The sequence below is a fragment of the Actinomadura madurae genome, from assembly GCF_047130825.1.
Taxonomy (GTDB): domain Bacteria; phylum Actinomycetota; class Actinomycetes; order Streptosporangiales; family Streptosporangiaceae; genus Spirillospora; species Spirillospora madurae.
Genome location: NZ_CP083237.1, coordinates 1351561 through 1804565, shown reverse-complemented (window position 1 = coordinate 1804565; position 453005 = coordinate 1351561). Strand labels below are relative to the sequence as shown.

420 protein-coding genes, 1 tRNA gene, 3 rRNA genes, 8 pseudogenes and 1 riboswitch (2 of these 433 only partly in view) are annotated in these 453005 nt (G+C 73.1%); of the genes and pseudogenes, 248 read left to right on the top strand and 184 right to left on the bottom strand.

The window, feature by feature from the left end; genetic code table 11:
• The 5 genes from K8Z49_RS08505 to K8Z49_RS08485 all read left to right on the top strand — a co-directional run.
• Window positions 1-417 carry the 3' portion of an ABC transporter ATP-binding protein gene (locus K8Z49_RS08505; protein ID WP_412517965.1) on the top strand. Its footprint begins 369 nt before the window's first position, so 417 of the gene's 786 nt are visible here — the last part of the coding sequence; its start codon lies beyond the left edge, outside the window; the stop codon is at window positions 415-417.
• Window positions 414-1988 carry an FAD-dependent oxidoreductase gene (locus tag K8Z49_RS08500; RefSeq protein ID WP_075024782.1) on the top strand — a complete coding sequence of 525 codons (1575 nt, stop codon included), beginning with the start codon at window positions 414-416 and terminating at the stop codon, window positions 1986-1988. Before K8Z49_RS08505 ends, K8Z49_RS08500 begins: the two co-directional genes overlap by 4 nt.
• Complete coding sequence (locus tag K8Z49_RS08495) at window positions 1985-2329, top strand: 4Fe-4S dicluster domain-containing protein (RefSeq protein WP_021594481.1); 345 nt, start codon at window positions 1985-1987, stop codon at window positions 2327-2329. Before K8Z49_RS08500 ends, K8Z49_RS08495 begins: the two co-directional genes overlap by 4 nt.
• 44 nt (window positions 2330-2373) lie before the next feature.
• On the top strand, window positions 2374-3345 hold the full coding sequence (locus K8Z49_RS08490) for an ABC transporter substrate-binding protein (RefSeq protein WP_412517963.1): 972 nt from the start codon (window positions 2374-2376) through the stop codon (window positions 3343-3345).
• Window positions 3346-3642: 297 nt separating this feature from the next.
• The gene (locus K8Z49_RS08485; RefSeq protein WP_412517961.1) at window positions 3643-3765 is read left to right on the top strand and encodes a hypothetical protein; all 123 of its coding nucleotides are present in this window, start codon (window positions 3643-3645) and stop codon (window positions 3763-3765) included.
• A 105-nt stretch (window positions 3766-3870) separates the two neighbouring features.
• Here K8Z49_RS08485 and K8Z49_RS08480 read toward each other — a convergent pair whose 3' ends face one another.
• Window positions 3871-4284, bottom strand: a complete 414-nt coding sequence (locus K8Z49_RS08480; RefSeq protein ID WP_412517959.1) for a VOC family protein — start codon at window positions 4282-4284, stop codon at window positions 3871-3873.
• A gap of 270 nt (window positions 4285-4554) precedes the next feature.
• On the opposite strand from K8Z49_RS08480, the gene K8Z49_RS08475 reads away from it, so the two are divergent.
• Together K8Z49_RS08475 and K8Z49_RS08470 are read left to right on the top strand one after the other, a co-directional pair.
• Window positions 4555-5133 (top strand): hypothetical protein, encoded by a 579-nt coding sequence (locus K8Z49_RS08475; protein WP_021594477.1) that lies wholly within the window; start codon window positions 4555-4557, stop codon window positions 5131-5133.
• 134 nt (window positions 5134-5267) lie between these two features.
• On the top strand, window positions 5268-5582 hold the full coding sequence (locus K8Z49_RS08470) for a hypothetical protein (RefSeq protein ID WP_021594476.1): 315 nt from the start codon (window positions 5268-5270) through the stop codon (window positions 5580-5582).
• Here K8Z49_RS08470 and K8Z49_RS08465 read toward each other — a convergent pair.
• The 4 genes from K8Z49_RS08465 to K8Z49_RS08450 all read right to left on the bottom strand — a co-directional run bounded on the left by K8Z49_RS08465 (window position 5544) and on the right by K8Z49_RS08450 (window position 8749).
• The gene (locus K8Z49_RS08465) at window positions 5544-6752 is read right to left on the bottom strand and encodes a sensor histidine kinase (RefSeq protein ID WP_111831704.1); all 1209 of its coding nucleotides are present in this window, start codon (window positions 6750-6752) and stop codon (window positions 5544-5546) included. The two genes, K8Z49_RS08470 and K8Z49_RS08465, sit on opposite strands and share 39 nt — an antisense overlap.
• The gene (locus K8Z49_RS08460; protein WP_021594474.1) at window positions 6745-7434 is read right to left on the bottom strand and encodes a response regulator transcription factor; all 690 of its coding nucleotides are present in this window, start codon (window positions 7432-7434) and stop codon (window positions 6745-6747) included. Before K8Z49_RS08460 ends, K8Z49_RS08465 begins: the two co-directional genes overlap by 8 nt.
• A gap of 62 nt (window positions 7435-7496) precedes the next feature.
• Complete coding sequence (locus K8Z49_RS08455; RefSeq protein ID WP_033333422.1) at window positions 7497-8048, bottom strand: M15 family metallopeptidase; 552 nt, start codon at window positions 8046-8048, stop codon at window positions 7497-7499.
• Between the two features lie 227 nt (window positions 8049-8275).
• A complete protein-coding gene (locus K8Z49_RS08450) occupies window positions 8276-8749 on the bottom strand; it encodes a DUF6069 family protein (protein ID WP_021594472.1) in 474 nt (157 codons plus the stop codon).
• Between the two features lie 835 nt (window positions 8750-9584).
• Between K8Z49_RS08450 and K8Z49_RS08445 the strand changes: the two genes are divergently transcribed.
• The gene (locus tag K8Z49_RS08445; protein WP_412517955.1) at window positions 9585-10874 is read left to right on the top strand and encodes an ATP-binding protein; all 1290 of its coding nucleotides are present in this window, start codon (window positions 9585-9587) and stop codon (window positions 10872-10874) included.
• Here the strand turns inward: K8Z49_RS08445 and K8Z49_RS08440 are convergent.
• From K8Z49_RS08440 to K8Z49_RS08415, 6 genes are all read right to left on the bottom strand, one after another.
• The gene (locus K8Z49_RS08440) at window positions 10861-12111 is read right to left on the bottom strand and encodes a lysine N(6)-hydroxylase/L-ornithine N(5)-oxygenase family protein (RefSeq protein ID WP_075024779.1); all 1251 of its coding nucleotides are present in this window, start codon (window positions 12109-12111) and stop codon (window positions 10861-10863) included. The genes K8Z49_RS08445 and K8Z49_RS08440 overlap by 14 nt on opposite strands.
• Window positions 12108-13334: an ATP-grasp domain-containing protein gene (locus tag K8Z49_RS08435; protein ID WP_111831706.1), complete on the bottom strand. Its 1227-nt coding sequence runs from the start codon at window positions 13332-13334 to the stop codon at window positions 12108-12110. Before K8Z49_RS08435 ends, K8Z49_RS08440 begins: the two co-directional genes overlap by 4 nt.
• On the bottom strand, window positions 13331-14530 hold the full coding sequence (locus K8Z49_RS08430; RefSeq protein ID WP_021594468.1) for an MFS transporter: 1200 nt from the start codon (window positions 14528-14530) through the stop codon (window positions 13331-13333). Before K8Z49_RS08430 ends, K8Z49_RS08435 begins: the two co-directional genes overlap by 4 nt.
• Window positions 14527-15327: a class I SAM-dependent methyltransferase gene (locus tag K8Z49_RS08425; RefSeq protein ID WP_412517952.1), complete on the bottom strand. Its 801-nt coding sequence runs from the start codon at window positions 15325-15327 to the stop codon at window positions 14527-14529. Before K8Z49_RS08425 ends, K8Z49_RS08430 begins: the two co-directional genes overlap by 4 nt.
• Entirely contained in the window at window positions 15327-16334 is a 1008-nt protein-coding gene (locus K8Z49_RS08420; protein ID WP_152564096.1) for a hypothetical protein, read from the bottom strand. The genes K8Z49_RS08425 and K8Z49_RS08420 overlap by 1 nt, the downstream gene beginning before the upstream one ends.
• A 155-nt stretch (window positions 16335-16489) precedes the next feature.
• Window positions 16490-17380: an AraC family transcriptional regulator gene (locus K8Z49_RS08415; protein ID WP_412517949.1), complete on the bottom strand. Its 891-nt coding sequence runs from the start codon at window positions 17378-17380 to the stop codon at window positions 16490-16492.
• A 113-nt stretch (window positions 17381-17493) separates the two neighbouring features.
• Between K8Z49_RS08415 and K8Z49_RS08410 the strand changes: the two genes are divergently transcribed.
• The gene (locus K8Z49_RS08410; protein WP_024936208.1) at window positions 17494-18240 is read left to right on the top strand and encodes a class I SAM-dependent methyltransferase; all 747 of its coding nucleotides are present in this window, start codon (window positions 17494-17496) and stop codon (window positions 18238-18240) included.
• 6 nt (window positions 18241-18246) lie between these two features.
• Here K8Z49_RS08410 and K8Z49_RS08405 read toward each other — a convergent pair whose 3' ends face one another.
• Both K8Z49_RS08405 and K8Z49_RS08400 read right to left on the bottom strand, forming a co-directional pair.
• Window positions 18247-19167 (bottom strand): hypothetical protein, encoded by a 921-nt coding sequence (locus K8Z49_RS08405; protein WP_412517947.1) that lies wholly within the window; start codon window positions 19165-19167, stop codon window positions 18247-18249.
• A complete protein-coding gene (locus tag K8Z49_RS08400; protein ID WP_412517946.1) occupies window positions 19164-19805 on the bottom strand; it encodes a TetR/AcrR family transcriptional regulator in 642 nt (213 codons plus the stop codon). Before K8Z49_RS08400 ends, K8Z49_RS08405 begins: the two co-directional genes overlap by 4 nt.
• Before the next feature lie 25 nt (window positions 19806-19830).
• Between K8Z49_RS08400 and K8Z49_RS08395 the strand changes: the two genes are divergently transcribed.
• The 4 genes from K8Z49_RS08395 (at window position 19831) to K8Z49_RS08380 (ending at window position 23846) form a co-directional block, all read left to right on the top strand.
• Window positions 19831-20571 (top strand): SDR family oxidoreductase, encoded by a 741-nt coding sequence (locus K8Z49_RS08395; protein WP_412517945.1) that lies wholly within the window; start codon window positions 19831-19833, stop codon window positions 20569-20571.
• Window positions 20572-21141: 570 nt separating this feature from the next.
• The gene (locus K8Z49_RS08390) at window positions 21142-22014 is read left to right on the top strand and encodes an alpha/beta fold hydrolase (protein ID WP_235206535.1); all 873 of its coding nucleotides are present in this window, start codon (window positions 21142-21144) and stop codon (window positions 22012-22014) included.
• A 106-nt stretch (window positions 22015-22120) separates the two neighbouring features.
• Window positions 22121-23050: a Rieske 2Fe-2S domain-containing protein gene (locus K8Z49_RS08385; RefSeq protein ID WP_024936209.1), complete on the top strand. Its 930-nt coding sequence runs from the start codon at window positions 22121-22123 to the stop codon at window positions 23048-23050.
• 139 nt (window positions 23051-23189) lie between these two features.
• Window positions 23190-23846 carry a hypothetical protein gene (locus K8Z49_RS08380; RefSeq protein WP_146877470.1) on the top strand — a complete coding sequence of 219 codons (657 nt, stop codon included), beginning with the start codon at window positions 23190-23192 and terminating at the stop codon, window positions 23844-23846.
• 33 nt (window positions 23847-23879) lie between these two features.
• Here the strand turns inward: K8Z49_RS08380 and K8Z49_RS08375 are convergent, their stop codons facing one another.
• Together K8Z49_RS08375 and K8Z49_RS08370 are read right to left on the bottom strand one after the other, a co-directional pair.
• A complete protein-coding gene (locus K8Z49_RS08375; protein ID WP_412517944.1) occupies window positions 23880-24569 on the bottom strand; it encodes a response regulator transcription factor in 690 nt (229 codons plus the stop codon).
• Between the two features lie 134 nt (window positions 24570-24703).
• On the bottom strand, window positions 24704-25282 hold the full coding sequence (locus K8Z49_RS08370) for a hypothetical protein (RefSeq protein WP_021594455.1): 579 nt from the start codon (window positions 25280-25282) through the stop codon (window positions 24704-24706).
• Between the two features lie 223 nt (window positions 25283-25505).
• Here K8Z49_RS08370 and K8Z49_RS08365 point away from each other — a divergent pair, with 223 nt between their 5' ends.
• Entirely contained in the window at window positions 25506-26069 is a 564-nt protein-coding gene (locus tag K8Z49_RS08365) for a hypothetical protein (protein WP_412517943.1), read from the top strand.
• Between the two features lie 195 nt (window positions 26070-26264).
• Window positions 26265-26741, top strand: coding sequence for a cyclic nucleotide-binding domain-containing protein (locus K8Z49_RS08360; protein ID WP_033333447.1), 477 nt, complete (start codon window positions 26265-26267; stop codon window positions 26739-26741).
• Here K8Z49_RS08360 and K8Z49_RS08355 read toward each other — a convergent pair.
• Window positions 26731-27153, bottom strand: coding sequence for a pyridoxamine 5'-phosphate oxidase family protein (locus K8Z49_RS08355; RefSeq protein ID WP_021594452.1), 423 nt, complete (start codon window positions 27151-27153; stop codon window positions 26731-26733). The genes K8Z49_RS08360 and K8Z49_RS08355 overlap by 11 nt on opposite strands.
• A gap of 105 nt (window positions 27154-27258) precedes the next feature.
• On the opposite strand from K8Z49_RS08355, the gene K8Z49_RS08350 reads away from it, so the two are divergent.
• A complete protein-coding gene (locus K8Z49_RS08350; RefSeq protein ID WP_412517942.1) occupies window positions 27259-28980 on the top strand; it encodes a GAF domain-containing protein in 1722 nt (573 codons plus the stop codon).
• Between the two features lie 27 nt (window positions 28981-29007).
• Here the strand turns inward: K8Z49_RS08350 and K8Z49_RS08345 are convergent, their stop codons facing one another.
• Window positions 29008-29892 carry a LysR family transcriptional regulator gene (locus K8Z49_RS08345; RefSeq protein WP_021594450.1) on the bottom strand — a complete coding sequence of 295 codons (885 nt, stop codon included), beginning with the start codon at window positions 29890-29892 and terminating at the stop codon, window positions 29008-29010.
• A 135-nt stretch (window positions 29893-30027) separates the two neighbouring features.
• Here K8Z49_RS08345 and K8Z49_RS08340 point away from each other — a divergent pair, with 135 nt between their 5' ends.
• Entirely contained in the window at window positions 30028-30732 is a 705-nt protein-coding gene (locus tag K8Z49_RS08340; protein ID WP_412517941.1) for a type 1 glutamine amidotransferase, read from the top strand.
• Here the strand turns inward: K8Z49_RS08340 and K8Z49_RS08335 are convergent.
• Genes K8Z49_RS08335 through K8Z49_RS08325 form a run of 3 tightly spaced genes read right to left on the bottom strand, consistent with a single transcriptional unit; the run spans window position 30709 to window position 33867 of the window.
• The gene (locus K8Z49_RS08335) at window positions 30709-31431 is read right to left on the bottom strand and encodes a gamma-glutamyl-gamma-aminobutyrate hydrolase family protein (protein WP_412517940.1); all 723 of its coding nucleotides are present in this window, start codon (window positions 31429-31431) and stop codon (window positions 30709-30711) included. The genes K8Z49_RS08340 and K8Z49_RS08335 overlap by 24 nt on opposite strands.
• A complete protein-coding gene (locus K8Z49_RS08330; protein WP_024936214.1) occupies window positions 31428-32915 on the bottom strand; it encodes an aldehyde dehydrogenase family protein in 1488 nt (495 codons plus the stop codon). Before K8Z49_RS08330 ends, K8Z49_RS08335 begins: the two co-directional genes overlap by 4 nt.
• 13 nt (window positions 32916-32928) lie before the next feature.
• Window positions 32929-33867: a TIGR03619 family F420-dependent LLM class oxidoreductase gene (locus K8Z49_RS08325; protein ID WP_412517939.1), complete on the bottom strand. Its 939-nt coding sequence runs from the start codon at window positions 33865-33867 to the stop codon at window positions 32929-32931.
• A gap of 145 nt (window positions 33868-34012) precedes the next feature.
• On the opposite strand from K8Z49_RS08325, the gene K8Z49_RS08320 reads away from it, so the two are divergent.
• From K8Z49_RS08320 to K8Z49_RS08300, 5 genes are read left to right on the top strand one after another with little or no spacing between them, the layout of a single operon-like run.
• Window positions 34013-35461, top strand: a complete 1449-nt coding sequence (locus K8Z49_RS08320; protein ID WP_412517938.1) for an aldehyde dehydrogenase — start codon at window positions 34013-34015, stop codon at window positions 35459-35461.
• The gene (locus K8Z49_RS08315; RefSeq protein WP_024936215.1) at window positions 35449-36354 is read left to right on the top strand and encodes a 3,4-dihydroxyphenylacetate 2,3-dioxygenase; all 906 of its coding nucleotides are present in this window, start codon (window positions 35449-35451) and stop codon (window positions 36352-36354) included. The genes K8Z49_RS08320 and K8Z49_RS08315 overlap by 13 nt, the downstream gene beginning before the upstream one ends.
• On the top strand, window positions 36354-37202 hold the full coding sequence (locus tag K8Z49_RS08310; RefSeq protein WP_024936216.1) for a fumarylacetoacetate hydrolase family protein: 849 nt from the start codon (window positions 36354-36356) through the stop codon (window positions 37200-37202). The genes K8Z49_RS08315 and K8Z49_RS08310 overlap by 1 nt, the downstream gene beginning before the upstream one ends.
• Window position 37203: 1 nt before the next feature.
• A complete protein-coding gene (locus tag K8Z49_RS08305; protein WP_021595083.1) occupies window positions 37204-37392 on the top strand; it encodes a ferredoxin in 189 nt (62 codons plus the stop codon).
• Between the two features lie 3 nt (window positions 37393-37395).
• Window positions 37396-38574, top strand: a complete 1179-nt coding sequence (locus K8Z49_RS08300; RefSeq protein ID WP_200871954.1) for an NAD(P)/FAD-dependent oxidoreductase — start codon at window positions 37396-37398, stop codon at window positions 38572-38574.
• Window positions 38575-38634: 60 nt separating this feature from the next.
• On the opposite strand, the gene K8Z49_RS08295 is transcribed toward K8Z49_RS08300, so the two are convergent.
• The 4 genes from K8Z49_RS08295 to K8Z49_RS08280 all read right to left on the bottom strand — a co-directional run bounded on the left by K8Z49_RS08295 (window position 38635) and on the right by K8Z49_RS08280 (window position 44021).
• A complete protein-coding gene (locus tag K8Z49_RS08295) occupies window positions 38635-40476 on the bottom strand; it encodes an amidohydrolase (RefSeq protein ID WP_412517937.1) in 1842 nt (613 codons plus the stop codon).
• Window positions 40477-40491: 15 nt separating this feature from the next.
• On the bottom strand, window positions 40492-42360 hold the full coding sequence (locus tag K8Z49_RS08290) for an amidohydrolase (RefSeq protein ID WP_412517936.1): 1869 nt from the start codon (window positions 42358-42360) through the stop codon (window positions 40492-40494).
• A gap of 164 nt (window positions 42361-42524) precedes the next feature.
• Window positions 42525-43097: a MarR family winged helix-turn-helix transcriptional regulator gene (locus tag K8Z49_RS08285; RefSeq protein WP_021595087.1), complete on the bottom strand. Its 573-nt coding sequence runs from the start codon at window positions 43095-43097 to the stop codon at window positions 42525-42527.
• A gap of 117 nt (window positions 43098-43214) precedes the next feature.
• A complete protein-coding gene (locus K8Z49_RS08280; protein ID WP_412517935.1) occupies window positions 43215-44021 on the bottom strand; it encodes an acetoacetate decarboxylase family protein in 807 nt (268 codons plus the stop codon).
• A 167-nt stretch (window positions 44022-44188) separates the two neighbouring features.
• On the opposite strand from K8Z49_RS08280, the gene K8Z49_RS08275 reads away from it, so the two are divergent.
• The 3 genes from K8Z49_RS08275 (at window position 44189) to K8Z49_RS08265 (ending at window position 48475) form a co-directional block, all read left to right on the top strand.
• Window positions 44189-45547 carry a glutamine synthetase family protein gene (locus K8Z49_RS08275; protein ID WP_412517934.1) on the top strand — a complete coding sequence of 453 codons (1359 nt, stop codon included), beginning with the start codon at window positions 44189-44191 and terminating at the stop codon, window positions 45545-45547.
• Between the two features lie 10 nt (window positions 45548-45557).
• A complete protein-coding gene (locus tag K8Z49_RS08270) occupies window positions 45558-46811 on the top strand; it encodes a cytochrome P450 (protein ID WP_256255838.1) in 1254 nt (417 codons plus the stop codon).
• Between the two features lie 128 nt (window positions 46812-46939).
• Window positions 46940-48475: an APC family permease gene (locus K8Z49_RS08265; RefSeq protein ID WP_021595091.1), complete on the top strand. Its 1536-nt coding sequence runs from the start codon at window positions 46940-46942 to the stop codon at window positions 48473-48475.
• Window positions 48476-48510: 35 nt separating this feature from the next.
• On the opposite strand, the gene K8Z49_RS08260 is transcribed toward K8Z49_RS08265, so the two are convergent.
• The 5 genes from K8Z49_RS08260 to K8Z49_RS08240 all read right to left on the bottom strand — a co-directional run bounded on the left by K8Z49_RS08260 (window position 48511) and on the right by K8Z49_RS08240 (window position 53207).
• Window positions 48511-49383, bottom strand: coding sequence for a DMT family transporter (locus K8Z49_RS08260; RefSeq protein WP_412517933.1), 873 nt, complete (start codon window positions 49381-49383; stop codon window positions 48511-48513).
• A 7-nt stretch (window positions 49384-49390) separates the two neighbouring features.
• On the bottom strand, window positions 49391-50623 hold the full coding sequence (locus K8Z49_RS08255) for an acetyl-CoA hydrolase/transferase family protein (protein WP_021595093.1): 1233 nt from the start codon (window positions 50621-50623) through the stop codon (window positions 49391-49393).
• Between the two features lie 91 nt (window positions 50624-50714).
• Window positions 50715-51602: an ABC transporter permease gene (locus K8Z49_RS08250; protein ID WP_021595094.1), complete on the bottom strand. Its 888-nt coding sequence runs from the start codon at window positions 51600-51602 to the stop codon at window positions 50715-50717.
• An 8-nt stretch (window positions 51603-51610) separates the two neighbouring features.
• On the bottom strand, window positions 51611-52411 hold the full coding sequence (locus K8Z49_RS08245) for an ABC transporter ATP-binding protein (protein WP_021595095.1): 801 nt from the start codon (window positions 52409-52411) through the stop codon (window positions 51611-51613).
• A gap of 22 nt (window positions 52412-52433) precedes the next feature.
• Entirely contained in the window at window positions 52434-53207 is a 774-nt protein-coding gene (locus tag K8Z49_RS08240) for an IclR family transcriptional regulator (RefSeq protein WP_075024761.1), read from the bottom strand.
• Window positions 53208-53510: 303 nt separating this feature from the next.
• Between K8Z49_RS08240 and K8Z49_RS08235 the strand changes: the two genes are divergently transcribed.
• The 9 genes and pseudogenes from K8Z49_RS08235 (at window position 53511) to K8Z49_RS08195 (ending at window position 61307) form a co-directional block, all read left to right on the top strand.
• Window positions 53511-54401, top strand: a complete 891-nt coding sequence (locus K8Z49_RS08235) for a DUF6282 family protein (protein ID WP_021595097.1) — start codon at window positions 53511-53513, stop codon at window positions 54399-54401.
• Window positions 54402-54444: 43 nt separating this feature from the next.
• Window positions 54445-55530 carry an ABC transporter substrate-binding protein gene (locus tag K8Z49_RS08230; protein WP_412517932.1) on the top strand — a complete coding sequence of 362 codons (1086 nt, stop codon included), beginning with the start codon at window positions 54445-54447 and terminating at the stop codon, window positions 55528-55530.
• A gap of 83 nt (window positions 55531-55613) precedes the next feature.
• On the top strand, window positions 55614-56711 hold the full coding sequence (locus tag K8Z49_RS08225; RefSeq protein WP_021595099.1) for an ABC transporter substrate-binding protein: 1098 nt from the start codon (window positions 55614-55616) through the stop codon (window positions 56709-56711).
• A gap of 12 nt (window positions 56712-56723) precedes the next feature.
• Window positions 56724-57140, top strand: a pseudogene (locus K8Z49_RS08220) (LLM class flavin-dependent oxidoreductase); the annotation flags it as partial.
• 34 nt (window positions 57141-57174) lie between these two features.
• Window positions 57175-57711, top strand: coding sequence for an LLM class flavin-dependent oxidoreductase (locus K8Z49_RS08215; RefSeq protein ID WP_412521018.1), 537 nt, complete (start codon window positions 57175-57177; stop codon window positions 57709-57711).
• Complete coding sequence (locus tag K8Z49_RS08210; protein ID WP_083598531.1) at window positions 57708-58715, top strand: cyclase family protein; 1008 nt, start codon at window positions 57708-57710, stop codon at window positions 58713-58715. Before K8Z49_RS08215 ends, K8Z49_RS08210 begins: the two co-directional genes overlap by 4 nt.
• 26 nt (window positions 58716-58741) lie before the next feature.
• Window positions 58742-59432: pseudogene (locus K8Z49_RS08205) on the top strand (3-oxoacid CoA-transferase subunit A).
• Entirely contained in the window at window positions 59429-60103 is a 675-nt protein-coding gene (locus K8Z49_RS08200) for a 3-oxoacid CoA-transferase subunit B (RefSeq protein WP_412517931.1), read from the top strand. The pseudogene K8Z49_RS08205 and the gene K8Z49_RS08200 overlap by 4 nt, the downstream one beginning before the upstream one ends.
• Window positions 60096-61307, top strand: coding sequence for an acetyl-CoA C-acetyltransferase (locus K8Z49_RS08195; RefSeq protein ID WP_021596954.1), 1212 nt, complete (start codon window positions 60096-60098; stop codon window positions 61305-61307). Before K8Z49_RS08200 ends, K8Z49_RS08195 begins: the two co-directional genes overlap by 8 nt.
• Before the next feature lie 40 nt (window positions 61308-61347).
• Here the strand turns inward: K8Z49_RS08195 and K8Z49_RS08190 are convergent, their stop codons facing one another.
• Window positions 61348-61506: a hypothetical protein gene (locus K8Z49_RS08190; RefSeq protein WP_161791059.1), complete on the bottom strand. Its 159-nt coding sequence runs from the start codon at window positions 61504-61506 to the stop codon at window positions 61348-61350.
• A 73-nt stretch (window positions 61507-61579) separates the two neighbouring features.
• On the bottom strand, window positions 61580-62374 hold the full coding sequence (locus K8Z49_RS08185; protein ID WP_143118844.1) for a GAF domain-containing protein: 795 nt from the start codon (window positions 62372-62374) through the stop codon (window positions 61580-61582).
• Between the two features lie 395 nt (window positions 62375-62769).
• On the opposite strand from K8Z49_RS08185, the gene K8Z49_RS08180 reads away from it, so the two are divergent.
• Window positions 62770-66312, top strand: coding sequence for an alpha-N-acetylglucosaminidase TIM-barrel domain-containing protein (locus tag K8Z49_RS08180; RefSeq protein WP_412517930.1), 3543 nt, complete (start codon window positions 62770-62772; stop codon window positions 66310-66312).
• A 16-nt stretch (window positions 66313-66328) separates the two neighbouring features.
• Here the strand turns inward: K8Z49_RS08180 and K8Z49_RS08175 are convergent, their stop codons facing one another.
• Window positions 66329-66769 carry an SRPBCC family protein gene (locus tag K8Z49_RS08175; protein ID WP_024936455.1) on the bottom strand — a complete coding sequence of 147 codons (441 nt, stop codon included), beginning with the start codon at window positions 66767-66769 and terminating at the stop codon, window positions 66329-66331.
• Between the two features lie 38 nt (window positions 66770-66807).
• Here K8Z49_RS08175 and K8Z49_RS08170 point away from each other — a divergent pair, with 38 nt between their 5' ends.
• Window positions 66808-67992, top strand: coding sequence for a cytochrome P450 family protein (locus K8Z49_RS08170; RefSeq protein WP_412517929.1), 1185 nt, complete (start codon window positions 66808-66810; stop codon window positions 67990-67992).
• A gap of 48 nt (window positions 67993-68040) precedes the next feature.
• Window positions 68041-68862 (top strand): SAM-dependent methyltransferase, encoded by an 822-nt coding sequence (locus K8Z49_RS08165; RefSeq protein WP_021596949.1) that lies wholly within the window; start codon window positions 68041-68043, stop codon window positions 68860-68862.
• Here K8Z49_RS08165 and K8Z49_RS08160 read toward each other — a convergent pair.
• Window positions 68859-70379 (bottom strand): SDR family oxidoreductase, encoded by a 1521-nt coding sequence (locus K8Z49_RS08160; protein WP_412517928.1) that lies wholly within the window; start codon window positions 70377-70379, stop codon window positions 68859-68861. The genes K8Z49_RS08165 and K8Z49_RS08160 overlap by 4 nt on opposite strands.
• Window positions 70380-70400: 21 nt before the next feature.
• Window positions 70401-71693 carry a cryptochrome/photolyase family protein gene (locus K8Z49_RS08155; RefSeq protein ID WP_412517927.1) on the bottom strand — a complete coding sequence of 431 codons (1293 nt, stop codon included), beginning with the start codon at window positions 71691-71693 and terminating at the stop codon, window positions 70401-70403.
• Window positions 71694-71837: 144 nt separating this feature from the next.
• On the opposite strand from K8Z49_RS08155, the gene K8Z49_RS08150 reads away from it, so the two are divergent.
• From K8Z49_RS08150 to K8Z49_RS08140, 3 genes are all read left to right on the top strand, one after another.
• Window positions 71838-72758, top strand: coding sequence for a MerR family transcriptional regulator (locus K8Z49_RS08150; RefSeq protein WP_075024750.1), 921 nt, complete (start codon window positions 71838-71840; stop codon window positions 72756-72758).
• A 106-nt stretch (window positions 72759-72864) separates the two neighbouring features.
• Window positions 72865-73359 carry an RNA polymerase sigma factor gene (locus tag K8Z49_RS08145; protein ID WP_021598719.1) on the top strand — a complete coding sequence of 165 codons (495 nt, stop codon included), beginning with the start codon at window positions 72865-72867 and terminating at the stop codon, window positions 73357-73359.
• Window positions 73356-73790 carry a YbgA family protein gene (locus K8Z49_RS08140; protein WP_021598720.1) on the top strand — a complete coding sequence of 145 codons (435 nt, stop codon included), beginning with the start codon at window positions 73356-73358 and terminating at the stop codon, window positions 73788-73790. Before K8Z49_RS08145 ends, K8Z49_RS08140 begins: the two co-directional genes overlap by 4 nt.
• On the opposite strand, the gene K8Z49_RS08135 is transcribed toward K8Z49_RS08140, so the two are convergent.
• From K8Z49_RS08135 to K8Z49_RS08110, 6 genes are read right to left on the bottom strand one after another with little or no spacing between them, the layout of a single operon-like run.
• Entirely contained in the window at window positions 73775-74725 is a 951-nt protein-coding gene (locus K8Z49_RS08135) for a fumarylacetoacetate hydrolase family protein (RefSeq protein ID WP_021598721.1), read from the bottom strand. The two genes, K8Z49_RS08140 and K8Z49_RS08135, sit on opposite strands and share 16 nt — an antisense overlap.
• Before the next feature lie 7 nt (window positions 74726-74732).
• Window positions 74733-75671 (bottom strand): VOC family protein, encoded by a 939-nt coding sequence (locus tag K8Z49_RS08130; RefSeq protein ID WP_412517926.1) that lies wholly within the window; start codon window positions 75669-75671, stop codon window positions 74733-74735.
• A gap of 2 nt (window positions 75672-75673) precedes the next feature.
• Window positions 75674-76666, bottom strand: coding sequence for an amidohydrolase family protein (locus tag K8Z49_RS08125; RefSeq protein WP_111831725.1), 993 nt, complete (start codon window positions 76664-76666; stop codon window positions 75674-75676).
• Window positions 76663-77778, bottom strand: a complete 1116-nt coding sequence (locus K8Z49_RS08120) for an FAD-dependent oxidoreductase (RefSeq protein ID WP_412517925.1) — start codon at window positions 77776-77778, stop codon at window positions 76663-76665. Before K8Z49_RS08120 ends, K8Z49_RS08125 begins: the two co-directional genes overlap by 4 nt.
• 6 nt (window positions 77779-77784) lie before the next feature.
• Window positions 77785-78747 carry a cyclase family protein gene (locus tag K8Z49_RS08115; protein ID WP_412517924.1) on the bottom strand — a complete coding sequence of 321 codons (963 nt, stop codon included), beginning with the start codon at window positions 78745-78747 and terminating at the stop codon, window positions 77785-77787.
• Window positions 78744-79685: a fumarylacetoacetate hydrolase family protein gene (locus K8Z49_RS08110; RefSeq protein ID WP_412517923.1), complete on the bottom strand. Its 942-nt coding sequence runs from the start codon at window positions 79683-79685 to the stop codon at window positions 78744-78746. The genes K8Z49_RS08115 and K8Z49_RS08110 overlap by 4 nt, the downstream gene beginning before the upstream one ends.
• A 99-nt stretch (window positions 79686-79784) precedes the next feature.
• On the opposite strand from K8Z49_RS08110, the gene K8Z49_RS08105 reads away from it, so the two are divergent.
• The 10 genes from K8Z49_RS08105 (at window position 79785) to K8Z49_RS08060 (ending at window position 91217) form a co-directional block, all read left to right on the top strand.
• Window positions 79785-80690, top strand: coding sequence for a LysR family transcriptional regulator (locus tag K8Z49_RS08105; protein ID WP_412517922.1), 906 nt, complete (start codon window positions 79785-79787; stop codon window positions 80688-80690).
• Window positions 80691-80754: 64 nt separating this feature from the next.
• Window positions 80755-82899: a hypothetical protein gene (locus K8Z49_RS08100; RefSeq protein WP_412517921.1), complete on the top strand. Its 2145-nt coding sequence runs from the start codon at window positions 80755-80757 to the stop codon at window positions 82897-82899.
• Window positions 82900-82908: 9 nt separating this feature from the next.
• Window positions 82909-83991: a TIGR03857 family LLM class F420-dependent oxidoreductase gene (locus K8Z49_RS08095; protein ID WP_021597271.1), complete on the top strand. Its 1083-nt coding sequence runs from the start codon at window positions 82909-82911 to the stop codon at window positions 83989-83991.
• Between the two features lie 138 nt (window positions 83992-84129).
• Window positions 84130-84933, top strand: a complete 804-nt coding sequence (locus tag K8Z49_RS08090; protein ID WP_021597270.1) for an SAM-dependent methyltransferase — start codon at window positions 84130-84132, stop codon at window positions 84931-84933.
• 53 nt (window positions 84934-84986) lie between these two features.
• The gene (locus K8Z49_RS08085; RefSeq protein ID WP_021597269.1) at window positions 84987-86504 is read left to right on the top strand and encodes a class I adenylate-forming enzyme family protein; all 1518 of its coding nucleotides are present in this window, start codon (window positions 84987-84989) and stop codon (window positions 86502-86504) included.
• 90 nt (window positions 86505-86594) lie between these two features.
• Window positions 86595-87431, top strand: coding sequence for an SAM-dependent methyltransferase (locus tag K8Z49_RS08080; protein ID WP_021597268.1), 837 nt, complete (start codon window positions 86595-86597; stop codon window positions 87429-87431).
• A gap of 32 nt (window positions 87432-87463) precedes the next feature.
• Window positions 87464-88165, top strand: coding sequence for an SDR family oxidoreductase (locus K8Z49_RS08075; protein WP_075024740.1), 702 nt, complete (start codon window positions 87464-87466; stop codon window positions 88163-88165).
• Window positions 88166-88196: 31 nt separating this feature from the next.
• The gene (locus tag K8Z49_RS08070; protein ID WP_143118842.1) at window positions 88197-88718 is read left to right on the top strand and encodes a Uma2 family endonuclease; all 522 of its coding nucleotides are present in this window, start codon (window positions 88197-88199) and stop codon (window positions 88716-88718) included.
• Between the two features lie 110 nt (window positions 88719-88828).
• Window positions 88829-89908 (top strand): biotin synthase BioB, encoded by a 1080-nt coding sequence (gene bioB / locus K8Z49_RS08065; protein ID WP_412517920.1) that lies wholly within the window; start codon window positions 88829-88831, stop codon window positions 89906-89908.
• Between the two features lie 73 nt (window positions 89909-89981).
• Complete coding sequence (locus K8Z49_RS08060; RefSeq protein WP_412517919.1) at window positions 89982-91217, top strand: PQQ-binding-like beta-propeller repeat protein; 1236 nt, start codon at window positions 89982-89984, stop codon at window positions 91215-91217.
• Here K8Z49_RS08060 and K8Z49_RS08055 read toward each other — a convergent pair.
• On the bottom strand, window positions 91115-91474 hold the full coding sequence (locus K8Z49_RS08055; RefSeq protein WP_412517918.1) for a hypothetical protein: 360 nt from the start codon (window positions 91472-91474) through the stop codon (window positions 91115-91117). The two genes, K8Z49_RS08060 and K8Z49_RS08055, sit on opposite strands and share 103 nt — an antisense overlap.
• Window positions 91475-91571: 97 nt before the next feature.
• On the opposite strand from K8Z49_RS08055, the gene K8Z49_RS08050 reads away from it, so the two are divergent.
• Window positions 91572-91802, top strand: a complete 231-nt coding sequence (locus K8Z49_RS08050) for a hypothetical protein (RefSeq protein ID WP_021597264.1) — start codon at window positions 91572-91574, stop codon at window positions 91800-91802.
• 168 nt (window positions 91803-91970) lie between these two features.
• Here the strand turns inward: K8Z49_RS08050 and K8Z49_RS08045 are convergent, their stop codons facing one another.
• The 3 genes from K8Z49_RS08045 to K8Z49_RS08035 form a co-directional block, all read right to left on the bottom strand.
• Window positions 91971-92309 (bottom strand): VOC family protein, encoded by a 339-nt coding sequence (locus K8Z49_RS08045; RefSeq protein WP_412517917.1) that lies wholly within the window; start codon window positions 92307-92309, stop codon window positions 91971-91973.
• 267 nt (window positions 92310-92576) lie between these two features.
• Window positions 92577-92810, bottom strand: coding sequence for a hypothetical protein (locus K8Z49_RS08040; RefSeq protein WP_075024734.1), 234 nt, complete (start codon window positions 92808-92810; stop codon window positions 92577-92579).
• A gap of 205 nt (window positions 92811-93015) precedes the next feature.
• The gene (locus K8Z49_RS08035) at window positions 93016-93423 is read right to left on the bottom strand and encodes a hypothetical protein (protein WP_412517916.1); all 408 of its coding nucleotides are present in this window, start codon (window positions 93421-93423) and stop codon (window positions 93016-93018) included.
• A gap of 566 nt (window positions 93424-93989) precedes the next feature.
• Between K8Z49_RS08035 and K8Z49_RS08030 the strand changes: the two genes are divergently transcribed.
• The gene (locus tag K8Z49_RS08030) at window positions 93990-94817 is read left to right on the top strand and encodes a helix-turn-helix domain-containing protein (RefSeq protein ID WP_412517915.1); all 828 of its coding nucleotides are present in this window, start codon (window positions 93990-93992) and stop codon (window positions 94815-94817) included.
• Window positions 94818-94837: 20 nt separating this feature from the next.
• A complete protein-coding gene (locus K8Z49_RS08025; protein ID WP_412521015.1) occupies window positions 94838-95173 on the top strand; it encodes a DUF397 domain-containing protein in 336 nt (111 codons plus the stop codon).
• A 65-nt stretch (window positions 95174-95238) separates the two neighbouring features.
• Here K8Z49_RS08025 and K8Z49_RS08020 read toward each other — a convergent pair whose 3' ends face one another.
• The 5 genes from K8Z49_RS08020 to K8Z49_RS08000 form a co-directional block, all read right to left on the bottom strand.
• A complete protein-coding gene (locus K8Z49_RS08020; protein WP_412517914.1) occupies window positions 95239-97833 on the bottom strand; it encodes an FtsX-like permease family protein in 2595 nt (864 codons plus the stop codon).
• A gap of 4 nt (window positions 97834-97837) precedes the next feature.
• On the bottom strand, window positions 97838-98551 hold the full coding sequence (locus K8Z49_RS08015) for an ABC transporter ATP-binding protein (RefSeq protein WP_412521013.1): 714 nt from the start codon (window positions 98549-98551) through the stop codon (window positions 97838-97840).
• 265 nt (window positions 98552-98816) lie between these two features.
• Window positions 98817-99626, bottom strand: coding sequence for an SAM-dependent methyltransferase (locus K8Z49_RS08010; RefSeq protein WP_021595944.1), 810 nt, complete (start codon window positions 99624-99626; stop codon window positions 98817-98819).
• A 197-nt stretch (window positions 99627-99823) separates the two neighbouring features.
• A complete protein-coding gene (locus K8Z49_RS08005; protein WP_412517913.1) occupies window positions 99824-100642 on the bottom strand; it encodes a phosphatase PAP2 family protein in 819 nt (272 codons plus the stop codon).
• A 296-nt stretch (window positions 100643-100938) separates the two neighbouring features.
• Window positions 100939-101385: a MerR family transcriptional regulator gene (locus K8Z49_RS08000; RefSeq protein WP_412517912.1), complete on the bottom strand. Its 447-nt coding sequence runs from the start codon at window positions 101383-101385 to the stop codon at window positions 100939-100941.
• A 25-nt stretch (window positions 101386-101410) separates the two neighbouring features.
• Between K8Z49_RS08000 and K8Z49_RS07995 the strand changes: the two genes are divergently transcribed.
• The gene (locus K8Z49_RS07995; protein WP_412517911.1) at window positions 101411-102883 is read left to right on the top strand and encodes a DHA2 family efflux MFS transporter permease subunit; all 1473 of its coding nucleotides are present in this window, start codon (window positions 101411-101413) and stop codon (window positions 102881-102883) included.
• Here K8Z49_RS07995 and K8Z49_RS07990 read toward each other — a convergent pair.
• Window positions 102861-103193, bottom strand: a complete 333-nt coding sequence (locus K8Z49_RS07990; protein WP_021595948.1) for a YnfA family protein — start codon at window positions 103191-103193, stop codon at window positions 102861-102863. The genes K8Z49_RS07995 and K8Z49_RS07990 overlap by 23 nt on opposite strands.
• 98 nt (window positions 103194-103291) lie before the next feature.
• Here K8Z49_RS07990 and argG point away from each other — a divergent pair, with 98 nt between their 5' ends.
• Window positions 103292-104740 (top strand): argininosuccinate synthase, encoded by a 1449-nt coding sequence (argG, locus tag K8Z49_RS07985; RefSeq protein WP_021595949.1) that lies wholly within the window; start codon window positions 103292-103294, stop codon window positions 104738-104740.
• Between the two features lie 91 nt (window positions 104741-104831).
• Here argG and K8Z49_RS07980 read toward each other — a convergent pair whose 3' ends face one another.
• The 3 genes from K8Z49_RS07980 to K8Z49_RS07970 form a co-directional block, all read right to left on the bottom strand.
• Window positions 104832-105185 (bottom strand): hypothetical protein, encoded by a 354-nt coding sequence (locus K8Z49_RS07980; RefSeq protein ID WP_021595950.1) that lies wholly within the window; start codon window positions 105183-105185, stop codon window positions 104832-104834.
• Window positions 105182-105715 (bottom strand): DUF6232 family protein, encoded by a 534-nt coding sequence (locus K8Z49_RS07975; protein WP_021595951.1) that lies wholly within the window; start codon window positions 105713-105715, stop codon window positions 105182-105184. The genes K8Z49_RS07980 and K8Z49_RS07975 overlap by 4 nt, the downstream gene beginning before the upstream one ends.
• A gap of 182 nt (window positions 105716-105897) precedes the next feature.
• On the bottom strand, window positions 105898-106458 hold the full coding sequence (locus K8Z49_RS07970) for a hypothetical protein (RefSeq protein WP_412517910.1): 561 nt from the start codon (window positions 106456-106458) through the stop codon (window positions 105898-105900).
• 120 nt (window positions 106459-106578) lie between these two features.
• Here K8Z49_RS07970 and K8Z49_RS07965 point away from each other — a divergent pair, with 120 nt between their 5' ends.
• Entirely contained in the window at window positions 106579-107430 is an 852-nt protein-coding gene (locus K8Z49_RS07965) for a universal stress protein (protein WP_021595953.1), read from the top strand.
• A 4-nt stretch (window positions 107431-107434) separates the two neighbouring features.
• Here K8Z49_RS07965 and K8Z49_RS07960 read toward each other — a convergent pair whose 3' ends face one another.
• The 4 genes from K8Z49_RS07960 to K8Z49_RS07945 all read right to left on the bottom strand — a co-directional run bounded on the left by K8Z49_RS07960 (window position 107435) and on the right by K8Z49_RS07945 (window position 110893).
• Window positions 107435-108025 (bottom strand): TetR/AcrR family transcriptional regulator, encoded by a 591-nt coding sequence (locus K8Z49_RS07960; protein ID WP_021595954.1) that lies wholly within the window; start codon window positions 108023-108025, stop codon window positions 107435-107437.
• Between the two features lie 104 nt (window positions 108026-108129).
• Entirely contained in the window at window positions 108130-109155 is a 1026-nt protein-coding gene (gene dmpG / locus K8Z49_RS07955; RefSeq protein WP_021595955.1) for a 4-hydroxy-2-oxovalerate aldolase, read from the bottom strand.
• On the bottom strand, window positions 109152-110099 hold the full coding sequence (locus tag K8Z49_RS07950; protein ID WP_021595956.1) for an acetaldehyde dehydrogenase (acetylating): 948 nt from the start codon (window positions 110097-110099) through the stop codon (window positions 109152-109154). Before K8Z49_RS07950 ends, dmpG begins: the two co-directional genes overlap by 4 nt.
• On the bottom strand, window positions 110096-110893 hold the full coding sequence (locus K8Z49_RS07945) for a 2-keto-4-pentenoate hydratase (RefSeq protein ID WP_021595957.1): 798 nt from the start codon (window positions 110891-110893) through the stop codon (window positions 110096-110098). Before K8Z49_RS07945 ends, K8Z49_RS07950 begins: the two co-directional genes overlap by 4 nt.
• Before the next feature lie 93 nt (window positions 110894-110986).
• Here K8Z49_RS07945 and K8Z49_RS07940 point away from each other — a divergent pair, with 93 nt between their 5' ends.
• Window positions 110987-111724, top strand: coding sequence for an IclR family transcriptional regulator (locus tag K8Z49_RS07940; protein ID WP_075024922.1), 738 nt, complete (start codon window positions 110987-110989; stop codon window positions 111722-111724).
• Here the strand turns inward: K8Z49_RS07940 and K8Z49_RS07935 are convergent.
• Both K8Z49_RS07935 and K8Z49_RS07930 read right to left on the bottom strand, forming a co-directional pair.
• A complete protein-coding gene (locus K8Z49_RS07935) occupies window positions 111721-114573 on the bottom strand; it encodes an FAD-binding and (Fe-S)-binding domain-containing protein (protein ID WP_412517909.1) in 2853 nt (950 codons plus the stop codon). The two genes, K8Z49_RS07940 and K8Z49_RS07935, sit on opposite strands and share 4 nt — an antisense overlap.
• Entirely contained in the window at window positions 114570-117410 is a 2841-nt protein-coding gene (locus K8Z49_RS07930) for an AfsR/SARP family transcriptional regulator (RefSeq protein WP_412517908.1), read from the bottom strand. The genes K8Z49_RS07935 and K8Z49_RS07930 overlap by 4 nt, the downstream gene beginning before the upstream one ends.
• Window positions 117411-117613: 203 nt before the next feature.
• Between K8Z49_RS07930 and K8Z49_RS07925 the strand changes: the two genes are divergently transcribed.
• The 3 genes from K8Z49_RS07925 (at window position 117614) to K8Z49_RS07915 (ending at window position 119337) form a co-directional block, all read left to right on the top strand.
• A complete protein-coding gene (locus K8Z49_RS07925; protein WP_024936397.1) occupies window positions 117614-118150 on the top strand; it encodes a hypothetical protein in 537 nt (178 codons plus the stop codon).
• A gap of 167 nt (window positions 118151-118317) precedes the next feature.
• Window positions 118318-118707, top strand: a complete 390-nt coding sequence (locus K8Z49_RS07920; protein WP_021597095.1) for a hypothetical protein — start codon at window positions 118318-118320, stop codon at window positions 118705-118707.
• A gap of 174 nt (window positions 118708-118881) precedes the next feature.
• Window positions 118882-119337 carry a DUF732 domain-containing protein gene (locus K8Z49_RS07915; RefSeq protein WP_021597096.1) on the top strand — a complete coding sequence of 152 codons (456 nt, stop codon included), beginning with the start codon at window positions 118882-118884 and terminating at the stop codon, window positions 119335-119337.
• Here the strand turns inward: K8Z49_RS07915 and K8Z49_RS07910 are convergent.
• Complete coding sequence (locus K8Z49_RS07910; RefSeq protein WP_075024926.1) at window positions 119318-120271, bottom strand: helix-turn-helix transcriptional regulator; 954 nt, start codon at window positions 120269-120271, stop codon at window positions 119318-119320. The genes K8Z49_RS07915 and K8Z49_RS07910 overlap by 20 nt on opposite strands.
• 61 nt (window positions 120272-120332) lie before the next feature.
• On the opposite strand from K8Z49_RS07910, the gene K8Z49_RS07905 reads away from it, so the two are divergent.
• The 4 genes from K8Z49_RS07905 to K8Z49_RS07890 are packed head-to-tail and all read left to right on the top strand — an operon-like array spanning window position 120333 to window position 123297.
• Entirely contained in the window at window positions 120333-121451 is a 1119-nt protein-coding gene (locus tag K8Z49_RS07905) for an epoxide hydrolase family protein (protein ID WP_075024927.1), read from the top strand.
• An 18-nt stretch (window positions 121452-121469) separates the two neighbouring features.
• Entirely contained in the window at window positions 121470-122345 is an 876-nt protein-coding gene (locus K8Z49_RS07900) for a Gfo/Idh/MocA family protein (protein WP_024936398.1), read from the top strand.
• A gap of 50 nt (window positions 122346-122395) precedes the next feature.
• Window positions 122396-122788, top strand: a complete 393-nt coding sequence (locus K8Z49_RS07895) for a rhodanese-like domain-containing protein (RefSeq protein WP_021597100.1) — start codon at window positions 122396-122398, stop codon at window positions 122786-122788.
• Complete coding sequence (locus tag K8Z49_RS07890) at window positions 122785-123297, top strand: NADPH-dependent FMN reductase (protein ID WP_024936400.1); 513 nt, start codon at window positions 122785-122787, stop codon at window positions 123295-123297. The genes K8Z49_RS07895 and K8Z49_RS07890 overlap by 4 nt, the downstream gene beginning before the upstream one ends.
• A 54-nt stretch (window positions 123298-123351) precedes the next feature.
• Here K8Z49_RS07890 and K8Z49_RS07885 read toward each other — a convergent pair whose 3' ends face one another.
• Window positions 123352-123858, bottom strand: coding sequence for a flavin reductase family protein (locus tag K8Z49_RS07885; RefSeq protein WP_412517907.1), 507 nt, complete (start codon window positions 123856-123858; stop codon window positions 123352-123354).
• 183 nt (window positions 123859-124041) lie between these two features.
• On the opposite strand from K8Z49_RS07885, the gene K8Z49_RS07880 reads away from it, so the two are divergent.
• The 15 genes and pseudogenes from K8Z49_RS07880 to K8Z49_RS07810 all read left to right on the top strand — a co-directional run bounded on the left by K8Z49_RS07880 (window position 124042) and on the right by K8Z49_RS07810 (window position 139779).
• Complete coding sequence (locus K8Z49_RS07880; protein WP_412517906.1) at window positions 124042-125028, top strand: glutathione S-transferase C-terminal domain-containing protein; 987 nt, start codon at window positions 124042-124044, stop codon at window positions 125026-125028.
• Window positions 125029-125139: 111 nt separating this feature from the next.
• Window positions 125140-125931, top strand: a complete 792-nt coding sequence (locus K8Z49_RS07875; RefSeq protein WP_021597104.1) for a DeoR/GlpR family DNA-binding transcription regulator — start codon at window positions 125140-125142, stop codon at window positions 125929-125931.
• A 167-nt stretch (window positions 125932-126098) separates the two neighbouring features.
• Complete coding sequence (locus K8Z49_RS07870) at window positions 126099-127175, top strand: sugar ABC transporter substrate-binding protein (protein ID WP_412517905.1); 1077 nt, start codon at window positions 126099-126101, stop codon at window positions 127173-127175.
• Between the two features lie 20 nt (window positions 127176-127195).
• A pseudogene (locus K8Z49_RS07865) lies at window positions 127196-127996 on the top strand (ATP-binding cassette domain-containing protein); the annotation flags it as partial.
• Window positions 127997-128582: 586 nt separating this feature from the next.
• Window positions 128583-129827 (top strand): sugar ABC transporter permease, encoded by a 1245-nt coding sequence (locus K8Z49_RS07860; protein WP_021597107.1) that lies wholly within the window; start codon window positions 128583-128585, stop codon window positions 129825-129827.
• Window positions 129828-129866: 39 nt separating this feature from the next.
• Complete coding sequence (locus tag K8Z49_RS07855; protein WP_412517904.1) at window positions 129867-131414, top strand: FGGY family carbohydrate kinase; 1548 nt, start codon at window positions 129867-129869, stop codon at window positions 131412-131414.
• Window positions 131411-132892, top strand: a complete 1482-nt coding sequence (locus tag K8Z49_RS07850; RefSeq protein WP_412517903.1) for an FGGY-family carbohydrate kinase — start codon at window positions 131411-131413, stop codon at window positions 132890-132892. Before K8Z49_RS07855 ends, K8Z49_RS07850 begins: the two co-directional genes overlap by 4 nt.
• Window positions 132889-133497 carry a histidine phosphatase family protein gene (locus K8Z49_RS07845; protein ID WP_412517902.1) on the top strand — a complete coding sequence of 203 codons (609 nt, stop codon included), beginning with the start codon at window positions 132889-132891 and terminating at the stop codon, window positions 133495-133497. The genes K8Z49_RS07850 and K8Z49_RS07845 overlap by 4 nt, the downstream gene beginning before the upstream one ends.
• Window positions 133498-134556: a 2-hydroxyacid dehydrogenase gene (locus K8Z49_RS07840; protein ID WP_024936403.1), complete on the top strand. Its 1059-nt coding sequence runs from the start codon at window positions 133498-133500 to the stop codon at window positions 134554-134556.
• Window positions 134557-134590: 34 nt separating this feature from the next.
• The gene (locus K8Z49_RS07835; RefSeq protein ID WP_412517901.1) at window positions 134591-135397 is read left to right on the top strand and encodes a hypothetical protein; all 807 of its coding nucleotides are present in this window, start codon (window positions 134591-134593) and stop codon (window positions 135395-135397) included.
• Between the two features lie 235 nt (window positions 135398-135632).
• Window positions 135633-136340 carry a hypothetical protein gene (locus K8Z49_RS07830; RefSeq protein WP_021598280.1) on the top strand — a complete coding sequence of 236 codons (708 nt, stop codon included), beginning with the start codon at window positions 135633-135635 and terminating at the stop codon, window positions 136338-136340.
• A gap of 353 nt (window positions 136341-136693) precedes the next feature.
• Window positions 136694-137521 (top strand): NAD-dependent epimerase/dehydratase family protein, encoded by an 828-nt coding sequence (locus tag K8Z49_RS07825; RefSeq protein WP_021598279.1) that lies wholly within the window; start codon window positions 136694-136696, stop codon window positions 137519-137521.
• Between the two features lie 5 nt (window positions 137522-137526).
• Entirely contained in the window at window positions 137527-138018 is a 492-nt protein-coding gene (locus K8Z49_RS07820; protein ID WP_024936404.1) for a metallophosphoesterase family protein, read from the top strand.
• 44 nt (window positions 138019-138062) lie between these two features.
• Window positions 138063-138896 carry a crotonase/enoyl-CoA hydratase family protein gene (locus K8Z49_RS07815; protein WP_021598277.1) on the top strand — a complete coding sequence of 278 codons (834 nt, stop codon included), beginning with the start codon at window positions 138063-138065 and terminating at the stop codon, window positions 138894-138896.
• A 328-nt stretch (window positions 138897-139224) separates the two neighbouring features.
• Window positions 139225-139779: a hypothetical protein gene (locus K8Z49_RS07810; RefSeq protein ID WP_412517900.1), complete on the top strand. Its 555-nt coding sequence runs from the start codon at window positions 139225-139227 to the stop codon at window positions 139777-139779.
• 37 nt (window positions 139780-139816) lie between these two features.
• Here K8Z49_RS07810 and K8Z49_RS07805 read toward each other — a convergent pair whose 3' ends face one another.
• Entirely contained in the window at window positions 139817-140068 is a 252-nt protein-coding gene (locus K8Z49_RS07805) for a hypothetical protein (RefSeq protein WP_021598276.1), read from the bottom strand.
• A 200-nt stretch (window positions 140069-140268) separates the two neighbouring features.
• Here K8Z49_RS07805 and K8Z49_RS07800 point away from each other — a divergent pair.
• Window positions 140269-140646: pseudogene (locus K8Z49_RS07800) on the top strand (transposase); the annotation flags it as partial.
• Window positions 140647-141667: 1021 nt separating this feature from the next.
• Here the strand turns inward: K8Z49_RS07800 and K8Z49_RS07795 are convergent.
• Both K8Z49_RS07795 and K8Z49_RS07790 read right to left on the bottom strand, forming a co-directional pair.
• Entirely contained in the window at window positions 141668-142153 is a 486-nt protein-coding gene (locus K8Z49_RS07795) for a DUF2752 domain-containing protein (protein ID WP_256255866.1), read from the bottom strand.
• A gap of 2 nt (window positions 142154-142155) precedes the next feature.
• A complete protein-coding gene (locus K8Z49_RS07790; protein ID WP_021598272.1) occupies window positions 142156-142443 on the bottom strand; it encodes a CD225/dispanin family protein in 288 nt (95 codons plus the stop codon).
• 660 nt (window positions 142444-143103) lie between these two features.
• On the opposite strand from K8Z49_RS07790, the gene K8Z49_RS07785 reads away from it, so the two are divergent.
• The 3 genes from K8Z49_RS07785 (at window position 143104) to rrf (ending at window position 148469) form a co-directional block, all read left to right on the top strand.
• A 16S ribosomal RNA gene (locus K8Z49_RS07785) occupies window positions 143104-144620 on the top strand.
• A gap of 457 nt (window positions 144621-145077) precedes the next feature.
• Window positions 145078-148199: ribosomal RNA gene (locus K8Z49_RS07780) — 23S ribosomal RNA — on the top strand.
• Between the two features lie 153 nt (window positions 148200-148352).
• Window positions 148353-148469 (top strand): 5S ribosomal RNA (gene rrf / locus K8Z49_RS07775).
• Together the 16S, 23S and 5S rRNA genes form the textbook arrangement of a ribosomal RNA operon.
• A 62-nt stretch (window positions 148470-148531) precedes the next feature.
• Here the strand turns inward: rrf and K8Z49_RS07770 are convergent.
• A complete protein-coding gene (locus tag K8Z49_RS07770) occupies window positions 148532-149512 on the bottom strand; it encodes a hypothetical protein (protein WP_412517899.1) in 981 nt (326 codons plus the stop codon).
• On the opposite strand from K8Z49_RS07770, the gene K8Z49_RS07765 reads away from it, so the two are divergent.
• Both K8Z49_RS07765 and K8Z49_RS07760 read left to right on the top strand, forming a co-directional pair.
• The gene (locus tag K8Z49_RS07765; RefSeq protein ID WP_235206400.1) at window positions 149501-150322 is read left to right on the top strand and encodes a hypothetical protein; all 822 of its coding nucleotides are present in this window, start codon (window positions 149501-149503) and stop codon (window positions 150320-150322) included. The two genes, K8Z49_RS07770 and K8Z49_RS07765, sit on opposite strands and share 12 nt — an antisense overlap.
• A 106-nt stretch (window positions 150323-150428) precedes the next feature.
• Window positions 150429-151595 (top strand): alkaline phosphatase PhoX, encoded by a 1167-nt coding sequence (locus K8Z49_RS07760; RefSeq protein WP_412517898.1) that lies wholly within the window; start codon window positions 150429-150431, stop codon window positions 151593-151595.
• Between the two features lie 53 nt (window positions 151596-151648).
• Here the strand turns inward: K8Z49_RS07760 and K8Z49_RS07755 are convergent, their stop codons facing one another.
• Window positions 151649-152587 (bottom strand): MBL fold metallo-hydrolase, encoded by a 939-nt coding sequence (locus tag K8Z49_RS07755; protein ID WP_075024216.1) that lies wholly within the window; start codon window positions 152585-152587, stop codon window positions 151649-151651.
• Between the two features lie 7 nt (window positions 152588-152594).
• Window positions 152595-153941: a DUF1015 family protein gene (locus K8Z49_RS07750; protein ID WP_412517897.1), complete on the bottom strand. Its 1347-nt coding sequence runs from the start codon at window positions 153939-153941 to the stop codon at window positions 152595-152597.
• 72 nt (window positions 153942-154013) lie between these two features.
• On the opposite strand from K8Z49_RS07750, the gene K8Z49_RS07745 reads away from it, so the two are divergent.
• Together K8Z49_RS07745 and K8Z49_RS07740 are read left to right on the top strand one after the other, a co-directional pair.
• The gene (locus tag K8Z49_RS07745; protein WP_021598871.1) at window positions 154014-154457 is read left to right on the top strand and encodes a tetratricopeptide repeat protein; all 444 of its coding nucleotides are present in this window, start codon (window positions 154014-154016) and stop codon (window positions 154455-154457) included.
• A 55-nt stretch (window positions 154458-154512) separates the two neighbouring features.
• Complete coding sequence (locus tag K8Z49_RS07740; protein ID WP_412521011.1) at window positions 154513-155514, top strand: HAD-IIA family hydrolase; 1002 nt, start codon at window positions 154513-154515, stop codon at window positions 155512-155514.
• 41 nt (window positions 155515-155555) lie between these two features.
• Here the strand turns inward: K8Z49_RS07740 and K8Z49_RS07735 are convergent, their stop codons facing one another.
• On the bottom strand, window positions 155556-155897 hold the full coding sequence (locus tag K8Z49_RS07735; RefSeq protein ID WP_021598873.1) for an SCP2 sterol-binding domain-containing protein: 342 nt from the start codon (window positions 155895-155897) through the stop codon (window positions 155556-155558).
• 115 nt (window positions 155898-156012) lie between these two features.
• Here K8Z49_RS07735 and K8Z49_RS07730 point away from each other — a divergent pair, with 115 nt between their 5' ends.
• The 11 genes and pseudogenes from K8Z49_RS07730 to K8Z49_RS07680 all read left to right on the top strand — a co-directional run bounded on the left by K8Z49_RS07730 (window position 156013) and on the right by K8Z49_RS07680 (window position 169802).
• Complete coding sequence (locus tag K8Z49_RS07730; RefSeq protein WP_075024215.1) at window positions 156013-156288, top strand: hypothetical protein; 276 nt, start codon at window positions 156013-156015, stop codon at window positions 156286-156288.
• Between the two features lie 52 nt (window positions 156289-156340).
• Window positions 156341-157141, top strand: a complete 801-nt coding sequence (locus tag K8Z49_RS07725) for a TlyA family RNA methyltransferase (protein WP_111831752.1) — start codon at window positions 156341-156343, stop codon at window positions 157139-157141.
• Window positions 157142-157253: 112 nt separating this feature from the next.
• Window positions 157254-158141, top strand: a pseudogene (locus K8Z49_RS07720) (NAD kinase); the annotation flags it as partial.
• Between the two features lie 211 nt (window positions 158142-158352).
• Complete coding sequence (recN, locus tag K8Z49_RS07715; protein WP_024935086.1) at window positions 158353-160059, top strand: DNA repair protein RecN; 1707 nt, start codon at window positions 158353-158355, stop codon at window positions 160057-160059.
• A 134-nt stretch (window positions 160060-160193) separates the two neighbouring features.
• Entirely contained in the window at window positions 160194-161432 is a 1239-nt protein-coding gene (gene steA / locus K8Z49_RS07710; RefSeq protein WP_021599456.1) for a putative cytokinetic ring protein SteA, read from the top strand.
• Complete coding sequence (locus K8Z49_RS07705) at window positions 161429-162385, top strand: copper transporter (RefSeq protein ID WP_024935087.1); 957 nt, start codon at window positions 161429-161431, stop codon at window positions 162383-162385. The genes steA and K8Z49_RS07705 overlap by 4 nt, the downstream gene beginning before the upstream one ends.
• A gap of 4 nt (window positions 162386-162389) precedes the next feature.
• Window positions 162390-163370 carry a hypothetical protein gene (locus tag K8Z49_RS07700; protein WP_412517896.1) on the top strand — a complete coding sequence of 327 codons (981 nt, stop codon included), beginning with the start codon at window positions 162390-162392 and terminating at the stop codon, window positions 163368-163370.
• Between the two features lie 46 nt (window positions 163371-163416).
• Window positions 163417-165081 carry a murein biosynthesis integral membrane protein MurJ gene (gene murJ, locus K8Z49_RS07695; protein ID WP_412517895.1) on the top strand — a complete coding sequence of 555 codons (1665 nt, stop codon included), beginning with the start codon at window positions 163417-163419 and terminating at the stop codon, window positions 165079-165081.
• On the top strand, window positions 165071-166267 hold the full coding sequence (locus K8Z49_RS07690) for a glycosyltransferase family 4 protein (RefSeq protein ID WP_412517894.1): 1197 nt from the start codon (window positions 165071-165073) through the stop codon (window positions 166265-166267). Before murJ ends, K8Z49_RS07690 begins: the two co-directional genes overlap by 11 nt.
• A 258-nt stretch (window positions 166268-166525) precedes the next feature.
• The gene (locus tag K8Z49_RS07685; protein ID WP_024935091.1) at window positions 166526-167530 is read left to right on the top strand and encodes a TerC family protein; all 1005 of its coding nucleotides are present in this window, start codon (window positions 166526-166528) and stop codon (window positions 167528-167530) included.
• Window positions 167531-167606: 76 nt separating this feature from the next.
• Window positions 167607-169802 (top strand): acyl-CoA dehydrogenase, encoded by a 2196-nt coding sequence (locus tag K8Z49_RS07680; RefSeq protein ID WP_075024211.1) that lies wholly within the window; start codon window positions 167607-167609, stop codon window positions 169800-169802.
• Between the two features lie 7 nt (window positions 169803-169809).
• Here K8Z49_RS07680 and K8Z49_RS07675 read toward each other — a convergent pair whose 3' ends face one another.
• A complete protein-coding gene (locus K8Z49_RS07675) occupies window positions 169810-170166 on the bottom strand; it encodes a hypothetical protein (protein WP_021598964.1) in 357 nt (118 codons plus the stop codon).
• Between the two features lie 128 nt (window positions 170167-170294).
• Here K8Z49_RS07675 and K8Z49_RS07670 point away from each other — a divergent pair, with 128 nt between their 5' ends.
• From K8Z49_RS07670 to K8Z49_RS07660, 3 genes are read left to right on the top strand one after another with little or no spacing between them, the layout of a single operon-like run.
• On the top strand, window positions 170295-170741 hold the full coding sequence (locus K8Z49_RS07670; RefSeq protein ID WP_143118781.1) for a hypothetical protein: 447 nt from the start codon (window positions 170295-170297) through the stop codon (window positions 170739-170741).
• Window positions 170738-171607 (top strand): AAA family ATPase, encoded by an 870-nt coding sequence (locus K8Z49_RS07665; protein WP_021598962.1) that lies wholly within the window; start codon window positions 170738-170740, stop codon window positions 171605-171607. The genes K8Z49_RS07670 and K8Z49_RS07665 overlap by 4 nt, the downstream gene beginning before the upstream one ends.
• Window position 171608: 1 nt before the next feature.
• Entirely contained in the window at window positions 171609-173006 is a 1398-nt protein-coding gene (locus tag K8Z49_RS07660) for a vWA domain-containing protein (protein WP_021598961.1), read from the top strand.
• A 13-nt stretch (window positions 173007-173019) separates the two neighbouring features.
• On the opposite strand, the gene K8Z49_RS07655 is transcribed toward K8Z49_RS07660, so the two are convergent.
• On the bottom strand, window positions 173020-174405 hold the full coding sequence (locus K8Z49_RS07655; protein WP_075024208.1) for an MFS transporter: 1386 nt from the start codon (window positions 174403-174405) through the stop codon (window positions 173020-173022).
• A 90-nt stretch (window positions 174406-174495) separates the two neighbouring features.
• Here K8Z49_RS07655 and K8Z49_RS07650 point away from each other — a divergent pair, with 90 nt between their 5' ends.
• Both K8Z49_RS07650 and K8Z49_RS07645 read left to right on the top strand, forming a co-directional pair.
• Window positions 174496-174990, top strand: a complete 495-nt coding sequence (locus tag K8Z49_RS07650; RefSeq protein ID WP_021600420.1) for a winged helix-turn-helix transcriptional regulator — start codon at window positions 174496-174498, stop codon at window positions 174988-174990.
• Between the two features lie 74 nt (window positions 174991-175064).
• Window positions 175065-176735: an adenylate/guanylate cyclase domain-containing protein gene (locus tag K8Z49_RS07645; protein WP_024935093.1), complete on the top strand. Its 1671-nt coding sequence runs from the start codon at window positions 175065-175067 to the stop codon at window positions 176733-176735.
• On the opposite strand, the gene K8Z49_RS07640 is transcribed toward K8Z49_RS07645, so the two are convergent.
• The 3 genes from K8Z49_RS07640 to K8Z49_RS07630 form a co-directional block, all read right to left on the bottom strand.
• On the bottom strand, window positions 176732-177490 hold the full coding sequence (locus K8Z49_RS07640) for a hypothetical protein (protein WP_075024207.1): 759 nt from the start codon (window positions 177488-177490) through the stop codon (window positions 176732-176734). The genes K8Z49_RS07645 and K8Z49_RS07640 overlap by 4 nt on opposite strands.
• A 78-nt stretch (window positions 177491-177568) precedes the next feature.
• Complete coding sequence (locus K8Z49_RS07635; protein ID WP_218163884.1) at window positions 177569-178201, bottom strand: MBL fold metallo-hydrolase; 633 nt, start codon at window positions 178199-178201, stop codon at window positions 177569-177571.
• Window positions 178198-179283 carry an S-(hydroxymethyl)mycothiol dehydrogenase gene (locus tag K8Z49_RS07630; RefSeq protein ID WP_021599118.1) on the bottom strand — a complete coding sequence of 362 codons (1086 nt, stop codon included), beginning with the start codon at window positions 179281-179283 and terminating at the stop codon, window positions 178198-178200. The genes K8Z49_RS07635 and K8Z49_RS07630 overlap by 4 nt, the downstream gene beginning before the upstream one ends.
• A gap of 160 nt (window positions 179284-179443) precedes the next feature.
• Between K8Z49_RS07630 and K8Z49_RS07625 the strand changes: the two genes are divergently transcribed.
• Window positions 179444-180703, top strand: coding sequence for a hypothetical protein (locus tag K8Z49_RS07625; RefSeq protein WP_412517893.1), 1260 nt, complete (start codon window positions 179444-179446; stop codon window positions 180701-180703).
• Here K8Z49_RS07625 and K8Z49_RS07620 read toward each other — a convergent pair.
• Both K8Z49_RS07620 and K8Z49_RS07615 read right to left on the bottom strand, forming a co-directional pair.
• A complete protein-coding gene (locus tag K8Z49_RS07620) occupies window positions 180696-181271 on the bottom strand; it encodes a hypothetical protein (protein ID WP_021599116.1) in 576 nt (191 codons plus the stop codon). The genes K8Z49_RS07625 and K8Z49_RS07620 overlap by 8 nt on opposite strands.
• Before the next feature lie 97 nt (window positions 181272-181368).
• Entirely contained in the window at window positions 181369-182034 is a 666-nt protein-coding gene (locus tag K8Z49_RS07615; RefSeq protein ID WP_021599115.1) for an MBL fold metallo-hydrolase, read from the bottom strand.
• 197 nt (window positions 182035-182231) lie between these two features.
• Here K8Z49_RS07615 and K8Z49_RS07610 point away from each other — a divergent pair, with 197 nt between their 5' ends.
• The 3 genes from K8Z49_RS07610 to K8Z49_RS07600 all read left to right on the top strand — a co-directional run bounded on the left by K8Z49_RS07610 (window position 182232) and on the right by K8Z49_RS07600 (window position 187378).
• Window positions 182232-182720, top strand: a complete 489-nt coding sequence (locus K8Z49_RS07610; RefSeq protein WP_412517892.1) for a hypothetical protein — start codon at window positions 182232-182234, stop codon at window positions 182718-182720.
• Window positions 182721-182724: 4 nt separating this feature from the next.
• Window positions 182725-186564, top strand: coding sequence for a tetratricopeptide repeat protein (locus tag K8Z49_RS07605; protein ID WP_412517891.1), 3840 nt, complete (start codon window positions 182725-182727; stop codon window positions 186562-186564).
• Window positions 186565-186664: 100 nt separating this feature from the next.
• On the top strand, window positions 186665-187378 hold the full coding sequence (locus tag K8Z49_RS07600) for a Crp/Fnr family transcriptional regulator (RefSeq protein WP_412517890.1): 714 nt from the start codon (window positions 186665-186667) through the stop codon (window positions 187376-187378).
• Here the strand turns inward: K8Z49_RS07600 and K8Z49_RS07595 are convergent.
• On the bottom strand, window positions 187375-188121 hold the full coding sequence (locus K8Z49_RS07595) for a maleylpyruvate isomerase family mycothiol-dependent enzyme (RefSeq protein WP_075024201.1): 747 nt from the start codon (window positions 188119-188121) through the stop codon (window positions 187375-187377). The two genes, K8Z49_RS07600 and K8Z49_RS07595, sit on opposite strands and share 4 nt — an antisense overlap.
• Window positions 188122-188190: 69 nt before the next feature.
• On the opposite strand from K8Z49_RS07595, the gene K8Z49_RS07590 reads away from it, so the two are divergent.
• From K8Z49_RS07590 to K8Z49_RS07575, 4 genes are all read left to right on the top strand, one after another.
• The gene (locus K8Z49_RS07590; protein WP_218163882.1) at window positions 188191-188982 is read left to right on the top strand and encodes a hypothetical protein; all 792 of its coding nucleotides are present in this window, start codon (window positions 188191-188193) and stop codon (window positions 188980-188982) included.
• A gap of 299 nt (window positions 188983-189281) precedes the next feature.
• Window positions 189282-192116: an excinuclease ABC subunit UvrA gene (uvrA, locus tag K8Z49_RS07585; RefSeq protein WP_024935099.1), complete on the top strand. Its 2835-nt coding sequence runs from the start codon at window positions 189282-189284 to the stop codon at window positions 192114-192116.
• A 47-nt stretch (window positions 192117-192163) separates the two neighbouring features.
• Window positions 192164-192607, top strand: a complete 444-nt coding sequence (locus tag K8Z49_RS07580) for a Rieske (2Fe-2S) protein (protein ID WP_250370755.1) — start codon at window positions 192164-192166, stop codon at window positions 192605-192607.
• Window positions 192608-192714: 107 nt separating this feature from the next.
• Window positions 192715-193218 carry a Rieske (2Fe-2S) protein gene (locus K8Z49_RS07575; protein ID WP_075024198.1) on the top strand — a complete coding sequence of 168 codons (504 nt, stop codon included), beginning with the start codon at window positions 192715-192717 and terminating at the stop codon, window positions 193216-193218.
• On the opposite strand, the gene K8Z49_RS07570 is transcribed toward K8Z49_RS07575, so the two are convergent.
• Window positions 193205-194425 carry a mechanosensitive ion channel family protein gene (locus tag K8Z49_RS07570; RefSeq protein WP_412517889.1) on the bottom strand — a complete coding sequence of 407 codons (1221 nt, stop codon included), beginning with the start codon at window positions 194423-194425 and terminating at the stop codon, window positions 193205-193207. The two genes, K8Z49_RS07575 and K8Z49_RS07570, sit on opposite strands and share 14 nt — an antisense overlap.
• Before the next feature lie 111 nt (window positions 194426-194536).
• Here K8Z49_RS07570 and uvrC point away from each other — a divergent pair, with 111 nt between their 5' ends.
• The 4 genes from uvrC to whiA all read left to right on the top strand — a co-directional run bounded on the left by uvrC (window position 194537) and on the right by whiA (window position 199523).
• Window positions 194537-196588: an excinuclease ABC subunit UvrC gene (gene uvrC / locus K8Z49_RS07565; RefSeq protein ID WP_412521009.1), complete on the top strand. Its 2052-nt coding sequence runs from the start codon at window positions 194537-194539 to the stop codon at window positions 196586-196588.
• Window positions 196585-197463: an RNase adapter RapZ gene (gene rapZ, locus K8Z49_RS07560; RefSeq protein ID WP_021595676.1), complete on the top strand. Its 879-nt coding sequence runs from the start codon at window positions 196585-196587 to the stop codon at window positions 197461-197463. The genes uvrC and rapZ overlap by 4 nt, the downstream gene beginning before the upstream one ends.
• A 52-nt stretch (window positions 197464-197515) precedes the next feature.
• Entirely contained in the window at window positions 197516-198481 is a 966-nt protein-coding gene (locus K8Z49_RS07555; RefSeq protein ID WP_033331494.1) for a gluconeogenesis factor YvcK family protein, read from the top strand.
• A 61-nt stretch (window positions 198482-198542) separates the two neighbouring features.
• Window positions 198543-199523, top strand: coding sequence for a DNA-binding protein WhiA (gene whiA, locus K8Z49_RS07550; RefSeq protein ID WP_021595674.1), 981 nt, complete (start codon window positions 198543-198545; stop codon window positions 199521-199523).
• A gap of 7 nt (window positions 199524-199530) precedes the next feature.
• Here whiA and K8Z49_RS07545 read toward each other — a convergent pair whose 3' ends face one another.
• Genes K8Z49_RS07545 through K8Z49_RS07535 form a run of 3 tightly spaced genes read right to left on the bottom strand, consistent with a single transcriptional unit; the run spans window position 199531 to window position 202701 of the window.
• Window positions 199531-200727, bottom strand: a complete 1197-nt coding sequence (locus K8Z49_RS07545) for a hypothetical protein (protein ID WP_075024197.1) — start codon at window positions 200725-200727, stop codon at window positions 199531-199533.
• Window positions 200717-201988 carry a hypothetical protein gene (locus tag K8Z49_RS07540; protein ID WP_111833649.1) on the bottom strand — a complete coding sequence of 424 codons (1272 nt, stop codon included), beginning with the start codon at window positions 201986-201988 and terminating at the stop codon, window positions 200717-200719. Before K8Z49_RS07540 ends, K8Z49_RS07545 begins: the two co-directional genes overlap by 11 nt.
• On the bottom strand, window positions 201985-202701 hold the full coding sequence (locus tag K8Z49_RS07535) for a hypothetical protein (RefSeq protein ID WP_412517888.1): 717 nt from the start codon (window positions 202699-202701) through the stop codon (window positions 201985-201987). Before K8Z49_RS07535 ends, K8Z49_RS07540 begins: the two co-directional genes overlap by 4 nt.
• Before the next feature lie 172 nt (window positions 202702-202873).
• Here K8Z49_RS07535 and gap point away from each other — a divergent pair, with 172 nt between their 5' ends.
• The 10 genes and pseudogenes from gap (at window position 202874) to glyA (ending at window position 212152) form a co-directional block, all read left to right on the top strand.
• Entirely contained in the window at window positions 202874-203878 is a 1005-nt protein-coding gene (gap, locus tag K8Z49_RS07530) for a type I glyceraldehyde-3-phosphate dehydrogenase (protein ID WP_024935105.1), read from the top strand.
• A 78-nt stretch (window positions 203879-203956) separates the two neighbouring features.
• Window positions 203957-205144, top strand: coding sequence for a phosphoglycerate kinase (locus tag K8Z49_RS07525; protein ID WP_021595669.1), 1188 nt, complete (start codon window positions 203957-203959; stop codon window positions 205142-205144).
• A 3-nt stretch (window positions 205145-205147) separates the two neighbouring features.
• Complete coding sequence (gene tpiA / locus K8Z49_RS07520) at window positions 205148-205957, top strand: triose-phosphate isomerase (RefSeq protein ID WP_021595668.1); 810 nt, start codon at window positions 205148-205150, stop codon at window positions 205955-205957.
• A gap of 137 nt (window positions 205958-206094) precedes the next feature.
• The gene (gene secG / locus K8Z49_RS07515; RefSeq protein ID WP_021595667.1) at window positions 206095-206334 is read left to right on the top strand and encodes a preprotein translocase subunit SecG; all 240 of its coding nucleotides are present in this window, start codon (window positions 206095-206097) and stop codon (window positions 206332-206334) included.
• 81 nt (window positions 206335-206415) lie between these two features.
• On the top strand, window positions 206416-206787 hold the full coding sequence (locus K8Z49_RS07510) for an RNA polymerase-binding protein RbpA (RefSeq protein ID WP_075024192.1): 372 nt from the start codon (window positions 206416-206418) through the stop codon (window positions 206785-206787).
• Window positions 206788-207002: 215 nt separating this feature from the next.
• Window positions 207003-207926 carry a class A beta-lactamase gene (gene bla, locus K8Z49_RS07505; RefSeq protein ID WP_412517887.1) on the top strand — a complete coding sequence of 308 codons (924 nt, stop codon included), beginning with the start codon at window positions 207003-207005 and terminating at the stop codon, window positions 207924-207926.
• A gap of 24 nt (window positions 207927-207950) precedes the next feature.
• Window positions 207951-209138 carry an MFS transporter gene (locus K8Z49_RS07500; RefSeq protein ID WP_024935106.1) on the top strand — a complete coding sequence of 396 codons (1188 nt, stop codon included), beginning with the start codon at window positions 207951-207953 and terminating at the stop codon, window positions 209136-209138.
• Window positions 209139-209233: 95 nt separating this feature from the next.
• Window positions 209234-209725: an Lrp/AsnC family transcriptional regulator gene (locus tag K8Z49_RS07495; protein WP_021595663.1), complete on the top strand. Its 492-nt coding sequence runs from the start codon at window positions 209234-209236 to the stop codon at window positions 209723-209725.
• Window positions 209726-209835: 110 nt separating this feature from the next.
• Window positions 209836-210636, top strand: a pseudogene (locus K8Z49_RS07490) (DMT family transporter); the annotation flags it as partial.
• Window positions 210637-210740: 104 nt separating this feature from the next.
• Window positions 210741-210827: riboswitch (ZMP/ZTP riboswitch) on the top strand.
• A gap of 53 nt (window positions 210828-210880) precedes the next feature.
• A complete protein-coding gene (glyA, locus tag K8Z49_RS07485; protein WP_021595661.1) occupies window positions 210881-212152 on the top strand; it encodes a serine hydroxymethyltransferase in 1272 nt (423 codons plus the stop codon).
• Window positions 212153-212170: 18 nt separating this feature from the next.
• On the opposite strand, the gene K8Z49_RS07480 is transcribed toward glyA, so the two are convergent.
• Together K8Z49_RS07480 and K8Z49_RS07475 are read right to left on the bottom strand one after the other, a co-directional pair.
• A complete protein-coding gene (locus K8Z49_RS07480) occupies window positions 212171-212953 on the bottom strand; it encodes a class I SAM-dependent methyltransferase (RefSeq protein WP_021595660.1) in 783 nt (260 codons plus the stop codon).
• Entirely contained in the window at window positions 212937-214019 is a 1083-nt protein-coding gene (locus tag K8Z49_RS07475; protein WP_024935108.1) for a GNAT family N-acetyltransferase, read from the bottom strand. The genes K8Z49_RS07480 and K8Z49_RS07475 overlap by 17 nt, the downstream gene beginning before the upstream one ends.
• A 164-nt stretch (window positions 214020-214183) precedes the next feature.
• Here K8Z49_RS07475 and K8Z49_RS07470 point away from each other — a divergent pair, with 164 nt between their 5' ends.
• From K8Z49_RS07470 to K8Z49_RS07460, 3 genes are read left to right on the top strand one after another with little or no spacing between them, the layout of a single operon-like run.
• Window positions 214184-214864 (top strand): carboxymuconolactone decarboxylase family protein, encoded by a 681-nt coding sequence (locus K8Z49_RS07470; protein ID WP_024935109.1) that lies wholly within the window; start codon window positions 214184-214186, stop codon window positions 214862-214864.
• The gene (locus K8Z49_RS07465) at window positions 214864-215451 is read left to right on the top strand and encodes a GNAT family N-acetyltransferase (protein ID WP_021600361.1); all 588 of its coding nucleotides are present in this window, start codon (window positions 214864-214866) and stop codon (window positions 215449-215451) included. Before K8Z49_RS07470 ends, K8Z49_RS07465 begins: the two co-directional genes overlap by 1 nt.
• Before the next feature lie 50 nt (window positions 215452-215501).
• A complete protein-coding gene (locus K8Z49_RS07460) occupies window positions 215502-216938 on the top strand; it encodes an NAD(P)/FAD-dependent oxidoreductase (protein ID WP_111833655.1) in 1437 nt (478 codons plus the stop codon).
• Window positions 216939-216956: 18 nt separating this feature from the next.
• On the opposite strand, the gene K8Z49_RS07455 is transcribed toward K8Z49_RS07460, so the two are convergent.
• A complete protein-coding gene (locus K8Z49_RS07455; protein WP_177287892.1) occupies window positions 216957-217451 on the bottom strand; it encodes a MarR family winged helix-turn-helix transcriptional regulator in 495 nt (164 codons plus the stop codon).
• Between the two features lie 91 nt (window positions 217452-217542).
• Between K8Z49_RS07455 and K8Z49_RS07450 the strand changes: the two genes are divergently transcribed.
• Complete coding sequence (locus K8Z49_RS07450; RefSeq protein ID WP_412517886.1) at window positions 217543-218637, top strand: amidohydrolase family protein; 1095 nt, start codon at window positions 217543-217545, stop codon at window positions 218635-218637.
• Here the strand turns inward: K8Z49_RS07450 and K8Z49_RS07445 are convergent.
• Window positions 218627-219358 (bottom strand): aspartate/glutamate racemase family protein, encoded by a 732-nt coding sequence (locus K8Z49_RS07445; protein ID WP_021599690.1) that lies wholly within the window; start codon window positions 219356-219358, stop codon window positions 218627-218629. The genes K8Z49_RS07450 and K8Z49_RS07445 overlap by 11 nt on opposite strands.
• Window positions 219359-219457: 99 nt before the next feature.
• Between K8Z49_RS07445 and K8Z49_RS07440 the strand changes: the two genes are divergently transcribed.
• A complete protein-coding gene (locus K8Z49_RS07440; RefSeq protein WP_412517885.1) occupies window positions 219458-220003 on the top strand; it encodes a helix-turn-helix domain-containing protein in 546 nt (181 codons plus the stop codon).
• Window positions 220004-220023: 20 nt separating this feature from the next.
• Here K8Z49_RS07440 and K8Z49_RS07435 read toward each other — a convergent pair whose 3' ends face one another.
• The 4 genes from K8Z49_RS07435 to K8Z49_RS07420 are packed head-to-tail and all read right to left on the bottom strand — an operon-like array spanning window position 220024 to window position 224259.
• Window positions 220024-221418, bottom strand: a complete 1395-nt coding sequence (locus K8Z49_RS07435; RefSeq protein ID WP_024935113.1) for an MmgE/PrpD family protein — start codon at window positions 221416-221418, stop codon at window positions 220024-220026.
• The gene (locus K8Z49_RS07430; RefSeq protein WP_412517884.1) at window positions 221415-222227 is read right to left on the bottom strand and encodes a cyclase family protein; all 813 of its coding nucleotides are present in this window, start codon (window positions 222225-222227) and stop codon (window positions 221415-221417) included. Before K8Z49_RS07430 ends, K8Z49_RS07435 begins: the two co-directional genes overlap by 4 nt.
• Window positions 222224-223069 carry an HpcH/HpaI aldolase/citrate lyase family protein gene (locus tag K8Z49_RS07425; protein WP_024935115.1) on the bottom strand — a complete coding sequence of 282 codons (846 nt, stop codon included), beginning with the start codon at window positions 223067-223069 and terminating at the stop codon, window positions 222224-222226. The genes K8Z49_RS07430 and K8Z49_RS07425 overlap by 4 nt, the downstream gene beginning before the upstream one ends.
• Window positions 223066-224259: a CaiB/BaiF CoA transferase family protein gene (locus K8Z49_RS07420; protein ID WP_412517883.1), complete on the bottom strand. Its 1194-nt coding sequence runs from the start codon at window positions 224257-224259 to the stop codon at window positions 223066-223068. The genes K8Z49_RS07425 and K8Z49_RS07420 overlap by 4 nt, the downstream gene beginning before the upstream one ends.
• 241 nt (window positions 224260-224500) lie before the next feature.
• Between K8Z49_RS07420 and K8Z49_RS07415 the strand changes: the two genes are divergently transcribed.
• From K8Z49_RS07415 to K8Z49_RS07370, 10 genes are read left to right on the top strand one after another with little or no spacing between them, the layout of a single operon-like run.
• On the top strand, window positions 224501-225751 hold the full coding sequence (locus tag K8Z49_RS07415) for an ABC transporter substrate-binding protein (RefSeq protein WP_412517882.1): 1251 nt from the start codon (window positions 224501-224503) through the stop codon (window positions 225749-225751).
• Window positions 225748-226770, top strand: coding sequence for a branched-chain amino acid ABC transporter permease (locus K8Z49_RS07410; protein ID WP_081842563.1), 1023 nt, complete (start codon window positions 225748-225750; stop codon window positions 226768-226770). The genes K8Z49_RS07415 and K8Z49_RS07410 overlap by 4 nt, the downstream gene beginning before the upstream one ends.
• On the top strand, window positions 226767-227822 hold the full coding sequence (locus K8Z49_RS07405; protein WP_021599154.1) for a branched-chain amino acid ABC transporter permease: 1056 nt from the start codon (window positions 226767-226769) through the stop codon (window positions 227820-227822). The genes K8Z49_RS07410 and K8Z49_RS07405 overlap by 4 nt, the downstream gene beginning before the upstream one ends.
• On the top strand, window positions 227819-228553 hold the full coding sequence (locus tag K8Z49_RS07400; protein ID WP_024935117.1) for an ABC transporter ATP-binding protein: 735 nt from the start codon (window positions 227819-227821) through the stop codon (window positions 228551-228553). Before K8Z49_RS07405 ends, K8Z49_RS07400 begins: the two co-directional genes overlap by 4 nt.
• On the top strand, window positions 228540-229238 hold the full coding sequence (locus K8Z49_RS07395; protein ID WP_021599152.1) for an ABC transporter ATP-binding protein: 699 nt from the start codon (window positions 228540-228542) through the stop codon (window positions 229236-229238). Before K8Z49_RS07400 ends, K8Z49_RS07395 begins: the two co-directional genes overlap by 14 nt.
• The gene (locus K8Z49_RS07390) at window positions 229235-230593 is read left to right on the top strand and encodes an MmgE/PrpD family protein (RefSeq protein ID WP_024935118.1); all 1359 of its coding nucleotides are present in this window, start codon (window positions 229235-229237) and stop codon (window positions 230591-230593) included. The genes K8Z49_RS07395 and K8Z49_RS07390 overlap by 4 nt, the downstream gene beginning before the upstream one ends.
• On the top strand, window positions 230593-231240 hold the full coding sequence (locus K8Z49_RS07385) for an aspartate/glutamate racemase family protein (protein WP_412517881.1): 648 nt from the start codon (window positions 230593-230595) through the stop codon (window positions 231238-231240). The genes K8Z49_RS07390 and K8Z49_RS07385 overlap by 1 nt, the downstream gene beginning before the upstream one ends.
• On the top strand, window positions 231237-232628 hold the full coding sequence (locus K8Z49_RS07380; protein ID WP_412517880.1) for an FAD-binding protein: 1392 nt from the start codon (window positions 231237-231239) through the stop codon (window positions 232626-232628). The genes K8Z49_RS07385 and K8Z49_RS07380 overlap by 4 nt, the downstream gene beginning before the upstream one ends.
• An 11-nt stretch (window positions 232629-232639) precedes the next feature.
• Window positions 232640-234109 (top strand): dihydroorotase, encoded by a 1470-nt coding sequence (locus K8Z49_RS07375; RefSeq protein ID WP_075024186.1) that lies wholly within the window; start codon window positions 232640-232642, stop codon window positions 234107-234109.
• A gap of 22 nt (window positions 234110-234131) precedes the next feature.
• Window positions 234132-234920 carry an IclR family transcriptional regulator gene (locus K8Z49_RS07370; protein WP_021596820.1) on the top strand — a complete coding sequence of 263 codons (789 nt, stop codon included), beginning with the start codon at window positions 234132-234134 and terminating at the stop codon, window positions 234918-234920.
• Here K8Z49_RS07370 and K8Z49_RS07365 read toward each other — a convergent pair.
• The gene (locus K8Z49_RS07365; RefSeq protein WP_021596819.1) at window positions 234905-235633 is read right to left on the bottom strand and encodes a phosphodiesterase; all 729 of its coding nucleotides are present in this window, start codon (window positions 235631-235633) and stop codon (window positions 234905-234907) included. The two genes, K8Z49_RS07370 and K8Z49_RS07365, sit on opposite strands and share 16 nt — an antisense overlap.
• Before the next feature lie 47 nt (window positions 235634-235680).
• Between K8Z49_RS07365 and K8Z49_RS07360 the strand changes: the two genes are divergently transcribed.
• Window positions 235681-237117: a PLP-dependent aminotransferase family protein gene (locus K8Z49_RS07360; RefSeq protein WP_021596818.1), complete on the top strand. Its 1437-nt coding sequence runs from the start codon at window positions 235681-235683 to the stop codon at window positions 237115-237117.
• Window positions 237118-237203: 86 nt separating this feature from the next.
• Here K8Z49_RS07360 and K8Z49_RS07355 read toward each other — a convergent pair whose 3' ends face one another.
• The 11 genes from K8Z49_RS07355 to K8Z49_RS07305 all read right to left on the bottom strand — a co-directional run bounded on the left by K8Z49_RS07355 (window position 237204) and on the right by K8Z49_RS07305 (window position 245328).
• Window positions 237204-237527, bottom strand: coding sequence for a hypothetical protein (locus K8Z49_RS07355; RefSeq protein WP_021596817.1), 324 nt, complete (start codon window positions 237525-237527; stop codon window positions 237204-237206).
• A 120-nt stretch (window positions 237528-237647) separates the two neighbouring features.
• Entirely contained in the window at window positions 237648-238235 is a 588-nt protein-coding gene (locus tag K8Z49_RS07350) for a TIGR03086 family metal-binding protein (protein ID WP_075024184.1), read from the bottom strand.
• On the bottom strand, window positions 238222-238704 hold the full coding sequence (locus K8Z49_RS07345) for an SRPBCC family protein (RefSeq protein WP_220126644.1): 483 nt from the start codon (window positions 238702-238704) through the stop codon (window positions 238222-238224). The genes K8Z49_RS07350 and K8Z49_RS07345 overlap by 14 nt, the downstream gene beginning before the upstream one ends.
• Window positions 238637-239032, bottom strand: coding sequence for an ArsR/SmtB family transcription factor (locus K8Z49_RS07340; RefSeq protein ID WP_021596814.1), 396 nt, complete (start codon window positions 239030-239032; stop codon window positions 238637-238639). The genes K8Z49_RS07345 and K8Z49_RS07340 overlap by 68 nt, the downstream gene beginning before the upstream one ends.
• Window positions 239033-239152: 120 nt before the next feature.
• Window positions 239153-239947: an SDR family NAD(P)-dependent oxidoreductase gene (locus K8Z49_RS07335; RefSeq protein WP_021596813.1), complete on the bottom strand. Its 795-nt coding sequence runs from the start codon at window positions 239945-239947 to the stop codon at window positions 239153-239155.
• A 27-nt stretch (window positions 239948-239974) separates the two neighbouring features.
• Window positions 239975-242083 (bottom strand): MMPL family transporter, encoded by a 2109-nt coding sequence (locus tag K8Z49_RS07330; protein ID WP_021596812.1) that lies wholly within the window; start codon window positions 242081-242083, stop codon window positions 239975-239977.
• A gap of 1 nt (window position 242084) precedes the next feature.
• On the bottom strand, window positions 242085-242297 hold the full coding sequence (locus tag K8Z49_RS07325) for a hypothetical protein (RefSeq protein ID WP_143118779.1): 213 nt from the start codon (window positions 242295-242297) through the stop codon (window positions 242085-242087).
• 90 nt (window positions 242298-242387) lie between these two features.
• Window positions 242388-243062, bottom strand: a complete 675-nt coding sequence (locus K8Z49_RS07320) for a response regulator (RefSeq protein ID WP_021596810.1) — start codon at window positions 243060-243062, stop codon at window positions 242388-242390.
• On the bottom strand, window positions 243059-244198 hold the full coding sequence (locus K8Z49_RS07315) for a sensor histidine kinase (protein ID WP_412517879.1): 1140 nt from the start codon (window positions 244196-244198) through the stop codon (window positions 243059-243061). Before K8Z49_RS07315 ends, K8Z49_RS07320 begins: the two co-directional genes overlap by 4 nt.
• A gap of 129 nt (window positions 244199-244327) precedes the next feature.
• Entirely contained in the window at window positions 244328-245008 is a 681-nt protein-coding gene (locus K8Z49_RS07310) for a permease prefix domain 1-containing protein (protein ID WP_075024180.1), read from the bottom strand.
• Entirely contained in the window at window positions 245005-245328 is a 324-nt protein-coding gene (locus tag K8Z49_RS07305; RefSeq protein ID WP_412517878.1) for a PadR family transcriptional regulator, read from the bottom strand. Before K8Z49_RS07305 ends, K8Z49_RS07310 begins: the two co-directional genes overlap by 4 nt.
• Window positions 245329-245442: 114 nt before the next feature.
• Here K8Z49_RS07305 and K8Z49_RS07300 point away from each other — a divergent pair, with 114 nt between their 5' ends.
• The gene (locus K8Z49_RS07300) at window positions 245443-245886 is read left to right on the top strand and encodes a hypothetical protein (RefSeq protein ID WP_021599465.1); all 444 of its coding nucleotides are present in this window, start codon (window positions 245443-245445) and stop codon (window positions 245884-245886) included.
• A 5-nt stretch (window positions 245887-245891) separates the two neighbouring features.
• Complete coding sequence (locus K8Z49_RS07295) at window positions 245892-246146, top strand: DUF3817 domain-containing protein (RefSeq protein ID WP_075024218.1); 255 nt, start codon at window positions 245892-245894, stop codon at window positions 246144-246146.
• Here the strand turns inward: K8Z49_RS07295 and K8Z49_RS07290 are convergent.
• A complete protein-coding gene (locus tag K8Z49_RS07290; RefSeq protein WP_250355714.1) occupies window positions 246134-246589 on the bottom strand; it encodes a MarR family winged helix-turn-helix transcriptional regulator in 456 nt (151 codons plus the stop codon). The two genes, K8Z49_RS07295 and K8Z49_RS07290, sit on opposite strands and share 13 nt — an antisense overlap.
• 85 nt (window positions 246590-246674) lie before the next feature.
• Between K8Z49_RS07290 and K8Z49_RS07285 the strand changes: the two genes are divergently transcribed.
• Complete coding sequence (locus K8Z49_RS07285) at window positions 246675-248192, top strand: MDR family MFS transporter (protein WP_021599462.1); 1518 nt, start codon at window positions 246675-246677, stop codon at window positions 248190-248192.
• Here the strand turns inward: K8Z49_RS07285 and K8Z49_RS07280 are convergent.
• From K8Z49_RS07280 to K8Z49_RS07260, 5 genes are all read right to left on the bottom strand, one after another.
• Complete coding sequence (locus tag K8Z49_RS07280; protein WP_024935121.1) at window positions 248189-248854, bottom strand: response regulator transcription factor; 666 nt, start codon at window positions 248852-248854, stop codon at window positions 248189-248191. The genes K8Z49_RS07285 and K8Z49_RS07280 overlap by 4 nt on opposite strands.
• Before the next feature lie 28 nt (window positions 248855-248882).
• Window positions 248883-249311 carry a pyridoxamine 5'-phosphate oxidase family protein gene (locus tag K8Z49_RS07275; RefSeq protein ID WP_024935122.1) on the bottom strand — a complete coding sequence of 143 codons (429 nt, stop codon included), beginning with the start codon at window positions 249309-249311 and terminating at the stop codon, window positions 248883-248885.
• The gene (locus K8Z49_RS07270) at window positions 249292-250491 is read right to left on the bottom strand and encodes a sensor histidine kinase (protein ID WP_075024177.1); all 1200 of its coding nucleotides are present in this window, start codon (window positions 250489-250491) and stop codon (window positions 249292-249294) included. Before K8Z49_RS07270 ends, K8Z49_RS07275 begins: the two co-directional genes overlap by 20 nt.
• Window positions 250492-250605: 114 nt before the next feature.
• The gene (locus K8Z49_RS07265; RefSeq protein WP_412517877.1) at window positions 250606-252129 is read right to left on the bottom strand and encodes a DHA2 family efflux MFS transporter permease subunit; all 1524 of its coding nucleotides are present in this window, start codon (window positions 252127-252129) and stop codon (window positions 250606-250608) included.
• A 72-nt stretch (window positions 252130-252201) separates the two neighbouring features.
• Window positions 252202-252732: a TetR/AcrR family transcriptional regulator gene (locus K8Z49_RS07260; RefSeq protein WP_412517876.1), complete on the bottom strand. Its 531-nt coding sequence runs from the start codon at window positions 252730-252732 to the stop codon at window positions 252202-252204.
• Window positions 252733-252889: 157 nt separating this feature from the next.
• On the opposite strand from K8Z49_RS07260, the gene K8Z49_RS07255 reads away from it, so the two are divergent.
• The 4 genes from K8Z49_RS07255 (at window position 252890) to K8Z49_RS07240 (ending at window position 256459) form a co-directional block, all read left to right on the top strand.
• Window positions 252890-253855 carry a serine hydrolase domain-containing protein gene (locus K8Z49_RS07255; protein ID WP_412517875.1) on the top strand — a complete coding sequence of 322 codons (966 nt, stop codon included), beginning with the start codon at window positions 252890-252892 and terminating at the stop codon, window positions 253853-253855.
• 11 nt (window positions 253856-253866) lie between these two features.
• Entirely contained in the window at window positions 253867-255405 is a 1539-nt protein-coding gene (locus tag K8Z49_RS07250; RefSeq protein ID WP_412517874.1) for an alpha/beta hydrolase, read from the top strand.
• 65 nt (window positions 255406-255470) lie between these two features.
• Window positions 255471-255794 carry a ferredoxin gene (fdxA, locus tag K8Z49_RS07245; protein ID WP_021599582.1) on the top strand — a complete coding sequence of 108 codons (324 nt, stop codon included), beginning with the start codon at window positions 255471-255473 and terminating at the stop codon, window positions 255792-255794.
• 5 nt (window positions 255795-255799) lie between these two features.
• Window positions 255800-256459 carry a helix-turn-helix transcriptional regulator gene (locus K8Z49_RS07240; RefSeq protein ID WP_075024173.1) on the top strand — a complete coding sequence of 220 codons (660 nt, stop codon included), beginning with the start codon at window positions 255800-255802 and terminating at the stop codon, window positions 256457-256459.
• Here the strand turns inward: K8Z49_RS07240 and K8Z49_RS07235 are convergent.
• The 9 genes from K8Z49_RS07235 to tkt all read right to left on the bottom strand — a co-directional run bounded on the left by K8Z49_RS07235 (window position 256437) and on the right by tkt (window position 269598).
• Entirely contained in the window at window positions 256437-257642 is a 1206-nt protein-coding gene (locus K8Z49_RS07235; protein ID WP_412517873.1) for an Ig-like domain-containing protein, read from the bottom strand. The two genes, K8Z49_RS07240 and K8Z49_RS07235, sit on opposite strands and share 23 nt — an antisense overlap.
• Before the next feature lie 129 nt (window positions 257643-257771).
• The gene (gene pgl / locus K8Z49_RS07230; protein ID WP_412517872.1) at window positions 257772-258551 is read right to left on the bottom strand and encodes a 6-phosphogluconolactonase; all 780 of its coding nucleotides are present in this window, start codon (window positions 258549-258551) and stop codon (window positions 257772-257774) included.
• On the bottom strand, window positions 258548-259591 hold the full coding sequence (opcA, locus tag K8Z49_RS07225; RefSeq protein WP_021600163.1) for a glucose-6-phosphate dehydrogenase assembly protein OpcA: 1044 nt from the start codon (window positions 259589-259591) through the stop codon (window positions 258548-258550). The genes pgl and opcA overlap by 4 nt, the downstream gene beginning before the upstream one ends.
• Entirely contained in the window at window positions 259592-261118 is a 1527-nt protein-coding gene (gene zwf, locus K8Z49_RS07220) for a glucose-6-phosphate dehydrogenase (RefSeq protein ID WP_021600164.1), read from the bottom strand.
• A gap of 138 nt (window positions 261119-261256) precedes the next feature.
• The gene (locus tag K8Z49_RS07215) at window positions 261257-262873 is read right to left on the bottom strand and encodes a glucose-6-phosphate isomerase (RefSeq protein ID WP_412517871.1); all 1617 of its coding nucleotides are present in this window, start codon (window positions 262871-262873) and stop codon (window positions 261257-261259) included.
• The gene (locus K8Z49_RS07210; protein ID WP_111831082.1) at window positions 262870-264570 is read right to left on the bottom strand and encodes a phosphoheptose isomerase; all 1701 of its coding nucleotides are present in this window, start codon (window positions 264568-264570) and stop codon (window positions 262870-262872) included. Before K8Z49_RS07210 ends, K8Z49_RS07215 begins: the two co-directional genes overlap by 4 nt.
• Window positions 264571-264695: 125 nt before the next feature.
• The gene (locus tag K8Z49_RS07205) at window positions 264696-266351 is read right to left on the bottom strand and encodes a glucose-6-phosphate isomerase (RefSeq protein WP_075024170.1); all 1656 of its coding nucleotides are present in this window, start codon (window positions 266349-266351) and stop codon (window positions 264696-264698) included.
• Window positions 266348-267463 (bottom strand): transaldolase, encoded by a 1116-nt coding sequence (gene tal / locus K8Z49_RS07200; protein WP_412517870.1) that lies wholly within the window; start codon window positions 267461-267463, stop codon window positions 266348-266350. Before tal ends, K8Z49_RS07205 begins: the two co-directional genes overlap by 4 nt.
• A gap of 83 nt (window positions 267464-267546) precedes the next feature.
• Window positions 267547-269598, bottom strand: a complete 2052-nt coding sequence (gene tkt, locus K8Z49_RS07195) for a transketolase (protein WP_412521007.1) — start codon at window positions 269596-269598, stop codon at window positions 267547-267549.
• Window positions 269599-270337: 739 nt separating this feature from the next.
• Here tkt and K8Z49_RS07190 point away from each other — a divergent pair.
• From K8Z49_RS07190 to K8Z49_RS07180, 3 genes are all read left to right on the top strand, one after another.
• On the top strand, window positions 270338-271267 hold the full coding sequence (locus K8Z49_RS07190) for a heme o synthase (protein WP_052357450.1): 930 nt from the start codon (window positions 270338-270340) through the stop codon (window positions 271265-271267).
• Window positions 271268-271350: 83 nt separating this feature from the next.
• A complete protein-coding gene (locus K8Z49_RS07185; RefSeq protein WP_021595148.1) occupies window positions 271351-272571 on the top strand; it encodes a PrsW family intramembrane metalloprotease in 1221 nt (406 codons plus the stop codon).
• 62 nt (window positions 272572-272633) lie between these two features.
• The gene (locus K8Z49_RS07180) at window positions 272634-273641 is read left to right on the top strand and encodes a COX15/CtaA family protein (protein WP_412517869.1); all 1008 of its coding nucleotides are present in this window, start codon (window positions 272634-272636) and stop codon (window positions 273639-273641) included.
• A gap of 24 nt (window positions 273642-273665) precedes the next feature.
• Here K8Z49_RS07180 and polX read toward each other — a convergent pair whose 3' ends face one another.
• The 5 genes from polX to K8Z49_RS07155 all read right to left on the bottom strand — a co-directional run bounded on the left by polX (window position 273666) and on the right by K8Z49_RS07155 (window position 279122).
• On the bottom strand, window positions 273666-275384 hold the full coding sequence (polX, locus tag K8Z49_RS07175) for a DNA polymerase/3'-5' exonuclease PolX (RefSeq protein ID WP_412517868.1): 1719 nt from the start codon (window positions 275382-275384) through the stop codon (window positions 273666-273668).
• A gap of 39 nt (window positions 275385-275423) precedes the next feature.
• Window positions 275424-276260 (bottom strand): proteasome subunit beta, encoded by an 837-nt coding sequence (gene prcB / locus K8Z49_RS07170; RefSeq protein WP_021595151.1) that lies wholly within the window; start codon window positions 276258-276260, stop codon window positions 275424-275426.
• Window positions 276261-276390: 130 nt separating this feature from the next.
• Window positions 276391-277383 (bottom strand): EamA family transporter, encoded by a 993-nt coding sequence (locus tag K8Z49_RS07165; protein ID WP_412517867.1) that lies wholly within the window; start codon window positions 277381-277383, stop codon window positions 276391-276393.
• Between the two features lie 3 nt (window positions 277384-277386).
• Window positions 277387-278103 (bottom strand): ABC transporter permease, encoded by a 717-nt coding sequence (locus tag K8Z49_RS07160; RefSeq protein WP_412521004.1) that lies wholly within the window; start codon window positions 278101-278103, stop codon window positions 277387-277389.
• Window positions 278104-278183: 80 nt separating this feature from the next.
• On the bottom strand, window positions 278184-279122 hold the full coding sequence (locus tag K8Z49_RS07155) for an ABC transporter ATP-binding protein (protein ID WP_075024165.1): 939 nt from the start codon (window positions 279120-279122) through the stop codon (window positions 278184-278186).
• Window positions 279123-279308: 186 nt separating this feature from the next.
• Here K8Z49_RS07155 and K8Z49_RS07150 point away from each other — a divergent pair, with 186 nt between their 5' ends.
• From K8Z49_RS07150 to K8Z49_RS07110, 9 genes are all read left to right on the top strand, one after another.
• On the top strand, window positions 279309-280244 hold the full coding sequence (locus K8Z49_RS07150) for a carbamate kinase (protein ID WP_412517866.1): 936 nt from the start codon (window positions 279309-279311) through the stop codon (window positions 280242-280244).
• Window positions 280245-280406: 162 nt separating this feature from the next.
• Window positions 280407-281237 (top strand): helix-turn-helix transcriptional regulator, encoded by an 831-nt coding sequence (locus tag K8Z49_RS07145; RefSeq protein WP_177287891.1) that lies wholly within the window; start codon window positions 280407-280409, stop codon window positions 281235-281237.
• A gap of 93 nt (window positions 281238-281330) precedes the next feature.
• Window positions 281331-282743 (top strand): Fe-S cluster assembly protein SufB, encoded by a 1413-nt coding sequence (sufB, locus tag K8Z49_RS07140; protein WP_021595157.1) that lies wholly within the window; start codon window positions 281331-281333, stop codon window positions 282741-282743.
• Window positions 282743-283879 carry a Fe-S cluster assembly protein SufD gene (sufD, locus tag K8Z49_RS07135; protein ID WP_021595158.1) on the top strand — a complete coding sequence of 379 codons (1137 nt, stop codon included), beginning with the start codon at window positions 282743-282745 and terminating at the stop codon, window positions 283877-283879. Before sufB ends, sufD begins: the two co-directional genes overlap by 1 nt.
• Entirely contained in the window at window positions 283876-284190 is a 315-nt protein-coding gene (locus K8Z49_RS07130) for a non-heme iron oxygenase ferredoxin subunit (protein WP_021595159.1), read from the top strand. Before sufD ends, K8Z49_RS07130 begins: the two co-directional genes overlap by 4 nt.
• 26 nt (window positions 284191-284216) lie before the next feature.
• The gene (sufC, locus tag K8Z49_RS07125; RefSeq protein ID WP_021595160.1) at window positions 284217-284981 is read left to right on the top strand and encodes a Fe-S cluster assembly ATPase SufC; all 765 of its coding nucleotides are present in this window, start codon (window positions 284217-284219) and stop codon (window positions 284979-284981) included.
• A complete protein-coding gene (locus K8Z49_RS07120; protein ID WP_021595161.1) occupies window positions 284978-286243 on the top strand; it encodes a cysteine desulfurase in 1266 nt (421 codons plus the stop codon). Before sufC ends, K8Z49_RS07120 begins: the two co-directional genes overlap by 4 nt.
• A gap of 57 nt (window positions 286244-286300) precedes the next feature.
• The gene (gene sufU, locus K8Z49_RS07115; protein ID WP_075024163.1) at window positions 286301-286759 is read left to right on the top strand and encodes a Fe-S cluster assembly sulfur transfer protein SufU; all 459 of its coding nucleotides are present in this window, start codon (window positions 286301-286303) and stop codon (window positions 286757-286759) included.
• Window positions 286756-287121: a metal-sulfur cluster assembly factor gene (locus tag K8Z49_RS07110; RefSeq protein ID WP_075024162.1), complete on the top strand. Its 366-nt coding sequence runs from the start codon at window positions 286756-286758 to the stop codon at window positions 287119-287121. The genes sufU and K8Z49_RS07110 overlap by 4 nt, the downstream gene beginning before the upstream one ends.
• Before the next feature lie 49 nt (window positions 287122-287170).
• Here the strand turns inward: K8Z49_RS07110 and K8Z49_RS07105 are convergent, their stop codons facing one another.
• A complete protein-coding gene (locus K8Z49_RS07105; protein WP_021595164.1) occupies window positions 287171-287740 on the bottom strand; it encodes a hypothetical protein in 570 nt (189 codons plus the stop codon).
• Window positions 287741-288062: 322 nt separating this feature from the next.
• Here K8Z49_RS07105 and K8Z49_RS07100 point away from each other — a divergent pair.
• Window positions 288063-288593, top strand: a pseudogene (locus tag K8Z49_RS07100) (histidine kinase); the annotation flags it as partial.
• 275 nt (window positions 288594-288868) lie between these two features.
• On the opposite strand, the gene K8Z49_RS07095 reads toward K8Z49_RS07100, so the two are convergent.
• The gene (locus K8Z49_RS07095; RefSeq protein ID WP_412517865.1) at window positions 288869-289051 is read right to left on the bottom strand and encodes a hypothetical protein; all 183 of its coding nucleotides are present in this window, start codon (window positions 289049-289051) and stop codon (window positions 288869-288871) included.
• Between the two features lie 20 nt (window positions 289052-289071).
• On the opposite strand from K8Z49_RS07095, the gene K8Z49_RS07090 reads away from it, so the two are divergent.
• Window positions 289072-289749, top strand: coding sequence for a response regulator (locus tag K8Z49_RS07090; RefSeq protein ID WP_021595167.1), 678 nt, complete (start codon window positions 289072-289074; stop codon window positions 289747-289749).
• A gap of 16 nt (window positions 289750-289765) precedes the next feature.
• On the opposite strand, the gene K8Z49_RS07085 is transcribed toward K8Z49_RS07090, so the two are convergent.
• Both K8Z49_RS07085 and K8Z49_RS07080 read right to left on the bottom strand, forming a co-directional pair.
• Complete coding sequence (locus tag K8Z49_RS07085; protein WP_024935131.1) at window positions 289766-290896, bottom strand: EAL domain-containing protein; 1131 nt, start codon at window positions 290894-290896, stop codon at window positions 289766-289768.
• A 121-nt stretch (window positions 290897-291017) separates the two neighbouring features.
• Window positions 291018-291413 (bottom strand): hypothetical protein, encoded by a 396-nt coding sequence (locus K8Z49_RS07080; protein WP_021596732.1) that lies wholly within the window; start codon window positions 291411-291413, stop codon window positions 291018-291020.
• 68 nt (window positions 291414-291481) lie between these two features.
• On the opposite strand from K8Z49_RS07080, the gene K8Z49_RS07075 reads away from it, so the two are divergent.
• From K8Z49_RS07075 to K8Z49_RS07065, 3 genes are read left to right on the top strand one after another with little or no spacing between them, the layout of a single operon-like run.
• Window positions 291482-292120 (top strand): AIM24 family protein, encoded by a 639-nt coding sequence (locus K8Z49_RS07075; protein WP_235206403.1) that lies wholly within the window; start codon window positions 291482-291484, stop codon window positions 292118-292120.
• Entirely contained in the window at window positions 292120-292773 is a 654-nt protein-coding gene (locus K8Z49_RS07070; protein ID WP_412517864.1) for an AIM24 family protein, read from the top strand. Before K8Z49_RS07075 ends, K8Z49_RS07070 begins: the two co-directional genes overlap by 1 nt.
• A 2-nt stretch (window positions 292774-292775) precedes the next feature.
• Window positions 292776-293537, top strand: a complete 762-nt coding sequence (locus K8Z49_RS07065; protein WP_021596735.1) for an AIM24 family protein — start codon at window positions 292776-292778, stop codon at window positions 293535-293537.
• Between the two features lie 39 nt (window positions 293538-293576).
• Here the strand turns inward: K8Z49_RS07065 and K8Z49_RS07060 are convergent, their stop codons facing one another.
• Window positions 293577-294368: a VOC family protein gene (locus K8Z49_RS07060; protein ID WP_021596736.1), complete on the bottom strand. Its 792-nt coding sequence runs from the start codon at window positions 294366-294368 to the stop codon at window positions 293577-293579.
• Between the two features lie 334 nt (window positions 294369-294702).
• On the opposite strand from K8Z49_RS07060, the gene K8Z49_RS07055 reads away from it, so the two are divergent.
• The 3 genes from K8Z49_RS07055 (at window position 294703) to K8Z49_RS07045 (ending at window position 297598) form a co-directional block, all read left to right on the top strand.
• Entirely contained in the window at window positions 294703-296301 is a 1599-nt protein-coding gene (locus K8Z49_RS07055) for an ABC-F family ATP-binding cassette domain-containing protein (RefSeq protein WP_075024159.1), read from the top strand.
• 116 nt (window positions 296302-296417) lie between these two features.
• Window positions 296418-296630, top strand: a complete 213-nt coding sequence (locus K8Z49_RS07050) for a helix-turn-helix domain-containing protein (protein WP_021596738.1) — start codon at window positions 296418-296420, stop codon at window positions 296628-296630.
• A 146-nt stretch (window positions 296631-296776) separates the two neighbouring features.
• Window positions 296777-297598 carry an enoyl-CoA hydratase/isomerase family protein gene (locus K8Z49_RS07045; protein ID WP_021596739.1) on the top strand — a complete coding sequence of 274 codons (822 nt, stop codon included), beginning with the start codon at window positions 296777-296779 and terminating at the stop codon, window positions 297596-297598.
• 42 nt (window positions 297599-297640) lie between these two features.
• On the opposite strand, the gene K8Z49_RS07040 is transcribed toward K8Z49_RS07045, so the two are convergent.
• Window positions 297641-299602: a Xaa-Pro dipeptidyl-peptidase gene (locus tag K8Z49_RS07040; RefSeq protein ID WP_412517863.1), complete on the bottom strand. Its 1962-nt coding sequence runs from the start codon at window positions 299600-299602 to the stop codon at window positions 297641-297643.
• A gap of 182 nt (window positions 299603-299784) precedes the next feature.
• Between K8Z49_RS07040 and K8Z49_RS07035 the strand changes: the two genes are divergently transcribed.
• The gene (locus K8Z49_RS07035) at window positions 299785-301734 is read left to right on the top strand and encodes an ABC transporter ATP-binding protein (RefSeq protein WP_412521002.1); all 1950 of its coding nucleotides are present in this window, start codon (window positions 299785-299787) and stop codon (window positions 301732-301734) included.
• A 6-nt stretch (window positions 301735-301740) separates the two neighbouring features.
• Here the strand turns inward: K8Z49_RS07035 and K8Z49_RS07030 are convergent, their stop codons facing one another.
• On the bottom strand, window positions 301741-302709 hold the full coding sequence (locus K8Z49_RS07030) for a sulfotransferase family protein (RefSeq protein ID WP_075024156.1): 969 nt from the start codon (window positions 302707-302709) through the stop codon (window positions 301741-301743).
• 143 nt (window positions 302710-302852) lie between these two features.
• Between K8Z49_RS07030 and K8Z49_RS07025 the strand changes: the two genes are divergently transcribed.
• From K8Z49_RS07025 to K8Z49_RS07010, 4 genes are all read left to right on the top strand, one after another.
• On the top strand, window positions 302853-303620 hold the full coding sequence (locus tag K8Z49_RS07025; RefSeq protein ID WP_412517862.1) for an SIR2 family NAD-dependent protein deacylase: 768 nt from the start codon (window positions 302853-302855) through the stop codon (window positions 303618-303620).
• An 88-nt stretch (window positions 303621-303708) separates the two neighbouring features.
• A complete protein-coding gene (locus tag K8Z49_RS07020; protein WP_021596748.1) occupies window positions 303709-304821 on the top strand; it encodes a S66 peptidase family protein in 1113 nt (370 codons plus the stop codon).
• Window positions 304818-305708 (top strand): hypothetical protein, encoded by an 891-nt coding sequence (locus K8Z49_RS07015; protein WP_021596749.1) that lies wholly within the window; start codon window positions 304818-304820, stop codon window positions 305706-305708. The genes K8Z49_RS07020 and K8Z49_RS07015 overlap by 4 nt, the downstream gene beginning before the upstream one ends.
• Window positions 305708-306835, top strand: a complete 1128-nt coding sequence (locus K8Z49_RS07010) for a glycerate kinase (RefSeq protein WP_075024154.1) — start codon at window positions 305708-305710, stop codon at window positions 306833-306835. Before K8Z49_RS07015 ends, K8Z49_RS07010 begins: the two co-directional genes overlap by 1 nt.
• Here K8Z49_RS07010 and K8Z49_RS07005 read toward each other — a convergent pair.
• Entirely contained in the window at window positions 306832-307464 is a 633-nt protein-coding gene (locus K8Z49_RS07005) for a YczE/YyaS/YitT family protein (protein WP_021600518.1), read from the bottom strand. The two genes, K8Z49_RS07010 and K8Z49_RS07005, sit on opposite strands and share 4 nt — an antisense overlap.
• A 93-nt stretch (window positions 307465-307557) precedes the next feature.
• Between K8Z49_RS07005 and K8Z49_RS07000 the strand changes: the two genes are divergently transcribed.
• Window positions 307558-309039, top strand: coding sequence for a PLP-dependent aminotransferase family protein (locus K8Z49_RS07000; protein ID WP_052357983.1), 1482 nt, complete (start codon window positions 307558-307560; stop codon window positions 309037-309039).
• Window positions 309040-309063: 24 nt separating this feature from the next.
• On the opposite strand, the gene K8Z49_RS06995 is transcribed toward K8Z49_RS07000, so the two are convergent.
• The 9 genes and pseudogenes from K8Z49_RS06995 to K8Z49_RS06955 form a co-directional block, all read right to left on the bottom strand.
• Complete coding sequence (locus K8Z49_RS06995; RefSeq protein ID WP_024936717.1) at window positions 309064-309498, bottom strand: CBS domain-containing protein; 435 nt, start codon at window positions 309496-309498, stop codon at window positions 309064-309066.
• Between the two features lie 184 nt (window positions 309499-309682).
• A complete protein-coding gene (locus K8Z49_RS06990; protein WP_412517861.1) occupies window positions 309683-311296 on the bottom strand; it encodes a phytoene desaturase family protein in 1614 nt (537 codons plus the stop codon).
• A 50-nt stretch (window positions 311297-311346) separates the two neighbouring features.
• On the bottom strand, window positions 311347-313116 hold the full coding sequence (locus K8Z49_RS06985; protein WP_412517860.1) for an SDR family oxidoreductase: 1770 nt from the start codon (window positions 313114-313116) through the stop codon (window positions 311347-311349).
• Window positions 313117-313187: 71 nt separating this feature from the next.
• Complete coding sequence (locus tag K8Z49_RS06980) at window positions 313188-314120, bottom strand: metal-dependent hydrolase (RefSeq protein ID WP_021597796.1); 933 nt, start codon at window positions 314118-314120, stop codon at window positions 313188-313190.
• Window positions 314121-314280: 160 nt separating this feature from the next.
• Window positions 314281-315093, bottom strand: a complete 813-nt coding sequence (fdhD, locus tag K8Z49_RS06975; RefSeq protein WP_021597797.1) for a formate dehydrogenase accessory sulfurtransferase FdhD — start codon at window positions 315091-315093, stop codon at window positions 314281-314283.
• Window positions 315094-315141: 48 nt separating this feature from the next.
• Window positions 315142-315768 carry a trimeric intracellular cation channel family protein gene (locus K8Z49_RS06970; protein ID WP_021597798.1) on the bottom strand — a complete coding sequence of 209 codons (627 nt, stop codon included), beginning with the start codon at window positions 315766-315768 and terminating at the stop codon, window positions 315142-315144.
• A pseudogene (locus K8Z49_RS06965) lies at window positions 315765-315968 on the bottom strand (DUF3099 domain-containing protein); the annotation flags it as partial. The gene K8Z49_RS06970 and the pseudogene K8Z49_RS06965, both read right to left, overlap by 4 nt.
• A 39-nt stretch (window positions 315969-316007) precedes the next feature.
• Window positions 316008-316103 (bottom strand) — tRNA-Sec (locus tag K8Z49_RS06960).
• A 10-nt stretch (window positions 316104-316113) separates the two neighbouring features.
• On the bottom strand, window positions 316114-317952 hold the full coding sequence (locus K8Z49_RS06955; protein WP_412517859.1) for an AMP-dependent synthetase/ligase: 1839 nt from the start codon (window positions 317950-317952) through the stop codon (window positions 316114-316116).
• 178 nt (window positions 317953-318130) lie between these two features.
• Between K8Z49_RS06955 and selD the strand changes: the two genes are divergently transcribed.
• Both selD and K8Z49_RS06945 read left to right on the top strand, forming a co-directional pair.
• Window positions 318131-319123, top strand: a complete 993-nt coding sequence (gene selD / locus K8Z49_RS06950; RefSeq protein ID WP_412517858.1) for a selenide, water dikinase SelD — start codon at window positions 318131-318133, stop codon at window positions 319121-319123.
• Window positions 319124-319204: 81 nt separating this feature from the next.
• Window positions 319205-319477: a hypothetical protein gene (locus K8Z49_RS06945; protein ID WP_075024148.1), complete on the top strand. Its 273-nt coding sequence runs from the start codon at window positions 319205-319207 to the stop codon at window positions 319475-319477.
• Window positions 319478-319487: 10 nt separating this feature from the next.
• Here K8Z49_RS06945 and K8Z49_RS06940 read toward each other — a convergent pair whose 3' ends face one another.
• Window positions 319488-321368 (bottom strand): propionyl-CoA synthetase, encoded by a 1881-nt coding sequence (locus tag K8Z49_RS06940; RefSeq protein ID WP_075022473.1) that lies wholly within the window; start codon window positions 321366-321368, stop codon window positions 319488-319490.
• Window positions 321369-321484: 116 nt separating this feature from the next.
• Entirely contained in the window at window positions 321485-322915 is a 1431-nt protein-coding gene (locus K8Z49_RS06935; RefSeq protein WP_021597803.1) for an MFS transporter, read from the bottom strand.
• A 289-nt stretch (window positions 322916-323204) separates the two neighbouring features.
• Here K8Z49_RS06935 and K8Z49_RS06930 point away from each other — a divergent pair, with 289 nt between their 5' ends.
• Together K8Z49_RS06930 and K8Z49_RS06925 are read left to right on the top strand one after the other, a co-directional pair.
• Complete coding sequence (locus tag K8Z49_RS06930; protein WP_075022472.1) at window positions 323205-324962, top strand: selenocysteine-specific translation elongation factor; 1758 nt, start codon at window positions 323205-323207, stop codon at window positions 324960-324962.
• A gap of 143 nt (window positions 324963-325105) precedes the next feature.
• On the top strand, window positions 325106-326299 hold the full coding sequence (locus K8Z49_RS06925; protein ID WP_021600021.1) for an RtcB family protein: 1194 nt from the start codon (window positions 325106-325108) through the stop codon (window positions 326297-326299).
• Between the two features lie 15 nt (window positions 326300-326314).
• Here the strand turns inward: K8Z49_RS06925 and K8Z49_RS06920 are convergent, their stop codons facing one another.
• Window positions 326315-327121, bottom strand: coding sequence for an alpha/beta hydrolase (locus K8Z49_RS06920; RefSeq protein WP_075022471.1), 807 nt, complete (start codon window positions 327119-327121; stop codon window positions 326315-326317).
• Window positions 327122-327264: 143 nt separating this feature from the next.
• Between K8Z49_RS06920 and moaA the strand changes: the two genes are divergently transcribed.
• From moaA to K8Z49_RS06905, 3 genes are read left to right on the top strand one after another with little or no spacing between them, the layout of a single operon-like run.
• On the top strand, window positions 327265-328254 hold the full coding sequence (moaA, locus tag K8Z49_RS06915; protein WP_024936461.1) for a GTP 3',8-cyclase MoaA: 990 nt from the start codon (window positions 327265-327267) through the stop codon (window positions 328252-328254).
• Between the two features lie 5 nt (window positions 328255-328259).
• Window positions 328260-328826, top strand: a complete 567-nt coding sequence (locus tag K8Z49_RS06910; protein ID WP_024936462.1) for a molybdenum cofactor guanylyltransferase — start codon at window positions 328260-328262, stop codon at window positions 328824-328826.
• 50 nt (window positions 328827-328876) lie between these two features.
• A complete protein-coding gene (locus K8Z49_RS06905) occupies window positions 328877-329149 on the top strand; it encodes a DUF6457 domain-containing protein (RefSeq protein WP_024936463.1) in 273 nt (90 codons plus the stop codon).
• Here the strand turns inward: K8Z49_RS06905 and K8Z49_RS06900 are convergent.
• Window positions 329146-329388 carry a hypothetical protein gene (locus K8Z49_RS06900; RefSeq protein WP_024936464.1) on the bottom strand — a complete coding sequence of 81 codons (243 nt, stop codon included), beginning with the start codon at window positions 329386-329388 and terminating at the stop codon, window positions 329146-329148. The genes K8Z49_RS06905 and K8Z49_RS06900 overlap by 4 nt on opposite strands.
• Before the next feature lie 82 nt (window positions 329389-329470).
• Between K8Z49_RS06900 and K8Z49_RS06895 the strand changes: the two genes are divergently transcribed.
• Complete coding sequence (locus K8Z49_RS06895) at window positions 329471-330967, top strand: DHA2 family efflux MFS transporter permease subunit (protein ID WP_412517857.1); 1497 nt, start codon at window positions 329471-329473, stop codon at window positions 330965-330967.
• Here K8Z49_RS06895 and K8Z49_RS06890 read toward each other — a convergent pair.
• Together K8Z49_RS06890 and K8Z49_RS06885 are read right to left on the bottom strand one after the other, a co-directional pair.
• On the bottom strand, window positions 330896-332203 hold the full coding sequence (locus K8Z49_RS06890; RefSeq protein ID WP_075022469.1) for an FAD-dependent oxidoreductase: 1308 nt from the start codon (window positions 332201-332203) through the stop codon (window positions 330896-330898). The two genes, K8Z49_RS06895 and K8Z49_RS06890, sit on opposite strands and share 72 nt — an antisense overlap.
• On the bottom strand, window positions 332193-332993 hold the full coding sequence (locus K8Z49_RS06885; RefSeq protein WP_412517856.1) for a tryptophan 2,3-dioxygenase: 801 nt from the start codon (window positions 332991-332993) through the stop codon (window positions 332193-332195). The genes K8Z49_RS06890 and K8Z49_RS06885 overlap by 11 nt, the downstream gene beginning before the upstream one ends.
• Window positions 332994-333138: 145 nt before the next feature.
• Between K8Z49_RS06885 and K8Z49_RS06880 the strand changes: the two genes are divergently transcribed.
• Complete coding sequence (locus K8Z49_RS06880; protein ID WP_021596769.1) at window positions 333139-334242, top strand: hypothetical protein; 1104 nt, start codon at window positions 333139-333141, stop codon at window positions 334240-334242.
• On the opposite strand, the gene K8Z49_RS06875 is transcribed toward K8Z49_RS06880, so the two are convergent.
• Genes K8Z49_RS06875 through K8Z49_RS06865 form a run of 3 tightly spaced genes read right to left on the bottom strand, consistent with a single transcriptional unit; the run spans window position 334239 to window position 336710 of the window.
• Complete coding sequence (locus K8Z49_RS06875; protein ID WP_021596770.1) at window positions 334239-334613, bottom strand: FmdB family zinc ribbon protein; 375 nt, start codon at window positions 334611-334613, stop codon at window positions 334239-334241. The two genes, K8Z49_RS06880 and K8Z49_RS06875, sit on opposite strands and share 4 nt — an antisense overlap.
• A 7-nt stretch (window positions 334614-334620) precedes the next feature.
• Window positions 334621-335892, bottom strand: a complete 1272-nt coding sequence (locus tag K8Z49_RS06870) for a hydroxyacid-oxoacid transhydrogenase (RefSeq protein ID WP_075022466.1) — start codon at window positions 335890-335892, stop codon at window positions 334621-334623.
• Between the two features lie 8 nt (window positions 335893-335900).
• Entirely contained in the window at window positions 335901-336710 is an 810-nt protein-coding gene (locus K8Z49_RS06865) for an N-acyl homoserine lactonase family protein (protein WP_412517855.1), read from the bottom strand.
• Window positions 336711-336819: 109 nt separating this feature from the next.
• Here K8Z49_RS06865 and K8Z49_RS06860 point away from each other — a divergent pair, with 109 nt between their 5' ends.
• On the top strand, window positions 336820-338466 hold the full coding sequence (locus K8Z49_RS06860; RefSeq protein WP_412517854.1) for a class I adenylate-forming enzyme family protein: 1647 nt from the start codon (window positions 336820-336822) through the stop codon (window positions 338464-338466).
• On the opposite strand, the gene K8Z49_RS06855 is transcribed toward K8Z49_RS06860, so the two are convergent.
• Window positions 338463-338957 carry a MarR family transcriptional regulator gene (locus K8Z49_RS06855; RefSeq protein ID WP_021596774.1) on the bottom strand — a complete coding sequence of 165 codons (495 nt, stop codon included), beginning with the start codon at window positions 338955-338957 and terminating at the stop codon, window positions 338463-338465. The two genes, K8Z49_RS06860 and K8Z49_RS06855, sit on opposite strands and share 4 nt — an antisense overlap.
• 80 nt (window positions 338958-339037) lie before the next feature.
• Here K8Z49_RS06855 and icmF point away from each other — a divergent pair, with 80 nt between their 5' ends.
• Both icmF and K8Z49_RS06845 read left to right on the top strand, forming a co-directional pair.
• Entirely contained in the window at window positions 339038-342265 is a 3228-nt protein-coding gene (icmF, locus tag K8Z49_RS06850) for a fused isobutyryl-CoA mutase/GTPase IcmF (RefSeq protein WP_412517853.1), read from the top strand.
• An 11-nt stretch (window positions 342266-342276) separates the two neighbouring features.
• Window positions 342277-343047, top strand: a complete 771-nt coding sequence (locus K8Z49_RS06845) for a helical backbone metal receptor (RefSeq protein ID WP_412517852.1) — start codon at window positions 342277-342279, stop codon at window positions 343045-343047.
• Between the two features lie 9 nt (window positions 343048-343056).
• Here the strand turns inward: K8Z49_RS06845 and K8Z49_RS06840 are convergent, their stop codons facing one another.
• The 6 genes from K8Z49_RS06840 to K8Z49_RS06815 form a co-directional block, all read right to left on the bottom strand.
• Window positions 343057-343680 carry a TetR/AcrR family transcriptional regulator gene (locus K8Z49_RS06840; RefSeq protein ID WP_021596777.1) on the bottom strand — a complete coding sequence of 208 codons (624 nt, stop codon included), beginning with the start codon at window positions 343678-343680 and terminating at the stop codon, window positions 343057-343059.
• Window positions 343681-343723: 43 nt separating this feature from the next.
• Entirely contained in the window at window positions 343724-344479 is a 756-nt protein-coding gene (gene fabG / locus K8Z49_RS06835) for a 3-oxoacyl-ACP reductase FabG (RefSeq protein ID WP_412517851.1), read from the bottom strand.
• Between the two features lie 16 nt (window positions 344480-344495).
• Window positions 344496-345647 carry an acyl-CoA dehydrogenase family protein gene (locus K8Z49_RS06830; protein WP_075022463.1) on the bottom strand — a complete coding sequence of 384 codons (1152 nt, stop codon included), beginning with the start codon at window positions 345645-345647 and terminating at the stop codon, window positions 344496-344498.
• Window positions 345648-345737: 90 nt separating this feature from the next.
• Window positions 345738-347750 (bottom strand): substrate-binding domain-containing protein, encoded by a 2013-nt coding sequence (locus K8Z49_RS06825; RefSeq protein WP_024936469.1) that lies wholly within the window; start codon window positions 347748-347750, stop codon window positions 345738-345740.
• A gap of 181 nt (window positions 347751-347931) precedes the next feature.
• A complete protein-coding gene (locus K8Z49_RS06820; protein ID WP_075022462.1) occupies window positions 347932-349263 on the bottom strand; it encodes a protein kinase domain-containing protein in 1332 nt (443 codons plus the stop codon).
• Between the two features lie 462 nt (window positions 349264-349725).
• A complete protein-coding gene (locus tag K8Z49_RS06815; protein WP_083597891.1) occupies window positions 349726-350064 on the bottom strand; it encodes a DUF3099 domain-containing protein in 339 nt (112 codons plus the stop codon).
• Window positions 350065-350166: 102 nt separating this feature from the next.
• On the opposite strand from K8Z49_RS06815, the gene K8Z49_RS06810 reads away from it, so the two are divergent.
• Window positions 350167-350379, top strand: coding sequence for a dodecin (locus tag K8Z49_RS06810; RefSeq protein WP_021599222.1), 213 nt, complete (start codon window positions 350167-350169; stop codon window positions 350377-350379).
• Window positions 350380-350477: 98 nt separating this feature from the next.
• Here the strand turns inward: K8Z49_RS06810 and K8Z49_RS06805 are convergent, their stop codons facing one another.
• Both K8Z49_RS06805 and K8Z49_RS06800 read right to left on the bottom strand, forming a co-directional pair.
• Complete coding sequence (locus tag K8Z49_RS06805) at window positions 350478-351854, bottom strand: metallopeptidase TldD-related protein (protein WP_412521000.1); 1377 nt, start codon at window positions 351852-351854, stop codon at window positions 350478-350480.
• Window positions 351855-351859: 5 nt separating this feature from the next.
• Window positions 351860-353359, bottom strand: coding sequence for a TldD/PmbA family protein (locus tag K8Z49_RS06800; protein ID WP_075022459.1), 1500 nt, complete (start codon window positions 353357-353359; stop codon window positions 351860-351862).
• Between the two features lie 144 nt (window positions 353360-353503).
• On the opposite strand from K8Z49_RS06800, the gene K8Z49_RS06795 reads away from it, so the two are divergent.
• Together K8Z49_RS06795 and fabI are read left to right on the top strand one after the other, a co-directional pair.
• Complete coding sequence (locus tag K8Z49_RS06795; RefSeq protein ID WP_024936472.1) at window positions 353504-354208, top strand: beta-ketoacyl-ACP reductase; 705 nt, start codon at window positions 353504-353506, stop codon at window positions 354206-354208.
• A gap of 5 nt (window positions 354209-354213) precedes the next feature.
• Window positions 354214-354999 carry an enoyl-ACP reductase FabI gene (gene fabI / locus K8Z49_RS06790; protein WP_412517850.1) on the top strand — a complete coding sequence of 262 codons (786 nt, stop codon included), beginning with the start codon at window positions 354214-354216 and terminating at the stop codon, window positions 354997-354999.
• A 60-nt stretch (window positions 355000-355059) separates the two neighbouring features.
• On the opposite strand, the gene K8Z49_RS06785 is transcribed toward fabI, so the two are convergent.
• From K8Z49_RS06785 to K8Z49_RS06775, 3 genes are all read right to left on the bottom strand, one after another.
• Complete coding sequence (locus tag K8Z49_RS06785) at window positions 355060-355698, bottom strand: hypothetical protein (protein WP_021599217.1); 639 nt, start codon at window positions 355696-355698, stop codon at window positions 355060-355062.
• 110 nt (window positions 355699-355808) lie between these two features.
• Window positions 355809-357713, bottom strand: coding sequence for a helix-hairpin-helix domain-containing protein (locus K8Z49_RS06780; protein ID WP_244938561.1), 1905 nt, complete (start codon window positions 357711-357713; stop codon window positions 355809-355811).
• Between the two features lie 97 nt (window positions 357714-357810).
• The gene (locus K8Z49_RS06775; RefSeq protein WP_021599884.1) at window positions 357811-358770 is read right to left on the bottom strand and encodes an aldo/keto reductase; all 960 of its coding nucleotides are present in this window, start codon (window positions 358768-358770) and stop codon (window positions 357811-357813) included.
• 132 nt (window positions 358771-358902) lie between these two features.
• Between K8Z49_RS06775 and K8Z49_RS06770 the strand changes: the two genes are divergently transcribed.
• Window positions 358903-359556, top strand: a complete 654-nt coding sequence (locus K8Z49_RS06770) for a hypothetical protein (protein ID WP_033333894.1) — start codon at window positions 358903-358905, stop codon at window positions 359554-359556.
• 10 nt (window positions 359557-359566) lie between these two features.
• Here K8Z49_RS06770 and corA read toward each other — a convergent pair whose 3' ends face one another.
• Complete coding sequence (gene corA, locus K8Z49_RS06765; RefSeq protein ID WP_021599882.1) at window positions 359567-360538, bottom strand: magnesium/cobalt transporter CorA; 972 nt, start codon at window positions 360536-360538, stop codon at window positions 359567-359569.
• Between the two features lie 62 nt (window positions 360539-360600).
• Here corA and K8Z49_RS06760 point away from each other — a divergent pair, with 62 nt between their 5' ends.
• The 7 genes from K8Z49_RS06760 to mshC all read left to right on the top strand — a co-directional run bounded on the left by K8Z49_RS06760 (window position 360601) and on the right by mshC (window position 366924).
• The gene (locus tag K8Z49_RS06760; protein WP_111831144.1) at window positions 360601-361314 is read left to right on the top strand and encodes an MSMEG_4193 family putative phosphomutase; all 714 of its coding nucleotides are present in this window, start codon (window positions 360601-360603) and stop codon (window positions 361312-361314) included.
• A 10-nt stretch (window positions 361315-361324) separates the two neighbouring features.
• Entirely contained in the window at window positions 361325-361873 is a 549-nt protein-coding gene (locus K8Z49_RS06755; protein ID WP_412517849.1) for a DUF3090 domain-containing protein, read from the top strand.
• Window positions 361874-361915: 42 nt separating this feature from the next.
• Complete coding sequence (locus K8Z49_RS06750) at window positions 361916-362707, top strand: SCO1664 family protein (protein WP_024936476.1); 792 nt, start codon at window positions 361916-361918, stop codon at window positions 362705-362707.
• A gap of 64 nt (window positions 362708-362771) precedes the next feature.
• Window positions 362772-363536: an NRDE family protein gene (locus tag K8Z49_RS06745; RefSeq protein ID WP_024936477.1), complete on the top strand. Its 765-nt coding sequence runs from the start codon at window positions 362772-362774 to the stop codon at window positions 363534-363536.
• Between the two features lie 133 nt (window positions 363537-363669).
• A complete protein-coding gene (locus K8Z49_RS06740) occupies window positions 363670-364659 on the top strand; it encodes an ABC transporter permease (RefSeq protein ID WP_412517848.1) in 990 nt (329 codons plus the stop codon).
• Window positions 364660-364665: 6 nt separating this feature from the next.
• Window positions 364666-365610 carry an ABC transporter permease gene (locus tag K8Z49_RS06735; RefSeq protein WP_021600190.1) on the top strand — a complete coding sequence of 315 codons (945 nt, stop codon included), beginning with the start codon at window positions 364666-364668 and terminating at the stop codon, window positions 365608-365610.
• A gap of 84 nt (window positions 365611-365694) precedes the next feature.
• Window positions 365695-366924 (top strand): cysteine--1-D-myo-inosityl 2-amino-2-deoxy-alpha-D-glucopyranoside ligase, encoded by a 1230-nt coding sequence (gene mshC / locus K8Z49_RS06730; RefSeq protein ID WP_412517847.1) that lies wholly within the window; start codon window positions 365695-365697, stop codon window positions 366922-366924.
• Window positions 366925-366981: 57 nt separating this feature from the next.
• Here mshC and K8Z49_RS06725 read toward each other — a convergent pair whose 3' ends face one another.
• The 4 genes from K8Z49_RS06725 to K8Z49_RS06710 all read right to left on the bottom strand — a co-directional run bounded on the left by K8Z49_RS06725 (window position 366982) and on the right by K8Z49_RS06710 (window position 370747).
• Window positions 366982-368535, bottom strand: coding sequence for a serine/threonine-protein kinase (locus K8Z49_RS06725; RefSeq protein WP_412517846.1), 1554 nt, complete (start codon window positions 368533-368535; stop codon window positions 366982-366984).
• Between the two features lie 40 nt (window positions 368536-368575).
• Window positions 368576-369109, bottom strand: a complete 534-nt coding sequence (locus K8Z49_RS06720) for a TrmH family RNA methyltransferase (RefSeq protein ID WP_412517845.1) — start codon at window positions 369107-369109, stop codon at window positions 368576-368578.
• A 155-nt stretch (window positions 369110-369264) separates the two neighbouring features.
• Entirely contained in the window at window positions 369265-370107 is an 843-nt protein-coding gene (locus K8Z49_RS06715) for a PAC2 family protein (protein WP_021593601.1), read from the bottom strand.
• A 178-nt stretch (window positions 370108-370285) separates the two neighbouring features.
• Window positions 370286-370747: a universal stress protein gene (locus tag K8Z49_RS06710; protein WP_021593602.1), complete on the bottom strand. Its 462-nt coding sequence runs from the start codon at window positions 370745-370747 to the stop codon at window positions 370286-370288.
• 160 nt (window positions 370748-370907) lie between these two features.
• On the opposite strand from K8Z49_RS06710, the gene K8Z49_RS06705 reads away from it, so the two are divergent.
• The 7 genes from K8Z49_RS06705 (at window position 370908) to K8Z49_RS06675 (ending at window position 378746) form a co-directional block, all read left to right on the top strand.
• The gene (locus tag K8Z49_RS06705) at window positions 370908-371564 is read left to right on the top strand and encodes an HAD family hydrolase (RefSeq protein ID WP_111831106.1); all 657 of its coding nucleotides are present in this window, start codon (window positions 370908-370910) and stop codon (window positions 371562-371564) included.
• Between the two features lie 167 nt (window positions 371565-371731).
• The gene (locus K8Z49_RS06700) at window positions 371732-372163 is read left to right on the top strand and encodes a hypothetical protein (RefSeq protein ID WP_412517844.1); all 432 of its coding nucleotides are present in this window, start codon (window positions 371732-371734) and stop codon (window positions 372161-372163) included.
• A gap of 440 nt (window positions 372164-372603) precedes the next feature.
• Window positions 372604-373596, top strand: coding sequence for an ABC transporter permease (locus tag K8Z49_RS06695; RefSeq protein ID WP_021593605.1), 993 nt, complete (start codon window positions 372604-372606; stop codon window positions 373594-373596).
• A gap of 53 nt (window positions 373597-373649) precedes the next feature.
• A complete protein-coding gene (locus K8Z49_RS06690) occupies window positions 373650-375404 on the top strand; it encodes an ABC transporter substrate-binding protein (protein WP_111831145.1) in 1755 nt (584 codons plus the stop codon).
• Window positions 375405-375508: 104 nt separating this feature from the next.
• Window positions 375509-376522, top strand: coding sequence for an ABC transporter permease (locus tag K8Z49_RS06685; protein WP_021593607.1), 1014 nt, complete (start codon window positions 375509-375511; stop codon window positions 376520-376522).
• On the top strand, window positions 376522-377589 hold the full coding sequence (locus K8Z49_RS06680; RefSeq protein ID WP_021593608.1) for an ABC transporter ATP-binding protein: 1068 nt from the start codon (window positions 376522-376524) through the stop codon (window positions 377587-377589). Before K8Z49_RS06685 ends, K8Z49_RS06680 begins: the two co-directional genes overlap by 1 nt.
• A gap of 23 nt (window positions 377590-377612) precedes the next feature.
• Complete coding sequence (locus tag K8Z49_RS06675; RefSeq protein WP_021593609.1) at window positions 377613-378746, top strand: ABC transporter ATP-binding protein; 1134 nt, start codon at window positions 377613-377615, stop codon at window positions 378744-378746.
• A 121-nt stretch (window positions 378747-378867) separates the two neighbouring features.
• On the opposite strand, the gene K8Z49_RS06670 is transcribed toward K8Z49_RS06675, so the two are convergent.
• From K8Z49_RS06670 to K8Z49_RS06650, 5 genes are all read right to left on the bottom strand, one after another.
• Window positions 378868-381369, bottom strand: coding sequence for an ABC transporter permease (locus tag K8Z49_RS06670; protein ID WP_412517843.1), 2502 nt, complete (start codon window positions 381367-381369; stop codon window positions 378868-378870).
• Complete coding sequence (locus K8Z49_RS06665; protein ID WP_021593611.1) at window positions 381366-382196, bottom strand: ABC transporter ATP-binding protein; 831 nt, start codon at window positions 382194-382196, stop codon at window positions 381366-381368. Before K8Z49_RS06665 ends, K8Z49_RS06670 begins: the two co-directional genes overlap by 4 nt.
• Window positions 382197-382484: 288 nt before the next feature.
• On the bottom strand, window positions 382485-383165 hold the full coding sequence (locus tag K8Z49_RS06660; protein ID WP_021593612.1) for a response regulator: 681 nt from the start codon (window positions 383163-383165) through the stop codon (window positions 382485-382487).
• Window positions 383166-383295: 130 nt separating this feature from the next.
• Entirely contained in the window at window positions 383296-384519 is a 1224-nt protein-coding gene (locus tag K8Z49_RS06655) for a sensor histidine kinase (protein WP_024935907.1), read from the bottom strand.
• A 96-nt stretch (window positions 384520-384615) separates the two neighbouring features.
• Entirely contained in the window at window positions 384616-385539 is a 924-nt protein-coding gene (locus tag K8Z49_RS06650; protein WP_024935908.1) for a RecB family exonuclease, read from the bottom strand.
• A 105-nt stretch (window positions 385540-385644) separates the two neighbouring features.
• Between K8Z49_RS06650 and K8Z49_RS06645 the strand changes: the two genes are divergently transcribed.
• From K8Z49_RS06645 to K8Z49_RS06590, 12 genes are all read left to right on the top strand, one after another.
• Complete coding sequence (locus K8Z49_RS06645; RefSeq protein ID WP_412517842.1) at window positions 385645-386826, top strand: M50 family metallopeptidase; 1182 nt, start codon at window positions 385645-385647, stop codon at window positions 386824-386826.
• 63 nt (window positions 386827-386889) lie between these two features.
• Window positions 386890-387813 carry a tRNA (adenine-N1)-methyltransferase gene (locus K8Z49_RS06640; RefSeq protein ID WP_021593616.1) on the top strand — a complete coding sequence of 308 codons (924 nt, stop codon included), beginning with the start codon at window positions 386890-386892 and terminating at the stop codon, window positions 387811-387813.
• Window positions 387814-388048: 235 nt separating this feature from the next.
• A complete protein-coding gene (arc, locus tag K8Z49_RS06635; protein WP_021593617.1) occupies window positions 388049-389812 on the top strand; it encodes a proteasome ATPase in 1764 nt (587 codons plus the stop codon).
• Window positions 389813-389944: 132 nt separating this feature from the next.
• Window positions 389945-391462 (top strand): depupylase/deamidase Dop, encoded by a 1518-nt coding sequence (gene dop, locus K8Z49_RS06630; protein ID WP_024935909.1) that lies wholly within the window; start codon window positions 389945-389947, stop codon window positions 391460-391462.
• Between the two features lie 281 nt (window positions 391463-391743).
• Complete coding sequence (locus K8Z49_RS06625; protein WP_089325987.1) at window positions 391744-391953, top strand: ubiquitin-like protein Pup; 210 nt, start codon at window positions 391744-391746, stop codon at window positions 391951-391953.
• A gap of 85 nt (window positions 391954-392038) precedes the next feature.
• On the top strand, window positions 392039-393235 hold the full coding sequence (locus tag K8Z49_RS06620; RefSeq protein ID WP_412517841.1) for an endonuclease VII domain-containing protein: 1197 nt from the start codon (window positions 392039-392041) through the stop codon (window positions 393233-393235).
• Between the two features lie 167 nt (window positions 393236-393402).
• On the top strand, window positions 393403-394248 hold the full coding sequence (gene prcB, locus K8Z49_RS06615; RefSeq protein WP_021593621.1) for a proteasome subunit beta: 846 nt from the start codon (window positions 393403-393405) through the stop codon (window positions 394246-394248).
• A gap of 21 nt (window positions 394249-394269) precedes the next feature.
• Window positions 394270-395061 (top strand): proteasome subunit alpha, encoded by a 792-nt coding sequence (gene prcA / locus K8Z49_RS06610; protein WP_033332840.1) that lies wholly within the window; start codon window positions 394270-394272, stop codon window positions 395059-395061.
• Between the two features lie 176 nt (window positions 395062-395237).
• Window positions 395238-396596: a Pup--protein ligase gene (gene pafA, locus K8Z49_RS06605; protein WP_021593623.1), complete on the top strand. Its 1359-nt coding sequence runs from the start codon at window positions 395238-395240 to the stop codon at window positions 396594-396596.
• A 149-nt stretch (window positions 396597-396745) separates the two neighbouring features.
• A complete protein-coding gene (locus K8Z49_RS06600) occupies window positions 396746-397648 on the top strand; it encodes an FKBP-type peptidyl-prolyl cis-trans isomerase (RefSeq protein ID WP_161791041.1) in 903 nt (300 codons plus the stop codon).
• A gap of 108 nt (window positions 397649-397756) precedes the next feature.
• On the top strand, window positions 397757-398413 hold the full coding sequence (locus K8Z49_RS06595; RefSeq protein WP_024935910.1) for a helix-turn-helix transcriptional regulator: 657 nt from the start codon (window positions 397757-397759) through the stop codon (window positions 398411-398413).
• A gap of 31 nt (window positions 398414-398444) precedes the next feature.
• On the top strand, window positions 398445-398939 hold the full coding sequence (locus tag K8Z49_RS06590; RefSeq protein WP_075022448.1) for a DUF3291 domain-containing protein: 495 nt from the start codon (window positions 398445-398447) through the stop codon (window positions 398937-398939).
• A gap of 4 nt (window positions 398940-398943) precedes the next feature.
• On the opposite strand, the gene K8Z49_RS06585 is transcribed toward K8Z49_RS06590, so the two are convergent.
• Window positions 398944-400026: a DUF3866 family protein gene (locus K8Z49_RS06585; RefSeq protein WP_412517840.1), complete on the bottom strand. Its 1083-nt coding sequence runs from the start codon at window positions 400024-400026 to the stop codon at window positions 398944-398946.
• A 92-nt stretch (window positions 400027-400118) separates the two neighbouring features.
• Here K8Z49_RS06585 and K8Z49_RS06580 point away from each other — a divergent pair, with 92 nt between their 5' ends.
• The 6 genes from K8Z49_RS06580 (at window position 400119) to K8Z49_RS06555 (ending at window position 406720) form a co-directional block, all read left to right on the top strand.
• On the top strand, window positions 400119-401147 hold the full coding sequence (locus tag K8Z49_RS06580; RefSeq protein ID WP_075022447.1) for a helix-turn-helix transcriptional regulator: 1029 nt from the start codon (window positions 400119-400121) through the stop codon (window positions 401145-401147).
• Window positions 401144-402148, top strand: coding sequence for a helix-turn-helix transcriptional regulator (locus K8Z49_RS06575; protein WP_021593629.1), 1005 nt, complete (start codon window positions 401144-401146; stop codon window positions 402146-402148). The genes K8Z49_RS06580 and K8Z49_RS06575 overlap by 4 nt, the downstream gene beginning before the upstream one ends.
• A gap of 182 nt (window positions 402149-402330) precedes the next feature.
• Entirely contained in the window at window positions 402331-402534 is a 204-nt protein-coding gene (locus K8Z49_RS06570) for a hypothetical protein (RefSeq protein WP_021593630.1), read from the top strand.
• 44 nt (window positions 402535-402578) lie between these two features.
• A complete protein-coding gene (tatA, locus tag K8Z49_RS06565; protein WP_075022446.1) occupies window positions 402579-402941 on the top strand; it encodes a Sec-independent protein translocase subunit TatA in 363 nt (120 codons plus the stop codon).
• A gap of 54 nt (window positions 402942-402995) precedes the next feature.
• Window positions 402996-403856 carry a twin-arginine translocase subunit TatC gene (tatC, locus tag K8Z49_RS06560; protein WP_021593632.1) on the top strand — a complete coding sequence of 287 codons (861 nt, stop codon included), beginning with the start codon at window positions 402996-402998 and terminating at the stop codon, window positions 403854-403856.
• Between the two features lie 95 nt (window positions 403857-403951).
• Complete coding sequence (locus K8Z49_RS06555; RefSeq protein WP_412517839.1) at window positions 403952-406720, top strand: DEAD/DEAH box helicase; 2769 nt, start codon at window positions 403952-403954, stop codon at window positions 406718-406720.
• Window positions 406721-406771: 51 nt separating this feature from the next.
• On the opposite strand, the gene K8Z49_RS06550 is transcribed toward K8Z49_RS06555, so the two are convergent.
• Window positions 406772-407671, bottom strand: coding sequence for an oxygenase MpaB family protein (locus K8Z49_RS06550; protein WP_412517838.1), 900 nt, complete (start codon window positions 407669-407671; stop codon window positions 406772-406774).
• Between the two features lie 216 nt (window positions 407672-407887).
• Here K8Z49_RS06550 and K8Z49_RS06545 point away from each other — a divergent pair, with 216 nt between their 5' ends.
• The 10 genes from K8Z49_RS06545 to K8Z49_RS06500 all read left to right on the top strand — a co-directional run bounded on the left by K8Z49_RS06545 (window position 407888) and on the right by K8Z49_RS06500 (window position 419782).
• Window positions 407888-408250, top strand: coding sequence for a hypothetical protein (locus K8Z49_RS06545; protein WP_021599579.1), 363 nt, complete (start codon window positions 407888-407890; stop codon window positions 408248-408250).
• A 178-nt stretch (window positions 408251-408428) separates the two neighbouring features.
• On the top strand, window positions 408429-409433 hold the full coding sequence (locus K8Z49_RS06540) for an ABC transporter ATP-binding protein (protein WP_412517837.1): 1005 nt from the start codon (window positions 408429-408431) through the stop codon (window positions 409431-409433).
• Entirely contained in the window at window positions 409430-410263 is an 834-nt protein-coding gene (locus tag K8Z49_RS06535; protein WP_075022443.1) for an ABC transporter permease, read from the top strand. Before K8Z49_RS06540 ends, K8Z49_RS06535 begins: the two co-directional genes overlap by 4 nt.
• Window positions 410264-410449: 186 nt before the next feature.
• A complete protein-coding gene (locus K8Z49_RS06530) occupies window positions 410450-411127 on the top strand; it encodes a TetR/AcrR family transcriptional regulator (RefSeq protein WP_412517836.1) in 678 nt (225 codons plus the stop codon).
• The gene (locus K8Z49_RS06525) at window positions 411108-411875 is read left to right on the top strand and encodes an ABC transporter ATP-binding protein (RefSeq protein ID WP_412517835.1); all 768 of its coding nucleotides are present in this window, start codon (window positions 411108-411110) and stop codon (window positions 411873-411875) included. Before K8Z49_RS06530 ends, K8Z49_RS06525 begins: the two co-directional genes overlap by 20 nt.
• The gene (locus tag K8Z49_RS06520; RefSeq protein ID WP_412517834.1) at window positions 411872-414241 is read left to right on the top strand and encodes an FtsX-like permease family protein; all 2370 of its coding nucleotides are present in this window, start codon (window positions 411872-411874) and stop codon (window positions 414239-414241) included. The genes K8Z49_RS06525 and K8Z49_RS06520 overlap by 4 nt, the downstream gene beginning before the upstream one ends.
• 66 nt (window positions 414242-414307) lie before the next feature.
• The gene (locus K8Z49_RS06515) at window positions 414308-417364 is read left to right on the top strand and encodes an FAD-binding and (Fe-S)-binding domain-containing protein (protein ID WP_412517833.1); all 3057 of its coding nucleotides are present in this window, start codon (window positions 414308-414310) and stop codon (window positions 417362-417364) included.
• Entirely contained in the window at window positions 417361-418440 is a 1080-nt protein-coding gene (locus tag K8Z49_RS06510; RefSeq protein WP_412517832.1) for an enolase C-terminal domain-like protein, read from the top strand. The genes K8Z49_RS06515 and K8Z49_RS06510 overlap by 4 nt, the downstream gene beginning before the upstream one ends.
• A 69-nt stretch (window positions 418441-418509) precedes the next feature.
• Window positions 418510-418989, top strand: a complete 480-nt coding sequence (locus tag K8Z49_RS06505) for a MarR family winged helix-turn-helix transcriptional regulator (RefSeq protein ID WP_021599273.1) — start codon at window positions 418510-418512, stop codon at window positions 418987-418989.
• Between the two features lie 85 nt (window positions 418990-419074).
• Window positions 419075-419782, top strand: a complete 708-nt coding sequence (locus K8Z49_RS06500) for a DUF4142 domain-containing protein (protein ID WP_075022440.1) — start codon at window positions 419075-419077, stop codon at window positions 419780-419782.
• On the opposite strand, the gene K8Z49_RS06495 is transcribed toward K8Z49_RS06500, so the two are convergent.
• Window positions 419779-420642, bottom strand: coding sequence for an NAD-dependent protein deacetylase (locus K8Z49_RS06495; RefSeq protein ID WP_244938565.1), 864 nt, complete (start codon window positions 420640-420642; stop codon window positions 419779-419781). The genes K8Z49_RS06500 and K8Z49_RS06495 overlap by 4 nt on opposite strands.
• A 42-nt stretch (window positions 420643-420684) precedes the next feature.
• The gene (locus tag K8Z49_RS06490) at window positions 420685-421671 is read right to left on the bottom strand and encodes a DUF3068 domain-containing protein (RefSeq protein ID WP_024935916.1); all 987 of its coding nucleotides are present in this window, start codon (window positions 421669-421671) and stop codon (window positions 420685-420687) included.
• Window positions 421672-421880: 209 nt separating this feature from the next.
• Between K8Z49_RS06490 and nirB the strand changes: the two genes are divergently transcribed.
• The 7 genes from nirB to K8Z49_RS06455 all read left to right on the top strand — a co-directional run bounded on the left by nirB (window position 421881) and on the right by K8Z49_RS06455 (window position 428650).
• Window positions 421881-424382: a nitrite reductase large subunit NirB gene (gene nirB, locus K8Z49_RS06485; protein ID WP_021598768.1), complete on the top strand. Its 2502-nt coding sequence runs from the start codon at window positions 421881-421883 to the stop codon at window positions 424380-424382.
• Window positions 424379-425899: an FAD-dependent oxidoreductase gene (locus K8Z49_RS06480; protein WP_412517831.1), complete on the top strand. Its 1521-nt coding sequence runs from the start codon at window positions 424379-424381 to the stop codon at window positions 425897-425899. The genes nirB and K8Z49_RS06480 overlap by 4 nt, the downstream gene beginning before the upstream one ends.
• Window positions 425900-425923: 24 nt before the next feature.
• Window positions 425924-426445, top strand: a complete 522-nt coding sequence (locus K8Z49_RS06475) for a gamma carbonic anhydrase family protein (protein ID WP_021598770.1) — start codon at window positions 425924-425926, stop codon at window positions 426443-426445.
• A 13-nt stretch (window positions 426446-426458) separates the two neighbouring features.
• A complete protein-coding gene (locus tag K8Z49_RS06470) occupies window positions 426459-427316 on the top strand; it encodes an amidohydrolase family protein (RefSeq protein ID WP_021598771.1) in 858 nt (285 codons plus the stop codon).
• A gap of 28 nt (window positions 427317-427344) precedes the next feature.
• Window positions 427345-427662, top strand: a complete 318-nt coding sequence (locus K8Z49_RS06465) for a DUF2470 domain-containing protein (protein WP_021598773.1) — start codon at window positions 427345-427347, stop codon at window positions 427660-427662.
• 14 nt (window positions 427663-427676) lie between these two features.
• Entirely contained in the window at window positions 427677-428333 is a 657-nt protein-coding gene (locus tag K8Z49_RS06460; protein WP_021598774.1) for a heme oxygenase (biliverdin-producing), read from the top strand.
• A 131-nt stretch (window positions 428334-428464) separates the two neighbouring features.
• Complete coding sequence (locus K8Z49_RS06455) at window positions 428465-428650, top strand: hypothetical protein (protein WP_075022437.1); 186 nt, start codon at window positions 428465-428467, stop codon at window positions 428648-428650.
• A 12-nt stretch (window positions 428651-428662) separates the two neighbouring features.
• On the opposite strand, the gene K8Z49_RS06450 is transcribed toward K8Z49_RS06455, so the two are convergent.
• From K8Z49_RS06450 to K8Z49_RS06440, 3 genes are all read right to left on the bottom strand, one after another.
• Window positions 428663-430081 carry an RNB domain-containing ribonuclease gene (locus tag K8Z49_RS06450; protein ID WP_024935918.1) on the bottom strand — a complete coding sequence of 473 codons (1419 nt, stop codon included), beginning with the start codon at window positions 430079-430081 and terminating at the stop codon, window positions 428663-428665.
• Window positions 430082-430181: 100 nt separating this feature from the next.
• Window positions 430182-430907 (bottom strand): Crp/Fnr family transcriptional regulator, encoded by a 726-nt coding sequence (locus tag K8Z49_RS06445; RefSeq protein WP_021599190.1) that lies wholly within the window; start codon window positions 430905-430907, stop codon window positions 430182-430184.
• Between the two features lie 208 nt (window positions 430908-431115).
• Window positions 431116-432036 carry a 5'-3' exonuclease gene (locus tag K8Z49_RS06440; RefSeq protein WP_081842771.1) on the bottom strand — a complete coding sequence of 307 codons (921 nt, stop codon included), beginning with the start codon at window positions 432034-432036 and terminating at the stop codon, window positions 431116-431118.
• A 117-nt stretch (window positions 432037-432153) separates the two neighbouring features.
• Between K8Z49_RS06440 and K8Z49_RS06435 the strand changes: the two genes are divergently transcribed.
• The 5 genes from K8Z49_RS06435 (at window position 432154) to K8Z49_RS06415 (ending at window position 438414) form a co-directional block, all read left to right on the top strand.
• Complete coding sequence (locus tag K8Z49_RS06435) at window positions 432154-433263, top strand: M24 family metallopeptidase (RefSeq protein ID WP_412517830.1); 1110 nt, start codon at window positions 432154-432156, stop codon at window positions 433261-433263.
• A gap of 242 nt (window positions 433264-433505) precedes the next feature.
• Window positions 433506-434735, top strand: coding sequence for an ABC transporter ATP-binding protein (locus tag K8Z49_RS06430; RefSeq protein WP_021599193.1), 1230 nt, complete (start codon window positions 433506-433508; stop codon window positions 434733-434735).
• On the top strand, window positions 434732-436048 hold the full coding sequence (locus tag K8Z49_RS06425; protein WP_024935920.1) for an ABC transporter substrate-binding protein: 1317 nt from the start codon (window positions 434732-434734) through the stop codon (window positions 436046-436048). The genes K8Z49_RS06430 and K8Z49_RS06425 overlap by 4 nt, the downstream gene beginning before the upstream one ends.
• Before the next feature lie 24 nt (window positions 436049-436072).
• Window positions 436073-437461 carry a carbohydrate ABC transporter permease gene (locus K8Z49_RS06420; RefSeq protein ID WP_024935921.1) on the top strand — a complete coding sequence of 463 codons (1389 nt, stop codon included), beginning with the start codon at window positions 436073-436075 and terminating at the stop codon, window positions 437459-437461.
• Window positions 437458-438414, top strand: coding sequence for a carbohydrate ABC transporter permease (locus tag K8Z49_RS06415; RefSeq protein WP_024935922.1), 957 nt, complete (start codon window positions 437458-437460; stop codon window positions 438412-438414). Before K8Z49_RS06420 ends, K8Z49_RS06415 begins: the two co-directional genes overlap by 4 nt.
• 79 nt (window positions 438415-438493) lie before the next feature.
• On the opposite strand, the gene K8Z49_RS06410 is transcribed toward K8Z49_RS06415, so the two are convergent.
• On the bottom strand, window positions 438494-439741 hold the full coding sequence (locus K8Z49_RS06410) for an ABC transporter ATP-binding protein (protein WP_021599980.1): 1248 nt from the start codon (window positions 439739-439741) through the stop codon (window positions 438494-438496).
• A gap of 149 nt (window positions 439742-439890) precedes the next feature.
• Between K8Z49_RS06410 and K8Z49_RS06405 the strand changes: the two genes are divergently transcribed.
• The gene (locus K8Z49_RS06405) at window positions 439891-440913 is read left to right on the top strand and encodes a LacI family DNA-binding transcriptional regulator (protein ID WP_021599979.1); all 1023 of its coding nucleotides are present in this window, start codon (window positions 439891-439893) and stop codon (window positions 440911-440913) included.
• Between the two features lie 72 nt (window positions 440914-440985).
• Window positions 440986-441426, top strand: coding sequence for an Lrp/AsnC family transcriptional regulator (locus K8Z49_RS06400; RefSeq protein WP_024935923.1), 441 nt, complete (start codon window positions 440986-440988; stop codon window positions 441424-441426).
• Here the strand turns inward: K8Z49_RS06400 and K8Z49_RS06395 are convergent.
• From K8Z49_RS06395 to K8Z49_RS06365, 7 genes are all read right to left on the bottom strand, one after another.
• Window positions 441423-442349 carry a TIGR03619 family F420-dependent LLM class oxidoreductase gene (locus tag K8Z49_RS06395; protein ID WP_111831118.1) on the bottom strand — a complete coding sequence of 309 codons (927 nt, stop codon included), beginning with the start codon at window positions 442347-442349 and terminating at the stop codon, window positions 441423-441425. The two genes, K8Z49_RS06400 and K8Z49_RS06395, sit on opposite strands and share 4 nt — an antisense overlap.
• A gap of 60 nt (window positions 442350-442409) precedes the next feature.
• Window positions 442410-443189 carry a metallophosphoesterase family protein gene (locus K8Z49_RS06390; RefSeq protein WP_075022433.1) on the bottom strand — a complete coding sequence of 260 codons (780 nt, stop codon included), beginning with the start codon at window positions 443187-443189 and terminating at the stop codon, window positions 442410-442412.
• 75 nt (window positions 443190-443264) lie between these two features.
• The gene (locus K8Z49_RS06385) at window positions 443265-443804 is read right to left on the bottom strand and encodes a DUF1707 and FHA domain-containing protein (RefSeq protein ID WP_024935925.1); all 540 of its coding nucleotides are present in this window, start codon (window positions 443802-443804) and stop codon (window positions 443265-443267) included.
• 145 nt (window positions 443805-443949) lie between these two features.
• Entirely contained in the window at window positions 443950-445155 is a 1206-nt protein-coding gene (locus K8Z49_RS06380; RefSeq protein WP_021598780.1) for an acyl-CoA dehydrogenase family protein, read from the bottom strand.
• A gap of 91 nt (window positions 445156-445246) precedes the next feature.
• Window positions 445247-446311, bottom strand: coding sequence for a DUF3616 domain-containing protein (locus K8Z49_RS06375; protein ID WP_075022431.1), 1065 nt, complete (start codon window positions 446309-446311; stop codon window positions 445247-445249).
• Window positions 446312-446373: 62 nt separating this feature from the next.
• Window positions 446374-447522, bottom strand: coding sequence for a cytochrome P450 (locus tag K8Z49_RS06370; protein WP_075022430.1), 1149 nt, complete (start codon window positions 447520-447522; stop codon window positions 446374-446376).
• An 81-nt stretch (window positions 447523-447603) separates the two neighbouring features.
• Window positions 447604-448977: a KamA family radical SAM protein gene (locus K8Z49_RS06365; protein WP_021598783.1), complete on the bottom strand. Its 1374-nt coding sequence runs from the start codon at window positions 448975-448977 to the stop codon at window positions 447604-447606.
• Window positions 448978-449119: 142 nt separating this feature from the next.
• Between K8Z49_RS06365 and K8Z49_RS06360 the strand changes: the two genes are divergently transcribed.
• Both K8Z49_RS06360 and K8Z49_RS06355 read left to right on the top strand, forming a co-directional pair.
• The gene (locus K8Z49_RS06360; RefSeq protein ID WP_033332828.1) at window positions 449120-450166 is read left to right on the top strand and encodes a zinc-binding dehydrogenase; all 1047 of its coding nucleotides are present in this window, start codon (window positions 449120-449122) and stop codon (window positions 450164-450166) included.
• 50 nt (window positions 450167-450216) lie between these two features.
• On the top strand, window positions 450217-451548 hold the full coding sequence (locus tag K8Z49_RS06355) for a DUF2252 domain-containing protein (RefSeq protein WP_075022498.1): 1332 nt from the start codon (window positions 450217-450219) through the stop codon (window positions 451546-451548).
• 26 nt (window positions 451549-451574) lie between these two features.
• Here K8Z49_RS06355 and K8Z49_RS06350 read toward each other — a convergent pair whose 3' ends face one another.
• A protein-coding gene (locus tag K8Z49_RS06350; protein ID WP_412517829.1) for a SpoIIE family protein phosphatase crosses the window boundary here: on the bottom strand, window positions 451575-453005 show its 3' portion. Its footprint extends 198 nt past the window's final position; 1431 of the gene's 1629 nt are visible here — the last part of the coding sequence; its start codon lies beyond the right edge, outside the window — the gene reads right to left on this strand; it ends in the stop codon at window positions 451575-451577.

The window sequence follows — 453005 nt, the reverse complement described above, 5'->3', positions numbered from 1 at the left end:
TCCGGCGGCGAGTCGCAGCGCGTCGCGCTGGCCCGGGCGCTGGTGCGGACGCCCGACCTGCTGCTTCTCGACGAGCCGTTCGGGGCGCTCGACGCGCTCACCCGGCTCAACGCGCAGGCGCTCGTCGCCGACCTGTGGGCCGAGCACCGGCCGGCGGTGCTGCTGGTCACCCATGACGTCGAGGAGGCGCTCCTGCTCGCCGACCGCGCGCTGCTGCTCGCGGGCGGCCGGATCGCGCGGGAGTACGTCGTCGACCTTCCCAGGCCGCGGTCGCTGGACGACCCGCGGTTCATCGCGCTGCGGCGCGACCTGCTGGACGGGCTCGGGGTCCGAACCGCCCTCCAGCCCCCACCCACCGCCATTCAACCGACGAGCTCCGCTCGACGAACTGTCGCCACTGCCAAGGAGGCATCATGAACGACCTGACCGCCGACGTGCTCGTCGCGGGCGGCGGCCCCGCCGGAGCGTGGGCCGCGATCAAGGCGGCGGAGGCCGGCGCGGACGTCGTCCTCGCCGACAAGGGGTACCTCGGGACGAGCGGCGCGACGGCGTCCGCGGGCACCGGGGTCTGGTACGTCGAGCCGGACCCGGAGGCCCGGGAGGCGGCCATGGCCGGACGGGAGGGCCTCGGCGGCTACCTCGCCGACCGCGAGTGGATGGCGCGCGTCCTCGACCAGACGTACGCGAACATGAACGAGCTCGCCGAGATCTCCAGGTACCCGTTCCCGGTGGGTGAGAACGGCCGGCAGATCAGGCGCGGCCTCCAGGGGCCGGAGTACATGCGGCGGATGCGGGTGCGGGTCCGCCGGGCGGGCGTGCGGGTCCTCGACCACAGCCCGGTCACCGAGCTGCTCGCGGACGGCGCCGGGGCCGTCGCCGGAGCCGCCGGGTACCACCTGCGCGACGACCGGCCGTTCCGGGTGCGGGCGGGCGCGGTCGTCCTCGCGACCGGCGGGTGCGCCTTCCTCAGCAGGGCGCTCGGCTGCGACGTCAACACCGGGGACGGCGCGCTGTTCGCGGCGGAGGCCGGCGCGGAGCTGTCGGGCATGGAGTTCTCCAACGCCTACGCGATCGCCCCCGCCTTCACGTCCGTGACCAAGACGGCGTTCTACTCGTTCGCCACCTTCTACCGCGCGGACGGGACCGTGCTGGAGGGCGCGGGCAGCCGCAAGGGCCGGTCCGTGATCGCCCGGACGCTGCTCAGCGAGCCCGTCCTGTGCCGCATCGACCGCGCCACGCCCGAGGACCAGCGGGCGATGCGCCTCGCGCAGGCGAACTTCTTCCTCCCGTTCGACCGGCAGGGCATCGACCCGTTCACGGACCTGTTCCCCATCACGCTGCTCGCCGAGGGGACCGTGCGCGGCACCGGCGGCATCCGCCTCACCGGCCCCGACTGCTCCACCTCGGTGCCCGGCCTGTACGCGGCGGGGGACGCCGCCACCCGCGAGCTGGTCTGCGGCGGCTTCACCGGCGGCGGCAGCCACAACGCCGCCTGGGCGATGTCGTCGGGGACCTGGGCCGGGCAGGGCGCCGCCCGGTACGCCGCCCGGCTCGGCGGTCGCGCCGGGGAACGGACCGTGCGCGCGCTCGGCGAGGCGGGCCTCCACCCGGCCGGCCCCGCGGCCGGCGGCCACGCCGACTACGTCGCCGCCGTCCAGGCCGAAGTGCTGCCCTACGAGAAGAACCTGCTGCGGCACGGCGACCGGCTCACCCCGGCACTGGACGCCCTGGACCGGACGTGGCGCGAGCTGCGCGGCACGCTCCGCGAGGAGGGCGCCGGGGTCGTGCGGGCGCGGTCCGCCGCCGCGATGACGGCGCACGCGCGCTGGATGTACACCGCCGCGCTCGCCCGGACCGAGACGCGGGGCATGCACAAGCGCCAGGACCTGCCGGACCAGGACCCCGCCCAGCACCGCAGGCTCGTCACCGGGGGCCTGGACGAGGTCTGGACCCGTCCCGAGACCGCGGCGCTGGCGGTGGCGTCGTGATCGAGATCGTCTCGCGGAACCGGTGCATCGCCTGCGACAAGTGCATCGACGTCTGCCCGACGAACGTCTTCGACCGCGGCGCGGACGGCTTCCCGGTCATCGCCCGGCAGAGCGACTGCCAGACCTGCTTCATGTGCGAGGCGTACTGCCCGGTCGACGCCCTGTTCGTCGACCCGCGCTCGCACGCGCTGCCCGAGCCCCCGGACGAGGCGGCGCTCGCCGCGGACGGGGCGCTCGGCACCTACCGCGCGCAGATCGGCTGGGGCCGGGGACGCACCCCCGGCGCCAAGCTCGCGGTCGGGCCGTCGCTGGACCGGGCGGGCCCGCGCCTCACCTCCTGAAACACCGTGAAGAACCCCTGAGCACCCCTGTGAAAGGCACCGACGTGAAACTCCCCCGACTTCTGGCCGCCGGGCTGCTCGTCCTCACCGCGACGGCATGCGCCTCGTCCGAGGCCGACAGCGGCTCCGGGACGCTGCGCATCGGAGTGATCGGCTCGGGCGTCGGCAACAAGCTGATCCGCGCCGTCGGGTTCCTGGAGCAGCGCGGCGAGCTGCTCCCGGAGCTGAAGGCCGCCGGGATCACCAAGATCAAGGTGGCGACGTTCCCGAACGGCCCCGACCTGAACCAGGCCCTCGCGGGCGGCTCCCTCGACATCGGCATGTACGGGGACACCCCGGCGCTCATCGGCCGCGGGCAGGGCCTGCCGACCCGGCTGCTGTCGCTCAACTCGGTCCGCCTGGACGCCGCGATCGTCGCCAGGAAGGACGGCGGGCCGGCGTCCCTCAAGGACCTGGAGGGCAAGCGGATCGGCGTCCAGACCGGCTCCTACATCCACCGTTACCTGCTCGGCGCGCTGGAGCAGGCCGGGGTGAGGCCGAAGGAGATCATCCACATGTACACGCCGGCGATCATCGCGGCGCTGGAGAAGAACTCGATCGACGCCGGCGGCCTGGTCTCCGCCGACCAGGTCGCGCAGGAGCAGAAGGGCTACAGGTCGATCGACGTCGCGTCCCGCGACCACCCGGACCTGCTCGGCACGTCCGTCACGGTCGTGACGGAGAAGTACCTGGCCGGGCACACGGACATCGTCAAGGTGTGGCAGAAGGCCGAGACCAAGGCCGCGCGGGCCTCCAAGGCCGACTGGGCGAACTACACCGCGTACGTGGGCAAGACCGGCGGATACGCCCCCGACATCTCGATCAAGACGACGCTGAAGGACCAGCTGCCGGACGAGCCCTTCCCGGCTGAGGGGCTGAAACTGCTCGAAGGGACCAAGGCCTTCCTCGTCCAGCAGGCGCTCATCAAGAAGGACTACACGCTCGACTCCTGGCTCGCGCCCGGGGCCCGGACATGACCGGGCTCGACGCCGACGTCCTCGTCCTCGGCGGTGGACCCGCCGGGGCCCGGGTCGTCCTCGCGGACAAGGGCTACTGCGGCACGAGCGGGCGACCGCGTCGGGCGGCAACAGCCTGTGGTACGTCCCGCCGGACGGTACGGACGGCGGCGAGGACGGCGCCGAGCGGCGCGGCAGCCTCCAGGGACCCGAGTACATGAAGCGGATGCGGCGCCGGGTGCACAGGCCGGGGGTGATGATGCGGCGCACGCCCGGTGGTGCTGCCGCGCGGCCCTGGCCCGTCCCGAAGCCCGGGGCATGCACCGGCTGGAGAACCTTCCGCGACCGCGGCAGTTCGACCACCGGCGGTTCGTCGGCGGCCTGGACGAGGTGTGGACGGCCGCCGAGCCCGCCGCGGAACCCCGGGAGGTACCGGCATGATCGAAGTGGTGAGCGTGGACCGCTGCGTCCGGTGCGAACCGAGCGCCTCCGCTCGTGACGAGGCCTCGCCGTCCCGACCAGCGGCGGCTCACGTGCGGGTGGTGATCAGGCGGACGAGCCGCTGATGTCGACCAGCCAGGAGGTGCCGAAGCGGTCGGTGCACTGGCCGAACTCATCGCCCCACATCTGCATCTCCAGGGGGACCGCGACGTCGCCGCCGTCGGACAGCCTCGTCCAGTAGCCGCGCAGCGTGTCGGCGTCGTCGCCGCTCAGGCTGATGGCGATGTTGTCGCCGGGGTTGTACGACATGCCGGGCGGGGTGTCCGCACCCATGAGCGTGAAGCCGAGATCGGACTGCAGCATGCCGTGCATGATCTTCTCGGCCTCGGGCGCGCTCGGGTCGCCGTACTCGCCGAAGGTGTGCATCGTCAGTTCGCCGCCGAGGACGTCCTGGTAGAACTCCATCGCCTCCCGGGCGTTGCCGTCGAAGCTGATGTACGGATTGAGCTGCGAGGTCACCGGGCGCCTCCCTCCATCGATAATGCCGGAACCAGCCTGCGCCTCGATCCTCACAGCCCGTCTCTCCGCGTGGCAACCGGTATCTGGACTCGGCAGAGGCGAGCTTCGGCAAAGGAGTCCCCGGTGAGGGCGACCTGACGCAAACATCGGGTCGGTCTGTTAAACCAGTCGTCCATGAACTGTCCGGTAAATGTCCGGTGCTTGTCCCGATCGGCGCCACCGAATTCCCTGCCTTGCCAAAACTGCCGGCCCGGCCATAAAGTCACGGGCGTGGAAGAGCAGAATACGCCCTATCAGCTTCCTCCTCCGGGACGGATTCAGGCGCCCGCAAAGCGGGTTCCGAGCACGAAGTTCCTGATCCTCTACCTGTTCTTCGGCGCCTTTGGGATCATGTTCGGTTATGCCACCGTCGCCGTGGGCCTCATGGCCCGCGAGGAATACCTCGTGACTCGGGGCGCGGCCGGAACGCCGGGCACCGTCACGATCACCGAAAAGGTGAGCGGTACCCGGGGCAAGTCGACCTGCCACGGGTCTTTCCGTCCGGATGCGGGCGGCCGCGGATCGACTGATGTCGAGGTGCAGTCGGACGGACCCTGCAAGCGCGGGAAGACCGCCAGAGCCTACCTGAACAACGAATCCGCGTATGTTGCCGGTGAGAACCAGAACGACTGGATGACGATCTTCTTCATGGGTCCATTCCTTGGGACGGGAGCACTGGGGTTCGTCGGCATAGCCGTCCTCGGCGTACGCCACGAGCGGAATCTACGGAAGCAGGCCCGGTCGGCGACGGCGCCGAGTCACCCGGAGAAAATTCCATATCCCGACGCCCGGCCTCCTCGGCACCCTTAACTCGAACGTCGTCGCGGGCGGCTGCCCCCGTGCGCTGACGGTCGAGTCGTTCTCGACCGAACTTTTCGCCTTCGGGCTGGATCGTAGGTGTTGATCAACGCTCTCAACGATCCCGCCCGATACGGAGGCTGTTCGTGGACTACTTCATCATCCTGATGATCGCGGCATGTGCTGTGTTCGCCGGGGGCGTCGCCGCCGTGGTCACGCGTCGTGACCTGCAAGGGGCGAGCAAGGTGGGGGTTCCTCTGGGCAGCGCGCTCCTCGTCGCCGCCACCAGCCTCTTCATCCCCTATCTCCCCGTGCTCGCTTTCCTGGGCGCCGTGGTGGCCTACCTGATATTGCGGCGGCTGACCTCGGCGGGGCTCGCGCTCGTGACCTCGGGAGTCCTTCTGTTCGGCGGGTGCACGTTCTCAGTCCTCCTCATGATGGCCGCCCTTGAGACCATGTGACGCACGAGGGATGTCCCCGAAGGCCTGAACGCCCGGTACGACCACGGAATTCGATCCTGGTCCGTGGGGGAGCCGGATCGTTACTCGGAGTCCGCCGGTGGGGCGGGGTGCGAGGTCGAGCCTTCCGGCGTGTGCCTGGACGATGCTGTTCACGATGGCCAGCCCGAGGCCGACGCCGGCGTGTTCGTCGGTGCGCACCCGTTGCGTCCCGCGCTGGAAGGGCTCGGTGAGGGTCGGCAGGAGTTCCGGCGGGACGGGATGGCCGGTGTTCTCGACCCGCAGCACGCTCGCGTCCGGCCACGTCTCGGTGCGGACCTTGACGGTGCCGCCGGCGGGGAGGTTGTGGACGATGGCGTTCTGGACGAGGTTGGTCACCATCCGCAGGAGGAGCGCCGCCGAGCCGACGGTCCGCGCCGGCTCACCGGTGACGTCGAGGGCGATCGTGCGCTGTTCGGCGAGGGGAAGCAGCGTCTCGGCGGCCTCCTCGGCGAGGAGGGACAGGTCGACGGGCCCGCGGGCGAAGCCGCCGCGGTCGGCGCGGCTGAGCAGCAGGAGCGCCTCGGTGAGGTCGATCGCCCGCGTGTTGACGGCGCGAAGGCGTTCGATGAGTTCCCCGTGGTCTCCCGTGGACTCGTTGCGCGCGACCTCCAGGAGCGTCTGCGAGATGGCCAGCGGCGTCCGCAGTTCGTGGGAGGCGTTGGCGGCGAACCTCCGCTGCTCGGTGATGTGGGATTCGAGCTGCTGGAGCATGGTGTCGAACACGTCGGCGAGTTCGCGGAACTCGTCCTTGGGGCCTTCCAGCCGGATCCGGTGGGACAGCGATCCGTTGGCGGCCATCCGTGCCGCGTCGGTGATCCGTGTGAGCGGCGCGAGCATCCGTCCGGCGAGGAGCCATCCTCCCAGCAGGCCGAACACCAGCAGGAACGCCATGGCCGTGGTCGCGCGGGGGACGAAGGCCCGCTGGAGGTCGGTGCGGTTGGGGATGAACGGCGGGTGCGGCCCGCCGGACCATTCGTCCCGCGGCCCGGTCGGGAACGTGGTGTCGGGCGGCACGTAGCGCAGGAGGAACACCCAGACCACGGCAAGGAGCAGGGCGCCGGCGAGCATGAGGAATCCGGCGTAGCTGAGGGTGAGTTTCAGTCGGGTGCTGAGCCCTGGTTGCCTATCCATGGGTATCGCCGGGGTCGGCGGGGCCGGTGTCGATGCGGTAGCCGACGCCGGGCACCGTGGCGATCAGCCAGGGCCGGCCGAGCCGTTTGCGCAGGGCGGAGACGGTGATGCGGACGGCGTTGGTGAAGGGGTCGGCGTTCTCGTCCCAGGCCCGCTCCAGCAGCTCCTCGGCGCTGACGACGCCGCCGTCGGCCGCGACGAGGACTTCGAGCACGGCGAACTGCTTGCGGGTTAGGGCGACGTAGCGGCCGTCGCGGAAGACCTCGCGCCGGAACGGGTCCAGCCGCAGGCCCGCGATCTCCCTGACCGGGGGCCGGGCGTGGCCCCGCCTGCGGTCCAGTGCGCGCAGCCGCAGCACCAGCTCCCGGAGCTCGAACGGCTTGGTGAGGTAGTCGTCGGCGCCCAGCTCGAACCCCGAGGCCTTGTCGTCGATCCGGTCGGCGGCGGTGAGCATGAGGATCGGCATGCCGCTGCCGGAGGCGACGATCCGCCGGGCGATCTCGTCGCCGGACGGGCCGGGGATGTCGCGATCCAGGACCGCCAGGTCGTAGGAGTTGACGCCGAGCAGTTCGAGCGCGGAGTCGCCGTCGCCCGCGATGTCGGCGGCGATCGCCTCCAGCCGCAGTCCGTCCCGGACGGCTTCGGCCAGGTACGGTTCGTCCTCCACGATCAGCACACGCATGCCGAAAGCCTAGGCAACCCGGCATATCGCCGACATATGCAACGGGGCGACCGGAGCACCGTTCACGGCCGCACCCGCGGCCCGTGCGTGCGCCCGGACAACGACGCCGCGCACCCCGGATGCGGCACCCGGACGGGCTCAACGGTGCGGTACTCGAAGTGCCACCACTCATTCTCATAGACGCGGTAGAGCCCGTAACGCCCACCGTGCCGTTCCAGCCACTGCGCGCCCTCGGTCGGCCGGACGTCGAGCGCGAGCCCTCGCACGTGGCCGGACTCTTCCGGTGGCAGCACCCGGCGCCGCGCCGCGGACACCGACCCGGTGCGCCGCACCTCGGCGGCGAAGATCCGGCGCTGTTCCGCCGCGTCGCGATGGCCCGAGGTGAGCCCGATCAACTGCCCGTCGCGCCAGAACGCCTCGGCCCGCGCGTGCGTGAACGCCGCGAGCGTCTCCGGTGCCAGCCCGCGGAGATCCTCGGCGGGGAAGCGCAGGCAGAGCGCCCATTGGCAGGCCAGGAAGCGGGCGCGGCCCGGTGCGCGGCAGAAGGCGACCGGCACCAGCAGCACCCCGGCGAGCCGTGTGACGGCCGCCAGCAACGCCGGACTGTCTGGCACGAACCTGCGCCTACGGCGGGCCGGTGCTGACGGTGATCCGCTGTGGTCCATGCCTCAACTGAAAGCGGGAGGCCGTTGCGGCGCCGTATGCGGTTTTCGATACGCCAGCGATACGTCGACCGTGGTGGCGCCGAAGCGAACGCCGGCACCCGTGAATGCGGGTGCCGGCGTCGGCGGATGCTCGGTGCGGTCAGGGGGTGATGGGCCTGGGCTGCGGCGGTGCCCGTTCAGGACGCGCGGCGGGAGCGGGCGGGCAGGCGGCCGGCGACCAGCGGGACGACGATCGCCGCGGCGACGAGGTGGGTGGCGATCAGGGTGAACCGGGTGTCCATCGTCGCCGAGACGAGCAGGTCCGGGACGATCGACAGGGCGGTGAGGGCGACGGTGACCGTCAGGAAGGCGCGCTTGGGTGAGGCGGCCCGGCGGCGCAGCAGGTAGGCCAGCCCCACGCCGATCGCGCTGAACAGCAACGTCAACTGGGTGAAGCCCAGCACCGGAATTGGTTCGCCGTCGATCTCCACGGGCACGCCCGCCGATCTCGCGACGGCGGCGACGATCGTGGTGGCCACGGCGGCGGCGATGCAGGCGAGCACGCCGGTACGCCACAGCGGGACATCGCGGGTGGCGGTGGTGCCGTTCACGGCCGGGGCCGCGGCGCGGCGCTGGGAGGTGGCGGGGGCGATGCTCTGCTGGACGGTCATGGTCGCTCTCCTTCGGGTAAGTGAGTCGACAATTGAGACCGCGGCCCCGCGCAATACTCATCGCTCTCCGGCGAAATTCCTTGAAATCGCCTCTGACCAGCCATTTCGAGGTGGACTGTTACCGTAGGTAAGCCTTGACGCGCCGGTGGCCCACGCGGTGTGCCGGTCGGCCGGGACCCAGCGGTCGACGCGGATGGCCAGGTCGGGCACCAGGCGGGTCCACAGCGGGGCGCCGATCGCCGTCACCAAGCCGATCGCGCAGACGGAGACGAGTACCAGGTCCAGCCGCCACAGCACGGTGCACAGCAGCAGGACGTACGAGTGGGCTCCGGGGTGTACGTCGCTCGTCGCCTCGTCTGGTCCGGCCCAGGCTAGGAACGTCGCGCACGGGGATCGGGCTCACCGGTCGGCCCAGTTGGCGCGGATGAAGCGGACCGTTGAGGCGAGGGAGATCTGGGACGGTACGACTTGGGCTTCGGTTGGCGGGCGTCCGGTGGATGTCCGGGGGTGTCTGGTTCGACGGCGGCGGCGTGCCCGGGGTCGTCTCGGACGGCGGCGCTACCGGTGACGGACGCCCTGCCGTCGTGGCCCGGCGGCGACCGGTGGGACGCCCAGGACAAGGCGGTCCTCGACTGTGGTCTGTGCGGGTACCGCTGAGCCGCTGTGCGGCGGGCATGTGCCGCAGAGGGTCCGATTCCGTCCGATTTCGTCCGACCGTGGGCTGAACAGGCCGGACGCATGTCTGATGGCCGTGACGATATTTCTGGCGGGGACCGGGCGCGGAGCGGACGGCGACCGGGCACGGGACCGCGGCGAGTCTGAGGAGTGCGAGTCGTTGAGCAGTGTCGAACGAGCTTCGATCGCCGCCCTCTGGGCCCCAGGCGACGAGCCGCCCGTCGGCGTGCTCGTGCGCTGGTGGCGGGAGAGGGCGCTGCTGACGCAGGAGCAGCTGGCCGAACGCACCGGCCTCAACGTCCGGACGATCCGCAGGCTGGAGAGCCGGGAACTGCAGAAGCCCCGGCCCACGTCGATCTTGCTCCTGGCGGAGGCGCTGCGCCTGAACAGCGAGGAGCGGGCGATCCTGGTCGCCGGTGTTCGAGGCCCGGTCAGCTCCCCGGCGGGGGGTGAAACGGTGATCCCGCGCCAACTCCCCGCCAGGGTGGACGTCTGCGAGGGACGAGCACAGGAGTTGCTCGCTCTGGAACGGGACGACGATGCCGGCATGCCGTCCATGGTCTCGATCGAGGGGATGCCCGGAGTCGGCAAGACGGCGCTCGCCGTTCACGCCGCCCACCGGCTCATGCCCCGGTTCCCTGACGGGCAGCTGTACCTGGACCTGCACGGCCATCGCCGGGAGACCGAACCGGCCGAACCGGGCGCCGCCCTCACCCGCCTGCTCGGCTCCCTCGGCGTCACCGGCGGGCGTGTACCGGAGCATCTCGACGACCGCGCCGCGCTGTACCGCAGCGTCCTGGCCGGCCGCAGGGTCCTGATCGTCCTGGACGACGCCGCCGGGGAGGAGCAGGTCCGCCCGCTGCTTCCGGCGGGGGCCGGCTGCCGGCTGATCGTCACCAGCCGGCGCCGCCTGATCGGCCTGGACGGCGTCCGGACCGTCCCGCTGGACGTGCCGGCGGCGGACGAGGCGGTCGCCCTGTTCACCCGCACCGCCGGGCCGGCGCGCGTGAAGGACGCCCCGGCGGCGGTGCTGACGGACATCGTGGAACGGTGCGGGCTGCTCCCGCTCGCCGTCCGCATCGCCGCCGTCCGGCTCCGCACGCACCCCGCGTGGACCGTGCGTGACCTGCTGGACCGGTTGAACGACGACCGGCCGGGGGAGTTGCGGGCCGGGCCGCAGAGCGTCGCCGCGGCCCTCGACCTGTCGTACCGGCGGCTTCCGGCCGACCAGCGGTCCGCCTACCGGTCGCTGGGCGCGCACCTCACCACCGACTTCGGAGTGCACGCCGCCGCGGCCATGCTGGAGACGCCGGTGGCGCGGACGAGGTGGCTTCTGGACCGGCTGCTGGACGCCCATCTCCTCCAGGAGCCCACGCCCGACCGCTTCCGCTTCCACACCCTGGTGCGCGAGCACGCCCGCCGGACCGCCCAGGGGATCAGCGCGCCTTGAGGAGATCGGTGACGATCTCCTCGGCCCGGACGCCGAGGACGCTGAGCAGGGAGTCGGCGATGCCGTGGGTGGCCTCGTTGACTCCCTGGAGGTGGCAGGTCGCCGTCGCGGACGGGGGCAGCGCCATCCGGTAGTACCGGTCCACGGCGACCGGCCCGCCCGACACGGCCTCGGCCATCCGGCGGACGAGCGGCGGCATCTCCCCGCGGAAGCCGGTGCCGAGCAGAACCAGATCGCAGGGCAGGTCGTTCTCGTCGCCCGTGCGCCGGTCCGCGAGGGTCAGCAGCGCGCCGGTGCCGTCCGTCCCGGCCCGGACGACGTCGGTCATCGGGAGGATCCGCATCCGGTTCGAACCGGTGAGGCGCAGCCGGTAGAGCTCGTCGTAGAGCGCGTCCAGCAGGTCCGGGTCGAGCGCGCCGTAGTTGGTGCCGCGCATCTCGGCGAGCGTCCGCGCGCGGAAGCCGGGCGCGCCGGCGTGGAAGTCGCCGGTGAAGGACGGGTAGTACAGCTCGTTCGCGAACCGGCTGTGCTCGTAGGTCTTCAGGCCGATCGACCTGGTCACCATCACGCACTCCGCGCGCGGGAAGCGGCGGTAGGTCTCCCAGAGCATCTCCGCGGCGCTCTGCGCGCCGCCGACCACGGCGAACCGGTGCGCCGCGTCCGGATCGAGACGGTCGACGCGCTCCTGGAATCGGCTGCTGTGGACGACGCGTCCGCCGGGCAGTGAGCGGAACACGTCCGGGACGCGGGGCTCGCGGCCCACGCCGACGACCAGATGCCGGCACGTGACGTCCGGTCCGTCCGCGAACCTGGCGCACCAGCCGTCGAGGGAGCCGTCGTCCCACACCGGCTCGACGGCGACGACCCGGCGCCCGTACTCGATGCGCACCTCCGCGAGGGATCCGGCGACCCAGCGGAGGTAGTCGGACACCTCCGTCCGGTACGGCTGGAACGTGCCGAGGTTGACGAACTGGTCCAGGCGGCCGACCGCGTGCAGATAGTTGAGGAAGGTGAACTCGCTGCGCGGGTTGCGCAGGGTCACCAGGTCCTTGAGGAACGACACCTGGCTGCGGGCCCACGGCAGCAGCATCCCGCGTTGCCACACCACCGAGTCGTGCCGCTCGACGAGGAGCGTCCGCGCCGCCAGATCCGGTGCGAGTTCTTCGAGCGCGACGGCGAGGGCCAGGTTGGACGGTCCCGCGCCGATCGCCAGCACCTCGACGTCCCACCGGTTCACTCGGAGGCCCCTTCCACGTGCAGGTAGCGCGCGCGGTCGGCGGCCTCCAGCCGGGCCGCGCACTGGTCGACGTCGTCCGCGGTGACGATCGCGTAGCCGGCCCGCGCGAAGTGCAGCCGCCCGGCCTCGGGGCGCAGCTCGTCGCCCGCGCCGACGAGCCAGGTCACCTGGTGCAGGCCCGCCGGGCGGGCGGTCATTCCGCGCCCGGTCACCCGCCCGGCGGAGTCGGGATAGAAGAACCGGATCCCCGCGACGCCGTCCCGCGGCGCGGACAGATCGGGTTCGGCGCCGGCCGCGATGTCCGCCGAGGCCGCCGGCAGGTCCAGCCCGGAGGCGACCTGCGCGACCAGCGGGATGACGTCGCCGCCGAGCCGGCCGTTCACCTCGACGACCTTCGGGCCGGCCGCGGTGAGCCGCACCTCGGTGTGGGTGACGGTCGAACGGATGCCGAGCGCCCGGTGCGCGGCGACGACGACGTCGCGGACGCGCCCGGGATCCGGCGCCACCGCCTCGGCCGGCGCCGTGATGTGCCCGATCTCCTCGAAGTACGGCGCGTGCCCGAGCAGCTTCCTGGCGAAGATCACCGGTTCGGGGCGCTCCTCGCGCACGGCGCAGTCGACGCTGATCTCCGGTCCGTCGAGGTACTCCTCGACCAGGATCCCCGGACGGAAGCGCCACGGCTCCGGGAAGGCGTTCGCCTCCGCGGTGCGCACCGCGGCCTCCAGCTCGGCCGGGCCGGTGACGAGGGAGACGCCGAACCCGGCGGTGAGCGCCCGGGGCTTGACGACGACCGGGTAGCCGATCTCGTCGGCGGCCCGCTTCGCCTCGTCCGCCGAGGCGGCGAGGACGCCGCGGGCGACCGGGACGCCGGCGGCCCGCATCGCCTCCCGCGCCGCGTGCTTGTCCCGGCAGCGGGCCGCCGCCTCGGGCGGGCACTGCGGGAGGTCGAGCGCGGCGCCGATCCTCGCCACCAGCTCCACGCACGCCTCGTGGTAGGTGACGACGCCCCCCACCGGATACCGGCGGGCGGCCTCGGCCGCGGCCGCCAGGATCTCGTCGTCCTCGCCCGCCCCGATGGGCAGATGGTCGATGACGTACGGCCGCTCCCACGTCGGCGGCTGCGGAGAGAGCAGCACCAGCGCGTACTTCCGGGAGATCCGCTCCAGGATGTAGCCGCGGTACTCGCTGCGGCCGCCGCCGACCACGATCAACACCGGTTTCACGCTCGTGCCACCGCCCGTCCGAATCGCATGCGCAGACCGAGGAAGCCCGCCGCCGCGCAGAACCCGACGAGCCCGTTGAACGCCCAGAACACCTCGAACCGTCCGGCGTCCCGCGCCGCCTGGTAGGCGACGCCGCCGAGCGCGCTGCCGAGCAGGCCCCCGGCCGCCCAGCCGAGGGAGGCGAACCCGAACGTGCCGCCCGCCGCCCCGTCCGGCGTGATCTTCGCGGTGACGATGTCGAGGATCGGCACGACCATGAGCTCGGCCAGGCTGAACAGCACGACGAAGGCGAGCAGGGACCAGCCCGCCGGGACCGTCGCGAGCACGGCGAACGCGAGCCCGCCGACGGCGCAGCCGAGGCAGGTCGCCGACCATCCGTCCGTGCGCCGCGTCAGCGTGCCGACCACGGCGTACTGCAGCGCGACCGCCAGGGCCGCGTTGACCGCGAACAGCAGGCCGACCCGTCCGCCGAGGTGGAACCGGTCGTCGGCGTAGAGCGGGAAGGTGAACGTCAGCTGCGCGTACAGGAACCAGAAGCCGACGCTCGCCGCGGTCAGCCCGACGAGCGGGCGGTTGGTGAGCAGGACGGCGAACCGGGCGCGCAGCGGCGGCCGGTCCGGGGGCGCGGAGCCCTGGGGGCGCGGCGGCACCAGGCGGACCAGGGCCAGCCAGAACAGCGCGTGCACCGCCACCGCGCCGACCAGCGCCACGGTGAAGCGCGTCAGCAGCAGCCCGCCGACGAGCGGCCCGAGCGCCGCGCCCGCGTTGACCGCAACGCTGCGCAGGGTGAGCGCGGACGCCTGCGCGGCACCGGCCTCCTGGGTCAGCAGCACCTTCCCGCCGAGCGACAGCGTCGCCCTGCCGATGCCCAGCGCGAACGCGCACGCGAGCTGGGCCCAGAAGACCGGCCGCGCCGCGAACCCGAGATACCCGGCGGACGCGCACAGGATCCCCACACCGAGGATCGTCCGGGTGCCGAACCGGTCGGCCGCGATGCCCACGAACACCTGCAGCCCCTGGTTCGAGACCGCCAGCACCGACAGCACGATGCCGATCCGTCCGGCCGGAGTGTGCAGCTCCCTCGACAGGTACAGCGCCAGCAGAGGGACGATCGCGAACGAGCAGATGCTGAGCGCGAAGATGCCGCCCGACAGGAACACCGCGGGCCGGGGCACCTTCTGCCGCACGCCGTTCACAGCTCGGGGCGCCTCGCGGTGAACACCTGGTAGTGCTCGCCCGGGATCGCCTCGGGCCGGACGTCGGTGAGGCCCGCGCCGGTGAGCATCTCGACCAGGGCCGGGTGGTCCATGTGGTGGGAGCGGCGTTCGAACTCGTACGCCGACCCGTCGACCACGAGGGTGCTGCGCCAGGTCCGTGTCCCGCTCTCGACGTGGTTGACGGTGGTCTCGCTGAGCCGCACCACCCGCCCGCCGATCGACACCGGCGGGTGCTCGGTGCGCGCGGGCTCCCGCCGCGCCAGGTCGTCGGCGTGCATGATGTCGAGGTAGAGCCGCCCGCCGGGACGCACCATCGCGGCGAACTGCCCGATCGCCTCGCGCAGCGCGGCGGGGTCGGGCTCGGCGTCCTTGTCCCAGGTGCCCGCGTACAGGTACGAACCTCCGCCGCGGCACATGACGACGTCGAACGTCCGCCCGTAGAACTCGCCCAGGTCGTGCCACAGGACCTGGGCGGCGTCCAGATCGGCGCCCGCTCGTGCGGCGTTGGCGCGGAAGTGCTCCAGCATGAGGTCGCTGCCGTCGGAGCAGGTCATGTCGTATCCGCGGGCGGCGAGCTCGATGGCGGGGAAGCCGGTGCCGCAGGCCAGGTCCAGGACGCTCAGCCCGTCCGCCGGCCCCAGCCAGGCGGCGATCCCGTCCACCGCCGCGGCCCGGTCGGGCCACTCGAAATGGACGCACAGCTCCCACAGCGCGGCGATGTCCGGCCGCCCGCCGTCGAAGCAGGCGCGGACCCGCTCTGAATCGACGACCTCCATCACACGGCGTCCAGATAGCCGTAGGCGGAGAGCATCTCGCCGTAGCGGTCGGCGAAGAGCTTCTCGTGCTCGGGCGTGAACGCGTCCCGCCACGAACCGATCTGTCCTTTGTAGAAGGAGAAGGCGTCGGGTTTGAACAGGTGCGGTGCGATGTTCTCGGGAGTGTCGTCCACTCCGAGGAATCGCAGCACCCGGCCGACCGCCTCCCGCTGCGCCTCGGCCGAACCGCCGCCCTGCGGGCCGACCAGCTCTTCGAAGGAGACCTTGCAGACGTCGGGATGGTGCAGCAGCCAGAGCGCCTTCTCGTACGCGTCATGGCCGGGGAACGACGGATCGGTCATCGCGTACAGGAGCCGGTCGCCGAGTGTCGGAAGGGCCCGGAGGATCCTGTTGAAGACCTTGAACTCGGCGAAATTGCCGTACCCGTTCTTCGTGCGGCCGGCGAGGAAGTTGACCGCCGAGAGCAGCACGTCGCGCGGATCGCGGTAGTTGAAGATGATGCGCGGTCTCCCGGTCTCCGACCATTCGCGCAGGAAATGGCCGTCGATCTTCGGGACGTCGAACTCGGTGAGGATCCAGGCCACGTTCGCCGGAGTCTCGGCGAAGTCGGAGCCGGCCGTGCGGTGCAGGGCCCGCTCGACCAGGGGGCCGTTGACGATCTCGCGGCCGTAGCGGTTCTCCAGCGGCATCCCGAACTTCGCCTGCCACGACCACGCCAGCGCGCTCCAGGCCTCGTCCGACGCCTCGCGGAACGTCTGCCCGCCCGCCGATGCGAGCCTCTCGGCGTCCGCCGGCTCGTGCACCGCGCGGATCAGGCGCCGGCGGGTGTCGTCGTCCAGGACCGGCCGGATGTCCGGCGTGACGCGCGACTGGCCGTAGACGCCGTACCCGAGGGCGACCATCAGCTCCTGGATGAGATGCGTCCCGGACTTCATGATCGAAACGACGATCACGCGCTCGGCGCGATCGGTCTCGTCCCGGACGGTCTCCGACGTCACAGGCGGCATGCCCGGCCCCCTCGGCGATCACTGCTGGCTGGGCTCCGAGCCTCCAGCAAGGGCCAGGACCGCACCAGGCAAGCCCCCGGCCACTAGCCGGACATTCCCGGCGGGGCCGGGGCGTCAGATCCGGCCGGACGAGCGGTCCGGTCCGGCGGCCGCCGTCATGGTCCTCGGCGTTCGGCATGGCGCCACCGCTGCGGGGTGACGCCGTAGCGGTTGCGGAAGCGGCGGACGAGGTAGGTGGCGTCGCCCAGCCCGGTCCGGGCGGCGACGGCGTCGAGCGGGAGGTCGGTGCGGCGCAGCAGCCGCCGGACTTCGATCATGCGCCGTTCGGTGATCCAGTCGAGCAGCGGGCGGCCGGTGCGCCTGCGCAGCACGGTGGTGAGGTATCCGGGGGTGTAGCCGAGGGAACGGGCGATGTCGGCGGCGGAGACCGCTTCGCGGAACCTCGCCTCGATCTCGGTGAAGACCCGCTCGACGAGCGGGTCGGGGGAGCCGGGAGCGGCGGGCGCCAGCCGGGCGGCGGCGACCAGGAGCCGGGTGAGCGCGGCGGCGGCGGCCTCGCGGGCGCCGAGGCGTACCGGGTCGGCGAGCTCCCCGTCGAGGTCGGCCAGCCACGCCGACCAGGCCGCCCGGTCGGGCTCGGCCACGCGGGCGTGCCCGGCGCCGGGAGCGAACAGCGCGAGGAGGGGGTGATGGGTCCAGGTCAGCGGGGACACCGAGGCCAGGGCGGGGACGGCGTCCGCCGTGAACGCGACCGCCCAGGCGCGGCCGCGGGAGAGTTCGGCCACGGTCGTGATGCCGATGACCTGCCCGGGTGCCACGGCGTGGACCTGGCCGGCGCGCAGCGGCCGTTCGGTGCCGTCGACGGTGACCAAACCCGCGCCTTCCTCGATGTAGACCAGGACGAGGAAGTCGTGGGCGTGCCGGTGGCCGGGAGGGAGATCGGCGTGGGCGGTCTCGGTGTTGAAGCGCATCACCGACACGGCGGGCAGGCCGGGACGCCGCCGGTAGCGGTACACCGGCGTCCCATCGCCTAAAGGATGTCCCATGGCGTCCACGTTATGTGCTGCTCGGCGACCGCGGAATGTCCAAGACTGAAGAGGTGACGACCCAGGGTCCGCCGCGCGGCGGACCCGACACCGACAACGGCGAAAGGGCACTCATGGGAGCTTCCGCTCAAGTACGCATCCTGGACCAGCGAACCCCGCAGGAGCGGGACCGGGCCTTCCTGCCGGGCGCGGGCAAGACCTGGCTTCTGCCGTTCTACGACGCCTTCACCCGGCTGGGCGGCGTCCGCGCACTCCACGAGCGTGCGGTCGAACTCGCCGGCATCGAGGCCGCCCAGGCGGTGGTCGACGTCGGCTGCGGTACCGGCAACCTGTCGCTCTCCGTCCTCGCCGTCCAGCCGGACGCGCGGGTGACCGGCCTGGACCCCGACGGGCAGGCCCTGCGCAGGGCGGCGCGGAAGGCGCGCCGCCGCGGCGTCCCCCTCACCCTGGTGCAGGGATACGCCGACCGGTTCCCCGCGCAGGACGCCACGCTCGACCACGTGCTCTCCTCGCTGGCCCTGCACCACCTCGACGACGACGGCCGCACGGCGTTCGCGCGCGAGGCGCTGCGCGCCCTCCGCCCGAACGGGAAGGTCACCGTCGTCGACTTCGGCGGCCCCTCGTCCGGCACCGACCACGCCCCCCACGGCCACGGCCCGGCCCATGCCCTCCGGCACCTGCCGCGCCCCCTGCGCGCCAGGGTGGCGAACAGCCCGGCCGTGGCCCGCAACCACGCGAACGGTATCGTCACGCTGCTCGCCGAGGCCGGATTCGACGACGCCCGGGAGGTCGCGCACGCCGACCACAGGTTCGGCCGGGTCACCTTCGTCCAGGCCACCCGTCCGCGCACCGAGACCTGACGAGGGTCATGGCGGTCCTCCATGGCCCTGGCCAACGGCGGCCCGCTCCAAAAGGGTGATCCCCGTGACGATGCCGCGGAACGGGTCGGCGGTTCGGGCGCCGTCCACTTCGCAGGCCAGGCACAGCGCCGCCAACCGGATCGCCGTGATCTTGCCGGCCGTGAGCGGCTCCCGCTCGGTGAATACCGGGATCGCGACCTCTTCGAGACGGCCGGCGGCCTGCCGTGCCCACGTGTCCGGCGCGGCGCCGTCGAATGCCCGGCGCCCGTCGCGGACGCTGTCGGCCAGGTCGCCGGTGGGCGCCGCACTACCGCGGACGCGTGCGGCGTTCTGCAGGACGCCGGCGACCCGGCGGCGCCATACGCGCTCCGGCTCCCCGCTGAACAGGTAGTGGCGGGTCTGGTAGTACAGGCCACGCTTGAAGACGCGGTCGAGGGCGCGGTCCAGCAGCAGTGATCCGGTCTCGCCCCTGCCCAGGTCACCAGGCAGTTCACGCAGGGCATCGCGGACGTGGCCCCTCTGGTCCTGCCACTCGTCGCCCAGCTCACCGGCACGCTTCTTGTCGATGGAGATGTCCGGGTCGGTGGCCAGCTGGTATCTCGCGTACGCGTCGCCTTCACGTCGGACGGCCGAACTCAGCCGATCGGCGCCGGCGACCGCGGTGCTGAGGTCGTGCTCGGCATCGTGTCCGGGAACCAAGATGCGGGCCGATTCCCGCGCGGTCCCTCCCGCCGCCGTGAGCGCTTCCGGGCAGTCGGAGGCCACATCCTTGGCCACCCAGAGAGAATGGTCGCCCCGATGGTGGCGGAGGTTCCAGATCGCGCGGACGAGCAGTATTCGCGCGAAGAGCGGCGCCGCCCGGTCGACGTCGGTGGCGATGTGATGGGCGAGCGTCCGGCGGTCGATCGCACCTGGCCGTTCCATCATCGTCCTTCGGGAGAACCGGCCTGGTCGCCCGCTGCCGGTGGACGCCGCGCGCGGAGACCGTCGACGAGGATCGACAGCAGCCGGGGTCCCCGCGCGTCGAGTTCGGCGTCGTCCAGCCGCGACAACCAGCTGATGAGCACGATGACGTCGCGCGCTTCGGCGTCGGGGCGGACGCTGTCGGCCGAGCGGCCGGCGGCCAGCAGGAGCTCCACGGCCTCGCCGATCGGGCCGAGGCTGTGGGCGGCGAGGTCATGCCCGGTCGCCGCCTCGACTGCGGCGAAGACGTCGCGCTTGACCCGGGCGTAGGCGGCCACCCGGTCGAACCACGCCGCCAGGGCGTCCACCGGCGGGTGGGTCGCCAGCAGTTGCGGAGCCGCGGCGACCAGCTCGTCCACCTCTCGGCGGTACACCTCGGCGAGGAGGTCCTCACGCGTCGGGAAGTGTCGGTACAGCGTGCCCTGCCCGATGCCGCAGGCCTTCGCGACGGCGTTGAGTCTCAGCTCTCCCGGCTCGCGCACGAGCTCGCGCGCCGCCCGCAGGATCCGCTCGCGGTTGCGCTGCGCGTCCGCACGCCGGACTCCATCGCCCTTGACAGAACCGGACACGTGTCCGCTACGGTCCTCGGTATAACCGGACATGTGTCCACTCTAGTTGGGGGATCCCGTGACCATCCACGGCAAGGTCGTCGCCATCACCGGCGCCAGCAGCGGAATCGGCGAGGCGACGGCCCGCCACCTGGCCTCCCTCGGCGCGGCCGTCGTCCTGGGCGCCCGCCGCACCGGCCGGCTGGACCGGCTGGCCGCCGAGATCGAAGCCGCCGGCGGCGAGGCGGCCGCCCTGCGCGTCGACGTCACCCGGCCCGAAGACGTCCAGGCGCTGGTCACCGCCGCCGTCGAGCGCTTCGGCCGTCTGGACGTCCTGGTGGGCAACGCCGGGATCAGCCGGATCGGCCCGCTCGCCGACCTGGACGTCGAGGGCTGGTCGGCGATGGTCGATGTGAACCTCAGGGGGATCCTGCACGGGATCGCCGCAGTCCTGCCAGTGTTCCGGCGCCAGGGCGGCGGTCACCTGGTCACCGTCGTCTCGACGTCCGGCCTGAAGATCGTCCCCACGCAGGCGGTGTACGCCGGGACGAAGAACGCGGTCCGCACCCTCCTGGAGGGCCTGCGGCAGGAGAGCACCGACGGGGTCCTGCGGACGACGTCGATCTCCCCGGGTTATGTCCGCACCGAACTCATCGACAACGCCGTCGACGACCCGGCCGTGCGCGAGCAGGCCCGGCAGAACATGGCCACGCTGGGCATCGCCCCCGAGGCGGTGGCCCGCGCGATCGCCTTCGCGATCGACCAGCCCGAAGACGTCGAGATCGGAGACCTCACCATCCGCCCCACCCGCCAGGGCTGACGTCGGATGCCGCGCCGCCGGCCCAATGTGGCTTACCGTGCCTATTTTGCCGGGCCCTATCATCGTTGCAGGCCGTCGCGACAAGCAGCCAAGGGCGACCCGGAGCTGGTGCTCGTAGGCCGTCTCGTAGGTCAAGGTCCACTGGCCGTCGGCCGCGGCGAAGTGATCCTGCCGGGTGCCATCTGCGCCTTGGAAGCCGCCGCGTGCGCTGGTCGGTGCCAGGCTCTCGCGGAGCGCGCGGAGTCTCTCCTCGTACGGTGGCGCGCCTTCGATGAGAGTGGAGAGTACGGCGGCCACCCCGCCTTCGGGGTACTCGAACTCGTCGTCGCGCGTCCAGTGGACGCTCTTCCAGCGTTCGGGGGACCGCAGAACGCGCCGCGCCCGTACCTCCGGGCGATCTCGATGAAATCGCGAGGAAGGCTCAGCCCGAGCGCGTCCTCCACCCGCGTCCAGTCGGCATCGGAATCCACCGGGGCCGGGGCGGCGGGACGAGTGCGAGCAGCCTTTCGAGTTCCGTCACGTGCGCACTGTAGCCGCGGCATTCCGGGCCGCAGGAGTAGCGTTGCCGTGGTGTTCGAGGGTTTCGACGAATTCGACATCTCGACGTCGCAGACGACGATCCATGGTGTTCGGGGTGGGGCGGGGCCACCGGTACTGCTGCTCCACGGCATCCCCGAGACGCACCTGATGTGGCACCGCATCGCGCCGGCGCTGGCCGAACGGTTCACGGTGGTCGCGACCGACCTGCGGGGGTACGGCGCGAGCGGCAGGCCGCCCAGCGCGCCGGACCACGGGCCGTACCGGATGCGGGCGCTCGCGACCGATCAGGTCGAGGTCATGGCGGCGCTGGGGTTCGACCGCTTCGCGGTGGCCGGCCACGACCGGGGCGCCCGGTGCGCCTACCGGATGGCACTGGACCACCCGGCCGCGGTCAGCCACCTGGCGGTCCTGGACGTCGTGCCCACCGGCGATGCTTACGCCCGCGCCGACGCCGACTTCAGCCTCGGGTACTGGGTCTGGTCGTTCCTGGCCGCGCCGAGCCCGGTGCCGGAGGAACTGATCGCGGCGGCGCCGCAGGTGCTGGTCGACCACATGCTCGACGCCTGGTCCCAGGTACCCGGCGTGTTCCCCGACCGAGTGCGCGACGCCTACCGGGCGACCTTCGCCGATCCGGACGCCGTCCACGCGATATGCGAGCAGTACCGCGCCGCCGCCACCCTGGATGTGGCCGACGACCAGGCCGACCGCGGCCGCCGACGCATCGAGTGCCCGACCTTGGTGCTGTGGAGCGCCACCGGCCCGGTCGGGCAGTGGTACGAACCGCTCGACGTCTGGAAGGTCTGGGCCGCTGACGTGCGTGGCGGCCCCGTCCGGGGCGGCCACTTCCTGCCGGAGGAGGCGCCCGAGGAAACGCTGGGCCACCTGCTGGAACTGCTGACCTGAGCGCGCTCTGCAAGGTCACCGGGTGTGCGGGTTGAGGGAGTGGGGTTTTCGGAGGTGTGCGGGGGATAGGAGCGGATTAGTGATGTCGTGCCTTGGGGGAGGCAAGATGAGCATGCCGCAGAAGATGATGCGTCGGCTGGAGAGGGCGGAGGCGCTCGACGGGGCCGCCAAGCCGGTGAGCAAGGCGGTGCAGCGGGCGGTACGGCCGCGCCTCGTCCGCAATCTGCTCAGCGGGACCAACCTGGGGCACCCGCTGCACCCGACGCTCACCGACGTGCCGATCGGCGCGTGGAGCATGGCCGCGCTGCTGGACATCGCCGGGGGACGCGATGCCGAGCCGGCGGCCGATCTGCTGGTGCGGACCGGCGTGGTCGCCGCGCTGCCCACCGCGATCACCGGGCTGAACGACTGGTCCGACACGCTGGGACCGGAGCGGCGCGTGGGGCTGGTCCACGCCGCGTCGAACTCCGCGGCGCTGGGCCTGTACGTGGCGTCGGCCGTCGCGCGTGCCCGCGGGAAGCGCCGGCAGGGCAAGGTGCTGGGGTTCGTGGGGTGGGGTGTCCTGGCGGCGAGCGCCTACCTCGGCGGTCACCTGTCGTTCGTCAGGGGCGTCAACGTCAACCGCACCGCATGGCTGCAGGGCCCGGAGGAGTGGACGCCGACGCTGGCGGAGGCCGAGCTGTCCGACGGCGAGCACCGCACGGTGGACGTGGGCGGCGTGCGGGTCCTGCTCCACCGGATGTCCGGGGAGGTGTACGCCCTGGCCGCGACCTGCAGTCACATGGGCGGCCCGCTGGACGAGGGGACGTTCGAGGAGGGCTGCGTGGTGTGTCCGTGGCACGGCAGCACGTTCCGGTTCGCCGACGGCGGCATCGTGCGCGGCCCGGCCAGCGCTCAGCAGCCCTGCTACGAGACGCGCGTCCAGGACGGCCGCATCGAGGTGCGCGTCCCGCCGAAGGGCGTCCCCGAGCGGACGGTCGAGGAACACCCTCATCGGAAGAGCCGTCGCGCGCTCACGCGCATGTCGGCCTCCTGACCGGCTCGCCGCCGACCGTCACGGCCACCCCGCGCTCGTCGCGTGCGGCGGTGACGGTCGCGGCCGGTTGCGGCTGCCAGTGCCGCGGCATTCACCATCGCTCACCTCCGGTGCGGGCAGGACGTTTACGTTGCTGGGCATGACCACCATTCCCGACCGCCCATACGCACGGCGATGGCTCGTGGCCACCGTCGCCCTCTATACCCTCACCCACCATCTCGGGTTCGCCCTCGCTCCGCTCGGCAGCGTCGGCCACACCAGCTGGGCGGACTGGATCGACATCCTCACCCCGTACGCCGTCCTGCTCACCGCCGCGGCCGCTCTGCACGTCGCCCACGCGCGCCCCCGCACCTGGGTCCTCTACCTCATCGGCGCCATTACCTACACCGAAGGCCACGGGATCCATCTCTCCGCCAATTCGGTCTACAACGTCCAACCGGGCCCGACCGCTCACCTCTGGGACGAAACCGTCGGCCATTACCTCTGGTACGCCGGAACGGCGCTCGTCTTCGCCGCTCTCACCACCGCATTCGCCCGCACGCCCGCGCCGCGTACCCGGCTTTACCTGCCGCTCAGCCTCGGCGTCGCCATCACCTGGACCACCAACTCCATCGAAGGCACCACGGCCTTCATGGGCATCGCCGTCGCCGCCGCCTTCACCGTCTACGGCTGGCGAACCCGCGACGGTCTCGGCCGGGTCCTGCTCCCCGCGTTCGCCCCCGCCGTCGCGATGCTCACCGCCTACGGCATCTGGTACCGGGGCTTCCCCCAGCCCTCCAACATGGGCTGGATCTGACCTCATCACCGGACACAGGCGGTCCGGGGCGTGCTACTCGCGCCGCTTCGCGGAATGGGCGGAGTCGGCCTTGATCTGGGCGGCGAGGGCGGCGGCCTGGGTGCGGCGGCTCATGCCGAGTTTGGCGAAGAGGCTGGAGATGTAGTTCTTGACCGTCTTCTCGGCGAGGAAGAGGCGTTCGCCGATCTGCCGGTTGGTCAGGCCTTCGCCGATGAGTTCGAGGATGTGGCGTTCCTGGTCGGTGAGGCCTTGGAGGGGGTCCTTCTTCTCCTGGCGGCTGCGGAGGCGTTCGAGCATGCGGGCGGTGCTGCGGGGGTCGAGCAGGGACTGGCCGGTGGCGACGGTTCGGACGGCGCCGACCAGGTCCGAGCCGTGGATCTGTTTGAGGACGTAGCCGGCGGCGCCCGCCATCACGGCTTCGAACAGGGCGTCCTCGTCGTCGAACGAGGTCAGCATCAGGCAGGCCAGGTCGGGCAGCCGGGAGCGGATCTCGCGGCAGACGGTGACGCCGTCGCCGTCGGGGAGCCGGACGTCCAGGACCGCCACGTCCGGCCTGGCGGCGGGGATGCGGGCCAGCGCGTCGGCGGCGGTGCCCGCCTCGCCGACGACCTCGATGTCGCCCTCGGCGGACAGCAGCGCGGCCACGCCCCGCCTGACCACCTCGTGATCGTCGAGGAGGAACACCCGGATGGCCGTGGCGCCTTCTTCCTTACCGCTCGTCATCGCACGTCCTCTGCTCGCAGATGATGCCCTGGACGTTACCCGCGACGGGCCGCCGTGACCCGGACCGGACGTCCGTAGATCGCGGGACCAACGTCCTGAAAGAGGCACGGCGCCCGGATCGCCGTGCGACCGGGTCACGGACCGATGTGGTGGTTGTCGAATCGGGTCCACGCGGCGTCCCAGAGCCGGTAGCGGAGTCGGTCGCACCGCCGCCGGACCAGCAGGTAGACGCCCAGCGGTGGCAGGCCCGCGGCGAGCAGGGTTCCCGCGCCCGCCGTCACGGTGCGGGTGATCGTCCACCCGCGCCCCGGGGGAGGCGAGGTCGACACGGTGCCGGGGCCGACCCAGACCGTGAGGCGGTCCCCTGCGGCGGGTGCGCCCCAGGCGGTGTAGTCGTCCGTCCGCCGTGTCCCGTCCGGTTCGGTCCAGGCGACGGTCACCCGGTGCCGGTTCTTCAGCTCCTCGATCTTCACGACGGTGGCGCTGACCCGGTGCCGCGTGGCGGCCGCCTCCTTCTCGGTGCGCGTGCCCGAGTCGTGGACGGTCTGGACGACGTGGGCGCAGAGAGGCGGAGAGACGCTGAGGAAGAGCACGAGGAGGAAGAGGCCCACCTTCCACTGGAGGCGGTCCACGTGCCGGCGCAGGTCGTTGCCGTCGAAGCCGAACCTGCGGCGCCAGCGGTCCGCACGCGCGCGCACCTTGACCGGTTTCATGCGTCGTTCCTTCCATTGCCGCCGGAAACGACGTTAGAAGTCCCGGATTGGGTGGTTGCAGAGCCGAAGGTCCTTTCTCCTGGGCCGGAAGGCCTCGATAGGGCGCAAGGACGGGGGACCTCCGTCTCGATGATCGTGGGCCGAACGGATCTGGGGCCGGGCCGTCGGGGTGGCGTTGAGTGAGGGGTGAAGAGATCAGCGATGGGATGGAAGGTGAGTGGCGATGGCACTCTCCGAGCACAAGACGCACGTCCGGAGGGACACCTTGGTGCGGGTGGTGACCCCCAAGCCACTGACCGAGTCGCCCGCGGCCCGCTATGTCTGGGCGCTGGCCCGGCTGTCGCTGGGCTGGGTGTTCGTGTGGGCGTTCCTGGACAAGATGTTCGGGCTGGGGCACGCGACTCCGGCCGCCAAGGCGTGGATCGAGGGCGGCAGCCCGACCGAGGGGTTCCTGAAGAACTCCCCGACGGGTCCGTTCGCCGGTTTCTACCACGACATCGCGGGTGCGGCGTGGGCGGACTGGCTGTTCATGATCGGGCTGGGCGGGATCGGCGCCGCGCTGGTCCTGGGCATCGGGATGCGGATCGCCGCCGCCGCGGGCGCGGTGCTGCTGGTGATGATGTGGACGGCGGTGCTGCCTCCGGAGAACAACGTGTTCATGGACGACCACCTGGTCTACGCGATCGTTCTGGTCGGGTTGGCGCTGGTCAGCGCGGGCGACACCCTGGGGCTGGGCCGCTGGTGGGGCAACACCCGCCTGGCCAAGCGCCTCCCCATCCTCAAGTAGCCGACAAAGACCGCAAAGGACGCCCACCCTGTCGGTGGGCGTCCTCGCGCGTGGTCGCACGGTCAGGTGATCAGGGGCGCGGCGGAGGTCCCGTCCATGAAGGCCGTTCGGCCCTGTGGAGCGGCTCCCCCGGAGGGTGGGATGGAAGGGCAATCAGCGGATGAGAAGGAATCTGGGGTGAGACAGGTGGGCATCGTGACCGGAGCAGATCTCGCCCGTGAACCGTTCCTGAGCGGCATGCGAGCGACCGGCCTGGCTAGGCTGGCGACCGCGGCACGCTACACCGAGATACCGGCGGGACGGCGGATCTTCCACGAGTCCGAGCCCGCCGAGCGGTTCTGGCTCATCCAGGAGGGGACCGTGGCCGTCGATCTGCACACGCCCGGCCGCGGGCCCGTCGTCGTGGAGACCTTCGGCCCGGGATCCGTGCTGGGCTGGTCCTGGCTGTTCGGGCCGCACCGGTGGCGGTTCGGAGGCGTCGCCGGCACGCCGGTCCGGGCGATCGAGTTCGACGGCCGCCTGGTCCGGACGCTCAGCGCGGTCGACCCGTCCATGGGCTACGAGCTGACCCGCCGCTTCGCCGGACTCGTCGTGGAACGCCTTGAGGCGACCCAGGCACGGCTGATGGAGCTCTCCGAGACGGCCCAGCGGAACGGAGCGCTCAGGGCGTGACGACCGGCTCGGCGATCCGCCGGCCGGTCACGAGCTCGCACTGGACGAGGATGAAGGCGTCGTGCTCCCCGGGGGCCCAGCTCCGCAGGGGGAGGGCCGCGAGCGCGGCGAGCTCCCGCGGGTCGGTGACGCGCCGGGCGCGGCCGACGACGACCACGGACCAGCCCGTCCGGGCCGCGGTGTCGAACTCGTCGATCTCGAACGCGACGACGGTGTTCGCGGCGGCCGTGGCCAGCCTCGACGTCCGCGACGTCTTGATCACGATGTGGTCCCGGCTGAGGACGAAGTTGACGGGCTGGACGGCGGGCAGCGCCTGGTGGGTGAAGACGATGCGCCCGATCCGGGCTCCCGCCAGAAGGTCGCGGCACTCGCCCTCGTCCAGGATCTCCAGGCCGCTCTGGTCGCGCTGCATGGCTCCAGAGTGGCGCGGGCGCGGCGGGGACCGTTAGGGACCAAGGTCCCGGAAATGGCGGGGCCCGGCCTGCCCCCTGGGCGCATGCTGCGCGATACTGGCGGTGTGGCTGAGGAGTCAGGTACCGGTCCGGACCGGGCGCGGCTGATCCTCCCGCAGTTGCAGCTGGACGATCTGCTCGCGGAGCTGCAGGCGCGGCTGGAGGCCGCCCGGTCGACGCGGGATCGCGTGCACGCGCTGCTGGAGGCGGTGGTCTCGATCGGCAGCGAGCTCGACCTGGAGTCGGTGCTCCGCCGCATCACCGAGGCCGCGACGACCCTGGTGGACGCCCGGTACGGCGCCCTCGGCGTGATCGGCGAGGAGGGGGAGCGGCTGGTCCAGTTCGTCACGGTCGGGGTGAGCGACGAGGAGATCGACGCGATCGGGCACTGGCCGCACGGCCACGGGATCCTGGGGCTGCTGATCCGTGAGCCGCACCCGATCCGCCTGCCGAACCTGGGCGAGCATCCCGCCTCCAGCGGCTTCCCGGCGCACCACCCGCCCATGCGCACGTTCCTCGGGGTCCCGATCCGGGTGCGCGACGAGGTGTTCGGCAACCTCTACCTGACCGAGAAGGCGGGCGGCGGCCGGTTCGAGGACGAGGACGAGGTCGTGGTGACGGCGCTGGCCACGGCCGCGGGCGTCGCGATCGAGAACGCCCGGCTGTACGAGGAGACGCGGCGGCGGGAGCGCTGGCTGGAGGCGTCGGGGGAGATCTCCACGGCGCTGCTGTCGGGCACCGACCCGCACGAGGTGACCTCCCTGCTGGCCCGGCGCGCCCGGGAGATCGCCGGTGCCGACCTGGCGACCGTGGCGCTGATCGGGGAGGCCGGCACGGATTTCACGGTGGAGGCCGCCGACGGCGAGGGCGCCGAGCGGCTGGAGGGGCTGCGGGTGCCGCTGCACCACTCGGTGGCCGGGCCGGTCTTCGCCGGCGGGGCGGCGCTGCGGCTGGCCGACGGCGGCGAGGCGGCGCGCGAGGCGAACGTGCCGACGCAGGTGCCGATCGGCCCGCTGCTGATCGTGCCGCTGGGCCTCGGCTCGTCGGCGCGCGGCATCATCTCGGTGGCCAACGTGCCGGGCGGGCCGGTGTTCGCGGAGGGGACGCAGCGGCTCCTGGAGGCGTTCGCCGGGCAGGCGGCCGTCGCGCTGGAGCTGGCCGACCGGCGCCGCGACACCGAACGCCTCGCGCTGCTGGAGGACCGCGACCGCATCGCCAAGGACCTGCACGACACCGTGATCCAGCGGCTGTTCGCGACCGCGATGGGGCTGATGGCCGCGATCAAGATCACGCAGAAGCGGGAGGTGGCGGTCCGGGTGCAGCGGGCGGTGGACGACCTGGACGACACCATGCGGCAGATCCGCTCGACGATCTTCGCGCTGCAGGGGCCGACCGACACCGAGTCGCTGCGCAGCCGGGTGCACGTCCTGGTCGACGCCGCGTCGGAGCACCTGGGGTTCGCGCCCTCGGTGCGGCTGGACGGCCTCCTGGACACGGCGGTGGACGATGACGTCGCCGAGCATCTGCTCGCCGTGGTGCGGGAGGCGCTGTCGAACGTGGCCCGGCACGCCAAGGCGACCGAGGCCGCGGTGAACATCGGCGTCGGGGACGAGGTCACGGTCTGCGTCGAGGACAACGGCATCGGCATCCCTCCGGGAGGCCGCCGCAGCGGGCTCCGCAACCTCGGCGAGCGGGCCGAGGGGCTGGGCGGCGCGTGCACCACCGAGTCGCGTCCGGGCGGCGGGACGATGCTCACCTGGAGGGTCCCCCTCCGCAACGGCCGGTAGACCGCCGCGGGCACCGCGCCCGCAGCGTTACAGGGTGAGTCCGTCGAGGCGGTCGAGAACCTGCCACAGGGCCGTGTTCTTCGCGTCCTTCAGCCAGAGCAGGTGCAGTTCCACCGGCTTGCCGGCCTGCCTGGCGAACGGGAGGTACGCCACGCCCTCGACGCCCAGGCGGGTGGCGGCCTCGGGCACGAACGCGAGCCCCCGGCCCGCGGCGACGAGCCAGATCATCGTGAGGACCTGGCTGACGCTGTGCACCACGTTCTCGCGCATGATCGGGACGAGGCTGACGATCAGATCGTAGAAATAGGCCGCCTTGTCCGGCGAGTGCATGATCAGCGGCTCGCCGGCCAGGTCGGCCGGGCGGACGGGACGGCCGAGCCGGGCCAGCCGGTGACCGGCCGGCGCGGCGATCATGAGCATCTCCCGGCTGAGCGGGCGCGAGTCGAAGACCTCCCGGTCGAACGGCGGCCGGGCCAGCCCGAGGTCGAGCTCGTGCCCGAGCAGCGCCTCGGTCTGCTCCCGGGTGACCATCTCGTACAGGTCGACGTCGATGTCGGGCAGCGTCTCGTCGATCCGGCGCAGGACGGCCGGCAGGGCCGCGAACGTCGACGCCGCCGTGAAGCCGATCCGCACCGTGCCGGCCGACCCGGCCGAGATCCGGCGCGCCAGGTCGGGGGCGTGGTCGGCGAGCGCGAGCAGCCGCCTGGCCTCCGACAGGAACGCCGCGCCCGCCGCCGTCAGCTCGACGCTGCGGTTGTCGCGCTCGAACAGCTGGACGCCGATCGTCCGCTCCAGCTTCTGGATCTGCCGGCTCAGCGGCGGCTGGGTCATGTTGAGCCGCTCGGCGGCACGGCCGAAGTGGAGCTCCTCGGCCACGGCGACGAAGCCACGGAGTTGCTCGAAGGAGAACATAATGCCGTGAAGGTATCACCCGTCCCGAAGGAGAGTCGGGCGTGCATCAGTCGCTGGGCTCACGTGGCCATCGCCACAGAGAAGAGAGGCCGCCCTTCGGATATTGTTTGGGGACAAACATTCTTCGGAGGTCGCATGCGCGCGCTGATCATCGAGCATGACGCCCTGTCCCCGATCGGGCCGGTCGGGGAGCGGCTGGTCCAGCACGGGTTCGAGGTCACCGAGCGGGTCGTCGTGCCGGCCGGGCGGCACGACGACCCCCGCGTGGAGATCGACTTTCCCGAGCCGTCGGAGTGGGACCTCGTCGTGGCGATGGGCGCGCCGTGGTCCGTCGACGACGAGGCGGCGATCGGCACCTGGATCACCGGCGAGCTGGCCATGCTGCGCAAGGCGCACACCCTCGGGGTGCCGGTCCTCGGCGTCTGCTTCGGGGGCCAGGCGCTGGCGACGGCGCTCGGCGGCGGGGTCGAGCGCGCACGGCGTCCCGAGATCGGGTGGGTCGGGATCGAGACCGGCGAGCCCGGCCTCGTCGGGCCGGGGCCCTGGTTCCAGTACCACTTCGACCGCTGGGTGATGCCGCCCGGCGGGATCGAGATCGCCCGCAACGAGGTGGGGCCGCAGGCCTTCAAGGTCGGGCGCAGCCTCGGCGTCCAGTTCCATCCCGAGATCACCGTGCGCGAGCTGGAGTCGTGGCTGGCCAACGGCGCCGGGGACGACATGCGGCGGCTGGGGCTCGACCCCGGCGCCGTGCTCGCCCGCACCCGGGAGCTGGCTCCCGCCGCCGAGCGCCGCGCGCACGGCTTCGTGGACGCGTTCCTACGCCACGTCCGCCTTCGGTGAGCGGGCCGCCGCCTCGCCCGACGCCCGGACGAGCGCGGTGAAAAGGGCCTGCTGGGCCGGGTCGCTGGTGGTGTCCTCGGGATGCCACTGGACGCCGAGGAACCAGCCGCGCGCGCCGGGGAACTCCATGGCCTCGATCGTCCCGTCGGCCGCCCGCGCGGTGACGGCCAGCCCGGCGCCGGGCGTCTCGATCCCCTGGTGGTGGTAGCAGGAGACGGCCGGCGCGAGGGTGCCGGTCGTCCTGGCCAGCAGCGAACCCGACTCGGCGGTGACGCGGTGCACGACGTGGCGGTGGTCGGGTTCCATGTGCTGGCGCAGCGTCCCGCCCGCCACGACGTTCACGACCTGGAGGCCGCGGCAGATCGCCAGCAGCGGCGTCCCCGCGGCGAGGGCGTGCGCGGCGACGGCGAGGTCGAAGGCGTCCTGCTGGTCGTCGACGTCGTAGAGGGCCTCGTGCTCGTCCGCCGCGCCGTAGTGGTGCGGGCGCAGGTCGCCGCCGCCCGGCAGCAGGACGCCGTCGCAGCGGGCCAGGCGCCCGGCGGCGTCCGCCGGGTCGGCCGGGTGCATGATGAACGGCTCGCCCCCGCCGCGCCAGACCGCCTCGACGAGCGCGCGGGCGGCGACCTCCGCGGTGTAGCGCAGCGCCGACGCGCTCGCGGAGAACCGGGCCGGTATCGCGATCAGCGGGCGGGCGCTCACAGCGCGATCCAGGTGGTCTTGAGGTCGAGGTACTTGTCCAGGGCGTGCAGGGACTTGTCGCGGCCGTTGCCGGACTGCTTCACGCCGCCGAACGGGACGCTCATGTCGCCTTCCTCGTAGCAGTTGACCCACACGGTGCCGGCCCGGAGCGCGCGGGAGACGCGGTGCGCGGTCGTCAGGTCGGAGGTCCACAGCGCGGCGGCCAGGCCGTACTCGGTGTCGTTGGCCAGGCGCACGGCCTCGTCGATGTCGTCGAACTCCAGCACGGCCAGCACCGGGCCGAAGATCTCCTCCCGGGCGATCCTCATCCCGGGCTTCACCTGGTCGAACACGGACGGGCGCACGTAGTGCCCGTCCCCGTCGATCGCGGAGCCCCCGGCGCGCAGCCGGGCGCCCTCGGCGGCCCCGGCCTCCAGGTACGACAGGACGCGGTCGCGCTGGCGGGCCGAGACGAGGGGGCCCATCTCGGTCGCGGGATCGAGCGGGTCCCCGACGGCCAGGGAGCCGGCGCGGGCGACGATCCGGTCGAGCACCCGGCCGGCGACGGAGCGGTGGACGAGCAGCCGGGACGGGGCGGTGCACATCTCGCCGGCGTTGAAGAAGACGCCCCAGGCGGCGGTGTCGGCGGCGGCGTCCAGGTCGGGCGCGTCGGGCAGGATGATGTTGGGCGACTTGCCGCCCAGTTCCAGCCAGACCCGCTTGAGGTTGGAGCCGGCCGCGTACCGCAGGAAGTGGCGGCCGACCTCGGTGGAGCCGGTGAAGGCGATGACGTCGACGCCGGGGTGCTCGCCCAGCGCCCGCCCGGCGGTCTCCCCGCGCCCGTTGACGACGTTGAGCACGCCGTCCGGCAGGCCCGCCTCGGCCGCCAGCGCGGCCAGGTGCAATGCGGACAGCGGGGACTCCTCGGCGGGTTTGAGCACCACCGCGCAGCCCGCCGCGAGCGCCGGCGCGATCTTCCAGGCGGCCATGGTGAGCGGGAAGTTCCACGGGACGACCGCGCCGACCACCCCTGCCGGCTCCCGGGTGACCAGCGCCAGCGAGTCGGCGCCGGTGCGCGGGGACTCGTCGATGAGCTTGTCGGCGGCCTCGGCGTACCAGCGCAGGCAGCCGATGAGGGCGCGCAGTTCGATGCCGTCCGCCTCGGTGACCGGCTTGCCCATCTCCAGCGAGACCAGCAGGGCCAGGGCCTGGCGGTCGCGCTCGACGAGATCGGCCAGCCGCAGGAGGGCGGCCCTGCGTCCGGCGGGGGACAGGCGGGGCCACGGCCCCTCGTCGAAGGCGTGCCGCGCCGCGGCCACGGCGCGGTCGACGTCCGCGGGGCCGGCGGCGGCCACGTCGGCGATCGCGCGGCCGTCCCGCGGCGAGACGACCGGGAACGTGGCGCCGTCCCGGCTCGGCACGAAGGCGCCCCCGATGTGATGGCGGGTGCGCGGGGCGAGCCGGGCGGCCCGCCCGCGCCACTCCTCGTACGGGACGTCGGTCATGGTCGCTCTCCGTTCAGGGGCCGAGCAGGGCGCCGGTTCGCTTGACGACCTCGCGGCAGAAGGCGCCGACGCCGTCCGGGTCGTCGATGAACTGCGACGGTTTGACGCAGAAGGTGGTGAACCCCTGCGCGACCTGCTCCGGGATGCTCTCCAGGGCGGGGGCGAGCGGGGCGCAGGAGCGGTCGTCGGGGAAGACGGGGCGGGTTCCGCCGATCATCTCCAGGTCGGCGGCGTCGCGTCCGGCGTCCGCGAGGGCGGTGCGCAGGCGGGCGAGTTCCTCCGGGGACGGCCTGCCCAGCGGATGGAAGCCGTGCCCGTACCGCACCAGGCGGTCGAGGAGCCTGTCGTGCAGCCGCTGCCCGCCGAACCACATGCGCGGGCCGTCGGGCCGATGGGCGCGCGGCTCGAAGTACACGTCCTCGAAGCCGAAGTGCCGCCCCCGGTAGGAGACCGGGGACCCGCGCCACAGCATGCTCCAGATTTCGAGCTGCTCGTCCAGGATGGCGCCCCGCCCGCCGAACGGCACGCCCAGGGCGGCGTACTCGTCGCGGCTCCAGCTCACCGTGGGCTGCACCACCAGGCGCCCTTCGGAGACCAGGTCGAGCGTGCCGAGGTCGCGGGCGAGCGCGAGCGGGTGGCGCAGCGGGGCGAGCACCGCCGCCGCGGCCAGCCGCAGCCGGGACGTGACCGAGGCGATCGCCGCGAGGAGCACGAGCGAGGACGGCCACGGCGTGCGCGGGTCCTGGTTGCCGGGCAGCGCGTACTCCCGCGGGTTCCCCATGACGCCGCCGGCGGCGGAGTCCGGGCCGAGGACGATGTGCTCGCTGATCATGACGGCGTCGAAGCCGGCGTCCTCGGCCTCGCGGGCCCAGCGGACCAGGGCCGGCAGGTCCCGGCCGGAGGTCATCGTCCAGTTCTCGCTCAGTACGAGCACCAGGCGCGGTGGCTGCACCCTCGTCCCCTCTCAGACATCGTCCTCGGAACGGCACCCAGAATGTTCGGGCTCAAACGAACTGTCAAGGCACGCCCGCCGGGAATTGACCTGGCGGGCCCGTTCTCCTAGATTATTTGGGACCAAACGAACTGGAGGTGCCGCTATGGCAGAGGTCGCGGGCGTCACCGTCGACACCGGCCACTGGATCGGCGGTGAACGGGTCGGGTCGGCCGTCGCGTTCACCGATGTCTCCCCCATCGACGAGCGGCCGCTCGCCGAGGTCGCGCGCGGCGGGGCCGCGGAGGCCGACGCGGCGGTGGCCGCCGCCGCGCGGGCGTTCCCGGGATGGGCCCGCACGAGCCGGAAGGACCGGGCGCGGATCCTGCACGCGATCGCCGACGGCGTCGACAAGCGCGCCGAGGAGCTCGCGCAGGTCGAGACGGCCGACAACGGCGCGCTCATCCGGTCCCACCGGCGCGGCGTGATGCCGCGCGTGGCGCACAACTTCCGGTTCTTCGCCGACCGGCTGCTGCGGCTCGGCCACGACGACTTCGAGACCCGCGGGCACCGCAACCACGTCGGCTGGGATCCCGCGGGCGTCTGCGCGCTGATCACCCCGTGGAACGCGCCGCTCATGCTGGCCACCTGGAAGGTCGCCCCGGCACTGGCCGCCGGGAACTCCGTCGTGCTGAAGCCGGCCGAGTGGGCGCCGCTCACGGCCTCGCTGCTCGCCGACATCGCCGCCGAGGCCGGGCTGCCCGGCGGCGTCCTCAACGTCCTCCAGGGGACGGGGGCGGAGGCGGGCGCGGCCCTCGTCGCGCATCCCGGCGTGCGCAGGATCAGCTTCACCGGCTCGGTCCCGACCGCGCGGAGCATCGCCGCCGCGGCGGCCCCCAACCTCACCCCGCTGTCGCTGGAGCTCGGCGGCAAGTCGCCCCTGCTGGTGTTCGCCGACGCCGACCTGGACCTCGCCGCCGACCTGGCCGCGGAGCAGTACGACAACGCCGGGCAGGTCTGCCTGGCCGCGACGAGGCTGCTGGTGGAGGAGCCGGTCGCCGGCGAGTTCACCGAGCGGCTCCTCGACCGGATCGGGCGCCTCGTCCAGGGCGACCCGCGTGACGAGGTCACCGGCATCGGGCCGCAGATCCACCGCCGGCACCTCGAACGCGTCGACGGGTTCGTGCGGCGCGCGGTCGAGGACGGTGCGCGGGTGGCGGCCGGAGGCGGCCCTAACACCGACCTCGGCGGCCTCTACTACCGGCCCACGCTGCTCACCGGCGCCCCCGAGGGCAGCGAGATCCTCACCGAGGAGGTCTTCGGCCCGGTCCTGACCCTCCAGACGTTCGACTCGGAGGAGCGGGCCATCGCGATGGCCAACGGCACCCGGTTCGGTCTCGCCGCGACCCTCGCCACCGGCGACCCCGAGCGCGCCGCCCGCGTCAGCGAGCGCCTGGTCGCCGGGACGGTGTGGGTCAACTGCTTCTTCGTCCGCGACCTGCGGGCGCCGTTCGGCGGGTCCCGCGAGTCCGGCATCGGCCGCGAGGGCGGCGACTGGAGCTTCGACTTCTACTGCGACCTGAAGAACACGGTGACGGCGCCATGGGAGAAGTGACCGGCGCCGGGCTCCTGGCCCACGTCCCCACGATCGTGCTGCCCGAGGTCACCCGCCGCGAGCTGAACGGCGGCGAGGACTCCACCCTGGTCGACGGGCTGAGGCGGCTGAGGGCGGACGTGTTCGACAGGGTGGACGACTACGACACCGTCGTCGTCCTCGACTCCCACTGGGCCACGACGGTCGAGTTCGTGACCACCGCGCACGACCGGCGGGCCGGGCTGTACACGTCCGAGGAACTGCCGCGCGGAATGTGCCGGGTGCCCTACGACTTCCCCGGAGACCCCGAACTGGCGCGCGCCGTCGCGAGCCACGCCGACGCGCACGGCACCTGGATCACCCCGATCGACGACCCGTACCTGCCGATCTTCTACGCCACCGTCAACCTGTGGACGTACCTGGGGGTCCGCGACGACCCGTACCTGGAGCTGCCGGGCAAGCGGTGGATGTCGATCGGCGTGTGCCAGACCGCCGACACCGAGGACTTCCTGCGGCTCGGGCGCGCCCTGGGCGACGCGATCGCGGCCACCGACCGGCGGGTCCTGCTCATCGCCTCGGGGGCGCTGTCGCACACGTTCTGGCCGCTGCGGCAGATCCGCGACCACGAGGCGGCCGACCCGGCGCACATCTTCACCCCCGAGGCACGCGCCGCCGACGAGGAGCGGATCGCGTGGCTGACGCGGGGGGACCACGCCCGCGTCCTCGACACGATGCCGGAGTTCCTCCGGTTCAAGCCGGAAGCCCGGTTCGGGCACTACCTGATGATGATCGGCGCCCTGGGGGAGCGGGCCTGCACCGCCCCCGGACGGCTGTACAGCGCGTACGAGAACTCCGTCGGGACGGGCCAGGTGCACGTCTGGTTCGACCGGCCCGAGAACGGATGGACGGCCTGATGCCCGAATACCGCAGGATCCTGCTGGACGGCGCGGACGTCCAGGTCGTCCGCGAGGGCGACGACCTGGTCGCCGCGGACGGCCGCCGGGTGCCCGCCGAGGAGGCCGTGCACCTGCCGCCGTGCCGGCCGACCAAGGTGGTCGCGGTGCATCTCAACCACCGCAGCCGCGTGGAGGAGTTCCGGGCCCGGCTGCCCGCCGCGCCGACCTACTTCCACAAGCCGGTCTCGGCGCTGAACGCCCACGGCGGTGCGGTCGTCCGGCCGGAACGGTGCAGATACCTCAACTACGAGGGCGAGATCGCGATCGTCATCGGCCGGACCTGCCGCAACATCGCCCCGGCGGACGCCGCCGCGTACATCGCCGGCTACACGGTGGCCAACGATTACGGGTTGCACGACTTCCGCGACACCGATGCCGGCTCGATGCTCCGGGTCAAGGGGTCCGACACGCTGTGCCCGCTCGGCCCCGGCCTCGTCACCGGCTGGGACTTCCGCGGCAAGTACCTGCGCACCTACGTCAACGGCGAGCTGGTCCAGGATGGCAACACCGGCGAGATGGCCTGGGACATGCACTACCTTGTCGCCGACATCGCCCGCACCATCACTCTCTTCCCCGGGGACGTGCTGCTGTCGGGCACGCCCGCCGGGTCGCGCCCCGTCCGTCCGGGCGACGTGGTCGAGGTCGAGGCCGAGGGGCTGGGACGGCTGCGCAACCGGATCGTGGCGGGCCCGGTGCCCGTCCGGGACGACGTCGGCGCGCAGCCCACCGAGTCCGAAGAGGTCGTCTCCACCGCGCTCGGCGGTGACTGGGAGTTCCGCGGCGTCCGCGCACCGAGGAGGAAGTGACATGAAGGTCATCGTCGACATGGACACGTGCCAGGACCACGGGCAGTGCGTGTTCTCCGCACCCGAGGTCTTCCGGCTCAACGACGAGGGGCACCTGGAGTACGAGAGCGAGCCCGACGACGCCCTGCGCGAGGCCGTCGAGGACGCGGCGGACGTCTGCCCGCTCCAGGCCATCACCGTCCAGGACTAGGCGGTGCCCGGCAGAGCAGGGGGACGGATCGTCGTGGTCGGCGCGTCCCTCGGCGGGCTGCGCGCCGCCGAGCAGTTGCGCGCCGCGGGCCACGCCGGCGAGCTGGTGGTCATCGGCGACGAGCCGCACCGCCCCTACAACAGACCGCCGCTGTCCAAGGAGGTCCTGGCCGCCGAGGTGTCCTTCGACCGGGTGGCGTTCAGGATGCGGTCCGGCGTCGACGACGTCGGCTGGCGCCTCGGGACGGCCGTCACCGGCGCCGACCTCGCCGCGCGCACCGTGCGCCTGGACGACGGGACGGAGGTCTCCTACGACGGCCTGGTGATCGCGACCGGGCTGCGGCCGCGGCGGCTGGACGTCCCGGGAACGGGGCCCGCGCGCCATGTCGTGCGGACGCTGGACGACGCGGCGGCCCTGCGCGCACGCCTGCGTCCGCGAGCCCGGGTGGCCGTGGTCGGGGCGGGCTTCATCGGATGCGAGGTCGCCGCGACCGCCCGCACGCTCGGCGCGGACGTCACCGTGGTCGCGCCGGAGAGCGAGCCGATGCTCCGTCCGCTCGGCCCCGCTCTCGGAGCCGAGCTGCGCCGCCGGCACGAGGGGCGGGGAACGCGGTTCCTTCTCGGCCGCACGGTCGCCCGGTTCACCGAGTCCGGGCTGGAGCTGTCGGACGGCTCGATGGTGCGCGCCGAGGTCGTCGTCGAGGCGGTCGGGTCGGTGCCGTGCGTGGAATGGCTGGAGGGCAACGGGCTCGACCTGTCGGACGGTGTGCTGTGCGACGGCGCCCTCCGGGTCGAGGGACGCCCCGAGGTGGTGGCGGTCGGCGATGTCGCCCGCTTCCCCAACCCCCGGTACGACGACGTCCCCCGGCGGGTGGAGCACTGGAGCATCCCCACCGACACCGCCAAGCGCGCGGCGCGAGCCCTGCTGGGGGAGCAGGGCGGGCCGTTCATGCCGCTTCCCTCGTTCTGGAGCGACCAGTACGACATGCGGCTGCAGTCGTTCGGCGCGCCGGGCCTGGGCGGCGACGACATCCGCGTACTGGAAGGCGACCTCGGCGGCGAGGCGGTGGTCGGATACCACCGCGACGGCAGGCTGGTCGGTGTGGTCATGCTCGGCTGCACCCGTTCCCAAGCCCGCTACCGCAAGCTGCTGCTGGACGACGTCCGGGTTCCCGCCTCCTAGGAGAACGCCGAGGCGCCCCCGATGCCGGATCCGGCATCGGGGGCCCTCTGGGCCACGGCCTCAGACGGCGAGGTCGCAGCAGCACCTGCCGCCCTGCAGGGCGGCGACACGGTGGTCGTGCCGTTCGCGGGACATTCCGGCTTTCACGATCTTCTTCGTCCGGGTGCCGGCCTTGCCGTCGCAGACCACACTGCCGCCGAGGACGGTGGCGGCGATGGGCAGGTCGACCAGCTTGTGCGGGTCGGCGTCCATCAGTTCGGCGTCGACGACGCAGACGTCGGCCACGTTTCCGGGCCGCAGCGTCCCCTTCCAACGTTCGGCGTGGTCCTGCCAGGCGGGCGTCCGGGTGTAGGTCGCCAGGGCCTCCTCCAGCGTGATGCGCTCTGCCTCACCCGCGACCCCGCCGAACTTCCCTTCGCGCAGGAGGGCGGACTGCACCCCCTGGAGCCAGCTCGGGAAGGTTACCGACGCGTCCGAGGCGCTGCTCACCCGCACGCCCAGGTCGAGGGCGCTGCGGTACGGCCACTGGTAGTCCGTCCGCTCCGGTCCGAGCACGGGATCGAGCGTCCGGCCGAGCAGGTACTTGATCGTCGCGTTCATGTTCACGCCGATGTCATGGCGCGCCATCGTCCGCAGTGTCGCGCGGGGTGTCAGGTCGCCGTGGATGACGTAGTGCCGCGGGTCGCGGCGGTGCCGGTTCCGCCGCATCGCCGCGAGGTAGCCCGCCACCACCGCGTCGATCGTGGCGTCCCCCGTCGCGTGCGTCCCGACCTGGAGTCCCGCGTCGTGAGCGATCCGGACCAGCTCGTGCAGGCTCGCCACCTGCTCGGCGGCCGTGTCTCCCTCCGTCATGAGGCTGCCGTTGCTGCCGTCGAGATACGGCTCGTGCAGCCACGCGGTTTGGGCCGCGGTCGGGATGCCGTCACCGAAGATCTTGACTCCGGCGACGCGCAGCACCCGGGGGTCCACGTCCCGCAGGGGCTCGTAGGCGGCGAGCACATCGCGCAGCGTGTCCGGCGACGTGCCCGCGGACAGCAGCACGTTGAGCCGGAGGCCGAGGGTCCCCGCCCGTGCCCTCTCCCGGTACAGGGCGAGCCGGCCGAGGTCGATCCCCGGATCGGTGACGCTGGTGATGCCGAGGCCGTGGAGCACCTCGATCGAGCGGTCGAGGGCTCGCGAGACCTCGTCGTCGGTGAACGGCGGGACGTGCGGGGCGATGAGGTCCCGCGCCGTCTCGCGCAGGACGCCCGTGGGCTCGCCGTCGGAGTCCTTCTCGATCACCCCGCCGGTCGGCGGCCGGGTGTCGCGGGTGATGCCGGCCATCCTCAGCACGACGGAGTTGACCGCCACCGCGTGGGCGGAGAAGTCCCTGAGGATCACCGGATGGTCGCCGGAGACGGGGTCGAGGTCGGTCCTGCGCGGCGGCCGGGGCAGCCGGTTGTCGTTCCACCCCTGCCCGCGGATCCAGGCGCCGGGGGCCGCGTCGGACGCCGCGGTGCGCACGGCGGCGACCAGCTCCTCGATCGTCGCGGTGTCGACGTCGATGGTGAACGGCGGGTAGTCGAGCCCGAAGCCGCCGAGATGCAGGTGGGAGTCGTTGATGCCGGGCAGCACCGTGCCGCCGTTCGCGTCGAGGGTCTGCGTGCGCCGGCCCGCGAAGCGGCGCATGTCCCCGTCGCGTCCGACGCCGATCACGACGCCGTCGCGAATCGCCACCGCGCCGGCGGTGCGGAAGCGCCCGTCCAGGACCAGGACCGTGCCGTTGTGGATGATCAGGTCGGCGGGCCCGCCCCTCCCGGTGTCCGCGGCGGCCCCGGGGGCCGCCGCCTCGGTGAGGGCGAGGCCGGCCGCGGCGGCGGCGGACCCCTGCAGGAACCGGCGTCGTCCGAGTCTGTTCCCCATGTCAGGGCCTTCCTTTCACGAGCAGTGGGCACATACCTGGCGGGGGTCGGGGCGCCGCGCCCAGCTCACGGCCTGACCATGCCGGGCGGCGGTGCGATGGGACGGGTTCCCGGCGTCGTAGGCGATGTCGCCGTCCACCACGGTGAGCGCGACCGGGATGCCGGTGATGTCGTGCGCGTCGGATGCCGGCCGTCCGTGCCGGTCGAGCAGGGTGCCTTCGAGGACGCACAGGTCGGCGGCCATTCCGCGGGACAGCGTGCCCTTCCAGCGGTCCGCGTGGTCCTGCCACGCGCCGGCGGTGGTGTAGGTGCGCAGCGCGTCCCGCATGCCGATGACCTGATCCGGGCCGGACACCTCGCCCGACCTGCCCTCGCGCAGGAGCATCGTCTCCAGCCCTTGCCGCCAGTCCGGCGCGACGTTCGGCGAGTCGGACGCGCTCGTCACCGTCAGACCCGCCTCCAGCGCGGAACGATAGGGCGCCTGGTAGGCCGCCCGCCCGGCTCCCACGATGTCCGGCTGGCCGTCGGCGATCAGGTGCTTGATGTTCGGGTTGAGACTGATGCCGCAGTGGTTCTCCGCCAGGACGCGCAGCGTCTCAGGCCAGGTGAAGTCGCCGTGGATGACGTAGTGCCGCGGGTGGACGCGCGGCCGCCGCCCGAGCGCCCGCGCGTACGCCGCGGCGACCGCGTCGATCGCGGCGTCGCCCGTGGCGTGCGTCCCCACCTGCATTCCGGCCTGGTGAACCAGCCCGATCATGGCCGTGAGCTCGTCGACCTTCTCCCGGTCGGTCGCGCCGTCGGTCACCAGGCCGCCCCGGCCTCCGCCCGTGTAGGGCTCGCGCATCCACGCGGTGCGGCTGGCGATGGGGACGCCGTCCGCCCGTAGCTTCACGCCGGTGACGGCGAAGAACCGGGGGTCCACATCGTCCGGAGGACGGTGGGCGGCGAGGAGTTCGCGCACGTGCCCGGCAGAGGTCGGGTACGTGTCGTCCGGCCTGCTGAGCAGGGCCGTGACCCGGATGCCCAGCGCGCCGCGGCGGGCCTTGTCCGCGTAGATCCGCTGGGCGGAGGTGCCGATGCCCGGCTCGGTGAAGCTGGTGATGCCATGGCTCAGCAGCAGGGCGACGGCGGTATCGATCGCATCGGCCTGCTCCTCGTCGGTGTAGGGCGGAACGTGCCTGTTCACCAGGTCCATGGCCGTCTCGCGGAGGAGACCGGTCGGTTCGCCCGAGGAGTCGCGCACCACGACGCCGCCGCTCGGGTCCGGGGTGTCGCGGTCGATCCCGGCCAGTTCGAGGGCCTTGCCGTTCACCCACAGCACATGGTTCGACCAGTCGAGCAGGACGACCGGGTGGTCGGGTGAGACCGGGTCCAGGTCCCGGCGGGTGGGCGGACGGCCTTCGGCGAACGCGTCCTCGTTCCATCCCTTGCCGCGGATCCAGGCGCCCGGGTCCGCCTCCCGCACGGCCTCGGCGACCGCTTGGGCCGCGTCGGCGATGGAGCCGACGCCGACATCGACGGTGTACGGCGGCAGGGCCAGTCCCGTGCGCAGACCGTGCAGGTGGGAGTCGTTGATGCCGGGCAGCACCGTGCGTCCGCGCAGGTTCAGGACCTGCGTCCGGCGCCCGACGAGGCGGCGCACCGAGCGGTCGTCGCCGGTGTGGACGATCCGGCCCGCCCTGATCGCCAGCGCGGACACGATGCGGAACCCGCGATCCATGGTCAGTACCTGGCCGTTGTGCAGCACCAGATCGGCCGCCGCCGTCGGCCGGCCGGTGTCCTGAGCCCAGGCGTTCGCGTGGGTCAGGGGCTGAGCCGCGGCACCGACGGCCAGGCCGGCTCCTCCCCGCAGCAGTCCTCGACGGCTCAGCGGGCTGTGCTCCATGAACGCTCCTCTCCCACGGCCCCGAAGATGTTCGGTCCCAAACGGTATGTAGAATGTTCGGGCTCAAACAATCTGTCAAGGGCGGCGGAGAAGAGTCACCGACCCGGAACGCGAAGACCCCGCCTCGAACGAGGAGGCGGGGTCGTCCAGACCTGCGGGGAGGGTCAGGTGCGTGCGCGGCGGCCGGAGCGCCGGGGCGGCAGGGGGGCGCCATCGCGCAGACCGGCCCGGCGGGCTTCGCCCTCGCTCTCCAGATGCTCGACGATCGTGCCGAGCAGGTGCGCCAGCGACGCGTTCTGGGACTGGTCGAGCCCCTCGACGACGAACGCCTCCTCGGCGTTGAACTGCGGGAACAGGTGGTCCATCAGGTCGCGGCCCTTGTCGGTGAGCCGGAGGACGACGAGGCGGCCGTCGGTGTCGTGCGGGCCGCGCTCCATCAGCCCGCGCCCCTCAAGCGTCTTGACCACCCCGGTGAGGGTGCCCTTGGAGATGCCGGCCTCCTCCGCGACGTGCCGGGTCTCCATCTCCTCCCAGATCCACACCACCCAGAGCACGACGAACGACGTCCAGGTGAGGTCGGCCGAGCGCAGCACGGAGCTCTCGAAGTGCTGCCGGACCGCGGCGGCGGCCCGGTAGATGTTGGAGACCGCCATCATCGCGTCGTGGCGCAGGGGAACGTCGCCGAGCCGCCGCTGGATGGCCTGCTCGGTCTCGCGCAGTGTGTGGTGACCGGTCACGTGCGTCCTCTCGCGGGCCCCGGCGCCGGGCGCGGAGCCCCGGCCCCGGCGGGTGGGGCGAACTCGAATCTACCGCCGCCACCATCGTTCGCGCCCGTACGGCCGCCGTGATGCGCGTCATCGACCGCCGGTGCCGTCCCAGAGGCGCCTGCCGCCGTTCCACACGACGCCGACCTGGCGGTAGTACGCGCCGATCACCTCGCCGACCTCCAGCCTGGCCAGCTCCTCGGCCGGCGAGCCGAACAGCCGCAGCTCCGCCTCGCCCGACCAGGCGGGCCCGCCCTCGAATCCGGCGCCGCCCGACTCGATCAGCTCGTCGAGCGCCGGCGGGCCGCCCGGCTCGACCGACGGCAGGTACCGGTGATGGGCCATCGGGTGGCCGTTGACGAACCCGTTGCCGGCGGACGGTTCGCGCAGGGTGACCACGGCCTCGGCCAGCCGCCGGTCCGCGGCGGCCAGGGTCGCGCCGAAGCGGCCGCCCGCCCCGATGCGCGGCGCCGCCCGCCCGTACGGGTGGGGACGGGTCTGGTGGATCGAGCCGAGCTTCTTCGGATAACCCTGGTGGAGCCCCCGCGCGATGGCGAAGTCCTTGTCGACCCAGATGTAGACGCACCGGCTGTAGGTGCGCCCCTGGAAGGAGCAGCGCACCACGACGAAGCACTCCTTGTACTGGGCCCGCACCGGGTCCAGGAGTTCCTCCGCCGACTCCGAGCAGGACTGCCAGTCGGCCCAGATGATCGCGACCGCCCCGGGGTCCTCGGCGGCGGGTTCGAGGGGGTCGGGGAGCAGCTCCGCGACGCGCGCCGGGTCGGTCCGGTACTCCACGGTGAGCAGGTCGCCCGAGTAGTGCCAGGGCGGGTCGGGGATCAGGGACGAGCGGCCGGTCGCCGTCCTCGGATGCAGGAAGCCTCGCACCGGTGCCATGGCACCCTCCCTCAGATCGTTTGGGTCCGTACGATATGTGAGTCCGGACGGCTTTGTCATCTCGCGGGCGAATGTTTGCCCAAGTCGCGGCTAACCCTTGTCAGACCAGGACGCCGACCATATTGTTTGCTCCCAAACGAAGTTCCGCCGTCCCGAGGGGAGCCCCAGTGCCCGGACAGCACTCCGCGGACGTCCACGACGTGGTGCAGCGGCTGACGGCCGACGGCATCGACGTCGTCCGGGTCTCCTACCCGGACCTGATCGGCGTCGACCGCGGCCGCGACGTCGTCGTCGACCGGCTGCCGTCCGTCATGGAGCACGGGCTGGCCTTCTGCCGCGCGGTCTTCCACACCAGCCCCCAGGGCGACGTCGTCGACATCGCCGGGGGCCTCGACGCGGGCCTGCCCGACATCTGCGTCCGGCCCGACCTGTCCACGCTGGCCGCGATCCCGTGGGAGCCCGGGGTGGCGCAGTGCCTGGGCGAGGCCTACGAGCCGGACGGCGCCGAACCGTGCGCCGAGGGGCCGCGCGAGGTCCTGCGGCGCGCCATCGGCCGGCTCGCCGAACTCGGGCTGGTCCCCGTCGTCGGGCCCGAGCTGGAGTACTACCTGTGCGAGCCCGACCCCGCCTCGCCCGCCGGGTGGCGCCGCTACGGCGGGGGCCCCGGCAACGTGTACACCGTGGGGCGGGGGAGCGACCCCGGCGGGCATCTGCTGGGCGCGCTGCGGAACCTGCGCGATCTCGGGCTCGGCGTGACGATGGGCAACCACGAGTTCTCCAGCGGCCAGTTCGAGATCAACCTCGACCACTCCGGGGCGCTCGACGCCGCCGACCGGGCCTTCCGGCTGAAGTCGGCCGTCAAGGAGATCGCCCGCGCGGAGGGACGGATGGCCACGTTCATGGCCAAGCCGTTCAACGACGACGGCGGCTCGGGATTCCACGTGCACCTGTCCTGCACGGACGAGACCGGCCACAACCTCTTCGACGGGCCGGACGCCGGTCCCGACGGGCTGTCCCCGCTCGCGCACCAGGCGATCGCCGGCGTCATCGCGCACGCGCCCGCCCTCGCCGCGGTCTTCAACCCGACGGTCAACTCCTACAAGCGCTTCGGCCCCGACACGCTCGCTCCCTGGCTGATCGACTGGGGGCTGGACAACCGCAGCGCCATGGTCCGCGTCCCTCCCGAACGCGGCAGCGCGACCCGCCTGGAGGTGCGGCTCGGCGACGCCGGCGCCAACCCCTACCTCGGCATCGCGGCCCTGCTGGCCGCCGCCTACCTCGGCATCCGCGACAAGCTGACCGCGCCGCCGCCGCTGGAGGGCTACGGCTACGACACCGCCAAGGCGGCCCGGCTGCCCGGCGACCTGACGGCCGCGCTGGACGCCCTGGCCGGCGACGCGGACCTCGCCGGCGTGCTCGGCGACCGGTTCGTCGGCTCCTATCTGGCCTACAAGCGGGACGAGATCGCCCGGTTCCAGCGGCACGTCACCGACTGGGAGCTGCGCGAGTACGCCCGGCATCTGTGAGGAGACAGCCTTGCCAACCGACACCCTCCCGGTGGACCTCGCCGACGTCGACAACTTCCTGGACGGGCGGACGCCCTGGCGGATGTTCGACGAGCTGCGCCGCACCGAGCCCGTGCACTGGAACCCCGAGACCGACGGCGGCAGCGGCTTCTGGTCCGTCACCCGCCACGCCGACATCGTGGCGGTGGACCGCGACGCGGCCACCTTCACCTCCACCCGGTTCGTGAACCTGGAGGAGGTCGACGAGCGCCAGGCGGCCATCCGCCGCTCCATGCTGGAGACCGACGGGCCGCGGCACATGGCGCTGCGGCGCCTGCTCCAGCGCGAGTTCACCCCCCGCGCGGTCGCGGGGTACGCCACGTTCCTGCGCGGCCTGACCGCCCGCACGCTGGACGCCGCGCTGCCGAAGGGCACCTTCGACTTCGTCGGCGAGATCGCCGCCGACTTCCCGATCAACGTGCTGGCCCGGATGCTGGACGTCCCGGACGGCGACACCCGGCGGCTCATCGACTGGGGCAACCGGATCATCGCCAACACCGACCCCGACTACGCCGACGTCCTGCTGCACAGCGAGGAGAGCGAGCGCTACCGCGACCTGCCCTTCCGCAGCCCCGCCGCGCTGGAGGTCTTCGAGTACGGCCGGGAGCTCGGCGGCCGCCGGCGCGGCGGCACCGGCACCGACCTGGTCAGCAGGCTGGTCAACCAGGTTCCGGGCGACGGCGAGCCGCTGTCGGACCGCGACTTCGACAACTACTTCCTGCTGCTCGTGGTGGCCGGCAACGAGACGACGCGGCACGCGATCACCCACTCCATGCGGGCGCTCATCGAGAACCCGGCCGAGGCCGAGCGGCTGCGCGAGGACCTCGACCTGATGCCCACCGCGGTCGAGGAGTTCCTGCGCTGGGCCTCGCCCGTCTACCACTTCCGCCGCACCGCCACCCGCGACGTGGAGATGCGCGGGAAGCGGATCAGGGAGGGCGACAAGGTCGTGCTGTGGTTCGCCTCCGGCAACCGCGACGAGGACGTCTTCGCCGACCCCTACCGCTTCGACGTCACGCGCAGCCCCAACGACCACGTCACCTTCGGCAAGGGCAGTCCGCACTTCTGCCTGGGCAACGCCCTGGCGCGCCTGGAGATGCGCATCATGTTCGAGGAGCTGCTTCCGAGACTGGCCGACATCCGGCCGGCGGGGGAGGTCCGCCGGGTGCGCTCCAACTTCGTCAACGGCGTCAAGGAGATGCCGGTCACCGTCACCCTCGCCTGACCGCCCGGCGCGGGCGGCGGGCGGGTCCCCGCCGCGGACGGGCGATCCTTCCTCTAAATCGTTTGGGCCCATATGGCCTTTGGAGTGCGAACGGCCGTGCGCGGCCGGCGGAAAGGACAGTGAGAGGCATGACCGATCAGGGCGGGACGGGGCTGCGGCACACCCCGGCGGGCGAGAGCGAGAGCCGCCTCGCACGCAACAGGCTCGGTGTCGCGGGCATCGTCTTCTTCGTCGTCGCCGCGGCCGCCCCGCTGGTCGGCATGACCGGCGCCGTCCCCATCGCGATCGTCCTCGGCAACGGCGCGGGAGTTCCCGGCGCCTACCTCGCCGCGGGCATCGTCCTGCTGGTCTTCAGCGTCGGGTACTCGGCGATGAGCCACCGGGTGACCAACACGGGCGCCTTCTTCGCCTACGTCGGACGAGGGCTCGGCGTCGTCCCCGGGGTGGGCTCGGCCTTCGTCTCCCTGCTCGCCTACGTGGCGGTCCAGCTCGCGGTCTTCGGGTTCTTCGGCGCCGTCATGGCCGGCCAGATGGACGCCGAGTTCGGCATCACGCTGGCCTGGTGGGTGTGGGCGCTCATCGCCTGGGCCCTGGTGCTCGGCCTGTCCGCGCTCAGCGTGGACATCGGAGCCAAGGTCCTGGGCCTGCTGATGATCCTTGAGGTGCTGTCGCTCGCGACCGTCGCGGTGGCCGTCCTCCTCCAGGGCGGAGGGCCGGACGGCCTGGCGCCGGGAGCGTCGTTCTCGCCGGGCAACGTCTTCGCCGGCGGCTTCGCGGGCTCGGCGGGCATCGCGCTCACCTTCGCCTTCGCGTCGTACATCGGCTTCGAGGCGACCGCCATCTACGGCGAGGAGACCCGCGACCCCAAGCGCAGCGTGCCCCGCGCCACCTACATCGCCGTCTCCCTGATCGCGCTGCTGTTCGCGTTCACCTCCTGGGCGGTGGTCAGCGGCCTCGGCAGCGACGCGGTCGGGGACCGCACCGCCCAGATCTCGTCCGTGGACGGGACCCCGCTGGCCAACCCCGCGGCCGTCCTGTTCTCGGTCGCGGAGGAGTACGTCGGCGGCTGGCTGGCGACGACGATGAGCTGGCTGGTCCTGTCCAGCCTCTTCGCGGGCCTGCTCGCGTTCCAGAACAGCGCGGCGCGCTACGTCTTCTCGATGGCGCGCGCCGGGGTGCTGCCCGCCGCCCTCGGCCGGGTCAACGGGCGCGGCGCGCCGGTGGTCGGCACCGCCGCGGTCGCGGCGACGTCGCTGGTCGTCATCGTCCTGTTCCGGGTCACCGGCCGCGATCCGGTGGTGCATCTGTTCACCTGGTTCAGCGCCTTGGCGGTGCTCGCCATCGTGCTGGTGGAGATCCTCGTGTCCATCGCCGTGATCGCCTACTTCCGGCGGGACGGCGCCGGGCGGCTGTGGAGCACCCTGGTCGCGCCCGTCGCCGCCATCGCCGGCCTAGCCCTCGGGATGTACCTCCTGGTGTCCCGCTTCGGCCTGCTGGCCGGGACCGCGGCCGAGGGCGTCGACCCCGCGACCCAGTCGTGGGGGCTGTCGGCGCTGGGGTGGTTCCTGGTCGCCCTGCCGTTCGCCGTCTTCGCGGCCGGGGTGGCGGTCGGGACGCTGCGGCGCGGCAGGCACACCGCGGCGATGGCCGACCTGGTGACCTGACGGCGGAGGCCCGCCGCCGTGCGGGCGGCGGCGGGTCAGGCCATCGCGATGGCGGCGATCCCGGCGAGCACCACCAGGGAGCCCGCCAGGCGCCGGACGGCGTTGGTCTCGCCCAGCACGCGCCATGCCGCCAGCCCGCCGAGCACGATGCTCAGCTCCCGTGCGGGGGCGACCAGGCTGACCGGCGCGATCTGGAGCGCGAAGAGCACGAGCAGGTAGGCCACCGGCGACAGCAGGCCGATGGTCAGCACCTGGCGGCGGTGGTCCCGCCACAGCCCGGTGGTCCGCGCCCGGTTGCGCAGCGCGTACGGCGCGAGGAGCAGGCTCTGGGCGAGCGCCCCGGAGCCGAAGTAGACCAGCGGCGGGACCGCCAGGGTCGTGACGGAGTGCGCGTCCCAGAGCGTGTAGCCCGCGATCGTGAACCCGGTCAGCACGCCGTAGAAGACACCCGCACGGCGCCGTGCGGGCGAGGCGTCGTCCGCCGCGGGCGCGCCGGTGCTGACCACCAGCACACCGGCGATCACCAGCAGTGCGCCGACCAGGCCGGGCCGGCCGGGGCGCTCACCGAGGAAGAGGACCGCGACCAGCACCGACAGCAGCGGCCCGGTGCCCCTGGCCAGCGGGTACACCACCGACAGGTCGCCGGTGGCGTACCCGCGCTGCAGCACGACCCCGTACGCCACGTGCAGGGCCGCGGTGACCAGCGCGGCGAGCAGCCACGTCCAATTAGGGCGCTGCGGCTCGGCCATCAGGAAGACCGCCGCCGCCGGCGCGAACACGAGGGCCGAGACGGTGTAGTAGAGGAAGACGAACTCCGCTCCGCCCCGTCCGACCCGCTTCGCGGAGAAGTTCCAGATCGCGTGCACCACGGCCGCGACGAGGACGAGCGAGAGGGCCAGGCCGTTCACCGGGACGTCACCGGAGGGGGAAGCCCAGCCGGCGGCCTTCCTCGCGGAGGCCGTCGCGGGCGGAGGGGTGGGCGACCTCGTCCACGATCTGCTGGGCCTGGGACGCGGCGTCCCGTCCCCAGACGGTGGCGGTGCCCTGCTCGCTGACGATGTAGCTGTGCTGGAACGAGGTGACCGGCCCGGCCAGCCTCGGGATGACGGTGGAGACGTCGGCGCGCGGATGCCAGGACGGGAGCGCGATGATCGCGTGCCCGCCGGGGGAGTGCAGGGCGCCGACGACGAAGTCGGTCTGGCCGCCGAAGCCCGAGTAGATGACGCCGCGGACCCGGCTGGCGTTGGCCTGGGCGTACAGGTCGACCTGGAGGGCGGAGTTCACCGAGATCAGCCGGGGCCGCCGGGCGATCAGGCTGGGGTCGTTGGTCTTCTCCGTGCGCAGCATCCGGACGCGCTCGTTGCGGTCGGCCCAGTCGTAGAGTTCGCGGGTGCCGAAGGCGAACGAGGCGGTGATGGGGGTGGCGGTGTCGAGCGCCCCGGCCTTCTCCAGGGACAGGACGCCGTCGCTGAACATCTCCGACCACACCCCGAGGCCGCGCCGGTCCAGGAGGGAGGCCAGCACGGCGTCGGGGATGCCGCCGATGCCGAGTTGCAGCGTCGCGTGCTCGGGGACCAGCCGCGCGACCCGCCGCCCGATCTCGGTCGCGACCTCGCCGGGCGGGCGCGTCGCGGGGACGGCGAGCGGCTCGTCGCTCTCGACGGCGTAGTCGATCTCGTCGGTGGTGAGGACGGCGTCCCCGTAGGTGTAGGGCATCCGCGGGTTCAGCTGGGCGACCACGAGCCCGCCGCGGGCCCGCACGGCCTCGATGGCGGCGGGCAGGATGTTCACCTCGATGCCGAGCGAGACCGTGCCGTCCGAGGGGACGGACGTCTGTACCACCACCACCTCCGGCGGCAGCGAGTCGCGCAGGAGGTTCGGGACCAGGGACAGCCGCGACGGGAAGTAGCGCAGGTTGCTCCGGCCGCGCATCCCGGCTCCGACGAACGGGGTCTCCAGCACCACCCCGTCGCGGTCCGGCAGGTCGCCCTGGGCGTTCAGCATGAAGAGCCGGTACTCGGGGAGTGCCCCGTCCAGGATCGACAGGATCCGCCGCGGGGTGGCGAAGTTGCCGCCGGCCACCACCCTGGGCCGTCCCGGCAGGTCCGCCAGGACGGCGCCGAGGCGCTCCTCCGAGATCACCCGCATCGATGCCTCCGATGCTCGACGCGCCGCTCCAATGGAGCAATGCTCGCATCGACCCCGGCCGGGAGTCTCAGCGGGGGAGGGGGCCGGGAGGTCAGAGGTCGCGGGCGTGTTCCTTCCTGGACGGCGCCCAGAACACCAGCCAGCGGTTGGCCGTGACGACGACCGCGTGCAGGCTCATGCCGATGACCGACAGCAGCACCACCACGGCGAACGTCCTGGCCACGTCCATGTTGAAGTTGGTGGCCTGGATCGTGTAGCCGAGTCCCGCGGTGGCGCCGACGAACTCGGCGACGATGGCGCCGGTGACCGAGAGGATCACCGCGACGTCGAGCCCCGCGAAGATGTGCGGCAGCGCCGAGGGCAGCCGCAGCCGGCGCAGGATCTGGAACTCGCCGGCGCCGAACGACCGCAGCATCTCGATCTGCTCGGGCTCGGCCGAGCGCAGCCCAAGGATGGAGTTGACGAGCAGGGGGAAGTAGGCGATCAGCGCGATCGTCAGGACCTTGGACGTCATCCCGATGCCGAACCACATCAGCAGCAGCGGCGCCATGGCGACCTTGGGAATGGTCTGGATCAGCACGAGGATCGGCAGGAACGCCTTGTCGACGATCCGGAACTGGGTGATCAGCGCCGCCGACACCAGCGCCAGGCCGATGGCGAGGCCGAAGCCGATCAGGATCTCCTTCAGCGTGACCCACATGTGCTCCAGCAGGAAGCCGCTCTCCAGGCCGTCGATGAGCGAGCGCACGACGTCGGACGGGGCCGGCACGAGCACGATCGACACGTCGAAGGCCCGGACGACGAACTGCCACAGGCCGATGAGGATGAGGAACAGCCCCCAGCTGAGCACGAATCCGGGGACCTGGCGCCGGGGCGCCTGCCCGGCCGCCGTGCGGCGCAGGGGTGCGCGGTTCGCGCCGTCGTCCGCCTTGGTGCCGGACGGGACCCGTTCGGCCGCCCGCGTGTTGCCGTGTTTCATGATCACCCCTAGTGAGCGCTGTGCTCGGAGTTGAGCAGGATGCGGATGCGGGAGGCGATGTCGCCGAACTCCGGTGTGTTGATGTCCTCCAGGCGCCGGGGACGGGCCAGGCCGACGTCGATGACCTCGGCGATGCGGCCGGGCCGCGGGGTCATGACGACGACCCGGTCCGACAGGAGCACGGCCTCCGGGATGCTGTGGGTGACGAACAGGACGGTCTTGCGGTCCCGCTCCCAGATGTCGAGCAGGTCGAGGCCCATCTGGTCGCGGGTCATCGCGTCCAGGGCGCCGAACGGCTCGTCCATCAGCAGGATCCGGGGGTCGTGCAGGAGGGCGCGGCCGATGCCGACGCGCTGCTGCATGCCGCCGGACAGCTCGGTCGGGTACTGGTCGGCGAAGTCGCGCAGGCCCAGCATGTCCAGCTGGTCGGCCACGCGCTTGTCGAGGTCGGCGCGGGGCCGCTTGGGCCCGACGTCGTGGGAGATCATCATGTTCTTCGCGACGGTGCGCCACGGCAGCAGCAGCGGCTGCTGGAAGACCATCCCCAGCAGGTTCTCGTGGCTGCGGGCGGATCCGAAGGACACCTCGCCCTCGGTCTGCCGGGTGAGGCCCATGACGATCTTGAGCAGGGTGCTCTTGCCGCAGCCGCTCGGGCCGACGATCGAGACGAACTGCCCCTCGGGGACGGACAGGCTCACATCGTCCAGCGCCAGGACGGTCCGGCCGCGCTTGGCGCGGTAGCGCATGGAGACGTTGTGGAGTTCGACGGCGACGTCGGTGACGGTCGGCGGGTGCGATGGGGTGGGCATGCTGTCGTCCTAATCGCTCGGGCTAGTCGCTCGGTTCGCTGTCGGAGACGGGCCACGCTCCGCCCATCTCCTTGGTCAGGGTCACGGCGGTCTCCCGGACGGCGAGGGGCGCCCGGGCGTCGGGGGCCGAGGGCAGCATCCGGTCGGTGCCGATCGCCGCGATCGTGGCGCAGACCCCCGAGTCGGCGAACACCGGCGCCGCGATGACGCTGATGCCGCGGCGGTTGGCCGGATAGATGCTCAGCCCGATCTCGCGGGTGGTGGCGATCCGGTCGATCAGCCCGGCGCGCTGGGCCACCGGCAGGGACGCCAGCAGCCGGTCGACCTGGAGCTGGTCGGGCAGGTAGGCGAGGAACGCGACGGCCTGCGCGGTGACGAGGGGCAGCTGCGAGCCGACGCGCACCGTGACGATCGTCCCGTGCACGACGTCCTCCTCGACGAGCGACACCACCGGGCCGGACGGCCCCCACAGCGACAGCACGGACGTGACGCCCGTCTGCTCGGTCAGCTCCCGCAGGTAGTCGGGGGCGAGCTGGATGATGCGCCGCTGCCCGATGGCGAAGGCGCCGAGCTGGACGATCAGCCCGCCCGGGGTGTAGCTCGCCGGCCGGCTGCCGCGGTCGAGCAGGCCGGCCGCGGTCATCGACGTCAGATACCGGTGCACCGTGGTCCGGTTGAGCTGGAGCCGCTCGGTCGCCTCCGACACCGACAGCTCCGGCGCGTCGGGCCCGAACAGGCGCAGTATCTGGGCCATCCGGCTCACGGCCTGGATGTCGGACTGGCCCTGCTCCGCCATGCACTTCCCCCTTGGCCACGCGCTCGGCGCTTCGGTCAACATCCGCACTTGATGTTCACATTATGTATGGCCCGGGAGAGTAGCAAAGTGACCTGCCTCACGCAAGAGTGCGGCGAGGCCGTCCTTCCGGTCGCTGGATCGATCGCGTTCCGCTCAAGCGTGCGTGCTGAAACCGAGGCCTCGGCCCCTCTTGGATGAGAAGAGACGGCGCGCGGTCGGGGGCGGACGCGAATTCGCAGGTCGACCGTTGACGTTCACAAAGTGGGCAGTTAGTGTGCATCGCGAACATCGAGGAGGTTGCCGATGCCCGGACCCAGCGCGATCACCACCGTGTTGCGCGGAGCGATCGACCTGCACTGCCATTCGGGGCCGAACCCGTTTCCCCGGCGCTTCGACCATGCGGACGCCGCCGCCGACGGCGAACGGCTGGAGATGCGGGCGATCCTGGTCAAGTCGCACCACCACAACACGGTGATGGACCTGCTCGCGATGGGCGACAGGCTCGCCAGGAGCTCGACGCGGGTGTTCGGGGGGATCGCGCTCAACAGCCAGGTCGGCGGCATCAACCCGTTCGCCGTGGCGATGTGCCTGCGCATGGGCGGGAAGGCCGTCTGGTTCCCGACCTTCTCCTCCGGACGGCACATCGAGTGCCATCCGGAGGGCGGCGGGTTCCCGACCGCGACCGTCGACGTCCCGTCCGCGCGGGTGGACGTCCTCGACGACGCCGGCGGCCTCATCCCCGAGGTCCACGAGGTCCTCGACCTCATCGCCGAGACCGACACGATGCTCAGCGGCGGCCACCTCCCGCCGGAGACCATCGCCCAGCTCTTCGAGGAGGGCAGGAACCGCGGGGTCAACCGCATGGTCATCAACCATCCGAACTTCGTCATCGGCGCCGAGCCCGAGCAGTGCCTGGACCTCGTGCGCGGCGGGGCCTACGTCGAGCACGAGGTCGGCATGTACGACCCCGAGGGCTACCGCAAGTGGGACCCGAAGACCCTGCTCACCTGGATCGAGACGATCGGGCCCGAGCGCACCGTCCTCGCCTCCGACCTCGGCCAGGCGAACCGGCCGCTGCCCGTCGACGCCTTCATCCGGGTCGGGTCGGCGCTGCTCGACCTCGGGCTCGGCGAGGCGGCCCTGCGGCAGATCACCTGCGTCAACCCCGCGTACCTGCTGGGCCTGGACGACTGAACCCCGACGACCACACCACCCCCTCCTGACGGAAGGACGGGACATGAGACTCAAGCCCTTGGCCGGGATGGCCGCGGTCATCCTGGCGGCGACCACCGCCGTCTCGTGCGGGTCGTCCGAGCCGGAGACCACGGCCGACGGCCGGACCGTGCTCAAGCTGGCGATCGCCACCCCGACCTGGAACTCCGGGTTCGCGACGCTGGCCGTCGCCGAGGCGCGCAAGTACTTCGCCGCGGAGAAGGTGGACGTCCGGATCTCGACGTTCGCCTCCGGTACCCAGGTCGCCCAGCAGGTCATCGCGGGCCAGACCGACATCGGCCTGATGACCGCGGAACCGGTCGGCATCGGGCGGGAGAAGGGCACCAGGCTCGTCTACTTCGCCGGCTACTACCCCAAGTGGATCTCCAATATCCAGGTCCCCGCCGGGTCGAGCGTCCGCGGCATCCGGGATCTGCCCGGCAAGCGCGTCGGCGTCACCGCCGTGGCGAGCTCGGGCACCACGTTCGTCCGGACCGCCATGAAGATGGAGGGGCTGGACGCCGGCACGGTCAAGTTCATCCCGATCGGCGGGGGATCGGAGCAGATCAACGCGATCAAGACCGGCAAGGTCGACGCGCTCGGCCTCTGGGACACCCAGTACCAGATCGTGCGCAACGCCGGCATCGGCCTCACCCCGCTGCCGGTCGCCTCGACGGAGGGCCTGTTCGGCGGCGGCTTCGCGGTCAAGGACGACGTCGTCGAGAAGCGGCGGGACGACCTGGTCCGCTTCGGCCGGGCCATGGCCAAGGCCATGGTGTTCGCCCAGGCGAACCCGCGCGCCGCCGTCCGCGACCTGTGGACGCTGCACCCCGAGGCCAAGGGCCCGGCGTCCACGTCCGAGGACGCCGTGCTGGACGGGCAGGTCAAGGTACTCCAGGTCCGCATGGACGGCCAGGGCGTCGAGCCCGGTCACGACCGCTGGGGCGAGATGGACGAGAAGAACGTCGCCGCCACGGTGTCCTTCATGCAGCAGGCCGGGCTGATCAAGAAGACCTTCCCGGCGACGGACATCTTCACCAACGACCTCATCCCCGAGATCAACAAGTTCTCCTTCGCCGAGATCCGCGCGGCGGCGAAGGACGCGAAGTGAACGGTCGCGCCCGCTGAACGGTGTGCAGTTCCCCCCGCCTCCCTCCCCACCCCATCCGAGCAGTCCACAGCTAGGGGGACCTCGTGAAAACCAACGGATATGCCCGGCTGGCGCCGATCGCGGCGCTGGTCGCGGCCGCGCTCGCGCTCGCCGGATGCGGCGGCTCGTCCGGCGGCAAGTCGGCCGACGGCCGTGACCGAATCCGGCTCGGCATCAGCACGCCGAGCTGGAACGCCGGATTCGCCACCCTCGCCGTCTCCGAGGCCAGGGGCTTCTTCGCCCAGGAGAACCTGGACGTCGACGTGCAGCTGTTCCCGTCCGGTACCCAGGCCGCCCAGCAGGTGGTCTCCGGCCAGATCGACGTCGGGCTGGTGACGCCGGAACCCGTCGCGATCGGGCAGGCCAGGAACACCGATCTGACGTACTTCGCGCAGTACTGGACGCGCTGGATCTACACCCTCAAGATCCCGCAGGACTCCCCGATCACCTCGGTGGCCGACCTCAAGGACAAGCGCGTCGGTGTCACCGCCGTGGCCAGCTCCGGCGGGACGTTCGCCCGCACGGCGATGAAGATGCAGGGCCTCGATCCGGAATCGGTCAAGCTCGTCCCGATCGGCGCCGGCGCCGAGCAGCTCAACGCGATCAAGAGCGGCAAGGTCGACGCCCTGGCGCTCTGGGACACCCAGTACCAGATCGTCGAGAACGCGGGCGTGAAGCTGAAGCCGCTGCCAGTGCCCGGCACCGAGAACCTGTTCGGCGGCGGTTTCGCGGTGAAGAAGGAGAACCTGAAGAAGAAGGAGGACCTGCTCGTCCGGCTGGGCAGGGCGTTCGCCAAGGGCGCGGTGTTCGCGCAGGCCAGTCCCGAGGCCGCGGTGGGCGACCTCTGGAAGCTGCACCCCGAGACGAAGGGGTCGTCCTCGGTCCCGGAGGACCAGCTGCTGGCCGGCCAGGTCAAGGTCCTGAAGGTCCGGCTCGACGGCATGAACATCGCCGAGGGCGAGAAGGGCCCCTGGGGCCGGATGGACCCCGCCGCCGTCACCGGCACCGTCAAGTTCATGACCACCGCCGGGCTGATCGACAAGGAGTTCCCGGCCACCGACATCTACACCGACGACCTGATCGCGAAGATCAACGCCTTCTCCTACGACGAGGTTCGCGCCGCCGCGAAGAAGGCGGCCTGACATGGGGGGCGCATGAGGCTCGGGGTGGCGATCGACCTGGGCTCGGCCGCGGCGACGCGTCCCCAGGTCGATCGCGCCGCGCGGCTGCTGGAGACGGCCGAGGCGAACGGGCTGTCGTCGGCCTGGCTGGGCGAGAGCTACCACGTCCGGCCCGAGCCGTTCCACCTGCCGGCCGCGCTGATCGTGCTCGCGCATCTCGCCGGGCGCACGGACCTGCCGCTCGGCACGGCGGTGCTGCTGGCCCGCGCGTACGAGCCGCGGCGGCTGGCCTACGAGGCGGCGCTGCTCGACCAGCTCTGCACCGGCCGGTTCACCCTCGGCCTCGCCCTCGGCAACGCCGACCTGGCGGAGCGGCTCGGCGGCGGCACGGACGGCCGGAGCCCGGGCGAGTGGTTCGCCGCCCTGGTCGCCGCGCTGCGCGAGACCTGGTCGGCCTCGACCGGGACCGGCGGGGACGGGCGCCGTGCCGGTCGCGCCGCCGCCCGCGCGGCCGGGAGGCCCGCCGATGTTCCTCGGCGGGCGCACCCGCGCGGCGGCGGCCCGGGCCGCGACCCTCGGCGACGGCTACTACGCGGCCACCAACTACGGCGACGAACTCCTGGCGGCGCGCGCCGCCGAGTACTGGGACGCCCGCGGCGGAGCAGGCGGCGAGGTGGCGGTCACCCGCCTGTGCCTGGTGGCCGAGGACGCGGAGCAGGCGCGGGAGATGGCGGACCGGTACTTCGCGTCCGTCCTGAACTACTACACCGCCCGGCGCGCGTGGATGGGGCCCGACGGGCCGGTGACGCCCGAGTTCCCGCTGGTCGGGTCCCCGGCCGACGTCGCGGCGGCGCTCCGGCGGTACGCGTCGACGGGCGTCACGTCCGTCCAGCTGAGGGTCGCGCCGCACGGGACGCCGCCCGAGGTGGCCGGGCGGACGCTGCGGCTGGTCGGAACCGCCGTGCTGCCCGAACTGGGCGGCGGAACGAGACCGGGGACGGAGAGGAGAGCGCTCGGATGAGTCCACAGGACGGCATCCCGACCTACAAGGAACTGCTCGAACGGCAGGACGCGCCGCCCGGCTCGTCCTGGGGGATCTTCGGCGAGAACGACCAGCTCGGCACGCTCAACTTCCTCGGCCCGGGGCAGGTGAGGGACGCGGTCGGGCTGGTCCGCCGCGGTGAGGTGTTCAACCTCGACTACCCGCTGAACACCTTCGTCCCGGCACCGGCCGGGACCAGGCCGGCGACCGTGCACCACATCTTCGCCAACAACCCGAACCACCGGGACGACTGGCTGGACTCGTTCTACCTGCAGTCGACGTCCCAGATCGACGGGCTGCGGCACATCCGCCACCCGCGCCACGGCTTCTACGGGGGCGTGCCCGACGAGGAGATCGGCGAGGAGACGCCGGCCCTCGGCATCCAGACGGTCGCGGAGCGCGGGATCGTCGCCCGGGGCGTCCTGCTCGACGTGGCCCGGCACTTCGCCGAACGCGGCACCCCGCTCGACCTGGCCGGCAACTACATGATCACCCCGGAGGACCTGGACGAGGTGGCCGCGGCCCAGGGGGTGGAGTTCCGGCCGGGCGACGTGCTCCTGCTGCGGGTCGGCTGGGCCTCGTACTGGCTGGACGAGGTCGGCGAGGAGGACCGGCAGGCCTTCAAGAAGAGGATCCGGCACCCCGGGCTCATCCAGTCGAAGGAGATGATCGCGTGGCTCTGGGACCACCGCTTCGCGATGGTCGCCTCGGACGACCTGGGCGTGGAGGCCCATCCGGTCAACCCGGACTCGGGCCTGGTCGACCCGGACGAGCCGCGGCCCGAACGCGGCGTCGTCCACAACGGGATGATGCACCGCCCGCTCATCGCGCTGCTCGGCCTCTTTCTCGGCGAGCTGTGGAACCTGGAGGCGCTGGCCGAGGACTGCCGCGCCGACCGGACCTACGAGTTCATGCTCACCGCCAAGCCCTTGAACCTCGTCGGCGGCGTCGGCTCGCCGCCCAACGCCATGGCGATCAAGTAGAGCACGCGGCAGGAGGAACGACGACGGTGAACGACCGGCTGGAAATCGCCGCCGACCCGGACGCGGCCGTCCGCGGGGTGGCCGACGGCTCCACCGTGCTGATCGGCGGGTTCGGGCGCGCCGGCCTGCCCGTCGCGCTGATCGACGCGCTCCGGCGCGGCGGTGCCCGCGACCTGACGGTGGTCAGCAACAACGCCGGGAACGGCACCACCGGGCTCGCCGGGCTGCTCGCCACCGGGCAGGTCCGCAGGATCATCTGCTCGTTCCCCCCGGCAGCACGACTCGTTCGTCTTCGACGAGCTGTACCGCGCCGGACGGATCGAGCTGGAGGTGGTGCCGCAGGGCAACCTCGCCGAGCGGATGCGCGCCGCCGGGGCCGGCATCGGCGCGTTCTACACGCCGACCGGCGCCGGCACCCTCCTGGCGGAGGGAAAGGAGACCCGGATGATCGACGGCCGCGAGCACGTCCTCGAACACCCCATCCGCGGCGATGTCGCGCTGATCCGCGCCCACCGGGCGGACCGGATGGGCAACCTCGTCTACCGCAAGACCGCGCGCAACTTCGGGCCGGTCATGGCCACGGCCGCCGCGCTCACCGTGGCCGAGGTCGGGGAGGTCGTCCCCGTCGGGGCGCTGGACCCGGAGGCGGTCGTGACCCCTTCGATCCACGTGGACCGCGTCGTGGTCGCGCGGCGGGCCGCCGAGGTGCCGGCATGACGGTCGCCGAGCACCTGGGCCGCGGCCCCCTCGACCGGACGGAGCTCGCCGCCCTCGTCGCCCGCGAGATCCCGGACGGCGCCTACGTCAACCTCGGGATCGGCCTTCCGACGACGGTCGCGAAGTTCCTCGACCCCGCCGCCGGGATCGTCCTGCACACCGAGAACGGCATGCTCGGCATGGGTCCCGAGGCCGACGGCGCCGACATCGACCTGGACCTGACCAACGCGGGCAAGATCCCGGTCACCGAGCTGCCCGGCGCCGCGTACTTCCACCACGCCGACTCCTTCGCGATGATGCGCGGCGGGCACCTCGACGTGTGCATCCTGGGCGCCTTCCAGGTGGCCGCCAACGGCGACCTGGCCAACTGGCACACCGGCGCGCCCGACGCGATCCCCGCCGTGGGCGGCGCGATGGACCTGGCCATCGGCGCGAAGTCCGTGTACGTGATGATGGACCTGTTCGCCAGGGACGGCAGCCCGAAGCTCGTCCCGGCCTGCACCTATCCGCTGACCGGACGCTCGTGCGTGAGCCGCGTCTACACGCGCCACGCCGTCTTCCACATCGGCCCGCCGGAGGTCAGGCTGGTGGAGACCTTCGGCATCGGCGCGGACGACCTCGCCCGCCGCCTCGACGTGCCATTCGCCCGTGAAGGAGAAGATTGTGCGTGAAACGGTGATCTGCGAGCCGCTGCGGACCCCGGTCGGCCGGTTCGGGGGAGCGCTCCGCTCGGTCCCGGCGGCCGACCTGGCCGCCACGGTGATCCGCGCGCTGCTCGACCGCACCGGCGTGCCGGGCGACGACGTCGACGACGTGGTACTCGGGCACTGCAACCCGAGCGGCGAGGCGCCGGCCATCGGCCGTGTCGCCGGGCTGGACGCCGGCCTGCCGGTCAGCGTGCCGGGCCTCCAGGTGGACCGCCGGTGCGGATCCGGGCTGCAGGCGGTGATCAGCGCCGCCATGCTGGTGCAGACGGGCGGCGCCGACGTCGTGGTCGCGGGCGGGGTCGAGAGCATGAGCCAGACCGAGTTCTACGCGACCGACGTCCGCTGGGGCGCCAAGGGCCCGGACGTGCGGCTCCACGACCGGCTCGCCCGCGCGCGCGTGACGGCCGGGGGAGCGAACCACCCCGTCCCGGGCGGGATGGTGGAGACCGCCGAGAACCTCCGCCGCGAGTACACGATCCCGCGCGAGGAGCAGGACCGGCTGGCCCTCCGGTCGCACCAGCGGGCCGTCGCCGCCGCCGACGCGGGACGGTTCGACGACGAGATGGTCCCGGTCACCGTCCGCGGCAGGAAGGGCGATGTCGTCGTGGACCGCGACGAGCACCCCCGGGCGGACACGACCCTGGAACGGCTCGCCGCGCTCCGGCCGGTGATGCGGAACGCCGACGCCGAGGCCACGGTGACGGCGGGCAACGCCAGCGGCCAGAACGACGGCGCGGCGGCGTGCTTGGTCACGACCCGCGAACGCGCCGAGGAACTCGGCCTGCGCCCGCTGGCGCGGCTGGTGTCGTGGGCCGTGGCCGGGGTGCCGCCCCGCACGATGGGCATCGGCCCGGTGCCCGCGACCGAACGCGCCCTGCGCCGCGCCGACCTGCGCCTGGCGGACATCGACCTCGTCGAGCTGAACGAGGCCTTCGCCGCCCAGGTGCTCGCCTGCACCCGCGAGTGGAAGTTCGCCGAGTCCGACTTCGACCGGCTCAACGTCAACGGCTCCGGGATCTCGCTCGGCCACCCCGTCGGCGCCACCGGGGCGCGGATCCTGGCCACGCTGCTGCGCGAGATGGACCGCCGGGAAGCGCGCTACGGCCTGGAGACCATGTGCATCGGCGGCGGCCAGGGGCTCGCCGCCGTCTTCGAACGCCAGGCCTGACCCGGGCCGCACCGCCCGCCCGAACCCGCCCCGACGGGGCTCAGCTGCCGTGCCGGGGGGGTTTGGGCGCGCGCCTGCGCTTGGCCTCGGACTCGACCAGGAGGACCGCGCGCCGCTCGACGTCTTCGTAGTACTCGTCGGCGTCGAGCTGGTTCTCGGCGACGCGTTCGGCTCGCTCGACCATTTCGTCGCTGGTCACTGATCCCGCCCCTTCCTGATCTCTACCGGTCATCGATCGTCCTTTCGGGCGCACACCCGCCGTTATCAGACTCTCACAGACTGTGCACGTGCGCCAGAGCCGCCGCCAGAATTCCCGCGAGCAGGCGAAGCGCCTCCAGATCGGTTTCCGCGAACGCCTTGGGTTCGGGGGAGACGGCGACGAGCAGCCCGGCGACCTCGTTGACATCGCGAATCCCAACGGCCACGGCGATGCAGCTCCGGTACTGCAATGACCCCATCTCCAGCACGTCCAGAAATGATTCTTGCTTTCTCAGGTCATCTACGCGTTTGCCTCGCAACGGGTTCAGCGTGAACTGCAGGAGATCGCCATCGTGCTCACCCTGGTCTCCCATCGTCCGGCGGGGGGCGGCGCCGCCCCACTCGGCATTGATCAAATGCAGGAGACCGTCGTCCTTCTTCAATTGGTAGAAGGCGGTTCTGGTCTGGCTCGACTCCTTCGCGTGGCTGCTGGTCCGTTTCGCGGCGACGAGGACATGGTGCACCAGATCGCGCTGGGCGACCTGCGCCTGACCGCTATCGGTCTTGCTGGCCAGGAGGCCGAGGGCCACGATCACGGGCAGGCCTCCCCCGGACAGCGTGCGGGCGAGTCGTTCGGCAATATCCTTGTAGGTACCGGAATGCGAACTGCGCAGCCATATCGAGGCACCCGCGAGTCCCGCGCAGACCAGGAGCGCGACCATGAGCGCGGCGCGGGGCGCGCCCGACGTGGAATTCGCGGCCAGCGGGAGGGCCGAGACCGACACCGCGAGCAGCACGGTGATGGGCAGGTTGAGCAGGATCACTTCCGCCGCCCGCTTCGCGACCTTCTTGGCTGCCTTGAAACCCACCCGACCCCCGCCTCTGGTCGCACTTGCCCTTATCTAGATCACTTCTGGGAATAAGCCCGTTCCAAACTTGTATCACAAGATCTGCGGACACAACGTGCTCTCGTCAGGGCCGTCCCTTCGATGGAGTAAATTCCTCTACCTGTGGCCCGGATACCTGCACGGGAATGGCTCTGGGAGGTGCCGTAAATTGGCCAGTTTGTCGAAATTCGTGCCGGGTTGAAGGGGCGGGTGCCAGTCCGACGTACAGGCGCGGCCCGGGCGTGCCGACCGCGCGCTCCGCTCCCTTGCCTCTCCACAAGATCACGGGCATCCCTTGACCGGGGGGCTCTGCATGATCATGATGAAGGCCGCCTTCTTCTTAACGGGCCTAACGAACCTCGGTGGAGGTGTCCGGCATGCCGGTGGGCGGACGACGAGGACGGGGCGGCCGCTCCTGGCCGGTCATCATCGCGATGGCGGTGCTGCTGGTGGCGCCGCTCGCCGCGGCCGTGCCGGCGGCGGCCGAGGGGAACCCCGCCGCCCCGGTGGCCGCTCCGGAGCAGGGGTCCGGGCCCGCCGCCCGCGCGCTTCAGCGGATCCTCGGCAAGCGCAAGGCCGCCCAGGTCAGGCTTCGCACGATCGGCAAGGGCGCCGGCGGCGACCGCTTCCGGGTCTCCGCCGAGGGCGGGCGGCTGGTGATCGCGGGCACCTCCCCGGCCGTCCAGCTCACCGGGTTCGGCCGGTACCTGCGCGAGGTCGCGCACGCCGACGTCGCGATCGGCGGGACGCAGCTCGACCTGCCCGCGCGGCTGCCGCTTCCCGCGAAGCCGATCGAGGCGGACGCGTCGGTCGCCCACCGGTTCGCGCTCAACGACACCAACGAGGGCTACGCGGGCGCCTACCTGAGCTGGGAGGAGTGGGAGCGCCGCATCGACGCGCTCGCGCTGCTCGGCATCAACGAGGTGCTGGTGTACGAAGGGCAGGACGCCGTCTACCAGCGGACCTTCCAGCGGTTCGGTTACAGCGCGGCGGAGATGCGCGCGTGGATCCCGCAGCCGGGCCACCAGGCGTGGTGGCTGCTGCAGAACATGTGCTGCACCGACGGGCCGATCTCCCAGCAGCTGATCGACCGGCGCGCCGCGCTGGCCCGGCGCATGGTCGATCGGCTGCGCGAGCTGGGCATGACGCCGGTGCTGCCCGGCTACTACGGCACCGTCCCGACCGACTTCGAGACCCGCAACCCGGGCGCGAACACCGTTCCGCAGGGCACCTGGAACGGCCTGGAGCGCCCGGACTGGCTCGACCCGACGGGGCCGGAGTTCGGCAGGGTCGCGGCGGCGTTCTACAAGGCGCAGACCGAGCTGTACGGGCCGAGCACGATGTACAAGATGGACCTGCTGCACGAGGGCGGCCGGGCCGGGTCCGTGCCGGTGCCCGCGGCGTCCAGGGCCGTGCAGGACGCGCTCGACGCCGCGCATCCGGGCGCGACCTGGGTGATCCTCGGCTGGCAGAACAACCCCCGCGAGGAGACGCTCCAGGCGGTGGACCGGTCGCGGATGTTCATCGTGGACGGCATCACCGAGCAGCCGAACATCACCGACCGGGAGAAGGACTTCCTCGGCACGCCGTACGCCTTCGGCACCATCTGGAACTTCGGCGGCCACCAGAACTTCGGCGCCGGCCTCACCGTCTGGAACGAGAAGTTCCACGCGTGGCGCGCCAAGCCCGGCACCGCGATGGACGGCATCGCGCTGATGCCCGAGGCCATCGACAACAACCCGGCGGCGGTGGCGTTCTTCGCCGACATGCCGTGGCGGGACGGGCCGGTCGACATGGACGCCTGGTTCGATCAGTACGCCACCGCCCGCTACGGCGCCGCCGACCCGCACGCTCTCGCGGCCTGGCGGATCATCGGCGGGACGGCCTACGCCTGGCCGGCGGGCAAGGACACCCGGCACGTGACGGGTCTGTTCGACGACGAGCCGAACCTCGCCAACACCGGCACGCCCCTCCAGTACGAGCCCGCCGAGTTCGAGAAGGCCCTGGGCGAGCTGCTGAAGGTCGACCGGCGGCTGCGGCGGTCCGGCGCGTACCGCTACGACCTGGTCGACGTCTCCCGCCAGGTGCTGGCGAACCGGAGCAGGCTGCTCCTGCCGAAGATCCGGGTCGCCTACCGGGACGGCGACCGCGCCGCCTTCGCCCAGCTCACCGGCCGGTGGATGGGCGAGCTCCGCCTCATGGACGAGGTCCTTGGCACCGACCCCCATTTCCTCCTCGGCACCTGGCAGCGGGAGGCGGCCCGGCAGGCGGCGAGCCGCGAGGAGGCCGCGACGCTGGACTACAACCTCAAGTCGCTGGTCACGCTGTGGGAGAGCGACAGCCCGGGGCTCCAGGACTACGCGCGCCGCGAGTTCAACGGCCTGGTCGGGGGCTACTACGCCGGGCGCTGGCGGATGTTCTTCGACGAGCTGGGACGGTCGCTGAAGACGGGCGAGGAGCCGCGGCGGATCGACTGGCGCGCCGTCGCCGAGACGTGGGCGCGCGCGGGCACCCGCTACGCGGCCGAGCCGCGCGGCGACGCGTACCGGCTGGCGGAGCGGGTGGCCGGGGAGCCTGCGGGGGCGCTGGCCCTCGCCACCGGCCGGAAGGGCATCGAGCCGGGCGGCACCGTCCGGGTGACCGCGACCTTCACCAACGAGTCGGCGCTCAGCGCGGCCCGCGGGGTGCGCTTCCGGCTGGACGCGCCGCGCGGATACGAGGTCGTGCCGCAGTCGACCGGAGGGGACGACGTCGGCCCGGGGAAGACGGGGACCGCGACCTGGACGGTGACCGCGCCGTCCGGCGCTGAGCCGGGCACGCTGCCGGACCTGCGCGCCACGGTCTCCTGGCGCACCGCGGGAGGCGCGTCAGGCCAGGTGAGCGCGCGCTCCCTCCTCATGGTCGGTGGAAGCACGTTCGACGAGCCCTACAAGACCGCCGCGTCCACCGAGGCGGAGTTCGCGCGGGCGGGAGACACGATCGGCATCGCCGCCGGCGGCAGGGACATGTGGGGCGGCACCAACGAGTTCGCGACCGTCTACAAGGATGGCGGGCTGGCCCCGGGAACCGCGGTGTCCACGAAGGTGACCAGGCTGGACGGCTCGTCCCCCTGGACCCGGGCCGGGCTGGTCGCGAGCGACGACCTGGCCGAGACCGGCTCGGCCGGGTACGCCGCCATCGCCGTCACGCCGGAGCACGGGTGCGTCTTCTCCTACGACGGCGACGGTGACGGCCGGCTCGACCACGTCACCGAGGTCGGCGGGTTCACCGCGGGCGCCGTCCACGTGCGGCTCCGCAGGGACGGCGACCGGATGACCGGATCGTGCAGTTCCGACGGTAAGAACTGGGCCGTGGTCGGTTCGGGGACGGTCCCGGGCGCGGCCGGTGCGCAGGACGTCGGCCTGTTCGCCAGCGCCGTCAACCGCGACACCGGCCAGGAGGCGATCGCCCTCTTCGGCGGCGGCGTCGTAGCGGCGCCCGACACGTCCCGCGACGGCTCCGGCGACCTGCTGCGGAGCCTCCGCAAGCCGGTGACGGCGCTCTCCTCCGAGCCCGGACGGCCGCCGGAGGCCGCCAACGACGGCAGCCGCGCCAACTCGCCGTACTGGGGCGGCCGGATGACCTACGGCGAGAACTGGTGGCGGGTCGATCTCGGCGCCGTCAACGACGTGTCGCGCGTCAACGTCCGCAACTACGTCGACGGCACCCGCTACTACACCTACCGGCTGGAGGGCAGCCTCGACGGCGCCCGCTGGTTCACCATCGGCGGCCGCAACGGGCCCCGCCCGGCCGCCGACGCGGGCGACACCATGAACACCGAGGCCAAGGCCCGCTACGTCCGGGTGGTCGGCCTGGGCAACACCGCCAACCTCACCTTCCACCTCACCGAGGTCAGCGTCTACGGCACTCCGGCCGGGTGAGGCGGCCGCGCGCCGGTCAGGTGCCCAGCTCGGTGTCCAGCTTCTCCAACTGCGCGTCGTAGATGCGCCGCAGGCCCTTGGGGGCGAAGGTCTTCTCGAAGAACCCTCCGATGCCGCCCGCTCCGTCCCAGGTGGTCGTGACCTGCACGCGGGAGGTGTCACCGGCGGGGGAGACCGTCCACGTGGTGACCATGGAGGAGTTGGCGTCGCGCTCGACCAGCCGATCCTTGCCGGGCGTGCTCGCGGTGAAGAGGCAGTCGCGCACCCGCTTGCTCGTGGCGGCCAGCTTCCAGTGCACCACCGTGCCCTCGCCCTGGCCGCCCTCGCGCACGTCGTACTCGCTGAAGTGCTCGGTCAGGATGCGGGATCGGACACCGGTGTAGTCGCCGAGTGCGGCGAGCACCCGGTCCGGGCCGGCGTTCAGCGTTCGCTCTGTGGTGACCACGACTTGTCCCATGCGGATCATCCTTTCATCGCCGTCGGTAGGGTGGACCGATGCTCCCGCAGCGACTGCTGTTCAGCCGGACGTTCAGTGAGGACCCGTACGCGGTCTACGCCGAGTTGAGGGAGTCGGGACCGGTCCACCCGATCGACTTCCCTCCCGGGGCCACCGCCTTCCTGGTGGTCGACCACGAGCATGGCCGCGCGGCCCTGAACGACCCGCGCCTTTCCAAGGACAGTGCCCACAGCGCCGTGCCCGTGAACGGCGAGATGTTCTTCGGCGGGACGATGCTCGCCATGGACCCGCCCGACCACACCCGCATGCGCGGGCTGGTCGCCAAGGCGTTCACCGCCCGGCGCGTCGAGCGGCTGCGCCCGCGCGTCGAGGAGATCGCCGGCGCCCTGCTGGACGGCGTCGCGGCGCGCGGCGAGGCCGACCTGATCGAGGATCTCGCGGTCCCGCTGCCGATCCAGGTCATCTGCGAGATGCTCGGCGTGCCGGCGTCGGACCGGGGACGGTTCCGCGAGTGGACGGCCGTGCTGACGGTGCCGGCGCTGACCGCCGAGGCCCGCGCGCACCGGCGCGAGGTGGCACGGGCCTTCACCGGCTATCTGGGCGAGGTGATCGCCGAACGGCGGGCCCGTCCGGAGGAAGACCTGGTCAGCGCCTTGATCGCGGCGCGCGACGGGGACGCCGCCCTCACCGAGGCCGAAATGGTCAACAGCATCGGGCTGCTGCTCATCGCCGGCCACGAGACCACGGTCAACCTCATCGGCAACGGTGTGCTGGCCCTGCTCCGGGCCCCCGGCCAGCTCGACCTGCTCCGGAGGCGGCCTGAGCTGCTGCCGTCCGCGGTCGAGGAACTGCTCCGGTTCGACGGGCCGCTGGCGTGGGCGAGCCAGCGCATCGCCCTGGAGGACATGGAGATCGCCGGGACCCCGATCCCCAAGGGCGCCTGGGTGCACGTCTCCCTCGGCGCCGCCGACCGCGACCCGGCGGTGTTCGAGGCGCCCGACCGGCTGGACGTCACCCGCGCCCCCAAGCGCCATGTCGCGTTCGGCCACGGCATCCACTTCTGCCTCGGCGCCCCGCTGGCCCGCCTGGAGGGCCAGATCGCCATCGGCGGCCTGCTGGACCGTTTCCCCGGTCTCGCGCTCGCCGTGCCGGCCGCCGACCTCCGCCATCACCGCACCGGCTCGATCGTCCGCGGCCTGGTCTCTCTTCCCGTGCGGGTTTGACGTCGACGCCGCTGTTCGTCTGCGATTATCAGAGAAGGAGGTGGGGCCATGTCCGGGGAGTCTGGACCGGAGCCACAGATCGACACCAGCGTGCCGCATTCGGCGCGCGTCTGGGACTTCTGGCTCGGAGGCAAGGACAACTACCCGGTGGACCGCGAGGCCGGCGAGGCCGTGCTGCGGGTCCTGCCGGTGATCGCGAAGTCGGCGCAGAACGACCGGGCGTTCCTCGGCCGCGCGGTGCGGTTCGTGTCCTCCCAGGGCATCCGGCAGTTCCTGGATCTCGGGACCGGGCTGCCGACCGTCGACAACACCCACGAGGTCGCGCAGCGCGCCGCGCCGGAATCCCGGATCGTGTACGTCGACAACGACCCCCTGGTGCTCAGCCACGCCCGCGCCCTGCTGACCAGCACCCCGGAGGGGGCCTGCGACTACATCCAGGCCGACATCCGCGACACGGCGGAGGTCCTCGCGGGGGCCGCTCGCACGCTGGACTTCGACCGCCCGATCGCGCTGATGATGCTGGGCGTGCTCAACCACGTGGTGGACGACGACGCGGCCAGGGGCCTGGTCGCCGACCTGCTGAAGGAGCTCGCGGACGGCAGCTACCTCGTCATCTCCCACACCTGCGACGCCACCACCGACGAGCTGGACGGCGAGGCGATGCGCCGCGCCGTGCGCGAGGTGATGGACCGCGGCGGCACGCCCATCCGGGCCCGGTCGCCCGAGCAGATCGCGGAGCTGTTCGACGGAGCGCGCCTTCTGGAGCCCGGTGTCGTGTCGTGCTCGCGCTGGCGTCCCGACCCGTCCCCGTGGCCGGTGCCGGAGGTGCCGCACTTCAGCGGCGTCGCGATCGTCTCCCGCTCCGCCTAGCGGTGGTGCCCGGCGGGCGCGGACCGGTCCGCGCCCGCCGAGGCCCCTTGCTCGGCGGCACGGGCGATGCCCTGGCACATGCCCTTGAACACGCGGTGGTGGAAGGGGCGGGACGCCCACCAGTAGGCGTGCCCGGCCAGCCCGCGCGGGTGGAACAGGGCCCGCTGGCCGAGGACGGTGTGCCCGCCGCTCCGGTGGACGGCCAGTTCCAGCCAGGCCAGCCCCGGCAGCCGCATCTCGGCGCGCAGGCGCAGCAGCCGGCCCGGCTCGATCTCCTCGACGCGCCAGAAGTCCACCGTCTCGCCGACGCGCAGCCGCCGCGGGTCCCGGCGGCCGCGGCGCAGGCCGACGCCGCCGATGAGGCGGTCGATAAGGCCCCGGACGCGCCAGGCGAGCGGGAAGGAGTACCAGCCGCGGTCCCCGCCGATGCCCTCGACGACCTCCCACAGCCGGTCCGGCGGGGCGTGCGTGACACACGTCCGCTCATCGGTGTAGAGGCTGCCGCCGGCCCAGTTCGGGTCGGTGGGCAGCGGGTCGCTGGGGGCGCCCGGGGTGGCGGCCGACGACCAGCGGGTGGCGACGCCGGCCTCCCGGATGCGGCGCAGGGCCAGCGCCACCGACCGGTCGAAGCCGACCGGTCCGCCGGGCGGCGGGGGCACGTGCTCGGCGATGTCGTTCTCGCGGCAGACCACCTCGTTCCGCAGCGACTCCACGAGGGGGCGCGCCAGCGCGCCGGGGACGGGGGTGATCGCCCCCACCCACAGGCTCGACAGCCGCGGGCTCAGCACGGGGACGGGCACGATGATCCGGCGCCTGAGCCCCGCCACGGCGGCGTAGCGGCGCATCATGTCGGTGTAGGTGAGGACGTCCGGGCCGCCGATGTCGAAGCCGCGGTTCACGTCCGCGGGCAGGTCCGCGGACCCCACCAGGTAGTGCAGGACGTCCCGGATCGCGATCGGCTGGATGCGCGTGTGCACCCAGCGCGGAGTGACCATCACCGGCAGGCGCTCGGTCAGGTAGCGCAGCATCTCGAAGGAGGCCGACCCCGAACCGATGATCACGGCCGCGCGCAGCCATGCCGCGGGCACCCCGCCGGCGAGCATGATCTCGCCGACCTCGGCGCGGGACCGCAGATGCGGCGACAGCTCCTCCTCGGGATCCATGCCGCCGAGGTAGACGAGCCGGCCAACGCCGGCCTCCTGCGCGGCGTCGGCGAAGGTGCGGGCCGCGCGGCGGTCGTTCTCGGCGAAGCCCCCTCGGCCGCCGATCGCGTGGATGAGGTAGTAGGCGACGTCCACGCCCTCCAGGGCACGGCGGGTCGCGCCGGGATCGGTGGCGTCGGCCTCCGCGATCTCCACCCGCCCGGCCCAGGGCTGGTCGCGCAGCCGCCGGGCGGAGCGGGCCATGCACCGCACCCGGTGGCCGGCGTCCAGCAGTTCGGGCACCAGCCGGCCCCCGATGTAGCCGCTGGCTCCGGTGACCAGGCACAACCGCCCCTGCGTGGCGCCGGTGTCCATGAGCCTCCTCCGGTCGAATGATCACTTCGGGCCGATGACGGGGGACGGGTAGTCCAGGGCGCGCCTCCGGTCGTCCGCCAGCCTCCAGGGGCGGTGGACGCGCGGCCCCTCGATGCCGGCGAGCTCCGGCACGTGGCGGCGGACGTAGTCGCCGCCCGGGTCGAAGCGGGACGCCTGCCGGAGCGGGTTCATGACGCGGTCGGGCCTGGTGCTGTTGCCGGTGCCCGCCACCCACTGCCAGTTCCCGGCGTTGTCGGCGATGTCGCCGTCGATGAGCAGGTCGTTGAAGTGGCGCAGGCCCTGCCGCCAGTCGATGCCGAGGTCGCGGGTCAGGAACGACGCCGTGATGAGGCGGGCGCGGTTGTGCATGTAGCCTTCGCGGGCGAGCTGCCGCATGCCCGCGTCCACGATCGGGACGCCGGTCCTGCCGTCGCGCCAGGCGTCCAGGGCGTCCTCGTCCCGGTTCCAGCGCCCTTCGCGCGGCCGGTAGTCCTCCCTGGCGAGCGCGGGGAACGCCGCGGCGACCTGGTGGTGGAAGTCGCGCCAGGCGAGCTGGCGCCGGAACCCGTCCGGGCCGGCCCGCGCCAGTTCCCGCGGCGAGACGCAGCCGAACTTGATGTACGGGCTGAGCCGGGACGTGCGGTCGGCGGCGAGATCGTCGTGGACGTGCCCGTAGGACCCGGCGTCCTCGCGCAGCCACGCCGCCATGCGGGCGCGCCCGGCCCGCTCGCCGCCGGGCGCCGGGCAGGGCGACGCCGAGCCGGCGGTCAGGTCGGCCAGGTCGGGCAGCGGGCCGGGATCCAGGCCGGGCGGCAGGCCGACCGCCTCGGGCGTGCCGGCGAGCGGACGCGGGCGGGCGGCCTCCCAGGCCCGCCAGTACGGCGTGAACACCCGGTAGTGGTCGCCGCTCGCGGGGGTGAGGTCCCCGGGCGGGAGGACCGTGATGCCGGGGCACGCGGAGACCTCCAGGCCGAGCCCGCGGAGGCCGGCGAGGCGGCGGTCCGCGTGCGCGGAACGCTCGTCGGCCAGGAACAACGCGCCCGCTCCGGCGTCCCTGGCCAGGCGCGCGACCTCCGCCACCGGGTCGCCGCGCCGCAGCACCAGGTCGCCGCCCAGTTCCCGGAGCGATTCCCGCAGGTCGGCAAGGCTCTCAAGGAGGAACCGGACGCGGTTGGGCGGGGCGAACCGCCCGCCCAGGATCCGGTCGTCGAAGACGAAGAGCGGCACGACCCGGCGGGCCCGGCACGCCGCGGCCAGGGCGGGGTTGTCTCGGACTCGCAGGTCCCGGGTGAACAGCATGATCGAGGTGTCCATCACAGGGTCTTCGGACGGACGCCCCGGACCGGTTGCGCGCCCGGCGCCGCGGTGCAACCGGCGGGAGCGGTTCCGGCGAAGGCCTGGTGGATCGTACGCTGTGCGATCGGAGTGACACCGGAGACCGGAACGCGGGGTGGCTCGATGGAACCGGCGGCGGGACTGGGCGTGGGCGCGGTGGCGCGGCGCCTGGGCGTGGCCGCCGCCACGCTGCGCACGTGGGACCGCAGGTACGGGATCGGCCCGAGCGGGCGCAGCGCCGGCGGCCACCGCCGCTACACGGTCGCCGATCTGGCGCGGCTAGAGGCGATGCAGCGGCTCATCCTCGCGGGCGCGCCGCCGGGGGAGGCGGCGCGGGCCGCGCTGGACGGCCCGCCCGGCGCGCCGCTCCGCCCGCACGCGCACGGCGCCGGGGGCCGCCGGGTGCCGCTGGGCGAGGTGCCCGCCGGCGCGGACACCGCCGAGGCCCGGGGCCTCGCGCGGGCGGCGATGGCGCTGGACGTCCCGGCGATGACCCGGCTCGTCCGGACGGCCATCGCCCGGGACGCGGTCGCGGGGGCCTGGGACGGCCTGATCGTCCCGGTGCTGACCGGGATCGGGCGCAAGCACGAGGCCACCGGCGACTGCGTCGAGGTCGAGCACCTGCTGTCGACCGTGCTGCTCGCCTGCCTGGCGGAGGTGCCGGCGCCCGCGGAGCCGCTCAACGTCCGTCCGGTGCTCCTGGCGTGCGCGCCGGAGGAGCAGCACAGCCTGCCGGTGCACGCGCTGGCCGCCGCGCTCGCCGAGGAGGGCGTCGGCGTGCGCCTGCTGGGGGCGCGGGTGCCGGAGCACGCGCTGGCCGCCGCGATCCGGCGCACCGGGCCCGGCGCGGTGTTCGTGTGGTCGCAGACGGCCGGGACCGGCGATCCCGGCTGGCTGGACGGGCTGCCCGGCTCCCGCCCGGCGGCCCGCCTGCTGGCGGGCGGGCCGGGCTGGGCGCGTGACCGCCTCCCGGCCGGTGTCCGCCCGGTGACGAGCCTTCCCGCCGCGGTGGCCGAGATCAGGTCCGCGTTCGACCCGTCCTGACCTGCGCGAAACGTTTCCGCCCTCTTTGCGGTACCGAGGTGGCTTCTGCCCGGAATCCCAACTATGAATAAGTTTTGACGCGATTTCCTCGGGCAAGGGCGGAGGCATGACACTGGGAACGCGCCTCGCGCAGGGGGACGAGACGGCCCTGGACGAGTGCTACACCACGCTCGCGCCGCTGGTCCGGCGGCACGTCCTCCGGCTGGTTCCGGGCCATGCCGTCGACGACGTGGTCCAGCTGGTCTTCCTGGAGCTGTGGAGAACGCGCCGCCGGTTCGACCCCGCCCGCGAGCTGGAGCCGTGGGTGCTGGCCATCGCCCGCAAGCGCGCCATCGACCAGCTGCGCACCGAGGCGCGCCATCACCGCCGGTGGGCGCCGCTGGAGGATGTGGGAGAGCCCGACGCCACCCCCGCCGTGGACGCCGCGTGCGACGTCCGGAAGGCACTGGCCGCCCTGCCCGTCCTGCAGCGGCAGGCGATCGTGCTGGCCCACTTCGGGCAGCTCACGCAACGCGAGATCGCCGACCGGCTGTGCGTCCCGCTCGGGACCGTCAAGGCCCGCACGGCCCGCGGGCTCCACCGGATGAGGGAGCTGCTGTGAACCCGGAGGCCGTTGCCCGGCTTCACTCGTTCTTCGAGGCCGGCTGGCGCCCGCGCGACCTCGTCGAGTTCCACAGCCGCCACAAGCTGCAGGTGCTCGCCCACGAGCCGCCCGCCTACCGGGAGCTGGGCCGGATCGTCGCGCGGGCGGGCACCCGGCCCCGCGGCGAGGTGGAGGCCGCCTACCGCCGGACGTTCGAAGCGGCGCTGGCCGTCCGCCCGGACCGGGGCCGCCACACCAACGCCCTCCAGCACGCCTTCGGGCTGCTGAGGGACCGGCTCGACGACACGCGCCGGCATGACGTCCTGAACGCCATCGAGAGCTACCGCCAGGGGCGGGCGCCCCTCAGCGTTCCGATCGCCCTGCTCCGCCACCATGCCGAACGCGAAGATCTCGACTACCTGGCGCACCAGACCTACTTGGACGGGTAGGGCCGTTCGCGGGGACGCTTGCGGGCGCGGGGGACCGGGACGGGGTCGCGCCCGGGGACGATCTTGTTGGAGACCGTGCCGATGCCTTCGACGGTGAGGGTGACGGTGTCGCCCGGCTTGAGCGGGGGCGGGGTTCGGCCGCCGCGGTCGCGGCCCCACAGTTCGGCGAGGCAGCCGCCGTTGCCGCAGGTGCCCGACCCGAGGACGTCACCGGGGCGCAGGGTGGCACCGCGAGAGGCGTAGGCGAGCAGGTCCTCGAAGGGCCAGCCCATGTTGGACAGCAGGTCGCGTCCCACGATCTCGCCGTTGACGTCGGCGGTGAGGGCGAGCCGCAGGAAGCCCTCGGCGTCGCGGAAGGGCTCCAGCTCGTCGGCGGTGACCAGCCACGGCCCGAGGGTGGTGGCGGAGTCCTTGCCCTTGCAGGGGCCGAGACCGACCTGCATCTCGCGGGCCTGGAGGTCGCGCGCCGACCAGTCGTTGAAGATCGTGTATCCGTAGACGTGGTCGCGGGCCTGCTCCGGGGTGAGGTCGGCGCCCGGACGGCCGACGATCGCGGCGACCTCCAGTTCGAAGTCCAGCGCGGACGATCCGGGCGGGACGGGCACCGCGTCGTGGGCGCCGACCATCGCGTGCGGGTTGGAGAAGTAGAAGGTCGGCGCGTCGTACCAGGCGTCCGGGACTCCGGCCTCCCCGGACACGCTGCGCCGGACGCCCTCGACGTGCTCCTCGAAGGTCACGAAGTCGCGGACGGACGGCGGCTCGATCGGCGGCAGCAGCCGCACCTCCCGCAGGGGCACCGGTTCCGCCGCCTGGGGAAGCGGACCCGAGCGGACGATGTCGAGCAGTTCCGTGCCGAGCGGGAACGGTGCCACGGCGTCGCCGTCGACGATTCCGCAGCGCCGCAGGCCGAGATGCGCGTAGGTGGCGAGTCGCATGCTCGTCCTAGACGGGCGGGGCGACGAACACGCCGCGGTCGGGGTCGTTGAACGATTCCTTGGCGATGAGTTCGTTCATGGGGTTGGCCGTGCCCCACTGGTCGGTGACGTCGGGGTCGGAGAAGTCGTACAGGTGCGGGTGCCAGGCGTCTTCGTCGAGGTTCTCCAGTTCGGTGGTGTACTCGACGGTGTTGCCGTGCGGGTCGAGGAAGTAGGAGAAGGTGTTGTCCCCGGCCTTGTGGCGTCCCGGGCCCCAGATCATGCGGACTCCGGCGCGCAGCAGCCGTCCCGTCCCGTACATGTACTCGTCGATGCCGCGCATCTCGAACGAGACGTGGTGCAGGGACGTGTGCGGGCCCTTGGCGATCGCGACGCTGTGGTGCTGCGGGTTGCAGCGCATGAAGTGCATGACCTTTCCCATGTGCCGGGAGGTCAGCGTGTCCGAGAGCGCGAAGTCCAGGTGGCGCTCGTACCAGGCGCGCGTGGCGTCCAGGTCGGGCGAGTTGAGGACGACGTGCGACAGCCGGACCGGCACGGCCTCCCGCGGCTCGATCCTGCGATGGGGGCGGGCGGCGACGTCCGCGGAGACCTCGACCGTCCGGCCGTCGATGTCGAAGAACCTGCACCCGTAGCCGCCGCCCGGCGTGGACAGCTTCCCGGGCTCGCTCACCTGCCTCACCCCGGCGCCGGCGAGCCGTTCGGCGAGGGCGTCCACGTCCGCCGGGGAGTCGGCGCCGAAGGAGACGAGGTCGAGGCGTTTGTCTTCCGCCTTCCGGAGCCGGACGACGTACTGCTCGGGTGACCCCTCCGCCGCGAGGAAGGAGATCCCGGTGTCGCCGGCCACCTCGGTCAGGCCCCAGACACCGGTGTAGAACCGGTGCTGCTTCTCGTAGTCGGGGACGGCGAGGTCGACGTGCCGCAGATGGGTGATGAGACGGTCGGGCATGGTCACTCCTTGATGTCGAAGAGCGCGGCGGCGTTGCCTCCGCGCACGGCGTCGAGGACGGGGCCGGGCGGGAGCGCGGCGCGCAGCCGGTCCAGCGGGTCCTCGACGCCCATGTCGAAGGGGTAGTCCGAGCCGAGGACGACCTGTGCCGCCCCGGCCGCGTCCACCAGCGAGCGCAGGGCACCGGGTTCGTAGACGAGGGAGTCGAACCAGATCCGGCGCAGGTAGGCGCTCGGCGGTTCGGCGCACGACCGGGCCTCGGGGCGCACCCGCCAGCCGTGGTCGGAACGTCCGAGGCCGGTGGGCAGGTAGCCGCCGCCGTGCGCCGCGACGATCTTCAGGCCGGGATGCCGGTCCAGCACGCCGGAGAAGATCAGGTGCGACAGGGCGACCGCGTTCTCGGCCGGCTGCCCGACGATGTTGGACAGGTAGAACCGGTCGAGCCGCTCGTCCAGCGTGCAGCCGAAGGGGTGCAGGAACACCACGGCGCCGGACGCCTCGGCACGCGTCCAGAACGGCTCCAGTGCCTCGTCCGACAGTTCGAGGCCGGGTGCGCAGGAGGAGATCTCGACCCCGCGCAACCCGAGACCGAGCGCGTGGTCCAGTGCGGCGACCGCCAGATCCGGATGCTGGAGCGGGACGAGCCCGAGACCGTACAGCCGGTCGGGGGCCCGCCCGCAGTGCGCGGCGACGCCCTCGTTCGCCAGCCGGTACACGGTGCGGGCGAGGTCGCGGCGGGCCCAGTAGTGGTAGTGCGACGGGGACGGGCTGACGATCTGCACGTCGATCCCGGCGGCGTCCATGACGGCCAGCCGCTCCTCCACCCGGGTCAGGCGGCCGATCCGCTCGCCGACCATCCGGCCGCTGACCTGGAGGGACGCGGCCCCGTTGCGCCGCGCGTCCAGCGCCCGGTGCTCGGCGTGCCCCGGTTCCCCGGCGACCGTCTCCTCGATCTCTGGGAGCAGGACGTGCGCGTGGACGTCGATGGTCTTCACGGCCGCTCCGTGACGAGGGCGGCGATGCGTCCCATGAGCCCGGGGACGTCGGCGTCGGGCGAGGGGTCGAGCTGCCAGCGCGCGAGCTGCACCGACGCGTCGACGACCGCCCCGGCCCGCTCGAACCGCCGGTCCATGAACGCGTCGAAGAGAGCCTGGCCGGCCGGCGCGCCGCCGAGGAGCAGCTCGGCGAGGACGGAGGCGTCCTCCAGGCATTGCGCCGCGCCCTGGGCGAGCGTCGGCGGGCACGCGTGCGCAGCGTCCCCGATGAGCACGACCCGGCCCCGGTTCCACGGGCGCGGGACCAGCAGCGACTCGAACCAGGTGTAGTTGATCCGGTCCGGGTCGGTGATGCCGGTGCGGATCTCGTCCCACACGCCGCCGTACCCGGCGGCGAGCGCCCGCATATGAGAGGCCTTGTCCGCTTCTTTACTGGATTCTCGTGGCCGTGCCTTCTCGACCAGGTACGCGTACATCGTGTCCGGCCCGGTGGGGCAGTACCCGGCGATGAAGCACGGCCCGCCGTAGATCAGGTCGGTGCGCTCGACGCTCTCGGGGCGGCTCGTGTGGATCCGCCAGATCCCCATGCCGGCCGGCTCCGGCTCGACGTGGATGCCGATGAGCCGGCGCACGGCGGAGCGGATCCCGTCGGCGCCTACGACGAGGTCATAGGCCCCGGAGGACCCGTCCGACAGGTGGGCGGTGATGCCCGCGCCGCCCTCCTCAAGGGCCGACACAGTGAGCCCGTACCGGACGCGGGCGCCCGCGTCCCGCACCGCCTCCGCGAGGATCGCGGCCAGCTCGGGGCGGTTCATCCCGACCGTCGCCGGCAGGTCCGGCCCGCCGGTGCGGGCGCCGGGGATCTCGGCGATCAGCGCCCCGTCCGGCGCCCGGAGCCCGAGCATGTCGAACCCGTACCCGGCGGCCTCCACCCGCTCCCACACGCCGAGGTCGCGCAGCACGCGCAGCGCGTTGCCCTGTAGCGTGATCCCGGAGCCCGACCCGACCGGCCCGGCCGCGATCTCGGCGACATCGACCGAGACGCCGCCGCGCGCCAGCGGGATCGCCAGCGCCGACCCGGCGGTGCCGCCGCCGACGATCAGTACCTTCATGACGCCTCACTTGATCGCGATGGGGTTGACGGGGGAGCCGACCGCGCCGGTGACCGGCAGCGGCGCGGCGGTGAGCCAGAAGTCGTACCGGCCGTCGCCCGCGCAGTGCGCGGCGAGGCCGTCCAGGTCCCACATCTCGCCGACCAGCAGCCCGATGTGCGGGATGACGACCTGGTGCAGCGGCTGGAACGCCTCGTCGAACTCGTTCGGCCGGACCTCGAAGCCCCACGTGTCGGTCGCGATGGCGGCGATCTCCGTGCGGTGCAGCCATCCGGCGGTGGTGAACGACAGCCCCGGCGCGGGCCCGCCCGCGTAGTCGCCCCACCCGTCCCGCCGGGCGCGCGCCAGCCGCCCCGTCCGGACGCAGACGATGTCGCCGCGCCCGACCGTCACGCCGTGCGCGCCGATCGTCGTCCGCAGGTGCTCCTCGGTGATGGCGAACCCGTCCGGCAGCTCGCCGCCGTCGCCGAGCACGCGGCCCACGTCCAGCAGCACCCCGCGGCCGGCGACGTGCGGGGCGAGATGCTCGATGCCGGTCACCAGGTCGCCTTCGGAGGTGACGACCTTCTCCGCCGGACGCCCGTTCCACGCCCGGCCGTGGTCGAAGATGTGGCCCAGGCCGTCCCACTGCGTGGAGCACTGCAACGGCATCGCGATCACATCGTCGGCGCCGCCGATCCCGTGCGGGAAGCCCTGGTTGCCGAGCGCCGCGTCCGCCCCGGTGTCGAGCATGGTGTGGACGGGGTTGGTGCGCCGGCGCCAGCCCTTCTGCGGCCCGTCCATGTCGAACCGCTGCGAGAGCGAGAAGGAGACGCCCTGCCGGACGAGCGCGGCGCCCTCCCGCCGCTTGGCCTCGTCGATGAAGTTCACGGTGCCGAGGGCGTCGTCCTCGCCCCACCGCCCCCAGTTGGAGCACGCGGCGGCCGCCTCGGCGACGGCGGCCTCGGGATCGGTGCGGTCGGGCGTCATGCCTCCTCCACGCACCGGTTGCGCTGGACGCCGAGACCCGTGATGGCGCCCTCCATGACGTCGCCGGGCCGCAGCAGCCGCCCCAGGTGCAGGCCGTTACCGGCCGGGCTTCCGGTCAGGACCAGGTCGCCGGGCAGCAGCCGGACGGTCCGGGACGCCTCCGCCACCAGCCGCGCCACGCCGAAGAGCATGTCCTTCGTGGTCTCGTCCTGCATGACCTCGCCGTTCAGCCGCAGCGTGATCCGCAGGTCGCCCGGGTCGGCCACGAACCGCGACGGCACGAGATACGGGCCGAGCGGTGTGAACGTCGGAGCGTTCTTCGCCCGCAGCCAGTCGGTGCCGATCTCCGGCATGTCCCGCCGGAACACCGCCTCCCGCGCCGTCAGGTCGTTGGCGATCGTGTAGGCGGCGACGTGCTCCAGCGCCCGGTCCTCCGGGACGCGGAACGCGCCGCGGCCGATCACCGCCGCCAGCTCCAGCTCCCAGTCCGGCTTCTCGCACCACGACGGCAGCACCACGTCGTCGTAGGGGCCGGTGATGGACGACGGCAGCCCGGTGAACAGGTACGGACGGCCCTCGGCCGCGCGGCGGTCCATCATCGCCGCCGTCTCGGCCCGGACCTGCTCGGCGGGCCGTCCGCCCTCCGGCTCGTGCGCCACCGCGAGGTCGATGACGTGCGTGCGGTAGTTGGCGCCCGACTGGAGGAGCTGGCGCGGCTCGATGGGCGCGTGCACATTCAGCCCGTCCAGCGGGACCGCGTCCCCGCCGGCCGAGTGCAGCAGGGGCAGGGCGTCGTCCCAGCGTTCGAGCAGGTCCCGCGTCGTCGCCGCCAGGGAGCGCAGGTCGGTGACCAGTCCGTCGCGGACGAGGCCTGGAAACGGTGTCCCGTCCCGGCCGGAGAAGGTGCCGAGTGCGAACGGCGGTGAAGGTGAGTCCACGGAGGAGTCCTCTCGGTCTGTGCCCCTAACCTTGAGGCGCCCATCTGGATCTGGGAAATAGATTCCTCGTATGCCACCCATCGACCCCGTGGATGACCGATGAACCTGGCGAGCCTCGACCTCAACCTCCTGGTCGCCCTCGACGCGCTGCTGACGGAACGCAACGTCACGAGGGCCGGGCAGCGCATCGGGCTCAGCCAGCCCGCCACCAGCGCCGCCCTCGCCCGCCTCCGCCGCCACTTCGCCGACGACCTGCTGGTCAGGGCGGGCAACACCTACGAGCTGACCCCGCTCGGCGCGGCGCTGCGGGCACCCGCCGACACGGCCTGCGCCCTCCTGGAGCGGCTCTTCACCAGCCGCGCCGAGTTCGCCCCCGCCACCGCCGGCCGCGAGTTCACGATCATCGCGTCCGACTACGCGGTCGCGGTGTTCGGCGCCGGACTGGCCCGCGCCCTGCACACCGACGCCCCGGGGACGCGCCTGGTCTTCCAGCAGTTCTCCCCCGACATCGTCGACGACACCGGCGCCGTCCTCAGCGCCGTCGACGGCCTGCTCATGCCGCACGGCATCGTCAGCGGCTTCCCGACCGTCGAGCTGTACCGCGACGAGTGGGTCTGCGTCGTCGCCGACGACCACCCCGACGTCGGCGACCGCCTCACCATGGACGACCTCGCCACCCTGCCCTGGGTCGTCTTCCAGCGCCCCTACGACGCCCCGGCCGCGCGGCAGCTCAGCATGCTCGGCCTGGAACCGCGCGTCGAGGTGTCGGTGCAGAGCTTCCAGCTCCTCCCGAGCCTCGTCGCCGGGACCCGCCGCATCGCCCTGATCCAGCGCCGCCTCGCCGAGCTGTTGCGCCCGGTCGCGAAGGTCCGCGTCCTGCCGTGCCCGTTCGAGGCGGTGCCCGTCCAGGAGGCGCTGTGGTGGCACCCCGTCCACACGCAGGACGCGGCCCACATCTGGCTCCGCGAGACGGCCGCCCGCGTCGCCGCCGGGCTGGACGCCTGACCGGCCGGTCCCGATCCGGGGCGACCGGTTGCCCGCCGCGGCGTCCCGCTGGACCCTGGCGTACATGATCGATGGGGCGGGCAGGCGCGGCGGGATCGCGGTGGGGTGGGCGGCCGTGCTCGTCTGCCTGGTCATCGGATCGGCGGCGGTGCAGATCATGGGCCGCGCCGGAGCGGACGCCCGGCCGGTCCGCGCGCCGGTGGTGGTCATCGGCGTCGCCGGGCTGGCGTGGGGGGACATCCGCGCGAACCAGACGCCGCACCTGTGGCGGCTGCTCACCGGCGGTGCGGCGACCGGCGCGGCGACCGTGCGCACGACCGGCGGGTCCGCGTGCGCGTCCGACGGGTGGCTGTCGCTGTCGGCGGGGCAGGCCGCCGTGGGCCCGCGCACCGGCGCGGGTGGTTGCGTCCCGCTCCCGGCGGTGCGGGACACCGGCCGTGGCGCGCGGGTGACGCGGTGGGACCGGCTCGTCGACGCCCAGCGCCGGTCGGAGTTCTCACCGCTCCCCGGGGTGCTCGGCAGGGCGCTGGCGGAGCACGAGGGGTGCGAGACCGCCGTCGGCCCCGGCGCCGCGATCGCCCTCGCGCGTCCGGACGGTACGGTCGGGCGCTACCGCGCCACCGTCGACGGCGCCGCGCTCCGCTGCCCGGTCACGGTGATCGACGGCGGCCAGGTCGTGGAGTCGGGATCCGGGCGGCTCGCCTCGCTGGCGAGGATCGACGCGTTCGCGGGCGAGGTCCTGCGGCGCCTCGGCGGCGAGGTCACCGTGCTGATCCAGGGGGTCACCGAGCCGCCGGGCGGGACGCCCCACCTCGCGGTGAGCATGGTCCGCGGCCCGGTGACGGCGTCCCGGCCCGATCCCGCGCTGCTGACGGTCACCTCGACCCGCTGGGGCGGGGTGGTGCGGCTGCTGGACGTCCCGAGCACCCTCGTGGACGCGGCCGGCGCCCCCGAGCCGGCGGAGTTCAGCGGCGCGCCGATCTCCCTCGGCCGGGCGCGCCCCACCGACGCGACGAGGACCGTGCACGAGCTGGGCGCCGTGACCACGACCGACCAGACGCTGCGGCGCTGGGCGGGGCTGCTCCTGGTCATCGTGGCGGGTTCGCAGCTCGTGCTGTTCGCCGCCGCAGCGATGGCGCGGCGCCGATCGTCGGACAGGGGGAGGCGGGCCTTCGCCGGCGCGGCCCTCGTCTTCTCGGTGATCCCGGTCTCGATGTATCTGGTGTCGCTGACACGGTGGTGGCACAGCCCGTTCCCGGACGCGACGCTGTGGGGCGCCCTGGCCGTCACCGTCGCGGTGGCGGTCGTGCCGGTGGCGCTGCTGCCCGCGCGCCCGCTCTGGCACGTGCCCCTGGCGGTCGGCCTGCTGACCTTCAGCGTGCTGGTCGTGGACGCGGCGACCGGCACCCTGCTGCACCGTGCGAGCCCGTTCGGCCCGTCCGCACTGTACGGCGGCCGGTACTACGGGTTCGGCAACTCCACCTTCGCCGTCTTCTCCGTCGCCGCGCTGGTGCTGGCCGGAGCGGCCGCGGCCGAGCTGACCGCCCGCGGGCGGCGCCGGGCGGCGACCGCGGCGGTGGCGGCCATCGGCGCCGTCGCGGTCGCCGTCGACACCTGGCCCGGCTGGGGCGCCGACGTGGGAGGGGGCCTGGCCCTGATCCCGGGGGTCGCGGTGCTGGCGCTCACGATCGCCGGGGTGCGGCTGACACCGGTGCGGCTGGCGGCGGTCGGGTCGGCGGCGGTCGCCGTGGTCGCGGCCGTGGGCGCGGCCGACTGGCTGCGCCCGCCGGCCTCGCGGACGCATGCCGGGCGCTTCGTCCAGGAGGTGCTCGACGGGCAGGCCTGGCAGCTCGTCGAGCGCAAGGCCGGCTACGCGCTGGGCTCGCTGGCGGGCGGCCCGGTGGCGTGGGGGACCGTGCTCGTCCTCGCGCTCCTGGTCCTGGCGGTGGCGCGGCCCGAGCGGTTCGCTCCGGCCTGGTCGCACGCCGCCCTGCGCGAGTGGCCGGCGCTGCGCCCCACCCTCGCGGCGGTGCTGACCACGTGCGTGATCGGCGCGGTCGTCAACGACTACGGCATCCGGCTCGTCACCTTCGGGCTCGTCACGCTGCTGCCCGTCGTCGCCCTGACCTGCGCCCGCGCGGGCGGCACGGCGCCGGCGCGAACGCCGTCCCCGCGCCCCTCCCTTGATGTGGACACCTGTCCAGACTAAGGTCCGCTCATGAGTGATCTTCCCGAGCTGGGCTTCTACGGGCTTGCCGGGCATTCGGACAGCCCCCGGGACCTGCTCGCCGAGGTCGCGGAGGGCGAGCGGCTGGGCCTCGGGGCGGTCTTCCTGTCCGAGCGCTTCACGACCAAGGAGGCGGCCGCGCTGTCGGGGGCCGCCGCGGCCGTGAGCGAGCGGATCGGGATCGCGACCGCGGCGACGAATCCGAACACCCGGCACCCGCTGCTGACGGCGACCTTCGCGACCACCATGCACCGGATGTCCGGTGGGCGGTTCGCGCTGGGCCTGGGGCGCGGATTCGACGCCCTCTTCGACGTCATGGGCCTGCCCCGGGTGACCTCCGCGCAGCTCGAGGACGTCATCGGGATCCTGCGCCGCCTCTGGCACGGCGAAGCGGTCGCCGGGCACGACGGGCCCGCCGGGACCTTCCCCTACCTCAGCCAGGATCCCGCGTTCGACGAGGACGTCCCGGTCATCCTGACCGCGATGGGGGAGCGGACGCTGGAGTTCGCCGGGCGCGTCGCCGACGGCGTCGTCCTGCACACCTTCTTCACCGACGAGACCCTCGCCAAAGCCGTCGCCGCGGTCCGGCGCGGTGCGGACGAGGCCGGGCGCGACCCGGCGTCCGTCCGGATCTGGTCGGTGCTCGCCACGGTCGGCGACCACCTGGACGAGGAACCGCGGCTGCGCAAGCTCGTCGGCCGCCTCGCCACCTACCTCCAGGGCTACGGCGACCTGCTGGTCAGGGTCAACGGCTGGGACCCGGCGGTGCTGGCCCGGTTCCGCGCCGACGACCTCGTCTCCGGCTACCCGGGCGCCTTCGACGCGATCGGCACCACCGAGCAGCTGCGGCGTGTCGCCGGACTCCTCCCCGAGGAGTGGCTCGCCGCGTCCGCCACGGGCACGCCCGAGCGGTGCGCCGCCCGCGTGCTCTCCCAGTTCGACGCGGGCGCCGACAGCGTGATCCTGCACGGCGCGACGCCGGCCGAGCTCGCCCCCGTGCTGGACGCCTACCGGCGCGTCCGGCCGGCGCGGTTCGGCGGGCTGCCCGCCAACCCCGGCCGGGCCTCCCGATGACGACCATCTTCGAACAGGACGAGCTGACCAGGCGCGGAACCGAATCGTGATCGGTGCGCCCGCTTGGAACGGTTCGAGGGACGGGCAAGGCACCGTAAGGTAGTACCGAAGATCATGAGCGGCCGGTGAGGAGACACGGTGGCAGGCGAGGGGTTCCGGCCAGGCGGATTCGACCCGACCGTCCCGAACATCGCCCGGATGTACGACTACTACCTCGGCGGCAAGGACCACTACGAGGCCGACCGTCTCCGTGCCGAGGAGGCGAAGGCCGCCGACCCCACCCTGATCACCCTGATCAAGGAGAACCGGGCGTTCATGGGCCGCGCTGTGCGGTACATGGCCGAGCAGGGCATCGACCAGTTCCTCGACATCGGCACGGGGCTCCCCACCCAGCAGAACGTCCACCAGATCGCCCAGTCGGTGAACCCCGCCGCCCGCGTCGCCTACGTCGACTACGACGGCCAGGTCGTCGCGCACGGCCGCGCGATCCTCGCCGACTCGCCGGGCACGCGAATGGTCCAGGCCGACATCCGCCGCCCCCGGGAGATCCTGGAGCACGCCGAGATCACGCCGCTGCTGGACTTCACCAAGCCGGTCGGGCTGCTGACGATCGCGACGCTCCACTTCATCGCCGACGAGGACGACCCGCCCGGCATCATGGCCGCCCTCCGCGCCGCGCTGGCCCCGGGCAGCCACATGGCGATCACCCATGCCTCCGCCGACGGCGTCCCGGACATCGTCGCCAAGGTGGTCGAGGTCTACAAGAAGACCAACGCGCCCGGGACGCCCCGGGACCGCGACCAGGTGACGGCCCTGTTCGGCGACTTCGAGCTCGTCGACCCCGGCCTGGTGTGGGCGCCGCTGTGGCGTCCCGACCGCGAGGTCGCTCTGGAGGAGGCCCTGCCGATCTGGTTCTACGCCGGCGTCGGCCGCAAGCTCTGAGGTGTGCGCAAACCCCGCTCCCATGACCAGGAATCGTGACGAGAGAGGGCGAGATGCGGGCAGAGACGGTCGGAGCGACGCTTGAGCACGCCGCGGCACGGAGCACGACGTTCCTGCGCGACGGCGACGGCACCATCACGTTCGCCGAGTTCGACGCGCTGGCCGGGCGGGTCGCGGCCGGCCTGCTGGCCCGCGGCGTCTCCCGCGGGGACAGGATCGGCCTGCTGGGCCTCAACACCCCGCAGTGGCTCGCGGCCTTCTTCGGCGCGGCCCGGATCGGCGCGGTCGTCGTCCCGCTCAACGTCCGCTACCGGGAGCGGGAGCTGTCCTACATGCTGGGGCAGAGCGGCGCCCGGCTGGTCATCAGCCTCGACTCCGTGCCCGGCTTCGACTTCGCGGCGTTCTACGAGTCGGCGAAGATCCCGGCCGTGCACTTCGGTGCCGGCTTCGACGACCTGACGGCGTCCTCCGCCGACCCGGCGGCGCTCGCGTCGGCCGCCGGCGCGGTGCGTCCCGACGACCCGCTCATGATCCTCTACACCTCGGGCACGACGGGACGGCCCAAGGGCGCGGTCATCACCCACCGCGGCATCCTGGCGTCCGCCCACGCGCAGGCGGACCACTGCGGGATGACCGAGGACGACGTCCTGCTGGGGCACCTTCCGTTCAACCATGTCGGCGGCATCACCTGCACCGTCATGACCGCCCTGGTCAGCGGCGGCTCGGTCGCCCTCCTCCCGGCGTTCTCCCCGGACGCGGCCCTGCGCGCCATCGAGCGCCACCGGGTGACGTACCTCGGCGCCGTCCCGACCATGTACGTGCTGATGCTCGGCCGTCCCGACTTCGCCGACCACGACGTCTCGTCCGTGCGCATGTGCGTGGCGGGCGGCTCGAACGTGGAACCCGCGCTGGCCGACGCCATCCGCCAGGGCTTCCCGGGAGCCCCGGTCTACGGCCTGTACGGCCTGTCGGAGTCCTCCGGCGCGTGCGTGCTGTCCCCGCTGGACGACGACCCCGAGACGGTCTCCCGGACCCTCGGCGCGATCATCGGCGACTTCGAGGCCCGGGTCGTCGGCCCGGACGGCGGCGTCCTCCCGCCCGGCGAGGCGGGCGAGCTCCAGATCCGCGGCGGGTGCGTCGCCGCCGGCTACTGGGACATGCCGTCCGAGACCGCCGAGGTCTTCTCCCCGGACGGCTGGCTGGCCACCGGCGACATGGTCGAGATGGAACCGGACGGCCACCTGGTCCTGCGCGGCCGCAAGAAGGAGATGTACATCCAGGGCGGCTTCAACGTGTACCCGGTCGAGATCGAGAACGTCCTGACCGCCCACCCCAAGGTGGCGATGGCCGCGGGCATCGGCGTCCCCGACGACGTCCTCGGCGAGGTGGGGCGCTTCTACATCGTCCCGAGCCCCGAGAGCGGTCCGCCCACCGAGGACGAACTGGCCGCCTACTGCCGGGACCGGCTGGCCGACTACAAGGTCCCCCGCCAGTTCGTCATCACCGCGGAGGTGCCCCTCACCCCCGTCGGCAAAATCCACAAGGCCCTGCTTAAGGAACGCGATTCCTGAAACGGCCGTGACGCCCCCCGGGCCCGGATAGGATCAAAGTTACCGGCGGGAAAGCCGGGGCGAGAAAATGCCGGACCGGGGGAGTCGCCAATGGTGTCGTCGGAGTGGCAGGGCGATCACGCACCGTCCTCGGACCTGCGGACGGACGTCCCCCATTCGGCGCGCATGTACGACTACTACCTGGGCGGCAAGGACAATTTCGCGGCCGACCGGGAAGCGGCCGCGAAGGCGCTCGAAATCTTCCCCGATATCGCCGTGGCCGCCCAGGCCAACCGCCGTTTCCTCGGCCGCGCCGTGCGGTTCGCCGCCGACCTCGGCATCCGCCAGTACCTGGACATCGGCACCGGGATCCCGGCCTCCGACAACACCCACGAGGTCGCCCAGGCCATCGCTCCCGACTCGCGCGTCGTCTACGTCGACAACGACCCGATCGTCCTGACGCACGCCCGCGCGCTGCTCGCCGGCACCCCCGAGGGCCGCACCGCCTACCTGGACGCCGACTTCCGCGACCACGAGCGCATCCTGTCCGCGCCCGAGACGGCGGAGCTCATCGACTTCACGCGGCCCGTCGCGCTGCTCACGGTCGCCCTCCTGCACTTCGTCCCCGACGAGGACGGACCGGGCGAGATCCTGGAGCGCTACAAGGGGGTCCTGCCGCCCGGCAGTGTGATGATCTTCTCGCACGCGACCGCCGACCTGGTGGAGAACCCGGAGGAGTCCCGCGCCGTGGTGAGCACCTACACCGCGTCCGGCGTGAACCTGACCGTCCGCTCCCGCGACCGGGTCGAGGAGTTCTTCACAGGCTGGAACCTGGTCGACCCGGGCGTGGTCCCCGTCACCGAATGGCGCCCCGACGGCAACCCGAAGGACGCCGCCCTCGCCTCCTCCCAGGCCGGCGCCTACGGCGGCGTAGCCCTCAAACCCTGACCCGTACGACGAGATCCACGAGGGGGCTGCACGTGAGTGACTCTCCTGTCTGCCTGATCACCGGCGGCGGAAGCGGAATCGGGGCGGCCACGGCCCGCCTGCTCCTGAGCCGGGGGTACCGGGTGAGCATCACCGGACGGGGCGCGGATCGTCTCCATCGCTTCGCCGAGTCGATGGGCCACCCGGCAGGGCTGCGCACGTTCGTCGGCGACGCGAGCGACTACGAGGACGTGCAGGCCGCCGTCGAGTCCACGGTCAAGGAATTCGGGCGGCTCAACGCGGTCGTGGCCAATGCAGGCTTCGCCTCTTTCGACGACGTGACCGATGGGGACCCCGCCGTATGGCGCGACATGGTGCTGACCAATGTGCTCGGACCGGCGCTGCTGATCAGGGCCGCCCTGCCCGAGTTGAAGCGGACGCACGGACGGATCGTGCTCATCGGAAGTGTCGCGGGAGTGGTCTACAGCCCCGGCAACATCTACGGGGCGACCAAATGGGCGGTGACCGGGCTCGCCGAGAACACCCGGCGCATGGTGACCCATGACGGAGTGGGAGTGACCCTGGTCAATCCCGGAGCAACGGAGACCAACTTCTTCGACGCGGACGGCGGCCCGCCGGACCGGGCGATGATCGACGCCGACCGGATCGCCGACGCCATCGTGTGGGCGATCGGGCAGCCGGACGGCGTCGACGTCAACACCCTCACCATCCGCCCCGTCCCCTCACCCCTCTGACACTCCCTTGCCACCACGCGAAAATGACGGCTTGCGCGAGGCATTTGCCGTGCTCGACGTGATGCCGGGTTTCCGCGCCGAACTCATAGATGCAGAGATCATCGTGTCGCCGCCCCCAGACGGACAGCACGAGACCATCGTCGTAGCCGTTGACGATTGGGTTCGAGAGGTCCATGGGCTGCGGCTGCACCGGAACCTGACGTTGATCAGCCCGGAAGGGGAGTACGTCCCCGACGGCATCGCAGCGCCCAAGGGCGCCTTCGCGGGATGCGAATGGCACAGTAAACCGGACGGGGTGGCGATGGTCCTGGAGGTGACGTCCGGCCGTGCTCGTGACCGCAAGGGCGCCGAGCGTGATCGCGGGCCCAAGCGCCGTGGTTACGCCGCCGCCGACATCCCGCTCTACCTGCTGATCGACCGGCTGGAGGGGAAGGCGACGATCTTCTCCGAGCCGCGCGGTGACGACTACACTCACAGCGCCTCTGTCGTCCTCGGTGAAGACCTCTCCATCCCGGAGCCTCTAAAAGGCGTGCTTCCCACCCACGATTTCTGATCGGCTGCCCCGCCGCGCCGACGGACCGTCGTTGTGGACAGATCTTGATCGGTTCGTCTTGTGGGGTTCGTGCCTTGGCCGGGCCTGCGCGTCAGGCGAGGATCGGCGGCATGGATCTGCTGGACACTCTGGTTGACAAGGGGCTGCGGCGTGAGCCGCCGACTCGGGACGAGGCGCTCGCGGTGCTGGGGACCCGCGATGACGACCTGCTCGAAGTGGTGGCCGCGGCTGGGAAGGTACGCCGGCACTGGTTCGGGCGCCGGGTCAAGCTGAACTATCTGGTCAATCTGAAGTCGGGGCTGTGCCCCGAGGATTGCTCGTACTGCTCGCAGCGGTTGGGGTCGAAGGCAGACGTTCTGACCTATACCTGGCTGAAGCCCGATGAGGCGGCCGCGGCCGCCGAGGCGGGCGTGGCCGGCGGCGCCAAACGCGTGTGCCTGGTGGCCAGCGGGCGCGGCCCGACCGGCCGGGACGTGGAACGGGTCGCCGACACCATCGCGGCGATCAAGAAGCGCAACGAGGACGTGGAGATCTGCGCCTGTCTCGGCTTGCTGTCCGACGGGCAGGCGGCGCGGCTGCGGGAGGCAGGCGCCCACGCTTACAACCACAACCTCAACACCGCCGAGGCCGTGTACGCGGACATCTGCACGACGCACGACTTCACCGACCGCGTCGCGTCCGTACAGAAGAGCAAGGCGGAAGGTCTCTCGGCCTGCTCCGGTCTGATCGCGGGAATGGGCGAAAGTGACTCGGACCTGGTGGACGTGGTGTTCGCGCTGCGTGAGCTGGACGTGGACTCGGTCCCGGTGAACTTCCTGATCCCGTTCAAGGGAACTCCGATGGCCGAGGATTGGGCCCTGACCCCGCAGCGGTGCCTGCGGATCCTGGCGATGGTGCGGTTCGTCTGCCCGGATGTGGAGGTCCGTCTCGCCGGAGGACGGGAGATCCACCTGCGGACGCTCCAGCCGCTCGCGCTGCACGTGGTCAACTCGATCTTCCTGGGCGATTACCTGACCAGCGAAGGCCAGGCGGGCAAGGCCGACCTGGACATGATCGCGGACGCCGGCTTCGAGGTGGAGCAAACGGACACGACCACGCTGCCCGAACACCGAAGCGGCGAACACGCCCGCGCCGACCTGGTGGCGATGCGCCACCGCGGCGCCGGAACCGACCTGCCGCCCAATGCGTGACAGGTCGTACCTCGGCTCATGAGCTGACTCTGGCGGCTTGCGGGAAGAAGCGAGCGTCCCTAGCCTCGGCCGCATGATCAGCATGGCGCGGCCCGCGCGGATCTGGGCCGCGCTGGCGCTCATACTGGCCGCGGTGGTGCCCATGGCCGATACGGCCGCCCAGCCGAATCGATGCCTGGAAGACTTCGTCCCGGCGGACGAGGGCACGGCCCGCCCGACCTCGGTCGCGGAACGCGCCCTCGTCCAGGCCCGGAACTTCCCAGGCGATCGGCACCTGGGACGACTCCGCTGGGCGACCGCCCACCCGGCCGGCGATGAGGTCCGATTAGGACCGGTCAAGGGCGGCTTGGTCGCGGTGAACCTTCCCCCCGAGCGCGGCGACGGCCGTGAGTGGCCGGTCGTCAGGGTGATGCGAGCCTCCGACGGCGCGACCGTGTGGGAGCGGAGGGGGACGACACCGCCGGGCGCCGCCGGCGCGCCCGGCATCCTCAATCTCAGCAGCAGTGACCATGTGGCGGCGTTCGACATCACCACAGGCCGCAACCTGTGGTGCGCCCAACGGTCCGGCCGCTTTCCCGAGGGACTCGACAACGAGACCGTCGTGACCGAGCACGGCGATGTGCTCGACATCGGCACGTCGATCACCAGCCTCCACGCGCGGACGGGCAAGCCGCGCTGGCACATCCCGGCGCAGCTCGACACCACCGCGACCGGAGCCGGCGTGCTGGCCTACGACACCAACACCGCTCCCGCCGGGCTGCATGTGCGCCGGCTGCCCGACGCGACGCTCTTGTGGCGCGCTACCGGCCCGATCAAGAGGGTCATAGGTGTCGGGGCCGGCCGGGTACTGGTCGAGGAAGGCTCCAACGACTCCTCCTGGATCGTCGCGTACGACCTCGGCACCGGACAGCGTCGCTGGCGGCGGCCAGTCACCGGGTTGGGCATGCCGGGATGGCGGCTCCTGGACGACCGGCTGCTGGTCGGCGACACCTTCCTCTCCGACTCGCACGTCCAGGCCCTGAACCTCAGCGACGGCTCGCCACTCTGGTCGGTCGACGTCCCAGGCGGCCTGGACACCGAATACGCACCACGCCATCGCACCAGCCTGTACGGGCCCGACCCCAGCGGAGGACTGAAGGTCCTCGACACGAAGCAAGGCACGGTGAGCCGGACCCTGACGAACGTCATCTGGCCGCCACCGAGGTATCAGACCGACAGCGTGGCATTCGAGAACGACGTCACGATCGGTGACGGAATCCTGGTCATGGAAATCGACAACCTCACCCTCGCCTTCGACCTACCGCACTGAGGCCACAGGTCGTCGGTGTCGTCGTCGCCTTCCAGCGTGTCCGGGGACGCGGCGGTCTCGTCGATCACCTTGCCCATCGCTGTCGCGATCTTGCCGAGCAGGGCCCGTCGGCGGCCGATGAAGAAGGCGTCGAAGTCGTCCTCGCGCATCAGGTCGGCGTCGGCCAGGTACGAGGTGAAATGCCCGTCGACGCCGGGGGCAGACGTCTGCGGCGTAGTCCTCCGCCAGACCTCGTCCGATGAAGACGACGTCCCCATCGGCCGGATTTTATGAACCGCGTTGCTGTCAAAGCACGGCCGGAGCCGCGGAACGGGCGGACGGGAGGTCCTCGTCCATGAACGAGATGGAGGCACCATGCCCTCGATCGACATTCTCTCCGTGCTGGCGCCGTCTCCCAGCACTACCAGCGGTGTCGTCCTGGACGTTCGGCTCGCCTTTGCCGCGGCCTTTGCCACGTTTGTGGCCGTCCGCTTGGCGGCTCAGGATCGCAAGATCGCCGCCGGGCAGGCCGCCGGCGTTTTCTGGATCGTCCTCGTCAGCCCAAGGAGCCCGGCCGGTCGCCGACGTGGACCGGGCGGCAGCTGATCGGCGGCATATGGCGCTCGCGCGGCGGTCCGACTACCAAAGCTGCACCTGCTGTCGAACAGGGCCAGAAGCCCATGTCCATCGTGATCACGGCCGGGCGGCTGAACCGTGCGCTCACGCCTGAGCGCCACGGGGCCTGACCGGGGGCACCCGTCAACGCCGGGGATGTCAGGAAGACGTCAGGCAGAAGGGGTGGCCGGCCGGATCCAGGAGTACCCGCCAGCGTCCGTCGCCGGGCTGATGGGCAGGTTTGGCCGCACCGAGTTCCAGTGCCACCTCTTCCATCGCATCGAGGTCGTCAGCGCGGAAATCCAGGTGGAGCTGTTGCGGCACGTCCTGACCCGGCCACTGCGGAGCCCGGTATTCGTCGACCCTCTGGAATCCCAGATCACAGCCGGAGCCGTCGGTCAGAGCGACGAACTCGTCGCTACTGAAGAGCTCGCGCATCCCGGTCAACGCACCGTAGAAGCCCGCCAGCACCTGCGGGTCGGCACAGTCCAAAGTCACCCCTCGCAGTACAGCGCCTGGCACCATTTGCCCCTTCGTGTCCGCGCGTCTGTCTCCGTGAGCCGCCGCTGCACGCGATCACCGGCCACCAGCCACACCATACCCACCACATCCCCCGCCGAAGTAGCGGTTTACCCCTGCCTCAAAGCAACGGGTGACTGTGACCGGCGCTTCGATACACGCCCTATTGCGCGCCTTCAGCTTCATCAACCTGCTGACCACGTGGTCGCGGAATTGTGATTCGAGGTCGGCCATCGGACACTTCGCCTAGGGCGGCTCCTCCGCGCCGAGCTCGTATCGTGCGAAAGCGACGAGGTCATCGTCGCAGACCGCCCAGCGATCGCCCCGCCACACCACCGACCAGCGGGCCTCGATGTTGTGATCCGCCCAGTTGCACTTTCCCTGGCGCCCCGCGCTGCCCGAGGCGTGAAGCTCGGGATCGTATGGCATCACCATGAGCACGCCGCCATCCGGCCACCGAACCCGCTCGTACCACGCCATGAAGTTCCCCCTTATGCGGCGGCGCCCTGTGCCGGAAAGGAGCCTCAGCGTAAACCTGGTCGAGTAGGTCGCCGTTCAGTCAGCTGGATTTGTCCACATCCGGCGACCGCCCGTCCGATATGGGTATCCGTCTCCGCACTCAACGGGTGAAGCCGCGCGGCGGGAGGGACGGGAGTGGCCTTCCGCCGCGCGGCGGCTTGGGGCGTCAGCGGGTCGCGCGGGCGTGGAGGATGGCCTCGGTGAGGGCTGCCGGGGTGGGGGCGTTGAGGAGTCTCCATTGCGTCCCGGAGGGGAGGAGTGCCCACCATTCCTTGGTGTGGGTGCCCCACCAGGAGATGACGCCGAAGCGTGCGTGGAGCTCGGCGATCGTCCGGGCGCGGATCGGGTCCGGGTCGGACGGGGGAGTGGGGAGTCCGGTCTCGCTCGTTTGCCGCTGGTGGGTCCGGGCGGCTAGTGCGGCCGTCACGAAGGGGAGGAGGATCCGGGTGATCCGCTCGGCTGCGCGGGCCGGCTTGGTGTGCGGGGCCAGGTTCTCGCCCGTGCTCGATCGGTACCACCACACGTCGGGAGTTGTTCCGGGGACGAGCGTGATGCTCTCCCCGAAATCCGGCACGGCCGGATCGAAGACGCGCAGCAGCGGGTGCGGACCGTCGTAGCGCGGGACGGCCTTCCAGCCTTGCCGGATGATTTCATGCGCAAGTTGGTCAAGGTAGACCGTAGTACAGGAAATTGGGGCGCCGGCGTTCAGTTTCTTCGGTTCTACCCATCCCATTACCAGCGCACCCACTTACTTGGTTCGCGCGTAGTGCGATTGGTCGCGCGACCCTGTTCGATGGTTAGCGCCTTACGGAGTTCCTCTGCGGTGTTGCGTACAACGGTCGGATCCACACCGGCCTTTGGGTCGTGCAGAGTGGCGACCCAGTCTCCCAGCCTTCCGTCGTGGCGTGTCGCGCGCCAGATCCGGTGACCCCGGAAGTCCTCCCGGAGCCGATCCAGCGCCTGGTCAGCGGCGTTGCAGGGCGTATTCATGATCGGTTCGAACTTTCAGTGCGATTTCTCTCCGTTACCGCTCCACATCTTCCTGTGATCGCGTTATCTTCTGGAAGAGCAAGAAGCCCGGAGAGAGAAACACCCCCGCGTGCGGTTCGAAATCCGCACCGCTTTCGAATGGAGGCCCCCATGCCCCGTCGCCCCGCTGACCCAGGCGTCCCGTCCTCGCCTACCGAGTACTTCGGCACGGAACTTCGGGCTTATCGCGAAGCGTCCCAGTTGTCCCGGCCCCAGTTCGCTGAAAGGCTAGGATTTACGCCGCAGTGGATCGGACAGGTCGAATCGGGCAATTCGGCACCGTCCGACGACTTCGCGAGGGCGTGCGACACCTACTTCGAGACGAACGGGACCTTCTACCGCCTCTGGGAGTGGATCCGAGACTTCGGACGCCTCGCCGTCCTGCCCCCAGGCTTCCCCGACTTCATCGCGCGGGAGCAAGAGGCCGTAGGGATGCATGTCTTCGAGAACATGGTCGTCACGGGACTGTTTCAGACCCCGGAGTACGCATACGAAGTGATCAAATCAGACAAGGCGTCCGAAACGGCGGAGCGGCTCGTTGCAACTCGGATCGAGCGTCAGTTGATTCTGGCTCAGAAGGTCCCACCGAACATCGTAGCGATCTTCGACGAGGGTGCTGTCCGTCGACCCATCGGAAGCCGTCAGGTCATGAGAGGACAGATTGAGCATTTAATCGCCCTGACGGACGAGCATCACGTCACCCTACAGATCGTTCCCGCCTCCAAGGGGGCGTACGCCGGGCTGCCAGGACCATTCACGATCATGAGTTTCCGGGAGGATGCGGACATCGTGAGCGTTGGGAGCCACGTGGGAGTACAACTCGTCGATCACCTCGATGCTGTCCGGAAGTATGGGGTACGTTTCGATTTGATCAGGGGTGCGGCGATGTCCGCAGATGACTCCCTGAACGTGCTCCATACGATCTTGGAGGGCCTGTGAACACGCAAGGCGTGTCCGCGATGGAGTGGCGCAAGAGCCGACACGGTGGCAGCACTGGTGGGCAGTGTGTCGAGATTGCCTGGGTGCCAGCACGCTGGCGTAAGAGCAGTCATAGCGATGACACCGGAGCCCAATGTGTGGAGGTCGCGCCGATGGTGCCTGCGCCCGAGTCGAACTGGCGGAAGAGCAGCCAGAGCGACAACACCGGCGGGCAGTGCGTGGAGGTGGCGGACTGGAGGGCGGCGGTGGCGGTGCGGGACTCTAAGGACCCGGATGGGCCGAAGCTGGTGTTCGGGCCGTCCGCGTGGCAGGCGTTCGCGGTCCGGGTGAAGAGCGGCAGCCTCGACCTGGGCTGATCCCGGCGAGGCAGGCCCCCGGCCCGATCGACGTCCACGGGCCGGGGGTTTCGTGTGTCGGGGGTTCACTCCGCCTTGGCGGCCTCTAGAACAGGGACGGCCGCGGCGCGGCGGGCGGGCAGTGACGAGGTCGCCAAGGCCGCCACCGCGGCGCCCGCCGCTACGGCCGGGAACAGCCACCACGGCGGGTCCGGGCGCAGGAACGAGCTGCCGGTCGTCACGTGCAGCAGTGCCAGGGTTCCCATCGCGATCCCGAGGCCGAGGAGCGTGCCGAGGACGACCACGGTGGCCGCCTCCCAGCGGACGATCGAGCGGATCTGCCTCGCGGTGGCGCCCACGGCGCCGAGCAGCCCGAACTCGCGGGTGCGTTCGGCGACGCTCATCGACACCGTGGTCGCCATCCCGAACAGCGACAGCAGCAGCGCCATGCCGATGAAGGTGTACGTGGCCCGCAGCGCCCGGGTGAGCGAGTCCGACGCCGCGTCCACGTAGGCGTCGCGGTCGAGGACCCGCACGCCGGGCGCCCCGGCCACGGCCCGGGCCAGGTCCCGCTGGGAGCCGCCTCGCACCAGGACCGCCTGGGTCGCGGCGTTGACGTCGAGCCGGTCCATCGTGGCGGGCGCCACGAGCGCCTGCTCGGCGAACAGGTGGGACGGGTCGTGGTACGCGTCCGCCACGGTGAGCGTCACCCGGCCCTGGGCGCCCCGCACGACGATCTGCTGCCCGCGCCGCAGGCCCCGCTCCTTCAGGACGGTCGACGACAGCGCGATCTGCCCAGTGCGCAGGGCGGGCGGCCGACCGCCCAGCCGCAGGACGTCCCGCAGCCCGATCTGCTCGGCGCCGGTGACGAGGAACCGGAACGGCTCGGGTTCCTCCTCCGGATCGGCACGGTCCGGAGACACCAGCGTGACCTCGGTCCGGGTGAGGGCGGTCGCCCGCGACACCCCAGGCGTGCCCGCCACCAGGTCCGCCACGTCCCGGGCCACCGGCGCGGGCGCGCCCTCGGCGGTCCGGGCGGTCGCGGTGATCGCGTGGTCGGCGGCCATGACCTGCCGTCCCGTCTCCCGGAACCGGTCGTTCACCGACAGCGTCACCAGCGCCACCGAGGCGACCAGCGCGACGCCCAGCATCAGCGACGAGGCGGCCGAGGACACCCGGCGCGGGCTGCGGGTGATGGTCGCGTGCGCCAGCCGGCCGGTCTCCCCGCCGACCAGCGTCCCGACGCGGCCCACGAACCCGCCGAGCGGCCCGACGAAGAACGGGGTGAGGACGGCCAGCCCCGTCACGGCCAGCATCGCACCGAAAACGATCATGAGTGAGACCCCGAAGGTGCGGTCCTGGCCCGGGGGGTCGCTCGCTCGGACCGCTACCCCGACCGCGCACCAGAAGCCCGCTCCGGCGAAGATCACGAGGGCGCCCAGGACTCGCGGCCAGCGGCGCTCCCGGGATTCGGCGACGGTGCTGCGCAGCGCCTGGACGGGCGAGATGCCCGCGGCGCGGCGCGCCGCCCGCCAGGCGGCCAGCTGCGTGACCAGGACTCCGGCCGCGGCCGGGAGGCCCAGCGAGACCCAGTCGACCCGGGGGGCGGCGGCGGAGACGTCGAAGCCGTCCCGTGCGAACAGCCGGATGATCAGCCCGGACAGCGGCCCGCCCGCGGCCGTCCCGCCCACCGCGGCGATCGCGCCCAGCACCAGCGCCTCCAGGCGGATCAGCCGCTTGATCTGCCGCGGAGTGGCGCCGATCGCCCCGAGGAGCGCGAGCCGCCGGGTCCGCTGCCGCACCAGCGTGCCGAACGTGTTGGCCACCACGAACAGGCCGACGAAGATCGCCACTGAGGAGAGCATGCCGATGACGCCGGCGACCGAGGCGCCCTCGCCCGCCGCCGCGGACGTCTGCGCGTCCCGCACCGACGCCGCGGTCCGGACGGTGGCCGCGCCGCCCAGGTCCCGGGCCAGCTCGCCGCGCAGCCGGTCGGCGGGCACGCCCGGGGCGGCCTTCACCCAGACGCTCTGCCAGGTGCCCGCGGGCAGCATGGCGGCACGGCGGACGGTCTCGGGCGGCGCGAGCACCAGGTTCCCCAAGGCCACGGCGTCGCGGCCCTGCACGCTGACCACCCCGGAGACCCGCACCCGGCGCGTCTGGCGGGGCAGTGTCAGCGTCAGTGTGTCGCCGACGCGCACGTTCCCGGCACGCGACATGTACTGGACGACCGCCACCTCACCGTCCGCCGCGGGCGCGCGCCCGGCCTCCAGCCGGTAGGGGTTCAGCCGCGGGTCGGACACCCAGGGGCGCAGCAGCGTCCGGCCCTCGGCCGACGCCGTGACCGCCCGCCCGTCGGCGCGCGCGGCCGTGACCTCCACCGCGGCGTCCCCCGCGGCCGCCGCGACCCCGGGCCGGGACGCGACCCGGTCCAGGCGGATCCGGCCGTCGGGCACCGCGGCCGGGTCGCCGGGCTCCACCGTCCCGCCCTGGACGAGCACGTCCGCGCGGAAGTACTCGCTCGCGTCGCTGCCCGCCACCGCGTCCTGCGCGCGCAGCGCGAACTGGAGCGAGCCCGCGATGAGCGCGATGGAGCCCAGCGCCGCGAGAAGGGTGGCGGTGAGCCGGGGCCAGCCCTCGGCGAAGGAGCGGCGCGCGATGAGCCACAAGGGGTTCCCCACGGTGTCAGCCCTCCATCCGGCGCATGCGGGCATGGACGGCGTCGATGGTGGGCGCCGCCAGCTCGTCGACGATCGTCCCGTCGGCGAGGAACAGCACCCGGTCGGCGTGCGCGGCGGCGCCGGGGTCGTGCGTCACCATGATCACGGTCTGCCGGTAGGCGTCGACGGCGCGGCGCAGGAATCCCAGTACCTCGGCGCCGGAGCGGGAGTCGAGGTTGCCGGTCGGCTCGTCGGCGAACAGCACCTCGGGCCGGGTCAGCAGCGCGCGTGCCACCGCGACCCGCTGCTGCTGGCCGCCCGACAGCTCGCTGGGGCGGTGCGACAGCCGCTCGCGCAGGCCGAGGGCGTCCACGATGGTGTCGAACCAGGCCCGGTCGGCGCGGCGGTTCCCGAGCCGGCCGGTCAGCCGGATGTTCTCCTCCGCCGTCAGCATCGGCAGCAGGTTGAACGACTGGAACACGAACCCGAGCCGGTCGCGGCGCAGCTCGGTGAGCCTGGTCCGCGACAGGCGGGTGAGGTCGACCTCGCCGAGGGCGACGGTGCCGGAGGTCACCGTGTCCAGGCCGGCGAGGCAGTGCAGGAACGTCGACTTCCCGGAGCCGGACGGCCCCATGATCGCGGTGAACTGCCCCCGGGGGAACGCGGCCGACACCCCGCGCAGCGCGGTCACCGCGCCGTCGCCGGCGCCGTAGGTCTTGACCACGTCGGCCGCGACCATGACCGGCTCGCCGGACCGGGGTCCGGCCGCCGGGGGAGCGGTCGCGGCGTGGTGGTGCGTGTGCGGCGCGGGGATCTCGGGTGCGCGCCGCGGGGTCGGGTCGGGCATGAACAGCTCTCCTGGTCGGTCTCGCACGGCCGCCCACCGTGTAATGGTCTCAATTGAGACAGTATCAGACGCTACTAAAACCAAGGCATGCCGACGCCCTGTCCGAACGCGTCCCTGTTCGGCGGGTGGGAGGTGCCTTTTCCGGTGGTGCGGCGGGTCAGACCACGCGGCCGACGCCGGCGAGGAAGCCGGGCTTGGAGAGGTCGGACGTGAGCGGCTCGGCGTCCGGCCGCCAGTCGGCCACCTGGACCAGGCCGGGCCCGACCAGCTCGGTGCCCTCGAAGAACGTCGCGACCTCGTCGATGCCGCGCGGGACGATGTCGCCCGCTCCCGTCCTGCCGTAGGCGGACCGGACCTGGTCCTCGACGTCCCGGGTGATCGCGCCCCGGTGGCCGTGCGAGATGGCCAGGTAGCTGCCGGGGGCCAGCGGCGCGCGGAGCCTCGCCACGATGTCGGCCGGACGGTCGTCGTCCAGGACGAAATGCAGGATGGCCAGCATCAGCAGGCCCACCGGCCGGCCGAAGTCGATCCGTTCCTTGATCACGGGGTGGTCGAGGATGCCGTCGGGTTCGCGCAGGTCGCCTTGGATGACCGTGGTGTGCGGATTGTCGGTCAGCAGCGCGCGGGCGTGCGTGAGGACGATCGGGTCGTTGTCGACGTAGACGACCCGGGAGCCGGGTGCGGCGCGCTGGGCCACCTCGTGCACGTTCTCCTGCGTCGGCAGCCCCGAGCCGATGTCGATGAACTGCCGGACGCCGTCCGCGGCCATCATCGTGACGGCTCGGGACAGCAGCCCGCGGTTGGCGCGGGTGAACTCCAGGACGTTCGGCATGGCCGCCACCACCTGGTCGGCGGCCCTGCGGTCGGCGGCGAAGTTGTCCTTCCCGCCGAGGTAGTAGTCGTACATCCGGGCCACGCTGGGCGTGTCGGGGTCGATCACCCATTCCGGATGGTGTTCACCGCTCACGGACGAACCTCCCCTGCGCGAATGATCGCCCGATTCTAGGGCGAAACCCGGTGGTTTTCCGGACATTGCAGAGGGAGTCGGGACGGTTTTATCGCGCGGCGGGACGACCGGCCGTTCATCCTCGGCGATCGGCACACCCGCGGGCGGACGTGAGGCGCCGCCGATCTGCGCGGCGGGCCCACGTGACGGGCAGCCGTTCAAGGGGAGCTCTGGCCGCCGCTTCCCGCCGCTTCGGCCTCGGTGAGGTCCTCGACGTCCGGTACGCGCGAAGCCCCGTCCCCGGCGGAGCCGGCGTCCGGTCCCGGGACGGGCCGCTTGCGGCGGATCAGCTGGCCACCGGCGTACAGCGTCCCGTTGCCCGCCCAGATCAGTCCGGTCGCCGACAGCGCCGCCATGGCCACCGCCGCCCCGGCCACGACGTCGAGGACATAGTGGTTGGCGGTCAGGACCACGACGACGGCCGTGGTGATCGGATGCAGGACGGCGACCCATCGCACGCGGAAAGGCCGCAGCAGCGTCAGGCCCACCATCGCGACCCACACGGCCCATGCCAGGTGCAGGGACGGCATGGCCGCGTACTGGTCGGCGGGCAGCGGAGGGCTGTGGGTGGTGCCGAACCCGGCATGGGCCACCGAGTCGACGAACCCCTCGTCCGGAAGCAGGCGCGGCGGCATCACCGGCAAGGCGAAGAACACCGCCAGCCCGACCAGGTTGATCAGGACGAGGGCGTTGCGCGCGGGCCTGTAGACACCCGGTCCGGTGAGGTAGCAGAGCAGCAGGACCCACATGGTGAGACCGGTGTGCATGTGCTGGTAGATCCAGACGGTCACCTGCGACAGATCATGATGCCGCGTCAGCCACAGGTTGGCGCGAAGTTCGAAGTCCAGGCCGAGGTGGCCTTCCATGTGCAGGATGCCGCGACCGTGGGCGAGCGCTGCGTCATACCGGGTGTGGGCCTGCTTCCGGACGTGGCCGTAGACCTCGACCAGCACGTAGACGATCACCAACTCGCCCACCAGCCATGGCCGCTTGCGGCGCGGTCGACGGACGTCGCTGTCACAACCGGTGCGTCGCCCCTCGGGGGGCATGATCGAGGCGCGGACGGTTCAGCCTTCTCTCTTTCCGAACGTCCCGGCGGGGGACGTGTACGAGCCGCCTCAACCGCTGACCGTATACGCGGTGAGCCCGCCGGTGTGCACCGGGGGTGGATCATGCCTCAAGCGCCCCGTGCCGCCAGTGGCGGCACCCTCGACCCCGGTGGAACCGTCGTCTCCCGTGCCGGCGGTGAAGTCGCTGGTGAGCGGGGGCGGAGTTACGCGCCGGTGCCGGTCTCGCGGGTGGGGGCCCAGAGGCGGTCGGCGTCCCCGGCTTCGAGGCGGCCCCGGTAAACGTCGATCTTGTGGTCGATGAGCTTGAGGTTCTCCTCGACCTCGGCGAGCTTCGCGGTCACGTCGGCGCGGTGGGACTCCAGCAGGGCGAGCCGCTCCTCCTCGTTGCCGCGTCCCGCGGAGACGAGCTCGGCGTAGCGGCGGATGCTCTTGACGGGCATCCCGGTGGCGCGCAGCCTCGTGCAGATCTTGATCCAGTCGAGGTCGAGCCGGTGGTAGCGGCGCCGTCCGGTGGCCGTGCGGTCGATCGGGGTGACGACCAGCCCCGCGCGCTCGTAATAGCGCAGCGTGTGCACGCTGACCCCGGTGCGCCGGGCCGCCTCCGCGATCGTCACGCCCGCCTCGGCCACCGGCTTGTTGACTTCGAGCACACTCTAAATTCTAGCGTCCGGTGCCATGAGTGACCCAACGCTCCCGGTGCCCGCGGCGCGGCGCCGCCTGGTGCTCGCCATCTGCTGCGCCAGCGTGTTCGTCGTCGTCATGGACATCTCCATCGTCAACGTCGCGCTGCCGGCGATCCGCCATGACCTGCGCACCTCCGTGTCCGGCCTGCAATGGACGGTCGACGCGTACACCCTGGTGCTGTCGGGTTTCCTCGTCCTGGCCGGATCCACCGCCGACCGGGCCGGGCGCCGGCGCGTCTTCCAGATCGGCCTCGCCGCGTTCGGCCTCGGCTCGCTGCTGTGCGGGCTGGCGCCGGGGATCGGCTGGCTGATCGGCGCGCGTGCCCTCCAGGTCGCCGGCGGGACGATGCTCAACCCGGTCGCGATGGCGATCGTCGCGAACACCTTCCCGGAACCGGGGGAGCGGGCGCGGGCCATCGGCGTCCTCGGGTCGGTGACCGGCCTGTCGCTGGCGCTGGGCCCGATCCTCGGCGGCGGGCTCGTCGACGGCCTCGGCTGGCGCTCCATCTTCTGGGTCAACGTGCCGGTCGCGGCCGCCGCGCTCGTGTGCACCGCGCTGTTCGTGCCGGAGTCCCGCGCCCCGAGAGCGCGCCGGTTCGATCCGGTGGGGCAGGCCCTGGTGGTCCTGGTCCTGGGAAGCGGCGTCTACGCGATCATCGAGTCCCGGACGCTGGGCTGGACGTCCCCGATCATCCTCGGCCTGCTCGCCGTCGCCGCGTCCGGGATCCTGGGCCTCCTCGCGTACGAGCCCCGCCGCGCCGACCCGCTGCTGGAACTGCGCCTGTTCCGCAGCGTGCCGTTCAGCTCGGCGATCCTGATGGCGCTCGGCGGCCTCTGCGGTTTCAGCGCGTTCCTGTTCGTCACCACCCAGTACCTCCAGGACGTGCGCGGCATGCCCGCGCTCGCGGCCGGGCTGTGCCTGCTCCCCGTGGGGGCACTGGTCGTGGTGCTGTCCCCGGCCACCGGCCGGATGATCGGCGCCCGCGGCCCCCGCCTGCCATTGATGATCGCCGGAACGGCCCTGGCACTGGGCGGCGGCGCGTCCCTCTGGCTCGGCCCGGACACGCCGCTCCCGGCCGTCCTCGCGATCTACCTGCTGTTCGGCGTCTTCCTGGCCACCGTCAATCCGCCGATCACCAACACGGCCGTGTCCGGCATGCCGCGCTCCATGGCCGGGGTCGCGGCCTCGCTGGCCTCCGCCGGACGGCAGACCGGCACCACCCTGGGCGTCGCCCTCGCGGGGACGCTCGTCGGCTCGTCCCCGGCCCACGGCGGGGCGTCCTTCACCGACGCGGAACACGCCGTGTGGTGGCTGGTGCTCGCCCTCGGCGCGGGCATCGTGCTGCTGGCGCTCCTCAGCACCGGCCGCCGGGCCCTCGCCACCGCCGACCGCGCGGCGTCCCTGTTCGAGGACGCCGACCGCGCGGCGCCGGGACCGGGAGTCACGAGCGGGGCGCGTACATGATGGTCAGGACGCCGAGAAGGCAGATGGCGGCCCCGGCGACGTCCCAGCGGTCGGGGCGGAACCCGTCCATGACGACGGCCCAGCCGAGGGAGCCGGCCACGAACACGCCGCCGTACGCGGCCAGCACCCGTCCGAAGTGGGCGTCCGGCTGGAGCGAGGCGGCGAACCCGTACAGGCCGAGGGCGACGAGGCCCGCGCCGATCCACCAGCCGCCCCGGTGCTCGCGGACGCCCTGCCAGATCATCCAGGCCCCGCCGATCTCGGCGAGTGCCGCGAGCACGAACAGGACCAGGGACCGGACGACCGTCATGCCCCGAACCGTACCGGCCGCCCGGCGGTGACCAGCGTGGCCGTCGTCACGGCCGGGAGGCTTTGCATGTTCATGCAGGAGGGTGCATACTTCTACTCATGTCGAAAGTGCTGACCTCCCTGCCCGTCGGCGAGCGCGTCGGGATCGCCTTCTCCGGCGGCCTCGACACGTCGGTGGCGGTCGCGTGGATGCGCGACAAGGGCGCCGTGCCGTGCGCCTACACCGCCGACATCGGGCAGTACGACGAGCCCGACATCGCCTCGGTGCCCGGACGCGCCGCCACCTACGGGGCGGAGGTCGCGCGCCTGGTCGACTGCCGGGCCGCCCTCGTCGAGGAGGGGCTCGCGGCGCTGGCGTGCGGCGCGTTCCACATCCGGTCCGCCGGGCGCAGCTACTTCAACACCACGCCCCTCGGGCGTGCGGTCACCGGCACGCTGCTGGTCCGCGCGATGCTGGAGGACGACGTCCAGATCTGGGGCGACGGGTCCACCTTCAAGGGCAACGACATCGAGCGGTTCTACCGCTACGGGCTCCTCGCCAACCCGGCCCTGCAGGTCTACAAGCCGTGGCTGGACGCCGACTTCGTCACCGAGCTCGGCGGCCGGACGGAGATGTCGGAGTGGCTGCTCGCCCACGGCCTGCCCTACCGCGACAGCACGGAGAAGGCCTACTCCACCGACGCGAACATCTGGGGCGCGACCCACGAGGCCAAGGCGCTGGAGCACCTCGACGCCGGCATCGAGATCGTCGAGCCGATCATGGGCGTGCGGTTCTGGGACCCGGCCGTGGAGATCGCCGCCGAGGACGTCACGATCGGCTTCGAGCAGGGCCGCCCGGTCACGATCAACGGCAAGGAGTTCGGGACCGCGGTCGACCTGGTGCTGGAGGCCAACGCCATCGGCGGCCGGCACGGCATGGGCATGTCCGACCAGATCGAGAACCGCGTCATCGAGGCCAAGAGCCGCGGCATCTACGAGGCGCCCGGCATGGCGCTGCTGCACGCGGCCTACGAGCGGCTCGTCAACGCGATCCACAACGAGGACACCCTCGCCACCTACCACGCCGAGGGGCGGCGGCTGGGCCGGCTCATGTACGAGGGCCGCTGGCTCGACCCGCAGGCCCTCATGCTCCGCGAGTCGCTGCAGCGCTGGGTCGGGACGGCCGTCACCGGCGAGGTGACGCTGCGGCTGCGCCGGGGCGAGGACTACTCCATCCTCGACACGTCCGGGCCCGCGTTCAGCTACCACCCGGACAAGCTGTCCATGGAGCGGACCGAGGACTCCGCGTTCGGCCCCGTCGACCGGATCGGCCAGCTGACCATGCGCAACCTCGACATCGCCGACTCCCGCGCCAAGCTGGAGCAGTACGCCGGGCTCGGCATGGTCGGCAGCTCGCACCCGGCCCTGATCGGTGCGGCGCAGGCCGCGTCCACCGGCCTCATCGGCGCGATGGACGCGGGCGGCGCCCAGGCGATCGCCTCCCGCGGCCAGGACTCCGGCGACGCCGAGGTCCTCGACCGCGCCGCCATGGAGTCCGGCACCGACTGAGGAATGTCGTGCGCCGCCCGCTCCGGACCGGCAGCGGGCGGCGCACCGCGCCCGGGGGACGCAGCGGTCTCTGACCCCCCGGTCGCGAGCCCTACCCCGGGAGATGGACGAGGGTGTCGACGACGGTGGCGGCGGCCTGGTCGTGCACCGACTCCAGCATCCGCTGACCCGTCGCCCGCGTGACGGGGCCGAGAAGGGCCCGGAACCGCCCGCCCCGGCGTGCCGTCTCGGCGCGGACGGCGTCCTCGTCGACGATCTCGCCGTCCTCGTCGACCGCCCCGTTCTCCTTGAGGTGCTCCAGGAGGTCCTTCAGCGCACCGACGGCCTCGCGGAGATCGTCGGGACTGCCCACCACCTTGCCGACGGCCACTCCGCCGTGCTGCGCCCGCATGTTGATGATGTCGCCCTGCCGCGTGTAGTTGACGGGCCTTTCGTCGCTGTTCACGCCTTCGCCCCGACCAGTTTCCCGATAAGCGAACTGGAGTCATTGGCGACCTGGTTGATCTGGTCGCCCTCGATGGTGATGTTGATCGTCTCCCGCCGGGCGTGCGTCGGATCCTCGATCGCGGCGACGATGAGATGGAACAGTTTGTGCGCCGTTCCTTCGTCATTGGTGGTGAAGATCCCGATGGGCGTCCCGGTCGTCTGCACGACCACCGCGTGGCGCGGTTCGTTGGTGTAGATGCGCCATAGCTGGTAGAGGATCCGGCCGGCCAGGAAGGCCGTGGCCAGGAACACGAGCCCCGCCCACATGCCGCCGCCCGCCGCCGCTGCCACCAGCATGGCGACCAGGCCGAAGACCCCCACGACGGCCAGCCGCCTGCGCAACGTCGCCGGCTCGGCGTAGTCGAGCTGCGTCGTCCATTCCTGCTCCTGGACCCGGACGATGTTCCGGATCTGGTAGACCTGCTCATTGCCGAACCACAGCGCATTCTGCCGCACCTCGACGATGCTCGCCGTGCGCGCCTCGCTCATTGCCGACCCCCGTCGAAAGAATGGATCTTGCAGATCCTTTGTCCCCGTGAGAAACAGTTATATAGGAAACCGGCGAGTAATCGAGGGCTTTGTCCAGAGTGGGACATGCGTGGTTTCCCGGATGTGACAACGGCCGGGCGCGCGGTATTAAGCAGAATGGGCGCGATGGAACGCGGGGAGTTTCAGGTGGCCTTGCGGCGGGCCAGGGCGCTCCAGCTCTCGTCCCAGAGGAGGTAGCGGCGGCGGTCGCATCCGCGCCGGACGAGGAGGTACAGGGAGAGCAGCGGGAGACCGACCGCGACGAGCGCCATGGCCGCGGCGACGGCCGTGGTGGTGACCGTGGTGGCGTGGGTCTGGGGGCGGCGGATCGGGTTGCCCTCGGCGTCCACCCAGATGCGGTGCCCCATGCCGGGCCGGACGGACTTGTCCGCCGGGACGACGGTGGTCCGCGGGACGCCCTCCGGGGACGTCCACGCCAGCTCGGCGTAGGTGTGGCGCACGCCCGCGCCGCCGCCGGGCGCGGTGTGGATGATCTGCGCGGTGACGCGGCGGAGATGGTGGTGCTCGGCCCGGACCCCGCTCTGGTAGGCGTCGGCGGCCAGGCTCGCCGACACGGGCGGGGCGAGGACGACGAACAGGGCCGCCGTCGCCGCGCCGGCCGCCCGCTGGCGGCGGTCCACGGTGCGTCGCAGCTCGTTGCGGTCGAAGCCGAACCGGCGCCGGACCCGTCCCAACCTTCTCATCGCCTCCTCCTTCCCCGTGACAGTAATGGCTCGGGAAAGTGGTCACGCACACGGCCAGGGACCAACGCCTCTTCTGGTCCGCGCGAAGTGCGCGCAGACTGGCGGGAGGAGGGCAGGCACATGGAGCGCTTAGAGAGGAACCAGGGGACGCACGTCCTTTTCGGTTATGACGGGACGGCGGAGAACGACGCGGCGCTGCGCTGGGCGGTCGAGGAGGCGCGGCTGCGCGGGCTGGAGCTGATCCTGTGCCACTGCTGGCACTGGCCTTACCCCGAAGGGCACACCGACCCGCACGGCGAGGCGGTCATGAAGCGGGCGGGGCAGAACCTGCTGGAGCAGGGCGTGCAGAGGGCGAAGGAGCTGGGCGCGCCCGGGACGGTGCACACGCTCCTCATGCGGGGCCCGGTGCCGAGGGCGCTGCTGCAGGCGTCCGGCCGGGCCGACGTGGTGGTGATCGGGGCGCGCGAGCGGCTGGACGAGGGCGCGACGGCGCTGGAGCTGCCCGCGCGCGCCGACCGGCCGGTGATCGTCGTCCGGGACGGGACGGGCCCGCGCCGGGTGGTCGCGGGCGCCGACGGGTCGGCGTGGTGCGATGCGGCACTGGGGTTCGCCATGGGCGAGGCGGCCATGCGCGACTGGGACGTGCACGTCGTCTACGGGTGCTGGGAACCCGCGGCGGTCGACGAGTACGAGCTGTCGCTGTTCACCGACAGGGAGCTGCTGGAGAAGACCCGCGCGGCCGAGCTGGAGGAGGCCGTGGGGCCGTGGCGGGAACGGTACCCGAAGCTCGACATCGAGGTCTCGTTGCTCCTGGAGCGGCCCGCCGAGGCGCTGCGGAGCGCGGCCGGCGACGCCGGGCTGCTGGTGCTGGGCGACCGGGCCGCGGCCACCGGCGGGCTGGGCTCGACCAGCTCGCGGATGCTCAGGGACGCCCGCTGCGCGGTGGCGATCGTGCCGTCCTGCCCGCGCTGACGGGTCAGGGGTCGGCGACGAGGGCCTCGGTCGCGTGCAGGGCGGGACCGGCGGGCAGGTCCGGGTCGAGGATCAGCTGCAGCATCAGGCCGTCCAGCATGGCGGTGAAGAGCATGGCGGTGCCCTCGCGGCGCTCGGCGGGCCAGGCCGGGCACAGCTGCTCCAGGCGGGCCGCGATCCGGCCGCGGACGGCCCGCGACCAGTCCCGCCGCTCGGCGCCCATCCGCGGGTCGCGCAGCGCCCGGACGAGCAGCTCCGCGGCGAGCCGGAGGTTGCGCTCCCCGGCGATCATGCGCGGGACGAGGTCGCGCAGCGCCTTCAGCGCCGCCTCGGTGTCCGGCGCGTCGACCAGCGCGTCCACCACCGGATCGGTGATCATCTCGCTGGCCCGCTGCGCGACCGCGACGTGCAGGCCCGGCAGCCCGTTGAAGTAGTGGTGCAGCAGGCCCGGCCGGATGCGGGCCCGGTCCGCGACGGCCCGCGCCGTGATCGCGGGCCATCCGCCCTCGGCGAGCAGATCGAGGCCGATCCGCACGAGCTGGTCGCGGCGCGCCCGCCCGCGAGGAGTCGACGCGCGATGGTCCTCGGGGGTCATGCCGTTCAAGCTATCCCAACGCTTGCATGCTGCAAAGATCGCGAAGGCCGCGGCCGACGCCTCCCGGCGCCCGGGGCCCGCCCGGCCGAGCGGGCCCCGGGCGGTCAGGACGCGCGCTCCCGCTCGGCGGCGAGCTGGAGGGCCACGTCGATGATCATGTCCTCCTGGCCGCCCACGTACCCGGCCTCGCCGACCTTCTGCAGGATCTCGTGCGCCGGGACGCCGTACCGCTCGGCGGCGCGCTCGGCGTGCAGCAGGAAGCTGGAGTACACGCCCGCGTACCCCTGGGTGATCGCGCCGCGGTCGGCGAACGGCAGCCGGTGCAGGAACGGCTTCACCACGTCGTCGGCCGCCGCCATCGCGCCCTGCACGTCCACGCCGGTCGGGACGCCGAGCCGCTCGAACGTCGCGACCAGCACCTCGGTGGGGGAGTTGCCCGCCCCCGCGCCGAGCGCGCACAGCGCCCCGTCGATCTGCCGGGCGCCGTTCTGCTGCGCCAGGACGGAGTTCGCGACGCCGAGCGACAGGTTCTGGTGGCCGTGGAACCCGACCTGCGCCTCGTGCCCGATCTCCTTGACCAGCGCGCTGATCCGCTCCTGCGCCTCGCCGAGGACCAGGGCGCCGGCGGAGTCGACGACGTAGACGCACTGCGCGCCGCCGTCCACCATGATCCGCGCCTGCCTCGCCAGCTCCTCGGGGCCGATCCGGTGCGACAGCATGAGGAACCCGACGGTCTCCATGCCGAGGTCGCGGGCGGCGGCGAAGTGCTGCAGCGACACGTCCGCCTCGGTGCAGTGCGTCGCGACCCGGGCGACGGACGCGCCCGCGTCGTGCGCCATCCGCAGGTCGTGCACGGTGCCGCAGCCCGGCAGCAGCAGGACGGCGATCTTCGCGCGGGTCGCCTCGTCCACGGCCGCGGCGACGAGCTTGACGTCGTCCTCCAGCGAGAAGCCGTAGTTGAACGACGAGCCGCCGAGGCCGTCGCCGTGCGTGACCTCGATGACCTCCACCCCGGCGGAGTCGAGGGCGTGCACGACGCCGCGGACCTGCTCCTCGGTGAAGCGGTGCGCCATCGCGTGGCTGCCGTCCCGCAGCGTCGAGTCGGTGATCCTGATCTTGTCTTCGCTCATGAGGTGGCCTTCCTGCGCGCGAGCTGCTCGCCGACCCGGGCCGCCGCCGCGGTCATGATGTCGAGGTTCCCGGCCCAGGGCGGCAGGTGGTCGCCGTTGCCGCGCACCTCCAGGAACACCGCGACGCGGGCCATCCCGTTCCAGATGTCGCGGGGCTCGTCGAACTGCGGCTCGGCCCGCAGCGTGTAGCCGGGGACGTAGGCCGCGACCTCCGCGACCATCTTCTCGATCGACTCGGCGACCGCCGCGGCGTCGGCGTCGGGCGGGATCGCGCAGAACACCGTGTCCCGCATGATCATCGGCGGGTCGACCGGGTTCAGGATGATGATCGCCTTGCCCCGCCCGGCGCCGCCGATCTGCTCGATCGCGCGGGCCGTGGTCTCGGTGAACTCGTCGATGTTCGCGCGGGTGCCGGGCCCGGCCGAGCGGGACGCGATGGACGCGACGATCTCCGCGTACGGCACCGGGACCACCGACGACACCGCGTGCACGATCGGGATCGTCGCCTGCCCGCCGCACGTGATCATGTTGAGGTTGGGGGCGTCCGACAGCGAGTCCAGGTTCACCGGCGGGCACACCAGCGGGCCCGCCGCGGCGGGCGTCAGGTCGATCGCCGTGATCCCCGCCTCCTCGTAGCGCGGGGCGTTGGCCAGGTGCGCCTTCGCCGAGGTCGCCTCGAAGACGATGTCGGGGAGCTCCGGCTGCTTCAGCAGCCAGTCCACCCCCTCCGCCGAGGCCGGGACGCCCATCCGGCGGGCGCGTTCGAGCCCGTCCGACTCGGGGATCACGCCTACCATCGAGTGGACGTCGATCAGCTCGCTGCGGTCCAGCTTGACCAGCAGGTCGGTGCCGATGTTCCCGGGCCCGACGATCGCCGCGGTCAGCTTGCGCCCTGCACCTTGCGAGGGGGCGACCCCCCGCGCCCCCCGGGCCGCTTCACTCATTTGAGCTCCTCCCTTCCAAACCGTGCCGTCACCGACCCGATCCCGGCGAACGTCGCCGTCAGCGTCTCCCCGGGTGCGACCGGGACGGCGGCGGTGATCGAGCCGGGCAGCACCACGTGGCCCGCCTCCAGCGACACGCCGCGCTCGCCGAGGACGTTCGCCAGCCACACCAGCGCGTTGATCGGCGAGCCCAGCACCGCGCCGCCCGCGCCGGTGTCGATCAGGTCGCCGTCGCGGCGCAGCAGGCAGCCCATGAGCGACAGGTCCTGGTCGTCCAGCCGGACCGGGCGGGTGCCGAGCACGACGCCGCCGCTGGAGGCGTTGTCCGCGATCGTGTCCGGCAGTGTGATCTTCCAGTCCGCGATGCGGGAGTCGATGACCTCCAGCGCCGGGAGCACGTACTCGACGGCCGCGACGGCGTCCGCCGCGGTCGCGCCGGGCCCGGCCAGCGGGCGCCCGAGCACGAACGCGATCTCCGGCTCGATCCGCGGCTGGAGGAACCGGCCGGTGTCGATCGGACCGCTCTCCGGCAGGAACATCGTGTCCAGCAGCACGCCGAAGTCCGGCTGGTCGACGCCCATCTGGCGCTGCATCGCGGCCGAGGTCAGCCCGACCTTGTGGCCCTTGATCCGCGCGCCGCGGGCGGTCCACGCCTCGACCTGGGCGAGCTGGACCGCATAGGCGTCGGCCACCGACATATCCGGATGGTCCTTCGTCAGCGGCGCGATGGGAGTGCCGGTGGCGTACGCGTCGAGCAGCGCGGCCGCGGCCTTCTCCACGGAACCGGGGTCCATGGGCGGTCCTTTCGTCGTATGGGCAGGGCGAGCCTCTCCCGCCCGCGGCACCGCGGGCAACGCGTTCGTCCCGTGTGGTGAGACACTTCTTGCATGCCGTCGGACGACAGCTTCCTGCGCCGTGCCGTCGCGGTGCTGACCGCGTTCCGCGCCGACGACGACGCGCTCGGCGCCGCCGAGCTCGCCCGCCGCAGCCGCCTGCCGCGGTCCACCGCGCACCGCATCACCGTCGACCTGGTCGAGGCCGGCCTGCTGGAGCGGCAGGGCACGCGGGTGCGGCTCGGGCTCAAGCTGTTCGAGATCGGGCAGCGGGTGCCGCGCCAGCGGGTGCTGCGGGACGCCGCCGTCCCCTACATGTCGGACCTGCGGGAGGCGACGCGGCAGACCGTCCACCTGGCGGTGCTGGAGGGCGGCGAGGTGGTGTACGTGGAGATCCTCGGCTCCTCCGGCGGGCCGCGGCTCCCGTCCCAGGTCGGCGGCAGGCTGCCCGCGCACGTCACCGGGGTCGGCAAGGCGATCCTGGCGTTCTCCCCGCCGGAGGTGGTGCAGGGCGTGCTGGAGTCCGGCCTGGTCAAGACCAGCGAGCGCAGCGTCACCGCGCCCGGCCTGCTCGCCAGGGAGCTGGAGCGGATCCGGCGCGAGCGCGTCGCCTACGACCGGGAGGAGTCCGGCGCGGGGATCGTGTGCGCGGCCAGCCCCGTCCTCGGCGCCGACGGCCTCGCCCTCGGCGCCCTGTCGGTGTCGGGCTGGTCGGCCACGATGCGGCTCCCGGCGGTCGCGCCGGCCGTCCACACCGCCGCGCTCACCCTGTCGCGCACCCTCGGCGGCTAGCCCTCCGGCAGGTGCCGGGCCAGCAGCTGCGCCAGGTGCTCCCCGTCGCGCTCCGCCAGCTCGCGCAGCTGCGTCCGGCAGCTGAACCCGTCGGCGAGCACCACCTCGCCCGTCCCGGTCTTGCGGACGGCCGGGAGCAGCCGGTGCTCGGCGACCGCGACCGACACGTCGTGGTGGCCCTTCTCGACGCCGAAGTTCCCGGCGAGGCCGCAGCAGTCGCCGAGCCGGGCGACGTCCGCGCCCGCCTCCCGCAGCAGGGCGGCGTCCCTCGTCCAGCCCATGACGGCGTGGTGGTGGCAGTGCGGCTGCGCGATCCCGGTGACGCCGGACAGGTCGGGCGGGGCCCAGCCGGGGGTCTCGGCGAGCAGCTCGGCCAGGGTGCGGGTCGCGGCGGCGACCTCGCGCGCCGCAGCGGCGTCCACGCCCCGCAGCAGCTCCTCGGCGTCGGACCGCAGCACGCCGGTGCAGGACGGCTCCATCCCGACGACCTTCGCGCCCCGCCGCACATGGGGGAGCAGCGCCCGGACCGTGCGGCGGGCCTGCGCACGCGCCCCGTCCAGCTGGCCGGTCGAGATCCACGTGATCCCGCAGCAGACGGGCCGCTCGGTCACCGTGACGCGGTAGCCGGCGTGCTCCAGCACCCGCACGGTCGCCCGCCCCACCTCGGGGGAGAACGCGTCGGTGAAGCTGTCCACGAACAGCACGACGTCGCCGTTGCGGCCCTCCGGGCTGCGGTGGGACGCGAACCAGCGCCGGAACGTCACCGGCGCGAACGCCGGCAGCGTCCGCCGCCGGTCGATCCCCGCGCCCCACGCGACCAGCGGTCTCAAGGCCCGCGACCGCATCGCCGCGTTCATCGCCCGGATCGCCGCGGGCGCCTTGGCCGCGAGCCGCGTCCAGCGCGGGAGCCACCCGAGGGCGTAGTGGGCGCGGGGCCGGATTCTGCCCTTGTAGCGCTGGTGCAGCGCCTCGGCCTTGTAGGACGCCATGTCGATCCCGGTCGGGCAGTCGGACGCGCAGCCCTTGCACGACAGGCACAGGTCCAGGACGTCGTGCAGGGCCTCGGACCTCCAGCCGTCCGGGCCGAGCTTCCCGCTGACGACCTCCTGCAGGACCCTGGCCCGGCCGCGCGTGGAGTCCTTCTCCTCCCGGGTCGCGAGGTAGGACGGGCACATCACGCCGCCCGCGCCGGTGTTGTCGGCGCGGCACTTGCCCACGCCCGTGCACCGGTGCACGGCCCGGGACAGGTCGCCGCGATCGTCCCGGTAGGCGAGACCGAGGCCCCGGTTCAACGGGATCAGCTGCACGGCGCGCACGTCGGCGTCCACGGGAGCGGGCCGCACCACGATGCCCGGGTTCAGCACGCCGCCGGGGTCGAAGACGTCCTTGACCTCGGCGCACAGCGCGAGCGCCTCGGCCGAGTACATGTGCGGCAGCAGCTCGCTGCGGGCCCGCCCGTCGCCGTGCTCGCCGGACATGGTGCCGCCGTGCCGGGCCGCCAGCGCGGCCGCCTCGTTCAGGAAGTCCCGGAACACCCGCGTCCCGTCCGCGCGCCCGAACGGGAAGTCGATCCGGACGTGGATGCAGCCGTCGCCGAAGTGCCCGTACGGGACGCCGAACAGGTCGTGCTCGCCGAGCAGCGTCTCGAACTCCCGCAGGTAGGCGCCGAGCCGCTCGGGCGGGACGGCCGCGTCCTCCCACCCGGCGTGCGCCTGCTCTCCCTCGGGCGTGCGCGCGACGAGGCCGGACCCGTCCTCGCGGATCCGCCACAGCGCGTCGGCCAGCGCCATGTCCTCGACCAGCATCGAACCGGTGCAGCCGGACTCGCCGACAACCTTCCCCGCGGTGGCCCGCAGCGCCCCCGGCTCGGGCCCGGCCAGCTCGACGAGCAGCCAGCCCGAGCCGGCCGGCAGCGGCGGCACCGCGTCCGCGCCGCGCCGCTCCCGGACGACGTTCGTGATCCGCGAGTCCAGCCCCTCGCACGCGACCGGCCCGTACGGGAGGATCGCCGGGACGGCGTCGGCGGCCTCGGCCATCGACCCGTACCCCAGCACCACGAGCAGCCGGCACGCGGGCTCGCGCACCATCCGCAGCCGCGCCGCCAAGGTCAGCGCCAGCGTCCCCTCGGTGCCGACCAGGGCCCGCGCGACGTCGAACCCCTTCTCCGGCAGGAGATGCTCCAGCGAGTAGCCGGAGACCTGGCGGCCGAACCGCCCGAACTCCGTCCGGATCAGCGCGAGGTTCTCGCCGGCCAGTTCCCGCAGCCGGTCGAGGAGCGCGCCGCCGGTCGCCGCGCCCGGCACGTCCCCGAGGCGCAGCCGCTCCCCGGACCCGGCGACGACGTCGAGCCCGAGCACGTTGTCGCTCGTCCGCCCGTACCCGAGCGCCCGCGACCCGCACGCGTTGTTGCCGATCATCCCGCCGAGCGTGGCCCGCGTCCGGGTGGACGGGTCGGGCCCGAACCGCAGCCCGTGCCCCGCCGCCACCTCGTGCAGCCGCGCCTGCACGATCCCGGGCTCGACCAGCGCCGTCCCGGCCTCCGGGTCGATCTCCAGCACCCGGTTCAGGTGCCGGCTCACGTCGACGACGACGCCGGGACCGACCGCGTTGCCCGCGATGGACGTCCCGCCGCCCCGCATGGTCAGCGGCACCCCGGCGTCCCGGCACACCTCCAGCACGGCCGGCAGCTCGCCGGCCTCCCGGGGCGTCACCACGACCTGCGGCGGCACGCGGTACAGCGAGGCGTCCGACGAGTACATCGAGCGCGCGAGCGCGGAATCGTCCACCCCGCTCACCCCGGCCCGCCGCAGCGCGCCCGCCAGCTCCCCCTGCTCACGATGGTCGGTCACGGTGACAACGGTAGGTCATCGGCCCGCGACGCCGCCGGGGAGGCCGCCAGGCGTGCCCGGACCCTCTCCGCCTGCGGGGCACCGAGCTGCTCGAAGATGCCGAGCGCCTGTCGCCAGAGCCGCCGCGCGGCGGCGCCGTCGCCGGCGTCCTCCTTGATCTTGCCGAGGTCGAGCAGGGCGAAGCCCTCGCCGAGGCGGTTGCCGATCGCGCGGGCGGCGTCCAGGGCCCGCCGCGAGTGGTCCTCGGCCTCCTCCCGGCGCCCGAGGTCGCGGTAGGCCCGGCCGAGCGCCCACAGCGCCCGGCTCGCCCCCCAGCGGTCGTCGACCCGCTCGAACAGCGCGAGGGCCCGCCGGGAGTGCTCGATGCCCTCGGCGGGACGGCGGACCTTCCCGCAGATCTCGCCGAGCTGGTAGCGCACCCATGCCTCGCCCCACCGGTCGCCGATGGCGCGGAAGGTCTCCTCCGCGTCCTCGCAGTCGACCATCGCGGCGCCGAACCGGCCGAGATCGGCGAGCGCCACGCTCCGCAGGGTGCGGGCGGACGCCTCGATCCACGGTTCGCCGATCTCACGGCCGATGGCGATGGCCGCCGCGAACCGCTCGAACGCCTCGTCGAAGCGCCGCACCTCCCGGTAGGCGTTGGCGATGCTCGTCAGCAGGTGCGCCTCGCCGTACCTGTCCCCGCTCTCGCGGACGGAGCCGAGGCCGATGTCGTGCGTGACGATCCAGTCCGTCCAGCGGGTGCGGAGGCTGAAATAGCTCCAGAGCGTGAACGGCAGCTTCCAGGCGACGTCGTGCATGCCGGTCTCGGCGGCGTGCCGTGTCGCCGCCACGAGGTTGAGCCTCTCCGCTTCGCACCACTCCAGCGCCTCGGCGGCGGAGTCCAGGGCCGCGGGGCGGCATTCCGGCGGCGGCGGGTCCATCGGGACGCGCCGGCGGCCGGGCATCAGGACCCGGTCGGCGGCGTCGGCCGTGGACAGGTACCAGCCGAGGACCCGCCGCACGGCCGCGTCCCGTTCCGGCTCCGGCTCGTCGGCGGCGGCGCGGTCCCTGGCGTAGACGCGGAGCAGGTCGTGCAGCCGGTACCGCCCGTGCGTCGTCTCCTGGAGCAGGTGCACGTCGGTCAGCGCCTCCAGCTGCTCCCTCGTCCGCCGCCTCTCCTGGGCGGTGAGGACGGCGGCCGCGTCCAGGCTGATGTCGGGTCCCGGGTGCAGGCCCAGGAGACGGAAGGTGCGGGCCGCGTCCGGCGGCAGCGCGCGGTAGGACCAGCGGAACGCCGCGCGCACCGCGACACTGTCGTCGTCGGCCGCCGCGAGCAGGTCCAGCCGGCCGCGCTCGTCCTGGAGTTCCCGGCACAGCTCGGCCGGTGAGAGGTGCGGGCGCACCGCGGCGCGTTCCGCGGCCAGGCGCAGCGCCAGCGGCAGGTACGCGCAGAGCCGCGCCACCTCCGCCGACGCCTCGGGCTCGGCGTCGACGCGGCCGGCTCCCATCACCTCGCGCAGCAGCGCCAGCGACTCCTCCCGCGACAGGAGACCGACGGGGATCCGGTGCGCGCCCGTCCGGACGACCAGGCCGGACATGCTGCCGCGGCTGGTCACGACCGCCATGCAGTCGCCCGTCCCCGGCAGGAGCGGGCCGACCTGTTCCGACGAGGCGGCGTTGTCCAGCACGATCAGCATGCGCCGCCGGTCGAGCCGTGACCGGTACATCGCCGCCCGCTCCTCAAGTGCCGGGGGGATCGCCGCGGGCGGCACTCGCAGGGCGCGCAGGAACCCGTCGAGCACCTCGTCGGGCCGCGCGGGCGGGCCGGTCCTGCCGTAGCCCCGCAGGTCCACGAACAGCGTCCCGTCCGGGAAACGATCGCGCAGGCGGTGGGCCCAGTGCACGGCGAGGGTCGTCTTGCCCACCCCGGCCATCCCCGACATCGACGCGATGACCACGGTGCTCGGGCACGCGCCCTCCTCCGGCACCAGGCCGGTCAGCCGGGCGAGCTCCTCGGCCCGGCCGGTGAACCCCGCCACGCCCGGGGGCAGCTGCTGAGGGGCGGGCCACGCCGGCTGTCCGGGCGGCGGGACGGCCCAGACCGGAACGGCGAGGTCCAGTGACGGGTCGTTCGCGAGCACGGCATCCTCCAGCCGCCGCAACCGGGGGCCGGGCTCGATGCCCAGCTCCTCCGTGAGCACGCGCCGGGTGTCGCGGTAGACCTGCAGGGCTTCGGCCTGCCGGCCGGAGCGGTACAGGGCGAGCATCAGCTGCGCCCGGAACCGTTCCCGGAGCGGGTGCTCGGCGGCCAGGGCGCGGAGCTCGGGCACCAGCTCGCCGTGCCGGCCCAGGTCCAGGCCGGCGGAGACGCGGTCCTCGACGGCCGCCAGGCGCAGTTCCTCCAGCCGCACGGCCTCGTCGCGCAGCGGCGGGAGGTCGTCCAGCCCCGCGTAGGCGTCCCCGCGCCAGAGTGCGAGCGCCTCGCTCAGCGCGGCGTGCGCGGCGGCCGCGTCCGCCCGTTCACCGGCCTCCCGGCCCTGCCGGACCAGATCCGCGAAGCGCTGGGCGTCGAGCTCCCCTGGACGGACGGTGAGCGCGTAGCCGGGCGGGACCCTGGCGATCCGGTCCGCGCTCTCCAGCGTCCTGCGCAGCGTGTGCACGTACATGCGGAGGTTCGCCGCGGCCGACCGGGGCGGCCGGTCTCCCCAGAGAGCGTCCGCGAGCAGATCGTCGGAGACCGGGGTATTGGCATAGCGGAGCAGAACCGCGAGCACGACACGCGATTTGGACGATGTCAACTCGAAGGTCCGCCCGCCTTCGGTGACCGAGAGTGGCCCTAATATTCCGAAACGCATGAAGAGACCCCCGTCCCCCATCCCCCGTGCCGGGACCATAACACGCGACCTGCTCCGCTTCCGGCGTTCCGCATGCCCTCTTTGATGATCAGCCGTTCGGTCAATCGCCGTTCTCGCGATGATCTACGCCGCGTATACGGCGGATGTACGCGGCATTCTTAGCGTGCGGCGCGTACCGATCTTCCCGGAGAAAAGGGGATCTCATGCGGAACAAGCTCACCCGCGCGACCGCCCGCGCCGCCGTCCTCGGCGCGTCCGCCGCGCTCGCCGCGGCGGCGGCGCCCGCCGCCTTCGCCCAGGACACCGCACCCGCCGAGGGGGCCCGCGTCTGCGTGCTCAAGGCGGGCGGCGGCGCGGACTGCGGCAGTGCCGCCCAGCGCGCCGCCGCCGGCCCGTGGGCGATCAAGGTGCACCAGCACCCGTACTACGAGGGCGCGGAGGTCACCTTTTACCTGCCGAACGGCGTGAGCAAGTGCTCGGGGCCGTTCGACGTCGAATACCCGTACAACATCGCCCACAACGACTTCTGGGACAACCGGATCAGCTCCGTGCAGAGCAACGACGCCACCAACTGCAACATCAAGCTGTACGACGGGCATGACCTCACGGCGAACCAGCGGGGCAGCACCGGGTTCGCCGACTACTGCCGCCGGCTCAGCCAGCCGTCGACCTGCCTTTACCACACCGATCCGAAGAACAAGGCCTTCGACAACGTCGCGAGCTCCTTCATCATCTCCTGACTCCCCGCAATGGCCGCCCGCCTTTCCGTCGGAGAGCGGGCGGCCATCGCCGTTGCGGGGGCGGGTCGCTGGATGGCGGGGGGTTCTGCGGGAGGTCGCGGGGGAGGGCGGTAACGTCCGGAGCGACCGATACCGATCACCGCCCGGTCCGCCCTCGGAGGCCCCTCGTGCTCGCCGTCACCACCGCCGACGTACGGATCTTCCTGCATGTGCTCGCCGCGACGATCTGGGTCGGCGGGCAGATCACGCTGGGCGCCCTCGTGCCCGCGCTGCGCGGCTACGAGGGCGTCACCAAGGTCGCGGCCCGCCGCTACAACGCGGTCGCCTGGCCCGCGTTCGCCGTGCTCGTCCTCACCGGCGTCTGGAACATCACCTCGGGCGACATCGGGGGCGCCGCGCAGCGGACCCTGGAGGTGAAGCTGGCGTTCGTGCTGCTGTCGGGGGTGGCCGCGTTCCTGCACACCCGCGCCACGTCGAAGGCCGGGCTGGCCGTGTGGGGGGCGCTCGGGGCCCTGGGCGCCCTCGCCGCGCTGTTCTTCGGCGTCCAGCTCGGCTGATCGCCGGAAGTGTCCCGCACCTCCCGGGACGCCGGAACGACCAGGGTCGGGACCATCGTCCCTTTCCGTGGTCGCGCGGTCACGCCCACGCTGGAAGGTGGGCCCCGCCCGGCGCGAGGGACGGGTGAGACCCGTTCCTGATCCTCCCTCGCGGCTGCCCATCAAGGGGACGACATGAGGCAGATCATGCTCGTGGCGGCAGCGGCGCTGACGGCGGCGGTCCTGGTGCTCGGCGGTGCCGTCGCGTTCTTCAAGCTGAACCCGGACGACTCCCGCGACGCCGGACGGGTCGCCGAGACCGGCACCTCGGCGCCGGCGAACACGCCCACGCAGGAGCAGGAGCGGACGCGGACCGCGCCGCGGCCGACCGTCACGATCACCGAGCACCGGACCGTGCGGCCGCAGCCGCCTGCGGAGCCGCCCGTGACCGGGGACGCGGACGAGAACTTCCTGGCCATGATCGCCGCGGACGGGATCACGGCGCCGGACGACTGGGCGATCGAGGCCGGCAACGCGACCTGCGGCCAGGACTACGAGTCCGCCCGCGAGTACCTGACGGACGGCGGGCTGTACGACCACCACGTCCAGACCTTCCTGGACGACTGGATGATCACGCACGGCGGCTGCTGACGCCCTGCCGGCAGCGTCCGGCGAGCAGCTCCAGCGCGTCCAGCAGCTCGGGCGGGCCGCCCACCTCGAACCCGGCGTCGAGCATCAGGACGTTGAGCGCGAGCCGGTGCGGGGTGTCGCCGCTCGCGTGGACCACGCAGCGCCCGCCGTCCAGCGGCTCGACGAGGACGGACGCCGGTACCCGGGCCGAGATCTCCGCGGCCGGCGCGTGGACGGTGACGCGCGCCTGGAAGCGCGCCAGCGCGGCGTCCACCCCGCGTGGCACCAGGTCCTCGGGAGGCGGCTCGCGCGGGGTGAACCGCGGGCCCTCGGGGGTCCGGGGGGTGAGCCGGTCGACGCGGAACGTCCGCCAGCCGTCGCGGGCGACGTCCCACGCGGTCAGGTACCAGCGGCGGCCGGTGTGGACGAGCCGGTACGGCTCGACGTCGCGGGCGGTCTCGCTCCCGTCGTGCTTCCGGTAGCCGAACCGCAGCCGCCGGTGGTCGCGGCAGGCCGCGGCGACCGTGGCGAGGACGTCGGCCGAGACGGTCGGACCGCCCGGCGTCAGCCGCGTCGTGTAGTCGTGCAGCGCGCCGACGCGGCGCCGCAGCCGGGACGGCAGGACCTGCTCCAGCTTGGCGAGCGCCCGCACGCTCGTCTCCTCGATCCCGGCGACGGTGCCGCCGGCGGCGGTGCGCAGGCTGACCGCCACGGCCACGGCCTCCTCGTCGTCGAGCAGCAGCGGCGGCAGCGCGGCGCCCGCGCCGAGCCGGTAGCCGCCGGCCGCTCCGGGCACCGCGTGCACCGGATATCCGAGGTCGCGCAGCTTGCCGATGTCGTAGCGGACGGTCCGGACGCTGACCTGCAGCCGCTCGGCGAGTTCGGCGCCCGTCCAGTCCGCGCGGGTCTGCAGGAGCGACAGGAGGCGCAGCAGGCGGGCGGATGCTTCGAGCATGTCCCGATTCTCCTCCCGATCGCTGCAAGGATCTTGCCGCATTGCGGGAAATGCTGGGGTCATGAGCGAAGACATCCGCCCCTTCCGCATCGACATCCCGCAGGCCGACCTGGACGACCTGCGCGACCGGCTGGCCCGGACCCGGCTGCCGGGCCGGCTCCCCGGCACCGGCGCCGAGCGCGGCGTCCCCGAGGACCACCTGCGCGAGCTGGTCGATTACTGGGCCGGCGGCTACGACTGGCGCGTCCACGAGGCGCGGCTCAACGAGCACCCCCAGTTCGTCACCGAGATCGACGGCCAGCGGATCCACTTCCTGCACGTCCGCTCGCCCGAGCCGGACGCGACGCCGCTGATCCTCACGCACGGCTGGCCCGGCTCGGTCGTGGAGTTCCTCGACGTCATCGGCCCGCTGACCGACCCGCGCGCCCACGGCGGCGACCCCGCGGACGCGTTCCACCTCGTCATCCCCTCGATCCCCGGCTTCGGGTTCTCCTCGCCGCTCGCCGGCACCGGCTGGGACCTGCACCGCATCGCCGAGGCGTGGGCGGTGCTGATGGAGCGCCTCGGCTACCACCGCTACGGCGCCCAGGGCGGCGACTACGGGTCGGGGATCTCCCGCGAGCTCGGCCACGTGGCGCCCGAGCGGCTGATCGGCGTGCACGTGAACTTCCTGCTCACGTTCGGCTCGCCGGAGGGGCTGGACGAGGCCGACCGGGAGCGGCTCGGGGGACTGGAGCGCTTCACATCCGACATGGGCGGCTACATGGCCATCCAGTCGACCCGCCCGCAGACCCTCGCCTACGGCCTCGCCGACTCCCCGGCCGGGCAGCTCGCGTGGATCGCCGAGAAGTTCACCGAATGGACCGAGGACGGCGTCGACCGCGACGCGCTGCTGACCAACGTCACCCTCTACTGGCTGACCAACACCGGGGGCTCCTCGGCGCAGCTCTACTACGAGGCGTCCCGCACCTGGGGCGGCAAGGGGGCCTCGACCGTCCCGACCGCGGTGGCCGTCTTCCCGCACGAGGCCGCGCTGCCCGTCCGGGCGCTGGCCGAGCGGACCGACAAGATCGTCCGCTGGACGGAGTTCGAGCGCGGCGGCCACTTCGCCGCGCTGGAGCAGCCGGACCTGCTCGTGTCCGACGTCCGGGCCTTCTTCCGGGAACTGACCCGCGGGTAGATCGTCTAGGTTTGCCCCATGAGCGATTCTGTGGCGGTGGGGCTGGTCGGGGCGGGGCCCTGGGCCGGGATGGTGCACGCGCCCGCGCTGGCGGCGGGGCCGGCCACCCGGCTCGCGGGCGTGTGGGCGCGGCGTCCGGAGGCGTCGGCCGAGCTGGCCGGCAAGCACGGCGCGCCCTCGTTCGCGCGGATCGAGGAGCTGTTCGACGCCTGCGAGGCCGTCGCGTTCTCCGTCCCGCCGGACGTCCAGGCCGGCCTCGCCGCCCGGGCCGCCCGGGCGGGCAAGGCCGTCCTGCTGGAGAAGCCCCTCGCCATGGACCTGGACGGCGCCCGCCGGGTCGCCGGCGCGATCGCCGAGGCGGGCGTCGTCTCGCAGATGGTCTTCACGCTGCGCTACTCGCGGGCGGCCCGCGCCTTCCTCGCCCGCGCGGCGGAGCTGGAGCCGTTCGGCGGCTACGGGTCGTTCGTCTCCTCCGTGCTGAGCGGCGGGCCCTTCGCCACCCCGTGGCGGCTGGAGAAGGGCGCGCTGCTCGACCTCGGCCCGCACATCGTCGACCTGCTGGACGCCTCGCTCGGCCGGGTCGCCGGCGTCCGCGCGCACGGCGACCCCCTCGGCTGGGTCGGGCTGACGCTGGAGCACGAGGGCGGCGCGGTCAGCCAGGCGTCGGTGTCGATGGCGGGACACGGGGAACTGCCGCCCGCACGTGTCGAGGTGTACGGGCGCAACGGGCACGCGCAGCTCGACTGGTCGCAGCTCGGCGACGACGCGTTCGCGACGATGGTGGCGGAGTTCGCGGCGGCGGTCCGCGGCGGGCCGAGCCCGCTGCTGGACGCCGCGCACGGCCTGCGGATCCAGGAGGTCCTCGCCGCGGCCGAGGCCCAGCTGGCGGGTTAGCGCAGATTCCCGATTGGCTTCATAGGAAATAGCCTGCCATCCTGGATCCCATGGCTCGCACCATCGATGAGATCCTCGCCGAAGCCCGCGGCAGGCTGGAACGCGTCCACCCCGACCAGGCCCACGCCGAGGCGCGCGACGGGGCGGTCCTCGTCGACATCCGCCCGTCGGCCCAGCGCGCCGACGAGGGCGAGGTGCCCGGCGCGCTGATCGTCGAGCGCAACGTCCTGGAATGGCGGTTCGACCCGTCCTCGGCCGCCCGCCTGCCGGAGGCCACCGGCCACGACCTGCGCGTCATCGTGCTCTGCTCGGAGGGCTACACCTCCAGCCTCGCCGCCGCGTCCCTGCACGACCTCGGCCTGGCCCGCGCGACCGACGTCGTCGGCGGGTTCAAGGCGTGGCGCGCGGCGGGCCTCCCGACGACCGGGGGAGCGGGCCGTTGAGCGTCGTCGCGCTGGTGGGCAACCCGCGACCCGGGTCCCGCACGCTCGGGGTGGCGCACACGGCCGTGCGGGCGGTGCAGGAGCGGATCGAGAAGGCGGGCGGGGCACGGACCGTCGACCTGTCGGCGCTGGCGTCCGGCCTGCTCAGCGCCGACCCGCCGCCCGAGGTGCGGGACGCGCTGGACACCGTCGGCGGCGCGGACGTGCTGGTGGTGGCGAGCCCGACCTACAAGGCCACCTACACCGGGCTGCTGAAGGTGTTCCTCGACCGGTTCGGCGCGGGCTCGCTCGCGTCCACGGCCGCCCTGCCGCTGCTGGTCATGGGCGACGCCAAGCACTCCCTCGCCGTGGAGACGCACCTGCGCCCGCTCCTGGTCGAGCTGGGCGCGCACGTCCCGACCCCGGGGCTGGCCCTGCTGGAGTCCCAGATCCCGGACGCCGACGAGGTGGTCGGCGCCTGGATCGCCCGGATCGCCCCGCAGGTCACCGGCTTCCTCGCCGCCCGCTGACGGCCCGCCCGCCGAGCCCGTCCCGGATCCGGGGGGCCTCGGCGTCGCGGCGGCTCAGGAGTGGGGGAGGAAGTGGCCGAAGAGCCCGCGCTGGTAGAGCAGCGGGCGATCGTCGTCCCTCGGCTCGGCGCGCGTGACGAGACCGACGACGAGGATGTGGTCGCCGATGTCCATCACGGTGTGCGGGACGCAGTGCAGGTGCGCGCAGACGCCGTCCAGCAGGGGGACGCCGTCCTCGCCCGCGTGCCAGGCCGTGGGCGCGGTGAACCGGTCCACGCCGCGCCGGGCGAACCGCGACGCCAGCGCGGCCTGGTCGCCCGCCAGGATGTTCACCGCGAAGCGGTCGGCGGCGCGGATGGCCGGCCAGGTCGTGGAGGCGCGGTCGACATAGAACGAGACGAGGGGCGGATCGAGGCTGACCGAGGAGAAGGACGTGGCGGTGAGGCCGGCCGGCGCGCCGCCGGACCGGGCGGTGACGATGACGACGCCGGCCGCGTGCAGGGCGAGGGCCCGGCGGAACCGTGCGGGGTCCACCGCCTGGGCCGGCAGGATCTCGGTCATCAGGTCGTTCCTCCGGATCGGGCCATAACTCGATATTACCTACCAACTAGATAGGAAATGGGCCGCGGATGCCACCCCTGCCCGAGGTGACGTGGATCACGCGCGCCCCCCGTCCCGCCACCCGGTTGACGTCAAAATTCAGTTTTCCTACTTTGAAGGTTGTAATCAGTTGGAGGGGACGCCATGACCACGCCGAAGACCGGGCCCGCCTACGCGAGCCCCGCCGACGTCGGCGCCTACGGTGCCTACGGGCCGGGCCGAGTCGACGTGAAGAACGGATGGAAACGGCCGCTCTACCCATTCCAGGGCCGCATCACGTCCGACGGGGCCAGCGGATTCCGCGCCGAGCCCGGCCGCTACCACCTGTACGTGGCATGGGTCTGTCCCTGGGCGCAGCGCACCGCCATCGTCCGCATCCTGACCGGATTGGACGACGTGGTCTCCCTCTCCTACGTCGACGACGAGCGGGACGCTCGCGGCTGGGCGTTCCGCGAGCGGCGCGGCGCCGACCCGGTCAACGGCTTCAGGTTCCTGCAGGAGGCGTACGAGGCCACCGAGCCCGGCTACCCGGGCCACCTGTCGGTGCCCGTCCTCTGGGACCGCGAGACGGGACGGATCGTCAGCAACCACTTCCCCGACATCACGATCGACCTCGGCACGGCGTTCACCGAGTGGGCCGATCCGTCGGTGCGGCTCTACCCGCCCGAACTCCGCCCCGAGATCGACTACCTGAACGCCTACATCTACGAGCACGTCAACGACGGGACCTACAAGGTCGCCGGGGCCACCACCCAGGACGCCTACGAGGACGCCCGCGAAGGGCTCATCACGGCGCTGGAGCTGCTGGAGGAGCGGCTCGACTCCCGCCGATTCCTGCACGGCGGCACGATCACCGAATCGGACGTCCGCCTGTGGGTGACCCTGGCGCGCTTCGACCTGCTCTACAACCCCCTCGGCCGGATCAGCGAGCGGGGGCTGACCGACTTCCCGAACCTGTGGGGCTACGCCCGCGACCTCTATCAGCGGCCCGCCTTCCGCGACACGACCGACTTCTCCGCCTTCCACGTGGACAAGCCGCCCTTCCTCAACGACGGCCCGCTGCGCATCGGGGTGGAGCCGTACAAGGCCGACTGGGACGCCCCGCACGACCGCGAGCACCTCACCCGGTGATCATTCAGACCCGCCGGTCGATGACCGGGGGAGTTGAGGTCTTAACATTCATGATGTTAACTTTCTGTCCTGGCGTCGCGCGCGAGCGCCGTCCGGACGGAGGAGCGGGGCATGAGCGACCGGCATCGGCGGGCGCCCGCCGAGCGGCGGGACGCCATCGCCGAGGCGGTGCTCGCCCGTGGCTCGGGGACGGCGGCGGAGTTCGCCGAGCGGTTCGGCGTCAGCCTCATGACGATCCACCGTGACCTGGACGAGCTGGAACGGCAGGGCGTCGTCCGCAAGTACCGCGGCGGGGTCACCGCCCTGCGGTCGGGGGTCTTCGAGAGCAGCGTCGCCTACCGGGCCTTGTCGATGCGCGAGGAGAAGGAGGCCATCGCCGCGGCGGCCGTGGAATTGGTCGAACCCGGCATGGCGGTCATGCTCGACGACTCGACGACGGCCCTGGCCGTCGGCCGGCGGCTCCGCGACCTCGCCCCGCTGACGATCGTCACCAACTTCCTCGACGGGCTCAACCTGCTGGCCGCGGCGGAGGGCATCCGGCTGATCGCCCTCGGCGGCGACCACGACCCCCTGCACAACTCGTTCATGGGCGTCTCGTGCGTGGAGATGATCGAGTCCCTGCGGGCCGACCTGTGCTTCGTGTCGGCGTCGGCGGTGTCGGGCGGCGACGTCTGCCACCAGGAGCAGCGGGTCGTCGGGGTGAAGCGGGCCATGCTGCGCAGCGCCGTGCGCAGCGTCCTGCTGGTGGACCACACGAAGCTGGGCCGCACCGCGCTCCACCGGGTGGCCCCGCTCTCCGCCTTCGACCGCGTGATCGTGGACGACGGTGCCTCGCCCGCCGCGCTCGGGGACCTCGCGAACCGCCAGGTGGAGTACGCGGTCGCCGCCCGCTCGCGCCGCTGACCGGGCGTTAGAACTAACACCCAAGACCAAGTTACTTAACGTCCGAGTGTTGACAGTTCTAACGTTTCTAGTGTTACGTTCTCACCGCGACGGGCGGTGGCCCCGGTCACACGGCCGCCGCATCGGCTCCCCGCCCTTCTTCACGGGCGTACACCGAGGAGAACTCAGTGAAGAAGCACTCCCTCAGGACGGCGGCCGCGACGGCCGCGGCGCTCGCCGTGCTCGCCCCGATAGCGGCGTGCTCGTCCAAGAGCCCGGGATCCGGCGGCGGCGACGCGAAGAACGCCAAGATCGCGTTCCTCATGCCGGACATCGCCTCGACCCGCTACGAGCTGTACGACGCCCCCCTGTTCAAGGCGAAGACCAAGGAGCTGTGCGGCGGCTGCACGGTGCTGTACCAGAACGCCGGCGCCGACGCGTCCAAGCAGCAGCAGCAGGCGAGCTCGGTGCTCGCCCAGGGCGCCAAGGTGATCGTCATCGACCCGGTCGACTCCGCCGCGGCGGCCTCGATCGTCCGGATGGCGCAGTCCCGCGACGTCAAGGTGATCGCCTACGACCGCCCCATCCCGGCGGCCAAGGCCGACTACTACGTCTCGTTCGACAACGAGAAGATCGGCGCGCTGATCGGCCGGTCGCTGGTCGACCACCTGAAGAAGGAGAAGGCCGAGGGCGGCATCCTGGAGGTCAACGGCTCCCCGACGGACGCCGCCGCCAACCTGATCAAGAAGGGCATCCACAGCGCCGTCGACCCGAGCGGGTTCAAGCTGCTCGCCGAGTACGACACCCCCGGCTGGGAGCCCGCGAAGGCCCAGGCGTGGGTCAGCGGCCAGATCAGCAAGTACCGCGGGCAGATCGCCGGCGTCGTCGCGGCGAACGACGGCACGGGCGGCGGCGCGATCGCCGCGTTCAAGGCCGCCGGCGTGGACGTCCCGCCGGTCACCGGCAACGACGCCGAGCTGGCCGCCGCGCAGCGGATCATCGCCGGCGACCAGTACAACACCATCTCCAAGCCGATCAAGATCGTCGCGGAGGCCGCGGCCAACGCCGCCCACGCCTTCGTCCAGGGCGAGACCCCCAAGGGCAACACGACGCTGTTCGGCACCCCGTCGGAGCTGTTCACCCCGACCGTCGTCACCAAGGACAACATCGGCAAGGTCCTGCTCGGCCCGGACGGTGCCCTCAAGACCGACAAGGTCTGCACCGCCGAGTACGCGGCGGCCTGCGCGAAGCTCGGCCTCCAGTAGAGATCTCCCGAAGGTTCGTCATGTCACCATCGCCCACTCCACCGGCCGGCGCGGCGGGCACCCTGCTGTCGCTGCGCGGCGTGAGCAAGTCGTTCGGCGCGGTCGCCGCGCTCACCGGAGTCGACCTCGACGTCGCCGCCGGCGAGGTCGTCGCCCTCGTCGGCGACAACGGGGCCGGGAAGTCCACCCTCGTGAAGGTCCTGTCCGGCGTGCACGCGCCGGACGCGGGGGCCATCACCTTCGAGTCGCGGGAGGTGACCATCCCCACCCCGGCCGCCGCGCAGCAGCTCGGGATCGCGACCGTCTTCCAGGACCTCGCGCTCTGCGAGAACCTCAACGTGATCGAGAACCTGTTCCTCGGCCGCGAGATGCGGGCGCTGCGCCTGGACGACGTCGCGATGGAGGTCCGCTCCCGGGAGCTGCTGACCCAGCTCTCGGCGAAGATCCCCTCGGTGGGGGTGCCGGTCGCGGCGCTGTCGGGCGGCCAGCGGCAGACGGTGGCGATCGCCCGCTCGCTGCTCGGCGACCCGAAGGTCATCATCCTGGACGAGCCGACCGCCGCGCTCGGCGTCGCGCAGACCGCCGAGGTGCTCAACCTGATCGAGCGGCTCAGGGAGCGCGGGCACGGCGTCATCATGATCAGCCACAACATGGCGGACGTGACGGCCGTCGCCGACACCGTCGCCGTGCTCCGCCTCGGCCGCAACAACGGCGTGTTCGACGCCCGGACGACATCCGCCGAGGAACTGGTCGCCGCCATCACCGGCGCCACGGACAACGTGGTGAGCCGCCGCGCCGGCAAGGCCACCACCGCCACGGAAAGCACCGCCGCGGACGACAACGCAACCCCCCAAGAAGCCGCAACCCCCGGAGGAGACCCGACGCCCGAAGGCGGCGCGGCGCCTGGAGGGGGCGCGGCGCCTGGAGGGGGCGCGGCGCCTGGAGGGGGCGCGGCGCCTGGAGGAGGCATGCCGCTCGGAGAGGACGTGGCGCCCGGAGGAGATGCGGCGCCTGGAGGCGGCGCGGCGTCCGGAGAGGACGTGGCGCCCCGAGGAGACGCGGCGCCTGGAGGCGGCGCGGCGTCCGGAGAGGACACGGGGCCTGGAGGAGATGCGGCGCCTGGAGGGGGCATGCCGCTCGGAGATGACGTGGCGTCCCGAGGAGACGCGGCGCCCGAAGGCGGCGCGGCGCCTGGACAGGACGTGACGCCCGAAGAGGACGCGGCGCCTGAAGAAGGCGCGGCGTCGCGAGGAGGCGCGGTGGCCCGAGGCGGCGCGCAGGCCCGGGGAGGCGCGAAGCCTGGGGGAGGCGCGGGGGGTCAAGAGGCGGCGGGTGAGAGTGCGGGGATCGGTGACTTCGGGGTGGGGGAGCGGGCCGTGCGGGGCAGGGTGAGGAAGGGAGCCGGTGATGAGTGATCTCCTGGCGCCGCCGGAGATGAAGGGCGGGCCGCCGGACGCGTCCGGTGACCGGGGCGTGCGCGGTGCGCTGGCGGCGATGGCCGACCGGGTCCGCGGCGGCGACCTCGGCGTGGCGCCGGTCGTCGCCGGGCTGGTGGTGATCTGGACCGTGATGCAGATCCTCAACCCGGTCTTCCTGTCCAGCGCCAACCTCGTCAACCTGGCGCTGGAGTGCGTGCCGGTCGGCGTGATCGCGCTCGGCGTGGTGTTCATGCTGCTGGTCGGGCAGATCGACCTGTCCGTCGGGTCGATCAGCGGGCTCAGCGCCGCCGTGGTCGCGGTGCTGTTCGTCGACCACGGCTGGCCGTCCTGGCTGGCGGTCCTGGCCGCGGTGGCGCTGGCCGTCGCGCTCGGCTGGTTCTACGCGCAGGTGTTCAACCGGCTCGGCGTGCCCAGCTTCGTGATCACCCTGGCCGGGCTGCTCGGCTGGCTCGGCCTGCAACTGTGGATCCTCGGCCCCAAGGGGTCGATCAACCTGCCGTTCGACTCGCGGATGGTGACGTTCGCGCAGCTCGACTTCCTCCCGCCGTGGCTGGCCTACACGCTGGTCGTCGTGGCGGCGGCCGCGCTCTACCTGACCGGCCACAACCGGGCCGCGCGGCGGCGCGGGGCGGGACTGCCGGCGACGTCCGAGCGGACGCTGATCCTCCGCGCGGCGGTGCTGCTGGCCGGGCTCGGCGTGGCGGTCTGGTACCTGAACCGGGACCGCGGGGTCGGGTGGATGTTCGTCCTCTTCCTGGCGCTGGTGCTGGTGACGCACTACGCCCTCTCCAGGACGAAGTACGGCAAGTCGATGTACGCGGTCGGCGGGAACGTCGAGGCGGCCCGCCGCGCGGGCATCAACGTGAAGACGATCTACACCTCGGCGTTCGTCATGTGCACCGCGCTCGCCGCGATCGGCGGCATCCTCGCGGCGGCGCGGCTCGCGGCGGCCAACCAGAGCAGCGGCGGCGGGGACGTCAACCTGAACGCGATCGCGGCGGCGGTCATCGGCGGGACGAGCCTGTTCGGCGGGCGCGGCAACGCGTTCGCGGCGCTGCTCGGCATCCTGGTCATCCAGTCGATCTCCAGCGGGCTGACGCTGCTGAACCTCGACTCGTCCTACCGCTTCATGGTCACCGGCGCCGTCCTGCTGCTGGCCGTGGCGCTGGACTCGATGGCCCGCAGGTCGCGCGCCACGCACGGGCGCGCCTGACCGCACGATGGGATCACTACGCAACGGACGGGGGAGCCGATGACGGTCGTCTGCGTCGACGCCGGGACCACGATGATCAAGGCGGTGGGGTACGCCGGGGACGGGACCGAGCTCGCCGTCGCGCGGCGGCCCACCGCGGTGACCAGGCCCGCGCCGGGCCACGCCGAGCAGGACATGGCGGAGGTCTGGCGGGCCGTCGTGGACGCGGTCCGCGAGGTCCTCGCCCGGACCGGCACCGGCGCCGACCTGCTCGCGCTCACCGCGCAGGGCGACGGAAGCTGGCTGGTGGACGGCGACGGCGCCCCCACCGGCCCGGCGATCCTGTGGAACGACGGCCGCGCCGCCGCGGCCGTCGAGCGCTGGGCGGCGTCCGGGGTGCTGGAGGAGGCGTTCCGGGTCAACGGCTCGCTGCATTTCGCGGGCCTGCCGAACGCGATCCTGACCTGGCTGAGCGAGCACGACCCCGACCGGCTCGCCCGCTCGGCGGCGTCGCTGACCTGCGGCGGCTGGATCTTCTCCCGCCTCACCGGGGAGATCGCGGTGGACGGCTCGGACGCGTCCGCGCCGTTCATGGACATCGCCGCGCTCCGCTACAGCGACGACCTGCTGCGCCTGTACGGCATGGAATGGGCCCGGCGCCTGCTTCCCGGCCTGCGCGGCGACGACCGGCGCACCGCCCCGCTCACCCCGGACGCCGCGGCCGAGCTGGGCCTGCCGGCCGGCGTCCCCGTCGTCCTCGCCCCCTACGACATCGCGTCCACCGCGATCGGCGCCGGCGCCGTCGACACCGGCCAGGCCTGCACGATCCTCGGCACGACGCTGTGCACGGAGATGGTCGTGGACGGGCCCCGCCTCGCCGGCGAACCGTCCGGGCTCACGGTCGCGATGGGCCTGCCCGGCCGCTACCTGCGGGCCTTCCCGACGCTCGCCGGCGGGCAGGTCGTCGACTGGGCCTGCCGGATCCTCGGCCTCACTGCCCCCGCCGACCTCGCCGAGCTGGCGGTGCGGGTCCCGCCGGGCGCGGGCGGCCTGGTCTTCCTGCCGTACCTGTCGCCCGCCGGGGAGCGCGCACCGTTCCTCGACCCGCGGGCCCGCGGGGCCTTCCACGGCCTCACCGTGGACCACGAGCGGGAGCACCTGGCACGCGCCGTCCTGGAGGGACTGAGCCTGGTCGTCCGCGACTGCCTGACCGCGGCCGAGACCCGGCCCACCGAGCTGCGGGTGAGCGGCGGCGGCTCGGCGAGCCCGATCTGGCTGGGCATGCTGGCCGACGTCACGGGCGTCCCGGTCGTCCGGTCCGCCGACGCCGAGTCCGGTGCCCGCGGCGCCTTCATCGTCGGCATCCTCGCGACCGGCCGGGCCCGCGACGCGCGCGAGGCCGCCGACGCCCACATCCGCCCCGGCGACTCCTACACCCCGGACGCCGCCCGCGCCGCCCACTACGCGCAGGCGTACGAGGACTTCCTGGCCGTCCGCACCGCGACGGCCCGCGCCTGGCCCACTCTCGCCGCCGCCCGCGCCCGCACCGCCCCGGGGACACCCCGCCCGCCCGATGAGGACGCCCGGCCGGAGGATGCGGGCCTGTGAGCGCCGTGCCCGACGCGGAGGCCGTGTGGGTCGGGGTCGACCTGGGGACGCAGGGGGTGCGCGCGCTGGCCGTCACCGAGTCCGGGACCGTGGCCGGCTCCGGGAGCCGTCCGCTGACCGGGCACCGGGACGGCCCCCGGCACGAGCAGGACCCCGAGGACTGGTGGACCGCCATGGCCGCCGCGTGCCGGCAGGCCCTGCGGGACGTCCCGCCCGCGGCGGTCCAGGGCGTCGCCGTCGACGGCACGTCCGGGACGATCCTCCTCACCGACACCGGCGGACGGCCCCTCACCCCGGCGCTCATGTACGACGACACGCGCGCCGCCGGATACGTGCCGCGGGTCGACGACGCCGGCGGTGAGGTGTGGCGGAGGCTCGGCTACCAGCGCATGCAGCCCGCCTGGGCCCTGCCGAAGCTGCTCTGGCTCCTGGACGGCCGCCCGCGCGGCGGAGCCCGGCTCGCCCACCAGACCGACTTCGTCAACCGGCGGCTGACCGGCCATCCGGTGGCCGCGGACCTCAGCAGCGCGCTGAAAACGGGCGCCGACCTCATCGCCGAGGCGTGGCCGCGGGACGTGTTCGACGCCCTGGACGTCCCCGCCGACCTGCTCCCGCCGCTGGAACGCTCCGGGACGCCCCTCGGGACGGTGTGCGGCCCCGCCGCCGAGGCCACCGGCCTCCCGGAGGGCACCCCGGTCATCGCGGGAGCCACCGACGGGTGCGCCGCGCAGCTCGGCACGGGACGGCTCACCGCCGGCTCCTGGAACTCGGTCCTCGGGACGACGCTCGTCCTCAAGGGCGTCACCGACGACCTCGTCCACGATCCGTTCGGCGTCGTCTACTCCCACAAGGCACCGGACGGGCGGTGGCTGCCCGGCGGCGCCTCCAGCACCGGCGCCGGCGCGATCGCCCGCGAATTCCCCGGCCGCGACCTGGCCGACCTGGACCGGCGCGCCGCCGCCCACGAGCCCGCGGCGGCGCTGGCCTACCCGCTCGTCCCGGCGGGGGAGCGGTTCCCGTTCCTCGCCCCGGACGCCCGCGGGTTCCGGCTCGGCGGGACGGGCGACGAGGCCGACGACTTCGCCGCCGTCCTGCAGGGCGTCGGCTACCTGGAGCGGCTCTGCTTCGACCACCTCGACCTGCTCGGCGCCCCCACCGGCGGCGACCTGACGCTGACGGGCGGCGCGGCGCGCAGCGACTACTGGTGCCAGCTGCGCGCCGACATCCTCGGGCGCCCGGTCGTGCTGCCCCGGCAGGCCGAGCCCGCGCTCGGCGCCGCCGTCCTCGCCGCCGCGCCCGGCCGCGACGTCGCGGAGGCGGCCGGGCGGATGGTCGCCGTCCGGACCGTCATCGACCCGCGCCCGGACCGGGCCGGCGTGTTCGACGCCCCCTACCTGCGGCTGGTCGGCGAGCTGGAAGGGCGCGGCTGGCTGCCCGCCGAGACCGCCGGGCACGCACGCGAGAGGACATCCCGATGACGCGCCTCGTCCTCGTCCGGCACGGGGTGACCGAGTGGCACGCCGAGAACCGGTACGCCGGGACCAGCGACGTCGCGCTGACCCCGCGCGGCATGGAGCAGGCCGGTCAGCTCGCCGCATGGGCGGCCGACGCGCGGCCCGACGCGGTGTGGTGCTCGGACCTGACCCGCGCCCGGCGCACCGCCGCGCTGTCCGCCGAGGCGATCGGCGGGCGGCTCCACGTCGACGAACGGCTGCGCGAGCTGGATTTCGGCCAGGGCGAGGGCCTCACCCGCGCCGAGATGGAGCGCAAGTTCCCCGCCGCGCTGCGCGCGTTCCTGGCCGATCCCGTCGCCGGCCACCTGCCCGGCGGCGAGGACCCGGCGGCCGCCGCGCGCCGCTTCACCGGCTGCCTGGACGACATCGCCCGCCGGACGCCCGGCGGACGCGTCCTCGTCGTCGCGCATTCCACGGCGATCCGGCTGGCGCTCTGCCGGCTGCTGGGGGTGCCGCTCAAGGACTACCGGCGGCGGTTCCCGTCGCTGGGCAACTGCGCACTGACCGAGATCCGGCTCCGGGACGGCGACGCCGCCCTCCTGGAGTTCAACACCCCACTGGAGCGATGAATGAGTACCCGCGTGCTCGCGGCCGGTGACCTTTTCGTCCGCAACGAGCTGCTCATCGGGGCGCTGCGCGCCGAGGCGCCCGGGAACCTGGAGTTCTCGGAGGTCACGCTGCCGTGGCCGGTCGAGCCGTTCGGGCGCGTCGCCGAGGTGGACGAGGCGTCCGGGACCGAGGAGCAGCTCATCGAGGCGCTGCGCGGCGCCGAGGTCTGCGTCACCCAGATGGCGCCGCTGACCCGCCGCATCCTGGAGGCCTCGCCCGCCCTGCGGCTGTTCGGCATCAGCCGCGGCGGGCCCGTCAACGCCAACCTGGAGGCCGCCACCGAGCACGGCGTCGCCGTCTGCTTCGCGCCCGGACGCAACGCCGACGCCACCGCCGAGCACACCCTCGGCCTGATCCTCGCCGCGGTGCGCCGCATCCCGCAGACGCACGCCGACCTGCTCGCCGGGCAGTGGCGCGGCGACTACTACCGCTACGACGACGTCGGCGTCGAGATCCGCGGCAGCACGGCCGGCCTGGTCGGCTGCGGCGCCGTCGGCCGCCGCGTCGCGCGGATGCTCGCCGCGCTCGGCGCCCGCGTCCTCGTCCACGACCCGTACCTGGACGACCTCGGCGACCTGTCCGGCATCGCCGAGCAAGTGACCCTGGACGAGCTGCTGGCGCGGGCGCAGATCGTCTCGCTGCACGCCCGCGCCACCCCGCAGACCACCGGGATGATCGGCGCCGCGCAGATCGCGGCCATGCCGCAGGGCTCCATCATCGTCAACTGCGCCCGCGGATCGCTGCTGGACTACGAGGCGGTCTGCGACGCCGCCGAGTCCGGGCACCTGTTCGCCGCCGCCTTCGACGTCTTCCCCGAGGAGCCCATCCCGGCCGGGTCGCGGCTGCTGACCACCCCGAACATCATCGTGACGCCGCACCTGGCCGGGGCCAGCAAGCAGACCGCCGCCAACGCCGCCCGCATCATCGCCGAGGACGTCGGCCGCCACCTGCGCGGCGAGCCCCTCCTGCACTGCGCCAACCCCGAGGTGCGGCAGGCCGCCCGGTCGGCCCGCCCCTAGAGCCCCGCGAAACCCCCACCACGAGGAGGCACGAATGCGCACACCCGGACTCGGCGAGGTCGCTCTCACCCGCCGCGGAGTCCTCGGCTACGCGGGCGCCGCCACGCTCGCCGGAGCCGCCCTGCTGGCCGGCGCCCGCCCCGCCGCGGCCGCCGGACCGTCCTACACCTTCGACCTGCTCTTCAACGTCCCCCACACCGACAACATGCAGGGCCTCGCCTACGCCCGCGGCAGCTTCTACGTCGGTTTCGACGTCGGCGGCGGCAACGGCGTCATCCGCGAGTACGACCGCGACGGCAACACGATCAAGGAGAGCGCGCCGCTCGCCGTCGGGCACGCCGCCGAGATCAGCATCCGCGACCGGGACGGCCTCCTCTACGTCGCCACCGGCGGCGGCACGAACCCGACGAAGGTCAACGTCGTGGACTGGCGCGGCGAGCCGGAGATCGTCCGCACCATCGACTTCTCCTCCCTCGGCAACTCCGGCCTCGCCGCGGTCGACGACCGGCGGGACGGCCTGCTCGTGCACGCCGGGCCGGGCGACCGGGGCCCGTTCGTGTTCGCGTTCACCGACCTCAAGGGCAACGTCCGCTCGACCTTCGACCTCGGCTACCAGGGCGTCCCGCAGGGGCTGGAGATGGCCGGGGACAAGGTCCTCTACTACACCAACAACACCATCACGGTGCTGGACCGGGCCGGCACGATCCTGGACGCGATCACGATCCCGCTGACCGGGGAGAGCGAAGGCCTGGCCGTCGCGCCCGCCGGGCGAGGCACCCGCGTCTTCTTCGGCTACAACAAGCCCAACCGCGTGTACGCCATGAAGCCGGTGTTCCGCTAACCAGACCAGGCGCGCGGCCGGGTTCCGTCCATACCTCCCACCCCGGCCGCGCGCCTTCCCGATATCTACGCACGGGACGCCCAATTTCGGCGGGCGATATCACGTTGTGCTTAGTGGTCGGACCCGGTGTTTTAGCGGATCGCGATAAATTGGGGTAATACTGCTGATCGGGTCTTGATTTCCGTGGCCATTCGGGTAGAAAAAACCAAATCCCTCTCCCCGAGGAGGCACCCCCGTGAAGGCTCCCATCAAGCTGGCCGCGCCATTGGCCGCCGCGTCCGCCGCGCTCGCGCTGGCCGTCCCCGCCGCGTCCGCCGCCACCACCACGATCCGTGAGGAGAACGCCACCGGAGCGCCCTACACCGGCAACTGGCAGGTCTCCACCGTCGGCACGCTCGACTTCTCCATCGACTTCCTGGGCTCGAAGGTGACCGGCTCGTGCGAGAGCGCGAAACTGCAGGGAACCGTCGTGCCCACGGGCGCCGGCGAACTGACCGCCGCGTCGATCGGCGCCTGCCAGACGTCCAACGGCTTCAGTTCCCCGCCGACCGATCTCGACCTCGGCGACCTGCCCGACAACAGCGGCCAGGTCGCCTACGACCCCGTCTCCGGAGGACGCGACGGAACCCTGTCCATCAACGGCGACCTGCGGTTCAAGATCGAGGGAAAGGTCCTCGGACTCACCGTCACCTGCTATTACGGATTCCGCACGGGTGACACCGAAGGGCTCGTCTTCGACGTCTACAACCGCGACAACCCGAACCGCCCGCTGCCCGACCGGGACGACGCCCAGGGCCGTTCTGACAACATCACGCTCGTGCGGCAGTCGGGAAGCAGCGGGCTGTGCCCGTCCAACGGCACCGGCAGCGGCGCCGCCATCGCCCGCGGGGAGAGCACGCCCGGTTCCGGGGTCTTCGACCGCAAGCTCTACCTGACCTCGTAGCGCACGCGGAGCGGCGGCCGGTCCCCGAGGCCGGTGCAAGGGAGTGGTCATCCACCTCGGGGCCCGGCCGCCCTCACTGTGCCCTCGCGGTGCTGGGTCGCCGTGTCGGAACGACCGGGGGCGTACGGCCGGAATCCTTTTGGACGAACGCGAGGAACTCCGAGACTAACTCTGCTGGTCAGCACCGCGTAATGACACCGCGCTTACAGTTGTTTCCCACTCGTGTCCGGATTCCGGCGTGGCAAAATCACCCGGCCCCGGCGCGGCGACGTCACACCGCGGGCACCTGGCCCGTCCTGTTCCCGAAACCGTCGTTTCCCGGCGGCACGGCCGGGACGGACCAGGGAGCCGGCATGCGTGTTCTCGTCGTGGGCTCGACCGGCGTCATCGGACGCAGGCTCGTCCCCCTGCTGGAGGCCGTCGGGCACGAGGTGTCCTGCCTCGCGCGCCCGCCCGCGAGTGCCGTCGCCGTGGCGAAGGCAGCGCCGGACGCCGTAGTCAACCTCCTGACCGCCCCCCAGCGGTTCCACACCGAGGGCACCCGCACCCTCTACGAGACGACGCAGCGGGCAGGCGCAACCCGCGTCCTCGCCCAGAGCCTCGCCTACGCCTACCAACCAGGTACCGGCCTGGCCGACGAGGACGCGCCGCTCTGGACCGACCGCACGCCCAAGCGGTTCGCGCCCGTCCTGCACGCCCTCATCGAACTCGAACGCCTCACCGCCGAGGCCGGCGGACTCGTCCTGCGGTACGGCCATCTCTACGGACCCGGATCCCCCTACGCGCCGGACGGGTCCTTCGCCGCCCGCGTCCGCGCCCGCAAGGTCCCCCTGCTGGGCGGCGGGCACTCCACCCTCTCGTTCACCCACGCCGACGACGCCGCCACCGCGGTCGTCGCCGCGCTCGACAAGGACGTCACCGGCGTCCTCAACGTCGTGGACGACACACCGGTCACCATGGGCGAGTTCCTCCCGGAGTACGCCGCACTGCTGGACGCCCCCGCCCCCAAGCACGTCCCCGCTATCCTCGCCCGCCTCACCAAAGGCTCCTGGAGCGCGGCGTTCATGAACGGGCTGCGCGGCGCCGACAACAGCCGTGCCCGCCGCCGCCTCGACTGGCGACCCCGGCACCCGTCGTGGCGGGCCGGCATCCAGAGACCATCGCTGCGTGCGGGACAATGAGACGTGTGAGAGCGGTGGCCATTTCCGACACCCACGCACCGCGGCGCTGGAAGTCGTGCCCGCCGAGGGTGGCCGAGCATCTGCGGGACGCGGACGTGATCCTGCACGCCGGAGACGTGTGCACCGCGTCCGTCCTCGACGAGCTGGCCGAGTACGCGCCCGTCCACGCCGTCCTCGGCAACAACGACGGCCCGGACGTCGCCGCGTGGGGCGCCCCCGAACGCCTCGAACTCGACCTGGACGGCCTCGCCGTCGCGATGGTCCACGACAGCGGCCAGGCCCGCGGCCGCACGGCCCGGATGCGGCGCTGGTTCCCGGACGCCGACCTGGTCGTCTTCGGCCACTCCCACATCCCGCTGGACGAGACCGGCGACGGCGTCCGCATCTTCAACCCGGGGTCGCCCACCGACCGGCGCCGCCAGCCGCACGGCACCCTCGGCCTCCTCGACGTCCACGACGGCCGGCTCACCGGGGCCCGGATCGTTCCCGTAACCTGATCCCGCCCTCGACTGGCGGGGCGCCAACACGGAAGGAGTCCCGCATGACAGACCGCGTCACCGTGAACGTCCATGAAGGAGTCGCCGACGTGCGGCTCAACCGGCCCGACAAGCTCAACGCCCTCGACATGGCCACGTTCGACGCGCTCGCCCAGACCGGCGACGCCCTCGCCGCCGACCCGTCCGTGCGGGCCGTCGTCCTCTCAGGGGAGGGACGCGCCTTCAGCGCCGGCCTGGACTTCGCCAACTTCGCCGCCATGGCCGGCGACGGCGCCCCCGACAGCGGCAGCGAGCGGTTCAGGCGGCTGGCGCAGGACATCACGGCACGCGAACCGGGCCGCATCACCAACCTCGGCCAGCAGGCCGCCCACGTCTGGCGGGAGCTGCCGCAGCCCGTCATCGCCGCCGTGCACGGCCACGCCCTCGGCGGCGGCCTGCAGATCGCGCTCGGCGCCGACATCCGCATCGTCGCCCCGGACGCGAAGCTGTCGATCCTGGAGATCCGCTGGGGCCTGGTGCCCGACATGACCGGCACCGCCGCGCTGATCCGCCTCGTCGGCGAGGACGTCGCGAAGGAGCTCACCTTCACCGGCCGGATGGTCTCCGGCGAGGAGGCCGCCCGGATCGGCCTGGCCACCCGCACCGCCGACGACCCGCACACCGCGGCGACCGAGCTGGCCCGCGAGATCGCCGGAAACAGCCCCGACGCCGTCCGCGGCGCCAAACGCCTCCTCAACCGCGCCGGCGACGTCGACCTGGCCGGCCAGTACCTAGAAGAATCCCGCACGCTAGGCGCCCTGCGCGGCACCCCCAACCAGGTAGAGGCCGTCCACGCCTACTTCGAAAAGCGCCCACCCACCTTCACCAACCCCACCTGAACCACCGCCCGCCCCACTCGTTGACAAGCGGCCGCATCACCGGGTCAGCGCCAGCGACCAAGCGACGGCCTGACCCTCGCGCAAGGCGGACCGCTGCGTCAACGGCCACCGTGCTGCGGGGGAAGCAGATCCGGTGCCTGCTCGGACGCGCCCCCCCCGCACAGGGGTGATCGAGGACTCTTCTGCCATGGCCGGACCGTACGCATGGGCAAGCGCCGAGGACACTGGGGACGCCGGTCGTCTCCGATCACCATCCTCTTGGCGAAGGGATTCTGGAATGTAACACTGAAGGTCGGGGTGATAATCGAACACGGTGGAGCCGGGGCCGATGGCGCAGAGTGACGACATGTACCGGACTTCTCTGCACTATCGGTCACACCTGCCGGTGGGAATCCGTTGGATCCCCGGGGTTCTGGTGGCGTTGGCCTTCTCTCCGCTGTATGGGTGGGCCGTGCAAGCAGGGCGTCTGTCCTACGTGGCCCTCCCGGCGGTCACCGTTGCGACGGTCCTTGTCACGAACTTCTTCCTCGCGCAGAAAGTGGTGTTGACGGGCGATGGTGGGCTGACCATCACCACCCTGGGGCGGCGCATCGTTGTCGATGTGCGGCGCATCAACGAGATCAACGTCCCCGCGCACGCCCGCGGGGGATTCGGCTTCGCACGGGTCCGCTGGAACGGCGGAGGGCTCCGGATGTGGCAAGCGACCTACCTTCTCGATCCACATCGCAGGTACCGTAACCCCGCTTTTGGAAGCGTCAGCGAAGACTTTCGGGACTTGGTCTATCGCCTATACCTGATCAATCCAGCAATGACAATTCAAGGCGTCCAACCACCGGCCTGGGCTCTCTCACCGCCGCCGCGCAGACCATCCACACTTCGCTGACCACGAGCAGCACAGTTGCCATCTCGCTGACCTTCGGCTAGCCGGCCGCACTATCCGCCCGAGCCGCCACCTGACGGTGAAACTCGTTGAGTGTCGCGGTGATGACCTCCGCCGCAGCCAACCATCCGGTGACGTCATCGTCGTTCTTGTGATCGTTCAATGGCACTGTGTCGAGCTCCAGCATGCCGTTGTCGTAGGCAGTGAGCTTCAACGTAAGCGTCAGACCCTTGTTCCGAGGAGTGGGCTTGACGTCCATGGTCTCGCGGATCCGCTTCAGGCTGGCTGGCACCAGAGCCTCCCAATGGCTGCGAACTAATGAATGTCAACATAGAGCCATTTGCTTACAAGCGAGAGCGGAACCGTCCAGGGCTGTCTCCCCAGCCCCCTCGACCAGCACCGCGATATCCCGCACGCCCTCACCCGTCCAAGGCCAGCCACCCTCGTTGTTAGACGCCACTGGAGTTGTGGGAGTGTTCTAGCAGGTGGTGCCGCCCGCTCCGAGCCGCAGGGCGCCGGTACGGGGATCGTGAGGTGCTGGGGCGATCACCTTTGTGGCCACCACCGCCTGCACCTGGCAGCAGATGCCGCCGGTGTTCGGGCCGTCGAGTCCCACCGCGCACCGACGTTTCACCGAGTGGGGCGCCGCGCGGGCGTGGGCCAAGGGTCACCAGCCGGTGTCAGGACGAGCTGGGCGCCCGCACGTCGCCCGCCGAGCCCTCCGACCGGCTGGGACGGCACCGCTGGGTCGTGGAACGCACGGTGTGCTGGCTGAGCGGCTGCCGCCGCCTACACCGCCGCTACGAACACCAGCCCGAGCCCTTCATGGCCTTCGTCGCCGTCGCGCTGATCTGCCACCACCGACTCACCGAACAAGATGACGTTCTACTGGGTTCGTCGCTGGCTGTGTCGCTAGGCGCCGCGAGAGGCCAAGCGCGGTGGGTGGCCGTCTCGTCTTCGGAGGCCGCGGGCGGTTTCCGCTTACTGAGTCTGGTTCGTCGTCTGCTGGGTCGTTGGGTGTCGGTGGTGGTCCGGCTAGGTGGTGTGGCCGTCCCGCCTCGGTGCGTTGTACGTCGCGCGGACTTTTCCGCTTGCCTCCGGAGGCTGCCGATGGCGGCCGAACGCAATGGCGTGGCTGTCTGTGTACGGTCTGTGTCGCGTTGGCCGTCCGGCTCACCCAGAGAGGTTGCCGATGGTTGTCGTTTGGTGTCCCGCGGGGGCCGCGGGCTGCAGGGCTGATCCTCTCGATTGGGACCGCGTCGGCGAGGTGGCGGGCGTGGCGGGTGCTGCCGCAGATGGGATGGGCCGAGCTGCGCTGGGCGGCTGCGCGCTCACCGCCGTCGGTCCGCCGTCGTGGCGGACGCCCAGGCCGGTTCGGCGGCTGCGTGGGCCGTGGGCGGCGGTCGATCGTGAGCTAGCGCTGCCGACGTCCGCGACGGTGTCGGCTTGCTTGGGGAACGTCCACCGAAGGGCATCGCCCACACCTGGCAGACGTCCAGATCGCGAGCGGCGAGCGCAACACCCAGTCGCGAGGTTCGGCGAGCGGGACGCCGATATTCGAGCCGAGGGCGAGCCATGGAGATCTACGGCCGGTGTGTCGGACGACGATCGCTGTCACTCGTGGCCGTCGACGGTGAGGTATCCGGCGACCTTCACTCGGTCGTGCTTGTCAGGGGCAGGTCGCTCTGCGGGACGACCGGGGTCTGACTCCCTGCGTTCCAAACCAGCGTCGCGATCGAGAGGCTGCCGTCCGACAGTTCGATGTGCCGTCGACGGTCGACATGCGTCCGCCTGCCCATGTCGGGCGAGCTTTGGCGGGATGCGGTCCGTGGCCTCGGTCAGCATGCATTGCTGGCCTGCGAGGGTGACCTTGGGGATTTCGCTCCACGAGTCATGCGGCCAGGAACGCGCCGAACGGGAGGTTTCTGACCACCCAGAAGACGACGATCGCTCCGAACAGGAGCCAGATCAGGGCCGGGTGACCCGCCTTCGTGCGCGCCGGCCGATCGAGGGTGCGGGCTCGCGCCCACCTCAGCCAGAAGAACGCGAGGAGCGGCAGCATCACCACGGTCAGGACGTTCAAGGCGAATGCCTCTTGGACCCGGCCGTGCGCCAGCGCGTGGACAGTGCGCATCGAACCGCACCCAGGGCACTGGAACCCGGTCAGTGAGAGGAACGGGCAGGTCGGGTAGTGCCCTTCCTCGTTCGGATCGACGACGGCGACAAGGGAGACGGCCGCGACGGTGAGAAACAGCACACCGCCAGGCTGAAGCAGCCGGACGGCGGCCGCGACCGGTGTCCGGTCACGGCTGCCGCCCGACTGCTCAGGGATCGGCCCGCCCGGCGTGCGCAGGGCGGGCCGCTGCTCGGCGGTCATGGTCAGGTGCTGCTGGAACTCGCCATCGCGATGAAGAAGTAGATGACGCCGACGATCACGCCCAGCACCGCGGACACGATCGCCCACGTCTTCGCGTTGTTCGACGCCTTGTACGCGCCCGCTTGATCGCCCGACATCCACTTCGAGTTGACCTGGGCGGCGAAGACGATGGACACGATCCCGGCGGGCAGGCAGCAGAGGATCGTGGTCGCGATCGCCCACGGGAGGTGGTTCGGGGGCGGTCCGGCACTGTGGGCGGGGCCGGGCGGGGGCGCGGGCGGGTAGGCCATGTTCGGTCCTCCGGTACTTGGGCTGGGTTGACTCAAGTAGATAGATGGCGATCAGGTACGCCGGGTTCCCACTCAAACACGAAGATCCTGCCAGGTCACGCCGAATCGGCGTCGAGTTGACGACGGCGCGTCGATCACGTAAGTTAACCCCTCGTCCCCACACGGATGCAGGACGCCCACATGGCGGCCGGCCGAACAACGGGGAAACCACCACTCGATCAGCCGACGCGGTCTTGCCGTGTCTGCTGTGTTGTGTTGGGTCAGAAAAGGCTCGTTTTGACAATCGGGCCGGATCTGATGAAATAGCTCCACCGCCCGGAAGGCGCCGCGCAAGTGGCAACGGAAAGGCGTATCGGAGAAGCCGGGAAATTGACAGCCCGGAAGAATCCGATAAAGTAAGACGAGTCGCCCCGGAGCGGGAAACGCGAAAGCGAATCCAGCGCGGTGGGTGTCCGTTTCTTGAGAACTCAACAGCGTGTTAAAAGCCAGTGCCTTTATCGGTTCGGCCTGTTGTGGCTGGACCGCCCCGTGACCGTCCCCGTGTGGGGGTGGTCTGGGATTTCTTTGAGGCAATGCACAGACCCTTGGGGTTTTGTGTTTGCTGGGATTTTCTTCGAGGTTTGGCCGGCTGGGGTTCGCGCCTTGGTTGGTCGTTAGGCCTTAATGGAGAGTTTGATCCTGGCTCAGGACGAACGCTGGCGGCGTGCTTAACACATGCAAGTCGAGCGGAAAGGCCCCTTCGGGGGTACTCGAGCGGCGAACGGGTGAGTAACACGTGAGCAACCTGCCCCTGACTCTGGGATAAGCCCGGGAAACTGGGTCTAATACCGGATGTAACCACTGGTCGCATGGTCTGGTGGTGGAAAGTTTTTCGGTTGGGGATGGGCTCGCGGCCTATCAGCTTGTTGGTGGGGTGATGGCCTACCAAGGCGACGACGGGTAACCGGCCTGAGAGGGCGACCGGTCACACTGGGACTGAGACACGGCCCAGACTCCTACGGGAGGCAGCAGTGGGGAATATTGCGCAATGGGCGGAAGCCTGACGCAGCGACGCCGCGTGAGGGATGACGGCCTTCGGGTTGTAAACCTCTTTCAGCAGGGACGAAGCTAACGTGACGGTACCTGCAGAAGAAGCGCCGGCTAACTACGTGCCAGCAGCCGCGGTAATACGTAGGGCGCAAGCGTTGTCCGGAATTATTGGGCGTAAAGAGCTCGTAGGCGGTTTGTCGCGTCTGTCGTGAAAGCCCACGGCTTAACCGTGGGTCTGCGGTGGATACGGGCAGACTAGAGGCAGGTAGGGGAGAATGGAATTCCCGGTGTAGCGGTGAAATGCGCAGATATCGGGAGGAACACCGGTGGCGAAGGCGGTTCTCTGGGCCTGTACTGACGCTGAGGAGCGAAAGCGTGGGGAGCGAACAGGATTAGATACCCTGGTAGTCCACGCCGTAAACGTTGGGCGCTAGGTGTGGGGTTCTTCCACGGATTCCGCGCCGTAGCTAACGCATTAAGCGCCCCGCCTGGGGAGTACGGCCGCAAGGCTAAAACTCAAAGGAATTGACGGGGGCCCGCACAAGCGGCGGAGCATGTTGCTTAATTCGACGCAACGCGAAGAACCTTACCAAGGCTTGACATTGCCGGAAAACCTGCAGAGATGTGGGGTCCTTTTTGGGCCGGTGACAGGTGGTGCATGGCTGTCGTCAGCTCGTGTCGTGAGATGTTGGGTTAAGTCCCGCAACGAGCGCAACCCTCGTTCCATGTTGCCAGCACTTCGGGTGGGGACTCATGGGAGACCGCCGGGGTCAACTCGGAGGAAGGTGGGGATGACGTCAAGTCATCATGCCCCTTATGTCTTGGGCTGCAAACATGCTACAATGGCCGGTACAGAGGGCTGCGATACCGTGAGGTGGAGCGAATCCCTTAAAGCCGGTCTCAGTTCGGATCGAAGTCTGCAACTCGACTTCGTGAAGTCGGAGTCGCTAGTAATCGCAGATCAGCAACGCTGCGGTGAATACGTTCCCGGGCCTTGTACACACCGCCCGTCACGTCACGAAAGTCGGCAACACCCGAAGCCCGTGGCCCAACCCTTGTGGGGGGAGCGGTCGAAGGTGGGGCCGGCGATTGGGACGAAGTCGTAACAAGGTAGCCGTACCGGAAGGTGCGGCTGGATCACCTCCTTTCTAAGGAGCACACAACTGGCCAGGGCTGCTTCCCCTGTGGAAGGCCCGGGTCGGTGGCCACTGTTGACAGCGGATGTCTGTCAGGTGGCTGCTCATAGATGTGGAGCACTGGCTACTCAGCCTGCTGGCCGTGCGGCTCGGCAAGTACCGCCCGACGAACCTGTCACAGGGGGCGTGGGGAGTGGGAACGGTGAGCTCCGGGCGGCTGGTGGGTTGGACACGCTGTTGGGTCCTGAGGGAACGGGCGCAGGCCCGGGTGACCTCTGGATCGCGGGACCAGGACCACATTCCTTTATCGGGGGTGTGGTTTTGGTGGGCCCGGTTGTTTTTTGAGAACTGCACAGTGGACGCGAGCATCTCTGGCGAATGATGATGTCTCGGAACGGTTGGCCTTTTTGGGGGTTGGTCGTTGTGGGGTGTTGTTGTTTGTCTGCGATTTGTTTTGATCGTTTTGTGTGTTCAAGTTTTTAAGGGCATACGGTGGATGCCTTGGCATCAGGAGCCGATGAAGGACGTGGGAGCCTGCGATATGCCTCGGGGAGTCGGCAACCAGACTTTGATCCGGGGATTTCCGAATGGGGAAACCTGGCACTCGTCATGGGGTGTCGCCGCCTGCTGAATGTATAGGCAGGTTGGTGGGGACGCGGGGAAGTGAAACATCTCAGTACCCGCAGGAAGAGAAAACAATAGTGATTCCGTGAGTAGTGGTGAGCGAAAGCGGAGGAGCCTAAACCGTGCGCGTGTGATAGCCGGCAGGCGTTGCGTGTGCGGGGTTGTGGGACCATCCGGTCAGTGCTGCCGCGCTGGCGAGGAGTTATAAACTGCTCGGATAGTTGAACGGCTTGGGATGGCCGACCGTAGACGGTGAGAGTCCGGTAGACGAAATTCGAGTGGCTTCTGGGTGTGTTCCCGAGTAGCACGGGGCCCGTGAAATCCCGTGTGAATCTGCCACGACCACGTGGTAAGGCTGAATACTTCCTGGTGACCGATAGCGGACTAGTACCGTGAGGGAAAGGTGAAAAGTGCCCCGGTGAGGGGTCGTGAAATAGTACCTGAAACCGTGTGCCTACAAGCCGTCAGAGCGTCCTCGAGGGGGAACTTGTTTTTCCTTTGTTCGTGATGGCGTGCCTTTTGAAGAATGAGCCTGCGAGTTATGGTGTGTGGCGAGGTTAACCGGTGGCGGGTAGCCGTAGCGAAAGCGAGTCTGAATAGGGCGTTTTTAGTCGCATGCTGTAGACCCGAAGCGGGGTGATCTAGCCATGGGCAGGGTGAAGCGCCGGTAAGACGGTGTGGAGGCCCGAACCCACCAGGGTTGAAAACCTGGGGGATGACCTGTGGTTAGGGGTGAAAGGCCAATCAAACTCCGTGATAGCTGGTTCTCCCCGAAATGCATTTAGGTGCAGCGTTGCGTGTTTCTTGCCGGAGGTAGAGCTACTGGATGGCTGATGGGCCCTACAAGGTTACTGACGTCAGCCAAACTCCGAATGCCGGTAAGTGAGAGCGTGGCAGTGAGACTGCGGGGGATAAGCTTCGTAGTCGAGAGGGAAACAGCCCAGATCATCGGCTAAGGCCCCTAAGCGTGTGCTAAGTGGGAAAGGATGTGGAGTTGCCGTGACAACCAGGAGGTTGGCTTAGAAGCAGCCATCCTTGAAAGAGTGCGTAATAGCTCACTGGTCAAGTGATTCCGCGCCGACAATGTAGCGGGGCTCAAGCACACCGCCGAAGCCGTGGCATTGCATCCCTTTCGGGGGGTGTGATGGGTAGGGGAGCGTCCTGTAGCCGGCGAAGCAGTGAAGTGATTCAACTGTGGAGGCTGCGGGAGTGAGAATGCAGGCATGAGTAGCGAATCACACGTGAGAAACGTGTGCGCCGGATGACCAAGGGTTCCTGGGGCAGGCTAATCCGCCCAGGGTAAGTCGGGACCTAAGGCGAGGCCGACAGGCGTAGTCGATGGACAACGGGTTGATATTCCCGTACCCGCTGGTATGCGCCAACGCTGAACCCTCTGATGCTAAGACCCTGAATCCTGGGTTGAGCCTTCGGGCTTGTCCTGGGCCTAGCGGTCGACCCGAGGGGGTAGTAGGTGAGTGATGGGGTGACGCAGGAGGGTAGCTCAGCCCAGGCGATGGTTGTCCTGGGGTAAGCATGTAGCCCGGTGTGCAGGTAAATCCGTACACCGCTGAAGGGTGAGATGTGATGCCGAGCCGTTTTAGGTGAAGTGAGTGATCCCATGCTGTCGAGAAAAGCCTCTAGCGAGTGTACTGGCGGCCCGTACCCTAAACCGACTCAGGTGGTCAGGTAGAGAATACCAAGGCGATCGGGTGAACTGTGGTTAAGGAACTCGGCAAATTGCCCCCGTAACTTTGGGAGAAGGGGGACCACGTCTGGTGAACCGTCTTGCACGGGGAGCTGGGTGGGGTCGCAGAGGCCAGGGGGAAGCGACTGTTTACTAAAAACACAGGTCCGTGCGAAGTCGTAAGACGCTGTATACGGACTGACGCCTGCCCGGTGCCGGAACGTTAAGAGGACCGGTTAGAGGAACTTTGTTTCTCGAAGCTGAGAATCTAAGCGCCGGTAAACGGCGGTGGTAACTATAACCATCCTAAGGTAGCGAAATTCCTTGTCGGGTAAGTTCCGACCTGCACGAATGGCGTAACGACTTCCCCGCTGTCTCAACCACAGGCCCGGTGAAATTGCAGTACGAGTAAAGATGCTCGTTTCGCGCAGCAGGACGGAAAGACCCCGGGACCTTCACTACAGCTTGGCATTGGCGCCTGAAGCGTCTTGTGTAGGATAGGTGGGAGACTGTGAAGCCGGCACGCCAGTGTCGGTGGAGTCGTTGGTGAAATACCACTCTGGTCGTTTTGAGCGTCTAACCCGCACCCGTGGATCCGGGTGGGGGACAGTGCCTGGTGGGTAGTTTAACTGGGGCGGTTGCCTCCTAAAGTGTAACGGAGGCGCCCAAAGGTTCCCTCAGCCTGGTTGGCAATCAGGTGGCGAGTGCAAGGGCACAAGGGAGCTTGACTGTGAGACGGACGTGTCGAGCAGGTGCGAAAGCAGGGCCTAGTGATCCGGCACCTACGTGTGGAAGTGGTGTCGCTCAACGGCTAAAAGGTACCCCGGGGATAACAGGCTGATCTTCCCCAAGAGTCCATATCGACGGGATGGTTTGGCACCTCGATGTCGGCTCGTCGCATCCTGGGGCTGGAGTAGGTCCCAAGGGTTGGGCTGTTCGCCCATTAAAGCGGCACGCGAGCTGGGTTTAGAACGTCGCGAGACAGTTCGGTCCCTATCCGCTGTGCGCGTAGGAGAATTGAGAGGGTCTGTCCCTAGTACGAGAGGACCGGGACGGACGAACCTCTGGTGTGCCAGTTGTCCCGCCAGGGGCACGGCTGGTTGGCTACGTTCGGTCGGGATAACCGCTGAAAGCATCTAAGCGGGAAGCCTTCCTCGAGATGAGTTCTCCCACCCCTTTGTGGGTGTAAGGCCCCCGGTAGACGATCGGGTTGATAGGCCGGAGATGGAAGCGCGGTGACGTGTGGAGTCGACCGGTACTAATAGGCCGAGTGGCTTGAACACACATGACGTTCAAACCGAATCGCTGTTGTGAGTTGTTCGCGTCCCTGTGTGGTTCCTGGAAAACAACCGGGAACCCGCATTAATCAAGTGAATACCGAGCCTGGCTCGGACGTTGAGACTTGCACACCACCGCTGGGGTGGTGCGTTGAGGCGTTCGGTGGTTTTGGCGAGGGGGAAACACCCGGTCCCATTCCGAACCCGGAAGTTAAGCCTCTCAGCGCCGATGGTACTGCATGGGAGACTGTGTGGGAGAGTAGGACACCGCCGGACTCATATTGGTCGAGGGTCGCCCCGATTTCCCGGGGCGGCCCTCGACGCATGTGGTGGTCTTCTCAAAGTAGGGTGAAGAGTCCACCGAACTTCCATCGAGAACAGTGACGGACGTGATGAGCGCGGAAGAGGACGGCCGCGGCGACGACAGCCGCGAGCGGCGGGGCGACAACGGGCGGCGGAACGCGCCGGCGCGGCGCGGGGGATACCCCCGCGGCGGTCAGGGAGCGTCGCCTTCCGGACCCCGCAAGGGCGGCGGCCCCCGTGGCGGTGCTCCTCGCGGTGGTGCTCCTCGCGCCGGTGGCCCGCAGGGCGGGCGCGGTCGTCCCGGTGGTGGCAAGGAGTGGGACGCGCGCGGCAAGCGTGATGACCGCGGTCAGCGCGGCGAGCGTCGTTTCGATGGTCCCCGTGCCGGTCAGGGAAGGCCGGGAGAGCGACGGCCTTCCGGAGGCCAGGGCGGCGAGCGTCGAGAGGGGCGCCCGGCCGGACCCCGTGGTCCGCGTGCGGGTCAAGGCGGTGGGCCGCGTCGCGACGGGCGTCCGGGTGGTCCCCAGGCCCGCGGCGGCCAGGGTGAGCGGCGCTTTGAGGGACGTCCGCAGGACCGCCCCGCCAGGGGACGCCGTGATGAGCGTGACGAAAGACGTCCGGGCGCGCGTCCGTTCGAGGGGAAGCGCGAAGGCCGCCCCGGCGCGCGTCCGTTCGAAGGGAAGCGCGATGGCCGCTCCGGCGGGCGGCGGTTCGAGGGCAAGCGCGAAGGACGTCCGGGAGAGCGCGAGAAGCCGTTCAAGGGCCGTGGCGGACCGAAGCGTCCGCAGGACCGGCGTCGGCAGGACGGGCGCGCGCAGGGCGCGGGCAACCGCTCCTACGGGCCTCCTCGCGAGCGAGACGGCCGGAAGGCCCGGTTCGAGGAACGTGAGCGCCCGGCGCCGAAGCACGATGATCCGCTGCTGCCGGACGAGGTCACCGGTGACGAGCTGGACGCGGACGCACGCGTCGAGTTGCGCACCCTGCCGAAGGAACTGGCCGCCAAGGTGGCCCGCCACCTCGTGATGGCCGGGCGGCTCGCCGAGGAGGAGCCGGAGCTGTCCTACCGGCACGCCAAGGCCGCAAGGCGGCTGGCGTCCCGTGTCGGCATCGTCCGGGAGGCCGCCGGGATCGCCGCCTACCACGCCGGGGAGTGGGCGGAGGCACTCGCCGAGCTGCGGGCCGCGCGCCGACTGGGTGCCGGCGACGACGCCTACCTGCCGTTGATGGCCGACTGCGAGCGCGGCCTCGACCGTCCCGAGCGGGCCCTCGACCTCGTCAAGTCACCAGAGGCCGAGAAACTCGACCCGATGGGACGCGTCGAGCTGCGCATCGTGGAGTCGGGCGTGCGCCGCGACCTCGGGCAGTACGACGCGGCCGTCGTCACGCTGCAGATCCCCGAGCTGCGCGACCGCCGGCTCAGGCCGTGGTCGATGCGGCTGTTCTACGCCTACGCGGACGCGCTCGTCGAGGCGGGACGCGAGGGGGAGGCGGCCGACTGGTTCGCGCGGGCCGCGGCGGCCGACCGGGACGGCGACACCGACGCCGCCGAACGCTACGCCGAGATCGAGGGCCTCCACATCCTCGACACCGAGGAAGACGGCGAAGCGCAGACCGGCGAAGCGCAGACCGGCGAAGCGCAGACCGGCGCAGAGCAGGCCGGCGGCGACCACGGGGCGGAGCCCGGCGAGGTCTCGGCGACCGACATCGCGTTCAAGCCAGCCGAACCCGAGGTGCAGGACGCCCTAGACGAGGACGCGCCCGAGGCCGCGGCGGTCTTCCTGGAGCCGAAGCCCGCCGGTGAGGAGCAGCCTCCTCCCGCGGAGTGACGCCCGGTACTTGACTGGCGGGTAGCTTTCCCGGATATTCCACGGGACCGCGCCATTCGGGGGGCCGCCGGAACAGCCCGGCGATGATCGACCCCCGAGGAGTGCCATGCCCCTGAACCGCCGCTCGTTCCTGCGCGTCACCGCCGTCGCCGGAGGCACGACCGCCCTCTCAGGCGCCCTGTGGGGGCGGGCGTTCGCGTCCGGCCCGGCACAGCCCGGACCCAGCCCGTACGGTCCGCTGCGGGCCGCCGACGGCAACGGGCTGCAACTGCCGGACGGGTTCACCAGCAGGATCGTGGCGCGTTCCCTGCAACGCGTCGAGGGGACGAGGCACACGTGGCATCCGGCGCCCGACGGCGGCGCGTGCTTCCCCGCCGGGGATGGCTGGATCTACGTGAGCAACTCGGAGGTCCCGATCGTCGGCGGTGTGTCCGCGGTGCGGTTCGACGCGTCGGGGAAGGTCACGTCCGCCTACCGGATCCTGAACGGCACCTCGCTGAACTGCGCGGGCGGGGCGACGCCGTGGAACACGTGGCTGTCCTGCGAGGAGCATGACATCGGGCTCGTCCACGAGACGGACCCGACAGGGCAGATGGAGGCCACGGCCCGCCCGGCGATGGGCCGGTTCAAGCACGAGGCTGCGGCGTCCGACCCCGATCGGAAGGTCATCTACCTGACCGAGGACCAGTCGGACGGCTGCTTCTACCGGTTCCGGCCGAACACGTGGGGTGATCTGTCGTCGGGCACGCTCGAAGTGCTGGTCGGCTCAGGGACAGGTCCCGTCCAGTGGGCGAAGGTGCCCAATCCCGAGTTCTGGCTCACGCCTACCCGTGAGCAGGTGGAGGGCGCCATGCATTTCGACGGTGGTGAAGGCTGCTACTACACGCACGGCGTCTGCTACTTCACCACCAAGGGGGACAACCGCGTCTGGGCGTATGACGCGGCAGCCCAGCGCCTCGACATCGCGTACGACGACGACCTCGTCACCACCGGCGAGGCCCCGCTGCACGGCGTCGACAATCTGACCGCGACGGCGTCCGGCGACCTCTACGTCGCCGAGGACGGCGACAACATGGAGATCAACATCGTGACGACGGACGGGGTGGTGGCGCCGGTCCTGCGCATCATCGGCCACGACGAGTCGGAGATCACCGGGCCGGCGTTCAGCCCGGACGGATCGCGCCTCTACTTCTCGTCCCAGCGCGGTAAGAGCGGGTTCATCGGCGGCACGGACGGCTACACCTTCGAGGTCACCGGCCCGTTTCGCCGCTGAGGCCCTCCCGGCCCGTTCCTCCGCTAGGCGGGCTTGCCCGGCCCGCTCCGCCGTTAGGCGGGCCTGCTGAGGGCGTGCAGGATGCCGGCGACGTTGCTCTCGGCGCTGTTCAGCACCTCGTACCTGGCGGCCAGCTCGGGGTCGATGTCGTCGCCCAGGATGGCGTAGCGGTCCTTGGTGCGCTCGACGACCATCGCGACGGCGTGGTCGAGGTCGAGGCCCTCGTCCTTGGCGTCGCGGACGGCGTCCACCCAGACCCGGAGCTCCTCCGCGGACCGCTCCAGCGTGTCGTCGACCTCCGCCACGGGCCCGTAGTGGGCGAACAGCAGCCGCTGCGGGCCCAGCGACCGGAACATCCCGAGCGACTTCAGCGCCGTGTCGAGGTCGAAGTCCGGCGGCGGCGTCGAGGGCTTCACGTCCGCCGTCTCGGGGATGTAGACGCCGGCCGCGTCGCCGACGTACAGGTCGCCGGTCTGCGAGTCCATCAGCCCGACATGGTGCTTGGCGTGCCCGGGGGAGTAGTGCGACTCCAGCCGGCGCCCGCCGCCGAGGTCGATCACGCCGGTGTCCTCGACGGCCCGGATCCGCGCCGCCTCCGTCGGCTTCAGCTCCCCGAACAGCGTGTCGAGGGCGTCGCCGTACACCATCCGGGCGCTGCGCAGGAGCCGGGACGGGTCCGCCAGGTGCCGCGCGCCCTTCTCGTGGACGACGACCTCGGCGCGCGGGTAGAGCCGGGCGATGTCGCCGACGCCGCCCGCGTGGTCCAGGTGGATGTGGGTCACGACCACGCTCGCGAGATCGTCCGGCCCGACGCCCAGCTCCCGCAGCGCCCACTGCATGGTGGGGGCGGAGGTGGACGTGCCGGGCTCCACCAGGCATGGCCGGTCGGACAGAATCAGGTATCCGGCGGTGATGCCGCTGTATCCGGCCATCCGGGTGTCGATCTCGTAGACGTCCCCGCCGAGCGGCGTGACCGTGGTCGTGGTGTCCATCCCCCGATCATGGCCTCTCGTCCAGGGCTGGGTCGAGAAGGCGCAGGACGAGGCCTGTGCGGGGCTTCGGGCCGAACGAGGTGGATTTGCGCGGTACGCGCTCGCCCTGTCCGGCGATGGCCAGCACGTCCTCCGTCTTGAGCGGGTTGAGGATCACCGCCGTGCCGCCCACGCGCCTGGCCCGGACGATCGCGGCGGACGGGTCGTCGTGCACCACCTCGATGGCGTTCTCGTTCTCCGGGACGTTCCACACGTTCCCGATGAGCAGATGGTCGAGGACCGCCGTGTCGAGCCGCCGCCAGCGCGGTGAGTGCTCGGACGGCATCGACCGGTTCAGCGCGTCCGGGTCGGGGTCGGTCAGCAGGTGGAGCGGGCCGCCGCCGAGCAGGAAGGCGGGGCCGTCCGCCGCCGCGAGCGCGTCGAGCGCCGCGCCCTCGTCCCCGAAGCCGGTCACGCGGAACACCTTGCGGGCCCTGCTCAGCGCCTCGTCCGGACGCAGGCCCGGCAGGACGCGGTGGATCGCGCCCAGGTGCGGCGGGTACCGCGTGGAGTCGACGAGCAGGGCGAGGCCCGCGTCCCAGGGGCCGGGGCCGTCGCCCGCGGCGTGATGGCGGGCCTGGAGGGCGCGGTAGGTGGCGTAGCGGTGGTGCCCGTCCGCGATGAGCGCCTGCCTGCCGCGCAGATCGGCGGCCACCCGGGCGTGCAGCGCGGGGTCGGTGACGCGCCACAGCCGGTGCGTCAGCCCGTCGTCGGCGCCGAACTCCAGCAGCGGCGGCTCGGCCGCGGCGCCGTCGACGATGCGGGCCGCGTCCCCGCCGCCCTCGTACACCAGGAAGATCGGCTCCAGGTTCGCGTTCGCCGCCGCCATCAGCGCCAGCCGATCGCGGACCGGGCCGGGGAAGACGTTCTCGTGCGGCAGGACGACGCGCTCGGCCTCCGCGCGCAGGCCCAGCCCGCCGATCAGGCCGCGCTGCAGGACCGTCCCGCCGCGGGCCGCCTCGTAGACGTACAGGGCCGGGACGGGGTCGACGGTGAGCGCGCCCTCGGCCAGCCAGCGGCGCAGGCGGTCGCCCGCCGCGTCGTAGCCCTCCCCGGCCGCGCGCGGCAGGTTGAGCCGGACGATGTTGTGGCCGCCGCCCGCCAGCAGCCGCATCGCCGCCGCCTCGTCGATGAGGTCGTAGGGCGGCATGGTCACCGACGCCAGATCGCCCGCGACCTCGGGGACGAAGCGGACGCCGCGGAACGGGGCCAGCTCCAGGCCCCCACCCGTCCGCGGCCCCGCCGTCCCGAAGATCCTGGCGCTGAACTCCTCCGGCCCGAGCCCGGAGGGGAGGTCGTCGTCCACGGGGGGCATCGTATGCACCCCGTGGCGTCCGGCGGCGTGCCGGGTACGTTCATAGTGGTCGGTGTCCGAGGGGAGGTCCACGTGAGTGATCAAGGGACCGGACGGCCCGAGGATTCCCCGGGCGACGATCCCGGCGAGCATGCGGCCTCGCCGGGAGGCGGGGTCTACGAGTGGTACACCCGGGGCCTGGAGCTGCTGAGGTCGGGCAGCGCCGCGGCGGCGCTGCAGCTGCTGGCGCGGGCCGCCGAGGCCGAGCCGCGGTCGCACAGCATCCGGGAGGCGCTCGCCCGCGCGCAGTTCGGCGCGCGGCAGTTCGGCGCGGCGGCGGAGAGTTTCCGCGGGATCGTGGAGGAGGAGCCCGCGGAGGACTACGCGCGGTTCGGGCTCGGGCTGGCGCTCAGCCGCATGGGCGACTTCCAGGGCGCCGTCGAGCATCTGGCGCTGGCGGCGGCCATGCGGCCGGAGAACCAGGACTACGCGAAGGCGCTGCGGCACGCCAGGGCCACGCTCGCGTCACGGCGCTGACCCGGCCGTTACCAGCCGGTACCGCCCCCTTACGATCGCAGGCATGAGGAGCCCCATGAAAGGCAGCGAGCGTCCGCTGAGCGAGGCGTACGACGTCGCCCTGCTCGACCTCGACGGGGTCGTCTACATCGGCCGCAGGCCCGTCCCGGCGGCGGTCGAGTCGCTCGCCAAGGCCCGCGCGGCGGGGCAGCGGCTCGCGTTCGTGACCAACAACGCCTCCCGGACGCCGTCGGCGGTCGCGGCCCTGCTCACCGACGTCGGCGTCCCGGCCGACCCGCGGGACGTGGTGACCTCCGCGCAGGCCGCCGCGCGCCTGCTCGCCGAACGGCTGCCCGCCGGGGCGGAGGTGCTCGTGGTCGGCGGCATGGGGCTGCGCCACGCCCTGTACCAGCAGGGCCTGCGCCCGGTGTCGACGGCGGCCGGACGTCCCGCCGCGGTCGTGCAGGGCTACCACCCCGACCTCGGCTACGGGCTCCTCTCCGAGGGCGCGCAGGCGGTCAGCATGGGCGCCCTGTTCGTCGGGTCCAACGGCGACCTGACCATCCCGGGCGGCGACGGGCCGCCCCATCCCGGCAACGGGTCCCTCCTCCGCGTGATCAGCGGTGCGACCGGGGTCGAGCCGATCGTCACCGGCAAGCCCGAGCGGCCCCTGCACCACGAGTCGATCCTGCGGACCGGCGCCGAGCGCCCGCTGGTGGTCGGCGACCGCCTCGACACCGACATCGAGGGCGCGCACAACGGGGGCGCCGACAGCCTCCTCGTCTTCACCGGGGTCACCGACCCCCTCCAGGCCCTGACCGCCCCGCCCGAGCGGCGGCCCACCTACCTGGCCGCCGACCTGACCGGGCTGCTCGTCCCGCACCCGGAGCCCGTCCGGGAGGACGGCGGCCACCGGTGCGGCGGCTGGACGGCCCGCCGCGACGGCGGCGCGTTCGCGGTCAGCGGATCCGGCGACCCCTACGACGGCCTCCGCGCCCTCGCGTCCGCCGCCTGGGAGACCGCAGCGCCCCCGTCGGCCGAAGCCCTGAGCGAGGCGCTGGAGACCCTCGCGCTCTGAGCCCGCCGCCGCGCGCCCCCGCGGATCGCAGGGACCGCGGGTCAGAGGAACTTGCGCAGGCGGAGGAGGTCGAAGATGCTCGCCTCGATCTTGAGGCGCCCGGCCGCCCACGCCTTGGCCGGGTTCAGCTCGTCGTTGGCCATCGCGACGAGGTCGTCGCTGTCCATGGTCAGCCGCACCTGCGCGGCCCCCGGGTCGCCGTCGGGCTCGAACGGGTCGAGGCCGCCCGCGTGCAGGCGGGTGCGGTAGGCCAGCCCGAGGTCCGGCACCCGGCAGCTGATCGTCCGCTCGACGACGTGCTCGGCGAGCCGGTCGGCGTCCACCTCCGCCAGGCGCGCCGCGACGCGCTCCAGCGCCGCGCGGCAGTCCTCCTCGTTCGCCATGGTCAGGCCGTTCCCCGTTCGTCCGGCAACGATGTCGTTCAGGGACGGTAGCGTTCATGGTGAGCCGGAGGCGACTCGTCACGGGCGCTCCGGGAGCACTGGGAGGTAAAACGTGATGTCCGACGAGGCCGCGGAGGAGCCGGGCTTCCCGGCCGTGCCGCCGCCCGACCCCACCGGCGACCCCCGCGTGGACGCCGCCGTGGCGCGCCTCGGCGAGCTCGGCGGGCGGCCCGTCCCCGAGCACGTGGAGATCTTCGAGGACGTCCACCAGCGGCTCCAGGAGCTCCTCGCGTCCGCCGGCCAGGACGAGGGGCCCGGCCTAGCCGAGCGGCCCGAGCGGCCCGAGCCGCCCCGTCCCGCCTTCCCCGGCGCCCTGCGCCCGCGCCCGTGAGCCGTGCGAGGGGCCCGGCGCGCCCGCCGGGCCGCCGGGCGGAGGCCCGGCGATGAGCAGGCGCAGGCTGGACGCGGAGCTGGTGCGGCGCGGCCTCGCCCGGTCGCGCGAGCACGCCGGGCAGCTGATCGGCGACGGCCGGGTCCGCGTCGGCGGGCAGACCGCGGCGAAGGCGGCGACGCAGGTCGAGGCCGGGGCCGCGATCGTCGTGGACGAGGCCGGCGGCGGCCCCGAGTACGTCTCCCGCGGCGGGCACAAGCTCGCCGGCGCGCTGGAGGCGTTCGGCGACCTGCGCGTGAAGGGCCGCGTATGCCTGGACGCGGGCGCCTCGACCGGCGGGTTCACCGATGTCCTGCTGCGCGCGGGCGCGGCGCGCGTGTACGCGGTCGACGTCGGCTACGGGCAGATCGCCTGGTCGCTGCGCACCGACGACCGGGTCACCGTCCTTGAACGGGTCAACGTCCGCGACCTGGAACCCGGCATGCTCGGCGGCCCGCCCCCGGGCCTGGTCGTCGGCGACCTGTCGTTCATCTCGCTGAAGCTCGTGCTCGCGCCGCTCCAGAGGTGCGCGGCCCCCGAGGCCGACTACGCCGTCATGGTGAAGCCGCAGTTCGAGGTCGGCAAGGACCGGGTGGGCGCGGGCGGCGTCGTACGCGACCCGGAGCTGCGCGCCGGCGCCGTGCGCGGCGTGGCCGGGCACGCGGCCACGCTCGGCCTCGGCGTCCTCGGGGTGACGGCGAGCCCGCTGCCCGGCCCGTCCGGCAACGTGGAGTACTTCCTGTGGCTGCGCGCGGGCGCCCCGCCGCTCGACGACGAGGCGCTGCGGAAGGCCATCGAGGCGGGTCCGCAATGAGCGGCGGCGGTCCCCGGAACGTACAGAGGACGTCCGAACCGGGAACGTCCCAGCGAGGGACGTTCGTCCAGACGTCTGTACGCCGTAGCGCGTCGGGGAGTGGGGCGAGAGCATGAGCAAGAGGTCGGTGCTGGTCGTGGCGCACACCGGGCGGCCCGAGGCGGTCCGCAGCGCGCAGCTGGTCATCGAGCGGCTCAGCCAGGCCGGGATCTGCGTCCGGGTCCTGGACGAGGAGGCCGGGGAGATCGGCTGCACGGGCGTGGACGTGATGCCCGGCACCGCCGCGGCGGCCGACGGCGCCGAGGTCGTCATGGTCCTCGGCGGCGACGGGACGCTGCTGCGCGCCGCCGACCTGACCCGCTCGTCCGGCACCCCGCTGCTCGGCGTCAACCTCGGCCACGTCGGGTTCCTCGCCGAGGCCGAGCGGGACGACCTCGCCGCCACCGTCGACCGCGTGTGCACCCGCCGCTACGACGTCGAGGAGCGGATGACCATCGACGTCATCGCGCGCCGCAACGGCACCGTCCTCGGCACGACCTGGGCGCTGAACGAGGCGAGCATCGAGAAGGCCGAGCGGGAGCGGATGCTGGAGGTCGTCGCCGAGATCGACGGCCGGCCGCTGTCGAACTGGGGCTGCGACGGCGTGGTGTGCGCCACACCGACCGGCTCCACCGCGTACGCGTTCTCCGCCGGCGGCCCGGTCGTGTGGCCCGAGGTGGAGGCGATGCTGGTCGTCCCGATCAGCGCGCACTCGCTGTTCGCGCGGCCGCTGGTGGTGTCGCCGCGGTCGTCGGTCGCGGTCGAGGTGCTGCCGGGCACGCCCCGCGCCGTCCTGTGGTGCGACGGGCGCCGCACCCTCGACCTGCCGCCGGGGGCGCGGGTGGAGGTCCGCCGCGGCGCCGAGCCGGTGCGGCTCGCGCGGCTGCACCTCACCCCGTTCACCGACCGGCTGGTCACCAAGTTCGGGCTGCCCGTGACGGGGTGGCGCGGGCGGGTCAGGCAGCCCTCCCGCCCGTCCCCGCCGCTCGGGGACTCGCAGGTCGGGGACGCCCCGGCGGCCGGCGGCATCGCCGAGTACCCGGGCCCCGGATTCGCCCCGGAGGGCGTGCCCCCGGAGCGGGACGGGGAGGCGTCCGGCGGGCAGAGGGGATAATCTCCACAGGCGCTGATCGGGGATCTGTTTGCGGAGGGTTGTGACGCTGGTGCGTCCGATGGTCGATGAGGTGCGGATCCAGGGCCTCGGTGTGATCGACGAGGCCGTGCTCGATCTGTCGCCGGGCTTCAACGTGGTGACCGGGGAGACCGGGGCGGGCAAGACCATGGTGGTCACCAGCCTCGGCCTGCTGTTCGGCGGCCGCGCCGACCCGCAGCGGGTCAGGCCGGGCGCGGACCGCGCCACGGTCGAGGGCCGGATCGTCGTCGATCCCGGCGGCCGGGTGGTCGAGCGGGTCGAGGAGTCCGGCGGCGAGCTGGACGACGGCGCGCTGATCGTCACCCGGTCGGTGTCGGCGGAGGGCCGCTCCCGCGCGTTCCTCGGCGGCCGGTCCGTCCCGGTGAACGTGCTGATCAACCTGGCCGACGACCTGGTCGCCGTGCACGGCCAGTCCGACCAGCAGCGGCTGCTCCAGTCGTCCCGGCAGCGCGGCGCGCTCGACCGGTACGCGGGCGGCGCGCTGACCAAGCCGATGCGGGCCTACACCAAGGCGTACCAGCGGCACCGCCAGGTCAGCGCGCTGCTGGAGGAGCTGACCACGCGGGCCCGCGAGCGCGCCCAGGAGGCGGACCTGCTGCGCTTCGGCCTGGAGGAGATCGAGAAGGTCGACCCCAAGGAGGGCGAGGACACCGACCTCGCCGCCGAGGAGGAGCGGCTCGGTCACGCCGACGCGCTGCGCGGCGCCGCCGACACCGCGCACGAGGCGCTGCTCGGCGACCCGGCCGCCGCGTTCGAGGCCGCGAACGTGACGAGCCTGCTCGGCACCGCCCGCAACGCGCTGGAGGCCGTCCGCGACCACGACCCGGAGCTGGCGGCGCTCGCCGACCGGCTCACCGAGGCCGGCTACCTCGTCTCCGACGTCGGCACCGACCTCGCCTCCTACGCCGAGTCGGTGGACGCCGACCCGGCGCGGCTCGCCGCCGTCCAGGAGCGGCGCGCCGAGCTGACCGCGCTGACCCGCAAGTACGGCGGGACGGACGGGAGCGTCGCCGAGGTCCTCGAATGGGCCCGCACGTCCGCGTCCCGGCTCGGGGAGCTGGAGGGCGACGACGACCGCATCGACGAGCTGCGCGCCGAGCACGCCGAGCTGACCGAGCGGCTCACCGCCGAGGCGGCGGAGCTGACCGCCGTCCGCACCCGCGCCGCCGAGCGGTTCTCCGGCGCCGTCACCGAGGAGCTGACCGCGCTGGCGATGCCGCACGCCCGCGTCGTCGTCACCGTGACCCCGACCGGGGACTACGGCCCGCACGGCGTCGACGAGGTCGAGGTGCGGCTCGCGCCGCATCCGGGGTCGCCGCCGCTGCCGCTGCACAAGGGCGCCTCGGGCGGCGAGCTGTCCCGGGTGATGCTGGCGATCGAGGTCGTGTTCGCCGGCGCCGACCCGGTGCCGACGTTCGTGTTCGACGAGGTGGACGCCGGCGTCGGCGGCAAGGCCGCGGTGGAGATCGGGCGGCGGCTGGCCCGGCTGGCCCGCAACGCGCAGGTGATCGTCGTCACGCACCTGCCGCAGGTCGCCGCGTTCGCCGACCAGCACCTGCTGGTGGAGAAGTCCGACGACGGGACGGTCACCAGGAGCGGCGTGACCGCGCTGGACCGGGAGGGCCGCGTGCGGGAGCTGTCCCGGATGCTCGCCGGGCTGGAGGACTCCGAACTCGGCCGCGCCCACGCCGAGGAGCTCCTCGCCATGGCGGCCGAGGAGGACTGACCGCCCCACCCGGGCGCCGCGGCGGAGCCCGCACCGGCCGTCCCGGCAAAGACTACAGAGAGTGCGCGAACGGACACGCCAGGACAGTCGATCTTTCCGGCGGCCACCGCCGTGCTCTGGCAGGATGGTTGGTGATGAACGAGTCGTCACCCGCCACTGAGCGCCGCGTCCGGCTGACCGGAAAACTGCCGCGGCGCGTGCTCACGCTGGGCCGAGGCCGCGACGACGGCCGGCCGGGGGTCTGCGCCACCGTCCGGCTCGACCGCCGCACCAAGGACCTGACCAAGCGGCTGCAGCCCGGCGAGGTCGCGGTGATCGACCATGTCGACCTGGACCGGGTCAGCGCCGAGGCGCTGGTGTCGCGCGAGGTCGGCGCGGTCGTCAACGTCGCGCCCAGCATCTCCGGCCGGTACCCCAACCTCGGCCCGCAGATCCTGATCGAGGCCGGCATCCCGCTGGTGGACGACGTCGGCCCGGAGATCTTCGGCAAGCTGCACGAGGGCGACCAGGTCCGCGTCGAGGGGTGCGCCGTGCACCGCGGCGAGGACGTCGTCGCCAAGGGCACCGAGCAGACCGCCGAGTCCGTCGAGGAGGCGCTGACCGAGGCCAAGGCGGGGCTGTCGGCCCAGCTGGAGGCGTTCGTCGCCAACACGATGGAGTACGTCAAGCGCGAGCGCGACCTGCTCATCGACGGCGTCGGCGTCCCCGAGGTGGCCACGAAGATCAGCGGGCGGCACGCGCTGATCGTCGTCCGCGGCTACCACTACCGCGAGGACATCGCGACCCTGCGGCCCTACCTGCGCGAGTACCGGCCCGTGCTGATCGGGGTGGACGGCGGCGCCGACGCGCTGATGGAGGCCGGCTACCGCCCCGACATGATCGTCGGCGACATGGACTCGGTCTCCGACGACGCCCTCACCAGCGGCGCCGAGCTCGTCGTGCACGCCTACCGGGACGGGCGGGCGCCCGGCCTCAAGCGCGTCCACGAGCTGGGGCAGGAGGCCGTGGTCTTCCCGGCCGCCGCCACCAGCGAGGACATCGCCATGCTGCTCGCCGACGACAAGGGCGCCTCGCTGATCGTCGCGGTCGGCACGCACGCCAACATGGAGGAGTTCTTCGACAAGGGGCGCGCCGGCATGGCCAGCACGTTCCTCACCCGCCTGCGCGTCGGCAGCAAGCTCGTCGACGCCAAGGGCGTGAGCCGGCTCTACCGCAGCCGCATCTCCACCTGGTCGCTGCTGTTCCTCGTCCTCGGCGCGTTCATCGCCATCGTCACCGCCGTCGCCATGTCCCCGGCGGGGGACGTCATCAGTCCCCTGCTCGCCGACCGCTGGCACGCCTTCGTCTTCTGGCTGACCGGACTCTTCACGTGATCGATTTCCGTTACCACCTCGTCTCCATCGTCGCGATCTTCCTCGCGCTGGCGCTCGGCATCGTGCTCGGCTCGACCACGCTGTCGAACTCGGTGAGCGACACCCTGCGCCAGCAGGCGAACTCCGCGGCCAAGACCGCCCAGCAGGCCCGGCTGGCGCAGCGCGACCTGCAGCACCAGGTGAACGGGCAGGAGCAGTTCACCGAGGTGCTCTCGCCGCAGCTCGTCGAGAACCGGCTCAAGGGCCAGTCCGTGGTCCTGGTCGAGACGCCGGGCGCCGGCGACGACAGCATCGAGCAGGTCAGCGAGCTCGCCAAGAACGCCGGTGCCGCCGTCACCGGGCGTGTCACGATCCAGACCAAGTTCCTGGACGACGACCAGCAGACCACCGTCGACGAGCTCGCCACGCAGCTCAAGGCCGACGACGTCACGTTCCCCGACGACGCGAACGCCTACACCAAGGCCGGCGCGGTCCTCGCCAACGCGCTCGTCACCAAGGACCCCGCCAAGTCCGGCCGCGAGGACGCCGCCGGCGGCGCCGTCCTCAACGGCTTCAAGGAGGCCGGGTACGTCACCACCAGCGGCAAGCCCGGCCAGCACGCGACGCTCGCGGTGATGGTCGCCCCCTCCGCGCCCTACGCCTACGACGGCGGCGGCGACGACAACAAGGCACTGATCTCGCTGGCCTCCGCACTCGACGGCGCCGGGCGCGGTACCGTCGTCGGTGGCCCGCCGACCTCCGCGCAGGAGGGCGGGCTGATCGCGGCGCTGCGCGACTCCGACGCCGCCGACTCGGTCTCCGCCGTCGACGTGGTGGACACCGCGTCCGGCCAGGTCGTGGCGATCCTGGCGCTGCAGAAGGAGATCGGCGGCAAGTCCGGGCAGTACGGCACGGGCGCCGGCGTGAGCGGCTACCTGCCCTCGCCCGCGCCCACGGCGGGGAAGAACGGGTGACCTGATGAGACGAGGCATCGCCACCGGTGCGCGGTTCGCGGCCGGGCTCGGCCTGGGCGCCGTGGCCGCACGCGCCGCCTACGCCGCGCTGACGCGCCGCCCTCCGGGCCTGAACGGCCTGCCCGGCGAGGAGGTCTGGGGCCGCACCAACCACCGCGGCGAACCGGTGACGCTGCTGGAGGGGCCCGCCGTCGTCGCGGGCGCCGCCGCGGCCGGGCTGGTCGCGCCCGGGGTCCCCGGCCGGATGCGCGCGGCGGCCCTGCTCGCGGGCGCCGGCTCCGGCGTCCTCGGCGGCTATGACGACCTCGCCGGCTCCGGCTCGTCCCGCGGCTTCAAGGGCCACCTGGCCGCCCTCGCCCGCGGCGAGGTGACCAGCGGCGCGGTGAAGATCCTCGGCATCGGCGCGACCGGGCTGGCCGTCGCGGCCGTCGCCGGGTCGCCCGCCCCGTCCCGGACGGGACGCGCGTTCGACACCCTGCTCAACGGCTCGATCATCGCCGGGTCGGCGAACCTGATGAACCTGTTCGACCTGCGTCCCGGCCGCGCCGTCAAGGTCGGGCTCATCGCCGGCACGCCGCTGGCGCTGACCCGGTCCGGCTCCGCGGTCGTCGCCGCGCCGCTCGGCGCCGCCGCCGCGCTGCTCCCCGAGGACCTCGGCGAGCGCGCGATGCTCGGCGACACCGGCGCCAACGCGCTCGGCGCGCTGCTCGGCCTCGCCGCGACCCGCCTCGGGCGGGGGCCGCGGCTCGCCGTCCTCACCGGGATCGCCGGGCTGAACGCGGCCAGCGAGTTCGTCAGCTTCACCAAGGTCATCGCCGGCAACCCGGTGCTGAACCGCATCGACATGCTCGGCCGCCGCCCGGCCGCCGTGCCCGTCCCCGCCCCGGCGGAGGCGGACAAGCCGGTGACGGACGACGCGTTCCACGCGTCCGTGCCGCCGCAAGCGGGCCCGGCGGGCAACGGCGTGGCCGCCGACCCGGCCTAGCGCGCGGACGGCCCCCCGCCCCTCTCGCAGCGTGCCTTCCTCCACCGTGCCCTCGTCCGAAGCGTCCCCGCCGACCAGGCCGGCGTCCGCCATGCGCAGGCTGACCGGCGGGCTCGCCGGTGCCGCCCTGGTCATCGCGGTCATCACGGTGCTGTCCAGGCTCGCCGGGTTCGGGCGCACCTACGCGTTCTCGCAGACGGTCACCACGTCCTGCCTCAGCCAGGCGTACTTCACCTCCACGCAGTTCCCCAGCATCGTGTACGAGATCGTCGCGGGCGGCGCGCTCGCCAGCATGGTCGTGCCGGTGCTGGCGGGCCCCGCCGAGCGCGGCGACCGGGACGAGGTCCGCCGGATCGGGTCGGCGCTGCTCACCTGGATCGTCGTGCTGATGGTGCCGCTGTCGGCGCTGATGGCGCTCGCGTCCCGCCCGGTGATGGAGCTGCTGGCGGGCGGCGACCTGCAGGGATGCTCGCGCGGCCAGATCGTCGACGTCGGCTCGACCATGCTCGCGATCCAGTCCGTCCAGATGGTGATGTACGGGATGGCGGTCGTGCTGTACGGGCTGCTGCAGTCGCACCGCCGGTTCGTCGCGCCGGCGCTGGCGCCGCTGATGTCGAGCCTGGTGGTGATCGGCGCCTACGTCGCGTACGCGCCCCTCGGCCGCGGGTTCGAGAACGACCTCGCAGGGCTCCCGACGGGCGCGATGCTGACGCTGTCGGTCGGGACGGCGCTCGGCGGTGTCGCGATGGCCGCCACCGCGGGGATCGCGGCCTGGCGGCTGCGGCTCCGGCTGCGCCCGACGCTGCGCTTCCCGGACGGGGTGGCGCCGCGGGTGCGGCGGCTCGCGGTCGCCGGCCTGGCGACGGTCGCGGTGCAGCAGCTGTCGGCGCTGCTCGTGGTCCGGCTCAGCTACGAGGGGACGGGCGGCGCGCTCGCGAACTACCAGTACGCGTGGGCGATCTACCTGCTGCCGTGGGCGATCCTGGCGGTGCCGATCGCGACCAGCGCGTTTCCGATGCTGTCGGCGCGGATGAGCGCCGGGGAGCGGGAGCGGTTCGACCAGGTCACCGCGTCCACCACCCGCGCGGTGGTCCTGGTGTCGTGCGCGGGGGCCGCCGTGCTCGCGGCCGTCGCGCCGCCGGTCGGGGCCGTGTTCAACCCTGGCCACCCCGGCCAGCAGGACGTGCTGTCCAAGGCGGTGCTCGCGTTCGCGCCCGGCCTGCTCGGATACGGTCTCGTCGCGCATCTCCAGCGGGTGCTGTTCGCGTGCCACAAGGGCCGGATGGGCGCCTCGGCGATCGTCGTGGGCTGGCTCGTCGTGATGGTCGCCGACGTCGCGCTGGTGCTGTCGGTCGACCGGCAATGGGTGGTCGCCGCGCTCGGCATCGGCAACGCGGCCGGCATGACGGTCGCCGGGGTGCTGCTCCTCGGGACGCTCGCCCGCGCGCGGGGCGCGGCGTCCGTGCGCGGGCTCCCGCGCGCGCTGGCCGCCGGGCTGCTCGGCGCCGCCGCGGGCGGGGCCGCCGGATACGCGACGGCCGCGCTGCTCGGCCTCGGCGGGACCGGCCCGGCGGGGGAGCTGCGCAACGCCGGGACGGGGGCGCTCGCCGCGCTCGTCGCCGCCGCGGTGTTCCTGATCATCGCATTCGTGATCGACGGCCGGGATCTGCGGGCCGTCCTCAGCCGGAAGGTCACCCGCAATGTCCGATGAGCATCTGGACGGCCTGCGCGTGGCGCTGGTCCTCGGCACCAGCGCCGGCGGCGTCGGCCGGCACGTCCGGTCGGTCGCCGAGCGCCTGGCCGGGCGCGGCGCCCGCGTCCTGGTCTGCGGCCCGGCGTCGACCGAGGAGCTGTTCGGGTTCGCCGAGGGCGGCGCCCGCTTCGCCGAGGTCGACCTCGCCGACCGGGCACGCCCGGTGAGCGACGCCAGGGCCGCCGCCCGGCTGCGTGGGCTGCTGCGCGACGCGGACGTCGTCCACGCCCACGGCCTGCGCGCGGGAGCCCTCGCGGTCGCGGCGTGCGCGCGCGTCGCGCCCGGGCCGCTGCGCTTCGCGCGGGGCGGGCCGCCGCTGGTCGTCACCCTGCACAACGCCGTCATCGCGGGCGGGCGGACCGCCGCCGTCTACGGGCTGCTGGAGCGCGTCGTGGCGCGCGGCGCCGCCCGGGTCCTCGGCGTCTCACCCGATCTGGAGGATCGGATGCGCGGCCTCGGCGCCCGCTCGGTCGGGCATGCGATCGTCCCCGCCCCCGCGCCGCGGGCCCAGCCGGGCCCCGCCGTGCGCGCCGACCTGCGGGCGGAGCTGGGCGTGGGGGAGCGGCCGCTGATCGTCACGGTCGGGCGGCTGGCCCGGCAGAAGGGCCTGCCGACCCTGCTGGACGCGGCGCGCGGCTGGACGGGGCGCACCCCGCCGCCGCTGGTCGCGATCGCCGGCGACGGGCCGCTGGAGGACGAGCTGCGCGCCCGCGTCGAGGCCGAGGACCTGCCCGTCCGGCTGCTCGGCCGCCGCTCCGACGTCGCCGCGCTGCTGGCCGCCTGCGACGTGGCGGTCGTGCCGAGCGTGTGGGAGGGGCAGCCGCTGATCGTCCAGGAGATCCTGCGGGCCGGGCGGCCGCTGGTGGCGACCCGGGTCGGCGGCATCCCCGGGATGCTCGGCGCGGCGGAGCGTGGCGGGGAGGAGCCGCTGCTCCAGGGGCCGGAGAGCGAGGCGGCCCTGCTGGTGCCGCCGAACGACGCGGAGGCGCTCGGCCGCGCGGTGGACCGCGTCCTGGACGACCCGTCGCTCGCGGCGCGGCTCGCCTCGGCCGCCGCCCAGCGGTCGGCGCTGCTGCCGGACGAGGACGACGCCGCCGATCAGCTCACGGCCCTCTACCTGGAACTGGTGGGAACCCGCCGCTGACCCCCGCGGGGGTGGGAGGTGACCGGACCTTAGACGCCGCGTCCGGCGCTCCGGTTCGGAACGGGATCAAGAATTTTCGCCGGCCCGGGAACCACACCGCCCCGGGCCGCGTTCAAGGAGGTAATCGGAGGGGAGTATCCCTGCGCGCGGTTCCCGTCAATACGGCCGGTCCATACCTGCCCGGGTTCCGCGGCCCTCGCGCACTCTGGGCGGGAGAGACCTCCGGCGCTCGTTTCGTGTCCGCCGGAGGGGTTCACGTTGTCTGTTCCACCCTTGGTCTGGGCCCTCACCATCGCGGGCATTCTCGCGATCATCGCGGCCGACCTGTTCCTGATCCACCGCAACGACACGCGGGAGTTCACCACCCGCAGGGCCGCGTTCTGGTCCACCGTCTACATCGGCCTCGCCGCGCTGTTCGGCCTCGGCGTGTGGGCGTTCTCCGGCGGTGAGCACGCCGCGGAGTACTTCGGCGGGTTCGTCACCGAGAAGAGCCTCAGCGTCGACAACCTGTTCGTGTTCATGGTGATCCTGACCCGGTTCGCCGTGCCGAAGCACGCGCAGCACACCGTGCTGATGGCGGGCATCGTGATCGCGCTGGTGCTGCGCGGCATCTTCATCGCGGTCGGCGCCGCGGCCATCGCGACCTTCACGTGGGTCTTCTTCATCTTCGGCGCGTTCCTCATCTGGACGGCGATCGGCCTGGTCCGCGGCGGCGACGAGGACGAGTTCAAGGAGAACGCGCTGCTGCGCTGGGCGAAGCGCGTCATCCCCACGTCCGACGAGTACGACGGCAGCCGGTTCGTCACCCGGAGGTCGGGGCGCCGGCTGGTCACCCCGATGGCCATCGTCATGATCGCGATCGGCTCCACCGACGTGCTGTTCGCGCTGGACTCGATCCCCGCGATCTTCGGGCTGACGACCGAGCCGTACCTGGTCTTCACCGCCAACGCGTTCGCCCTGATGGGCCTCGTCCAGCTGTACTTCCTGCTCGGCGGGCTCACCGACCGGCTGGTCTACCTCGGGCACGGGCTGGCGTTCATCCTCGGGTTCATCGGGGTCAAGCTGATCTTCCACGCGCTGCACGAGTACGGCGTCGCGTGGGCGCCGGAGGTGCCGATCTGGCTGTCCCTGGCGGTGATCGCCGGGACGCTGGCCGCCACCACCGTCGCGAGCCTCGCCGCCGGGCCGAAGCGGTCCGGCGGCAAGCCGGCCGTGACCGGGCCCGCGGCCGAGCCCGCCGCGGAGACGACACGCGACGGATGAGAGCGGGATCACCTCCCCCAGACATCCGAATGCTGTTCTAGAATCGCGGTCAAAAGGTCTGAGAGAGGGTTCACGCATGGCCATCGGGCTGACCGAGGAGCACGAGGCGCTCGCCGAATCGGTGCGCGGCTTCGCCGACCGCAACATCCCCGCGACGGCCGTCCGGGCCGCGCTGGACGCCGACGAGGAGACCAGGCCCGCGTTCTGGCCGGCCCTCGCCGAGCAGGGCCTGCTCGGCCTGCACCTTGACGAGGAGCACGGCGGGCAGGGCTTCGGCCTGCTGGAGCTGGCGGTCGTCCTGGAGGAGCTCGGCCGCGCCGCGGCGCCGGGCCCGTTCCTGCCGACCGTGCTCGCGAGCGCGGTCATCGACGCCTCCAGCAACGCCAAGCTGCGCGCGGAGCTCCTGCCGGGGCTGGCCGACGGGTCGAGGACGGCCGCGGTGGCGCTGGACGGCGAGCTGACCGGCCGCCGCGACGGCGACTCCCTGGTGGTCTCCGGGACGTCGGCGACGGTGCTCGGCGCCGCGCTCGCCGACGTGCTCGTCCTGCCGGTGTCGGACGGTGACGGCGAGCATTGGGTCGCGGTCGACGCGGCCGACCTCACCGTCACGCCGGTCGTGAGCCTGGACCGGGTCCGCCGCGTCGCCTCCGTCGAGGCCTCCGCCGTCGCCGTCGCCGCCGACCGCGTCCTGGACGGCCTCACCACCGGCCGGGTCAGGGACATCGCCGCCGCCCTCTTCGGCGCGGAGGCCGCGGGCCTGTCCGGCTGGCTGGTGTCGACCGCGGCCGAGTACGCCAAGGTCCGCGAGCAGTTCGGCCGCCCGATCGGGCAGTTCCAGGGCGTCAAGCACAAGGCCGCCCGCAGCCTCATCGCGCTGGAGCAGGCCCGCGCCGCCGCGTGGGACGCCGCCCGCGCGCTCGACGAGGGCACCGGGGACGCCGGGTTCGCCGCCGCGGTCTCAGCCGTGATCGCGCTCGACGCGGGCGTGCAGACCGCGCGCGACGCCATCCAGATCCTCGGCGGCATCGGCTTCACCTGGGAGCACGACGCGCACGTCTACCTGCGCCGCGCCCTCACCCTGCGGGCGCTGCTCGGCCCGTCCAAGGAGTGGGCCGCCAAGGTCGCCGGGCTCGCGCTGGACGGTGGGCGCCGCGAGGTCGTGCTGGAGCTGGACGAGGACGCCGCGCCGCTGCGCGAGCGCATCCGCGCCGAGGTCGCCGAGCTGGCCGCGATCGAGGACAAGGCCGAACTGCACGCCCGGCTGGGGGACGAGGGCTGGACCGTCCCGCACTTCCCCGAGCCGTGGGGGCGGGAGGCCGGGCCGGTCGAGCAGATCCTCATCCAGCAGGAGTTGCGTGCCGCGAAGGTCAAGACCCCTAACCTCGGGATCGGCGCCTGGCTGGTGCCCTCCCTCGTTCGGTACGGGTCGGACGAGCAGAAGGAGCGGTTCCTGCGCCCGACGCTGCGCGGGAAGATCGTCTGGTGCCAGCTGTTCTCCGAGCCGGGCGCGGGCTCCGACCTGGCGTCCCTGTCGATGAAGGCGGAGCGGGTCGAGGGCGGCTGGAAGCTCACCGGCCAGAAGATCTGGACGTCGCTCGCCCACCAGGCCGAGTGGGGCTTCTGCATCGCCCGCACCGACCCCGACGCGCCGAAGCACGACGGCATCACCTACTTCCTGATCGACATGAAGTCGGCGGGGGTGGACGTTCGCCCGCTGCGCGAGCTGACCGGTGACGCGCTGTTCAACGAGGTGTTCCTCGACGGCGTCTTCGTCCCGGACGAGCACGTGGTCGGCGAGGTGAACCGGGGCTGGCAGGTCGCGCGCAACACGCTGTCCAACGAGCGGGTGTCGCTGTCCACGGGCGGCGGCCTCGGCATGGGCGTCCCCGAGCTGCTGGCGTTCTTCGCCCGGCGGGAGCCGGACGCGATCGCGGCCGCCGAGGTCGGACGGCTCGTCGCGCAGGGCCAGTCGATCGACCTGCTCGGCCTGCGGACGACGCTCAAGCAGCTGAACGGCGTGGAGCCGGGCGCGGAGGCCAGCGTCCGCAAGCTCCTCGGCGTCCAGTTCAACCAGGACGTCGCCGACTACTGCTGGGCGGCCCAGGGCACCGCCGCGGCGACGGAGGTGCCGATGGCCGAGAGCGGCATCGTGGGCCGCGCCATGCTGTTCAGCCGCGCGATGACGATCTACGGCGGGACCACGGAGGTGCAGCTCAACATCATCGGCGAGCGCATCCTGGGCCTCCCCCGCGACCCCGAGCCCGGTAGGTGACCGAGCGCTAGCGGCGCGGCCGGAAGGTGTAGGTGAAGTTCACCAGCACGATGGCGGCGAGAGCGAGCAGCAGCCCCGGCAGGCCGGCGTTGACCACCCCGATCGCGCTCAGCGGGATCGCGGCGAGCAGCGACAGCACGGCCATGGCGAGACTGTGATCGCGGTCGCCGCCCTCGCGCCGCGGCTCCGGCTCAGGCCAGGCCCGGGACCGCGGCCGCGGCGCGGCGGCGGCACGCGCGTCCAGCGCCTCCTCGATGCGGTCCACGACCGTCTCGATGAAGGCGTCGTCGTAGTCGGGCCCGAGCTCGCGCCGGGCCGCCATGGCCGCCGTGATGTCCTCGCGCGGCAGTTTCGGGGGCGTCATGGTTCCGTTATAGGCGGGTTCGCTCGGACGCCGCGTCACCCTGCCGGGCGAGCTCTCGGCTCACCCTCAGGTGTGAGCGGACTCGTCGGTAAACTTCCGCTTTCGCCCCAGAACATCCGGAGGTATCCGTGACAGTGCGGGCCCGTTCGACCGCCCTCGCCGTCTGCGCCGCCGTGGCGGGGCTGCTCCTCGCGGGGTGCGGCGGCGGCGAGAAGAAGGACGCCGCCGGTTCGTCCGCGCCGCCCACCACCCTGGCGCCGCTGCCCGCGGTCCGGCCCGCGGACATGAAGCCGCTGGTCGGACGCTGGGTCGGCGCGGCCAAGGACTACTTCCAGTTCACGGCCGACGGGAGGGGCGTGTGGGTACGGGCGGGCCAGAAACTGTGGAGCGGCTCGGTCATCCCCGAAGGCGGCGGGAAGTACCGCTTCTCCTGGAAGGGCGGTGACCCACAGACCGCGTCCTATTGGGGGGTCGCCCTGAGCGAGAACAAGACGTCCTTCGTGTTCGCCGGCACCAACCAGACCTACAAGAAGGCCGCGGTGAAGACGCGCGCCACGAAGAGGGGCAACGGATGACCGACGGGATGTTCGCCTCGCCCGCCGATGTGGAGCGCAGGCTGGCCGGCGTCCGCTACCTCGCGGACGAGGCGATCGCGACGACCGTCTACCTCGCGCAGGCGCTCGGCAAGCCGCTGCTCGTGGAGGGCCCCGCCGGGGTCGGCAAGACGGAGCTGGCCAAGGCCGTCGCGACCGCGACCGGCGCGGAGCTGATCCGCCTCCAGTGCTACGAGGGCCTGGACGAGGCCCGCGCGCTCTACGAGTTCAACTACAAGAAGCAGCTCCTCGCCATCCAGGCCGCTCCGGCGGACCGGGCGTGGCAGGAGACCCACGACGACATCTTCTCCGAGGAGTTCCTGCTCGAACGGCCGCTGCTGGCGGCGATCCGGCGGGCGGACCCGACCGTCCTGCTGATCGACGAGGCGGACAAGGCCGATGTCGAGGTGGAGGGCATGCTGCTGGAGGTCCTGTCGGACTTCCAGGTCACGATCCCCGAGCTGGGCACGGTCGCCGCCGTCCGCCGCCCGTTCGTGGTGATCACTTCGAACGCGGCGCGGGAGCTGTCGGAGGCCCTCAAGCGCCGCTGCCTCTACCTGCACCTGGACTACCCGGCGCCGGACCGGGAACGCGACATCGTCCTCGCCCAGGTCCCGGGGATCGAGGCGGAGCTGGCCGAGCAGCTCGTCCGGACCGTGGGCACGCTGCGCGACCTGGAGATCAAGAAGGCGCCGTCGATCGCCGAGACCGTCGACTGGGCCCGCACCCTGCTCGCCCTCGGGCTGGACGACCTGGACGAGGCCGCCGTCGGCCGGACCCTCGGCGTCGTCCTCAAGCACGTCTCCGACCAGGAACGCGCGGCCAGGGAACTCGGGCTGAAGGGCTGACATGGCGTCCCTGGTCGACCGGCACACCGGGTTCGTCGCGGAGCTGCGGCGGGCCGGGCTGCCGGTGTCGGTCGCCGAAGGGCTGGACGCGGTGCGGGCCATGCAGGCGGTCGACCTGCTCGACCGCGAGTCGCTGCGCGCCGCCTACGCGGCGACGGTCGTCAAACGGCCCCAGCACCGCCCGACGTTCGACACGCTCTTCGACCTGTGGTTCCCTGCGGCGGTCGGCGACGGCGCGGGCGCCGGGCCCGCTCCGGGACGGGACGCCCGCACGCTGGACGACGACGGCCGTCCCGTCCCGCCGGCGCTGGACCCCCGGGTGCAGGCCCGCCGCGGCGAGCTGGCGGACCTCCTGCTCGCCGGGGACGACGCCGGGCTGCGCCAGTTCGCCCGCTTGGCCGTCGCCGAGTTCGGCCGGACGCCCGGGCAGGAATCGTGGTTCTCGTCCGGCGTCCTGAACGCGCTGTCGCCGGAGACGCTGATGGCGCGGCTGCTCGGCGCCGTCCTCGGCGGCCAGGAGCGCGGCGGCATGGCCGAGCGGGTCGCGCGCCGCACGTTCCGCGACCGCATCGCCCGGTTCCAGGACCTCGTCGCGGGCGAGGTGCGGCGCCGCATCGCCGAGGACACCGGCGTGGAGCGGACCGCCCGGATCGCCGTCCGGCCGCCGCTGGAGCGGCTCGACTTCGCCGGCGCCACCCGCGCCGAGATGGAGGCGCTGCGCCGCGAGGTGTACCCGCTGGCGCGCAAGCTCGCCTCCCGGCTCGTGCAGAGGCAGCGGCACGGCAGGCGCGGGCGGCTCGACTTCCGCCGGACGGTCCGCGCGTCCCTGGCCAGCGGGGGAGTGCCGCTCACCACCCACCACCGGCCGCGGCGCCCGCACAAGCCCGAACTGGTCGTGCTGTGCGACGCCAGCGACTCGGTGTCGGCGTTCGCGCACTTCACGCTGCTGCTGACGTTCGCGCTGCGGGAGCAGTTCAGCAAGGTCCGCGCGTTCGCGTTCATCGACGCCACCGACGAGATCACCAAGTACTTCGCCCCGGGCGTGGACGTCGCGGACGCGATGACCCGCCTCGCCGCCGAGGCCGACCTGGTCTGGATCACCGGGCGGTCCAACTACGGGCACGCGATCAAGGTGTTCGACGACCGGTACCGCGACGCGATCACGCCGAAGACGTCCCTGCTGATCCTCGGCGACGCCCGCTCCAATTACGGCGAGCTGTCGCTGCCGATCCTGCGGTCGCTGGTGGACCGCGCCCGCCACGCCTACTGGCTCAACCCCGAGCCGCGCAGGCAGTGGGACACCGGCGACTCGGCCGCGTCCCGTTACGGCGAGCTCGTCCCCATGTACGAGTGCCGCAACCTGACGCAGCTCGCCGCGTTCGTCGAGGAACTCGCCTAGCCGGCCGGCCCGCTCAGGCCCGCTCGCGGATCACCAGGGCCAGTCCCGCGTAGGCGAGGGCGGCGGCGGCCGAGACGACCAGCGCGACGTTCGTGCCGTGCGCCAGCGCGGACGGGTCGTGCCCCGACCCGGTCGCGATGGCCCCGACGATCGCCACGCCCAGCGACGCGCCGATGTAGCGGGCGGTGTTGTTGGCGCCCGCGCCCATGCTCGCGCGGCCGGCGGGGACGCTCTCCACGGCCAGCCGGGCGAGCATCGCGTTGGTCACGCCGCTGGCGACGCCGGCGGCGGCCAGGCCGGGGGCCAGCCGCCACCAGTGCGCGCCGGGCGCCAGGCCCGCCATCGCGAGCTCGCTGCCGGCGGCGAGCGCGAACCCGCCGGCCAGCAGCCGCCGGACCGGCAGCCGCGCGGGAAGGCGGTGCGCCTGCAGCGCGACGACGAACGACAGCGCCGACCAGATCGCGAGCACCAGCGCCGCCCCGACCGGGGACAGGCCCATCACCAGGATCATCATCGTCGCGAGGTAGGTCATGATCCCGATCACGGAGAGCCCGGTGACGAGCGCCCCCGACACCGACAGCAGGAACGCGGGCCGCCGGAACAGCGCCAGGTCGACCATCGGTTCCCGCCGCCGCGCCTCGACCAGGGTGAACGCGGCGAGCAGGACGGCCGCCGCCGCGAACAGCGCGAGCACGCCCGGGGCGGTCCAGCCGGTGCGCCCCCAGGTGATGGCCGCCAGCAGTGCCGCCACGCCCAGGCTCATGGTGACCAGACCCGGCACGTCGAGCCCGCGCGGGCGCTCGGCCCGGGACTCGCCGAGCCCGCGGGCCGCCGCCGCGCCGAGCAGCACCGCCGCGGCGACCGTCGCCCAGTACCACGACCGCCAGCCGGCGGCGACGGTCAGCCCGGCGGCCGCGATCGGGCCGAGCGCGATGCCGAGGCCGACCATCGCGCCCCACATGCCGGTGGCGCGCGCCCGGCGGGGGCCGGACTCGAACGAGGCGCCGAGGATGCCGAGGCCGGTCACCAGCAGCGCGGCGCTCGCCGCGCCCTGCGCGATCCGGCCCGCGATGAACACCGGGGCGTTGGGCGCGAGGGCGCAGGCGACGCTGGAGACGGCGAGCGCCGCCGCGCCGATCACGAACGTCCGCTTGCGGCCGTGGTCGTCGGCCAGGCTGCCGGCGGCGAGCAGCGCCGCCGATAGGCCCAGGCTGATCGAGCTCATCAGCCAGATCTGCGCGGTCGGCCCGGCGTGCAGCCCGCGGGCGGTCTCGGCCAGAGTCGCCGCCGGGGCGCAGTAGTTCATCAGCGCCAGCAGGGTGGCGGCGGCCGTCAGCGTCAGCGCGGCGGCGGAGCCGGGCGCGCGCCGTGCGGTCCGGGGGGTCGCCAGGGTCGTCATCCGGTCTCCAGGTTCAGTGAACGAACTGATGGGGTGACGGTAGCACGCGGAGTTCAGTGAACGAACCTCGGAGTGGGTAGTGTGGTGCGCATGGCACTCGGCAAGGACTACGCGGCGCAGGACTGCTCGCTGGCCCGCGCGCTGGAGGTCGTGGGGGAGCGCTGGACGCTGCTCATCGTCCGGGACGCCTTCTACGGCGTCCGCCGGTTCAGCGACTTCCTCGTCCACCTGGACATCCCCCGGGCGGTGCTGTCCGCGCGCCTCCAGGCGCTCGTCGACACCGGCGTCCTCGTCAAGGACGGCCACGACTACGTGCTGACGGACAAGGGCAAGGATCTGTGGCCCGTCGTCCATTCCCTCGCCCGCTGGGCGGAGGACCACCTGTCCGCCGAACCGTGCCGCCTGTTCGTGCACGTGGCCTGCGGAACCCAGGTGGGCCCGGACGGGACCTGCGCCGCGTGCGGGCGCCATGTGAAGCCGGAGGATCTGGAGATCCACGCGGGCCCCGGCGTCCGCCGCCGCACCGACCCGGTCAGCATGATCCTGCGCTCCCCGCACCGGCTCTTCGACCCGATCCGCACCTGAGTGAGCAATCCCTCCCCGAGGTCGCTCCGCGGGCGTGGCGATACGGCCGATCCGACCGGATAACCTGCACGCTCATGGAGACCGAACAGGCGGAGCCCGCGCCGCGACCGGGGCGGACCCCGATCGGTCTCGCCACCGGCGGCGGCCGGCCGGGCGGCCCGGCCCCGGCCTCCTCCCAGGCGCCCCGCCGGGGGCCCTGGCTCGGCCCCCTGTGGCGCTTCGTCGACGGGGCGCCCGGCGACTCGCGCGCCCGCATCGCCCGCCGGGCCCGCATCCTGGTGACCGTCGCCACCGGCCTCGCCAACCTCGGCGGCGCCCTGGTCGTGCTGGCGTTCGCGGTCGTCGTCCCCGACCCGGTCGGCGAGGTCTCCGAGCGGCTCCGGCTCGTCAACCTGATCGTCTTCGCCGCCTACGTCGCCGCCGCGGTGCCCGTCGGGCTCCTGCTCGGCGAGCGGTTCTTCCGCCGCGTCCGGCGCATGGCCGAGGCGCACGACGAGCCCGACCGGCACGAGCGCCTCCTGCTGCTGTACGGGCCGCTGCGGCTGATGGCGCTGCACCTGACGCTCTGGGGGATCGGGACGGTCGGCTGGGTCGTCATCAACGCCCCGTTCTCCGCGCTGCTGGCCGTCAAGCTCGGCCTGACGAGCCTGCTCGGCGGCCTCACCACCTGCACGGTCGTCTACCTGCTGACCGAGCGGCTGCTGCGGCGCACGGTGACCGCGACGCTGCGCAGCGAGATGCCGCGCCGCACCGGGCTGCCCGGCGTCGTCGCCCGCTCCGTGCTGGCCTGGGGGCTCGGCACCGCCGTCCCGATCCTCGGGCTGATCACCCTGGCGATCGGCTCGTTCCTCATCGCGAAGATCACCGTGCGGGACTTCGCGGTCGCCGTGCTCGCCCTCGGCGGCATCGCGCTGATCGTCGGCCTCGGCGTCACCTACGGCGCCGCCCGCGCCATCGCCGACCCGGTCGAGTCGGTCCGGCTCGGCCTCGCCCGTGTCGAGCGCGGCGACCTGGACGTCGAGGTGCCCGTCTACGACGCCAGCGAGGTCGGGCTGCTGCAGGCCGGGTTCAACCACATGGCCGCCGGGCTGCGCGAGCACGAGCGGCTCCAGGACCTGTTCGGCCGCCAGGTCGGCGCGGACGTCGCCCGCGTCGCCCTGGAGCGCGGCATCGACCTCGGCGGCGAGCTGCGCGAGGTCGCGGTGATCTTCGTGGACCTGCTCGGCTCCACCCGGCTGGCCGCCGACCGGCCGCCCGGCGAGGTCGTCCGGCTGCTGAACGCCTTCTTCGCCGTGGTCGTCGAGGTCATCGGCGCGCACGGCGGGTGGATCAACAAGTTCGAGGGCGACGCCGCGCTGGCGGTGTTCGGGGCGCCGCTCGCGCTGGAGGGCGCCCCCGGCCGCGCGCTCGCCGCCTCCCGGGAGCTCGACCGGCGGCTGCGCGCGGACGTCCCCGAGCTGGAGGCGGCCATCGGCGTCTCGGCGGGCGAGGCCGTCGCCGGGCACATCGGCGCCGAGGAGCGCTTCGAGTACACCGTGATCGGCGACCCGGTGAACGAGGCCGCCCGCCTGACCGACATGGCCAAGACCACCGCGGCGCGGGTCCTGGCGGCCGGCTCCCTCCTCTCGCAGGCCTCCCCGGGGGAGGCGGCCCGCTGGTCGCTCGGCGACGAGGTCACCCTGCGGGGCCGGACCCGGGCCACCCGGCTCGCCTCACCCCGTCCGGGCGACCGCGTCCCGTCCTAGGACGGGACGAGGGTGGCGCCCTTCAGCGTGGTGTAGAAGGGCGAGCCGGACATGAGGGATCCCTTCTCCTCGCCGAGGTAGACGTCGGCGTGGTTCTCGCCGCCGTATCCCGGACGGAAGAGATCGGTGACCGTCCAGCGAGCCTTCCGGAACCTCTCGCACACCTCGGCGGGAATCGGCCGCCCGTTCCCGTCCCCGCCGCACCCGGCGATCGCGAACCGCTGCCCGCGCGCGAGGACCGACTTGTCGGCCGCCGCCGACACCCACGGCTTGAGGGGACGCCCTCGCGAGTCGCGCGTGGTGTCGTCCAGCCAGAAGCCCACGCTGTGCGACCAGTTGAGGTACCGGCCCCGCTGCGGGCCCGCGGTGATGCGTCCGCTGCCCTCGGTCTGGACGACCTTCAGGAAGTCCGCCGGATAGCTGCCGAGCGGTGTCTTCCCATGCGAGCAATGGAACCGGGTGCAGCCGCGCACCGCCTTCCGTTTGCCGCGGTAGAGGCTTTCCAGCGCCGTGTAGTACGTGGTGATGCGCCACCCGCCCTGCCGCCCGAGCAGAGCCGGAGCCGACGACGACGAGGAGGGCGGCGACGCCGGGACGGCCGAGGTGGGCGCGGGCACGGTCGATGTGGGGACCCTCGATGCGGGGACGGTCGGCGGGGGCACGGCCGGCGGCTCGGCGCCCGCGCCGCGAGCGCTCTGGCCGCAGCCCGCGACGGCCGCGCACAGCAGGAGCGCCAGGGGTGCCCTGCGCCGCATCGCACCCCCTAGGGCCGCGGTGGAATCCGGGACGGCTCGCCCGCCACCGCGGACCCTATCGCCACCTCGCCGCGGCGGTCAGTGGCCGCGCGCCATCCACTCCTCCAGGTGCGGTGCCTCGGCCCCGATGGTGGTCGAGTCGCCGTGCCCGGTGCGGACGACCGTGTCCGCCGGGAGCGTCAGCAGGCGCTCCCGGATCGAGGTGATGATCGTCGGGAAGTCGGAGAACGAGCGCCCGGTCGCGCCCGGACCGCCGTTGAACAGGGTGTCGCCGGAGAAGACCGTCCCCAGCGCGGGCGCGTGCAGGCACACGGCCCCGGGGCTGTGGCCCGGCGTGTGCAGGACGGTGAGGTCCGTGCCCGCGACGCTGATGACCTGGCCGTCGGACAGGTCGCCGTCGGGGGAGGAGTCCGGGTGCTTCTGCTTCCACAGCATCAGGTCGTCCGGATGCAGCAGGACGGGCGCGCCGGTGCGGGCCTTCAGCGCGGGCGCGGCGTCGATGTGGTCGTCGTGCCCGTGCGTGGACACGATCGCCACCAGCCTCCGGCCGCCGAGCGCCTCCGCGATCGCCCCGGCGTCGTGCGCGGCGTCGATGACGATCGCCTCGCTGTCGTCGCCGACGATCCAGACGTTGTTGTCGACGTCCCATGTCCCGCCGTCCAGGGAGAACGTCCCGGACGTGACGACGTGGTCGACGCGGGCCGCCATCAGAGGACCACCACCGACCGCAGCACGTCGCCGTGGTGCATCTTCTCGAAGGCGGCCTCGACACCGTCCAGCTCGATCGTCTCCGACACGAACGTGTCGAGGTCGAGGCGGCCCTGGAGGTAGAGGTCGATCAGCATCGGGAAGTCGCGCGAGGGCAGGCAGTCGCCGTACCAGGACGACTTGAGCGACCCGCCGCGCCCGAAGACCTCCAGCAGCGGCAGCTCCAGCTTCATCTCCGGCGTCGGCACCCCGACCAGCACCACGGTCCCGGCCAGGTCGCGGGCGTAGAACGCCTGCTCGTAGGTCTCCGGGCGGCCGACCGCCTCGACGACGACGTCGGCGCCGAACCCGCCGGTCAGCTCCCGCACCGTCTCGACGACGTCCTTGTCCTTGCCGTTGACGGTGTGCGTCGCGCCGAGCGAGGAGGCGGTGGCGAGCTTGCGCTCGTCCAGGTCCACCGCGATGATCGTCGCAGCCCCGGCCAGCCGGGCGCCGAGCACCGCCGCCGCGCCGACGCCGCCGCAGCCGATGACCGCGACCGAGTCGCCGCGCCCGACCCCGCCGGTGTTGATCGCCGCGCCGAGCCCCGCCATCACGCCGCACCCGAGCAGGCCCGCGACCTCGGGCCGGGCCGCCGGGTCGACCTTCGTGCACTGCCCGGCCGCGACGAGCGTCTTGTCGGCGAACGCGCCGATCCCGAGCGCGGGCGACAGCTCGGTGCCGTCCTCGAGCGTCATCTTCTGCTTCGCGTTGTGCGTGTTGAAGCAGTACCAGGGACGTCCCCGCAGGCAGGCCCGGCACTGGCCGCACACCGCCCGCCAGTTCAGGATCACGAAGTCGCCGGGCTCCACCTCGGTCACCCCGTCGCCGACCGACTCGACGACCCCGGCCGCCTCGTGGCCCAGCAGGAACGGGAACTCGTCGTTGATCCCGCCCTCGCGGTAGTGCAGGTCGGTGTGGCAGACCCCGCACGCCTGGACCCTGACGACCGCCTCCCCGGGCCCGGGGTCCGGAACGATGATCGTCTCGATCCGCACCGGCCGTCCCTTGCCCGGTGCGACGACCCCGCGTACCTGCTGCGCCATGCTCCCGCCTCTCATAGCCTCGATCTTTCCCGACCCTATCCATCCCGCCTCCGGCCCGCCCGTGCCCTTCTGTTGCCTGGAAGGCCCTCTCAGGTAGGGGGTGGGAGATCACCTGCGTGCGCGATGCGGGTTCGGGCGGGCGGAACGAACGCTGGACCCCATGAAACGCACCATCTCCGCCCTGACGGCCGGCCTGGCGGTCGCCGCCGTCACCGCCACCGTGACCGCCACCATGCCCGCCACCGCGTCCGCCGGTGTCCCCGAGCGGCCCGCCGTCGGCCACGAGCACACCGCTCGCGGGCACCTCGTCTCCGCCGTCCATCTGCGCACCATGCCGGCCGGCCAGGTGCGCGCCTGGCTGGCGACCGAGGGGTTCGACGCCGCGTCCGTCCGGTACGGCGTGGACACCTACCGGCTCGTGTACCGGACGATCGACACCCGCGGCCGGGCGACGACGGCCAGCGGCCTGCTCGTGCTGCCCCGCAACGACGACCGCCGCCTGCGCACCGTCTCCTACGCGCACGGGACCATGAACTACAAGCCGGACGCCCCGTCGACGGCCGGCGACGTCTGGGGGCCGGGGCCGGCCGTGACCTTCGGAGCCGCGGGCTTCGCCGCCGTCGCCCCCGACTACCTCGGGCTCGGGAAGGGGCCGGGCGCGCACCCGTGGAAGGACGTGCCGTCCGAGACGTCCGCGTCCCTCGACATGTTGCGCGCGGCCCGCCAGTTCGTGCCGCGGGAGGGCCGGGTCCTCGACGGCCGGGTGCTGGTCACCGGGTTCTCGCAGGGCGCCTCGTCCGCGCTCGGCCTGGCCCGGGCCCTGCAGGAGGGCGCCGACCCGCACTTCCGGCTTCGTGCCGCCGCCCCGATCAGCGGCGCCTACGACTTCCGCGGCGCCGAGCTTCCGGCCTTGGTGAACGGCGAGGTGGCCCCGAAACTGGCCGTCGCCTACACCTCCTACCTGCTCACGGCGTGGAACCGCATCCACGGCGGTATCTACAGGCAACCGTCCGATGTGTTCCAGGAGCCGTACGCGAGCCGGGTCGAGAAGTTCTTCGACGGCACGACTCCCGGGCAGGTCATGCTGGAGGGCCTTCCCGACGAGCTCGGCCAGCTCCTCACCCCTCGGGGATTCCGGCTCCTGCGCCACCCGTCCGGGACGTTCGCCGAGGCGCTGCGCGTGGACGCGCAGGTGTGCACGGCATGGACCCCGCGGGTCCCCGTGCGCCTCTACAAGATCAGCGATGACGAGCAGGCCGTCGACGCCAACACCCCCGCCTGCGTCGCGGGCTTCCGCGCACGCGGCGCGGACGTCCCGGTCGTCGACGTGGGCGACACGGTCTACGAGGGCTCCCGCCATCTCGGCGCGAACCTGGCCGGCACCGCGATGATCGTCCGCTGGTTCGGCGCGCTCAGCTGAAGCGGATGGCCTGGAGCTTGTCGGCGGCGTCGCGGTCGAGGACCGTGACGCCGGCGGCGGGCGGGAGGGGGTCGCCGCTGCGGGCGCGGTCGATCAGCGGCCGCCAGCGGCGGCAGTGCCGGGCGAACGTGGTGGCCGTGACGACGCGGCCGCGGGCGAACTGGCCGGCGCGGGCCGTCTCGGGGGCGACGTCGATGAGGATCAGGTGCAGCGTGCGGCCCCGGCGGCGCGCCAGCCAGGCGAAGCAGTAGAGGATGTGCGGCCAGGTGCCGCGGGTGTGCGCGACGACGGCGTGCCCGGCGACGATCGCGCGGCCGATGCGCCACACGTGCGTGGCGTGCACGAGCGGGGTCCGCATCCGCACGGGCAGCGGGCGCAGGAACCGCGCCCACCAGTTCCGGGCCTGCCGCGAGTCGATCACGAGGACGTCGTCGGCGCACACCGGTGCCGTCTCGTCGCCGTGCAGCCCGTACAGGCGGTTGAGCAGCGTGCTCTTGCCGGCCCCTGGGAGGCCGGCGACCAGTACCAGGGAACCCGCGGGGTAGCGCAGGGCGGGTCCCGGATCCACCTCGTGGGGTTCGCGGATGTCGACTCCTGGGCTCGGGCGGAAGTGTGTTGGGGCCAACGAACACCCCACACCGCTTGTTCCGTCCCGCGCCGGGGAGTCACCAGCCGCGGGCGCGCCACTCCGGGATCGACGGGCGCTCCCGGCCGAGCGTCGAGTCCTTGCCGTGGCCCGGGTAGAACCAGGTCGCGTCGGGGAGGCGGTCGAAGACGCGCTCCTCCACGTCCGACAGCAGCTGCTTGAACCGGGTGGGGTCGCCCCACGTGTTGCCGACGCCGCCGGGGAACAGGCTGTCGCCGGTGAACAGGTGCGGGCCGTCGGCCAGCTCGCCGCCGGCGTCGTACAGCAGCGCGATCGAGCCGGGCGTGTGGCCGCGCAGGTGGATGACGTCGAGGGACGCGCGCCCGACGGTGACGGTGTCGCCGTGCTCGACGGGCTCGGCGACCGGCTCGGGCAGGGCGCCGGCGTCGCGCGGGTTGGCGGCGACGGGCGCGCCGGTGGCGCGCACCACCTCGCTCAACGCCATCCAGTGGTCCTCGTGCCGGTGCGTGGTGACGATCCGCGCCAGCGGCCCGTCGCCGATCAGCTCAAGCAGCCGGGGCGCCTCGTTCGCCGCGTCGATGAGCAGCCGCTCCCCGGTGGCGGTGCAGCGCAGGATGTAGGCGTTGTTGTCGTATGGGCCGACCGCCACCTTCGTGACCGTCAGCCCGGGCAGCTCCCGGACGTCGGGACGCCCGCCGGTCTCCACGTTCCCGGTGTAGGTCATGGGGTCCTCCCGTCGGTGGTTCGGAGACCATCTTCCATCATCGGCGGGGGTGATCCCGCCGCGCGGGGACCCTGGAAACGGAAATGAGTCACCAGACGCAGCCGGAACGTGTGCTCGCGGACGGAAATTCTCTCCTTGCCACCGCACCATGGTGAATGGAAGATCAGGATCGACTCCGTGAGGACGGTGACGCCTTGGTGACCGCTTTCCGTCCCGGACCGGACAGGGAGACGCCGGAGGACCTCCTCGGGCACGCCTGCACGCTGGTCCGGCTGTGCGGCCGGGACTCCGCCATCGCCGCGGTGTTCCTCGCACTCGTGCTGGCCGGGACCGCCACCCGGCTCGCGGCCGGCGTGCCCGGCCTCCCCGCGCTGGCGCTGCTGCCGGTGCTGGCCGGCGCGTTCGCCGTCTCCGCCGGCCACGCCGTCCGGGCCCGCCGGACGCTGGTGGCGGTGCTCGGCGAGGTGCGCGGCCGCACCGGCTCGCCCCTCGACCCGGCCGTGCCGTGGACGCCGTTCGCCTCCGCGGTCGCGCTGGACGACCGGGTCCGCGACGCGGAGCTGCGCCGGCTGCTGTCGGCGGCCCACCGCTGCGGCGAGCTGTCCTGGCAGGCCGTCGCCTGGTCGGCGGCCACCGGCGTGCTGTTCCTGTTCTGGACGCTGGCGGCGGCGATGGCGGGAGGATGACCGGGTGATCGGCGACATCGCCGGCGGGGGGACGGGCCAGGGCGCCGCCCTGGACGTCCGGCCGGGCAGCTTCTGGGAGCGGCTGGCGCCCACCGACCGGCAGGCCCTGCGCGCCATGGGCCGGCGCACCGACATCCCGCCCGGCGGCATGCTGTGCCACCAGGGCTCGGTCGCGCCGGCCGTGTACGTGGTGTTCAAGGCGTCGCCGCGCGCGGCGAGCAACGCGGTCGCCAAGGAGTTCGTCGACTCCAGCGACGGCGACGAGTCGATCATCGATCTGTTCGGGGCGGGCGACCTGGTCGGCGTCCTCGGCCCCTGGGGGCACCCCCAGCGCGGCACGGTCGCCGCGCTCGACCACGTCACGGCGCTGCGCGTGGACCGCCGCAAGTTCCGCAGCCTGCTGGCGGCGAGCCCGCAGGTCGCCGAGGCGATGATGCACGCGATCTCCGAGAGCGTCACGTTCGGCGGCCGGCGGCACGCGGTGCGGGCGGCCGACCATCCGCAGCGGCTCGCCTACCACCTGCTGGAGCTGGCGCACCGGTTCGGCGAGCACCGTCCCGGGCAGGGGACGCGGATCCCGCTGAAGCTCAGCCAGGCGGAGCTGGCGAACTGGGCGGGGATCTCCCGCGAGACGCTGGTCCGCTGGTTCCGGCTGTGGCGGGCGCGGGGGATCCTCGACCGGCGGGCCCGCCCGCTGACCATCCTCGACGTCGAGCGGCTCCGCCGCGCCGCGAGCCCCTGGGGCGACGAGTGGCCCGTCACCGAGCCCGAGCGCGCCGCCGCCGAGGGCGGGCCGGAGGGGGCCGGCATCGCGGCGCACGAGCCGGTGCGCCTCGACCCCCCGGGCGGCCGGCCCGCCGTGCGGCTGCCCGCCGACAACCCGTACTTCGCCGGGCGGACGGTGAGCCTCGGCAAGCTCGACCTGCTCGTCGGCCAGTCGGTGTGGCCGCGCGCGGTGGTCGTCCAGGGCATGGCGGGGGTCGGGAAGACGACGCTCGCGCTGCACTGGGCGCACCGCGTCGTGGACCGCTTCCCCGACGGCGTCCTGTTCGCCGACCTGCGCGGCACGAGCGGCGGCCCGGTCACGCCCGCGGAGGCGATGGGCCAGGTGCTGCGCGCGGCGGGGGTGCCCGGCGACCAGCTCCCGCGCACCGAGTCGGAGCTGGCCGCGCAGTGCCGGTCGCTGCTGGGCGACCGCAGGATGCTGCTCATCCTCGACAACGCCGTCCGGCCCGAGCAGATCAGGCCGCTGCTCGCCGCGGTGTCGTCCGGGCTGGTGCTCGTCACCAGCCGGTGGCGGCTGCCCGCCCTGCTCGAAGGCGCCGACATCCGGACCCTGGAACTGGGGGAGATGGCGACGCAGGAGGCGGTCGACCTGATCTCCAACGTCCTCGGGCCGGGCGACGCCCGGGTCCGCGACGAGCACAAGGCGGTCGTGCGGCTCGCCCGCGAGTGCGGACACCTGCCGCTGGCGCTCGGCGTCATGGCCGGGCGGCTCGCCGAGAACCCCGGCGAGTCGATCGCCGGGACCGTCCGGGAGCTGGCCGCCCGGGACGTGCAGGGCGCCGCGCCGTACGGGACGGGCCTCGCGGGGGCCGGCCTGGGCGAGGGCGCGGCGCACGGCGCGTCCGGACCGGGCCTGAGCGCCGTCGTCAACCCGACCTTCGACGTCGCCTACCGGAGCCTGCGCCGCCACCAGCGGGAGGCGTTCCGCAGGCTCGGCCTCGTCGCCGGCCCCGACTTCACGCCCGCCGCGCTCGCCGCGCTGCAGGACCTGACGGTGGACGAGGCGCGCGAATGCCTGGAGGGGCTGCGGCAGGCGTACCTCGTCCAGGACGTCGGCCCCGGCCGGTACCGCATGCACGACCTGCTGCGCGAGTTCGCCCGCGAGCGCGGCCTCGGGGAGGACTCCGACGGCGAGCTGCAGGCGGCGCAGCGGCGGCTGCTGGCCGGGTACCTCGCCGAGGCGCGGCGGGCGGGCGCGGCCCTGCCCGGACGGCCGCGCCCGGCCGTGCACCGAGCCGAGGCCCGCGGCCGGCCGCCGGACGCGGCCGAGCGCGCGGCGGGCCTCGCCTGGTTCGAGGCCGAGCGCCGCAACCTGGTCGCGGCGGTGCACCAGGCCGCGCGGCTCGGCCTGCACCGGACCTGCTGGGAACTCGCCGACGCGCTGTTCGACTTCCAGGACTTCCGGCGCTACAGCGAGGACAACATCGCCGTCCACCAGGCGGGCCTGCACGCCGCCCGGACCGAGGAGGACTGGGCGGCGGCGGCCGTCATGCTGCACAACCTGGCGGTTGCGCACTTCGAGATGGGCAGCTCCGTCCAGGCCATCGGGTACGGGGAGGACGCGCGGCGGGGGTTCCGCGCGGTCGACCCGCCCGACCGGTACGGGGAGGCCGTCACGCTGGCCACCCTCGCCGACGTCCACGTGGTGCTGGGCCGCTACCTCACGTCGATCGACCATGCGCGGCGGTCCCTGGAGATCCACGAGGACCTGCGGGACGACGCGGGCGTGGCCAAGAGCCGCAGCACCCTCGCGCGCGCCCATCTGGGCCTCGGCGACTACGAGACGGCACTGGAACACGCCGCGCTGGCGCTCGACGTCCGCCGCCGGCTGAACGACCAGGCGGGCGTGGCCGAGACGCTGCTCACCGTGGCGGGGGTCCATCGCCGCCAGGGGAACGTCCACGAGGCGGTGTCGCACGCACTGGAAGCCCTGTACATCCGGCAGGAACTCGCCGACATGCACGGCGCGGCGCAGGCCCTGACGGAACTGGCCCGCATGAACGCCTCGCTCGGCCTGCGCGGAATGGCGCAGCAGGACGCCGAACAGGCACTCCGCACGTACCGGGCACTGGGCGCACGCCACGGGGAGGCGCGCGCGCTGACCACGCTGGGCATGCTGATGTGCGAGGCGACGAAGTTCGCGGAGGCCTTCACCTACTGCGGGCAGGCGCTCCGGCTGCACCGCGACATCAGCGACCGGCACGGCGAGGCCGAGGCGCTCGCGCAGATCGGGATCGTCCACTGGCGCCTCGGCCGGTACCGGGACGCGCGCGAGCACCTGCTCCGGGCGCTGGAGATCCGCCGCGAGATCGGCGACCAGCACGGCGAGGCCAACGACCTGGAGCACCTGTCGGTCGTGATGCGCCGCCTCGGCCGCCACCAGGAGGCGCTCGTGCTCGGCCTGGAGGCCCTCGACCTGTGGCACCAGCTCGGCGCGCAGGGCCGGATGGCCGGGACCCTCGGCAGCCTGGCCCGCACGTACTCGCGGCTCGGCCTGCCCGCCGAGGCCGAGCGCGCCGCGCGGCAGGCGCTCGGCATCCGCGAGTCCGGCGGCGACTGGTACGGCCTCGGCGTCGGCATGGACACCCTCGCCGCCGTCCTGCGCCGCGCCGGGCGGCACGAGGAGGCGCTGGAACGGGAGCTGGAGGCGCTGCGCCTGCTCGGCGAGGTCGGCGACCGGCACAGCGAGGCCACCGGCCTGGTCCACCTCGCCGCCATCCACCTCGACCTCGGGCACGCCGACGAGGCGCTGGAGACGGGCCGGCGCGGCCTCGACCTCGCCGCCGAGCTCGGCGCCGCCCGCGAGCAGGCGTACGCGCTGCACGCCATGGCCCGCGCGTCCCAGCTGATCGGCAAGCACGCCCGCGCGGTCGAGCACGTGAACGCCGAGATCGTCATCCGCCGCGACATGGACGACCAGCGGGGCCTGCGGCAGGCGCTGGAGCTGCTGCGCGACTCGCACCTCGCGCTCGGCGACCAGGCCGCGGCGGCGGACTGCGTCCGGCGCGTCCGCGCCCTCGACAACCTGCTGGAATCGGAAAGATCGCTCGACATGTGACGAACGACCTGGTCCATCGGCGCAGCGCCGCGTTCACTGGACCCGGCGGCCCCGATCATGGGTGACCCCTGCCCGGATCCGGTCCCGGTGAGGAGACGAGATGGAGATCACCAGCTTCTGGGACGCGCTGGCCCCGCCCGTCCGGGAGGAGCTGCGGCGGACGGGCGCGCCCGTGGTGATCAGGCCGGGCGCGTTCCTCATGCGCGAGCACACCCGCGCCTCCCAGGTCTTCGTGCTGCGCTCCGGGGCGGTCAGGGTCTGGGTGGACCGGCACGGCGAGATCGCCATCCTCGACGTCCTCGGCCCCGGCGACCTGGTCGGGGAGCTGGAGGCGGCGGACGGCGGCGTCCGGCACGCCAACGTCGAGGCGCTGACCCGCGTCGAGGCGCTCGTGCTGCCCGCCGCCCGGTTCCGGCGCGTCCTGGACGCCCACCCCGGCGCGGCGTGGGCCGTCGCCGCCGTCCTCGCCGAACGGCTCCGCGACTCCAACGAGCTGCGCGTCGCCCACTTCCCCGACGACCCGGGGCGCCGCCTCGCCGGCCGGCTCCTGCGGCTGGTCGCCCGGTTCGGCTCCCCGGCCAAGCAGGACGGTCCGGACGGCGTGGCCGAGGAGGCCGTGCACGTCCGGGTCCCCGTCTCCCAGCAGGACCTCGGCCGGTGGGCCGGCATGGGCCGCCGCAAGGTCGCGCAGCTGCTGGCCGCCGAGCCGGTCCGCGGCGGGCTGACCCTCACCCGGAGCGCGATCGTCGTCCGCTCGGTGGACGCCCTGCACCGCCTCGCCGGGCACGACTCCGACCAGAGGGACTTCGACTAGAGGCCCGCCGGCGCGTGCGGCCAAGGCGGCGGCACCGGCGGCGGCCCCTCCGGCCGGACGCTCACGCCCGCGCCGTCCGACCGGCCGCTCAGCCAGCCCAGCAGGGCCCGCCCCGACCCGGACGCCTCCGGCCCGCCGGGCGCCCAGCCGAGGTCGGCGGACTCCCCGGAGTCGGTCGCGGTGATCCGGTACCCGGCCAGCCCGCCGAGCAGCTCCTCCGGCAGCGCCGCCATGTCCGTCAGCGTGGCCGCCGCGGACCACCGGACGTAGGGCTCCGGCCAGTCGGCCGGCCCGTACCCGGCGGCGAGGTCGACATGGTGCGCCTCCACCTCGTTCCAGCGGCGGTACACCGAGTACCAGGCGGGGTGCCACCACCCCATCATCGACCGCACGGGAGCGTTCCAGGCGTCCTCCGGGAGCGTGCGCGCCTGTTCGGAGAAGCGGGCCGCCGTGGCCATGACGTCCTCGACCAGCTCGGCGCGGCCGCGTCCCGCGCCCGCGTCGAGATCGGCGTTGCGCGTGTCGATGCTCGGGTACTGCGGGATCTCCACGCCCGTCCGCGCCCATTCGAGCAGGTTCCACAGGGACTCGGCGTTCCGTGCGACGTGCGTGGCCACATGCCCGCGGCTCCACCCGGGCAGGGCCGAGGGGGCACGCATCTCCTCGTCGGAGAGCCTCTCCAGCGTCCCGACGACGGCCAGCACGCCCCGGTCCAGTTCGTCGAGCGCATCGCGCCAGTCCATGACCCCTCCTCAGCGAGACGGCCCTCCATCCTTTCGCACGGGCCCGGCCCGTGCCAGAGAGTGGTGATCATGGAGCTACCGATCTGCGTGACCTGCGGCGTCCAGTACGGGGGACCTCGCGCTGACTGCCCGATCTGCGAGGACGAGCGGCAGTACGTCGGCTGGGACGGCCAGAAATGGACGACGCTGGAGGAACTGCGCGCCGGCCACCGGGGCCGGGTCGCCGAGGAGGGGCCGGACGTCATCGGGATCGGCGCGGAGCCGTCCACCGCCATCGGCCAGCGCGCCCTGCTGGCGCGCACCCCGTCCGGCAACGTCCTGTGGGACATGATCACTTACATCGACGACGACCTGGTCCGCCAGGTGACCGAGCTCGGCGGCGTCTCGGCCGTCGCGGTCAGCCACCCGCACTTCTACGGCAGCATGATCGAGTGGGCGCACGCGTTCGACGCCCCCGTCTACATCCACGAGGCCGACCGCCAATGGGCGGCCCGCCCGGACGACTCGGTCGTCTACTGGACGGGCGACACCCACGAGCTGGCCGACGGCCTCACGCTGATCAACGCGGGCGTCCACTTCGACGGCGGCCAGGTCCTGCACTGGCGGGACGCCCGCGCGCTCTTCTCCGGCGACATCCTCACGGTCGTCAACGACCGCGACTGGGTGAGCTTCATGTACAGCTATCCGAACTTCATCCCGGAGCGTCCCCGCACCATCCGGCGTGCCCTGCGCCTGCTGGAGCCGTACGACTTCGACCGCGTCTACGGCGCCTGGTGGCGGAAGATCGTCCACACCGACGGCAAGAGCGCCGTCCGCCGCTCCGCCGACCGCTACCTGGACTTCGCGCTCGACGACGAGTGACTCGGCAGAGCGCCTCTGCGATCGCGGCCCGGTCCTGGCCCTCGTCCTGGACGCCCTCCGTGCCCGTTGAAGGTGCCCGCTGATGATGCTCGGGGTGTTCCGGTGGCGGGGGGTGTTCGAACACGTGTACGGTCGGAGTGCCGTCCGGACCTCTCGGGACGGACGGGTAGCTTCATGAAATGCAGCGGCGAGCGCCGCTGTTGAGGACTCGGGGGATTCTGTCGTACCCCGTGGCTAGCCTTGAGACCGACCTGTCTCTCCACACAGCCGCGCCCCAGAAGAGGAACCGGAAGTACACCGTGCATGACCGACTCATCGTGCGTGGAGCACGCGAGCACAACCTGAAGGACGTCTCGCTCGACCTCCCGCGGGACTCCATGATCGTGTTCACCGGTCTGTCGGGTTCCGGGAAGTCCAGCCTGGCCTTCGACACGATCTTCGCGGAGGGCCAGCGCCGGTACGTGGAGTCGCTGTCGGCCTACGCCCGGCAGTTCCTCGGCCAGATGGACAAGCCCGACGTCGACTTCATCGAGGGGCTGTCCCCGGCGGTGTCGATCGACCAGAAGTCGACCAGCAAGAACCCGCGGTCGACGGTCGGGACGATCACCGAGGTGTACGACTACCTGCGGCTGCTCTACGCCCGGATCGGGCACCCGCACTGCCCCGAGTGCGGCCGGCCGATCAGCCGGCAGGCGCCGCAGCAGATCGTCGACCGGGTGCTGGAGCTGGAGCCCGGCACCCGCTTCCAGGTCCTCGCGCCGGTGATCCGCGGGCGCAAGGGGGAGTACCTGGAGCTGTTCCGCGAGCTGCAGTCCAAGGGCTACTCGCGGGCGCTTGTCGACGGGCAGATGGTCCGCCTGGACGAGCCGCCCAAGCTCAAGAAGCAGGAGAAGCACGACATCTCCGTCGTGGTCGACCGGCTCTCGGTGAAGGACTCCGCCCGGCAGCGCCTCGCCGACTCGGTCGAGACGGCGCTGGGGCTCGCGGGCGGCACCATCGTTCTCGACTTCGTCGACCTGCCCGAGGACGACGAGCACCGCACCCGGATGTACTCCGAGCACCTCTACTGCCCCTACGACGACCTGTCGTTCGAGGAGCTGGAGCCCCGGTCGTTCTCGTTCAACTCGCCCTACGGCGCCTGCCCCGACTGCACCGGCCTCGGGACGCGGATGGAGGTCGACCCCGAGCTCGTCATCCCGGACGGCGAGCTGACCCTCGGCGAGGGCGCGATCCAGCCGTGGTCCAACGGGCACGTGAGCGACTACTTCCTGCGCCTGCTGTCCGCCCTCGGCGACGCGATGGGCTTCGACCTGAACACGCCGTGGGACAAGCTGCCCGCCAAGGCGCGCAAGGCCATCCTGAACGGGCACGAGACGCAGGTCCACGTCCGCTACAAGAACCGGTACGGGCGGACGAGGTCGTACTACACCGCGTACGAGGGCGTGATCCCCTACATCCAGAGGCGGCACGCCGAGTCCGAGAGCGACTCCAGCCGGGAGCGGTACGAGGGCTACATGCGGGAGATCCCCTGCCCGACGTGCGAGGGCGCCCGGCTCAAGCCGGTCGTGCTCGCCGTCACCATGGGCGGGCGGTCGATCGCCGAGGTCGCCGCGATGCCGATCGGCGAGGCCGCGAAGTTCCTGCTCGCGATGGAGCTGGGCGAGCGCGAGCGGCACATCGCCGAGCGCGTGCTCAAGGAGATCAACGCCAGGCTCGGCTTCCTGCTGGACGTCGGCCTCGACTACCTCACCCTCGACCGGGCGTCGGCGACGCTCGCCGGCGGCGAGGCCCAGCGCATCCGGCTGGCGACGCAGATCGGGTCCGGCCTGGTCGGCGTCCTCTACGTGCTGGACGAGCCGTCCATCGGCCTGCACCAGCGCGACAACCACCGGCTGCTGGAGACGCTGCTCCGGCTCCGCGACATGGGCAACACCCTGATCGTCGTCGAGCACGACGAGGACACCATCGCCTCCGCCGACTGGATCGTCGACATCGGCCCCCGCGCGGGCGAGCACGGCGGCGAGATCGTCGTGTCCGGCACGGTCGAGGACCTGAAGAAGTCCGAGCGCTCCCTGACCGGCGCCTACCTGGACGGGCGCCGCGAGATCGCCGTCCCGCAGATCCGCCGGCCCCGGACCAGGGGCCGGGAGGTCACCGTCAAGGGCGCCCAGCAGAACAACCTCCGCGACGTGGACGTCTCGTTCCCGCTCGGCGTGCTCACCGCCGTGACCGGAGTGTCGGGGTCCGGCAAGTCGACGCTGGTCAACGACATCCTCTACAGCGCGCTGGCGAAGAAGCTGAACGGGGCGAAGACCGTCCCCGGCAAGCACAAGCGCGTCAACGGCGTCGACCAGCTCGACAAGGTCGTGCACGTCGACCAGTCGCCGATCGGCCGCACCCCGCGGTCCAATCCGGCGACCTACACCGGCGTCTTCGACCACATCCGAAAGCTGTTCGCGCAGACCACCGAGGCGAAGGTGCGCGGCTACCAGCCGGGCCGGTTCTCCTTCAACGTCAAGGGCGGCCGCTGCGAGAACTGCTCCGGCGACGGCACCATCAAGATCGAGATGAACTTCCTGCCGGACGTCTACGTCCCGTGCGAGGTCTGCCACGGCGCCCGGTACAACCGGGAGACCCTGGAGGTCCACTACAAGGGCAAGACGATCTCCGAGGTGCTCGACATGCCGATCGAGCAGGCCACCGGGTTCTTCGAGCCGATCAAGGCGATCCACCGGCACCTGAAGACCCTCAACGACGTCGGCCTCGGCTACGTCCGGCTCGGCCAGCCCGCCCCCACCCTGTCCGGCGGCGAGGCGCAGCGCGTCAAGCTGGCCTCGGAGCTGCAGAAGCGCTCCACGGGGCGCACCATCTACGTCCTGGACGAGCCGACCACCGGCCTGCACTTCGAGGACATCCGCAAGCTCCTCGGCGTCCTGAACGGGCTGGTCGACAAGGGCAACACGGTGATCGTCATCGAGCACAACCTGGACGTCATCAAGACCGCCGACTGGATCATCGACATGGGTCCCGAAGGCGGCTCGCGCGGCGGCACCGTCGTCGCCACCGGCACGCCCGAGGACGTGGCCGCGGTGGAGGCGAGCCACACCGGCCAGTTCCTCAAGAAGATCCTCTGACCCCTCCCCGCGCGGGGCGCCCGTGGGCCGTCCACCAAGATGGGACCATGGGAGACGATGTGACGCCCGGGGTCGAGCGCGCCTCCGGCGAGCGGGGGATCGGACGGCGGGCCGTGCTGTGCGGCGGGGCCGGTGCGGCCGGTGCGGCCGTGCTCGCCGGCTGCGCCGGGGGAGGCGGGGCGACGCCCGCCGCCGACCTGAAGGGCGAGGAGATCGCGAAGGCCGCCGACATCCCGGTCGGCGGCGGGAAGGTCTACGGGGACCGCAAGGTCGTCGTGACGCAGCCGACCCAGGGCGCCTTCAAGGCGTTCACGGCGGTGTGCACGCACCAGGGGTGCACCGTGGGCGGCGTCGCCGGCGGGCTGATCAACTGCCCGTGCCACGGCAGCGAGTTCGCCATCGCGGACGGATCGGTGCGGCGCGGCCCGGCAAAGGAGCCGCTCAAGGAGTATCCGGTGCAGGTCAAGGGCGGTGCCGTCGTCGTCACCTGACCGCCCGCGTACATGAGAATTTGGTTTCGCTTTGAACCACCTTGGTCGCGCATCCGTGCTTCCTGGTGACGGACAGATACCGACGAACATGTCACCGGAGGGCGAGAATGCCACAGAGGTCCGAGACGCAGGCGGACGAATCGGAGCAGCAGCCGGGGGAGGCGCCGGCCGCGGGCGGGACCCGCAGAGGCCTGCTCATCGGTGCCGGGCTCGCGGGCGTGGCCGGGCTGGCGGCGGCGTGCGGCGGGTCCGGCGGCGACGATGACGCGGGCGGCTCCGGCGGCGACTCGGGCGGCTCGGGCGGCGGCTCGGGCGGGTCCGGCGGTGGCGCGCTGGCGGCGGCGAGCGAGATCCCGGTCGGCGGCGGCAAGGTCTTCGAGGACGCCAAGGTCGTCGTGTGCCAGCCCCGGCAGGGCGAGTTCAAGGCGTTCTCCGCCGCCTGCACCCACCGCGGGTGCAGCGTCGGGTCGGTGTCCGGCGGCACGATCAACTGCCCGTGCCACGGCAGCAAGTTCAAGATCGACGACGGGTCGGTGGTGGCCCCGCCCGCGGACAAGCCCCTGGAGGAGAAGAAGATCACCGTCCAGGGGGACCAGATCATGCTCGCCTGAGCGTCTCCGCGTGCGCCGGGCCGTCCTCGCGCGGGACGGCCCGCGCGCCGTCGGCGTGCCGTCCCTCCGCGACGGCGCCGTCCGCCGGCGGCCCGGCGGGCCCGGCGGGCTGCGCGGGTTCCGCGCCGTCCGCGACGGGGTCGGGGCCGACGCGGAACCGGGGGAGGGCCTCCGGGTGATGGTCGCGGACATAGGAGACGAGGTGCTCCCGCACGTCGCAGCGCAGGTCCCAGGTGCTGGCCGAGTCGGCGGCGCTCATCAGCGCCCGGAGCCTGACGACGCCGTTCGGCAGGACGTCCACCACCTGCAGCATCCACTCCCGGCGGTCCCACAGCGGGTTCTCCTGCAGCGCCTTGTACAGTTCGGCGCGCAGTTCCTCGACCGGGACCGTCCAGTCCACGTGCAGTTCCACCGAGCCGAGGAGCCGGCTGGAGTGGCGCGTCCAGTTCTCGAACGGCTGCTCGGTGAAGTGCGACACCGGGAAGATCATCCGCCGGTCGTCCCAGAGCTGGAGCACCACGTACGACAGCGTCAGCTCCTCGACCCGCCCCCAGATGTCCTGCGTGACGACGACGTCGTCCAGCCGCAGCGCGTCGCTGAACGCCAGCTGCAGCCCGGCGAGCAGGTTGCCGAGCGTCGGCCGCGCCGCGATGCCGACGACCAGTCCGGCGACGCCCGCCGACGCCAGCACCCCGGCGCCGACCGCTCGCACGGCCGGGAAGGTGAACAGGGCCGCGCCGACCGCGAGGACCACGATGATCATCGCGGTGATGCGGCGCAGCAGCAGCATCTGCGTGCGGGCCCGCCTGGCCCGCCGGTTGCGCTCTCCCTCGATGCGCATCAGCCGCGCCAGCGGCGGGTCGCTCAGCGCGTAGGCGATGCGCAGCACCAGCCAGGTGGTCGCGCCGATGGCCGCGATCCGCAGCGCGTGCCGGACGGCGCCCTCGGCCTGGCCGTCGACGAGCTGGTACGGCATCGCGGCGCTGGAGCTCACCACCGCCGCGAAGGCGAACGCCGGCGCGGCGCAGCGGCGGGCGACGCGTCCGGCGCCGGGCCAGCGCGCCGACAGCCGGCCCGCGAGCAGCCGCCGGCCTCCTTCCACGATGATCACGGACGTGGCGACGACGGCCGCCAGGACGATCCATGCCCAGAGGGCGGACATCTGCGGAACGACCCCCTTCCCGTGCTGCCGGGGAACGATGCTCAACCTGCGTCTGACCTTCCCTTTCCGCGTACTTTGCGGTCATCCGGCATTAAACGGGAGATCTACATCACTCCCCGACGTACGGCGACAGAACGGGCGCGCACCGGCGCACGCCTGTCGGTACGGCCCATTAGGCTTCTGAACGTGGCAGATCCGGCGACCTACCGACCCGCACCGGGCTCCATCCCTGAATCCCCCGGGGTGTACCGATTCCGGGATGAGCACGGCCGGGTCATCTACGTGGGCAAGGCGAAGAACCTGCGCTCGCGCCTGAACTCCTACTTCGCCGACTTCTCCGCGCTGCACCCCCGAACCCAGACGATGGTGCAGACGGCCGCGAGGGTCGACTGGACGGTCGTCGGCACCGAGGTCGAGGCCCTCCAGCTGGAGTACTCCTGGATCAAGGAGTTCGACCCCCGGTTCAACGTCCGCTACCGCGACGACAAGTCGTACCCGTATCTCGCCGTCACCCTGAACGAGGAGTTCCCGAGGGTGATGGTGATGCGGGGCGCCAAGCGGAAGGGCGTGCGCTACTTCGGGCCGTACTCCCACGCGTGGGCGATCCGGGAGACGGTCGACCAGCTGCTGCGCGTGTTCCCCGTCCGGACGTGCAGCGCCGGGGTGTTCAAGCGCCAGCACCAGCTCGACCGCCCCTGCCTGCTCGGCTACATCGGCAAGTGCTCCGCGCCGTGCGTGGGCCGCGTCTCCCCGGAGGAGCACCGCCTGCTCGCCGAGGACTTCTGCGACTTCATGGCGGGCACCACCTCCCGCTTCATCAAGCGCCTCGAACGCGACATGCGCGAGGCCGCCGCGGCCCAGGAGTACGAGCGCGCCGCCCGCCTGCGCGACGACATCCGCGCCCTGGAGCGCGCCCTGGAGAAGCAGACGGTCGTCCTGCCCGACCGCACCGACTGCGACATGATCGCCTTCGCCGAGGACGAGCTGGAGGCGGCCGTCCAGGTCTTCTACGTGCGCGGCGGCCGCATCCGCGGGCAGCGCGGGTGGGTCGTCGACAAGGTCGAGGACGTCACCACCTCCGACCTCGTCGAGCACTTCCTCATCCAGGTCTACGGCGAGAGCGAGTCGGTGCCCCGCGAGGTCTTCGTGCCGGCCCTGCCGCCGGAGGAGGACGCCATGACCGAGCTGCTGTCCGAGCAGCGCGGCGGGCCCGTCCGGCTGCGCGTCCCGCAGCGGGGCGACAAGAAGACGTTGCTGGAGACGGTCGCCCGCAACGCCCACGAGGCGCTCAAGCAGCACAAGACGCGCCGCGCGTCCGACCTCACCACCCGCAGCCGCGCCCTCCAGGAGATCCAGGACGCCCTGGAGCTGGACGACGCGCCCCTGCGCATCGAGTGCTACGACGTCTCCAACCTCCAGGGCACCAACGTGGTCGCGTCCATGGTCGTGTTCGAGGACGGCCTGGCCCGCAAGAGCGAGTACCGCCGCTTCACGATCAAGGCCGTGGAGGGGCAGGACGACGTCCGGTCCATCCACGAGGTCATCACCCGCCGGTTCCGCCGCTACCTCGCCGAGAGCGAGAAGACGGGCGAGCTGGACACGCTCGGCGATCCCTCGGAGGCGGCCGCCGAGGCGGCCGAGGGCGGCTCCCCGGAGAGCGAGGCGGACGAGGGCGCGCACCAGCCGATCGACCCGGAGACGGGCCGGCCGCGCAAGTTCGCCTACCCGCCCAACCTGGTGATCGTCGACGGCGGCCCGCCGCAGGTCGCCGCCGCGCAGCGCGCCCTCGACGAGCTGGGCGTCGACGACATCGCGGTCTGCGGGATCGCCAAGCGGCTCGAAGAGATCTGGCTGCCCGGCGAGGCCGACCCCGTCGTCCTGCCGCGCAACAGCGAGGGCATGTTCCTCGTCCAGCGGGTACGCGACGAGGCGCACCGGTTCGCCATCACCTTCCACCGGCAGCGGCGGTCGAAGTCCATGACGGTCAGCGAACTCGATAACGTTCCTGGTCTGGGCCCGGCGCGGCGCGCGGCGCTGCTGAAGCACTTCGGCTCGCTCAAGCGGCTGAAGGACGCGACGCCCGAGCAGGTCGCCGAGGTCCCGGGCATCGGCATGCGCAGCGCCGAGAGCATCGTCGCGGCGCTGCACGGCGGCGCCGTCCCGGCGGGCGGCGCGGGCGACGGGGAGCACAGGGGGAGACGGTCATGACGAGCGAGACGAAGATCCCGGACATCGTGATAGTCACCGGCATGTCCGGGGCGGGCCGCAGCACCGCGGCCAAGTCCCTGGAGGACCTCGACTGGTTCGTGGTCGACAACCTGCCGCCGGGACTGCTCGCCACGATGGCCGACCTCGGCGGCCGGGTGAAGGACGCGGTGCCGCGCATCGCCGTGGTCGTCGACGTCCGCAGCCGCGCGTTCACCGAGGACCTGCACTCCTCGATCGCCGAGCTGGAGGCGCGCGGCGTCCACCCGCGGGTGGTGTTCCTGGAGGCCGGCGACGCCGACCTCGTGCGCCGTTTCGAGAGCGTCCGCCGCCCGCACCCCTTGCAGGGCGACGGGCGCCTGGTGGACGGCATCGCCCGCGAGCGCGAGCTCGTCCGCGAGGTCCGCGCCGAGGCCGACCTGGTCATCGACACCAGCGGCCTGAACGTGCACGAGCTGCGCAACAAGATCATCGGGTTCTTCGGCAACGACACCGGCGAGTCCAGCCTGCGCGCGACCGTCGTGTCGTTCGGCTACAAGTACGGCCTGCCCGTCGACGCCGACCTGGTGGTCGACTGCCGGTTCCTGCCGAACCCGCACTGGGTGCCGGAGCTGCGGCCGAAGACGGGCCGCGACGCCGCCGTCCGCGACTACGTCCTCGGGCAGCGCGGCGCCAAGGAGTTCCTGGACGCCTACTCCGAGGTGCTGCGGCTCCTCGCCGACGGCTACGAGCGCGAGGGCAAGCACTACGTGACCCTCGCCGTGGGATGCACGGGCGGAAAACACCGTAGTGTGGCCATGGCGGAACAGATCGCCGCCCGGCTGCGGGACGAGGGCCTCGAGGTGCAGGTCGCCCATCGTGACCTCGGCCGCGAGTGACAGCCCGCGCCGGGCCCCGGCGGGGCTCCCGGACGAGGAGAGAAACGGCACGGTGAAGCCGCCAGGCCCGAAGGTCGTCGCGCTCGGCGGGGGCCACGGCCTCTACGCCTCGCTGTCGGCGCTGCGCCGCGTCACCGACCGGCTGACGGCGATCGTCACCGTCGCCGACGACGGCGGCTCCAGCGGACGGCTCCGCCGCGAACTCGGCGTGCTGCCGCCCGGCGACCTGCGGATGGCGCTCGCCGCCCTGTGCGGCGACGACGAATGGGGGCAGACCTGGCGGGACGTGGTCCAGCACCGCTTCCGCAGCCAGGGCGACCTGCAGGACCACGCCGTCGGCAACCTCCTCATCGTCGCGCTGTGGGAACTGCTCGGCGGCGACGCCGCGCCCGGCTCCACCGTCGCCGGCCTCGACTGGGTCGGCCGCCTGCTCGGCGCGCACGGCCGCGTCCTGCCGATGGCCGCCGTGCCGATGGACATCGTCGCCGACGTGCGCGGCGCCGACCCGTCCCGCCCCGACGAGATCACCCACGTCAAGGGGCAGGTGGCCTGCGCGAAGACGCCCGGCAGCGTGCTCGGGGTGTCGCTCGTGCCCGCCGACCCGCCCGCCTGCCCGGAGGCGCTCGCCGCCGTCGACGACGCCGACTGGATCGTGTTCGGGCCCGGCTCCTGGTTCACCAGCGTCCTGCCGCACCTCAAGGTGCCCGCGCTGGCCCGCGCCCTCACCACCTCCCGCGCCCGCCGCGCCGTCGCGCTGAACCTCGCGCCGCAGCCCGGCGAGACCGACGACTTCTCACCGCAGACCCACCTGGAGGTCTTGCAGGCGCACGCGCCGGACCTTCGTGTGGACGTCGTCCTCGCCGACCGCGGCGTGGTGGACGACACCGCGGCGCTCGACAAGGCCGTCCAGGACCTCGGCGGGCGCCTCGTCCTCGCCGACGTCGCCGCCGACGACGGCTCGCCGCGTCATGAACCCGCCCGCCTGGCCCAAGCCTTCGTACAGATATTCGCCGAGTGACGACCGGCGCGGCCGTCATCGGCCAGACTGCTGGAAGTCCGATAGGGGGAGGGTTCATCAGATGGCGATGACCGGTGTGGTCAAGGACGAGCTGAGCAGGCTCACGGTGCTGAAGCCGTGCTGCCGCAAGGCCGAGGTCTCGACGCTGCTGCGGTTCGCGGGCGGCCTGCACCTGGTCAGCGGCCGCATCGTGATCGAGGCCGAGATCGACACCGGGGTCGCGGCCCGGCGCCTGATCAAGGACATCGCGGAGGTGTTCGGGCACACCTCCGAGGTCGTCGTCCTCGCGCCGAGCGGCCTGCGCAAGGGCAACCGCTACGTGGTCCGCGTCTTCCGGGACGGCGAGTCGCTGGCCCGCCAGACCGGCCTCATCGACAACAACGGCCGCCCCGTCCGGGGCCTGCCCCGGCACGTGGTCGCGGGTGCCGCCTGCGACGCCGAGTCGGCCTGGCGCGGCGCCTTCCTCGCGCACGGCTCCCTCACCGAACCGGGCCGGTCCATGTCCCTCGAAGTGACCTGCCCGGGCCCGGAGGCCGCGCTCGCCCTCGTGGGCGCCGCCCGCCGCCTGAAGATCCACGCCAAGGCCCGCGAGGTCCGCGGCGTCGACCGCGTCGTCGTCCGCGACGGCGACGCCATCAGCGCCCTGCTCACCCGGCTCGGCGCGCACGACAGCGTCCTCGCCTGGGAGGAGCGCCGCATGCGCCGCGAGGTCCGCGCCACCGCCAACCGCCTCGCGAACTTCGACGACGCCAACCTCCGCCGCTCCGCCCGCGCCGCCGTCGCCGCCGGCGCCCGCGTCGCCCGCGCCCTGGAGATCCTCGGCGACGACGCCCCCGAGCACCTCGTCAACGCCGGCCGCCTCCGCCTGGAGCACAAGCAGGCGTCCCTGGAGGAACTCGGCCAGCTCGCCGACCCGCCCCTCACCAAGGACGCCATCGCCGGCCGCATCCGCCGCCTCCTCGCCATGGCCGACAAGCGCGCCGGCGACCAGGGCATCCCCGGCACCGAGGCCAACCTCACCGCGGACATGCTGGCGCCGTAGGTCCGGGTCAGTCGCCTCTGAGGATCCGGGGGATCAGGTCTTCGCGGAGCTGGCCGTAGCCGGTCTCGGCCCAGACGCTCTGGGCGGGGTCGGCCTCGTAGTAGGGGACCTTGCGGCCGTCGCGGCGGTCGGTGAGGACGTCGGGGGTCTGCTTTTCGCGGGTGGCGCGGGCGCACGGGCGGCAGGTCTGGACGCGGAGGCGCTCGCGGGAGCCGACGGGGCGCCAGTCGAGCTTGTTCGTGGCGTCGCCGTGGAGGGGGTTGAAGAAGCACAGGGGGACCGGCGGGATCTCCGGCTTGCCGTTCGCCAGGGACCGGGCGGAGGCGAGCGCGTCCCGGCCCTGGTCGAGCAGGACGAGGACGCCGGCCAGGTCGGGGACGCCTTCCGCGGCGTCGAGGGTCTTCCCGGCGGCCTGGTAGGCGTCCAGGGCCGTGGCCATCAGGGTGCGGGTCCGCTCGTCGGTGGTGGGGACGGTGGTCTCGTCCAGAAGCTCGCCGAACGCGATGACCTCGCGGGAGGCCTGCTCGCGGAGCTGGTCCTCCGTGGCGCGGTTCGCCGTGGCGAACACCGTGCGCGGCATGAGAAGGCCTTCGGCCTCGCGGCGGACGGACGGCATGCGGCGGCGGCGCCACAGGAGGAAGCCGCCGACGCCGAGGACGGCCAAGCCGGCCACCCCCGCGCCGAGCGGGACGAGTGAGCCGTCGCCCTCCTCCTCGGCTGCCTCGGGTCGCGTGCTGCGGCGTGCGTTGACGCGCTTGTCGAGCTCGTCGGAGAGGCGGTCGTACTCCCGTGCGGCGGTGCCGGAGATGAGCAGGTCGAGGGCGCGGCCGAGCTTCGCCGCGAGCGGCGCGTCGTCCATGGCGCGGTCGATGGTGACGGCGCCGGTGGCGTCCCGGGCGCTGTGGTCGCCGCCCCACTCCCGGGCCGTCAGGTTCTCGGTGTCGTCGTCGAAGGTGATGAAGACGCCGTCGCGGCCGAGGCGGTCGTGGACGACGGTCGCGAGCTGGTCGGCGTCCGTCCACGTGCCGCCCTTGACCATGGGGACCAGCACGATGAAGACCCGGGTCGGCGCCTTCCTCAGCTTGGAGAGGAGCCTGCGGCGCTCCGCCGCGGGGAGCGCGGAGGCGAGGGACGGGTCGACGTGGATCGGGGAGCGGCGGAGGGACGCGGCCAGCCGCTCGCCAGGGGACGGTTCAGTCAACACCGAGGTACCTCATCACACGGGGGAGGAAGTTCTTGCCGCGGCTGCCCCACGCCGTGTCCTGCCACACTCCGGGGACGAGGGTGTGGGGGCGGCGGCCGTCCGGGCCGGGGATCTTGAGGAGGTGCTGCTCGCCGAGGCCGTACCGCTTGTCGAACTCGTGGCAGTTCCTGCAGAGCGGGCATTCCCGGGGCAGGCCGTGCTCCTCCAGCTTCCGGACGCGCTTGCGGAGGGCGGATTCCCCGTGGAGGGGGTTGACCAGGCACGGCGAGGGCGGGGACGCGAGGTCCCGGTCGAGCGCGAGGCGACCCTGCCGGGCGAGGACGATGGCGCCGACCAGGTCGATCGCCTTGTCCTGGTCGTCCTTGGCGTCGTCGTAGAGGATCTGTGCGGCGTCGTAGGCGGAGACGGCGTAGCGGCGCCCGCGCCCCTCGTCCGTGGCGGCGAGCAGGCGGTTCAGCCGCGCCACCTCCTTGGCCGCCTCGCGCCGGAGGCGGCGCATGCTCGGGGTGCGGCTCGCCCAGGAACGGCGCCGGACCTCGGTCCCCTCGCGGCGGCGGCCGAGGAGGGCGAGGACGCCGATGCCGAGCCAGTACAGGACCGCGGCGCCGGCCGGGCCGGCGAGGAGGAGGCCGGTCAGGAGCGGAGCCTGGATCTCGGGGTCGGCCGGCGTCAGCTCGTTCTCCTTCCCGAACGGGTCGGGGGTGGAGTACAGCTCCGGCGTTTCCGGCGACGCCGTGGGCGCCGTGGCGTAACCGTCCAGGCGCTGGGAGATCCGGTCCGCGAGCCCGGTGAACGGGCGTTCGGGGTCGGCCGGCTCGTAGCCGCCCGGATCGTCCTCGTCCAGGGAGGAGTAGGGGAGCCGGCGGGGGACGCGGAAGGCCACCGACTCCAGGTATCCGCGCCCGTTGACCATCAGGTAGAGCCCGTCGCGGCCCGAACGGTCGTGGAGCATGTGCAGGAACGCCCTGTCGCGGCCCTGCGACTCCGATTCGCTCGGGTTCGGGATCACCACGACGTACACCGGCGTGCCGATCAGCTTCGCGGTCCTGCCGATGGCCGCGTGGAGCCGTGCGCGGTCGGGCCCGCCGAGCGCCGCGGAGACGTCCGGGTCGACGAACAGCGGGTCCTTGGCGAGCGCCGCACCGACCCGGTCCAGCCGGTGGTAGGCGTGCGGCGGTTCCTCCGCGAAGGCGGCGGACGGCCGCGCGGCGGGCCACGCGGCGAGGACGATGGCGGCGAGCAGAAGGCAGATCCGTCTCATCGGCGCCCCTTCGCCGGTGTCTTCTTCTTCTTCTTCGGTTTCGCGCGGCGGACGCGGTGGCCGATGAGCAGGGCGAGGATGGTCCCTCCGCTGAGGGCCGTCCCGGCACTGAACACGCCCCATTCGATGTAGGCCGCGCGCCGGTCGGCCGCGTCGTCGGCGTCCAGCGCCTTCCTGACTTCGGACTCGGGCCTCGGACGCGGATGGTCGCGGCGTTCTCTGGCCCGGCCCGACAGGGCGATCTCCACGAACCGCTCGATCATCTCGGCCGCGCTCGCGTCATAGGGGAGCTCGAACTTCGCGGCCCACCAGGCGTCGTCGACCGCGAGCCGCCGTCCCCCGCCGAACTGCCGCGCCTCGCCGTAGCCGCTGGACGGAGAGACCACGATGTACACGCCGTCCTTGCGCAGCCGGTCCCGGAGCAGGGACACCAGGGAGTCGGTGGGGTCGTCCTCCCCCAGCCCGGAGGTGGGCGTCACCGCCACGTACGCGGGGACGCCGAGCCGCGCGACGGACGCCTTTATCCGTGCGGCCGCGTCGGCGGGCAGGCCGCGCGGGGCGTGGTCGGTCACGTAGACGGGATCGCGGCGGAGCGCGGCGGCGATGTGGTCCGCCCTGCTCACCGGCTTGGCGGGCTTCGGCGCCGCCGAAGCGGCAGGAGCCAACATCGCCCCCACAAGTCCCACGAACAGGACGAAGCACCCGCGCCACATGGTCGGGGAGTGTAGTGATGATCGTGCCCGATCCCCCCATCGGGGGAGCGGTGGATCACCCTGGAATCCCACGCGACCGGTGTCGGGCTACCCGTGGGTCATTGGATAGGGTCTGAGGTGGGGGAGAACCCCGGATCGACAGTAGCTGACGATGTACGAGGAGAGCCGTTCCGTGACCATCCGAGTAGGCATCAACGGGTTCGGCCGGATCGGCCGTAACTTCTACCGCGCGGTGAAGGCGTCCGGGGCCGACATCGAGGTCGTGGCGGTCAACGACCTGACGGACAACGCCACGCTGGCCCAGCTGCTCAAGTACGACAGCATTCTCGGCCGTTTCCCCGAGGACGTGCGCGCCACCTCCGACGAGATCGTCGTCGGCGGCAAGGCGATCAAGGCGTTCGAGGAGCGCGACCCAGCGAACCTCAAGTGGAGCGACGTCGGCGCCGACGTCGTCGTGGAGTCCACCGGCTTCTTCACCGACGCCACCAAGGCCAAGGTGCACGCCGACAACGGCGCCCAGAAGGTGATCATCTCCGCGCCGGCCAAGAACGAGGACCTCACCGTCGTCCTCGGCGTGAACGAGGACAAGTACGACCCGGCGAACCACACGGTGATCTCCAACGCGTCCTGCACCACCAACTGCCTGGCCCCGCTGGCGAAGGTCCTGCACGACAGCTTCGTCATCGAGAAGGGCCTCATGACGACGATCCACGCCTACACGCAGGACCAGAACCTGCAGGACGCGCCGCACAAGGACCTGCGCCGCGCCCGCGCCGCCGCGCTGAACGTCGTGCCGACCTCCACCGGCGCCGCCAAGGCGATCGGCTTGGTGCTGCCCGAGCTGAACGGCAAGCTGGACGGCTACGCGCTGCGCGTCCCGGTGCCGACCGGCTCCGCCACCGACCTCACCGCCACGCTGTCCCGCGAGGTGACGGCGGAGGAGGTCAACGAGGCGTTCAAGGCCGCCGCCGAGGGCCCGCTGAAGGGCTACCTCACCTACACCGAGGACCCGATCGTCTCCAGCGACATCGTCACCGACCCGGCGTCCTGCATCTTCGACTCCGGGCTGACCAAGGTCATCGGCGACCAGGTGAAGGTCGTCGGCTGGTACGACAACGAGTGGGGCTACTCCAACCGCCTCGTCGACCTCGTCAAGCTCGTCGGCGCGTCGCTGTAATCGACCGCCACCCGCGCCGTGGCCGCGCACGAACCCGCGGCCACGGCGCGGCCGTGCACGGAAGGACATCGCAACCCGATGCGCACCATTGACGATCTCGACGTCGCCGGCCGGCGCGTCCTCGTCCGCGCGGATCTGAACGTCCCCCTGGAGGACGGCCGGATCACCGACGACGGCCGGATCCGGGCCAGCCTGCCGACGATCGAGACGCTGCGGACCCGGGGCGCCAAGGTCATCGTCTGCGCCCACCTGGGCCGCCCCAAGGGCCAGGTCAAGCCCGAGTTCTCGCTGGCCCCGGTGGCCGCGCGGCTCGGCGAGCTGCTGGGCACGGACGTGGCGTTCGCCGCGGACGTCGTCGGCGACTCCGCCCGCGCCGCGGCCGAGGGCCTCTCCGGCGGCGGGGTCGCGCTGCTGGAGAATTTGCGCTTCGAACCGGGCGAGACGAGCAAGGACGACGCCGAGCGCGGCGCCCTGGCCGACCGGCTGGCCGCCCTCGCCGACCTCTACGTCGGCGACGGGTTCGGCGCCGTGCACCGCAGGCACGCCTCGGTCTACGACGTTCCGGCGCGGCTCCCGCACGCCGCCGGCGGGCTGATCGCCGCCGAGGTCGAGGTGCTGAGGAGGCTCACCGAGGACGTCGAGCGCCCCTACGCGGTGGCCCTCGGCGGCTCCAAGGTGTCCGACAAGCTCGGGGTGATCGACAACCTGCTCGGCAAGGCCGACCGCATCCTGATCGGCGGCGGCATGGTGTTCACCTTCCTCAAGGCGCAGGGCCACGAGGTCGGCAAGAGCCTCCTGGAAGAGGACCAGCTCGGCACCGTCCGCGAGTACCTGCGGCGCGCCGGGGAGTCGGGCGTGGAGTTCGTGCTGCCCGTCGACGTCGTCGCGGCCGCGGCGTTCGCCGCCGACGCCGACCACGACGTGGTGGCTGCGGACGCGATCCCGTCCGACCGGCTCGGCCTCGACATCGGCCCGGAGTCGGGCAAGCTGTTCGCCTCGCGTCTCGCCGACGCCAGGACGATCTTCTGGAACGGCCCCATGGGCGTGTTCGAGATGGAGCCGTACTCGCACGGCACGCGTGCCGTCGCGCAGGGCCTCATCGACTCGGGCGCGTTCACCGTGGTCGGCGGCGGCGACTCCGCCGCGGCCGTCCGGCGGCTCGGCTTCGACGAGGCCGCCTTCTCCCACATCTCGACCGGCGGCGGCGCGAGCCTCGAATACCTCGAGGGCAAGACGCTGCCGGGCCTGCAGGCTCTGGAGGACTGACCGATGGCCCCCGCGACACCGTCCGGCAGGCAGAGCGGCCGCAAGCCGCTGATGGCCGGCAACTGGAAGATGAACAAGACGCACCTCGAGGCGATCGCGCTCATCCAGAAGATGGCGTTCGCGCTCAAGGACGCCGACTACGACGCCGTGGACGTCGTCGTGCTCCCGCCGTTCACCGCGCTCCGCTCGGCGCAGACGCTGATCGAGGCGGACAAGCTCGGGATCCAGTACGGCGCGCAGGACGTCTCCCAGCACGCCTCCGGCGCCTACACCGGCGAGATCTCCGCCGAGATGCTGGCCAAGCTCGGCTGCTCCCACGTCACCGTCGGGCACTCCGAGCGCCGCCAGTACCACGCCGAGGACGACGCGACCGTCAACGCCAAGGCCAGGGCCGCGCTCGCCGCCGACATCTCCCCGATCCTGTGCATCGGGGAGGGCCTGGACGTCCGCAAGGCCGGCGGCCACGTCCCGCACTGCGTCGAGCAGCTCGACGGCGGGCTGGAGAAGATCACCGCCGAGCAGGTCCGGCGCACCGTGATCGCCTACGAGCCGGTCTGGGCGATCGGCACCGGCGAGGTCGCCACCCCGCAGGACGCGCAGGAGGTCTGCGCGGCCGTCAGGACGCGGCTCGCCGAGCTCTACGACGGCGGAGTGGCCGACGAAGTGCGTATCCTGTACGGCGGTTCGGTCAAGGGCGGCAACGTCGCCGGGATCATGGCGCAGGACGATGTGGACGGCGCCCTGGTCGGTGGTGCCAGCCTGGACCCGGGAGAGTTCGTCAAAATCTGCCGGTACCGGGATCTGCCCGCCTGATCAAAACTGATCAATTCTGCGTGAACTGGGGGTTCTTGCCGAACCAGCGGGCACTTCGTCGTACCCTTCGTAGCTGACGGGTAAACCGCCCGGCCCGGCCCCCAGGTCCTGAACTACAGACAAGGCGCTGAAGAAACGTGATCATCGCATCTTCCATCGTGCTCATCGTCACGAGCCTGCTGATGGTGGTCCTCGTCCTGATGCACAAGGGCAAGGGCGGCGGGCTGTCGGACATGTTCGGCGGCGGGGTCTCGTCGTCCCTGGGCGGGTCGTCGGTGGTCGAGCGCAACCTCGACCGGCTGACCGTAGGGGTCGGGGTGGTCTGGTTCGCCTCGATCATCGTGCTCGGGCTGCTGTTCACGCACAAGGGCGTCTGAGCCGCCCGTCCAACACATGCGAGCGCCGCGCCGTCCTCGGAGGTCACGGGCGGCGGCGGAACACCAAGCGAGGAGTAATCCGTGGGTAGTGGCAACGCGATCCGGGGCAGCCGTGTCGGGGCCGGTCCGATGGGAGAGGCGGAGCGCGGCGACGCCGCCCCCCGCGTCTGGGTGACCTTCTACTGCGCCAACCGGCACGAGACCCGCCCCAGCTTCGCGACGGACGTCGCGGTTCCCGAGACCTGGGACTGCCCGCGCTGCGGGTTCCCCGCCGGGCAGGACGCGGACAACCCTCCGGCCCCGCCGAAGACCGAGCCGTACAAGACGCACCTCGCGTACGTGAAGGAGCGCCGCAGCGACGAGGACGGCGAGGCCATCCTCGAGGAGGCGCTGGCCAAGCTGCGCGAGAAGCGCGCCGCCGTCAAGCAGGCCATGCAGGCCGCGGCCCGCTGACGACGCGCCCGCACCCTGTGGCCCGGCCCCGCTGAGGGGTGCGGGCCACTTGCCGTTCCAGGGGCGTGGCGCCCGGCCGACCAGGGTGTGCGACCTGGTTCGATATCGGCTTCCCTATCGGTTCCGGGTGGATATCCATATTGGACACCGCATGATCGACTCTGGTCTGCTGGGCGGCGTCGGAACCACCTCCCGGGGGAAGCAGGTGCCACCGCATGCCGTTCGAGCAGCCCGGCCCGTCGCGCCGCGCCCTTTTGGTGGCCTCCGCGCTCCTGCCGCTGGCGGGATGCGGCGGGGACGACCGGCCGGCCTCCGCGACGCCCACGGCGCCGGAGAGCACCGCGCCCCGGACGGCGGACGTCTCCCGCTACGCGGCGCTCGAACGCGAGCACGGCGCCCGCCTGGGCGTGTTCGCCGTGGCGACCGGTACCGGCGCCACGGTCGCCTACAGGGCGGGCGAGCGCTTCGCGTTCTGCTCCACCTTCAAGACGCTCGCCGCGGCGGCGGTGCTGCACCGCCATCCGCTCGCCCACCTGGAGGACCGCGTCACCTACACGCGGGCCGACATCGACTCCATCTCACCGATCACCGAGGACCACGTCGCGACCGGAATGACCATCAGGCAGCTGTGCGACGCCGCCATCCGCTTCAGCGACGGCACGGCCGGCAACCTGCTGATGCGCGACATCGGCGGCCCGGCGGGGCTGACCGCCTACCTGCGCGAACTGGGAGACGGCGTCAGCCGCATGGACGACTACGAGCCCGAGCTGAACAGGGTCCGCCCAGGGGATCCGCGGGACACGACCACGCCGCGGGCGATCGCCGAGGATTACCGCAGGCTCGTGCTGGGGACCGCGCTGCCCCCGGACAAGCGCGCTCTGATCAAGGACTGGCTCGAACGCAGCACCACGGCAGTCGGCGCCAAACGCATCCGGGCCGGGCTGCCCGGAGGGTGGAAGGCGGCGGAGAAGACCGGAACCGGCGACTACGGCAGGGCCAACGACATCGCGGTCGTGTGGCCGCCCGGTGCGGCCCCGCTCGTCGTGGCCGTCCTGTCCGACCGGCCGGGCCGTGACGCGCGGCCCGACGACGCGCTGATCGCCGCGGCCACCAGGCGGATCGTCGCCGACCTCGCCTAGGGCGTGCCGCGAAGTGAGAAGGCCATGACCGTCGCCGCTCCCGCTCCCGCCGCCGCGGCGCCCGCCGGGGCCCCCTCCGGCCGCCGGGTGGTCGTGACCGTCGTCGCGATCCAGCTCGCCGCCTGCCTGGGGTTCTTCTCGGTGATGGCGCACCTGGTCGCGCATCTCCGGCACGACCTCGGGCTGCTGGCCGGAACGGTCGGGCTCGTCCTCGGGGTGCGGGTCGGCCTGCAGTTCGCGCTCCTGCTGCCCGTCGGGGCGGTCACCGACGCGATCGGCGCGCGGCGCACCGGGGCGATCGCCTGCGCCGTCCGCGCGGCGGGCTTCGCGCTGCTCGGCGCCGCCGACGGGGTCGGCGCGCTGCTGTGCGCGGCCGTGGTCCTCGCCGTGGGCGGGGCGCTCTACAACCCGGCCGCCCAGAGCCTGCTGGCCGGGGTGGACCCCGCCCGCAGGTCCGGCGGCTTCGCCGCCTACGTCGCGACCCAGCACATCGCGACGGTCGCGGGCCCGCCCCTGGGGCTCGCCCTGGTCACCATCGGGCCGGGGTTCGGGGCCCTGGCGGGCACGGCCGCCTCCCTGTGGGCGATCGCCGGCGGCCTGTTCCTCCTCCTGCCCCGGTCCGGTGGGAGGCCGGAGCCCGCGCGGTTCGGCGCCATCGCCGCGGGAGCGCGGGCGGCGCTCGGCGACCGCTCGTTCCTGCTGTTCGCGCTGATGACCGCCCCCACGACGCTGCTCGCCAACCACATCATGACCGCCGTGCCGCTCCTCGGGTTCACCTCCGGGGCGGCGACCCTCTGCTTCTGCGTGCTGGCCGCGGTCGCGGCGGCCCTCCAGCCGCTGGTGGCCGCCGGGCGCCGGGGCGAGCGGCCGTGGGTGCTGCGCCTCGGGCTGCTCTGCGCGGCGGCGGCGTTCTGCGTCCTCGCGCCGCTGGACGGGACGCAGACCGGCCCGCTGATGCTCGCGGCCGTCCTGAACGGCGTGGCGAACGGCCTCATCCAGCCGGCGATCTTCCAGCGCGCCGCCCGGCACGCGCCGTCCGGGCGCTTCGGCTCGTACTACGGCGTCCTGGCGTTCTGCGCCGGAATGTTCGCGTTCGCGGGGGACCTGGTGATCGGACGGCTGTTCGACCTCGGCCCGGCGGGCGCGGCCGGGGCGCTGCTCGGGGTCGGCGCCTTCGCGCTCGCCGCCGCGATCGGCACCCGTGGCCCGTGACCCGCGGCGTCGAATAATCTTCGGTGTACGGGACGTCCGGGCGCGTTTTCCGCGCGGGAGTTCGGCGTCCGGCGGCGAGTTCGGGAGGCGGGGACGTGGACGCGATCGACCAGGCGATCCTGCGGCGCCTGCAGCGGGACGGGCGGCAGACCAACCGGGAACTGGCCGAGGCGGTGGGGATCGCGCCGTCCACCGCCCTTGAGCGCACGAGGGCGCTGCGCGCCCGGGGCGTCATCACCGGCGTCCACGCGGCCGTCGACCTGGAGCGGCTGGGGCGCGGAGTCCAGGCGCTGATCTCGATCAGGATCCGGCCGCAGTCGCGCGAGGCCATCGAGTCCGCCCGCGACAGCATGGCGTCGATGCCCGAGACGATCGGCGTCTTCGTCGTCACGGGGAACGAGGACCTGCTCGTCCACGTGGCCGTGTCGAGCACCGCCTACCTGCGCGACTTCGTCCTCGACCGGCTGGCCCGCCGCAAGGAGTACGTGGACGTCCGGACCATCGTCGTGTACGACTACGTCCAGCCGGTGGAGCAGTCCGAACTTCCGTCGGCAGGGCCGCCCGAGAGCCGAACGCCGTACAGCTGATCGACGATAACCGCGTCTCAGGCCGAACGATCGACCGGCACCTAGTAGGAGAGTCGAACGAACGACGTCCCGTCGGACGATGGGCCGCACGTTTTCCTAGCGTCGGTCGCATGCACCGACGAAACACCTCCCTTGGCGCGTGGTCAGTCCTGGCAGCGGGCGTTCTGTGGGGGACGGTCGGGCCGGCGCAGGTGCTGGCCGACTCCTCCGCCGGCGCCGTCGCGGTCGGCGGCGCCCGGATCTTCTCCGGCGGGCTGATCCTCGCCGTCCTGGTGCTGGCGACGGACCGGCGCGCCTACCGCGCGCTGACCCGGCGGGCCTGGCCGCCGGTGCTGGCGGCCTCGGCCGCGACCGGGATCTTCCAGGCGTCGTTCTTCAGCGCGGTCGACCGGACCGGCGCCGCCGTCGCGACCGCCGTAGTGTTCGGGCTCGCCCCCGTCTCCACCGGCCTCTGCGAGCGGCTCGTCCTCGGCACCCGGCTCAGCCGCCGCTGGTGGGCGGGCACGGCCTGCGCGATCGGCGGCGTCGCGCTGCTGATGGTCCCGGCGTCGGCCGTCCACGCCGACCCGGCCGGGATCGCGCTCAGCCTCGTCGGCGGCACGTGCTTCGGCGTCTACACGGTCTCCGCCAAGGTCCTGACCGGCCGGGACGTCGGCATGGCCGCCGCGGTGTCGGTCACGCTGCTGGCCGGGGGAGCGGCCCTGCTGCCCTGGACGCTCGCCGAGCTGCCGGCCCTGGCCGAGCCGCGGTCGGCGGCGCTGGTGGCCTGGCTCGGCGTCGCCGCGACCGCCGTCGCGTACATGTCCTTCGTCGCCGGCCTCGGCCGCGTGACGGCCGCGACCGCGGGGACGCTCAGCCTCGCCGAGCCGCTCGTGGCCACCGCGCTCGCGATCGTCGTCCTCGGGGAACGGCTGTCGGCGCCGGTCGCGGCCGGATCGCTGCTCCTGCTCGGCGGCCTGTTCGTCGTCTCGGTCCCGGCGAAGGCCCGGCGCCGGGAGGAGCCGGCTCGGTATGATGGCTGGCACGCGACTGGCGCAGTCAAGGTGGAGACGACCACCGGGGAGCGAAAGTAGTCCGCACACCGCGCGCCTGGGTGTACGGGTCCCCGTCGCCGGGGCGCCCGAAGTCCCGGCGCCAACAGCGCGGAGGCTTGCGATGCACGAACCGGCCGTACCCCATCTGCAGGGCCAGGACCCCGAGATCGCCGGCCTGGTGGAGGCCGAGGCCCGCCGCCAGTACGAGAAGATCCGGCTGATCGCCTCGGAGAACTACGTGTCGGCGGCGGTCCTGGAGGCCGCCGGCACGGTCCTGACCAACAAGTACTCCGAGGGCTACGCGGGCAAGCGGTACTACGAGGGCCAGCAGAACGTCGACCCGATCGAGCTGCTCGCCATCGAGCGGGCGAGGGAGCTGTTCGGCGTCGAGCACGCCAACGTCCAGCCCTACTCCGGCTCGCCCGCCAACCTCGCCGTCTACATGGCGTTCCTGGAGCCCGGCGACCCGGTGATGGGCCTGTCGCTGCCGATGGGCGGCCACCTCACGCACGGCTGGTCGGTGTCGGCGACCGGGAAGTGGTTCCGCCCCGTCCGGTACGACGTGCGCGCCGACACCGGCCGGGTCGACATGGACCAGGTGCGCGACCTCGCCCTCAAGGAGCGCCCGAAGCTGATCTGGTGCGGCGGCACCGCCATCCCGCGGACGATCGACTTCCCCGCGTTCGCCGAGATCGCCCGCGAGGCCGGCGCGGTGCTCGCCGCAGACATCGCGCACATCGCGGGCCTCGTCGCCGGCGGCGCGCACCCTTCCCCGGTGGGCCACGCCGACGTGATCACCACGACCACGCACAAGACGCTGCGCGGTCCGCGCGGCGCGATGGTGCTGTCGACCGCCGAGCACGCCAAGGCGGTCGACAAGGCCGTCTTCCCCGGCCTGCAGGGCGGCCCGCACAACCACACCACCGCCGCGATCGCCGTCGCGCTGAAGGAGGCGGCGCGGCCGGACTTCACCGGCTACGCCCGGCAGGTCGTCGCGAACGCCAAGGTCCTCGCCGCCGCGCTGCTGGACCGCGGCTACGACCTGATCTCCGGCGGCACCGACAACCACCTGATCCTGATCGACCTGACGAACAAGGGCGTCGCCGGCAAGCCCGCCGCGCAGGCCCTCGACCGCGCCGGGATCGAGCTGAACTACAACGCCGTCCCGTTCGACCCGCGCAAGCCGTTCGACCCGTCCGGGCTGCGGCTCGGCACCGCCGCGATCACCACCCGCGGTGTCGGGGAGGACCGGATGCCGCGGATCGCGGCGTGGATCGACGAGGTCGTCCAGGCCGCCGCCAAGCAGGACGAGACGGTCGTGGATCGGGTCGCCGGGCAGGTCCGCGAGATGCTCGCGGCCTACCCGATGCCCGGCTGGAAGCCCGCGCCCTGACCCCGGCGGGGGAGGGCCTCAGCTCGGGCGCAGCAGCGTGATCATGCGCCAGGCCTCGGGGTCGGTGAGGGCGACCGCGTCCTCGCCGGCCCCGAAGTCGCCGTACCGCGCCACCGCCTCCAGGCCGCCGGCGAGGCGGACCGCGGCGTCCAGCTCGGTGGCGCTCCAGAACCGGTAGGGCACCACGTCGCGGATCACGCGCGTCGCGCCGTCCCCGGTGATGGTCATGGTGACGTGGTCGTCGGCGATCTGGGTGACCGGGTCCAGCCGGTCGGACGGCTCGCCCCACCGCACGCTCGCCTGGACGCCGTCCCGCTCGACCGTCCACCCCGTGCTGACGCTCGGTTCGTCGCCCAGCCGGTCCCGCGGGTGCGACATCTCCACGATGTAGAGGCCGCCGGGCGCCAGGTGCGCGACCACGCGGCGCAGGTGCGCGACGAACGCGTCCAGCGTCATCAGGTGGGACGTGGAGTCCAGCATGGTCACGACGAGGTCGAACCGGCGGCCGAGGTCGAACCGCGTCATGTCGTCCTGGACGACCTCCAGCCCGACGCCGCCGCGCTCGGCCCGGCGGGCGGCGTGGGCGCACATCCGCGGGTTGAGGTCGAGCGCGGTCGCGGCCACCCCGCGGCGGGCGAACTCGCGGGCGTGCTCGGCGGGCCCGGCGGCCAGCTCCAGCACCGTCGCGGGCGCCGCGCCCCGTTCGGCGCACCAGGCGAGGAGCACCTCCACCTCGGCCGGCACGTCGCGGAACGAGCACGCCAGCTCGTACGCCCACGGGTCGTCATAGATGCCGCTCACCCGCCCATCCTGCCAGCGCGCCGTCGGTCCCGGCGGGGCGGCCGTCGAGCCGCAGCCTGATCTCCACGACCGCGGTGTCCCCGGTGCGGCGCGTCCGCCCGCCGAGCGAGGTCAGCAGCCGCCGCATCCGCGCGTTCTCGCTGAGCGCCGTCGCGCGCACCTCGACCAGGCCGCGGTCGCGGGCCAGCGCCAGCAGCAGCCCCGCGAGCCCGCGGCCGAGCCCCCGCCCCTGCCAGGCGTCCTCGACCAGGAACGCGAGCTCCGCGACGCCCGGATCGACGACGTGGATGAGGTGGGCGAGTGCGAGCAGCGACCCGTCCGGTCCCTCCGCGACCAGCGTCAGGCCGCGCGACCGGTCGCAGAACCGCTCGATGACCCGCCGCGGCGGGTACGGCTCGGGGCTGAAGTACCGCATCCTCCGGCTGTCCTGCGAGCAGCGCTCGTGCAGCGCCCGGACGGCCTCGGCGTCGCGCCGCTCGATCGGCCGGACGACCACCTGCGTGCCGTCGCGCAGCACGATCCGGCGGGACGCGGGGCGGCGGGGCGCGGCGGGCAGCGCGGCCCGCACCAGCGCGTCCGCCCGCGCCGCCTCGGTCGCGGTGAACGGCAGCCCGAACCTGCGCAGCCGCACGGAACGGCCGCGGACCGGCACGTCCAGGACGCACCGGTCCGGGTCGCGCCCCTCCGGGGCCGCACCCGCGGGCGCGGCCCACCGCGCCTCGTCGGCGCGCAGCAGCTCGCCCAGGACCTCGGGCACCGCGTGCGGCTCGGCGCGCAGGCGGGCGGCCAGGGCGAGGGCGCGGGTCGGCTCGTCCACCAGCTCGTGCGGCCGGGCCGGGAGCACCGCGGTGCGCGCCCCGCCCGCCGCGCCCAGCGTCTCGGCGAGGGTCCGCGCGTCCGCGCCGCCGCGCGGCACGTCCACGATGAACTCGTCCACCACCCCGTCGGCGTCGAGCTGGACGGACAGCCCGAGGATGTTGGCGCCGCGCCGGCCCAGCGCGGCGGTGAGCAGGGCCAGCCGGCCGGGCCGGTCCTCGATCTCGGTGCGGATGCGGAACAGCGGCATGGGAACGTTCCCTCCGGGGTCCGGGAGCCCCGTTCGTGCCCGGTGCGGTCGCCGACCAGGCTCGCCGACCCGTGTTACGCGACCGCTACGTCATCGTGTGCCAGGGGTTTCACATTCCGGACGGGGGGTTGAGCCGCCCGCGCCGACCGCCTAGCGTGCGGTAAGTGATCGACCCCGTGAGCGGTGAGCACGTCAACGATCGACCGCGGCCCGGCCCGTCCACGACGCGGCTGCCGCTGCTGCTCCCCGGCTCGCTCAGCGACGAGCAGCGAGCCGTGTACGAGGCGGTGACGGGCGGTCCCCGCGCCGCCGGCCGCACCCCGCCGTTCGGGCTCGCCGACGACATCGGCCGGCTCCAGGGCCCGTTCAACGCGATGCTGTACAGCCCGGCCGTCGGGCTCCCGCTCCAGGACCTCGGCGCCGCGCTGCGCTTCCGGACCGGGTTCACCAAGCGCGAGCGGGAGATCGCGACGCTGGTCGTCGCGGCGCACGCCCGGTCCGACTACGAGTGGTACGCGCACGAGCGGATCGGGCGCCGGCACGGGCTCGGCGACGACGAGATGGACGCGCTGCGCCAGGGCCGCGCGCCGATGTTCGCCGACGTCCGAGAGCGCGTGGTGTACGAGGCGGCGCGGCAGCTCGCCGCCGAGGGCGACCTCGCCGACGCGGTGTTCACCGAGGCCGCCGCGACGCTCGGCCGCGCGGCCGTCGTCGAGCTGGTCGCGCTCGTCGGCTACTACCAGGCGCTCGCGCTGCAGCTGCGCGTCTTCCGGGTCGGCGTCCCGGAGGGCGAGCCCGCGCCCGAATGGCCCGCGGAACCCGCCGCGGGGGACGGCGATGACTGATGACTGAGGTGCTGCGCACGGTGCGGCTCGTCCTGCACCCGGTGTCGATGCGCGACCACCGCGCCCTGCTGACGCACTGGACGGGGCCGCTCGTCCGGCGCCACCTGTTCGACGACCGGATGGTCACGCCCGTCCAGGTCAGCGAGATCATCGAGGCCAGCGAGCGGGACTTCGCGACCGAGGGGTACGGGCTGTGGGCGCTGCGCCCCGCCCGCTGGTCCGCGGGCGTCGACGACCCGGTGCCGGGCGACCCGCTGGTCGGCGTGGCGGGGCTGAGCCACCACGAGGGGCCGCTCGGCCACGGCGTGGACGTGGAGATCCTCTACAGCCTGGAGCCGGACCACTGGGGGCAGGGCCTGGCCGCCGAGGCGTCCCGCGCGGTGCTCGACTACGCGTTCGGGGTGGTCGGGGTGCACCGGATCACCGCCGAGATCGACACGGCCAACGCCGCGTCGGCGGAGATCGCCCTGCAGCTCGGGATGCGCCGGTGGCGGGACGGGCCGGCCGGTCCGGACGGCGCCGCCTATTACGCGGCCGACCGGTCGCGCTGGATCGGATCCCGTCGAATTGTCGACGCGGTCCCATAGATTCCGTTGTCAACGGTTGATTTTGGTGCCGAATACAGCAGTATGAGCCCATGAGTTCCTCTGCGGGCCGGGTGCCGCTCGCCCCCGGCTTCGTCAACGGCGGCGTGTCCTTCTGGTACCGGGAGGCCGGGCGCCCGGTCCCCGGGCCCCGCCTGCCGGGCCCGCGCACCGCCGACGTGTGCGTCGTCGGCGCCGGGTACACCGGGCTCTGGACGGCCTACTACCTCAAGCGAGCCCGCCCCGACCTGCGGATCGTCGTGCTGGAGCGCGAGTTCGCCGGGTTCGGCGCGTCCGGCCGCAACGGCGGCTGGGTGCTGGGCGAGATCGCCGGGTCCCGGGAGCGCTATGCCGCCCGGCACGGCCGGCCGGCCGCGATCGCGCTGCAGCGCGCCATGTTCGGGGCGGTGGACGAGGTCGTCCGGGTCGCCGCCGAGGAGGGCATCGACGCCGGGCTCGTCAAGGGCGGCGTCCTGCACGTCGCCCGCAACGCCGCCCAGCGCGCCCGGCTCGCCGCCATGGTCGCCGAGGCCCGCTGCTGGGGCTGGACCGACGACGACCTCGTCCCGCTGCCCGCCGGCGAGCGCGACGACCGGCTGCGCGTCGAGGGCGCCACCGGCGCCGCCTGGAGCCCGCATTGCGCCCGCGCGCAGCCCGCCGCGCTCGTCCGCGGCCTCGCCCGGGCGGTCCGGGACCTCGGCGTGCGGATCTACGAGGGGACGCCCGTCGTCCGCATCAACCCCCGCCGCACCGGCGGGCCCGCCGCCGCGGTCACGCCGTACGGGACCGTCACCGCCGGGTACGTCCTGCGCGCCACCGAGGGGTTCACCGCCGGGCTCCCCGGGCACCGCCGCGACTGGCTGCCGATGAACAGCTCCATGATCGTCACCACCCCGCTGCCCGCCCGGACCTGGAAGGCGATCGGCTGGGAGCGCCGCGAGCTGCTCGGCGACATGGCGCACTACTACATGTACGCCCAGCGCACCGCCGGCGACCGGATCGCGTTCGGCGGCCGGGGCCGCCCGTACCGCTACGGGTCCCGCATCGACGACGGGGGCCGCACCGAGCCGTCCACGATCGACGCGCTCTGGACGACGCTGACCGCGATGTTCCCCGCCGTCGCCGACGAAGGGCGGGTCGACCACGCCTGGTCGGGTGTTCTCGGCGTCCCCCGCGACTGGTGCGCGACGGTCGTGCTCGACCCCGCGACCGGCCTCGGCCACGCCGGCGGCTACACCGGGCACGGCGTCGCCGGCGCGAACCTCGCGGGCCGCACCTTCCGCGACCTCGTCCTGGGGGAGGACACCGAGCTGACCGCGCTGCCCTGGGTGGACCGGCGCGTCCGCCGCTGGGAGCCGGAACCGCTGCGCTGGCTCGGCGTCCACGCGATGTACGCCCTCTACCGCGCGGCCGACGCCCGCGAGTCGTCCGCCGGGTCGGCGCGGACGTCGTCCCTGGCCCTCCTCGCCGACCGGATCACCGGCCACTGACGAGGCGCCCGCCCAAGGTCAGGAGCGCCCGGATTCCTCGCCGGACGCCGGCGCCGCCGCGCGTTCCACGATGCCGGCGAGCAGCGCGACGAGCCGTTCGCGGTCGGCGGGGGAGAGCCGTCCGAACAGCCGCCCCCCGACGGCGCCCGCCGTCTCCGCGGACGAGCGCGCGCGCCGCCGGCCCTCGGCGGTCAGCTCGATCGCGTAGGCGCGCCGGTCGTGGGCGCTTCTGTTGCGCACCGCGAGCCCGAGCCGCTCCAGCTCGTCCATGATCCGGACGACCGCGGACTTGTCCAGGCCGAGGAGCGCGCCGAGGCGCCGCTGGCTGGTGGGCCCGAGCCGGTCGAGCGCGGACAGCACGGCGAAATGCCTCGTCTCGATCCCCAGCGGCCGCAGCTCGTCGCCCAGCGCGCCGCGCGCGGCCTGGTGGGCGGAGGCGAGCAGGAAGCCCAGCGCGGCGTCGTCGGTCCGCGGGTCGCCGAGCGCGGTCGGCTCCGGAGATTGGGTGTCCACCCTCCAGATATTAGGGGCCGATCATATAGTCTCATATAAGATGTTCTCGTATGATCCTAGTGGCCGCTTCGACGAGAGGTTGGAGGCACGTATGCGCGCCGAGGACGACGACCGTTCGAGTGGCGGGCCGAGCCGCCGGCGGGTGCTGGCGTCGGCCGCGGCCGCCGGTGCCGCCGCCGCCGTGACCGGGCTGGGTCCGGCCGGTGCCGCCGCGGCGCCGGGGAGCGGCCAGCGGAGGGGACGGATCGACACCCACCACCACGCGCTGCCGCCCGCGCTCAGGGAGTGGGCGATCGAGCACGGCCTGCTGCCGCCCGAAGGCGGGCCGAACTGGGGCCGGTGGGACCTGAACCGGACCCTGGACACCATGGACGCCCTCGGCATCGCCGCCGGGGTGGCCTCGGCGCCCGCGCCGCCCGAGGCGCTGCGCGACCGGAAGACCGCCGTCTCGGGGACGCGCGTGGTCAACGAGTCGCTGGCGGGCCTCGTCCGCGACCATCCCACCCGGTTCGGCTTCTTCGCCTACCTGCCGCTGTTCCACGTCGATGTGGCGATCAAGGAGGCCGCCTACGCCCTGGACGAGCTGGGCGCCGACGGCGTCCTACTGATGACCCACGCCGGCGGCCGCTATCTGGGGGACCCCGTGTTCGAGCCGCTGTTCGCCGAGCTGGACCGGCGCCGCGCGGTCGTGTTCACCCACCCGGTGGGCCTCGCCGACGCGCGGCCCGTCCCGGGGATCGACGAGTGGATCGCCGACTTCATGCTCGACACCACCCGCACCGCCCTCAGCCTGATCAACGCGGGCACCCTCGACCGGCACCGGCGCCTGTCGGTGATCCTCTCCCACGCGGGGGGCTTCCTGCCCTACCTTGGCGGACGGGTCGAGCACGCCGGCCGCCAGGGCGAGGGGCCGAGCCCCGGGGCGTTCCGGCGCGCCGTGCGGCGCTTCTACTACGACACCGCCATGCCCGCCTCGCCGTACGCGACGCCCAGCCTGCTGGCAGCAGCGGGAGCGGGGCGCCTGCTCTTCGGCACCGACTGGCCGCAGGTCGAGCGTCCCGAAGTGGACAGGACGACGGCGCTGCTCGACCGCGACCCGTCGCTGAGCCGGCGGGCGCGCGCCGCCGTCGTCCGGGAGAACGCGCTGCGCCTCCTGCCGACCCTGGCGAGGCGGCTCAGGCGGTGAGAGCCGGGCCGCCGCGCCAGGTAGGGATGGCGCGGCGGCCCACCGCCGCGTCGAACGCGGCGCGGGCCAGCAGGCGCGTGGAGTCGAGCGTCGGCAGCGGCGAGACCTCCGGCGCGACCAGGAGCGGGATCTCGGTGCACACCAGCGCGACGGCGTCGCAGCCGCGCTCGGCGAGCCGGCCGATGATCCGGACGTACTCGCGCCGGGAGTCCTCGGTGACGACCCCGTTCACCAGCTCCTCGAAGATGATCCGGTTGACGGTCTCCCGGTCGGCGGCCTCGGGGACCTCGGCGGCGATGCCGCGCGCGGCCAGCTCGCGCGGGTAGACGGGGCCGTCCATGGTGTAGCGGGTGCCGAGCACGCCGACGCGCGTGCGGCCGTCGCGGGCGGCCCGGTCGGCGACGACCCGCGCGATGTGCAGTCCGGGCAGCGCCAGGTCGCCGCCGGGGCGTTCCAGCGCCATGTGCGCGGTGTTGTCCGGGCACGCGAAGAAGTCCGCGCCCGCCGCGGCGAGCCGCCGGACGCTCTCGGCCAGGGTCTCCCGGATCGAGTCGTGGTCCCCGGCGTCCCACGCGGGCATGCTGCGCGCCAGCGCGATGAGGTCGAGCGTCACATCCGGATGGTCGTCGGGGCCGAGCTCCCGGAAGCCCTCCTGGCAGAAGGTCCGGAAACACAGCGCGGCGCCTTCGGCGCTGTGGGCGAGGATGCCGAGATGCCTCATGGGCCCGCTCCCGTTCGATATGGCGAACAATCGTCCAGTAGCCTGAACATACCCGAGAATGTTCGTCGAACCGAATATGTGGACGTCTGGAGCGAACGCATGGACCTCATCGCACGGATCGCCGCGTCGATCCGCCGCGAGCGCGAGCGCGCCGGGCTCTCCCAGACCGAGCTGGCCAGGCGGGCCGGGCTGGCGAAGTCGACGCTCTCCCAGCTGGAGTCGGGCACCGGCAACCCGAGCGTCGAGACCCTCTGGGCCCTCGGCACGGCCCTGAACGTCCCGTTCAGCCGCCTGGTCGATCCGCCGCGCCCGGCCGTCCGGGTGATCCGCGCGGGGGAGGGGCCCGCCGCGCACTCGGACACGTCCGACTACACGGCCGCGCTGCTCGCGTCCTGCCCGCCGAACGCCCGCCGCGACCTCTACCGCGTCACCGCGGAGCCCGGGACGCCGCGCCTCTCCGATCCCCATCCACCGGGCACGACCGAGCACGTCGTCCTGAGCGCGGGCCGTGCCCTCGCCGGGCCCTCGGCCGAGCCGGTCGAACTGGCCCCCGGCGACTACATCACCTACCCCGGCGACGCCCCGCACGTCTTCGAGGCCCTGGCCCCCGGCACCTCGGCGATCTACCTGATGGAGCACATCTGAGGTCAGGCCGGGATCCGAGGTCAGGCCAGCAGGGACGTCAGCGAGCGCAGGTCCTCCACGCCGGCGAGACCGTAGGCGATGTCGGTGATCCGCTCGGCCTGGGACTCCGTGACACGCCGCACGGCGTTCAGCCGGAACTTCGTCGCCAGCTCGTCCGCCGAGAGCGGGTCGTCCGGCCCGCCCCTGTTGGCGTCCACCCGCTCCTCCAGGAGCGCCCCCTCCCGGGTGCGGACGCGCAGGACGGCCGGGAACTGGTGCGGGAAGATCTCGTCGCAGCGGGCGTCCGGCACGCAGCGGACCTTGGCGGCCAGCGCCAGGCGGCGGGGGTCCGCGGCGGCCTCGTCGGTGAAGTCCTCGTGGAAGACCCCGAGCCCGCCGCCGCCGAGGAGGGCCGCCGCGACGGTGTACGGGCCGGAGAACGCGGCGTGGTACCCGGACTCGGGACGGACCTTGTCCTCGTGCGGCTCGCCGATCGTCCGCAGGACGGGGCCCGGCGCGCCCAGCTCGATCGACTCGACGTCGCCTGGGTCCAGGCCGCGGGCGCGCAGCCGCAGCGCGGCGTCGATGCCGGCGTGCGTGAAGTGGTTGCACGGATACGGCTTGAAGAAGATGCCGGGAAGCTCCCAGTGCTCGCCCAGGCCGGAGGTGAGCGCGTCCAGGTCGACCCGGTCGCCGCAGAACGCCTGGAGCAGGCCGAACCGGCCTTCGAGGACGGTCGGCGGCCCCGTGATCCCCGTGCGGGCGAGCCCGGCGGCGGTCACGGCGGCGTGCGCGGCCCACCCGCAGTGAATCCGCTTCACCGTGCCGCCGGTGCGGTTGGCCTCCAGGATCCCCGCGCCCATGCTCGCCGCGATGCCCATGGCGTCGGCTATCCCGGCGGCGTCCAGGCCGGACAGCACGGCGGCGGACGCGGCGGCGCCGACCGCCCCGCAGATCGCCGTGGCGTGCTGGCCGCGCTCGAAGAACACCGAGTTGCCGAGCTCGCGGTCGTACCCGGCCATGCCGAGCCGCACGGTGATCTCGACGCCGGCCCCGACCGCGTCCAGCAGCCGGGCCCCGCCCGCCCCCCGCGCCTCCGCGACGGCCAGCGCCGCGGGCACCACGGACGCCGACGGGTGCAGGACGGACGGCAGGTGCGTGTCGTCGAAGTCCAGCGAGTGGGCGAGCGTCCCGTTGAGCAGGGCGGCGCTCGGCTCGGGGAGCCGCGCGCCGGTGCCGATCGCGGTGGCGCGGCCGGCCCCGCCCCATTCGGCGACCAGCTCCCCGACGGCCCTGGCCGGGCGCTCCCCGGTGGCCGCCAGGCTGTTGCCGAGCGCGTCCAGGACGCGGCGGGCGGCGTCGGCGCGCAGCTCCGCGGGCAGGCCGCGGGAGGCGGCGGACGCCGCCAGGTCCGCGAGCCGCTGGACGGGCGTCATGCCGACACCGCGGCGAGGGGGCGGACGGGAGAGCCGGTCCCGCCCTTGATCCGCAGCGGGGCCAGCACGAACACGAACTCGTGCAGCCGGGCCTCGGCGAGCGCCTCCAGGTTCAGGTGCTCCAGGATGAAGATCCCCGACTCGACCAGCAGGATCCGGTGCACGGGCAGCACCGCGTGGCCCGCGCCCTCGGGGATCTGCTCGTAGGCGGTCGTGTCGGCGCCCGTCGCGACGACCCCCCGCTCGGCCAGCCACCGCGCGGCGGACGGCGTCGCGCCCGGCACGCCGGTCTCCTCGCCGAGGTAGGCGGTCGCGTCGCCGAAGGTGCGGGCCCATCCGGTGCGGATCAGCGCCACGTCGCCCGGCCCGGGCTCGGCCCCCGCGCGCTTGGCGGCGAGGTCGAGGTCCTCGGCCGTGACGCCGTGGCCGGGCGGCAGCGTCGCCACCTCGTGGACGGCCGCCACGTCCAGCAGGACGCCCCGGCGGAGCAGGCCGGGAAGGTTCTCGGCCCCGTGCCGGGTGAAGACGCCCCCGCGCTGCGCGTCGGCCGCGGAGACCCCGCCGTGCAGCTCCCCGTCGTGGCTGACGTGCGAGAGCGCGTCGATGTGCGTGCCGACGTGCCCGCCCGTCACGATGATCTCGTTGGCGGCGGAGCCGCCGTCGGGGCGCTCCATGTCGCCGTGCCGCCGGATCAGCGTCATCCGGAACCCCGGATGGTTGGGGGAGCAGGGCATGCCGGTGAAGAACGGCTGGCCCAGCTCGATGAGCCGGACTCCTCCGGCCACGGCGGCGAGGAGCGGGTCGGTCATGGGGTGCGGCCTTCCTTGAGGGGGCGGGCGGCGGACTCGGCGGAGGCGGCGGCGTCGAGCACCCAGGCGGCGCGCTCGACGACGGCCCTGTCCACGAACCGGCCGGTGGAGTCGATCCACGCGGCGTCGCCGCGTTCGGTCAGCCGGCTCATCAGCTCGCGCGCCCAGGCGACGTCGCCGGGGTCGGGCGCGCAGGCCTCGTGCACGACGGGGATCTGCGCGGGGTGGATCACCGAGCGGCCGAAGAACCCGGCGCGGCGCCCGGCGAGGGTGTCGGCGCGGAGCCCGTCCAGGTCGCGGACGGCGGTCCACACGCTCTGCGGCGGGGACGGGAGCCCGGCGGCCCGCGCCGCCACCACCACCCGGGACCGCGGCCACGCCAGCGCGTCGCCGCCGGACACCCGCAGGTCGGCGGCCAGGTCGGCCTCGCCGAGCGAGATCCCGGCGACCAGCGGGTGCGCGGTCGCGAGAGCCAGGGCGTTCTCGACGCCGAGGGCCGACTCCAGGAGGGGGAACACCGGGACGCCGAGCGCGCCGGCGACGCGGCGCAGCTCGCCCGGGTCCTCGCACTTGGGGATCCGGACCCCGGCGAGCCCGCCCGGCGCGCTCGCGAGCAGGGCGATGTCGTCGGCGCCGTCCGGCGTGGCGGGCGCGTTGATCCGCACGTGGGCGGCGTGCCCGGCGGTGAGCGTGTCGAGGACGGTGCGCCGCGCCCCCGACTTGGCGGACGGGGCGACCGCGTCCTCCAGGTCGAGGACCACCGCGTCCGCGCCCGACGCGAGCGCCTTGCCGATGCGGTCCGGCCGGTCGCCCGGGACGTACAGCCAGGAGCGGGGCGTCACCTGATCACCCCCTTGCCGCGCAGGTCGTCCAGGCCGGCCTCGTCCACCCCGTACCGGGCGAGGATCTCGGCGGTGTGCGCGCCGAGCGGAGGCCCGGCCGACGCGATCCGCCCCGGGGTCCGCGACAGCCGGAACAGGATGTTCTGCATCCGCACCGGCCCGAGCTCGTCGTCGGGGACGGTCGCGATGGTGCCGAGCGCCTCGAACTGCGGGTCGGCCATGACGTCGGCGGCGGTGTAGACGGGCGCGACCGCGGCCTGCGCCTCCTCGAAGGCCGTGACGACCTCGTCCCGGTCGCGCGCGGCGATCCAGGAGCCGACGGCCTCGTCCAGCACGTCGGCGTGCGCGGCGCGCTCGGCCCCGGTGCCGAACCACGGCTCGTCGATCAGCTCGGGCCGGCCGACCAGCCGCATCACGCGCTCGGCGATCGACTGGGCGCTGGTGGAGATCGCGACCCAGCCGCCGTCGCGGGTCCGGTAGGTGTTGCGCGGCGCGTTGTTGTGGGAGCGGTTCCCGGTGCGGGCCTGCAGCTCGCCGAGCTGGTCGTAGGTGATGATCTGCGGGCCGAGCAGGGTGAGGATCGGCTCGATGATCGCCAGGTCGACCACCTGCCCCTCGCCGGTCGCCTCCCGCGCCCGCAGCGCCGTCATCACCGCGAACGCGGTGGTCAGCGCGGCGATCCCGTCGGCGAGGCCGAACGGCGGCAGGGTCGGCGGGCCGTCCGGCTCCCCGGTGATCGCGGCGAACCCGCTCATCGCCTCGGCGAGCGTCCCGAACCCGGGCCGCCCGGCGTACGGTCCGGTCTGCCCGAACCCGGTCACCCGCGCGAGGACGAGCCGCGGGTTGGTCCTGCGCAGCTCGTCGTAGCCGAGGCCCCAGCGCTCCAGCGTCCCCGGCCGGAAGTTCTCGATCACCACGTCGGCGTCGGCGGCCATGCGGCGGAACAGGTCCTGGCCCTCGGGCGAGCCGAGGTAGAGGGTCATCGCCTTCTTGTTCCGGCCGAGCATCTTCCACCAGAGCCCGACGCCGTCCCGCCGCGCGCCATGACTGCGCACCGGGTCGCCCCTCGGGTGCTCGATCTTGATGACCTCGGCCCCGAAGTCGCCGAGCAGCGTCGCGGCGAGCGGGCCGGCGAACAGCGTGGCCGCGTCGAGGACCCGGACTCCGGACAGGGCGTGGGCGTCGGTCATGGACGGTACCGCCTTCACAGGAAGATCGTTCCGCTGGGAGAAACGGTTGTCGGTGATTCGGCCGGTTCGCGGACGCGCCCCGGACTTTCCAAATTGGCACTGCCTGTTGAGTTACGTCAAGTTAGCCCCAGATATTGACCGGGCGGCGTGACGGGTGCCACGATGGCGCATCAGTGACCTGCTGTTCCTCCTAGCGGAACACACGAGGGTGGAGCATCGGGCAGAGCGGCAGGAGAGATGAATGTCGGCTCGAAAGCTCGCCGCCGGGCTGGCGACGTGCGCGGTCCTGCTGGCCGCGGCCGGCTGCGGCGGCTCGGCGCCGTCCGGCGCGGCCGGAGTGGCGGCCGGACGCGACGAGGGCCCGGTGAAGATCGGTGCGCTGCATCCGGTCAGCGGCGCCAACGCGGTCGACGGCCAGCAGATGCGGCGCGGCGCGCAGATGGCGGTGGAGGCGATCAACGCCGCGGGCGGCATCAGGTCCCTCGGCGGACGCGAGGTCGAGCTGGAGACGGGCGACACCCAGGGCAAGGCGGAGGTCGGCCAGAGCGAGGCCCAGCGGCTCATCTCCGAAGGGGCGGTCGGGCTCGTCGGCACCTACCAGAGCGCCGTCAGCACCAACGTCGCGGTCGTCGCCGAACGCAACCGGGTGCCGTTCGTCATGGACGTCACCGCCTCGGACGCGATCTTCGCGAACGGCTACCGGTACTCGTTCCGGGTCCAGCCCGGCAGCGCGGCCATCGCGGGCGCCGCCGCCCGCTACCTCAAGGAGGTGTCGGACCGGGCGGGCAGGCCCGTGCGGAAGGTCGCGTTCCTGCACGAACAGACCGACTTCGGCAGCGGCGCCGCCGAGGCGTTCGCCAAGGCGGCGGGAAGGCTCGGCATCGAGGTCGGCCCCGACATCAGCTACGACGCGCTCACCGTGTCCGACCTCACCGCGCAGGTCACCCAGGTCAAGGCGTCCGGCGCGGACGTGCTGGCCGTCGCCGGCTACTACCGCGACAGCCTGCTCGCCGCCAAGGCGGTCGCCGCGGTGAAACCGGACCTGAACGCGGTCTGGGGCGTCTCGAACGGCGCCTACGACCAGCCGAAGTTCGTCACCGACGGCGGCGCCACCGCCGAGCGGATCTTCAGCACCAACTACCACTTCGACGCCAGGAACCCGAAGACGGCCCGGCTGCGGGCGGACTACCAGCGGCGCTACGGCGCCCCCATGCGCACGGGCGCGGTCCTCGCCTACGACGCGGTCCAGGTGATCGCGCAGGGCGTGGAGCGCGCGGGCACCACCGACGCGGAGAAGGTGCGCGACGCCATCGCGTCCTCGAAGGTCGAGCCCCTCACGGTCGGCGCCGGCCCGATCACCTTCGCCCCCAACGGGGACAACGGCAACGCCCTGCCCGTCCTCATGCAGGTGCAGGGCGGCCAGGTCAAGCAGGTCTATCCGCAGGAGAAGGCCGAATCCCAGCCCAACTACTCGGTGACGTGGCGGTCATGAGCGACACAGGAACGAAGGCCCAGTCCCCTCCCGCCCCCGCTGCCCCCCGCCGCCCCCTCCTCGGCGGCGACGGGACCGGGGCCCTCCTCAAGCGCGCCGCCGTCACCGGCGGCCTGGTGGCCGCCGCGATCGCGGTCGCCCTGGTCAAGTCCGGCAGCGGCCTGGTCGTCTGGCAGTCGGTGGTCACCGGCCTGCTGATGGGCGGGCTGTACGGCCTGATCGCGATGGGCCTCACGCTGATCTTCGGCGTGCTGGACATCGTCAACTTCGCGCACGGCGCGCTGCTCGCCATCGCGATGTTCATCGCGTTCGGCGTCGTGCAGGGCACCGGCCTGCACCCCTACCTGACCCTGCTGGTCGCCGTGCCGGCGCTGTTCCTCATCGGCGCGGTCGCGCACCGCGGGCTGCTCAGCGGGACGGGCGGCGCGTCCCTGGAGAACCAGCTGCTCATCACGCTCGGCCTGTCGCTGCTGCTGGAGAACGGGCTGCTGATGTTCTTCGGTGCCGAGCCCAAGAACGTCGCGCTGCCCGGCGACTTCCAGTTCTCGCTGTTCGGCGCGGTCGTCCCCGGCGCCCGGCTGTACGCCTTCCTCGGCGCGATCCTGATCGGCGCGGCGCTGTTCTGGCTGCTGCGCCGCACCCGGCTCGGGACGGCGATCCGCGCGGTCGCCGCGAACGGGCAGGGCGCCGAACTGGTCGGCGTGAACGTCCGGCGCGTCCACACCCTCACGTTCGCGATCGGGACGGCCTGCGCCGGGGCCGCCGCGGTGCTGGCCGCGCCGCTGGTCACGGTCACGCCGACGCTCGGCGAGCAGTTCAACATCACCGCGTTCGTCGTCGTGGTGCTCGGCGGCATGGGCAACGTCGCCGGCGCGCTCGCCGGCGGGCTGCTGATCGGGCTGGTCGAGCAGCTCACCACGATCTACATGGACGGCCAGAGCTCGCTGCTCGGCGTGTTCGCCGTCTTCCTGGTCGTGCTGTTCCTCCGGCCGCAGGGGCTCTTCGGGAGGCGGTCATGACGGGCATCACCCTGACCGGCCGCTCCGGCGCGGGCGCCGCCCGCCCGGCCAAGGCGCCGCCGCTGCGGCCGCAGAACCGGCAGGTCGCCGTCCTCGCGGTGCTGCTGGTGGCCGCGATCCCGCTGCCGCTGGTGCTGCCGCCCGCGCAGGGCGCCGTCGCCGTTCGCATCCTGATCTTCGCGCTGATGGCCATCGGCTGGAACGTGATGAGCGGGTTCGGCGGGATGTTCAGCTTCGGGCACGCCGCGTTCTTCGGCCTCGGCGCCTACACCAGCGCCTACCTGCTGGTCGAGCACAACGTGTCGCCGTGGATCGGGATGCTCGCCGGGATGGCGGTCGCCGCCGCGGTCGCCGTCGTCATCGGCTTCTTCGCGTTCCGCTACAAGCTGCAGGGCGCCTACTTCGCGCTGGCGACGTTCGCGTTCGCCGAGATGCTCCGGCTGGTCGTCACGACGACGGAGTTCACCAACAAGGCGGTCGGGTTCACCGTCCCGCTGATCCAGGGCGCGTCGTTCTGGAAGATCCAGTTCGCGGCGGACTCGCCCGCCTACTTCTGGATCGCGCTCGGCCTGGCCGGCCTGGCCGCCCTCGTCAGCATCCTGTTCCTGCACTCGCGGACCGGCCGCTACGTCACCGCCATCCGCGACGACGAGCTCGCCGCGGCGTCCCTCGGCACGCCCGTGATGCGGTACAAGCTGGTCACGGTCGCCCTGTCGGCCGCGATCACCGCGGTCGCCGGCGCCTTCTACACGCAGTACTACCTGTTCGTGAACCCGGACCTGGCGTTCGGGTCGGCGGTGTCCATCCAGGCGATCGCGACCGTCGTCATCGGCGGCATCGGCACGATCTGGGGCCCGGTCGTCGGCGCGGTCATCCTCGGCGCGCTGTCGGACGTCACCGCCACCCTGCTGCGGACGCCGCCCGACTCCCTGAGCTTCCTGCAGGGACGGAGCGGGCTGGACGTCGCCGTCTACGCGGTCCTGCTGATCCTGATCGTCCGGCTGCTGCCCAAGGGCATCGTCGGCACGATCGCCGAGAGGTGGCGCAGATGAGCATCCTCACCGTGACCGGCGTCGGCAAGGGCTTCCGGGGCCTGCGGGCGCTGTCGGAGATCGACTTCCAGGTCGGGGAGGGCGAGATCCTCGGCATCATCGGCCCCAACGGAGCCGGGAAGACGACGCTGTTCGACGTCGTCTCCGGCGCCCTCGCCCCCGACGCGGGACGGGTGGTGTTCGGCGGCCGGGACGTCACGGGGTCCTCGCCCGACCGCATCGCCCGCGCCGGCATGGTCCGGACGTTCCAGCTGATGCGGCCGTTCGGGAGCATGACCGTCCTGGAGAACGTCGGCCTCGCCGCCCAGCACCGGCGCCAGTCGCCGCACCGGCTGCGCCGGCGCTCGCTGGACGTCGTGGAGCGCGTCGGCCTCGGGCCGTGGGCGCACTGCAACGCCACCGAGCTGCCCACCGCCGGGCTGAAGCGCCTCGAACTCGCGCGGGCACTGGCGATGCGGCCGAAGGTCCTGCTGCTGGACGAGGTGCTCGCCGGGCTCGTCCCGGCCGAGCGCGAACCCGTCCTGGACCTGCTCGCGGCGCTCCGCTCGGAGGACGGCACGACGCTGCTGTTCATCGAGCACATCATGGCCGCGGTGATGCGGCTGTCCGACCGGGTCCTCGTCCTGGACCAGGGCCGGGTGCTGGCCACCGGAACGGCCGAGGAGGTCACCTCCGATCCCCGGGTGATCGAGGCGTACCTCGGAGAGGAGCCCGGCGATGTTGAGGCTTGACAAGCTCTGCGCCGGCTACGGGCGGATGCGGATCCTGCACGAGGTCGACCTGCGGCTCGACGAGGGCGAGATCGTCGCGCTCGTCGGCGCGAACGGCGCGGGCAAGACCACGACGCTGCGCGCGATCTGCGGCCAGCTGCGCCCGGAGTCCGGCACGATCACGTTCGGCGGGACGGCGACGGCCGGGCGGCGCCCCGACCAGCTCGTCCGGGACGGGCTCGTGCACGTCCCCGAGGGGCGGGCCCTGTTCGGCACGCTCACCGTCGAGGAGAACCTGCGGATGGGCGCCTGGACGTGCCCCGCCGAGACCGCCGCCGGCCTGCGCGAGGTGTTCGAGCTGTTCCCCGTCCTCGCCGAGCGCCGCACGCAGGTCGCGCAGACGTTCAGCGGCGGGCAGCAGCAGATGCTCGCGATCGGCCGCGCGCTGATGGCCCGGCCGAAGCTGCTGATGCTCGACGAGCCGTCCACCGGCCTGTCGCCGAAGCTGACGTGGGCGGTGCTGGACGCGGTCAAGCGGATCCGCGACTCCGGCGTGGCTGTGCTGCTCGTCGAGCAGAACGCCAAGCAGGCCCTCGGCATCGCCGACCGCGCCTACGTCATGGAGAGCGGGTCGACCGTCCTGCACGGCACGGGCGGCGAGCTGGCCGGGTCCGCCGAGGTCAGGAAGGCGTACCTGGGCCTGTGAGGAACGCGGCTTCGACGGACGCGCGGACGGCCACGGCCCGGCTGGGGGAGTGGGCGGCCCGCCTGGACGCGGCCGGCGTTCCGGCGCCGGTGCTCGACCGGCTGTCGCTCGTCCTGCTCGACGTCGCGGGCGTGACCGCCCTCGGCGCCGGGCAGGACGGCATGCGCGCGGTGCGCTCGTCCTGGAACGCTCCCGGCGGGCCCGCCCCGCTCATCGGCGGCGGCCGGTGCGTGCCGGTGGACGCCGCCGCCTGGCTGAACGCGATGGCCCTCGTCCGCCTCGAACTGGACGAGGGCAACAAGTACGCCAAGGGGCATCCCGCGGCGCACGGCTTCCCGGCCGTCCTGGCGCTGGCGTGCGAGCTGGACGCCTCGGGACCCGACACCGCCGCCGCGCTGCTCGCCGCCTACGAGGTCGCGTCCCGGTTCGGGCGGGCGACGCGGCTGCGGCCCGGCGCGCATCCGCACGGCAGCTGGGGCGTCTCGGGCGCCGCCGCCGGGTGCGCGCGGCTGCTCGGCCTCGGCCCGGACGCGGTCGCCGCCGCGATCGACACGGGGGCCGGGCTGCCGGTCGCCGGCCATTTCGCGTCCGCGACGGACGGCAACCCGGTGCGGGACGCGTGGATGGGCGCCGCCAACATGTCCGGCCTGGTGGCGGCGCGGATGGCGGCCGCCGGGATCGCCCGCAACACCGGCACGGCGGCGCTCTCCCTCGGGAGCCTGCTGGGCGGGTTCGAGCCGTCCGAGCTGACCGGCGGCCTCGGCGAGCGCTGGGACATCACGCGCGGCTACTTCAAGCGGCACGCCTCCTGCTCGTTCACCCACCCGGCCGCCGACGCGGTGCTCGGCCTGCGCGGCGGCCTCGATCCGTCCCGGATCACCGGGATCCTGGTCGAGACGCACGCGCTCGGCGCCGGCCTGGCCTCGGCGGAGTGGGACAACCGGCTGTCGGCGATGTTCTCCACGCCGTTCGCCGTCGCCGCGGCCCTGCTTCACGGCGAGGTCGGGCCGCGCACCGACCCCGGCGACCCGGCCCTGCGGGCGCTGGCGCGGCGCGTCCGGCTGGCGGAGGCGGCCGACCTGACCGCGCGCCTCCCGGACGAGCGCGCCGCCCGCGTCACGGTCTCGCTGGACGACGGGACGACCCGCACCCGCGAGGTGCCGAACCCCGTCGGCGACGCCGACCACGACCCGCTGGGCGAACAGGACGTCCTGGCGCTGCTCAAGGGCTGGCTGCCCGGACGCGCCGGCCTGGTGGACCGCGCGGCGGCCCTCGCCCGCGCCCTGCCCGCCCTGGACCACGTCGGCGAGCCCCTGCGCGGGCTCGCCGGCGACGAGACGAAGGAGCCGCACTGATGCGCGCACTGGCGGTGACGCCGATCCACCTGCCGCCGGAGGAGATCCGGCGCAGGCAGGCCCGCTACGACCGGCTCGCCCCGCCCGGCCTCGCGGTCGAGCTGCGCGACGTCGGCCCGGCCGCGCCCGGATCCCTGGACGACGAGGCGTCGGTCCGGGCGTCCGAACGGGAGGTCGCCGCCGCGCTGGCGGGGGTGGGGCAGGGTTTCGACGTCGCGTTCCCCGACTGCGTGCTCGACCCGGCCGTCCCGGACGGCCCGGCTTCTGACCAGGGCGTTCCGGTCAACGGGCTGCTTAAGCTGAGCGGTATGCACCTTGCCACGGCGAACGTCCGGTTCGGGACGGTGGTGCGGAACGAGGCGATCGGCGCGGAGCTCGGGCGCCGTCTCAAGGACTACGGCCTGGAGGCCTATGTCGCCGGGATCGCGGTCCTGGACCTGCCGTTCGACGCCATCGCCGACGCCGACGCCTGGAACGCCGCCCTCGCCGAGGCCGTGGACGCGCTCGCCGCCGCCGGCGCCGCCGCCGTGATCAACGGCTGCTCGGCCGTCGACGTCGAGGAGGACCGGTTCGCGGCCCGCGTCGTCGATCCCACGGCCCTCGCACTGAAGCTGATGACCCTGACGACGATGGGGAGGAGCGCGTGACGGGCGGTCCCGACCTCGTCGTCGCCGGCGCGGGCGGCGGCCTCGCCGGGGCGCTGCGCGCCGCCGAACTCGGCCCCACCGTGCTCGTCGTCGAGGCGAGCGAGCACTTCCGGCGCGGCAACAACACCTCGATGTCCACCGCGATGTTCCCCGGCGCGGGCTCCCGCTGGCAGGCGTCCGAAGGTGTGGGCGACTCGCCGGAGCGCTTCGTGGCCGACATCATGGCCAAGACCGGGGGACACGCGGACGCCCACCTCGCCCGGACGCTCGCCGGCGTCAGCGGCCCCCTCGTGGAATGGCTCGCCGATTCGGCCGGGCTGCCGCTGTCCCTGGTGACCGACTTCAACTACCCCGGGCATTCCGTACCGCGCTGCCACTCCGTGCCCGGACGGCACGGCTCCACCGTGATCGACCACCTCGCCCGCCGCGTCCGCGACCATCCGGACATCGACCTGCTCGTCCCGGCCAGGCTCGTGGACGTGCGCACCGGCCCGGACGGCGCGGTGCGCGCCGCCGTCGTCCAGTACCCGGACGGGACGCGCGAGGACATCCCGACCGGCGCCGTGCTGCTCGCGACCAACGGCTTCGGCGCCGACCGCGCGCTCGTGGAACGCCACCTGCCGGAGATCGCCGGTGCCCTCTACCAGGGCGGTGACCAGTCCCTGGGCGACGCGCTGCGCATCGGCCGCGGCCTCGGCGCCGCCACCGGCTACCTGGACGCCTACCAGGGCCACGGCGCCGTCGCCGCCGGCGCGGGCACCCTGGTCGGCTGGGCCACCGTCATCCACGGCGCGATCATGGTCGACCTCGGCGGGCGCCGGTTCGGGAACGAGACCCGCGGCTACTCCGAGTACGCCGCCGAGCTGGCCGCCCGGCCCGGCGGCACCGGCTGGATCGTCCTGGACGAGACGGTCGCCGGGCAGTGCGAGCGGTTCAAGGACTTCCGCGACACCGTCGAGTCGGGGGTGCTCGTCCGGGCGGACGACGCCGAGGGACTCGCCGAGGCCACCGGCCTGCCCGCCGGAGCCCTCGCCGCCGAGCTCGCGGCGAGCGCCTCCGCCGCGCGCGGCGAACGTCCCGACGAGCACGGCCGCACCCACTGGGAACGGCCGCTCGCCCCTCCGTACGCCGCGGTCCGCGTGGTCCCCGCCCTGTTCCACACGCAGGGCGGGCTGCTCGTCGACGAGGACGCGGCCGTCGTCGACCCGGACGACCGCCCCATCCCCGGCCTGTACGCGGCGGGCGGCGCCGCCGCCGGGATCTCCGGCCACGGAGCCGGCGGGTACCTGCCCGGCAACGGCCTGCTGCCCGCCTTCGGGCTCGCTTACCTCGCGGCCGGCGCCGTCGCCCGTGAGCGAGCCGCCCACATGACCACCCGCGAGAACTGAGGAGAGATCTCATGGCGACTACCGAGCTGCTGCTGAAGAACGTGCGGGTGGTCCGCCCCGACGCGCCCGAGGGCACCGAGCCCGAGCTCGCGGACATCGCGGCGAACGACGGCACCATCGTCCGCGTCGCGCCCGGCCTGCCGGACGACGACGCCGCCACCGTGGTCGACGGGGGCGGACGGCTCGCCTTCCCCGGCGTCGTGGACGCCCACCAGCACTGGGGCATCTACAACGACCTCGCCACCGACACCCGCAGCGAGAGCCGCGCCGGCGCCCAGGGCGGCGTCACCACGTCCCTGACCTACATGCGCACCGGGCAGTACTACCTGAACAAGGGCGGGCCGTACCGCGAGTTCTTCCCCGAGGTGCTGGGCGCCGCGCAGGGCAACGCCCACGTCGACTACGCCTTCCACCTCGCGCCGATGATGGCCGAGCACATCGGCGAGATCCCGTACCTCGTCGAGGAGCACGGCGTCACCTCGTTCAAGATCTTCATGTTCTACGGGAGCCACGGCCTGCACGGACGCTCGTCCAGCCAGAGCGACTTCCTCATGACGCCGCCGGACGAGCGCTACGACCTCGCGCACTTCGAGTTCGTCATGCGCGGCGTCCAGAAGGCCCGGGAGCGGCTCGCGGAGTACGCGCCGCACATCTCGCTGTCGCTGCACTGCGAGACCGCCGAGATCATGACCGCCTACACCAGGATGGTCGAGGACGACGGGTCCCTCAGCGGGCTGCGCGCCTACAGCGCGTCCCGCCCGCCGCACTCGGAGGGGCTCGCCGTCACGATCGCGTCCTACCTCGCGCACGAGACGGGCCTGCCCAACATCAACCTCCTGCACCTGTCGTCGGAGAAGGCGCTGTCGGCCGCGCTCACCATGGCGGCCGCGTTCCCGCACGTCGACTTCCGCCGCGAGGTCACCATCGGGCACCTGCTCGCCGACGTCGACACCGCGCACGGACTCGGCGGCAAGGTCAACCCGCCGCTGCGCGACCGCGCCGACGTCGAGGCGCTCTGGCGGCACGTGCTCGCCGGCGAGGTCGACTGGGTCGTCAGCGACCACGCCTGCTGCCGCGACGAGATGAAGTTCGGCGCCGACCGCGACGACGTCTTCCTCGCCAAGTCCGGCTTCGGCGGCGCCGAGTACCTGTTGCCGGGGCTCGTCGGGGAGGGGCTCAAGCGCGGCCTGCCGCTCCAGCGCGTCGCACGGCTGACGTCCTGGAACCCGGCCCGCCGCTACGGCCTGCTCCGCAAGGGCGCCATCGCCGAGGGCTACGACGCCGACATCGCGCTGGTCGACCCGGACGCCTCCTGGACGGTCCGCGCCGCCGACTCCGAGTCCGCGCAGGAGTACACGCCGTTCGAGGGGTTCGCCATGACCGCCCGGGTCACCGACACCTTCGTCCGAGGCCACCACGTGTACGCGGGCGGCCGCGTCGCCGGCGACCCGGTCGGGCGCTACCTGCGCCGCGGCCGGTGAGCCCGTTCCCTAGGATCGTCCAGTGACCGATCAGACCGCCGCTCCACCCTCGGGGGGAACCGAGGTCGCCGGGCGCGTCGCGGACGTGCTGCTGCTGTTCGCCGGAGGCCCCGAGCACCTCGGCGTCACCGCGATCAGCCGCGAGCTCGGCATCTCCAAGGCCGTCGTCTACCGCATCCTGCAGTCGCTGGTGTCGCGGGAGATGCTGGAGGCGGGCTCGTCCGGCTACCGGCTCGGGCCCGCCGCCGTCGCCCTCGGCGTCAGCGCGCTGCGCGCCTTCAACGTCCGGCAGGCCGCCGCGCCCGTCCTGCGCCGCCTGCGGGACGACACCGGCGAGACGACCACGCTGTCCGGGCTCGTCGGGGACGAGCGGGTCTACCTCGACCAGTTCGAGAGCCCCCGCGAGGTCAAGATGACCGTCGAGGTGGGCCGGCGCTTCCCGCTGCACGCCGGCTCCTCGGGCCGGGTGATCCTCGCCTTCCTGCCCGAGGAGCGGCGCGAGGCGATCCTGGCCCGTCCGCTGGCGGCGCTGACCGAGCGGACCGTCACCGATGAGGCGGCCCTGCGGGACCAGCTCGCCGCGACGTCCCGGGAGGGAGTCGCCGTCTCCCTCGGGGAACGCCAGGCCGACGCCGGATCCGTCGCCGCGCCGCTCTTCGGCCCGGACGGCGAGGTGCACGGCTCGATCAGCGTGTGCGGCCCGCGGCACCGCTTCACCCCGGAGGCCGTCGACCGCTACCGGACGCTCGTCCGCGACGCCGCCGAGCAGATCACCCGGACCTGGACGACGCACCGCTACACGGTGCGGTAGTGCGTGGTCAGGCGGCCCTCGTCGTCCAGGACGTGGAACGCCAGGCCTGGGGGAGCGCCGTGGTCGGCGATGTCCCCGCCCTGCCAGGGCAGGGTGAGGGTGGACACGACACCCGGCGCGACGAGCAGCGGCCGTCCCGCGAAGGCCGTGGCCGCCGCCGTGTGGGCATGCCCGCACAGCACCGCCACCACCTGCGGATGGCGGGCGATGACCTCGGCCAGGCGCTCCTCCTGGAACTGGCGGATCTCGTCCACGTACGGGATCCCCAGCTTCACCGGCGGATGGTGGAAGCAGACGAACGCCGGTTCTCCGGGCGCCTCCGCGAGCCGCCGGTCGAGCCAGCCGATCGTCTCGTCGTCCAGGAGCCCGTGATCCTCTCCGGGGACGGACGAGTCGCACATCGCGAACGTGGCACCCGCGATCTTGTAGACCCGGTTGACCGGGCCGCCGGTGGGCGGCTCGTCCAGGAGGACCTCCCGGTACGGGCCGCGCACGTCGTGGTTGCCGGGGCACATGAGCACCGGATGCGGGGACGCCAGAACCTTCCGGGCCCGCACGTACTCGGCGGGCTCGCCGTGGTCGGCGATGTCTCCGGTGACGAGGACGGCGTCGACCGGCATGGCGTTCACGTGGTCCATGACCCGCGCGGTGCGCTCGAAGCTCCGGTGGCCGCCGTCCAGATGCGTGTCGCTGAGCTGGGCGATAACAATCATGCCGGCGAATCTAGGCCGCCACCGGACCAGAACTAAGATCCGGTCACATGCCGAAATCCTGGTCCGGTTCCGTCGACCTGCATCTGGACATCGATGCGTCCGGCGGCCGCCGGGCCGGTCTGGAACGCGCCCTCCGCGCCGCCATCGGCACCGGACGCCTCGCCCCCGGCGCACCGCTCCCCTCGACCCGCGCCCTCGCCGCGGAACTCGGCTTCTCGCGCGGCACCGTGAGCGCCGCCTACGACCAGCTCACCGCCGAAGGCCACATCGTCGCCGTCCCCGGCTCCGGCACGCGCGTGGCGGACCACGTGCGCCCCGGGGGCTCTCCGGCCCCGCCGGTCTGGGCCGGACTCGCTTCCGCCGAGGCCGGCCTTCCCGCCTCGGCGGACCGGCCGCGCACGGAGCCGCCGGCACACGATCTGCTGCCCGGACGGCCCGACCTGAGCACGTTCCCGTCCGCGGCGTGGCTGCGATCGACCCGCCGTGTCCTGTCGACGGCGCCGCCCGAGGCGCACGCGCTCACGGATCCGCGCGGCCGTCCCGAGCTGCGCGAGGCGCTGGCCGGCTACCTCGGACGGGCCCGGGGCGTCCACGCCGACCCGGCGCGGATCGTGATCACCTCCGGCTATGCCCAGTCCCTCGGCCTCCTTGCCTCCGTCCTGCGGGACGCGGGCGCGGCCGCGTTCGCGATGGAGGAGCCGGGGCACCCGTTCCACCGTGCGATCGTCCGGCGGGCAGGGATGGACGTCGTGCCGCTCCCGGTGGACGACCAGGGCGCACGACCCGGGGCGCTCGAACGGGCCGGCGCGGCCGTGCTCACGCCGGCGCACCAGTACCCGTCCGGCGCCACCCTCCGCCCGGAGCGCCGCCGCGCCTTCGTCACCTGGGCGCGCGACACCGGTGGCCTTCTCGTGGAGGACGACTACGACGGCGAGTTCCGCTACGACCGCCGGCCCGTCGGCGCCTTGCAGGGGAACGCTCCGGATCACGTCGTCTACGGGGGAACCGCGTCCAAGACCCTGGCCCCCGCGCTGCGCCTGGCCTGGACGGTGCTGCCGCCGCGCCTGGTCGAGCCCTTCGTGGAGGCCAAGCGCCTCGCCGACGCCCACACCCAGTCGCTCGCCCAACTCGTCCTCGCCGACCTCATCGACACGAACGCCTACGACCGCCACATCCGGGCCTCCCGCCTCCGCTACCGGCGGCGGCGCGACCTCCTGGTGGAGACGCTCCGTGCGCGCGTCCCGCGCGTCCGCGTCGAGGGCGTCGCGGCGGGCCTGCACGCCCTGATCCTGCTCCCGGCCGGCGGTCCGGACGAAGCCGAGACCATGCGCCGCGCCGCGTCCCTCGGGCTGGCCTTGATGCCCCTCCGCGGCCACTGGCAGAACTCCGAGGGACGGCCGCGGGGATTCATCATCGGCTACAGCACCCCACTCGCCGCCGCCTATCCGCCGGCCCTTGACGCGCTGTGCACGGCGCTCGCCTGAGCGGCCGGAGCGTCTCACCGACGGCATGAATCCGCCGTCCCGCTCCATGTGGGCGAGACGGCGGATTCCGCGCGAGGCTCTACCTCTTAGCGGCCGTGGTAGTGGTGGCCGTGGTGGTGACCACCGTGGTGGTGACCGTGGTGGTGTCCGTGGTGCCAGCCGTGGTGGTGGCCGTGCTGGTGGTGGCCGTGGTGGTGACCACCGTGGTGGTGTCCGTGGTGACGCACGCACCTGTGAAGAAGGAAACTCCAGTGCGTCCCGTAGGGGCACGTGTGGGACACCGCGGCCTGGGCCGCGGTCGTCTGCGTGGCGCTCGCCGTCGCGGCGGGCCCGAACGCGGCCAGGCCAGAGGCCATGAGCAGGCCGGCGGCGGTGAGCGCCGCCGAGCGCAGCGGAGTCCGAATCTTCATGCTTCCTCCAGTGGTAAGGGCACCGGGCCCGTGTGTCCTCACCAGCTCTACCCGCACTGTGATCAAGTGACTACAGAGAGCGGGTATAGGGGCGACCCAGAAGCACGCGTTGGAGGTGGGTCACGGGCCGTTCGGACCGGGTTTCCGCCAGAACGGGTCGCGTCCGATGAATCCGAGCATCTGGGTCTGGACATCCGCATCTGCGGGGACTTCGACGCGAGGTCCGTACTGACCGGAAGACCGGAGAACGTCCTCGATCGGCCGCATCCCCTCGAGAAGTTGCGCGCAGAAGCCGGGGTCCAGGCGGTCGTCCTGGCCGGTGGCCCTGGAGAGGTCCCAGGTGTGCATGAACACGTCGGCCGTGTAGAACCGGTCGATCGCGGTGTCCAGCGGAAGGCTGCCGATGTGGGGGTTGGTGAGCTTCCGGTCCGGCGTCTCCGGATCGTCCAGCAGCGCTTGCACGCCGTCGCGGTGAACCCGCCACGCCGCCGCCGGGTCCTCGTCCACGGACGGTCCGCGGGGGAGGTCGATCCCGGCGCCGGAGGCGAGGAACCCGGGGAACCAGTCGGTCAGGTGGCGGACGACGTCGCGCGCGGTCCAGTCCGCGACCGGGGACGGCGCGTCCCAGGACCGGGTGCCGAGGACGCGGTCGGTGAACAGCCCGGCGACCTGCCGGTGCCGCTCGGGCGGGTCATCAGACAGTGCCATCGGCGAACATCCTCTCCAGCTTCGCGTAACCCTGGTCGACACCGACCTCCATGCCGCTGCGCAGCCACGCGTCGCGGCCCTCGAAGCTGTCGACCAGCGACTGCGTCCGCAGCCGTGTCCGGCCGCCCCCGAGGTCGTCGAACCACAGCGTCTCCAGCGCGACTCCATCGGGCTCGCCCTCGTACGTGAAGGTCTGCACGATGCGGCCCGGCCCCACTTCGTGGAAGCAGCCGTGGAACCCGTACTCCTCGCCGTCCCGCGCCGAGACGAACCGCCAGCTGCCGCCGGTGGTGGCGTCCCAATGCTCGATCCGCGTGCTCATGCCATCGGGCCCGATCCACCTGGCGAACAGCGCGGCGTCGGTGTGGGCGCGGAGCACCCGGTCGGGCGCCGCCGCGAAGTCACGGGTCATCCGGATGATCGGCAGTTTCGGGTCGGCCTCGATGACCGTCTCTCTGAGATCGCTCACTTTCGTCTCCCTCCATTTCCGCCAGGACGGTGTCAAGGCGGCGGTGGCGCCGCTCCATGCGGCGCCGGTGGCGTTCGATCCAGGCGTCCATCAGGTCGAGGGCGCCGGCCTCCAGGCGCACCGGCCGGGGCTGCGGGCCGCGCGGCCGGCTGACGAGCCCCGCGTCCTCAAGGACCCGCAGGTGCTTGTAGACGGCCTGCAGCGAGATCCGGTACGGCTCGGCCAGCCGGCTCACGGTCGCGTCGCCCTCCGAGAGCCGGGCCACCATGTCGCGCCGGGTCGGATCCGCGAGGGCCGCGAAGACTTGGGACAGCGTGTCCGTGGCCATCGCCCCCACTTTCAACTCAACGGTTGAAACAACGCTACCCCGCAGGCCGCGCGCCTGTAAACCGTGCGGTTGAAAGCCCTGGTCGTAAAGGAAGATGAGGCGCCCGAGGAGAGAGCGGGGTCAGGGGAGGATCGCGTCGATGTAGCCCCCGTCCACCCGGACGGCGCCGCCGGTCGTGGCCGAGGCGTGGGAGGAGCTCAGATAGACGACCATGTTCGCTATCTCGTCCGGTTCGATGAGGCGCTGGAGGAGGGAGTTCGGGCGGTGCTCGGCCATGAAGCGGCGCTGCGCGGCGTCCCAGGGAAGGTCGTCGCCGACGAGGCCGGCGACGAAGTCCTCGACGCCGCCGGTGTGGGTCGGGCCGGCCATGACCGTGTTGACGGTGACGCCCGTTCCGGCGGCGGCCTTCGCGTAGCCGCGGGAGACGGCGAGCAGCGCGGTCTTCGACATGCCGTAGTGCACCATCTCCTCGGGGATCACGACCGCCGAGTCGCTGGCGATGAACTGCACCCGGCCCCAGCCGCGCTCCATCATGCCGGGCAGGTAGAGCCGGGTGAGGCGCACGCCGGACAGGACGTTGACCTCGAAGTACCGCCGCCATTCGGCGTCGTCGAGCTCCAGCACGGGACGCGGCTCGAAGATGCCGAGGTTGTTGACCAGGATGTCGGCGGACGGCAGCTCGGCGAGAAGCGCCCGCGCTCCCTCCGCGGTGGCGACGTCGGCGGCCACGCCGCGCAGGCCGGCGCCGGGCAGCTCGTCCCGGAGCGCCCCGAGGGCCTCGGTGACGCTCTTCTCGGACCGTCCGTTGATCACTGTGGTGGCGCCGGACCGGGCCAGCCCCGCGGCGATGGCCCGGCCGATGCCCTGGGTGGAGCCGCTCACGAAGGCGGTCCGTCCGGTGAGATCGATGTCCATGCGACGATCCTTCCCGAAGCGGCGCCCCTATGCGCGGCCCTCGGCGGGGCGCTCCAGCGCGACCTTCGGCAGGCGCCGGGCGAGCGGCGCGGGCAGCCACCAGGCGTGCCGGCCGAGCAGGCCCATGACGGCCGGGACGATCAGGCAGCGGATGACCACGGCGTCCAGCAGGACGGCCACGGCGAGGCCCAGCCCGAACTGCTGGAGCATGCGGTCGGGGCTGAGCACGAACGCCGCGAACACGACGATCATGATGGCGGCGGCGGCCGTGATGACCTTGCCGGTCGCGGCCAGCCCCTCCCGGACGGCGTGCGACGGGTCCCGCGTGCGCTCCCACTCCTCGTGGACGCGCGACACCAGGAACACCTCGTAGTCCATGGACAGCCCGAACACGATCGCGAAGATCATCACTGGGATGAACGCCTCGATGGGGCCGCTCTGCGCGCCGAACCGGCCGTCCTGGAACACCAGGGTGATCGCGCCGAGGGCGGCCGAGATGGACAGCAGGTTGAGCAGCGCGGCCTTGACCGGGATCAGCAGCGAGCGGAACACCACCATCAGCAGCAGGGCGGACAGGCCGACGACGACGGCGACGAACAGCGGCATCCGCGCCGACACCGAGTCCGAGAAGTCCTGCGCGGCGGCGGTCGGGCCGCCGACCAGGTAGCCGGTGCCGGTGCGGGCCGACAGCGACGGGAGCACCTCCTCGCGCAGCTCGTGGACGAGGGCGGTGGTGGCCTCGTCCTGCGGCGCCGTGGTGGGGTAGGCGATGACGGCGGACACGGCCCCGTCCCCGGACGGCAGCGGCGGTGTCGCGGCGGCGATGCCCGCGGTCCCGGTCAGGGTCTGCCTGAGCGGCCCGGGGTCGCCCTGGGCGACCACGATGAGCGGGCCGTTGAAGCCGGGGCCGAACCCCTCGGCCAGCAGGTCGTAGGCCTGCCTGCTGGTCGTGGACGGGGCGTCGTTGCCGGCGTCGGCGAAGCCGAGGCGCATGTCCAGCGCGGGCGCCGAGAGGGCGAGCAGCGCGGCGACGGCGACGAGCAGCGCGGGCAGCGGGCGGCGCTGGACGGCCGAGGCCAGCCGCCGCCAGCCGCCCTCCCGCGGACGCTCCTTCGCGGCCCGCTTGAGGACGTGGCGCCGGATCCGCTCGCCGAAGACGCCCAGCAGCGCGGGCAGCAGCGTCAGCGACGCCGCCATGGTGACCAGCACGGTCAGGGCCACGGCCAGCGCGACGCCCTGGAGCGACCCGAGGCCGAGCGCGATCAGGCCGAGCAGCGCGATGATCACGGTGCAGCCGGCGAAGAACACCGTCCGCCCGGCCGCGTCCAGGGACCGGCGGGTCGCGGCGGCGGGATCGGCGCCCTCGCGCAGCTCCTGCCGGTACCGGTAGAAGATGAGCAGCGCGTAGTCGACGCCGACGCCGAGCCCGATCAGCATCATGATCGGCGGGGTGAAGTCGGCGACCGTGAAGGCGTGCGAGGCCAGCGCGATCAGCCCGATCGCGCCGCCCACCGCGAACAGGGCGGTGACCAGCGGGAGCGCGGCGGCGACGAGGGAGCCGAACAGCAGCACGAGGATGACCAGCGCGGCCAGCATCCCCGCGCCCTCGGCCCCGCCGCCCCCGCCTTCCTCGGCGCCGCGGACCGGGTCGCCGCCGAGCTCGATCCGCAGGCCGTCGCCGGACGCGGCCTGCGCGGTATCGATGATCTTGGTGACGCGGTCCGCGGGAACGTCCTGCGCCGTCCCGTCCAGCGTGACGGTGGCGTAGCCGATCGTGCCGGACTCCGAGATCGTCAGCGGGCCGACGGCGGCGACCGACGGGAGCCCGCGCACGCCGGCCAGCATCGCGTCGACGTCCGGGCGGTCGCCGGCGAGGCCCCGCGGGTTCTCGGCGACGATCTGGACGGTGGCGCCCGCCTCCCGGGAGCCGTGCTCGGTCATCAGGTCGGCGGCGGCCTGCGAATCGGTCCCGGGCAGCGCGAAGTCGTTGTGGTAGGCGGTGCCGGCGGCCTGCGAGCCGACGGTGATCACCGCGACCACGACGGCCCACAGCGCGAGCGCGGCCCAGCGGTGGCGCTGCGACCAGGCGGCCAGGCGTCCGAAACGGCCGGCCGGGGGAGTGCCGGGGGTGGTCATGTCAACCTCGCTTCGTGATGCGGGCGCCGGCGGCGGCGCCGATCAGGGCGGACAGGACCGGCACGGCGACGAAGGCGGCGAGCAGCACGGGCGTGCCGTCGACGTCGAGCGTGCGGTCCAGGACGAAGGTGAAGAACGCGCCCACGGTCTCGGTCAGCAGGAAGCCCGCGGCCCCGCCGACGAAGAACCCGATGAAGGCGCCGGTGACGTTCATGGCCTCAGCGTCCGGGCGCGGGAGGCCGCCGCGCATCGGCCCGCGGTCGGCATCCGGGCCACCCCACCGGTTGCGGGGCGGGCGGGCCGGTTACCTCCCGGGTCGCATCCAGCGGGGGTTGACCATGCCCGACTCGTAGGCCAGCACGACCAGCTGGGCGCGGTCGCGCGCGTCCACCTTCGCCATGATGCGGCTGACGTGCGACTTGACGGTGGCGGGGCTGAGGACGAGCCGGTCGGCGATCTCGTCGTTGCTCTGCCCGGCGGCGACGAGCAGCATGACCTCGCGCTCGCGGTCGGTGAGGGACCTCAGGCGGGGACCGGGCTCGGGCACCTCGACCCGCCCGGCGAACTCGCCGATGAGCCGCCGCGTGACGGACGGGGTGATCAGCGCGTCGCCGCGCGCCGCGACCCGCACGGCGTGGATCAGCTCGGCCGGCTCGGTGTCCTTCAGCAGGAAGCCGGTGGCACCCGCGCGCAGCGCGCCGTACACGTACTCGTCCAGGTCGAACGTGGTGAGGATGACGACGCGGACGCCGTCCAGCCGCGGGTCGGCGGTGATCCGCCGGGCGGCCTCCAGGCCGTCCATCCGGGGCATCCGGACGTCCAGCAGCGCCACGTCGGGGCGCAGCTCGCGGCAGGCCGCCACGGCCCGCTCGCCGTCGGCGGCCTCCCCGGTCACCGTGATGTCGTCCTCGTCGTCGAGGATGGAGCGGAACCCGGCCCGCACCAGGCCCTGGTCGTCGGCCAGCAGTACCTCGATCACCGTGCGGACACCTCGTTCCGGTAGGGCAGCCGGGCCCGGACGAGGAAGCCGCCGTGCGGCCCGGGTCCCGCGGTCAGCTCGCCGCCGAGGGCGCGGGCCCGCTCCCGCATGCCGTCCACCCCGCTGCCCGCGCCCGGGGCGGCGGCCTGGCCGGGGCCGTCGTCGGCGACCTCGATCAGCAGCTCGCCCCGCCCGTGCTCACCGGGGCCGTGCTCGACGGTCACGGTGACCTCCGCGGCGGCGGCGTGCCGCGACACGTTGGTGAGGGACTCCTGGATGATCCGGTAGGCGGCCAGGCCGACCTCGGTGGGCGGGGACGCGGCACCGGTGACGCGGCTGTGCACGGTGAGCCCCGCCGACCGCGCGGACCCGATCAGGTCGCCGAGCGCGTCCAGGCCCGGGGCGGGAGCCGTCGGCGCCTCCTCGTCGGCCTGCCGGAGCACCCCGAGCGTCGCGCGCAGGTCGCGCAGGGCGTCCCGGCTGGACTCCTTGATGGCGGCCAGCGCGGCCTCACCCTGCGCCGGGTCGCGGTGGAAGCGGTGCAGCGACGTCCCGGCCTGGACGTTGATGAGCGAGAGGTGGTGCCCGACCACGTCGTGCAGCTCGCGGGCGATGCGGAGCCGCTCCTCGCCCGCGGCGCGCCGCTCGGCCTCCCTCAGATAGGCGAGGCGGCTGTGCCGGACCCAGCCGAGCGCGACCATCGCCACCACCCATCCGGTCAGCATGAACAGCGCGACGCCGTTGACGTCCTCGTTCCCGAGCAGCGTCCCCGTCCCGGTGCAGATCACGGTGAGGGCGGCGAGGACGACGGCCGCCTGGAGCCGGCCGCCCGCCGCGACCATGTAGAGGGCGACGATGAGCGCGATCATCAGGCCGCCGTCGTGGACGCTCGCGACGTAGTACAGCCCGGTCGTGACGAGGGACAGGGCGGCGACGGTCACCGGGTACCGGCGCGCGAAGTACAGCGCCCCGCAGGTGAGGAGGATCAGCGCCCAGCCGAGCGCCGTGCGCGGCCACGGTTCGTCGCCGGCGCCGATGACCGAGTTCAGGCTGCTGACCGACACCACCAGCAGGACACCGCCGGCCAGGGCCGCGTCCCGGACACGGCCGCGCTGCAGGGGACCGCCACCACCCATGCGACCAGCGTAGGCGCGCCGCACGTCCGGCACCGTCCTCCGCCCGGGCTAACGCCCCGGCCCGCACCTGCAACCGCTGGTGTAGGCGGACGCTCCACGGCCGCGACCAGAGGATGATGCGGCGGGGCGTCAGGCGTGGGCGGCGCCGGACCCCGGAAGCCGGGCGCACTCCCGGCAGGCGCGGGACGAGCCCGCGACCACCGCATGGGACGCGGCGGTGAACCCGCCGGAGAGCACCATCAGCGGCCAGTCCCCGGCGAGCGCCGAGGAGACGACCAGGGCGAGCGCGGCGAGGCCCATGGCCACGGCGGACGCGGTGCCGGTCCACGCGACCGCCAGGGGCAGCCGGGCCGGCACCGGCACGCGGCGGGCGACCGGGCCGGTGGCGGCCAGGGTGGCGGCGGCGAGCAGCCCGGCGGTGACGGCGACGCAGGCGACATGGACGGCGAGCAGCCGCAGCGGCCAGCCGTGGCCGGGCCCGGACGCCCAGATCAGCAGCCAGCACAGGGTCAGGAACGGGACGGCCAGCGCGGCGGCGCGGGCCGTGCGGCGGGTCTGGGCGATGGTCAGCTCCCGCTGGCAGCAGGGGGCCAGCTCCTCGGCGGTGCCGAACTCGTGCACCGCCCGGCGGACGGCGTGCTCGTGGGGGAGTCCCGCACCGGCGTGGGCGGCGACGGTGTCGGCGAACCCGTCGCGGATCTCCTCGACCATGCGCGCCTTGGCGCGTGCCGGGCCGCGCAGGGCGCCCGCCAGGGCGGCGGCGTACTCCTCGGCGCACGCCTCGACGGGGTCGGCTCCGGGCGCGGTCATGTGGCCGGGTTCAGGACGGAGCCGATCGCGGCGGTGAACTCGCGCCACGCCGCCCGCTCGTCGGCGAGGGCGCCCCGCCCCGCGTCGGTCAGCTCGTAGCGGCGGCGCCGCCGCTCGCCGACCGCGTCCCAGCTGCTGCGCAGGAACCCGAGCCGCTCCAGCCGCTGCAGTGTCGGGTAGATCGTGCCGGTGCGCAGCTCCAGCGCGCCGCCGCTGCGGCGCTGCACCGCGGTGATGATCGCGTAGCCGTGCAGGGGCCCGTGCTCCAGCACGGCCAGCAGCAGGCCGTCCAGATGCCCGCGCACCGCGTCCGCCCTCATGTCCGTGCTCTCATGATCCGCCCCTCATGAGTAGGCAGCCTACACATGGCCCGCGTAGGCGTGGTACCTATTGGCAGCAAACATATTGAGAGCCGACCTATGGAGGGGCGAGTCATGACCAAGGTGCTGCTGTCCGTGCACGTCCTCGCGGCGATCCTGGCGATCGGCCCGATCGCCGTCGCCGCCTCGGTGTTCCCCCGCTGCGTGCGCCAGGCGGAACCGGGCGACGGGACGGCCGCGTTCCTGCACCGCATCTGCCGCGGTTACACGGTCCTCGGCGCCGCCGTCCCGGCCTTCGGGCTCGCGACGGGCGCGAAGATGGGGGTGCTCACCGACGCGTGGCTGATCGCGTCGATCATCCTGACCGCCATCGCCGCCGCGCTGCTCGCGCTGGCGATCCTGCCCGGGCAGCGCAGGCTGCTCGCCCTCGCGCCCGGCGGGGACGTCCCGGCCTCGGCGGTGGCGCGGCTGGCCGGGCTCACCGGAACGTTCAACCTGCTGTGGGCGATCGTCGTCGTGCTCATGATCGTCCGCCCCGGCTCCACCACGGGAGCGTGAGGCCGGTGCGCGCCCTGCGGATCGCGGCGGCCGCCGAGGCCGTCTCCCTGGTCGTCCTGCTGGTCAACCTGGCCACCGTGCACGCGCCGGCGGTCTCCTCCCTCATCGGCCCGCTGCACGGCACGGCCTATCTCGCCGTGATCGCGCTCACCCTGCTGGAGCCGCCCGTGCCGGGCGCCCGGCTGCGCGCCGTCGTCCCCGGGATCGGCGGCCTGCTCGCCCTGCGGCGGCTCGGCACCCGGGACGCTCAGCCCTCGTAGGTGTGGACGAAGCGGGCGAGGAGGCGGGCGAACTCGGCGCGCTCCTCGTCCGTCCAGCCGCTCATGGCCTTGGCGAAATGCTCCTGCCGGGTGCGGCGGGTGGCCTCCACGACGGCCCGCCCGGCACCGGTCAGCTCCAGGTGGATGCGGCGGCCGTCCTCCTGGGACGCGACGCGGCGGACGTAGCCGGACTTGACCGCCTCGGCGACGATCCGGCTGCCGCGCGAGGCGTCGACGCCGAGCCGGGACGCGACCAGCCCGACGCTCATCTCCTCCCCGGGCCGGTCGGGGCCCTCGTCCACGACGTCCACGACATGCAGGACCTGCACGTCCACGGGGAGGTTGTGGTCGCGGATCGCCGCCTTGCCGAGCCGCTGCCGCGACATGCCCCGGCGCAGCCTGACCATGCTCCGCTCGACCGCGTCCAGTGCCTCGTCGCCCATGGCGGCCAGTCTAGCTAGGTTGCCTCGCTCATCTGTATGCGTCTAGCATTCACTTGTTCAAAGCATATGACTGCGAGGTGCATTCATGGTGACGACGACGGCGCCGATGACCCACCGCCGGCGGCTGCTGGTCTTCGGCGGGCTGATGCTCGCCGGGCTCATGTCCTCGCTGGACGCGACGGTGCTCGGCACCGCGCTGCCGGCGATCGTCGGCGACCTCGGCGGGCTCGGCCGCATCGCCTGGGTGTCCACCGCGTACGTGCTGGCCACCAGCGTGACCGTCCCGCTGTCGGGGCGGCTCGGGGACCTGTTCGGGCGCCGTCCCGTCCTGCTGACCGGCCTGCTGGGCTTCCTCGCCGGGTCGGCGGCCTGCGGGGCCGCGCCGGACATGACCTGGCTGATCGTGTTCCGCGCCGTCCAGGGCGCCGCCGCCGGGTGCCTGATGAGCTCGATGTTCGCGCTCACCGGCGAGCTGTTCGAGCCGCGGGAGCGGGCCAGGTACCAGGGATACTCGGCGGCGATCTTCGCCGTCTCCAGCATCGCGGGCCCGCTCGCCGGCGGGTTCCTCACCGACCACGCCTCCTGGCGGTGGGTGTTCTACGTCAACATGCCGCTAGGCCTCGCCGCCACCGCCACGACCGTGCTGTTCCTGCGCCTGCCGAAACCCCGCCGCCGCCCGCGGATCGACGTCACCGGCATCGTCCTGCTCGGCTCGGCGGTCACCTGCTTCACCCTGTTCACCAGCTGGGCCGGGACGCGCCACGCGTGGACCTCGCCGGTCGTGCTCGGGCTGGCCGCCGCGGCGGCGGTGCTCTTCACGGTGTGGGTCCTCGCCGAGCGGACGGCGGCCGAGCCGGTCATCCCGCCCCGCCTCTTCCGCGACCGGTCGTTCAGCGTGGCCTGCGCCGTCGCCGCCGCCGGCGGCGCCACCGGGTTCGGCCTCGCCACCTACCTCCCGATGTTCTTCCAGGTCGTCAAGGGAGTGGACGCCACCCGATCGGGCCTGCTGCTCCTGCCGATGATGGCCGCGCTCCTCATCGCCTCGACGGCCGCCGGGCGCCGCATCCACCGGACCGGCCGCTACCACCGGCTGCCCGCCGCCGGCATGGCGATCAGCGCGGCGGGCGTCGCGCTGCTGGCGACCATGGACACCGGCACCGGCCCGTTCACCGCCGGCTGCTTCATGGCCGTCCTCGGGTTCGGGGCCGGGCTGTCCCAGCAGGTCGTCCTGCTCATCGCGCAGAACGCGGCGCCGCCCGGGGATCTCGGCGCGGCCGGCTCCGGGGTGTTCGCGACCCGCATGCTCGGGACGGCCGCCGGGATGGCGGTCTTCGGCGCCATCGTGTCCCACCGGTTCGCCGAGGAGGTCGTCCGGCACGTCCCGGACGGGCGGGCGCCCGCGTACGCCGACGCCGTCCGCCCCGAGGTGCTCGGCTCGCTCCCCGCCCCGGTCCGGGACGGTGTCGCCGAGGCGTTCGCGGACGCCTTCTCCACCCTGTTCGTCGCGGCGCTGCCCGTCCTCGCCGCCGGCCTCGCCGCGGCGCTGCTGCTCAGGCACGTCCCCCTGGCCCCGCGCGGACCCGCGAAGCCCCCGCCGGACTAGTCGTCGAGCGCGGCGTCGTGGACGAGCAGCGCGATCTGGACGCGGTTGTTCAGCTCCAGCTTCGTGAGCAGCCGCGACACGTACGCCTTCACGGTGGCGACGCTCAGTGACAGCTCCCGGCCGATCTCGCTGTTGGTCCGGCCGCGGCCGACGAGAGCGGCCACCGCCCGCTCGCCGTCGCTCAGCCTGCCGAGCAGCTCGCGGGCGCGGGCCCGGCGCGGGTCGGCGCCGCTCTCGGCCACGTACGACATCATCTTGCGCAGCACCGCCGGCGACATCATCGGCTCGCCCGCCGCGACCTGCCGGATCGCGCGGACGATCTCCGGCGGCGGGGTGTGCTTCAGCAGGAACCCGCTGGCGCCCGCCCGCATCGCCCGCAGGATGTGGTCGTCGGTGTCGAACGTCGTCAGGATGATGATCTCGGGCGGGTCGCGGCGGGAGCGCAGCAGCCCGGTCGCGGCGAGACCGTCCACCCGCGGCATCCGGATGTCCATCAGCACGACGTCGGGACGGTGCTGGTTGACCGCGGCGACGACCTCGGCGCCGTCGGAGACGTCGGCGACGACCTCGAGGTCCTCGGCGCTCGACAGCATCATCGACAGGCCGGCGCGGACGAGCGCGTCGTCGTCCACGATCAGCACCCGGACGTGAGGGGAGTCCATCCGGTCACCCTACGGCCCGCGGGCCGGGTCAGGGCCGGCGCAGGCGGCGTCCGCTGACCTCCGTCGCCGCGAGCCGGAACCACGCCTCCCGGTCGCCGCCGGGCCAGGACTCGAGCCGCGGGACCTCGGCCTTCTCCTCCTCCGTCAGGGGATGGGCGCCGCCGCGCAGGAGCACGCTCCAGCCCTCGTGGCTCGCCTCGTCGAACCGGTCGACCTGGAACGCCGCCCGTACCTCGCCGCCGACCACGGACGTCAGCAGGCTGTGGCTCAGCCGCCCGGACACCGACGTCCGGAAGACCACCGCGTCGCCGGCGACGGCGTAGTTCACCGGGATGACCGTCGGCCCCTCGCCGTCGTCGAACGCGACGCGGCCGATGGCGCCCCCGGAGATGAGCCGCAGGCACTCGGCGCGGTCGAGTTCTTCCAGCACCGGCCGCTCAGAGGAGTTCGCTGCCATGCGTATCACCCTTCCCAGCGGCCCCGGCGCCATGCGCGGTCTCCAGCGGGAGGCGGGCGCGCAGCCGGAACCGGCCGTCCCCGGTGCGGCCGTGCTCCAGCGTCCCGCCCAGCAGGGCCACGCGTTCGGCGAGCCCGACGAGCCCCGCGCCGGAACCGGGCAGCGGGAGCGCCGGCGGGCCCGGCGGCAGGGCGTTGACGATCTCGATGTCCAGGTCGCTCCCGGCGGCGAGGGTCACCCTGACCCGGGCGCCCGGCGCGTGCTTGCGCGCGTTGGTCAGCCCCTCCTGGACGATCCGGTAGGCGTGCCGCCCGACCCGGGACGGGATCCGGTCCGGCTTCGGGACGTCCTCCTCCAGCGTGACGCGGCCCCCGGCGCGCCGCGACTCCTGGACGAGCGCGGCCACGTCGCCGAGCGTCGGCTGGGGCCGCTCGGGCTCCGCGCCGGCCGCGTCGTCCCGCAGCACGCCGATCACCTCGCGCAGGTCCTCCATCGCCTCGTAGGCGCTCTGCCGGATGATCCCGGCCGCCTCGCGCTGGTCGGCGGGCGCGTCCGGGCGGAACTCCAGCGCCCCCGCGTGCACCGCCAGCAGCGAGATCCGGTGCGCCAGGACGTCGTGCATCTCGCGGGCGATGCGCTCGCGCTCCAGCAGCCGGGCCTCCTCGACCCGCAGCCGCTGCTCGGTCTCGGCGGCGCGGGCCCGCTCCTCCAGCGACGCGATCAGCTGGCGCCGGGAGCGGACGAGCATCCCCGCGGTGATCAGCACCGCGTACAGGAGCGCGAACGTGACGGCGCCCTGGCGGAACTGGTGGTCGGGCGAGGTGATCCGGAACAGCGCCAGGATCAGCGCGAGGTTCGCCGCGGCGATCGGCAGGAGCGTCCGCCAGGGGCGCAGCATCGCCAGGGAGTACATCGCGATGGCGGTGGCGCCGAGGGCCGAGGTCGCGGACCACTGCGTGAAGGTCATCGTCACCGCGACGGCGACCGGGTAGCGGCGGCGGAACAGCAGGAGGGCCACGCAGTGCAGCCCGCCGAACGCCAGGTCGCGCGGAACGGAGATCGTCTCGCCCGAGGGCGGGTCCTCCACCGTGCCGAGGAGGAGCAGCGCGCCGAGCAGCGCCGCGATGACGGCCAGCGCCGCGTCGTCCAGCCATTCGCGCCACGATCGCCTTGGGGTCACGGGCCCAACGGTAGCCAGGCGGCCCGTTTCCGGCAGTGGCCGCAGGTCGCGGCGCCATCGACTTTGGTATGCGGGCGTGCCGGAGGGGCCGCGCGGCCCCTCCGGGCGGTCGGCTCAGCCGCGGCCGGGCAGGTACCGGACGGCGAGCGCCGCGGTGACCAGGATGACGGCCGCCGTGACCAGCACGCCGAGGCCGGCGCCGTGGACGAACGCCTGCGCGGCGGTCTCCCGCAGCGAGGCCGCGGCGGGCGCGGGCAGGTGCCGCGCGATCCCGGCGGCGGAGCCGACCGACTCGCCCGCGGCGCCGTCCGGCATGGAGCCGGAGTAGGCGGTGGCGGCGATGCTGCCGACGACCGCGACGCCGAGGACGGTGCCGAGGTTGCGGGTGGTGTTGCTGACCGCCGAGCCGACGCCGGTCTTGGCGGGCGGTAGCGAGGACATGACCGACTGGGTGGCCGGGGCCATGGTCAGCCCGATCCCGGCGCACAGCACAACCGACGCGGTCATGTAGTGGACGTAGCCGGTCCCGCCGGACGCGGTGGCGAAGAACCCCAGCCCCGCGGCGGCGGCCAGCAGCCCGGACGTCATCGCGGCGCGGATCCCGAACCGGGCGGCGAGCCGGGTCCCGGCGGGGGACGCGACGGTCAGCGCGAGCGCGCCGGGCAGCGACCGGACCCCGGCCTCCAGCGGCGAGTAGCCCAGGACGAACTGGTAGATCTGGGTGAGCACGAAGGTGACTCCGGCGAGCCCGAAGAACAGCACCATCACCGAGACCGCGGCGGCGGTGAACCGGCCGTCCCGGAACAGGCTCAGATCCAGCATCGGGTGGGCGCCGCGCACCTGCGAGACGCCGAAGGCCGCCAGCAGGACGAGCGCGGCCGCGAAGCGCAGCAGCGTCCCGGACGTGGCCCAGCCGCTCTCGCCCGCCTGGATGACCGCGTAGGTGAGCGAACCCAGCCCGGCCGCGGCGAGGACCGCGCCGGTCGCGTCGATCCGCGGCCGGTGCGGCGCCGACGAGGCCGGCACGAGGAACCGGCCCGCGACCAGCGCGACGAGGACGACCGGCAGGTTCACCGCGAAGATCGCGCCCCACGAGTAGTGCTGGAGCAGCCAGCCGCCCGCCGTCGGGCCGATCGCGACGCCGAGGCCGCTCACCGCCGACCACAGGCCGATCGCCCTGGCCCGCTCGCGCGGGTCGGTGAACACGGCGGTCAGCAGCGCCAGCGTCGCGGGCATGATCAGTGCGGCGCCGACGCCCATGACCGCGCGGGCGGCGATCAGTTGCGCGGCGGTGGACGACACCGCGGCGCCGACCGATCCGGCGCCGAACACGAGCATCCCGGCGGTGAGCGCGCGGTGCCGGCCGAACCGGTCGCCGAGGGTTCCGGCGGGCAGCAGCAGGGCGGCGAAGACCAGGGTGTAGGAGTCGACGATCCAGGCCAGCGCCCCGGCGCCGGCACCGAGCGAGGAGGCCAGGGTGGGGATCGCTACGTTGACGATCGTCGTGTCGACGACGATCACCAGCAGTGACAGGCACAGCACGGCCAGCGTGTACCAGCGGCGCGGGTAGGCGGCGGGCGCCTGCCCGATGGGCGATGCGCTCTTCGGCGCGGTGAGCGATGTGGTGGGGGAGGACACTGCGGGCTCCTATTGATTGATAGACCTATAAATACGGTCCGAAAAGGAGTCCTGCCGTGGCGGGACGGGGGGTCAGAAGACCATGTCGATGTACTCGGACGGGAGGTCGAGCACCGCGCCGAGGTTGAGCAGGTTGCCGGCGGCCATGAAGCGCGCCACCGTCGCGTGGTCGGCCCCCGTCCGCTCCCTGAGCATGTCGGAGACCTCCATGAAACCGCGCCTCATGAACTCGCGGATCTCCGGATCGGCGGAGGCGGCGTACCCCTGCATCTGGAGGCGCCGCGCGTCGGTGTCGCCGAGGAGGCCGCGGTAGGTCCGGCCGAGCACGGCGAGCGTCTCCTCCGGGGTGTCGCGGGGCGTCCAGGCCGCCGCGAACGCGTCCCTGATCTGCTCGCGCGAGCGTTGCAGGCAGGCGAGGAACAGGGCCTTCTTGTCGTCGAACAGGGCGTAGATGTAGGGCTGGGAGATGCCGGCCCACTTGGCGATGTCGGCGGTCTTCGTGGCGTGGTACCCGAACTCGGCGAACACGCTGATCCCGGCTTCGAGCACCTGGTCGCGGCGTTCTTCGGCGGTGGGTCTGCGGCTGCCTCGTGTCGTCGCCATGGGCTCATTATTGATACACCAATCAATACACGTCAACCCCCCGCCGCGGGTTTCTCCATGGGGTAGCCCCCACCGTGCGGCGGACCGCTGCCCGGAGCCCGGTTCCGGGTGATCACCGGAGTGTTTCGCCGGACGCGCCCGCCTAGCGTCAGCGCACATGACGACGACAGAGACCAGGCGGTGGCACCGCACGGCGGGCCGGCCGGTCGCGGTACTCGCGGCCGGGGCCGCGGTGACCGGTGCCGCCGTCGCGGCGCCGGGCGGGACGTCCGGCTGCGCCGACCGCCCCGCGCTGGCCGGGGAGGGCCGGATCTCGCTGGACGCCCCGGTGCACCGCTACCTGCCCGGCCTGATCGACCGCAACGGCTACGACGGCCGGACGATCACCGTGCGGAGCCTGCTGCGGCACACCAGCGGCCTGCCCGACCACATGGACGCCTTCGAGACCATCGAGGAGTTCCGCTTCCGGCATTTCGAACCCGCCGTACTGGTGGAGCGCGCGCTGGCGCTGCCGCGTCCCGAGACCCGCTGGCACTACTCGACCACCAACTACATCATCGCGGGGCTCCTGGTCGAGAAGGTGACCGGGCGCACCCTGGAGGACGAGGTGCGGCACCGGATCATCGGGCCGCTGCGGCTCCGCGACACCTACTGGCCGGGCGACGAGACGCGCATCAGGGGGCCGCACGCGCGCGGCTACGTCCGCGAGGAGCGCGGCGGGACCGTCCGGCGGTCCGACTACACCGCGATGAACCTGAGCGTCGGGTGGGCGGGCGGCGCGCTGATCTCCAGCGCCCGGGACATGAACGCCTTCTTCGCGGCCCTGCTGGGCGGCCGGCTGCTGCCGCCGGCGATGCTCGCGGAGATGAAGCGCACCGTGCCCGCCGATCCGGACCGCCTGTGGGAGGGCGCGTCCTACGGCCTCGGCTTCATCGGGACGCCGCTGCGCTGCGGCGGCTCCTGGTGGGGGCACGCCGGCGGTATCGGCGGCTACATCACGGTCTCCGGCGTCGCGCCGTCGGGGCGCCGCGCCTCCGTCGTCCTCAACGAGAACGTGACCACCAAGGAGACGTTCGACGACCAGATGAGGCTCGTCGAGACGGCCTTCTGCGACCCGCGATGAACGGAGCGACGATGACGAGGAGACTGGCCGCCGCGGCGGGACTGACCGTGGCGGCGGCACTGGCGGTGCCCGCCGGATCGGCGGCGGCGGAACCGGCGGCGAGACCGGGGGAGGGCGGCCTCGACCGCTTCTACCACCAGCGCCTGGCCTGGAAGGCGTGCACGCTCGGGCCCGGCGACCAGGTGGGCGAGGAGCTCGACAAGGCCGGGGCGAAGTGCGCGGACGTGACCGTGCCGCTCGACTACACCGACCCCGGCGGGCGCACGATCGAGATCGCGATCTCCCGGCTCGCGGCGTCCAACCGGGCACACCGGATCGGGACGATGATCCTCAACGGCGGCGGGCCGGGCCCGGCCATCGACATGCCGCCCTACATGCGCGACCTCATGGGCGCGGCCGGGCCCCGGTACGACCTGGTCGGCATGGACCCGCGCTCCCTCGGCCGCAGCGCCGCGGTCGACTGCGGCTGGCCCGCCGCCACCTGGATCAGGTCGGCGGGGGAGAGCCGCCGCTCCTTCGCCCGGTCCACCGCGTTCGCCAGGGACCTCGCCCGGCGGTGCGCGCGGACGAACGCGGGCCTCCTCCCGCACATCAGCACGCGCGACATCGCCCGGGACATGGACGTCGTCCGGGGCGTCCTCGGGGAGCGGAAGGTGTCGTACAACGGCGCTTCCTACGGCACCTATCTCGGGTCCGTGTACGCGACGATGTTCCCGGGCAGGCTCGACCGCGTCGTCCTGGACAGCTCGGTCGATCCGGCCGCGTGGAGCCCGCGGCTCCTGGCCGGGACCGAGCGGGCCAACGACCACGCGCTCGGCTCCTGGGCGGCGTGGGCGGCGGAGCGCGACGGCGAGTACGGCCTCGGCGCCTCCCGCGCGGAGGTCCTCGGGACGGTGCGCGGGCTCGTCGAGGCGTCCGCCCGCGAGCCCCTCGCCGTCGGCCGGTACCGGGTGGACGACACGACGCTGCCGGTCGTCCTGTTCGACAACCTCGGCACCGACGAGGACCGGGCCAGGGCCGTCCTGGCGGAGTCGGTGCGCGTCTTCGCGAAGGCCGCGGGCGGCGAGCCCGCCGAGCCGACCGAGGAACTGGACGAGGAACTGGCGTTCCTGCTGACCGGCGCCGAGTCCCGCTACGGGAGCGGGCAGAGCGCGATCATCTGCGGGGACGCGGCCGCGCCGCGCGACCCCGCGGCCTACTGGCGCGACATCCAGCGGAACCGGGGGGCCAGCCCGGTGTTCGCGCCGCTCACCCGCAACGTCGGCCCGTGCGCGTTCTGGCCGGTGCGCCCCGCCGAGCCGCCGACCTCGGTCGGCGGGCGCCTGCCGGCGTTGATGGTCGCGGCGACCGGCGACACCCGGACGACCTACGCGAGCAGCCGGGCCCTCCACCGGCTGCTGCCGGGCTCCCGGATGATCACGCTGGACGCCGACGTGCACGCGCCCTACCAGCGCGGATACCCGAACACCTGCGTTCGTGACACGGTCAACGGCTACCTGGCCACCGGCCGGCTGCCCGCCGGCGACCTGGCCTGCCCCGCGGGTGGCTGACGGGCGGCGCCCTCGCTCGCACAATTAATACATGTAGTATTGTATTAATTCGCGAGGAGGGCGCCGTGACCTATGTGATCGCCGAGCCGTGCGTGGACGTCAAGGACCGCGCCTGCGTCGACGAATGCCCGGTCGACTGCATCTACGAGGGCGAGCGCATGCTCTACATCCACCCGGACGAGTGCGTCGACTGCGGCGCGTGCGAGCCGGTGTGCCCGGTCGAGGCGATCTACTACGAGGACGACCTCCCGGAGAAGTGGAAGGCCTACACCGCCGCCAACGCCGAGTTCTTCGACGACCTGGGCTCGCCCGGAGGCGCGGGCAAGCTGGGCGCGCTCGACCGCGACCACCCCCTGATCGCGGCGCTGCCGCCGGCGGGGGGAGGATGAGCGGCATGCCGTCCGAACGCCCCCGCCCCGAGCAGTCCTCGCGCCGCCGAGAGGTCCTGGACGTCCTGCGCGACGAGGGCGCCCCGCTCGGCGTCACCGAGGTCGCCGAACGCCTCGGCGTCCACGTCAACACCGCGCGCTTCCACCTGGACGCCCTCGCCGCCGAGGGCGCGGTCGAGCGCACCGTCGAGCAGGCCTCCGGTCCGGGCCGCCCGCGGACCGTCTACGCCCCGCGGCCCGGCATGGACCGCGGCGGCGCCCGCGGCTACCGCCTGCTCGCCCAGATCCTGCTCAGCCGGCTGGCCTCCGAGGGCGCCGCCGCCCGCGGCGACGCCGCTCGGGCCGGACGGGAGTGGGGCCGCTACCTCGTGGAGCGTCCTCCGCCGTTCCGGCCGATGACGGGTGAGGAGGCCACCGGCCGCCTCACCGCGCTTCTGGACGACCTCGACTTCGCCCCGCGCCACGACGGCGACGTCATCCGGCTCCGGCACTGCCCGTTCCTCGAGCTGGCCGAGGAGTACGGGCCGCTGGTCTGCGACGTCCACCTGGGGATCATGCAGGGGGCGCTGGCGGAGCTGGACGCCCCCGTCGCGGCCGACCGGCTGGAGCCGTTCGCCGAACCCGGCGCCTGCCTGGCCCACCTCACTTCAACGGAGCGCCCGTGACCGGCTTGCCGGTCGCGCTGCCGGCGAGCCAGCCGTCCCAGTCCTTCGCCCACGGGGTCGGGCCGTTCCCGAACCGCAGCTGCCGCGACGTTCCGGTCACCTTCACGATGTCGCCGCGGTTGGTGAAGTCGTAGAACCACTTGGCGTCCGAGGGCGAGGCGTTCACGCACCCGTGGCTGACGTTGTCGTTGCCCTGCGAGTCGGTGGACCACGGCGCCGAGTGGACGAACGTCCCGCTGTAGGTGAGGCGGACGTTCCACTTGGTCGGGATCCGGTACTCGCCCGGGTTCCCGGTGGTGGCCGAGTCCATGATGATCTTCGCCGCCTTCTCCTGGGCGATCATCGTGCCGCTGTAGCTGTCGTGGCCCGGCTTGCCCAGGCTGACCCTCATCGTCCGCACGGTCTTGCCGCCGTCGGTCACCGTCGCGCGGTGCTTCTTGGCGTCGATCGTGGTGACGTGCCGCGGGCCCACCGTGAAGCCGACGCTGCGGTCCTTCATCCCGTACATGCCCTCGCCGGCCTTCAGGCCCGCCAGGTGCGCGACGACCTCCACCTTCTGGCCGGACGGCCAGTACTCGCGGGGCCGGAAGTCGACCTCCTTGTCGCTGACCCAGTACCAGGCGCCCTCGACCGGCTTGGACATGCGGACCTCGAGCGCCTTCTCGACCGCCACCTTGCCGGCCTTGGTGCTCACGGGCCTGGACAGCAGCAACTGCACCGGCATGCCGACGCCGACGGTCTCGCCGTCCAGCGGCGACATGCCGCTCTCCAGCTTCTTCTGCGGCGTCAGGGTCGTGAACGTGGACGTGGCGGTGACCTGCTTGCCGTCGTCGCCCGTGCCCTGCGCGGTGACCGTGTAGGTGGTCGAGGGCCGCAGCGTCCACGCCGACTTCCACGAGGTGCGGTCCTGCGCGAGCGCGCCCTCGGCCTTGGTCTTCTTCTCGCCGTAGGTGAGGGTCACGCTCGTCAGCTTCCCGTTGGCGGCGGTGACCGTGACGGGCTTGTCGGGCGCGGCCTGCTTGGTGCCGGTCGCCGGCGCGATGGCCAGCTTCACGGCGTCTCCGCCCTTGCCGCCGCCGTCTCCGCCCTTGCCGCCGTCTCCGCCGGACGAGCAGCCCGCCGCGGCGATCACCACCGCGCCGATGATCGCCGCACCTGCCGTCCCGGTCCGACCCTTGAGCACCTGAGAACTCCTCACGCTCGACGCGGGCTATCCCTTGGTCAGGGTATGCACGGTTTTACGCGAGGCATGCGAAACCGCGAGGACTGTTCACCGTTCTCTCAGGAAGCGCGGGCGTTCCCCAGTGGGGGGTCAAGCGGATGCCGCGCCTTCCCTGCCTGGTGGGAGGCCGGATGCGGCGGCGTTGTCCAGCAGGAACAGGGTGCGTTCCCGGCCGCGCGCGCCGGCGCACGGGACCCGCTCGGGTTCCGCCTCCGGGGAGAGCCCCAGCCGGACGGCCTCCGCCTTCGACTCGCCCGCCGCCAGGATCCACACCTCCCGCGCGGCCCGCAGGGCGGGGAACGTCAGCGAGATGCGGGTCGGCGGCGGCTTCGGCGCGCCCCGCACCGCCACCACCGAGAGCTTCTCTTCCCGCGGTCCCGCCATGTCGGGGAACAGCGACGCCACATGCGCGTCGGGGCCGACGCCCAGCATCAGCACGTCGAACGGCGGCACGGAGCCCCCGGCGCCCGCGGCGGCCCGAAGCTCGGCGGCGTACCGCTCGGCCGCCGCCTCCGGGTCGTCGCCGCCGGGGTCGTCCGGCGCCGGCATGGCGTGCACCCGCGCCGGGTCGACCGGCACGCGGTCGAGCAGCGCCGCGCGGGCCCCGGTCTCGTTGCGCTCGGGGTCGCCGCGGGGCACGAACCGCTCGTCGCCCCACCACAGGTCGAGCCGGCCCCAGTCGACCGCGTCCCGGGCGCCGGCGGCGGCCAGCGCGGCGAGCACCGCCGTGCCGACGCCGCCGCCGGTCAGCACGACCGACGCCGAGCCGCGCGCCGCCTGGGCGTCGGCGATCCGCGTCACCAGCCTCGCCGCGGCGGCCTCGGCGAGGACGTCCTGGTCCCGGTGGACCAGGACCGCCGGGGGGGTCATCCGGCCCCCGACCCGCCGCGCGGCTTCTTCGCCGCCGACCTGGAGCGCGGCGGCTTGGCCGCCTCCTTCCCGGCGGCCTCGGCGGTCGCCGACACCGGCTCGCTCGCCACGCCCGGCTCCTCCGTCCCGCCCGCGAGGTCCTTGGCGAACCGCGCGGCGGCCTCCTGGTAGACCTCGTCGGGGTCCAGGCGCCGCAGCTCCTCGGCCAGCAGCTCGGCCATCGGGCGCCGCATCAGCGACACCTGCCGGTCGGGCTGGCCGGGACGGCACAGCGTCGCCACCCGCCCGTCCGGGCGGTGGATCACGATGTCGCCGCCGGACGTCGCCAGCCGGACCCCGGTGATGCCGGGCCCCTCGGAGACCGTCCGGTCCACCGGGACGCCGAGCCGGATCGACAGCCACGCCGCGAGCAGCTCCGCGCTCGGCGAGTCCGGCTCGGCCAGCACCTCGCCGCCGGTGATCTCGTCGTGGTCCTGGTCGAGCGCCGCGGCCAGCAGCGACCGCCACGACGTCAGCCGCGTCCAGGTGAAGTCGGTGTCGCCCGGCCGGTACCCCTCGGCGAGCTGGGCGAGGGTGCCGAGCCGGTCGCGCGCCGCGTAGGAGTCGGTCACCCGGCGCTGCGCGAGCACGCCGAGCGGGTCCTTCGCCGGGACCTTCGGCACCTTGCCGCCCGGCCACCACGTCACCACCGGCGTGTCGGGCATCAGCAGCGGCACGACGACCGAGTCGGCGTGCTCGGCGAGCGGCCCGTACATGCGCAGCAGCACCGTCTCGCCGGGGCCGGTCTCGCCCATGCGGATCTCGGCGTCCAGCCGGGAGGAGTTGCCCCGCGGGTCCCGCGAGATGACGGTCAGCACCCGGCACGGGTGCTCCCGCGCCGCCTCCGTCGCGGCCCGCACCGCGTCGTACTGCGCCGACTCGTCCGTCACGATGATCAGGGTGAGCACCATCCCGACGGCCGGGCCGCCCATCAGATGCCGGGACTGGGTCAGCGCGTCCTGGATCTTCCGGGTGGTGGTGCCGGTGAGATCGATGTTCATCTAGAGCCGCCTCCAAGTGCGCCCGTCGCGCGCCATCAGCTCGTCGGCGCTGTCGGGTCCGTAGCCGCCGGACTTGTACTGGTCGAGGCCGCCCCGGCTCGCCCAGTACTCCTCGATCGGGTCGAGGATCCGCCAGGACAGCTCGACCTCCTCCTGCCGGGGGAACAGCGGCGGGTCGCCGATCAGCACGTCCAGCAGCAGCCGCTCGTAGGCCTCCGGGGACGCCTCGGTGAACGACTCGCCGTAGGCGAAGTCCATGTTGACGTCCCGGATCTCCATCGAGGTGCCGGGCACCTTCGAGCCGAACCGGACCGTGATGCCCTCGTCCGGCTGCACCCGCATCACCAGGGCGTTCTGCCCGAGCTCCTCGGTGTCGGTGTGCGAGAACGGAAGGTGCGGCGCCTGCTGGAACACCATCGCCACCTCCGTCACCCGGCGGCTGAGCCGCTTGCCGGTGCGCAGGTAGAACGGGACGCCCGCCCAGCGGCGGTTGTCGATCTCCAGCTTCACCGCGGCGTAGGTCTCGGTGCGGGAGTCGGCGGGGATGCCGTCCTCGTCCAGGTACCCGTTGACCTTCACGCCGCCCTGCCAGCCGGCCGCGTACTGCCCGCGCGCGGTCGAGTCGGCGAGGTCGCCGGCCACCCGCACCGCCGACAGGATCTTGGCCTTCTCCGCGCGGACCGCCTCCGCCTGGAAGGAGGTGGGCTCCTCCATCGCGGTCAGCGCCAGCAGTTGCAGCAGGTGGTTCTGGATGACGTCGCGGGCGGCGCCGATGCCGTCGTAGTAGCCGGCCCGGCCGCCGATCCCGATGTCCTCGGCCATCGTGATCTGCACGTGGTCGACGAACGAGCGGTTCCAGATCGGCTCGAACATCGTGTTGGCGAACCGCAGCGCCAGGATGTTCTGCACCGTCTCCTTTCCGAGGTAGTGGTCGATCCGGAAGATCGACTCCTCGGGGAAGACGCGGTGCACGGTGTCGTTCAGCTCCTGCGCGGTCTTCAGGTCGCGGCCGAACGGCTTCTCGATGACGACCCGGCGCCAGGCGCCCTCCTCGCGGTCGGCGAGCCCGCTGCGCTGCAGCTGCTCGACGACCTGCGGGAACGCCCTCGGCGGTATCGACAGGTAGAAGGCGTAGTTGCCGCCCGTGCCGCGGCTCTCGTCCAGCTCCTTGACCGCCATCGACAGGGCGTCGAACGCCCCCGCGTCGTCGAACGTGCCGGGGACGAAGTGCATGCCCTCCGACAGGTGCGTCCACACGTCCTCGCGGAACGGCGTCCGGGCGTGCGCCTTCACCGACTCGTAGGCGATCTGGCGGAAGTCCTCGTGCTCCCAGTCGCGGCGCGCGAAGCCCACCAGGGAGAAGCCCGGCGGCAGCAGCCCGCGGTTCGCCAGGTCGTAGATGGCGGGGAGCAGCTTCTTGCGCGACAGGTCCCCGGTGACCCCGAACAGCACGAGCACACACGGCCCCGCCACCCGCGGCAGGCGCTTGTCCCGCGGGTCGCGGAGCGGATTGGCTGTGTTGGTCACGTGGCCCCCTCAGTTAGCACTGCGCCTTCTTCTGCTTCTGCTCCTAGTACTGCTGCAAGCATCCTGCCCCAACTCGTCCGGCGGGCCGCAATCGTCGACTCCCCGTCCGGGGCCCCGCCCGCCGCCCGCGGCGCGCGCTCACCCGTCGCCCCGGGCCGCGTCGAGCAGCCGGGTGAGCCCCGCCCAGCGGTTCTGCAGATGGAGCCGTACCACCGGGCTGCCCGCCGCGCGCGCGTCGCGGGCGTCCCCGAGCGCCCGCGCGAGCTGCAGCATGCCGAGCCGGTGGTGCCGGCCGGGGACCGGTACGTCGCGGACGACGTTCCCGGTCACGAGGAGGTATACGCCCGGGTCGGGTCGATCATTCCCGGGCGCGGGCGGCCGGGCGCCCCAGCCCACCGTGACCGGGCGGCCGCAGCGGGCCGCGAGGAGCGCGGCCAGCCGGCGCACCTGCGCGCCCTGGCCGCCGCCCGCCTCGCCGGGATCCAGGTAGGCGACGAGCGCGAGGTGCCCGCCCGCGCCGACCCCGCGGGCCAGCGCGTCCAGCAGTTCCTCCAGCCCGGACGCGCCGGCGAGCGCGGGGACGGTCGTGTGCACCTCCACGGCCCGGCCCGGGTCGCCGTCGGCGAACAGCGGCTCGCCGGTCCCGTCGTCCAGCGTCATCGGGGCCGGGCGGCTCGCCGGCACGAGCGGGTCGGCGTCCAGCAGGTAGCAGGCGACGGCGGCGGCGTACTCCCAGACGACGAGCAGCGCGGCGAGCGGCCCGGCGACGGTGGCGTCGTCCTGGTGGGGGCGGCCGCCGAACGCCACCAGGAACAGGTCGTCGGCGGGGACGATCGGCATGCCGCCGGTCTGGACGACCGGGGTCAGCAGGCCGCCGGTCGTCTCCTCCAGCAGCGCGGCGACCCACCCGGCGATGCCGGGCAGCGCCTCCGGCCGGCCGCCGAGCACGGCCGCCCGCCGCCCGGCGCGGACCGCGCCGCCGAGGATCGCGCCGAGGACGAGGCCCGGGTTGTTCTCCGGCCGGGTCAGCGACGGCAGGACGGCGGTGGCCTCCTCCAGCAGCGTCCGGACGCCGACCCCGGCCAGCGCGGCCGGCACCAGCGCGTAGGGGGACAGGGCGCCGAACGCGGTGGCGGCGGGCGCCTCCACCAGCGGGTGCCCCGCCTCCATCGCGTGCTTGGCGGCGGCGGCGCCCGGCTCGGCGACCGTGACGAACCGGCGCTCCGCCTCGGCGGGGGACAGGCCGTGGTCCGCCAGCGCCTCCGCGAACACCTGCCGGAGCGTCTCGGTGCCGGCGTCGTCGCCGGTGACCACGACCATCGTCCGGTCGAGCCGCTCCCCGTCCTCCCGGATGCGCAGCAGCGGCCCGGGTTCGGGCCCGTCCAGCACGGTGAGCGGCGGCGGGCCCTGGCCGGCGGCGCCCCGGTGGGCGTTGACGATCAGCTCGGCGGCGCGGGCCGGGGCGCCGCCGCCGAGCAGCACGACCTCGGTCAGCCCGGCTTCGCGCGCGTGTGCGCGCAGCTCCTCGGCACGGTCCAGGACGGCGCGGCCGGGCCCCGGCTGGCCCGGCCAGCACAGCGGACGGCCGTCCACCCCGGCGGTGGCCGCGGACGGCCACAGCGACGCGTCCTCCGACGCCAGGCGCACCGGGACCTGGTCGATCCAGAGCCGGCCGAGCACCCGCTCGGCGTCCTCCTTGAGCGGCCCGCGGGCGGTGATGGCCGTCTCCCCCGAGACGACGGCGGTGAAGCTCACGGCCGGCGCGCCCCCGCGACCGCCCGCACCGCCTCGAGAAGCCGCTCCGTGCCCTCCACCGGGTTGCGCAGGTGCAGCCGGATCACCGGCAGCCTGCGCTCGCGCAGCGCCCGCAGCTCGCCGAGCGCCCGCGCGATCTGCAGCTGCGCCAGGCTGTAGGGGCGGCCCGGCACGGGATGCGCGGCGAGCTCGTCGCCCGGCGCCGGGTCGCCGGTGATGATCAGGAACGCGCCGTTGCCGGGGCCGTCCTTGTGGACGGGCCCCGTCGCGTGCGGGTATCCCGGGCCCGGCCCGTAGGCGACCGGGCGGCCGGACGCGCGGGCCAGCGACGGCGCGAGGTAGCGGCCGGAGAAGTCGCCCGACAGGTACGTCATCACCGCCAGGTAGCCGTCGGACGGGACGGCCGCGACCAGCCCGCCGAGGACGGTCCGCAGCTCGGCCCCGGGCGGCCACGGGAAGTCGGCGTGCACCTCGATGTCGTCCTCGACGTACACGGGCCGCTCGGAGGTGAGCGGCCCGCCGCCGGCCGTGCGCAGCAGCGTCGCCGCGTCGTCCTCGGCCTCCTGGACGACCGTGCTGCCCGCCTCGAACGGGTTCACCCCGAGCAGCCACCCGGCGACCGCCGTCGCGTACTCCCACAGCAGGAACTGCGCGCCGAGCGGCGCCCACACCGACGTGTCGGACTCGTCCTGCGCCGCCGACCGCGGGTTGACCGACACGCCGTGCACGTCGGGGAAGTCGCCCTTGCCGCCGGGCGGCTCGAACGCCAGCACGCCGCGGCCCCGCTTGCCGGTGCCGACCGCGAGGAGCTGGGTGATCCACGAGGTCAGCGCGCCCGAGCCGCCGGGCTCGCGCAGCAGCACCTTGTCGCGGGCGATGCCGTCGGGCCCCTGCTGCGCGCTGCCGCCGAGGACCGCGCCGAGCAGCAGGCCCGGGTTGTCCTCGTCCTTGGCCAGCGACGGCACCAGGGACGCCGCCTCCTCCAGCAGCCGGTCGGCGTCCGCGCCCGCCAGCACCGCCGGGACGAGCCCGTACGCCGACAGGGCGCCGTAGTGCCCGGGCAGGTACGGGTCGGTCAGCCCGATCCGGTACCCGCACTGCCGGGCGAAGTCGTGCAGCGGGCTGCCGTGGTCGGTGATGACCAGGAACCGCCCCGCGATCTCCCGCTCGGACAGGCCCCGCTCGCGGAACGCGGCCGAGAAGATCCTGCGGTAGGCGTCGCCCTCCAGCGACACGCCCGCCTTGCTCGCCAGCACGACCAGCGTCCGGTCGAGCCGCTCCATGGCGAACGCCAGCGCGGCGGTGTCGCCGCCGTCCAGGACGGTCAGCTCGCCCGCCGGGCGGTCGCCCTCGCCGGGGCCGGCCGCGCCCGCCGCGGCGCCGGCGAGCGCGGGCGCGTGCGCCTCCATGATCGCCTGGGCGGCGAGGCTCTCCGCGCCGACACCGATCAGCACGATGTGGTCGAGGCCCGAGTAGCGCGCCTCCGAGACCAGGCCGTTCACCTGGTTCAGCAGGCCGCGGGAGGCGAAGGGCAGGTCGAGCCAGCCCAGCCGGCTGTGGTCCACCGCCCGCCGCCCCCACAGCCGGGGGTCCTTGGCGGCCAGCGCGCCGGGGACGCCGCAGCTCACGAGGTAGTCCCTCGCCTGCAGCGCCGAGTCCAGCACCTCGCCGCGCGTCAGTACGTCGAATCCGGACACCGTTCCCTCCCGGCCCCCATCGTTTCAGGAGAGAAAGGGCATCCGCGACCATCTCCCTCGATCTTCTTGGTCGCATCCCGGACGGGACCGCTCGCCCTGCGTCCGGGCCGGCGGGAGAAGCGGGCTCAGCCGAGCGCCCGGGTGAGCTGCGCGATGCCCTCCGTCCGGTCGCGAAGGTGGAGCCGGACGGCGGGGCGCCCCAGCGAGCGCAGCACGCGCAGGTCGCCGAACGCCTGAGCCAGTTGCAGTTCGCCCAGGGTGTACGGCCGGCCCGGCACCGGGACGTCCTCGGCGACCGCGCCCGTGATCTGCAGGAACGTTCCGCCGGGCGGCCCGCCCTTGTGGTACTGGCCGGCGGTGTGCAGGTAGCGGGGCCCCCAGCCGAACGTCACCGGGACCGCGCGCTTGCGGACCTCGGAGCCGCGTGCGGCCAGCAGCGGCCGCAGCCCGGCGGCCGCGGCATCGCCCTGACGGCTCAGGTACGCGAGGACGGCGAGGTAGCCGCCGTCCCGGACGTCCTCCAGGAGCGTCTCCAGCGCCTCCGCCAGCGTCCGCGCGCCGCGCAGCCCGCCCTCCGGGGCGTGGACCTCGACCGCGCCCTCGACCAGTTCCGGCGGCCTGCGCAGGACGGTCGGCGCCGTGCCCTCCTCCGACCGCAGCAGCGCCGCCGTGCTCTCCCGCGACTCGCCGACGTCCGGCTCGGCGAACGGGTCGACGCCGATCACCCGGCACGCCACCGCGACCGCGTACTCCCACAGCAGGAACTGCGCGCCGAGCGGCCCGGCGACGGTCACCCCCGCCTCCCGGCCCGGGCCCGGGTCGTCCGGCCGCCGGCCGAGGACGATCCGCCGCAGGTCGTCGGTCAGTTCGAACCCGGGGGAGTCGACGCTCTCCACCGCCACCGGGAGCAGGCCCTTGCCGTCCTTGCCCATCGCTCCGGCGACCAGCTGCTCCGCCCACGCGGCGAACCCGGCCAGGCCGGAACCGAGGTCGGCGATCACCAGCTTGTCGCGGGCCCCCAGCGCCGACGATCCCAGTGCCGCGCCGAGCGCCAGTGCCGGGTTGTCGTAGGGCTGCCGCAGCGCCGCCGCGAACCGGGACGCCTCGTCCAGCGGGACGTCGGCGTCCACGCCCGCGAGCATCGCCGGCACCAGCGTCCGGGCGCCGAGAGCGCCGAAGCGCCCGTCCACGTCGGGTTCGGCCAGGACGAGATGGTGGCCGGTCTCGCGGGCGGCGCGTTCGAGCGCGGACCCCTCCTCGGCGACGACGACGAACCGGCGCGCCAGATCCGCGCCGCGCAGCCCGGCCGCGGAGAACGCGCGCCCGAAGACGCGCCGCAGCGCCCCGGCCTCGGCGCTGTCGTCCGCGACCACCACCAGCGTCCGGTCCAGGTCCCCGGCGAGGACGCCCGACACCTCGTGCGGATCGGTGGTGTCGAGGACGGTCAGCCCGGCGCCCGCCGTGCGGCAGATCGCGTCGGCGGCCAGCGCGGTCCCCCCGGACGCGGCCAGCACGATCCGGTCGAGGCCGGCGCCGCGGGCGTCGGCCGCCAGGCCGGCCAGCCGGTCCCGCAGGGAGCGCGAGGTCTCCGGCAGGCCCAGCCAGCCGAGCCGGCGGGCGGCGAGCGGGGCCGCGTCGGGCCCCCACAGCTTGGCGTTCCGGGACGTCAGCGACCCCGGCACGCCGTCGGAGACGAGGCGGTCCAGGACCGTCTCGCTCTCGTCGACGACCGCGCCGCGGATGGTGACCGAGATCCCCCCGGCGGTCACCACCGAGGTCATGCGTCGTCCTTCTTGTCCTCCAGCTCGCCGGTGATGGTGTCGAGCAGTTCCTTCCAGGAGGCCGCGAACTTGTCCACACCCTCCTCCTCCAGGACCCTCACGACGTCGTCGTAGTCGACGCCGGCCTCCTTCAGCGCGGCCATGTGCGCGCGGGCGTCGTCGTAGGCGTCCCGGACGGCGTCGCCGCGCACCTGGCCGTGGTCGGCGACCGCGTCCAGGGTCGCCTCCGGCATCGTGTTGACCGTCCCCGGCGCGACAAGCTCGACGACGTACAGGGTGTCGGGGAGGTCCGGGTCCTTCACACCGGTCGACGCCCACAGCGGGCGCTGGGGACGGGCGCCGGCGTCCTTCAGCGCCTTCCACCGGTCCGTGCCGAACCTGTCCTCGTACAGCGCGTACGCGAGCCGGGCGTTGGCGACGCCCGCCTTGGAGCGCAGCGCCCCGGCCCCGTCCGAGCCGATCTTGTCCAGGCGCTTGTCGATCTCGGTGTCGACCCGGCTGACGAAGAAGGACGCCACCGAGGCGATCTTCGACAGGTCGTGGCCGTTCTCCCGGGCCTGCTCCAGGCCGGCGAAGAACGCGTCGATGACCCGGCCGTAGCGCTCCAGCGAGAAGATCAGCGTCACGTTCACGCTGATGCCCTCCGCGAGCGCCGCGGTGATGGCCGGCAGGCCCTCCTCCGTCGCCGGGATCTTGATGTACAGGTTGGGCCGGTCCACCAGCCACCACAGCGCGCGCGCCTCCGCGAGCGTCCGGCGGGTGTCGCGGGCCAGCCGCGGGTCGACCTCGATCGAGACGCGGCCGTCCAGGCCCTCCGTCCGGTCGTACACCGGGCGGAGCACGTCGCAGCCCCAGCGGATGTCGTAGGTGGTGATCGCGCGGGACGCCTCCTCGACGTCCACGCCGCGCGCCGCGAGGTCGCGGACCTGGTCGTCGTAGGCGCTGCCCTTGCTCAGCGCCTTGGCGAAGATCGTCGGGTTGGACGTGACGCCGACGACGTTCCGCTCCCGGACCAGCTTCTCCAGGTTGCCGGTGCGCAGGCGCTCGCGGCTGATGTCGTCCAGCCAGATCGACACGCCCTCGTCCGAGAGCCTCTTCAGGTTGTCGCTCATCGCTTTCTCCTCGTCTTCGTCAGTGCGCCGGGCGGGACGCGGGGCCCCGGCGCGCGGAGCCCCGCCCGCCTCGCGGCCCGTTCTCAGTTGCCGGTGGTCTCGCCGCGCCCGGCGTGCTTCACGTTCGCCTTGATCAGGCTGGCCTTGGCGGCCGCCACGACCCGCTCGGACGTGAGCCCGAACTGCAGGAACAGCGTCTTGTAGTCGGCGGAGGCGCCGAAGTGCTCCAGGCTCACCGACTCGCCGGCGTCGCCGACGTAGCCGCGCCAGCCGAGCGCGACCCCGGCCTCCACGGACACGCGGGCGCGCACCCCCGGCGGCAGGACCTCCTGCCGGTAGGCGTCGGTCTGCTCCTCGAACCACTCCACGCACGGCATCGACACGACACGGGTCGGGGTGCCCTCGGCCTCCAGCGTCTCGCGGGCCTCCAGCGCCAGCCGGACCTCGCTGCCCGTCGCGATGATGATCACGTCGGGGTGCCCGCCCTCGGCGTCCGCCAGCACGTACCCGCCCCGGGCGACCCCCTCCGCGGACGCGAGGTCGCCCGCGCGGTCCAGCGTCGGCAGCTTCTGCCGGGTCAGCGCGATGCCCGCCGGGCGGTCGGTGTGCCGCAGGACGGTCCGCCACGCGACCGCCGTCTCGTTGGCGTCCGCCGGCCGGACGACGTCCAGCCCGGGGATCGCCCGCAGCGCCCACAGGTGCTCGACGGGCTGGTGCGTCGGGCCGTCCTCGCCGAGGCCGATCGAGTCGTGCGTCCAGACGAAGGCGACCGGCAGCTTCATCAGCGCCGCGAGCCGGACCGCCGGGCGCATGTAGTCGCTGAAGATCAGGAACGTGCCGCCGTACGGGCGGGTGCCGCCGTGCAGCGCGATGCCGTTGCAGATCGCGGCCATCGCGTGCTCCCGGACGCCGAAGTGCAGCGTCCGGCCGTAGCGGTGGCCGGGGAACTCCTTGGTCTGGAACTCCTCCGGGACGAAGGACGGCTCGCCCTTCATCGTCGTGTTGTTGCTCTCCGCGAGGTCGGCCGAGCCGCCCCACAGCTCCGGCAGCACCGGCGCCAGCGCCGCCAGCACCTCGCCGGACGCCGCGCGGGTCGCGAGGTCCTTGCCGGGCGCGAACGTCGGCAGCGCCGCGTCCCAGCCGTCGGGGAGGGTGCGGGAGGAGATCCGGTCGTATTCGGCGGCCCGCTCGGGGTTCGCGGCGCGCCACGCCTCGAACGTCTTGGTCCACTCGGCGTGGCTCGCGCGGCCCCGGTCGCTCACGGCGCGGGCGTGCGCCAGCACGTCCTCGGGGACGTGGAAGCTCTCCGCCGGATCCATGCCGAGGATCCGCTTGGTCGCGGCGACCTCGTCGGCGCCGAGCGCCGAGCCGTGGATCTTCCCGGTGTTCTTCTTGTTCGGCGCCGGCCAGCCGATGATCGTGCGCAGCGCGATGAAGGACGGGCGCGCCGTCTCCGCCTTCGCCGCGGCGAAGGCGGCCGCGAGCGCGGCGACGTTCTCCTCGTAGTCGCCGTTCTCGGTCCAGTCGACGTGGTGGACGTCCCAGCCGTACGCCGCGTAGCGGGCCCGCACGTCCTCCGACAGCGCGATCGCCGTGTCGTCCTCGATCGAGATGTGGTTGTCGTCGTAGAGCAGGACCAGGTTGCCGAGCCGCTGGTGGGCCGCGAGCGCGCTCGCCTCGTGGCTGATGCCCTCCTCGATGTCGCCGTCGGACGCGAACGCCCAGACGGTGTGGTCGAAGGGGGACTCGCCCTGCGGCGCGTCGGGGTCGAAGAGGCCGCGCTCGCGGCGGGCCGCCATCGCCATGCCCACCGCGTTCGCGATGCCCTGCCCGAGCGGCCCGGTGGTCGTCTCCACGCCGGCCGTGTGCCCGAACTCGGGGTGCCCCGGGGTGAGGCTGCCCCACTTGCGCAACGACTTCAGGTCGTCCAGCGTCATCGGGTAGCCCGACAGGTACAGCTGGATGTAGAGGGTGAGGCTGGAGTGCCCGCAGGAGAGCACGAACCTGTCCCGCCCGGGCCAGTGCGGGTCGGTCGGGTCGTGCTTCAGGAACCGCTGGAAGAGAAGGTAGGCGGCGGGGGCGAGGCTCATCGCGGTCCCGGGGTGACCCGATCCGGCCTCCTCGACGGCGTCCATGGCGAGGGCGCGGATGACGTCCACCGCCCGCCGGTCCTGGTCGGACCATTCAAACGTGCTGTTGTTCCTGCTCACGGAACGCCAGGCTCCTCTCGAACCGGTGTCAGAATCCACTCTGTACGTTGTTCGCCGTACTCGTGCGCCGCGCCCCGCCCGGCGCTGAGCGCCGTGCACGGCCCGCGGGGCCCGCAGAGGACAACGTCCGGCGGCGCGGCGCCTCTTCCCCCGCCCCGCGCGGCCGCCCCGTCCGCGGCCCAGCGACGATCATGTGCGCTCGTCGCGAGCCTATCGCGCGGGAGGGCCGCCGCAGGCGGAGAGCGGGGCGCGCGGCGGTGGGACCGGACACCCGGCCGCACCGCTCATGCACCCTTGCCCGAACGCCCCGCGGGCTAACCCCCCGCACGGGTGATCCCGCGGGTGATCCGCGTCCCTCCGCCGCACCCCGCCGCCCCACCCTCGGCGGGCGCGCGGGCGGGCCCCACGGCGCGTCCGGCGACCCGGTGCGCGCCCCCCGGAGGGGGCGGACTACAGTGATTGCGCGGCTGACGGCAGTGGCCGCGGCAACACGACCAAGCCCGAAGTCGCACCATGCCGAGGCCGGCCCGGATCGCGGGGGCATCGCCGAGGGTGGCGGCGGCTTTCTCATCCCTAGTCAGACGTGGACCCGATTGTGACGGTGCTGAGTAACAAGCGCGGGATCGAGCTCGACGAGCACGTCCCGGACGTGCCGGACGTGCCGGTGGGCACGCTCGTGCCCTCGCCCGCCGAGCGGGCCGCCCGGTGGACGCCCGCGGCGAGCGTCCGCGCCTACGTGGCGCTGACCAAGCCGCGCGTCATCGAGCTGCTCCTGATCACCACGATCCCGGTGATGTTCCTCGCCGAGCGGGGCGTGCCGCCGCTGCCCGCCGTCCTGCTGACGCTGGCGTTCGGCACCATGTCCGCGGGCGCCGCGAACGCGATCAACTGCTACATCGACCGCGACATCGACGCCAAGATGCGCCGCACCCGGCGCCGCCCGCTGGCCCGCCACCAGGTCACCCCGGCCCGCGCCCTCATCTTCGGGGTGACGCTCGCCGTGCTGTCCACGGCCGGGTTCCTGCTCACCGTCAACCCGGTCGCCGCGGCCGGGTCGCTGTTCGCGATCCTGTTCTACGTCTTCGTCTACTCGCTGCTGCTCAAGCGGCGCACCGCGCAGAACGTGGTGTGGGGCGGCATCGCCGGATGCATGCCCGTCCTCATCGGCTGGGCCGCCATCACGGGCGGCGTCGCCTGGACGCCGCTCGTCCTGTTCGGCGTCGTGTTCCTCTGGACGCCGCCGCACACGTGGACCCTCGCGATGCGGTACCGCGAGGACTACGCGATCGCCAAGGTCCCGATGCTGCCCGTCGTCGCGTCCGAGCGCCGCGTCGTGACCGAGAGCCTCGCCTACACCTACGCCACCGTCGCCTGCTCGCTGCTGCTGTGGCCCGTCGCCGGGATGGGCCCGGTGTACGGGGCCGTCGCGGTCGTCCTCGGGGCGGTCTTCCTCGCGGAGGGCCACCGGCTGCTGAAGGCGGTCCGCGCCGGGGTGACCGGCGTCCACCTGCGGCCGATGCGGTTCTTCCACCTCTCCAACGTCTACCTCGCGCTGCTGTTCACGGCCGTGGCGGTCGACCCGCTCCTGCACTGACGGGGGCGGGCCGCCGCCGGGCGGACACCGTCCGTCACGCATGCCCGTACGGCCCGGTCCCACCTGCCGTTACCCTTCGCGGTATGGCGCCCATCGACCCCAAGGCCGTGCTCGAAGGCCGGATCCCCGGCCGCCCCCCGGTCGGCCTGATCCTCGGCATGACCGTCTCCGGGCTGTGCGCCGTGGTCGCGCTCGGCGCGGACGCCGCGCTCGGCGGAGCCGGCTTCTGGGTGGGCGTCCTGCTCGCCATCCTGCCGATCCCCGTGCTGATCGCGCTCGCGCTCACCCTCGACCGGCTGGAGCCCGAGCCGCCCCGCGCGCTCGCCTTCGCGTTCATGTGGGGCGCGGGCGTCGCCGTGCTGGGCGCCCTCGTCCTCAACACCGCCGGCCTGCTGTACGTGACCGTGCCGATCTTCGGGGAGACCGACGGGCACTTCGTCAGCGCCACGTTCGGCGCGCCCGTCATCGAGGAGACGCTGAAGGGCGCCGTTCTGTTCGGCCTGCTCTGGTTCCGCCGCAACGAGATCGACGGCTTCGCCGACGGCATCATCTACGCCGCCATGGTCGGCCTCGGCTTCGCCATGATGGAGAACGTCACCTACTACATGCGGGCGTTCGAGGACGGCGGCGCGCAGCAGCTCCAGGCGGTGTTCATCCTGCGCGGCCTGATCGCGCCGCTGAGCCACCCGCTGTTCACCTCGATGACCGGCCTCGGCGTCGCCTACGCCGCCACCCACCGGCGCGGCCAGCTCCTCGCGCCGCTCGCCGGGCTGCTCGGCGCGATGATCCTGCACGGCCTGTGGAACGGGTCGGCCGCGTTCGGGCTCGGCGGCCTCGGCATCGTCTATCTGCTGGACTTCGGCGTCCTGGTCACGCTGATCGTGGTGGTCTTCGCCGAGCGCCGCCACACCGTCCGCCGCATCGAGGCCTACCTGCCGACCTACGCGGGGACGGGCCTGGTCACGCCGCAGGACGTGCGGATGCTGCGCTCCATCCCGTCGCGCCGCGCCGCCCGCCGCTGGGCCCGCTCGGTCGGCGGCGCGCCCGCCGCCCGCGCCATGACCGACTACCAGCTCGCCGCGACCGAGCTGGCGCTGCTGCACCAGCGCGCCGAGCGCGGCGTCGCCGACCCGCACTGGTTCGGCACCCGCCGCGACTCGCTGCTGGAGCTGATGTCGCTGGCCAAGCAGGCGTTCCTGCGCACCCCGCAGCGCCCGGGGACGAGCCGGGCGGGCGGCCCGCCGTGGGCGGCGCAGGGCCCGTCCGGGTTCCTGCCGCCGCAGCCGCCCGGCCCGTACGGCTGACCGGGCCGGCGTAACCGGGGGGCGGGTCACGGCCACCGCGACCCGCCCATACGATGGTCACCGTGGCTGAGCGACCGTCGGTGAACCCCCTGATCCGGACCTGGAACGCCGTGTGGCGTCCGACTCCCGGGTCGCTGCGGCTGCTCGCCCTCCTCGGCGTCATCGGCAACGTGGTGATCGTCGTCAGCGGCGGCGCCGTCCGGGTCACCAAGTCCGGCCTCGGCTGCCCCGACTGGCCGCGCTGCACCGGCGACAGCCTCGTCCCCACGCACAATCCCGAGCACCACGTGCTCAACATGTCGATCGAGTTCGGCAACCGGCTGATCACGTTCGTGGTGCTCGGCATCGGCGTGCTGGTGTTCGTCGCCGCGCTGCGGCTGCGCCCGCGCCGCCGCGACCTGGTCCGGTGGGCGCTCGCCCAGCCGATGAGCGTGGTCGCGCAGGCGGTCATCGGCGGCATCGTCGTGCTGACCGAGCTGCACCCGGCCGCCGTCTCCCTGCACTTCCTCGTCTCGCCCGCCCTGCTGGTGTGCTGCGTGGCGCTGTGGGTCCGCGCGGGGGAGGGGGACGCGCCGCCCCGGCGGCTCGCCGGCCCCCGGACGCGCGCGCTGGCCGCCGCGCTCCTGGTCTCGTGCGCCGCCGTGCTCGTCGCCGGCACGGTCGTCACCGGCACCGGCCCGCACGCGGGCGACGCCGAGGCCCGCCGCTACGGCTTCGACATCACCGACGTCGCCCGCATCCACGGCGAGCTGGCCTGGGCCACCATCGCGCTCACCGCCGCCGTCATCATCGCCCTGTACCGGTCGGGCGCCGCGGCCGGCCGCGACCTGGGCCCCGCCCGCCGCCGCGCCTTCGAGCTGGCCGGGATCATCCTCGCCCAGGGCGCCGTCGGCTACGTCCAGTACGCGCTCGGGGTTCCCGAGTGGCTCGTGCTCCTGCACATGCTCGGCGCGGTCCTGATGTGGATCGCGGCGTTCCGCCTCTTCTTCGCGCTCCGCGACCGCGGGCCCGTCCCCGCCGAGGAGGCGCCTCCCGTCACCTGCCGGGCCGAGGCGCCGCAGCCGGTCTGACCCGGGTCCCGGTACCCGGGGACGTCAGCGCTTCCGCAGGAATTCGCGCAGCCGCTCCAGCGGCCAGGTGTTGATGACGTCGTCGGGGGTCAGCCACCCGCGCTGGGCGGTGCCCACGCCGTAGCGGATGTTGCGGTGGTGGCCGAGGGAGTGCGCGTCGGTGTCGATGGAGAACTTCACGCCGAACCGCTTCGCGCGCCGGATCAGGTCGGCGGGCAGGTCGAGGCGGTCCGGGAAGGAGTCGATCTCCATGGCGGTGCCGGTGCGCGCCGCCGCGCGGAAGACCTCGTCCCAGTCGGCGTCGACGGGCGGGCGGCGGCCGATGCTGCGGGCGGTGGGGTGCCCGATGACGTGCACGTGCGGGTTCTCGCAGGCCCGGACGAGGCGGCGCGTCATGGCGTCCTGGTCCTGGGTGAAGTGGGAGTGGACCGAGGCGACGCACACGTCGAAGCCGGAGAGGAAGCCGGCGTCCCAGTCGACGCCGCCGTCCGGGTCGATGTTCAGCTCGGTGCCGTGCAGCAGCCTCAGCCCGGGGTACTCCTTCTGGAGTTCGGCGACCTTCACGCGCTGGGCGAGCATCTTCTCGTCCGTCATCCGCTGCATGACCAGGTTCGGCGCGTGGTCGGTGATGGCGTAGTACTCCAGGCCGCGGGCGTGCGCGGCGGCGACCATGTCCTCCAGGGAGGCGACGCCGTCGGTCAGGTCGGTGTGGCTGTGCAGGTCGCCGCGGAGGTCCTCGACGGTGACGAGGCGCGGCAGCTCATCCTCCAGAGCGGCCTCGATCTCGCCGGTGTCCTCGCGGAGCGCCGGATGCACCCAGGGCAGGCCGAGGCGCTCGTAGACCTCCTCCTCGGTCTCCGACACGATCAGCTCGCCGGTCTCGGCGTCGAAGAGGCCGTACTCGGAGAGCTTGAGGCCCGCCTTCACGGCGATCTCCCGGGTGCGGATGTTGTGGGCCTGCGAGCCGGTGAAGTACTGGAGCGCCGCGCCCCACGACTCGGGCGGGACGACCCGCAGGTCGACCTGCAGGCCCTTGGCCGTCCGGACCGACGTCTTCTTGTCGCCGCCCGCGATGACCTCGGCGACGAACGGGAGCGCGGTGAACGCCTCCATGATCGGACGCGGGTCGCGGGACGCGGCGAGGACGTCCACGTCGCCGATCGTCTCGCGCATGCGGCGCAGCGACCCGGCATGGGCGCAGCGCTCGACCTGGGGGAGCCGGGAGAGCGTGGCGACGACCTCGTCGGCGACGCTCGCGGCGGCGTCGACGAGGACGCGCGTGCCGGAGCTCTCCATCAGCTCGATGCCGCGCAGGATGTTCTCCTCGGTCTTGGCGCCGAAGCCCTTGAGGCCCCGGAGCCGGCCCTCCTTGATCGCGGTGCCCAGCTCGTCCACCGAGGAGATGCCGAGCTCCTCGTAGACGGCGAGGGCCTTCTTCGGACCGAGCGTGGGGATGGCGGTGAGCGCCCGCACCCCGGCCGGGATCTGCGTGCGCAGCTCCTCGACCTGCCGGATCGTGCCGGTGGCGGTGTAATCGAGGACCTTCTTGGCGATCGCCTCGCCCACGGTCGGGATCTTGCGCAGCCCGGCGAGGTCGAGCTCGGAGATGTCGTCGGGATGGCCGGCGATCGCCCGCGCGGCCTTCTCGTACGCCCTGATCTTGAAGGCGTCCCCGCCCGTGATCGAGAGCAGGTCGGCCAGTTCCTGGATGAGGGCCGCAGCCTCGTCGTTCGCCCGTGCCATACGGCCGAGTCTAGAAGCCGGGTCCGACGTTCCCGGAGATCAGCGCAGCGGCGCGGCCGGCCCTCCGGGACGGTCCATCCGGCCCCGCACGACCTCGTCGGCGATGGCCGAGACCTGCTCCTCGGGGAGGCGCCGGTAGCCGTCGTCGGTGACCACCGCGACCGTCGGGTAGATGCGCCGCGTCGGATCGGGGCCGCCCGTGGCGGCGTCGTCGTCGGCCGCGTCGTAGAGCGCCTGGACGCAGACCGTGGCCGCGTCCTCCAGCGACAGGTCGTTCCGGTAGAGCTTCTTCAGGGCGCCCAGCGCGTAGGGAGAGCCCGAGCCGTCCGCGTGGAAGTCGCGGGCCTCCTGCGGGGCGCCGGTGATGTCGTAGGTGTAGATCCGCCCCCCGCCCGACTCCGGGTCGTAGCCGGTGAACAGCGGGACGACCGCGAGGCCCTGCAGCGCCTGGGCGAGGTTGGCCTGGATGACGGCGCCGAGCCGGCGGGCCTTGCCCGGCAGCGACAGCGGAACCGTCTCCATCTTCTCGTAGTGCTCCAGCTCCACCTGGAACAGGCGCACCATCTCCAGCGCCAGCCCGACCGTCCCCGCGAACGCGACGGCGGAGTACTCGTCCGCCCGCTGGACCTTGTCCAGCTCCCGGTAGGCGATGCGGTTGCCCTGCGTTGCGCGCCGGTCGCCGGCCATCATGACCCCGCCCGGGAACGTCAGCGCCAGCACGGTCGTCCCGTGCGGCAGCTCCGGGGCGTCCCCCTCCGGCACCCGGTTGACGGGAAGCAGTTCGGGGGAGTGGACGCGCAGGAAGTCGACGAACGACGCCGACCCCGCCTCGAAGAACTCGGGCGGAATCCCTTGGTCCTCGGTCCGGCCGATCACGGGCGGCTCCTCTCCGGCTGGCTGATCCGACGCCTGATCCTTTCACCCTGCCACAGGATCCCGCGACACGACGCCGCCCGCGCCCATGCCCTTTGGGGGGACGCCCCCCACACCCCCCGGATCGCTTCGCTCAAGCTTCGGGCGCCTCCGGCGGGTTCTGCTGGCTCCGGGTGGCGCCCGCGCAGGCCACGATGACGCAGCAGATCGCGACCCACTGGCGGAAGGTGAGGATCTCGCCGAGCAGCGCCACCCCGACGAGCGCGGCCACGGCGGGCTCCAGGCTCATCAGGATCCCGAAGACGCGGGCGGGCATCCGCCGCAGCGCCTCCAGCTCCAGCGAGTACGGGATCACCGACGACAGGAGCCCCACCCCGAGGCCGATCAGCAGCAGCTGCGGGTCGAGCAGCGCGGTGCCCGCGGACGCCACCCCGAGCGGCAGGATCGCGACCGTCCCGACGACGCTGGCGAGCGCGAGGCCGGTGGAGCCGGAGAACCGCCGGCCGGTGGCGGCGGTGAGCACGATGTACCCCGCCCAGCACGCCCCGGCCAGCAGCGCGAACGCGACGCCGACCGGGTCCACGGCGCCCGTCCCGCCCCGGGCCAGCAGGACGACGCCCGCCCCCGCGAGGACGACCCACAGCGCGTCGCGGGGACGCCTGGACGCGACGATCGACACCGTCAGCGGCCCGAGGAACTCGATCGTGACCGCCACCCCCAGCGGGATCCGCGAGAACGACTGGTAGATCGAGAAGTTCATCAGCGCCAGCGCCAGCCCGAAGCCCGCGGCGATGGCGATGCTGGAGCGGGAGTGGTCGCGCAGAACGGTCCGCAGCGCCTTGCGGGCGAGGAACCCCAGCACGATCGCCGACGTCAGCAGCCGCATCGTCACGACGGCGCTCGGCGGGAGCCGGTCGAACAGGTGCTTGGCGAGCCCCGCCCCGACCTGGAGGGAGATGATGCCGAGCAGGATCAGCGCCGGCGGCGGCACCGACCCCAGCGACAGCGCCCGCAGCCGGCCGGACGCCCGCGAAACGCCACCCAATGAGCCTGTGCCCTGTGAGGGGACGACCCCCCACACCCCCCGGTTCGCTTCGCTCGGGTTGGCCGCCTCAGCCAATGCCATGCGTCACTCCCACCTGAAGAACCGGGCGGCGAGGGCCAGGCCGGCGACGGCCCAGACCGCGAGGACGAGCAGCGGGCCGCCGGGAAGCGCGGCGCCGTCCTGCAGGACCTGCCGCAGCCCGTCGGCGAGCGCCGAGATGGGCAGCAGCTCCAGGGCGCCCTGCACCGGGCCGGGGAACCTGTCCAGCGGGAACACGACGCCGCCGACGGCCAGCAGCAGGACGTAGACGAGGTTCGCCGCGGCGAGCGTGGCCTCGGCGCGCAGCGTCCCGGCCATGAGCAGCCCGAACCCGCTGAACGCGGCGGTGCCGAGCAGCAGCAGGACGACCACGGAGGCGGGGTCGCCGCGCGGGTGCCAGCCGAGCGCCAGCGCGACCGCGCAGATCACCGCGGCCTGGACCCCCTCGACGGCGACCACGCTGAGCGTCTTGGCGGCGATGAGCCCGCCGCGCGGCAGCGGGGTGGCGCCGAGCCGCTTGAGGACGCCGTAGCGCCGCTCGAAGCCGGTGCCGATGGCCTGGCCGGTGAACGCGGTGGACATGACCGCGAGCGCGAGGATGCCCGGCGCGAGGAAGTCGACCCGGCGGCCGGCGCCGAGGTCGAGCAGCGAGGTGCCGCTGAACAGGGCGAGCAGCACGACCGGGATGATCAGGGTGAGCAGCAGCTGCTCGCCGTTGCGCAGCACGGCCCGGAACTCGTAGCCCGCCTGCGACGCGATCATCCGCGGCAGCGGGACCGAGCCGGGCGCGGGGGCGAGGTCCAGGGCGGGGGGCTCGGGCGAGGCGGCGTTCTCCGCGGCGGTCACGAGCGCAGCTCCCGTCCGGTCAGTTCCAGGAAGACGTCCTCCAAGGTGCGGCGCTCGATCCGCAGGTCCTCGGTCATGACGCCGTGCGAGGCGCACCAGGCGGTGACGGTGGCCAGCAGCTCGGGCCGCACGTCCGCCTCGATCAGATAGTGCCCGGCGGGCGACTCCTTGGCCGCGCTCCCCGCGGGCAGCGCCGACAGCAGCTCCTCCAGGCCGAGGCCGGGACGGGCGCGGAACCGCAGCTGCCGCTCGGCGCCGGTCAGCTCCTCGGGGGCGCCCTCGGCGACCACCCTGCCGTGGTCGACGATGACGACATGGTCGGAGAGCCGCTCGGCCTCCTCCATGTTGTGGGTGGTGAGCACGACCGAGACCCCCGCCGCGCGCAGCTCCCCGATCAGGTCCCAGGTGGCGTGCCTGGCCTGCGGGTCGAGCCCGGTCGTGGGCTCGTCCAGGAAGACGAGCTCGGGCCGCCCGACCACGGCGACCGCCAGCGACAGCCGCTGCTGCTGCCCGCCCGACATGCGGCGGAACGGGGTGCGGGCGTGCTCGGTGAGGCCGAGCCGCTCCAGCAGGACGGACGTGTCGAGCGGCCTCGCGTGGAACGACGCGACGAGGTTCAGGAACTCGCCGGCGCGGGCCGTCCCCGGGACGCCGCCGGACTGCGGCATCACGCCGACCCGCGGTTTCAGCGCCCGCCCGTCCGCGAGCGGGTCGAGGCCGAGCACGCGGACGGTGCCGGAGTCGGGGCGGCGGAACCCCTCGCAGATCTCGATCGTGGTGGTCTTGCCGGCGCCGTTCGGGCCGAGCAGCGCGGTGACGGCGCCCCGGGCGGCGGTGAGCGTCAGGCCGTCCACGGCCGGCCGTGCGGCGCCCGCCGCGCCGTAGCGCTTGACGAGCGAGTCCAGCTCGACGGCGCCGTCTCCGGGGGTTGTCATGGAGACGAGTTTAGGTCCGGGGGAGCGGGACTCCGCGCCCGGTCCCGCCGCCGGGCCGGAGCCGGGCGCGGTCGGAGCGCCGGGTGGAGGGGATCCGGTTTCGCCGGCCGCGCCCAGGGGAATCGCCGACGTGTCGCGGAGCGGCCCCGGACGCCCGGCCGGACCGCCGGGGGACGGGAGGGCACGATGCGCGTGGTCGTCGCGCTCGGTGGGAACGCGCTGGTCAAGCGGGGCGAGACGCCCGACGACGGGCTGCAGCGCGCCGGGGTCGACCGGGCCGTGCGGTCGCTGGCGCCGCTCGCCGAGCGGCACGAGCTGATCATCACGCACGGGAACGGGCCGCAGGTCGGGGTGCTGTCGCTGGAGAGCGTGCACGACCCGAACCTGTCCCGGCCGTACCCGCTGGACACGATCGGCGCCGAGACCCAGGGCATGATCGGCTACTGGCTGCTGCAGGCGCTGCAGAACGCGCTGCCGGGCCGCCAGGTGATGGCGATGATCAACCAGACGCTGGTGTCGGCGGTGGACCCGGCGTTCGGGAACCCGTCGAAGTTCGTCGGCCAGGTCTACGACCGGGACGAGGCGGAGAAGCTCGCCGCCGAGTACGGCTGGACGGTCCGCCCCGACGGCGACCGCTGGCGCCGCGTGGTGCCGTCGCCGCGCCCCCAGCGGGTGATCGAGACCCGGCTGATCAGGGAACTGGTCCGGCTCGGGACGGTCGTGGTCTGCGCGGGCGGCGGCGGCATCCCGGTGGTCCGCAACGACGTCGGGCGGCTGGAGGGCGTCGAGGCCGTGATCGACAAGGACCTCACCGCGTCCGTCCTGGCCGAGAGCATGGACGCCGACGCACTGCTCATCCTCACCGACGTGCCGCGCGTGCTGCGCGGCTTCGGCACGCCGGACGAGGAGGAGATCGCGCACACCACGCCGCACGAGCTGCGCGCCGAGGACTTCCCGGCCGGGTCGATGGGCCCGAAGGCCGAGGCGGCGGCGAGCTTCGTCGAGCGGACGGGCGACATGGCCGCGATCGGGCTGCTCGACCAGTGCGAGCGGATCCTCGAGGGGACCGCCGGCACGATCGTCACGCCGAACGCCACCTGGCCGCTCGCGAGCACGCTCTGACGACGCGGTACACCTCTGAGGACGCGGTATACAGGGCGGCGGCGCTCCGTGCCGCCGGAGGACGAAAGCCCAGGTTAGGTAAGGCTTACCTGCGTGAGCTACGACATCGGGATTCCGGTGTTTCGCGGGAAGTAATTACGGCACACTGATGTTGTGAAAAACGTGAGCGAGGATCAGACGAGCGCGCCGGCCGCCACTGCGCGGCCGTTCGGCGTGCCGTCGGCGCCTGGCCGCACCGAGCGCGACACGCGCGCGCGGGTGGCCCGGCTGATCCTCGAGCACGGGCCGGTCACGGCGTCCACGCTGGGGGAGCGCGTCGGGCTCACGCCGGCCGCGGTCCGCCGGCACCTGGACGCCCTGCTGGCCGAGGGCATGATCGAGGTCCGCAAGGCGCGGGTTCCGCAGACCCGGCGCGGCCGGGGGCGTCCCGCCAAGTGGTTCGCCATCACCGACGCCGGGCGCAGCGCCTTCGTGCACGCCTACGACGACCTGGCGACCAGCGCGCTGCGGTTCCTCGCCGAGGCGGCCGGCGACCACGCGGTCGCCGAGTTCGCCCGGCGGCAGATCGCCGACCTGGAGCGGCGGTACCGGCCGGTCGTGCAGGGCGCGCCGCCCCACCAGCGGGTGCGCATCCTCGCCGAGGCGCTCTCGGGCGACGGCTACGCGGCCGCCGCGGCGAAGGCGCCCCAGCCGGGCGGCGGCGAGCAGCTGTGCCAGCACCACTGCCCGGTCGCGCACGTCGCCGCGGAGTTCCCGCAGCTGTGCGAGGCCGAGACCGAGGCGTTCAGCCGGCTGCTCGGCACTCCCGTGCAGCGGCTGGCGACGATCGCCCACGGCGACGGCATCTGCACCACCCACGTCAGCCCGGTCGACTTGTGTGCCGACCGGGCCCGAGGTGACGGTCCGGAGGGACCTCCCTTTGACATCCACCCACCGGCCGAGGCCGAGGGATCCGACCCGGGGGGCGAGGTTGACGCTTCACAGACCGCCTAACGGCGAAGTCTCCACGTCCTGCGACGGCATGCCCTGCCGCCGGCCGCTTGGTTATCGCGACGTGACTAACATATCACTCTCTGGAGTTGTTCTATGACTACGGCAGCCCACCCAGAGCTGGAAGGGCTCGACAGGTACAAGTTCGGCTGGGCCGACCCCGACGAGGCCGGCGCCTCGGCGAAGCGCGGGCTGAACGAGGACGTCGTCCGCGACATCTCGGGCAAGAAGAACGAACCCCAGTGGATGCTCGACCTGCGCCTCAAGGGGCTGCGGCTGTTCAGCAAGAAGCCGATGCCCACCTGGGGCTCCGACCTGTCGGACATCGACTTCGACAACATCAAGTACTTCGTGCGGTCCACCGAGCAGCAGGCCGCCTCCTGGGAGGAGCTCCCGGAGGACATCAAGAACACCTACGACAAGCTCGGCATCCCCGAGGCCGAGAAGCAGCGCCTCATCGCCGGCGTCGCCGCGCAGTACGAGTCGGAGGTCGTCTACCACAAGATCCGCGAGGACCTTGAGGAGAAGGGCGTCATCTTCGTCGACACCGACACCGGCCTGCGCGAGCACCCGGAGATCTTCCAGGAGTACTTCGGCTCGGTGATCCCCGTCGGCGACAACAAGTTCGCCGCGCTCAACACCGCCGTGTGGTCGGGCGGCTCGTTCATCTACGTCCCGCCGGGCGTGCACGTCGAGATCCCGCTGCAGGCCTACTTCCGGATCAACACCGAGAACATGGGCCAGTTCGAGCGGACGCTGATCATCGCCGACGAGGGCTCCTACGTCCACTACGTCGAGGGCTGTACCGCCCCGATCTACAAGTCGGACTCGCTGCACTCCGCAGTCGTGGAGATCGTCGTGAAGAAGGACGCCCGCGTCCGCTACACGACCATCCAGAACTGGTCCAACAACGTCTACAACCTGGTGACCAAGCGCGCCGTCGCCTACGAGGGCGCCACCATGGAGTGGGTCGACGGCAACATCGGCTCCAAGGTCACCATGAAGTACCCGGCGGTGTACCTGCTCGGCGAGCACGCCAAGGGCGAGACCCTGTCGATCGCGTTCGCGGGCGAGGACCAGCACCAGGACGCCGGCGCCAAGATGGTGCACGCCGCGCCCAACACCTCCTCCAGCATCATCTCCAAGTCGGTGGCGCGCGGCGGTGGCCGCACGTCCTACCGGGGGCTGGTGCAGATCCAGGAGGGCGCCGAGCACAGCAAGTCCACGGTCAAGTGCGACGCGCTGCTCATCGACCAGATCAGCCGGTCCGACACCTACCCCTACGTCGACGTCCGCGAGGACGACGTCGAGATGGGCCACGAGGCGACCGTCTCCAAGGTGTCGGAGCAGCAGCTGTTCTACCTGATGAGCCGCGGCCTCACCGAGGACGAGGCGATGGCGATGATCGTGCGCGGGTTCGTCGAGCCGATCGCGCGCGAGCTGCCGATGGAGTACGCGCTCGAGCTGAACCGGCTCATCGAACTGCAGATGGAAGGAGCCGTCGGCTGATGGGGCTGGAGCAGAAGCCTCTCTCGACGCTGCACGAGAAGGCGTCCTTCGAGGTGGGCGACTTCGACGTGCCGACGGGCCGCGAAGAGGAGTGGCGGTTCACCCCGCTGCGCCGGCTGCGCGGCCTGCACAACGGCACCGCCGAGGACGGCGGCAAGGTGCTGCTGGAGGCCGAGGCGGCGCCGGAGGTGACGGTCGAGACCGTCGGCCGCGACGACGAGCGCCTCGGCAGGGCCTACGTCCCCGCCGACCGGGTGAGCGCCCAGGCGTGGGACTCCTTCACCCACGCCACCGTCGTCACGGTGCCGAAGGAGACCGTGGCCTCGGTGCCGACCGTGCTGCGGCTCCGCGGCGAGGACGCCTCGGCCGCCGCCTACGGGCACACGACCGTCGTCCTGGAGCCGTTCGCCGAGGCCACCGTCGTGCTCGCGCACCGCGGCTCGGCGACCTACGCCGACAACGTCGAGTTCGTCGTCGGCGACGGCGCCCGGCTGTCGGTGATCAGCCTGCAGGACTGGTCGGACGACAGCGTCCACGTCTCCCACCAGCACGCCCGCCTCGGCCGCGACGCCCGGTTCGTCTCGCACAACATCTCGCTCGGCGGCGACGTCGTGCGGATCTCGCCGTCGGTCGCCTACGACGGGCCCGGCGGCGACGCCGAGCTGTACGGGGTGTACTTCGTCGACGGCGGCCAGCACCTGGAGCACCGGCTCCTCGTCGACCACGCCGTCCCGCACTGCCGCAGCCGCGTCGACTACCGCGGCGCGCTCCAGGACCAGGACGCGCACGCCGTCTGGATCGGCGACGTGATCATCCGCGCGGAGGCCGAGGGCACCGACACCTACGAGCTGAACCGCAACCTCGTCCTCACCGACGGGACGCGGGTCGACTCCGTCCCCAACCTGGAGATCCTCACCGGCGAGGTCACCGGCGCGGGGCACGCCTCGGCGTCCGGCCGGCTGGACGACGAGCACCTGTTCTACCTGCAGGCGCGCGGCATCACCTTCGACCAGGCGCGCCGCATGGTGGTCCGGGGCTTCCTCGGCCAGCTGGTCGAGCGCATCGAGGTCGCCGAGGTCCGCGACAAGGTGAGCGAGGCGATCGAGGCCGAGCTCGACCGGGGAGCGGGCGCATGACGTACGTCAAGGTGTGCGCGCTGGACGAGGTCCCGCCGGACGGGGCGCTCGCCGTGGAGGTGGACGACACGCCGGTCGCCATCGCGCGCAGCGGCGACGACGTGTTCGCCCTGAGCGACATCTGCTCGCACGCCGAGGTCTCGCTGTCCGAGGGCGAGATCTACAACGGCACGATCGAGTGCTGGCTGCACGGGTCCTGCTTCGACCTGCGCACCGGAAAGCCCACCAACCCGCCGGCCACGCAGCCGGTCGCCACCTACAAGGTCAAGGTCGAGGGCGGGGACGTCTACGTCTCGCTCACCGGCGACTGACCGCACGACGAAGGACTACACGCACTATGGCCACGCTAGAGATCCGCGACCTCCACGTCTCCGTCGGCGACGGCTCCGACGGGGCGAAGGAGATCCTGCGCGGGGTCGACCTGACCGTGAAGGCCGGCGAGACCCACGCGATCATGGGGCCGAACGGCTCCGGCAAGTCCACCCTCGCCTACGCGATCGCCGGCCACCCGAAGTACGAGGTGACCTCCGGCACGGTCACGCTGGACGGCGAGGACGTCCTCGCCATGTCGGTCGACGAGCGCGCCCGCGCCGGGCTGTTCCTCGCGATGCAGTACCCGGTCGAGGTGCCGGGCGTCTCGGTCTCCAACTTCCTGCGCTCGGCCGTGACCGCCGTCCGCGGCGAGGCCCCGAAGCTCCGCCAGTTCTCCAAGGAGATGAAGCAGGCGATGGACGGCCTGTCCATCGACCCGGCGTTCGCGCAGCGGAGCCTGAACGAGGGCTTCTCCGGCGGCGAGAAGAAGCGGCACGAGATCCTGCAGCTGGAGATGCTGAAGCCGAAGGTCGCGATCCTGGACGAGACCGACTCCGGCCTCGACGTCGACGCCCTCAAGGTCGTCTCCGAGGGCGTCAACCGGTTCGCCTCCGGTGACACCGGCGTCCTGCTCATCACGCACTACACCCGCATCCTGCGGTACGTGAAGCCCGACTTCGTGCACGTGTTCGCGGCCGGCCGCGTCGTCGCCGAGGGCGGGCCCGAGCTGGCCGACGAGCTGGAGAACGAGGGCTACGAGAAGTACTCGAAGGCGGGCGCTTCCCGATGAGCGATCTGCTGCCCGAGGAGATCAAGAAGGACTTCCCGCTGCTGGGGCGCACGGTGCGCGGCGGGCGTCCTCTGGTGTACCTCGACTCGGGCGCGACCTCGCAGAAGCCCGTCCGGGTGCTGGACGCCGAGCGTGCGTTCTACGAGCAGCACAACGCGGCACCGCACCGCGGTGCGCACCTGCTCGCCGAGGAGGCGACGGAGGCCTACGAGAACGCCCGCGCCTCGATCGCCCGGTTCATCGGCGCGACGCCCGGCGAGATCGTGTTCACCAAGAACGCGACCGAGGGCATCAACCTGGTCGCGTACGCGATGAGCAACGCGGCCACCGCGGGCCCGGAGGCCGGGCGGTTCGCCGTCGGCCCCGGCGACGAGGTCGTGGTGTCGGAGATGGAGCACCACGCCAACCTCGTCCCGTGGCAGCAGCTGTGCCTGCGGACCGGGGCGACGCTGCGCTGGTTCGGCATCACCGACGAGGGCCGGCTCGACCTCGCGAACCTCGACGAGCTGGTCAACGAGCGCACGAAGATCGTGGCGCTGACGCACCAGTCGAACGTGCTGGGGACCGTCCCGCCGGTCGAGCGGATCGTGGAGCGTGCCCACGCCGTCGGCGCGCTCGTGCTGCTGGACGCCGCGCAGTCGGTTCCGCACCAGCCGGTGGACGTCACCCGGCTGGGCGCCGACTTCCTCGCGTTCTCCGGGCACAAGATGCTGGGCCCGACCGGCATCGGCGTCCTGTGGGGGCGGAGCGAACTGCTGGAGGCCATGCCGCCGTTCATCACCGGCGGTTCCATGATCGAGGTCGTCCGGATGGAGGAGACCACGTTCATGCCGCCGCCGCAGCGGTTCGAGGCCGGCGTGCCGATGACGGCGCAGGCGGTCGGGCTCGGCGTGGCCTGCGACTACCTCGCCGAGATCGGCATGGACCGCGTGCACGCCCACGAGGAGGCCCTCGTCGCCTACTCGCTGGAGCGGCTCGGCGAGATCCCCGGCGTCCGCATCATCGGGCCCGGCACCACCGAGGCCCGCGGCGGCGCGGTGTCGTTCACCGTCGAGGACATCCACCCGCACGACGTCGGCCAGGTCCTGGACGACCTGGGCGTCGAGGTGCGCGTCGGCCACCACTGCGCGTGGCCGATCTGCCGCCGCTTCGGCATCCCGGCGACCACCCGCGCGACGTTCTACCTCTACAACACCCTCGGCGACGTGGACGCGCTCGCCGACGCGGTCCGGCAGGCCCAGAAGTTCTTCGGGACCGCCTGACAGGAACAGGCCGGGCCGGGCCCTGGTTGTAGCGAGGAAAGGCTTGGAAAGGACGACATGCAGCTGGAGGCGATGTACCAGGAGGTCATCCTGGACCATTACCGCAACCCCCTCCACAAGGGGTTGCGGGAGCCGTTCGAGGGCGAGGCGCACCACGTCAACCCCACGTGCGGCGACGAGGTGACGCTGCGCGTCCACCTGGACGGCGAGGGCCAGGCCGCCACGGTCGCCGACGTCTCCTACGACGCCATGGGCTGCTCGATCAGCCAGGCGAGCGCCTCGGTGATGTCCGACCTGGTCATCGGCAAGTCCGTGAAGGAGGCGATGGCGGTCGGCGAGGAGTTCCTGTCGCTGATGCAGTCCCGCGGCCAGGACGTCGAGCCCGACGAGGACGTCCTGGAGGACGCCATCGCCTTCGCCGGGGTCTCCAAGTACCCCGCCAGGATCAAGTGCGCCCTGCTCGCCTGGATGGCGTGGAAGGACGCGACCGCCCGCGCTCTCGGAGAGGCATCATGACCGACACGCCCGCGACCGACACCCCGGCGACCGACGCGCCCCTCGAGGAGGCGCTGTCCCCCGAGCAGGAGGAGGTCCTGGAGGCGCTGAAGGACGTCGTCGACCCCGAACTCGGCATCAACGTCGTCGACCTCGGCCTCGTCTACGGCGTCGACCTGTCCGACGAGGTCGCCACCCTGGACATGACGCTGACCAGCGCCGCCTGCCCGCTCACCGACGTGATCGAGGACCAGGCGCACTCCGCCCTGGACGGCCTGGTCAAGGACGTCAAGATCAACTGGGTCTGGCTCCCGCCGTGGGGCCCCGACAAGATCACCGACGACGGCCGCGACCAGCTCCGCGCCCTCGGCTTCAACGTCTGACCGCACCGCACCGTGAGGCCGCGCCCCGCCCGGGGCGCGGCCTCACGCGTCATCGGGGCCGCGCGTGCTCGGCGTGCTCCGCGGCGTCCTTGGGTCTGGGCGGCCAGAGGGTGGTGGTGATCGGCCACAGGGACCAGATCGCCAGGACCGTGCCGAGGCGCCCCAGCCAGCCGCCGAGGGCCTCCGTGCGGTCGCCGTCGTCGACGAGGGCGATCATGCCGAGGAGGAGCCCGCAGGCGATCGCGGTCGCCAGGGCGGCCTTCCCGAACTCGCGCCACTCGTAGCGGACGCGGGCCGCCCCGTACTTGGGCCTGCCGCGCGGCGGGGGACCGCCGGCGAAGCGGTGCGCGAACCGCTCGTCGGCCCAGCGGACCATGCTGTGGCCGAAGGCGACGGAGTATCCGAGGTAGGCGGCGGCCAGGCCGTGGCCGGTGCCCGCGGTCGCGCCGCCGCGCAGGTCGATCACCGTGGCGGCCAGCAGGACCAGGTCGATCAGCGGGACGCACAGCAGGAGCGCCGCGCCGGTGCGGCGGAGGCGCAGCGGGTAGCGGGCGGCGAGACCGGCCGCCAGCACGACCCAGAACCCGATCTCGCACGCCGCGATGATCCCTATCAGCACGTGACCTCCCTGCTGGACACCGGATTCCATCGTCTGTCCGGTCAGCGCGCGGAATCGTCCTCTGGGGTGAGGTTCCGCGGGTCCTCCGAAGGATGTACGGGGGCTCCTCACGCGGGTGGACGGCGGACCCCGGCGGGGATGCTGTGATGGAGGCGTGCACAGGCTCCGACGTCTCACCACCCGGCAGGACGCCCTGATCGCCGCGGCCGCGCTCGCCGGCGGGCTGGCGGTGCTGGCGGCGCACGGGTACACGCTGTGGTCCAAGGACTGGGACGTGTCGCTGTGGGTGCGGCTCGTGCCACTGTCCGGGCTCTGCCTCGCGATGCTGCTCCGGCGGACGGCCCCGATCACCGGGCTGCTGGTGGCGACGCCGTTCAACGTCGCCGACGTGGTCTTCGGGCCGAGCCTGGCCACCGCGATGATCTACGGGGACGCGCTGTACGCGGCGAGCCTGTACGGGCGCCGCCGCACCGCGGAGTGGCTGCTCGGCGTGACGCTCGCGGGCAGCCTCGCGGTGGCGGCCGGGGTCGCGATCGCGCTGCACGGCGTCGCCGTCGGGGTGGTGGGCGGTTCGGTCGCCGGGGTCGTGTGGGTGGCGCCGGTGCTGACCGCGATGGCCGTCCGGGAGCACCGGGAGCGGGCGGAGGCGGAGCGGCAGCGGGCCGAGCAGGTCGCGCGGCTGGCCGAGATGGACCGGCGGGCCGCGGTGACCGCCGAGCGCGCCCGGATGGCCCGCGAGCTGCACGACGTGATCGCCAACCATCTGAGCGCGGTCGCGCTGCACTCCTCGGCCGTCCTGAAGGTGCCCGACCTCGACCGGGACGGGGTGAACCGGGCCATGGAGGTCATCCGGGAGAACAGCGTCCAGGGCCTGGCCGAGATGCGCCGGATGATCGGGCTGCTGCGGGAGGGCGGCGCGGAGGACCCGGCCGCCCAGCCGCGGCTGGCCGAGCTCGGGCGGCTCGTCCGGGGCAGCGCGCGGTCGGACCTGTCGGCGCGGCTGGAGGTCACCGGCGACCCGCCCGAGCTGCCGGCGGCGGTCGAGCTGGCCGCCTACCGGATCGTCCAGGAGGCGCTGACCAACGCGCTGAAGCACGCCGGGCCCGGCCACGCCGACGTGCGGGTCGCCTACGGCGGCAGGCGCGTGGTGATCGACGTGCTCAGCCCGCTGGGCCGGACGGCTCGCGGCTGCCCGGCACCGGAAGCGGCCTGGTCGGGATGCGCGAGCGGGCCGTCATGCTCGCCGGGGAGTTCGACGCGGGCCCGGACGGCGCGCACTGGCGCGTGCACGCCGAGCTGCCCGTCGACCATCTGCAGGGTGGGAGGGCGTCATGATCGAGGTGCTGGTCGCCGACGACCAGGCGGCGGTGCGGGCGGGCCTGGTGCTGATCCTCGGGTCCGCCCCCGACGTCCGGGTGGTCGGGGAGGCCGCCGACGGGGCGCGGGCGGTGGAGCTGGCCCGGGAGCTGCGCCCGGACGTGGTGCTCATGGACGTGCGCATGCCCCGCCTGGACGGCATCGCCGCCACCCGGGAGATCGCGGGCTTCACCGACGTCCTGGTGCTGACGACGTTCGACATGGACGAGTACGTGTTCGGCGCCCTGCGGGCGGGGGCCGCCGGGTTCCTGCTCAAGGACGTCGACGCCGACAGGCTGGTGGACGCCGTGCGGACCGTGGCGGCGGGGGAGGGGATCATCGCCCCGAAGGTCACCCGGCGGCTCATCGGCGCCTTCGCGTCCCGGCCCGCCGCGCCCGCGGAGACGCCGGGCCTGGACGAGCTGACGCCGCGCGAGCGGGAGGTGTTCCGGTGCCTCGGCGAGGGGCTGTCCAACGGGCAGATCGCGGCCCGCCTCGCCATGGCCGAGACGACCACCAAGACGCACGTCAGCCGCATCCTCGGCAAGCTCGGGCTCGCCAGCCGCGTCCAGGCGGCCATCCTCGCCCAGGAGACGGCCGCTCGCGGCCTTTTCCCCCTTGATCCACATAAAGGATCATCCGGGGCGTCCTGAGCCCGCAGCGGCGATCTCAGCGCGACATCGCCCGGATCAGGTCGGCGACGCGGACGATGCCGAGGCAGCGCCCCACCTCGTCCACCACGACCAGGTCGTCGTAGACGCGGTCGTCGTCCGCCCCCGCGGCGCGCAGCGCGGCGACCGCCGGGACGGTGCGCGGCACCGGCCGCGGCGGGTCGGCGAGCCGCGCGGCCGGCCTCCGCGCGTGCAGGGCGTGCCCGTAGGCGCCCGACAGCTGGAGCAGGAACCGGGTCCGGTGGACGGTGTGCAGGGGACGCTGCCGGTCGTCCACGAGGACGACGCAGGTCGCGCCGGTCTCGGCGGTCAGCACGTCGAGGACCTCGCCCGCGGTCGCCGTGTGCGGCAGCGACACCGCGGGCAGCGTGAACTCCGACACCCGCGGGCCGAGGTCGGCGCCGGGCCGCGGGGGCGCCGCGTGCCCGGCCGTCACCGGGATGCTGACCGGCATGCCGGGGCGCCACTCCGGCGGCGCGAGGGCCGGCCCCTGGACGAGCCGGACGCCCGCCGCGCGCAGGTGCATCACCTGGTCGGGCGTCGCCATCCCGGGTGCGAGGACGTGCGTCTCCAGCCGGTGCGCCAGCTCCACCAGGCCCGCCACGAGCGCCGACCGGCGGGGCTCGGTGAGCGCGGCGCGGGCCAGCTCGGGGTCGAGCTTGAGCAGATAGGACGCGCCGTCCGCCATCAGGTCCAGCGGGGCGTGCGCGGAGCCGAGCCCGGCGAGCCCGACGAGGTAGCCGGTGCGGCGCAGCGCCGAGAGCGCGGCGTTCAGGGGCGGGCGCCGGGCGGGCGGGAACCCGCCGGTGACGCAGAGGATGATCTCCTGCGGGCGCCGGCCGGTGCGGCCGAGCCCGCGGTGCAGCTCGCCCAGCAGGTCCTCGCCCGCCGCGAGGGTCTCGGCGCGCAGCCCGATCTGCAGCGGTAGCGGCGTGCCGAGGCCGGCGGCGGCGCGGGCCGCCTCGACCGCGCGGCGCACGTCCTCGGAGGCGGGGTCGGATCGCACCGGCGCCCGGGACGGCGCGGCGTGCGCCTCCACGGCGACGACGGCGCCCGTGCCGAGGTCGACGACGGGATGGAAGACCGCCCGGGCCGGGAGGAGCGCATCGAGGGTGTCGGTGGCGGACACACGCGCATCATGACCCCCATACGACGACGAAACCACACCTGTCAGGAGAAGTTAACCGACAGTTCTTCCAGGTCGCGGCCATGGACGACGGACGGCTGGACGACGGACGGGAGGCGGAGCGTCACAGCCCGCGGCCGGCGGCCGCCGCCGACAGCAGGTACGTCACCCCGGCGACGGCCGCCAGCCACGCGTAGGGGGCGACGTCGGCGCCGCGCAGCGCCTGGACGACGAGCGCGGCGACGACCGCGACGGTCAGCATGTCGCCCGTCATGGCGGCGGCGCGCAGGTGCGCGCGGGCCCGGGTGCCGGACCCGAACGACTCGCTGAACGGCAGCGCCGGCTCGTTGCGCCGGTACGCGAGGTAGGCGGCGTACCCGGCGAGCGCGGCGAGCGCGACCAGGGCCGTTCCCGACCGCCCGTCGGCGGCCAGCACGGCCCCGACCACCACACCGGCGCCGAGGACGAGCCCTGGCACGGCCCAGCGGCTGAGACTGCGGCGTTCGGGAGCGATCCACATGGCGCTCATCCTCCCTGATCCGCGCGTGCGGCGGACCGTCAACGCGCCGGGCGGTATCTTCTCGCATCGTGGCGCAATTTCGGTTGAACGGCTCGAAGATGCTCGCCGTCGACCTCGGCGGGGAGACCATCAGGGCGCTGAACGGCTCCATGGTCGCCTACGAGGGGCAGATGGCGTTCAAACGGCAGGGCATGACGGGCGGGGAGGGCCTGCGCGGCGCTCTCAAGCGCAGGATCGCCGGCGAGGGCATGACCCTCATGGAGATCACCGGGCAGGGGACGGTCTACCTGGCGAGCGAGGCGACGGAGGTCACGCTCGTCCAGCTCACCGGCGACACGCTCTTCGTGGAGTCGGAGAGCCTCCTCGCCCTCGACGGGAACCTGCAGACCGGCGTGCAGTTCGTCGGCCTGCGGGGCATGGGCACCGGCCAGGGGCTCGCCACCACCAAGGTGGACGGCCACGGGACGGTCGCGATCCTCTCCCAGGGGCCCGCGATCGCGCTGGAGGTGACACCGCAGACGCCGCTGTGCGTCGACCCGCACGCCTACGTCTGCCATCACGGGCAGCTCCAGCAGGACGTGGTCACCGACGTCAACTGGCGGACGGTGATAGGCCAGGGATCGGGGGAGAGCGTGCAGTTCCGGTATCAGGGGCACGGGCTGGTCTACGTCCAGCCCGCTGAACGCGGTGGAATCTTGGAGATCTGATGCCGGGCTACCAGTCGATCAACTCCAAGATGCTCCAGGTGCCGATCGGGCCGGGGCAGGAGGTCTACAGCAAGCGCGGCGCGATGCTCGCCTACACCGGGCCGGTGTCGTTCGCCCCGTCCACCACGGCCGGGCAGGGCATGGGCGGCGCCATCGGGCGCGCCGTCGCCGGCGAACGCAGCGCGATGATGCACGTGACCGGGCAGGGCACCGTCATGTTCGGCCACGGCGGCCTGCACGTCACGGTCATCGACCTGAACGGCGCCGACACCCTGTACGCCGAGGCCGACCGGCTCCTGGTGCACGACGCGACCCTGCAGGTCGGGACGATGTTCATGGGCGAGCAGGGCGGCGTCCGCGGGATCGTCCGCGGCGCGGTCACCGGGCAGGGCCTGTTCACCACGACGCTCACGGGGCACGGCTCGTGCGCGCTGCTGTCGCACGGCGGCGTGATGGAGCTGCCGATCGGCCCGCAGCGTCCCGTGCACGTCGACCCGCAGGCCTACGTGGCCCACCGCGGCCAGGTGGAGAACAAGCTCACCGCCGCGGCGGGCCTGCGCGACCTGGTCGGTCGCGGCTCCGGCGAGGCGTTCCAGCTGCAGCTGAGCGGTTCCGGCGTCGTCTACGTCCAGGCCAGCGAGAGGAAGATCTGACCGTGAGCACGTTCGGCACGCAGACCTGGAACCCGCACACCCTCCCGGCCAACGACAACGTCAACCCCTACGCCTTCAGCGTCGACCTCAACGGGCAGTGGTTCGCGCAGAAGGGCAAGATGATCGCCTACTACGGGCAGATCAGGTTCGAGGCGCTGTCGGCGGGCCCGCTGGACTCCCTCGTCGCGCACGCCTTCAACTCGCCGCTGTACGCGCAGGACTGGATCGTCGCGCAGGGGCAGGGCAAGCTCGTCCTCGCCGACCGCGGGTTCGACGTCAACTCCTTCGACCTGGAGAACGGCAACCTGACCGTCCGGGCCGGGAACCTGCTGGCGTTCGAGCCCGGCCTGGAGCTCAAGCAGTCGATCATCCCCGGGTTCCTGACGCTGATCGGCACGGGGCGGTTCGTGGCCGCCTCCAACGGGCCCGTCCACTTCGTGGAGCCGCCGATCCGGGTCGACCCGCAGGCGCTGCTCGGCTGGGCCGACTGCCCCTCCCCGTGCCACCACTACGACCACTCCTACATGCGCGGGGCGTTCGGCGCCGCCCGGATGGTCTTCGGGATCGGCGGCTCGTCGGGCGAGGAGCACCAGTTCGACTTCACCGGCCAGGGGACCGTGCTGATGCAGTCGTCCGAGGTCGTGATGAACGAGGACGTCCTGCTGCGCGACCTGGAGGGCCAGATCGGGCTGGTGGGCACGTCCGGCCTCCAGCGGCTCCAGCAGACGATCACCCGGCGGCTGTCGGCCGAGCGCCAGGGCTGAGCCCCCCGGGGGCCCGGACGCCGGGCCCCCGGGCAGGCGTCACGCCTCGGGGTCGGGCGCGGGCTTCATCACGTGGAACGGCACCCCGAACGGGTCGCGGACGGCCGCCGACCGCCCGTACGGGCTGTCCTGCGGCTCGGCGTCGACCGTGCCGCCTCCCGCGCGGACCTTGCGGACCGCCTCGTCGGCGTCGTCGACGGCGAAGTACGTCGTCCAGGACGAGACGGGCCCGCCGCCGCCGAGGACGATGGTCGAGCCGCCGAGGATGCCGCCGATGTAGCGGCCGTCGCCGGGGCGCTTCAGGGCGGTGTAGTCCATGCCGGGCACCGCCTCCGGCTCGTAGCCGAACACCGCCGTGTAGAACTCGCCGGCGGCCGCCGAGTCCTGCGTGACCAGCTCGTTCCAGACGAACGACCCGGGGTCGTTGACGATCCGCGAGCCCGGGTGGTTGCGGCCCTGCCACAGGCCGAACTGCCCGCCCTGCGGGTCCCTGACGATCGCCATGCGCCCCAGGTCCATCACGTCCATGGCCGGGACGACGACCTCGCCGCCCGCGTCCGTGACGCGCTTGACGGTCCCGTCGCAGTCGTCGGCGGCGAAGTAGACGTCCCACCAGTACACGTCCGGCTCGTCCTCGGGGTTCGTCATCATCCCGGCGACGGGCTCGCCGCGCAGGGTGCACAGGTTGTAGTGGCCGCCCTCCGGCCCCGTGTCCTCGAACCGCCAGCCGAAGAGCTCCCCGTAGAACGTCTTGGCCCGGTCGAGGTCGGGCACGCCGATGTCGAGCCAGTTGGGCGTCCCGTCGGGCACGTTGCCCGTGACATGGGTCATCCGACTCACACTCCTTCGTGCTGGGACCGTTGGCCCCGATGTCGTCCCGTCGCACGTCCCCCACCGTCCATCCTCGCCCCGCGAGCCCCGTTCACACATCCGCCGGGCACCATGGGCATGGCCGGGACCGGCATGGCCGGGTCCGGCCGCCGTTCTCCGGCCCCCACCCGCCGCGGCCGGGCGGACGAGCCCGGCCCGGCCGTCACGTACACTGGACGGATGGTTCCGCTCCCGAACTGACAGGCCGCACAGCGCGCCCCGGTCACGCGACCGCGCGGCGCGCTGTTTCGTGCGTCCGTCCATCGAGCCGTCCCTCCAGGGGAGCCCAGTCACTGTGATCATCGCGAAAGACGTCGAGCTGCGCGCCGGTTCCCGGCTGCTGATCGAGGCCGCCACGTTCCGGGTCAACCCCGGCGACCGGGTCGGCTTCGTCGGCCGCAACGGCGCCGGCAAGACGACCCTCACCAAGGTCCTGGCGGGGGAGGCGCTGCCCGCGCAGGGCGCCGTGACGTCCTCCGGCACGATCGGCTACCTGCCGCAGGACCCGCGCGGCGTCGACCTGGCCGAGCTGGCCCGCGACCGGATCCTGTCCGCCCGCGGGCTGGACGAGGTGATCCGCGAGCTGCGCGCCGCGGAGGACGCCATGGCGACCGCGACGGGCGCCGACCGCGACAAGGCCGTCCGCCGGTACGGGCGCCTGGAGGAGCGGCTGCACGTGCTCGGCGGCTACGGCGCGGAGGCGGAGGCCGCGTCGATCGCCTCCAGCCTCGGCCTCCCCGACCGGGTGATGACCCAGCCGCTCGGGACGCTGTCGGGCGGCCAGCGGCGCCGGGTCGAGCTGGCCCGCATCCTGTTCTCCGGCGCCGACACGCTGCTGCTGGACGAGCCGACGAACCACCTGGACGCCGACTCGGTCGTGTGGCTCCGCGACTTCCTCAAGGGCCACCAGGGCGGCCTCGTGGTGATCAGCCACGACGTGGAGCTGCTGGACGCGGTGGTCAACCGGGTGTTCCACCTGGACGCCAACCGGTGCGTCGTCGACATCTACAACGTCGGCTGGAAGAAGTACCTCGACCAGCGCGAGACCGACGAGCGGCGCCGCAAGCGCGAGTCCGCCAACGCGCATCGGCAGGCCTCGGCGCTGCTGTCGCAGGCCGACAAGATGCGCGCGAAGGCCACCAAGGCGAAGGCCGCCCAGCAGATGGACCGGCGCGCCCGGCAGCTCCTGGCGGGCGTCGAGGGGGAGCGGCAGGCCGACAAGGTCGCCAAGATCCGCTTCCCGGACCCGGCTCCGTGCGGCAAGACCCCCCTCACCGCGGAGGGTTTGTCGAAATCGTACGGATCTTTGGAGATTTTCACCGACGTGGACCTGGCCGTCGACCGGGGCAGCCGCGTCGTCGTCCTCGGCCTTAACGGCGCCGGGAAGACGACGCTGCTGCGCCTGCTGGCGGGCGTCGACAAGCCCGACACAGGCGCGGTGGTCCCCGGCCACGGCCTGCGAATCGGCTACTACGCCCAGGAGCACGAGACCCTGGACGTCGAGCGGTCCGTGCTGGAGAACATGCAGTCGGCCGCGCCCGGCATGATGCCGGTCGAGGTCCGCAAGATCCTCGGCTCGTTCCTGTTCTCCGGCGACGACGTCGACAAGCCCGCGGGCGTGCTGTCCGGCGGCGAGAAGACCCGGCTGGCGCTGGCCATGCTCGTGGTGTCCAGCGCCAACGTGCTGCTGCTGGACGAGCCCACCAACAACCTCGACCCGGCCAGCCGCGCGGAGATCCTCGGGGCGCTGCGGACGTTCGCCGGAGCCATCGTCCTGGTCACCCACGACGAGGGCGCGGTCGAGGCGCTCGCGCCGGAAAGAGTGATTTTGCTCCCGGATGGTGTGGAAGATATCTGGAGTGACGAGTTTGCCGATCTGGTGGCGCTCGCGTGACCTGCGGGGTGACTTCCGCAGATCTTTTCTGGCCGAGTGGGTAGCCGAACCGGCGGGAATGACTGATCATGGCGGGGGATAACGCAGCGGTCACCACATCACTACGGGAGGTACTCGTGGCCGAGACCCTCAAGAAGGGCACCCGCGTGACCGGTGCCGAGCGCGACAAGCTGGCGGCGGACCTGAAGAAGAGGTACGACTCCGGCGAGAGCATCCGCGCCCTGGCAGCCGCCACCGGCCGCTCGTACGGTTTCATCCACCGGATTCTGACCGAGTCCGGCGTCAACCTGCGCGGTCGCGGTGGCGCGACCCGGGGCAAGAAGTCCTGAACGGACACCGGCCCCCGGATGAGCGCACCGCCTGACCCGGCGCCGCGACCGGCCGAGTAAGGTTCGGTCGCGGCGGCGGACAGGTTCCGGGTCCCGCCCCGTGGACGGCGGGGCGGGCCCGGCTTGGCTCATCGAAAGGACGGCCCATGGGGGACGCGACGACCGGCGTGCGGCCGGAAACGGCCACCGGCCCTTCCCAGGAGGGCCCCGCACCGGCGGACCTCGAAGAGGCGGGGCTCCGCCTGGACGTGGACGGCGCGGTCGCGACCGTCACCCTGAACCGGCCCGAGCGGCGCAACGCCATGACCTTCACCACGTGGCGCGGGCTCGCCGCGATCGGGCGCTCCCTGCCCCCGGACGTGCGCGTCGTGGTCCTGCGGGGCGAGGGCCCGTCGTTCTCGGCGGGCATCGACCTCGGCATGTTCTCGGGCGGCGGCGAGGGCTTCGCCGACGGCGCCGACGCCGAGGGCACCGACCGCTTCATCGCCGAGTTGCAGGAGGGCTACACCTGGCTGCGGCGCCCCGGCATCGTCAGTGTGGCGGCGGTGCACGGCCACGCCATCGGCGCCGGCTTCCAGCTCGCGCTGGCCTGCGACATCCGCGTCGTGGCCGACGACGCCAAGTTCTGCATGAAGGAGCCCGCGCTCGGGCTCGTCCCCGACCTGACCGGCACCAAGCCGCTCGTCGAGATCGTCGGCATCGGACGCGCCCTGGAGCTGTGCCTGACCGCCCGGACCGTCCCCGCCGAGGAAGCGGCGCGGATCGGCCTCGCCGAGACCCTGGTGCCGCGCGACGGCCTGGACGCCGCCGTCCGCGACCTGGTCGGCGCGCTGCTCGCCGTCAACCCCGGGGCGGCCGTGGCGACCAAGCGGCTGCTGTGGGAGGCGGCCGAGAACTCCCTCGACGAGCAGTGCGCCGCCGAGCGCCGCGAGCAGATCGGCCGGCTCCGCGAGCTCTTCGGCAAATGACCGGTGGGCCGGAGACGCGCACGCCCCCGGCCCGTCCGAGATCTACTTGAGGGACTCCGCTCCGCCGCGCGCCAGCGGCAGCAGCACCCTGCTGACGCCCGGCCGCACGGTGACCTCGGTCCCCGCCGGGTAGCGGAGCGTGTAGTCGTAGTCGGTCGACAGCAGGACGACGCCGAGCCGGTGCCCGGCCTTCACGACGTAGTCGGTGGGTTCGAGGTCCCACCGGAACGTGTAGGTGCGGCCCGGCTCGACCGGGTCGGTGCGGCCGAGGCCGTGCCGGTTCCGCGCGTCCAGCCACCCCCGCGTGACGATCTTGTAGGGGGCCGTCTCGGTCCGCAGCACCTGCCGGGTCGTGCAGCCGGAGTCGCCCGGCACGCTCTGCCCGAAGCAGACCTCCTGGCCGGTGCCGTCGCGGGCGCCCGTGGGACGGGCGTCGGTGCCGTAGTCGACCAGCAGCGCCGTCAGGTACGGCGACCGCTCCCAGTCCCGTGTGGGGGGACGCCCCCCCACACCCCCCGGAACCCCGTCAAGCGATGCCCGCAGCGACACGGAAGGGACGCCGTCCACCCGGACGGGCCGGGGCAGCGGCCCGGTCAGGTAGGCGAGCCGGTTCGGGTCGGCCTGATTCTCGTTGACCAGGAGCTGCTCGGCGGTGCGGGTCTTGCCGGCGTCGGTGAACGACTGCGGCCCGCCGGGCACCGGGCGCGGGCCGAGGGTGCCGGGCTGTCCGGCCGGCCCGGCGTTCAGGCTCACCGGGACGGTGCGGGTGCCCGGGACGGGCCAGTCCCTCGCCGTCTCCCACGTCCCGTCGGCGCGCTCGACGTCGACGCGCGGTTCCTTCTCGATCCCGTTGCGGATGCCGTAGAGGTACCGGTCGAACCAGTGGTGCGTCTGCCGCAGCCACTCCTCGACGCGCCACCGGAACGGCGTGGCGTGGTTGCCCTGGTGCAGCCACAGCTTGCGCGGCACACCGGCTTTCTTGAGGGCGTTCCACCACTGCACGGAGTTCTTGACCTTGACGTTCCAGTCGTTCAGCCCGTGCACGACCATGACCGCGGCGCGGACGTCGCGCGCCTGACCGACGTAGTCGCGTTCGGCCCACACCTTGGAGTAGTCGCCGGTCTCCCGGTCCTGGGTCGCCTCGATGTCGTCGATGACCTTCGCGCAGACCTCGGGGTTCTGCCGGGTGAGCACCGCCTTGGCCAGGACGTCCAGGTCCTCGCCCTGGAAGCCGCCGGGCGCGACGACGCCGCCGTTCGCGCGGTAGTAGTCGTACCAGCTGGAGATCCCGGCGATCGGGACGATCGCCTTCAGCCCCCGCACGCCGGTGGCGGCGGCCATGTTCGGCAGGGTCCCGTTGTAGGACTGGCCGATCATGCCGACGTCGCCGGTGGACCAGGCCGCCTTCACCGGCTTCCCGTCGGGCGACCAGCCCCGGGCGCGGCCGTTGAGCCAGTCGACGGCGGCCTTGGCGCCCGCCTGCTCGCTGCGGTCGCCGGACGTCGGGCAGCCGGTCGAGCCGCCCGTCCCGATGCTGTCGAGGTTCGCGACGGCGTACCCGCGCGGCAGGAAGTAGTTGTCGTAGTAACCGGGGAAGATCTCCGCGAGGTTCCGGTGCGTCGTGGTCAGCGAGCGCGCCCGCGCGTCGCCGATGTCGACGGGGTGGTTCGGGACGTCGTTGATGCCGGCCCAGTACGGGCTGGGCTCCAGGATCGTGGGTACCTTGAGACCGGCGGTGGCGGTCTCCTTCGGCCGCATGATCCGCATCTGCACGCGGTCCCGCACGCCGTCGCGGTCGCTGTCGGCGGTCGTCTCGATCATGACGGTCTGGGTGACGGCGTCGGCGCGGGAGAACACCGGCTGGGTCTCGCCGCCCCGCACGGTCACCTGGTGCGCGCCGGGGGCCGGCCTCGTGGGTCCGGCCGCCGCCGCGGGCGCCGCGGTCGCGGCGAGGGCGGCGGTGAGGGTGATCACGCCGGCGCCGCCGGCGAGGCGTCTTCTCATGGGGGCTCCTGGGGGGTGTGAGCCTGGCGGTGACGATCACGCTCGCACCGGCGGGACGCCTTGTCCAGAGGCGGTTACGCCGTGAGCGGAGCCGGGAAGGCACGAGGCCGGGCGCGCGTTGACCCGGCCGGACACTTGAGATGCTTACTTGATTACGTCGACATCCGGAGGCGCTCGTGGGAATGCCGGGAATGCCGGGCAACGGCTGGCAGGTGATGGCCTCGTTCCGCAAGGACAGCTCCGTCACCCGGCAGAAGCTCAAGCCCGGCACCGTGCGGCGGATCGCGGGCTACGCCCGGCCCTACGTCCGCGAGCTGGTGCTGTTCCTCGGGCTGAACACGATCTCCGCGCTGATCGTCGTCGCCAACCCGCTGCTGCTCAAGGGGATCATCGACCAGGGCATCGTGCCCGGACGGCAGGGCATCGTCATCTGGCTCGCCGCCGCCGTCGCCGGGCTCGCCGTGGTCGAGGCGGTGCTGGGCCTCGTGCAGCGCTGGTACTCGGCGCGCGTCGGCGAGGGACTGATCTACGACCTGCGGAGCCAGGTGTTCGCGCACGTCCAGCGGCAGCCCGTCGCGTTCTTCATGCGGGCGCAGACGGGCTCGCTCGTCAGCCGCCTCAACAACGACGTCATCGGCGCGCAGCGCGCCCTCACCACCACCCTGTCGTCGGTGGTGTCCAACGTGATCAGCCTGGTCCTGGTGCTGGTGACGATGCTGATCCTGTCGTGGCAGGTCACGCTGATCGCGCTGCTGCTCCTGCCGATCTTCATCCTGCCGGCCAAGTGGGTCGGCAAGCGGCTCCAGCGCGTCAGCCGCGAGCAGATGGTGCTGGACGCCGAGATGGGCTCGCTGATGACCGAGCGGTTCAACGTCGCCGGCGCCATGCTCGCCAAGCTCTACGGTCGCCCCGCCGAGGAGGAGGAGAACTTCTCCGGGCGCGCCGCCCGCGTCCGCGACGTCGGGATCGTGGCCGCCATGTACGGGCGGGTCTTCTTCACCGCGCTGACGCTGGTCGCCGCGCTCGCCACCGCCATGGTCTACGGCGTCGGCGGCTACCTGGTCGTGGACGGCACCTTCCAGCTGGGCACGCTCGTCGCGCTCGCCACCCTGCTGACCCGCATGTACGGGCCGCTCACCGCCCTGTCGAACGTCCACGTCGACGTGATGACCGCGCTGGTGAGCTTCGACCGGGTCTTCGAGGTGCTCGACCTCAAGCCGCTCATCCGCGACCGCGACGGCGCCCGCGCGCTCGCCGAGGCGCGCTCCTCGGGGAACGGCGGCGGGCCCGCCCTGACCAAGGCGCCGGCGATCGAGTTCGACCGCGTCCGGTTCGCCTACCCGTCGGCGGAGGAGGTGTCGCTGGCCTCGCTGGAGTCGATCGCGCGCACCGACACCGCGCCCGGCCGGGAGGTGCTGCACGACGTGTCCTTCAGCGCCGCGCCGGGGCAGCTCGTGGCGCTGGTCGGGCCGTCCGGCGCCGGCAAGTCGACGATCACGCACCTGGTGTCGCGGCTCTACGACGTGTCCGGCGGCGCGGTGCGGATCGGGGGCGCCGACGTCCGCGACGTCACCCTGGAATCGCTGCGGGCCGAGGTCGGCGTCGTCAGCCAGGACGCGCACCTGTTCCACGACTCGATCCGCGAGAACATGCGCTACGCGCGCCCGGACGCCACCGACGAGGAGATCCTCGCCGCGCTGGACGCCGCGCAGATCGGCGATCTCGTCGGCGCGATGCCCGAGGGCCTGGACACCGTGGTCGGCGATCGCGGCTACCGGCTGTCGGGCGGGGAGAAGCAGCGCCTCTCGATCGCCCGGCTGCTGCTCAAGGCGCCCTCGGTGGTCGTCCTCGACGAGGCGACCGCGCACCTGGACTCCGAGTCCGAGGCGGCCGTCCAGCGGGCGCTGCGCACCGCGCTCGCGGGCCGGACGTCCCTGGTGATCGCGCACCGGCTGTCCACGATCCGGGAGGCCGACCAGATCCTGGTGATCGAGGAGGGCCGGGTGGCCGAGCGCGGCCGGCACGAGGAGCTGCTGCTGGAGGGCGGCCTGTACGCCGAGCTGTACCGCACGCAGTTCTCCCGCCGCCGCGAGGAGGAGGAGCGGGAGACCGAGCCGCTCGGCGCCGAATGACGGCGCTCAGGCGTCGGAGCCGAGCCGGTAGCCGAGCCGGCGCAGCTCGGTGCCGGCGACCTTCTCGACCTGGGCGGCCTGCCGCGGGGTGAGGCGCTCGCGCCAGGACCCGACGCCCGGGTCGGCGGCGTCGCGCGCCCCGGCACGCACCAGGCCCGTCAGAGCGGTCTTGGACAGCGGCGCGTCCAGGTACTCCGCCAGGTCGGCGGCGACGTGGCGCGGCTTGGCGACGAGCTCCTCGTAGCGGACGGTGAACAGCTGGTCCTCGGGCACCTGGAGCCGCAGCCTGGCGCTGAGCCGCACCGAGCCGCGCCACCGCAGCGCGCACTTGACGGCGGCGGCCGCGCGGGGCCACCGGTCGCGCTCGGTGTGGTCCTCGACGCCGAAGAACGGGTTCGGGAACACCGTGTCGAGGTTGGCGAGGCCGGGCTTGAACCAGGCCAGGCAGCGCTCGTCGGCGAGCATGTCGGCGACCGCGTCCCGGCCGTCCCGGATCAGCTGGACGAGCTGGGCGTCGGGGAACGCGTCCAGGATCACGTCGGCGCTGTAGATCAGGTCGGGGGAGGCGTCGGCGAACCGGGCGAGCCCGTGCGGCTCCACGCAGGGCCCCGGCAGGTCGGCGTCGGGCACCGGGCGGCCGGGGGGCGCCGGCGGGCGCGGCGGCAGCCCGGCCAGCTCCCGGCACTCGTCCGGGCACTCCGCGCAGGCGCGCGCCGAGACCTGCCACGCCTGCGCGTAGGCGTCCCGCAGCACCCGCGCGGCGCCCTTCCCGCGCTCGGAGGCGATCGACGGCTGCCGGGCGAACGCGTAGGTCACGCGCAGGACCCCGGGCCGGCCGGTGGTCAGGTGGAAGCCGGGGGAGCGCTTGACCGCGCGCGCCAGGAGCTCCGCACCCGAGTGCGGAGCGCCCAGGATGAACACCGGGCGGCGGACCTTGGTGCCGTTGATCACCAAGATGTGCGGCGTCGATCTCATACCGGGCCAAGTTTGTCACCTTTTGAGGCCCGGTCAGGCCGTGACCCTCCGTAAGGGGCGGCCCGATACCCATCCGTTAGCCGCTGCGGACCGGTTCGTTGCGCGAACCACGGGGAGCGTTCCTGGCGCTTACCATGTGGAGGGTGGACGCTCCCCTGACGCTCGCCGAGCTTTTGCCGAAGGCCGGTTCGATCACGGTGCTCACCGGCGCCGGCATCTCCACCGACAGCGGGATCCCCGACTTCCGCGGCCCGCAGGGCGTCTGGACGAAGGACCCGGCGGCCGAGGCGATGTCCACGATCGGCGCCTACCTCGCCGACCCCGAGGTGCGGCGCCGCGCCTGGCGGGCCCGCCGCGACAACCCCGTCTGGGAGGCCGAGCCCAACGCCGCCCACACCGCCCTGGCCGAGCTGGAGCGGGCGGGGCGGCTGCGCGCGCTGATCACCCAGAACATCGACGGGCTGCACCAGCGCGCCGGGTCGTCCGGCGAGAAGGTCATCGAGATCCACGGCACCATGCGGGATGCCGTCTGCCTGTCCTGCGCCCTGCGCACCCCGATGCCCGACATCCTCGCGCGCGTCGACGCGGGGGAGGACGACCCGCCCTGCCTGGAGTGCGGGGGCATCCAGAAGTCCGCGACGATCTCCTTCGGCCAGGCCCTCGACCAGGACGTGCTGGACGCGGCGATCGCCGCCGCCCGCTCCTGCGACCTGTTCCTCGCCGTCGGCACCTCGCTGACGGTCCAGCCCGCCGCCGGGCTCTGCCTGGAGGCGGTCGACCACGGCGCCCGCCTGGTGATCATCAACGCCGAGGAGACCCCGTACGATGGCGTGGCCGACGCGGTGCTGCGGCGGCCGATCGGCGAGACGCTGCCGCGCCTCGCCGGCCTCGCGCTCGGCACGGGGCGATGATCTGTTGGCGGGTCGTGACCGGTCGCCCCTTCCGCTGGCGTCCGGATCCTGACAAGCTCTATCCGTCGCGGTGCGAGGAGGGATCGGGTTGAACAGCGGGGGCGCCCGCGCGGAGGTGGCCGGCGGGCCGTCCGACGCGCCCGCCGTCGGCATGCCCGGCGGCCTGCCGCATGCGCGAGAAGCCCACAGGTACCGGCGGTTGCGGCCGGGCGACCGGGTCGTGGTGGTCGCTCCGAGCGGCCCCGCCGAGCCCGCCCGCCTGGAGGCGGGCTGCGCGGTCCTGCGCGACCTCGGCCTTGACGCGGTGGTCGGAAAGCACGCCCTCGACCGTGTCAACCTGGGCGTGCCCGGGCCCGTCCGAGACGACTGGCACCGGCTGGCCGGAAGCGACGCCGACCGGGCCGCCGACCTGCAGGACGCCTGGTGCGACCCCCGGGTCGGCGCGGTGATCTGCGCACGCGGCGGATACGGCGCCACCCGCCTTCTGGACCTGCTCGACTGGAACGCTCTGCGCGCCGCGACCGAGGAGTCCCTCGCGTCCGGCGCCGGCCCGAAGATCCTGCACGGCTCCAGCGACGTCACCGCGCTGCACACCGCCTTCGGCGCGCGCCTCGGCGTCACCACGTCCTTCGGCCCGATGCCGGCCGGCCTGATCGCCGACCCGGTCGCGCCGCGGGAATCGCTGGACGCCCTGCGCGCCGCCCTGTTCGGCGGCCCCGTGACCCTGCCCGGCACCCGCGCGCTGCGGCCCGGACGCGCGGAGGGCCCGCTCACCGGCGGCACGCTCTCGCTCCTGGCGGCCCTGCTCGGCACCCCGTACGCCCCGCCGCCCGCCGCGGGCCGCATCGTCTTCCTGGAGGACGTCACCGAGGCGCCCTACCGGGTCGACCGGATGCTCGTCCAGCTGCTCCAGGCGGGATGGCTCGACGGGGCGGCCGGCGTGGCGCTCGGCACCTGGACCGACTGCGGAGACCCGGCCGAGCTCGACTCGGTCTTCGCGGCCCGGCTCGGCCCGCTCGGCGTCCCGGTCCTGGCGGGCCTCCCCGCCGGGCACGGGCCGCGCCAGCACAGCCTGGAGATCGGCGCCCCCGCCGTCCTGCACGCACCCGACCCAGCAGACCCCGCAGCGAAAGATCCGCACCCCGCCGTGCCGGACCCCGGCGCGCTCACCCTCGAAGCGCCCTCGGGAGGTGCGCGATGAGCGGCCGCCACGCCCGTCCCGAGTCCTGGGACGACGGGACCCTCGACTCACTGCTCGTCCTGGTCGCCGAGAGCCTCGGCTACGCCTGCAGCCGCGCGCCCGGCGAGGTCATGCTGCTGGAGGGCGCGAACCGGCTGCACGTCAGCCTGCGCGACCTGCGGCAGCTCGCCCGGCTCGTGCCGCGCGACGACTGGCCGGCGCTGGTCTCCGACCACGTCACCACGATCGTCACCGCGGTCGAGGAGCCTCTGGACCTCAGCGACTTCGACCTCGCCCAGCACCTGCTGCGCACCCGCATCTACCCGGCGGAGGCCGACAACGGCGTCCTCGCGGCGCGGCCGTTCGCGCCCGGCCTGATCGAGGTCGTGGTGGTCGACACGCCCACCACCGTCCGCACGGTCACCACCGAGGAGATGAACGGCTGGCCGGTGTCGGGCGACGCGCTGTTCATGCTGGGCCGCGCCAACGTCCGCGCCGACGGACCGCTCCAGCTGGACGAGCAGGACCTCGGCGGCGTCCGCGTCTCGGTCCTGCACGGCTGGACCTTCTACGCCGTCACCCACCTGGCGTGGCTGGAGGAGTACCTGCCGATCGGCCCGTACGGCGCGCTGGTCATCGCCCCCAACCGCAGCCTCATCGTCGCCCACCCGCTCCAGATCTCCGCGGGCCATCCGAGGGCCCGCTACCGCGAGGCCGTCGCCGCGGCGACGGAGCTGCAGGCGCAGGCCCACCGCGCCTACGAGGAGGGGCCGGGGTCGCTCAGCCCGCACCTGTACTGGTGGCGCGCCGGGGAGCTGACGTACCTGGCGACCCGCTACGAGGGCGACACGATGGTCCTGCCGGAGGAGTTCGCCTCCGTGCTGGCCACGCTCGCGGCCGAGCGGTGATGCGGGTCGTCGTCGCGCCCGACTCGTTCAAGGGCAGCCTGTCCGCCGCGGCGGTGTGCGCCGCCGTGGAGGAGGGCGTCCGCCGGGCCGCGCCCGCCGCCGAGGTCGTCGCGGTCCCGATGGCCGACGGCGGCGAGGGCACCCTGGACTGCTTCCTCCGCGCCCGCGCGGGCGCGGCGGTCGAGGTCGCCGCGACCGACCCGCTCGGACGCCCGGTCAAGGCCCGCTACGCCCTCTCCGGCGACGGGACGTCCGCGGTCGTGGAGCTCGCGGCGGCGTCCGGGCTGCCGCTGGTCGAGGACGTCCCGCCCGACCCGATGAGCGCCGCCACCACCGGCACCGGCGAGCTGATCGCGGACGCGGTCCGGCGCGGTGCCCGGGACGTCCTGGTCTGCATCGGCGGCAGCGCCAGCACCGACGGGGGCGCCGGGCTGCTGCGCGCCCTCGGCGTCCGCTTCCTGGACGCCGCCGGCGAGGAGCTGCCGCCGGGCGGTGCCGCGCTCGCCCGGCTCGCGTCGGTCGACGACTCCGGGCTGCCGCGGGAGGTGCGCGACGCCCGGTTCCGGGTCGCCTGCGACGTGACCAACCCCCTCGTCGGGCCGGACGGCGCCGCCGCCGTGTTCGGCCCGCAGAAGGGCGCGTCCCCGGGGCAGGTGGCCGAGCTCGACGCCGCCCTCACCGTCTTCGCCGACGTGCTGGCCGAGCACGGCGGGGTCCGCGTCCACGACCTGCCGGGCGCGGGCGCGGCCGGCGGCACCTGCGGCGGCCTGGTCGCCGTGCTCGGCGCCGAGCCGTCGGGCGGCGCCGCCCTCGTCGCCGAGGCCGTCGGCCTCCCGGCCGCGCTCGCGGGCGCGGACCTGGTGTTCACCGGGGAGGGCCGGGTGGACGGGCAGAGCGCCGCGGGCAAGGTCGTCTCGGCCGTCGCGGCGCTCGCCCGCGACCGGGGCGCGCCGTGCGTCGCCCTGGCCGGCGGGGTGGCGGGGCCGCTGGACGACCTGCACGCGCTCGGCCTGACCGCCGCGTTCAGCCTGGCCGACGGCCCGCGGACGCTCGCCGAGCTGAAGGCGGACGCCGCGCCGCTGCTGGCCGCGCTCGCCGAGCAGGCCGTCCGCCTCTACCTCCGCTAGGGGACGCCCGCCGGCTCCGGCTCCGGTTCCCGCACGGGCTCGGCGGTGCGAGGCTTGATCGTCAGAACGGGCAGCAGGACGTGGGTCAGCGGCCCGATCGCGACCGCGTACAGCAGCGTCCCGACGCCGACGGTGCCGCCGAGCAGCCAGCCGGCTCCCAGCACGGTCAGCTCGATCGCCGTCCGGACCGCGCGGATCGAGCGGCCCCGCGCGGCGAACCCGGTCATCAGGCCGTCGCGCGGCCCCGGGCCGAGCCCGGCGCCGATGTAGCAGGCGGTCGCGAAGCCGCCCACCAGGACGGCCGTGACCAGGTACGCCCAGCGCGCGGCGAGCGGACCCGGGTCGGGCAGCAGCCACAGGAACAGGTCGGCGAACAGGCCGATGAGGACGACGTTGCTGATCGTCCCGATGCCGGGGCGCTGCCGCAGCGGGATCCACGCGAGCATCACGGCCGCGCCCACGATGATGATCCAGGCCCCGATCGACAGCCCGAAACGCCGCGAGAGGCCCTGGTGGAAGACGTCCCACGGATCGTTGCCGAGGCCGGAGGACACCTGGAGGGCGATCCCCAGCCCGTACAAGGCCAATCCGATGAAGAGCTGCACCAGACGGCGCGCCATCAAGGCCATTATCGTTTCTCCCCCGCTAGTGGCCATTATTTCGTCCTACTCTGCGGGAAAGTGGACTGGAAAATGTAGGACCAATATGCGAAAGTGGCCTGTATGAGCACGCGTTACGTGAGCGGTCCGAACCTGGCCCGGCTGCTGGGCGACCTGTCGGGCGAACGCCCCGTCTACGCGGCCCTGGCGCGGGCCGTGCGCGGGCTCGTCCTGGACGGCCGGCTCGCGCTGCGGACCAGGCTGCCCGCCGAGCGCGACCTGGCCGCCGCGCTCGGCGTCAGCCGCACCACCGTGACCACCGCCTACGACCGGCTCCGCGACGAGGGCTACATCGAGAGCCGGCAGGGGGCGGGGAGCTGGACGGCGCTGCCGCCCGTGCGCATGTCGTCCGCCGGTGAGCCGGCCCCGCCCGGCGGTGCCGTCCCGGCCGGGCGGCGGTACGGCATGGCCCACCCGACGCCCGACGACCCGTCCTTCATCGACCTCGGCTGCGCCGCCCCCGGCGCCCCGGCCGTCTTCGGCGACGCCGTCGCCGCGGCCGTGGCGGAGCTGCCCCGCCACAGCGCGGGGCCCGGCTACGAGCCCGCCGGGCTGGCGGGCCTGCGGCAGGTCATCGCGGACGGCTACACGGCGCGCGGCGTCCCTACCCGGGCCGACCAGATCGTCGTGACCACCGGCGCGCAGCACGCGTTCACGCTGCTGACCCAGCTCCTGGTGGAGGCGGGCGACGCCGTCATGGTGGAGCGGCCCACGTACCCGCACGCGCTCGGCGCCCTCCGCCGGCGCGGCGCACGCCTCGTCCCCGTCGGCGTCAACGAGGGCTGGGACGTCGAGCTCGTCGCGGGCGCCATGCGGCAGGCCGCCGTCCGGATGGCGTACCTGATCCCCGACTTCCAGAACCCGACCGGGTACCTGATGTCCGCGGACGAGCGGGCCGCGCTCGTCGACGCCGCGCGCCGGGCCGACGCGTTCCTCGTCGCCGACGAGACCTTCGCCGACCTCGCCCACGATCCGCGGGCGCCGCGCGAGCCGCCGCTCGCCTCCTTCGACGCCGGCGGGCGGGTCGTCACGATCGGGTCGGCGTCCAAGCTGCTGTGGGGCGGGCTGCGGATCGGCTGGATCCGCGCCACCGCGCCGCTGGCCCGCCGCCTGGTGCTCGCCCGCGAGCCGTTCGACATGGCGAGCCCGGTCCTGGACCAGCTGATCGTCCGGGAGCTGCTGCTGCGGGTGGAGGAGGTGCGCGCCGAGCGCGCCGAGACCCTGCTGCGGAGCCGGGACGCGCTCGCCGGGGCGCTGCGCGAGCTGCTGCCCGGCTGGGACTTCCGGCTCCCCGCCGGGGGCATGTCGCTGTGGGCGCGGATCGGCGCGCCCGTCGCGTCGCGGCTCGCGGAGGCGTCCGAGCGGCTCGGCGTCCGCGTGGTCGCCGGGCCGGTCTTCGGCGCGGACGGCGTCCTGGAGGACTACGTGCGGCTCCCGTACGTCCTGCCGCCGGACACGCTCCGGCAGGCCGCCGAGCGCATCGCGCTCGCCTTCCGGGAGGTCGAGGCGGCGCCGGCGGCCCGGCCCCTGCCCGCCTACGTCTGACCGCCCGCCTGCGTCCGACCGGGGCTAGGGGGCGCGCTGGATGTAGTCCACGAGGTGCTCGCGCTCGCTCTCCAGCTCGTCGATGGCGCTCTTGACGACGTCGCCGATGCTGACGATCCCGGCGAGCCGGCCGCCGTCGACGACGGGCACGTGCCGGAACCGGTGCTCGGTCATGGCCTGCCGCAGGTCGTCCACCTTGTCGGCGGGCCCGCAGCTGCGGACCTCGGAGGTCATGATCTCGGAGACGGGTCGGTCGAGCAGCGCCGCGCCGTGCTCGTGCAGCCGCCGCACCACGTCCCGCTCGGAGGCGATGCCGGCGATCGACGCGCCGTCGGGCGAGACCACCACCGCCCCGATGTTGTGCTCCGCCAGGACGGCGAGCAGCTGCCGCACGGTGGCCTCGGGCCGTACCGTGGCCACCGCGTCTCCCTTCCTCCGCAGGATGTCGCGAATCCGCATGCCTCACGCTCCGGTGCCGGTTCGGACCTGGGACGACGGCCGCCGGGGGCGGGGGCCGGTCGCCGGGCTTGTTCCTGCAAAGGTCGCATGTTCCGGCGTCCGGGGAAACCCCGAGCCGGTAAACCTCCGGCTCCCGCGCCGGGAAGGCGGGCCGTCGTCCGGTTTTCGCCCCGGCCCGCGGTCGCTAGGGGGCGAGGAGGCGGGACAGGGCGTTGAGGGCGGGGGTGAGGAGGCGTCCCCCCGGGCCCGCGTGGGCGAGCGCCGCGCGGGCCGCGTTGGCGCCGCACGCGCCGTGCACGCCGCCGCCGGGATGCGCGGACGCGGAGGCCAGGTAGAGTCCCGCGACCGGTGTCTCGGCGCGGCCGAGGCCGGGGACCGGGCGGAACACGAACTGCTGGTGGATCATCGCCGTCCCGCCGTTCAGCGCGCCGCCGCGCAGGTTGGCGTCGTGCTCCTCGAACCCGGGCGGGGCGGTGACGCGGCGGTCCAGGATCGTTGCGCGGAAGCCGGGCGCGAGGCGCTCCACGGCGTCCTCCAGCCGGTCCGCCATGGCCGCCCGCTCGCGCTCGTCCCAGGCGCCGGTGATGCCGTCGGGGCCGGCGTCGGCCCTCACCCGGTGCGGGACGTGGGTGTAGGCCCACACCGACTCGGTTCCGGCGGGGGAGCGGGCGGGGTCGGCGGTCGTCATCTGGCCGAGGAGCGCGAACGGCTCGGACGGGACGCGCCCCGTGGCGAGGTGCGCGCTGTAGTCGGTCAGCGCGTCGACGCCGGGGGAGAGGTGGACCGTCCCGGCGCGTCCGGCGCCGGGGGAGGCCCAGGGGATCGGCCGCGACAGCGCCCAGTCGACCTTGAAGGTGGCGTGGTCCCAGTCGAAGCGGCGCATGTCCGCCCGGAGCGAGCCGGGCAGGTCCTCCCAGCCGACGAGGCCGCCGTACAGGGCCGGCGCCGACACGTCCGCGAGCACGGCTCTGGTGGCCCGCACCGGCTCGCCGGACGCGGTGCGGACGCCCAGCGCGCGCCCGTTCCGGACGACGACCGACGCGACGGGGGTGCCGCAGCGCATCCGCCCGCCCCGCGACTCCAGCCGCCGCACGAGCGCGGCCGTCAGCTCGCCCGCGCCGCCCTCGGGGACGGGCCACCCGTCCCGCTGGCCGATCATCGCCAGGAGCCAGCCGAAGACCGACCCGGCCGTCGTCTCGGGGAACATGTCGGTGTGCAGCGCCGATCCGGCGAGCAGCAGCGGGCCGCCCGGTCCGGTGAACTCCTGCTCCCCGAGCGTGCGGACGGGCGCCAGCAGGGAGCGCAGGACGCGGAGCCCGCCCGCGCGCCGCGCCGACACCGCCAGCGGCAGCGCCGCCCGGACCGGGGGGAACGGGGTGAACAGGGCGCGCAGCACGTCCTCCCCCATCTCATCCCAGATGCGGCAGAGCCGGAGCCAGGCCTCCCCGTCGCCGCCGCCGAGCGCGTCGAGGCCGCCGGCCGTGGCGTCCCGGTCGCGTTCGAGGACCGCGCTGCGCCCGTCCGGCAGCGGGTGGGCGAGGACGGCCGGGGCGTGCCGCCAGCGCAGCCCGTGCCGTTCGAGCTCCATCGCCCGCATCACCGGCGACGCCACGCCGAGCGGGTAGAACGCGCTGCACAGGTCGCTGACGAAGTCCGGGTGGACGCCCCGGTCGCTGCGCACGGCGCCGCCGGGCTCGGGCTGCGCCTCCAGGACCTCCACGTCCCAGCCCGCGTCGGCCAGCATGTTGGCCGCCACGAGCCCGTTGTGGCCCGCGCCGACGACCACGGCGTCCGCCATGAAGCACCGCCTCCCGGTGATCACCCTACGGGTACCCGGGCGGGCGGCGTTCAGCCCACGTCGAGGCGGGCGAGGAGCCGCAGCACGCCCGGCGCCACCCGGGACGTCAGGGAGGCGAGGCGCGCCTCCGGCGTGACCGGGACGACCGCGCGGTCGCGGCGCACGGTGGCGACGATCCGCTCCGCGACGCGCTCGGGCCCGAAGCCGCGGCGCGCGTAGGCCCGCGCCACCCGCTCCCGGCTGCGCGCCTCGTCGGCGCCGCCCTTGCCGACGAACCGGGCCGTCCGGGTGATGCCGGTGTCGACGATCCCCGGGCAGACGGCGCTGACGGCGATGCCCTCGCCCTTCAGCTCGGCGCGCAGGCACTGCGACAGCATGAGCACGGCCGCCTTGCTCGTCGAGTAGGCGGGCAGCGCGCGGGACGGCGTGAACGCCGCCGCCGACGACGTGTTGACGATGTGGCCGCCCTGCCCGCGCTCCACCATCTGCCGGGCGAACAGCCGCGAGCCGTGGATGACGCCCCACAGGTTGACGTCCAGGACCTCGCGCCAGTCGCCGGCGGTGTGGTCCAGGAAGGACCCGGCCATGCCGATCCCGGCGTTGTTGACGACGACGTCGGGCACCCCGTGCGCGTGCAGGACGGACTTGGCGAAGTCCTCCATCGCGGCGGGGTCGGAGACGTCCACCTGGAACGCGTGGCCGGGCGGCCCCGCGCGTCCGGCGAGCTCGGCGGTGCGCTCCGCGGCGGCCGGGTCGAGGTCGGCGGCGATCACCTCGGCGCCGCGTTCGGCGAAGGCGAGCGCGGTCGCGCGGCCGATGCCGCCGCCCGCGCCGGTGACGACGACGAGGGAGCCCTCGAAGGAGCGCCGGTCCTGGCCGACCCGGGCGCGCCGGACGGCGCGGGACTCCGCGGCGCCGAGCGGGTGGCCCTGGACGCCGGTGACGTGCTCGGTGATCCAGCGGGCGACGACGTCCGGGTGGCTGCGCGGCACCCAGTGCCCGGCCGCGATCGGGCGCAGCGAGAGGTTCGGGACCCGCTCGGCGAGCCGCCCGACCAGGTGCGGCGAGACGAACAGGTCCTTCGTCGGGACGATGACCTGCGTCGGCACGTCGGTGCGGCGGTCGCGGGGCCTGCGGAGGCGCTGGAGCACGTTCGCCCGGTAGAGCCCGACCCCCGCCGCGGCGTCGCGGGCCATCGTCCTCGCCGGGTGGCCGTCGCGCGGGGTGACGCCCTCGCCCAGCTCCAGCGCCTTGGTGAACGGCTTGGACAGCCCGGCCAGCCACAGCAGCTCCGGCAGCAGCGGTGTCCGGAAGAGGTGGATGTACCAGGACCGGGCGGCCTGCCCCGCGGCCCGCCGCAGGTTGGACGGCGTCGGGCGGGCCAGGTTGCGCCGCGTCCAGTGCGCGACGTGGTCGAGGCACGGCCCGGAGATCGAGGTGAAGGAGGCGAAGCGGTCCGGCATCGTGCAGGCCGCCTCCCACGCCTGGATCGACCCCCAGTCGTGGCCGACGAGGTGCACCTTGCGCTCCGGTGCGGTGGCGTCCAGCACGGCCTGCATGTCCGACATCAGGTAGGCGAACGTGTAGCGCCTGCGCCCGAACGGCCGGGACGACGCGCCCGCGCCCCGCACGTCGTACCGGACGACGTGGAACCGCTCGGCGAGGCGTCCGGCCACCTCGTCCCAGACCGCGTGGGTGTCGGGGTAGCCGTGGACCAGGAGGACGGTCGGGCGCGATCTGTCGCCCTGCTCGTACACGGCGAGGTCGACACCGTCGCCCCGGACGCGCCTCGTGCTGGCGGGTGGTGCGGGGGGTGTCATGGCGGTCTCCTGTGTGGTCTGGAGGAACCGTACACCGGTTCCGCGCGCCGTGACGCCCGCCGCGGGCGGGGCTAGTACGGGTCGTAACCCGCGGCCTTCGCGGCCGGGGACCGCTTCAGGTACTCCAGCGCCCGCGGCGTCGAGCACACCTTCGACGGGTGGTGGTTCGGCTTGAGGTAGACCGGAGCCTCGCCGAGCAGCAGCTTGAAGATGCCCGGCACGTGCCCGAGCCGGACGGACCTGCGGTAGGAGCGGTAGACCCGCAGCGGCGTCACCCTCCGCTTGATCGTCGGGTCGTGCTTGAGCAGGTACAGGGAGCCGCCGATCAGCGCCCAGTACAGGAAGAACAGCGACACCGTCCACGCCGCGACGCGGGTGGCGTACCCGCCGCCCATCGCCTTGTAGACGTCGAACACCACCGACCGGTGCTCGACCTCCTCGGCGCCGTGCCAGCGCAGCAGGTCCAGCATCGTCGGGTCCACGCCGGACTTCTCGAACCGCTCGTTGTCCATGATCCACTGGCCGAGCACGGCGGTGTAGTGCTCGATCGAGGCGACCGCGGCCAGCTCGAACCGCAGCCGGCGCCGCCACGCCCGCGGGTTGCGCTCCTTCAGCGCCGCCATCTGCGCGGGCCGCTCGGCGTTGCCGCGCGCCGCCGCGTCGGTGATCTTCGAGACGTCGATCCCGGCGCGCTCCAGGATCTGGTCGAGGACGCCCTGGTGCGAGCGGGCGTGCACCATCTCCTGCCCGATGAACCCCTTGATCTCCTCCAGCAGCCGCTCGTCCTTGATGTGGGGGCGCGCGTCCTTCACGCACTGGATGAACCACTTCTCGCCCTCGGGCAGGACGATGTGGAAGGAGTTGATGATGTGCGTGGCCACCGGGTCGCCCGGCACCCAGTGCAGCGGGGTCTTCGACCAGTCGAAGGTGACGCGCCGCGGCTTGATCGGAGGATGGCGCTCGTCGATGGACGCCGCCGCGCCGTCCGCCAGGGGCCTCGTCATACCGTCCTCGCCTTCCACACGCATGGAGCCGCGCGGCGCGGGGCGCCCGCACGCGTATGCATCGGGAAAGCAGTCAACTGCAGTGAAGCGATGGGTTTCTTGAGGCCGATCCAACAAGTTACCGGTTGGTTTTCGGCCCGTGATGACAAGTGGCGCCGCGCTACAGGGCGATACGCTCCGCACCCGCGTAGACGTTCATGGTCTCGCCGCGCAGGAAGCCGACCAGCGTCATCCCGGCGTCCTCGGCGAGGTCGACGGCCAGCGACGACGGCGCCGACACCGCCGCCAGCACCGGCACGCCCGCGGTCATCGCCTTCTGCGTCAGCTCGAACGACGCGCGCCCGCTCACCATGAGCACCGTCCCGGCCAGCGGCAGCCGGCCCTGCCGCAGCGCCCACCCGACGACCTTGTCGACGGCGTTGTGCCGGCCGACGTCCTCCCGCAGCGCCAGCAGCTCGCCGCCCGCGTCGAACAGGCCGGCCGCGTGCAGGCCGCCCGTCCGGTCGAACACCCGCTGCGCCTCGCGCAGCCGCCCGGGCAGCGCGGCGAGGACGTCCGGGGTGAGCAGGACCGGATCGCCGGCCACCTCGTAGGGCCGGTCGGAGCGCAGCGCCTCGATGCTGGACTTGCCGCAGACCCCGCACGCGCTCGTCGTGGTGAACGCCCGGGTCATGGAGTCGTCCGGCGGCGGGACGCCCGGGGCCAGCGCGACGTCCAGCGTGTTCTGCTCGGCGGTGTCGGCGCAGTACCGCATGGTCGCCAGGTCGCCGGCGCCCGCGATCACGCCCTCGGCCGCCAGGAAGCCGGCGACGAGGTCGAAGTCGTGGCCGGGCGTGCGCATCGTGATGGTGAGCGGCTTGCCGGCGACGCGGATCTCCAGCGGTTCCTCGACCGCGAGGGTGTCGGGCCTGCGGCCGCGCGTGCCGGAGGTGCTCACCCGCAGCACGGGCCGTCGCACGGTGATCCGCCCCATGATGTGGACGGTACCCGGATACGCGCCGGTAATGAACGGGCGCCGCGGTCAGTCGGGCATGCCGCGCGGCCGGGGCGCCCGCCAGCCGTACCGCATGGCGGTCACCCGGAGCCCGAACGCCAGGACGGCGCCGCCCGCGACGAAGGCCGCGCCGTGCAGCCCGGCCTCGTCCGCGGCGGCCGTGACGGCGGCGCCGAGCAGCGCGGGCAGCGCGTACAGCTGCCGGTCGTACAGCACCGCCGGGATCTGCCCGCTGAGCGCGTCGCGCAGGATGCCGCCGCCCACCGCCGTGACGACCCCGAGGAACACCGCGTGGATCGGAGACAGCCCGTGGTCGAGCGCCTTGACCGTGCCGGTCGTGCAGAACAGCCCGAGCCCGGCCGCGTCGAACAGCAGCACCGCCGGAAGCAGCCGGGTCACCTGCGGATGCCAGAAGAACACCAGCGCCGACGCCGCGAGCGGCACCAGCACGTACCCGAGGTCGGTGAACGCGGCCGGGGGCACCGCCCCGATCACCAGGTCCCGGATGATCCCGCCGCCGAGCGCGGTGATCTCGGCCAGCACCACCATCCCGACGACGTCCAGCCGCTGCCGGACGGCCGCCAGCGCGCCGGACACCGCGAACACGAAGATCCCGGCGAGGTCCAGCAGGGCCGCGACGCCCGGCCCCGTCACTCCCGGCGGTCCGTCCGGTCGATGTTCCAGTTCGCCACCACCGCCGCGAACGGCGGGATCACCAGCGCCGCCACCGACATCGCGATCGCCGCGGCGTGCGAGTAGAACCGCACCACCGCCCAGGCCAGCACGAACAGGGTGAGGCACGTCCCCATCATCACCCCGTACGCGGCCTTGCGATGCCTCATGCCCTCACCGTACGCGGCGCCCGCGCCGGGGAGAGGCGCAGGGAACGGAGGTGGCGGAGGCGTACGGGAATCGAACCCGCCGTCCCGAGATCCTCGGGACCGTCGGCTTTGAAGGCCGGGGAGGCCACCAGGCGCTCACACGCCTCCGCCGGCGATCTTAGCCGGTGTAGAGCCCGTCGATGTCGGCGGAGTACTTGGTGTGCACGACGCGGCGCTTCAGCTTGAGGGTGGGGGTCAGCTCCTCGCTCTCGGCGGTCCACTCGGCGGGGAGCAGCCGCCATTTCTTGACCTGCTGGACGCGGGCGAGGCGGGTGTTGGCGTCGTCGACGGCCCTCGCGACCTCCTCCAGGACGAGGGGGTGCGCGGCGAGGGCGGCCAGGTCGGTGGCGTCGACGCCGCGGGCGGCGGCCCAGACGGGGGCGACCTCGCCGTCGAGGGTGATGAGGGCGACGACGTAGGGGCGGCGGTCGCCGAAGGCGAGGGCCTGGCCGACGAGGGGGTGCTCCTTGAGGTGGTTCTCGATCAGGGACGGGGCGATGTTCTCGCCGCCGGCGGTGATGATCAGCTCCTTCTTGCGGTCGACGACGGTGAGGAAGCCGTCGTCGTCCAGGCGGCCCACGTCGCCGGTGTGCACCCAGCCGTCCGCGTCGATCAGGTCGGCGGTCGCGTCCGGGCGGTGCAGGTAGCCGGGGGTGCAGGTGGCGCCGCGGACGAGGATCTCGCCGTCGGCGGCCAGTTTCAGCTCCACGCCGGGGAAGGGGCGGCCGACGGTGCCGAGCTTGAAGGAGTCGGCGAGGTTGGCGGTGACGGCGCCGGTGGTCTCGGTCATCCCGTAGGCGTCGAAGATCTTCAGGCCGAGGCCGGCGAAGAAGCGGGCCACCTCGACCGGCAGCGGCGCGGCGGCGCTGGAGGCCTGCCGGACGCGGTCCAGGCCGAGCAGGGCGCGCATCGGGGTGAGGACGGCCCGGTCGGCGGCCTCGAACGCGGCGGCGGTCTCCGGGGTGAGGGTGTTGCCGTACTCCTGGGCGGTGACGTGGGCGCGGCCCGCGTCGAGGGCCTGGGCGACGGCGCGCTTCCTCTCCTCGTCCTGCTCGGCGGACAGCACGGCCTGGATGCCGGCCATGATCTTCTCCCAGACGCGCGGGACGCCGAAGAAGGAGTGCGGCCGCACCTCGCCCAGCACGCCGGTCAGCTGGGCGGGGTCGGGGCAGAAGCGGACGTGGGAGGCCAGCCGGATCGGCAGGTAGTAGCTGAGGACGCGGTCGGCGATGTGCGCGAACGGCAGGTAGGAGACGCCGGCCGGGTGCTCGGGCAGGACGGAGGTGCGCCGCACCATCTCCGCCTCGTGCAGCACCATCGAGTGGGTGATCAGGACGCCCTTGGGGTCGCCGGTGGTGCCGGAGGTGTAGAGGAGCGTGACGGTGTCGGCGGGCTTGACGGCCCGCCAGCGCCGGTCGATCTCGTCGGGGTCGGCGGCGAGCCGCTCGCGGCCGAGCTCGGTGAGGGCGTCCCAGGACAGGTAGCGGTCGCCGTCCGGGCAGGCGCCGGCGTCCACCACGATGACCTTGCGCAGGTCGGGCAGGCGGTCGAGGACGGGCTGCCAGCGGTCCAGCTGGTCCTTGCCGTCCAGGACGGCGTACCGGGCCGCGCAGTGGCCGGCGACGAAGGCGACCTGGTCGGGCGCGAGGGTCGCGTAGACCGTGGTCGGGACGCCGCCGGCGTGGACGGCGCCGAGGTCGGCCAGGACGTGCTCGGACCGGTTCGGCATCATCAGCGCGACGACCTCGCCCGGCTCCAGCCCGAGCGCGGCGAGTCCGGCGGCCGTCTCCAGCGCGCGGCGCCGGGTGTCCGCCCAGGTGAGGGTCGTCCATCCGCCGTCGGCGCGGTCGGAGTAGGCGGGCCTGCCGGCGTGCCGCTCGGCGGTCTCGGCCAGGACCGTGCAGACGGTGCTCCCCGCGAGGGCCGGGTCGAGTGCGGCCTGTTCCTGGATCCCCATGTCGCCCCTTGAAAGTAAGTGATAACTTGCAGAGGGGAATCGCATCATGCCGAACGATGTTCGGACAAGCCGTTTCGCTGATTTCCGTGCTGGTCGGGCGGTGTGTTCGGCCCACCGTGACCGCCCCCGTACTGTCCGTTTGTTGATCATTTGCGGTAGTTGTGCGTTAAATCTTGCGGTGACCCGACTCGCCCCCGTCGCCCGCCTGACGCAGTACGCGCACGGCGGCGGCGGCGCGTGCAAGATCCCGCCGGGGGAGCTGGAGCGGGTCGTGGCCGGACTGACCGGCGGGGACGACGCCCTGCTCGTCGGCGGCCCGGACGGCGACGACGCGGCCGTGCTGCGGATCGAGGGCGGCCGGGCCGTGGTGTCGACCGCCGACTTCTTCACCCCGGTCGTCGACGACGCCTACGACTGGGGCCGCATCGCCGCGGCCAACGCGTTCTCCGACGTCTACGCGGTCGGCGGCGAGCCGCTGATGGCCCTCAACCTGCTGGGCTGGCCGTCCGACGCGCTGCCCGCCGAGCTGGCCCGCGAGGTGCTGCGCGGCGGGCGGGACATGGCGGCCCTCGCCGGGTGCGCGATCGCCGGCGGGCACAGCATCGACGACCCCGAGCCGAAGTACGGGCTGGCGGTGACCGGCATCGCCGACCCGGACCGGCTGCTGCGGCTGGACGCGGGCCGTCCCGGCGTCCCCCTGACGCTGACCAAGCCGCTCGGCGTCGGCGTCCTCAACGCCCGGCACAAGGCGACCGGCGAGGTGTTCCCCCACGCGGTCGACGCGATGACGGAGCTGAACGCCGAGTCCGGGCTGGCCGCCCTCGAACGCGGCGCCACCTGCGCCACCGACGTCTCCGGTTTCGGGCTGCTCGGCCACCTGTACAAGCTGGCGCGGGCGAGCGGCGTGACGGCCGTGGTCGACGCCTCCGCCGTCCCGTACCTGGACGGCGCGCGGGCAGCGGTGCGGGACGGGTTCGTCCCCGGCGGCACCCGCCGCAACCTGGCCTGGGTGTCCCCGCACACCGACTTCCGCCGCATCGCCGAGGAGGAGCGGCTGCTCCTCGCCGACGCCCAGACCTCCGGAGGGCTGCTGGTCGCCGGGGAGGTCCCGGGCGCGCCGGTCGTCGGCGAGCTGGTCGGCCGGGGGCGGCACGCCCTCGTCATCCGCTGACCCGCGGCCGGGTGTTCCGGACACCAGGTCCGGGGTAGGGACCCGTGAAGGGACGCTACGGGGGAAGTAAAGGGAGCGCTGATGACCATCGGGGGGCTCGCCGCCGCCGTCGTCGTGGGCGCGGCGATCGGCGCGCTCGGGCGGCTGGTCGTGCCGGGACGGCCCGGCATGCCGGCCTGGCTGCTGATGGCCGCGGGCGTGGTCGCGGCGTTCGCCGGGACGGGCCTGGCGAACCTGACCGGCCTGACCGAGGGAGGCTGGAGCCTTTGGGAGGCCTTCCTGCAGATCGCCCTCGCCGCCGTCGGCGTGTCCCTGGTGGCGATCGTCTGGCCCGAACGGACCCACCACCCCTAGCGGCGGCGCGCTAGGCCTTCCGGAGGACCGGGCGCAGATCGTCCAGCACGTCCGGGTCCTCGATCGTGGACGGGACCGCCACCTCCTGCCCGTCGGCGATGCCCCGCATCACCCCGCGCAGGATCTTGCCCGACCGGGTCTTGGGCAGCGCCGGCACGACGGAGATCTCCTTGAGCGCGGCGACCGGCCCGACCTGGTCGCGCACCATCCTCACGAGCTCTGCCGACAGCTCGCCCGGCTCGGCCAGCACGCCGCTCTTGAGGACGACGAGGCCGCGCGGCACCTGCCCCTTGAGCTGGTCGTGGACGCCGATGACCGCGCACTCGGCGACGGCCGGGTGGGACGAGATGACCTCCTCCATCGTCCCGGTGGACAGCCGGTGCCCCGCCACGTTGATCACGTCGTCGGTGCGCCCCATCACCCACACGTAGCCGTCCTCGTCGATGTGCCCGCCGTCGCCGGTGAGGTAGTGCCCCGGGTACTTCGTCAGGTACGACTCGACGAACCGCTCGTCGTCCTGCCACAGCGTGGGCAGCGTGCCGGGCGGCAGCGGCAGCCGGATCGCGATGTCGCCGTCCCCGCCGGGCGGGACGGACGACCCGTCCGGCGCGAGCACCCGCACGTCGTAGCCCGGCACCGGGACCGACGGCGAGCCCGCCTTGACCGGCATCGGCTCCAGCCCCCGCAGGTTCGCCACGATCGGCCAGCCGGTCTCGGTCTGCCACCAGTGGTCGATGACGGGGCGGTCCAGGACGCGCGACGCCCACCGGTAGGTGTCGGGGTCGAGCCGCTCCCCGGCGAGGAACAGCGTGTCCAGCGCGGCCAGGTCGTGCCCGGCGAGCAGCGCGCCCTCCGGGTCCTCCTTCTTGATCGCCCGGATGGCGGTCGGCGCGGCGAACAGCACCTTCACCCGGTGCTGCGCGGCGACGCGCCAGAAGGCGCCCGCGTCCGGCGTGCCCACCGGCTTGCCCTCATACAGGACCGTGGTGCAGCCGGTGAGCAGCGGCGCGTACACGATGTAGGAGTGCCCGACGACCCAGCCCACGTCGGACGCCGCCCAGAACACGTCGCCGGGGCCGACGCCGAACACGTTCTCCATCGACCAGCGCAGCGCGACCGCGTGCCCGCCGTTGTCGCGGACGACGCCCTTCGGCCGCCCGGTCGTCCCGGACGTGTACAGGATGTAGAGCGGGTCGGTGGCGGCGACCGGCACGCACTCGGCGGGCCCGGCGGCGGCGACCGCCTCGTCCCACTCCACGTCCCGGGGCCGGACGAGGTCGGCGTGCAGCTGCTCGCGCTGCCGGATCACGCACCGCTCCACCTTGTGCCGGGCGAGCTCCAGCGCCTGGTCCAGCAGCGGCTTGTAGGGGACGATCCGGCCGGCCTCGATGCCGCAGGACGCCGACACGACCGCCTTGGGCCGCGCGTCGTCGATGCGGACCGCCAGCTCCTTCGCCGCGAACCCGCCGAAGACCACCGAGTGCACCGCGCCGATCCGGGCGCACGCCAGCATCGCGATGACCGCCTCGGGGACCATCGGCAGGTAGATGACCACCCGGTCGCCGCGGTCGACGCCCTGCGCGCGCAGCGCCCCGGCGAACCGGGCGACGAGCCCGGTCAGCTCCCGGTAGGTGTAGGTCCGCACGGTCCCGGTGACCGGGCTGTCGTAGACCAGCGCGGCCTGCTCGCCGCGGCCCTCCTCGACATGCCGGTCGAGGGCGTTGTCGCAGGTGTTGAGCTCGCCGCCGGTGAACCACCGGTAGAACGGCGGCGCCCCGTCGTCCAGGACCCGGTCGGGCGGGACGAGCCAGCGGACGTCCCGCGCGGCCAGCCCCCAGAAACGGGTCGGATCGGCGATGCTGCGTTCGTACGCGGCCGCGTAGGCGCCCATGTCGTCCTCCCGGTGCCGGGTCCTCGCCCGAGTGTGCCCTTGAGGCCCCAATCGGTGATTCGGGCCGCACACCTATAGGGCATGGCGCGGGCCCGGTTCGTCAAGGGCCCGCGCCGTCACACCGGGTGACGCACGGCGTGCGCGACGGCGATGAGGGCGGCCAGGGCGGCCCCCGCGGCCACGATCCAGAAGCACGTCTCGTACGCGCCGAGCGTCGGCGCGCCGGAGCCGGCGACGACCCGCCCGGCCAGGATCGACGCGGTGGCGGCGCCGGCGATGCTGCCGCCGGTGGTGCGCACGAGCGAGTTGATCCCGCTGGCGATGCCGCTCTGGTCCATCGGGACGTGCCGGACGGCGAGCGTGCCGAGCGCCGCGTAGGCGATCCCGAACCCGATGCCCTGGATGGAGCTGAAGGCGAGCATGTCGTACGGGTGGGAGTTCGACACCGCGAGCCACGCGTAGCACAGCCCGGCGAAGGCGGACCCGGTGGCGAGCGTGTAGGCGGTGCCGATCCGCGCCGCGATCCGGCCGGCCATCGCCGAGAAGACGAGCATGGTCGCGGTGCTCGGCAGCATGTAGAGGCCGACGTCCAGGACCGAGCCGTCCAGTCCGTACCCGAGCTCCGCGGACGGCGCCTGCACGAACCCGGCGATCAGCGTGAACGCGGCGAACATCGAGAAGCCGAGCAGCGCCGAGATGACGTTCGCCGACAGCGACCGCGGGCCGACCAGCAGGTTCAGCCGGACCAGCGGCGCGCGGACGCGCAGCTCGATCACCACCCACGCCGCGCACAGCACGGCGGCGCCGCCGAACAGGCCGAGGACCCGGCCGGACGTCCAGCCCCACGCGTTGCCCTGGCTGATGCCGAGCAGCAGGGCGGCCAGCCAGACCGCGAGGACCGCCGCGCCGACGACGTCGGGCCGCCCGCCCGCGCGGACGCCGACGTCCCGGGCCGTCACCGCGACCAGCACGAGCACCGCGGCGGCGAGCGCGGCGGCGACCCAGAACACCGGATGGTGGCTGGAGGTGCGCGTCGCGATCAGCCCCGTCACGATCATGCCGGCGCTGCCGCCGACGCCCATGGTGGCGCTGACGATGCCGATCGCGGTGGTGACGCGCTCCGCCGGGAACGTGTCCCTGATCATGCCGATCGAGAGCGGGATCAGCGCGGCGGACACGCCCTGCAGCGCCCGGCCGCCGATCAGCACCGGCAGCGAGCCCGACACCGCGCACAGCACCGAGCCGGCCAGCAGCAGGGCGAGGGTCAGCAGGACCATCCGCTTCTTGCCGTACATGTCGCCGAACCGCGTCAGCAGCGGGGTCGCGACCGCGCCGGCCAGCAGCGACGCGGTGAACACCCACGTCACCGCGGTGATCGAGACGTCGAAGATTTCCATGAGCCGCGGCAGCAGCGGCAGCACGAGGGTCTGCTGCACCGACACGACCATCCCCGCGGCGGCCAGCGCGAGGAGCGTGATCCCGGTGTGCCGGGCGTCCGCGGGCGGGCGCCCGGTCTCCTCGCGCGCCTTGGCCGGGGCGCCGGTCATGCGAACCTCCCGCGTCGGCCGGTCGCCGGGGGCCGGCGCGGCGCTCCATTTACTTAGCGAACGTAAGTGTACGGCGGGGGTGGTTATTCCCCGCCATGTCACCCCATGGGTGACGGGGAGGAATCGCAGGTGGAATGCGGGCCGCTCGCGTGTCCGGTTTTGGTGCGGGGCCCCGGCCTCCATAAGCTTGCCTTCCGTGGACCTTCGTCTGCGCGGCCCCCGTCGTTCGTCCCCCCGGCACGGCTCGTCTTCGTGACGCCTGCCGCGGTCAGGTCCGGAAAGGACGCTGATGCAGGTCGTCTCCACCGCCGGTCACGGTGGGCACGGGAAGTCGGCGCTCGTGCGCGCCCTCACCGGCACGGAGCCCGGCGAACCGGGTGCCTGGACCGAGCTGCCGTCCGGGCGGCGCGTGGCCTTCGTGGACGTCCCCGGAGACGAGCGGTCCGTCCCGGCCATGCTCGCCGGGGCCGCCCCGGCGCCCGCCGTCCTGCTCGCCGTCGCCGCCGACGAGGGCTGGATGCCGCAGACCGCCGAGCACCTGGAGGCGCTCGGCGCGCTCGGGGTCCGGTCCGGCGTCCTGGCGGTCACCAAGGCCGACGCCGCGGACCCCAAGCTCGCGCTGCGCCTGGTCCGCGACAAGCTCGCCGGCACCGCGCTGCGCGGCATGGAGGCCGTCCCCGTCAGCACCGTCACCGGGGCGGGGATCGACGAGCTGACCGCCGCGCTCGACCGCCTCGCCGGCCGGCTGCCCGTCCCCGACCCGGCCGCCCCGGTGCGGCTGTGGGCCGACCGCGCGTTCACCGCCGGGCGGCAGACCGTCGTCACCGGCACCCTCACCGCCGGCACGGTCGGCGTGGGGGACGAGCTGCTCCTCATGCCCGCCGGCGAGCGCGTCCGGGTGCGGACGATCGGCTGCGCGGGGGAGCCCCGCACGTCGGTCGGCGGCGTCTCGCGCGTCGTGCTGACCCTGCGCGACGCGGGCCGCGTGGAGGCCGGCATGGCCCTGGTCACCCCCGGCGCGTGGACCCACACCACCTGCGTCGACGTGCGCACCAGGTTCGGTGAGGCGTCCGGCCGGCTGGCCCGCCGGATGACCCTGCACCTCGGGTCCGCCGCCGTCCCGGTCGGGCTGCGCCCCCTCGGCCCCGACACCGCCCGCCTGACCCTGAACACCCGGGTCGCCCTGCACCTCGGCGACACCGGCGTCCTGCGCGACCCCGAGCGCCGCTCCATCGCCGGGGTGAGCGTCCTCGACGTCCGGCCGCCGACGCTCGTGCGGCGCGGCGCCGGGGCGGCCCGCGCGCGGGAGCTGGCGTCCTGGCCCGACCGCCCGGACGGCACGATCGTGCTGCGGCGGCACGGCGTGCTCCGCCGGTCGGAGCTGTCGCTGATGGGCTGCGCGCCGCCGGAGGACGCGGTCGCGCTGAACGGCGAGTGGGTCGCCGACCCCGCGCACTGGGAGTCGCTGTTCGAGCGGCTCGCCGAGGAGACCTCCCGGCACGCCGCCGCGAGCCCGCGCGCCCCGGGCATCCCGCTGGAGACCGTCCGGCTCCGCCTCGGGCTCCCGGCCCGGCAGCTCGTCACCGCCCTGGTCCGCCCGCCGCTGCGGGTGGACGCCGGGCGCGTCTACGGCCCCGTGCCCCCGCCGGCGCCCGCCCCGGCACCGGAGCCGCCGGCCACCGCGATCGCCGCGACGCCGCCCCCGCCCTGGGCGGCGGGCGTGCAGCGCCTGCGCGCCGACCTCGCGGACTCCCCGTTCGACCCGCCGTCCCCGGAGCGCCTCGGCGAGCTCGGCCTCACCGGCGAGGTGCTCGCCGCGGCGGAGCGCGCCGGCGCGGTCGTGCGCATCGAGGACGAGGACGGCGACATCGTGCTGCTCCCCGGCGCCGACCGGGAGGCGCTGCGCGTCCTGACCGGCCTGCCCCAGCCGTTCAAGCCCGCGCAGGCCGGGGAGGCCCTGGGAACCAGCCGCCGGGTCGCCGTGGCGCTGCTGCGCCACCTGGACCGGCTCGGCCTCACCGAACGGCGCCGCGCCGAGAGGTCATGAAGCGGGCGGTCATAGGCGGTCATGAAGCGGCGGTAATGAAGCGGCGGTCATGAACCGCGCGGCGGCGGGAAAACCGGTTGAACCGCGATCGGTGGTTCTGGCGTCATAGATCACGGTTCGGATCCCGTCGACGAAGGAGTGGCATGCCGTACCAGACGCTGAAGGGCGGCCGTGTCCCCATCCGGATGTGGACCGACCCCGGCACCGTCGAGGACCTCGCCCTCGACCAGCTCCGCAACGTCTCCGCCCTTCCGTGGGTGGAGGGCCTCGCGGTGATGCCCGACGTCCACTACGGCAAGGGCGCCACCGTCGGCTCGGTGATCGCGATGAAGGACGCGGTGTCGCCGGCCGCCGTCGGCGTCGACATCGGCTGCGGGATGACCGCCGCCAAGTCGTCGCTCACCGTCGAGGACATGCCGGACGACCTGGCGGGGCTGCGCAGCCGCCTGGAGAAGGCGATCCCGGTCGGGCGCGGCTCCCACAAGCAGGCCGTGGACCCGTCCGGGCTCCCGAACCTGAAGGAGCGCGGCTGGTACGACTTCTGGAAGGCCTTCGACGAGCTGCACCCGGCGGTGCGGTCCCGGCTCGGCCGCGCGCGGTCCCAGATGGGCACCCTCGGCGGCGGGAACCACTTCCTGGAGCTGTGCGCGGACGACAAGGGCGCGATCTGGCTGGTCCTGCACTCCGGCTCGCGCAACATCGGCAACGAGCTGGCCGAGCAGCACATCGAGGCCGCCCGGAGGCTCCCGCACAACCAGGACCTCCCGGACAACGACCTGGCGGTGTTCCTGACCGGGACGGCCAAGATGGACGCCTACCGGCACGACCTGTTCTGGGCGCAGGAGTACGCGCGCCGCAACCGCGCCGTCATGATGGCGCTGGCGCAGAACGTCGTGACGCGGCGGTTCGGCGAGAAGCGCTGCAAGTGGAACCAGGTCATCTCCTGCCACCACAACTACGTGGCCGAGGAGGAGTACGGCGGCGTCGAGCTCCTGGTCACCCGCAAGGGCGCGATCCGCGCCGGCCGCGGCGACCTCGGGATCATCCCGGGGTCCATGGCGACCGGCACCTACATCGTGCGCGGGCTCGGCAACGACAGCGCGTACAACTCCGCCTCGCACGGCGCGGGCCGCCGGATGAGCCGCAACAAGGCCCGCAAGAGCTTCACCGTCGAGGACCTCGTCGAGCAGACCCGGGGCGTCGAGTGCCGCAAGGACAGCGGCGTCATCGACGAGATCCCGGGCGCCTACAAGGACCTGGAGACGGTGATCGAGGCGCAGTCCGACCTCGTGGAGGTCGTCGCGCACCTGCGCCAGCTCATCTGCGTCAAGGGCTAGAGACGGGGCGAGAGGTCAGGAGAGGGCGCGGTCGATGAACGCGGTGACGTCGGCGAGGACCTCGTCGCGGTTGGTCTCGTTGAAGACCTCGTGGCGGGCGTCCGGGTAGAGGCGCTCGGTGAGGTCGTCCCCGCGGACGGTCTCGATGCCGATCCGGGTGTCCTGCGGACGGACGAGCTCGTCGGCGTCGCCGTGCACGTAGAAGGTCGGCAGCGCGCCGAGGGAGCCGTGCTCGTCGATGCGCCGGAGGGCGGTGTCGAGCGCCTGGACCGTCGTCTTCTTGAACGGGCCGTGCCAGATGAGCGGGTCCTCGGTGTAGGCCTTGCCGACGGCGGGGTCGCGCGACAGCGTGGACGTGTCGATCGGCTCGTCGGGCATCTCCTCCAGCGGCAGCAGCTGCTCCGCGACGTGCCAGCGGCCGAGGACGGGCCCGGACAGCACGAGCGCGGCGAGGACGTCGCCGTGCAGCTGGGCGTGGCGGGTGGCGATCAGCCCGCCCATCGAGTGGCCGATCAGGACGACGGGCAGGCCGGGATGGTCGGCGAGGGCCGCCTCGACGGTGGTGTGCAGGTCGGCGACGACGTCCTCGAAGTCCTCGATCAGCACGCGCTCGCCGGCCGAGCGGCCGTGCCCCATGTGGTCGGGCCCGCACACCACGGCCCCGTGCCGCACGAGGACGTCCGCGACGTGTTCGTACCGGCCGAGGTGCTCGCCGTAGCCGTGCGCGAGGACCGCGATGTAGCGCGGCTCGCCGTCCGCCCAGCTGCGGACGGTGATCGCGCCCCGCGTCCCGGCGAACTCCCACTCCCGCGACGTCGTCACTCCGGCCTCCCTCTCGCTCGACGGAACGTAACGGTCTCTCGCGATGGGACGGATCGTCAACCACCGCAATAGGGTGGAGTGACAGACCGCAACCCACCGGCGGCCCGCGAGCCGGGCCCGCCGGGCATCAGGAAGGGGCGCCCGTGCTGGTCGACACCTTCGGCCGTACCGCGACGGACCTGCGGGTCTCCCTCACCGACCGGTGCAACCTGCGGTGTGCGTACTGCATGCCGCCGGAAGGGCTGGACTGGCTGCCGAAGCCGGAGCAGCTCACCGACGACGAGGTCGTCCGGCTGGTCGGCCTCGCGGTGCGCGACCTCGGCGTCACCGAGGTCCGCTACACCGGCGGCGAGCCGCTGCTGCGCCGCGGCCTCGCCGAGATCGTGCGGCGCACGGCGGAGCTGTCGCCGCGCCCGCAGATCTCGCTGACCACCAACGGGATCGGGCTCGACCGGCTGGCGGCGCCGCTGGCCGGGGCCGGGCTCGACCGCGTCAACGTCTCCCTCGACACCCTCGACCGCGAGACCTTCCAGCGGCTCGCCCACCGCGACCGGCTGGAGGACGTGCTGCGCGGGCTCGAGGCGGCCAGGGCCGCCGGACTGGAACCCGTCAAGATCAACACGGTGCTGATGCGCGGGATCAACGACGGCGAGGCCGTCCCGCTGCTGCGGTACTGCCTGGAGCACGGCTACCGGCTGCGGTTCATCGAGCAGATGCCGCTGGACGCCCAGCACGGCTGGACCCGCAAGAACATGATCACCGCGGACGAGATCCTGGACCGGCTGTCCGCCGAGTTCGACCTGGCCCCCGACACCGCGCACGACCGCGGCAGCGCCCCCGCCGAGTCGTTCCTGATCGGCGGCGGCCCGGAGACCGTCGGCGTGATCGGCTCGGTGACCCGGCCGTTCTGCGGCGCCTGCGACCGGGTGCGGCTCACCGCCGACGGGCAGATCCGCAACTGCCTGTTCGCCACCGAGGAGTCCAACCTGCGGGACGCGATGCGCGACGGCGCCACCGACGCCGAGTTGGCCGAGCGCTGGCGCAAGGCGGTCTGGGCGAAGCGCGCCGGGCACGGCATCGACGACCCGTCGTTCCTGCAGCCCGCGCGGCCGATGTCCGCGATCGGCGGCTGACCGCGGTGCGCGGCGGCGCGGAGTTCGACGCCGTGCTGCTGGCCGGCGGGCGGGCGCGGCGGTTCGGGGCCGACAAGCCCGCCGCGGCCGTGGGCGGGCGCGCGCTGATCGAATGGACGGCCGCCGCCGTCGCCGGGGCGGCCCGGCTGGTCGTGGTGGGGCCGCCGCGGGACGTGCTGCCGGACGCGGTCGTCGTCCGCGAGGACCCGCCCGGCGCCGGGCCGGTGCCCGCGCTGCGCGCCGGGCTCGCGCGGGTGCGGGCGCCGAGGCTGGCGCTGCTGGCCGCCGACCTGCCGTTCCTGCGTCCCGTCCACATCGCCCGGCTCCTCGACGCGATGGGGGAGCGGCCCGGGGCGGTGCTCGTGGACGAGGCGGGCCGCGAGCAGTGGCTCGCCGGCTGCTGGCGCACCGGCGCCCTGCGCGCCGCGCTGGACGGCCACGACGGCGCCGCGCTGCGCGGCCTGCTCGGCCCGCTGGAGCCGGCGGCGGTGGCGCTGCCGGCCGGTGCCCGTCCCCCCTGGTACGACTGCGACACCCCCGAGGAGCTGGCCGCCGCCGGCCGGCTGCTTTGATGGTGCGAGAGTGGGCAGGTCACCAGGACCATGCGCGAAGGGGGAACCCAATGCCGGTGCTCGACGACTGGATCAACGCCGCCTGCCGCGAACTCGGCCTGGAGCGCGGCGACATCGACCAGGGCCTCGTCCTGGACCTGGCCCGCGACGTCGCGCACGGGGTCGCGCGGCCCGGCGCGCCGCTGACGGCGTACCTGCTCGGCCTCGCGGTCGGGCGCGGCGCGCCGGCCCGCGACGCCGCCGCCCGGCTGACCGAGATGGCCGAGGGCTGGCAGGCCGAGGTGCCCGCGCCGGCGGGCGAGCCCGCGCTGGACGACGCCTAGCCCCGGTCCGCGGGGGCGTTCCGCTCGGCGACCGGCACGACGTCCTTCAGGAAGTCGCGGCGGGACAGGAACGCCGACAGGCTCTCGCGGTGCTCGTCGCAGGCCAGCCAGATCTTCCGCCGGTCCGGCGTGTGGATCTTCGGGTTGTTCCAGCGCAGCGCCCACACGGCGTCGGCGCGGCATCCCTTGGCGGAGCACAGCAGTTCCTCGGGGCCGGTCCCCGGAGCGGAGTCGGTCATCCGGCCACTGTGGCACAGGGCGCCGGTGCGGAACGGCCCGGCCCCGCGTTTCGCCGGGCCGGGCCCCGGATAGGAGGGTCCCGTGCGGACAGCGGCCGCGGAGCACGGCGAGGAGGGGCGGCGGCGCTGGCGGGCGCTCTCGGTCTGCCTGGTGTCGGCGTTCATGACCTTGCTGGACGTCAGCATCGTCAACGTCGCGCTCCCCTCGATCCGGGCGGGCCTGGACGCGTCCCCGGCGGAGCTGCAGTGGATCGTGTCGGGGTACGCGCTGACGTTCGGGCTCGTCCTCGTCCCGGCCGGGCGGCTCGGCGACGCCCGCAGCCGCCGCGCGGTGTTCATGACCGGGCTCGCGCTGTTCACGGTGGCGAGCGCGGCGGCGGGCATGGCCCCGACGGTCCTGTTCCTCCTGCTGGCGCGGCTCGTGCAGGGCGTCGCGAGCGGGATCCTCAACCCGCAGGTCGCGGGGCTCATCCAGCAGCTGTTCCAGGGCGCCGAGCGCGGGCGCGCGTTCGGCGCCCTCGGCGCGGTGATCGGGATCGCCACGGCCGTGGGACCGCTGCTCGGCGGCGCGCTGATCGCGCTGTCCGGGCCCGAGGAGGGCTGGCGGTGGGTGTTCTACGTCAACATCCCGGTCGGGGTCGCGGCGCTGTTCCTGGCGTGGCGGCTGCTGCCCGCCCCGGTCTACGGGGAGCGGCAGGGCCTGGACCCGCTCGGGGTGCTGCTGCTCGGCGCGGGCGTCTTCTGCGTGCTGCTGCCGCTCGCCCAGGAGCAGCAGTGGAGGACGGACCTGAAGTGGCTGCTGGTCCTCGGGGGCGCCGTCCTGATCGCGCTGTTCGCCCTGTGGGAGCGCCGGGCCGCGGCGCCGATGGTCGACCTGGCGCTGTTCCGGCTCCGCTCCTACACGCTGGGCGCGGCGATCGCGCTGCTGTTCTTCGCCGGGTTCACCGCGGTCTTCTTCATCTTCACCCTCTACCTGCAGAACGGCCTCGGCTACAGCGCGCTCGGGGCGGGCCTGGCGATCACCCCGTTCGCGGTCGGGTCCGGCGCGGCGTCCGCGGCCGGCGGCCGGGTCGTGACGCGCTACGGGCGGTCGCTCGTCGCCGCCGGCCTGTGCCTGGTGCTGGCCGGGCTCGGCGCCGCCTGGGTCGCGGTCGAGCTGGTGCCGGGCTCCGGGGTCGCCTGGGCGACCGCGGCCCCGCTGGCGGTGGCCGGCGTCGGCACGGGCCTCGTCATCTCGCCGAACCAGACGCTGACGCTGTCGCAGGTGGACTCGACCGAGGGCGGCAGCGCGGCGGGCGTCCTGCAGACGGGCCAGCGCGTCGGCACCGCGATGGGCATCGCCGCCGCCGGGTCGGTGTTCTTCGCGACGGTCGCCGGGACGGGCGGGGACTGGGCGGCGGCGTTCCGGCACGGGCTCATCGTCATCCTGGTGTTCGTGCTGGCGGCGCTGGCGGCGGCCGGCGCGGACCTCGCCGCCGGCCGCCGCGAGCGGCGCCGCGGCGCCGCGCTAGCGCCGGCGGCGGAGGGCGCGCGCGCCGAGACCGAGAGCCGCCGCGGCACCGGCGACGGCCGCGGCTAGCACCAGGTTCTGCCGCCTGATCCGGGCCGGGATCTCCGCGTACGGCATCGTCGAGAACGACACCAGCTCGTAGCGGGAGACGTAGCGTCCGGCCAGGCGCCGCTCCAGGGCGTGCGTCGCGGCCTGCTTCGCCCGGTACACCGGGGACGACACGCGGTCGCGCATCTCCACGAAGTTGTCCAGCGCCATCTCGGCGATCGCGTCGGTGTTGGCCTTGCGCCGCTCCTGGTAGAGGGCCAGCGCGCGGGCCCAGTCGCCGCCCGTCTCGGTCAGGCACCGGTCGATCTCGATGCAGTCCTCGAAGGCGCAGTTGGCGCCCTGCCCGAAGAACGGGACGATCGCGTGCGCGGCGTCGCCGAGCAGCGCCACGGTCGCGCCGTCCCCGCGGACCGTCCACGGCCAGCAGCGGACGGTGACCAGCGAGCCGACCGGGTTGTTCGCGTAGTCGTCGACCAGGCCGGGCATCAGGCCGGCCACGTCGGGATAGTGCCGCTCGAAGTAGGCGGTGATCTTCTCCGGCGAGTCGAGGGCGGCGAGGTCGTCCTTCGGCCAGAAAAGCGTGCAGGTGAACGACCGGTCGAGGTTCGGCAGCGCGATCATCATCGAGGTGCCGCGGGGCCAGATGTGCAGCGCGTCGGGGTCGAGGGCGAACCCGCCGTCCTTCGGCGGGACGGTCAGCTCCTTGTAGCCGTGCTCCAGGAAGTCGGCGTCCTCGCCCGGCCCGAGGGACCGGCGGACCGCGCTGTAGGCGCCGTCCCCGGCGAGGACGACGCCGGCGGGCTCGGGGTCGCCGTCCTCCAGCAGGACGGCCCCGGCCGCGGTGTCGACGCCGGTGACGCGCCGGGAGAAGCGCAGCGTGACCCCGGGCGTCGCCTCGGCGGTGTCCAGCAGCGACCGGTTGAGCTCGGCGCGGCTGATGGAGTTGATCGCGCGTTCGCCGTCCGCGCTGTAGGGCTGGAAGTTCGGCGCCCCGCGCAGGGGGTGGACCATCCGCCCGTGCATGGGCAGCGCCCGCTTGAGCGACCGGTCGCGCAGCCCGACCTGCTCCAGCGCGGCCAGCCCGCGGGCCGAGATCGCCAGGTTGATCGAGCGGCCGCGCTCGGCGCCCGCGACGCGCGGGTCGGGGCGCCGCTCGTACACCGTCACCGGGATGCCGCGGCGGCCGAGGAGCACCGCGAGCAGGCAGCCCGCGAGGCCAGCGCCGACGATCGCGACCCGGTCCCGGTCACCCGCCATGGACGGGGACCTCCTCGGTCTGCGAGCGGACCTCCCACAGGTCGGGGAAGGCGGGGGCGAACAGGGTGCGGCGCAGGTAGTCGGCGCCGGCCGACCCGCCCGTGCCGATCTTCGCGCCGATCGTCCGCTCCACCATCTTCAGGTGCCGGTACCGCCATTCCTGGATGCCCTCGTCGACGTCGACCAGCGCCTCGCACACCTCGGCGGCCGGCCCGGACTCGTCGGCGTAGACGGTGAGGAGCACCTTCTGGACGCCGGGGTGCGGATCCCACTGCCGGGAGACGTCGCGCTCCAGCGCCTCCGCGGGGACGGGCAGCCCGCGACCGGCGAGGTAGCGCAGCAGCGAGTCGAAGATCGACGGGCGGGTGACGGCCGCCTGGAGGCGCCCGTCCCCGCGCAGGTCCGAGGCGGGGAACCCGCGCCGGCCGAGCACGGCCTCGATCTCGCGGAACTGCTCGCTCTGGAAGCCGCTGGAGTTGCCGAGCGCGTCGCGGAAGGCGGCGAACTGCCGGGGCGTCATGGTCTCCAGGACGTCGAGCTGGCCGACCACGGTCTTGAGGATCTTGGCGATGCGGCGCGCGGTGTGCAGCGAGCCCGCGCTGTTGCCCTCCTCCAGCCGGCGCTGCAGCAGCGCCGCCTCGTGCAGGATCTGCTTGAACCACAGCTCGTAGACCTGATGGATGATCACGAAGAGCAGCTCGTCGTGGGCCCGGGTCTTCGGCTCCTGGCAGGCCAGGAGCTCGTCGAGCTTCAGGTAGCCGCCGTACGTCATCGTCGGCGAATCCGCCATCACGCCTCCTTGCGACACAACGGATGTGGTCCGCAGCATATGGGATCGTTCCGCCCATCCAGGGGATGGGTGGCCCTTGGCCGCACATTCCCGGCACCCCCTACGATCAGAACGCTATTCGGTATCGGGCTCCGGGAGGTACGGGATGGGCGGGATCGTCAGGGAGTTCGTGGGGCTGCCGTCGCCCCTGGCCGGACGGGCGGGCGCGGGCGGCCACCCGTGCCAGGGCGTCTACCACCGCCCGGCGGGCGCCCCGCCGAAGACCGCGTTCATCGCGACCCACTACAGCGTCGACTTCTCCGAGCACTACCTCGCCGAGCACCTCGCCGCCCGCGGGTACGGCTTCCTCGGCTGGAACACCCGCTTCCGCGGCGACGAGGCCCACTTCCTCCTCGACCACGCCCTCGCCGAGATCGGCACCGGCGTCCGCTGGCTCCGCGAGCGGGCCGGCGCCGAGCGGATCGTCCTGCTGGGCAACTCCGGCGGCGGGTCGCTCATGGCCGCTTACCAGTCCCAGGCGGTCCGGCCCAGCGTCACGCCCGTCGCCGGGATGCGCCCGGTCCCGGCCATCGAGGACCTGCCGGCCGGCGACCTGTTCATCGCCCTGGCCGCCCACGCCGGCCGCCCCGAGGTCCTCACAGCGTGGATGGACCCGTCGGTGACCGACGAGACCGATCCCCTGTCGGCCGACCCGTCCCTCGACCCGTTCGACCCCGCGAACGGGCCGCCCTACGGCGCTGGGTTCCAGGCCCGCTACCGCGCCGCCCAGCGCGCCCGCAACGAGCGCATCACCGACCGGGTCCTCGCCCGCCTGGACGCCCTGAAGGGCACCCGCGCCCGCGACGAGCTGTTCACCGTGCACCGCACGTGGGCCGACCTGCGGATGATGGACCCGTCCATCGAGCCGTCCGACCGGGAACCCAACCGCTGCTACCTGGGCGAGCCGGTCAAGGCCAACTACGGCGTCTTCGGCATCGGCTCCCTCTGCACGCTCCGGTCGTGGCTGTCGATGTGGAGCCTGCGCACGTCGCAGTGCTCCGCCGCGCCGCACCTCGCGCGGATCACCGTCCCGTCCCTGGTCGTCCACGCCACCGCCGACGAGGGCGTCCACGACAGCGACGCGCGCGCGATCTTCGACGCCCTCGCCGCGTCCGACAAGACGCTCGACTTCATCAAGGACACCCACTACCTGCCGCGCTCGCGGCCCTGGGCCGCCGACCTCATCGACGCCTGGGTCCGCGACCACTAGGCGGGCTTCTCCGGGCCCGGCCCCGGACGCGGGTCGCCGGCCCGGAGCGGCGCGTGCTCGTAGCGGCCCTCGTGGGCGAGGACCGGCCGCCGGTCGCCGGCCAGCTCGGGATGCCGCTCCTCCAGCGCCCGCCGCTCCTGCGCCGTCCGCCGCAGCTCGGTGACGTACTCGCGGTCGCCCTCGCGGGTGCCGCGCCACGTCTGCGGCATCATCTCCGGCGGCGGGGGGACGGACGCCGTCCCGAGCAGCCCGCACCGCGCCGGGACCTTCACCGTCGCCGCCCCGCACGCGCAGGCCGGCAGCGGCGCGGTGAACGACTGGATCACCTCGAACCGGTGGCCGGCCTCGCACCGCAGCTCGTAGATCGGCACGGCCGCCTCACCACAGCCGCAGCGAGCGCTTGAAGATCTCCGCCACGGCGTCCTCGTCCACCGGGCGCGGCGAGGTCGCCAGCAGCCGCTGCTGCTTCATCGTGCCCTCCACCAGGCCGGGGATGTCGCCCTCGGTGTAGCCGACGCCCCCGATCCCGTCCGGGATGCCGATGTCGCGCATCAGGTTCAGCACCGCCCGCGGCAGGTGCTCGGCCGGGTCGTTCGGCCGGTCCAGGCGCGGGTCGAGCAGCTCGGCCGCCCGCACGTGCTGCTCCGGGCGCGCCTGGTAGGTGAACCGGAACGCCTCCGGCGCGGTCAGCGACACCGACATCCCGTGCGGGACGAGCGCCTCCCCGTCCGGGTAGCCGGCGGGGTGGAAGTCCTTCACCATCCCGGCGATCGGGTAGGCGTTGGCGTGCGGGATGTGGACCCCGGCGTTGCCGAAGCCGAGCCCCGCGAACGTCGCCGCGAGCGCCATGTCGGCGCGGGCCCGCCGGTCGTCGCCGTCCTGGACGGCCTTGCGGAACGACCGGGACAGCAGGCTCAGCGACTTCTCCGCCCACATGTCCGACACCGGGTTGGCGCCGCAGTAGGGCACCCGCTGCTCGGCCTTCTTGCGCTCGAAGTCGTCGAAGGGGCGGGCGGTGTAGCTCTCCAGGGCGTGGCAGAGGATGTCCATCCCGGCGGACGCGGTCACGCCGGACGGCTGCGACATCGTCAGCTCGGGGTCGACCACCGCGAGCGTCGGGCGCATCCGCGGGTGGCTGATGCCCGTCTTGACCCGCAGGTCCAGGACGTCCAGGACGCACACGGTCGTGCTCTCCGCGCCGGTCCCGGTCGTGGTGGGGACGGCGACCAGCGGCAGCAGGGGCCGCTCCGGCGCCCGCCCGTCCCCGATCGGCGGGTTCAGGTACTCGGCGAGGTCGCCGTCGTTCGTCGTGAGCAGGTTGATCGCCTTGGCGGTGTCGATGCTCGATCCGCCGCCGACGGCCACGTAGGCGTCGTAGGGGCCGGTCTCCCGCGCGTGCTCGACGGCGTGCCGCAGGCTCGCGTCCGTCGGCTCCACGCGGACGCCGTCGAAGACCGCCGCCTCGACGCCGTACGCCTTCATCGCGTCGGCGATCCGCTGCGGGCCGCCCGTCGCGGAGACCCCGGGGTCGGTCACCACGAGCACCCGGCGCGCCCCCAGCTGCGTGAGGTCGAAGCCGAGCTCGTCGGCCGCTCCCGTGCCGAACTTCAGCTGGGGCGCACCGTAGGTGAAGACCGTTTCGTTCGTCATGACCGTCCTCAGGTGTAGAAGGCGTCGGGCGCCCGCCGCAGCGAGTCCAGCTGTTCCGCGTCGTGCCCGAACACCACCGTCGCGTCGCTCTTCTCCGCGATTCCCCGGATCTTCTCCACCGATGCGTACCAATCGCCGAGATCGCTGACGATCGCGGCGGGCGTCGCGGGCGGGCCGTAGGACTCGCCGAGGTAGACCGCGTCCGACGTGAAGATCATGGTGCCGGTGTCGGGGAGGTCGACCTTCATCGCCATCGTGCCGGGGGTGTGGCCCGGTGCCTCGATGAGGATGACGCCGGGCAGGAACTCGGTGTCGCCGGAGACGGTCTCGAAGTCCAGGCCCTCGTAGTCGGCCTTGAGGTGCGCGCCCTCGAACTCGCCCTCGAACCCGAACGCGAAGTCCTTCTCCTTCTGGTTGCACACCAGCCGCGCGCCGGTCCCCGCGAACTGCCGGACGTTGCCCGCGTGGTCGAAGTGCAGGTGCGACAGCACGACGAAGTCGAGGTTCTCGGGGCTCACGCCCACCTGGCCGAGCCGCCGGTCGAGGTACTGCTCCTCCTCGACCTGGTCATAAGGGAAGAACTCCTGCAGGCCGCTCGGCTCCCAGCGGGTCTCCCAGTCGCGCGGGCAGCTGGTGTCCCACAGCAGCGTGCCCTCCGGGGTCTCCACGAGGACGGTGTGGGTGGTGCAGCGCACCCACTCGCTCGGCTCGCCCTTCTCGCCGCGCGGCCGGATCGTCCGTCCCGCCTTCAGCAGGAGCCACGTCAGGTCGCAGCTCATCGCCCCGCAGTCGAGCACATGCAGCCTCGTCGCCGCCATCACGCCACCTCCGCGAGTCCGGTACCACCTCCACCGTGACATCGCCGTCCGATAAGTCAACAAACGACCCTTCTCGACCTGCACAAACATCTGGGATATGCCTGGAGGCATGAGCCCTGGAGACATGAGCGTCGACGCCCGCCCGTGGCTCGCGCGCTACGGCGAGGGGATACCGGCCGGCATCGAGCCCGAGTACGCGAGCGCCCTGGACATGGCCGCCGTCACCGCGGCCGCGCATCCGGACGCCGACGCCCTGCGCTGCCGCGGCGAGCGGATCACCTGGCGCGACCTCGGCCGCCGCTCGGACGCCTTCGCCGCCGCCCTCGCGGCCGAGGGGTTCGGGCCCGGCGACCGGGCCGCGCTGTACCTGCAGAACGTCCCGGAGTTCGTGATCGCGCTGCTCGGCGTCTGGAAGGCCGGCGGCATCGCCGTCCCGGTGAACCCGATGAACAAGGCCCGCGAGCTCGACCTCGTCCTGCGCGACTCCGGCGCGAGCGCCCTGGTGGCCCTCAGCGGGCTCTACGAGGACGTGGCGCGCGAGGTGATCGCCGGCACCGGGGTCGGCACCGTCGTCACGGTGGCCGAGCCGGACCGTCCCGCCGCCGGCACGCGCGACCTCGCGGACCTCGTCGACCGGTTCGCGGACCGGTCCCCGGCCGAGCCCGCCCGCCCCTCCCCGGACGACGTCGCCCTGCTCACCTACACCTCGGGGACGACCGGGCCGCCCAAGGGGGCGATGAACACCCACGGCAACCTGGTCTTCAACGCCCAGACCTACCGCGACTGGATCGGCATCGGCCCGGGCGACGTGATCCTCGGGGTCGCGCCGCTGTTCCACATCACCGGCATGGTCGGGCACGTCGCGCTGTCGCTGCTGACCGGCGCGCGGCTCGTGCTGATGAACCGCTTCGACCCGGCGCGCGCGATCGACACGATCCGGGCCGAGCGCGCCACCTTCACGGTCGGCTCGATCACGGTCTTCATCGCGCTGCTCAACGCCCCGAACGCGGCGCGCGACGCGCTGGCCACCCTCACCAGGATCTACTCCGGGGGCGCGCCCATCCCGCCGAGCACGGTCGCGGCGTTCCGGGACGTCTTCGGCCAGTACATCCACAACATCTACGGCCTCACCGAGACGACCTCGCCGTCCCACGCCGTCCCGCTCGGCGCCGAGGCGCCGGTGGACCCGGTGACCGGGGCGCTGTCCGTCGGGGTCCCGGTGTTCGACACGGTCGTCCGAGTGGTCGGCGACGACGGCCGGGAGCTGCCGCCCGGCGAGATCGGCGAGCTGGTCACCTCCGGCCCGCAGGTGGTCCCCGGCTACTGGAACAAGCCGGAGGAGACCGCGGCGGCCCTGCCGGGCGGCGCGCTGCGCACCGGCGACGTCGGCTACATGGACGCCGGCGGCTGGTTCTACCTGGTGGACCGCAAGAAGGACCAGATCAACGCGGGCGGCTACAAGATCTGGCCGCGCGAGGTCGAGGACGTCCTGTACGAGCACCCGGCCGTCCGCGAGGCCGCGGTCGTCGGCGTCCCGGACGAGTACCGCGGCGAGACCGTCAAGGGGTTCGTCAGCCTCCGGCCCGGAGCGGACGCCGAGCCGGAGGAGCTGATCGGGTTCTGCCGCGACCGCATGGCGGCCTACAAGTACCCGCGCGTCGTCGAGATCCTGGACGAGATCCCGAAGACCGTCACCGGGAAGCTGCTCCGCCGGGCCCTCCGCGACCGGCCGCCGGGACCGGGCGGGCGGGGCTAGCCGAGGTCGCCGGTGGTCAGGCGGACCTGGCGCAGGGCGGCGGTGAGCTCGGCGGCCTCGGCGGCGGGGAGGCCGGCGATGCCGAAGGCCGACTCGTTGAGGGCGAGCGTGGCCTCCTCGGCGAGGTCGCGGCCGGCCGGGGTGATGGTGGCGAGGACGACGCGGCGGTCGTCGGGGGAGGGGCGGCGGCCGACGAGGCCGCGCTGCTCCAGGCGCCCGATCACGTTGGTGACCGACGCGGGGTGCACCATGAGGCGCGCGCCCATCTTGCCCATGGGGAGCGTCCCGGTGCGGGCGAAGGCCAGGAGGCGCAGGGCCTCGTAGGCGGCGAACGTCAGCCCGAACGGCTTGAGGACGGCCTCGATCCGGCTGAGCAGGAGCTGCTGGGCCCGCATCACCGAGGTGACGGCCGCCATGTGGTCGGCGTGCTCGGGCCAGCGGGCGCTCCACTGGCGGTGGGCCTCGGCGATCGGATCGGGTATGTCGGGCACCGGGCCACCGTATGTGGTCTTGACCGCGTCGCGCACGGAAACTATTTTAACTTCCAAATATTGGAAGTCCAAGGTTTGGGGTGGGGACGGTGACGGGGGAGCTGCACGCGCCGGTGCACCCGGTGCGGTTCGTGACGGCGGCCGCGCTGTTCGACGGCCACGACGCCGCGATCAACATCATGCGGCGCATCCTGCAGTCCCAGGGCGCCGAGGTCGTGCACCTGGGGCACGACCGCTCGGTCCGAGAGGTCGTCGACGCCGTCCTGGAGGAGGACGCGCAGGGCGTGGCGATCAGCTCTTACCAGGGCGGGCACGTCGAGTACTTCGAGTTCCTGTCGCGCAGCCTCAAGGAGGCGGGCGCCGAGCACGTGCGCGTGTTCGGCGGGGGCGGCGGCGTCATCGTGCACGAGGAGATCGACCGGCTCTCCGGCGCGGGGGTGCGGATCTTCTCGCCGGAGGACGGGCAGCGGCTCGGCCTCCCCGGCATGATCAACGAGCTGGTGCGCGACTGCGACGTCGACCTCGCCGCCGAACCCGCCCCGGTGGAGGAGGTCCTGGCGGGCGGGCGGCGCGCCCTCGCGCGGACCCTCACCTGCCTTCAGGCCGGGAAGCTGCCGGAGAGTGACCGGGCGCGGCTCGCCGAGGCGGCCGCCGCGCGCCGGGTGCCCGTGCTCGGCATCACCGGGACGGGCGGGTCCGGGAAGTCGTCGCTCACCGACGAGCTGGTGCGGCGGCTGCGCGTCGACCAGGGCGACCGGCTGCGCGTCGCGGTGCTGGCGGTCGACCCGACCCGGCGGCGCGGCGGCGGCGCGCTGCTCGGCGACCGGATCCGGATGAACTCCCTGGACGGCGACCGCGTGTTCTTCCGCTCGCTGGCCACCCGGGGCGCGCGGGAGCTGCCCGAGAACATCGAGGACATCGTCACCGCCTGCAAGGCCGCCGGATACGACCTGGTCGTCCTGGAGACGCCCGGCATCGGGCAGGGCGACGCCGCGATCGTCCCGCTGGTGGACGTGTCGCTGTACGTGATGACGCCGGAGTTCGGCGCCGCGTCCCAGCTGGAGAAGATCGACATGCTCGACTTCGCGGACGTGGTGGCGATCAATAAGTTCGAGCGGCGCGGCGCGGCCGACGCACTGCGGGACGTGGGCCGCCAGCTCGTCCGGAACCGGGAGGCGTTCGGGCAGCGTCCCGATGACATGCCCGTGTTCGGCACCAGCGCGGCCACCTTCAACGACGACGGCGTCACCGCGCTCTACCAGCACCTCGGGGGCCTCCTGGGCGAGCACGGGCTGCGGCTGGAGGACGGGACCCTGCCCGAGGCCGCGACCAAGGTGTCGACCGGCGCCGCGACCGTCATCCCGCCGGGCCGCGTCCGGTACCTGTCCGACATCGCCGAGACCGTGCGCGGCTACCACGCGGACACGGCAAGGCAGATGGAGGCGGTGCGGCGCGTCCAGCGGCTGGCCGAGGTCCGCGCGGAGCTGACCGACGCCTCCGAGGTCGAGGTGCTGCTGGACGGGGCGCGCCGCGACGTGGCGCCGGACAGCGCCCGGCTGATCGAGGAGTGGCCGGCCGTCGTGGAGTCGTACTCCGGCGACGAGCAGGTCGTGAAGATCCGCGACAAGGAGCTGCGCACCGAGCTGACCCGCGAGTCCCTGTCAGGCAGCCGCATCCCGCGCGTCGCGCTGCCGCGCTACACCGACCACGGCGAGCTGCTGCGGTTCCTCCGGTCGGAGAACCTCCCGGGACGGTTCCCGTTCACCGCCGGGGTGTTCCCGTTCAAGCGCGACAACGAGGACCCCGCGCGCATGTTCGCGGGGGAGGGCGACCCGTTCCGCACCAACCGGCGCTTCAAGCTCCTGTCGGAGGGCCAGCCCGCCACGCGGCTGTCCACCGCGTTCGACTCGGTCACCCTGTACGGGCGCGACCCCGACGAGCGTCCCGACGTGTACGGCAAGGTCGGCACGTCCGGGGTGTCGATCGCGACGCTGGACGACATGAAGGCCCTATACGACGGGTTCGACCTGTCGTCGCCGACCACGTCGGTGTCGATGACCATCAACGGCCCCGCGCCCACGATCCTGGCGTTCTTCCTCAACACCGCCATCGACCAGGGGCTGGACGCCTTCTACGAGGAGAACGGGCGCGAGCCGTCCGCCGAGGAGGCCGCGCGGATCCGCGCGCGCGTCCTGTCGACCGTGCGCGGCACCGTGCAGGCCGACATCCTCAAGGAGGACCAGGGCCAGAACACCTGCATCTTCTCCACCGAGTTCTCGCTGCGGATGATGGGCGACATCCAGGAGTGGTTCATCGCCAACAAGGTCCGCAACTTCTACTCGGTGTCCATCTCCGGCTACCACATCGCCGAGGCGGGCGCGAACCCCATCAGCCAGCTCGCGTTCACCCTCGCCAACGGGTTCACCTACGTCGAGTCCTACCTGGCGCGCGGCATGGACATCGACGACTTCGCGCCCAACCTGTCGTTCTTCTTCTCCAACGGCATGGACCCCGAGTACAACGTCCTCGGACGGGTGGCCCGCCGCATCTGGGCCGTGGCCATGCGCGACAGGTACGGCGCCAACGAGCGCAGCCAGAAGCTCAAGTACCACGTGCAGACGTCCGGGCGCTCCCTGCACGCGCAGGAGATGCACTTCAACGACATCCGGACCACGCTGCAGGCGCTCATCGCCATCTACGACAACTGCAACAGCCTGCACACCAACGCCTACGACGAGGCCGTCACCACGCCGACGGCCGAGTCGGTGCGGCGGGCGCTGGCGATCCAGCTCATCATCAACCGCGAGTGGGGACTCGCGATGAACGAGAACCCGCTGCAGGGGTCGTTCATCATCGACGAGCTCACCGACCTGGTCGAGGAGGCGGTGCTGGCGGAGTTCGACCGGATCAGCGAGCGCGGCGGCGTCCTCGGCGCGATGGAGACCGGCTACCAGCGCGGCCGCATCCAGGACGAGTCGATGCTGTACGAGCAGCGCAAGCACGACGGCTCCCTGCCGCTGATCGGGGTCAACACGTTCCGCACCCCGGACTCCGGCGACGGCACGCCGAAGAAGATCGAGCTGGCCCGCGCCACCGAGGAGGAGAAGCGCTCCCAGCTCGACCGCGTCCACACCTACCAGGCCGCGCACCGCGACGAGGCCCGGGCCGCCCTCGCCGCGCTCAAGGAGGCGGCGCGGGCGGGCGAGAACGTGTTCGCGGTGCTGATGGACGCGGCGCGCGTGTGCAGCCTCCAGCAGATCACCGACGCGTTCTTCGAGGTGGGCGGCCAGTACCGCCGCAACGTCTGATCGTCCGACTCATGACCGCGCGTGACGACACCGGCGCCCCGGTTCCCGTTCCGGACCGGGTGCGCCGGGTCGTGTCCATCGTCCCGTCGCTGACGGAGACGGTCGCGGTGTCGGCGCCGGGCCTGCTCGCCGGCGCCACCGACTGGTGCACCCACCCCGAGGGCCTGGACGTGCCGCGCGTGCGCGGCACGAAGAACCCCGACGTGGAGAAGATCGCGGAGCTGGGGCCGGACGTCGTCCTCGGCAACACCGAGGAGAACCGCCCCGCCGACGTCGAGGCGATGCGCGCCGCGGGCGTCCCGGTGTGGATGACCGAGATCCGCACCGTCGGCGAGGCCCTCACGTCGCTGCGCCGCATGCTCACCGAGGCGTGCCGGATACCGGTCCCGGCCTGGCTGGACGAGGCGGCGCGCGTCTGGTCGGACGTCGCGCCGCGCGCGCCCCGCGCGGCGGTCATCCCGATCTGGCGGCGGCCATGGATGGTCGTCGGCCGGGACACCTTCACCGGCGACGTGCTGTCCCGGCTCGGCGTGTCCAACGTGTACGCGGGTCACCTGGACCGGTACCCGAAGATCCCGCTGGACGAGCTGAACGCGTCGGGCGCGGACCTGGTCGTCCTGCCGGACGAGCCGTACGCGTTCACCGAGCACGACGGTCCCGAGGCGTTCCCCGGCATCGACGTGGCGCTCGTCAGCGGGCGCGACCTCACCTGGTACGGCCCGTCCCTCGTCGGCGCCCCGGCCGCCCTCGCACGGCGGCTCGACGAGGCCCGCGCCCGCTAATCGTGCCCGCTAGCCGTGCCCGTCGGCCGCCTCCGGTGAGGGCGCGCGGCCGGTGAACATGGCCTCCACGCAGCGGGCCATGCGCTCGTCCAGCTCCGCCGCCGGCACGCCGGTCTCCCGGGCCAGATGCTCGCGCAGCAGCGTGTACCCGCAGATCGTGGACGCGATCGCCGCCTGCACGGCCTCGACGTCCTCGACGGGCAGGCCGCCCGCCGCGGCCTCCGCCGCGAGGTCCTCCCTGTCGGCGCCCCGGTTGAGCAGCGCCCGGGGCCGCTCGTCGCCGTCCAGCACCAGCAGCGCCGCCAGGCGGACCGGCTCGGGGTTGCGCAGGCTCGTCCAGAACAGGCGCGCCAGCCGCTCGCGCAGCGGCAGCCCGGCCGCGTCGACCGCGTCCTCCGCGTTCAGCCGCGACCGGTGGAACAGCGCCGACCGCAGCAGCGCCCGCCGCGACCCGAAGTACTGGTAGACCAGCCCGCGGTTGACGCCCGCCTCGTCGGCGACCTGCCGCAGGTTGAGCCCGGCGAGGACGCCGCCGCGCCGCAGCAGCGCGATGGCCGCCGCGCGCAGCGACTCCTCCGTCCCCTCCCGGTCGCGTGCCTGGCCGTCCTTGCGGACCGCCCGCGGCGGCGTCACCCGCCGTGCCCCCGCGGGGGCGCGGCCACGCGCACCGCCCGGCTCATGCCCGCGGACCGCCCGCCACGTAGATGACCTGCCCGGAGACGAACGAGGCGTCGTCGCTGACCAGGAACGCGACGGTGCCGGCGATGTCCTCGGGGACGCCGACGCGGCGCACCGGGATCTCCTTGGCGGCGGCGGCCTTGAAGTCCTCGAACTCCACGCCGATCCGGGCGGCGGTCGCGGCCGTCATCTCGGTGGCGATGAAGCCGGGGGCGATCGCGTTGGCGGTCACGCCGAACCGGCCCAGCTCGATCGCGAGGGTCTTGGTGAAGCCCTGCAGGCCCGCCTTGGCGGCCGCGTAGTTGACCTGGCCGCGGTTGCCGAGCGCCGACACCGACGACAGGTTCACGATCCGGCCCCAGCCCGCCTTCGTCATGTGCTCCTGCGCGGCGCGGCTCATCAGGAACGAGCCGCGCAGGTGCACCGACATGACGGCGTCCCAGTCGTCGTCGGACATCTTGAACAGCAGGTTGTCGCGGGTGATGCCGGCGTTGTTCACCAGCACGACGGGCGGGCCGAGCTCGGCGGCGACGCGCGCGACGGCGGCGGAGACCGCCGCGGAGTCGGCGACGTCCACGCCGACGGCGAGGGCCGTGCCGCCGTCCTTGGCGATCGTCTCCACGGTGCCGGCGCACGCGGCCTCGTCGAGGTCGCAGACCGCGACGGCGAAGCCCTCCTTCGCGAGGCGCACGGCGGTGGCGGCGCCGATGCCGCGCGCGGCGCCGGTGACGACGGCCACCCGGTTCTCGGTCATGTGAGCAGCCCTTCCGTCAGACCTGGATGTCCTTGGCGATGATGGTCTTGAGCACCTCGCTGGTGCCGCCGTAGATGCGGGTGACCCGCGCGTCGGTGTACAGGCGGGCGATCGGGTACTCCAGGATGTAGCCGTAGCCGCCGTGCAGCTGCAGGCACTTGTCGACGACGCGGGCCTGGACCTCGGTGCAGAACAGCTTGCAGACGGCGGCGTCGGCGGGGGTCAGCTCCCCGGCGTCCAGGGCCTCGATGCAGCGGTCGACCAGCGAGCGGGCCGCCTCGACCTCGGTGGCGCACTCGGCGAGGACGAACTTGGTGTTCTGGAACGAGGAGACGGTCTTGCCGAAGACGGTGCGCTCCTGCACGTACGCGCGGGCGAACTCGACCGCGGCGGCGGCGGACGCGTAGGAGCTGGTCGCGATGCCGAGGCGCTCCTCGGCGAGGTTGTGGGTGAGGTACTCGAAGCCGCGGCCCTCCTCGCCGAGGAGGTCCTCGACGGGCACCCGGACGTCGGTGAACGACAGCTCGGCGGTGTCGGAGCTGCGCAGGCCGATCTTCTCCAGCTTGCGGCCGACGGCGTAGCCCTCGCTCTTGGTGTCGACGGCGAGGATCGACAGGCCGGCCCGGCGGTTCTCGGGCGTGGCGGGGGACGTGCGGGCCACCACCAGCACGCGGTCGGCGAGGACGCCGCCGGTGATGAACGTCTTGGCGCCGTTGAGGATGTAGTGGTCGCCGTCGCGCTTCGCCGTGGTCTGGATGCCGGCGAGGTCGGAGCCGGTGCCGGGCTCGGTCATCGCGATGGCGGTCATCATCTCGCCGGACACGAACGGCGGCAGCCAGCGCTTTTTCTGCTCGTCCGAGCCGTACTTGAGCAGGTAGGGCAGGACGAGGTTGACGTGCACCCCGTAGCCGCCGAAGCTCACCGCGGCGCGGGCGCACTCCTCGGAGATCACCGCCTGGTACTTGAAGCTGGTCTCGCCCGCGCCGCCGTACTCCTCGGGCACCTGGACGCCGAACACGCCCAGCTCGCCGAGCTTGCCGTAGAACTCGCGCGGCGGGTGGCCGGCCTCCTCCCACGCGTCGTAGACCGGGGCGACCTCGGCCTCGATGAACGACCGGATCATGTCCCGGAACGCCTCATGGTCCTCGTTGAAAACGGTGCGGCGCACGCCGTGCCCCTCTCGCCTGCGTATCTAACGGAACGCTAACCTAACTCGAATAGCGTTCTAGAATCAAATACGAGGCGGAGGCCGCGGAGGTCAGGGGTTGACCCGCTGGGACAGCGCCTTGAGGAAGAGTGTCTGCACCTCCTCGGGGGTCTCGGCCACGTACGCGTCCCCGCGCGTGAGCCGCGCGATCTGCCGCAGCTCGTTGACGTCCACATCGTCGCCGTTGCCGAACATGTTGATGAGGACCGGGCGCTCCGGGTCGTACTCGCGGCGGATGTGGTCGAGCGTCTCGGCGAGCGAGGGGCCGCCCGGGTCCTCGTTCCGGCCGTCCGTCCAGAGCAGCACCGAGTTCACGTACTCCGGCTTGTAGGTCCGCTTCATGTAGTCGAACGCCGCCATGACCGTCTCGTACAGGCCCGTGTCGCCGCGCTTCTTCACCCTGATCTGCGCGAACGCGCTCAGCATCTGCTGCCGCCGGGTGGCGGAGCCGAGCCGCTCGCCGAGCGGCCCGACGCTGACCAGCTCGCGCCAGTCCTGACCGCCCTCCAGCTTGGTGGAGAACACCCACTGGCCGAGCTCGCTGTCGTCCGGCAGCAGCGACAGCCCGCTCTGCGCGGTGCGGACCGTGGCCTGCAGCCGGGTGACGCCCGGCGCCAGCTTCTGGTCCATGGACCCGGACACGTCGATGATGCTGAGCATCCGGATGCTCAGCGACAGCTGCGCCCACGACTGCATGGTGCGCCGCACGTCGGCGGCGGGCGCCGGCGGCAGCGCCTTCGGCGCGCGCGGGTTCAGGCCGGTCCGGGCGGAGAACGCCGCGGGCGCGGCGCCGCCGGGGGTGCGGAACCCGAGCCGCTGGACGTCGTCGCGGGTGGCCCGGTCCGACAGCGCCCGCCCGAGCAGGCGCGCCGCGCCGGCCTTGGCCGCGTCCCCGGACAGGACGGTGACGGGATGGTCGAGGAAGATCGTCCCCTCCGCCGGGTACACCGCGACGGCCTGCTCGGCCGGACGGCGCGCGTTGTAGGAGAAGACCGCCTGCTCGGGAGCCAGCGCGACGGGGTAGCGGTCGGTGTCGCCCTTGCCGAACGCGGCGAACTCCGCCGCGACCGACGCCGCGATGCCCTCGCGGATCGTCCGGACCACGCCGGCGAACCGCGCCTGGCCGCCCGGGGAGTCGGCCAGCAGCGCGCCGGCCAGGATCAGCGAGCCCATCCCGGTGGCGCTGCGGTCGGGGTCGGGGACCTGGAGCCGGAACAGCCGCGCCGGGATGACGCCGCCGCCCGCGTCCGGGTCCTGCCCGTCGTCCGAGGACGCGCCCGCCGCGGCGAGCAGCTCCTTCCAGGACGGCTGCTCGGGCGCGCCGAGGTTGCGCAGCTGCGTCGCGAGCCCGCGGGGCATCGCCAGCACGATGGGGGAGGAGGCCATGCCGCCGAGGTCGGTGAAGGACCCGGCCGCCCCGGGCCGGTCCGAGCTGCCGACGAGCTTGGTCCACAGCGAGGAGTCGGGGATCCAGACGTCCGGCCGCTCGGTGACGCCGGCCACCCCCTTGCCGGACAGCAGCGTCGCGACGGCCGCCGGCTCGGTGGCCCGCACCCGCGCGCGGACGCACCGCCCGTCCACCTCGTCCTTGGCGTCGTTGAGGCGGCCCGCCGCCCGGATGACCGCGGGGGCGATGTCCGGCGCGGCCGCCACGGTGAGCGTGAGGGCGCCGTCGCCGGAGCAGCCGTCGCCGGCCGCGGCGACCGCGTAGGCGCCGAGGCCGGTCAGCAGCACCAGGCCGACCGCGCCCGCGAGCGGCCCGAGCAGGATGCCGCCGACGCGCCTCGGCGGCCGTCCCCGGCCGGGGAGCCACCGGCCCCGGGGCGGCTTGGCGGCGGCGTGCGCCGGCCCCGGCGGGCGGGACGCGCGGGCGGGCCGGGTGAACGCGTCGAAGGGCGCCTCGGGCCCTGCGGGCCCCGGGCCGGCGGGGCGTGCGCCGGGACCGTGCGGCGCGGGCGCTCCGCCGGGCTGCGAGGCGCCGAGGAAGGTGTAGGGCGTCTCCGGGTCGTCCGGCTCCGGCAGGTTCCTGGGTGCCCAGTCGGGCACGTCGTCGTGTCCGCTCATCGCCGTTCTCCGTTTCCCGGGCGGCCCGGACGGGCGGGGCGCCGGGCCGCGTCGCGCCATGTCTCGACGGCCCGCGGGTGAGACACATCAATGATCTGTCTCGGCGGGGCCAGGTGTGATGTTCGTCTCATCGGCGTCTTCCGTCAAGGGTTTCGGCGGGTCCGGACTGGATCGGAAGCGGTCAGGAGGGCGGGACGGGCACCTCGGCGAGCAGAGCGGCCAATCCGGCGGCGCGCGCCGGGGACACCTCGTCCGCCGTCCGCCCGTCCAAGGCCGCGCGCAGCCGCGCCACCCGCCGCCCGAGGTCCACCGGCCGGCCCTGGTCCACCTCGTTGAGCAGCGTGGTGACCTCGGTGGCCAGCTCGGAGCCGAACCGCGGCCCGACCTCCCCGAGCGCGATCCCCACGTCGATCGCGCGGCGCAGCCGGGTGAGGGCGCCCACCGCCGCCGTGCGCGCGTCCGCCGCCGGGACCGCCGGGCTCGCCCGCCGGGTCGGCGGTCCCGGCGGCGCGCCCGGGTCCCGCGCCGAGCCGGACGGGCCCTCGGCGGACGGGCGCGGCGGCACGGGCAGGGTGACGCCGCCCGCCGCCGGGTCCGGCAGCGCGGACATGGTCACGGCCAGCGGGACGAGCGCGAGCGCCAGCGCCGCCGCGGCGGCGCCGAGCACGCCCGCGCGCCGGGCGCCTCCCGGCCTGCGCCGGACGGGCGCCCGCTGCCCGGCGCCCGCTGCTTCCGCCGCGTCCGCGGCGCCGGCGGGGAGGGGGAGGACGGCCGTCTCACCGGCATGCGCCGCCAGCGTGCGCGCCACCTCGGCGGCCGGCGGCCGCGCGGCGGGATCGGCGGAGCGGCACCGGGCCGCGAGCTCGGCCAGTTCCGCCACCGCGCCGTCCGGCTCCCCGTCCGCCGTCTCGGGCAGGCACGCCGCCAGGATCGCGCCCAGCGCCAGCACGTCCGCGGCCTGCCCCGCCTCCGCGTCCGGCCCCTCCCGGCCCTGCGACGCCTCCGCGGCGCCCTCGTCCGCGGCGTCCGCGGCCGGGCCGGCGACGCCGAGGCCGAGGAGCTTCACGCCGCCCGCGGCGAGGAACACCTGCCCGGCCCTCAGATCGCCGTGGACGACCCCGCAGGCGTGGACGGCGGCGAGGGCGTCGGCGATCTGCGCGCACACGCCGGCCGCCTCCTGGGGGCCGGGCAGGCCGCGCGCGAGGCGGGCCGTCAGCGACTCGCCGTTCAGGTACTCGGTCACGACGTAGGTCAGCGCGTCGCCGCCGGAGCCCTCGGCCTCCCCGTAGTCGTAGGTGGTCACGATGCCCGGATGGGTGAGGGCCGCCGCGGCGCGGGCCGCGTCGCGCAGGCGCCGCCGCGTCCGCCGCCGGCCGTGCGGGACGCCGACGAGCGTCACCGCGACGCCGCGGGCGAGCAGCTCGTCGTGCGCGCGCCACACCTGGGCCGGACCGCGCCGGCCGACGCGGTGCTCCATGCGGTAGCGGTCCTCCAGCCGGAATCCCGGTTCCACGGGACCTCCCCTCTGGCGCGGGGGATGGTTGTCACCGCACAGCAGTACGCAGCGCGTCCCGGATCGGATCGGTCGTGGCCGGGAGGTTCTGACGGAGGGTGTCCGGCCGGGAACACCGCGCCCCCGCACGGATTCGGAGGCGAAAGGTTCGGAGTGACCCGGTTTCGGGCCGTGGCCGGACCAGGCCACGGCCGAGGGCTTGCTTTCTCGCCAGGATGTGCCTGCCTCCCGGTGGAGGGTCAGGCGCGGGTCACGGAGAGGGCGTCCGCGGCTCCGCGGAGCCTCTGCCACGTGCCCGGACATTGAAAAGCGGCGCCGGGTGGATACGGGGGCAATCCACCCGGCGCCGCATCATCGGTGTTCCGACGGGGGCCCGGAACACCGGCACGGGCGCTCCGACGGGGGACCAGAGCGCCGGTACAAATCGTACACCGAAACCCCCCGCGGTTAGTCAAGAGAATGTCACGACCGGATTTCCGGTCGCTGTCCGGAAACCGGCTTCTGTGCCCGGCGCGCGGGGTCGTCGAAGGCCGCGGACGCGGTCGGCTCGCGCCCGCCGTTGGCGAAGATGACCGCCACGTAGGGCAGCACGGCGGCCCCCACCACCATGAGCAGCGCCAGCCACCACGGAGCGCCGGCCACGGCGGCCGCCACCGCCCCCAGGAAGCATGCCGTGCGGACTCCCATGGAGATCAGGTAGCGCCGCTGGCGGTTGCCGATGTCCTCCGACATGGGGCGGGGGGCGTCGGTGACCGTGTAGACCGCCGGCTCCCGGTGGTGACGGTGATTGACCTTCACCATTCCACGGTAAGCCCAAGGGGGCCGGCCTGCGACGGCGGTACGGGTCAAACCTCGGAAACGGGCCGGAACTTCGCCGCAGGGTCGAAACAATGGGAGGAACAGATGACCGATCGCACGTACCGGGTAACGGAGATCGTCGGGACGTCGCCGGAGTCCGTCGAGGCCGCGATCCGCAACGGCGTCCGGCGCGCCTCGCAGACGCTGCGGCACCTGGACTGGTTCGAGGTGACCGAGGTCCGCGGGAACATCCAGGACGGCGAGGTCGCCCACATCCAGGTCACGATGAAGGTCGGCTTCCGCCTGGAGGACGCCTGACCGCGGCCCGGCTGCTCGGCGAGGGCGCGGGCGGGTCCCCTCGCGTCCGAGGCCCGCCCCTGCCGCGGGGCGGGCCTCGGACGGGCGGGCCCGGGACGTCAGGACGCCTGCGACACCGTCGACATGTTGAAGTCGCCGATCCTGATCGGCGGCATGGCGGCCCGGGTGAAGTAGTCCGACCACTCGCGCGGCAGCGTCGGCACGGTCGCGCCGACCTCGGCGAGCCGTGACAGCAGGTCGACGGGGCTCTCGTTGAAGCGGAAGTTGTTCACCGCCCCGACGACCTCGCCGTTCTCGACGAGGTAGACGCCGTCGCGGGTGAGGCCGGTCAGCAGCAGGCTCTGCGGGTCGACCTCGCGGATGTACCAGAGGCAGGTCAGCAGCAGCCCGCGCTCGGTCCGGGCGACCATCTCCTCCAGGGAGGCGCCGCCGTCCGGGGCCCTCATCGCCAGGTTGTCGACGGCCGGGGTCACCGACAGGCCGGTGCGCTCGGCCGAGTGCCGGGTCTGGGTGAGCGCCTTGAGCGTCCCGTCGCCGATCCAGTCGGTGGCCTGCAGCGGCAGCCCGTTGTCGAACATCGACGAGTCGCGGTCGGAGAAGGGCGCGATGACGAACGGGGCGCACTCCATGCCGGGCGCGGCCGGGTCGCTGGACAGCGTGACGGGCAGGTTCGCGATCTTCTCCCCGACGCGGGTGCCGCCGCCGGGGGCGCTGAACACCGTCCGGCCGTCGTGCGCGTCCTGCGCGCCCGCCGACCAGTACAGGTAGATCATCAGGTCGGCGACGGCGGACGGCGGCAGGATCGTCTCGTAGCGCCCTGCGGGCAGGTCCACGCGCCGCTCCCCCCACTGCAGCCGCCGGGCGAGGTCGCCGGTGAGGGCGGGGACGTCGACGTCGGTGAAGTCGCGGGTGCCGACGCCCGCCCACGCCGAGCCGCCCGCGCCCTTGGCGTTCAGCTCCAGCAGCCCGGACGGCTGGTCGTGCCGCAGCCGCAGCCCCGCCGAGGTGCCGAGGAACGTCGAGGTGAGGACGTGGTTGGCGAACCCGTACAGGCGCCGGTCGCCGGCCTGCGCGGCGGCGAACGCCTCGCCGAGTGCGGGCGCGAACCCCTCGAACACGCAGATGCCGGTCTCGGCCGGGTCGGCGTCCCACGCCGCGCCGCCCCGCCCCTCGGTGACCAGCGGGCGGGCGTCCTCTGCGGGCTCGTTGCCGGCGGCGTCGGCCTCGGCGGCGCGGACCAGGTCCTCGATGCCGTCGGCGCCGACCGCCGACCGCGACACCACGCCCGCCGCGACGCCGTCGGCGGTGCGGCGCAGCGCGATGACGGTGAGGCGGCTGGAGCGGGTGACGCCGTTGGTGGTGAGGGTGTTGCCGGCCCACCGCAGGTTCGCGGTGCTCGCCTCGTCGGCGATGACGACGCAGTCGTCGGCGCGCGACAGCGACAGCGCCCGCTCGACGGCCTCCTGCGGCCTGATCGTGCTCACTGGCCCGCCTCCTTCAGCGCGTTGAGGATGTTGACGCCGCGGAACAGCGCCGCCGGGCAGCCGTGGCTGACCGGCGCGACCTGCCCCGGCTGGCCCTTGCCGCAGTTGAACGCGCCGCCGAGCACGTACGTCCGCGGGCCGCCGACGGCCTCCATCGAGTTCCAGAAGTCGGTGGTGGTGGCCTGGTAGGCGACGTCGCGGAGTTGCCCGGCGAGGCGCCCGTTCTCGATCCGGTAGAAGCGCTGGCCGGTGAACTGGAAGTTGTACCGCTGCATGTCGATCGACCAGCTCTTGTCGCCGACGATGTAGATGCCGCGCTCGACACCGGAGATCAGCTCGTCGGTGGACGGGCCGCCCTCGGCGGGCTTGAGCGACACGTTCGCCATCCGCTGGATCGGCATGCTGGACGGCGCGTCCGCGAACGCGCAGCCGTTGGAGCGCTCGGCGCCGGTGAGGCGGGCGATGCGCCGGTCCGTCTGGTACCCGGTGAACAGCCCCTCGGAGACGATGTCGAACGACTGCGTCTGCACGCCCTCGTCGTCGTAGCCGATGGTGGACAGGCCGTGCTCGACCGTCCGGTCCCCGGTGATGTTCATGGCCTTCGACCCGTACTGCAGCGCCCCGAGCTTGTCGGGCGTGGCGAACGAGGTGCCCGCGTAGGCGGCCTCGTAGCCGAGCGCCCGGTCCAGCTCGGTGGCGTGCCCGATCGACTCGTGGATCGTCAGCCACAGGTTGGACGGGTCGACGACGACGTCGTACACCCCGGGGTCGACCGACGGGGCCGCGAGCTTCTCGGCGAGCAGCTCCGGGATGCGGGCGAGCTCGCCGTCCCAGTCCCAGTGCTCGCCGGACATCCACTCCCACCCGTACCCGGCGGGCGGCGCGAGCGTCCGCATCGTGTCGAACAGGCCGCCGGCCAGGCCCACGGCGTTCACGGCCGGGTGCAGGCGGACCCGCTGCTGGGTGGTGACGGTCCCGGCGAGGTCGGCGAAGAACTTGTTCTCCTTCACCTGCAGGAGCGTCGCGTCCACGTGGTCGACGCGGTCGTCGCCGAGCAGCCGGCGGCTCCACCCGGCCAGCAGCGCGATCTTCTCGGTGGTCGGCACGTCGAACGGGTCGGTCTCGTACGCGGAGATCCAGGTGCGCTCGCCGTGCACGGGCTCGGGCGCCAGCTCGATGGGCTCGCGGTTGACGGCCCTGGCGACGCCGGCGACCTCGACGGCCTGCGCGGCGGCGCGCGCCGCGCCCTCGGGCGTCAGGTCGATGCCGGCGGCGAAGCCCCAGGTTCCGTCCTTGACGACCCGGACCGACAGGCCGACGTCGTCCTCGTCCAGCGCGGTCTCCAGCGCGGCGTCGTGCAGGCGGAGGGTCTGGCTGCGGATGCGCTCCAGGCGGAAGTCGGCGTGCTCGGCGCCCAGCTCCCTGGCGCGGGACAGGGCCGCGTCGGCGAGCGCGCGTAGCGGCAGCGCGGTGAAGGCGGGATCGATGTCATGCACCCTCCGCAACCTACCCTCCGCGCTCCAGCGCGGGCCCGAACAAACCCGGGTGGGGGATCTTGTCGGTTCGGCACATCTTCACGGCCCGCCCCGGGCCGCTAGTGTCGTGCAGCAGTCACCCACCACCACAACGAGAGGGTCGTGATGAGTCGCTCTGTCCTCGTGACCGGCGGTAACCGGGGCATCGGCCTCGCCATCGCCCGCGAGCTGGCCGCGGCGGGCGACGCGGTCGCGGTCACCTACCGGTCGGGCGAGCCGCCCGAGGGCCTGTTCGGCGTCCGCTGCGACGTGACGAGCGCCGAGGACGTCGACGCGGCCTTCGCCAAGGTGGAGGCCGAGCAGGGCCCGGTGGAGGTGGTCGTCGCCAACGCCGGGATCACCAAGGACACCCTCCTGGCGATCATGAGCGAGGACTCGTTCACCTCCGTCCTCGACACCAACCTGACCGGCTCGTTCCGGGTGGCCAAGCGCGCCGTGAAGGGCATGATGCGCAAGCGCTCCGGGCGGATCGTGCTGGTCTCCTCGGTCGTGGGGTTGATGGGCTCGCCGGGGCAGTCCAACTACGCCGCGTCCAAGGCCGGCCTGGTCGGGTTCGCGCGCTCGCTGGCCCGCGAGCTCGGGTCGCGGGGCATCACGGTGAACGTGGTGGCGCCCGGGTTCGTCGACACCGACATGACGTCGGTGCTGAGCGAGGACCAGCAGAAGGCCATCACCGCCGCGATCCCGCTGGGGCGGATCGCGAAGCCGGAAGAGATCGCCAAGGCCGTCCGGTTCGTGGCCGGGGAGGACGCCGCCTACATCACCGGGGCCGTGATCCCGGTCGACGGCGGCCTGGGAATGGGGCACTGACAGTCATGGGAATCCTCGAGGGCAAGCGCATCCTGGTCACCGGCGTCCTGACCGACGCCTCGATCGGCTTCCACGTCGCGCGGATCGCGCAGGAGCAGGGCGCGGAGGTGGCGCTGACCGCCTACCCGCGGCCCACGCTCACGCAGCGGACCGCCAAGCGGCTGCCGTCCGGCCCGGACTCCCCGCCGCCGGTGCTGGAGCTCGACGTGACCGACTCCGACCAGCTGGACGCGCTCGCCGGGAACCTGCGCGACAACGGCTTCGACCACCTGGACGGCGTCGTCCACGCGATCGGCTTCGCGCCGCAGACCGCGCTCGGCGGCAACTTCCTGGAGACGCCGTGGGAGGACGTGGCGACCGCCGTGCACACCTCGGCGTACTCGCTGAAGTCGCTGACGATGGCGTGCCTGCCGCTGATGAAGGACGGCGGCTCGGTCGTCGGGCTGGACTTCGACGCCAGCAAGGCCTGGCCGGTGTACGACTGGATGGGCGTGGCGAAGGCCGGCCTGGAGTCGTGCGCCCGCTACCTGGCCAAGTACCTGGGGCCGCAGGGCATCCGGGTGAACCTGGTGGCCGCGGGGCCGCTGGCCACGATGGCGGCCAAGAGCATCCCGGGCTTCGAGGGCATGACGGACATGTGGCCGCAGGTGGCCCCGCTCGGCTGGGACGTCAAGGACAGCGAGCCCACGGCCCGCGCGTGCGCGGCGCTGCTGTCGGACTGGTTCCCCGCCACGACGGGGGAGATCGTCCACGTCGACGGCGGCCTGCACTCCGTCGGCGGCCCGTCGTGATCCTGTCCGCCTGATCCTGTCCGCCTGATCCCTTCGGCGCGATCCCTTCGGGGTGACGTCTCAGCGGGCCTCGCGGCGGCGGCGGAGCGCGCGGCCCGCGACGCTGACGTTGAGGGCCCCGACGGCCCCGGCGGCGCCCGCGGCGGCGGCGACGAGGAGCATCCGGCCGTCGTCGGCCCCGGAGGCGGCGACGGGGGAGATGAGCCGCGTCTGCGGCACCGCGGCCGTCCCGGTGGAGGCGTACCGGTAGGCGTTGGGGTTCGCGGCGATCTCGGGGGTCGGCAGCACGCCGGGCTGCCCGGACGCCGCCGAGGGGGCCTGCCCGGAGTACGGCTTGAGCCCGCCCGCGCCCGTCATGGGAGCGGGAGCGTCCCCTCCGGCGCCGCCCGGCTTCGAGGACGGCTTGCGCGGGGCCTTGGCGGGCGCCCTGCCCGGCTTCTTCACCGAGGTCTTCTCCGGGGCGGGCCGGACGGTCTTGGACGGGGTGGGCTTCGGCGTCGGCGCGGGGCTCTTCGGGGTGAGCGCCTCGCGGAGGTTGCCGAGGTTGCACTTCCAGTTCTCGATCGTGGTCTCCGGGTCGACGCCCTTCTTGCAGGTCTCCGCCGCGGCGGCCTCCGCCGGGGCGGCGAGGAGCAGCACCAGCGCCCCCGCCGAGACCGCCGCCGACGCCGTACCGAGCCGCCTGAGCCGCTGGGGCATGTCGCTCCTCCACCCGAACCGTATTCTGTTTCCTGACCCTGCCGACATCGTGTCCCATACGGGCGGGTGCGTAAACCACGGCACGCGGGTTTCTTTCCCCCCGTCCTACCTCACTGGACCACCAGTCTCCCGAGCCTGGTGCGCCGCGCGGGGGACCCGCCCTCGCGGACGGCCCTGGCCAGGGCGGGTCCGGCCGCCTGGACGACCGACAGGTGCCGCAGCGCCAGCCCGAACGCGGTGGCCACCAGCGGCCGGGTCAGCCCGCCGCCGGACAGGACCGCGACCACGGCGGGCCGCCGCGTCCCGCGGGCCAGCGCGGCGGGCACCGCCCAGCCGTGCCGCAGCCGGGACGCGTCGGCGGGGGCGATGACGGCGGCGCCGGCGGGGAAGGCGACCTCCAGCCCGTCCGGGCCGCCGCCGGTCACCACGCCCGTCTCGCCGAGCGGGGCGTGCGGGAGCGGCGCCGCCACGACCACCCGGTCGCCGGGGTCCATGCCGCGGAACGCGCCGGGGCCGGGGTTCAGCCGGGCCTTGAGCGCGGCGTTGAGGGCGGCGGCGCCCGCCTCGCCGCCCGCCGCCGGCGCGACGACCTGGACGTCGCCCGCCTCGAGCCCGAACGCCCGGGGAATCGAGTCGGCGACGAGCTGGACGGCCCGGTGCACCGCCTCGGCGGCGCCCTCCGCGGGCACCACGACGACCTCCCGCCCGGGGGCGTCCACGGCGATGAGCTCGCCGCCGCGCACCGCCTCGGCCAGCGTGCCGAGCGGGCCGGACGGCGGCTCGGCGTCGAGCGCGACGACGGGCACCGTCTCGGACGCCTCCAGGTCGTCCAGCGGGCGCCCGGGGCCGGCCGGCGGCGGGGCGCCCTGCTCCGCGCACAGCACGAGGTGGGCGCCGTCCGGGCACGCCTCGGCCAGCACCGCGCACAGCTCGACGTCCAGCGCCGCGCCGTCGGTCACGATGACCAGGTCGAGGTCGAAGGGGCGCTGCTCGCCGCGCCCGTACACCACGGCGCCCGGCGCGGCGGACGGGTCGTCCCGCGGCTCCAGCAGCCGGTGCAGGCTGGTGACCGTGACGGCGGCCGCGTCCAGGGCGGGATCGGCGGCGGCCAGATCGGCGGCGGCGCGGTCGGTGGGCGTCGCGATCGCGGTGCGGGCCCCCTGCGACGCCGCGGCGGCGGCGATCCCGGCGGCGGTGCGGGCGAGGCCGTCCGGCGTGCCCCGCAGGATGCTCACGCCGGTCCGCAGCGCGGCGGTGAGCGCGAGGGAGCGGTCCTCGGGCAGCCCGTCGCGCAGCGTCTTGACGGCCGCGTCGTCCAGCAGCGGCACCGCCGTGAGCGTCAGCCGCCGCAGCCCTTCGGCGGCGGCCTCCTCGGCCAGCGCCCACCGCGCCGGGCCGAGGGTCTCCTCGGGCTCGGGCGGCTCGGCGTCCTCGCCGAAGGCCTCCTCGTCGAACTCGGGCTCCTCGGTGAGCGACAGGACCTCCGCCTCGTCCAGGGCTGCCTCGACGGCGGCGCGCGGGTCGGGGAACGCCAGCCGCCCCAGCCCGGACAGCACGTCGGCGGCGGGCGTGACCGTGTGCCCGGCGCGGGCCGCCTCGGTCAGCAGGTGCAGGACGAGGGCGGCGCCGCGGCGGGGGTCGTCCGGCCGGGCGTCCTCGCCGAGGAGGGCGCGGGCGAAGTGGTCGGCCTGCCGCGGCCGGACGCCGGGGACGCCCAGCAGCCGCCACGGGTCGGCGCGCAGCCGCCGCGCCGCGTCCGGCCCGAGGCGGGTGACGGCGGGGGCCGCGAGCGCGGCGGGCACGCCCGTCTCCGCGAAGAGCCCGGTCAGCGCCCGCAGCCCCTCGCCCGGGGCGGGGCCCGCCCCGGGCGGCGGCGCGGCGGCGGGATCGGCGGCGGGGCCGCCGGCGGGGCGCCGGTCGAGCGCGCCGGCGGCGGCCTCGGCGGCGCGCATGGCCTCGGCGGCGCGCGCCGCCCGCTCGGCGGGGGAGGGGGTCTGGTCAGGGGTGTCGGTCACGGGCTTCCCGTCGCGGCTTCACGGCTGGCGGTGGACCGTCCCGAGCGTGCCACGGACGGTCCCGGTAATCACGGACGCACCACGGGGCGGTCGCGGATCACGGCTGCGCGGCGGACTCGGAGACGTCGGAGACGTCGTCCAGCGCGTGCCGGATCTCGTTCGGCAGCGTGAGGTCCTCGCTCTCCAGGATCGCGCCGAGCTGCGCGGCGGTGCGGGCGCCGACGATCGGCGCGGCCACGCCCTCCCGGTCGCGGACCCACGCCAGCGCCACCGCGAGCGGGGAGCGGCCGAGGCCCTCGGCGGCGGTCACCACCGACTCCACGATGCGGGCGCACTCCTCGTCCAGGTAGGGCTGGACGAACTCGGCGAAGTGCGGGGCGGCGGCCCGCGACCCGGCCGGGATGCCGGTGCGGTACTTGCCGGTGAGGACGCCGCGGCCGAGCGGCGACCACGGCAGCAGGCCCGCCCCCGCGTCCAGCACGGCGGGCACGACCTCCCGCTCGATGTCGCGGCGCAGCAGCGAGTACTCCAGCTGCGCCGACACCACCGGCGCGCGGCCCGGCCAGGCGCGCTGCCAGGCGGCGGCCTTGGAGACCTGCCAGCCCGCGTAGTTGGACACGCCGACGTAGCGGGTGCGCCCGGAGGCGACCGCCTCGTCCAGCGCCGACAGCGTCTCCTCCAGCGGCGTGGCCGGGTCGTAGACGTGCAGCTGCCACAGGTCGACGTGGTCGAGGTCCATCCGGTCGAGGGAGGCGTCCAGGGCGCGCAGCAGGTGCCGGCGGGAGCCGTCGTAGCGGCCGTTCGGCCTGATCGCCGCCTTGGTCGCGATGACCAGCGCGTCCCGGTCGACGACGTCGCGCAGCAGCCGGCCGAGGATCCGCTCGCCGGCGCCGTCGTTGTAGACGTCGGCGGTGTCGACCAGGGTGCCCCCCGCGTCGGCGAACGCGACGAGCTGCGCCGCCGCCTCGTCCGGGTCGGTGTCCTGGCCCCAGGTCATGGTGCCGAGACCCAGCCGGGACACCAGCAGCCCGCTCCGCCCGAGGTGACGCTCCTTCATAGGCGGTCAATGTAGCGGTCCGCGCGATCGCGGCGGAAAGCGAGGACCGGCCGCGTCCCGGTCCCCGCCGTCCCGCGAAGATCCTGGTGAGGTCTATTGCCGGGCGCCGCGGCCCGGCTAGAGTGCGCAGCCATGGCGCCACCCCCGTTCTCGATGTACTCGCCGAAGTCGCCGGACGGCGACGGCGGGCCCGACATGGCGCCGGTGTTCGGCGCCGGGCCCTCCGACGACCCCGGCTACATCGCCTCGCTGCGCGGCGAGACCGTGCTCGGCCGGACGCGCCTGATGATGCTGGCCCTGCTGGCGGCGCCCGTGCTGATCCTGGCGCTCACGCCGCTGATCGTGCAGGACGGCCGCGAGGACGCCGCGCCGTGGCTGTTCCTCCCGCCGGTCGCGGCGGCGCTGTTCGTGCTGGTGGCCGGACCGCGGGTGCCGCGCCCGATCCCGCCGGACGGCGGCCCGGAGGCGGCGCCGCCGGCGGTGCTGATGGCGTTCCGCCAGGCGGTGCTGGTGCGGTTCGCGCTGGCCGAGGGCGTGATCCTGCTGGGCCTGCCGCTGGCGATGGTCGGGCACAGCGAGCTGGTGTTCGCGGCGGCGTTCGTCCTCGGCTACCCGCTGCTGGTGTGGCTGGTGCTGCCCACGCGCGGCGGCGTCGAGCGGATGCGGCGCCGGCTGGAGGAGCGGGGCGCCGAGTCGCACCTGTGGGCGGTGCTGCTGGCCGCGCCCGCGCCCGCCGGACGGGAGGCGCCCCCCGCCCCGGAGGCGGCCCCCGGCGAGGACGGCTAGGGCCGGCCGCTCAGAGCCAGCCGCTCTTGCGCAGCCGCCGGAACAGCAGCACGCAGATGACGGCCATCACCCCGATGACCAGCGGATATCCGAAGGTCCAGTGCAGCTCGGGCATGTGGTCGAAGTTCATCCCGTAGATCCCGGCGATCGCGGTCGGCACCGCGATGATCGCCGCCCACGCGGAGATCTTGCGCATGTCCTCGTTCTGCTGCTTGCCGAGCAGCGCCAGGTGCGCGGTCAGCACGCTGTTGAGCAGCTCGTTGTGCGCGTCGACCTGCCCGTCGACGCGCAGCAGGTGGTCCAGGACGTCGCGGAAGTACTCGCGGGTGGTGCCGCACTCGGCGACCCGGCCCTTCACGATCTCCTGCAGCACGGGGACCAGCGGATCCTCGGCGCTCCGGAACTCCAGCACCTCCCGCTTGAGGGAGTAGATGTCGGCGGTGACGTCCCGCGCGCCCGGGTCGAACACGGCCCGCTCCAGCCCGATGATGTCGACCTCGACCTCGTGCGCGACCAGCCCGTACCGGTCGACGACCTCGTCGCACACCGCGTACAGGACGGCGGTGGCGCCGTGCTTGAGCAGCTCCGGCGACTCCTCCAGCCGCTTGCGGACGGGGCCGAGCGGGTTCCCGGCGCCGTGCCGGACGGTGACCACGAAGTCGCGGCCGAGGAACACCATGATCTCGCCGACCTCGATGTCGGACGTCTCGTCGATGTAGGCGAGCGTCTTCAGCACGATGAACAGGGTGTCGTCGTAGCGCTCCATCTTCGGCCGCTGGTGCGCGGAGACCGCGTCCTCGGAGGCGAGGGGATGCAGCATCAGCTCGTCCTTGACCAGCTCGAACTCGTCCTCGTCGGGTTCGAACAGGCCGATCCACAGGAAGCAGTCGCCGTCCGCGCGGGCGGCGTCGAAGGCGTCGCTGATGTCGCCGTCGATGTCGTGGCGCACGCCACCCGCGTAGATGGCCTTGTCGACGATCACACCACGCATTCTCCCGCATCCGGGACGCGAACGGACCGCGGTGATCTCCTAGAGTGGCCGGTGTGACGACGCTTCTCCTGGTCCGGCACGGCCTGACCGCGATGACCGGCCCGGTGCTGGCCGGCTGGACGCCCGGCGTGCGCCTGGACGAGCGCGGCCGGGCGCAGGTCGCCGCGCTCGCCGCCCGCCTGGCGTCCCTCCCGCTCGCCGCCGTCGTGTCCAGCCCCCTCGAGCGCTGCGCCGAGACGGCCGAGGCGATCGCGGCCGGGCGCGCGGGCCCGGCCGGGAAGGTGGAGACCGACGAGCGGTTCGGCGAGGTCCGCTACGGCGACTGGACGGGCCGCCCCCTCAAGGAGCTGGTGGAGGAGCCGCTGTGGCGGGTCGTCCAGGCCCACCCGAGCGCCGCGCGGTTCCCCGGCGAGGCCGGGGAGTCCCTGGCGGACGCGCAGCACCGCGCCGTCGCCGCCGTCCGCGACTGGAACGGGCGGATCGTCGCCGAGCACGGCCCGGACGCCCTCTACGCCGTGTGCAGCCACGGCGACATCATCAAGTCGGTCGTCGCCGACGCCCTCGGCCTGCACCTGGACCAGTTCCAGCGCATCCAGGCCGACCCCGCGTCCCTCACCGTCATCCGCTACACCGAGACGCGCCCGTTCGCGGTCCGCGTCAACGACACCGGCGGCGATGTCGCCGGGCTGGTTCCCGAACCGCCGGCCGAGGGCTCCGGCGGCGACGGACCCGGTCCGGGGGACGCGGTCGTCGGCGGCGGCGCGTAGGGTCGGTGTCATGCCCGTCATCTCCTACGACCCGCCGGAGCGTTTCGTCGCGGGCGCCGTCGGGCGGCCCGGCGACCGTGCCTTCTACCTGCAGGCCCGCTCCGGCCGCCGCGTCACCAGCGTCGGCCTGGAGAAGTTCCAGGTGACGCTGCTGGCCGAGCGGCTCGAGGAGCTGCTGGACGAGGTGCTGCGGCGCAGCGGCGGCGAGGGCGCGGTATCGGCCGCCGCCCCGTCCGAGCTCCAGGACGACGGCCCCCTCGACCAGCCCGTCGAGGAGGAGTTCAAGGTCGGCACGATGGCGCTGGCCTGGGACCCCGAGGACGAGCAGGTCGTGATCGAGGCGCAGGAGGTCACCGAGTCCGAGGCGGAGCCCGACGTCGGCGAGGACGACCCCGCCATCGCGGTGCTGCGGGTCCGGATCAGCCCGGCGCAGGCCCGCGCGTTCGCCGAGCGCGCGCTGAAGGTCGTCGCGGCGGGACGCCCCCCGTGCCCCCTGTGCGGCCTGCCCCTCGACACCGAGGGGCACGTGTGCCCCCGGCAGAACGGATACCTCGGCTGAGATGTACTGGATCATGCACGTCGCGGCCGGGAGAATGAGCGCATGACGCAGTCCTCCCGGGACCGTGCCCCCGCCGGCGACGTCGCCGGGCGGGGCGGGGGCGGCCGCCCGGTCTCGCCGCGCGACGCCGCCGCGGCCGAGCGGCTGCTGTCGGCCGGGCGCCTGGCCGTGGAGGGCCGGCTCGTCCAGGCCTCCAACGCCACCCTCTACTGCTCGATCGAGCACGACGGGCTGTCGGCCAACTGCGTCTACAAGCCGGTCGCGGGGGAGCGCCCGCTGTGGGACTTCCCCGACGGCACCCTCGCCGAGCGAGAGGTCGCCGCCTACGAGGTCTCCAAGGCGATGGGCTGGGGCACCGTCCCGCCCACCGTGCACCGCGACGGCCCCTACGGGCCCGGCATGGTGCAGCTGTGGGTGGAGCCCGACCCCGACGTCGACCTCGTCGCGCTGTCGCGCTCCGACGACGAGGCGATCCGGCGGATGGCCGTCTTCGACGCCGTCGTCAACAACGCCGACCGCAAGATCGGGCACCTGCTGCCGCCCGGCGACGGCCACGTGTACGGCTGCGACCACGGCGTCTGCTTCTCCACCGACTACAAGCTCCGCACGGTCCTGTGGCAGTGGCGCGGCAAGCCCCTCACCCCCGAGGCCCTGGAGGTGCTCGGCCGGGTCGACGCGGGGCTGCGGGGCGGCGCCCTCGGCGCGCGGCTGGCCGAGCTGCTCACCGCGGACGAGGTCGACGCGACCCGCAGGCGCGTCGAGCTGATGCTCAAGCACCGCATCCACCCCTACCCGCCGGAGGACTGGCCCGCCATCCCGTGGCCGCCGCTGTGACCCCGGGGCCGTAACGCGCGCCCCGCCGGGCGGGCGGAAAGGGTGGAATGCTCCAATTGGGGGCATGTGCACGGCGATCATCAGTGTCGACCCGTCCTCCCCGGTCCCGGTCCTCCTCGTCGGCGTGCGGGACGAGTTCCTCGCCCGCGACTGGGACCCGCCCGGCCGGCACTGGCCCGAGCGGCCCGGCCTCGTCGGCGGTCGCGACCGCCGCGCGGGCGGCACCTGGCTCGCGGTGGACCCGGACGCGCCGCGGGCCGCGGTGGTGCTGAACGGTCGCGGCCGGATGGCGCCCGAGGCCGGCCGCGCGTCGCGCGGGGAGCTGCCGCTGCGGGTCGCCGCCGACGGCAAGCTCGGCCGCCCCGACCTCGCCGCCTTCGACCCCTTCCACCTCGCCGTCGCCGAACCCGACAGGGTGCGGCTGTGGAGCTGGGACGGGGAGGCCCTCACCGCCCGCGACCTCGGCCCCGGCCTGCACCTGATCGTCAACAGCGGGCTGGAGGGCCTGGACCAGCCGGAGGGCGACACCGAGGACGCCTACATGGAGGCGCGGCTCGCCCACTTCCGGCCGCGCCTGGCCGCCGCGCCGCGCCCCGAGCCGGGCCCGGACGACCCGCCGGAGCGGGCGTGGGGCGCCTGGCTGCCGCTGGTGAACGGCGACGGGCTGCCCCGCGCCGACCACCGGTCCCTGCTCCCCCTGCTCGACCTGGGCGACGGCCGCGTCTGGGGCACCACCTCGGTCAGCCTCGTCGCGATCCGCCGCGACGGCGTCCGGTACGACTTCAGCGCCGCGCCCGGCGACGGGGAGGCCTGGACGCGCGTGCGGTGAGGGACGGGTGACGCCCGGTCTGACAAGTGTGGCTGCGGAGCATGACTCTCGGTGCTAGGTTGGCTACTCGACGCGATCTTCGCCGGGGCGCCGGCCGCCCGCGGAGACCGGTCACCGGCGCACGGGAGGGCGGATGGCAGCAGCGGCACGCCCGGCACCGGTGCGCGACCGGCCCGCCGCCCCGGCCCCGGAGTCGCCGGCCGGCCCCGCCGCCCCGGTGCCCGGCCGCAGCCCGTTCCAGCTCGCGCTAGGCCGGTTCCGCCGCGACCGCGCCGCGGTCGCGGCCCTCGGCGTCCTCACGCTGATCGTGGCGTTCGCCGCACTGGCGCCGCTGTGGGCGCACCTGACCGGCCACCCCTACCACGCGACGTTCCCCGAGACGGGCCTGGACGCCGGCGGGCGGCCCCGCGGGCCCTGCGCCGCGTTCCCGCTCGGCGCCGACCAGCTCGGCCGCGACGTCCTCGTCCGGGCCGCGTACGGCGCCCGGATCTCCCTGGCCGTCGGCGTGCTCGCGGCCCTGCTCGCGGCCGTCGCCGGGACCGCCGCGGGGACCCTCGCCGGGTTCGCCGGCGGCGCCGTGGACGCCGTCCTCGCCCGGCTGATGGACATGACGCTCGCGCTGCCGTACCTGCTGGTCGCGATCACGCTGTCCACCACGTTCCAGATCGGCTCGGCCGCCGCGAGCCTGACGATGACCGTCGCGGTGATCGCGTTCTTCTCCTTCGCCTCGTTCGGCCGGATCATCCGCGGCCGGGTGCTCGCCCTCACCCGCGCCGAGTTCGTCGAGGCGGCCCGCGCGCTCGGCGCGTCCCGCACCCGGATCGTCGTCGGCGATCTGCTGCCGAACCTGGTGGCGCAGATCACCGTGCTGACCTCGCTGCTGATCCCGGCGTCGATCGTGTTCGAGGCGACGCTGTCGTTCCTCGGCGCCGGGGTGCGGCCGCCGATGCCGAGCTGGGGGTCGATGCTCGGGGAGGGCGGCGACGTGTACCGCTCCGCCTGGTGGCTGCTCGCCGTCCCCGGTGTGCTGCTGCTGCTCACCACGCTGTCGTTCAACCTGCTCGGCGACGGCGTCCGCGACGCCCTGGACCCGCGCGGCGACCGGTCAGCCGGGGGCGGGTGAGCGCCCGTGGCGCGCTTCGCCGTCCGCCGGCTGCTGTACGCGGCCGTGGTGCTGTGGCTGGTGTCCACGCTGGTGTTCGTGTTCCTGCACGTCTCGCCGGTGCCGGTGGAGCGCGTCATCGGCGGGCCCCGCGCCACCGCCGACACGCTGCGGCAGATCCGCGCGAACCTCGGCCTGGACCGGCCCGTCCTCGTCCAGTACTGGCGGTTCACCGGGCGGCTGCTGAGCGGCGACCTCGGCGACTCCTACGTCAACGGGACGCCGGTCACCGCCCTGATCGGCGCCCGGCTCCCGACGACGCTGCTGCTGGTGGCCGGCGCCGGGGTCCTGTGGTTCGCCGGCGGCGTCACGCTCGGGGTGCTCAGCGCCACCCGGGCGCGGAGCCTGTGGGACCGTGCCTCGACCGTGGTCACGCTGATCGGCCTGTCCACCCCGCCGTTCGTGATGGCGCTCGCGCTGCTCCACCTGTGCGCGACCAGGCCCGGCGAGCACGGCGTCCACCTCTTCGAGGCGGGGCCGCCCCTGCAGGAGCACTTCCTGCGGCGGATGGTCCTGCCGTGGATCGCGCTGGCGTTCCTCATGCTCGCCGCCTACACGCGTCTCACCCGCGGCGCGATGCTGGAGGCGCTGAGCGAGGACTACGTGCGGACGGCGTGGGCGAAGGGGCTGCCGCGGCGCCGCGTCGTGTGGAGGCACGGGCTGAGGGCGGCGCTGACCCCGGTCGTCACCCAGCTCGGCATCGACCTCGGCGCGCTGATCGGCTCCACGATCGTCACCGAGAAGGTGTTCGGGCTGCAGGGCGTGGGGCAGCTCGTCCAGCAGTCCATCGCGCTCGGCGACACCCCGGTGATCATCGGGGTGACGCTCCTTGTGACGCTGTTCGTGGTGGCGGCGAACCTGGTCGTCGACATCGGCTACTCGGTCCTGGACCCGCGCGTGCGGCTGCGCTGAGGGCCACCCCGGCGGCGGTGCCCCCCGGTCAGATGGGGTGATCTCGGATTCCTGCCGCTAAGTGCGCATGGATAAGCTTTCGGTATGCGATCGTGGCCCGCCTCCGAAGTCCCGAGCCTGTCCGACGCGGGACTGCCCGCCGCGACCCGGCCGCTGAGCCTGCACGACACCGCGACGGGGACCGCGCGTCCCACGTCCCCGGGCGCCACCGCCCGGATGTACGTGTGCGGCATCACCCCTTACGACGCCACCCACCTCGGGCACGCCAACACCTACCTGGCGTTCGACCTCGTCAACCGCGTGTGGCGCGACCTCGGCCACCGGGTCCACTACGTCCAGAACGCCACCGACGTCGACGACCCGCTTCTGGAACGTGCCCGCGAGACCGGCGAGGACTGGCGGGAGCTCGCCGACCGGGAGATCGAGCTGTTCCGCGGCGACATGACGGCGCTGCGGATCCTGCCGCCCGACCAGTACGTCGGCGCGGTCGAGGCGATCCCGCTGATCGTCGAGATGATCGAGAAGCTGCGCGGCCGGGACGCCGCCTACGAGGTGGCCGGCGACGTGTACTTCCCGGTCGCGTCCGACCCGTCGTTCGGGCAGGTCAGCGGCCTGACCCGGGAGGAGATGGCGCCGCTGTCCGCCGAGCGCGGCGGCGACCCGGACCGCGCCGGCAAGCGCGACCCCCTCGACGCGCTGCTGTGGATGGCGCGCCGCCCCGGCGAGCCGGGCTGGGAGTCGCCGTTCGGCGAGGGCCGCCCCGGCTGGCACGTGGAGTGCTCGGCGATCTCCGTCGAGTACCTCGGGATGGCGTTCGACGTCGAGGGCGGCGGCTCGGACCTGGCGTTCCCGCACCACGAGATGGGCGCCTCCCACGCCCAGGTCGCCACGGGGGAGCGGCCCCACGCCCGCGCCTACGTCCACGCCGGCATGGTCGGCCTGGACGGCGAGAAGATGTCGAAGTCGCGCGGCAACCTGGTGTTCGTGTCGAGGCTGCGGGAGGCCGGCACCGACCCGATGGCGATCCGGCTGGCGCTGCTGGCCCACCACTACCGCGCCGACTGGGAGTGGACGCCCGGGGCCCTGGACGAGGCGTCCGCGCGGCTGCGCCGCTGGCGCGACGCCGTGGCCCGCCCGTCCGGCCCGCCCGCCGAAGGCCTGGCCGCGGCGGTGCGCGGCCACCTGGCCGACGACCTGGACGCCCCCGCCGCGCTGGCGGCCGTCGACGCCTGGGCGGCCTCCGCCGGCACCGACCCCGCCGCCCCGTCCCAGGCCCGGGCCATCGCCGACGCCCTGCTCGGCGTCGCGCTCTGACCCGGCGCACCCTGGGCACGACCCTGAGCACGGCCCCGGAGCCGGTCCGGCGGCGTCTCATTCCATGACGTAGCAGTCCCAGGCCGACGGGTTCCCCGCGTCGCCGTCGAGGCGCGCCTCTGCGTCCGGCCGGTACTGCGCCGCGCAGACCTGCGTCATCGTGATCTGGGTGTCGACGCCGATGTCGCCGCCGCGGGGGACGCAGTACCAGTCGCCGGACCGGAACTCGGCGTCGCGGCCGCGGGCCCCGCAGTACTTGCCGGGGTCGGGGGAGCCGAGCACGACGGGGCTCGGCGGAGGGTCGTCGGTGCGCGTCGGACGGCCGCCCCCGCCGCCGCCGGGCCGCGTCCCCTCACCCTGCCCGGGGCGGCCCGGTGCCGTGGTGCCCGGCGGCCGGGACGTCCGGCTCCGGGACGGCGGGGACGGCGGCGCGGACGACCGACCGCCCGCCGTCGTGGGCGCGGTGACCCGCCCGCCGCCGGCCCCGGCCGTCCCGGACGGCTCGCCGCCCCGCCGGTCCAGCAGCACGTACCCGGCGGTCCCCGCGGCCGCCGCGACCACGGCGACGGCGACGGCGGCGGCCAGCGTCCGGCCGAGCCGGCGCCGCCCGCCGGGACGGCCGCCGTCCGGGTTCGGCGCGGTGGCCGCGGGCGGCAGCGTCGCGTCGCCGTCGCCCGCGCCCTCGGGGGCGCCCTCTGCCGGGCCGTCTGCCGGGCCGTCCGCCGGGCCGTCCGCCGGGGGCTCCGGCGGTGCGGGCGGGGGGCCGGTGGGGCCGGGCCCGGCCGGCGGCGGCTCGAAGGCCTCCTCGTGCCCGACGAGGCGCAGCAGCAGCTGCGCCGCCGTCGGCCGCCGCGCGGGGTCCTTGTCCAGCGCCGCCGCGACCAGCTCGCGCAGCTCGCCGTCCAGGCCGCCGAGGTCGGGCTCGTGGTGCAGCACCCGGTACATGACCGCCGGGACGGAGTCGGACCCGAACGGCGGCCGCCCGGTCGCCGCGAACACCATCGTCGCCCCCCACGCGAACACGTCCGCGACGGCGCCGATCTCTCCGCCGGACACCTGCTCGGGCGCCATGTACGCGGGGGTGCCGACGGCGCGGCTGCTCACCGCGCTCGCGGCGTCCAGCACCCGCGACAGCCCGAAGTCGATCACGCGGGGCCCGTCGGGGCCGAGCAGCACGTTGTGGGGCTTGAGGTCGCGGTGCACGATCCCGGCGCGGTGGATGGCGGTGAGGGCGCTGGCGGTGCTGACGGCGAGCCGGTCCAGCGCGCCGCCGCGCATCGGCCCGTCCCGCGCGACGAGGCGGTTCAGCGCCTCGCCGGGGACGTACTCGCTGACGAGGTACGGGCTGTCCCCGGCGACCTCGGCGTCCAGGAACTGGGCGGTGCAGAACCGGGCGACCTGCTTGGCGACCTCCGCCTCCCGGACGAACCGGGCCCGCGCGGTGTCGTCCTCCTCGAACTGGACCCGCAGCAGCTTGACCGCGACGTGCTGCCCGTCGGCGCCCTCCCCGAGGTAGACGGTGCCCTGGGCGCCGGATCCGAGCCGCCCGAGCAGCGCGTAGCCGCCGAGCCGTCTCGGGTCGTGCGCGTTCAGCGGCCGGGGCTCCGGCAAGATCTCGCGCTCCCTTCGGTCGGTCGGCGGTCACGGGGCGTCACAGCAGGCCCGCCAGCCTGTACAGAACCAGCGAGCCGGCGACCGCCACGTTGAGGCTGCTGCCGGTACCCACCATAGGGATCTCGACGGCGAGGTCGAGCAGGTCCAGTGCTTCGGGCGGGATGCCGGTCTGCTCGTGGCCGAGCACCACGACCGTCCGGGCGCGCGCCGCCGGGAGGTCGGCGAGCCGCACCGCCTCGTCGGCCAGCTCCACGCCCGCGACCTGGGAGCCCGCCTCCCGCTGCCGCTCCAGCCAGCCGAGCGGGTCGCGCACCCAGTGGACGCACGCGGGCCGGCGGAGGGTGTTGCCGCGGGCGAGGGCCTCCGGCACCCACGGGTACCGGGGCACGGCCATGCAGGCGCCGACGGCGTCGCAGGTGCGCAGCAGGGTCCCGAGGTTGGCGCCGTGCAGGGGCCACAGGGGCGCCACGACGAGGTGGTCCCAGCAGGTGTGGCCGCGGCCGCGGCGCTGGCGGCGCAGCTCTCGCGGCGTGCGGACGCGGATCGACGCGGCCGCCGGGCGGGGGCTCACCAGCCCTGGGCGCTACCGCCCTCCGAGAAAGAAGAGATCATGAGGGGCGCACTTCGCGGCGTGCGCGGGCCATCGCCGGGGGAGACACGGACACGGCCGAGTGTAGCCGCGCGGGCCGGGAGCCGCCCAGGGCGAGACGGCGGGTCCGCCGGGGATCAGCCGGGGTCGCGGCGGCGGAGGTAGCGCTCGAACTCCCGGGCGATGGCGTCGCCGCTCGCCTCCGGCAGCTCGGTGGCGTCCTTCTGCTCCTCCAGGGTGCGGACGTACTCGGCGACCTCGGAGTCCTCCTCGGCGAGCTCGTTGACGCCGTGCTCCCAGGCGCGGGCCTCCTCCGGCAGCTCGCCGAGCGGGACGGTCACGTCCAGCAGGTCCTCGACGCGCCGCAGCAGCGCCAGAGTGGCCTTGGGCGACGGCGGCTGCGCGACGTAGTGGGGGACCGCGGCCCACAGCGACACGGTGTCGAGGTCGGCCTTGGCGCAGGCGTCCTGGAGGACGCCGAGGATTCCGGTCGGGCCCTCGTAGCGGGCCGGCTCCAGGTGCAGGGTGTTGACGAGCCCGGCCTCGGACGCGGCACCGGTGACGGGCACCGGGCGGGTGTGGGGGGCGTCGGCGAGCAGCGCGCCCAGCAGCACGACGTTGCGGACCTCCAGCTCCAGCATCAGCCCGACCAGCTCGCGGCAGAACGACCGCCACCGCATGTTCGGCTCGATCCCGTGCACCAGCACGACGTCCTTGCCGTTCGGCAGCCGCGCCCACGACACCCGGGTGGTGGGCCAGGTGATGCCGCGGGTCTCGCCGTCGCTCATCTCCACGATCGGGCGGGTGACCTGGAAGTCGTAGTAGTCGTCCGGATCGAGCTCGGCGATGGGCACCGCCTCCCAGGTCGACTCCAGGTGGGCGATCACCCCGCTGGCGGCCTCGCCGGCGTCGTTCCACCCCTCAAAGGCGGCCACGAGCACAGGATCGACGAGTTCCGGCACGCTTTCGAGCTCGACCACGCGCTGCCTCCTTCCGACGCCCTGGTACAGCGTCACCGACGGGGGCCGTCATTCCCGGGGCGGGGGCCCCGGTCATGATCGGTGGCTGTCAGCCTACGTCCTGACAGTGACCTACCCCACCCCTCCGCAGGGCAGACCCCGCCCTGTACGCCCGCGGCGGAACCACGTCACGATCGGGTCACTTGCCCTTGGGGGTGGTGTGGACGATCAGCACGTCGCAGGGGGAGCGGTGCGACAGGTTGGCCGGGACGGACCCGAGGATGCGGCCCGCGAGGCTGTTGAGCCCCCGGTTGCCGATCACCAGCAGGTCCACCTCGCGCTCCTTGGCCAGCTTGGACAGCACGTCGACGGCGTCGCCCTCGACGGCGGCCTGCTGGATGTCGGTGGCGCCGGCCGCGACCGCCCGCTCCCGCGCGGCGCGCAGCGCGTCGTCGGCGGGCGTGGACCCCTGCACCTTGTAGGCCAGGTCGCCGAGCCGGTCGGCGGCGGAGGCGCGCTCGCGCTCGGGCATCGGGCTGTAGGCGGAGGCCAGCAGGAGCGTGGCGCCGGTGGCGGCGGCCAGCTGCGCGGCGCGGTCGACCGCGCGGAACGAGGAATCGGAGCCGTCGGTGCCGACGAGGACGATGCGGTACGCGCTCATGCCGTTCCTTACCCGTTGGTAGTCACTGGGGGAACGGTATCGGTCCCCCGACCCATCCGTCACGGCCTTCTTGCACGGTCCGTCCAAGAAGAGGCGCTGATCACGGCGGCTAGGGTGGAGGGCCGCATATCGACCGGATATCGACCAGGTGAGGAGAAACGTGACCCGTGGGCGCCTGCAGGCCGTGCTGTTCGACATGGACGGCCTGCTCATCGACTCCGAGCGCGTGTGGCTGGAGGTCGAGACGGAGGTCATGGCGTGGCTGGGCGGCGAGTGGAGCACCGCCCACCAGGAGCATCTCGTCGGCGGCTCCTTGTACGTCGCCGCCGACTACATGCTGGAGCTGACCGGCGCCCCGGCCTCCCGCGAGGAGGTCGGCCGCCGGATGCTGGACGGCATGGCCGAGCGGCTGAGCGCCTGCGTGCCGCTGATGCCGGGCGCCAAGGAGCTGCTCGCCGAGGTCCGCGCGGCCGGGGTGACCGCGGCGCTGGTGTCCTCCAGCCACCGGCGGCTGATCGAGCCGGTGCTGGACGCGGTCGGCCGCGAGTACTTCGCGCTCAGCGTCGCCGGCGACGAGGTGGAGCGCGTCAAGCCCGACCCGGAGCCCTACCTGGCGGCCGCGGCCCGGCTCGGCGCCGACCCGGCCCGCTGCGTGGTGCTGGAGGACTCCCCGAACGGCGTCGCGGCGGCGGAGGCGGCGGGCTGCGTCACCGTCGCGGTCCCCGGCGTCCTGCCGATCCCGCCCGCCCCGGGACGCACGGTGGTCTCCTCGCTGCGCGAGGTGGACCTGGCGATGCTGCGCTCGCTGGCCGGCTGATACCCGCGCCGGCCGTTCCGCCTGATACCCGCGGGGTGGACCCTAGGGGACGGCTACCGCCGCGGGAGGAGACGGCCGCGGACGCAAACCGTCCGCCGGGAGGAGCAGGACCGCCGCCTCGCGTGTGACGATGGAGGGAGCACCACCGCACGGAATGAGGGGCCGGTATGAGCGACGAAGTCATTTACGCGATCAGTATCGGGGTGACCCTGGTCGGGCTGGTGATCAGCTGGGGTGCCTTCCGCCGCCGGGGCGCCGGCGCCGGGCTGCGGGGTGCGTCCCTGTCGCTGGTCCCGCTGGCGGCGGCGATGACCGGGGTGACCGAGTTCTTCGCCGACCTGGTGTTCAGCCCGGTGAAGTGGGCGGGCGTCGTGGTGGCGGGCCTGGCCGTCGTGCTCTACATGACGTCCGGGGCGATGCTGAGCCGCCGCGCCGGCTCCGAGGGCGGCGGGAAGGCCGCCGAGCGGGGCGCGGAGTCCAAGGCCGCGGGGCGGTCGGCGAAGAAGCAGAAGCGCGCCGTGGAGGGCCCGGCGCAGGGCGGCGGCGACCCGGAGATGGCGGAGATCGAGAAGATCCTGCGCGACCGCGGCATCTCCTGATCCGGACCGCGGTCCCACCGCGCACGAGGCGGCGGCGGGCCGGGACGTCCCCTTTCCGGGGGCGCGTCCCGGCCCGCCGTTTCTGTGCGCCGGGGCGCTGACCTGCGGACGTTCGATCTCGGAACGGACTCAGTACGGTAAACTTTGCCGGTCTAGACCGCCCGCGGCTTGCCTGTCCAGCTTGACGCGTACGTACTATTCGCACGATTTGTCCGGCGTGTTGTGCGAGCGCGTGTTGCCCAGATGACGACGAGATCACAAGTCAGATACGGGTACTGGCGAAGGTCGCTTCACGGATGGACAGTCGTGCCCGAAGGACTACGTTTCCCTTCAGCAAACGCGGCGTAACGGGCATGGAGGCAGCGGATGATCTCCGCGGCCGCCGGTCACGCGCCGGCGGCGTGGCCGAACCAGTGGCCGGACGGTAGGAGGTATGGAGCGTGGCCGCACCCATCGAGGTGAGCGGATCCGACACCGAGGCGCAACCGGAATCGGTCCTCGCCGGTGTCGACCGAAAGAAGATCCAGGGGCGTTCCCTCGGGCAGATCGCCTGGATGCGGCTGAAGCGCGACAAGGTCGCCCTGACCGGCGCACTGATCGTCATCCTGCTCATCCTGATCGCCATCTTCGGCCCGTACTTCGTGCAGAACCCGCTGACCTACCACCAGAACCTCATCGACCCGACCTACAACCGGCCGAAGTCGGGGTTCTGGCACTCGGGCATCAGCGGTGAGCACTGGCTCGGCGTCGAGCCCGGCACCGGCCGCGACATGCTCGCCCGGATCGTGCACGGCGCCCGGATCTCGCTGCTGGTGTCGTTCCTGGCCACCCTGCTGTCGGTGGTCATCGGCACGGTCATGGGGATCACCGCCGGCTACTTCGGCGGCTGGGTCGACTACCTCATCAGCCGCGCGATGGACGCGTTCCTGGCGTTCCCGCTGCTGCTGTTCGCGATCGCGCTGGTCGGCGTGGTGTCCGACGGGGCGTTCGGGCTGAACGGCAACGGCCTGCGGATCTCGGTGCTGGTCGTCGTCATCGGGTTCTTCAACTGGCCCTACATCGGCCGCATCATCCGGGGCCAGACGCTGTCGCTCAGGGAGCGGGAGTTCGTCGACGCGGCCCGCAGCATGGGAGCCCGGAACGGCTACGTGCTGTTCAAAGAGGTCCTGCCGAACCTGGTCGCCCCGATCCTGGTCTACTCGACCCTGCTGATCCCGACGAACATCCTGTTCGAGGCGGCGCTGTCGTTCCTCGGCGTCGGCGTCATCCCGCCGACCCCGTCCTGGGGCGGCATGCTGACCCTCGCGGTGCCGATCTACTCCTCGGACCCGATGTACATGATCATCCCGGGTATGGCCATCTTCATCACCGTCCTCGCCTTCAACCTCTTCGGTGACGGGCTGCGGGACGCTCTCGACCCTCGGGGCAAGTGACTCGGGTTCATCCGACCCGTCTATTTGAAGGGGTGCGCCTGCACATGAACAAGATGAGACCAATCGCGGTCTTCGCGGCCGGGGTGGTCGCGGCCGCGGGGCTCGCCGCCTGTGGCGGCGGAGACTCCGGAGAATCCGGGAGCGGGCCCGGCTACAACGCCGGCGTCAACGAGGTCGTCAACAAGTCGGACAAGAAGGGCGGGACGCTCAAGCTCGGCGACTCCGACGACTTCGACTCGCCGGACCCGGGCAACACGTACTACGCGTTCTCGCAGAACATCGCCCGCCAGTACGGCCGCGCCCTGACGACGTTCAAGCCCGCCGCGGGCCAGGAGAGCAACGAGGTCGTCCCCGACCTCGCCACCGACCTCGGCCAGTCCAGCGACGGCGGCAAGACCTGGACGTACAAGCTGCGCACCGGCGTCAAGTACGCCGACGGCACCACGGTCACCTCCAAGGACGTCAAGTACGCGGTCGAGCGCAGCAACTACACCAAGGAGCTGCAGCTCGGGCCGAAGTACTTCAAGCAGTACCTCGTCGACAACAAGCCCGCCTACAAGGGCCCGTACGATGACAAGAGCGACGCCGGCCTGAAGTCGATCGAGACCCCCGACGACCAGACGATCGTCTTCCACCTGAACACGCCGTTCCAGGAGTTCGACTACCTGGTCGCGATGTCGCAGACCATGCCGGTGCCGAAGGCCAAGGACACCGGCACCAAGTACGAGACCTCCATCCTCTCCAGCGGTCCGTACAAGGTCGACAACTACACGCGCGGCAAGTCGATGTCCCTGTCGCGCAACCCGCACTGGAACCAGAGCACGGACCCGATCCGCAAGGCGCTGCCCGACAAGATCGAGATCCAGCTCAAGCAGAACGCGGACGACATCGACCAGCGGCTGCTGTCCGGCGCGCTGGACATGGACATCACCGGTGTCGGCGTCCAGTCGGGAACCCAGCCGAAGGTGCTGACCCCCGAGCAGAAGCCGTACGTCGACAACCCCGTCCAGGGCTTCCTGCGGTTCATGTCGCTGAACCAGCACGTCAAGCCGCTGGACAACATCCACTGCCGGCTCGCCGTGCAGTACGCGACCGACAAGGTCGCCGCGCAGACCGCCTACGGAGGCCCGCTGGCCGGCGGCGACGTCGCCACCACGGTGCTGCCGCCGTCGGTGGAGGGCTACACCAAGTTCGACCTGTACCCGCAGAAGCAGGCCGAGGGCGGCGGTCTCGACCAGGCCACCCTCGACAAGGCCAAGCAGGAGCTGCAGGCCTGCGGCAAGCCGGACGGCTTCAGCAGCAAGATCTCGGCGCGGTCCGACCGGCCGAAGGAAGTCGCGATGGCCGAGGCGATCCAGCAGAGCCTCGCCAAGGTCGGCATCAAGGTCAGCATCGTGCAGTTCCCGGCCGGTGACTACTTCAACAAGTACGTCGGCGTGCCGAAGTACGTCCACGACCACGGCATCGGTATGATGATCATGGCGTGGGCCGCGGACTGGCCGACCGGCTACGGCTTCCTGGCGCAGATCGTCCACGGTGACGCGATCAAGCCGTCCGGCGGCAACAACCTCGCCGAGCTGGACGACCCCGCGATCAACAAGGCGCTCGACGAAGCGATCGCCAACCCGGACAAGGCCGCCCGCATGAAGGCCTACGGTGAGATCGACAAGCTGGTCATGCAGTCCGGCATGGAGGTGCCGCTGATCTACGCCAAGGCCCTGATGTACCGGCCGAAGCGTGTCACCAACGCGGGCATCACCTACGCCTACGGCGGCATGTACGACTACCTGAACATGGGCGTGGAGTGACACTCCGCTCGTCCGTGCGTCCATCTGAAGGCAGGTGAAGGCGACGCCCGCCGGCCGGGCCGGGACCCACAGGTCCCGCCGGCCGGCGGGTGGGGCCGAGCAATGTGTTCGCATACATCATCCGGCGCCTCATCGGCGCCGTCATCATGTTGCTGCTGGTCAGCCTGGTGACCTTCGGCATCTTCTTCTGGCTTCCGAAGCTGGCGGGGCAGACCACCGACCAGATCGCGGCGTCCTACGTCGGCAAGGCCCCGACCGCCGAGGCCATCCAGGACACCAAGGAACGGCTCGGCCTCGACAAGCCGGTCATCGTGCAGTACGGCAACTACCTGAAGGCCATCGCGGTCGGCAAGGACTACAAGGCCGGCCCGGTCACCGACCACTGTCCCGCGCCGTGCCTCGGGTACTCCTTCCGCAGCAGCCAGCCGGTCCTGGAGACCCTCCTCGACCGCGCCCCGGCGACGGCGTCGCTGGCGCTCGGCGCCGCGATCGTCTGGCTCGCCGGCGGCATCACCACCGGCGTGGTGTCGGCGCTGCGAAGAGGAACGATCTGGGACAGAACGACAATGATCATCGCGTTGAGCGGTGTGTCGCTCCCGATCTACTTCACCGGCCTGGTGTCCCTCGCGCTGTTCTCCTACACACTCAAGATCTTCCCGGGCGGCGGCAGCTACACCCCGTTCACCGACAATCCGGTGCGGTGGTTCCAGGCGCTGGTGCTGCCCTGGGTGACGCTCGCGTTCCTTTACGCGGCGATGTACGCGAGGCTCACCAGAGCGGGCATGCTGGAGACGATGAACGAGGACTACATCCGCACCGCCCGCGCCAAGGGGCTGCCGGAGAGGACCGTCGTCACCAAGCACGCGCTGCGCGCGTCGCTGACCCCGATCCTCACGATCTTCGGTCTGGACCTCGGCCTGCTGCTCGGCGGCGCGGTGCTGACCGAGAACACCTTCGGGATCCCGGGGCTCGGGCAGCTCGCGATCAGCTCGATCCGGGGCGGTGACCTGCCCATGGTGCTCGGCGTCACGCTCCTCACGGCGACCTCCATCGTCATGATCAACCTGGTCGTCGACATGCTGTACGCCATCGTCGACCCGAGAGTGAGGCTGGGCTGATGACCGGCACCGCGCCCGCCGCGGACACCGCGGGCACCGGCGACGCCCCCACGGCGTTCCTCGAGGTCCGCGACCTGAAGATCCACTTCCCGACCGACGACGGCCTGGTGAAGTCCGTCGACGGGCTGTCGTTCCAGCTGGAGCGCGGCCGCACCCTCGGGATCGTGGGGGAGTCCGGCTCCGGCAAGAGCGTCACCAGCCTCGGCATCCTCGGCCTGCACAACCGGCGCAACGCCGACGTGTCGGGCGAGATCTGGCTGGACGGCAAGGAGATCGTCGGCGCCTCGCAGGCCGAGGTGCGCCGCCTCCGCGGCCGGAACATGGCGATGATCTTCCAGGACCCGCTGTCGTCGATGCACCCCTTCTACACGGTCGGCCACCAGATCATCGAGGCCTACCGGGTGCACAACGACGTGTCGAAGGCGGTCGCCCGCAAGCACGCCATCGACATGCTCGGCAAGGTCGGCATCCCCAGGCCGGACAAGCGGGTGGACGACTACCCGCACCAGTTCTCCGGCGGCATGCGGCAGCGCGCGATGATCGCGATGGCGCTGTCGTGCGACCCGGAGCTGCTGATCGCCGACGAGCCGACGACGGCGCTGGACGTGACCGTCCAGGCGCAGATCCTGGATCTGATCCGCGACCTGCAGGAGGAGTTCAACTCCGCCGTCATCATGATCACCCACGATCTCGGGGTGGTCGCGGAGCTGTCGGACGACATCCTGGTGATGTACGCGGGCCGCGCCGCGGAGTACGCCTCGGTCGACGACGCGTTCCACCGGCCGCTGCACCCCTACACGTGGGGGCTGCTCGGCTCGATGCCGCGGCTGGACCGGGAGCGGTCGGAGCGGCTGCTGCCGATCGAGGGGTCGCCGCCGAGCCTGATCAACGTGCCGTCCGGGTGCGCGTTCCATCCCCGCTGCCCCTACGCCGACCTCAACGACGGCAAGAGCACGACCGAGCGGCCCGAGCTGCTGGAGGTCGAGCCGGGCCACAAGGCGGCGTGCCATCTCTCCCTGGAGAAGCGGCGGAAGATCTGGAACGACGAGATCCGGGCGAAGCTGTGACGAGCACGGGTGGTAACGAGACTGTGAACACGACCAAGACGCCGGCCGGGCAGGCCGCCGCGGACGAGGGGACCCGCGCCCCGCGGGACGGGGAGCCGCTGCTGGAGGTGGACAACCTCGGCAAGCACTTCCCGGTGACGGCGGGGCTGCTGCGCCGCCAGGTCGCGGCGGTGAAGGCCGTCGACGGGGTGTCGTTCTCGGTCCGCAAGGGCGAGACCCTCGGGCTGGTGGGGGAGTCGGGCTGCGGCAAGTCCACCACCGGCCGGATGATCATGCGGCTGCTGGACCCGAGCTTCGGGAAGATCACCTTCGAGGGCGAGGACATCACCCACATGTCGCAGGGCCGGCTCCGGCCGCTCCGCCGCGACCTCCAGATGATCTTCCAGGACCCGTACTCGTCGCTGAACCCGCGCAAGACGGTCGGCGCGATCGTCGGGGCCCCGTTCCGGCTGCAGAACATCGAGGCCAAGGAAGGCGTGAAGAAGGCCGTCCAGGACATCCTGGAGCTGGTCGGCCTGAACCCCGAGCACTACAACCGGTACCCGCACGAGTTCTCCGGCGGGCAGCGGCAGCGCATCGGGATCGCCCGCACCCTGGCCCTGAAGCCCAAGCTGATCATCGCGGACGAGCCGGTGTCGGCGCTGGACGTGTCGGTGCAGGCGCAGGTCGTCAACCTGCTGGAGGACCTGCAGGACGAGCTCGACCTCACCTACGTGGTGATCGCGCACGACCTGTCGGTGGTCCGGCACATCTCCGACCGCGTCGCCGTCATGTACCTCGGCAAGATCGTGGAGCTGGCGGACCGGGCCGACCTGTACGAGCGGCCCATGCACCCCTACACCAACGCGCTGCTGTCGGCGGTGCCGATCCCGGACCCGAGCGAGCGCGGCGAGCGCAAGCGGATCCGGCTGCAGGGCGACGTGCCGAGCCCGCTGGACCCGCCGCCCGCCTGCCGGTTCCACACCCGCTGCTGGAAGGCGCAGGACATCTGCAAGCAGGTCGAGCCGCCCCTGGTGGAGCTGTCCCCGGGGCACCAGGCCGCCTGCCACTTCCCGGAGAACACCACGGTCAGCGCGACCGACGCGGTCGCCAAGGCCGCGGTGGCGCCCGCCCCCGCCGGCGACGGCGCGGCCGACGCCCCGGAGCCCGCGGAGTAGCCTCTCCCGGCGTGCCTCCCGCACGAGGAAAGACCCGGCCCCGCCCTTTCGGGGGGGACCGGGTCTTTCCCGTCGCGGCCGCTCCGTCACGGCCTGCCGGCTCACGGCCGCAGCGTACCGGTCACTCGGTGGAGATCGCCTTGAGGACGTCCATGCGCCCGGCCCGCCACGCCGGCCACAGCGCCGCGAGGACGCCGATGACCGCGGCCACCACCAGGTAGACCAGCAGCGTCCCGTACGGGACGGCGAGGACGCCGAGGCCCTGGTCGGCGAGCGCGTTCTGCAGCGCCGCGCCGAACGCCACCCCGATGCCCATGCCGAGCGCCGCGCCGAACACGGCGATCATGATGGACTCCAGCCGGACCATGCGGCGCAGCTGCCGCCGGGAGATCCCGATCGCGCGCAGCAGCCCGATCTCGCGGGTCCGCTCGATCACCGACAGCGCGAGGGTGTTGATGACCCCGACCGCCGCGATGATCACGGACATGACCAGCAGGATCGTCAGGAACGTCACGAACCCGTCGATCTGCTTGCGGGCGTCCTCCTTCAGCGACGCCTGGTCGGACACCTTCAGGTTCGGGTAGCCCTTCAGCGTCGACTCGATCGCCGTCTTCGTCGCCGCCGACGGCGCCGCGGCGTCCACCACGATCACGTCCACCGACGGCTTCACCGTGTGCCGCAGGTACGCCTGCTGGGAGATGATGCGGCTGCCGATCAGGTCGCTCTTGGCGTACACGCCCGTCACCGTCAGCCGCTCGGTCTTCCCGTCGGTGAACTGCACGGGGACCGCCGTCCCGACCTTCCAGCCGTTGTCCTCCGCGGTCTTCTCGTCCACCATCATCCCGGTGCCGCCGATCGACGCCCCACCGGAGGTGATGTCCAGCTTGGCGCCCTTGACGATCGCCGGGACGTCGCCGGACATGTACGACGCCTTCTTCCCCGCGATCTTCGCGTCGCCCTCGTAGGTGGCGGACGCCGCCGTCACCCCGGGCGTCGACCCGATCTTCTGCGCGACCTCCGCGCCGACGCCGCCGGCGCCCTCGGCCTGGACGAGGTAGTCGGCGCCGAACTGCGCGTCCACCTGCTTGTCGACCGACGCCCGCATCGTCGCGCCGAGCACGTTCACCGTGGTGATCAGCGCGAGACCGATCATCAGCGCGGCGGCGGTCGCCGCGGTGCGGCGCGGGTTGCGCAGCGCGTTCTGCCGCGCGAGCCGGCCGGGCGACCCCAGCAGCCGCGCGAACGGCGCGCCCAGCACCTTCATCACCGGCACGCTGATCACCGGGGCGAGCATCGTCACGCCGATGAACACCGCGAACGCGCCCGCGCCGACCGGGATCGCCGGGTTCCCGCCGTTCCCGGCGAGCCCGACGCCGATCAGCCCGGCACCGGCGAGGGTGAGCAGCGACCCGAGCGCGACACGGATCCGCAGCGACCGCTGCGGCAGCGCCACGTCGTCGCGCATCGCCGCCACCGGCGGGATCTTCGCGGCGCGGCGGGCCGGGAAGTACGCCGACACGACCGTCACCAGGATCCCCACCGCGTACGACCAGATCACCGGGGTCGCGGTGAACGTCAGCCCGCCCTGCCCGGCGTCGCCCATCTGCGACTGCAGCAGCGACGCCAGGCCCGCGCCGGCCGCGAGGCCGAGGGTGGACCCGACCACGCCGACCGCGACGGCCTCGCCGATCACCGCCCGCGTCACCTGCGCGCGGGCCGCGCCGATCGCGCGCAGCAGCGCCAGCTCGCGGGTCCGCTGCGCGACCAGCATCGAGAACGTGTTGAAGATGATGAACGACCCGACGAAGATCGAGATGAGCGCGAACACGAGCAGGAACGTGCGGAAGAAGCTCATCATCTGCGCGATGTCGCTCTTGGACTCCTCGCGGAGCTGCTCACCGGTGACGGCCTCCATGCCGGCCGGCAGCACCCGGGCGACCCGGTCGCGCAGCTCGGCCTCCGGCACGCCCGCCGAGCCCATCTCGATGTCGCTGAAGTAGCCGGGCTTCAGCATCAGCCGCTGCGCCGTCGGGGTGTCGAACGCGGTGAGGGTCGCGCCCATCAGGTTCCCGGTGTCGACCAGCCCGACGATCCGCATGTCGGCGGGCAGCCCGGCGGTGACGACCCGCGTGGTGTCGCCGACGGCGAGCTTGCCCTTCTCCGCCGTCCTGGCGTCGATGACGACCTCGTCCGGGCCCTGCGGGGCGCGCCCCGACTTCAGGTCGTAGGACCCGCCGCCCGTCCAGTTCGCGCCGATCTGCGGCGGCCCGTCCTGCGCCGTCCCGACGATCTTCCCGTCCTTGCCGACGACGGCCGCGTACCCGTTGACGTTGCCCTGCGGGTCCTTGACGCCCTCGACGCCCTGCAGCGACTTCAGGACGGTCGCCGGCACCGGCTGCGCCGCCATGCCGTCGTCGTCGCCGTCGACGACCTTCTTGGCCCGCACGTCCACGGCGACGTTCGTGCCGACCCGGCTGAACAGCTCGTCGAACTGCTTGTTCATGCTGTCGGTGAAGATCAGCGTGCCGGCCACGAACGCGACGCCGAGGATCACCGCGACGGCCGTCAGCACCAGCCTGATCTTGTGCGCCGCGAGGTTGCGGAGCGTGACCTTGCCCATCATCGCGCCGACACCCCGGATTCCGGCGTGCCCGCGGGGCGGGTGTTGTGGCCGGCGGAGTCGAAGCCCTTCATGCGCTCCAGGACCCGCTCGGCGGTCGGCCCGGTCATCGTGTCGACGATCTGCCCGTCGGACAGGAACAGCACCTGGTCGGCGTAGGCCGCCGCGGACGGGTCGTGGGTGACCATCACGATGGTCTGGCCCATCCGCCGCACCGACTCGCGCAGGAAGCCGAGGACCTCGGCGCCGGACCGCGAGTCCAGGTTCCCGGTGGGCTCGTCCGCGAAGATGATCTCGGGCCGGGAGGCGAGGGCGCGGGCGCACGCCACCCGCTGCTGCTGCCCGCCCGACAGCTCGCTCGGCCGGTGCTTGAGCCGCGGCCGCAGCCCCACCGTGTCGATCACGCCGTCCAGCCAGTCCTTGTCCGGCCTGCGGCCGGCGATGTCCATCGGCAGCGTGATGTTCTCCAGCGCGGTCAGCGTCGGCACCAGGTTGAACGCCTGGAAGATGAACCCGATCTTGTCGCGGCGCAGCCGGGTCAGCTGCTTGTCCTTCAGCCGGGTCAGGTCGGTGTCACCGATGAACACCTGCCCGGAGTCCACCGAGTCCAGCCCCGCCATGCAGTGCATGAGGGTGGACTTCCCGGACCCGGACGGGCCCATGATCGCGGTGAACCGGCCGCGGGGAATGCCGACGGTGACCCCGTCGAGCGCGACGACCTGGGCGTCGCCGCGCCCGTACACCTTCGCGATCTGCTGGGCACGAGCGGCGAAGTCGCCCGCCCCGGGCGCGGTCTGCGCGCCGGCGGTCGATGGGGCGGTGTTCGTCACGTGAAACTCCCGTGTGTGAGTGAGCCAGGAAAGGGGGCCCGGACCGCGTTGTTGACCCCCGGCGGTCCGACACTTGAAACAGTAGAAGCCCGTTCCTTCCGTGTGATGCACCCAAGGAACGGACTTGGCCGTCCACCCACGGCAGGAGGATCCGGCGTCCAGTCGTCCTACCGGAGTAGACCCCGACCCCCCGTACGCCAGGGGTGTCTCAGGGGTCCACCCTGAGATCCACACCGGGACCTCGGCCTTCGGCCCGCGGCCCGCGGCGTACGGCGGGCTCCGGCCCGGTCAGCTCTGGCCCGGCCTGCTCAGCCCCGTCTCGTACGCGTACACCACGGCCTGCACCCGGTCGCGCAGCCCCAGCTTCGCCAGGACGTTCCCCACGTGCGTCTTCACCGTGGTCTCGCTGACCACCAGCTCCGCCGCGATCTCCGCGTTCGACTGGCCGCGCGCCACGTGCGCCAGCACCTCGCGCTCCCGCTGGGTCAGCGTGTCCAGCCCCGGAGGCGGCGCCGCGTCCCGCACCGACGGCAGCCGGTTCGCGAACTTGTCCAGCAGCCGCCGCGTCACCGACGGCGCCACGATCGCGTCGCCCTCCGCCACGATCCGGATCGCCTGCACCAGGTCCTCCGGCGGGGAGTCCTTCAGCAGGAACCCGCTCGCACCCGCCCGGACCGCCTCGATCACGTACTCGTCCAGGTCGAACGTCGTCAGGATCAGCACCTTCGGGTCGTGCGACGCCGCGCCCTCCCGGATGATCCGGCGGGTCGCCTCGATCCCGTCCACCCCGGGCATCCGGATGTCCATCAGCACCACGTCCGGCAGCAGCGACCGCGTCATCTCCACCGCCGCCGCGCCGTCCCCGGCCTCGCCGACCACCGCGATGTCGGCCTCCGCCTCCAGGATGAGCCGGAACCCCGTCCGCAGCAGCGGCTGGTCGTCGACGAGCAGCACCCGCACCGCGGTCATCGCGCCGCCCCAGCCCGCCGCAGTCCCGGACCGATCATCGCCCAGCTCCTCGCCTCACCGGACCGCCGCTCCACGGCGCCCCTGCCAACCCTACGGCCCCGCCGGACCCGCCGCCCGGCGGCCGGCCCGCTCACGCCTCCAGCGGGAAACGGGCCCGCACACCGAACCCGCCGCCCACCCGCGGCCCGATCTTCAACTCGCCACCGTACAGCGCGACCCGCTCGTACATGCCGACCAGCCCATGACCCGGATTGTCCCCGTTGTCCGCCATGAACGTCGCCGTGCCACGCCCATCGTCCTCGATCTCCACCGTCAGATCGTCGTCCCCGTAGTACAGCCGCACCCACGCCCGCGCCTGCGGACCCGCGTGCTTCAGCGTGTTCGTCAGCGCCTCCTGGATCAACCGGAACGCCGCCACGTCCACCCCCGGCGACGGCGACCGCGCCTCACCCTCGATCCACAGCTGCACCGATAGCCCCGTCTCCCGCACATGGTCCAGCAGCTCCCCGAGATCGCCCAGGCCCGGCTGCGGCGCCAGCTCCCGCCCCGCCTGCTCGGCGTCCCGGTCCGTCCGCAGCACCCCCACGATCCGCCGCATCTCGCTCAGCGCCGTCCGCCCGACCTCCTCGATCGTCGACATCGCCTCCCGCGCGCTGTCGGAGTCCCGGTCGATGATCCGCCGCGCCGCCCCCGCCTGCACCGTCATCACGCTCACATGATGCGCCACCACGTCGTGCAACTCCCGCGCGATCCGCGACCGCTCCTCGATCCGCGCCGCCCGCGCGTCGGTGCCCCGCGCCCGCTCCAGCCGCGCCGCCCGGTCCTCCAGCTCCGCGAAGTACGCCCGCCGCAGCCGCAGGTTCCGGCCCAGCACCCACACGCCGATCACCAGCGCGCAGTCGGTGATCACCACCACCGGCGAGATCGCCAACGGCAGCATCACCAGATACACCACGAAATAGACGAACGCCGTCAGGCCGCCCAGCGCGCTCTGCGCCAGCCCCCGATGCGCCGCCACGCTGTACACCGCGATCAGGAAAGCCGCCACGTCCGGCACCGACGGCGGATACTGCGCCGCCGACAGCACCAGCTCCCCGCCGATGATGAAGATCAGCACCGGCATCGGATACCGCCGCCGCCACGCCAGCGCCAGCGTCACCACGGCCACCAGCAGCCCGTCCCACACGTCCGGGTCGCGGAAGTCCTCCAGGCCGTCGCCCCGGGGGAACTCGCCCACGAACACCTGCGGCAGGCCCACCACCAGCAGCCCCAGCGCCAGCAACGCGTCAGCCGCCGTCGGACGCGCCTGCAACCAGGCGCGGACGGCATGAAGACCACGGATGCGGGGTGACACGACACTCACCCTAGGAGGCCGCGGCAGGTCCAGCCCCCTCCTGGACGCGGATCCGCCGTCCTCCCCAAGGATGACGCGGGCGCCGCCCGCCCCACCCTAGAGATCGTCGTGCTCCCGCACCAGCGCCGTACCCGCCCCCGCCGGCGCCCCCTCCAGGTCCGCGGGCGACGGGCGGTCCACCGGCGCCGACGGCAGCGGCGGGGGAGTGCCCCCGAACTCCGGGCACCGCTCCTTGTGGTCACACCAGTCGCACAGCCGCCCCGTCCGCGCCCGCCACTCGCCCGAATCCATCGCCCGCCGGATCGCCGCCCACAGCGCCTCCACCTTCCGCTGCGTCGCCCGCAGATCCGCCTCGTCCGGCTCGTACCGCAGGATCTCCCCGTTGCCCAGATACATCAGCTGCAGCAACCGCGGGACCCGCCCCCGCAACCGCCACAGCACCAGCGCGTAGAACTTCATCTGGAACAGCGCCCGCGCCTCGAAATCCGCCCGCGGCGCCGTGCCCGTCTTGTAGTCCACGATCCGCACGTCGCCGCTCGGCGCCACGTCCACCCGGTCGATGTAGCCCCGCAGCTTCAGCCCCGAATCCAGCACCGTCTCCACGAACAGCTCGCGCTCCGCCGGCTCCAGCCGCCGCGGATCCTCCAGCGTGAAGTACCGCTCCACCATCCGCCGCGCCTGGCCCAGCCACTCCTCGCGGTCGGCGTCCCCGGCCTCGCCGTCCTCGAACAGCTCCGCCAGCTGCGGCTCCGCCTCCAGCAGCCGCTCCCACTCCGGCCCCAGCATCCGCAGCGCCGCCTCCGGCGTCCGCGCCCCCGTCGGCAGGTCGTACAGCCGCTCCAGCACCGCGTGCACCAGCGTCCCCCGCACCGCCGCCGCGCTCGGACGCTCCGGAATCCGATCAATCACCCGAAACCGGTACAACAGCGGACACGTCATGAAATCGCCCGCCCGGGACGGCGACAACGACCCCACCACCGCCACAGCCGAAACCCCGCCATCCGCCTCCGTCGTCGTCATGGCACAGCAGCGTAGGCGACACCCCCGACGAAAATCCCGCACCCGCCCCACAACCCGGCACGCCCGCCACCACCCCGCCCCACCCGGGGCCGTAGCATCGAAGACGTGACACACAGCGCGCCCCCGACCCAGGGCAGAAAACCCGCCGGCGCCCCCGGCCCCGACGGCGACGGCCCCGAACGCCCCGGCCTCCGCATGGGCCGCATCCTCGGCGTCCCCGTCTACGTCTCGCCCAGCTGGTTCCTGGTCGCCGCCCTCGTCACCATCATGTTCGAAGGACAGGTCCACGACGTCGTCACCCGCCCCGCCAGCTACCTCGTCGCCTTCACCTACGCCGCCCTCCTCTACGGCTCGGTGTTCGTCCACGAACTCAGCCACGCCGTCACCGCCCGCGCCTTCGGCCTCCCCGTCCGCTCCGTCACCCTCCACATCCTCGGCGGCGAAACCGCCATCGAACGCGAAGCCCCCACCCCCGGCCGCGAATTCCTCATCGCCTTCGCCGGCCCCCTCACCAACCTCCTCCTCGCCGGAGCCGGCCTCCTCGCCCACGCCACCCTCACCCTCCCCGACGTCGCACTCCTCCTCCTCGAAGCCCTCACCTTCGCCAACCTCCTCGTCGGCCTCTTCAACCTCCTGCCCGGCCTCCCCCTCGACGGCGGCCGCCTCGTCCGCGCCGCCGTCTGGAAAGCCACCGGAAACAGCCGCAACGGCGCCGTCTTCGCCGGCTGGGTCGGCCGCGCCGTCGCCATCGCCTGCCTCATCGCCGGCGCCTACCTCGCCACCTACACCACCGCCGACGACGGCGGCATCGGCTGGCTCGCCCTCCTCTGGTCCGCCCTCGTCGCCTCCTTCATCTGGGTCGGCGCCACCCAGGCCATCCGCGCCGAACGCGTCCGCGACCGCATCCCCCTCCTCTCCGCACGCCACCTCGCCCGCCGCGCCACCCTCGTCACCGCCGACACCCCCCTCGCCGAAGCCATCCGCCGCGCCCACGACGACCACGCCGGCGCCATCGTCATCGCCGACCACGACGGCAGACCCCTCGGCCTCGTCAACGAGAAGGCCGTCACCGCCACCCCCGAACAACGCCGCCCCTGGATCACCGCCGGCGAACTCTCCCGCGGCATCGACGACGACCTCATCCTCCCCGCCACCCTCACCGGCGAAGAACTCATCGACGCCCTCCGCCGCGCACCCGCCACCGAATACCTCCTCACCGAACCCGACGGCCGCGTCTACGGAGTCCTCGCCACCACCGACGTCGACCGCGCCTTCACCGGCATCTGAACCCCCCACCCCCGCCCGCGGCACGGCCGAACCCGCCCCCACCCGCCGCTAGCCTTGACCTCCATGAGCGAACCCACGCCGCACCGCACCACCCCCACACCCGGCCGCGCCTCCACCGGCCCCTTCCGCCCCGGCGACCAGGTTCAGCTCACCGACCCCAAAGGCCGCATCAACACCATCACCCTCCAACCCGGCAAGCACTACCACTCCCACAAAGGCTCCGTCCCCCACGACGACATCATCGGCAGCCCCGAAGGCACCGTCTACCGCTCCACCGGCGGCACCGAATACCTCGCCTTCCGCCCCCTCCTCACCGACTTCACCCTCCGCATGCCCCGCGGCGCCGCCGTCGTCTACCCCAAGGACGCCGCCCAGATCATCGCCATGGCCGACATCTTCCCCGGCGCCCGCGTCATCGAAGCCGGCGCCGGATCCGGCGCCCTCACCTGCTTCCTCCTCCGCGCCGTCGGCGAACACGGCCACGTCCACTCCTACGAACGCCGCCCCGACTTCGCCGACATCGCCCGCGCCAACGTCGAGAAGTTCTTCGGCGCCCCCCACCCCTCCTGGACCCTCACCGTCGGCTCCCTCGAAGACGCCCTCACCGACACCGGCGCCGACCGCGTCGTCCTCGACATGCTCGCCCCCTGGGAAACCCTCGACCCCGTCGCCAAAGCCCTCAACCCCGGCGGCATCATCTGCGCCTACATCGCCACCACCACCCAGATGTCCCGCATCGTCGAAGACCTCCGCGCCCACGGCGCCTTCGCCGAACCCCACGCCGTCGAAACCCTCCTGCGCACCTGGCACGTCGACGGCCTCGCCGTCCGCCCCGACCACCGCATGATCGGCCACACCGGCTTCCTCGTCACCGCCCGCCGCCTCGCCGACGGCGTCACCCCGCCCGCACGCCGCCGCCGCCCCGCCAAGGGCGCCCACCCCGCCCCCAACGGACACGCCACGCCCGGCCCCACCGCAGAGTCCTAGATCACATTCCCGCGACCCCCGCCGCCCACCCCCGCGCCACACCCCGCCCACAACCACGAAACCGCAGGTCCAAGCGCCGTAACACCCCACCCCACACCACCCTCACGACACCCCCCGCAACCCTCCCCGAACACCCCCGCACGACACGAACACCGAATGGGCAGGTTACGGAAGCCCTCCAGATAGGTAGGGTCTCAGTAGGTCGTCGGCTCTCTTCGTGAGGAGGTGACGGGGCGTGGCCGCTCGTGACGATGCTGGGGCGCGCAGGGCGCAGCACGAAAAGGAGGTCAGAGACCTCCAAACGCAGATCTCCTTCCTGGAGGAGGAGATCTCCGTGCTGCGCCGCAAGCTCGCGGAATCCCCCCGCCAAGTACGTGTACTGGAAGAACGCCTCCACGAGGCACAGGCCAACCTGGCCGCGGTAACCGGGCAGAACGAGCGACTCGTAGCGACCCTCAAAGAGGCTCGCGAACAGATCGTCGCGCTCAAGGAGGAGGTCGACAGGCTCGCACAACCACCCTCCGGATTCGGTGTCTTCCTCGAGACACGCGACGACGGAACCGTCGACATCTTCACCGGCGGACGCAAACTCCGCGTCAACGTCAGCCCCGCCGTCGACGTCGACGAACTCCAGCGCGGCCAAGAGGTCATGCTCAACGAGGCCCTCAACGTCGTCGAAGCACTCGAGTTCGAAGAGCAAGGCGAAGTCGTCATGCTCAAGGAACTCTTCGACGACGGCGAACGCGCCCTCGTGATCGCGCACGCCGACGAGGAACGCGTGGTCAAGCTCGCCGAACCCCTCCGCGGCGTCCCCCTCCGGGCCGGCGACTCCCTCATGCTGGAACCCCGCTCCGGATACGCCTACGAGAAGATCCACAAGGCCGAGGTCGAAGAACTCGTCCTCGAAGAGGTCCCCGACATCTCCTACAACGAGATCGGCGGCCTCGGATCGCAGATCGAAATGATCCGCGACGCCGTCGAACTGCCCTACCTGCACGCCGACCTCTTCCGCGAGCACCAGCTCCGGCCACCCAAGGGCGTCCTGCTCTACGGACCCCCCGGATGCGGCAAGACCCTCATCGCCAAGGCCGTCGCCAACTCCCTCGCCAAACAGGTCGCCGAGAAGACCGGCCAGGAAGGCAAGAGCTTCTTCCTCAACATCAAGGGCCCCGAACTCCTCAACAAGTACGTCGGCGAGACCGAGCGGCACATCCGCCTCGTCTTCCAGCGCGCCCGGGAGAAGGCCTCCGCCGGAACCCCCGTCATCGTCTTCTTCGACGAGATGGACTCCATCTTCCGCACCCGCGGATCCGGCGTCTCCTCCGACGTCGAGAACACCATCGTCCCGCAGCTCCTCAGCGAGATCGACGGTGTCGAAGGCCTCGAGAACGTCATCGTCATCGGCGCCTCCAACCGCGAGGACATGATCGACCCCGCGATCCTGCGGCCCGGCCGCCTCGACGTCAAAATCAAGATCGAACGACCCGACGCCGAAGCCGCCAAGGACATCTTCTCCAAGTACATCCTCGACGGACTGCCCCTGCACCCCGACGACCTCAAGGAACACGGCAACTCCACCGACGCCACCATCGAGGCCATGATCCAGCGCACCGTCGAGCGCATGTACACCGAAAGCGAGGAGAACCGCTTCCTGGAGGTCACCTACGCCAACGGCGACAAGGAAGTCCTCTACTTCAAGGACTTCAACTCCGGCGCGATGATCCAGAACATCGTCGACCGCGCCAAGAAGATGGCCATCAAGCAGTTCCTCGACACCGGCCAGAAAGGCCTCCGCGTCAACCACCTCCTCGCCGCCTGCGTCGACGAGTTCAGCGAGAACGAGGACCTGCCCAACACCACCAACCCCGACGACTGGGCCCGCATCTCCGGCAAGAAGGGCGAGCGGATCGTCTACATCCGCACCCTCGTCTCCGGAACCAAGGGCTCCGAAGCCGGACGCTCCATCGACACCGTCGCCAACACCGGCCAATACCTGTAACCCGGCCCGGACCGTGACACCGTACGCGGCGGCCCCCGCACCAGGGGCCGCCGCCTACGCCTGCCACGCCACACCCGCCGCGAACAGCGGGCCCCATGGCTCCACCCTCCAGGCCCCGATAGGCTCGACGATATGAGTGTTCGGCGGGTGATGGGCATCGAGACCGAGTACGGCATCTCCGTACCCGGCCAGCCAGGGGCCAACGCGATGGTGACCTCCTCCCAGGTCGTCAACGCCTACCTCGCGGCATCGGCCGCACGGGCCCGCAGAGCCCGCTGGGACTTCGAGGAGGAGAACCCCCTCCGCGACGCCCGCGGCTTCGACCTCGCCCGCGAGGTCGCCGACCCCACCCAGCTCACCGACGAAGACCTCGGCCTCGCCAACGTCATCCTCACCAACGGCGCCCGCCTCTACGTCGACCACGCCCACCCCGAATACTCCGCACCCGAATGCACCAACCCCCGCGACGCCGTCATCTGGGACAAGGCCGGCGAACGCGTCATGGCCGACGCCGCCCAGCGCGCCGCCCTCGTCCCCGGCACCCACCCCATCCAGCTCTACAAGAACAACACCGACAACAAGGGCGCCTCCTACGGCTGCCATGAGAACTACCTCATGCGCCGCGAGACACCCTTCGCCGACATCGTCCGCCACCTCACCCCCTTCTTCGTCTCCCGCCAGGTCGTCTGCGGCGCCGGCCGCGTCGGCATCGGCGTCGACGGCCGCGGCGACGGCTTCCAGATCAGCCAGCGCGCCGACTTCTTCGAAGTCGAAGTCGGCCTCGAGACCACCCTCAAACGCCCCATCATCAACACCCGCGACGAACCCCACGCCGACCCCGAGAAGTACCGCCGCCTCCACGTCATCATCGGCGACGCCAACATGGCCGAGCTCTCCACCTACCTCAAGCTCGGCACCACCTCCCTCGTCCTCGCCATGATCGAAGACGGCTTCCTCACCGTCGACCTCTCCGTCGACATGCCCGTCGCCGCACTCCGCGCCGTCTCCCACGACCCGTCCTGCAAGCACCTGCTCACCCTCCGCGACGGCCGCAAGATGACCGCCGTCCAACTCCAGATGGAGTACCTCGAGCAGTCCCGCAAGTACGTCGAGGACCGCTTCGGCGCCGACGTCGACGAGATGACCCGGGACGTCCTCGACCGCTGGGAGTCCGTCCTGCACCGCCTCGGCGACGACCCCATGCAGCTCTCCCGCGAACTCGACTGGGTCGCCAAGCTCTCCCTCCTGGAGGGCTACCGCAGCCGCGACGGCCTCGACTGGTCCCACCCGCGCCTGCAGCTCGTCGACCTTCAGTACACCGACATCCGCCCCGACAAGGGCCTCTACAACCGCCTCGTCGACCGCGGCCGCATCGACCGCGTCATCACCGAGGCCGAGGTCCAGGACGCCGTCGAGGACCCGCCCGAGGACACCCGCGCCTACTTCCGCGGCCGCTGCCTGCGCCAGTACGCCGAATCCGTCGCCGCCGCCTCCTGGGACTCCGTCATCTTCGACGTCCCCGGCCGGGAGTCGCTGCAGCGCGTCCCCACCCTGGAGCCGCTGCGCGGCACCAAGCAGCACGTGGGCGCGCTCCTGGACCGCTGCCGTACCGCGGCCGACCTCGTGGCCACCCTCACCGGCCAGAGCTGAACCAGACCTCCTCCGGGCCGGGCGGCGACAACGCCGCCCGGCCCGTTCGCGCGCCCGTCGGATAGTGCCGCTATCGAATTCGAACACACCTCGCTGACCTGCGCCGACGGCCGAGGTCTCGGTTTCGTGACCGCTATGCCCGTTTCGCTGGTGCGCCGACCGGCGATAACCCGAGCAAGTCCCCGGCCCCCGGGGTGGAGGCGGCGAAACGGGTCTTCAAGATCCGCTGGCGGCCGAAGATCGGAGATAGGGTCGAAGGACCGGCAGAGCGGAGGTACCGAATGGCCACGAAGGACACCGGCGGTCAGAAGCAGACCACCCGGCGCACGGAAGAGGTCGAAGAGACCGAGGCCACGACCACCGAGGACGTGCAGGAGCGCCAGGAGAAGCTCACGGACGACGTGGACTCAATTCTGGACGAAATAGACGAAGTATTGGAAGAGAACGCAGAAGACTTCGTACGTGCGTATATCCAAAAAGGGGGGGAATGACCCTATATGTCCGATTTGCTCGACCACTTTGATCGGGCAACGGATGTGGACATTCTCCGCATAATCAAATAGCGGCATCGAAGGCATGGGCGAGACCGTTAAGGTCTCGCCCATGCGTTCGAAAAGGTGCCGCGACTGCGGCGTGGTCAAGCCCTCGACGGAGTTCTGGAAGAACAAGTCGTCCAGCGATGGCCTGGCCTACTACTGCAAAATCTGCTTCGGTCTGCGCAACAGCCGTTCATACCGAAAGAAACAGACGAGTCTGGGCAAAGAAGCTCGACCGTACCGCAGGCATTCGGATGTGCCCGATGGGATGAAGTACTGCCCGCAGTGCAAAGAGATCAAATCGGTCGATGAGTTCGGACGGAACCGAGCATCCCGGTCGGGGCTGACCCACTACTGTCGCCCATGTCACGCCAGGGTCATGGCAGAGAACAGGGACCGCAAACATGGAAGTGCGCGCAACTACCTGCTGAAGCATCGCTACGGCCTGACCGATGATCAGGTCAGCCAGATGATCGCCGATCAAGGCGGCATGTGCGTCATCTGCGTGCGGTCCGCAGCGGAGCAGGTGGATCACGATCACAGAACAGGGCTCGTCCGCCGCATCCTGTGCTTCAAGTGCAATGGGGGTCTGGGGCAGTTCGGAGACGATCCGGAACGCCTTCGGCTCGCCGCCGAATACCTCGAACTCGAGGGCTCACATGCGCGGAGCTTGATCCTCGATCTCGGCATGCCCGTCTTCGTCGGGCGTCGGTACCTGCGAGAGCGCGAGTGGTGGAGGAAGGTAAGGCCCGCTAACGGCCCCCGCGAACAGCATCGGCGCCGAAGGTACGGGATCGACGACGCGGATGCAGAGTGGCTGCTCACGATGCAGGCGGGTTACTGCGCGGTCTGCTTCGAGTTCCCGGCAGAGCACATCGACCATGATCACGATACCGGTGCCGTGCGAGGGATCGCGTGCAGTGGCTGCAATACCGGGATGGGCCAGTTCGGCGACGATCCGGTCTCGTTGAGACGGGCGGCGGACTATCTGCTGGGCGAGCTGGTCAGGGAGATGCCCTCGGGCGATGGGGGGATCCGGCTGTCGTTCACGGTCCCCGACGCGGATCCACGGAGGTTGGCGGAGACCGACTGGGAACGTCATCGAGAAGCGGACGGACGCCACCGCAGGACGGTGTGGGTGGTTGACGACGATCACGAAGGACCGACTTGGCTCTCTCAGTGCCTGAAGAAGATCCAGGATTCCTACGCGCTCATGGTCGAGGACCGAGCGCGTTGAGGGGCTGTGGTAAGCCTCTCGACCTTACGCGGAGGGGGCGGGTTCGCCGTGGGCTGATCGGGCCGGGGATCGCGTGGCATGCGCGCGGGCGACCTTGAACAGTAGGGTCGTAGACGTCCGCGCCGGGGGGTCGAGAATCCGGCGCATGTGGAGGGGAAGGGAGTCGCGTGGCGTCCCACGATTCGTACACCGGACGTCTGCCGGGGTTGTTCGCGAGCCCGGACACGTCGTCGTTCACGGAGTTCCTCGGGGCGTACTCCCCGCAGCTGCTGCCCGGTGGGCGGACGCCGCCCGCGTCGCGTGCGGGTGACGAGATCCCGCATGGGACGACGATCGTCGTGGTGGGTTTCCCGGGCGGGGTGGTGATGGCGGGGGACCGGCGTGCGACGGCGGGCAACGTCATCGCGCAGCGCGACATCGAGAAGGTGTTCCGGGCGGATGAGTTCTCGGCGATCGCGATCGCTGGGACGGCCGGGATCGGGATCGAGATGGTGCGGTTGTTCCAGGTGGAGCTGGAGCATTACGAGAAGCGTGAGGGCCGGACGCTGTCGGTGGAGGGGAAGGCGAACCGGCTGGCGACGATGGTGCGGCAGAACCTGGGCATGGCGATGCAGGGTCTGGCGGTGGTGCCGCTGTTCGCGGGCTACGACGAGGATCGGGACGAGGGGCGGATCTTCTCCTACGATCCGGCGGGCGGCCGGTACGAGGAGCGGGACTTCCATTCGATCGGTTCGGGGTCGGTGTTCGCGCGTGGTGCGCTGAAGAAGCTGTACCGGCCGGATCTGTCGGGGGAGGATGCGGCGCTGGTGTGCGTGCAGGCTCTGTACGACGCGGCCGATGACGATTCGGCGACGGGTGGTCCCGATCTGACCCGCCGGATCTTTCCCGTGGTGGCGTCGGTGACGTCGGACGGGTACCGCCGGCTGGGCGAGGACGAGGTGGGCGCGTTGGCGCAGGCCGTCGTCGATGGACGTTACGACTCGCCGGGCGGTCCGACCGCCCCGCTGCGATAGAAGGGATCCTGACCGGTGTCCATGCCGTTCTATGTGTCGCCCGAACAGCAGATGAAGGACAAGGCGGACTATGCGCGTAAGGGGATCGCGCGGGGCCGCAGTGTCGTGGTGCTGCAGTACGACGACGGCATCCTGTTCGTGGCGGACAATCCGTCGCGGGCGCTGCACAAGATCAGTGAGATCTATGACCGGATCGCGTTCGCGGCGGTGGGGAAGTACAACGAGTTCGAGAATCTGCGGCTGGGCGGTGTGCGGTACGCGGACATCAACGGGTACCAGTACGACCGGCGGGATGTGACGGCGCGGGGTCTGGCGAACGTGTACGCGCAGTCGCTGGGGACGATCTTCACGGAGACGAACAAGCCGTATGAGGTGGAGCTGGTCGTCGCGGAGGTGGGGGAGGACGCGGAGACGGATCAGATCTACCGGTTGACGTTCGATGGTTCGGTGGCGGATGAGCACGGCTATGTCGCGATGGGCGGGCAGGCCGAGGCGGTCGCGCAGTCGCTGAAGGACGGGTACCGGGAGGGTTCGTCGCTGGAGGAGGCGTTGCGGACGGCGGTCCGGGCGCTGGAGGCGCAGGATTCGGAGCGGCGGTTGGAGGCGCGGTCGCTGGAGGTGGCGGTGCTGGACCGCAATCGTGAGCATCGGTTGTTCCGGCGGCTGTCGGCGGCGCGGATCGGTGATCTGCTGTCGGCGGGGGACGACGGGGGGTCGGGGATCACGTCGGGTGGCGGGAAGGCCGGTGACGCCGAGGGTGAGGCTGAGGGTGCCGGTGAGGCCGGTGCCGGTTCGGGGGCGGACGAGGAGTGAGGTCGGCCGGCGCGTCGCCCGGTGGGGTGGCGTGCCGGTGGCGGGCCCGTCGTGGCCGGGGTGGTGTGGTGCCCTTGCCGTGGCGGGCCTGCGGCGTTTGCGGGGTGGGGTGGCGGCGGGGAAACGGTGGGCTGTTGAGACTGCCAAGTGGGGGCTGCGCCGCATAGGGTCATGGTGTGGACAGGCGCATCTTCGGGCTTGAGAACGAGTACGGCGTCACCTGTACGTTCCGCGGGCAGCGGCGGTTGTCACCGGATGAGGTGGCGCGTTATCTGTTCCGCAGGGTGGTGTCGTGGGGTCGTAGCAGCAACGTGTTCCTGCGGAACGGGGCGCGGCTCTATCTGGATGTGGGGAGTCACCCGGAGTACGCGACGCCGGAGTGCGACAGTGTCGTGGATCTGGTGACGCATGACAAGGCGGGGGAGCGGATCCTGGAGGGTCTGCTGGTGGACGCGGAGCGGCGGCTTCGTGAGGAGGGCATCGCCGGCGACATCTACCTGTTCAAGAACAACACGGACTCGGCGGGGAACTCGTACGGGTGTCATGAGAATTATCTGGTGGGGCGGCACGGGGAGTTCGGCCGTCTGGCGGATGTTCTGATTCCGTATCTGGTGACGCGGCAGATCATCTGCGGGGCGGGGAAGGTGCTGCAGACGCCGCGTGGTGCGGTGTACTGCGTGTCGCAGCGGGCGGAGCACATCTGGGAGGGTGTGTCGTCGGCGACGACGCGGTCGCGTCCGATCATCAATACGCGGGATGAGCCGCATGCGGATGCGGAGCGGTTCCGGCGGCTGCATGTGATCGTCGGTGACTCGAACATGAGTGAGACGACGATGCTGCTGAAGGTCGGGGCGACGGACCTGGTGCTGCGGATGATCGAGGCCGGGGTGGTGATGCGTGATCTGACGCTGGAGAACCCGATCCGGGCGATCCGGGAGGTCAGTCATGACATGACGGGGCGGCGGAAGGTGCGGTTGGCGAACGGCCGGGAGGCGAGTTCGCTGGAGATCCAGAAGGAGTATTTCGGGAAGGCGCGCGATTTCGTGGACGCGCGCGGCGGGGACGCGACGGCGAAGCGGGTGCTGGAGCTGTGGGAGCGGACGCTGCGTGCGGTGGAGACGGGCGATCTGGATCTGGTGTCGCGTGAGATCGACTGGGTGACGAAGTACAAGCTGATCGAGCGGTATCGGCGGAAGTACGATCTGCCGTTGTCGTCGCCGCGTGTGGCGCAGCTGGATCTGACGTATCACGATGTGCATCGTGATCGTGGGTTGTATTACCTGCTGGAGAAGCGGGGGTCGGTCGATCGGGTGTCGCGGGATCTGGACATCTTCGAGGCGAAGTCGGTGCCGCCGCAGACGACGCGGGCGCGGTTGCGGGGGGAGTTCATCCGGAAGGCGCAGGAGAAGCGGCGTGATTTCACGGTGGACTGGGTGCATTTGAAGTTGAACGATCAGGCGCAGCGGACGGTGTTGTGCAAGGACCCGTTCCGGTCGGTGGACGAGCGTGTGGACAAGCTGATCGCCGGTATGTAGCGGGGGTCGGTGTGCGTGGTGTTCCGGCGCGGGGGTGTTGTGCGCGCCGGACGCTACTGGCAGGTCACCTGGGCGGTAGGGTGAGCGCGCAGTAACGCTCGTCACCCCCCGAAGGACCGTGTATGCGCCGTCGTGTTCGGTTGTTGTCCGTGGTCGTCGTGCTGGCCGCGCCGTTGGCGTTGTCCGCCTGTTCGGGCGGTGGGGTGGACGTCGATGTGAGCGGGGATTTCGGGAGGTTGCCGCAGGTGCGGTTCCCGAAGGGGGAGCCGGGTGATTCGTTCGCGGTGAAGACCGTGAAGGAGGGCAAGGGGACGGCGGCGCGCAAGGGTGATCTGGTGGTGGCCGATTATGTGGGCTACCGGTGGAACAAGGGCGGGCGGAAGCTGCTGGCGAGCAGTTACGCGAAGGGTCAGCCGGGGGCGTTCCCGACGGGTCAGCTGGTGCCGGGGTTGACGAAGGCGTTCGATGGGGCGCGGCCGGGGTCGCGGGTGGTGGCGCGGATTCCTCCGAAGGACGGGTTCGGGGATGAGGGGGATCCGAAGCACCAGGTGGGTGCGGACGACACGCTCGTGTATGTGCTGGACGTCCGGGCGGTGTATCCGCGGACGGCGGGTGCGCGGGGTGTGAAGCAGGCGCCGTTGGGTGATCCGGGGTTGCCGAGGGTGGCGGAGGCGGCGGCGGGGCAGGCGCCGGTGGTGACGATGCCGCGTTCGGCGCCGCCGCGGAAGCTGCAGGTGCGGGTGCTGGTGAAGGGGGACGGCCCGGCGGTGCGGAAGGGCCAGTTGCTGGCGTTGCAGTATGCGGGGTACTTCTGGCGGGACGGGAAGGTGTTCAACTCGTCGTGGTCGGAGGGGCATCCGTTCGGGGCGATGATCGGGACCGGTCAGGTGATGAAGGGCTGGGATCAGGGGCTGGTGGGGCAGCGGGTGGGGAGCCGGGTGCTGCTGGTGGTGCCGCCGTCGCTGGGGTACGGGTCGAAGGGCCTGGCGCAGTTCGGGATCAAGGGGAACGACACGCTGGTGTTCGTCGTGGACCTGCTGGGCGCGCACTGACGCACTGACGGCACTGACGCGCTGACCCGCACCGCGCGCCGAACGCCCAGGCTGTCCGTGGCCGGTGCGCTTTCTAAACGGGATCCTCGTTGTTCATAGAATGGCGGGGTGGAGGACATCGACGCGATCGCGCTGCTGCAGGATCCGCTGCGGCGGCGGTTGTACGAGTTCGTGGCGGCGCAGGGCCGTGAGGTGGGGCGGAACGAGGCGGCGGAGGCCGCCGGTGTGGCGCGGACGCTGGCGGCGTTCCATCTGGACAAGCTGGTGGACGCGGGGCTGCTGGAGGCGGGCAGCAGGCGGTTGACGGGGCGTTCGGGGCCGGGGGCGGGGCGTCCGGCGAAGGTGTACCGGCGGTCGGCGGTGGAGCGGGACGTGTCGGTGCCGGCGCGGGATTACCGGACGGCGGCGGGGCTTCTGGCGGAGGCGGCGGAGGCGGCCGGTCTGGACATGGAGCTTCAGGACGCGGCGCGGCGCAGGGGGAGGGCTCTGCGGGGCGGGGGCGGGCCGTGCGGGGATCTGGACGATGTGGCGGAGGTGCTGGCCGGTCGCGGGTATGAGCCTGTGCGGGACGAGGGCGGGGCGGTGGTGCGGATGCGGAACTGCCCGTTCCATGCGGTGGCGGAGCAGTTCCCTCCGCTGGTGTGCGGGATGAATCTGGCGTTGCTCGAGGGGCTGGTGGAGGGGTCGCGGGTGCGGGTCCGGATGGATCCGCGGCCGGGGTGGTGCTGTGTCGCGGCCGAACCTTCTAAAAACAACGAAGATTGACATAGAGGGGCCGGCGTGGTGAGGTGAGGCCATGAGCGAAGACGCCCGGTACCACCTCGCCCAGTTCAACGTCGCCACGCTCCACCACCCGCTGGACGATCCGCGCATGGCGGACTTCGTCGCGCTGCTGGAGCCCGTCAACGCGCTCGCCGACGGAACGCCCGGGTTCGTGTGGCGGCTGGTGGAGGAGGGGGAGGCCGACGCCACCGGGATGCGTCCCGCCGGCGAGGACGTGATCATCAACTTCTCGGTGTGGGAGTCGTCGGAGGCGCTGTGGGACTTCGTCTACCGCAGCGCGCACCTGGAGACGATGCGGCGCCGCCGGGAGTGGTTCCGGCGGCATGTGGACGCGCACCTGGTCCTGTGGTGGATCCCGGCGGGGCACGTCCCGACGGTCGGTGAGGCGCTGGAGCGCCTCGCGCACCTGCGCGCGAACGGGCCGTCGCCGCGCGCGTTCACGTTCAGCTCGTCCTACACGGCGGAGGAGGCCGCGGGCGCCGGCGAGGCCGAGCCCGCGGCCGTGTGAGGGGTCAGTCCAGCAGGGCGGCGGCGTGGCGGCCCGCGGCGGCGGCGGTGAGGAAGTACGGGAGGTCCTCGTCCAGGCGGCGGCCCATCGTGGACAGCCGGACGCCCCAGTCCTTCTCCGCGGCGCGGAGGATGTCGTGGAGGCCGTCGACGGGGACGGGGACGAGGCGGTGGCGGTCGCCGAGCGGTGCGGACTCGGCGGCGACGCGGGCGCCGAAGGGGCCGCCGAGCTCGGGGACCGGGATGTCGGCGGCGGCGAGAGCGACGCGGCCGTAGGCGGTGAGGCAGTGGTGGGAGAGGCCGAGGTGGCGTTCGCGCTTGTCGCCCTCGCTGACCCGCAGGGAGCCGACGGGGCGGCCGCCGAGCACTGACGCGGCGTTGACGGCCTCGCCGGCCGAGACGCCGGAGAACCCCCAGCGGGTGCCGGTCCCGAGGTTGCCGGGGCCTTGGGCGAGGACGGCGACGTCGGCGTCCAGGACGAGCCGCGCCGCCAGCAGGCCGGTGTGGACGGTGACGGTCTCGAGGTCGCCGCCGAACGCCTGCCCGGCGGTGACGGTGGCGGCCAGGGCGCCGGCGTCCTTCAGGCGGGCGATCGACATGGAGAACCAGGACGGCAGCGCGCCGCCGTCCGGCATGACGTACACGACGCGGGTGGACGGCCGTGCGGCGAGCAGGGCGGCCAGGATCGGCGGGAGCGCCGAGTGCAGGTCGGCGATGATGACGGGCATGCCGTCGAGGGAGTCGGCGTCGCGCAGGGCGTCGTGGTGGGGGGAGTCCTGCTCGTCGGCGCCGAGGACGGTGGCCTGCAGGGGGGTGTAGCGGGCCTTGACGAGGTGGCCGGGCCCGGCCGGGTCGGGCGGGAGCCGGTCGGGGACCGCGACGACCATGGCGTAGCCGCCGGTGCCGAGGCCCATCGCCAAGGCCGTAGTGTTGAGCAGGACGGTGTCGCCCGGCTCGGGCCGCCCCACCAGGGCGGGGTAGGCGAGGGCGCGGTGCGTGCCGTCGCCCCCGATCGAGACGTTCAGTTCGACCGCCCCGGGCCATTCACGGCGGATGTCCTCAACTGTGCCTTTGCGCCATCGGATCACACCGGGAAACGGTAGCGTCCTGGACGACGGCACGCGGGGACGATCGGCACGTCGGCCGGGCCGGGCTCACGGAGGAACGAGGTGGTGGCGAAGTGTCGCGGCGCAAGACCGAGCGGCTGCTGAACCTGGTGGTCTGCCTGCTCGCCACCCGGCGCTATCTGACGGCGGAGCAGATCCGCCGTGCGGTGCCCGGCTACCCGGACTCCGACGAGGCGTTCAAGCGGATGTTCGAGCGCGACAAGGAGGAGCTGCGCGAGCTCGGCGTCCCGCTGGAGGTGGGCAGCGACCAGCAGGGCGGCGGCGGTGAGGAGATCGGGTACCGGATCCCGCCGCAGGCCTACGAGCTGCCCGACATCCACCTGACCCCGGACGAGGCGGCGGTGCTCGGCCTCGCGGCGCGGGTGTGGCAGCGGGCGAGCATGGCGGAGGCGGCGTCGGGGGCGCTGCTGAAGCTGCGGGCGGCCGGGGTGGAGACCGACGCGGCGACGGCCGTGGGCATCGAGCCGCGCGTGAACACCCAGGACCCGTCGTTCCCGGCGCTGTGGGAGGCGGTGCGCGACGGGCGCCCGGTCGCGTTCGACTACCAGGGGATCGGCCGGACGTCGGTGGCGCGGCGGCATCTGGAGCCGTGGGGCGTGGTGAGCCGGCGGGGCCGCTGGTACGTGGTCGGGTTCGACCGGGACCGCGACGAGCAGCGGGTGTTCCGGCTGAGCCGCATCGTCGGGGAGGTCGCCGCGGACGGCCCGGCCGGGTCGGTGACCGTCCCGGACGGGGTGGACGTGCGGCGGATCGCGTTCGACTGGGGCGACCCGGTGAGCGAGCCGCGGCCGGCGGCGGTGCGGCTGCGGCGCGGCGCGGCGCAGGGCACGCGGCGGTGGGCCCGGGACGTGCGCCCGGTCGACGACCCGGAGTGGGACGGGGAGTGGGACGAGGCGGTCCTGACGTTCCGCGACGTGGACCGGTTCGCGCCGTACCTGGCGCGGTTCGCCGGTGATGTGGTGGTGCTGGATCCGCCGGACCTGCGGGAGGCGGTGATCCAGCACCTGAAGTCGGTGCTGGCCGCCGCCGGCGGGCACCCGGCGGGCGGTCACGCGGACCTGGGGGAGATGAACGGCCGATGACGGCGAAGGCGGCCGCGAAGACGGCGGCGACGACGTCCACGGACCGGCTCGGGCGGCTGCTGGCGCTCGTCCCGTACGTGGTGAACCGCGACTCGGTGGCGCTCGGCGAGGCCGCCGCCGCGTTCGGGGTGACCGAGAAGCAGCTGATCGACGACCTGAACCTGCTGTGGTGCGTGGAGCTGCGGGCGCCGGACCCATACTGCCCGATCGACCTGTCCTACGAGGGCGGGGAGATCACGGTGGCGGAGGCCGAGTCGATCGCGCGGCCGCTGCGGCTGAAGGTGGACGAGGCGAGCGCGCTGCTGGTGGCGCTGCGGATGCTGGCGGGGATCCCCGGCCTGGACGACCGGGACGCGCTCAGCCGCGTGATCGCGAAGCTGGAGAGCGCGGCGGGCGCCGCCGCGGCGGTGTCCAGCCAGGTCGCGGTGGAGGTCGACACCTACGGCGGCACGGCGGACCCGGCCCGCACCGCGGTCGGGGTGCTGCGGGACGCGATCGCGGCCGGCCGCCGCGTCCACCTGACCTACTACGTCCCGGCGCGGGACGAGAACACCGAGCGCGACGTGGATCCGATGCGGCTGCTGGTCGTGGAGGGCAACACCTACCTGGAGGGGTGGTGCCGCCGGGCGGAGGCGGTGCGGCTGTTCAAGCTGGACCGGATCGCCGACCTGTCCGTGCTGGACGTCCCCGCGCAGGTGCCGGACGACGCGGAGCCGATCGACGTGGACGCGGGCCTTTTCCGCCCGTCGCCGCAGGACGAGGCGGTGACGCTGGAGCTGTCCCCGCGCGGCCGGTGGGTCGCCGACTACTACCCGTGCGAGAGCGTGGAGGAGCTGGGGGAGGGGCGGCTGCGGGTCGTGCTGCGCACCCCCGACCCGCGCTGGGTGCGGGGCCTGGCCCTGCGGCTCGGCGACCAGGGCCGTGTCGTGGCGCCCCCGCACCTCGCGGACGGCGTCCGCGAGGACGCACTCCAGGCCCTGGCCCGCTACGGCCTCGCTTAGGCGAAGCGAACCGGGGTCGTCCCCCACAGGGCACGGGCCGGAGCGGCAGCGAACCGGGGGTGTGAAGGGTCATCCGCTGCCAGGGCTTGGGCGTGAACGCTAGCGAAGCGGTGCGGGCCTGGGTGGTGGCGGCGCTGGCGTGGGCGTGGGCGTGGGTGGGGCGGATCGGATAGCGTGGCGGCGTGTCGTGGGTCTCGGTGTCGGTTTCGCTCGGTTTCGCCGGTATGGCCGTGCTCGCCTGGTGCGCGTTCAAGGTGTGGCTGGGCGTGCGGCGCTTCGGGCGTGAACTGGAACGCACCAGGCGCCGGCTGGAGCCGAAACAGTCGGCGCTGCGCGATGAACTGTCCCGTCTCGATGAGGCTCGGTCGTCACAACCGCCCGGGTAGGGCGTACGATCGTCCTGAACGGGCCCCTGCTGAAGAGGATTGACATGGCTGGACTTGGCACGACCGAGATTCTGATCATCCTTGCGGTCGTCCTGCTGCTGTTCGGGTCGACGAAGCTTCCGCAGCTCGCGCGGTCGTTGGGCAAGTCGGCGCGGATCCTGAAGGCCGAGACCAAGGGCCTGCACGACGACGAGGACGACAAGTCCGACAAGTCCGGTGAGACGGCGCAGGCCGGGCAGGGTGACGAGGCGCGCAAGGAGGCGGCGCGGCTCCGCGAGGAGGCGGCGCGGCTGGAGCGCGAGGCGGCGGCCGGAGACGGCGGGCAGCGTCCGCGCGGCGCGCTCGGCTCGGGCGAGCCGATCCAGGGCGTGCCGGTGTCGGACCCCGGCCGGATCCACAAGGGCTGACCCCGGCCCCGCCCCCCGATTCCTGTCGCCGAACACCGAGCCTGATTGCCCACGATGAAGCTGAGCAGGCGCGACGCCGCCCCCGACGGCCGCATGCCCCTCATGGAGCACCTCCGTGAGCTGCGGAACAGGTTGATCAAGGCGATCCTGGGTCTGCTGGCCGGTGCGCTGGTCGGGTGGATCCTGTTCGACCCGATCTGGGACTTCCTGAAGCAGCCCTACACGCGGATCCCGCCGGAGCACTGCCTGAACGGCAAGTGCGACCTGGTCGTGCACGGGATCTTCGACGGGTTCTTCATCCACCTGAAGGTCGCGCTGATCGTCGGGGCGGTCCTGTCGTCTCCGGTCTGGCTGTACCAGATCTGGGCGTTCGTCGCGCCGGGCCTGTACCAGAAGGAGCGCCGCTGGACGTACACGTTCCTGGCGGCGGCGGTGCCGTTGTTCGTGCTCGGCGGCGGGCTGGCGTACCTGACGATGGACAAGGGCCTGAAGATCTTCATCGGGCTCGCGCCGGGCGACACGACCGTGCTGGTCGGCGTGCAGGACTACCTGGGCTACGCCCAGGCGATGCTGTTCATCTTCGGGCTGACGTTCGAGCTGCCGCTGTTCGTGGTCATGCTGAACCTCGTCGGGGTCCTCACCCACGAGCGGATCCGCAGGTCCCGGCGGATGCTGATCTTCGGAGTGTTCGTCTTCGCGGCGGTCGCCACCCCCAGCCAGGACCCGTTCACCATGCTGGCGCTGGCGCTCCCGACGATCGTGCTGTTCGAGGTCGCCGAGCTCCTCGCGTTCTTCCACGACCGGCGGATCGCCCGCCGCCCCGACCCCTACGAGAGCCTGTCGGACGACGAGGCGTCCCCGCTGGACCTGGAGCGGATCGACGCCGAGCTGGAGAGGGGCGACCGCGCCGTCTGACCGACCGCGCCGTCCGACCACCGCCCGCGCCGTCCCGCCCCCGCCGGGCGGGCCGGATTGGTGGTGGGGGCCGTCGGAACCGTAGGCTCGAAGGCATGACCACCCCCGACACGACGTCGGCCGGGGAGAGCCCGGCCCAGCGGTACGCCGCCTACCGCAGGCGCACCGCGGGGCAGGGCCCGGCCCTGCTGGACTTCCGCACCCTGTACGACTTCGAGCTGGACGAGTTCCAGCTGGAGGCGTGCCAGGCGCTGGAGGACGGCAGCGGCGTCCTGGTCGCCGCGCCCACCGGATCCGGGAAGACGGTGGTGGGGGAGTTCGCCGTCCACCTCGCCCTCACCGGCGGCACCAAGTGCTTCTACACCACGCCGATCAAGGCGCTCTCGAACCAGAAGTACGCCGACCTCGTCCGCCGGTACGGGCCGGAGAAGGTCGGGCTGCTCACCGGCGACAACAGCGTCAACGGGGAGGCCCCGATCGTCGTCATGACGACCGAGGTCCTGCGGAACATGCTGTACGCGGGGTCGCAGACCCTGGCCGGCCTCGCGTTCGTCGTCATGGACGAGGTGCACTACCTGGCCGACCGGTTCCGCGGCGCCGTCTGGGAAGAGGTGATCATCCACGTTCCGGACTCGGTGCGGATCGTGGCGCTGTCGGCGACCGTCAGCAACGCCGAGGAGTTCGGCGAGTGGCTGCACGAGGTGCGCGGCGACACCGCCGTGATCGTGGACGAGCACCGTCCCGTGCCGCTGTTCCAGCACATGATGGTCGGGACCCGCCTGTACGACCTGTTCGTCGACACCGGCAAGGGCAAGGACCGGCAGGCCCGCCTGAACCCGCAGCTGACCCGGATGGCGGTGGAGGAGGTCCGCCGCGCCAAGGTCAACCAGGGGCGTCGGACGGGACGCCGCCGCGCGCCCCGCCCGCAGCGGTTCCGTCCGCCGGCCCGGCCGGACGTGATCGAGCGGCTGGAACGTGCCGGGCTGCTCCCGGCGATCACGTTCATCTTCAGCCGCGCCGGCTGCGACGCGGCCGTCCTGCAGTGCCTGCACGCCGGGATCCGGCTGACCTCCAAGGAGGAGGCGGAGGAGATCCGCGCGCACGCCGAGCTGCGCACCGCCGACATCGCGCCCGAGGACCTGCGGATCCTCGGCTACGGCGACTTCCTGGACGCCCTGCAGCGCGGTGTCGCCGCCCACCACGCCGGGATGCTGCCGACGTTCAAGGAGATCGTCGAGGAGCTGTTCACCCGCGGGATGATCAAGGCGGTGTTCGCGACGGAGACGCTCGCGCTCGGCATCAACATGCCCGCCCGCACCGTCGTGATCGAGAAGCTCGACAAGTGGAACGGCGAGGCGCACGTCGACCTCACCCCCGGCGAGTACACGCAGCTGACCGGGCGGGCCGGGCGGCGCGGCATCGACGTCGAGGGGCACGCCGTGGTGGTGTGGGGCCCGAACGTGGAGCCGGCGTCGGTCGCCGGGCTCGCCGGCACCCGCACCTACCCGCTGAACTCCAGCTTCCGGCCGTCCTACAACATGGCCGTCAACCTCGTCGGCGCCGTCGGCATCGAACGCGCGCGCACCCTCCTGGAGGAGTCGTTCGCGCAGTTCCAGGCCGACCGCGCCGTCGTCGGCCTGGCCCGCCAGGTCCACAAGAACGAGGAGGCGCTGGAGGGGTACGCGAAGGCGGCGCAGTGCCACCTCGGCGACTTCATGGAGTACGCCGCGATGCGGCGGCGGCTGTCGGACCGCGAGTCGGAGCTGTCGCGCGAGCGCGCCGGCGCCCGCCGCGCCGAGGCCGCCCGCTCCCTGGAGCACCTGCGGCCCGGCGATGTGATCATCGTGCCGTCGGGGCGGCGGTCCGGCCTCGCGGTGGTCCTCGACCCGGGCGTCGGGCGCCGCTCCGACGGCCCGGCGCCGCTGGTGCTGACCGTGAACCGGTCGGTGCAGCGGCTGTCGATCCAGGACTTCCCGCGCGCCGTGGAGCCCGTCGAGCGGATCCGCATCCCGAAGTCGTTCAGCCCCCGCAACCCGCAGGACCGCCGCGACCTGGCGTCCACGCTCCGCAACAAGGTCCCCGACGACGTCCGGGAGCGGCGGCGGGCGCGCGGCGACTCCGCCGCGACCGACGACGCCGAGATCACCCGGTTGCGCGCCGACCTGCGGCGGCACCCCGTGCACGGCTGCGACAAGCGCGAGGACCACGCCCGCTGGGCCGAGCGGTACCACCGCCTCGACCGGGAGACCGAGCAGCTCCGCCGCCGCGTCGAGGGCCGCTCCCAGGTGATCGCCCGGACGTTCGACAGGGTGTGCGCCGTCCTGCAGCAGCTCGGCTACCTCGACGGCGACTCCGTCACCGATGAGGGCCGCCGCCTCGGCCGCATCTACAACGAGCTGGACCTGCTCACGGCCGAGAGCCTGCGCGAGGGGCTGTGGGAGAAGCTCGACCACGCCGAGCTGGCCGCGTGCGTGTCCGCGCTGGTCTACGAGTCGCGGCAGCCCGACGACGCCGCCCCGCCCCGCACCCCCGGCGGGGCCGCGCAGGACGCCCTGGCCTCGATGGTGCGGCTGTGGGGGGAGCTGGACGCCGTCGAGCGCGACAACCGCGTGTCGTTCCTGCGCGAACCCGACCTGGGGTTCGCGTGGACCGCCTACCGGTGGGCCAAGGGCGACGACCTCGACGAGGTGCTGCTGGAGAGCGACCTGACCGCCGGCGACTTCGTCCGCGCCGTCAAGCAGCTGCTGGACCTGCTCGGCCAGGTCACCGACGCCGCGCCGCCGAACAGCCACCTCCGCAAGACCGCGCGGCGCGCGATGGACGCGATGCGGCGCGGTGTGGTGGCGTACTCCTCGGTCGCCTAGAACGCGTCCGGCGTGCGGCCGGCGCCGCCGCGGCCGGTGCCGCCGGGGCGGTCAGCCCGCGCGGCGCCGGGCCCGGCGGGCCGACAGGGTGCGGTCGACGCGGTAGGCCGCCAGGCGCACCAGCAGCGGCTCGGGCGGGCGCCGCAGCGGGCGGGGCGTCAGCCGGTGGGCGAGCGCGGCCGTCCGCAGCAGCGCCCCGGCCGCGCGGCGGCGGGCCGGGGTCCACGGCAGCCCGAACCCCTCGCGCAGCTCCTTCGGGAGGAGTGCGGCGGTGACCAGGCGGAACACGGCGAGCGCGGGGAACAGGGGGCGCAGCCGCCGCGGCCACAGGACGGCGGCGGCGACCTCCCTGGCGGTGCCGGTGACCTCCAGTGCCGCGAGCGTCTCGGCCATGTAGGCGCGGAACGCGGCCAGGTCCGGCGGCTGCGACTCCAGCGGGCAGCCGAGGACGTCGGCGACGATCCTTGCCTGGCGGTAGTAGGCCTCGGCGAAGCCGGGGTCGCCGCCGCCGCGCATGAGGCGCTCGTGGACGTGCAGGGCCGAGTCGATGAGGGTCGCGTTGACCCACAGCTGCAGGCCGGGGTCGTCGCCGGTGTAGCCGTCGCCGCGGACGGTGGTGTGGATGCCGCGGACCTTCGCCGCGACCCGCGCCACCTGCTCCGGCGTCCCGTAGGTGGTGATCAGCAGGAAGTCGAGCGTGCCGAACAGGCGGGCGAGGGGGCGGTCGGCGAAGTCGCTGTGCTCGGCGACGCCGCGCGCCACGGCCGGATGCGCCAGCTGCATCAGCAGGGCCCGCCCGGCGGCGAGGCCGACGAGCGGCTCGGACGCCAGCGCCCGCAGCACGTCCCGGTCGGCGAGCAGGCCGGCGAGCCGGTCCCCGGCCTCGCCGGGGGACCCCGCGCCGGGACGGGCGGCGGGGCGCTCGGTCGGGATGCGGGGTGTGGCGGGCACGGAACCTCCCGGGGGTCGGAGCCTGCCCCGCCATCCTCCCGCACCTATTGACAGACGGTCAATAACGGGGGATCCGTCTGTCCAGCCCCGAAGTTCGCCGATGATGCGAAACCGGCACGGGCCGCCACGATCCGATGCGACAATCGGGGACGCCCGGCCGCCATGAGACCGTGGGAGCCGGGCACCCCCATGTTTACCCCGAGAAAGGTCCCGACCGTGGCCATCCGCGACAAGATGCGCGCCAACGCGGCCCACGTCCTGCAGCCGGGCGAGAACATCCAGGCGGTGTTCGGCGCCCAGACGACGAGCCAGTACTTCGCCCTGATCTCGTACTGGATCATCATCTTCAGCAACGCCTACCGGGTCGTCGTGGTCACCGACCGCCGCATCCTGGTGTGCCGGTCCGGGCGGATGCGCATGACCCCCGTCAACGAGGTCCTGCGCGAACTGCCGCGCAACACCCGCATCGGCCCCCCGAGCGGCCTGTGGTGGCGGTGCGAGACGCTCGGCGAGCGCCTGTACGTCCACAAGCGGTTCCACAAGGACGTCAACGCCGCCGACGGCGTCACCGCGTCCTGACCCCGCCCGGAAAGCCGGACGAGACGCCCTCCCCGCCGCGTGGAGGGCGTCTCGTCTTTCCGGCCTCATGCCGGAGGCGGAGACGGATCGGCTTGCAGGAGGATCCGCGCCCGCACCGCCCCGCGCTAGTGTGATCGCGATCACCTGTATTCGTGATGGACGAGCCTGGGAAGAGGGCATGATCGAGGCGGAGAACCTCACCAAGCGCTACGGCGACAAGACCGCCGTGGACGACCTGTCGTTCACGGTCATACCCGGGCGGGTCACCGGGTTCCTGGGCCCGAACGGCGCCGGGAAGTCGACCACCATGCGGCTGCTGCTCGGCCTGGACCGCCCCGACCGCGGCGACGCCCGCATCCAGGGCCGCCACTACCGCGACCTGAACGCCCCGCTGCGCGTCGTCGGCGCGCTGCTGGAGGCCCGCGCCGTGCACACCGGCCGCAGCGCCTACAACCACCTGCTGTGCCTGGCGCAGACGCAGGGCATCGGCAAGAAGCGCGTCGACGAGGTCGTCGAGCTCGTCGGGCTCACCGGCGTCGCCCGCAAGCGCGCCGGCGGCTTCTCCCTCGGCATGGGGCAGCGGCTCGGCATCGCCGCCGCCCTGCTCGGCGACCCGTCCGTGCTCGTCCTGGACGAGCCCGTCAACGGCCTCGACCCCGAGGGGATCGTCTGGATCCGCACCCTCATGCAGCACCTCGCCGCCGAGGGCCGCACCGTGTTCGTCTCCAGCCACCTCATGAACGAGATGGCCGTCACCGCCGAGCACCTCATCGTCATCGGCCGCGGCCGGCTGATCGCCGACTGCTCCACCGAGGAGTTCATCGAGCGCTCGACCGAGAAGACCGTGACCGTCCGCAGCCCCGAGGCCGGGCGGCTCGCCGACGCCGTCGCGGCCGAGGGCGGCAAGGTCGCCCCGGGCGAGGACGACCTGATCACCGTCACCCACATGGAGGCGCCGCGCGTCGGGGAACTCGCCGCCGCCGAGGGCATCGTCCTGCACGAGCTCACCCCGAGCCGCGGCTCCCTGGAGGCGGCGTTCATGGAGCTGACCCGCGAGAGCGTCGAGTACGGCGCGGCCGGCGGCACCGCTCCCGCGACGGCCCCCGCGGCCGTTCCCGCGGCCCCGCCCGGAGCCGTCCCCGAAGCGCCGCCCGTCCCCGCCGAGGAGGGGGAGTCCCGATGACCACGGCCACCACCGAGCCCGCCGCGGGCGCCCAGGCCCACCCCCGGCCCGGCTTCGGGCGGCTCCTCATCGCCGAATGGACGAAGATCCGCACGGTCCGGTCCACGCTGTGGTCGCTGATCCTGCTCGTCATCCTCGACCTCGGGTTCACCGCGCTGTTCGTCGGGCTCACCGTCGCGCAGTGGGACGACATGCAGCCCGGCGACCGCGCCCAGGTCACCGCCGACCCGGTCAGCATGATCCTCGGCAGCGGGTTCTTCCTCAGCCAGCTCACCGTCTGCGTCCTCGGCGTCCTGGTGATCGCCTCCGAGTACTCCACCGGCATGATCCGCGCCAGCCTGCTCGCCGTGCCGCGGCGGCTGCCGATGCTGTGGGCCAAGGCCCTGGTGTTCTCCCTGGTCGTCCTCGTCCTCGGCATCGCCGTGTCGTTCGTGTCGTTCTTCATCGGCGCCGCCTTCCTCGGCAGCAAGGTCGAGGTGTCCCTCGGTGACGAGGGCGTGCTGCGCGCCGTCATCGGCGGCGGCCTCTACCTGGCCATGCTCGGGCTGTTCGCGCTGGCGATCGGCGCGATCGTGCGGCACTCCGCCGGCGGCATCACCGGCGTGATCGGCTTCGTCCTCGTGCTGGCGCCGCTCGCGGCGCTGCTCCCCGGCAGCATCGGCGAGCACGTTCACGCCTACCTGCCCTCCGAGGCCGGCACCCTGATCGCCAAGGCCCACCAGGGCCCCGACGACCTGCTCACCCCCTGGCAGGGCTACGGCGTGTTCACCCTGTGGACCGTCGCGCTGCTCGCCCTCGCCGCGTTCCTCCTCAAACGCCGCGACGCCTGACACCGGCCGGACCGTCCCCGCGTGAGCCGCCCGCGGGGACGGCCCCGCACCCTCATCTCCGCCCCCGAGGCCCAGCCCGGGGGCGTTTCGCAGACCTGACGTTTGCATACTGCAAAGATCCGGTCTACCGTTTGGGCAGTCGCTTTAAGCGAGTGCCCAAAACGGTGATCCGGGGGGGGAGCGGACATGGCGGACGACGCGGTGCCGACGCGGCTGCGGCTGCTGGAGGCGGCCGTCGCGGTGATGGCCGAGAGCGGCTGGGCCGCCGTCACCTCGCGGGTGGTGGCGGACCGGGCACAGGCCAACAACGCCCTCGTGCACTACTACTTCGGGTCGGTCGGCGCGCTGCGCCGGGCCGCGGTCATGCACGCCGTGGAGCAGGAGCTGGAAGGCCCCGTCGAGGCGATCCTGAGGGCACGCGACGTCCTGGAAGGCATCACCGAGGCCGTCCGGGACCTCACCGGCCGCTCCGCCGACACCCCCGGTCGGCGCGTCGTCATGGAAGCGCTCATGCACGGCCTCCGCGACGGCGAGCTGCGCGCCGAGAGCGAGCGGCAGATCCGCGTGTTCCGGGACCTGCTGGCCTCCCGGCTCACCGAGGACAGGGCGGCCGGGCTGCTGCGCGCCGACGCCGACCCCGCCGCCCTCGCGGTCGTGCTCACCGCGCTCATCGACGGGCTGCTCCTGCACGCGCTGATCGCCCCCCGCACCGACGCCGGCGCGTCGATCGCCGGGCTGACGGCGCTGCTCCGGCCGCCCGCCGCACCCGCCGCCGTGCCCGGGCCCGGCGACGGCGAAGACCACCACGAAGACGACAACAAAGACGACGACGAAGGAGGCGGCGATGACGCGACACGGCCATGAGCGGGCGGCCGTCCAGGACGACCGCGGCGGGCACGGCGAGCCGCCGCCCGCGGTGCTGCTGCGCGGGGCGCGCAAGACCTACGGCACCGGCCCGGCCGAGGTCCACGCGCTCAGGGACGTGGACCTGGAGGTGCGGCGGGGCGAGTTCGCCGTCCTGCTCGGCCCCTCCGGATCGGGCAAGACGACCCTGCTCAACCTCATCGGCGGGATCGAGCCCGCCACCGCCGGCGAGGTCATCGCCGGCGGCCGCGACATCACCGGCCTCGGCGAGGACGCCCGCACCGCCTACCGGCGCGACACCGTCGGGTTCGTCTTCCAGTTCTTCAACCTCGTCCCGTCGCTGACCGCGCTGGAGAACGTCCGGCTGGTCGCCGAGCTGACCGGCCGCGGCGACCGGGAGCGGTCGCGGGCCGCGCTCGCGGCCGTCGGGCTCGCCGAGCGCGCCGGCCACTTCCCGGCGCAGCTGTCGGGCGGCGAGCAGCAGCGCGTCGCCATCGCCCGCGCCATCGCCAAGGACCCCGCGCTGCTGCTGTGCGACGAGCCCACCGGCGCGCTGGACCTGGAGACCGGACGCGGCGTCCTGCGCGTCCTGCAGGACCTCAACCGGCGGGGCCGCACGGTCCTGGTCGTCACCCACAACGCCGCGATAGCCGCCCTCGCGCACCGCACGATCCGGATGCGCTCCGGCACCGTCGTCGACGTCACCGCGCAGGCCTCCCCCGCCACCGCCGCCGAGGTGACGTGGTGAGCACCCTCACCGTCAAACTCCGCCGCGACCTGCGCCGCCGCCCCGCCCAGCTGGTGTCGGCGGCGGTGCTGGTGATGCTCGGCGTCGCCCTGTTCGGCGCCTCCTACGACGCCTACCGGAACCTGGACACCGGGTACGAGGCGCTCTTCGGGAAGTACCGGTTCGCCGACCTCACCGTCACCGGCGGCGACACCGCCGCGATCGCCGCGCGGGCCGGGGCCCGCCCCGGCGTCCAAGCCGTCACCGCGCGGACCGTCGCCGACGTCCCGCTGCGCATGCCGGACGGCGCCACCCTCGTCGGGCGCGTCGTCGGGCTCCCCGCCGCCGCGCAGCCCGCCGTCAACCGGGTGAAGGTCCTCGACGGCCGCTACCTCGACCCCGCCGCCCCCGCGGGCGTCCTCGCCGAGAAGCACCTCGCCGACCACGCCCGCCTCGAGCCCGGCTCCGAGGTGGCCGTGTGGGACGGGCGCGCCTGGCGGAACCTCGGCGTGCGCGGCACCGCGTCCTCACCCGAGTACCTGTGGCCCGCCGCCGACCGCCAGAACGTGCTGCCCGCGCCCGGATCGTTCGGCGTCCTGTTCGTGCCCGAGCCGCTGGCCCGCCGGATCGCCGGCACCGCGGCCCCCAACCAGGTCGCGGTGTTCTACACCGGCGCCGGGCGCCGCGACGCCGCCCGGCTCGACGCCGCCCTGTCCGCCGCCGCCCGCGGCCACGGCGCGGGGGCGGCACTCACCCGTGCCGAGCAGCCCAGCAACGCCACCCTCACCGAGGACATCAAGGGGTTCTCCGAACTGGCCGTCATGTTCCCGATGATGTTCCTCGCCGCCGCCGGCGTCGCCGTCTACGTCGTGCTGACCCGCCGCGTCGCACGCGACCGCGTCGTCATCGGGACGCTGCGCGCCAGCGGGTTCCGCCGCCGGACGCTCGTCGCGCACTACCTGGCCACCGGGGTCGCCGTCGGGCTCGCCGGCTCCGTCCTCGGCGTCGCCGCCGGGCTCCTGCTCGCCGGGACCGTCACCCGCATGTACGCGGACGCGATCGGCCTGCCCGAGACGCTGGTGTCGATCCGCGCGTCCACCGTGGCGGCCGGCCTGGCGTTCGGCGTGGCCGCCGGCGCCCTCGCAGCCCTGGCCCCCGCGGCGTCGGCCGCGCGCGTCCCGCCCGCCGAGGCGATGCGCGGCACCGTCCCCTCCACCCGCGGCGGCGGGCTCCTCGCCCGGCTCCAGCGATCCGTCCCCGCCGCGGGACGGCTGCCCGCCGGCGCGTGGCTGGTGCTGCGCGGACCCACCCGCCAGCTCCGCCGCACCCTCTACACGATGGCCGGCGTCGTCCTCGCGCTCGTCCTGATCCTGGTCTCCTGGGGGATGCTCGACTCCTCCCGGGCGACCGTCTCCCGGCAGTTCGACCAGGTCCAGCGGCAGGACGCCGAACTCACCCTCGCACGCCCCGCCGACGCCGCCACGCTCAAGGCCCTGGCCGGGACGAAGGGCGTGCGCGCCGCCGAACCGTCCGCCCACGTCCCCGTCACGATCAACGCGGGCGGCCGGGAGTACTCCACCACCGTCGTCGGGCTGCCCGCCCACACCCGCATGCACCGGTTCCTCACCCCCGGCGGCGGTGAGCGGACCCTGCCCGGCGAGGGCGCCCTCATCGGCGCGGCCCTGAAGGACAGGCTCGGCCTGGACACCGGCGACCGCGTCGGCCTCCGCCTCGGCGACGGCCGCACCGTCACCACCACCGTCGCCGGATTCGTCGACGAGCCGCTCGGCACCCGCGCCTACGCCACCCTCGGCCAGGTCGCCGCGTGGGCGCCGACAGCCGGACCCGGCACCGTCCTCGTCCGGTTCGACCCCGGCGCCGACCGCGCCGCCGTCGAACGCGCCCTGTCGGCGCGGCCCGGCGTCCTCGCCTACACCGACGCCCGGGCGCTCGAGCAGACCATGGACGACTACATGGACCTGTTCTACGTGTTCGTCGCCGTCATGCTCGTCTTCGGCGGCCTGCTCGCCTTCACCGTCCTGTTCGCCACCCTGTCGGTCAACCTCGCCGAACGCGGCACCGAACTGGCGACCCTGCGCGCCTCCGGCGTCGGCCGCAGGCGGCTCGCCCGGCTCGTCACCGCGGAGAACCTCCTCGTCGTGGCCGCCGGCGCCGTCCCCGGCCTGATCGCCGGGCGGCTCGCCACCGGCGCGTTCCTCGGCGCCTTCAACAGCGACCTGATGGCGTTCCGCACCGACATCCGGCCCGCCACCTTCGCCTGGTCCGCGCTCATCGTGATCGCCGTCGCCTGGCTGGCGCAGCGCCCCGGCCTGCGCGCCCTCGCCCGCATGGACCTGGCCGCCCTCGTCCGCGAGCGGACCGGCTGACCACGTCCGCCGAATAAACGGGGCCGGTCCACGGTTGAACCGCGGAGCCCGGGTAGTCGTACCGCCATGGCGGTTTCGGTGAAGAAGACCAGGAGGGACCGGCGGCGCGCGGGCGCGACCGCCCGCGGGGCGGACGGCCTGCGGCGCGCGCTCGCCGAGCGGGTCGACGGCGAGATCCGGTTCGACCCCGGATCACGCGCCGCCTACTCCCACGACGCGTCCAACTACCGGCGGCCCCCCATCGGGGTGGTGGTGCCGAGAACGGTCGAGGCCGGTGCCGAGACCGTCCGGGTCTGCGCCGAGCACGACGTGCCCGTCCTGTCGCGCGGCGGCGGGACGAGCCTGGCCGGGCAGTGCGTCAACGAGGCCGTCGTCATCGACTGGTCCAAGTACTGCCACCGCCTGCTCTCGGTGGACCCGGACGCGCGCCGCGCCGTCGTGGAGCCCGGCGCCTGCCTGGACGACCTCAACGGCGAGCTGTCCGCGCACGGCCTCATGGTCGGGCCCAAGCCGTCCACCCACGACACCTGCACGATCGGCGGGATGATCGGCAACAACTCCTGCGGCGCGTCCGCGCAGGCGTACGGGAAGACGGCCGACTCCGTCGCCCGGCTCGAGGTGCTCACCTATGACGGGCTGCGCATGTGGGTCGGGGAGACCTCCGACGAGGACTACGAGGCCATCCAGGCCGCGGGCGGGCGGCGCGCCGAGATCTACCGGGCGCTGCGCGCCCTGCGCGACGACGGCATGGAGCTCGTCCGCACCCGCTACCCCGACATCCCCCGCCGCGTGTCCGGCTACAACCTCGACGCGCTGCTGCCCGAGAAGCACTTCGACGTCGCCCGCGCCCTCGTCGGCTCGGAGGGCACGCTGGTCACCGTGCTGCGCGCCGAGATCCGCCTCGTGCCGGTCCCCGAGCACGAGGCGCTCGTCGTCCTCGGCTACGACGACATCGCCGCCGCCGGCGACGCCGTCCCCCGCGTCCTGCCGTCCCGGCCGCTCGCCCTGGAGGGCATGGACCACACCCTCCTCGACCTCGCCGAACAGGACCGCCTCGCCGGACCCGACGTGCTGGCCGAGATGCCCGAAGGCGCCGGCTGGCTCATGGTCCGCCTCGGCGGCGCCACCCAGGACGAGGCGGACGAGCGGGCCCGCGCCCTGATCCGGCACATGCAGGACGGGCCGGACCCGCCGCGCTGCGGCTTCCTGCACGACCCCACCGAGGAGGAGCGGCTCTGGAAGGTCCGCGAGGCCGGGCTCGGCGCCACCGCCTACCCGCCCGGGCACCCCGACACCCACGAGGGCTGGGAGGACGCCGCCGTCCCGCCCGACCGGCTCGGCGACTACCTGCGCGACTTCCGCGCCCTCATCCGCGAGTTCCGCTACGACCCCGTCGCCCTCTACGGGCACTTCGGGCAGGGCTGCGTGCACACCCGCATCCCGTTCGACCTGGCGGACGAGTCCGGCGCCGCGCGGTACCGGGAGTTCGCCGGGCGCGCCGCCCGCCTCGTCGCCTCCTACGGCGGCTCCCTGTCCGGAGAGCACGGCGACGGCCAGTCCCGCGGCGAACTCCTGCCGGTCATGTTCGGCGCGGAGGTGGTCCGGCTCTTCGAGCGCCTCAAGGCGATCTTCGACCCGGGCGACCGGATGAACCCCGGCAAGATCGTCCACCCGTACCGGCTCGACGAGGACCTCGACCGCCTCTCCTACCACCCGGACGAGCCGGACACGCACTTCTCCTTCCCCGGCGACCGCCACCGGTTCACCCACGCCGCCGCCCGCTGCGTCGGCATCGGCAGGTGCCGTGCGTCGTCGGGCGGGGTGATGTGCCCCAGCTACCGGGTCACGGGGGAGGAGGAGCACTCCACCCGCGGCCGGGCCCGCATCCTCATGGAGATGATGCGCGGCATGCCCGCCGGCGCCCCGCCCGGGGACGGCCTGACCGGGGACGGCCTGCCGGACCCGTCCGCGCCCGGACCGGCCGGCGCCGCCGTCATCACCGCCGGGTGGCGGTCCGAGCACGTCCGCGACGCCCTCGACCTGTGCCTGGCCTGCAAGGGATGCCGCAGCGACTGCCCCGTCAACGTGGACATGGCCACCTACAAGGCCGAGTTCCTCGCCCACCACTACCGGCACCGGATCCGGCCGCCCGCGCACTACACCATGGGCTGGCTGCCGCTGTGGGCCCGGATCGCCGCGCTCGCGCCCGGCGCCGCCAACACCGCGCTGCACCTGCCCGTCCTGGCCGCGATCGCCAAACGGGCCGGCGGCATCGACCCGCGCCGCGACCTGCCCCGCTTCGCCCGCCGCCGGTTCACCGACCGGTTCAAGGACCGCCCCCCGCGCGGCGGCGGCCGGCGCGTCGTCCTGTGGCCCGACACCTTCACCGACGCCTTCCACCCGAACATCGCCGAGGCCGCCGTCCGCGTCCTGGAGGCCGCCGGATACCGGGTCGAGGTGCCGCCCGTCCCGCTGTGCTGCGGCCTGACCTGGATCTCCACCGGGCAGCTCGGCATCGCCGCCCGCGTCCTGCGGCGCACCGTCCGCGCGCTCGCCCCGCGGCTGCGCGAGGGCGTCCCCGTCGTCGGGCTCGAGCCCAGCTGTACCGCCGTGTTCCGCGCCGACGCCCCCGAGCTGATGGAGGGCGACCCCCTGGAAGACGACGTGAGACGGCTGCGGGACCAGACCAGGACCCTCGCCGAACTGCTCGACGAGCACCAGCAGGAGACCGGCGGCGCCTCGCCCCTCGCCTCCCACGGCGCCGTCGCCGGGCTCGACACCCCCCGGGTGCGCGCGATCGCCCAGCCGCACTGCCACCAGCACGCGATCATGGGCTTCGGCGCCGACCGCCGCGTCCTGTCCCGCGCCGGCGTCGAGGCGGAGGTCCTCGACGCCGGGTGCTGCGGACTCGCCGGGAACTTCGGCTTCGAGGCCGGCCACTACGAGACGTCCACCGCCATCGCCGAGCAGGGCGTGTGGCCCGCCGTGCGGGACGCCGCCCCCGGGACGGCCGTCCTCGCCGACGGGTTCTCCTGCCGGACCCAGATCGAGGCGGGCACCGCCGCCCGCCCCCGCCACCTCGCCGAGCTCCTCGCCGGCCTGCTGCCGGAGGACGGCCGGTGACCGCGCTCGCCGCGTCCGCCTACACCGTCCCCACCGACGCGCCCGAGGCCGACGGCACGCTGGCGTGGGACTCCACCACGCTCGTGCTCGCCGAGGCCCGGCACGGCGGCCGCACCGGCCTCGGCTGGACCTACGGCCCGGCCGCCGCCGCGGACCTGATCGGCGGCCTGCTGGAGCCCGCGGTCCGCGGCACCGACCCGATGGACGTGCCGCGCGCCCACGAGGCCATGCGGCGCGCCGTCCGCAACGCCGGGCGCCCCGGCACCGCCGCCATGGCGGTCTCCGCCGTCGACACCGCGCTGTGGGACCTCAAGGCCCGGCTCCTGGACCTCCCGCTGCACCGCCTGCTCGGCACCGTCCACGACACCGTGCCGGTGTACGGGTCGGGCGGGTTCACCACCTACGACGACGCGCGGACCCGCGCGCAGCTGCGGCACTGGTCGGCCGACCTCGGCATCCCCCGCGTCAAGATCAAGATCGGGGAGTCGTGGGGCCGCGCCGAGGACCGCGACCTCGCCCGCCTCCGCCTCGCCCGCGCCGCCGTCGGCGACGGCGCGGACCTGTACGCCGACGCCAACGGCGCCTACACCGTCAAGCAGGCGATCCGGGTCGCCCGCCTCGCCGAGGGCACCGGGCTGCGCTGGTTCGAGGAACCGGTCACCTCCGACGACCTGCCCGGCCTGCGCGCCGTCGCCGCCGCGGCGGCCTGCGAGGTCGCGGCGGGGGAGTACGGCTACGACCTGCCGGACTTCGTCCCGCTGATGGACGCCGTCGACTGCCCGCAGGCCGACGCCACCCGCTGCGGAGGCCTCACCGGGTTCCTGCGCGTCGCCGCCCTCGCCCGCGCCCACCAGCGCGACCTGTCCGCCCACTGCGCCCCGCACCTGCACGCCGCCGTCATGGCGGCGATCCCGAACGCCCGGCACATCGAGTGGTTCCACGACCACGTCCGCGTCGAGGCGACGCTCTTCGACGGATGCCTGTCCCCGGCCGGCGGGACGGTCCGCCCCCGCGACGAACCCGGCAACGGCCTCACGCTGCGCGCGGAGGAGGCCGGTGCCTACCGCGTGGCCTGACCCGCCATTGACTGGAGCGTTCCGTGGAGGGGTTGGCGCCCACCCGGCCCCGCGTTGTAGAAAGTCGTCATGAGCGAGCGGGCGGACGACGGCGTCGACGAGGTCACCTCGGCGCTGCTGACCGCGTCCCGGCTGCTGGTGGCCATCTCCGTGCGCTCCCTGGCCGCCGTGGAGGACGCCGTCACGCTGCCGCAGTTCCGGCTCCTGGTCGTCCTGTCCTCCCAGGGGCCGGCCAAGCTCGTCACGCTCGCCGGGCTGCTGGAGGTCAACCCGTCCACCGCGATGCGGATGGTGGACCGGCTCGCCGCCGCCGGGCTCGTCGACCGGCAGGCCAGCCCCGACAGCGGCCGGGAGATCCGCATCCAGCTCACCGCCGCCGGGCGCGCCATCGTCGACGACGTGACGGCCCGCCGCCGTGCCGACATCGCCGCGGTGGTGTCCCGGATGCCGGTCGGCCAGCGGCACGTCCTCGTCGACGCCCTGCGCGCCTTCACCGACGCCGGCGGCGAACCCCGCGTGCCCACCCTGGTCCAGCTCGGCTGGACCTGACCGCCCCGCGGTGAACCGTCCGGCCCGGACGCGCGTACCGCTGCGTAACGCCCGAACTCTCGACCGATCCGAAAGGCGGCCGCCGATGCGCACCCCCCGACCGGCCATCGCGGCGAGCGGCCTCGTCGCGGCGCTGCTCCTCGGCGCCTGCACGCCGGTGGGCCGCCAGGCGACCGACGGCGGTGCGGTGGCGCCCCAGGCCGGCAACGACGACGCGGCCCAGTCCACCGTCAACACCCGCTTCGGTCCGCTCGGCCCCGCCGACCGCGCCCTCATCGTGTCGATCCGGCAGGCCGCGCTGTGGGAGATCCCCGTCGCCCGGGACGCCCAGCGCCGCGCCGCCCGGGCCGCCACCCGCCGCAACCTCGCCGAGATCGCCCGCCGGCACGTCCGGCTCGACACGCTGGACCGCAACGTCGCCGCCCGGCTGAACGTCCCGCTGCCGAACCAGCCCACCCCCGACCAGCAGAGCTGGATGTCGGAGATCAGCGGCAAGTCCGGCAACGAGTACGACCGGACGGCCGTCGCCCGGATGCGGACCGCGCAGGGCCAGACCTACACGATGATCGGCGCGGTCCGCGGCAGCACCCGCAACACCCTCATGCGGACCTTCGCCGAGCAGGCCGAGCCGTTCGTCCGCGCCAACCTCAAGCTCCTGGAGGGCACCGGCTTCGTCACCGGCGACACCCTGCCCGACCCGCCGCGGGTCACCGACGCGCCGCCGCCCGCCAACCAGGGCCGGGCCGCGAGCCCCGCGCCGCCCGTGACCACCGTCCTGGGCGGCGGGCGCTAGGCGTCCAGCTCGCCGAGCAGGGCGCCGAGGGTCGCGCCGAGCGGCGCGTCGACGGTGACCAGGGCGTGCCCGTCGCCGCGGGTCGCGCCCCGGTTGACGATCGCGACCGGGACGCCGTGCCGCGCCGCGTGCCGGACGAACCGGTACCCCGACAGCACCGTCAGCGACGACCCGAGCACCAGCAGCGCCCCCGCCCGCTCGGTCAGGGCGTAGCAGTCCTGGACGCGGGCCGGCGGCACGTTCTCCCCGAAGAAGATCACGTCCGGTTTGAGCGGGCCGCCGCACCGTTCGCAGCCCACGATGCGGAACTCCTCGACCGCCGCGTCGGCGAGGACGGCGTCGCCGTCGGGATTGACCGCCTCGGGGGAGACCGCCGCGGCCCGCTCCTCCCAGCCGGGATTGGCCGCGCGCAGGCGCTCCTCCAGCCGGACCCGCGGGGTCCGCTCGCCGCAGGACAGGCACACGACCCGGTCCAGCGCGCCGTGCAGCTCGATCACGCCGTCCGCCCCGGCGGCCTGCTGCAGCCCGTCGACGTTCTGCGTGATGATCCCCGACAGCAGCCCCCGCCGCTGCAGCGCGGCGACCGCCCGGTGCCCGGCGTTCGGGCGGGCCCGCGCGATGTGCCGCCACCCGAGATGGCTCCGCGCCCAGTAGCGGCGGCGCGCCGCCTCGCTCCCGGTGAACGCCTGGTAGGTCATCGGCTCCGCGCGCCGGCGCCGCCCCGTCTCCCCGCGGTAGTCGGGAATGCCCGACTCGGTCGACAGGCCCGCGCCGCTCAGCACCACCACGTCGCCGTCCGAGACGAGGTCGGCCAGCACCCGCAGGCGGGTCCCCGTCCCGTCCTCAGCAACCTCAGTCACCACTCCATGGTGCACGACCGGGACGGGTGGCCGGGCGCCGTCCTACCGGCCCGCCCGGGGGCCCGCGGGCCGCCGGTGGTGGACCGCCCCGCGCGGGCGCCGCTCCCGCCGCCCGCCCCGCAGGGTGAGCGGCAGGCCCGCCACGGCGAGCAGCAGGCCGCCCCCGCCGGCGGCGAGCGGCCCCACGGTCTCCAGCAGGCGGATCTTCCGCGCGCCGTCATCCGACCTGCCGATCAGCGCCTTGCGCGACTCGGGCGTCATCCGCAGGGTCAGGTCGGCGACCACCAGGCGGCCGGGCCCCTCCTTCGGACGCAGCGTCGACAGCACCCGCTGCCGCTGGTCGATCGGCGCGCCCGTCCGCGGATCGACCCAGTACGTGGCCTCGGCCTGGTAGTAGCGGTCCACCGGCACCGCCGCGCCGACTCCGCGACGCCCGAGCAGCTCGCCCGGCACCGGGGGCAGCTCACCGGTCACCTTCGTCTCCGGAATGCGCGCCACGAAGCGGTAGGCGGACACGCCGGCGACGCGCTCCTCCCCGTCGAAGGAGACCGGCCACGTGCGCCGCGTCGCCGGGTCGAACAGCTCCAGGCCCCGCCTGCGGGCGTCCACCGGCCAGAACAGGCCGATCCCCGACATGCGCACCCCGGTGTCGCCCTGCACCGCCGCGCCGCAGCAGTTCCGCAGCTGCCCGGTGCGCCGGTCGAAGGCGTACCGCTGCTTCTGGATCTCGATCGTGGTGCCGCGGCCGACGTCCTGGACGATCGTCGTGGTGTCCCAGACGGCGACCCCGTCATGGGTGGAGCCGGGATCGCCCCGGATCGTGTTGGTCGCCACCACCGTGGCGCCCGAGCGCGGCGTGGCCGACGCGGCGTCCAGATAGGAGGCGTTCTCGGCCCTCAGCCGCGTGACCTGGTACACGTCCGGCGGCGCGCCGATCAGCGTCGGGGCCACGTAGAACCGGGTGAGGACGGCGGCGGCGAGGAGGAACACGCCGAGGCCGATGAGGGACGCACCGATGATCCGTCGCACTGTCCTGCCCTTCATCATCCGACCTTCTCGTACAGATCCCCCGAAGGAAACGGATTCGGCGCACGACTTCGCCGGGTCCGCGCGCCCGCCCGGCCGGCCGCCACCGTCCCCGCCCCGCCTGGCGGGCGGGGCCGGAGTGAGGGCCAGTTAACGTGTGGGTGACATCCGGGATCCATACGGGAAATACGGGCCGCCGAAGATCGGGGCTCATGGGAGCCGACAGCAAACCGGACAAACGGTTGGTCGTGGCGGGCCACGGACCGGCCGCGCACCGCCTGGTGGAGGCCCTGCGCGAACGCGACGCCGCCGGGACGTGGACGATCACCGTGATCGGCGAGGAGCCCCGCCCCGCCTACGACCGGGTCGCGCTGACGACCCACCTGGAGGGCGCCGACCTGGCCTACCCGGCGCACGGCGGCGGGGTCACCGTGCGCACCGGCGAACGGGTCACCGCCATCGACCGCGCCGCCCGCACCGTCACCACCTCGGCGGGACGCGAGGAGCCCTACGACGCGCTCGTCCTCGCCACCGGGTCGGCGCCGTTCGTGCCGCCCGTCGAGGGCCGCGACCTGCCCGGCGTGTTCGTCTACCGCACCATCGACGACCTGGACGCCATCCGCGAGTACGCGCGGGGCCGGACCACCGGCGCCGTCGTCGGCGGCGGACTGCTCGGCCTGGAGGCCGCCCGCGCCCTGCAGGGCCTCGGGCTGCGCAGCGGCGTCGTCGAGGTCGCGCCCTGGCTGATGCCCCGCCAGCTCGACGAGGGCGGCGGCGCGATGCTGCGCCGCCACATCGAGGCCCTCGGCATGGCCGTGCACGCCGGCACCCCGATGCGCGCCCTGGAGGCCGGCGACGACGGCGCGGTCCGCCGCGTCGTGCTCGACGGCGGCGCGGAGATCGACGCCGAGGTCGTGGTGTTCTCCGCCGGCATCCGCCCCCGCGACGAGCTGGCCCGCGGCTGCGGCCTGCCGGTCGGGGAGCGCGGCGGGATCGTGGTGGACGACTCCTGCCGCACCGAGGACCCCGCCGTCTGGGCGATCGGCGAGTGCGCCCTCGTCGGCGGCGCCGTCCACGGGCTCGTCGGGCCCTGCTTCTCCATGGCCGAGGTCGTCGCCGACCGGCTGCTGTCCGACACCAGCACCGCCGTGTTCGAGGGCGCCGACATGTCGACCAAGCTCAAGCTGATGGGCGTGGACGTCGCCAGCTTCGGCGACCCGTTCGCCGGACCCGAGCAGGGCGCGCTCGGCGTCACCTACACCGACCCTGTCGCCGGCGTCTACAAGAAGCTCCTGGTCAGCGACGACGCGCAGACCCTGCTCGGCGGCGTCCTCGTCGGCGACGCCGAGTCGTACGGGACCCTGCGCGCCTACGTCGGCGGCGGCCTGCCCGGCGCGCCCGAGCAGATGCTGTTCGGCGGGACCGAGACCGCGGGCGGCGACCTGCCCGGCGCCACCGTCATCTGCTCCTGCAACAACGTCACCGCCGAGGGCATCCGCTGCGCGATCGCCGACCACTCCCTCACCGACGTCCCCGGCGTCAAGGACTGCACCCGCGCCGGGACGAGCTGCGGCAGCTGCGTCCCCCTCGTCAAGCGCATCCTGGACGCCGAGCTCACCGCCGCCGGGATCGAGGTCAGCAAGGCCCTGTGCGAGCACTTCGACTACAGCCGCGCCGAGCTGTTCGACATCGTCCGCGCCGGGCAGGTCACCAGCTTCACCCAGCTGGTCGAGGAGCACGGGACCGGCCGCGGCTGCGACATCTGCAAGCCCGCCGTCGCCTCCATCCTCGCCAGCCTCGGCAACGGCCACATCCTGGAGGGCGAGCAGGCCGCCCTTCAGGACACCAACGACCACTTCCTGGCGAACCTGCAGAAGAACGGCACCTACTCGGTCGTCCCGCGCGTCCCCGGCGGGGAGATCACCCCCGAGAAGCTCATCGTGATCGGCGAGGTCGCCCGCGACTTCGGCCTCTACACCAAGATCACCGGTGGGCAGCGGATCGACCTGTTCGGCGCCCGCGTCGAGCAGCTCCCCGACATCTGGCGGCGGCTCGTCGACGCCGGGTTCGAGTCCGGGCACGCCTACGGGAAGGCGCTGCGGACCGTGAAGTCGTGCGTCGGGTCGACCTGGTGCCGCTACGGCGTCCAGGACTCCGCCGCGATGGCGATCCGCCTGGAACTGCGGTACCGGGGACTGCGCGCCCCGCACAAGCTGAAGTCCGCCGTGTCCGGATGCGCCCGCGAGTGCGCCGAGGCGCAGAGCAAGGACTTCGGCGTCATCGCCACCGAGAACGGCTGGAACCTCTACCTCGCCGGGAACGGCGGCATGCGGCCCCGGCACGCCGACCTGTTCGCCACCGACCTCACCGACGACGAGCTGATCACCTACATCGACCGGTTCCTGATGTTCTACATCCGCACCGCCGACCGGCTGCAGCGCACCGCCGGCTGGCTGGAGGCCCTCGACGGCGGACTGGACTACCTCCGCGAGGTCATCGTCGACGACCGGCTCGGCATCTGCGCCGACCTCGACGCCGCCATGGAGCGCCACGTCGCCGCCTACTCCGACGAATGGCGCGACACCCTGGACGACCCCGAGCGGCTCGGCCGGTTCGTCTCGTTCGTCAACGCCCCCCACACCCCCGACCCGAGCATCGCCTTCGCGGTCGAGCGCGACCAGATCAAACCCCTTCCCCTGGAGGTGAAGCGGTGAGCACCGCAGCCGCGGCGGGCCGCGACGCCGGCATCGTCGTCGTCGGCAACGGCATGGCCGGCTCGCGGTTCGTCGGCGAACTGCGCGCCCGGGACACCGCGACCCCGGTCACGGTGTTCGGCGCCGAGCGGCAGCGCCCCTACAACCGGGTACTGCTGTCCAACGTCCTCGCCGGGATGACCCGCCCCGACCACATCAGCCTCGTCGACACCGCCTGGTACGCCTCGCACGGCGTGGACGCCCGGCTCGGCGTCGAGGTCACCCGCATCGACCGCGAGGCCCGCACCGTCCACGCCTCCGACGGCACCGCCACCCCCTACGCCACCCTCGTCCTCGCGACCGGCAGCACCGCGTTCATCCCGCCGATGCCCGGCCTCGAGGACGGCCTGCCGCAGGGCGCGCTGGTGTTCCGCACGCTCGACGACTGCCGCCGCATCTCCGAACTGGCCGACTCCGCGCGGCGCGCGGTCGTCGTCGGCGGCGGCCTGCTCGGCATCGAGGCCGCCCGCGGGCTGATGGGCCGCGGGCTGGAGGTGACCGTCCTGCACCTGGCCGGGCACCTCATGGAACGCCAGCTCGACCCCGCCGCCGGGAAGGTCCTCGCCCGCACCCTCGCCGCCCTCGGCATCGGCACCCGCCTGCAGTCCAACGTCGCCGCGCTGCGCACCGCCGGCGGCGCGGTCACCGGCGTCGAGCTGGCCCTGCCCGGCGGCGGCACGGAGGTCATCGACACCGACCTGGTGATCCTGTCGTGCGGCGTCCGGCCCGAGGTGTCCCTGGCCCGCGACGCGGGACTGGCGATCGGCCGCGCCGTGATCGTCGACGACGAGCTGCGCTCGGTCACCGACCCCGCCGTCCGCGCCATCGGCGAGTGCTCCGAGCACCGCGACGAGGTCTACGGGCTGGTCGCGCCCGCCTGGGAGCAGGCGGGCGTGCTCGCCGGTCTCCTCGCCGGCACCGACCCCGGCGCCCGGTTCACCGGCGCCCGCCAGATCACCCGCCTCAAGGCCGCCGGCATCGAGCTGGCGTCGATGGGGGAGACCCACTTCGGCGACGATGACGACGACGTGGAGGTCGTCCGGTTCACCGACTCCGCCCGCGGCACCTACAAGAAGGCCGTCATCCGCGACGGCCGGCTGATCGGCGCGATCCTGCTCGGCGAGACCTCCACCGCCGGCACCCTCACCCAGCTGTACGACCGGGCCGCGCCGCTGCCCGCCGAGCGCCTCGGCCTGCTGTTCCCCGGCGTCGGCGCCGCCGCCGAGGCCGAATCGCCGCTGCGGATGCCCGACGCCGCGACCGTCTGCCAGTGCAACAACGTCAGCAAGGGACAGATCCGCGCCTGCTGGCAGGCCGGCGCCCGCACCGCCGCCGACATCGCGCGCGAGACCCGGGCGAGCACCGGCTGCGGGAGCTGCCGCGGCGCCGTGGAGGGCATCGTCGCCTGGCTCGACGAGCAGGACTCGGTGGACGCCCAGGACCCGGCGGGCACCCGGGACTCGATGGACGCCGCCTGACACGGCGCGGGTAGGCTCCGCCGCATGGCCGTCTACGCGCTGGGAGACCAGGTACCCGACATCCATCCGTCCGCGTACGTCCACCCGGACGCGACCGTCATCGGGTCGGTGACCCTCGGGGAGGACGCCACCGTGTGGCCCGGCGCCGTGCTGCGCGGCGACTACGGGACGATCACCGTCGGCGCCCGCACGTCCGTCCAGGACGGCACCGTCGTGCACACCACCGCGCGGTGGCCGACCGTCATCGGCGCCGACTGCGTGATCGGCCACAACGCCCACCTGGAGGGCTGCGTCGTCGAGGACCGCTGCCTCGTCGGATCCGGGTCCGTCGTCCTCAACCGCGCCCGCGTCGGCACCCGCGGCGTGGTCGGCGCCGGCGCCGTCCTCACCGAGGGCGGCGCCGTCCCGCCCGAGCACACCGCCCTCGGCGTCCCGGCCCGCGCCCGCCCCGGCGGGATCGACGAGAAATGGCACGCCGAGGCCGTCGCCATGTACGTCGGGAACGGCCGCCGCTACGCCGCCGAACTCACCCGGATCCAGCCCTGACCCGGAGGCGTTGATGCTCGACGGACGCCCGCTGGTCGACGCGCACGTGCACACCGCCCGGCTGCCGACGCTGCCGCCGGCCTGGCGGCAGTGGGCCGAGGAGTTCGGCTCCTCCCACCCCTGGCAGGACCTCTACGACGCCGACGGCACCCTCGTGCCCGAGCGGGTCGACGCCTACTTCGAGGGCGAGGGCGTCGACATCGCCCTGCTGCTGTGCGAGTACAGCCCGAAGACCACCGGCACGCAGCCCATCGAGGACCTGGTGCCGCTCCTCAAGCACAACCCGCGGCGCTTCAGGCCCATCGCCAACGTCAACCCGCACCTGCACTACCCGATCGGCGACGAGGTCGAGCGGCAGCTGCGGTTCGGCGCCGCCGCGCTCAAGCTGCACCCCGTCCACGGCGGGTTCAGCGTCGCCGACCCGGAGCTCTACCCCGCCTACGAGGTGTGCCGCGACGCGGGCCTGCCCGTCGTCGTGCACTGCGGCACCAGCTCGTTCCCCGGCTCCGCCAACCGGTACGCCGACCCCGCGCCGGTCGACGACGTGCTGCGGCTGTTCCCCGGCCTGACGTTCGTTCTCGCGCACGGCGGGCGCGGCTGGTGGTACGACGCCGCCGCGTTCCTCGCGCTGTCCCGCGAGAACGTGTGGATCGAGCTGTCCGGGCTGCCGCCCCGCCGGCTCCCCGAGTACTACGCCCGGTACGACCTGGAGCGCCTGGCCCGCAAGTTCGTCTACGGCACCGACTGGCCCGGCGTCCCCGGCGTCGCCCGCAACGCCCGCGCCGTCGCCGCCCTCGGCCTCGGCGAGGAGACCCTGGCCCTCGTCCTCGGCGGCAACGCCCTGCGGGTCTACAAAGGCCTGTCCGTTTAGCCGCCGCCCACCGGAAAGGACCCCACCCATGACCGACGCGGACCCCTTCGGCGACGACGTCGTGGAGCAGATCAAGCGGCACATGAACGACGACCACGCCGCCGACTGCCTCACGATCTGCCGCGCGCTCGGCGACCGGCCCGGCGCGACCGCGGCCAGGATGACCGGAATGGACGCCACCGGCATCGAGTTCGCCGTCACCGACGGCGGCGCCGAGCACCCGGTCCGGATCCCCTTCAGCGAGCACCTCACCGCACGGCCGCAGGTGCGCCACGAGGTCGTCCGCATGACCCACGAGGCGCGCGCGGCGCTCGGCGCCCCACTGGACGTTCCCGACGGTGCGTAGGTAACGTAGCCGACATGGCGTCGGAAAACGCGTCGTTCTCCGCGCGGCTGCGGGCCGCCACCTGGAGCGACCACGGGGACAACGAGACCTCGGCCTACATGAGCGCGCTGGTCGAGGGCCGGCTCGGCGGCGAGGAGTACGCCGCCCTGGTGGCCCAGCTGTACCCCGTCTACGACCTGCTGGAGCGGGCCGCCGACCGGATGGCCCGCGACCCGGTCGCCGGCCCGTTCGACCTCGCCGGCCTGCGCCGCCGCGACGCGCTGGAGGCCGACCTGGCCCACTTCCACGGGCCGCGCTGGCGCACCCGCGTCCGGCCGAACGAGGCGACGGCCCGCTACTGCGACCGCCTCCGCGAGGTGTGCTTCGACTGGCCGGGCGGGTTCGTCGCGCACCACTACACCCGCTACCTGGGCGACCTGTCCGGCGGGCAGTACATCGGGGTCCAGGTGCGCAAGACCCTGGAGCTGTCGGCCGGCGACGACGGCGTGCGCTTCTACCGCTTCCCCGGCAAGCCCAAGGCCTACAAGGACCGCTACCGCGCGCTGCTGGACGCCGCCCCCTGGGACGCCGCCGAGCAGGACCGCGTCATCGCCGAGGTCAAGGCCGCCTACCGGCTCAACGCCGCCGTCACCGCCGAACTCGGAGAGCACCTGCGCCTCGACGCCGCGTAGCGACCGGGGACGGGCTGTCGTGCCCGGTATCGGGTGACCGAAAAGCGCCGGCGGTTTGCCCGACCGGCCCGGGGAGATCCGGTAGGCAGCCGAGGGGCCCGCGCCAGGGCCCCCGACCCACGGAGGCCGACATGCTCGCGATCGTCGCCGCGATCGTCTTCGCCCTTGCCCTGCTCTTCGACCTGGCCGACTACGCGTCCGACGCCATCAACAACGGGACGCTGACCGTCCTCGGCCTGCTGCTCATCGCGCTGCACTTCGCCGGCGTCGGGACGAGCACGAACTGGCGCCCGCGCCGCTCCGGCCGCCGCCGGTGACCCGCCCCGCGGTCACGCCACGGGGGAGAACAGGACCCGGCGCCGCGCCGGGTCCGCCTCCTCCAGCCGCACCTTGACCTGCTCGCCGAGCGGCAGCCCCGCCCCCTCGCAGCGGCCGAACACCGGCGGCGCCACGAGCTGGACGCGCCCGCCGGAGCCGTCGGCGCTGACGTCCACCACCACCGCGTCGAACACCTCGCCGACATGGTCGCGCAGCAGCAGCGCCTCCACCAGGTCGACGCACGCGTGGTCGACGTCGGCGCCCCGCCGCAGCGCCCGCTGCATCACCTCGGGCAGGCCCGGCAGCGCCTCCCGCGCCCAGCCCGGCACGGGGCGCCCCGCCGCCAGCGCCAGGCAGACCTCGGAGGCGTACCGGTCCGCCAGCCGCCGGATCGGCGCCGTGACGTGCGCGTACGGCGCCGCGACCGCGGCGTGCACGGCCTGCTCGGGCGGCGCCCCGTCGAACGCGGTGTAGCCGGCGCCGCGCATCAGCGCCGCCGCGTCATGCAGGAACGCCGCGTGCCGGGGCAGGGACGGGTCGAGCGCGCGGACGATGTCACCATAGGAGGCGTCCCCCGGCCAGGCGACGCCGAGCGCGCGGGCCGCCAGCCGCAGCCGCCCGACCGCCTCGGCGGGCGCGGGCGGCATCGTGCGCAGCAGCCCGACGCCGCCGGCCAGCATCAGCCGGGCCGCGGCCCGCCCGGTCAGCAGCGAGATCTGCGCGTTCCACGCCTCGGTCGCGAGGTCGCCGCGCAGCTTCAGCGCCCACCCGCCGCCGGCGTGCACGACCTCCTGCTCGGGCAGCGGCAGGCTCACCCCGCCGCGCGCCGCCTCCGCCGCGATCAGCCGCTCGCCGATCTCGCCGAGCAGCGCGATCCGCGGGTCGCCGTCGTCGTGCCGGGCGGTGGCGTAGTCGAGCCGGTCGCGGCTGCGGACGATCGCGCGCCGCACGTCCACGCCGGTGATCCGGCCCGCGTCGTCGATGTCGATCGTCCACGCCACGGCCGGGCGGTCCCGGCCCGGCAGCAGGCTCGCGCTGCCCTCCGACAGGGGGCGCGGATGCAGCGGCGAGTTCGCGTCCGGCAGGTAGAGCGTGACGCCCCGGGCGCGGGCCTCGGCGTCCAGGGCGCCGCCCGGCGTGACGAACCCGGCCACGTCCGCGATCGCGTACCGCACCCGGTGCCCGGACCCGCGCCGCTCCAGGTGCATCGCCTGGTCCAGGTCCATCGAGCCGGGCGGGTCCAGGGTGAAGAACGGCACGTCGCGCAGGTCGGCGCGGCCGTCGGCCGGCACGCCGGCCCCCGCGGCCTCGGCGAGGACGGCGGGCGGGAACGCGCCGGGCACCGAGTACTCGGCGCGGATCCGGTCGAGCCCCGCGCGGACCTCGGCGTCGGCCTCGGCGGTACGCAGTCGCAGCGGTCGGCGCGGCACAGAACCGAGCGTACGGGACGGACGCGCCGTCCTAATCCGAATCTACAATGTAAAGGCGTGCGCCCGGTGCGCACCCACCCTCGGCGCCGCGCGAGCGGGTTCAGTCCTCGGGGCTCTGCGCGAACGCCCGCAGCCGCGCCGGGTCCTCCACGGTGATCTTGCGCCAGCCGGTGCTGACCAGCCCCTCGCGCCGGAGCGTGGCCAGCGCCCGCGCCACCGTCTCCCGGGAGGCGTCCATCCAGCTCCCGAGCTCCTCCTGCGACAGCGGGGGACCGATGGCGATGGCGCCGTCCGGCCCCGGCGGGACGTGCCGCGCCGACAGCTCGGCGAGCCCGTCCAGCAGCAGGGCCAGCCGCCGGGCGCCCTGCGCCGACACGTGCGCCTGCAGCCTGCGGTCGGCGTCGTCGAGCCGCCGCACGAACGTGCCGCTGACCAGCAGCCACACGCGGGGATGGGCGTCCAGGAACGCGGTGAACCGGGCCGCGGGCACCACCAGCGCCCGGACGTGGTCGAGCGCCTGGACGGTCGCCGACCGCTCCCGGCGGCCGAGCACCGCGCTCTCGCAGACCAGGTCGCCGGGCCCGCGCACGGCGAGCACCACCACGCGGCCGTCCTCGCCGGCGGAGGTGACCTTCGCCCAGCCCGACTCGATGATGATGATGTGGTCGGAATCGTCGCCCTGATAGCACAGGGGCACCCGCGGGGCGTAGGTCCGCGACCGGCCGGAGGCGCGCAGCGCCGCGCGCTCCGGCACGTCCAGCGCGTCCCAGAATCCGCCGCCGGGGCTCGCGGCGGGACCGCCGCGGGGAATGGTCCGCTCACTCACGGCACGTCCGTCTCCGGTCCGGGGTTCGGGGTGAACCGGCACCCGCGGCAGATGGGGGGAGTGGGGCGGTGAGGCCCAGTGCCGCGGGTACCGGTCGCCTGCATGTGCCTATGAGAACCCCTCACTGTTCCGCATGCTGCACGCCGGGGAACGCGCTGTCTGCGTCTTCTGACACTTTTGGCGTAAATTGCAGTGAAATCTCGGACGGTCAGCGGGAGAGGGCGTTCAGCAGGCGGTTGACGGGGCTGGAGAGGTTCCAGCGGTCCGCGAGCTCCACGAGGGCCGCGGCGTCGCGCGGCTCGGCGGGCAGCCGGTCGTCCAGCCCCGCCAGCTCGGGCGCGTCGATGTCGGTGACGACCCGGACCACCGTCTCGGCCGCGGCGAGGTACTCGCGGGCCGCCTCCATCCGGCGGCGGGCGCCCGCCGGGAACCCCTCGTCGGTGCCCGCGTCGAGGGCCGCGAGGATGCCGCCGACCGACCCGAACCGGGTGACCAGCGCCGCCGCGGTCTTGTCGCCGACGCCCGGCACGCCGGGCAGCCCGTCGCTCGGGTCGCCCCGCAGCGTCGCGTAGTCGCCGTAGCCGCGGCCCGGGATGCCGTACTTGGCCGCGACCTCCTTCTCGCCCATCACCTGCAGGTTCCGGATGCCCCGCGCCGTGTACAGGACGGCGACCGGACCGGCGTCGTCGACGAGCTGGAACAGGTCGCGGTCGCCGGTCACGATGTCGACCGGCCCCTGCGCGCCGCCCCGGACGGCCAGCGTCCCGATCACGTCGTCGGCCTCGTAGCCGGGGACGCCCGCGCGCGCCAGCCCGAACGCGTCCAGCACCTGGTCGATGATCGGAAGCTGCGCCTCCAGCGCGTCCGGCGTCTGGTCGCCGCCGTCGCCGGCGACGCGGTGCGCCTTGTAGGACGGCAGCGCGGCCACCCGGAACGCGGGCCGCCAGTCGGCGTCCATGCAGCACACAAGGCGGTCGGGTCGCCGGTCCTGGACGAGCCGCGCGATCATGTCGATGAGGCCGCGCACCGCGTTCACCGGCGTGCCGTCGGGCGCCTTCACCGACTCGGGCACCCCGAAGAAGGCGCGGAAGTACAGCGACGGCGTGTCCAGCAGCATCAGCCCACCCATGACGCACATGCTGCCACGCGGGTCCGACGCCGCGCCGCTCCGCCGCTCCTGCGATCCTGGAACCGGGTCATCGGACAGGACCGGGTCATCGGACGGGACAGAGGAATGGAGACGGGTGTGACGACGGAGTTGTATCCGCGGGAGCGCGTCGGGCTGGTGCGGGAGGCGGTGGCGAAGGCGGGCCTCGGGGCCGTGCTGCTGACGCCGGGGCCGGACCTGCGCTACGTCACCGGCTACGACGCGAAGCAGCTGGAGCGGCTGACCTGCCTGGCGGTGCCCGCGGAGGGCGAGCCGTTCCTGGTCGTCCCGCGGCTGGAGGTCCCCGCGGCGCAGGCGTCGCCGGCCGGGGCGCTCGGGATCGAGCTGGTGCCGTGGGACGAGACCGAGGACCCCTACGCCCTGACGGCCGCCCGGCTGCCGCGCGGGCGGGCGAAGGTGGCCGTCGCGGACCGGATGTGGGCGGTGATGGCGCTGCGGTTCCGCGCCGCGCTGCCGGACGCCGAGCAGGTCGCCGCGGGCCCGGTGCTGCGCGGCCTGCGGATCCGCAAGTCCGCCGCCGAGGTGGCCGCGCTGCGCGAGGCCGGCGCGGCGATCGACCGGGTGCACCGCCGCGTGCCGGACCTGCTGGAGGCCGGGCGCACCGAGCGGGAGGTCGGCCGCGACATCGCCGACGCGATCATCGCCGAGGGGCACGCCCAGGTCGACTTCGTGATCGTCGGGTCCGGCCCGAATGGCGCGAACCCGCACGCCGAGCTCTCCGACCGCGCCATCCGGCACGGCGAGCCCGTCGTGGTCGACATCGGCGGGACGATGCCGAGCGGATACTGCTCGGACTCGACCCGCAACTACTGCGTCGGCGAGCCGCCCGCCGAGTACCTCGCCTACTACGGGGTGCTGGAGGAGGCGCAGCGCGCCTCCTCGGAGGCCGTCCGGCCGGGGGCCACGCCCGAGGCGGTGGACGCGGCGGGCCGCGACATCATCGCCGCCGCCGGGTACGGCGAGCACTTCTTCCACCGCACCGGGCACGGCATCGGGCTGGAGTCGCACGAGGACCCCTACATCGTCGCCGGCAACCGCGAGCCGCTGGAGCCCGGCATGGCGTTCTCGATCGAGCCGGGCATCTACCCCGGCCCGCACGGCGCCCGCATCGAGGACATCGTCGTGTGCACCGAGGACGGCCACGAGCCGCTGAACGTCACCGGGCGCGGCCTGGTCATCGTGGACTGACCACCGCGGGAGCGGACGCCGGACGAGGGCGCGGACGGGTTTCGTTCCGCGCCCTCGCCTCGTTTTCGGACGGCGCAAATTGACCCGGAAACGGGTCGGTAACGATCTACGTACCAAATGCGTCAGCCCGCACCCTGCGTATTGCGGTCCGGGCGGTCTGCCCTGTACCTCCTTGTTGCATTGTTACGCGGGGGTAAATCGTGTTCCTCCGCATCGACGTGCCGTGACGAAGAGGAGACGCCGTGGCAGAGGTCGACCTGATCGGCGTCGGGAAGGTCTATCCCGACGGCACGCGGGCCGTGACCGACCTGAACCTGCACATCGACGACGGGGAGTTCCTCGTCCTGGTCGGCCCGTCGGGCTGCGGCAAGACCACCGCGCTGCGGATGGTCGCCGGGCTGGAGGAGATCTCCGAGGGCGAGGTCACGATCGGCGGCCGGGTCGTCAACCGGGTGCCCGCCCGCGACCGCGACGTCGCGATGGTCTTCCAGAGCTACGCGCTCTACCCGCACCTGTCGGTCCGCGACAACATCGGGTTCGGGCTGTCGCTGCGCAAGCTGCCCAAGGCCGAGATCAGGGAGAAGGTGGACCGCGCCGCCGACATCCTCGGCCTCACCGAGCACCTGTCGCGCAAGCCCCGCAACCTGTCGGGCGGGCAGCGGCAGCGCGTCGCGATGGGCCGCGCGATCGTCCGCGAGCCGCAGGCGTTCCTGATGGACGAGCCGCTGTCCAACCTCGACGCCAAGCTGCGGGTGCAGATGCGCGCCGAGATCGCCCGCATCCAGCGCGACCTCGGCGTCACCACGATCTACGTCACCCACGACCAGACCGAGGCGATGACGCTCGGCGACCGCGTCGCGGTGATGAAGAAGGGCGAGCTGCAGCAGGTCGCCCCGCCGCAGGAGCTCTACGACCGGCCGGCGAACCTGTTCGTCGCCGGCTTCATCGGCTCCCCGGCCATGAACCTGATCCAGGGCACGCTGTCCGGCGACGCGGAGAACCCGCGCCTGGAGATCGGCGGCCAGACCCTGACGCTGCCGGCCGCGGTGCTGACCGAGCGCCCCGCCCTCGCGTCCCGCCTCGGGAGCGACGTCGTCGTCGGCATCCGCCCCGAGGACATGGAGGACTCCGAGCTGGTGGACACGCCCGAGGGGTCCGGGCTGACCTCCACCGCCGACCTCGTGGAGGCGATGGGCTCGGACGTGCTGGTCCACTTCGCGGTCGAGGCGTCCCAGGTCGTCACCGAGGACACCAAGGAACTCGCGCGCGACGCGGGCACCGACGTGCTGGGGCACCTGGAGAGCCCCCGCACGGACCTGGTCGCGCGGTTCAGCCCGCGCACCCGCGTGAAGGTGGGCGACCCGGTGACGATCCACGTCGACACCGGCCGCCTGCACTTCTTCGATATCGAGTCCGGCGCGTCGATCTGGGGATCCGACGACGCCGGTCCGCTCAGGGAGGATGAGGAATGAGGGTCAGCAGGCTGACAGGCATCGCCGTAACCGCGGCGATGCTCCTGTCCGCGGCCGCCGCGTGCGGCGGCGACGACGGCGACGAGGGATCCGAGCCCGCGGGCGGGGGAGCGCTCAAGGGCACCACCATCGAGGTCGCGGCCAAGTGGACCGGCCCGGAGGAGACCAACTTCCGCAAGGTCCTGCAGGCGTTCGAGAAGAAGACCGGCGCGAAGGTCAACTACGCCTCCACCGGTGAGAACACCGACGCCTACCTCGGCCCGCGCATCGAGGCCAAGAACCCGCCGGACGTGGCGATCCTGCCGCAGCCCGGCCTGATGCAGCAGTACGCCGAGAAGGGGTCGCTCAAGCCCCTCGGCGACGACGTGGTGGCCGAGGTCGGCAAGAACTTCGCGCCGTACTGGAAGGAGCTCGGCTCCTCCGACGGCAAGACCTACGGCGTGATGGTCAAGGCCGCCTACAAGTCGATCCTGTGGTACCGGCCGCAGGTGTTCGAGGACGCCGGCGTCCAGCCGCCCGCCACGTGGGCCGACCTGACCAAGGCCGCGGGCACCCTGCAGGACGCCGGCACCACCCCGGTCACCCTGGCCGCCGGCCCGCAGGACTCCTGGACGCTGACCGACTGGTTCGAGAACGTCTACCTGTCGCAGGCCGGGCCGGAGAACTACGACAAGCTCGCCAAGCACGAGATCAAGTGGACCGACCCGACGGTCGGCAAGGCGCTGCAGACGCTCGCCGAGATCTGGGGCAAGCCCGACTTCCTGAACGGCGGCGTCGCCACCGCGACCAAGACCAAGTTCGACGAGTCGGTCACCCAGGTCTTCGGGCAGGAGAAGGCCGCCATGGTCTACGGCGGCGACTTCGCCGCCGCCAACATCGCCACCACCAAGGCCAAGGTCGGCACCGACGCCAAGGTGTTCGCGTTCCCGCAGGCCGGCGACACCGCCCCGGCGATCCTCGGCGGCGACGTCGCGGTCGCGCTGAAGGACGGCAAGGGCGCCCAGGAGCTGATGAAGTTCCTCGCCTCCCCCGAGGCGGGCAAGGTGTGGGCCGGGCTCGGCGGCTACCTGACGCCGAACAAGAACGTGCCCTCCAGCGCCTACTCCGACCCGATCGCCAAGCAGCTGATCGAGCAGCTGCAGAAGTCCGGCGACGCGGCCCGCTACGACATGTCCGACCTGGCGCCCGCCGCGTTCGGCGCGACGCCCGGCAAGGGCGAGTGGGAGGCGCTGCGCCAGTTCGTGCAGAACCCCACGGACGTCAAGGGCACGCAGGCCAAGCTGGAGGCCGAGGCCGCCAAGGCCTACAAGTAGGGCCGACGAGTAGGGAATCCCTGGATGAAGGCTCCGAATGAGGAGGTGCCGCCGGCCGCGACGGCCGGCGGCGCCGCCGCCGTCGGCCCGCCGGCCGCGGCGTCCCCGGCCCGCCCCGGACGCGAGCGGCTGACCCCGCCGTCGTGGCTGGCCATGATGTTCCTGCTGCCGGCGCTCGTGCTGCTCGGCTTCCTCGTGGTCTACCCGATCGTGTACTCGGTGATCCGCAGCCTGTTCGACGCCTCGGGCGACTCGTTCGTCGGCGTCGACAACTACACCGGGGTCTTCAAGGGACACGACAACCTCGTCGCGGTGCGCAACACCGCGATCTGGGTCGTGGTCGCGCCCACCGTGGTGACCGTCATCGGCCTGCTGTTCGCCGTGCTCACCGAGCGGATCCGGTGGGCCACGGTGTTCAAGCTCGTGGTGTTCATGCCGATGGCGATCTCGTTCCTCGCCTCCGGCGTGATCTTCCGGCTGGTGTACCAGCAGGACCCCGACAAGGGCATCGCCAACGCCGCGATGGTCGCGATCCACGACACGTTCGCCAAGGACACGACCTACCCCGGCGCGGGACCGCGCAGCGGCGGCAACGCCGTCGTCCGGCAGGACGAGGACGGCTCCGTCGGCTCGGTGCGGTCGTACTCGGCGGGCCAGACCGCGCTCCTCCCGCTGCTGAAGGTCAAGCCCGAGTACCTGCCGGAGGACGCCAAGCCCGCCGCGCAGCCGCCGGCGGCCAAGCCGGGGCAGCTCACCGGCGCGGTCTGGTTCGACTTCACCAAGGGCGGCGGGGGCCAGCAGAACGTCCCGAACGCCGGCGAGTCCGGGCTGCCCGGGATCAAGGTCGAGGTCGTGCAGAACGGCAAGGTGGTCGCCGAGGCGACCACGAGCGCCGACGGCACCTTCACGATGAGGGACGTGCCCGACGGGGCGTTCATGATCCGGCTCCCGAAGGACAACTTCACCGCCGCCTACCGCGGTGCGGAGTGGCTCGGCGGCACGCTGATCACACCGGCGATCATCGGGTCGTACCTGTGGGTGTGGTCCGGGTTCGCGATGGTGCTGATCGCCGCCGGGCTCGCCGCCATCCCGCGGGACGCGCTGGAGGCGGCCCGCGTCGACGGCGCCACCGAGTGGCAGGTGTTCCGGCGGGTGACGATCCCGCTGCTCGCACCCGTCCTGATGGTCGTGCTGGTGACGCTGGTCATCAACGTCCTGAAGGTGTTCGACCTCGTCTACATCATCGGCGGCGGCGAACCCGACGCCAGCGTGCTGGCGCTGCAGATGTGGACCGAGTCGTTCGGCGGCGGCAACGACCAGGGCGCCGGCAGCGCCATCGCCGTGCTGCTGTTCGTGCTCGTGCTGCCCGCCATGCTGTTCAACATCCGGCGACTGCGGCAGGAGCGCTCATGAGCACCGCGGAGAAGGAGGCCGGGGCACCGTCCCCGGCGGCCGGCGGGAACGGGGGCAGGGGCGGCGACGGCGCGGCGGGCGCGCCGAGGCGCGGCGTGGCCGCCCGGATCGTCGGCAGGCTCGGCGGCGGCGCCGCCCAGGCGCTGCTCGTGCTGATCGCGCTGTTCTGGCTGGTGCCGACCCTCGGCCTGCTGGTCGCCTCGCTGCGCTCCAACGAGGACAACAGCGCGGGCGGCTGGTGGCAGGTCTTCACCAAGCCGACGCAGCTGACCGCCGAGTCCTACAGCGCGCTGCTGGACAAGAGCGACTTCGTCGACTCGTTCTGGAACACCGTGCTGATCACCGTCCCGGCGACGGTGCTGGTGGTCGCGATCGCCGCCCTCGCCGCCTACGCGTTCGCGTGGATGGAGTTCCCGGGCCGGGACTGGCTGTTCATGGTCGTCGTCGCGCTGCTGGTCGTGCCCGTCCAGGTGGCGCTGATCCCGGTCGCCAAGCTGTACGGCAAGATCGATTTCGGCGGGTTCCAGATGTTCGGGTCGGTCACCGGCGTGGTGCTGTTCCACGTCGCGTTCGGCCTGCCGTTCGCCATCTTCCTGCTCCGCAACTTCTTCGCGGCGATCCCCCGGGACCTGCTGGAGGCGGCGCGGATGGACGGCGGCTCGGAGTGGACGATCTTCCGCAGGGTGATCTTCCCGCTGGGCGGGCCGGCGATCGCCTCGCTCGGCATCTTCCAGTTCCTGTGGGTGTGGAACGACCTGCTGGTCGCGCTGGTGTTCGCCGACACCGAGGCGCAGCCGATGACCAAGTGGCTGCAGTCCCAGATGCGGCAGTTCACCGGCAACATCGACATCCTCGCGCCCGGCGCGTTCCTGTCGCTGATCGTCCCGCTGGTCGTGTTCTTCGCCTTCCAGCGCTACTTCGTCCAGGGCGTCCTCGCCGGCTCGGTGAAGTAGGCCCCCGGACAACGACCGGACAACGAAACGTGCCCACGGCCTTCTCCAGGCCGTGGGCACCGTTTCGTCCGGGGCGGGGTCAGCCGGACTTGCGCAGGTCCGCGGCGCCCTGCCGGCCGCCGGCGTCGGGGTGCCCGATCGCCAGGCCGCTGGACTGGTCGAAGAAGTGCAGCCGGCGGGTGTCGACGGCGAGGTTCACGTCCTGGCCCGGCCGCACGTGCGAGCGGGAGTTGACGCGGGCCGTCCACAGCGCCTTGTTGTCGATCAGCGGGATCGCCATCTCGCCCTCGCCCTCGGCGGCGTCCTCGGCGAGGTCGGCGGTGTCCTTGTGCTCCACCGGCGGCGCGTCGATGGTGAAGATCACGTTGATCTCGCTGCCGAGCTCCTCGGTGACGCTGCTGCGCACCGCCATCGGTGCCCACTCGGGGTCGGCGTGCGCGGCGTCCTCGAAGTCCGACGGGCGGATGCCGAGGATCACCTGGCGGCCGACGTAGTCGGCGAGGCCCGGCTTGCCGTCCAGCACCGCGGCCGGCACCGGCAGCGTGTACCCGGCGAACGACACCTGCGGGCCGCCGTCGGCCGAGGTCAGGTCGGCCAGGACGAAGTTCATCGCCGGCGAGCCGATGAACCCGGCCACGAACAGGTTGACGGGGTTGTCGAAGAGCCGCTGCGGGGTGTCGACCTGCTGCAGCCTCCCCTCCCGCAGCACGCACACCCGGGACCCGAGCGTCATGGCCTCGATCTGGTCGTGGGTGACGTAGACGGTGGTGACGCCGAGCCGCTCGTGCAGCTGGCTGAGCGAGGCGCGCATGGACACGCGGAGCTTGGCGTCCAGGTTCGACAGCGGCTCGTCCATCAGGAACGCCTGCGGCTGGCGGACGATGGCGCGGCCCATCGCGACGCGCTGCCGCTGCCCGCCCGACAGTGCGGCCGGCTTGCGGGACAGGTACTGCTCCAGGCCGAGCATCTTGGCGGCCTCGTGGACCTTCTGCTTGATCTCCGACTTCGGCGTGCCGCGCAGCTTGAGGCCGAACGCCAGGTTCTGCTCGACCGTCATGTGCGGGTAGAGGGCGTAGTTCTGGAAGACCATCGCGATGTCGCGGTCCTTCGGCGCCAGGTCGTTGACGACCTGGTCGCCGATGGAGATCTTCCCGCCGCTGATCTCCTCCAGGCCGGCGATCATCCGCAGCGCGGTGGACTTGCCGCAGCCGGACGGCCCGACCAGCACCATGAACTCGCCGTCGCGGACCTCCAGGTCGAGGCCGTCCACGGCCTTCACGCCGCCGCTGTACACCTTGTCGACCCGGTCGAGCACGATCTTGGCCATCCGGTACCCCTTGTTGGAAACGTTTCCCTTACCCTCTGCCGAGCAGGGCTTTCATTGCATTGGCTGGAGTAAACATCATGGAATCGTTTCCAGGGGAGAGGGGGCCGTGAGAAGATGATCGGAAGGCGCCCGGAAAGGACGGTCCGAGGATGACGGCACGGCGGCCCGCGACGATCAAGGACGTGGCCGCGGCGGCGGGCGTCGGCATCGCCACGGTGTCGCGGGTGTTCTCCGGGACGGGCTCGGTCAGCGCCGCCACCCGCGAGCGCGTGCTGTCCGCCGCCGCCGGGCTGGACTACCGCCCGAGCGCCCTCGGCCGGGGGCTGAAGCTGCGCCGCACCGGCGGCATCGGCCTGATCGTCCCCGACGTCACCGACCCGTTCTGCGCCGAGCTCGTCGCGGGCGTCCTGGCCTGCGCCCGCAGCCTCGGCGAGCACGTGATCGTGGACGCCGCGCACGGCGACCCCGCCCGCGAGGCCGAGATCGTCGAGCGGCTCGTCGAGCAGCGGGTCGACGGGATCATCGCGCTGCCCGCCGGGGACGCCGCCGACTGGGCCGCCGCCGCCCGCGTGTGCTCCAGCGTCGTGTTCGCCGACCGCGTGCTGCCGGGGCGGCCGGACATCCCGTCCGTCCTCGCCGACGACGCGGGCGGCGTCCGGTCCCTCACCGAGTACCTCGCCGGGCTCGGCCACCGCCGCATCGGGTTCCTCGGCGGCGCCCCGGGACGCCCGTCCGGGGTGCGGGAGCGCGCGTTCCGCGAGACGCTCGCCCAGCTCGGCGTCCCGGTGGAGGAGGACCTGGTCGTCGCCGCCCGCCCCGCCCGCGACGCCGCCTACGCGGCCGCCGCCGGCCTGCTGCAGCGCCGCGCGGACGTCACCGCCGTGCTGGCCGCGGGCCACCTGCTCGGCGAGGCCGCCGTCCTCGTCGCCCGGGAGCTGGACCTGCGGGTCCCCGCCGACGTGTCGATCGCGATGGTCGGCGACGTCGCCTGGGCCGAGCTGTGCGATCCGCCGCTCACCGCCGTCGCCCGGCCCGGCCACGACATCGGCTACCGCGCCTGCGAGCTGCTGCTGCGCGAGCCCGCGCGGCGGGGGAGGGGCGGGCCCGTCCTGCTGCCCGCCGAGCTCGTCGTGCGCGGCAGCTGCGGCCCGCTTCGCCCCGGCCGCCGCTGAAAAACGGCGGATCGCCCCGCTCCGTGGCCTGAGCGGGCCCACGCACCCGCCGCGGCACGCTAGATTTCCCGCGTGGAGGAGATCGATCGTCAGATCATCGCGCTGCTGGCCGACGACGGGCGGATGAGTTTCACCGACCTGGCCAAGGAGACCGGGCTGTCGGTGTCGGCGGTGCACCAGCGCGTCCGCCGGCTGCAGAAGCGGGGGATCATCACCGGGTTCGCCGCCCAGCTGGACACCCAGCGGATCGGGCTGCCGCTGACGGCCTTCGTGTCGATCAAGCCGACCGACCCGGCCGCCCCGGACGACGCCCCCGAACGGCTGGCGCATCTCCAGGCGATCGAGGCGTGCCACTCGGTGGCGGGCGAGGAGAGCTACATCCTGAAGGTGCGGGTCGCGTCCCCGAACGAGCTCGAGGACCTGCTGCAGCAGATCCGCGCCGCCGCGAACGTCGCGACGCGGACGACGGTCGTCCTCAGCACCCCCTGGGAGGCGCGCCGCCCGCCCCTCTAGCCGGCGTCCCCGGCGGGCGCGAACGCGTCCAGGGCCTCCAGGGCGCGGCCGAGGGAGGCGCGCGGGCCCGCCTCCGGGCCGGTCACCTCCGGGTCGAAGTTCAGATCGATGAACAGCTCGGTGACGCCCTGCGCGGCGAGCGCCGCGAAGTCGTCCCGGACCTCTTCGGGGGAACCGGTCAGCGGCTTGCGGCCGGCCTGCCCGGGGGGACGGACCCGCACCGCGCCCCGGCACACGAACCGCAGCGCGGCCGGGTCGCGCCCGGCCCGCTCGGCGGCCTCCCGGACGACGCCGATGGAGCGGCCGATCGTGGTGAGGTCGGTGCGGCTGGAGCTGACCCAGCCGTCCGCCAGCCGCCCGGCGCGGCGCAGCGCCGACTCGGCGGCGCCGCCCAGCAGGATCGGCGGCCCGGGGGACTGCAGCGGCCGCGGGTCCATGGTGACCGGCGGGATGTCGTAGAACTCGCCGTGGAAGCGCGCCGCGTCCCCGGGCCCGCCGCTCCACAGGGCGCGCAGCGCGGCGATGAACTCCTCGGCGCGGGCGCCGCGCCGCTCCATGGGGGCGCCGGTCGCGGCGAACTCCTCGCGCATCCAGCCGTTCCCGAGGCCGAGGTCGAGCCGCCCGCCGCTGACGTGGTCGAGGGTGGCGGCCAGCTTGGCCAGGACCGGCGGGGCGTAGAACGGCATGTTGACGATGGCGACGCCGAGCCGCGCCCGGGTGGTGTGCCCGGCGAGGTAGGCGAGCGTGATCAGCGGGTCGGGGACGTTGCGGTAGGTGCGGTCGTCCGAGCCGGCGGGGTTGAGGAGGCGCTGCAGCGTCCACAGCGAGCGGTAGCCGAGCTCCTCGGCGCGCCGGGCGACGGTCACCTGATTGGCGGGGGTGGACCACGCACCCGACGTCGGAACGGCGAACCCGATCTCCACACTGCCTCCCTTTTCCGACCGGACCTTACAACGTCAAGGGCGGTGCCGGTCCAGGGAACCCTACGCGACCGGCCGGTCCCATTTCATCGCCGCCACGTCGAGCACGCCCCAGTTGCCGTCCACGCCGTCGCAGTCGAACCCGGTCACCCGGACCTGCCCGTGGGGCATCGCGACGTCCCTGGTGTAGGCCCTGTGCAGATGCCCGTGGATCAGGTGGCCGGGCTTGACCGCGTCGACCACGGTCTGCAGGAGTTCGCGGTGGGCGTCGGACCGCTTCAGGTCCTCGCCGTCCCAGAAGCCCGGCAGAGGCGGGAACTCGTGCGCGACGCGGGCGGGGCAGTCGTGGGTGAGCATCACGTCGGCGGGCCCGCCGGCGATCGCGCGCCGGGCCTCCTCCGCGGTGATCTCCTCCTCGGGCCACCAGGACATGCCCTCCGCGCGGACGGCCCGGTCGAGGGACACGGCCCCGCCGAGGGCCAGCCAGGTCCGGTCGTGCCAGGTCCAGCGGTGACCGCGGCGGAGGTGGTAGATGCGGTCGCTCACCCGGCCGTGCCCGCCCTGATGACCCGCATCGGGCAGCTCGGCGAGACGGGGGTGGTCCTCGTGGTTGCCGTCGACGAACCACAGGACGCCGTCCACACGGGCCAGGTCGAGGTCGAGGCCGCGGAGGTAGGCCCACCCCTGCGGTCCGGGCCATATCCCGAAGTCGCCCGCGTGGAGGACGATGCGCGGGGACTCGTCCGGAAGCAGTTCGGGGAGCCGCCGGATGACGCCGCGCGCCCAGGCGGCGTTGCCGTGCCAGTCGCCGGCCAGCAGGACGTGCGTCGGATCTTGCGTCATGGGCTCCATCTTCGCGGTTCGGCCGGCCCCGGCACGCATCGCGCATCGCCGGCGGTGGGAGCGGGCGGTGCCGGGTCAGGGGGCGGTGACGATGAAGATGGAGTTGCCGAACCCGACCTCGTCGCCGGGCCGGACGCGCGCCGGGCCGGTCAGCCGCCACCCGTTCACGCGGGTGCCGTTCATCGACCCGAGGTCGGAGATCATCCAGCCCTCGTCGGCCCGGTAGATCTCGGCGTGGAAGCGCGAGACGGTCAGGTCGGTGAGGATGAACTGGCAGCCGGGGGCGCGGCCGACGACGATCCGGCCGAGCTCGCGCGGCGGCAGCATGAACCGCGGCAGCCGCGGCCCGCGCCAGGCGGCCTCGATCCGCGCGGTCACCTGGGACACCTGGGAGATCAGGCCGGTCAGGCGGTTGACGACGCGCCCGGCGGGCGGCAGGTCGTGCACGATGTCGGCCAGCTCGGCCTGGCTGCGCGCCTGCAGCACCTGGTCGACACGGCGCTCGAACGTCTCGTGGGACATCCGCCCCTCGGCCACGCGGTCGCTGAGGACGCGCAGCACCCGGTCCCGTTCCGTGTCGGACGCTCTCACCGGGAATGAGGGCTGTCCGTCCATAGTCGTGAGTATCCAGTCCCCATCGTCGGCTGTCCAGAAAGGCCCGGAGGCCCCGGGGGGCGGGCGATCGCCCTCACCCGCCCCCCACCTGTTCGATGCGCGGGACCGCCTGGAAGTTCGGCGCCGGAGCGGACGGGCGGAAGCGTCAGCGGGAGAGGAGGTCGCGGGCGATGTGGGTCACCTGGATCTCGTCGGTGCCGGCGTAGATCTGGAACGACTTGGCGTCGCGGGCGAGCTGCTCCACCCGGTACTCGCTCATGTAGCCGTTGCCGCCGAACAGCTGCACGGCCTCCTGGGCGACCTCGCTGGCGGCCTGCGCGGCGTACAGCTTCATCGCCGACGCCTCGGAGAGGGTCGGGGCGCGGCCGGCGCGCTGCATCTCGATGTGCCGGAACACCAGGTTCTGGACGTTGAGCCGCGCGACCTCCATCTTGGCCAGCTTCAGCTGGATGAGCTGGAAGTCGCCGATGCGCCGCCCCCACAGCTCGCGGGTCCTGGCGTACTCGACCGACAGCCGCAGGCACTCCTCGATGACGCCGAGCGCCATGGCGGCGACGCCCGCGCGCTCGGTGACGAAGTTCTGCCGGGCGGACTCCTTGCCGCCCTGCGCGCCGGAGGTGAGGAGCCGGTCGGCGCCCGCGCGGACGTCGCTGAGGAACAGCTCGCCGGTGGGGGAGGAGTGCAGCCCCATCTTGCGCAGCGGCCTGCTCTGCTCAAGGCCTTCCATGCCGCGGTCGAGGACGAAGGTGAGGATCTCGCGGTCGCGCGGGTCCCGCCCGTCGTCGAGCTTGCAGTAGAAGACGATGGTGTCGGCGTAGGGGCCGTTGGTGATGAAGGTCTTGGCGCCGTTGATGACGTACTCGTCGCCGACCTTCCTGGCGGTGGCCTGCATGCCGCCGAACGCGTCCGACCCGGAGTTCGGCTCTGTGATCGCCCAGGCGCCGACCTTCTCCATGGTGAGCAGGGGCAGGGCCCAGCGCTCCTTCTGCTCGGGCGTGCCGCGCTTCATGATGGTCCCGGCGGCGAGGCCGAGGCCGACGCCCATCGCCGAGACCAGGCCGGGGGCCACCTTGCACAGCTCGATGATCGGCAGCATGGTCATCGCCGCGTTGCCGCCGTGCCCGCCCTCCTCGTCGCCGCCCGTGCCGCCGTCGCGCTCCTTGGCGATCCGGGCGTGGAAGGACGAGCGGGCCATCTCGTCCATCCCGAACGTCTTGTAGAGGCCGCGGAGCAGGTCGTACGGCGGGAGCTCGCCCGACTCCAGCGCGTCCAGGCGGGGCCGGACCTCGGCGTCGATCCAGCCGCGCACCGCGTCCCGGATCATCAGGTCTTCCTCGGACCACTCGATCATGCGCTGTCCTGCCCCTTCGAACTCCTGCCGGTTGCAGGGCCCATCCAAGCAGACGGTGCAAGCGAGCGCTTATTCGGGTTCGCCCCCGGTGCTAGCCGAGGACGACCACGTCCGCGAGGACGCCCCCGTCCGCCGTGAGGCGCTCGGGGGAGGGGCTGTCGTAGACGACGAGCAGGCGGGTGCCCGGCTCGTCCAGGACGGCGATGCCCTCGGCGTGGTCGTCGCCGTCGCCGTGGGGGAGGTCGCCGAGCACCTCCAGCTCGGCGGAGGTGACGATCTCGCCGGCGTCCACCCTGGCCGCGCCCCGCCACCGCACGACCCGCACCGGGCCGTCCAGGTCCATGCTCGGGCCGGTGAGGACCAGCAGGTCGTCGCCGTGCGGGCACAGGTCGCGGATGCCGAGGCCGCCCAGGTCCAGGAAGTGCGTGCGGTAGCGGTCCTTCCCGTCGCCGACGGGCAGCGCCACCAGCCGCCGCGGGTCGTCGGGGTGGGTGCCCGGCCGGATCTCTATCAGCACCGCCCAGCCGCGCAGCACCGGCCCGCGCAGCCCGATGTAGAGCCGGTCGCCGTGCGCGGCGATGCCCTCGATGTCGATGCCGTTGTCCTTGCTCGGGATGGGCAGGAACGGCGCGAGGTGCGGGTCGTCCCGCAGCAGGTCGGTGAGGGAGTCGCCGTCCAGGCCGAGGACGGCGGCGGTGCGGTCCCCGTCCTCGCGGACGACGCCGGGCAGCCCGTCCTCGCCGGTGGCCAGCGGGAGCCGGGCGAGGATGTAGCGGTTGTCCTCGCGGACGACCGTGGCGAGGCGCCTGCGCGCCTTCGCGTCGCTGTGCCCCGGCTTGATCTTCTTGCGCTTGAGGCTGTGCGAGCCGATCGCCCACAGCCAGCCGTTGGCGCGGGCGAGCCCCTCGATGTCGGCCTCCTCGTCCGGGCCGGCGGGCAGCGGGACGAGGTCGGCGAGCGCGATCGTGGCCTGGCCGCCGTACCCGGTGACGCGGCCGCCGTCGAGGGTGGCCGTCAGCCGCTCGATGGTGGCGGTCTCGTCGCCCGCGACCCACAGGCAGCGTCCGTCCTGGCGGACGGCGGACAGGTTGGTGTGCGTCTCGGCCTCACGGCTCTCCACCCCGAAGCGCAGCTCGACCCGGCGTTCCACGATCATTGGGAGATGGTCCCATAACGGCGCGGCCGGAGGGGACGCCGGGGACGGTCCTCAACCGGCCGTCAGGCGTCCCAGCGGACGTCCAGCCGGGGCGGTCTCCGGAACACCAGGCCGCGGGGCCGCGCGGGACGGGACGGGTCGAGGCGCAGCCCGGGCAGCCGGTCCAGCACCGCGGCCAGCGCGGTGCGGGCCTCCAGCCGGGCCAGGGGCGCGCCGAAGCAGAAGTGCGGGCCGTGCGCGAAGGCCAGGTGCTCGGCGGTGTTGTGCCGCCGCACGTCGAACCGGTCGGGGTCGGCGAACACGGCGGGGTCCCGGTTGGCGCCCGCGATCGACACGCGGACGAGGTCGCCCGCCCCGACCGTGGTCCCGCCGAGGTCGGTGTCGCGGGTGGCGTACCGGTCGACGACCGAGGCCGACGGCTCCAGCCGCAGCGACTCCTCGATCGCGCCGGGCAGCAGGTCGGGGTCGTCCAGGACGAGCCGCAGCTGGCCGGGGTTCTCCAGCAGGTGCAGCGCGGCGTTTGCGATCATCCCCTCGGTGGTGTCGATGCCGCCGAACATCAGGATCGCGGCGTTGGCGACGACCTCGGGGGTGGTGAGGTCGCCGCGGGCCGCCTCGGCGAGCAGCGAACCGGGGCGGGACGCGGTGATCGCCTCCTCGACCGCGGCGCGCAGCAGCCGGTACGCCTCCCCGGCGTGCCCGGGGGCGGTGCCGCCCGCGGTGATGGCGGACACGGCCTCGACGAAGGCGCCGTACCAGGAGCGGACGGTCGCCGCGTCCACCCCGTGCAGCCCGAGGGCCTCGGTCACGACGGCGACGGCGAGCGGCCCGGCGAGGTCGCCGCGCAGCTCCGCAGCGCCCGCCGGCGCGAGCCCGCCGACGAGCCGGCCGACCTCGGCCTCGACGAACGCGGTGAACCGCTCGCGGGTCCGCGCCGGGCGGAACGGGCGGGAGAACGCGTCGCGGTGCCGGGCGTGGACGGGTCCGTCCAGTGACAGCATGCTCGGCCCGACGACCTGCGCGGTGGAGAAGCGCGGGTCGTCGACCGTGAACGCGGCCGAGTCGCGCATGACCGCCAGCGCGAGGTCGCGGGACGTCACGAGCCAGCCGCCGAGGGCGGGGACGAACGCGACGGGCTCCTCGGCCCGCAGCCGGGCCAGATGCGGGTGCGGGTCGTCCTCCAGCTGCGCGATCGTCAGGTCGGAAGCCATCACCCGACCGACCCTATGCGCCACATTACGGATCTACAATGTAAAGGCGCCGGGTTGGTTGGCTCATACAGCCGAATCACGTCACGCGGAACGTTCCCGCCACCACCGACGCCCCTCCTCCGGGAGCGTGTAGATCGGGTCGTGGTACTCGTACCGCCTGGTCAGCGCGTCGGGGTCGGACTGCTCCAGGCCGGTGCGGTAGTTCTTCGTCCAGTAGGAGATGCCGCGCTCGCGGTCGTAGTCGGCGAGCTGGTGCACCCACCGCTTGCCGACGTAGGGGACGTCGCAGACGATCCGCGGGGTGGCGAAGCCGGGCAGGTAGCCCATGATGGCGTGCTGGAGCTCCTGCGCCTCCCAGACGGCGAGCCGCCAGTGCTCGCTGTTGGGGATCATGTCGCACATGTAGAGGTAGTAGGGCATGATCCCGGCCTCGTCGAGCAGCGCGAACGACAGGTCGAGCAGCGCTGCGGGGGAGTCGTTCACCCCGCGCAGCAGCACGCCCTGGTTGCGGACGTCGCGGATGCCGGTGTCCAGCATCGCGCGCGCGGCCCTCGCGACGAGCGGCGTCACCGACTGGGCGGCGTTGACGTGGGTGTGGATCGCGATCTGCGCGCCGCGGCCGTGCGCCTTGGCGGCCAGGCGCTCCATCCCGGCGCGGACGTCGTCCTGCAGCCAGTGCTGGGGCAGGCCCATGAGCGCCTTGCTGGCCAGGCGGATGTCGCGGATGTTGTCGATGTCGAGCAGCGCGTCGACGAACGACTCCAGCCGCGGCCACGGCATGTTGGCGACGTCGCCGCCGGAGACGACCACGTCCCGGACGCCGGGGGAGCGGCGCAGGTAGTCGAGCATGGCGCCGAGCCGGTCCGGGGGCTTGATCGTGAACTTGTGCTTGTCGACGGCCGGCGTGGAGTTGCCGACGAGATCCATCCGGGTGCAGTGCCCGCAGTACTGCGGGCAGGTCGGCAGGATCTCGGCCAGCACCTTGGTGGGGTAGCGGTGGGTGAGGCCCTCGACCGCCCACATCTCCGCCTCGTGCAGGGAGTCGCGGGAGGCGTGCGGGTGGGACGGCCAGTCGGTGCGCCGGTCGCTGAGGACGGGGAGCATGTAGCGGCGGACGGGGTCGGCGTGGAAGGCCTCGGTCGAGGAGGAGTCCATCGTGTTGAGCATCTGCGGGGGCAGCAGCATCGACATCGTGGCGCGCTCGGCCTGGTCGCGCTCCAGGTCGGCGTAGAAGGACTCGTCCAGCAGGTCGCCCATGACCTGGCGGAGCTGCCGCAGGTTCTTCACGCAGTGGGCGCGCTGCCACTGCGCCGACTCCCATTCGGCCTCCGTGACGTCCCGCCACCCGGGCAGGCGCCGCCAGTCGGGCTCCTCCAGAGGCCGGCGCCGGTAGACGTACGGCTGGCGTGCGGTCTCTTCGGACAGGACGGCGTCCGGGTGCAGGGCAGTGGTCATCGTCGACCGCCTCCTCGCCTCACATTGATCGCATAAAAGTCTTGTGTAGTGCTGACGTTACGGGAAGACTTTCGATGAAACCAGTGGTGCCCTGTATATCTTGCGCAACCTCGGCGCATTTCACGGGAGAGGCGGGACGGCGATGACCGACGGCGGGACGGCCACGGCGGTGGGCTTGCACCGGGTCCTGGACCCCCCGGGCGTCCTCCCGCAGGCCGCGCGGAGGCTGGACACCGACCCGCGGATCCGCCCCGACGAGGTCCGCATCGGCGTCGAGCGCCTCAACCTGGACGCCGCGTCCTACCGCCAGCTGCACACCGCGCACGGCGGCGACCCGGACGCCATCCGGGCCGAGGTGCTGCGGATCATCGGGGAGCGCGGCAAGATGCACAACCCGGTGACCGGGTCGGGCGGCATGCTCGTCGGCGTGGTCGAGGAGGCCGGGCCGCAGTCGCCGCTCGGGCTGGAGCCCGGCGACCGGGTCGCCACGCTGGTGTCCCTCACCCTCACGCCGCTCGCCGTCACCGACGGCCTGGCCCGCTGGGACGGGCGGTCGGAGCAGGTGCCCGCGCGCGGCCACGCCATCCTGTTCGCCCGGTCCATCGCCGCGGTCCTGCCGGACGACCTGCCGGTGCCGCTGTCCCTCGCCGTCATGGACGTGTGCGGGGCGCCCGCCCTCACCCACCGCGTCGTGTCCGCGCGGAAGGGCGCGCCCGCGGTCGCGGTGCTCGGCGCCGCGGGCAAGAGCGGGTGCCTGTCGCTGGCGGCCGCGCGCCGCGCCGGCGCGTCCCGCGTGATCGGGCTCGTGCCGACGGCCGAGGAGGAGGAGCGGCTGGCCGCCGCGGGCCTCGCCGACACCGTGGTCCGCGCCGACGCGCGCGACCCGGTCGCCGTCGCCGCGGCCATCGGGGAGCCGGTCGACGTCACCGTCGTGTGCGTGGACGTCCCCGGCTGCGAGCACGGCGCGATCCTCGCCACCGCCCCCGGCGGCACCGTCGTGTTCTTCTCGATGGCGACCTCGTTCCCCGCCGCCGCGCTCGGCGCCGAGGGGCTGGCCGCCGACGTCACCATGCTCATCGGCAACGGCTACGTCCCCGGGCACGCCCGGACCGCCCTGGAACTGGTGCGATCCGACCCCGCCGTGCGCGCGCTGTTCACCTCCCGGACCGGTGCGGATTCGGCAGAATGACCGGGAACGCCCCACAGCGGCGGGGCCACCCGATCATCGAGGGAGAGAGCATGGCGAGCATCACCGAGGACCTGCGCGGACGGGACCCCAAGGAGCGCCGGGCGCAGATCGTCGACGTCCTGGTCGACGCGTTCTCGGACCTGATGGAGCGCAGCCCCGCCGAGTTCCGCCGCCGCTTCCGCAAGATGGCCTCGGACCCGTTCGCGTTCTACCGGGGCAGCGCCTGCCTGTTCTACGCCGACATCGTCCACGACGACGACCCGTGGGCCGACGAGCGCACCTCCCGCGTGTGGATCCAGGGCGACCTGCACGCGCAGAACTTCGGCACCTACATGAACGACGACGGCGTGTTCGTCTTCGACGTCAACGACTACGACGAGGCCTACGTCGGCCACTTCACCTGGGACGTCAAGCGCCTGGTGGCGAGCCTGGCGCTGCTGGCCTGGCAGAAGGCGATCTCCGACGCCGACATCCGCCGGCTGATCGAGACCTACGTGCGCGCCTACGTCGACCAGGTCCGCAGGTTCGCCGCGCACGAGGGCGACGAGAGGTTCGCGCTGACGCTCGACACCACCGACGGCTACGTGCGGGACGTGCTGGTCGCGGCGATGGGCGGCACCCGCATCGGACTGCTGTCGGGCATGACGGTCGTGGACGGGCCCGACCGCCGGTTCCGCGACCGCCCCGGTGTGCGCCGCCTGGACGCCCCCGAGCGCGCCAAGGTCGAGGCCGCCTACCAGGAGTACCTCGCGACCATCCCGTCGGAGAAGCGGTTCGGCAGCCTCACCTACGAGGTCAAGGACATCGTCGGCGCGTCCGGGTTCGGTATCGGCTCGGCCGGGCTGTCGGCCTACAACATCCTGGTGGAGGGCAACACCCAGGCCCTGGAGAACGACGTCGTCCTGTCGATGAAGCAGGGCAACGTCGCCGCGCCGAGCCGCGTCGTCGACGACCCCCGCATCCGCGACTACTTCCAGCACCACGGCCACCGCACGGCGGTGTCCCGGCGCGCGCTGCAGGCCAACAGCGATCCGTGGCTCGGCCACACCCAGATCGACGGCATCGGGTACGTCGTGCAGGAGCTGTCGCCCTACGAGGAGGACCTGGACTGGGGCGGCCTGACCGAGCCGGAGGACATGCTGTCGGTGCTGGACGATCTCGGCCGCGCCACCGCCAAGGTGCACTGCGTGTCCGACACCGACTCCGACCACACCCTGGTCGGGTTCCAGGTGGAGGACGCGATCAACGCGGCGATCGGCCCGGACGAGTCCGCGTTCGTCGAGGCGATGGTCGAGTTCGGCACCCGCTACGCCGAGATCGTCCGCGACGACCACACCCTGTTCGTGGACGCCTTCCGCAACCACGAGATCCCCGGCCTGTAGCGGCGGGGCCCCAACCGGCCGCCTGGTCAGAGACCGGCCGCATGGCCGGGCGCGGGGGCCTGGTCAGGGACGGCGCGGATCAGCAGGAGCGCGATGTCGTCGTGGCCCGGCTGGTCCGCCAGCAGGGCCAGCACGCCGTCGGCGGTCTCCTCCAGGGTGCCGTCGTCCGAGGCGACCAGGGCGGACGCGAGGCGGGCGATGCCCTCGTCGACGTTGCGCATCCGGCTCTCCACCAGGCCGTCGGTGTACAGGGCGAGGGTGGCGCCCGGCGGGAGCACCGCGGGGACCTGCCCGTACGCCGGCGGGTGCTCGGGGTCGGACACCCCGAGCGGCAGCCCGTTCGGGACGGCGAAGTGCCGCGCGGACCCGTCCGGCATGGCCAGCAGCGGCGGCGGATGCCCGGCGCGCGCCACTTCGCAGCGCAGCGTCACCGGGTCGCACACCAGGCACAGGCAGGTGGCGAACTGGGCGGCGTCCAGGTCCTGGGCGATGGCGTCGAGCCGCTCCAGGACCTCGCCGGGCGGGAACTCGCAGCTGGCGAGGGTGTGCGCCGCGACCCGCAGCTGGCCCATCGCGGCGGCAGCGGTGACGCCGTGCCCGACCGAGTCGCCGATCACCACGGCGATCCGGTCGCCGGTCAGCGGCACCACGTCGTACCAGTCGCCGCCGACGCCGCTGCGGGCCGGCAGGTAGCGGTGCGCGATCTCCAGTCCGGGCGGGGCGGTGACCCCGGACGGCAGCAGCCCGGCCTTCAGCGCCGTCGCGGTGCTGTGCTCGCGCCGGTACAGGCAGGCGTTGTCGACGCAGGTCGCGGCGCGGGCGGCGAGCTCGGCGGCCAGCGCGGCGTCGGCGGCGGAGAACGGCGGCCGGCCGCGCTTGCGGCTGAACACCGCGAAGCCGAGCGACCGGCCCCGCGCGAGCAGCGGCACCGCCAGCAGGGAGACGTGGTCGAGGAGGCCGTCGATGATGCGGCCGGTGCGGTGGGCGAGGGTGTCCTGGATGGCGTCCCCGCCGAACTCGACCATGGCTCCGGTGGCCAGGCAGCGGGCGTAGGGCGTGGTCGGCGGGTAGACGATGACCTCGTTGACGGGGAACTCGCGGGCCCAGCCGCGCGGGTCGTCCTCGGCGAACGCGATGGCCAGCCGCCGCACGACCGCCGAGCCGTCGGCCTCGGTGGCGGGCTGGTCGTCGTCGGCGAGGAGCCGTTCGAGCACGTAGATGGCGCCGGCGTCGGCGAACCGGGGGACGGTGACGGCGACGATCTCGCGTGCGGTCAGGTGCAGGTCGAGGGTGGAGCCGATGCGGCGGCCCGCCTCGTTGAGCAGGTCCAGGCCGCCCGTCCACGGCGGGGAGACCGTCAGCAGCACCTGGACGCGGCCGTCGCCGCCCGTCATCGGGTCCAGCGCGGCCGGCAGGCCTTCGGCGGTGAGCGGCAGCATCCCGGACCAGGAGCGGCC

What these genes read in the sequence shown, in the direction of transcription:
- K8Z49_RS08500 (WP_075024782.1), top strand. Translation starts at nt 414, where the DNA reads ATGAACGACCTGACCGCCGACGTGCTCGTCGCGGGCGGCGGCCCCGCC.
- K8Z49_RS08485 (WP_412517961.1), top strand. Translation starts at nt 3,643, where the DNA reads ATGCACCGGCTGGAGAACCTTCCGCGACCGCGGCAGTTCGACCACCGG.
- K8Z49_RS08465 (WP_111831704.1), bottom strand. Translation starts at nt 6,752, where the DNA reads ATGGATAGGCAACCAGGGCTCAGCACCCGACTGAAACTCACCCTCAGC.
- K8Z49_RS08460 (WP_021594474.1), bottom strand. Translation starts at nt 7,434, where the DNA reads ATGCGTGTGCTGATCGTGGAGGACGAACCGTACCTGGCCGAAGCCGTC.
- K8Z49_RS08450 (WP_021594472.1), bottom strand. Translation starts at nt 8,749, where the DNA reads ATGACCGTCCAGCAGAGCATCGCCCCCGCCACCTCCCAGCGCCGCGCC.
- K8Z49_RS08425 (WP_412517952.1), bottom strand. Translation starts at nt 15,327, where the DNA reads ATGGAGGTCGTCGATTCAGAGCGGGTCCGCGCCTGCTTCGACGGCGGG.
- K8Z49_RS08420 (WP_152564096.1), bottom strand. Translation starts at nt 16,334, where the DNA reads ATGCCGCCTGTGACGTCGGAGACCGTCCGGGACGAGACCGATCGCGCC.
- K8Z49_RS08415 (WP_412517949.1), bottom strand. Translation starts at nt 17,380, where the DNA reads ATGGGACATCCTTTAGGCGATGGGACGCCGGTGTACCGCTACCGGCGG.
- K8Z49_RS08410 (WP_024936208.1), top strand. Translation starts at nt 17,494, where the DNA reads ATGGGAGCTTCCGCTCAAGTACGCATCCTGGACCAGCGAACCCCGCAG.
- K8Z49_RS08405 (WP_412517947.1), bottom strand. Translation starts at nt 19,167, where the DNA reads ATGATGGAACGGCCAGGTGCGATCGACCGCCGGACGCTCGCCCATCAC.
- K8Z49_RS08400 (WP_412517946.1), bottom strand. Translation starts at nt 19,805, where the DNA reads ATGTCCGGTTATACCGAGGACCGTAGCGGACACGTGTCCGGTTCTGTC.
- K8Z49_RS08385 (WP_024936209.1), top strand. Translation starts at nt 22,121, where the DNA reads ATGAGCATGCCGCAGAAGATGATGCGTCGGCTGGAGAGGGCGGAGGCG.
- K8Z49_RS08380 (WP_146877470.1), top strand. Translation starts at nt 23,190, where the DNA reads ATGACCACCATTCCCGACCGCCCATACGCACGGCGATGGCTCGTGGCC.
- K8Z49_RS08375 (WP_412517944.1), bottom strand. Translation starts at nt 24,569, where the DNA reads ATGACGAGCGGTAAGGAAGAAGGCGCCACGGCCATCCGGGTGTTCCTC.
- K8Z49_RS08370 (WP_021594455.1), bottom strand. Translation starts at nt 25,282, where the DNA reads ATGAAACCGGTCAAGGTGCGCGCGCGTGCGGACCGCTGGCGCCGCAGG.
- K8Z49_RS08365 (WP_412517943.1), top strand. Translation starts at nt 25,506, where the DNA reads ATGGCACTCTCCGAGCACAAGACGCACGTCCGGAGGGACACCTTGGTG.
- K8Z49_RS08355 (WP_021594452.1), bottom strand. Translation starts at nt 27,153, where the DNA reads ATGCAGCGCGACCAGAGCGGCCTGGAGATCCTGGACGAGGGCGAGTGC.
- K8Z49_RS08345 (WP_021594450.1), bottom strand. Translation starts at nt 29,892, where the DNA reads ATGTTCTCCTTCGAGCAACTCCGTGGCTTCGTCGCCGTGGCCGAGGAG.
- K8Z49_RS08340 (WP_412517941.1), top strand. Translation starts at nt 30,028, where the DNA reads ATGCGCGCGCTGATCATCGAGCATGACGCCCTGTCCCCGATCGGGCCG.
- K8Z49_RS08330 (WP_024936214.1), bottom strand. Translation starts at nt 32,915, where the DNA reads ATGACCGACGTCCCGTACGAGGAGTGGCGCGGGCGGGCCGCCCGGCTC.
- K8Z49_RS08320 (WP_412517938.1), top strand. Translation starts at nt 34,013, where the DNA reads ATGGCAGAGGTCGCGGGCGTCACCGTCGACACCGGCCACTGGATCGGC.
- K8Z49_RS08315 (WP_024936215.1), top strand. Translation starts at nt 35,449, where the DNA reads ATGGGAGAAGTGACCGGCGCCGGGCTCCTGGCCCACGTCCCCACGATC.
- K8Z49_RS08310 (WP_024936216.1), top strand. Translation starts at nt 36,354, where the DNA reads ATGCCCGAATACCGCAGGATCCTGCTGGACGGCGCGGACGTCCAGGTC.
- K8Z49_RS08305 (WP_021595083.1), top strand. Translation starts at nt 37,204, where the DNA reads ATGAAGGTCATCGTCGACATGGACACGTGCCAGGACCACGGGCAGTGC.
- K8Z49_RS08295 (WP_412517937.1), bottom strand. Translation starts at nt 40,476, where the DNA reads ATGGGGAACAGACTCGGACGACGCCGGTTCCTGCAGGGGTCCGCCGCC.
- K8Z49_RS08290 (WP_412517936.1), bottom strand. Translation starts at nt 42,360, where the DNA reads ATGGAGCACAGCCCGCTGAGCCGTCGAGGACTGCTGCGGGGAGGAGCC.
- K8Z49_RS08280 (WP_412517935.1), bottom strand. Translation starts at nt 44,021, where the DNA reads ATGGCACCGGTGCGAGGCTTCCTGCATCCGAGGACGGCGACCGGCCGC.
- K8Z49_RS08265 (WP_021595091.1), top strand. Translation starts at nt 46,940, where the DNA reads ATGACCGATCAGGGCGGGACGGGGCTGCGGCACACCCCGGCGGGCGAG.
- K8Z49_RS08255 (WP_021595093.1), bottom strand. Translation starts at nt 50,623, where the DNA reads ATGCGGGTGATCTCGGAGGAGCGCCTCGGCGCCGTCCTGGCGGACCTG.
- K8Z49_RS08250 (WP_021595094.1), bottom strand. Translation starts at nt 51,602, where the DNA reads ATGAAACACGGCAACACGCGGGCGGCCGAACGGGTCCCGTCCGGCACC.
- K8Z49_RS08245 (WP_021595095.1), bottom strand. Translation starts at nt 52,411, where the DNA reads ATGCCCACCCCATCGCACCCGCCGACCGTCACCGACGTCGCCGTCGAA.
- K8Z49_RS08240 (WP_075024761.1), bottom strand. Translation starts at nt 53,207, where the DNA reads ATGGCGGAGCAGGGCCAGTCCGACATCCAGGCCGTGAGCCGGATGGCC.
- K8Z49_RS08235 (WP_021595097.1), top strand. Translation starts at nt 53,511, where the DNA reads ATGCCCGGACCCAGCGCGATCACCACCGTGTTGCGCGGAGCGATCGAC.
- K8Z49_RS08230 (WP_412517932.1), top strand. Translation starts at nt 54,445, where the DNA reads ATGAGACTCAAGCCCTTGGCCGGGATGGCCGCGGTCATCCTGGCGGCG.
- K8Z49_RS08210 (WP_083598531.1), top strand. Translation starts at nt 57,708, where the DNA reads ATGAGTCCACAGGACGGCATCCCGACCTACAAGGAACTGCTCGAACGG.
- K8Z49_RS08200 (WP_412517931.1), top strand. Translation starts at nt 59,429, where the DNA reads ATGACGGTCGCCGAGCACCTGGGCCGCGGCCCCCTCGACCGGACGGAG.
- K8Z49_RS08180 (WP_412517930.1), top strand. Translation starts at nt 62,770, where the DNA reads ATGCCGGTGGGCGGACGACGAGGACGGGGCGGCCGCTCCTGGCCGGTC.
- K8Z49_RS08175 (WP_024936455.1), bottom strand. Translation starts at nt 66,769, where the DNA reads ATGGGACAAGTCGTGGTCACCACAGAGCGAACGCTGAACGCCGGCCCG.
- K8Z49_RS08170 (WP_412517929.1), top strand. Translation starts at nt 66,808, where the DNA reads ATGCTCCCGCAGCGACTGCTGTTCAGCCGGACGTTCAGTGAGGACCCG.
- K8Z49_RS08165 (WP_021596949.1), top strand. Translation starts at nt 68,041, where the DNA reads ATGTCCGGGGAGTCTGGACCGGAGCCACAGATCGACACCAGCGTGCCG.
- K8Z49_RS08160 (WP_412517928.1), bottom strand. Translation starts at nt 70,379, where the DNA reads ATGGACACCGGCGCCACGCAGGGGCGGTTGTGCCTGGTCACCGGAGCC.
- K8Z49_RS08155 (WP_412517927.1), bottom strand. Translation starts at nt 71,693, where the DNA reads ATGGACACCTCGATCATGCTGTTCACCCGGGACCTGCGAGTCCGAGAC.
- K8Z49_RS08150 (WP_075024750.1), top strand. Translation starts at nt 71,838, where the DNA reads ATGGAACCGGCGGCGGGACTGGGCGTGGGCGCGGTGGCGCGGCGCCTG.
- K8Z49_RS08145 (WP_021598719.1), top strand. Translation starts at nt 72,865, where the DNA reads ATGACACTGGGAACGCGCCTCGCGCAGGGGGACGAGACGGCCCTGGAC.
- K8Z49_RS08135 (WP_021598721.1), bottom strand. Translation starts at nt 74,725, where the DNA reads ATGCGACTCGCCACCTACGCGCATCTCGGCCTGCGGCGCTGCGGAATC.
- K8Z49_RS08130 (WP_412517926.1), bottom strand. Translation starts at nt 75,671, where the DNA reads ATGCCCGACCGTCTCATCACCCATCTGCGGCACGTCGACCTCGCCGTC.
- K8Z49_RS08120 (WP_412517925.1), bottom strand. Translation starts at nt 77,778, where the DNA reads ATGAAGGTACTGATCGTCGGCGGCGGCACCGCCGGGTCGGCGCTGGCG.
- K8Z49_RS08115 (WP_412517924.1), bottom strand. Translation starts at nt 78,747, where the DNA reads ATGACGCCCGACCGCACCGATCCCGAGGCCGCCGTCGCCGAGGCGGCC.
- K8Z49_RS08105 (WP_412517922.1), top strand. Translation starts at nt 79,785, where the DNA reads ATGAACCTGGCGAGCCTCGACCTCAACCTCCTGGTCGCCCTCGACGCG.
- K8Z49_RS08100 (WP_412517921.1), top strand. Translation starts at nt 80,755, where the DNA reads ATGATCGATGGGGCGGGCAGGCGCGGCGGGATCGCGGTGGGGTGGGCG.
- K8Z49_RS08095 (WP_021597271.1), top strand. Translation starts at nt 82,909, where the DNA reads ATGAGTGATCTTCCCGAGCTGGGCTTCTACGGGCTTGCCGGGCATTCG.
- K8Z49_RS08085 (WP_021597269.1), top strand. Translation starts at nt 84,987, where the DNA reads ATGCGGGCAGAGACGGTCGGAGCGACGCTTGAGCACGCCGCGGCACGG.
- K8Z49_RS08080 (WP_021597268.1), top strand. Translation starts at nt 86,595, where the DNA reads ATGGTGTCGTCGGAGTGGCAGGGCGATCACGCACCGTCCTCGGACCTG.
- bioB (WP_412517920.1), top strand. Translation starts at nt 88,829, where the DNA reads ATGGATCTGCTGGACACTCTGGTTGACAAGGGGCTGCGGCGTGAGCCG.
- K8Z49_RS08060 (WP_412517919.1), top strand. Translation starts at nt 89,982, where the DNA reads ATGATCAGCATGGCGCGGCCCGCGCGGATCTGGGCCGCGCTGGCGCTC.
- K8Z49_RS08055 (WP_412517918.1), bottom strand. Translation starts at nt 91,474, where the DNA reads ATGGGGACGTCGTCTTCATCGGACGAGGTCTGGCGGAGGACTACGCCG.
- K8Z49_RS08050 (WP_021597264.1), top strand. Translation starts at nt 91,572, where the DNA reads ATGCCCTCGATCGACATTCTCTCCGTGCTGGCGCCGTCTCCCAGCACT.
- K8Z49_RS08040 (WP_075024734.1), bottom strand. Translation starts at nt 92,810, where the DNA reads ATGGCGTGGTACGAGCGGGTTCGGTGGCCGGATGGCGGCGTGCTCATG.
- K8Z49_RS08030 (WP_412517915.1), top strand. Translation starts at nt 93,990, where the DNA reads ATGCCCCGTCGCCCCGCTGACCCAGGCGTCCCGTCCTCGCCTACCGAG.
- K8Z49_RS08025 (WP_412521015.1), top strand. Translation starts at nt 94,838, where the DNA reads ATGGAGTGGCGCAAGAGCCGACACGGTGGCAGCACTGGTGGGCAGTGT.
- K8Z49_RS08015 (WP_412521013.1), bottom strand. Translation starts at nt 98,551, where the DNA reads ATGGTCGCGGCCGACGTGGTCAAGACCTACGGCGCCGGCGACGGCGCG.
- K8Z49_RS07995 (WP_412517911.1), top strand. Translation starts at nt 101,411, where the DNA reads ATGAGTGACCCAACGCTCCCGGTGCCCGCGGCGCGGCGCCGCCTGGTG.
- K8Z49_RS07990 (WP_021595948.1), bottom strand. Translation starts at nt 103,193, where the DNA reads ATGACGGTCGTCCGGTCCCTGGTCCTGTTCGTGCTCGCGGCACTCGCC.
- argG (WP_021595949.1), top strand. Translation starts at nt 103,292, where the DNA reads ATGTCGAAAGTGCTGACCTCCCTGCCCGTCGGCGAGCGCGTCGGGATC.
- K8Z49_RS07975 (WP_021595951.1), bottom strand. Translation starts at nt 105,715, where the DNA reads ATGAGCGAGGCGCGCACGGCGAGCATCGTCGAGGTGCGGCAGAATGCG.
- K8Z49_RS07970 (WP_412517910.1), bottom strand. Translation starts at nt 106,458, where the DNA reads ATGAGAAGGTTGGGACGGGTCCGGCGCCGGTTCGGCTTCGACCGCAAC.
- K8Z49_RS07965 (WP_021595953.1), top strand. Translation starts at nt 106,579, where the DNA reads ATGGAGCGCTTAGAGAGGAACCAGGGGACGCACGTCCTTTTCGGTTAT.
- K8Z49_RS07960 (WP_021595954.1), bottom strand. Translation starts at nt 108,025, where the DNA reads ATGACCCCCGAGGACCATCGCGCGTCGACTCCTCGCGGGCGGGCGCGC.
- dmpG (WP_021595955.1), bottom strand. Translation starts at nt 109,155, where the DNA reads ATGAGCGAAGACAAGATCAGGATCACCGACTCGACGCTGCGGGACGGC.
- K8Z49_RS07950 (WP_021595956.1), bottom strand. Translation starts at nt 110,099, where the DNA reads ATGAGTGAAGCGGCCCGGGGGGCGCGGGGGGTCGCCCCCTCGCAAGGT.
- K8Z49_RS07945 (WP_021595957.1), bottom strand. Translation starts at nt 110,893, where the DNA reads ATGGACCCCGGTTCCGTGGAGAAGGCCGCGGCCGCGCTGCTCGACGCG.
- K8Z49_RS07940 (WP_075024922.1), top strand. Translation starts at nt 110,987, where the DNA reads ATGCCGTCGGACGACAGCTTCCTGCGCCGTGCCGTCGCGGTGCTGACC.
- K8Z49_RS07930 (WP_412517908.1), bottom strand. Translation starts at nt 117,410, where the DNA reads ATGCGTTTCGGAATATTAGGGCCACTCTCGGTCACCGAAGGCGGGCGG.
- K8Z49_RS07925 (WP_024936397.1), top strand. Translation starts at nt 117,614, where the DNA reads ATGCGGAACAAGCTCACCCGCGCGACCGCCCGCGCCGCCGTCCTCGGC.
- K8Z49_RS07915 (WP_021597096.1), top strand. Translation starts at nt 118,882, where the DNA reads ATGAGGCAGATCATGCTCGTGGCGGCAGCGGCGCTGACGGCGGCGGTC.
- K8Z49_RS07910 (WP_075024926.1), bottom strand. Translation starts at nt 120,271, where the DNA reads ATGCTCGAAGCATCCGCCCGCCTGCTGCGCCTCCTGTCGCTCCTGCAG.
- K8Z49_RS07905 (WP_075024927.1), top strand. Translation starts at nt 120,333, where the DNA reads ATGAGCGAAGACATCCGCCCCTTCCGCATCGACATCCCGCAGGCCGAC.
- K8Z49_RS07900 (WP_024936398.1), top strand. Translation starts at nt 121,470, where the DNA reads ATGAGCGATTCTGTGGCGGTGGGGCTGGTCGGGGCGGGGCCCTGGGCC.
- K8Z49_RS07895 (WP_021597100.1), top strand. Translation starts at nt 122,396, where the DNA reads ATGGCTCGCACCATCGATGAGATCCTCGCCGAAGCCCGCGGCAGGCTG.
- K8Z49_RS07885 (WP_412517907.1), bottom strand. Translation starts at nt 123,858, where the DNA reads ATGACCGAGATCCTGCCGGCCCAGGCGGTGGACCCCGCACGGTTCCGC.
- K8Z49_RS07880 (WP_412517906.1), top strand. Translation starts at nt 124,042, where the DNA reads ATGACCACGCCGAAGACCGGGCCCGCCTACGCGAGCCCCGCCGACGTC.
- K8Z49_RS07875 (WP_021597104.1), top strand. Translation starts at nt 125,140, where the DNA reads ATGAGCGACCGGCATCGGCGGGCGCCCGCCGAGCGGCGGGACGCCATC.
- K8Z49_RS07860 (WP_021597107.1), top strand. Translation starts at nt 128,583, where the DNA reads ATGAGTGATCTCCTGGCGCCGCCGGAGATGAAGGGCGGGCCGCCGGAC.
- K8Z49_RS07855 (WP_412517904.1), top strand. Translation starts at nt 129,867, where the DNA reads ATGACGGTCGTCTGCGTCGACGCCGGGACCACGATGATCAAGGCGGTG.
- K8Z49_RS07845 (WP_412517902.1), top strand. Translation starts at nt 132,889, where the DNA reads ATGACGCGCCTCGTCCTCGTCCGGCACGGGGTGACCGAGTGGCACGCC.
- K8Z49_RS07840 (WP_024936403.1), top strand. Translation starts at nt 133,498, where the DNA reads ATGAGTACCCGCGTGCTCGCGGCCGGTGACCTTTTCGTCCGCAACGAG.
- K8Z49_RS07835 (WP_412517901.1), top strand. Translation starts at nt 134,591, where the DNA reads ATGCGCACACCCGGACTCGGCGAGGTCGCTCTCACCCGCCGCGGAGTC.
- K8Z49_RS07825 (WP_021598279.1), top strand. Translation starts at nt 136,694, where the DNA reads ATGCGTGTTCTCGTCGTGGGCTCGACCGGCGTCATCGGACGCAGGCTC.
- K8Z49_RS07815 (WP_021598277.1), top strand. Translation starts at nt 138,063, where the DNA reads ATGACAGACCGCGTCACCGTGAACGTCCATGAAGGAGTCGCCGACGTG.
- K8Z49_RS07810 (WP_412517900.1), top strand. Translation starts at nt 139,225, where the DNA reads ATGGCGCAGAGTGACGACATGTACCGGACTTCTCTGCACTATCGGTCA.
- K8Z49_RS07795 (WP_256255866.1), bottom strand. Translation starts at nt 142,153, where the DNA reads ATGACCGCCGAGCAGCGGCCCGCCCTGCGCACGCCGGGCGGGCCGATC.
- K8Z49_RS07790 (WP_021598272.1), bottom strand. Translation starts at nt 142,443, where the DNA reads ATGGCCTACCCGCCCGCGCCCCCGCCCGGCCCCGCCCACAGTGCCGGA.
- K8Z49_RS07760 (WP_412517898.1), top strand. Translation starts at nt 150,429, where the DNA reads ATGCCCCTGAACCGCCGCTCGTTCCTGCGCGTCACCGCCGTCGCCGGA.
- K8Z49_RS07755 (WP_075024216.1), bottom strand. Translation starts at nt 152,587, where the DNA reads ATGGACACCACGACCACGGTCACGCCGCTCGGCGGGGACGTCTACGAG.
- K8Z49_RS07750 (WP_412517897.1), bottom strand. Translation starts at nt 153,941, where the DNA reads ATGCCCCCCGTGGACGACGACCTCCCCTCCGGGCTCGGGCCGGAGGAG.
- K8Z49_RS07740 (WP_412521011.1), top strand. Translation starts at nt 154,513, where the DNA reads ATGAAAGGCAGCGAGCGTCCGCTGAGCGAGGCGTACGACGTCGCCCTG.
- K8Z49_RS07735 (WP_021598873.1), bottom strand. Translation starts at nt 155,897, where the DNA reads ATGGCGAACGAGGAGGACTGCCGCGCGGCGCTGGAGCGCGTCGCGGCG.
- K8Z49_RS07730 (WP_075024215.1), top strand. Translation starts at nt 156,013, where the DNA reads ATGTCCGACGAGGCCGCGGAGGAGCCGGGCTTCCCGGCCGTGCCGCCG.
- K8Z49_RS07725 (WP_111831752.1), top strand. Translation starts at nt 156,341, where the DNA reads ATGAGCAGGCGCAGGCTGGACGCGGAGCTGGTGCGGCGCGGCCTCGCC.
- recN (WP_024935086.1), top strand. Translation starts at nt 158,353, where the DNA reads ATGGTCGATGAGGTGCGGATCCAGGGCCTCGGTGTGATCGACGAGGCC.
- steA (WP_021599456.1), top strand. Translation starts at nt 160,194, where the DNA reads ATGAACGAGTCGTCACCCGCCACTGAGCGCCGCGTCCGGCTGACCGGA.
- K8Z49_RS07700 (WP_412517896.1), top strand. Translation starts at nt 162,390, where the DNA reads ATGAGACGAGGCATCGCCACCGGTGCGCGGTTCGCGGCCGGGCTCGGC.
- K8Z49_RS07690 (WP_412517894.1), top strand. Translation starts at nt 165,071, where the DNA reads ATGTCCGATGAGCATCTGGACGGCCTGCGCGTGGCGCTGGTCCTCGGC.
- K8Z49_RS07680 (WP_075024211.1), top strand. Translation starts at nt 167,607, where the DNA reads ATGGCCATCGGGCTGACCGAGGAGCACGAGGCGCTCGCCGAATCGGTG.
- K8Z49_RS07675 (WP_021598964.1), bottom strand. Translation starts at nt 170,166, where the DNA reads ATGACGCCCCCGAAACTGCCGCGCGAGGACATCACGGCGGCCATGGCG.
- K8Z49_RS07665 (WP_021598962.1), top strand. Translation starts at nt 170,738, where the DNA reads ATGACCGACGGGATGTTCGCCTCGCCCGCCGATGTGGAGCGCAGGCTG.
- K8Z49_RS07660 (WP_021598961.1), top strand. Translation starts at nt 171,609, where the DNA reads ATGGCGTCCCTGGTCGACCGGCACACCGGGTTCGTCGCGGAGCTGCGG.
- K8Z49_RS07655 (WP_075024208.1), bottom strand. Translation starts at nt 174,405, where the DNA reads ATGACGACCCTGGCGACCCCCCGGACCGCACGGCGCGCGCCCGGCTCC.
- K8Z49_RS07650 (WP_021600420.1), top strand. Translation starts at nt 174,496, where the DNA reads ATGGCACTCGGCAAGGACTACGCGGCGCAGGACTGCTCGCTGGCCCGC.
- K8Z49_RS07645 (WP_024935093.1), top strand. Translation starts at nt 175,065, where the DNA reads ATGGAGACCGAACAGGCGGAGCCCGCGCCGCGACCGGGGCGGACCCCG.
- K8Z49_RS07640 (WP_075024207.1), bottom strand. Translation starts at nt 177,490, where the DNA reads ATGCGGCGCAGGGCACCCCTGGCGCTCCTGCTGTGCGCGGCCGTCGCG.
- K8Z49_RS07630 (WP_021599118.1), bottom strand. Translation starts at nt 179,283, where the DNA reads ATGGCGCAGCAGGTACGCGGGGTCGTCGCACCGGGCAAGGGACGGCCG.
- K8Z49_RS07625 (WP_412517893.1), top strand. Translation starts at nt 179,444, where the DNA reads ATGAAACGCACCATCTCCGCCCTGACGGCCGGCCTGGCGGTCGCCGCC.
- K8Z49_RS07615 (WP_021599115.1), bottom strand. Translation starts at nt 182,034, where the DNA reads ATGACCTACACCGGGAACGTGGAGACCGGCGGGCGTCCCGACGTCCGG.
- K8Z49_RS07600 (WP_412517890.1), top strand. Translation starts at nt 186,665, where the DNA reads ATGGAGATCACCAGCTTCTGGGACGCGCTGGCCCCGCCCGTCCGGGAG.
- K8Z49_RS07595 (WP_075024201.1), bottom strand. Translation starts at nt 188,121, where the DNA reads ATGGACTGGCGCGATGCGCTCGACGAACTGGACCGGGGCGTGCTGGCC.
- K8Z49_RS07590 (WP_218163882.1), top strand. Translation starts at nt 188,191, where the DNA reads ATGGAGCTACCGATCTGCGTGACCTGCGGCGTCCAGTACGGGGGACCT.
- K8Z49_RS07580 (WP_250370755.1), top strand. Translation starts at nt 192,164, where the DNA reads ATGGGAGACGATGTGACGCCCGGGGTCGAGCGCGCCTCCGGCGAGCGG.
- K8Z49_RS07575 (WP_075024198.1), top strand. Translation starts at nt 192,715, where the DNA reads ATGCCACAGAGGTCCGAGACGCAGGCGGACGAATCGGAGCAGCAGCCG.
- rapZ (WP_021595676.1), top strand. Translation starts at nt 196,585, where the DNA reads ATGACGAGCGAGACGAAGATCCCGGACATCGTGATAGTCACCGGCATG.
- whiA (WP_021595674.1), top strand. Translation starts at nt 198,543, where the DNA reads ATGGCGATGACCGGTGTGGTCAAGGACGAGCTGAGCAGGCTCACGGTG.
- K8Z49_RS07540 (WP_111833649.1), bottom strand. Translation starts at nt 201,988, where the DNA reads ATGAGACGGATCTGCCTTCTGCTCGCCGCCATCGTCCTCGCCGCGTGG.
- K8Z49_RS07535 (WP_412517888.1), bottom strand. Translation starts at nt 202,701, where the DNA reads ATGTGGCGCGGGTGCTTCGTCCTGTTCGTGGGACTTGTGGGGGCGATG.
- K8Z49_RS07525 (WP_021595669.1), top strand. Translation starts at nt 203,957, where the DNA reads ATGCGCACCATTGACGATCTCGACGTCGCCGGCCGGCGCGTCCTCGTC.
- tpiA (WP_021595668.1), top strand. Translation starts at nt 205,148, where the DNA reads ATGGCCCCCGCGACACCGTCCGGCAGGCAGAGCGGCCGCAAGCCGCTG.
- bla (WP_412517887.1), top strand. Translation starts at nt 207,003, where the DNA reads ATGCCGTTCGAGCAGCCCGGCCCGTCGCGCCGCGCCCTTTTGGTGGCC.
- K8Z49_RS07500 (WP_024935106.1), top strand. Translation starts at nt 207,951, where the DNA reads ATGACCGTCGCCGCTCCCGCTCCCGCCGCCGCGGCGCCCGCCGGGGCC.
- glyA (WP_021595661.1), top strand. Translation starts at nt 210,881, where the DNA reads ATGCACGAACCGGCCGTACCCCATCTGCAGGGCCAGGACCCCGAGATC.
- K8Z49_RS07475 (WP_024935108.1), bottom strand. Translation starts at nt 214,019, where the DNA reads ATGCCGCTGTTCCGCATCCGCACCGAGATCGAGGACCGGCCCGGCCGG.
- K8Z49_RS07465 (WP_021600361.1), top strand. Translation starts at nt 214,864, where the DNA reads ATGACTGAGGTGCTGCGCACGGTGCGGCTCGTCCTGCACCCGGTGTCG.
- K8Z49_RS07460 (WP_111833655.1), top strand. Translation starts at nt 215,502, where the DNA reads ATGAGTTCCTCTGCGGGCCGGGTGCCGCTCGCCCCCGGCTTCGTCAAC.
- K8Z49_RS07450 (WP_412517886.1), top strand. Translation starts at nt 217,543, where the DNA reads ATGCGCGCCGAGGACGACGACCGTTCGAGTGGCGGGCCGAGCCGCCGG.
- K8Z49_RS07445 (WP_021599690.1), bottom strand. Translation starts at nt 219,358, where the DNA reads ATGAGGCATCTCGGCATCCTCGCCCACAGCGCCGAAGGCGCCGCGCTG.
- K8Z49_RS07440 (WP_412517885.1), top strand. Translation starts at nt 219,458, where the DNA reads ATGGACCTCATCGCACGGATCGCCGCGTCGATCCGCCGCGAGCGCGAG.
- K8Z49_RS07435 (WP_024935113.1), bottom strand. Translation starts at nt 221,418, where the DNA reads ATGACGCCCGTCCAGCGGCTCGCGGACCTGGCGGCGTCCGCCGCCTCC.
- K8Z49_RS07430 (WP_412517884.1), bottom strand. Translation starts at nt 222,227, where the DNA reads ATGACCGACCCGCTCCTCGCCGCCGTGGCCGGAGGAGTCCGGCTCATC.
- K8Z49_RS07420 (WP_412517883.1), bottom strand. Translation starts at nt 224,259, where the DNA reads ATGACCGACGCCCACGCCCTGTCCGGAGTCCGGGTCCTCGACGCGGCC.
- K8Z49_RS07415 (WP_412517882.1), top strand. Translation starts at nt 224,501, where the DNA reads ATGTCGGCTCGAAAGCTCGCCGCCGGGCTGGCGACGTGCGCGGTCCTG.
- K8Z49_RS07410 (WP_081842563.1), top strand. Translation starts at nt 225,748, where the DNA reads ATGAGCGACACAGGAACGAAGGCCCAGTCCCCTCCCGCCCCCGCTGCC.
- K8Z49_RS07405 (WP_021599154.1), top strand. Translation starts at nt 226,767, where the DNA reads ATGACGGGCATCACCCTGACCGGCCGCTCCGGCGCGGGCGCCGCCCGC.
- K8Z49_RS07400 (WP_024935117.1), top strand. Translation starts at nt 227,819, where the DNA reads ATGAGCATCCTCACCGTGACCGGCGTCGGCAAGGGCTTCCGGGGCCTG.
- K8Z49_RS07395 (WP_021599152.1), top strand. Translation starts at nt 228,540, where the DNA reads ATGTTGAGGCTTGACAAGCTCTGCGCCGGCTACGGGCGGATGCGGATC.
- K8Z49_RS07385 (WP_412517881.1), top strand. Translation starts at nt 230,593, where the DNA reads ATGCGCGCACTGGCGGTGACGCCGATCCACCTGCCGCCGGAGGAGATC.
- K8Z49_RS07375 (WP_075024186.1), top strand. Translation starts at nt 232,640, where the DNA reads ATGGCGACTACCGAGCTGCTGCTGAAGAACGTGCGGGTGGTCCGCCCC.
- K8Z49_RS07365 (WP_021596819.1), bottom strand. Translation starts at nt 235,633, where the DNA reads ATGATTGTTATCGCCCAGCTCAGCGACACGCATCTGGACGGCGGCCAC.
- K8Z49_RS07360 (WP_021596818.1), top strand. Translation starts at nt 235,681, where the DNA reads ATGCCGAAATCCTGGTCCGGTTCCGTCGACCTGCATCTGGACATCGAT.
- K8Z49_RS07355 (WP_021596817.1), bottom strand. Translation starts at nt 237,527, where the DNA reads ATGAAGATTCGGACTCCGCTGCGCTCGGCGGCGCTCACCGCCGCCGGC.
- K8Z49_RS07350 (WP_075024184.1), bottom strand. Translation starts at nt 238,235, where the DNA reads ATGGCACTGTCTGATGACCCGCCCGAGCGGCACCGGCAGGTCGCCGGG.
- K8Z49_RS07340 (WP_021596814.1), bottom strand. Translation starts at nt 239,032, where the DNA reads ATGGCCACGGACACGCTGTCCCAAGTCTTCGCGGCCCTCGCGGATCCG.
- K8Z49_RS07335 (WP_021596813.1), bottom strand. Translation starts at nt 239,947, where the DNA reads ATGGACATCGATCTCACCGGACGGACCGCCTTCGTGAGCGGCTCCACC.
- K8Z49_RS07330 (WP_021596812.1), bottom strand. Translation starts at nt 242,083, where the DNA reads ATGACCACCCCCGGCACTCCCCCGGCCGGCCGTTTCGGACGCCTGGCC.
- K8Z49_RS07325 (WP_143118779.1), bottom strand. Translation starts at nt 242,297, where the DNA reads ATGAACGTCACCGGCGCCTTCATCGGGTTCTTCGTCGGCGGGGCCGCG.
- K8Z49_RS07315 (WP_412517879.1), bottom strand. Translation starts at nt 244,198, where the DNA reads ATGGGTGGTGGCGGTCCCCTGCAGCGCGGCCGTGTCCGGGACGCGGCC.
- K8Z49_RS07310 (WP_075024180.1), bottom strand. Translation starts at nt 245,008, where the DNA reads ATGACCGCGCCCGGAGCCGACCCCGTCGAGGCGTGCGCCGAGGAGTAC.
- K8Z49_RS07305 (WP_412517878.1), bottom strand. Translation starts at nt 245,328, where the DNA reads ATGAGGGCGGACGCGGTGCGCGGGCATCTGGACGGCCTGCTGCTGGCC.
- K8Z49_RS07300 (WP_021599465.1), top strand. Translation starts at nt 245,443, where the DNA reads ATGACCAAGGTGCTGCTGTCCGTGCACGTCCTCGCGGCGATCCTGGCG.
- K8Z49_RS07290 (WP_250355714.1), bottom strand. Translation starts at nt 246,589, where the DNA reads ATGGGCGACGAGGCACTGGACGCGGTCGAGCGGAGCATGGTCAGGCTG.
- K8Z49_RS07285 (WP_021599462.1), top strand. Translation starts at nt 246,675, where the DNA reads ATGGTGACGACGACGGCGCCGATGACCCACCGCCGGCGGCTGCTGGTC.
- K8Z49_RS07280 (WP_024935121.1), bottom strand. Translation starts at nt 248,854, where the DNA reads ATGGACTCCCCTCACGTCCGGGTGCTGATCGTGGACGACGACGCGCTC.
- K8Z49_RS07275 (WP_024935122.1), bottom strand. Translation starts at nt 249,311, where the DNA reads ATGGCAGCGAACTCCTCTGAGCGGCCGGTGCTGGAAGAACTCGACCGC.
- K8Z49_RS07260 (WP_412517876.1), bottom strand. Translation starts at nt 252,732, where the DNA reads ATGGCGACGACACGAGGCAGCCGCAGACCCACCGCCGAAGAACGCCGC.
- K8Z49_RS07255 (WP_412517875.1), top strand. Translation starts at nt 252,890, where the DNA reads ATGACGACGACAGAGACCAGGCGGTGGCACCGCACGGCGGGCCGGCCG.
- K8Z49_RS07250 (WP_412517874.1), top strand. Translation starts at nt 253,867, where the DNA reads ATGACGAGGAGACTGGCCGCCGCGGCGGGACTGACCGTGGCGGCGGCA.
- K8Z49_RS07240 (WP_075024173.1), top strand. Translation starts at nt 255,800, where the DNA reads ATGCCGTCCGAACGCCCCCGCCCCGAGCAGTCCTCGCGCCGCCGAGAG.
- pgl (WP_412517872.1), bottom strand. Translation starts at nt 258,551, where the DNA reads ATGACCCCCCCGGCGGTCCTGGTCCACCGGGACCAGGACGTCCTCGCC.
- opcA (WP_021600163.1), bottom strand. Translation starts at nt 259,591, where the DNA reads ATGAACATCGATCTCACCGGCACCACCACCCGGAAGATCCAGGACGCG.
- K8Z49_RS07205 (WP_075024170.1), bottom strand. Translation starts at nt 266,351, where the DNA reads ATGACCTCGGTGGTGACCGCCGGGGGGATCTCGGTCACCATCCGCGGC.
- tal (WP_412517870.1), bottom strand. Translation starts at nt 267,463, where the DNA reads ATGAGCGACAACCTGAAGAGGCTCTCGGACGAGGGCGTGTCGATCTGG.
- tkt (WP_412521007.1), bottom strand. Translation starts at nt 269,598, where the DNA reads ATGGACGCCGTCGAGGAGGCCGGATCGGGTCACCCCGGGACCGCGATG.
- K8Z49_RS07185 (WP_021595148.1), top strand. Translation starts at nt 271,351, where the DNA reads ATGGCGCCCATCGACCCCAAGGCCGTGCTCGAAGGCCGGATCCCCGGC.
- polX (WP_412517868.1), bottom strand. Translation starts at nt 275,384, where the DNA reads ATGGCACGGGCGAACGACGAGGCTGCGGCCCTCATCCAGGAACTGGCC.
- K8Z49_RS07165 (WP_412517867.1), bottom strand. Translation starts at nt 277,383, where the DNA reads ATGGCATTGGCTGAGGCGGCCAACCCGAGCGAAGCGAACCGGGGGGTG.
- K8Z49_RS07160 (WP_412521004.1), bottom strand. Translation starts at nt 278,103, where the DNA reads ATGATCGCGTCGCAGGCGGGCTACGAGTTCCGGGCCGTGCTGCGCAAC.
- K8Z49_RS07155 (WP_075024165.1), bottom strand. Translation starts at nt 279,122, where the DNA reads ATGACAACCCCCGGAGACGGCGCCGTCGAGCTGGACTCGCTCGTCAAG.
- K8Z49_RS07150 (WP_412517866.1), top strand. Translation starts at nt 279,309, where the DNA reads ATGCGCGTGGTCGTCGCGCTCGGTGGGAACGCGCTGGTCAAGCGGGGC.
- sufB (WP_021595157.1), top strand. Translation starts at nt 281,331, where the DNA reads ATGACTACGGCAGCCCACCCAGAGCTGGAAGGGCTCGACAGGTACAAG.
- sufD (WP_021595158.1), top strand. Translation starts at nt 282,743, where the DNA reads ATGGGGCTGGAGCAGAAGCCTCTCTCGACGCTGCACGAGAAGGCGTCC.
- K8Z49_RS07130 (WP_021595159.1), top strand. Translation starts at nt 283,876, where the DNA reads ATGACGTACGTCAAGGTGTGCGCGCTGGACGAGGTCCCGCCGGACGGG.
- sufC (WP_021595160.1), top strand. Translation starts at nt 284,217, where the DNA reads ATGGCCACGCTAGAGATCCGCGACCTCCACGTCTCCGTCGGCGACGGC.
- K8Z49_RS07120 (WP_021595161.1), top strand. Translation starts at nt 284,978, where the DNA reads ATGAGCGATCTGCTGCCCGAGGAGATCAAGAAGGACTTCCCGCTGCTG.
- sufU (WP_075024163.1), top strand. Translation starts at nt 286,301, where the DNA reads ATGCAGCTGGAGGCGATGTACCAGGAGGTCATCCTGGACCATTACCGC.
- K8Z49_RS07110 (WP_075024162.1), top strand. Translation starts at nt 286,756, where the DNA reads ATGACCGACACGCCCGCGACCGACACCCCGGCGACCGACGCGCCCCTC.
- K8Z49_RS07095 (WP_412517865.1), bottom strand. Translation starts at nt 289,051, where the DNA reads ATGGTCGACGGGCAGCTCGGCGTGCACGCGCCAGTGCGCGCCGTCCGG.
- K8Z49_RS07090 (WP_021595167.1), top strand. Translation starts at nt 289,072, where the DNA reads ATGATCGAGGTGCTGGTCGCCGACGACCAGGCGGCGGTGCGGGCGGGC.
- K8Z49_RS07080 (WP_021596732.1), bottom strand. Translation starts at nt 291,413, where the DNA reads ATGTGGATCGCTCCCGAACGCCGCAGTCTCAGCCGCTGGGCCGTGCCA.
- K8Z49_RS07070 (WP_412517864.1), top strand. Translation starts at nt 292,120, where the DNA reads ATGCCGGGCTACCAGTCGATCAACTCCAAGATGCTCCAGGTGCCGATC.
- K8Z49_RS07060 (WP_021596736.1), bottom strand. Translation starts at nt 294,368, where the DNA reads ATGACCCATGTCACGGGCAACGTGCCCGACGGGACGCCCAACTGGCTC.
- K8Z49_RS07045 (WP_021596739.1), top strand. Translation starts at nt 296,777, where the DNA reads ATGGGGGACGCGACGACCGGCGTGCGGCCGGAAACGGCCACCGGCCCT.
- K8Z49_RS07040 (WP_412517863.1), bottom strand. Translation starts at nt 299,602, where the DNA reads ATGAGAAGACGCCTCGCCGGCGGCGCCGGCGTGATCACCCTCACCGCC.
- K8Z49_RS07035 (WP_412521002.1), top strand. Translation starts at nt 299,785, where the DNA reads ATGCCGGGAATGCCGGGCAACGGCTGGCAGGTGATGGCCTCGTTCCGC.
- K8Z49_RS07030 (WP_075024156.1), bottom strand. Translation starts at nt 302,709, where the DNA reads ATGAGATCGACGCCGCACATCTTGGTGATCAACGGCACCAAGGTCCGC.
- K8Z49_RS07015 (WP_021596749.1), top strand. Translation starts at nt 304,818, where the DNA reads ATGAGCGGCCGCCACGCCCGTCCCGAGTCCTGGGACGACGGGACCCTC.
- K8Z49_RS07010 (WP_075024154.1), top strand. Translation starts at nt 305,708, where the DNA reads ATGCGGGTCGTCGTCGCGCCCGACTCGTTCAAGGGCAGCCTGTCCGCC.
- K8Z49_RS07005 (WP_021600518.1), bottom strand. Translation starts at nt 307,464, where the DNA reads ATGGCCTTGATGGCGCGCCGTCTGGTGCAGCTCTTCATCGGATTGGCC.
- K8Z49_RS07000 (WP_052357983.1), top strand. Translation starts at nt 307,558, where the DNA reads ATGAGCACGCGTTACGTGAGCGGTCCGAACCTGGCCCGGCTGCTGGGC.
- K8Z49_RS06995 (WP_024936717.1), bottom strand. Translation starts at nt 309,498, where the DNA reads ATGCGGATTCGCGACATCCTGCGGAGGAAGGGAGACGCGGTGGCCACG.
- K8Z49_RS06990 (WP_412517861.1), bottom strand. Translation starts at nt 311,296, where the DNA reads ATGGCGGACGCCGTGGTCGTCGGCGCGGGCCACAACGGGCTCGTGGCG.
- K8Z49_RS06985 (WP_412517860.1), bottom strand. Translation starts at nt 313,116, where the DNA reads ATGACACCCCCCGCACCACCCGCCAGCACGAGGCGCGTCCGGGGCGAC.
- K8Z49_RS06980 (WP_021597796.1), bottom strand. Translation starts at nt 314,120, where the DNA reads ATGACGAGGCCCCTGGCGGACGGCGCGGCGGCGTCCATCGACGAGCGC.
- fdhD (WP_021597797.1), bottom strand. Translation starts at nt 315,093, where the DNA reads ATGGGGCGGATCACCGTGCGACGGCCCGTGCTGCGGGTGAGCACCTCC.
- K8Z49_RS06955 (WP_412517859.1), bottom strand. Translation starts at nt 317,952, where the DNA reads ATGGGGATCCAGGAACAGGCCGCACTCGACCCGGCCCTCGCGGGGAGC.
- K8Z49_RS06945 (WP_075024148.1), top strand. Translation starts at nt 319,205, where the DNA reads ATGACCATCGGGGGGCTCGCCGCCGCCGTCGTCGTGGGCGCGGCGATC.
- K8Z49_RS06940 (WP_075022473.1), bottom strand. Translation starts at nt 321,368, where the DNA reads ATGGGCGCCTACGCGGCCGCGTACGAACGCAGCATCGCCGATCCGACC.
- K8Z49_RS06935 (WP_021597803.1), bottom strand. Translation starts at nt 322,915, where the DNA reads ATGACCGGCGCCCCGGCCAAGGCGCGCGAGGAGACCGGGCGCCCGCCC.
- K8Z49_RS06930 (WP_075022472.1), top strand. Translation starts at nt 323,205, where the DNA reads ATGCAGGTCGTCTCCACCGCCGGTCACGGTGGGCACGGGAAGTCGGCG.
- K8Z49_RS06925 (WP_021600021.1), top strand. Translation starts at nt 325,106, where the DNA reads ATGCCGTACCAGACGCTGAAGGGCGGCCGTGTCCCCATCCGGATGTGG.
- K8Z49_RS06905 (WP_024936463.1), top strand. Translation starts at nt 328,877, where the DNA reads ATGCCGGTGCTCGACGACTGGATCAACGCCGCCTGCCGCGAACTCGGC.
- K8Z49_RS06900 (WP_024936464.1), bottom strand. Translation starts at nt 329,388, where the DNA reads ATGACCGACTCCGCTCCGGGGACCGGCCCCGAGGAACTGCTGTGCTCC.
- K8Z49_RS06890 (WP_075022469.1), bottom strand. Translation starts at nt 332,203, where the DNA reads ATGGCGGGTGACCGGGACCGGGTCGCGATCGTCGGCGCTGGCCTCGCG.
- K8Z49_RS06885 (WP_412517856.1), bottom strand. Translation starts at nt 332,993, where the DNA reads ATGGCGGATTCGCCGACGATGACGTACGGCGGCTACCTGAAGCTCGAC.
- K8Z49_RS06880 (WP_021596769.1), top strand. Translation starts at nt 333,139, where the DNA reads ATGGGCGGGATCGTCAGGGAGTTCGTGGGGCTGCCGTCGCCCCTGGCC.
- K8Z49_RS06870 (WP_075022466.1), bottom strand. Translation starts at nt 335,892, where the DNA reads ATGACGAACGAAACGGTCTTCACCTACGGTGCGCCCCAGCTGAAGTTC.
- K8Z49_RS06865 (WP_412517855.1), bottom strand. Translation starts at nt 336,710, where the DNA reads ATGGCGGCGACGAGGCTGCATGTGCTCGACTGCGGGGCGATGAGCTGC.
- K8Z49_RS06860 (WP_412517854.1), top strand. Translation starts at nt 336,820, where the DNA reads ATGAGCCCTGGAGACATGAGCGTCGACGCCCGCCCGTGGCTCGCGCGC.
- K8Z49_RS06845 (WP_412517852.1), top strand. Translation starts at nt 342,277, where the DNA reads ATGACCGCGCGTGACGACACCGGCGCCCCGGTTCCCGTTCCGGACCGG.
- fabG (WP_412517851.1), bottom strand. Translation starts at nt 344,479, where the DNA reads ATGACCGAGAACCGGGTGGCCGTCGTCACCGGCGCCGCGCGCGGCATC.
- K8Z49_RS06825 (WP_024936469.1), bottom strand. Translation starts at nt 347,750, where the DNA reads ATGAGCGGACACGACGACGTGCCCGACTGGGCACCCAGGAACCTGCCG.
- K8Z49_RS06815 (WP_083597891.1), bottom strand. Translation starts at nt 350,064, where the DNA reads ATGGTGAAGGTCAATCACCGTCACCACCGGGAGCCGGCGGTCTACACG.
- K8Z49_RS06810 (WP_021599222.1), top strand. Translation starts at nt 350,167, where the DNA reads ATGACCGATCGCACGTACCGGGTAACGGAGATCGTCGGGACGTCGCCG.
- K8Z49_RS06795 (WP_024936472.1), top strand. Translation starts at nt 353,504, where the DNA reads ATGAGTCGCTCTGTCCTCGTGACCGGCGGTAACCGGGGCATCGGCCTC.
- fabI (WP_412517850.1), top strand. Translation starts at nt 354,214, where the DNA reads ATGGGAATCCTCGAGGGCAAGCGCATCCTGGTCACCGGCGTCCTGACC.
- K8Z49_RS06785 (WP_021599217.1), bottom strand. Translation starts at nt 355,698, where the DNA reads ATGCCCCAGCGGCTCAGGCGGCTCGGTACGGCGTCGGCGGCGGTCTCG.
- K8Z49_RS06775 (WP_021599884.1), bottom strand. Translation starts at nt 358,770, where the DNA reads ATGAAGGAGCGTCACCTCGGGCGGAGCGGGCTGCTGGTGTCCCGGCTG.
- K8Z49_RS06770 (WP_033333894.1), top strand. Translation starts at nt 358,903, where the DNA reads ATGGCGCCACCCCCGTTCTCGATGTACTCGCCGAAGTCGCCGGACGGC.
- K8Z49_RS06755 (WP_412517849.1), top strand. Translation starts at nt 361,325, where the DNA reads ATGCCCGTCATCTCCTACGACCCGCCGGAGCGTTTCGTCGCGGGCGCC.
- K8Z49_RS06750 (WP_024936476.1), top strand. Translation starts at nt 361,916, where the DNA reads ATGACGCAGTCCTCCCGGGACCGTGCCCCCGCCGGCGACGTCGCCGGG.
- K8Z49_RS06745 (WP_024936477.1), top strand. Translation starts at nt 362,772, where the DNA reads ATGTGCACGGCGATCATCAGTGTCGACCCGTCCTCCCCGGTCCCGGTC.
- K8Z49_RS06740 (WP_412517848.1), top strand. Translation starts at nt 363,670, where the DNA reads ATGGCAGCAGCGGCACGCCCGGCACCGGTGCGCGACCGGCCCGCCGCC.
- mshC (WP_412517847.1), top strand. Translation starts at nt 365,695, where the DNA reads ATGCGATCGTGGCCCGCCTCCGAAGTCCCGAGCCTGTCCGACGCGGGA.
- K8Z49_RS06710 (WP_021593602.1), bottom strand. Translation starts at nt 370,747, where the DNA reads ATGAGCGCGTACCGCATCGTCCTCGTCGGCACCGACGGCTCCGATTCC.
- K8Z49_RS06700 (WP_412517844.1), top strand. Translation starts at nt 371,732, where the DNA reads ATGAGCGACGAAGTCATTTACGCGATCAGTATCGGGGTGACCCTGGTC.
- K8Z49_RS06690 (WP_111831145.1), top strand. Translation starts at nt 373,650, where the DNA reads ATGAGACCAATCGCGGTCTTCGCGGCCGGGGTGGTCGCGGCCGCGGGG.
- K8Z49_RS06680 (WP_021593608.1), top strand. Translation starts at nt 376,522, where the DNA reads ATGACCGGCACCGCGCCCGCCGCGGACACCGCGGGCACCGGCGACGCC.
- K8Z49_RS06670 (WP_412517843.1), bottom strand. Translation starts at nt 381,369, where the DNA reads ATGATGGGCAAGGTCACGCTCCGCAACCTCGCGGCGCACAAGATCAGG.
- K8Z49_RS06660 (WP_021593612.1), bottom strand. Translation starts at nt 383,165, where the DNA reads ATGACCGCGGTGCGGGTGCTGCTCGTCGACGACCAGCCGCTGCTGCGG.
- K8Z49_RS06650 (WP_024935908.1), bottom strand. Translation starts at nt 385,539, where the DNA reads ATGACGACGACGGAGGCGGATGGCGGGGTTTCGGCTGTGGCGGTGGTG.
- K8Z49_RS06640 (WP_021593616.1), top strand. Translation starts at nt 386,890, where the DNA reads ATGAGCGAACCCACGCCGCACCGCACCACCCCCACACCCGGCCGCGCC.
- dop (WP_024935909.1), top strand. Translation starts at nt 389,945, where the DNA reads ATGAGTGTTCGGCGGGTGATGGGCATCGAGACCGAGTACGGCATCTCC.
- K8Z49_RS06625 (WP_089325987.1), top strand. Translation starts at nt 391,744, where the DNA reads ATGGCCACGAAGGACACCGGCGGTCAGAAGCAGACCACCCGGCGCACG.
- K8Z49_RS06620 (WP_412517841.1), top strand. Translation starts at nt 392,039, where the DNA reads ATGGGCGAGACCGTTAAGGTCTCGCCCATGCGTTCGAAAAGGTGCCGC.
- prcA (WP_033332840.1), top strand. Translation starts at nt 394,270, where the DNA reads ATGCCGTTCTATGTGTCGCCCGAACAGCAGATGAAGGACAAGGCGGAC.
- K8Z49_RS06590 (WP_075022448.1), top strand. Translation starts at nt 398,445, where the DNA reads ATGAGCGAAGACGCCCGGTACCACCTCGCCCAGTTCAACGTCGCCACG.
- K8Z49_RS06575 (WP_021593629.1), top strand. Translation starts at nt 401,144, where the DNA reads ATGACGGCGAAGGCGGCCGCGAAGACGGCGGCGACGACGTCCACGGAC.
- tatA (WP_075022446.1), top strand. Translation starts at nt 402,579, where the DNA reads ATGGCTGGACTTGGCACGACCGAGATTCTGATCATCCTTGCGGTCGTC.
- tatC (WP_021593632.1), top strand. Translation starts at nt 402,996, where the DNA reads ATGAAGCTGAGCAGGCGCGACGCCGCCCCCGACGGCCGCATGCCCCTC.
- K8Z49_RS06555 (WP_412517839.1), top strand. Translation starts at nt 403,952, where the DNA reads ATGACCACCCCCGACACGACGTCGGCCGGGGAGAGCCCGGCCCAGCGG.
- K8Z49_RS06540 (WP_412517837.1), top strand. Translation starts at nt 408,429, where the DNA reads ATGATCGAGGCGGAGAACCTCACCAAGCGCTACGGCGACAAGACCGCC.
- K8Z49_RS06535 (WP_075022443.1), top strand. Translation starts at nt 409,430, where the DNA reads ATGACCACGGCCACCACCGAGCCCGCCGCGGGCGCCCAGGCCCACCCC.
- K8Z49_RS06530 (WP_412517836.1), top strand. Translation starts at nt 410,450, where the DNA reads ATGGCGGACGACGCGGTGCCGACGCGGCTGCGGCTGCTGGAGGCGGCC.
- K8Z49_RS06525 (WP_412517835.1), top strand. Translation starts at nt 411,108, where the DNA reads ATGACGCGACACGGCCATGAGCGGGCGGCCGTCCAGGACGACCGCGGC.
- K8Z49_RS06515 (WP_412517833.1), top strand. Translation starts at nt 414,308, where the DNA reads ATGGCGGTTTCGGTGAAGAAGACCAGGAGGGACCGGCGGCGCGCGGGC.
- K8Z49_RS06505 (WP_021599273.1), top strand. Translation starts at nt 418,510, where the DNA reads ATGAGCGAGCGGGCGGACGACGGCGTCGACGAGGTCACCTCGGCGCTG.
- K8Z49_RS06500 (WP_075022440.1), top strand. Translation starts at nt 419,075, where the DNA reads ATGCGCACCCCCCGACCGGCCATCGCGGCGAGCGGCCTCGTCGCGGCG.
- nirB (WP_021598768.1), top strand. Translation starts at nt 421,881, where the DNA reads ATGGGAGCCGACAGCAAACCGGACAAACGGTTGGTCGTGGCGGGCCAC.
- K8Z49_RS06475 (WP_021598770.1), top strand. Translation starts at nt 425,924, where the DNA reads ATGGCCGTCTACGCGCTGGGAGACCAGGTACCCGACATCCATCCGTCC.
- K8Z49_RS06470 (WP_021598771.1), top strand. Translation starts at nt 426,459, where the DNA reads ATGCTCGACGGACGCCCGCTGGTCGACGCGCACGTGCACACCGCCCGG.
- K8Z49_RS06465 (WP_021598773.1), top strand. Translation starts at nt 427,345, where the DNA reads ATGACCGACGCGGACCCCTTCGGCGACGACGTCGTGGAGCAGATCAAG.
- K8Z49_RS06460 (WP_021598774.1), top strand. Translation starts at nt 427,677, where the DNA reads ATGGCGTCGGAAAACGCGTCGTTCTCCGCGCGGCTGCGGGCCGCCACC.
- K8Z49_RS06455 (WP_075022437.1), top strand. Translation starts at nt 428,465, where the DNA reads ATGCTCGCGATCGTCGCCGCGATCGTCTTCGCCCTTGCCCTGCTCTTC.
- K8Z49_RS06440 (WP_081842771.1), bottom strand. Translation starts at nt 432,036, where the DNA reads ATGGGTGGGCTGATGCTGCTGGACACGCCGTCGCTGTACTTCCGCGCC.
- K8Z49_RS06425 (WP_024935920.1), top strand. Translation starts at nt 434,732, where the DNA reads ATGAGGGTCAGCAGGCTGACAGGCATCGCCGTAACCGCGGCGATGCTC.
- K8Z49_RS06420 (WP_024935921.1), top strand. Translation starts at nt 436,073, where the DNA reads ATGAAGGCTCCGAATGAGGAGGTGCCGCCGGCCGCGACGGCCGGCGGC.
- K8Z49_RS06415 (WP_024935922.1), top strand. Translation starts at nt 437,458, where the DNA reads ATGAGCACCGCGGAGAAGGAGGCCGGGGCACCGTCCCCGGCGGCCGGC.
- K8Z49_RS06410 (WP_021599980.1), bottom strand. Translation starts at nt 439,741, where the DNA reads ATGGCCAAGATCGTGCTCGACCGGGTCGACAAGGTGTACAGCGGCGGC.
- K8Z49_RS06405 (WP_021599979.1), top strand. Translation starts at nt 439,891, where the DNA reads ATGACGGCACGGCGGCCCGCGACGATCAAGGACGTGGCCGCGGCGGCG.
- K8Z49_RS06390 (WP_075022433.1), bottom strand. Translation starts at nt 443,189, where the DNA reads ATGACGCAAGATCCGACGCACGTCCTGCTGGCCGGCGACTGGCACGGC.
- K8Z49_RS06385 (WP_024935925.1), bottom strand. Translation starts at nt 443,804, where the DNA reads ATGGACGGACAGCCCTCATTCCCGGTGAGAGCGTCCGACACGGAACGG.
- K8Z49_RS06380 (WP_021598780.1), bottom strand. Translation starts at nt 445,155, where the DNA reads ATGATCGAGTGGTCCGAGGAAGACCTGATGATCCGGGACGCGGTGCGC.
- K8Z49_RS06375 (WP_075022431.1), bottom strand. Translation starts at nt 446,311, where the DNA reads ATGATCGTGGAACGCCGGGTCGAGCTGCGCTTCGGGGTGGAGAGCCGT.
- K8Z49_RS06370 (WP_075022430.1), bottom strand. Translation starts at nt 447,522, where the DNA reads ATGGCTTCCGACCTGACGATCGCGCAGCTGGAGGACGACCCGCACCCG.
- K8Z49_RS06365 (WP_021598783.1), bottom strand. Translation starts at nt 448,977, where the DNA reads ATGACCACTGCCCTGCACCCGGACGCCGTCCTGTCCGAAGAGACCGCA.
- K8Z49_RS06360 (WP_033332828.1), top strand. Translation starts at nt 449,120, where the DNA reads ATGACCGACGGCGGGACGGCCACGGCGGTGGGCTTGCACCGGGTCCTG.
- K8Z49_RS06355 (WP_075022498.1), top strand. Translation starts at nt 450,217, where the DNA reads ATGGCGAGCATCACCGAGGACCTGCGCGGACGGGACCCCAAGGAGCGC.